Raw genomic sequence first — 456726 nt, 5'->3', positions numbered from 1 at the left:
CCCTTGGCGTGCGCGCCGACCGCTTCGAACACATCCTGAATGGAAAGGTCTTTTTCCTCGCCGCGGAATTTGCAATGGCCGGGCATGATGGTGCCGCCATAGAAAATCACGCCGGGAATATCCATCCGCGCCAGCGCCATTGCAGCGGCAGGCAGCGTCTTGTCGCAACCGACGAGAATGACAGCAGCGTCGAGCGAATGTCCGCGCACCGCGAGTTCAATTGAGTCCGCAATCACCTCGCGAGAGATCAGCGAAGCGCGCATGCCCTCGCCGCCCATGGTGATGCCGTCCGACACGACGATGGTGTTGAAATCGACCGGCGTCGCGCCGCCGGCGCGAATGCCTTCGCGCACCGGTTCGGCCAGCTTGTCGAGATGCATGTTGCAGGGCGTCACCGTCGACCAGGTGTTGACCACGGCGATAATCGGATTGGCGAGCTCTTTGTCACCAAGCCCCGTCGCGCGCAGCATCGCACGAGCCGGCGCTTTCGCAGGCCCTTTGGTAATGGCGTCTGATCGTTTTGTCGTCATCTCGTCCGTTCATTCTTTCCTGAACGAACCGCCGGGCATGAAAAAACCCGCTCCTTTTGGGAGCGGGCTGTCCGGAGGTCCGTGCTGCTAAACTAGCGCGCGGGCTCCATGGCCGCTCCCCGAATGGGGCTAATAAGGAGTACCAGTACGAGTACGACGAGGCTTACAGCCATAAGCAAAGGCTCCACGGTTGCCACCGCGCCTTCTCCCTTATTGCTGAATTCCGCCAAAGCCCGCATTTCACTACTCTTTTGCGCCATTGTGCGGCGCCAACCCCGATTACATCCCGGCCCATTAACAAACAAGGAAAAAATGACCAAATTCGCCATTTTTTTCGATTTCGGCGCTGGGTGCGCCCGCAGGAATAGCAGATTGTGCTCAGGATTGAGTCGGCAGCATTTCGCCAGCCAGACAGACGCCGTTTTTGCGGGCGTCAGCCGCAGCATTCGGCCTCAAATCCGGCCGGCCAGAATGGTTGAGGTCAGGCTGTCCGACCCGACCTGCAATAGCGGGCCAGCGCCGACCGGCTCCAGGCTTTGGCTCTTATAAAACCCCTTCGCCCGGAGATTCTCGTCAGAAACGATGAGCCAGACCCAACGCCGCTCCCTGGCGCGGATCGCAGCCAGCGCGCTTTCAAAGAGCTGCTTTCCCAATCCTGCGCCGTAAAAATCCTTGAGCACGTAAATCTGCTTCAGTTCCGATGAACCGCCCTCAAGCGGACGCGCCGTGCATTCGTGATGTTTCACCACATAAAACCCCGCGGGCGCGCCGTCCTGTTTTGCAATCACGCAGTCTGCTGCGGGATTGCGGAGCAGCGCATTCGCAGCGTCCAGCGAATAATGCTCGCCGCAATAGGCGCTGATATTTTCCTTGCTGTGGACGTCTGCATAGGCGTGCTCAAAAGTCGTGACCCACAGATGCTGCAGCAATGCCGCATCGCCTGCCTCGGCTTTCAGAAAATCAAACACCCGCGCTGCGCCTCATTAGGGACGAACCTGTCCGGTACCGCGCACGACGTTCTTGTAGGTCGTCAGCTCTTCAACCCCGGCCGGACCGCGCGCATGGAGCTTGCCGGTGGCGATGCCGATCTCCGCGCCAAGGCCGAACTCGCCGCCATCGGCGAATTGCGTCGAGGCGTTGTGCATGACGATGGCGCTGTCGACTTCGGCGAGGAAACGCTTTGCGGTGTCTTCATTCTCGGTGACGATGGAATCCGTGTGGCTGGAGCCATATTTCGCAATATGAGCGATCGCTCCGGCGACCCCGTCCACAACCGCGATAGACAGGATCGGCGCGAGATATTCCGTATAAAAATCTTCTTCGGTGGCGGGAACCACGGTCGGATCGATCTTCCGCAATTCCTTGCCGCCGCGGAGCTCGCATCCTTGTTTGCGCAAGGCCGCGACGATGGGCGGCCACGCCTCCGCTGCGATCTCCTTATCGATCAACAGGGTTTCCATGGCGCCGCAAACGCCGGTGCGCCGCATCTTGGAATTCACCGCAATGTCGACGGCTTTTTGAATATCGGCGTCGCGATCCACATAGACATGACAGACCCCGTCGAGATGCGACAGGACGGGCACCCGCGCCTCTTCCTGCACCCGCGCCACCAGCGACTTGCCCCCGCGAGGGATGACAAGATCAATGCGCCCGCCAAGCCCGGACAGGATCGCGCCAACCGCCGCGCGGTCTGTGGTTTCGACAAACTGCGCCGCCCCATCAGGCAAACCGGCGACGCCCATCGCGTCATGGAAACAATCGAACAACGCCTTCGATGTTTTGATGCATTCCGACCCGCCGCGCAGGATCACCGCATTCCCGGCCTTCACCGCAATCGCCGCCGCATCGACAGTGACGTTCGGGCGGCTTTCGTAAATCATCGCAATGACGCCAATCGGCGTTCTGACGCGCTCGATCTCCAAACCATTGGGCCGCGACCATTTTGAAATCGACTTGCCCACCGGATCGTCAAGTTTGGCGATATCTTCCAGCGCCTGCGCCATGCCTTCAATGCGTTCGGGGTTCAGCGCCATACGATCGAGGAACGCAGGCTCCGTGCCCCGCGCCTTGGCGGCGGACAGTTCCGCCGCGTTCACTTCCAGAATGCCGCCGGAGCGTTCGTGGATCAGCTCCGCCGCCTTGGCGAGCGCCGAATTTTTTTGCTCGCTCGATGCGGACGCCATAATCCGCGACGCCGCGCGCGCCTTCACCCCGAGCGTTTCCATATAGTCAGTCAGCGAATGGTCCTCGGTCATTATTCGCTCCTCAAAATCAAATCGTCTTTTTCGACCATGGCCGGGCGGCGGCGATAGCCGAGCAGCGCCTCGATCTGGTCTGACTTCGCGCCGGCGATCTTGCGCGCATCCCCGGCGTCAAAAGCGATGAGGCCCTGCCCCACATGGTCGCCATCGACTGTGACGATCTCAACCGCATCGCCGCGCGCAAAGGCGCCTTCAACAGAGGTCACCCCCGCCGGCAGCAGGCTTGCGCCGGATTTGAGCGCTTTTGCAGCGCCCTTGTCGATCGTGATCCGCCCTGTGGGCTTCAACCGCCCGGCGATCCATTGCCGCCGCGCGCCTTCATGGGTCGTCGCCGACCGCAGCAGCGTCGCCGCCCCGCCGTCAAGCACCGCCCTGACCGGATGATCCACTGCGCCCAACGCGATTATGGTGGCGCAACCGGCGCTGCCGGCGATTTTCGCGGCGGCGATTTTTGACGCCATGCCGCCGGACCCGACACCGGCATTCTGATTGGCCCCGCCCGCGCTACGCTCGATCTCCGGCGTAATCGCTTCAACCAGCGCGATATGCTCGGCGGCAGAATCCTTACGCGGGTCCGCCGTATAAAGACCGTCAATATCGGACAGGATGACCAGCAAATCACTTTCGATCAGCTGCGCCACATGGGCGGCGAGCCGGTCATTGTCGCCATAGCGTATTTCGCTGGTGGCGATCGTGTCGTTCTCATTGACCAAGGGCAGCGCGCCGAGATCCAGCAGCGTACGGAATGTTGCGCGCGCATTGAGATAGCGACGGCGGCTTTCCGTATCTTCCAGCGTCAACAAAATCTGCGCGATGGCGATGTCATGATCGGCGAAAGCGCGTTGCCACGCCTGGGCGAGCGCCGCCTGTCCCGCCGCAGAGGCCGCCTGTTTCTCGTCGAGACGCAGCGCGCCGGAAAGCCCGAGGCGCTTTCGCCCCAAAGCGATCGCGCCTGACGTCACCACCACAACTTCTACGCCTTGGCCCCGCAACGCGGCGATGTCGCCTGCAAGACTGGCCAGCCACTGCTCGCGCACCTCGCCCTCAGCACCGCATAGAATTGCGGAGCCCACCTTGATGACAAGGCGTTTGGCGGCATGCGCAGCCATAGACGCGGCGCCCTGCGCTGCGTTCTGATTCAGTGTATTGGCCATGGAACCGGCTTTTAGCTGAATGTCTGAATGCGGCGCAAAGACTTTTCTCCACCCGGCGGCGGGGTCAATGCAATCCGTTCAAGATCGGCGAAAATGCTGCCAACCGTGGGCGCGCGCCCGGCGCCCTTGCCCTCACAGGTGAAGGCCTCGCCATTGGTGTTGACGATGCGCAAGGCGTTGCCTTCGCCCGCGATGCCGGAAAACAGTTCATCATCGTCGACGCGCTCAAAGCGGACGCGCGCGGTGATGCCGCCATCGGGCGACTTCTTGATCGTCGACAATTGCTTCCACACGCCGCCGATCTTGATGAACTCGGCCGCCCGTTCGGCGGTCAGCGGCTCAACCCGGATCGAGTCCTGCGGGAATTCGCGGCCAAAGGCTTCATAGGTCAGGATCGATATCTTCGCCCGCGCATCCTCGCCGGAAAGATCCGCCGTCGGGTCTGGTTCTGCAAAGCCCGCATCCTGCGCATCTTTGATAGCGGCCTCAAAGGACGCGCCTTCTTTCATCGCAGAAAGAATGTAATTCACCGTGCCGTTGAGGATCGCGGAAATTGCGCGCGCATCGCCCGCATCGCGTGCGCGCCGCGCGGTCTCAACCATCGGAGACCCGCCGCCGACTGATGCGGAATAGGAAAAAATCGCGCCGGATTGCTGCGCGAGTTTGTGCAACTGGGCGAGATTGCCGGCGACCGCCTGTTTGTTGGCCGTCACCACATGCACGCCGCGCGCGAGCGCCGCTTCAATCAGGCGCAAGCCGGCTTCGCCAGATGGCAACGCATCGATAACCACGTCAGGCTGTTCAACGAGAAACACATTCGGATCGGAATAGGTGCGAAGTCCTGAAAGACGCTCATCGCGGGCCTTGTCAGGATTGTTCACCAGCGCAGCGCACAGGACATAAGCCGTTTCCGGCTCGACCAGACGCAATGCTGCGCCTTCGCCAATAACGCCAAGACCGGCCACAGCGACGCGCAGGCGTCTCGGCCCGTTTAGCTCTTCACCGCCGCCGGTATTAACCTTGTCATCCACATCTAGGCACATTTGCTTGCCGCCCCACTTGATAGATACGCCACTTTTCCAGCGCCTGCCTCCCCCGCAGCATCGAGCGCCGTTTGTATATCTCGCACAAGATCATCACTGTGCTCAAGCCCGATGGAAAACCGGACAAGACGGTCGGTAATGCCGGCGGTCGCCCGCGCTTCCGGCGTCATCGCCGCATGGGTCATGCAGGATGGCGTGCAGACGAGGCTTTCAAAGCCGCCCAGCGATTCGGCGATAGTGAATAAATTCAATTTACGCAACAATTCGATTACATCGACGCCCTCAGCGAATTCCACAGAGAACATTGATCCAAATCCGTACTGCTGGCCCTTGGCGATCTCATGACCGGGATGCGATTCAAGGCCCGGATAGAACACCTTCGCCACGCGAGGATCTTTTTCCAGTTGCGTGACCACATCGCCGGCGGTCGCCTGCTGGCGCTCAATGCGCGGGAACAAGGTCCGCAGCCCGCGCAGGGTGAGGAATGAATCGAATGGCGCGCCCGTAACGCCGGTGCAATTCGCCCACCAGGCAAGCTCGTCGCCAAGCGCCTGATCTTTCGCGATCACCGCGCCGCCAACCACATCGGAATGGCCATTGATGAACTTGGTCGTTGAGTGAACGACGATATCGCAACCGAGCTCAAGCGGGCGCTGCAGCGCCGGCGACAGGAAGGTGTTGTCCGCCGCGACGATCGCGCCGCATTTTTTCGCATGCTCGACGACGGCGCGAATGTCGGTAATCCGCAGCAACGGATTGGACGGCGTTTCGACCAGCACCAGCTTCGGCTTGCGCTCAAACGCCGCCGCCAGCTCAACCGGATCAGTCTGGTTCGCGTAAACCAGTTCAAACTGGCCGCGCTTGGCGCGCGAGGTCAGCAAACGATGAGTGCCGCCATAACAATCATGCGGCGCGATCACGATCTCGCCCGGATCGACGAGATTCAAAATCAAATCGAGCGCCGCCATGCCGGACGAAACAACCACGCCGCGCGCGCCGGATTCGAGTTGCGCCAGCGCTTCTTCAAGCTGCGTGCGCGAGGGATTGCCGGAACGCGCATAATCATATTGCGGCTTTTCCAGCGGATCGTTCCACGCGTAATTCGCGGAAAGATGAATTGGCGGAGAGACTGAGTTAAACGCAGGATCAGTCGCGACGCCGGCAGAGGCAATTAGTGTTTCCGGGCGCAGACCTTCTGGGCGCTGAGCGTCACTCATGATAAATTCTCCTCAAGGAAATTTTTAAGATGCGGGCCAATGACGGTGGTTTCTTTCAAAAACGCGTCATGACCGTAAAGCGATGAAATCTGGATAAAGCGGGAGTCACGCAATGCGTCGGCGAGGCGCTTCAGATCGGCAAGCGGCGCCAGCCGGTCGCTGTCGGCGGCGATCACAAGGGATTGCGCGGTGATTTTGGCGAGATCGGTGCGGTGCCGGTCAATCGAGATCGGACAGCGTCACATAGCGGCGCGGGTCCATATTATAGGCGCCGCCGCGCGCCACGAGATAATCGCACACGTCGTAGGTATCGCCGGCCGCTGCGCCGGGCGTGCTGTCAAACCGCTCGCCGAATTCTTCCGGCGTCCGGTAGGTCACCATGGCGAGCTGGCGGGCGAGCGCCACGCCGCCTTGCGCATCGCCATTCTTAATAGCGAAATCGATGATCCGGCGCTGCACGCCGCGCAACGCGGTTGCTGACGGATGCGGACGGTCCGGCGCTGAAATGGCGCAGAGTTTTTCAAGCCGCGCCGGGAACAGCTCCGCAAAGGCGAGACCGATCATGCCGCCATAAGAAGCGCCGACAAATCCGAAAAGCTTTTCGATATTCACAACATCAAGCGCGTCGGCCAGTGCGCGCGCATGGTCGCGCGTCGTGATGGTGCGGGCCGTCTCCCCGACATTAGGCAGGAAATCGAATCCGACAACACAGAACCGGTCGAGATCGATATAGCCGCCAGGGGCCACGATATTGCGCCACCAGCCGTCGCCATCCTTGCAGTCAGCAACAGCGCGGCCAGCGGAAATTCCGCCGGCGACAGCAATCGCGGGTTTTTCAAGGTCGCCATAGACGCGCACCTTGAGCTCCGGACGGCTCAGGCTTTCGCCGCTATCGAGAACAAACTCCGGCGGCAAAAACACCGTGACGTCGCAAAAGGGCTGCGATTTTTTCTTCGCGCCTTTTTCCGTCCGTTCTTTTGTCGCTGCTGACATGCTCAGCCTCTCCGCGTAAACCCGTTCAACTCGATCCGGAAATTCGCTTGAGAGACCTGAATCGGACGACTTTGTGCCATTCGGCGTCGTGCTTCGTCCGACCCATCTCTCAGGAGGCAAAACCTCCCGCAGGAATTGGCACCTTTCCCAAAAGTCCGGTCAGAACTTCTCGGCGGTTGCCCCAGCGTCAAAGGGCCTATCCCTCGGCTGGTCTTGATGAGTTAGTGAGGGTGGTACTTCGCGGATGCAGCGCCGTCAACAGGATAGTTCAAGCGGACCATAAATTTGGCAGAAATTGCTTCGCATCTAGAGCATTTCACCGGTCAGCGCTCTGGCGTCTCCCAGTCGGCGGGCGGGACATTGCGGCGCTGGAGGCGGATCGCAAGACCCAGCGAAACCCCGACCCCGATGGCGATGGTGAGATCGGCGGCGACCGTCAGGATCAGCGTCACCAGCAGCACCGCCTTGTCGCCTAGCGGCGCCGACAAATAGCTGCGCCATTTATGCGGCTCGCTCATATTCCAGGCGGTGAGCAGCAACAGCCCCGCCAGCGCCGGCATGGCGAGATAGCCGGCCAGCGGCGCGGCGACCAGCATGACAATCAGGATGGTCGCGGCGTGAACAATCCCCGCCACCGGAGTTTTGCCCCCTGCCCTGATATTGGTCGCGGTGCGCGCAATCGCGCCGGTCGCGGGCAAGCCGCCGAACAAGGCCGAACCGATATTCGCCGCGCCCTGCGCCAGAACCTCCGCATTCGGACGATGGCGGCCGCTGGTCATCTTGTCGGCGACCATGGCCGAGAGCAGCGATTCAACGCCCGCGAGAAAGGCGATCACAAATGCCGATGGCAGTAATTCGAGGACACGGTCATAGGACATGACCGGCAAGGAAGGCATCGGCAAATGGCTCGGCAGCGCGCCAAAGCGCGAGGCGATCGTATCCACCGGCAGCGACCAGATCGCGACCATCGCAGAGGTCGCCGCGACGGCGACGATCAGCCCCGGCAATTTGGGCGCAAGGCGGCGCAAGCCCGCGATCAGCACTATCGTCGCAAGCCCAAGCCCGAAGGCGGCGGCGCTGGCGCTGTCGCGCGCCGCCCACAAGACCGGCCATTTTTCAAAAAACGCCACAGGAACTTCTTGCGCAGTAAGGCCCAGCAAATCTTTCAACTGGCTTGAGGCGATGATGATCGCAATGCCGATGGTGAAGCCGTTGACCACAGCCTCCGGCACGAAAGCGATCAGCTTTCCGGCGCGCAGAAAGCCCGCTATCAACAAGATGATCCCGGCCATAAAGGTGGCGAGCACCAGCCCGTCATAGCCATGCTCTGCGATCACCGTGTAGACGACGACAATGAAAGCGCCGGTCGGTCCGCCGATCTGCACCCGGCTGCCGCCCAGCGCAGAAATCAGGAAGCCCGCGACAATGGCGGTGACGATGCCCTTGGACGGATCTGCGCCGGAAGCGATGGCGATGGCGAGGCTCAACGGCATCGCAACCATGGCGACGGTAATACCGGCGAAAAGGTCAGCCCAGAACAGCTTCAGCGAATAGTCTTGCAGAGTCGTCAGGATTTTTGGCTTCATCGTAATCGCCGCTCGCGGCTCAGCCGCTAATTCCCTTGAAACACCTTGCGTAGATTTCGGGCAGCCTGACGGATGCGCTGCTGGTTTTCAACGAGACCGATGCGCACATAGCCTTCGCCGAACTCACCAAAGCCCAGCCCCGGCGCGACGGCGACGTCGGCGCGCTCCATCAGCATCTTGGCGAACTCAACCGAGCCGAGAGATTTATACTTTTCCGGAATCTCCGCCCAGGCGAACATCGAGGCTTCCGGCGTCGGAATGTCCCAGCCCGCCATGGAGAAATGCTCGACCAGCGTGTCGCGCCGGCGTTTATAGATGGCGCGGATTTCCTCGACGCATTCCCACGGACCATCCAGCGCAGCGACGGCGGCCACTTGCACCGGCGTAAAGGCGCCATAGTCGAGATAAGATTTCACCCGCGCCAGCGCGTTGATCAGCCGTTCATTGCCGACCGCCATACCGACGCGCCAGCCGGCCATGGCGAATGTCTTTGACAGTGAATTGATCTCAACTGCGATGTCTTTCGCGCCTTCAACCTCAAGGATCGAGGGCGGCGGCTCATCGCCGAAATAGATTTCGCCATAGGCAAGGTCGGACAGAATGATGATGTCGTGCTTCTTCGCCAGCGCGACCGCGTCCTTGTAGAAATCGAGACCGACCGTCTGCGCCGTCGGGTTTGACGGATAGTTGAGCACCATGGCGCGCGGTTTCATATGCGCCCTGCCGATGGCTTCGGAGAGGCCCGACAAATAGGCTTCCGGCGACGGCGCCGGAACCGGCAGGATGACCCCGCCAGCGATAATGAAGCCGAAAGCGTGGATCGGATAGGCAGGGTTCGGCGCGAGGATGACATCGCCCGGCCCGGTAATCGCCTGGGCGAGGTTGGCGAAGCCTTCCTTCGAACCGATGGTGGCGACGATTTCGGTTTCCGGCTTCAACTTCACATTGAAGCGGCGCTCATAATAGCGCGCCATGGCGCGGCGCAAGCCGATGATCCCGCGCGACACCGAATAGCGATGTGACTTCGGGTTTTTCACCGTCTCGATCAGCTTGTCGACAATATGCGGCGGGGTCGGCATGTCCGGATTGCCCATGCCGAGATCGATAATGTCGCGTTTCTGGGCGCGCAGCTGCGCCTTCAGCTTGTTGACCTCCTCAAACACATAAGGAGGAAGCTGTTTGATGCGGTGGAATTCTTCTGGGTTGGTCATGTGCGCACTGCGTTGTTTGTCCCGTCATCACCGACTTGCCCGGTGATGACAAGTCGCACTTTCGCTAAAAGATCACGCTGATTTGGCGGCGTCCGCAATCTGCTTCTGGCGCGCGAGGATTTCGCGCGGCTCGACCACCCAGAATTTGGTGCGGGCGTTGGCCCAGTCATCGAGAATGTCGCGCGCCCGGCGGGATCTGGTTTCGCGCCAGTGACGTTCAATAAGACCGATGCATTCCTGATCATCTTCGCCGTCGAGGAAACCGCGCAGCACGATGCTTTCCGGGTTCACCGAGCTTTCAAAATCGCCGAGCTCGTCAAACACATAAGCGCGGCCGCCTGTCATCCCGGCGCCGAAATTGGCGCCGACGCTGCCAAGGATCACGGCGACGCCGCCGGTCATATATTCGCAGCCATTGGCCGAACAGCCTTCGACAACGGTGATCGCGCCGGAGTTCCTGACCGCGAAGCGACCACCCGCCCGGCCTGCTGCAAACAGCGCGCCGGATGACGCACCATAAAGGCAGGTATTGCCGATCACCGCGTCATTGGCAGTGGAATTCACATCGGCAGGACGCACGACCAGCGTCGCGCCGGAAAGCCCCTTGCCCACATAGTCATTTGCGTCGCCATCAACGATGATCTTGAGACCGTAAGTCGAGAAGACGCCGAGCGACTGACCGGCGGAGCCCTTCAGGCGCAGCGTCACATGATCTTCGGTCAGTTCCTCGCGCTTGTAATTGCGCACGATGAAAGACGATGTCCGCGCGCCAATGGCGCGGTCGGTGTTTTTCACCGGATAGGAAAGCTGCACTTTCTCCCGGCGCTCGAAAAACGGCGCGAGATCCGGCTCCATGCGCTGATCGAGCGTGTCTGTGACTTCCTTGCGGCCCGTGCGCTTAGAGCGTTTCGGACGTTCGCCGGCGTCAACCAGCGTCAGGATCGGGTTGAGATCGAGATCGTCGAGATGCTGGGCGCCGCGAGACACCTGATCAAGCAGATCGGCGCGACCGATCACATCCTCAAGCGATTCAGCGCCGAGCGAGGCGAGGATCTGCCGGGTCTCCTCGGCGATAAAGGTCATCAGATGCACCACATGCTCGGGCAGCCCCGTAAAGCGCGCGCGCAAGGCGTCATCCTGGGTGCAGATGCCGACCGGGCAGGTGTTGGAATGGCACTGACGCACCATCAAACAGCCAAGCGCCAGCAAGGACACCGTGCCGATGCCATATTCTTCGGCGCCAAGCATCGCCGCGATGACAACATCGCGGCCGGTGCGGATGCCGCCATCGGTGCGTAAGGTCACGCCTTCGCGCAGATTGTTCAGCGTCAGCACCTGGTGGGCTTCGGACAGACCAAGCTCCCATGGCGCGCCGGCGAATTTGATCGAGGTTTGCGGCGAAGCGCCGGTGCCGCCCACATTGCCGGAGATCAAAATCACATCGGCTTTGGCTTTCGCGACGCCGGCGGCAATCGCGCCAATGCCGGAAGCGGAAACCAGCTTCACGCACACCCGCGCGATCGGGTTGATCTGTTTCAAGTCGTAAATAAGCTGCGCCAGATCCTCGATGGAATAGATATCGTGATGCGGCGGCGGCGAGATCAGCGTCACGCCGGGGGTGGAATGGCGCATGCGCGCAATGAACTCGGTGACCTTGAAGCCGGGAAGCTGACCGCCCTCGCCGGGCTTGGCCCCTTGCGCAACTTTGATCTCCAACTCACGGCACTGATTGAGATATTCCGCCGTCACGCCGAAACGACCTGAAGCAACCTGCTTGATCGCAGAGTTGGCGTTATCGCCATTCGGCATCGGCAGATAGCGTTCCGGCACTTCGCCGCCCTCGCCCGACACCGACTTCGCACCGATGCGGTTCATGGCGATGTTGAGCGCCCCATGGGCCTCTGGCGACAATGCGCCAAGCGACATGCCGGGGGTGAGAAAACGCCGGCGGATGTCGTTCGCGGTCTCAACCTTGTCGACGCCGATCGGATCGGCGAGCGGGCGCGCCTCCACCAGATCGCGGATTTGCGCCGGCGGCTGGTTTTTCAGCGCGGTCGAATAACGCGCATAAGCGGCGGCGTCGTCATTGCGCACGGCCTGCTGCAGATCGGCGACAAGATCAGCCTCCACCACATGATGCTCGCCGCGACGGCGATGACGGTAAAATCCGCCAACCGGCAAACGCGTCGCCGCGCTGTCCCAAGCCTTGGCGTGCAGCTCGGCCGATTTCTTTTCAAGGCCGGCTAGACCAATGCCCGAAATCCGGCTGGTCATGCCCGGGAAGAATTCCTGCACCAGCGTGCGCGACAGTCCGAGCGCTTCGAAGTTGCAGCCGCCGCGATAGGCGGAGATGACGGAGATGCCCATTTTCGAAATAATCTTGAGCAAGCCGGCTTCGAGCGCCTTTTTGTAGTTGTAAGCGCATGCGCCAAGCGTGACGCCTTCAAAGCGCCCCTGCGCATGGGCTTGCGCCAGCGAGTCAAAGGCGAGGTAAGGGTTCACGACCGTCGCGCCGACGCCGATCAGGACGGCGGCGTAATGGGAATCGACGCATTCGGCGGAGCGCACGATAATCGAACAATAGGTCCGGACGCCGACCTTGGTCAGATGCGCATGCACGCCGCCGGCGGCAAGGATCATCGGCACGGCGACGCGGCCCGGCCCTTGATGCTCGTCGGTCAACACAACCGAACCGGCGCCGTCCTTCACCGCGTCTTCGGCTTCCTTGCGGATGCGCGTGAGCGCGGCATTCAACGCTTCGCCATTATTTTTGACGTCTCTCACATCATAGGTGCAGTCGATTTCGACAATCTTGGTGTCGAGATAGTCCCACAACCGGGTGAACATGCCATTGGTCAGGATCGGGCTTTCCAGCACGAACACGTCGGTCTGGGTTTTGTCCGTAACCAGAATATTGCCGAGGTTCTTGAACCGGGTCTTGAGGCTCATCACACCGTCTTCGCGCAACGGATCAATCGGGGGGTTTGTGACCTGGCTGAAATTCTGACGGAAAAAATGCGACAGCGGCCGATAGGATTCTGAAAGCACCGCAATCGGTGAATCATCGCCCATGGAGCCGATTGCTTCCTTGGCGTCTTCCACCATCGGACGCAGGATCAGCTCAAGCTGTTCGAGATCATAGCCCGCAGCGCCCTGACGGCGCAGCAGATCTTCACCCTCATACACCCCCTCTTCGGGGCCCGGGCCGACTTTCATTTCCAGCTCGACGACGTTTTCAAGCCATTCCGTATACGGATGCTTATCGGCGAGCATGTCGACCACTTCGTCCGAACCGAAATATTCGCCGGTTTCAAGATCGACGGCGATCATCCGTCCGGGTTCAAGCGCGCCGCGTTTTTTGACTTCGCGCCCTTCCAGCGGACACATGCCGGTTTCCGACCCGACCGCGAGAATGCCGTCATCGGTGATGGCGTAGCGCAGCGGGCGCAAGCCATTGCGGTCAAGCCCGGCAATCGCCCATTTGCCGTCATAGGCGGCGATGGCGGCCGGTCCGTCCCATGGCTCCATCACGGAGTTGCAATATTCGTAAAGCGCGCGGCGTTTTTCCGGCATGGTGCCGAGGCGCTTCGACCATGCCTCGGGGATCAACAGGGTCTTCGCCATCGGCGCCGAGCGCCCTGCCCGCACCAGCAGTTCAAACACCTGATCGAGCGTCGCCGAATCCGAAGAGCCCGGCTGGATCACCGGTTTGATATGCTCGCCCTCATCGCCGAAGATTTCCGCCGCCATGGGAATTTCATGGCTCTTCATCCAGTTGACGTTGCCCTTCAGCGTGTTGATCTCGCCATTATGGGCGAGCATGCGGAAGGGTTGCGCGAGGCGCCATTCCGGAAAGGTGTTGGTGGAATAGCGCTGGTGGAAGATTGCGACCCGCGAGATGAACCGCTCGTCTTTTAAATCCGTATAGAAATTATCGATCTCTTCCGCGAGGAACATGCCTTTATAAACGATGTCCTGCGAAGAGAGCGAGCAGACATAAAGCTCGTGCAGCCCCTGCTCGCGCGCGCGCTTTTCAATGCAGCGGCGGGTGACATACAAAATCCGGTCAAGCTCTTCCGGGTCGCGCCCCTTCGGATCGCAGAACAGGATTTGCTCAATCGCTGGCCGTGTGGCGTTCGCCTTGGCGCCGAGCACACGGGCCTGCACCGGCACCTGCCGCCAGCCATAAATGTAAAAGCCGCGGCGCAGAATTTCCGACTCGACAATGGCGCGGGCAGCATCCTGCGCGCCGAAATTGGTGCGCGGCAGGAACACCATGCCGACGCAAATATCTTCCTCGCCCGCCTGATGACCGGTGCGCTCGACAAAAGCGCGGAACAATCCCTGCGGCACGTTCAAACGGATGCCGGCGCCGTCGCCGGTCTTGCCGTCAGCGTCAACGGCGCCGCGATGCCAGACCGCCTTCAACGCGGCGATCGCCATATCGACAATCTCGCGGCGCGGCTTGGCGTCAAGCGCGACAACCAGACCAACGCCGCACGCATCACGCTCAGACGATGGCTCATAAGAACCGGACTGGGTCAGGTGCTCGCGGCGGCGCAGATAGGTTGATACGCTGTCAGTCATCGTTTTGGTCTTCTATTTTGTTGTTACGGGTCGGCGTGGCGGCGGTTTATTCGGCGGCGAGAGGACGCGTTCGCGTCGCTTTCAACCGCTTGGCGATCGCCGCCGCGGCCTTCCGGCCATCCACAATCGCCCACACCACGAGCGACGCGCCGCGAACGATATCGCCCGCAGCATACACGCCCGGCAGCGCGGTTTCGAGCGTTTCCGCATCGACCCGCAAAGTGCCATAGGCGGTCGTCTTCAACTCCGGCGCGTCAAACAACGCCGGCATGTCTTCCGGTTCAAAACCCAGCGCCTTGATGACCAGATCCGCCTCAAGCTCGAACTCAGAACCGTCAACTTCAACCGGCGCACGGCGGCCGGACGCGTCCGGGCTCCCGAGCTCCATGCGCGCAACGCGAATGCCATTGGCGCGCGCGGCATCGCCGCGCACGGCTTTCGGCGCAGCAAGCCATTCAAAGATCACGCCCTCTTCTTCGGCATTCGCGGTTTCACGCGCCGAACCCGGCATGTTCTTTTTATCGCGGCGATAAAGACAGGTGACGGATTTCGCGCCCTGGCGCACGGCGGTGCGCACGCAATCCATGGCGGTGTCGCCGCCGCCGATGACAACGACGCTTTTGCCCTCAGCATTCAGCGCGCCGCTGTCATAGTCGCTGACAGCATCGCCCAAGCCTTTGCGGTTCGAGGCGGTGAGATAATCAAGCGCCGCGACAACGCCGGCATTGCCCGAACCCGGACAGACCAGATCGCGCGCCTTGTATACACCGGTCGCCACCAGCACTGCATCATGCTTGGCGCGCAGTTCAGCAAAGGAGATGTCTTTGCCGATATCCACATTGTGGACGAATGTAATGCCGCTCTTTTCAAGATAGTCCGCGCGGCGCGCAACCACATGCTTGTCGAGCTTGAAATTCGGGATGCCGTAAACCAGCAAGCCGCCGGTCCGGTCATAACGATCGTAAACCTGCACCTGGAAGCCATCGCGGCGCAGTTCTTCAGCAGCGGCGAGCCCGGCCGGTCCCGCGCCGATGACAGCGACAGACTGTTCGCGCTCGGCCGTCGGTTTGAGCGGCTTGATCCAGCCCTGATCCCAGGCGTTTTCGGTAATATATTGCTCGACCGCGCCAATCGTAACCGTTCCGTGCCCGGACTGTTCGATAACGCAGGAGCCTTCGCATAACCGGTCCTGCGGACAGATGCGCCCGCAGATTTCCGGCATGTTGTTGGTCGCGGATGAAACCGCATAGGCTTCTTCAAGACGGCCTTCGGCGACCAGCTTCAGCCAGTCGGGAATGTCGTTGCCCAGCGGGCAATGGTCCTGACAGAACGGCACGCCGCATTGCGAGCAGCGGCTGGCCTGCGCGGCCGCACGATCTTTGGCGAAACGCGCATAGATCTCATCAAAATCCCGGCGACGCTCGCCGGGATTTCGTTTCTTGGGGGTCTCACGGTCACGCGAGACGAATTTCAACATGCGCTCAGAAATGAGAGCCTCCTAATGTCGAAATCAGCCTTTAGAGAATTCTGGATAAGCTTCAAGTCCTAGTTCGGATTTGTCTAGGCCAAGACGCTCATCTTCCTCATTTGCGCGGATGCCAACCGTGTATTTCAGCGCCAGCCAGCACAAAATACTAACCGTGAACACGAAAACACCAATCGCAACAATGCCCAGGAGCTGCACGGCGTAAGTCGCGTCAGCGTTGGAAAGCGGCACGATGACCGTGCCCCAGATGCCGCAAAGCAGGTGCGCCGGGATCGCGCCGACAACATCGTCAATCTTGAACTTGTCGAGCACCGGCACCGCAAAGGTGACGATCAAGCCGCCGACCGCGCCGATGAAAATTGACAAAGCGATGGTTGGCGCCAGCGGTTCCGCCGTGATCGAAACAAGACCGCCGATCGCGCCGTTCAAGACAATCGTCAGATCGACTTTCTTGTAGACAAGCTGGGTGGCGATCATCGCCGTGACAACACCGGCGCAAGCGGCCGTGTTGGTGTTGACGAAAATCCGGCCAACTGAAATGGCGTCATCGATGGTGCCCAGCGCAAGCTGCGAACCGCCGTTAAAGCCGAACCAGCCGAGCCACAGAATGAACGTTCCCAATGTGGCGAGCGGCAGATTGGAGCCCGGAATAGGCGCGACCTTGCCGCCGACATATTTGCCGATGCGCGGGCCGAGCACGATGGCGCCCGCAAGCGCCGCCCAACCGCCTGTGGAGTGCACAAGCGTCGAACCGGCGAAATCGGAAAAGCCTTTCGCATCAAGCCAGCCTGCGCCCCATTCCCAGGAAGCCTGGATCGGGTAGATAAAGCCGGTCAGGATCGCGGTGAAAATCAGGAACGGCCAGAGCTTGATGCGCTCGGCGAGCGTGCCCGAAACGATGGACGCCGCCGTCGCCACGAACACCATCTGGAAGAACCAGTCGGAATGCGCGCCATAGCCGACGCCGACCGGATCGGAGTCATCCGCGCCCCAGAAGAAGTCGAAAGGCGCAATCACGCCGCCCTCGGCGATTCCGTAAATCAGGTTGTAGCCAATGAAATACACCATCAGCCCGGCGATCGAATAAAGGGCGATGTTTTTAAGGCAGATCGTCGCTGCGTTTTTGGAGCGCACCAGCCCGGCCTCGAGCATGCAAAAGCCCGCCGCCATAAACATGACGACCATGCCCATGACGAGGAACAAGAGCGTGTTCAAAACGAAGACCGACGTGTCGGAAGCAGCGGCCGGCGCCGCAACAGCTTCAGCGGCCTCCTGAGCGAAAGCTGGCGCAATCATCACCAGCGCTGCGCCGCTTGCTGCGGCGAGAGACAGTTTCTTTTTCATGTTGATTTTCCTGTTCTTGTTCTAAAGCGCCGCCGCGCCGCTTTCGCCAGTGCGCACGCGCACCGCGTCTTCGAGATCCAGAACGAAGATCTTGCCATCGCCGATCCGGTCGGTCTTCGCCGAGTCGCGAATTGTCTCGACGACTTTCGCCGCCTGACTTGCTTCGACAGCGATTTCCAGTTTCACCTTCGGCACGAAATCGACGCTGTACTCCGCGCCGCGATAGACTTCGCTATGGCCCTTTTGCCGACCGAAGCCTTTGACTTCTGATACCGTCATGCCTTCCACGCCTATAGAGGTCAGGGCGGTCCTGATCTCATCCAGACGATGCGGCTTTACTACAGCTATTATGTATTTCATTTTTTAGCCCCTTTCCCGCACTCTTCAATTCGGCGCCTAGACTGCTGGCCCTAAGTCAGACAAGCGACGCCGATTCGTGAGCAACGCTAACAATCATGAATCTGTCACGCAACTGCTATTTGCTGCAGTAGCGAAAAAATCGCACCCATTTTAGCGTTTTATGCCATTAGGTTGTAATATTATTCCAGTTTTCAATGTTATTCGTGCATTTTTCGAGGTTCCTCGCGGCTGTTGCAAAAATGTTATTGTGCGTCGCAATAAACTTGGACAAGCTTTATCCGTAAACAAACTGTGTTGTTCCGCATACCTCGTTTCTAGAAAAGACGAGCAAAAAAGGAGGAGTCTATGATGCGCTCGCTCGCATGCGCCCTTGCCCTTTCAACCGTTGCGCTTCCTGCAGCTGCTGATCCGCTTGAGGTGTCGACCACGGTCGCTTTTGAATCGAAATACCTGTTCCGTGGATTTGAATTCGCAGGAACGAGCTTCCAGCCTTCGGTTACGCTGTCCAAGGACGGCTTCTATCTCACCGCCTGGCTGAACCTGCCGATTGGCGACAATGATGGTCCGCCGCTTCAGCCATATGGCGACGAGCTTGACCTCGTTGGCGGCTACAGCGCCCCGGTGAACGACATCATCAGCTATGATATCGGCATCACCTATTACATGTTCCCGGACGCGACGAGCGGTTTTGGCGACCTCTGGAAAGAAGATCAGGGCGAAACAGGCGGCAATACGATCGAGCCTTATATCGGCCTTTCGTTCGACGTGCCGCTCGCGCCTTCTATCTACCTTTACCACGACATCATGCTCGACACGACGACAGTTCAGGGCAACGCGTCTTATTCCTACCCGCTGTCTGAAAGCACCAGCTTCGATCTGGGCGGCTATATCGGCTATGTCATCGACGACACAGGCGGCACCGATTACCTCTACGGCACAGCTTCGGCAAACGTGTCCTATGCGGTTTCCGACAATGGCTCGATGTATGTCGGCGTACGCTATGGCGGTTCGGACATTCCGGGCGGTTCGGTAATCGACGACACTTTCACCGGCACTTACAAGTCCAGCGGTTTCTGGGCTGGCGTCGGCTTCAGCTCGTCCTTCTAACGGACGGCCGACCAAAGACTACGGGCGCATCGGGGGCGCCTCGCGCGGGAACTTGTTCTCTAGCGCAATCGATCATGGCCGGCGGGGGTTCGCCGGCCATGATTGTATCCAGCCCTTGCATCTTTTCCCCTTCCACTTCATCCGTATAATGAATGCATCGCCTCGGCTCACTCGGGCGCCCGCGAAAGGGCGGTAATCTGAAAGCAGTGCTAAAGTCGCTTATCGATTGCTATAAGTTGCGGAATGAATTAGGTTTTCGCCTATGAAGAAAAGCGACGCGTTTCAGGGTTATGATCCTGATGGCAATTTTTGCGAAATCTTTGGGGCCGCTAACGGCAAACTCCCCCGAAACCCGCTGGCGAAGAAACTTTCCCGTTACAAAATCCGCACGCTCAACCAGCGCAACGCCGCGGCGGAGCGCGAATTGCGTAATCTTGGCATTACCTTCACGGTCTATTCCGACTCAGGCGCCATCGACCGCATCCTGCCCTTTGACCCAATCCCCCGGCAGATATCCCAGGCCGACTGGAAGAAGATCGAAAAGGGCTGCCAGCAGCGCGTCACCGCTCTCAACGCCTTTCTCACCGACATTTACGGCAAGCAGAAGATCCTGAAAGACAAGATCATTCCGAGGGCGCTGGTCACCGGAAACAAGAATTTCCGCAAGGAAATGATCGGGGTGAAGCTGCCCCACAATACCTACACCCATATTAGCGGCGTTGACCTGATCCGCGATCAGCATGGCGAATTCCTGGTCCTTGAAGACAATTGCCGGTCGCCGTCAGGGGTGTCCTACGTCATTGAAAACCGCCATTTGATGATGCGCTCCTTCCCCGACCTGATGGAAGGGGTCAAGGTGATGCCGGTTTCCGACTATGGCAAACGCCTTAAAGGAACGCTCGTGGAAACCGCGCCCGGGCGTTATCATAACCCGCAAGTTGTCCTGCTGACGCCGGGCGTCTTCAATTCCGCCTATTTCGAACATGTGTTTCTCGCCCGGGAAATGGGCGTGCCCCTGGTCGAAGGGCGCGACCTGATCGTCGACGAACAGGACCGCGTCTATATGAAGACGATCTGCGGGCTTGAGCGGGTGCATATGATTTACCGCCGCATTGACGACGAGTTTCTCGACCCCGAAGTGTTCCGCAAGGATTCCATGCTTGGCGTGCCGGGACTGATGCGCTCGCTCAAGGCCGGCAAGGTCGGCATCGCCAATGCGGTCGGCACTGGCGTCGCCGACGACAAGGCGGTTTACGCCTATATGCCGCGCATCATCGATTACTATCTCGGCGAAGAAGCGGTCCTCAATAATGTGGAGACCCATATCTGCCGCGAAAAAGACGCCCTCGCCTATGTGCTTGAGCATCTCGAAGAACTGGTTGTGAAACCGGTGGGCGAGTCCGGCGGCTATGGCATTGTCATCGGCCCAAAGGCCAGCAAGGCGGAACTGGCGGCGGCGCGCCGGGAGCTGAAAAAACACCCGTCAAACTACATCGCCCAGCCAATGATCCAGCTTTCCGTTTCGCCGACCCTGACCAAGGCGGGCCTCAGGGCCCGGCATGTGGATCTGCGTCCTTTTGTGCTGACCGGCAAGGAGCCGTGGGTTCTGCCCGGCGGGCTGACGCGCGTCGCCATGCGCGAGGGATCGATCATCGTCAACTCTTCACAGGGCGGCGGCTCCAAAGACACCTGGGTGATGCGCTGATGCTTTTGTCCCGCTTCGCCGAAAACGCATTCTGGATGGGCCGGTACCTTGAACGAGCCGAAAGCCTCGCCCGGCTGTTGCTGGTGACCGAAAGCTTCGCCGCCGATCAGGAAAGCGACGAAGCCTGGGCGCCGATCCTGTCGGTGTTTTCGGATTCAGAGGAATTCGCCAAACGCGGCAAGCCGCTGACCGCGATTAACGTCGCGCGGTTCTATCTCGCTGACGCCGAGAACACGAACTCCATCGTTTATGCCGCGACCATGATGAAAGAGAATGCGCGCTCACTGCGCCACCTGCTCAGCACCGAAAGCTGGCGTCAGGTTTCGCTCTTTCATGAGAGCGTCTCCGCCCTCAAAAAGCGCCGCTTCGCCCTGTCCCGCCTCAGCGAAATCTGCGGCGATATTCGCGATGGCTGCTGCACCCTGCGCGGCGTCCTAGACGCCACCTGCTATCGCGACGAGGTCTGGCGCTTCCAGCAGCTCGGAGCGTCGCTGGAGCGGGCTGACCAGGCGACCCGCCTCATCGACATCAAATATTTCCGCTTCGATCGCGACGATGACGATCAGGCCGCGCCGCCGGACGTGACCTGGTGGAACACGCTGCTCCGCTCCGCCTCCGGCTATCACGCCTTCCAGCGCCGTTATTCTTTTAATGCAGACCCTGCGGATGCGGCCAAATTTCTTATTTGCGACAAGCACTTGCCGCTCTCTGTGACGAATGCGGCTGATGCAGCGTGCTACCAGCTCGCGCGGCTTGAAGCGGATTTCGACGCCCGGCCCGGCCCGGAGGTCGCCCGCGCCGCCGAAGCGCTGCGGGAACGGCTGGCCGCCCCGCCGGCCCGGCTTTCCGGGCGCTCCCTGCACCGCCATCTGGACCAGGTGCAGCGGGAAATTATCGCGCTCGCCAACGCGCTCATTGAGCGCTACTTTGCCCCCGCCTGAGCGGCGAATCGCCGAAATTCGTTAACCGGTCGTCAGGACGCCGCCACGATAATGGCGACGCCCCGATTAGACGACCGCCAAAGTAGCGTTGAGCCTGAACATGAACGTCCCCAAACCGAATGTCAGCACGGATATCCTGCAGGTGCGCCACACGACGCGCTACCATTATGCAACGCCGGTCGCCTTCGGCCCGCATCACGCCATGTTTCGGCCCCATGAAAGCAATGACCTGCGGCTGACCTCGTTTGAAGTCACCACAGAGCCCTATGCGCCCCAGCACTGGGTGCATGACGTGTTTTCGAATTCGAAAGTCATTCTGGATTTTTCGGATGCGCCGAAATCGACATCGCTGGAAATCGCCTGCGTGTTCAACGTCATTCGCTCAACGATCCATTCGCCGGTTTTTCCGATCGCCCCTTTCGCGCAAACCTATCCTTTCGCCTATCCGGCGGAACAGGCGATCGATCTCGAAGCGCTGATCAGGCCGGAATATGATCGCGCCGGCGAGACCGTGAAGGACTGGGCCAATCAATTGCTGCGCCAAGCGAACGGTCACACCTGGACTGTGCTGGAGCTGATCAACAACACCATCCACCAAACCTTCGACTATCGCCGCCGCGAAGAGCCCGGCATTCAGGCGCCGCATGATACAGTGGCGCTAGGACACGGCTCCTGTCGCGACTTCGCCGTCTTGATGATGGAAGCGGTGCGCGAACTCGGTTTCGCCGCGCGTTTCGTCACCGGCTATCTCTATGATCCGCTGACCAGCCAGAGCGGCGCGCTGCAAGGGTCGGGCGCGACCCATGCCTGGGTGCAGGTGTTCCTGCCCGGCGCCGGCTGGATCGAATTCGACCCCACCAACGGCCTGATCGCCAGCGGCAATCTCATCCGCACCGGCGTCGCCCGCACGCCGTCGCAAGCGATTCCCCTGAAGGGCTCCTTCAAGGGCGCCGGCAACGCCTTCACCGGCATGGAAGTCGATGTGCAGGTGCTGGCGCTGGCGCCGACGCTTTACAGCTAGGCGCGGAAGCTGGCGGGCGCGCGGTTCGCGCCGCGCCGGCGCAGGGCGTCAAACGCCGCTGGCGACATCATATTCGATCTCATGTTCATCACCGGCCCCGGTGGCGTAGATGATGTTGATCTTCTCATAGGAGAATTTCACCAGCTCGGACGTTTCGCCGGATTCTGAGATATCCGTCTCCACATTGCTGATCACCACATTGGTCAAGGTGATGGTGTAATATTGCCGCTCGGCGCCGCCGGATGCCGGCCGGGTCATCGCAATTTCAATTTCGTCGAACGATTTCTGCTGGAACGCGGCCAGCGTAATATACGGGCTTGCGGCGTCCACAGCCTTGCTCACGACAAAGTCGCCAGCCTGCGCCCGGGCCCTCATGCGGCCCGACCCGACTGCAGCGCGCGCCGGTCCGGCAACGCCGTAACGGACATGATCGATGACGATCTCCTTTTCATGCCCGCGCCGCTGAGATTCGCCGGCAATATCCGGGATCTTCATATAGCCGCCCGCATGGGCAGGCGCCGTCAGCAAAGCAGCGGCCAGCATCGTCGCCAGGAATGATTGGATTTTCATGGTTCTCCCTCCGGTGAAATCGTAATTCCGCGGCATCATGCTGACCCGCGCCACAACCCCTGACAAGAGGGTTCTAAGCCCCCTTCCCTTTCCGGAAGTTCGCATTATGTTCGCGTGATGCCCCGCGAAACAAAATCAGACTCCGCAACCGATCCCAAGCCCAACCCAAAGCACCGGGCGGGATACGACCCGAAGGCCAAGCGCCCGAAACCGCAACCCACGACGGATGCGGCGGACATCACGCCGGGCGGCTTTTCCGAGGCGATGACCGCCTATCACGACAAGGTGCAGCTGTCGGAATGGACGCCGCACCGGCCCGAACGCCCGGCCAAGTCGGGCAAGTCGCGGCCCCTGCGCGTGGTCTCGGACTATGAGCCGGCGGGCGATCAGGTCACCGCGATCCCGGAGCTGACCGAGGGCGTCAGGAATGGCGAATGGGACCAGGTGCTGCTCGGCGCGACCGGCACCGGCAAGACCTTCACCATGGCCAAGATCATCGAGGCGGCGCAGCGCCCGGCGCTTATCCTCGCGCCCAACAAGACCCTCGCGGCGCAGCTCTATGGCGAGTTCAAGGCGTTCTTCCCCGATAACGCCGTCGAATATTTCGTCTCTTATTACGACTATTACCAGCCGGAAGCCTATGTTCCGCGTACGGACACTTACATCGAGAAGGAATCCTCGGTCAACGAACAGATCGACCGCATGCGCCACGCCGCCACCCGCGCGCTGCTGGAACGCGACGACGTGATCATCGTCGCCTCGGTATCATGCATTTACGGCATCGGCTCGGTCGAGACCTATACGGCGATGACCTTCTCCTTAAAGCTTGGCCAGACGCTGGAGCGCAAGAAGCTGCTCGCCGACCTCGTGGCGCTGCAATATAAGCGCAATGACGCCGCCTTCGCGCGCGGGAATTTCCGGGCGCGCGGCGACACGATCGAGATCTTTCCGGCGCACTATGAAGACCGCGCCTGGCGGGTTTCCATGTTCGGCGATGAAATCGAGTCGATATCCGAATTCGACCCGCTGACCGGGCAGAAGACCGACGACCTTGAAGAGGTGACGCTCTACGCCAACTCCCACTATGTGACGCCGCGCCCGACCCTGACCCAGGCGATCAACGGCATCAAGAAGGAGCTCAACGAGGTCCTGCCCTTCATGCGCGAGGAAGGCCGCCTGCTCGAAGCCCAGCGCCTTGACCAGCGTGTGCAGTTCGACCTTGAAATGATGGCGGCGACGGGCGCCTGCGCCGGCATTGAAAACTATTCGCGCTATCTCACCGGGCGACAGCCCGGCGAGCCGCCCCGACGCTGTTCGAATATCTCCCGGAAAACGCGCTGATCTTCTGCGATGAAAGCCATGTCACGGTGCCGCAGATCGGCGCGATGTTCCGCGGCGACTTCAATCGCAAAAAAACGCTCGCCGAATATGGCTTCCGCCTGCCCTCCTGCATGGACAACCGGCCGTTGAAATTCGAGGAATGGGAAAAGATGCGCCCACAGACGGTGCATGTTTCCGCGACGCCCGGCGACTGGGAGCTGGAACGCACCGGCGGCGTCTTCACCGAACAGGTGATCCGCCCGACAGGTCTTGTGGACCCTGTGGTCGAGGTACGCCCGGTGACGGGCGAGAAATCGAACCAGGTCGATGACGTCATCGCCGAATGCAAGGCCATCGCGCAAAAAGGCGGGCGCGTGCTGGTCACCACGCTGACCAAACGCATGGCCGAGGACCTTACCGAATATATGCATGAACAGGGCGTGCGCGTGCGCTACATGCATTCGGATATCGACACGCTGGAGCGGATCGAGATTATCCGCGACCTGCGCCTCGGCGCCTTTGACGTGCTGGTGGGCATCAACCTGTTGCGTGAAGGGCTCGACATTCCCGAATGCCAGCTCGTCGCGATCCTAGACGCCGACAAGGAAGGCTTTTTGCGCTCGGAAACCTCGCTGATCCAGACCATCGGGCGCGCGGCGCGCAATGTGGACGGCCGGGTCATTCTCTATGCGGATAAAATCACCGGCTCCATGGAGCGGGCGATTGGCGAAACCGACCGGCGCCGCGAAAAACAGCTCGCCCATAACAAGGAGCACGGCATCACGCCGGAATCGACCAAGGCGAAAATCGCAGAGATCGCCGACAGCGACGATGAAGGCGCAAAAGCCGCCATGGGCCAGACCTTTGTGGGCCACAAAAACGTTCGCCATTCTCATGGGGGCGAAATGGCGGCTGGCTTTGCCGAGGGCGGCGCCGACTTTGCGGGCGCCGGCCACAACCTCAAGACCGTGCTCTCGCAGCTTGAAAAGGAAATGCGCGAGGCCGCCTCCAATCTCGAATTCGAAACCGCCGCGCGCCTGCGCGACGAAATGAAGAGACTTCAGGAAGTGGAGCTCGCCGTGGCGGATGATCCGCTTGCGCGTCAAAGCGATATTGAAACACGCATTTCAAAAGGCTCGGAAGGGCGGATAACGAAGTCCGAGGGCACGGTGAGCAATATCCGGAGCAAGCCGAAGGGTGCGAAGGGGAGAAAAAGATAATGGCTAAATCGACCGTATGCCTACTCAATGGAAAACGAACTTCCATTGAAGATGCACTGTCCCTTCGCGATTCTAAACAAGAATCCAAGCATGATTTTCGTTGCATTGAGTGCAACAAGAATGTTCGACCTCATCGCGCATCACAACAGATGGGAGCGCATTTTGAACATTTATCGCGTAACCCAAATTGCAGCTTGAGTGATCATAGATAAATCCCAGCACTCTCTGCCGCTAGTTTTTCACTCCGGTGTTACAATAAGGATGAGTGATCTGGACATTTTTATCCCTACCATCTCCTCCTTCGCGCACTCGCTGTATGTGATCGTATGAAATAGACTTGCCTGTATCAATATGTCCTTTGCATACTGGGCATCGCATTGAAGTCTCAAGCGCTTTCTTAATAAACACTGCTGATTTAGTATCACTCGTAATCTTCTTGGACTTTGGCCCCTCCGTCACGGCAAGAAGCTTAGATACAGAATTTGGTGCTATCACAGATACCATTCCCTCGTCCGTAACTTCATCCCCAGAAGAAAAATTCTTGATTAAATACTCGAAAACATCGGATGACCTCTCAATTCGTTGCGAACTGAGCGCCAATTGAAGCGCTTGCGTCAGCAGTCCTTTATTTTCAACTAAATATGTCTCTAGACTCTCTCTCGCGCTAGAAAACTTTTTAAAAAATGTGTTGTCGTTATTCTGCACCTTTTTACGCACCAAAAGTAGCATTCCAAGTAGCAAATATGGAATGTGCCGCCCTCTTTCAGAATAAAAATAAATTGCAGGATGGAGCCCCATGCTTGAGGCATGGTTTCCAGAAATTCGGCGCACAACCCTATAGCAATCGTCCAGTACTTTTACAGTCCGCGTCCCATCAGGATCGAGATCAAAGCTATTAATAGATTTTCGCACTTCGCCAACAGCGCCATTTGTAACGCAAATCAAATTCATCAATAAATCTAGAGCCGAAATAGGCGATTTGGCACCTCCCACCGGCAAATCGATCGTCTTTATTGGGCGCTCAATTTCGGGATTGAAAAGCGCCGCATGGAGTGCTTTTGCATTCTCCTCAATTTGCTCGCGTGTCTGATCCGAAAATTTGGACCAATACTTATGTCCGGTTGCGGCTCTCACAATAGACCTCGCAGCGATTGCTACAGAACGCTTGCGGTTTCGCAACAACGTTTCTTCAGTTTTATCCAGCGGAGTTCCTTGGGTGTTAATTTTGAAAAAGCTGGTTTCAGCTTTATCGGCATCACCCGTAACCCATTGCAAGGTCAAAGAGCGCGTTGCCATTCGTCGCGCTCTAAGCTTTTCTATATCTGTATGGCTATCCGGGTTAATTAGCGCGTCTTTGATGGTGCTATACTTACCAATGCGGTCTTCTAATAATTTTCGCGTTTTACTGGCGGTACGCTTCTGAGCAGCGTTAAGTTCGTTTTCAAAGTATTTCCGTGAAACGTTTCCATCTCCATAGTCATCCTCAATCCAGGCTCGCAACGCACTCAGCCTATGTCCACCATCAATTACGAACACAAATGACTCTGACTGCCACAAAATGATCGATGGGATAAGTTCATTATCGAGATAACTTTCAAGGAAGGATACTACTTGCTTAGGTGTCCAGTGATTGGTCTCACGTTGAAAGTCGGGCTTTCGCAAAAGAGGTACGAGCATTCCAGTACTGGAAAGTGTTTCAATTGAGAGCGTTTTAATCGGTTCTGGAGAGTCTGACTGCTCAGACTTTACCGCAAAATCTTCCCTTTTTATCATCGCATCCAAAATAACTTGTTCAGCCATAACGCCTCATTCTATATTTGTATTATTTTACATAATTCTGATTTTACATAATACATCAAGTATTAGCCGCGCTGTAGGGCGGCCTTCAGCCCGCCAATCATCAACACCTCTGCGATTCATGCATAAACGGCGGGCCAAGACCCGCCCTACGGTTCCGGCCTCGCCCCCTTCGTCCAGCCGTAAAAGCGGCTGGCCACGTTGATTGGGACCCTAACCCCAATCACCCCGTAAACGGGGACTAGAAGAGTGCGCGCAAAACTCTCCACCCGCTCATCCCGGCGAAGGCCGGGACCCAGCTAAAGAAACAATGTCGGGCGGAGCCCGGCTTTTTTGTCTGTTCTGGGCCCCGACTTGCGTCGGGGTGAGCGGGGATGATGTGTCCGCGCGTAAAGAAGGGGCGCTGCGGGCCGGTCGAGGATAACCCCAAACCGAAATCCGGGGACAAAATTTAATAGATGAAATTTCATCCCCGCCCGGCCGCGCGCCTTTAGGATAGCTCGGTCGGGGTGCGGAATGGCGTTGTCCGCAACCGTTATTCAGCGGTCCTGCGCGCGGCGCGCGGACCGCGCAATAGATAATGGCGACTGTCTTTTGCGCGCGCGGCGCTTGACCCAGGTCAAACCCCCGTCACAGTGGGCGGCTATGCTCAACCTCATTCAAGTCCCGCTTTTTTGGAAGGAGGCCTATGGTGGCCAAGTCAGCCAAACCAGTAGCGAGCGAAGCCAGTACCATATTTGACGAAGACGAGCACCGGGTGACGCCCTTCCCGGTTTTCGATCCGGGCGAAATCACCGCCGCCAGCGCGCGCAATGTTGATTATGTCACGCGCGCCGCCCGCGCCTATTTTGGCGGCGCTGCGCAAATCAATTGGGAGCTGATCGACTTCGTCAATCGGCGGTTCCAGAAAGACATCGCCAGCGCGCAATCCTATATGACCGCGAAAACCAGCAAGAACGCATTTCACTCGCAAGCGCAATTTGTTGAGGACGCCTTGCGCGACTATGCGGATGAAGCGTCGAAAATCATGCATATGGCGGCGGATATCGCCAACAACACGCTAGCGCCGGTGGAAGCGCGCGCCGAAGAGGTGCTCGAGGAACTGGATGAACGCGGCACAAAAGGCGAAGCCGCCTGACGTGGCCTATGTAAAAAAGACGCTCGCGCCGGGAGAGGAATATCTTTACCGTGCGCATTTCAACTGGACCTATGACGTTCAAAGCTGGTTCTGGTTCGCCCTGTCCTGCATTCCCGCCGGCATGTGGGCCTGGGGGTTCACAAAGGATTATTTCCACCCTGAACCCTTTGGCGAAAACTTCATCTTCGCCAGCGGCGCGGCTTTCATGCTCGGCCTGTTCATCACGCTGCGCCGCTATGTCCACAAATGGACCACGGTGATCGCCGTGACATCCGTGCGGCTTATCCTGAAGACCGGACTGGTCGCCCGCACGGCGCATGAAGTCATGCTTGACGAGATCGAGGAAGTGCTGGTGACCCAGAGTTTCCTTGGGCGCATTCTCGGTTACGGCGTCCTGAAAGCGCGCGGCACGGGCTCTGCGGTTGTGGAGTTTCCGGTGCTCGGCCAACCGATGCGCGTGCGCCGGGAAATCGAGACGGCCATTGTCCGCGCCCGCGGCATGGTCAGACAGCCCGCGCCCTGATCAGCATTCGACGACATTCACCGCCAGCCCGCCCTCGGACGTTTCTTTATATTTGCGCGACATATCAATGCCGGTCTGGCGCATGGTCTCGATCACCTGATCCAGCGAAACCTTGTGCTCGTCGGAGGCGCGCAATGCTAGGCGGGCGGCGTTGACCGCCTTCACCGCGCCGATGGCATTGCGCTCGATGCAAGGAATCTGCACGAGGCCGCCGACAGGGTCGCAAGTCAGCCCGAGATTGTGCTCCATGCCGATCTCGGCCGCGTGCTCCACTTGCCCCGGCGTTCCGCCCCAGACGGCGGCGAGCGCGCCAGCCGCCATGGAACAGGCGACGCCGACTTCGCCCTGACAGCCCATTTCGGCGCCGGAAATCGACGCGCGCTGTTTGTAGAGCATGCCGATCCCCGCCGCGGTCAGGAGGAAAATGCGAATATGCTCGATATTCTCACCCTCGCCGCAGCAATAATGCTTTAGGACGGAGGGAATGATGCCCGCCGCGCCGTTGGTCGGCGCCGTGACGACACGCCCGCCCGCGGCGTTTTCTTCGTTCACCGCCATGGCGTAGACATTGAGCCAGTCAAACAGCTGCTCGCGCTCATTGGCCAGCGGCGCCTCTTGCAGCTTGGCGTAGAGCGACGGCGCGCGGCGCTTCACCTTCAACCCGCCAGGCAGCTCACCGCGCGTATGCAGCCCCCGCTCGATACAGTCGCGCATGGCGAACCAGATGCGGTCCAACATCGCTTCGGTGTCGGCGCGGGCGCGGTGTTCATCTTCATTTTGAAGAATGATCTCGTGGATAGAAAGGTTTTCTTCCCGGCAAATGTCGAGCAGTTCCGCCGCACTGCCGAAAACCCGGCGGCCTGAATGCGCCGTCGGGATAAGGTCATTCTCGACAGGCATGGATAGCTGTTTTTCGCTGGCGATGAATCCGCCGCCTACTGAATAATAGACTTGCGAGAACAGCTCCTCACCGGTCTCGGCGTACAAGGTCAGGCGCATCTCATTCGGATGCACCGATGGCGAGATATCACCGCGCAGGTCAATATCCTTTGCCGGGTCGAATAAAATCCGCGCGCCGCCAAAAAGCGTAATCTGCTTGTCCGCCTTTGCCGCCGCAAAGGCGCGTTCCGCTTCATCCGGATCAACCGCCTCCGGCTCGAAGCCGATAAGTCCGAGCACGCTCGCCTTATCCGTGCCGTGGCCGACGCCTGTGAGCGCCAGCGATCCATGCAGGTCGACTTTCACGCGCACGGCTTGCGCCAACACGCCCGCCGCCTTCGCTTCTTCCAGAAAGCGCCGCCCGATCCGCATCGGCCCCACAGTATGCGAGGAGGAAGGACCAATACCGATTTTAAAGATATCGAAAACAGACAGCATTTACTTGCGGTCTTCCATCTCCGGCTCAAAGCCAAGCGCGCGCATCGCCGCCGCGACGGCGTTGATCGCCTGCTCCGCCGTTTCCGCGACCGCAGAACGGGCGACCACCGTGACGCCCTTAACGTCGCCATCGATCGGATAGCTGCCGAGATTGACGCCCTTCAGCGCCGATTGAATATCGCGCAGTTGATCCGCGAGCATCGACTCCGGTAGATTCTTCGCTGTGGCGGCGAAGGAATGGGTCACCGCGCCGCGCTCAATCTCGCCATCAATGGCGTTCAACATGGCCTGAAAAATGCGCGGCACGCCGGCCATGACAAAGATATTGCCGATCATCACACCAGGCGCGCCGGAGACAGGATTGTCGATCAGCTCAGCGCCTTCCGGCGTGCGCGCCATACGCATCCTTGCCGGGGTCACCTCAATATTGCGGGCGGCGTAATAGGCCCGCACCATCGCCGCCGCGCGCGGATGTTCGACCACCGGCACGCCGAGCGCCGCCGAAATTGCATCAACGGTGATGTCGTCATGGGTCGGCCCGATGCCGCCTGAGGTGAACACATAATCATAGCGGCCGCGCAGCGCATTCAGCGCATCACCGATCATCGCCGCATCGTCAGGCACCACCCGCGCCTCTGTGAGGGCGACGCCGCGTTCGGTCAGCCAGCCCGCGAGATAATGCATATTGGCGTCGCGTGTGCGCCCGGAAAGCAATTCATCGCCAATCGCCAATATCGCCGCTGTTTTCTGCATTCTCACACCTGCTTTTCTGGCTGCCCTCTTAACGGTTTTCGCGCGCCGGGGAAATGCTGCTTATCAGAGCGGTTGAGCCCTCTCTCCGCATTGCGTAGGTTGCGCCGCGCTTGCTCGCCAGAAACGGAAATTATCAGAATGAGATTGCCTGCGCCGCTCATCACCGGAGAACTCATCAAGCGCTATAAGCGGTTTCTCGCCGACATTCGCCTTGATGACGGCCGCGAGGTCACGGCGCATTGCGCTAATCCCGGTTCGATGATGGGCGTCGCCATCGAGGGCGCGCGCGTCTGGGTGCATGAGCATGGCGATCCGAAACGCAAGCTCGCCTTCTCCTGGGAAATGACGGAGCTGGACGGCGTGCTGGTCCCGATCAACACATCCAACCCGAACAAGATCGCCCTTGAGGCCGTCACCGCGGGCATCATTCCGGAGCTTGCCGGATATGGCGACATTGCGCGGGAGGTGAAATATGGGGAGGTGAGCCGCATCGACCTCTTGCTCTCTGGCGGGCGCCGGAAAACGCCCTGCTATGTGGAAGTGAAAAACGTCCACCTCTCCCGCTCCGGCGGACTTGCTGAATTCCCCGACAGCGTCACCAAACGCGGCGCGAAACACCTTGAGGAACTTTCCCGTATGGCGGCGGAGGGCGCCCGGGCGGTCATGCTGTTCATCGTCCAGCGCGGGGACTGCCGGCGCTTCGCCCCGGCCGCCGATCTCGACCCGGCTTACGCCAAGGCCTTGAATTTGGCCGCTTCTTCAGGGGTTGAACTTTTGTGCTATGATTGCGAAGTGACAACCGCAGAGATAGTCCTGCGCAAGGCGCTTGAGATCGACCTGGAGCCCAAATGACCGAAGCCATGCTCGACGATGACGACGAACTGGAAATCCGCACCGGGGCGATAAAATTGCACCGCGCGGAAGATTTCGAGGGCATGCGCAAGGCTGGCCACCTGGCCGCCTCAGCGCTCGATATGATCGCAGAGCATGTGCAGCCCGGCGTCACCACCCAGTCGCTCGATGACCGTATCCGCGAATTCGTCCTCGATCACGGCGCGTTGTCGGCGACTATCGGCTATCGCGGCTATCGCCATGCGAGCTGCATCTCTTTGAACCATGTCATCTGCCACGGCATTCCCGGCGAGAAGGTATTGAAGAACGGCGACATCATGAATATCGACGTCACCGTCATCGTCGACGGATGGCATGGGGACACCAGCCGCATGTATTACGCAGGCGAACCCAAAGTGAAAGCGCGCCGTCTGGTTGACACGACCTATGACGCAATGATGGCGGGGATCAATGCGGTGAAACCCGGCGCCACCCTGCGCGACATTGGTAAAGCGATCCAATCGCTGGCTGAAGGTCAGGGCTTTTCCGTCGTCCGCGACTTTTGCGGCCATGGCCTCGGCCGCGTCTTTCATGACGCGCCGAATGTCGTTCATTATGCCGAATATAAAGACCGCTGGGGCGGCGTGCACCAGGCGCCGGACACTGAGCTAAAGCCCGGCATGTTCTTCACCATCGAACCGATGATCAATGAGGGCAAGCCGGACGTCAAATTGATGAAAGACAACTGGACCGCCGTGTCGCGGGACAAATCCCTGTCCGCGCAATTCGAGCATTCCATCGCCGTGACGGACACCGGCTTCGAAATCTTCACCAAATCGCCCAAAGGCCTCGATCGGCCGCCTTACTAGGGCGCATGATGGGCGAAACTGCAAAGAAGAACGCCGCCAACGACCACGCCAAGGGCCATCGCGAGCGTTTGCGCGCGCGCTTTAAAAAGGCCGGCGTTGACGGGGTTCAGGACTACGAGTTGCTTGAGCTCATTTTGTTCCGCGCCATCCCGCGCCGCGATGTGAAACCGTTGGCGAAAGACTTGATCGCGAAATTCGGTGGCTTTCCGCAGGTGCTTGCGGCGCCGATCGAGTTGCTTATGGAAGTCAAAGGCGTCTCTGAAAATGTCGCGCAGGAAATGAAGATCATTCACGCCGCTTCCATCAAGCTTGCCCAAGCGCGGGTGCTGAAGCGTCCGGTGATTTCCTCCTGGGATGCGCTGCTTTCCTATTGCCGGGCGGCGATGGCGGATGAAAAGACCGAACTCTTTCGCATCCTGTTTCTCGACAAGAAAAATATTCTGATCGCCGATGAGGTGCAGCAACGCGGCACGGTGGATCACACGCCTGTCTATCCGCGCGAAGTGGTCAAGCGCGCGCTGGAACTCGGCGCCTCCGCCATCATTCTGGTGCACAACCACCCCTCCGGCGACCCGACCCCGTCAAAGGCTGATGTCGACATGACGAACCAGATCGTGAAAGCCGCCGCGGCGCTCAATATTCACGTTCACGATCACCTCGTCATTGGCCATGACCGCCATGCAAGCTTCAAAACATTAGGGCTCCTCACATGACCCGCATCATTACGCTCACGCCGAACCCGGCGCTCGATTACGCCGTCCATGCGGATTTCGTCGAACCGAACCGCAAGATCCGCTGCCGCGACCCGCAAATGCATCCGGGCGGCGGCGGGATCAATGTGGCGCGCTCATGCTCGCGGCTTGGCGCCCATACGCTGGCCGTGTTCACGGCAGGCGGCGTTTATGGCGATGCCCTGGTGAAATCGCTCGCCGCTGAAAACGTGCCCATGCGGATGATTCCAATCTCGGGCGACACCCGCCTCGCCTTTCATGTGAACAATCACAAGGAAGGCAATGAATATCGCTTCAACCTGCCCGGCGCGGAAATGAGCGATAGCGACATGAAGCGCTTCTTCAACGCTGTGCGCGAGGAAGCGGAGTCGGGCGATTTCGTCGTCGCCAGCGGCAGCCTGCCGCCCGGCGCGCCGGCGGATTTCTGGGCCGAGGCCGCGCATATCGCCAAACAGAAAGGCGCGCGTTTTGTGCTGGATCTCGATCAGCGGCCTTGAGGCGGCGCTCGATGAAGGCGTCTATATGCTGCGTCAGAATGAATATGAATACACCGCCCTGTCAGGCAAAACGCTGCGCTGGCCGGACGAGATCGAAGCTTTCGCCAGAGAGGTTGTGTCCAAGGGGCGCGTGCAGAACATGGTGGTCAGCCATGCGGGTGACGGTTCCTTGTTGGCCAATGCAGATGGCGTGTTCACTGCGCCCTCATACAAGGTGCGCGCATCAAGCGCGGTCGGCGCGGGCGATAGTTTTGTTGGCGGCCTTCTCACCGCCCTGTCACGCGGCGACGATCCGGAAGCCGCTTTGTGTTATGGCATGGCCGCCGCCGCTGCGACCCGCATGAGCGAAGGCACGGCGCTGTTCGATCCGGCGGATGTGAACAGGCTCTATAAGGGCGAGTAAACGTCACTCCCCGTAAATCGCCACGGATTCGGTCTCGGCGTTTTTAACGCCGCGGAACATGCCTTTGGTGTTGAATGTCATCGCGTAAGACCCATCCGGGCCGAGCACGATGACGCCGCCATCCGCGCCCATATCCTGCAATCGGTGATGTATGACGTCATCCGCTGCTTCACTGACGGACTTGCCCGCATATTCGACTTGCGCGCAAATATCCCGCGCGATGGTGAGGCGGATGAAATACTCCCCCAGCCGGTTGAAGACACAGCACAGGATTTGTTGTCGGCGAAGGCGCCGGCGCCGATGATCGGGGCGTCGCCGACCCGGCCATATCGTTTCAACGTCATGCCGCCTGTCGATGTGCCGGCGGCGAGATTGCCAGTTGCGTCAAGCGCGACGGCGCCGACCGTGCCATATTTGAAATCATGCGGAAGTTCGGCGCCCTTTTTCTTTTTCTCCGCTTTCAGCGCCCGCTTATAAGCTTTCCACCGGTGTTCGGTCCGGAAATAGCCGGGCTTCACCATTTCCAGCCCTTGCTCCCTCGCAAATTTCTCAGCGCCCTTGCGCGCGAACATCACATGCTCGGAGTTTTCCATCACCGCCCGGGCGAGCTTGATCGGGTTTTTGACTTTGGTCACGCCGGCGACCGCGCCGGCATTCAGCGTCGCGCCATCCATGATCGACGCATCCAGCTCGTTCTTGCCATCGCGCGTGAACACCGCCCCCTTGCCCGCATTGAACATGGGCGCGTCTTCCATCAACACAATGGCGGCCTGAACGGCGTCGAGCGCAGCGCCGCCTTCCTCGAGAATCGCGTAACCCGCATTCAACGCCTCGGTCAGCTTTTCACGGAACGCAGTTTCTTCCGCTGGCGTATAGCGCCCCGGCGCGAGCGCCCCAGCGCCGCCATGAATAACAATCGTGACTGGCGGCGGCGCTTTCGCGCTGTCCTGTGGCTCAGCCCAAGCCGCGCCAACCGAATATAAAAATACAAAAAGCCCAACAAGAATGCGCATGAACGCCCCTTCCCTTTCCGGGATTTTGGAACGGGTGCGCAGATGGATCAAGTGCGGCTAGTCGATATCCGGCGTCAGGATGCGTTGCGCGCGCCATTGCTCGACAATGCGATCGATGAAGCTGTTGTCTTCGATCTCGACGGACCAGCCATCGGTGAACGAGGCTGAGATGCTGCGCGGCACTGCGTCGGCGGGCAGCGCATCAAAGCGGATGCGCGTCGGCATCGGCACGCCCTCGCCAACCGCAATCGCCTCGCCAAGACCGAGCGACGGCAGACAGCTCAGCAGGCTTGTCGACGCATCCGGGACAGCGGCGCGCAAAGCATCCTGATCGGCCTGATTTGCCAGCCGCATGGCGAAGATCGTATTGCACTGGGAGAGCACGGTCGGATCGAGTTCCGTCGGCCGCTGCGAAGCGATCCACAAGGAAACGCCGGTCTTGCGCCCTTCCTTTGCGATGCGGATCAGGGACCGGCGCGTCGGACCAAACCCTTCTTCCGGATTGGCGGGCGCATAACGATGCGCATCTTCGCATACCAGCGCAATCGGCGCGGCGCCCTTGCTCCACAGGCCAAACTCAAAGGCGAGACGCGACACGACCGAGACAACGACCTGCACGACTTCCGCCGGGAGCCCGCCCAGCTCGATGACGCTCACCGGCCTGCCGTCAACCGGAATGCGAAACAGCTCGCTGAGCATGTCTTTCAGCGTGTCCTGCACCGTCAGGCCGCCAAACATGAAGGCGTATCGCGCATCCTGACTGATTGCATAAAGACGGCTGCGCAGGCGTTTATAGGGCGCGACATTGCGCGAGCCGTCCATGCCGCCGAGCGCTTTGTCGATCAGGCCAAGCAGTTCTGAAATCCGGTAAGGCGACGGCGTGTCCACCGTCACCGCCGACATGTCGGTGCGCAACCGCCCGCCGCGCCCGGGACCAGTCATGTTCATTTTCTTGGCCGCAGGCAAAAGGTCCGCGAGAATTTCGACTTCTTCTGAATCGCGCGCCCGCCCCGGATACAGCACTTCCACAAGCTCGTCGAAGGTCAGCATCCAATATGGCAGGGAAAAGCTGGTGGGATCGAAGATCACCGCGCCATCGCCAAAGCTGTTTGAATATTCATTATGCGGATCGAGAACGACAATATGCGCATGGGGAAAGCGTTGCAGCACCGCCCGCAGCAACAGCGCCACAGCGCAGGACTTCCCGGCGCCGGTCGTGCCCAGCACGGCGCAGTGACGGGAGAAAATCTCATCGACATTGACTGTCGCCGGTATGGTCGCGTCCTGTTTGACCACACCTACGCGCACGCTCGCAGCGCCATTGACCGCGAAAAGCGCGGTGAGCTCATCGCGCGTTGCAACATGCACATTGTCGCCCAGCGTCGGATAGCCGGAAACCCCGCGCCGGAACCGCGCCGGCGCATTGATGGTGGGTTTGGTGAATTCCCCGATCAACTCGATTTCAATAATCCGCATATCGGCTCCGCCCGCATCGAGGCTCGGCGCGGGCATGCTCATAGCGGAAACCAGACCGAGTACGATTGAGGAGCCGGCGTCCACACTCATAATCGCGCCAAGCTGCGGGCGCGACGACCGGTCCGAATCCGGCGTGTCTTCATCAAGCATGACCAGGGCGTGCGAACCGGTGACGGACACCACCGTGCCGACGCGCGGCTTGTCCTGAAACGCCTGATCAAAGGCTTCCGCCGTTGGCGCTGCGGCGCCCTTGCGTGCAAACGGACCTTTTTTACCGGCGATTTATGCGGCGTCATTTTTCCGCTCCACAGCGTGATCTTGTTCTGTTTCTGTGTCGTCCGCCTCGCCGCCCTCGAGTCCGGCTTCCGCGATCGGCAAAGATATGCGCGCGCGGGTTCCCTGCCCGGCGCGGCTTTCAATGGCGAAACGCCCGCCCTGCATCTCTACGAAGGTCTTGGCGACCGCATAGCCGACGCCAGGGCCGAGGAATGATCTGTCGAGACCGCGATGGATTTCGGAAAACGCCTCCAGCGCCTCGGTGAGATCCTCGTCGGTGAAACCGTCTCCGGCGTCGCGCACGGCGATCTCGGCCCAGCCATTGTCGGCGATGGAAGCGCGCACATGCACGCTGGCGCCTTCGCTGCTGAGTTTGACCGCTGTCTGGATCAAATGATCAACCGCCTGACCGAACCGTTCCGCGTCGCCCCAACCGATAATCTCGTCGCGTTCGCTCTGCCGCTTGATCTTGACCCCGGCGGCATCGGCGCGAACCTGCGCGCGCTCAACCGCCTCATCCAAAAGCGCCCGGAAATCGATGGCTTCCGCGCTGATCTCAACCTGGCCGGCTTCAAGCGCCGCCACTTCGAGGATCGTGTTGATATGCCCAAGCAGCAAATCCGCCGACTGGAGGATATATTCCGCATAGGTGCGCCGCTGGTCGACCGCGAGCTGATAGTCTTCGCCGTCGCGCAACATGGTGGCGAAGCCGATGATTGCATTCAGCGGCGTCCGCAATTCGTGATTCATATTCGCCAGAAATTCCGATCTTGCCTTGATCGCCAGCTCTGCTTCGATGCGCGCGGCGCGTGCTTCCAACTCCGCCCGGCGGCGCACCAATAGCTCGCTCACGCGCGCGCCATAGTCGGCGAGCCGTGAGCCCTGTGATGCTGTAAATGACCGCAACGAACGCATGTGACTGTCCCTGAACGGAAAACTATCCGCCAAGCGCTAATACGCCGTTAAGCAATCTCACGACGCCGCTTGATTTACTTTTGATTAAGGTGAGCGTTTTGCGTCCGCGCGGCCGGTTTCAGCGTTGCGTTTAACGTCGTGGTTTCATAGAGCTGTTAACTATACGGCACTCCAAAAATTCGGCGGTAATTCTGACAGACCTCATCTATCTCGCCATCTTTCTCGGAGCAGGCCTGGTGGCGCTCAGCACGCTGACCAGCCTTGTCTCTCGCCGCGTCGGCGCGCCTCTTCTACTTGTCTTCCTGTGCATCGGCCTGCTTGCCGGCGAAGACGGCCTGTTGCGCATCGAGTTCGACAGCGGCGGCATCGCCTACTTCATCGGGTCGCTGGCGCTGGCGATTATCCTTTTTGACAGCGGTTTCGACACGCCGCTGCGCAGCTATCGCCTTGCTGCGGGGCCGGCGCTGACCCTCGCCACGCTCGGCGTCATGCTGACCAGCGGCTTTGTCGGCCTTGCCGCGCATTTCCTTTTCAATGTCAGCTGGATTGAGGCCATGCTGCTCGGCTCCATCGTTGCTTCAACCGACGCGGCGGCCGTGTTCTTCCTCTTGCGCGTGGGCGGGCTGAAGCTACGGGACCGGGTCAAGGCGACGCTCGAAGTGGAATCGGGCGCGAACGATCCCATGGCGATCTTCCTGACCACCGTTTTCGTGGAACTGGCGGCGGCGCAAATCGGCGGCGGCGTCTCCCTCGGGCTCGATTTTGCAGCCGCTTTCGCGCAGCAAATCGGCCTTGGCATTTTCATGGGACTGGCGGGCGGCGTCGCCATTGCGGCGCTCCTCAACCGGCTTCGCAATCTCGATGCGGGCCTGTTCCCGATCACCGGCCTCGCTTCCGCCCTCGTGGTGTTTTCGCTCACCGGCCTGATCGGCGGCAGCGGCTTTCTCGCCGCCTATGTGGCCGGCGTTGTAGCCGGAAACCGGCGTATCAAATACGCCCATCGCGTCCGCCGTTTTCAGGTCGGCATGACGTGGCTCGCCCAGATCGGCATGTTCTTGACCCTCGGCCTTCTGGCGACTCCGTCAGAATTTGGCGCAGTCGCCGCGCCCGCCATCGCACTCGCCTTTGTGCTGATCTTTATCGCGCGACCCGCGGCCGTCTGGCTATGCCTGCTTCCATTCGGTTTCAAATGGCGCGAATCCGCTTTTGTCGGATGGGTCGGACTGCGCGGCGCCGTGTCCATCATGCTTGCAATTCTTCCTGTGCTCGGCGGGCTCGGGAATGGCGGCGTTTATTTCAACATCGTGTTCATCATGGTGCTCGCCTCGCTGCTCATACAAGGCTGGAGCATCAGTTTCGCCGCGCGGCTATTGAATATGCTCGCGCCTCCAGAGCCCGGCATAGTCGATCGCGTCGAGCTTGAATTGCCGGGCGGTTCCGAGCTTGAGCTTGTCGGCTATCACATTCATCCCGAAAGCACGGTGGCGCAGGGCGAACGCGTTCCGCGCTGGGCCCGGCCCCTGATGATCCTGAGGCAGGGCAGCACCTATTCAATCCATAATGCCGGGCCGCTGCAGGCGGACGACCATGTGTATTTGTTCGCCTCACCGACGCAGATTCCTGCGCTGGATAACATCTACGCAAAGCCCGCCGATCAGGACAATCTCAATATTTTCGGGGATTTCTTTCTCGACGGCGCCTCGCCGCTGGCCGATGTCGCCCGCCTTTACAGCTTGCCGGTCGGCGCCGGTGCGGAAGGTCTCAGTCTCGGCGAGTATCTGTCGGAGGAGCTTCGCGGCGCCGCCATTGTCGGCGACCGGGTGCCTGTCGGCGGCGTCGAACTGGTGGTGAATGCGCTAGATGCGGACGGCGCCATCGATAGCGTCGGACTGATTATCGACCCGGCCGAAAACCGGTCCAGCACGATCGCCAACAAGGCTTATGAAGCCATGAACCAGATTTTCGAACGGGTTCAGGCGCTGCTCAAAAAGCAATCCTAGACTTTGCCTTCGGGCGTGAAAGGCGGCGCGGCAGGCTTGGGCTCTGCGGGCGCGTCAGGCTTTGCAGGTGCGGCGTCTTTTTCTTTTCCGCCGCGGCTTTGTCCTTTTCCGCCTTCGCTTCTTTATCTTTGTCAGGCTTCACATCGGGCGGCTTCGGAATATAGGCGAGCACGACATCACCGATCTCGGGCGCAACCGGGTTTTCGCGCGACGCGAAATTGATGACGCCCTTGCGGATGATCAAAATGACCTCGCCTTCCGGCCCGAGATCTTTCTTGTATTGCTCCGGCGGATATTCCTCAGACAATCTGGTGCGCTGGAAAATCCAGCCGGAATAATGCCGCCGCACCAGCTCGTCGAGCGACGGTCCGGAATGCAGGAAAGTCCGCCCTTGCAAAGTGTAGGAAAGCGCCTTGCGGTCTTCCTCATCCTTGCCGCGCGCATTCACCTGATAGATCGCCGCGCGCCCCAATTCCGGTGCAAGGTCAGTCGCCACCAGCGCGTTATGGGCTTCGTTGCCGCCCAGCGCGAGAAGGAAACCGAAGCGGTTGAGGTCGACATGATGCTCGGTCACCTCAGACAGGATCTCGCCATAATATGTGGGCACATTCGCCAGCCGCGCGGCTTTCAGCCGCCGCCAGCTGGTGTCGGCCACCGTGACCGGGGTTTCCATTTCTTTCAGCTTCGTCGCCAGGGAAATGGAGAAAGGCGACGCCCCGACAATCAACACGCCCGGCCGGTCGCGTGAGGCCAGTCCCAACGCCTTGGCCAGCGGCGAAATCGTAAATCCGTGCAGCACAACCGTGGCGAACACCATGGCGAAGGCGAGCGCGATAAGCTTTTCGCCATCTATGTATCCGGCCTGGGTCAGCGACGCCCCGAAGAACCCAGTCACCGCGACGGCGACAATGCCGCGCGGCGCAATCCACCCGACAAGCAATCGCTCCTTTAACGGAAGTCCCGCGCCGATGGTTGAAATCATGACGGTCAGCGGGCGCACCACGAACAGCATGGCGGCGATAAACCAGAATGCCCGCCAATCGAGCAGCTTGATCGCATCCATGGTGAGGTTCGCCGTGAGGATGATGAACACCCCGGACACCATCATCACGGTGATGTTTTCTTTGAAGAGGCGCAGATCGTTGATGCTGGCGATGCGCGAGTTTGCAACGGTGACGCCCATCGCCGTCACCGACAACAGCCCCGCTTCTTCCTGCATCAGGTTGGCGAGCTCAAAACACACCAGCACAAGCGCCAGCAGCACCGGCGGCTTCAAATATTCCGGCACCCAACCGCGCCGGAATGACGCCGCCGTAAACCGTCCAAAGGCGTATCCCAAACCGCCGGCGAGCACCGACGCCAAAAGCAGCGAACTAATGATCTCCCCTGAGGAGGCGCTGTGATCGCCGATGACAAGAAACTCATAGACAACGACCGCCAGCAAGGCGCCAATGGGATCGTTGACGATGCCTTCCCATTTCAACAGCGTCGCGGGGCGCGGATTGAGTTTTGACTGGCGCAACAGCGGAATGATGACCGTCGGTCCTGTGACCACCATGATCCCGCCGAACAGCAGCGCAGTCTGCCATGTCAGTCCGGCGACCATGTAGCCGGCAAGCGCCGCCAGAAACCAGGCGATGGGCACGCCGGGAAACACCAGTCGCCGCACGCCGCGGGTCAGCCCGCGCAAATCCGAGAAATTCAGTTGCAGGCCGCCTTCAAACAATATGACCGCGACGGCGACCGCGATAATCGGGCGATAGAAATCACCAAGCATCGCCTCCATAGGCGGCGTGCCCGGCAATGCGTCCGGCGCGGCGAAAATGTTCAAAACCGGCCCGGCGAGAATCCCGGCGACCGCCATCAGCACGATCGCCGGCAGATTAAAGCGCCAGGCAAGCCACTGCGCCCCGATGCCGAGGACTCCGATGATCGAAAAGGCGAGGACTAGATTTTCCATGCAGTCTCCGGCGCCGGAAACGCGCTAGCGGTTCTTGAACACTGGTTTGCGCTTTTCTGCAAAGGCGGCCATGCCCTCTTTCTGGTCTTCAAAGGCGAAAACCGAGTGGAAGACCCGGCGTTCAAAGCGCACCCCTTCGGTCAGGGTGGTCTCATAGGCGCGATTGACCGATTCCTTGGTCAGCATGGTGATCGGCCGTGAGAAGCCGGCGATCTGCTTGGCGACGCGAATCGCTTCTTCGCGCAGCTCACCCTTGGGCACGATCTCGGCTGACAAGACCGCAGCGCTCGGCTTCTTCGGCGTCCATCATCCGGCCGGTCAGGCACATTTCCATGGCCTTTGACTTGCCGATGAAGCGGGCGAGCCGCTGGGTGCCGCCCGCGCCCGGCATCGCGCCGATGGAGATTTCCGGCTGTCCGAATTTAGCGTTGTCCCCGGCGATGATGAAATCGCACATCAAGGCGAGCTCACAGCCGCCGCCTAGCGCATAGCCCGCCACGGCGGCGATAATCGGCTTGCGCGTGCGGGTCACTTCTTCCCAGTTGCCGGAGATGAAGTCTTCCTTGAAGACATCAATATAGTTCTTGGACGCCATTTCCTTGATATCCGCACCGGCGGCGAAGGCTTTCTCCGATCCGGTCAGAACCATGCAGCCAATCGCGTCATCGGCTTCAAATGATTTCACCGCCTGCGTCAGTTCATCCATCAGCGTGGCGTTGAACGCGTTCAGCGCGTCGGGGCGGTTCAGCGTAATGATCGCGACGGCGCCATCGGTTTCGGTAAGAATGCATTCGTAAGGCATAATTTTGTCCTGAATGGGTTGCGTCACTTAATGCCGATAAGCTTGACGAGTTCTTCCCGCGCTTTTTGATCCTCGCGGAAAACGCCCATCATCCGGCTGGTGGTCATGGAAACGCCGGGCGTGTTGACGCCGCGCGCGGTCATGCATGCATGGGTCGCTTCGATCACGACTGCGACGCCTTGCGGCTCCAGCACTTTCTGGATGCAGTCGGCGATCTCGGCGGTCAGGCGTTCCTGCACCTGCAAGCGGCGGGCATAAGCCTGAACGACCCGCGCAAGCTTGGAAATGCCGACAACCTTGTCGGTCGGCAAATAGGCGACATGCGCCTTGCCGATGATCGGCGCCATATGGTGTTCGCAATGGGAATGGAACGGAATGTCCTTCAAGAGAACAATTTCGTCATAGCCGCCGACCTGTTCAAAGGTGCGCTTCAAATAAGTTTCAGGGCATTCGTCATAGCCCTGGAAATATTCCAGAAACGCATCGACCACACGGCGCGGCGTGTCCTTCAGCCCTTCGCGTTTCGGATCGTCGCCGATCCAGCGTATAAGTTCGCTCACCGCTTCGAGAGCGCGGGCGCGCTCTTCCTCGGTACGGTGTCTCGGTTCGCCTGCCATCACTTTTCTACCTCTCACCGATTGGCGTCACGTCGCGTTGCGCCGGGCCGGTGTAATTCGACAATGGCCGAATAAGTTTGTTGTTGCCGAGTTGCTCAATCACATGCGCCGTCCATCCGGTGATCCGGCTGACGACGAAAATCGGCGTAAACATCGGAATCTCGAATCCCATCAGATAATAGGCCGGTCCGGCCGGGAAATCGAGATTGGGGTAAATACCCTTTTCCGCCACCATCGTTTCATCAAGAATCCGGCTCATCTCCCAATACTTCCGGGCTTCCTTGGTTCCAATAACATCGACCATTTTCTGGAACGCATCGGTCATGGTGGGCACCCGGCTGTCCCCGGACCGGTAAACCCGGTGGCCAAAGCCCATGATTTTCTTTTTGGTGGCGAGCGCATCAAGCATCCACGCCTTGGCCTGCTCCACCGACCCGACCTCTTTCAGCATATGCATCACGGCTTCGTTCGCGCCGCCATGCAGCGGACCTTTGAGCGAGCCAATGGCGCCCGTGACAGCGGAGTAAATATCCGACGTTGAAGAAGCGATGGTGCGCGCCGTGAAGGTCGACGCATTAAACGAATGCTCCGCATAGAGCGTCATCGAAATGTCGAAACATTTGATGATTTCCGGCGCGGGCACTTCGCCAAAGCACATGTGAAAAAAGTTTTCCGAAAACTCCAGATCCTGCGTGGCGGGAATCGGCTCCTTGCCATTGCGGATACGGAAGGTCGCCGCGACGATCTCCGGAATCTTCGCATACATGCGGATGGATTTTTTCATCAACCCTTCAGGCGATGAATCCTCTGTCGTTTCGTCTTCCTGACCCAGGAATGAAACCGCCGTGCGCAGCGTGTCCATGGGATGCGCGTTCGGATTAAACAGGCCCATCACCTTGTAGAGGTCCTGGGAAAGGCCGCGTTCTTTTTTCTCGGCGGCGATAAAAGCTGCGAGTTGCGGTTTTGTCGGCAGCTCGCCGTTCCAGATGAGATAAGCAACTTCTTCAAACCGGCACTGGGTTGCAAGGTCCTGCACCTTGTAGCCGCGATAGGTTAGCGAGTTGATCTCCGGCATCACTTTCGACACGGCTGTGTCGTCCGCCATCACCCCGGCAAGGCCGTATTTTACATCCGGTTGCGTCATTGTTTTTCTCCTGCCTTACTCTGATTTTTTCACTTGGGCTCTGTATCCGCAACTGGCGCGCAGACCAGCGCCACGCGGTGCGGGCACGCTTACTCCGTAGGCGTATCGCTGACCTGGAAATTGTAGATCGACTCATCGAACTTGTTGTAATCGTGATAGCGCAGCAAATCATAGAGATCGCGCCGGTGCTGCATCTGATCGAGAATGCCGTTCTGATCGCCATCCTTTAAGATCGCATCGAGACCGCGATCACAGGCGCCCATGGCGAGACGCAAAGTCGTCACAGGATAAATCACGACATTAAAACCAAGCGCTTCGAGCTCTTTCTTATTGAGAAGGCGCGATTTTCCGAACTCAGTCATGTTGGCGAGAATGGGGACCGAGATCGCCTTACGAACGGCCTCGAATTCCTTCTCATCCTTCATGGCTTCCGGGAAGATCATGTCGGCGCCCGCATCCACATAGGCTTTCATGCGGTCAATGGATTGCTCAAGACCTTCGACGGCGCGCGCATCGGACCGCGCAATCAGAACGAAATTCGGATCGCGCTTGGCTTCCGCTGCGGCTTTCACGCGCTGAACCATGATGTCGGTCGGCACGATTTCCTTGCCGTCGAGATGACCGCAGCGTTTCGGCATGACCTGATCTTCAATATGGCAGCCGGATAGGCCCGCCTCCTCCATCGTGCGCACGGTTCGCGCCGCCGCCATGGGCTCGCCAAAACCGGTGTCGATATCAATGAAGGAAGGAAGGTCTGTCACCCGCGCGATCTGTTGTCCTCGATCGGCGAACTCCGTCATGGTCGCAATGCCGATATCCGGCAGGCACAAATCAGCGGCCATCACCGCACCGGATATGTAAACGCCGTCAAAGCCCTTGCATTCAATCATCTGAGCGCAAAGCGGGTTAAACGCGCCCGGAAACTGCAACAGTTTGCCGGAGGCCAGCCCCTTGCGAAAGTCAGCGCGTTTTTCTGCGGCGGATTTTGTCGTGAACAACATTTGTTTCTGCTTTCCTATTTCGCCAGCAATGGCTCAAGCATTTTGTTGATCGGCGCATAGCCATATTCTTTCAGCATCGGGCCGCGTTTTTGTAAAAACTCGCCGCCCCCATGCACGCCATGCCCCTCAAGTAACCGGTTCATAAAGTTAAAACAGCTAATCACCATGATCGCGTCGTGCAGCGCGTTTTCACCCCAGCGGGCGTCATATACTTCCTGCGCCAATGCTTTCGTCATGCCGGATGGGGTTTCAGTCAGCGTCTTCGCGACTTTCAGCAGCGGAACCATTTTCGGTTCGATGTCCGCCGACTCGATATCCTCAAGACACGCATCAATCTGCGCGCGCGTGTACCCATAACTTTCCGCGCATGCGGCATGAACCGTGAAGCAATAGCGGCATTTGTTGAGGCCCGACACATAGGTGGCGATCAACTCGCGCTCACCTTCCGTCAAAGGCGATGGCCCGCGCAACAACGCCTCATGTAAGTCAATCAACGCGATGCCCGCGACCGGACTCATTTTCAGAATATCCGGAACCGCCGCGGTTTCTCCCAAACTCGCAAAAATGGACATTTCTACCCTTTTATTTTTTATATTGATTGAGCCCGCCATCGAGGGCGGCGCCCATTGCCTGGCCCAGCGCCATCAGGCCGGTCACAGGACGGATCATCACTTCAAACTCCGCGATCAATCCGTCATCATCGAATTTAATAAAGTCAGCGCCTTTCAATTGTTTGCCGCCCACTTGAGCGCTGAATTCAAGCACCACGTCCTTGCCGTCATCGGTTGCAAATTCGCGGTGATATTTGAAATCCTCAAACACCTTGATGACCGTCGACAGGGCCAGCACCAGCGCCTCACGACCGTGATAGGGCGTATGCGCCACCGGCGAACGGAACACCACATCCTCGCGGGCGATCTCACCGACTTTTGAAAGGTCGCGGGATGCGGCCATTTCGTGCCATCGGGAAAGCGTTGCAGCGACGGATGCATTCATCAAAAATCCCCTTCGCCGGGTTCTCCACCAGATAGCCCTTCGGCGCGACCGGATTGAGTTGTTTGACTTGCGCCGCAGTGAGGTTCGGCAATTGCTGAACCAGATCGAGGAAGCGCTCGCTTTCCGACTTGTCGAGAATCTCATCGGTCAGCGTTTTGAACTTCTTGATATATTCCGCCCGGCCGAAAGGACGCGCGCCAAACGGGTGTGCGTTTGCAATGCCGAGTTCATCTTCGATCACCGAACCGTCTTCCATGGTCACAACAACCCGCGCGCCAAAGGCTTTTTCGTTCGGGTCCTGGGAGTGATAGCGGCGCGTCCATTCCGGATCTTCAGTAGTGGAGATTTTGTGCCACAGGCGCACCGTGTCGGCGCGCTGGGCGCGTTCGGGCGCATAGGATTTCACATGGTGCCATTCGCCGTCCTGTAGCGCGACCGCGAAAATATACATGATCGAATGGTCGAGCGTTTCACGGCTCGCATTCGGATCCATCTTCTGCGGATCGCCCGCGCCGGTGCCGATGACGTAATGGGTGTGATGCGACGTATGCAGAACGATCGACTTCACCTTGTCGAAATCCTTGATCTCTTTGCCCATGCGGAAGGCGAGATCGATCAGGGCTTGCGACTGGTATTCTGCCGAATGTTCCTTGGTGTAGGTCTCAAGGATGGCGCGTTTCGCTTCGCCTGCGCCCGGAAGCGGCACATGATAGGTCGGCTCATACGGGCTCTTGCCCTGATCGCGCGCGGTGCGGCCATTCAGGATGTAGGAAATCACCGAGTCTTCGCCTTCATAGATCGGCGACGGCGCGCCCTCGCCGCGCATGCAACGGTCAACCGCCTCAATGGCGAGCTTGCCCGCGAATGCCGGCGCAAAAGCTTTCCAGGTAGAGATTTCGCCCTTGCGCGACTGGCGCGTTGTCACCGTCGTGTGCAGGCCCTGTTGCACCGACTGGTAGATGATTTCCGTCGGCAGACCGAGCAGCGTGCCGACCGCAGCGGAAGCTGACGGACCGATATGGGCGATATGGTCAATCTTGTGCTCATGCAGGCAGATCGACTTCACCAGATTGACCTGAATTTCGTAGCCGGTCGCAATACCGCGAACGAGATCGCGCCCGTCCTTGCCGCATTGCTGCGCCACGGCGAGCGTCGGCGGGATATTGTCGCCGGGGTGCGAATAGTCTGCGGCGAGAAACGTGTCGTGGAAATCAAGCTCGCGCACCGCCGTGCCATTGGCCCATGCCGCCCATTCAGCGCAAACCGTGTGGTCCGCCGGCAGGCCGAACAGCGTGGCGCCGCCGGACCGCAAATGCGCATTCGCCATGGCCCGCGCGGATTTGATAGGTCCGCGATTGAGCGACGCAATCGCAACAGACGCATTATCAATAATGCGGTTGATGATCATGTCCGTCGCTTCCGCATCGACTTCCACTTTGTCGGCGGCGACAGCGGCGATCTTCCAGGCAAGCTGGTCTTCGCGCTTCAGATTGTCTTTCGAACGGTGAGCGCGGACGTCATGGATTTCCATGGAAACAAACCTCTTTTGATTGGCCTATTGCGATTGGGCCGGCGGGCGCGGATACGGCGCCTCGGCAACGCTTGGGCGCTATCTGCCGCGCCTGCGACAAGCTGTCAAAGGCTGGAAGCTGTGGAAAAAGGCGGCATAACGCCTCTGGAAAACTTTCCTCAGAAAAACAACAGCTTAACGGCCATCGCCACCAGAGCGAGATAAAAGACTTTGCGGATCAGCGCCTCCCCGCGGGTAATCGCCGACCGGGCGCCAAGCCAGCCGCCCAGCGCATATCCAGCCCCCAAAGCAAGGCCAAGCCGCCAGTCGATTTTCGATTGGGCCGCGAATACCGACAGCGCCACGATGGAGAACACCAGCGCTACAAACACCTTGTGCATATTGGTGCGGACGAGATCGAGCCCCATGACGCGATTGAGAATCGGGATCTGGATCAGGCCGACGCCAATTTGAATGAACCCGCCCCAGAACCCGGCGCCGATAAACAGCAAATGACCGAGCAATAAATTCCGGGGCTTTTTCCGCTCCGCGCCCTCACCGGACTCTGCAGGCTTTTGGCCGAGGCCCGTCAGGGAAATGATCAGCACGCCAATCATAATAATGGCCAATGTGCGTTCAAACCAGACGCCCTCAAGTTTGACGCCGACATTCGCACCGAAAAACGCGCCGACGGCCGCGCATGCCGCCAGACTGGCGCTCAGTTTGAAATCAGAGAACCCTTTGCGGAAGAAGCCCCATACCGCCATCACATTCTGCGCAATGATGCCGATGCGGTTCGTGCCATTGGCGACCGGGCCGGGCAGCCCGAGAAACACCATGACCGGCACGGCGAGGATGGAGCCGCCGCCGGCGAGCACATTTATCCAACCGGAGGCGACGCCGGCGGAGAAGAGCAATGCAATTTCCCAGCTTTCCATCGGGCTAGCAGCGCGGAGACGGCGACCGGGCGCCCGTATCAGCCATCATTTCGCCTCTGGCGTCGCTGGCGTCACCATTCCCTGCGCGGCGAATGGCGAAGCCGCGCCGGGCGTGAAGGTTACCAGCGTGGAATCCTGCACGCCATATTCAACGCCGCTGCGCGTAAAGCCATGATCGCCTGCCGCGTTCAGCCGCCACAGATTGGGCGCCTCATCGCCGGCGAATGACCGCCCCAGCGTAAAGGGCGCGGTGTCGCCATGGATCAGCAGGGTCGGTCCACCAAACGCCGCCGCCGCATCGCGGATCGCGCCGCGCATGGCGACAAAGGCGTCGCAGGTTTTCTGTCCCGATGCATGTGCGCCGATACAGGGCTTGCCCAGCACTGACGGTGCAACATCGGTCATATCCGCCTGCATGGCGATGACCAGCGCTTCGGCGTTCTCATGTCTCGCCTGCGCCACCACTTCCAGCAGCCACGCCAGATCGGCGATGTCGCGCCGGTCCGCCTCGCTGCCCGCCGCTGCGGGGTCATCGCCCGCGATTTCACTGCGGCCATTACTCGTCGCCGCCACATGAAGCGTCGCAAATCGCACCCCGCCATAGGTCCAGGTGAGGTTTTCCTTCTGCAAGTCCTGGCTTTTTACTTTCATCGCATCCAGCGCCGCTGGCGGCTCTACGAAGAACAATGAACGCAGATGCGCGAGGCGCTGTAACTCAGATTGCGGCTTTCCCGTCGCCGGGTCCTTGAAGCGGTCGCAATCGGTCCATTCATTGTCGCCGGGCGTATAGAATACGGGTATCGGCGCCAGTGTTTCGATCAAAGCGAGCTGCGCATCATCATCTGCAGCGGTGCAAGGCGCGCCGCCGCCTTTGTAATCGCCCAGATGAATGACGAAAGGATAGCCGCCCTGCTTGATCGCCGGCAGGATCGCCTGCTCAAGCACCGCCTTATCATCATCACTATACGGAATATCGCCGATGACCGCAAAGGAGAACTGTGTTGACGTTGGCGCCGTCACTTGCGTTGAGGTGGAAGCGCAAGCCCCTGAAAGGGCGAATAGCCCGGCCGCCGCCAAAATGCGCAATTTGTGCATGCCCTGCTCCGCTTTGCTGCTTTCGCGATCCTTAAATGGTGCAACCGGTTGTGACAATTGGCGCGCGGCAAACTATCCGGCTAGGCGCCTGCGGATTTTGAAAACCTTTGGCGAAACAAAAAGCGGACGACAAGGCTCGCCAGAACGCCGACCACACCGAAAAAGGCGCCCCAATTCGGCTCGCCACGCTCAACGTCAAACACAATGGCCGCGGCGACGCATGGGGCGACAGGCGCCAGCAAGGCGAGGCCATAGCCGAATTTCCCATGCTGGTCCGAAAAACACGCGATGATGATCCCGGTCACCAATGCCTGAATGCCGCCAAAAAAATAGCTGACTGGCGCCGCCAGCACGCTGACGACAGCGAGCACGCCCAGCCCATTCAACAGGTCCGCGCCGTCAATATTGATCTGTCCGCCATCAACGAATGACAAGAACATAGCGACCCAAAGCAACGTCACAATGATAGCGGCGCCGATAGGCGGGCCGACAAGCAGATAAAGGCCAATGATCATGCCGCGCCGATTTTCGCTATACGATCCAACGGCATTCTGCGGGTCGGCTTTATTAGTTTCGTTCTGTGTCATCTCACGCCCCCTACAATCGCAATGACAAACGCCAATTCGATAAGCACGGTCAGCGGCAATCGCACGGCGAGATACCAGTGTGGCGCGCCGGAGCCGCGATGCGTCGCTTTCAGATCGTCAAGCAGCAAAAGCGCTACGACGATCATGATGACTGGGAACTTCCAGTATACGCCGCCAATCGGCGCAAACAGCGGAAGCGCCATCGCCAGGGGCAGCGTTGCACCCAACAGCGCGCGCAGACCCGGCCCGCCTTCCTTCATGACCGCAACGCCCCAGCGGACGCCGCCGAAAAACACAATCAGCGCCGCGCCGTAAACGCCCATAAAATAAGCTGCAATGGCGGCGGACTCACGGTCACCCGCGACAATGACAAGCGCGGCGGCGATCAGCGGGGATGCAGCGAAATAAGCCAGTATCTGTGCGGCGCTGGTGTCTGGCTCGGTCGAAACGGAGACATCTTCTTCCTTGATCGCTTTTGTATCAACAAACGCATCATAGGCCATGACGTATCTCCTGCTTTTGTCGCGGCGCGCTATTTCTCTTTCACAGCCTTCGCCGCCGGTTTTTTGCCCATCAAGGGCGCGATGAGGTCGACTGCTTTCGATCCCATACGGATCAATGGCAGCAATCTCGATTTGGGAACTTTGTTCATTTGCTCATACCAGCCATTGAGCAGCCCGATCAGCTCCTGCAGATCGCTCAGCCGCTCCACCGCCGCTTTGGTCGCCTTCGGATCTTCACGCGCGTCGCGCAAGCAGGCGCCGAGAATGTCAGCGGCCGGATCAAGCTCGCGCGCTTTGCGCATGGCGACGATGCGCGAGACCATCTCCCACATGTCGCTCTCCGCTTCGAAGTGATCACGGCGATCACCTTCGACCGGCGCGCGCTTCAGCAAGTTCCAGGTCAATAATTCTTTGATGGAGTTGGAGACATTGGACCGCGCCAGCCCCAACGCCTCGGCGATGTCCTCTGCATTCATCGGCGCGTCACTGACCAGCAACAGCGCATGGATCTGGGCCACCGAGCGATTGACGCCCCATTGGCCGCCGAGATCGCCCCAATGCAGAATGAAGCGCTTGATGGCGGGGCTAAGCTCTACTCTATTTTCCGATATTTCTGTCATAACAGAAATATAAGAAACTACTGATTTCAATTCAAGCCCCAAACTCCATAGGATTTATCCCACGAATTTTCACATTTTTGGCAGGAAGCTTGCACTTCCCACGCATACATGCTGAAAAGCGTGCCGGAATGCAGCAAATTCGTGGGGTCTATCCCAATGTCGGAAATCACCAGTCTTCTTTCCCGCGCCAAAGCCGCCGCTGAATCGACGGGGCTCTCGGTCTCTACGGTCAGCCGCAAGCTGTTTAATGACGGCAAGGCGATTGCGAGGCTTGAGGCTGGCGGTCAGTGCACGCTGAAGACGCTGGAGACAGCTCGCGCGCGCCTCGCCGAACTTGAAACCGGCGCTGCGCCGAAAGCGCCGGCAGGCACCGATCATGCGGAACCGCTCCTGACGCCGGAAGGGCTCTCTCATCTTGACCGGCTTGAAGCGGAAGCCATCCACATCATGCGCGAGGTCGCCGCCGAAGCGGAAAACCCGGTGATGCTCTATTCCGTGGGCAAGGACTCAGCAGTGATGCTGCATCTCGCCATGAAAGCGTTCTATCCGTCCAAACCGCCCTTCCCGGTCATGCATGTGGACACGACCTGGAAGTTCCGCGAGATGATCAAATTTCGCGACGACACCGTGGCGCGCCTCGGCCTAGACCTGATCGTACACATCAATCAGGAAGGCGTCGAACAGGGCGTCGGGCCCTTCACCCATGGCTCGCAGCTTCACACCGACATTATGAAAACGCAGGCGCTGAAACAGGCGCTGAATAAATACAAATTCGATGCAGCCTTTGGCGGCGCCCGCCGCGATGAAGAAAAGTCCCGCGCCAAGGAGCGCATCTTCTCTTTCCGCTCAAACGAACATCGCTGGGACCCGAAAAATCAGCGCCCGGAACTTTGGAACATTTACAACACACGCATCAACAAGGGTGAATCGATCCGCGTATTTCCGATCTCAAACTGGACCGAGCTTGATATCTGGCAATATATCTATCGCGAAAATATCCCCATCGTGCCGCTCTATTTCGCCGCCAAACGCCCAGTTGTCGAACGCGACGGCGCGCTGATTATGGTCGATGATGATCGCATGCCGCTGGACGGCGTGACCCCGAAAAACGAAATGGTCCGTTTCCGCACACTTGGGTGCTATCCGCTGACCGGCGCCGTCAAATCGACGGCGACGACGCTGCCGGAGATCATTCAGGAAATGCTGACGGCCCGTAACTCCGAACGCGAAGGGCGGGTCATCGACCATGACCAGGCGGCCTCGATGGAGAAGAAAAAACAGGAAGGGTATTTCTAATGTCCGTTTCAACCCTCGCTCCTTCCGACGATGTGATCGCCTATCTCGCCGCCCATGAACGCAAGTCGATGCTGCGCTTCATCACCTGCGGCAGCGTCGATGACGGCAAGTCCACCTTGATCGGACGCCTGCTTTACGATTCTAAAATGCTTTACGACGATCAGGTGTCGGCGCTTGAGAGCGACACCAAAAAGCACGGCACGCAAGGCGAAAAAATCGACTTCGCGCTGCTGGTGGACGGCCTCGCGGCTGAACGTGAGCAAGGCATTACGATCGATGTCGCCTATCGTTTCTTCTCAACGGAAAAACGAAAATTCATCGTCGCCGACACGCCCGGCCACGAACAATACACCCGCAACATGGCGACCGGCGCCTCGACGGCGGATCTGGCGATCATCCTCGTCGATGCGCGCAAGGGCATGCTGACGCAAACCCGCCGCCATTCCTATATCGCCTCCCTGCTCGGCATTCGCCATATCGTGGTCGCCATCAACAAGATGGATCTTGTCGATTATTCCGAGACCACCTTCGACAAGATTGAGGCGGACTATCGCGCTTTTTCAAAAGACCTTGGTTTTGAATCGATCACCTGCATTCCGATGTCCGCGCTTGAAGGCGTCAACATCACGCAAAAGAGCAAAGAGACCTCCTGGTATCAGGGTTGCGCGCTCCTGCCTTATCTCGAAACCGTAAAGGTGGGCGGCGGGCTCACGCACAAGCCGTTCCGCCTGCCAGTGCAATGGGTGAACAGGCCCAATCTCGATTTCCGCGGATTTTCCGGCACTGTCGCCAGCGGAACCGTCAAGCCCGGCGATGAAATCGTCGTTTTGCCCTCCGCCAAGCGCTCTAAGGTGAAATCCATCGTCACCTTGGATGGCGAGCTCGCTGAAGCGCGCCCCGATATGGCGGTTACGGTGACTCTTGAAGATGAAATCGACATCTCTCGCGGCGACATTATCTGCGCCGGCAAGGCGCCCGCCGAGCAAACCGATCAATTCGCCGCGCATCTTCTCTGGATGGCGGAAGAGGAACTCTATCCGGGGCGGCAATATTTGCTGAAAACCGCCAACCGGATGATCCCGGTGACCGTCACCGAGCTAAAACACAAGGTCAACGTCAACACGCTGGAACATATGTCCGGCAAAACGCTCGACCTCAACGAAGTCGGATTCTGCAATTTCAACGCGGCGCAACCGATCGCATTCGACCCCTATAAAGATAATCGCCGCACCGGGTCTTTCATTCTCATCGACCGGCGGACCAACGCCACGATCGGCGCGGGCATGATCGACTTCTCGCTGCGCCGGGCGAAAAACGTCCACTGGCAAGATCTCGACGTCAATAAAAGCGCGCGGGCGAATACAAAGCATCAAAAGCCCTGCGTCTTGTGGTTCACCGGCCTTTCCGGCTCCGGCAAGTCGACCGTCGCCAATCTGGTCGAAAAGCGCCTGCATGATATGGGACGTCACACCTATACGCTTGACGGCGATAATGTGCGTCACGGGCTCAACAAGGATCTCGGCTTCACCGACGCTGACCGGGTTGAAAACATCCGCCGGGTCGGCGAGACCGCGAAGCTGATGGTCGACGCCGGGCTGATCGTCCTCGTCTCCTTCATTTCTCCATTCCAGAGCGAACGGCGCATGGCGCGCGAAGTGCTCGACGACGGAGAATTCGTCGAAGTCTATATCTCGACGCCGCTGGAGGTCTGCGAGCAACGGGATGTGAAAGGCCTTTACGCGCGCGCTCGTCGCGGTGAGATCAAAAACTTCACCGGCATCGATAGCGAATATGAAGCGCCGGAGGCCGCCGAACTCGATCTGAATACTGCGGAAATCTCGGCTGAAGTGGCCGCCACGCGGATCGTCGAATATCTCCAGACCAAGGGCTTTCTGGAGGGCTAGTTCGCAAAAGCGTTGTGCTTTGGCGGAAATTGAAGTATCCACCCCAATTAACGACAGAAAATAGCGTAATTGGGGCAGGATTCAATGATTTCATTCACGCGCTACCGGCGGGTAGCAGCGCTTGTGTTTTTCACAGCCTTTTCAGCCACCGAAGCGGCGGCTCAATCCACTGCGATCAATAGCGGCGACACGGCGTGGATGCTGTCCGCGACGGCGCTCGTGCTGTTCATGACCCTGCCCGGGCTTGCGCTGTTTTATGGCGGACTGGTTCAGTCGCGGAATCTCCTGTCTGTGTTGATGCAATGTTTCGCCATTGCGTGCCTCGCCTCTGTTTTGTGGATCGCGGTCGGCTACTCCCTCGCCTTTGGCGATGGCGGCGCCCTTAACGGCTTCTGGGGCGGATTTTCAAAATCATTCTTCGCCAATATCGGCCGGGACGGCGCATCGGGAGCGATTCCGGAATCTGTCTTTGTGATGTTCCAGATGACTTTCGCCATCATCACGCCCGCTCTCATCGTCGGCGCCTATCCTGAACGGGTTAATTTCGGCGCGGTCCTGCTGTTTTCCGCCCTCTGGCTGTTGCTCGTCTATGCACCCGTCTGTCATTGGGTGTGGGGCGGCGGCTGGCTGGCCGAAAAAGGCGTCATCGACTTTGCCGGCGGACTTGTCGTGCACGCGACGGCCGGCATATCCGCGCTTGTCTTTGTCGCCATGCTTGGCTCCCGCAGAGGTTTTCCGCGCGAGATCAAACCGCCGCACTCCCCCGGTCTCACCATGATTGGCGCCGCCATGTTGTGGGTCGGCTGGTTCGGCTTTAACGCGGGCTCCGCCCTCGCCGCAGACGCCAATGCGGGCATGGCCATGCTAGTCACGCATCTTTCAGCGGCCACGGCGGCCCTCGCCTGGATGGCGATTGAACGGATCAAATATGGCAAGGCCAGCCTTGTCGGCGCGGTCACCGGCATGGTTGCGGGACTCGCGACCATCACCCCCGCCGCCGGTTCCGTCGGTCCGCTTGGGGCGCTGGTTATTGGCGCGCTGGCGGGACTTGTATGCTTCTATGCGGTTTTGACATTCAAGACGCGATTGCATGTGGACGATTCTCTTGATGTGTTTGCGGTGCACGGCGTTGGCGGCATTTTGGGCATCTTGATCCTGCCTTTCCTCGCTTCATTCGGACCCGCCGCGCCCGGCCTCGGCGACGCCAGCATCTTCGGACAATTTTCAACGCAACTTATCGGCGTCGTGGCTGTTTGCGTTTGGTCTGCTTTGCTGAGCTTTGTCATTCTCGCAGCGGTGAAACTAGTGACGCCGCTTCGCGTCAGCGAGGATCACGAGACCGAGGGACTTGATATCCGGTCTCATGGCGAACGCAGTTACAGTCTGTAGGCGGTCAGGGAGAACAGCCTCATGAAATACATCATTGCACTCATAAAGCCCGAGCAACTGGACCGCGTACGTGACGCCCTTGACGGATTGTCGATCAGCGGCATGACCGTAACGGAAGTGCGCGGCTATGGCCGCCAACGCGGACATAAAGAAGTCTATCGAGGCGTCGAATACGACATACAGTTCATGCCGAAAATGAAAATTGAACTCGCCGTGCCGACAGAGCTGGCCGACAAGGCGGTCGTTGCGATTCAGGAAACAGCGCAGTCCGGACGCATCGGCGACGGCAAAATCTTTGTGCTCGATCTTGAAAACGCGATCCGCATCCGGACCGGCGAAGTCGGCGCCATCGCGCTGTAGACCCGTCGCAACGATGACAACCATCGCGAGAAGACAATGAAGGCACGCCACCCAACGCGCCTTAATTGAGTTTGCAAAATGCGCGAAGCGCCGCGGGCGCTCCCCCCAAAACTGGGTAAACTCCCTTGTTTACCTGCTATAACAAGCACTTGCCACTTGCACATCAGTCTTAGCCGAGTAAACTTCTCCTGCGTCAACATTGGCGTGTAAACTCTTGTAAGGGGGAGTAAATGAAACTCAAACTGGTCGCCGTCGCTATTGCGTCGGCGCTTTTCGCTACGCATGCGCATGCCGCGGCTGTGCCTGTGGATCTTTCAAGCTGGACAAAAGACGGCAATGGCAATTGGACGCTTGCGCCCGATAACAACAGCGTCTTCCAGTCTCTGAACAGCGCGCCAACAACCTTTCACAATGGCGAAAACAGTCAGGGCAAAGCCCTCGCTGGCACCATCACTGTTGAAACAACTGCTGACGACGACTTTATCGGCTTCGTCCTCGGCTACACGCAAGGCGACATCGCCGGAAATACGGACACGGACTACATTCTGATCGACTGGAAACAGCTTAACCAGGCCGGTTGGGACGCCGGTATGTCGATTTCACGGGTGACCGGCGCAATCCAGACATGCGGCACCTGCACGGGTACAGACCCGTGGGATCATGACGGCAATGTAGAGCTGCTCGCCCGCGCGAACACTCTCGGCAATGTCGGCTGGTCTGACAACACAACCTACAACTTCGAAATCGAATTCACGGCCACAAATATAAAAGTGTTTGTGGACGGCGTTTTGGAGTTCAACATTTTCGGCACGTTCGCAGACGGGGCTTTCGGCTTCTACAACTTCTCACAGGAACGCGTGCGATATGCCGGCATCACCGAAGAGGTCTTGCCGCCAGCGAGCGAAGTGCCGCTCCCTGCTGCGCTGCCGCTTCTGCTTTCGGGCATAGGCGCGCTGGGATTCTTCAGCCGCAAAAAACGCAAAGCAGCCTGACGACCACAACAACTCAACTAAAAGCGCCGCCCTTTTGGGCGGCGTTTTTTCTTTTGGGCCTTAGGTGTGACGGCGTTCGCCCGCCAAAGCATCATGCAAATGCGCCCAGTTTTCCTGGTTGCCCGCCGCCAATAAGGGCCGGCCAACAGTAAGCATCGGCGCATAGGGACTTTCGTCATCGAGATAGGCGGCGCGACCGCCGATTTCACCCAGCATCAAAATGCCTGCGGCGTGATCCCAGGGATAAACGCGCGAATAAAGCGCGAAATCACGCTCTCCCCGCACCAGATTGATATAGGCATAGGCGGAGCATCGCGCCGGACCGGTTTCAAACCGCTCGCGCAGAATTGGCGTGATCTGTTCTTTCCAGTCGGGCGTCAGTGAGTTCATGGCGCGATAGCCGGTCAAGCCGGCTTCCGCCGGCGCGAGCGGGCCAAGTTGCTCGCCCCGCCATGTCACCCCATCGCCATGGGATGCAACGGCGCCCGCATGATCGGGAATCGCGTAGATCCAGCCCTGACGCAGTTCGCCATTTTCGATCAGCGCGACGATGGTTGCAAATTCACGCCGGCCTTCGACAAAATTTCGCGTCCCATCAAGCGGGTCCACGATCCAGAATGCGCCGCGCTCATGATCGAGCCGCCCAAGCAATTCCGCATTTGCAGCCGCGCTCTCCTCGCCGATAAAATCCGCGCCCGGATATAATCCGCACAAGGCTTTTTCCAGACGCGTTTCTGCGGCTTGATCGGCGGCGGTGACAAAATCCTGCGGTCCGGATTTGGTGCTGATGTCGTGCTCTGCAAGCGCGCCGAAGCGCGGCAGAATCTCTTCCTCCGCGATCTCGGCGATCAGCGCTTCAACTTTTTCCGGATCAACAATCATGCTTGTTTTACAGAGAAATCCTCGTCGGCGGCGGCGACCGCCGCAGGAAAGAGCTTGAAGAATTGTCCTTCGGTCTTTTTCGACATGCGCGCAACAATAATCATGTCATCGCCGCTGGCGAGTTCCTCGACGATTTCCGCGCGCGCATGCAGCCAGGCGCGCGCAGCCCCACCGGCGCAGGCAGGCGCAGGCTTAGCGTCTCATGTCCAGCGGTCAGCGCTTCTTCAACAAGATCAAGCAACCGACCGACACCCTCGCCGGTTTGCGCCGAAATCGCCGCCCGGACCGGCGCGGCTAGCGTTCCGGGCTCGCCATTTTGCGACAAGCGCGCGATCGCTTCGGCGTCGAGGCGGTCATCGGAATCAAGCAAGTCAATCTTGTTCAACGCCTCAATGACCGGGCGATTATCATCACCCTTGACGCCCAGTTCACCCAGCACCTTGATGACGTCTGCGCGCTGCGCATCGCTATCGGCATGGGCGATGTCACGCACATGGACGATAATGTCCGCTTCCAGCACCTCTTCCAGCGTCGCGCGAAACGCCGCGACAAGCTGCGTCGGCAAATCGGAAATAAATCCAACCGTGTCGGACAGGATCGTTCTGACGCCGGAGGGAAGATCAATAGCGCGCATGGTCGGGTCGAGCGTCGCAAACAGCAAGTCTTCCGCCATGACGCTCGACTTGGTGAGCCGATTGAACAGGGTCGACTTGCCGGCATTGGTGTAGCCAACCAGCGCCACGACCGGATGCGGGGCGCGCTTGCGTTTAGCCCGTTGCAAGGTGCGCGTGCGGCGCACTTCATCAAGCTTTTTCTTCAGACGCACGATCTTGTCATCAAGCGCGCGCCTGTCGCTTTCGATCTGACGTTCGCCGGGGCCGCCGAGAAATCCGGCGCCGCCGCGCTGGCGTTCCAAGTGCGTCCATGACCGCACCAGGCGCGAGCGTTGATAATTGAGATGCGCCAGTTCAACCTGCAACCGGCCTTCCGCCGTTTGCGCCCGGGCGCCGAAAATTTCCAGAATGAGCGCCGTGCGGTCGAGCACCTTCGCATTCCATTCTTTCTCAAGATTTCGGTGTTGCACCGGCGTCAGCGCGCCATCGACAATCACCAGCGCCGGACGCGGATCATAGCTGGCGAGCTTGGCGTTGATCTCTTCAACCTTGCCCGACCCCATCAAGGTCGCGGGTCGCGCTTTCACAACCGGCGCCACCATTGCGTCCACGACGTCCAGATTGATCGCCGCGGCCAGACCCACAGCTTCTTCCAGACGCGATTCCGGGTCGCGCAGGTTCTCCTCCCCGCGAATCGCAGGGTGAACCACAAGGGCGCACAGATTTTCAGACGCTTCAGGTTCTGACATGTCTACAAACGAATCTACAAATATCGGCGCCCCCGCAGAATGACTGCGGGGCCGCCATGGCTCACTCTTCTAGCATCGAAAGTCGCGCAGGTCCTGCTGCACGCCGCGCAAAGAGCTTATTCGCCCTCTTCGCCGTCCCAGAGCATGACCGGAGACTGCGGCATGATGGTGGAAATCGCATGCTTGTAGACTAGCTGGGCATGACCATCACGCTTCAAGAGCACGCAGAAATTGTCGAACCAACTGACAATGCCCTGCAATTTCACGCCGTTTACGAGGAAAATCGTCACCGGGATTTTCGCTTTACGAACGTGGTTCAGGAATGTGTCCTGTAAGTTTTGCTTTTTATCCGTCATTTTATCCCGCTTCTCCGAGTCGGTTGTTTATATTGCAGCGCAACAAATATATTGGCTCGGAAATTACGGGCTGGCAACATCTTTACGCGCCCGGTGGGCGATAAGTTCTGCGATTCACTCAAGATTTAGGGGTGAAGAGCCGAATTTTCAGCCGCTTGCGGCCCGGGCCTTATAGGCCTCCCGAAGCCGGAGGGCGACCGGACCCGGCTTGCCGGAGCCGATCTGACGTCCATCGACTGAGGTGATAGGCGTCACAAAGGAGGTTGCAGAGGTGAGGAACATCTCCGGCGCGGCCATCGCCTCCTCCAGCGTGAAGCGCCGCTCGATCACCTTGATCTGTAGCTCTTCCGCACAGGCGATAGCGGTTTGACGGGTGATGCCGCCGAGAATTTCGTTGCCTTTTGGGTGCGTGATGATCGCCCCGCTCTCATCAACCATCCAGGCGTTGGAGGAGGAACATTCGGTGACATATCCGTCGCGCACCAGCAGCGCTTCATATGCGCCGGCCTTTGTCGCTGCTTCTTTCGCCAGCGCGTTGGGCAACAGGCCGACCGTCTTGATGTCGACGCGTCCCCAGCGAATATCCGGCTGGGTGATGACGCCGACGCCGCGCTCCGCCTTGGCGTTCGCCTTGTTCGGGCTGAGACGGCGCGCCGTTAGCACCAATGAGGGCGGCGTCCCTTCAGGAGGAAATGCATGATTGCGCGGGGCCACGCCGCGCGTCACCTGCATATAGACCAGCGCGTTTTTGAGCCGGTTGCGGCGCACGACTTCGTTCATCACGACTTTCAGCGCATCGCGCCCCATCGGCGCCGCCATGGAAAGCTCGCTCAAGGAACGATCAAGGCGCGCCAGGTGCCCTTCCATGTCCCAGTATTTTCCGTCGACGACAACACAGACTTCATAAATTCCGTCTGCAAACTGATAGCCGCGATCTTCGATATGAACGTACGCCTGATCGATCGGAACATACTGGCCGTTTACATATGCAATGCGTGGCATGGGACTACCATCTCCAGAAAGCGCGATTGACGAGAGCGAGCGCGACCGCCGCCTCCAGCCGCCCGAGGATCATTCCCACCAGCAGGAGCCAGCGCAAGGGCTCGTCAAAGACGGCGTATCCATCCGCGTGTTGCGCCGCAAGCCCCAGCAAGGGCCCCGTATTGCTGAGCGCCGCTGTGGCGGCGGCCGCAGCGAGGTCAAAGGAATGACCGCCCATCGACAAGGCCAGAAGCAGGCCGGCAAGAGTCAGCGTGAACACCAGAAAATGCATCCACACACCAAGCTCATTCGCCACCTGGCGCGTGCCAAACACGGCGCTGGGCGTGATCAGCCGTCTGACTTCCTCGCGCGCGCGGCGCATGATCACCAGCCAGCGCAAAATCTTGAACCCGCCAGCCGTCGAGACAGCGGCGGCGCCGATGATCGACGTCACCAATGCAACCAGCAAAGGCGGCGCCTCGCCGATCAGATAGCCATTGGTGGTGACCAGCGAGGCCGCATTGAACAATTGCGGCGCCAGGAGCAGCAAGTCGCCGGCGCCGGCAGTCACCCAAAACAAAATCGCCGCCCATAGCACAATCATCAAATAGGCGCCGGTCTCAATATCGCGCAGCTTTTCGCGTTCGCCCTTCATCACCCGAGCCAGCAGGATGAAATTGACGCCGCCTAAAAGCGTGAAAAAGAAAATCGCGGTTTCGACACTCGTGGAGTATCCGGCGAGGCCATTGGTGTGAGGAATGAAGCCGCCAGAGGCCGCCGTCGTCATCGCCATGATCACCGCATCAAGCGTCGGGGCTCCGGCGGCGGCAATCGCCGAGAACGCAGCGAGCGTGACAATCAGATACACCCCCGAAAAAGAAACCACCGCATTGCGCAAGGGGCGCAAATAGGAATCGCGTTCGCCGCGCGAGAATGGCGGGAGCAGCGTGTCGATGCCGATAAATGCCGGGCGGATAAAGATTGCAGCGGCAATCGCCAACGACGCCAGCCCGCCGAGCCATTGCAGTTCGGCCCGCCACAACGCGCCTGCGCGGCTGGCGATGGCGCTGTCATGGGACAGCCAGGCGCCCGTAGTGGTCAATGCGGAGACCGCTTCGAAATAGGCGTCGGAAAAGGACAATCCTTCCGCCATGATCGGCAAGGCGGCGAAGACCGGAATGACGACCCACCAGATCAGAACGACAAGCATGGCGCCGCGGAAGCCGGAAGGCTGCCGCTTCCCCAAAGTCGCAGCATAGGCCCCGGCGCTGACCAAAGCGGACGTCGCCATCGCGAACAGATAGGCCGCCGCCAAATGCTCGTCTCCGGAAATCGCCATGATCAGCGGCGCCAGCATCGCCGCAGCGACAATCCCCAGCAGCACCGCAGACATGCGCAATATGCTCGTTAACGCCATTTGGCCGCCCTGCTCATCGGCGCCTAGAAATATTCAATGCTGACACGGAACATCTGCTCGACGTCTTTGACATTCTCACGCATCGACATCAGCACGATCCTGTCGCCGGCATTGATCACCATGTCGCCTGTCGGCATCTGCACTTCATTGTCGCGGAAGACCGCGCCGATCATCACCCCTTCAGGGAGATTGGCCTCGCGCAAGGGCTTGCCGACAAGCGGCGAGGTCTCAAGCGCAACCGCATCAATCAGTTCCGCCGCTCCGTCGGACAAGGAATAGACGCCCTTAATGCGGCCGCGCCGTATATGCTGCAGAATAGTGGAGATGGTTGTTGCGCGCGGATCGACAAAACGGTCGACGCCAACGGCTTCACTGATCGGGCCGTAATCCTGATCGTTGATCAGCGCCATCGAGCGGCGCGCGCCTTCTCGCTTGGCGACAACGCCGGCGAGGATGTTGACTTGATCATTGTCGGTGACGGAAACCAGCGTTTCTGCTTCGCTCACGCCCGCCTCGCGCAAGATGCCGCGATCCAGCCCGTCGCCTTGCAGGACGATGGTGCGCTCCAGTTCTTCGGCGATGTATTCCGCGCGTTTTCGGTCCCGTTCGATCAGGCGGATTTTCATCGAGCCCATTTTTTCAAGGCCCTTGGCGACGAACAAGCCGATATTGCCGCCGCCGACAATGATGACCCGACGCGCCTGGCGCGCCGCCTCGCCCATGATTTCAAGCGCCCGCGAAACATCGGTGATGTCCGCGATAAAGAACACGCGGTCGCCCGGCTCCAGCATATCGCCGGAATGGGCGCGCCAGAGATTGTCCCCGCGCTTGATGGCGACGATGGTGATTTTCAGGTCCGGAAACAACTCCGCTACCTGACGCAGGGGCGTGTTCACAATCGGACAATCGTCGCGCAGCTTCACGCCCACGGCGCATACCCGCCCATCGACAAAGGTCTTCAATTCAAAAGCGCCGGGCGTCGCCATGCGCTGAATGATCGCCTCTGAAACCTCGCGCTCCGGCGAGATCACCACATCGATGGGCAAATGATTGCGCGAAAAAATATCGGAGTAGCGCGGGTCGAGATAGCCTTGCGCACGTACCCGCGCGATTTTTGTCGGCACATTGAAAAGCGAATGGGCGATCTGGCACGCCACCATATTCACTTCATCAGAGAAAGTGACGGCGATGACCATGTCGGCTTCGCGCGCACCAGCTTCTTCCAGTGTTTCAGGATAGGCGCCATTGCCGACGACGCCGCGCACATCAAGCTTCTCAGTGACCGAGCGGATCAGTTCTTTTGACTGATCGACCACCGTCACTTCGTTGTTCTCACGCGACAGACGCCGCGCGATGCCGACGCCCACGCGGCCGGCGCCGCAAACGATCACGCGCATGACCTGATAAATCCTCTTTCTTGTCGCCCCAGCGTCCTACGCGAAGTCTTACGCGCTTTCCACACGCGCCTGACCGTTGACGCCAAGGGCTTTCAGCTTACGGTGCAGCGCCGAGCGCTCCATCCCGATGAAAGCCGCCGTCCGGGATATATTGCCCCCGAATCGGTTGATCTGGGCAATAAGATATTCACGTTCAAACCGTTCGCGGGCCTCGCGCAAGGGCAGCGTGATAATCTGCTCAAGCCCCTCGCCCGCCGGAATCGACAGCCCGGAATCCATCACTTCGGTCGGCAGGTGCTCGCAGGTGATCTCGATCTCGGGGTCGCGGCCCATGAGAATGAGCGTGCGCTCGATTACGTTGCGCAGCTGGCGAACATTGCCCGGCCAGGCGCAAGCCTGAAGTGCGGCGATGGCCTCGGCGGAAAGCGGCCGCTTTGGCAGGCCGGACCCTTTGGCGATGCGGTCGACAAAAAACGCGGTAAGCGCAGGAATGTCTTCGCGGCGCTCATCGAGACCCGGCGCATTGATCGAAACCACATTGAGGCGGTGATAAAGATCCTCACGGAAGCGCCCCTCCCCGGCGAGCGAAAGCAATTCCTGAGAGGTAGTTGAGACGATGCGCACATCGACCTCCACCGCCTTTTGGCCGCCGACGCGCTTGAACCGTTGCTCGACCAAGACGCGCAAGATCTTCCCTTGCGTTTCGAGCGGCATGTCCGAGATTTCATCGAACATCAACGTACCGCCATGGGCTTTTTCAAGCAGGCCGATGGCGCGGGTGGCTCCCGCTTCGTCTTCAATGCCGAACAGCTCTTCTTCCATCCGGTCCGGTGCGATGGAGGCGGCGCTGACCACGACAAAGGGCCGCGAGCCGCGACTGGAGCGAGCGTGAAGCAACCGTGCGATCATTTCCTTGCCGGACCCTGGAGGACCGGAGATCAGAACCCGCGAGCGCGCATCGGCGACGCGTTCAATGACATTGCGCAAGGACGCAACGGCGGCGGATGAACCGATCAATCCCCAATCCGGCGCGCGCTCGCGCAATTCGGAAACTTCACGGGTCAGGCGGGCGGCCTCCAGCGCGCGATTGGCGGCGAGGATCAGGCGGTCCGCATTGAACGGTTTTTCAACAAAATCATAAGCGCCCCGCTTGATCGCAGCGACGGCGGTTTCAATCGTTCCGTGGCCGGAGATAATGACGACAGGCAAATCCGGATGCAGCTTTTTGAGCGCTTCCAGGATCTCGATCCCATCCATCTCCGAACCTTGCAGCCAGACATCCAGGATGACGAGCGATGGCAACCGGTCACGCACCGCCGCCAGCGCCGCCGTGGAGTTCGCCGCAGTTCGCGGCGAAAAGCCTTCATCTTCGAAAATACCCGAGATCAGATCGCGGATGTCTTCTTCATCGTCAACAATAAGGACATCAATACCCATATACGTAATCACTTTCTTTCTTCGTCGTTATTCAGCGGCCGCTGTGAGATGCGCGGCGTTTCGTGTTTTTTCCCGCAATACGGAAATCGTAATCCGCGCGCCGGTGGCGCCCAGAGAGTGATCATCGGCGAATTCAAGCGCGCCGCCATGTTCCTCTGCGACCTTTTTCACAATCGCCAGGCCAAGCCCGGTGCCCTTGGCTCTGGTGGTCATGTAGGGCTCAGCAAGGCGATGGCGCTCTTCTTGCGGCAGGCCGACGCCATTATCGATAATATGAACCTTTGTGTGCGCGCCGTCATTCTCTATGCGCACAAGAATTCTGCCGGGTTCGCCATCTTCATTCGCCGCGAGACGCCCGCCAATCGATTCCGCTGCGTTTTTGAGCAAGTTCGACAGCGCCTGAACGATCAGCCGCCCGTCGCATTGCGCAAGGGCGGGCTCATCCGGGGCTTCGACGGTGAATTCAACTTCCGGGAAGGCGACTTTTTGCGGGAACACTGCGGCTTTGACCAGTTCGCGCATGTCTTCGCTATTGATCACCGGTTTCGGCATCCGCGCAAATGAGGAGAACTCGTCCACCATCCGGCCGATATCACTGACCTGGCGAATGATCGTGTCCGTGCAGCGTTCAAACACTTCCGGATTGGAGTGAATTTCGCCGAGATATTTCCGGCGCAGGCGTTCAGCGGAAAGCTGGATCGGGGTCAGCGGGTTTTTGATCTCATGAGCAATGCGCCGCGCAACATCACCCCAGGCCGCGTTGCGCTGGGCGGCGATCAACTGCGTGATGTCATCAAACGTGGCGACATAACGCTCACCATTGCCGGCCTGATCTTTCACAATGCGCACATTGAGCGTTCTGGTGCGGCCATGGCGCGTGACGTCAACCTGATCGCCAACTTCCGCGAAAGCGGATCGCGCAGACTGGTCAAGCAGGGCGCCCAGTTCCGGCATGATGTCATTGATGTTCAGACCGGTCAGTTGCCCGGCATCCGCGTCAATCAACTCTGATGCGGATTTGTTCGCAATGGTGATGCGCCCGTCCGAGGCGAGGCCGATGACGCCCGCCGACACGCCTGACAGCACCGCTTCGGTAAAGCGGCGGCGTTCATCGAATTGCCGGTTGGTGTCCACAAGGTCGTCGCGCTGCGTTTGAAGCTGCGCGGTCATGTGGTTCATGGAGCGCGCCAGCGCGCCAAGCTCGCCATCATCCTTATGCACCTCGACGCGTGCGCCAAGTTCGCCGCCGGAAACCCGTTCGGCCATGTTGACCAGGCGCCCGATCGGCTGAACCAGTCGCGTCGCCGCCAGCAGCGCCAGCCAGATCGCGCCGAACAAAATGATGATCGCCAGCACAATATACCCGGCCAGGAACACCCGTTCCAGGCGCGAGCGGCCAAGCTCAGCCTCACGCCAGTCGGCGATGACTTCCCGCGCAGAAAAAATCCGGCCTGTGGTCTTCGGATCGATGCGGTAATAAGCGATCAGATAGCCGCCGCCATAATCTTCTATCGGCAGCGTGCCGCGGAACATGTCGTAGGTTTCGTCATTATTCACGCCGAATACGAACTGCCCGCCCGGCACCTGCGCATCTTTGATCTGCTTGAATATATCCGCGGAGGGCAGCGAATAATCACCGGGCTCAAGCTCTGCGCGCACCAACAGGTTCATATCGCCGTCGATAAGATAAAGCGCCGACAGGCCGCGGATTTGCGCTTGTGCAAATATATAGCGGCGGAAACTGATCGGCGTTTGCTCAAACCCGATGCCGCCCTCTTCCTGGCGGTGAATATCGAAAGCGATTTCGCGAATGGTTTGTTGCGCTTCCGCAGAATTGAAATCAATCAAGCCGCGCGCGAGGTCGCGCACGGTTTCCTGATAGCGGTCGATGCGCTCGCTGAAGACGTCGTTCAAACTGGCGCGCAGAATGGTGAACGCAAACAGAAACGCGATCACAGCCGGCACCACGGCGAGCAGCGAGAACAGTCCGACAAGCTGCATATGCGTGCGCGAACCCGCAAGCTGGTTGCGCCGGTTGGACCAGACATGGAAAAGTCGCGCACCCACCAGCAATGCAAAGCCTGCGGCGATCACGATGTTGCCGATGATCATCCACATCAGGAAGGCGCGATCCACGCGCTCGACCAATGGAGACATCAAAAACCAGGTTGTCAGAAACGCGATCACACCGGCGCCGGTCAGCGCCGCAGCAGCCGTCGTGTTGGACAGCGCCCATTGCGGTATCAAGCGCCGATTAGCGCCGTCCTTGTCGCCTTGATTGTGCTTTAGACCACTCAACTCTACGCCATCCTGAGTGGGGCCTGCGCCCTGTTTGATTTCCGCCTTTTGGCGCTTCCCGATCCAAACCCAGTTGGGCGCGGGCCGGGCTAGAAAGCTCCAAGCGAGCGCGATGTTGCGACCGTTGTTGCAAAAAATCAACACCTTTGTTGCCAAAATGAAACAGGGTAAATTCTCGCCAATTGGCTGCGGAAACGCCAGACAGTTCGCCTGGCGCCGACAACGCCTCAGGCGGCGTTTTTCGCGGCCAAATCCGTTTTACCGGCGAAAAATCCCGCCAGCCCATCGACCACCCGCTCGGGCGAGGCAATTCGACAAAGTTCGCTGCGAAAAGCCCGGCGCTCGGCTGGATCAAGCTCAAGCGGCGCATGATCGACCGTGGCGGCGAGGTGCTTGCGCGCCATTCGCACGCCGAGCGGCGCGCCATAATGCGCGATCGTCTCCTGATAATGAGTGATTGCTGCGTCTCGCTGAACCTCCAGCGGGGGCGCCGACAAAGCCTTGCCGGTTTCCAGTGCCGTCGCCAGCGCGCCGGGCAGCCACGGCCGACCGGTCGCCGCACGCCCAATCATCACCCCGTCCGCGCCGGACTGGTTCAGGGCCTCGCGCGCCGTCACCTCGTCAGTGATGTCCCCATTGACGATCACCGGAATGGAAACCGCGTCTTTCACCGCCCGGACTTCCGCCCAATTGGCCTCGCCGGTGTAGAAGTCATTCCGCGTGCGGCCATGCACCGTAACCATCTGCACCCCGGCGGCCTCCGCCCGTGACGCGAGTTCCGGCGCGTTGAGGCAATTCCAGTCCCAACCCAAACGCATTTTAAGGGTCACCGGTTTCGACGTCGCCGCGACCGTCGCCTCGATCAAGGTCAGCGCATGATCGAGATCGCGCATCAGCGCAGAGCCCGAAAGCACGCCCGTCACCTGCCGCGACGGGCAGCCCATATTTATATCGATGACATCGGCGCCAGCGGCTTTCCGCCAGCCGCGCGCCCTCCGCCATCCAATGCGGCTCGCGCCCGGCGAGCTGGATGACAAAGGGGAAGATCTCCCCATCGCCCTCAGCCCGGCGCACGACATCGGGCCGGCCCCGGATCAGCTCCTCACAGGCGGTCATCTCCGAGACCACAAGCCCCGCGCCAAAGCGCGCAACCGCCCGCCGGAATGGCAGGTCGGAGACGCCGGACATGGGCGCCAGCGCGACATTGTTCTTCAGCTTTATGTCTGCGATCGAAAACATTCTTCAGCGGATGTGTTGGCCTGACGGGTATTTAGCCTTTAAAGCATGGCGTTACAAATCGCTTTGGGATTCCATGGTTAAGCGCAACATTATCGCCATCATTGTCGCCGCGGGGCGCGGCAGCCGCGCCGGCGCCGGCGGGCCGAAGCAATATCGCAATCTCGCCGGCCGCGCAGTCATCTCCCGAACCGCCGAAGCGTTCCTCACCCATCCGGATATCGACGCGGTGCGGGTCATCATCCATCGCGACGATCGCGAGGAATATGACCAGGCCATGGGCGACCTCCTGAAACATCGCAAACTCATCGATCCGGTGACCGGCGGCGCAGAGCGGCAGGACTCTGTGCGCCTCGGCCTGGAGAGCGTCGTCGAGGACAAGCCGTTGCGCGTTCTCATTCATGACGCGGCGCGGCCCTTTATCGATGAAAGAACCATCACCCGCGTCATCAATGCGCTCGATACGAATGATGGCGCCATCGCCGCTTTGCCAGTGCACGACACCATTAAGCGTGAAGGAGACGGCGCCGGCGGCCTGAAGCGTATATCCGCCACCGTGCCGCGCGAAGCCTTGTGGCGCGCGCAGACGCCGCAAGCTTTTCACTTCGACAAAATTCTCGCCGCCCATCGCGCGGCGGAAGGCAAAGTCCTCACCGATGACGCCGCCGTCGCTGAAGCCGCAGGCCTTTCCGTCGCGCTGGTTCCCGGCTCGCCGGACAATATGAAACTGACGCAGGCGGAAGATTTCGGCATGGCTGAAACCCTTCTCGGCCGGAAAGACAAACAGATGGAATATCGCACCGGACATGGCTTCGACGTTCACGCTTTCGAAGAGGGCAACGCCGTTATTCTCTGCGGCGTCGAGATTCCGCATATCCAAAAGCTCAAAGGCCATTCTGACGCCGATGTAGGCATGCACGCCCTGACAGACGCCATTCTCGGCGCCATTGGCGAAGGCGATATTGGCGATCACTTCCCGCCTTCCGAGCCGAAATGGAAAGGCGCGCCAAGCCATGTCTTTCTGGAAAAGGCGCGGGATCTCGTCGCCCGCCAAAAAGGCAAAATCACCCATTGCGACGTGACCTTGATCTGCGAGGCCCCGAAAATCGGCCCTCATCGCGATCGGATGCGCGCCGCCCTCGCGGTCATCTTGAACATCGACGAACGACGCGTATCTGTAAAAGCGACGACAACTGAAGAGCTGGGCTTTACCGGTCGCCGCGAAGGCATCGCCGCCATGGCGACCGCGACCATCGGCCTGCCGGTCACGGAGTAATCGATGAAAGAACTTGTCCGCGCCAATAAGCCCGCTCTTTTGTCGTTTGTGCAGAGCCTGCTTCGCGACGCCGAGATCGAATTTATTCTGACGGACGAGCATGCGAGCATCATGGATGGCTCCATCGGCGCGCTGCCGCGCCGCATCCTTGTCAGCGATGACGATTTCGAAGAAGCGATGCGCATCATGCGCGATGCAGATATCGGCGATGAGATCAGCCGCACGCACACTAAGAGTTAGCCCATGGACGACCTTCGATCCTTCGAGACACAAAAATTTCTTCATCCTGAGGGGCGCCCTAGCGCCGTCTCGAAGGGCGAAGAAATTTTTGCTCCTCAGGATGAAGGTCTTATTCTGACTGCACGACCTCAAAGGATGCGATCTTGACCCAAACCCATCGCATCTGGTCGCTGGCGCAGTCGATCATCGACAAGGCCGGCGCCGAAGGATTGCTGGTAGCGACGGCCGAGTCGTGCACTGGCGGTCTGATCGCCGGCGCACTGACGGATGTGCCGGGATCGTCAGCGGTCGTCGATCGTGGATATGTCACCTATTCCAACGAAGCCAAAAACGAAATGCTGGGCGTGCCCATGTCGCTCATCGAAAAAAATGGCGCGGTCAGTGCGCCTGTCGCGCGGGCCATGGCGGCGGGCGCCCTCGCCCATTCGCGAGCCGATGTCGCCGTTTCGGTCACCGGCATAGCTGGCCCCACAGGCGGCACAACGCGCAAGCCCGTCGGCCTTGTGTGGTTCGGGCTTGCAGCAAAAGGCGGAATCATCCGCGCCGAGCGGCGGGTGTTCGCCTTCGGATCGCGCGATTTCGTGCGCACAAAAGCGACGGAAACTGCGTTGCACCTCATGCTGACCGCGCTCGGCGAATAGCTGTAATCGCCATTCGCAATGACAAGCTTTCATCGCGACGCGCTCTGCGCGTTTTATTTTCAACATATTTATTTTTCGCTGAGCGGCGGCCTGGGACGCCGCCTAATCCGAACCTGAAACCACAAAGCCGCGACTTTTTCAAAGGCAACAATCCGTTACGCCATCCGCCTGACACGACTATTATTCCTTGTACAGATGATTTCGATCTCCGCATGGATTGCGTATGCCGCTTCTATGACAACATCGACAAAAAACAGACATCAAACTGACGCATCATTGTGATTGAAGCGCCATTGTTGCATTGCGCAACAATTTTAATCTGTTGAGGGGTCATTGTAATGTCTTACGAAACGCGGTCTCGCGTCGATTCTGCTCGTTCAAAATTCAGCCGTCACTTCATGCGCACTTGTTGCGTTTCAGCGCTCATCGCCTGCATTTCCGCGCCGGCATTCGCGCAAACTGCTGACGACGAAACTCAGCCGGACGAAATTGTTGTTTATGGTCAGGCACTGTCCCTGAAGCGCTCGGTAGACGCCAAGCGCGGCGCAACCAACATCATGGACGCCACGGTTCAGGACGATATCGGCCGCTTGCCGGACCTCAACACCGCCGCCGTCATCCGCCGCATCACCGGCGTCGCCGTGCAGAACGACCAGGCCGAAGCGCGCTTTCCGATCATTCGCGGCCTCAACCCAACATACAACCGCACCACCATCGATGGCGGCATCGTGTCGTCGCCGGAGCGCGGCGGTTCCTCCCGCGCTGTGCCGCTTGACGTCATCCCCGCCTCCCTGCTCGGCCGCCTTGAAGTGGTGAAATCAGTGACGCCGGAACTCGACGGCAACGCCATTGGCGGCACGATCAATGTGGTCACCCGCAGCGCCTTCGATCAGGAAGATGCATTTCTCTACGGTTCGGCTTTTGTCGGCTTTCACGAGCAATCCGGCGATGGCAGCACGCTTAGCGATGGCGAAAAGGTGCAGCCATGGCGCACCAATTTCGCCGCCGGCACGCGCTTCGGTCCCGATGATCAATTCGGCGTCGTCATCGGCTTTGACTATTCCGTGCGCAATTTCGAGATCCCGCAGATCGAAGTGGATGACGCGGACTACACCGAATTCGACAGTGCCGGAAACAATGTCGGCCTTGGCAATGGCAACGGCATCATTGTTCCGACAAACAATCGCCTGTTCTTCTACAACAATACGCGCCAGCGCATTGGCGGCTCCGGCAAACTCGAATGGCGCCCAAGCGACAGCTTCGAGTTCACGGTCTCCGGCCTTTATACGCAGTTCAATGACGACGAACGCCGCGACGAGTTCATCTATGAACTAGGAACCAGCGGCGCATCCTCGCAGCCTGCAACGATCACTGACCAGACGCCGACTTCCGGCGTCACCCAGACAGGCTATGGCGCTGTCGGCATCGGCCGCTTCATTCTTGACCGCAAAATCTACAATGGACAGGCCAATGCGGTCTGGCGTCCGACGGAAAATGCAACCTTTGACGCGCGCGTCACCTATTCCGGCGCGAAACTGCACAATCCGGAATCAACGGAATCGTTCAGAACCGTCGACACATTCGGCGCGCTTTACGACACCACCGATTTCTTCCCGCGCAGCTATCCGCTTGACCCGGAAGGGTTCTACGATCCCGCCAGCTACGCACATGTCAATCGCGGCGAACTCGACCGCTTTGCGGAAGATGAAATCTTTGAGGCCGCCGTCAATGGCGAGTTTGAATTCGATGCGCTTACCGTGAAGGCGGGCGGCGTCTATCGCGATCGCAGCAAGGATGAAGGCTTTGACTTCGCCCGCTTCGTCTCTGATACGCCCTATACGCTGGCGAATGTCCCGGACAGCAAGCTTGCTGACGTCGCCTTCCAGGGAAATTACAAATTCCTCTACCGCATCGACTCTGAGGCGGCCAATGACTTCTTTGCTTCAAATCCGTTCTCGCAAACCGCGACTTCTGCTTCCGGATCTTCTGCGTCGGAACAGGTCTATGCGGGTTATGTGCAAGGCGCTCTTGATCTCGGCATTGGCTCCATCACCGGCGGCGTTCGCGTCGAGCACACTTCCTGGGATGGCGGTCCGGTCGGCGGCGAACAGGTTTCCGGCGACTACACGAATGTCCTGCCGAGCGCCGTCGCACGCTTCAATCTCGCGGAAGATGTCGTGCTGCGGCTTGCTGCATCGCGGACCATTGGCCGGCCCAATATTTCCGACCTGACGCGCGGCTTCACGCCCGGCACGGACGGCATGGACCTTACGCTGTCGCGCTCCAACCCGGAGCTTAATCCGCGCAAATCAACCAATATCGACGCCTCGCTTGAATGGTATATTCCGGACGGCATTCTGTCGGTCGGCGCCTTTTACAAGGATATCTCCGACGAGGTCTTCGTGCTGACCACAACGGATGCGAACATCACAGTCGACGGCGTTGTCTATAACCGCGTCACCCAGCCGGAAAACGCCGCCAATGCGGAAATCTTCGGCCTGGAAGCGCAGTACCAGCAGGTTCTGTCCTTCCTGCCTGCGCCATGGGACGGGCTCGGCGTCGGCGCCAACGTCACCTGGCTCGATACCGAATTCACCGTGCCGCTGGGCGACGGAACCACGCGCGACACCACCCTGCTGCAACAGCCGGATCTCACCTACAATTTGACCCTGTTCTATGCGAACGAATATTTCGAACTGCGCGGGTCATATAACTTCACTGGCGAGTTTCTCGACTTGTTGAATGCGGACGATCCGAACCACGACGAATATTGGGATGAGCGCGGACAACTTGACCTGCAGGCGCGGGTCAACGTGACCGACAATCTTTCCTTCGTCGCTGAAGCCGTTAACATCACCGATGAGGGCCGCACGGAACTGACCGGACCGAATGCGCAATTCCTGCAGGAAGACGCGCGTTTCGGCCGGACATTCTGGGTCGGCGTCAACGCCTCATTCTAACCAACAGACAAAGGGGCGCTTTGCGCAATTCGCCAGCGCCCCTTTTTTCTAGACCGGAAAACACAATGCAAATTCGCCGCGCCATTCTGACCGCTCTCGTCTTACTCTGCGCCATATCTGCTTCTCATGCAGAGGAGACGCAAAACTTGGACGAGGCGCGCGCGGCGCGGCGCGCCGCCTGGGCCGCCATGGGGATCGAAGACTATGCGCCCCCTGCCGTCGCAACCGCTGCGGCGGAAGAACTCGCCGCCTTTGAGGCGCCGGATGCAACGCAAGGCGCCGCCGCCGACGCGGATCACTTCTACGCCGTCGCCAATTACGTCATTGGAAAATATGAGCGCAAAACCGGCAAGCTGGCCTCACGCTGGCTCGGCAAAAGAGGCGGCCTGATCGGTCATCTCAATAGCTGCTACGCAGAAGCGGGCCGTCTTTATTGCGCCAATTCAAATCATCCGCATTTGCCGATGGCGAGCTCAGTCGAGATTTTCGACACAAAGACCATGCGCCATGTAGAGAGCAAAAGCTTCGGCGTGCTGGATGAAGGATCTCTGGTCTGGTTCGATCATTACAAGGATGGATGGATCGCCGGCTTCGCGCATTATGACGACGAAACCGGCCTGCCCTTCAAAGATCACTCCTATGCGGCGATCGTCACCTATGACAAGGACTGGCGCAAAACCGGCGGCTACGCCCTGCCCGCATCGATCCTTGAGAAAATGGCGCCGCAGGCGGCGTCCGGCGGCGCCATGGGGCGCGACGGAAGGCTCTATGTTATGGGGCACGATTTGCCCGAAATGTATGTGCTGGAATTCCCGCCAATGGGCCCGGTGATGATCCATGCCGCGACCATCGCCGTCCCCGCAGAAGGACAAGCCTTCGCATTTGATCCGAAAGATCCGAAGCGCGTTTGGGCGATCAGCAGGCCGCGCGGGAAAGTTGTCTCCTTCCGCTTGCCTGAACTGAACTGACCAGCTCAGCCGTAAACTTCGTCTGCGCGTTTGACGAACGCTTCGCTCATGCGTGAAAAGGCTTTGTCGAACACCGCCTGTGCGGTGGCCTGCAACAGAAAATTCCGGAACTCGAACGCGATCTCAAAGTCTATCACTGACCCGCCTTCCGGCTTGTCGCTAAAGCGCCAGTGATTTTCCAGATTGCGGAACGGACCATCCACATAGGAAGCATCTATCCGCTTTTGCGCCGGATTGAGTTTCACCTGACTGCGAAAGCGCTCGCGAAACACCCGATAGGCGACCACCATGTCTGCGGTCAGCGTGCCGGCGGTTTCATTGCGGTCAATGACGCGCAAGGCGACGCACCAGGGCAGAAATTCAGGATAGCGCTCAATATCGGCGACCAGCGCATACATCTGGTCAGCGGAATATGGGACGACGGTTTGTGTATGCCGGGCGGTCACGACGGACGCTTCGCCTTGCGGGCATAGCCGTCATAAAGGTCGAGCATGCGCTCCATCCAGGCGCCCACAGGCTGCGGCGCTTCGAAAAGGTCTTCCGGCGTAGAAAGACGCGCCCACATCAGCGCGCCCATGACGATGTAGTCGCAAAGATTGGGCGTTTCACCGCCAAGAAAACGGCACCGCGCAAGCGGCGCAGACAACATCGAAAGCGCTTCGCTGATTTTTTCCTTATGCCCGCTAGTCGCGGCGATCTCTTCAATCGTGGCGCCGAAGCGCTCCTCACGCGTGGCGCGGAAATAGGGCTTGTCCTCTTCCGCCGCCAACGCAAAAATCCGCGGCGCCAGCAAATAACCCATCGGCGGAAAAAGGGCGGAAAACACCCACGCCTTGTAAAACTCCGCTGAAGCCGCCTCGCCGCTCGTCGCCAGCAATGGATTGTCCGAAAATGTCTTGTCGAGCCAGGCGGCGATGACCGAACTGTCCTTGATCATCTCCTCGCCGTCCATGACGACCGGCACCCGCCCATAATCCGGGTCCGGGTATCGCGACTTGTCCGAAAAGCCGACGGGAACGGTCTCGAAATCGAGTCCCTTGTGCAGCAGGGCGAATTTCACAATCCAGCAAAACGGGCTCGGCCGGATCTCCAGATCCGCCAAGGCGAGATCGTATAATTTCAAAGACATGCAGCCTCATATTCCAGCGATAGATGTGGCCGGTGTCATACCCTTCGCCCCTGCTAGCGGGCAAGCGGCCAGAGGGTCACATGAGGTTTGCAACTTTTTCTCGAAATGACTCGACAAAGCACAAGCATAGATTGTAGTAAGGATTTGTTGTTTATTTGTTCTTTACTTGTTTAATAGGGGGCGATGGTGATGAGTACAAAGCAACACTATCAGGATATAGCATTTTTCAACATAGAGAAGACGCCGCCGCCACCCAAAAAGTCAAATCCGCTCATCGTCGCCTTAGGGGGCGCGCTGTTCGCCGTGGTTTTGATCGGGATCGGTTATTGCGTGGGCGTCAGAGCGGGCGCTTTTGAGCCACCCTGCTGCCTGGCGCTGGATTTCGACTTCGAATAGCGCCCGACCAATCCACGCTTCCACCATTAAATTGGCCGGCTGCATTTGGCCGCAAACTTTCGGGGGTTCTTCATGAAACAGTATCTGTCGCTGTGCGCTGCAATGGCTGTGGCCGCAACCGGTTGCGCCAGCAATTTCGAGCATCACACGATCCGCGAGAGCGTCGCCGACAAAACCTGCGAAGCGCAATATAAGCCGGGCCGCCAGAACTACCTCGCCGCAATCGAGACCATCATTGAGCGGCACGGCTTTCCCGATGCGCCGGCGGCGCCCTCGATGCGTTCAGGGCGGAAATCAACGCCTCATACAATACGGTGGTGCAGCGCTGTAAAACCCACACCCATTGCCTTGAAACCCACGGCTATCGCGAAGCCAAATGCTATATGGCGGCGAGCGATCGCAAGGACGCTGAACGGGACTTTTCAGACCTTGCCAAAGAATTGCGCCGCATCGAAAACCAGGCGCGCCTGATTGCATCCGCCACCGCAGCGGCGAGCCGCGACACCTCCGTCAATGTGGTGACGGAAGTCGACCAATCGGTCCGGACCAAACAAAAGAACGATCAGCAAAATGGCGATGACATCGAGGATCAGGATGTGCTGGCGGTTTGCGGCGACGCGCGGAACCTTTTGAAAGCCCGCTGTCGTAGTCCTTGCCCGGCCTGTTAGCCGTTTTTGGCGGCGCGCGCCGCCTGAAGCCGGGCGAAATCTTCGCCCGCATGATGCGAGGAGCGCGTCAGGGGCGATGAAGACACCATCAAAAAGCCCTTGGCCCGCGCCAGCGTTTCATAGGACTTGAATTCATCGGGATGCACGTAGCGATCTATGGGCGCATGTTTGCGCGTCGGCTGAAGATATTGCCCGATGGTGATGAAGTCGACGCCGGCGGACCGCATGTCATCCATGACCTGCATGACTTCCTCGCGGGTTTCCCCCAGCCCGACCATGATCCCCGATTTGGTGAACATATTCGGGTCGCGCTCTTTGACTTTTTCAAGGAGGCGCATGGAATGAAAATACCGCGCGCCCGGGCGGATCGAAAGATAAAGGCGCGGCACGGTTTCAAGATTGTGGTTGAACACGTCCGGCCCTGAATCGATCACGATCTCCGCCGCATTTGCTTTGCGCAAAAAGTCCGGCGTCAGGATTTCGATGGTCGTGCCCGGTGCAGCGGCGCGTATGGCGCGCACAACCTTTGCAAAATGATCAGCGCCGCCATCTTCAAGATCATCGCGATCCACGGATGTGATGACGACGTGCTTAAGACCCATCTCCGCGACGGCCAATCCGACATTTTTTGGCTCATCAGGATCCAGCGCCGCCGGCATGCCGGTCTTCACATTGCAGAATGCGCAGGCCCGGGTGCAGGTGTCTCCCATGATCATCATGGTCGCGTGCTTCTTGTCCCAGCACTCGCCAATATTCGGGCAAGCCGCCTCTTCGCAAACGGTCGTCAGGTTTTTGGAACGAACGATGTCGCGCGTCTGGGAATAGCCTTTCGACACCGGCGCTTTAACGCGGATCCATTCAGGCTTGCGCAAAACGGGGCTGTCTTCCCGCTTCTGTTTTTCGGGGTGCCGCGGCTTGCCGTTGAGCGTGTCGATGAGCGTGGTCATGTCCGCCCATGTAGCAGCGGCTGCCGGCTTTTGTAAGGGGCTCGCCCGCCACCAGCGGGCAAGCGAGAATTCCCTAGAACATCAAGCGGTTAATATCGTCGGTGATTTCATCGAAAGGACGGTGAATGATCGCGCCGTCCATCGGCTCGCCGAGGGAAACGTTGATCGCTTCCCACGCCTCTATGGACGGGATCACCTGGGCCTTGTCGACTCGCGCGAGCCTGCCACCCTCGGTCGAGAATTTCACCACTTCCCGCGAAACAGGCAGGCGCAGCCAGCGCCAGACCCGGCGCTGGATTTCGCCGCTCTCATAAAGCGCCCAGCGCGGATCGGTCCCGTCTTTGGAAATGTCAAAGAACAATGTCTTCATATCGCCGGCGTCGGCCAAGGCCAAAACGCCATTGGCGTGTTCGTAGAATTTCGGCGCCCGGCCATTGCTGAGGAATGACGCCTCGCCAAAGCCGCATCGCAGATCGGCGATCGCCTTGCGCTTGGCCATCACGCTTTCTTGAAACTCCGCCACGATGTTCGGCCATTCCTGACGGCCGATAACATAGATGCCGAAAGCAACCATCAAGATGATCGAAAGCCCAAGCTGCACGACCATCATCGGCCCGCCCGCCTGGTAAGAGAATGCAAGCGTCAAAGGCAGCATCAACGCAAATGTCGCCGCCAGCGGCCGCTTGAACCCGATCAAATCTTCACGGGCGTAATCATTGACATTGTCCGAGTAGTCGGCGGCGCTTTTCAGGCGCACGACAACCGGAGCCGGAATTTCCACACGCGCAGTTGTCAGCATGTCTTCCTCTTTTCAAAAATCGTTTCGAGGAAACCTTGGCGCCTAAAATTTTCCGTGAGTTTAAAAGCTTAACGCCAAATTGAAATTCATTGTCCGGGGCTAGGCCGGGCAAGGAGCCCGGTGGTTAATGCGCGCCGCATTCTCGCCACAATTGGGCGCCGTTTCGCCTTAAAGCGGCACCGCCGTGCGGCGCAAAACCTTGCGGATCGCGAAATTTGTAATCACCCGGTCGACGCCCGGCAGGCGCGTCAGGATTTCCGTGTGAATGCGCTCATAATCCGCACCGTCGCGGCACAGAATGCGCAGCAGATAATCCGAGAGCCCCGCCATCAAATAGCACTCCATGATTTCCGGGTGCAGGGTCAACGCTTTTTCAAATGCCGCAAGCGTCGCTTGTTGCTGGTTCTTCAGCGTCGCCTGAACGAAGACAGAGGTTTCAAGTCCGGCCGCCGGCTCATCGACCAGCACAACCTGCTGCGTGATGACTCCCGTGCGCCAGAGCTCCTTGACGCGCTTGTGACAGGCAGAGGGCGACAGGCCGACCTTTTCCCCCAGCTCGGTAAAAGGCGTCTGAGCGTCCGCCTGAAGGACTTTCAGGATTGCTGTATCGAAACGGTCCAAATCGCGAATCCCATATCTTTCAAGCGGCAATTTATCGAACTATATTCTTCCCAATTCACTATATGCCGTAAAATATCAAGAAAATACTCCAAAATCAGAATATGATACGTCCAACTTAGCCTCAGGAGGGTATTCATGCTGGTTGGCGTTCCAAAGGAAATCAAGAATCACGAATATCGCGTCGGCCTCGTCCCCGGCAGCGTGCGCGAATATGTGCAAAACGGCCATGAGGTATTGGTGGAAACCAATGCCGGCGCCGGCATCAAGGCCAGCGACGCCGATTATGTCGCTGCGGGCGCCAAGATCGCCCCTGACGCGAAAACCGTCTTCGCCAAGTCCGACATGATCGTGAAGGTGAAAGAGCCGCAGCCCACGGAATGGACGCAGCTTCGCGAAGGACAAATTCTGTACACCTATCTTCATCTGGCGCCGGACGCGAAACAAGCGCGCGGACTGATGGAGTCGGGCGTTACTGCGGTCGCGTATGAAACAGTGACTGACTCTTTTGGCGGCTTGCCGCTATTGGCGCCGATGAGCGAGGTTGCGGGGCGACTTTCAATTCAAGCCGCCGCCTATAATCTGACGGCCCATCAAGGCGGACGCGGCCTGTTGATGGGCGGCGTGCCCGGCGTGTTGCCGGCGAAAGTGCTGGTGATCGGCGGCGGCGTTGTCGGCGTGCATGCAGCACGCATGGCTGTCGGCCTTGGCGCGGATGTGACAATCCTCGATCGGTCTAATCGCCGCCTTGCAGAGCTAGATGAGCTTTTCGAAGGCCGGGCGAAAACCCGTTACTCCACCTATGAAGCGCTGGATGAAGAAACCGACAGCGCTGATGTGGTTGTCGGCGCGGTGCTGATCCCCGGCGCGAGCGCGCCGAAACTAGTCACCCGCGACATGCTGAAAGGCATGAAAGAAGGCGCGGTGCTTGTGGATGTGGCGATCGATCAGGGAGGCTGTTTCGAAACCTCGCACGCCACCACCCATGCCGATCCGACTTATGTTGTGGATGACATCATCCATTATTGCGTTGCGAACATGCCGGGCGCGGTGCCCCTCACCTCTTCCCATGCACTCAACAACGCAACGCTGGGGTTCGGCCTGCAACTCGCCAATAAAGGCCTGGAGGCGCTGAAAGCGAACCCGCATCTGCAGGACGGCCTGAACATCCACAAGGGAAAGGTCACCTATGCCGCCGTCGCTGAGGCGCTGGGCGTGGATTACGTGCCGGCCCAAGACGCGCTGAAGTAAAGAGCGCGCATCGCCAAGCTTCAGGCCCTATTCGCACCGCCGGATAGGGCCTTTTTCTTGTCTCCAGCCTTCCTCACAGGATTATTACCTTATCGTAAGGCGATAAGACTTCTCTCTGTGCTGAAAATACTTGCCGGAAATAGTGGATCAGGGCCATATTCCCCCACGGAGAGAGGGTATTTCTATGCGCAAGATGTTATTGCCATGCAGTGTTGCGATTAGCACGTTCTGCGGCGCTTTGGGCGCGGCGCAAGCCAGCGCCGGACCGCTGCCGATCAAACCGTCATCGGCCAGCATGTTCGCCGACAGCGGCGCCGCTCGTCAGGACGCGCGCTCAGCCCTCAATACAATCCTCAACCGTTTCATCACGGAAGAGGAAATCGCCATCACGACGACTTCTGCCGCAGATCCTGAAACCGCCAATGGCGAATGCCCGGAAGAGTCCGAGACCAAAGTCGCGGATGCAGAAGGCGCCGCTGAAGAGAAAAACGAGAAGCAGGGACTGGCCAGCCCTGAGCCGATCTATTTCGCGTTTTAATCTCTTATTTTTTAATCCGGATCGGCGCTAGGGGCGCTTTGTCGTCTTGCGCGGTTTTCTTCCCGCCAGGAGAGACAGATCATTGCCATAGCGCCCGTGCATCAGGCGCAAGATGACGATGACCATGCCCGATAGCGCGAAGATCAGCCCCGTCACCGCCGCAGTGATGACAAGCGGATTGTTGAAGTCTTCACGATCTTCGTAATCCATAATGTGCAGCATCCAGAAAAAATCATAGAGCCGCCAAATGTCGTTGCGACGCGCGCGCACCTCTCCGCTAGAGGGTGAAATGTAAAGCCGCGTGTGCCGCTTGTCGTCAAAATCAACGCGCCAGATTGGCGTCTCGCCGCGATATTCCCGTGGCGGAAATGAAACCAGCGCCGCGCGGGCGATTTCGCCTTCGCCCACATAATCTTGCCTGGCGATTTTTCGAACATCGTTTTCGGATAGCGGCGTCAGCTTTTCGCCGGTCCCCGCATCAAAGATCGCAGCCGCGGCGCCGGGTCCGCTGGTCACATAGACCGGGCGCCCGAGAAACCGGCGCAGCTCGACCGAGGTGGCGCCCTCCGCCTGCGCAATAATCCCGCCGGGCGATGCATAGGTTTGCGCATCGAGCGCGGTCTTCGGCGCAGAATAGGCCGTCGTCTCGCCGCGAACCAATTCAATCGGAAAGACGCTCATGACGACGCCGCTCGCCATCCAGAGCAGCACCTGAATCCCGAGGATCAACCCCGCCCACAAATGGATACGCTGCACCAGCGCTTTCATCGTCATTCAGCGCTTGCTCCCGGCGCAGCAATATCTGAAGCCGACAGCGGCGTCGTCAGCAGCGTTTCGAAAGCCTGCCAGCGTTCATTCTCGCCAGTGGCCTGGCCCTCTACATAGGCGGCCACGAGATCGCGGCCCAGATTGTAATTCAGGACATACCCACGATAGGTTTCGATGAACCGCACGCGCTGCTCCGAACGTTCCCGTGAATCGAGTTTGTATTTCTGGATCAGGCCGATCGCTGCTTCACGGCTGATGCGGCCGTCGAGATATTCGCGCGCCACATAATTATCCGCATGGGAGAGCTTCTGACGCAGCACGTTCAGCTTTTCGAGGGTTTCGGCCTTGGCCGGATCAAGCCCCGCGAGCGGAAACAGGACATCGCGCTCAAAAGCGATTTTCTCGTCGCCTGGAAAGGCCAGTTCAATGCCGTAATTGCCGGACCCTTCCGCGATCACCGCCAATGGCGCAAATAGGGGGAATACGGAATATTCGACCCATCCCTGTCCGCCCAAAAGATCCCGCTCAAGAAAGACGTTCCATGTGTGATGACCGGGATAGCCTTCATGACAGCCAAGATCGACGGCGCGGTCGATGATGATCGGGAAATCGGTGTTGACCTGTATCAGGCTTTCATAGTCGCCCTGATACCAGTTGTAACCGCTCCATGGCTTGTCGGTCACGAATTCAAGGCGAAAGCGTTCATCCGCCGGCAGCGCGTAATGGGCGCGCGTTCGCTTGCGGCATTCAGCAATGGCGGCGTCAAATACAGGGCGCAATTTATTCGCTGGGATCGCGAGCGAATTGCGGAACGCCTCGACCCTTTCGGAGAGCGCGCCTTCTCCGGGGAGAAGCGCATCAACTTGCGCAAGCGCCGTATCGAACTCCGACAAGTCATATTGCGGCGCGACCGCGTCATAGAGCAGCCGGGTTTCTTCATCGAAAGTGAAGGTCTTGCCCTGCGCCATTTGAATGCGGGTCAGAGCGGCGCGGATCAGCTTTTCCAGCATCGCCCCGCGCTCAGAGCTTTCCATGCGATTTGCACGGGCGACGGAGATCAGCAGGCCTTGCGCATCCTCCTCAAGCAGGTCGAGAGGGCGCTGGTCTTGCACCGCCATGTCCGCCCATTCTTCCGGGCCGTGATAGGCGTCGACAAAAGCGAAATCATGCTGGCCAAGCGCAAGCGATAGTTTGACGAAGCTTTCGCCGATGGCGTTCAGACTCGCCGCTTGCTCTTGCTGGGCGACATAGCTGTCCGGCGGCGGCGGATCGCTTAGATCAACTGGGCTCGCCGAAAGCTGGTTTTGCTCCTCGGGAGGAGACTGGTCGCCGCCGCATGCCGCGAGTGCGGCGCCTGCGCCAATGATGGCGATCAGAGCGGCGGCGAACCGGTTCATCGAAGGTTAGGCGGCGTTGCCGGAAAAGGTCGAAGTGCCAAACGCGCCGAGCTTCACATTGCCCGAGATCACATCGCCTTCAGTCAGACCTTCAAATTCCAGCGTAATCGGCATCGGCGACGTCACCTTTGCATGCCAGCTCAGTTTTTCGCCATCGACCTTGCCGTTTTCGATCGCCGAGGAGCCCGCAGCGCCGGACATTTCACCGGTCAGCGCGTCGCCTTCCTGCTTCAGCGTCAAGGTTGCGTTCTGATCGCCCATCGGGGTTTTGATCGTGATGTTCCACTTGCCGTCAATCGCCATGTTTCGTCTCCTGTTTTCCCTGCGGGGCGGTGTTTCTTTCGCGTCAGACCTTAGCGAATGCGCGCTTGCGCGCAAGGCCGGACCGCAGAGCGCGCCGCCGCGATATCAGCGCTTGCGGTGCTCGCGCCGCCAAGTCTCCATCGACTGGGAGATGGCGAAGGTTTCACGATATTTTGGCGAGATCCGAGGGCCGTGGCGGACGCTCGGCGGTGAGCGCCATGATCTCTGCGAGCTTGTTATGGGCGGCGCCGGACTGGCCCGCACCGATATAGGCATGCAGCTCGATCAGCGCGTCGGACAACGGGTCGTCGGCGCGGATGACGAAATAGGGCTCGTCATCTGCGAGGTCGTCATAACAATCGAATTTCGACGGGTTGGTTTTAGATCCGACAACGGGCGCGCTCATGGGGATAGGGTCCTTTTACTGAGGGCCCTTTATTGAGCGATTCGATGGCGGATTCGCACCCCGTTTTCACCTATCGGCAATCGCCGGTGCGCTTCGCCTCGATCACGAATTTCATGCGCTCCATGGCCTTCATGGCGAGCTTCAATTGGGCGTCGCTGACTTCCTGCCCGCCGGCGCCGGGTTTTATCTGGGCATCCAGCTTCATCCGGACTTCCACTTTGGCGCGGTCCGCGCCGACTGCCCCGGCATAGATAAAGCGATTGGCGCCTGTCGCCATTTTCGGGTCCGCCATGCAGGAGATTTCACCGGCGATGGCGTTGCCTTCGCGCTGGGCGTGATTGATCGTACAAAGCGGCGACAGCTTGTAATAGTTTTCCGCCAGCACATGCGGAAAAGATGCGCGCTGCGCTTCGGTCAGGCAAAAAGCATCCGGCGCTTTGTTTGTATCCACATGCTTTAAAAGCCCCGCCCCGGACAGAGTGATTTCGTAAAGACCCGCCGACGGATCGACTGGCGTTTCACTCGCCGGGTCCGTTTGCTCCACGCATGCGGCGGCAAGCAGAGACACGGCTCCTGCTTTTACGATATGGCGGCAAACTTGAAACTTACTCTGCATGGCCTTCTCCCTCCGCAAGCGCATTCAGGGTCTTAGCTAACAAGCTTTGGTAAAGAGTCGTTTACGTTCGGAGGAAAATGCCCCGGACAATGCCGGTTCCGAGAGCGGCTCAGCACTCAAGTTGAGACTGACTTGCCACTATAGAACACGCCCAGCCGCAACACCGCCCACATTACACCGGTGGCGGCGGTTGCGATCAGCGTCAAGGCGAGATCAGGCGAGTACCGGTTCAAGGTCCCCATCGATACGCCAAAGAGATGCGGGATGAGGTATATCGCGGCCCAGGCCAGCGCGATCGTCATGACGAGCGGGAACCACAGGCTGAACGCGCCGGACAGGCCGGATTTGGCGCGCAATCCATTGCGACCAAGCACTGCCTGGATCACGCCGGCGACGAACAGAAGCGGCGCCAGCACAAAAGAGGCAAACAATCCCTTGCGGCTCCATTGGCCTTGATCACTGGCCTCATCCAGACCGAGGGCTCTGGCGCTGACGCCATTGAACAGCGCGGCGTTTTCGCCAAACCCCATGCCGCTTCCCGAATTGACGAGGACGACGACACCCTTTCGCTCCTCCGGGACCATGATGGCGAGCGTTTCTATTCCGGGTGTAAGGCCTGTGTGGGAAACAGTTCCATTCCTGGCGTCGACGCCCCAGCCGAAACCGTAAAACGGTGATGCAGCGCTGGCGGGGCGCATCATCTCCGCCTTGCTCCGGGCGCTGATGATGTCGTCCTCGCCATTCATCATGATCGCGAGATATCGCGCCAAATCGCTGGCGCTCGCGATGACGCCGCCTGTCGGAGCGGACATGCGATCCGTCCTGCCCTCTTTTACAGGGCGCTTCGCGCCAAACCAGGGCAGATGTCCTCTTGCGATATTGTCATGGCTTTCGCCGTCAGCGACGAAGCTGTGCGCCATGCCAATCGGATCGAGGATTTGTGTCTGGATATAGCTCGCATAGTCCTGACCGCTGACAAGCTCGATGAGGGCGCCGAGAATATGGTAGTTTGCGTTTGAATAGTCCCATTTGGCGCCGGGCTCATAAGCGGGCGCCCATTGCGCAATGCGGGTGACCTGGCGAAGCAACGCATCTGCGCCCTGCGCCCGGTCAGCGGCCGTATCGTTCCCCTGCAGGGTCGAATAGCCGCTTGTATGACTGAGCAATTGCCGGATTGTGATTGCGCCGGAGGGACGGTCTGAGAACATGTCCAGATATTGCGAAATCCCGGCATCCAGATCGACCTTGCCGGCCTCCGCCAGTTGCATCACGGCCATCGCCGTAAAGCTTTTGGATATTGAGCCAATCACGAACGGCGTATCCGGCGTGATCATCCTGCCGCTGCCGACCAACATTTCTCCCCGTGCGCCTGAAGAAATGTCACCGTCGTCGACCACCGCATAAGCGAGACCCGATGTTCCGGAGGCCGGTATTTCGGCGGCGATAAATTCATCGATGGAGTCAGCAGGCGCGCTCGCGTGCAGCGCCGTCGCAAAGCTCAAAATGAAAAAAGACAAAAACGCCCGCATTAATCTGCCCCCGCCATTTTTTCGCATGGCCTAGCACAGATCGACGGACCGCCCAAACCGGCGGCGGCGCGGTCTTTAGTTTGGGTCCTTTACAAACGCGGCCTCTTGACGGGTGATTTGGCCTTGAAAGGGACGCCGCGTTTTCCTCTGGCCGCAACCGCCGGTTCCGGTGGCTTCGATGACGAAGCACAATCATTAGCGATAACAATGAAAACATTTACCTATGCCGCATTCAATAAACTTTAATTCGCTAAAATTATACCAAATCAAGACTTCACTTTACTCTAGTTACAGGATTAGTCGTGCCATTCCCCAGTGTTCTCACCGTCCTTGGCGCCGCATTATTTCTCTCTGCTTGTTCAACCTATGCGGATCCGGCGAGTTTATCGCAAAGCAACAGCCGAGATGCTCTTATTGTCGCCGAGCGCAATGACTTTGGCTCTCTAGAAGTCCTGTTGCGCGGCGTCGATCTAGAAAAGGGCCGATTTAACAGCCAGAAGATCGTGCTCTCATCGACAGGCGACCGTCTGAAAGTGACTGGCGCTTCGCAAAGCTTCGCGCGCAATTATATCGCAGAGCGCATTCCGCCAGGCGAATATGCAGTCGTGGGAACCATTGATTCATCATACTACGCCTCAAGCGCCAAGAAACTTGGAACGCTTAAAAAATACAATTGTAATGCCTTAGGCGCATCTGTCCTGACGTTTGAGCCGGGAAAAAGCTACTATTTGAAGACGGCCAATGGCCGACTGACCGCCGCCGCCTCAAAGGATCTAGAAAATGCCGATCAGGCGCTTGTGGGGGCAGGCGTTCGCACCGCTTCACTCGAACTGGCGCAAACAGCGTCGGTTATCTCGTTTGACGCCGGCAGAGACGTTTGGGACAAGTTGAGAGCTTCGGCCAGTTGTCCGGAAGGTGATCGCTTCACCATTGTCGATCAAAATGAGGTTGAGGGTCGAGCGCTTGCAAGTTTGTGGGGTTACAAAAACTGCTCAGGTCAGCAGTGCGACATGCCAAAACTAAGCAGCGCTGAAATCGATGCATTGACACCAGCGGCGTTAGCGTTTCGTGAAGAAAAGTATTTAGAGGCAGTTCAACTCGTCGATAAGGCCATCGAAGAAAACACCGTAAACTCAAAAGTCGCCTATCCAACCGCACTGAACCTTCGCATCCGCGCCCTTATGAGTTTAAAGGAAACTAAGGTCGCTGCAGCAGACGCCGAAACTCTAATCGAATACGCGCCGTCAAACGCGGACCTTGAAGTCTTTCACCTTGTGGTTGCCACACAAGCCTTCAAAGAAAAGAATTACAATAAAGCGCATTTGCACATGAGCACGGCGATGCGCGACAAACGCAGCAAAGATCCGAAAACTCTGCTCATCGCCATGACGGCCGCGATAATGGCGGATGACGCGGTGATGACAGTCAATTACATGCGGCCGGAGTACGGAGAGATTTCCCAAGCCGCGTTCGCGTCAATTTACAAATATGCTGTGTCCGCCAAGAAACCGGGCGTCGCCGCAGACATCGCAAAAATTTATGCGACCGAACACAATGTATCCATGGAACAAGCTCAGGCAGACATGAAAAATTCGAAGGCGACCTCAAGCATCGCGCTGCCGGCCACCTTTAAATAGCTCCTCCCCACGAGGCGCTCTTTAACTTAAAAAGCCCCGGACAATGCCGGGGCTTTTTTGATTAGTTGTCGAGGAAGCTCCGCAGCTTGCGCGACCTTGACGGATGTTTGAGCTTGCGGAGCGCCTTCGCCTCGATTTGGCGGATGCGTTCGCGGGTCACCGAGAATTGCTGACCGACCTCTTCGAGCGTGTGGTCGGTGTTCATGCCGATTCCGAAGCGCATGCGCAGCACGCGTTCTTCACGCGGGGTGAGCGAAGCGAGCACCCGCGTCGTGGTTTCGCGCAGGTTCGACTGGATCGCTGCATCGATCGGCAGGATCGTGTTCTTGTCCTCGATGAAGTCGCCGAGATGTGAATCCTCCTCGTCGCCAATCGGCGTTTCGAGGGAAATTGGCTCCTTGGCGATTTTCATCACCTTGCGGACTTTTTCGAGCGGCATGGAAAGCTTTTCCGCCAGCTCTTCCGGGGTCGGCTCGCGGCCGATCTCATGCAGCATCTGACGGCTGGTGCGGACGATCTTGTTGATCGTTTCGATCATATGCACCGGAATACGGATGGTGCGCGCCTGATCAGCGATCGAGCGGGTGATCGCCTGACGAATCCACCAGGTCGCATAGGTCGAGAATTTATAGCCGCGGCGATATTCGAACTTATCCACCGCCTTCATCAGGCCGATATTGCCTTCCTGAATGAGGTCGAGGAATTGCAGGCCGCGATTGGTGTATTTCTTGGCGATGGAAATGACGAGACGCAGGTTCGCTTCGACCATTTCCTTTTTGGCGATGCGCGCTTCGCGCTCGCCTTTTTGCACCATGGAGACGATGCGGCGGAAATCCTGAACCGTAAGACCGGTTTCGGTCGCCAGTTCGCCAATTTCATCGCGAATGGTCAGGACCTGATTTTCGCCCTTCTTGACGAAATTCTGCCAGCCCTTGCCGGTCTTGGCGGAGACGCGCTCAAACCATTCCGGGTCAAGCTCGGCGCCGATATAGTCGGACAGGAATTCCTGACGATTGACGCCATAGGAATCCGCCAGACGCACCAGCTTGCCTTCCAGCGCCATCAGGCGGCGGTTAATGTCGTAAAGCTGTTCGACCAGCGCTTCGATCCGCTGGTTGTTGAGGCGGACGGAGCGCACGCGCTCGACAATATCCTTTTGCAGTTTCTTGAAGCGGCGCGACTGCGACGAGGTGAGGTCTTCACCTTTCAGGTGCTCCTCAATCATGATGTCTTGCAGACGGCGAAGCTTTTTATAGTCGTCGGAGATCTGGTCGAAGGTGAGCATCACGCCATCGCGCAATTCCGCTTCCATCGCCGACAGCGACAGCGCGCCCTCGTCGAAATCATCTTCGTCATCTTCGGCGTTTTCGGCCTTTTCCGCTTCTTCGCGGTTCACCCGCTCGGCGACTTCCGGCTGGGTCATGTCGGGGCGCGCTTCCGGCCCGCCGCCATAGGTGGCGTCGAGGTCGATAATGTCGCGCAGCAGGACGCGGCCTTCCTGAAGTTCGTCGCGCCATACGGTGATGGCTTCAAAGGTCAGCGAGCTTTCGCACAACGCTTTGATCATGGTCTCGCGGCCGGCCTCGATGCGCTTGGCGATGGCGATTTCGCCTTCGCGAGACAGAAGCTCGACGGTGCCCATTTCGCGCAGATACATGCGCACCGGATCGTCCGTGCGGTCTGCGGAGGCGCCGGTGTTCGTCGTAACGACCTGGCCGCCCTTCTTTTCGTCTTTGACGGCGACGGCTTTGGATTTTGACGGTGCGGCGGTTTCGCCGTCATCGTCATTGGCGGCGTCGGCGCCGTCATCATCATCGTCTTCTTCATGCTCGACGACATTGATGCCCATCTCGGAAAGCTGGGACATGATGTCTTCGATCTGTTCGGAAGAGACCTCTTCGGACGGCAGAACCTTGTTCAGCTCGTCATAGGTCACATAGCCGCGCGACTTTGCGGTCTTGATCAGCTTCTTGACGTCCGCATCGCTAAGATCAAGAATCGGACCGTCGCTCGGTTCCGCCGCTTCGGTTTCTTTCGTCGCCGCCGCTTTTTTCGCCATATCGCAAAATCCTTATCGACCGAATTTTTCTCAACGGTCAGTTTCATCCGCTCGAGCGCATCCGAGAACTTCTTGGGGGAGTCGCCCTCATCCCCCTGGTCCTCGCTCGGCTTGCTCGAATTGATCAGTTCCTCACGCGCCGCCGCTGCGGCCTTCCATGCATCATCGCCGTCCGTGAATATCTGCGACGCCGAACGAGCCACCTCTTGCTTGAGGGTAGATTCAAACAAATGGTGGGCCAGGGCGTTCTCAAACCCTAGCTCAACCTCGGCAATCTCAGTGTCGGGGCGGAGGAAGCTGTGTTTCACGAGCTGGGGATCTGACGTCACCCGCTCCAATATGCCTGCCGCGCCGGTCTGGCTCAGATGGCTTTTCAACCCTGCGCTGTCAAGGGCCGGGTCTGTGGAAATCGCCGACAATACCTCTCCGAGCAAGGTCTTGAGCCCCGGATCACCCAAATCCAGGTCGAAAAACGCCGCCTCCCGCCGTTCCACCAGTTCCGGGTGGATAATCGCCGCGAGCACCAGACTCGCCTCCCGGACCCAGTTGGACGGCCCTTTGAGGCCCGGCGTCGGCCGCGCCGGCGCGGCGAAGCGAAAGCCCTGCCCGCGCTGATTCTGGCCCCGGCCCTTGCCGAACTCCCGGCCGCCGCCGCGAAACGGGTTGCCGCCGGACTGGCCCCCGCCATCGCGCCCATAAGAATGTGAACGCTCGGGCGGGCGGAATTGCGCGTCCAGACGCCGGGACAGCTCCTCGCCATAGGCCCCGCGCACATCCTTGTCGGCGATGCCTTTGACCAGATCGCGCAAATGGGCGCGCAAGGCCGCGCGCCGTTCGGGCGTATCGAGATCGCGCACCGAAATCTCGCGGGTCCACAGCACATCGACCAGCGGGCGAGCCGCTTCGAGCACTTCATTCATGGCGCCGGCGCCCTTGTCGCGCAGCAGGTCATCCGGGTCCTGACCTTCAGGCAGGAACGCGAAGTTCAGCGACTTGCCCGGTTTCAGCATGGCCAGCGCCCGGTCGATTGACCGGTGGGCGGCGTTAACGCCGGCGCTATCGCCATCGAAACACAGGACCGGCTCGTCGGAAGAGCGCCAGAGCAACGCAAGCTGGTCTTCAGTAAGCGCCGTGCCGAGCGGCGCCACCGCACGCTTGATGCCTGCGCCCCAAAGCGCAATGACGTCCATATAGCCTTCGCAGACGATCAGAGGCTTTTTGTCTTCTGCGGCGGATGCACGAGCGCTGGTGACATTGTACAGCACCGAGCCTTTGTGAAAGAGCGGCGTTTCCGGGGAGTTCAAATATTTCGCCCGGGCATTCGGGTCGAGCGCCCGCCCCCCGAAGGCGATCACCCGGTCGCGCGTGCCGGTGATCGGAAACATGATGCGATTGCGGAACCGGTCATAGCTGGCGCCGCCATCTTCCGGCTTGATCACCAGACCGGCCTCAATCAGCACGTCGTCCGTGAACCCCTTATTCAGGAGATAGTCTTTCAGGGCGTGACGGCCCGCCGGCGCAAAACCAATCGCGAAGGCTTCAAGTTGCGCATCCGTCACCTCGCGCCCGCGCAGATAGGCCATGGCGTCGCGGCCATCGGCCCGGTGCAGCATCGCCTGATAGAATTTCGCCGCCGCGCCGCACGCTTCCGCGAGCCCTTGCGCCTTTTCCGCCCGCGCCGCTTCCGCCGGACTTTCGGTCGGCAAGGCGAGCCCCGCATCGGCCGCCAGCCGCTCCACCGCTTCGGGAAAGGAAAGGCCCTGGGTCTCGATCAGGAAGGTGATGATGTCGCCATGGTTCTGGGTCGAAAAGCAGTGATAAGACCCGCGCCGGTCATCGACAGTGAAAGACGGGGTCTTTTCGGGCTTGAAAGGCGACAAGCCCCACCAGGCGTTTCCCTGTTTCTTAAGTTTCACATATTTTCCGATGACGTCGGACGGGCGCAGGCGCGCCTTCAGCTCATCAAGGAATTCAGGGGTGAAACGGGCCATGGGCTCTTATTCTATCGGGATTCTACTTTGCCCATTGAGGGCGATCCCGAGATATAGTAGCTCCCCCGCTTAGCGCATAGCGCTACAGTTAACGTCTTTTCCCCAAATCACCCCTTGCCAAAGCCGCGAAAACCGCGCAGGTCCGCGCCCTATGACGCAACGCACAACACCGCTCCGCAATATCGCCATCATCGCACACGTCGATCATGGCAAAACCACGCTCGTCGATGAGATGCTGCGCCAGTCCGGCGCCATCCGCGAGGGGTCAGACATGGCCGAGCGCGCCATGGACTCAAACGACATTGAGCGTGAGCGCGGGATCACCATCCTCGCCAAATGCACCAGCGTGCTTTGGGAGGGCGATCACGAGGGCGGCACAAAGCTCGACGAGCCGGTGCGCCTGAACATTGTCGATACGCCGGGCCACGCCGATTTCGGCGGCGAGGTCGAGCGCATCCTCTCCATGGTCGATGGCTGCCTCCTGTTGATCGATGCGGCCGAAGGACCGATGCCGCAGACCAAATTCGTGCTGTCCAAGGCGCTGGCGCTGGGCCTGCGCCCGATCCTGGTCATCAACAAGGTGGACCGTCCGAGCGCCGATCCCGACGCCGCCCTTGATGCGGCGTTCGATCTTTTCGCAGCGCTGGGCGCCAATGACGAACAGCTAGACTTCCCGGTGCTCTATGCGGCGGGCCGCGATGGCTGGGCGGACAAGACGATTGACGGGCCGCGCGAAAATCTGACGCCGCTGTTTGAAACCGTTATCGAGCATGTGCCCGCGCCGGAAATCGCAGATGGCGGCGCAACCGCCCCCTTCCGCATGCTGGCGACAACATTGGAGGCCGACCCCTATCTCGGCCGCATTCTGACGGGCCGGGTGATTTCCGGCGTCGCCAAACCAAGCGTCACCATGAAAGCGCTGTCGCGCGACGGCAAAACCGTTGAGCAGGCGCGCGTCACCAAAGTGCTCGCTTTCCGCGGCCTGAAGCGCCAGCCGGTCGATGAAGCCTTTCCGGGGGACATCATCGCCCTCGCCGGTTTCTCCAAAGCATCAGTTTCCGACACGCTATGCGACCTTAGCGCCAGCGAACCTCTGCCGTCGCAGCCGATCGATCCGCCGACCCTGTCGGTGACGCTGGCCCCGAATGATTCACCGCTGGCCGGCCGCGAAGGCGACAAGGTGCAGTCGCGCGTCATCCGCGAGCGGTTGATGCGTCAGGCCGAAGGCGATGTAGCGATCTCCGTCACCGAGACGGAAAGCAAGGACGCCTTTGAAGTGGCGGGCCGCGGCGAGCTTCAGCTCGGCGTCCTGATCGAGAATATGCGCCGCGAAGGGTTTGAACTCGCCGTGTCGCGTCCGCGCGTCGTGATCCGCACCGGCGAGAACGGGGAATCGCTGGAACCCATCGAAGAAGTCGTGATCGATGTGGATGATGATTATTCCGGCGTCGTCATCGAAAAGCTGTCGCAGAAAAAAGCCGATCTGGTCGAGATGAAACCGGCGGGCGCCGGCAAGACTCGCCTGATCATGCATGTCCCGTCACGGGCGCTGATCGGCTATCACGGCGAATTCCTCACCGATACGCGCGGCACGGGCGTGATGAACCGCTCCTATCTTGAGCACGCCCCGCATAAGGGCGCGATTGAAGGCCGCCGCAATGGCGTGCTGATTTCGAATGGCGACGGCACAGCCGTTCCTTTTGCGATCTGGAACCTTGAAGAGCGCGGCGTCATGTTCATCTCGCCGGGTGAAGCGGTTTATGAAGGCATGATTGTCGGCGAAAACGCCAAGCCGAACGATCTCGACGTCAATCCGCTGAAAGCCAAACAGCTGACCAATATGCGCGCCTCCGGCAAGGACGAGGCGGTGAAGCTCACCACGCCGCGGCGCATGTCGCTTGAACAGGCCATCGCCTATATCGACGATGACGAACTGGTCGAGGTGACGCCGAAATCAATTCGCTTGCGGAAAATCGCGCTGAAGCCGCATTTGCGCAAAAAACGCGCGAAAGAAAACGCGTAACGCCGCCTATTCCACATGCTCATATTCCCACCAGAACGGGATCGCGTCATCATCCATCAGTTCGCGAGCCAGTTCGGAATAAATGAGTTCCGCGCGGACGCTGTTCGCTAGCAAAACAAGACAGCGTTTCGTCGCTTCCTGACAGACGACAAAATTTCCCGTCCACGGATTATGGCCGCCTTTGAACCATGCGGGACCATGCGCGCCTTTATAGGTGACGAGGCCGAGCCCCGCTGAAAGCGAGAACTCTTCGCCGCGCGCATCCGATGTATCCCAAAGCGTGGGGAATTGTTTTGCGGTGGTGATCGGCAGTCGCCCCCGCACCATCTCAGCGCGCGAGGACGGCGACAGCCCCTCGCCGCGCACCATGCCCGCCCACATTCTCGCCTGATCTGCAATCGTCGTATCCATGGAGCCGGCGGCGCTGACGCCGCTGCGTTCATCATGGGGCTCAAATCCGCCATCGACGCCATAGCCGTCAGCAAGATTATCCGCAAAATCTTCGCGCCATTGCATGCTCGTATTGGTCATGCCGAAACGGTCATAAATCCGGGTTTGCATTTCCTGCTTCAGATCGAGCCCGAGCCCGTCCTCAATAGCGAGTTGCAGGAGATAGAACCCTTCGCCGGAATAGGCGTAACGCACGCCCGGCTCGAAATGGAACCGCAGTTTCTGATCGTCCTCGAGCCAGCGGAAATTTGCAAAACCCGAAGAATGCGTAAGCACATGTCGCGCAGTGAGCCGGTTGCGCCGCTCATCGGCCGCCAGGTCCGTATAATCTTCATAGTCTTCGAGCGGCTTTGGCAGATAGGAAGCGAGCGGCCGGTCGAGATCAAACACCCCTTCATCCACAAGCTGGAGCGTCATATAGGCGACCGCCGTTTTCGTGAGCGAAGCGCCATACATGATCGTGTCGGTTTCCAGCGGCAGGGATTTTTCGACATTGCGCATCCCATAGGCGGCGACATGCGTGACTTCGCCATCCTCAATCAGCGCGAGCGCGAGACCTTTGACATCCTCACGCTGCATGAGCGTTTGCACATGATCGTCAATGGCGAACCCATCCGTTTTGGTCGACGCCGCATTTTGCGAACATCCGGCAAGCAAAGCGACTAGTCCCGCCAGCGCAATCAATCGCATGGATGCTCTCCTTTTGAATAGATCGGTCACCCTTCGCGCGGCGCAGTTGCCTCTGCAAGTTTTTTCAATGGCCCGCCAAGCGTTCCCGCCACCATAGACGACAGCATGCGCGGCATAAACCAGAATGCCGATAAAGGCTCAGCGATGCGATCGCGCAACGCCGGGATCAGTTTCAAATCCGACTGAAATACTGGCGTAAAGAGCCAGCTGACTGTCTGATAAAGCCGAACATGCGCGCTGCGGAGTTTCAAAAAGGCGGCCAGCGCATCATCGACGCTTTCATTGCTCGTCAACGCGGCGGACAACGCCCATGCATCGAGCAGCGCCATATTCGCCCCCTGCCCTAATTGCGGGCTCGCCGCATGCCAGGCGTCTCCAATATGCACGATCCGTCCCGTGACAGGCGTCGGCGCAGTGTGGTGAGCGTAGTGAGCAAAAACAAATTGTTCGTGATCGGTGAAATGCTTAAGCACCGGCGCCGCTTCCGGCCAGAGCGCCAACACTTTGTCCTTCCAGCGATCGAGCGGCGTCATACGCCAGGCCTCATAATGATCCGCGCGCAAGGTCCAGAAAAACGCCGCTTGCGGCGGGCCATCCTGATGCAGCGCGCCAATTGGCATAACGCCGGCGGATATTGCAGCGCCACTATAGCGCTGGTTCAATACATTTTCAGAAAACCCGCCTGACGTTGGGAAAGGCGTATTCGCCCACAAGGCGCCGTAGTTCAGAAAACTTGCAGAACGTTCAATAAAGGGCGAGCGCACGCCAAGCGCGTCAATGACAAGGTGGAAGGGCCCGGCATTGCCGCCGCCGGCAAAGCCCAACTTCATCGACCCGGCGACAGACTCCGCCCCGATGATTTCGCGTCCATAGTGAAGGTTCGCGCCAGCCTCCACCGCAAAACGATGCAGCATGTCGAATAAAGCGGCGCGATGGATGGCGACGCCGAAGACATCAGGCCCGAGCGCATTATAGCGCACATCAAGCACTTTCCGCTTGCCGCCCTGTATACGGCCATCAAGGCGATCCAATCGCGCGCCTCGTTGAATTAATTGAGCACTGAGGCCCAGCGCCGCCAGCGCCGCCTGTCCGGTAGGCTGCACAATCAGCCCCGACCCGACAGGCGACGGCTTCAGCGCTTTGTCATAAACGGCGACGCTGTATCCCGCGCGCGCGAGAAATCCGGCCGTCGCCAGACCGGCAATGCCTGCACCGGCAATCGCGATTTTTATTGTTGTTGAGATGGCCGCCGCCCTTAAAACTAAGGGACGTACAGAAATCTATTTCGCGGCGCTCGTCTATGGCCCAACTGGTCGCACAGGTCTTAAATGCCGGGCTTACACAATTTATCTGCGTCTGACCCCAAACCAGGGGCGCAATACAGCAACATGTCGAATGATTTCATAGCCCAGGAAACAGCCGAACACGGTGATGCTCGCAACAAGGGTGAACTCCAGGCCCGCCCCAAGCCGCCATTGCGTAAAGTAATAGCCAGCGATGATGGTGATAGTCTGATGCAGAATGTAATAACAAAATACGCCGCCAGTCAGATAGCTCAATGCTTTCGACGGCTTATTGAGATATCGCTGCGCCAGGCCCAACAACAACACGATACAGCTCCATGCATACAATATGTCGAGCGTTGTGATCACAACTTCAATGCCGGGCGCCTCCGCCAGTGCGGATGTTGAAAGCGCCGCCTTGTTTGCTTCGAACCACCAGCCGGAAATGCACAAAGCAATGACCAGCATCACAGCAAGCGGCAGCGCACGATGCACTGCGTCCCAAAAGCCCTGATGTTTCGCAGCGCAATATCCGAGCATGAAGATCGTCACGCGGTGCGCGTGATTGCCCCAGTCATTGAACAGATCATGGGTGGTCGGAAATCGTTGCGACAAAGTCAGCTCGTAAATCACAAATGGAATGATGATGACAAACAGAAGCCGCACCGGCCCGCCTGCGATCGCGCTTAGAAACCTGGCGCCTGGTCCCTCAGCCAGTTTTTTCAGCAATGGCAGAAACGGCGCCAGCAACAGGATATAAACAAAGAGATAGACCACATACCAAAGGTGGTTCCAGGTCGGCGTGATCATCGGGAAGAGCTGTTCGAACTTCAGATAATCGCCCCAAAAGGCGAGATAGCCCGGCTCAATCGCGCCGGCCTGACGGAGCTCGAAATAGCTCTGGGGCGCGACCCAGATGAAGACCCCCATCAGGATCGGCAATCCAAGCCGGTATGCGCGCGAGCGCGCAAAGGCCAAGGGCGAGGCCGCCTTGTCGGCGGCGAACCGCACCGCCACCCCGGAAATGAAAAACAGCAGCGCCAAACGCCAGGGATTGACGATTTTCATCAACGGCTCGGCCTCAGGGCCCGCATAGAAGCTTTTTACGTGCCAGCCCCAGCTCACATAAAACATGCCCACATGGTAAAAAATCAGCAGGCCGAAGGCGATGACGCGCAGCCAGTCAAGATCATAGCGGCGGGTGTGAACGCCCTGAAAGGCGCCGGTCGTGTCGGCGATGGCCATGGGAATCTCCTTGTCGTTTTCCCATCGGTGCCCGGCGGCGGCGATGACCGCCAGCGCAAAGCCGTAATCCGCGGCGCGATGTGACAAACGGCCGGAAAACCGGTCGCCAAGGGACAAGCGGCGGGTCAGTGGGGACGGGATTTCGAGCAAATTCGACGCCGCCTTGGCGGCCCCCGTGCATTCGGCCTATGTACGCGGGATGAATTTTCGCTTTTCCATCCCGACCGACCCGCGCGGCGATGATCGCGCCGCCGACCGCACAACCTTTCTGTGGACCGCGGCTTTCCTGCTCGCCGGGCTGGTGGTGACGATCCTGTCCACGGCAACGGAAATCCAGCGCTATGATCAGGACGCCTCGATTGCGAAGTACATCATTTTCGAGGGCACGGGGTATCTGTTCTTTCTGGCGCTTTTCCCGGTCATTGGATGGGTTGTGACCCTGGCGACGCCGGGCCAGCAGCCATGGCGTCAGGTCCTGCCTGTTCATTTTGCCGCAAGCCTGGCCCTGGCGGCGGTCCATATCAGTCTGTTCGTCGCCGCCCGAAAAATCCTGATGCCGGTATTTTACGGCGAGCCTTATATCTTCACCGATAATCTGCCGCGCGAATTCATTTACGAATATCGCAAAAGCGCGCTGGCCTATTGCATTGTGGTTGTGGCGATCACCTTTGGCCGGGAATTGCAGCAACAGCGCCGCGAACTCGCCGCCATTCGCGACGAGGCGCGCAAGTCCCAGCGCCTGACGCTGAAATGCGGCGGGCGCACGATCTTCGTCAACGCCGCTGACATAGTCTGGGTGAAATCGGCGTCCAATTATGTGGAAGTGATGGCGGGCGGCGCCCCGCATCTTGCGCGCGCCACACTCGCCTCCGTCGAACGCCAGCTTTCAGACGCGGGCGCGCAGGCCATTCGCGTGCACCGGTCATGGATCGTCAATGCCGACCAGATCGTGAAGACCGAGCCTACCGGCGAAGGCGACGTTAAAATCGAAATGAAGGACGGAACCATCGTTCCCGGCAGCCGGCGCTATCGCGACCGCCTGCCGAGCGCCGCCTAGATGAGGCGTTCTTTCATGAGCTTTCCGGCCTGACCGAAATCCATGGAGCCGTTGTAACGCTCTTTCAGCGCGCCCATGCATTTGCCCATGTCCTTGAGACCGGAAGCATCATATTCCTCGATGACTTCAGTCACGGCGGACTGGATCTCGTCAGCGGATAATTGCCGCGGCAGGAATTCACGGATGACGTCCATCTCGGCGCGTTCCTGTTCGGCAAGCTCCGGCCGGCCGCCATTTTCAAAGGCGGCTGCGCTTTCCTCGCGCTGCTTCACCATCTTGGTCAGGATGGCGAGGATTTCTTCTTCCGTCGCCCCCTCGCAACGATCCTCGCCGCGCGCAGCGATGTCGCGATCCTTGATGGCGGCGTTGACCAGCCGCAAGGTCGCAACCCGCAGCTTGGCGTTGCCGGCCTTCATGGCCGCTTTTAGTGCAGTGTCGATTTGCTCTCTGAGCATCTGATTCTCCGTTGCCGGCGTGCAATAGGATTCAAAATCCGCGCCGCCGTCACTAGCCCCACCATAGTTGATTGTTTTGTTTGGATAATCTCTAACTTATCCGTTGTTGACCCTTGCGGTCCCTTCGCCTAGCTTCCCGCCGATTTGCGCGCGTACAAGGCCGCAACCGCCAGCGCCGCCGCGCAATCATGCAATGCAACAAGGCCGCGAAGAGATAGTTATCAATGAAGATTAGTCAAGCACCAGCCAACCATCCGACCGCCGCGCTGGTTTTAGCCGATGGAACAACGGCTTACGGCCAGGGCCTCGGGGCCGGCGGGGAAACCGTGGGCGAAGTTTGTTTCAATACGGCAATGTCCGGCTATCAGGAGATCCTGACGGACCCCTCCTACGCAGCCCAGTTGGTCACCTTCACTTTCCCGCATATCGGCAATGTGGGCGTGAACGCGGAGGATGTGGAAAACGCCTCCCCCGCCGCCTCGACCGCCGCCCGCGGCGCAATCTTCCGGGCGGACGTCACCAGCCCGTCCAACTATCGCGCGCAGCTTGATCTTTCCGCCTGGATGCGCCGGCGCGGCATAATCGGCATCGCCGGAATCGACACCCGCGCCCTGACCGCCCGCATTCGCGAGCATGGCATGCCCCATGGCGTCATCGCCCATCACCCGTCTGGCCGCTTCGACATTGATGCGCTGCGCAAACGCGCGGCGGAATGGGAAGGCCTGGAAGGACGCGACCTCGCCCGCGACGTCACGTCATTGCAAAGCTATCCGCATACGGAAAAGGGCTGGGAATGGGGCAAGGGCTATACAGCCCATGACGGCTCCGGCCCGCATATCGTGGTTATCGACTACGGGGTGAAGCGCAACATTCTGCGCCGCCTCGCCAGCGAAGGCTGCCGCGTCACCGTGGTTTCCGCCAAGGCGAGCTATGAAGACATCATGGAAAGAAAACCTGACGGCGTTGTCTTGTCGAACGGTCCGGGCGATCCGGCGGCGACCGGGGAATATTCCGTTCCGGTCATCCGTGAATTGATCAGCCATAAAGTGCCGACGCTGGGCATTTGCCTCGGCCATCAGATGCTGGCGCTCGCCGCCGGCGCGAAGACCCGCAAGATGGCGCAAGGCCATCACGGCGCGAACCATCCGGTAAAAGACCTCGCCACCGGCAAGGTCGAAATCGTCTCCATGAATCACGGCTTCACGGTCGACAGCGACAATCTCCCCGCCAATGTGGAGGAGACCCATGTCTCGCTTTTCGACGGCAGCAATACCGGCATTGCGCTGAAAGACGCCCCGGCCTTTTCAGTGCAGTATCACCCGGAAGCCTCGCCCGGCCCGGAAGACAGCTTCTATATTTTCCGGCGCTTCCTTGAGAGCGTTAAAGCGGCGGCATAGACGGAACCCTTCGCCGGTGGCCGTGTTCTCTCCCCGAACCAAGGGAGACCGAACATGGATATTTTTGACCGTATCAAGGAAGACCACGACCACGCACGCGAGGTCATGAAAAAAATCAAGGAATCCACCGCACGCGCCGAAAAAACCCGGCTAAAATTGTTCGGTGAATTCAAGCTCGACATGTGGGCGCACCACAAGGTCGAGGAAGCAGTGTTCTATTCCTTTCTGCGCGACGACACCAAAATGAGCGATGATTCATACGAAGCGCTCAATGAACACCACGTCGCCAACGGCTTGCTCGAAGAGCTCGACACCTTCCCGGTCGATAGCGACGAATGGGGCGTCAAATTCGGCGCACTGTCAGAGCTCGTCGAACATCACATGGATGAAGAGGAAGACGACTTCTTCCCGAAAGCCAAAAAGCTCCTGTCGAAAGAACAGGCTGCGCTGATGGGCAAGCGCTTTGACGCGCGCAAAAAAGTCGTGCTGGCCGCCATCATGCCGCTCGACGAAAGCGAACTGGAATCCGCCGCGTAAAGCAGCGTGCGCATTCCCATGATTGATCTTGTTCAATGGACCGCGACCGGGCTGGCCATCCTCGCCGCCAGCCTGATCGCCGCCCATATCAGTCAGCGGGCGACCGGCTGGGCGTTTGTCGTCTTCACTGTTTCATCGCTCTTATGGATCTGGTTCGCCGCCGCGGAAAATGATCACGGCCTGCTGGTCCAGAATCTGGTCCTCACGGCGATCAACGGGCTCGGCGTCTACCGCTATCTGCTGCGCCGCAAGGGCGCGCCTGCATAGCAACTGCGCAAGATGCTGGCGCGCACGAAAAACGGCGGTTAGCGTCGCTGCATGCGCAAAGACCTTCGCGACACATTCGAAACGCTCACCACAGGCCGTGGCTTCACCAAGGAGTCAGGCTTTCGCGTGCGCGAGTTCAAGGAAGGCTATGTGGCGCTCGAAGTCGCCCCGAAAGAAGAACTCGTCCAGTTTATGGGCTTTGTGCATGCGGGCGTTGTCACCGGGCTCGCCGATCATGCCGCCGGCGCCTGCTATGCGACGGTGCTGCCGGAAGGCAAGGTCTGTCTCACCATCGAATTGAAGATCAATTTCATGAAGCCCGCTCAGGGCGACATGCTGGTCGCGGAAGCAACGGCGCTGTCGCGCGGCGCCTCCATCGGGGTGATCCGCTCCGACGTCTATGCGGAGACCGGCGACAAGCGCGTCATGATCGCGACCGCTTTGGTCACCTTGAAGTCCATCACCCCATAACCGCGCCGGTCTTGGCAAGGCACGCCCGGCGGGGTTAGGTAAGCGCCATGACACAGCAACAACAACCGCCCTTCACCGTCCAGATCGTGCCGGTCACGCCGTTCCAGCAGAATTGTTCGATCATCCGCGCGCCTTCGGGCAAGGCGGCGGTCGTCGATCCCGGCGGCGAGGCGGAGAAGATTCTCGACGCTGCAAAGGCGATGGACGCGAAGATTGAGCAGATCTGGCTGACCCATGGCCATCTCGACCATGCGGGCGGCGCGGAAGCGGTGAAGCGCGCCACTGGCGCGCCGATTATCGGTCCGCATAAGGAAGACACTTTCTGGCTCGATGAGATCGCCGATCACTGGGCGAAATATGGCCATGCGGGCATGGGCGAAAATTGCGCGCCGGACACATGGCTGCATGATGGCGACGAGCTGGATCTCGACGGCATTAAATTCAACGTCGTCTACACGCCCGGTCACACGCCCGGCCATGTGGTGATCTATCATCAGGGCGCGAATATCGCATTTGTCGGAGATGTATTGTTTCAAGGCTCTATCGGGCGCACGGATTTTCCGCGCGGCGATCACCAGACATTGATAAACTCAATCACGCAAAAACTGTGGCCCCTTGGCGATGTGCAATTCGTGCCGGGCCACGGCCCCGTTTCCACATTCGGGCGTGAGCGTCAGTCCAACCCGTTTGTCGGAGACTCCGTCACCGGCTATCAGGGCGCGGCGAAAAAACCCGCAAACGAAATGGATCAGAAACTATCCAAGCGCTGGCAATAGCCCGGCGTCACTTCGCGGCGGCGGCTTCAAACATCTTGAAATGAATGACGTCGCCAAAGGGCGACGCGTCATTATCCGCGCCATTGATGACGGCGTAGAAAAACACTTCCTCCGACAAATCCTCCGGCGCAGTCCAGTCAACGCGCCAGCTTGCGCCGTCGCCGGCGGGAACGGGATTGGTCGACCGCACTTCCTGTTCGTTTGCTTCAATGCCATTGCTGTCTTCAGAAAACGCGCCGGCGCTTGCGGAAAGCATGAACCCGGCGATCTCCGCATCGCTTGGGGCGAAACGCAGGGTCAGCGCATAGGTTTCGCCAGTACGGACGCTCGCCGGCAGGCCGCCGAGCGAAATCAGCGGCGAGTCCTTTTCCAGATCATAATCATGATGACAGGAATTGCAGTTCTGTCCTGACGCCGGCTTCGCCACGCCCCAGGGCGCGCCGTCCGGATAGGCGAGCGCAGCGTTTGTCAGAACAACCCAAAAAGCCAGTCCCACCAATGCGCGCATGATTTAATCCTGCAATGGCGGATCGACAATCGCCCGCCCGATATAGTTGCTGTCCGTTCCGAACCAGACGGCGCCGGACTGCGCTTCGAAATGCATATGCCGGACAGAGCCGCCGCGGGAGGGAATTTCCGTCGCGGAAAAGAATTCCTCCGTAGCGGGATCAAAGCCGAGAAAGACATTCGGCTTCACGCCGGTCGCGACCATCCAGAGGCGATCCTGACTGTCCGTCGCCATGCCGTAAGGCCGAGCGCCCTCGCCTTGCGGCAGCGGCCATTCGGAGAATTTTTTCGTTTTCGGATCATAGGCGCCGAGCATGCCCTTGGCGTAATCGCCATACCAGACGCGACCGTCGCTGGTGACTTCGAGGCGGCGCGGACGGGTTTCAGCGCGCGGCAAATCTATTTCGCGCAGCTCCATCGTCTCAGGATCAAGATTGGCGAGCTTGTTGACGCCGAACAACGCAACCCAGATAGACCCATCCGGAGCGATTTTGACGCCATAGGGCCGCGAGCGCTCGCTTTGCGATGAAACGAGATCGACTTTCCGATCTTCAAGCGTCAGCCGCCCGATCATATTGCCGCCCTGCACGGTGAACCAGATATGTTCGCCTTCTTCATCGAGAATGAGCGTGTGCGGATCACGCGCCGCTTCGTCCGGCATGGGAATTTCTTCGATCGACTTCGCCTTCGGGTCATAGCGCCCGATCAAAGCGGTGCGATTGCCCGCATACCAGACACCGCCATCCGGCGCGACGATGAGATTGTGCGGTCCGGACCCGTCTTTCAGGGTGACTTTGGTGAATTCGCCGGTCGATGGATCAAGCTCTGCGAGGTACCCTTCGCGCTGTCCCACAAACCAAACGGAAGTCGCGCTTTGCGCAAACGGGTCGCGCGGGCGCGATTCCTCATAAGGAACTTTCCATTCCATAATGGGAACGGTGTCTTGCGCGACAGCGGAGACTGCGCCAGCCAAACTAGCTGCGAGCACTGCCCAGAAAAATTTCATCGCCGCCCACCTTTCGCGCTATTTGCGCCCTAACCGCGCCAAGACAATTGGTACTATAGCGGCGCGAAATCCGCATCGGCGGGAAGATTAAAGATAAGACATGACGGCGATGCAGCAATTCTCCCCGGCCTATGGCGCGCTGGCTTTGGGCGTGTTCGCGATAGAGGCGGCGATTGCCGGCTTCCTGACCGGCGGGTTCATCCGCCATACGCTTGGCGACGCGCTGGTTGTGGCCCTTTTATATGCAGCGCTTTTGTCCGTCGCGCGGATCGACCGCCGCCTCGCGGCAGCCGGCGTTTTTTGCATTCGCCGTCATCGTTGAGGCCACGCAAGCCGCCGACCTCGCCGCAAGACTTGGACTGGCCGGCACGGCGTTCGGGCGGCTGGTGTTGGGTTCAACCTTCAGTTGGGCGGATATCGCCGCCTATGGCGCCGGCGCGATTGGCGTTTTGATCGCAGATGAAAGCCTTCGCGCCGCCCTCAACCGGGCATCCGGCCGGCGCTGACGCAAAACGCCTAGCTCACAACGCCTAACTTACCACCCGGCGCAAACGCGCAAAATGTTCGTCCCAGCCTGTATCGTGATTGGCGCCCATGCCGAACGGGTCCGCCTCGAACTTTTCCCACCCCTCATGCACGAGCGTCAGGACCGTTCCGCCCTTCACGCCTTCCAGCGTCCAGGTGCAAGTGGTTTCAACGCCGTTGAGGTAATCATGGGTGAATGTGTGCACAAGCCGTTCCGGCGCCTTCATCTCCAGCACTTTGCCCCAACACAGCTTCTCGCCGTCCTTGCCAAGAGAGTTGGTCAACAGGCCGTAATCGCCGCCCTCTTTCAAATCCGCCGCGCCTCGGTGAAACCACAACGCCAACTGATCCGCCTCGGTGAGAAATTTCCAGACATGTTCCGGCGGCGCTTTCAGAAACAGGGTTTTGACGATCTTCATCTTGCTCATGAGGTTCTCTCCACAACTTGCTTGAGTTTCGCGAGGCGCTCATCCCAGAACCGGTCGAAATGATTCAGCCAGTCGGCTGCGGTCTTGAGCGCTTGCGCATCCAGATGATTGATCCGTTCACGTCCTTTCGCCTCGACCGCGATCAGTCCGCCTTCGCGCAACACGGCGAGATGCTTGGCGATAGCAGGGCGCGTCATGTCGAATTCCGAGGCGATCTCCGCAATCGGACGCGGCCCCTCCGCCAGCATGAAAAGGATCGCGCGGCGGGTCGGGTCGGCGAGCGCGCGAAATACCGGCTGAGCCGGGTCCTGTGCAGGGTGATGGGCGGTGTCGGCGGAGAGCATGTAAAGCGGCCTCGATATAAAACCTTATGGTTTCTCTTTATATGAAACCTTTTGGTGTTATGTCAAGCGCCGGACAACTCCGTCTCCCAGGATTGATACAGGGGCGAGCGGTGTTTCATGTCTTCCCAGAGCCAGGCCATGCGGTCGATGAACCAGATCTTCGAGAAGGCTGAAAAATGCCAGGCCAGGAAAGCCAGCCAGAAATCGCGGATCACGAGACCATAGATCGCCAGAAGGATCGTGACGCCTGCGACCGCCGACGTGATGGTCGCTGCGCGCTCGAATCCGACCGGAATCGGCAGGGCCTTCCGGTTCAACCAGATCCGCTCTCCAAGCACGCCCTTTGTCATCCAGGCGTCGGCCCGTTTCGGTCTGGGGAAAACCCGCGGATTGAGCCACAGCCACACCGCGAGGACGCCCAAAGGAACGAGGCCCCATGGGCCAATCCAGGGATAGCTCCACAGCGCCCAAAACAGCACCGGCATGGTCGCCATCCGCGTCCAGCCGCTGAGCGGGTTGGCGTGGCGCATCCAGACCGCGTCGCTCATGCCCATCGCCCGCTCCATAGCGGCCCCAATTCCAGCCATCGGCCATCCTCCTCACAGCTCTTATTGCCGGTCGAATGCAGGATAGTCGCGCTGTCGGCGCCCCCGGTTCAAAATTTGCGCAATTTTCTTCCCAAATATCGGATTTGAGGCGGCGTCCGGTCTTCCCCTATCCGCCATCACCCCCTAAGAGAACGCTTTAACCGACAATTGATTCCCACCTTCCCGTGCGCGAGCGGCCGCCTCTGGTTCTGCTCGCTTGTGCGGGGTTGCGCGCGAGTAAGTATGCCGAAACGCACTGACATTTCCTCCATCCTCATCATCGGCGCCGGACCGATCGTCATCGGCCAGGCCTGCGAGTTCGACTATTCCGGCGTGCAGGCGGTGAAGGCCCTGAAAGAGGAAGGGTTTCGCGTCATCCTCGTCAACTCGAACCCGGCGACGATCATGACCGATCCGGAGCTGGCTGACGCGACTTATGTCGAGCCGATCACACCGGAATTCGTTGAAAAGGTCATCGCAAAAGAACGCCCTGACGCACTGCTTCCGACCATGGGCGGCCAGACGGCGCTCAACTGCGCGCTCGATCTGGAACAGGCGGGCGTTCTCGAAAAATACAATGTGCAAATGATCGGCGCGCGGGCCGATGTGATCGAAAAGGCCGAAGACCGCGAGAAGTTCCGCGTTGCGATGGACAAGATCGGACTGGAAAATCCGCGCTCTGCAATCGCCGCCTCGCCCGCCATAAAAAACGACGCCGGCAAAACTATCGGCTATGACCGCGCATCCGGCGTCGCCAATGCGATAAAATATCTCGAAGAGATCGGTCTGCCGGCGATTATCCGTCCGGCGTTCACGCTTGGCGGCACAGGCGGCGGCGTCGCCTATAATCGCGAGGAATTCGAACATTTTGTCCGTTCGGGCATCGAAGCCTCCCCGGTCGGGCAAGTGCTGATCGACGAAAGCCTGCTCGGCTGGAAGGAATTCGAGATGGAGGTCGTCCGCGACAAGGCGGATAATTGCATCATCGTTTGCTCCATCGAGAACGTCGATCCCATGGGCGTTCATACGGGCGATTCGATTACCGTCGCGCCGGCGCTGACGCTGACCGACAAAGAGTTCCAGATCATGCGCAATGCGTCGATCGCGGTCATGCGCGAGATCGGCGTTGAGACCGGCGGATCGAATGTTCAGTTTGCGGTGAACCCGGAAGACGGACGCCTAGTCGTCATCGAAATGAATCCGCGTGTGTCGCGCTCCTCCGCCCTCGCCTCTAAAGCGACCGGCTTTCCAATTGCGCGCGTCGCGGCGAAGCTCGCTGTCGGCTACACGCTGGACGAATTGGAAAACGACATCACCGGCGCGACGCCCGCCGCCTTCGAACCGACAATCGACTATGTGGTCACCAAGATCCCGCGATTTGCGTTTGAAAAATTCCCAGGCGCCGAAGCAACGCTCTCGACCGCGATGAAATCTGTGGGCGAGGCTATGGCGATCGGCCGCTCCTTCGCTGAGTCGATGCAAAAAGCATTGCGCTCGCTTGAAACCGGCCTGTGCGGGCTTGATCCGATCGAAATTGCAGGCCTTGGCGAAGGCGATGACGCCAACGCTTTCCGCGCCGCCCTCGCCGCCCCGACACCAGACCGGCTCCGCGTCACCGCGCAAGCCTTCCGCCATGACCTGCCGCTTGAGCAGATCCGGTCGATCACCCAATATGATCCGTGGTTCCTTGAACAAATCGCGGACATTGTCGCGACGGAAAAACAGGTCGAACGCGACGGACTTCCCGACGATGCCGAAGCGCTGCGCAGTCTCAAATCCATGGGCTTTTCCGACAAGCGTCTGTCACAACTTTGCGACGGCAGCGAAAAACAAGTGCGCGAGCACCGCCGCGCCCGCAATGTGCGCCCGGTGTTCAAACGCATCGACACTTGCGCCGCAGAGTTCGCCGCCAAGACGCCATATATGTATTCCGCCTACGAACCGAATTTCAACGGCGCGCCCTCCTGCGAGTCCAACCCGACATCCGCCAAAAAAGTGATCATCCTCGGCGGCGGACCGAACCGCATCGGGCAAGGCATCGAATTCGACTATTGCTGCTGCCACGCTGCTTTTGCGCTCGCAGATATCGGCGTCGAGTCGATCATGGTGAACTGCAATCCCGAAACCGTCTCCACAGATTACGACACGTCGGATCGTTTGTATTTCGAACCGCTGACCGCCGAAGACGTCCTGGAGATCGTCGCGAAAGAACGCGAGTCCGGCGAACTGCTCGGCGTCATTGTGCAATATGGCGGACAGACGCCGCTGAAACTCGCCGGCATTCTGGAAGAGGAAGGCATTCCCCTGCTCGGCACGCCCTATGATGCGATTGACCTAGCGGAAGACCGCGAGCGCTTCCAGAAGCTCGTTCACAAACTGGGGCTCATCCAACCCGAAAATGCGACGGCGTCGAGCCGCGAACTGGCGGCGGCGGCGGCCGAAAAAGTCGGCTACCCGCTGGTGACGCGCCCGTCCTATGTGCTTGGCGGGCGGGCGATGGAAATCGTCCATGACGACGCAGCGCTTAAACGCTACCTCGCAACGGCGCAGATCGAGATCAACGAAGACGAACCGCTTCTGCTCGATCATTATTTGCAAAACGCCGTTGAAGTGGATGTAGACGCGATCTGCGACGGCGATGACGTCTTCATCGCCGGCGTGATGGAGCATATCGAGGAAGCCGGCGTGCATTCCGGCGACAGCGCCTGCTCATTGCCGCCCTACACGCTGTCAGATGAAATGATTGAAGCGCTGAAGGTGCAGACCAAACGCATGGCGCTTGAGCTTGGCGTCATTGGCCTGATGAATGTCCAATATGCGATCAAGGACAACGTCATCTACATTCTTGAAGTGAACCCGCGCGCATCGCGCACCGTGCCCTTCGTTGCAAAAGCCGTTGGCCTGCCGGTCGCGCGCATCGCGGCGAAAGTGATGGCGGGCGTCAAGATCAAGGATCTTGATCTGAAATGGCCGGAATTCTCTCATGTGGCGGTGAAGGAAGTCGTGTTCCCTTTCTCCCGCTTCCCGGGCGTCGACACTGTGCTGGGGCCTGAAATGCGCTCCACGGGCGAAGTCATGGGCATTGACGTCAATTTCGACAAAGCCCGCGCCAAAAGCCTGATCGCCGCCGGCGCGCGCATTCCCATGAAGGGCTGCGTCTTCATCTCGCTGAAGGACTCCGACAAATCAGAAATGATCAACGCCGCGAAGAAGCTTCTGGCGATGGGTTTCACCATCATCGCGACGGGCGGCACGGCGGATTATCTGAAAGCCCAGGGGCTCGATATTTCACGCATCAACAAGGTGCTTGAAGGGCGCCCTCATATTGTCGACGCACTCAAAAACGGCGAAGTCCAGATGGTCTTCAACACCACGGAAGGCGCGCAATCGATCAAGGATCTGCGCTCAATCCGGATCACCGCCCTCGCCCAGAAAATTCCCTGCATTACAACCGCAGCGGGCGCCCGGGCGGCGGTCCGCGCCATCGAGGCGATGCGCGCCGGCGATCTGGAAGTTGCGCCGCTCCAGGCATATTTTGCGCAAAATTAAAAAAACTTATGGCTTTACAAGGGTCTATGGGGCCTTTCGCCGGCCCTGAACCCTTGAATTCCCGCCGCGGCGCCCTTAAATACTCGGTTCGGAAAATGAGCGACGGCCCGGCGCACCCGCCCGGCCGCGCTATTTTTTTCGTTTAACAGTCAAGACGGCCAATCCGGGCCCGTGCTTGCGGCAGGAGAAAGGGTGGAGACGTGGAAAAATTTCCCATGACCCTAGGCGGCTACCAGCAACTGGAAACCGACCTTAGAAAATTGAAGAACGAAGAGCGCCCGGCTGTGATTCAGGCGATCGCCGAAGCACGCGCCCATGGCGACCTTTCGGAGAATGCGGAGTATCACGCCGCCAAGGAACGTCAGGGCTGGATTGAAAGCCAGATCCTCGACCTTGAGGACAAATACACGCGCGCGCAGGTGATCGACGTCGCCAAGCTTGACGGCGATACCGTGAAATTCGGCGCCATGGTCACGCTGATCGACGAAGATTCCGAGGAAGAAAAAGTCTGGCAGATCGTCGGTGATCTGGAAGCAGACGTGAAGCTTTCGCGGATCTCCGTGTCTTCGCCAATCGCCCGCGCCCTTATCGGCAAGTCCGTTGGCGACAGCGTCGAAGTTCAGGCGCCCGGCGGCGCCGCTCCTACGAGATCGAAAAGGTCGTTTACAAGTAGGCGCTGCTTACCACACCTATTAGAAGCGCTCTTTCTTCCCCCGTTTACGGGGGAAGCGCCCCAAAGGAGCGATGGGGGTTCTTACACAATCACGCCGCTAAACACCCCCTCCGTCAGCTTCGCTGACACCTCCCCCGCAGGCGGGGGAGGAATGGCGCGGCTCAAGCGTCCCGCACCATCTCTTTCACAATCGCGGAAAGGCCGATCTGGCGGCGACGCTTCAGGCGTTCCGCGAACAGGATCGAGCGCAGAAGTTCTTCGGACTCATCAAGGTCGTAATTGACGATGACATAGTCATATTCGGCCCAGTGGGACATTTCCGCGTCGGCTTTCGCCATGCGTTTCTGCACCACCTCTTCGGGGTCTTGTGCGCGGCGGCGCAGGCGCCGTTCCAGTTCTTCACGGGATGGCGGCAGGATGAAGACCTTCACCACATCCTCGCCCGCGACCTCATCAAGCTGCTGCGCGCCCTGCCAGTCTATATCGAACAATACGTCCTTGCCCTGACGAAGCACATCTTCGACCAGCGCGCGCGGCGTGCCGTAAAAATGCCCGAAGACATTCGCCCATTCGAGAAACTCGCCATTGTCGCGCATGCGGACGAACTCTTCTTCGGAGACGAAGAAGTAATCCTTGCCATGGGCTTCACCGGGGCGGCGCGCGCGCGTCGTCGCGGAAATTGAGAGGACGATTTCGCCATCCTGTTTCAGGAGGCGGTCGGCGAGCGTCGTCTTGCCGGCGCCCGACGGGCTCGACAGGATGAACATCAGGCCCCTGCGGGCTACTTTGAGATCGCCGCCAATCATTGAGCTGGTCTATTCAATATTCTGCACCTGTTCGCGCATCTGATCGATCACCCGTTTAAGGTCGAGCCCGATGCGCTTCAATTCCATGTCCTGCGCCTTGGAGCACAGGGTGTTGGCCTCGCGATTAAACTCCTGCGTCAGGAAATCAAGGTCGCGGCCCACAGGACCATCCTTGGCGAGCAACGCCCGCCCCGCCGCCACATGGGAAGACAGCCGGTCAAGCTCCTCGCGGACATCAGCCTTGATCGCCAGCATGGACGCTTCCTGGGCCAGCCGGTCTTCCGGCACCGCGCCGTCCAGCAGTTCCTGCAACTGCCCGGCGATGCGGTCGCGAGATCGCAGCGGGCATGGCGGCGGCGTTGTCGGCGGCGTCAGCGGTCAGTTGCTCCACGGCGGCGAGCTGACCGGCGAGCACTGCCCCCATGGCCGCGCCTTCATTGCGCCGCGCGGCGACGAGCCCGTCCAATGCTTCGGTAAAGGATTTGAGCAATGCGGCGTTCAGCGCCTTGCGCGTTTCCTCGCCCATTTCCTCTTCCGCCTGCTCGATGACGCCGCGCAAGGCGAGAATGCCTTCCGGCTGCGGCGGCGCGCATTCCATGTTGAGGCGCACTTTCTCGATCATCGCGATCACGTCGGACAGCATCGCTTCATTGATCGAATATCCGGCGCCGGCCACATCGCGGTTGAGCGTCAATCCGATATTAAGCGAGCCGCGCGACAGCTTCGCTTTTGCGAGCTTGCGCATTTCCGGGTCCAGCGCGTCAAAGCCTGTCGGCATGCGCGCGCGCCATTCCAGCCCGCGGCCGTTAACCGAGCGCAGCTCCCAGATGAAGCGCCAGCTTTCATAGGCGCCCTCGGCGCGGGCGAAACCGGTCATGGATGAAAGCATGCCGGTCACTTTCCGCTCTTGCGCTGGCGTTCGATAGTCCGCCATTTGGCCACATTGGCGTTGTGTTCGCGCAAGGTGGACGAGAAGACGTGCCCGCCCGTGCCGTCCGCGACAAAGAATATATCGTCCGTTTCCGCCGGATTAAGCACCGCCTCGATGGAGGCCTTACCTGGATTGGCGATCGGCGTCGGCGGCAGTCCGCGAATAACATAGGTGTTATAGGGCGTTTCACCGCGCAACTCGCTGCGGCGCAGACCACGGCCCAAAGGCTCGCCCTGGGTCAGCCCGTAAATAATGGTCGGGTCCGATTCAAGGCGCATGTTCCGTTTCAAGCGATTGACGAATACGGCGGCGATGCGCGCGCGCTCTGCCGGCACGCCGGTTTCTTTTTCGACGATGGAAGCGAGGATGATCGCTTCTTCCGGCGTCGAAAAAGGAAGCTCAAGCGCGCGGTCATCCCAGATGGCGGCGATCAGCGCATCTTGATCTTTCATCATCCGCTTGATCAATCCGTCGCGGGTTTCGCCGCGCGTATAGGCAAAGGTCTCCGGCAACAACTCGCCCTCGCCCGGCGTCAGCGTAATCTCCCCGGCAAGCACTTCATCGGCGTTCAGCAGCCGGATGATCTGCGCCGTGGTCAGCCCTTCAGGCGCGGTGAAGAAATGTTGAATGGTCTTGCCGGAGACGAACAGGTCGATGACCTCCATCACGCTGGCGCGCGCGGGGATTTCATATTCGCCCGCCTTGATCTGGCCTTGCAGGCCGCGAATGCGCACGGCGGCGATGAAAATTTCCGGATGAGTGATGACGCCTTCATCTTCGAGCTTTTTGGCGATGGTGGAGACCGCGCTTCCGGCTGGAAGCAAAACGGTTGTGGCGTCCATTGACGGCCCCGCCTGCACCGCGGCGCGATAGCCGAGATAACCGCCCGCGCCGATAGCGACGGCGGCCAGAAAGCCCAGCCCCGCGATAAACAAAAGGAGGGACTTCACCGCCCCGCCGCGCTGGCGCATACGCGCTGAATTGTTTGAGCTTTTTCCGCTATCCGCCATGCCGCTCCGCTCGCGTCCCCAAATCCGATTCAGGCGGAGCTTAGCCGTCTACGCGCCGCATAACCAGAGAGGCGTTGGTGCCGCCAAATCCGAAAGAATTGGATAATGCGATGTTAATCGGCTTGTTAACTGCCTTATTCGCCGCGAGATTGATCCGGGTCTCGACCGAGGGGTTGTCGAGATTGAGGGTCGGCGGCGCGACGCCGTCGCGCATGGCGAGCAGGCAGAAAATCGCCTCCACCGCGCCGGCTGCGCCCAGCAAATGGCCAATCGAGGATTTGGTCGAGGACATGACGAGCCCGTCCGCCGCGTCGCCGAAAAGACGTTCGACCGCGCGCAGTTCGATCTCGTCGCCCACCGGAGTCGATGTGCCATGGGCGTTCACATAGTCGATGTCTTTGGGCTCAATGCCGGCGCGTTTCAGCGCCATCTGCATGGAGCGGTAACCGCCATTGCCGTCTTCCGCCGGTGACGTGATGTGATAGGCGTCGCCAGACAAACCATAGCCGACGATCTCGCCGTAAATTCTCGCGCCGCGCGCTTTCGCCCGCTCATATTCTTCAAGCATCACAAAGCCCGATCCCTCGCCCATGAGGAACCCGTCGCGATCCTTGTCATAGGGGCGCGACGCTTTTTCCGGCGTGTCGTTGAAATGCGTGCTCAAGGCTTTGCAGGATGCGAAGCCCGCAATGCCGATCGGGCAGATCGCCGCCTCGGCGCCGCCCGCCAGCATCACGTCAGCATCGTCCAGCGCAATTAAACGCGCCGCATCGCCAATGGCGTGTGCGCCAGACGAGCAAGCCGTCACCACCGCATGGTTCGGGCCCTTCATGCCGAGGCGAATGGACACCTGGCCTGAAACGAGATTGATAAGATTGCCTGTGATAAAGAAAGGCGACACGCGGCGCGGGCCTTTTTCCTTCATCACAAGGACTTCATGTTCGATGCCGTTAAGACCGCCAATGCCTGAACCGGTCATGACGCCGGCGCGTTCGCGTTCTTCTTCGGTCTTCAGTTCAAGACCGGAGTCCTGAAACGCCATTTGCGCTGCGGCGATGCCAAAGGAGATGAACGGGCTCATGCGCCGCTGTTCGCGAGGCTCAACCCACTCATCAATATTGAACGCCGCATCACCGGCCTTGTCGCCGCCGCGCGAGCCGTCGCTGCACGGTACGGACGCAGCAATCTTGCAAGGCAGATCGACCGGATCGAACTGCTCAATCGGACCGGCGCCAGACTCTCCGGCGATTAGCCGACGCCAAACAGGGTCAAGCCCCGCCCCGAGAGGCGTGACCAAACCCATTCCAGTTACGACGACGCGACGCATCAAAACCTACTCCGGACCTTCAAGAGTCCCGACGGCCTTCGCGCTGGTGTAGCCGGCGCCGATGCGGTTTATTTAAAACCCGTCAACGGCGCCGACGAGGCGCAACGGCCCCGGAGGCTCGTTATCGGGAAGAACTGCCTAGGCGGCTTTTTGTTCTTCGATAAATTTGATGGCGTCGCCGACCGTCTGAATGGTTTCAGCGGCGTCATCAGGAATCTCAACGTCAAACTCTTCTTCGAACGCCATCACCAGTTCGACAATGTCGAGGCTGTCGGCGCCGAGATCGTCAATGAAGCTGGCTTTCGGCTCAACCTTGGCGGCATCCACATCGAGATGCTCGACGACAATTTTCTTCACGCGCTCTGCAAGATCAGACATTCAACGCTCCTTAGTAAAAACGGTTATTTACGATTTTTTGTTGGCGCCAGAAAGATGCTTCCTGACGGGGGGTTAAAAGGGCCGCGAAATCGCGGGTGCGGGGCGCAATTACGGCATATTGCAGATTGTTGCAACGCCCAAACCGCCTCACCGCGCCTGCACAGGCAGGCATTCATGGGGCCTATAGCATCGCCATGCCGCCATTGACATGCATGGTCTGGCCAGTGACGTAGCGAGCCTCTTCCGAAGCGAGGTAAACGGCGGCGGCGGCGATATCCTCGGGCGCGCCCATTGCGCCTGCAGGAATCTTCCCCAGGATCGCTTCTTTCTGCTGGTCGTTCAGCGCGTCGGTCATCGCGGTTGCAATAAAGCCGGGCGCGATACAATTCACCGTGACATTGCGGCTGGCGACTTCCTGGGCGAGTGATTTCGACATGGCGATCATGCCCGCCTTGGAGGCGGCATAGTTCGCCTGTCCGGCATTGCCCGTCACGCCGACAATCGAGGTCACGCCGATGATCCGTCCGAAGCGCTGCTTGGTCATGCCGCGAAGGGAGGCCTTGGCGAGCCGGAAATAGGCGGTGAGGTTGATCTTCAACACCTCGTCCCACATGTCGGGCTTCATCATCATCATCAGCGTGTCGCGGGTCACCCCGGCGTTTGAGACAACAATGTCGACCCCGCCCATGGCTTCGCTCGCCTGTTTCGGCAGCGCGTCCACCGCATCCAGATCGGACAGGTTGCAGGGCGTCACATGCACGCGATCTTTCAGATCGCCGGCAAGCGCTTCAAGCTTTTCCGCGCGCGTGCCGGAAATGGTGACGCTTGCGCCTTGCGCATGTAGCGCTCTTGCAACCGCTTCGCCGATGCCGCCGGTAGCGCCGGTGACAAGCGCTCGCTTGCCGGAAAGATCAAACATGCCGCATCCTTTCTTATGATGACGGAAGAATTCGTTTTAAGCTTTTGCAAAGGCGTCAATGTCGCCCGGCTCACCCACATTCAAGGTTCGCACGTCGCGGTCAATGCGCTTGATCAAACCGGACAGCACTTTGCCCGCTCCAACTTCGATAAACAGCTCGCAGCCTTCGCCGGTCATATGCTGCACGCTTTGCGTCCAGCGCACGCGGCCGGTCACCTGACGCACCAGAAGATCGCGAATTGATGCGGGATTGGCGACATCTTTCGCGGTGACATTGGCGACCAGCGTTGTCGCCGGCGCAGTGATTTTCACCGCCTCCAGCGCTTCTTTCATGCGTTCGGCAGCAGGCGCCATCAGTGAAGAGTGAAACGGCGCCGATACGGGCAACAATTTGGCGATCTTCGCGCCGAATTGCTTGGCCCCCGCGCAGACCGCTTCGACACGCGCCTTCTCGCCGGAAATCACGACCTGTCCCGGCGCATTGTCATTGGCGATTTCGCAAGCGCCTGCGCCTTCGGTCGCATCAATGGCTTTTTGCGCGGCTTCAAGATCAACCCCGATCAACGCGGCCATTGCGCCCTCGCCCACAGGAACGGCCGCTTGCATTGCTTCGCCGCGAGATCCGCAACAGGCGCGCCGTATCCGCAAGGCTGATCGCCCGCGCGGCGCATAGCGCGGAATATTCGCCAAGCGAATGACCGGCGACAAACATGGCGTTGGAAATGTCCGCGCCCGCTTCCGTCTCAAGCACACGCATTGCAGCGATGGAATGAGCCATCAGGGCCGGCTGCGTGTTGGCGGTCAGCGTCAGCTCTTCCATCGGCCCGTCGCGCATCAGCGTGGAGAGTTTCTGGCCCAGCGCGTCGTCGACTTCCTGAAAGACTTCGCGCGCGACCGGAAACGCCTCGGCAAGCGCCGCGCCCATGCCGACCGCCTGGCTGCCCTGTCCCGGAAAAACGAATGCTCGCGTCATTGGCCGTGCTGCTCCTTAAGCATAATCTAGCCCGCGGACATAGCGACGCTGGCGCGTAAGGGCAATAAGCGGCGCGAATTCTACTGTGCGGATTCTTTTGCGGCGCTGGCCGAGCGCTGTTATCAGCGCCGGATGAGCAAATCGCCGATCCGCATCGCAACGATTTCAGACAATCCCGACCCGGACTGGGCCTGGATTCGCGATCTTTTGCCGCCGGATTTCGAGATTTCCGGGCGCCCTCTGGATTGGCGCAGCTACTCCATGACCGGGACCTCCGGGCCTGCCGCCTTGAATCGCTATCGCGGGGCCAGAGCGCTGGCGGGGGACGCCGCCCGGCAGCCCTTCGATCTGGTGGTCAGCCACGGCCCATGGGTCACGGCATGGACGCAAATGGCCGCAAATCCAAAGGGATTCGGCGCGCGCCATCTCGGCTATTCTTTCAATTACACCGACCTGCCCGCCGGGCCGCGCAAATGGCTCATGACCCGCGCCTTCGGCAAGGTCGATGCTTTCGCGGTATTTACCGATGCAGAACAAGGGCTTTACGCTGATTTCTTCGGGATTGAGCCAGGCAAACTCCTGCGCGCGCCCTGGGGTGTGGCCCCGCCCCTGACCAGCGTCCAGCCCCGCGCCATTGAAGGCGACTATTTCGCCGCCCTGGGCGGGGAAGCGCGCGATTACGGCGTTTTATGCGAAGCGGCCCGGGCCATGCCGGACACGCGCTTTGTCGCCGTCGCCCGGCCCCATAATTTCGACGGTCTGGACCGGCCGGAAAACCTCGAGGTCAGGTTCAACCTGCCTTTCAACGAGGCCTGGGGCGTCATTCAGCATGCCACCGCTGCCCTCGTCCCATTGAGAAGCCGCGAGACCCCTTGCGGGCTGGTGACCCTGGTCGGGGCCATGCATCTCGGCAAGGCCCAGATCGTCACTGACGCCGCCGGAGCGGCTGACTACCTCAAAGACGGCGAAACCGGCCTTCTTGTCCCGGCGGGAGACGCCGAAGCCATGATCGCCGCCATTCACCGCCTGAAGGCCGATCCGGCGCTGGCCGCCCGTCTTGGCGTTGCGGCGAAGACTGAAGCGACCGCCCATTGCAGCGAAGCGGCGACCATCGCTTTCTTCACCGGCCTGCTGGAACGCTGGTTCGGCGGGCAATAAGGCTTTTCCCGCTTGCAATAAGCCCCCCGGTCAGTTATCTCCCGCGCCTTCACGAGCGACGGTCGTGTGGCGCTGGCATCCTTTCGGGGAGCCGGTTCAAGGGATGGTCCCTTAGCCTCATGAGCCATAGGCGCCCAGCGGACCGCCAGCAGGTCCCCTACCGCGTCTCCGTCGCCCAAAGCAGGAGCTGGCTTCATGCCGCTATACGAACACATCTTTATTGCGCGTCAGGATATCTCGCCTGCGCAGGTTGAGGGACTGACCGAAACGCTCGCCAAGATCGTCACCGATCACGGCGGCAAGATTGAGAAGTCCGAATATTGGGGTCTTCGCAATCTCCAGTACAAAATCAGAAAAAACCGCAAGGGCCATTACAGCCTTTTCAACATCGAAGCGCCGGGCGACGCCATCTTCGAACTTGAGCGTCAGGAAAAGATCAATGACGACATCCTGCGCGCGCTGACCATTCGCGTTGAAGAACATGACGCCGAGCCATCGCCTGTTCTGTCGCGCCGTGACCGCAATGACCGCGGCGATCGGGATCGCGGCGGCCGTGGCGACCGTGATCGTGGTGACCGGGGCGACCGCGGTGATCGTGGCGATCGCGGCGACCGCCGTTAATCAGGAAAGGGAAACATCATGGCTAAACCATTTTTCAGACGCCGCAAAACTTGCCCTTTCTCCGGCGATAACGCGCCGAAGATCGACTACAAGGATCCGAAATTGCTTCAGCGTTTCGTATCCGAGCGTGGCAAGATCGTTCCGTCGCGGATCTCCGCAGTCTCTCACAAGAAGCAACGTGAACTCGCGCGCGCCATCAAGCGCGCCCGCTTCCTCGCCTTGCTTCCTTATGTTTCGGAGTAAGCCCCATGGACGTCATTCTTCTTGAACGGGTCGAAAATCTCGGCCAGATGGGCGATGTAGTGAAAGTGCGCGCGGGCTATGCGCGGAACTTCCTGCTCCCCCAGAAAAAGGCGCTCCGCGCCAATGACAACAACAAACAAGCGTTCGAAGCGCAGCGTGTCGAACTCGAAGCGCGCAACCTCGAGCGTAAAAAAGAAGCCGAACAGGTCGCTGCAAAAATCGACGGTTCGTCTTTCGTGGTTATCCGCCAGTCGTCTGAAACCGGCGCCCTATACGGCTCCGTTTCCACGCGCGACATCGCGGATGCGGCCACCGAAGGCGGCGTGCAGATTGAACGCAGCCAGGTTCGTCTCGACAAGCCGTTGAAGGCGCTCGGCGTTTTCGCCGTCCGCGTGGTTCTCCACCCGGAAGTCGACGCCAAGATCAACATCAACATTGCCCGCTCGGCAGAAGAAGCCGAACGGCAAGCGCGCGGTGAAGATGTCCTCGCACGCGAAGATGATCGCCTGGAGCAGGACGACGCGCAAGAAGCTGAATTCTTTGACGAAGGCGCCGATGCTGCAGTTGCGGCTGACGACGCTGCCGAAGAAGAAAAGTCAGAATAAAAATACATTTCGCGCAAGCGAAAATATTTTCCCTCATAAGGGGAAAAATTCACGCGCCGGCTGACTGTTCAGCCGGCGTTTTTTTTGATCTAACGGCATGATGGCGGACGGCGCAACCAATGCACACCCTACTAATCCGGGTACGGAGGAAAAACTCCCCGTAAGCCTCGACGCCGAACAGGCGATTCTCGGCGCACTCCTTTTCGATAACGAAATATTTTATCGCGTCTCCACCTATCTGAAGCCCGAACATTTTTTCGATCCCGTCCACCAGATGATCTTTGAAGCGGCGGGCGATTTGATCAATTCAGGCCGCCTTGGGTCGCCGGTGACGATCGACACCTATCTCGCGACCAAGCAGGGCTATCTGGATGCGGGCGGCAAGCGCTATCTGGAACAGCTCGCCGCGAATGTGCCGTCAACAGCGGGCGCCAGCGACTACGCCAAAATCGTCTTCGACCTTTCCGTCTGCCGCGGCCTGATGAATATCGGCTCGGAGATGAATGAACGGGCGAAGATCGCAACGCTCGAAGACAGCCCCGCGCAGCAATTGCAGGATGCGGAACAGGCGCTCTACAAACTTGCCGAGACCGGCAAATATGGCGGCGGCTTCAAAAGCTTCCGCTCGGCGATCACCGAAGCCATTGAGCTTGCAAACGCGGCGGTCAAACGCGATGGCGGCCTGGCGGGCGTCTCTTCAGGCTTGCGCGATTTCGACCGCATGCTGGGCGGGCTGCATCCGTCAGACCTGATCATCCTCGCCGGCCGGCCTTCCATGGGCAAGACGTCGCTAGCAACCAACATCGCCATCAACGCCGCAAAGGCGCATCGCACCGAACGCCAGCCTGATGGCACAATGAAAACCGTCGAAGGCGCTGTAGTCGGGTTTTTCTCGCTGGAAATGTCGGCCGAACAGCTGGCGACACGCATCATCTCTGAATTTGCGCAGGTTCCGTCGGAAAAAATCCGCCGCGGCGAGGTCGATCAGGAGCAATTCGACAAGATCTATCACGCAGCGCGCGAACTCGAAAAAATGCCGCTCTATATCGACGACACGGGCGGCCTCGCCATCGGGCAGCTTGCGGCGCGCGCGCGCCGCCTCAAGCGCCAGCACGGGCTTGACCTTCTCGTCGTCGACTATTTGCAACTGCTCACCGGCTCCGCCCGCCGCAATGACGGCCGCGTGCAGGAGATTACGGAAATCTCGCAAGGCCTGAAGACGCTGGCGAAAGAACTCGACGTGCCGGTCATCGCCCTCTCCCAGCTCTCCCGTCAGGTTGAGTCACGCGAAGACAAACGCCCGCAACTTTCCGACCTTCGTGAATCAGGTTCGATCGAGCAGGACGCCGACGTCGTGTTGTTCGTCTATCGCGAAAAATACTATCTCAGCCGCGCTGAACCACGCGAAGGCACCGAAGAACATGTCAAATGGTTCGCCCGCCTCGAAGAAATCGGCGACACGGCGGAAGTCATCATCGGCAAACAGCGCCACGGCCCCATCGGCAAGGTCGATCTGCACTTTGAAGAGAAGTTCACGCGCTTCTCCGATCTTGCGGATGACCGCTATGGAAATGATGACAATAGCGGATATTAGGGCGGCCTAGGGTTAGGTCGACGCGCCCTTATTGCCCGCTCGGCGTAAACGCTTTCGTGCAAAAAAACGTTCTCAAAAAAAGCCCCGCCTCTTGCGAGAGCGGAGCTTTGCGGCAGGCCCGAAGTCCTTACGGCCTTCGGGCAAGCTCAGGGCGACTGTCAAACCAAGCCGTTATGACTTTGTGACAAGCGCGAGTTCGGCGTCCGTACTGAGAACAACCCAGAAGCGCGCGCCGTAAGACGTATCGTGACCGACAAGCGGAACGGAGGCGCAAGACGCATCACGCGCCGGCGGCGACGAGAGGTAGCTCTCGGAGAAGGGCCCATCGACGATGCAGGCGTCGTCGGCAAGCGCATTCCAGCTTTCGCCCTGTCGCATGGCGAGCGTTACATTCTCGAGCCCTTCGGGACCGGTGAACTGAACAGCGTAGGCGTCTGACACTGCGTCGGTGATGTCCGGGTCCTTCGTCGCCGTTGCTGGCAGAGTCGTGACAGGCTGCTTGGCGGAGCCGTCAGTCTGAGAGTTGGCGAGCCCCGTGTCGGTCTCAATGTCTAGCGGCACGCCGTAATCGTCTTGATAAACGCCAGTTTGGTTCTGGGTGCCGGAGATGATGACGATGTCGCTGGCAGTGGCGCTTTCGGCCGGCAGCCAGCTTGTCGCCACATATTCCTTCAGGTCGATCGTGGTCTCAGGGATCACTAATTCGTCCGCGCCTGAATCCGGGTAAACGCGCACCGGGCTGTTGAGGTTCGGGTTCCAGCTTTCGTGAACCTGATAGAGCCACTGATAAGCGAGGCGCAGCAGGTCATTGAGGCTTTCGGCACGGGAGATGCCTGGCGTGTAGCTCAAATCACGGGTGCGCGTGTCGGTGCGGTTAAACGTATTGTTCACGCCCCCGACCAAACGGACATCGCTGCCGTCATCGCCATAGCAGTCCTGTGTCAGATATTCCGACTGAAGCACGAGAACAGGACGCGTTTCGGCGAGAATTGAGTTCGGATAGACGATCGTTTCGCAACGGTTTTTGGTGCGCGAGAACTTGTCGAGCATTTTCCAGTCAGCGTCGAAATCCTGCGACGCATCATTGGAGGTCGCCGTATGCTCAGCGAAATAGGATTGGTAATCGACCCGGTCGCCAGTGAAGGTCAGCAGCGAGGAGTTTACGTCGAAATGGGTCGAACCGTTAGCCATGGTGGCGTTTTTCTGGGAGATGATCGACTGCACGAGGTCGCGTTCACCAAAGCGGAACTCATATCCCTTATAAGACGCGTTGCCAGACATGATCTGGGTGTAGACGTCCATCTTGTAATTGCCGCCATAGGGCGTCGAGCTGGAAGGCAAGGTGGTGAGAATGGTTTTTGCACTGATCAGTGAGCGCTGATACTGGTGTTCGTGACCTTGCACATAAATTACATCATTCGCGGCGAAGAACTTGCGGATGTCTTCCTGGATACCGTAAACCCAGTCGTCATCTTTTGTGCCGTCGACGATCTGCTCCAGCGTCTGGCCGTATTTCGCGCCGATCAGCCCATCATGACTCGCAACAACGATGTGGTCGAATTCGCCTTTATGGCTCTCGACGACATTTTTGATCCAGTCGAAAGCGACTGGAAGATTGTAGTAAGCGAGACCGAAAATGATGACATTTTCGCGGATGACATAATAGTTCACCCACTCATAGCCCGGCATGTGGACCGCATCCTCCGGGATGAAGTTCTTCATATTCTCGATCCAGTTCTGGGTATAGGCGTAACTGGTCTCGTGGTTGCCCATGACAGGCAGGAACTCGATGCCTTCGGCGGCGTATTGATCGGCGACGGAGCGCCATTCCGCAAACTCGACGTCAGAGCCGTTATCGGTCAAGTCGCCAAGCGCGAGCACCATATCGACATCTTTGCCGGTCTGATGCTTCAGGATTTCATCCATCGGATGCATTGCGACATGGGCTTGACCAGACGAATCCGATCCCCCTTGGGTATCCGGTAGAAGGCCAATCACAAACGGCTCCGGCGCAGCAGGCGCCGGTGCCGGTGCTTCAACCACCGGTGGAGAAACATCCATCGACGGACTGTCTTCACAACTCACCAAAAAACACGTTGCCGCTGCCGCCCCGGCATACAACACAGGCCTAAACTTATTCACTACTGTCTCCAATCTCTTCACAGACATTCTCGAGGAGTCACACCCCACACAGGATCGCAGCCGGTATAGAATCTCCGTGACAGCCCGAAGACATTATTGCGAAGGTTTAAATACCGACTGCAGCAGACAAGCGGCGATGCGCATCAAAAATATTATTGTGGCGCACGCACTGCGTCAGGCGCATTTGTGACGTAGGCTGAATATTTTCAAATTGTTTGTAGATTTATGCGGAAATCGCGGCGATAAACTAAAGTCTATGCCGCCTCGTCCATTTTAATAGAAGACGCCTTTTGCAGAAGAAGCGGTAGTTTCTTCTTGTCTGCTCGCCTCGCTTTGAGTGACGCCAACGTTCAGCGGAAGGACGCTGCAGCAGGTTTATGAGCATATGCGCCCCTGGTCCTGCCAACAGAACAGGCGGGCGCCGTTCATGATACCACGGAAAAAATGTTGGGGGATAAGTCCGCACCACTTTTCTGATGGCCCTATACTGCTGCTCAAATTGGAGTTTGGTGAGGCTTTTGGCTCCCTGCTCCGGCGACCGTGAAAGGGGGCGGCCTTTTCCCGCCCCGCAAAGCCGCGTAAGGCTGACGCCATGAAGGATGCGATGACACTGAACGGACAGAGCGCGATTTTACAGGGCCCATTTGTCGAGATCTGCCTCGACGGGCTCTGCGCCAATTACGCCATGCTGGCGGATGCTGCGCCGGGCGCAGCCCTCGCCCCGGCGGTGAAATGCGACGCCTATGGGCTTGGCGCGGGACCGGTCGCCCGCGCGCTCTATGACCGCGCCGGCGCACGCGAATTTTTCGCCGTCTATCCGGAAGAGGGCGCAAAGCTGCGCGCGGCGCTCAACGCGACCGACGCGGCGATCTATTGTTTCGCCGGACCGTCAGAGCAAAGCCTGCCGCTTTTCGAACAGGCGCAACTGACCCCGGTGATCAATTCACGCGAACAGGCCGCGCTCTGGGCGGCGCGCCAACCCGGAGCTGCGGCGGCGCTGCATGTCGACACCGGCATGAACCGGCTCGGCGCCCCCGTCAGCGCTCTTGCCGACATCGCGGGCATAAAGGGCCTGAACCTGTCTCTGGTGATGAGCCACCTCGCCTGCGCTTCCGACCCGGCGCACAAGAAAAACCGCGAACAGCGCGAGCGTTTTGCTGAAGCGGCGCAACATTTCCCCGGCGCGCGGCTGTCGCTCAGCGCCTCGGCCGGCGCGTTGATGGGCGAGGACTATCGATTTGACATGGTCCGTCCCGGCATCGCGCTTTATGGCGGCAGCCCGTTCGACATAGACGATGCGCGCGTTAAGCCGGTGGCGAGGCTCTGCGCGCCGATTCGCCAGATCCGCCAGCTCGAACCGGGAGAAACCGTCGGCTATGGCGCGAGTTTCACCGCCAACCGCCCGACGCGAGATCGCTACGGTCGCGCTGGGCTATGGCGACGGCTATCCCCGCGCCGGGGCAGGACGCGGCGCCGCGATTATCAATGGCGAACGCGCGCCGGTCGTCGGCCGCGTCTCCATGGATTTCGTCACCCTGGATGTGACCGATTTGAAGAAACCGGCGAAAGCTGATGATATAGCAGAGTTTTTCGGTCCGGCATTGCGTCTCTTCGAAGCCGCGCAAACGACCGACCGCGTCGCCTATGACTTGCTCACAGGGCTTGGCGGGCGGGTTGATCGCCGTTACCTGTAGCTGCTTAGGAGAGGAACGCTAGGCCATGAACATTTTCGCCCTCACCGGCAGCGTCACCCTCGACACGCTGCGCGAAACCGGACGGATGGCCGAGTTCGCGGCGCGCGGCGCCCTCGCCGGCGTCACCGGCAAATTCTACTGGCGCGCCTTTTTCTCATCGCTCTTTCGCATCGGCTTCACCTCCCTCCCCGTGGTGGGCCTGACCGCTGTGTTCACCGGCGCGGCGCTGGCGCTCAACATCTATGATGGGTCGTTGCGGTTTAACGCCGAGACCTTCCTGCCGCAGATTCTCGGTGTTTCAATCGTGCGCGAATTGGGACCGGTCCTCGCCGCCCTGATGGTTGCCGGGCGTTGTTCGTCGGCCATGGCGGCGGAAATCGGCACCATGCGCGTCACCGAACAAATCGACGCCATGTCGACCCTCGCGGTTGATCCCTTCAAATATCTTATCGCACCGCGCATTCTCGCCACTATCGTCGCGCTGCCCGTCCTTGTGCTGATCGCCGACATTATCGGCGTCTATGGCGGCTACCTTGTTGCGGTGTACGGTCTCGACTTTTCCGGACCGGTTTTCATTCGCAACATCGCGGAGTTTCTTGAAAACCGCGATGTGATCAGCGGGCTACTCAAGGCTGCGGTGTTTGGTTATGTGATTTCCGTGATGGGTTGCTATTACGGCTATAACAGCCGCGGCGGCGCGCAAGGGGTCGGCGCCTCCACCCGCACAGCCGTCGTCGCCGCCGCCGTCGCCATCCTCGCGTCAAACTATGTGATGACCTCGTTCCTGGTGGAGTTTTAAGACGGCATGAGCGAGACGAATTACGCGATCAGCGTGCAGGACCTGCACAAAAGCTTTAACGGCAACCAAGTGTTGCGCGGCATCGAGCTTGATATCGTCAAGGGCAAGTCGCTGGTGATCATCGGCGGGTCCGGCAGCGGCAAGTCCGTATTGCTGAAATGCATCATCGGCCTGATGCGGCCCGACCGGGGAAGCATCAAGGTCGAAGGCCGCAATATCGCCAAACACTCCGACAGCGACAAGCGCTTCATGACGGAATTGTCGGGCATGCTGTTTCAGGGCTCCGCCCTGTTCGACAGCCTGAAGGTCTGGGAGAATGTCGCCTTCCGCCTGCTCAACGCCGAACGAAAGCCACGCGCCGCCGCGCGGGAAAAGGCGATTGAATGCCTCGGGCAAGTCGGCCTGGCGCCGGAAGTCGGTGATTTGCAACCCGCCGCATTGTCCGGCGGCATGCAGAAGCGCGTAAGCCTCGCGCGCGCCATCGCATCGGACCCGCATATTCTGTTTTTTGACGAACCGACCACGGGCCTCGATCCGATCATGTCCGATGTCATCAACAATCTAATCGTCGACCGGGTGAAAGCCCTCGGCGCCACGGCGATTTCGATCACCCATGACATGGCCTCGGCGCGAAAGATCGCCGATGAAATCGCCATGCTCTATCAGGGCCGCATCATCTGGCGTGGCAAACCCGACGAGATGGAGAATTCCGGCAATCCAATGGTCGATCAATTCGTGCATGGACGCGCCGAAGGTCCGATCCAGATGGCCGTGCGCAAAGGGTAGGCAGCAGGAATGAGCCTTGACCTGCCGCTAAAGCAACGGTTGAAGCTATTGCGCCAGTCTGTTTATGCGGCGCTCTCTTTTCGCGGCCATGTGCCGGTCGCCATTGAAGAACACCCTTTGGGCGCGCTCATCAATGTTGAAGGGGCATCGATTCACGTTCCCTCGCCCTTGCGCTGGAAACTCTATAAAAAGGGCTGGCGCGCAAGGCTCGATCAGCTTGAACGGGAATATGGCGTTGGCAAGCATGTCACGCTGACACCCGGCGATGTGGTTTTGGATATCGGCGCCAATGCCGGCGAGTTTGCGCATATTGCGCAAAGACACGGCGCGCGTATTTTCTGTCTTGAGCCCGACCCGCGCGTATTCGAATGCCTCAAGGCGAACACAAAAGACATCGCAGATTGCCGTTGTTTCGACACGCTGATCTGGAAAGAAAACGCACCGATCAGCTTTTTTCCGCCCCGGAACGCGCAGACAGCTCGGTCTTCTGCGAAGGCCAGGGCCCGGAACTGAGTAAGCAGGCGGTCACCGTTGAACAATTCTGCGCCGATCATGGCATTGCGAAAATCGACTTGCTGAAATGTGACGCGGAAGGCGCCGAGCCGGAAGTCCTGCAAGGGATTGGCGCAATGTTTTCGAAGATAAACGTCATCGCTCTCGACACCGGCGCGGAGCGCCATGGGGAGCGCACGCATCAATCATGTCGCGCGATACTGGAGAGCAATGGCTTCCGCGTGACCGATGAAACTGTCGGGAAACGACAAATGACTTTTGGCGTAAACAACCGACGCTAGGACTAACGCGAATCTTTCCCGGACAATCGCGCATGGTTTCCGAATTGGCCGTATCTGACTTAACTTCCGGAGGCGTGCAAAGTTTCAGCGTCATATCAACTGGCGAAAAATCCGGAGGAAGCATGAACAAATACGAACGGGCTGTTTACACCTGCATGGAGCCGACCGAAGCGCTTTATGAGCGCACAAGCGATCCGTTTCACAAAGCGATCCTGCTCAATTTCTGGCGCCATGTGCATCTTGAGGGCGGCGGCGAGTATGACAAAATTCTCGCATCGGACATGACCGTCGATCACCCGGTCTACCGCGTAAGCTGGGGCGACAACCCCGCCATCGTCGAAGGAAAAGAGGGCGTGCTCGCCTTCTATAACAGCGTTGGCGAAGCCGTGCTTTGGCATTCAGATGACCGCCTCGCTGTAAACGATTGGGGCATTTGCGACGAGATCACTTTCCACCAAATGGCGAAAGGCGCCGACTTGCAAGCCATCGGTTACGACGTCGACAAGCCGGAAGGACTGTATCACGTCTCCAGCCGGCAGGCGTTTATCTGGCCCTATGACGACAAGGCGCGCCTGGCGGGGGAACATCTTTATGAAGACAAAACCAGTCTTAAAATTGAAGAAATCGATCCGGCGGACGCCATCACCCCTGCAAGGGTGCGTGAAATTCACAAAGAGCAACTGAAAAAACTCGAAACCCGCTTCGGACCGGAATACTGGGTCTATAAGGGCTAAAAGCTTTCCCGTTCATGCTTTGCAATGAACGTCATCATGTTTCGGAATTCGACTGCCCGGCGCTTATCTGTAGGATCGGCCCGACAAGAAACGCATCAAACAAGTTTCAGCAGGGAGAATTCCGAAATGTTCAAGACGGCAACAAAGAGTCATAAATTGAATTGGGCGGCAGCGCTTTTCATCGGCGTTTCCGCCGTCTCCATGGCGGCGATCACAGCCCCTGCGGCGGCAAGAGAACCCGGCGTCACCGCCGAGACCTTGCTTGATCGGATTCAGATTGAAGATCTTATTGTGGAATACTACGCCAAGCTTGGTTCCGGCGGGCACCACAATCTCAGCGAATATTTCACCAAAGATGCGGTCTTTATCGTCAACGGCAAAAGATATGTCGGACGCAAAGCCATTGATGATATTTACGCCGAGCTTGGCGCCGGCGCGAGCCCGCTTCGTCAGGGTACATTCCACATGTTGTTGACCAACCCGCGTATTTCGATCGATGGAGACACCGCAACCGCCATCACGATCTGGACCGGCGTGATGAATGACAACATCAAAATCGCCCCGCGCCTCGCCGAACAAGGCCGCGAATATGACAAGCTTAAAAAAGTCGATGGCGTCTGGTATTTCAGCGAACGCAATATCGTCAGCGATAGCGACATGCACGACCAGTATGACGAAACATATATGAAAGACCGTCCGGCTATCGACTAAGCTTCACACGACCTGGTCAGGCCTCGCGCCTGACCAGGTTTTTCGTGCAACAAGGACGGTCGCGCCATGCTAGCGCTGAGTGCGCTGGCGCGAGCCAGCGCTTTCTAAATCAACGCTTATACGCCGCCAATAGCCAGCCGAGCGCTTCCCGCCCCGCCTGACCGGCAGGTTCAAAAGGCGTCCCCGTTCTGATCGCCGTGCAAAAGCTTTCCATCTGCCGGCGGAAATGCGCCGGCGCGACTTCATCGTCGAGAGTGACTTGTTCGGGCCCATTTTCCGAAAACCGGTACAGGCGATGCGCGTAATGATAAATGCGCAACGCACCCTTTGTTCCGTGAACGTGAATGCAACCGGGCTCTGTACTCCAGGCGCCCGGCGGATTGTAGCCGTCCTTATCCCAAGCGCCGCCTTTGCTGAACGCGCCCTCACCCGGAAGCTTTGTGCTCCAGGTCGCATCATTATATACGACAATGCCCGTCGCCCCGCGAGACATCTGCATTACGCAAAATTCCGTCTGCGGCGCGGAACCTGAAATATTGCCGCGCCCCGAAACAGAAACAATTTTGTCATCGGCGAGCCAAGGGAAAATGTCGAACATATGAATGCCGTGATCCACCAGCCCCATGCCGGAGCCGCCCATGCCGCCATGGGGATAATGGTGCGGGCCGTAGGCTGACCATTTTTCAGGACCATAGCCGCTGACATATGTCTCGCGGATCAAAACGACATCGCCAATCTCACCACGCCGGATAATTTCATACGCCTTGAAAACCGGCGAAAGGTAACGGTAAGTCGACCCGTACCCCAATTGAACGCCCGACCTGGCGCAGGCGTCGATCATCTTGACTGCCGCCTTCAAGCTCAAAGCGAGAGGCTTTTCACAAAGCACATGTACGCCGCGATGGGCGCATGCGGTGACAAGTTCCTCATGGGTCAATGCAGGCGTCGCAATTATGGCGACATCGAGCTTCGCCGCCGCCAGCATCGCGGCGGCGTCTCGATAAGGAACAAAGCCATGTCTTGCGGCGAGCGCATTTAACCGCGCCTCATTCGGTTCCGCCGCAGCGACCACCTCACACCCTGCGCAATCTTGAAGCGCCGCGAGGTGCACTTCGCCGACGGCGCCTAATCCAATAATTCCGACCCGAAGCGACATCCTTATCCCTCGCGAGGCCTCAACCCCAGCATCTCACGGGTCTCATCAGGCGTTGCAACGGCGCACCCCACATGCTCGATGATGCGCACTGCGCGCTCGACAAGTTGCCCGTTTGTCGCGAACACCCCGCGCTCGAGATATAAATTGTCCTCAAGCCCCACCCGAACGTGACCGCCAAGCAGCACAGACAGCGCCGCCATCGGAAACGCATCCCGTGCAATTCCCATAGCCGTCCAGTGAACAGGCAGGCCTTTGGGAAGGAGGTTTTTCATATAGAGCACGGTCTCAACATCTGCTGGGGCCGCCCATTTCACGCCCAGTACAAACTGGTACATAGTAGGGCCCTCAATCAGCCCTTCTTCAAGGAGCTGATTGGCGAACAGAATATCCCCCGCCTGGAAGGTTTCTATTTCGGGCTTAACGCCGAAATCGCGAAACCGCTTCGCCATCGCCCGCAGCGTCCGCGTCGTGTTCAGATAAACAAACTCAACCGGGCCCTCGACCTGGTTGCCTGTGGTCACGTCGATAGAGGCGATGTCGGGCAGACAGTCCTTAAGATGCGCGACGCGCTCTTCGACGCCGATAACGTCGCTTTCAGGGAGCGCGCGGCTTTCGTCTTCCGGATCGGGCAACAGGAACGCCCCCATGCCGGCGGTGAGATTAATGATGATATCGGTTCCTGACTGGCGAATCCGATCAACGACTTCCCTGAAAAGATTCAGATCCCGGCAACCCTGCCCTGTCTCCGGATCGCGCACATGGATATGCGCAATAGCCGCGCCGGCATGCGCCGCCTCTATCGCCGCATTGGCGATTTCTTTCGGCGTCACCGGAAAATTAGGATGTTTCGGGTTAAAGGGCGCGTTCCCCGTCACCGCGCAGGTGATATATGCCTTACGTTTGCCGGACATTTTATTCCACTCTTTTGATGGCGAAAGAACACGCCGCATACGGCGGCTGTGTCGATCGCTGTCTTCTTAAATTTCCGCCTGATCCGCCTTGTCGATTGCGGCGAGCGCAATCTCCGCGCCCAGCCCCGGCGCCTCGGGCAATGTAATGACACCGCCTTCTTCGACCCGGTACGCCAGGCCGCCAAGAACCGGGTCCGCCGAAAAAACAAACACCGAGTCAAGATCGAGATGAGCAATGTTGGGATGCGCCATAGCGAGATGCGCGGCGGCGGTGAGACCGAGGCGGCTTTCGGCGAAACAACCGATCATGCATTTCAGCCCCGCCGCTTCGGCGATGGCGTTGATCTTCAACCCCACATGAACGCCGCCCGCTTTGCCGAGCTTGATGTTTAAAATATCCGCCGCTTGCGCGCGCACGAGACGAAGCGCGTCGTAATGCGTGAACATGCTTTCATCGGCGCAGATCGGCAAATCGACCATGCGCCGCAACTGCGCGAAGCCGTCTATATCCCAGCATGGCAGCGGCTGTTCCGAGTAGAGCAGGTTGAACGGCGCCATGGCGCGAATATTCGCAGCCGCGGTCGGCAAGTCCCACCCCTGATTGCTGTCGATCGTGATGGCCACCTCGCTTCCCGCGACGGCGCGCACTGCTTCAACATGAGCGACATCCCTCAGACCGGCGCGGCCCACCTTCAATTTGAGGGCGCGAAAACCCGCATCCAAAGCGTCTTGCGCATGTGCAGCAGTGTCATCGGGTGTATCCTGATGGCCGATCGTCATATCGGTGCGCAACACTCTGCGCTCACCGCCCAGAAAGCGATAAAGCGGCATGCCGGCGGCTTTCGCGGCGATGTCATAAAGGGCCATATCAAAAGCAGCGCGAATGGAGGGATCGCCGGCCAACGCTTTGTCGATTTCGGCCATACGCGCGCCAATGGCGAGCGCGTCCTTGCCCTTGATCAGCCGCGCCAGCATTTTCGCCGCCTCGAAACTTGTCTCCTGCGTCGCTCCCGTGATCGGCGCGAAGGGACTGGCTTCACCCCAACCGACAAGCCCGGCATCCGTATCGATCCGGATCACTACATTGCGCGCACCGTCAATCGTGCCGATGGGCGTGACGACTTTATGTTTTGCAGCGATGTTGAGCTTCGAAACAACAATACGATCTATCGTCAGCGCCGCAGTCGCCCGCCTCATAGCGACCCCGCCGTTTTGGTCACGGCGCGGTCTACGCGCTCAATGATTTCATCGACATCAGTGCGCGTCGTCACCAGAGGCGGCGCAAAGCCAAGCATGTCGCCATTCGGCATAGCCCGCGCAATCACGCCTTCCTCAAGGCAGGCGGCGGAAAATCTGGGGCCGACCTTAAGGTCCGGGTCAAACGGCGTTCTGGTTTCTTTGTGGGCTGCAAATTCAATCGCCGCCAGAAAATTGACCCCGCGCACATCGCCAATATAAGGCCGGTCGCCAAATGTCTCGCGCAAGCGCTTCTGGAAATAACCGCCAGTCTCGCGGACATTCTCCATGATGTTTTCGCGCTCAATCACTTCGAGATTGGCAAGGCCCGCCGCAGCGCAAGTGGGGTGAGCGGTATAGGTGTAGCCATGGGAAAACGGTCCGAACATATCAGAACCGTCTTCAAGAACGCTCCAGACGCGCTCGCCGACAATCGCTGCAGATAACGGCAGGTATGCGCTGGTCAGCCCCTTCGCTGCGGTGATCAGATCGGGCTTGATGTCGTAATAATCGCAGCCAAAGGGCGTCCCCATACGGCCAAACCCCGTAATCACCTCGTCGGCGATCAGCAAAATGTCGTGTTTGTTCAACACCGCCTGGATCGCAGGCCAATAGCCCTCCGGAGGCGGAACGAGACCGCCGGTCCCTAACATCGGTTCGGCGATAAACGCAGCAATCGTATCCGCGCCTTCCTTTTCAATAAGGGTCTCGAGATCTCCCGCACATTGGGCGGAGAACTCGGCTTCCGACATGCCGGCTTCCGCCTCTTGATAATAATGCGGCGAGGTTGTGTGCAGGATCGGCCCGGTCGGCTGGTCGAAGGCCACATGATAATAAGGCAGGCCCGTCATGCTACCTGAAATAACGGTGCAACCATGATAGCCCCGCCGCCGGGCGATGATCTTCTTCTTTTGCGGCTTGCCGAGAACATTGTGATAGTACCAGACGATTTTCGCTTGCGTTTCATTGGCGTCGGAGCCGGACAAGCCGAAAAACACGCGGGCCATATTATCCGGCGCCCATTCGAGTATCTTCTTTGCCAACAGTGCACCGGGCTCATGTCCCTGCATGGCGTATGAATGACAATAAGCGAGCTTCTTGCTTTGTTCGAAAATCGCCTCGGCGACTTCCATCCGGCCATAACCAATATTGACGCAATAAAGCCCCGCAAAGGCGTCAATCAGTTCTCGTCCCTGCGTATCCTTAATGCGAGATCCCGGCGCCGCTGGCGACCATGCGCGGATCTGGCGTTTCGCCATGGGCGAATGGCCTTAACGGCGTAAACGGATGAATGAGGCTGGCGCGGTCAATTTCTTCCAACGACAGATTTGATTGCGCGTCCATTCCAAAGCCCCTTTGAACGGTTCCTGCGCACTAACTTGAAGGCTTTTGCCCCCCACGGGCGCAGCGAATACCTTATTGACCCAGCGTTAAATTAAAATATACCTCTGGTCAATCCTGCATCACGGGGAGAATACGCACCCCATTGTTTGTGATGGAAATCGCAGATGACCCAACACGCAAATTGCGCCGAAACCCGAGGTGTTTCTTTGACGTCAGACTGGAGCAAGCGCTCGCCGTCGTTGTCCTCCCGCTCATCCGAACAAATCCGGGGCGTTGAGACTGACCGCCTGCATTTGAATGCAGCCTCGGCGCTGGGAGTCATTGCGTTGCGCGCCAAGCGCAATGACGCGGTAGTGCAAAAAATTATTTCAAGCATAGCGGGCATGCCAATTCCCGCGACGCCCAATAGCGCCGAATTTGGCGCGCACACCATCCTCTGGCTTGCGCCGGCTTATTGGCTGCTGCTTGTCGGCGAAACAGAAACCGCAATGTTGTGCGAACGGCTGCAATCGGCATGCGCGGGCGCATCAATCATCGCCGCCGATGCAAGCGATGCGAAGACCGTCTTCGATCTCGCCGGGGACAGCGCGCCCATCCTGCTTTCCAAGCTTTGCGCACTGGATTTTGAAAACAGCGCTATGACGCCGGGGCGATGTGCGCAATCCAAGCTTGTGCGCATTCCCGTCACCATCCTCCATACGCGCGACCAACATGCCTATCGCCTGATCGTTGACCGGAGTTTCGCACACTACGCTTGGGCATTGCTGACCGACGCGGCCGGTGAATTTACTTCTTCAGGCGCAGCATCGTGAAATACTCCCTGCTCTCCATGGCGCGCCACGCCATTGACCAGCGTCAGCGCTGGCCGCGCGCCTGGCGTAGTCCGCCTGCCAAACCCGCCTATGACGTCATTATCATTGGCGGCGGCGGGCACGGGCTCGCGACTGCATATTATCTCGCCAAGGAGCACGGGATCACCAATGTCGCAGTGCTTGAAAAAAGCTGGATTGGCGGCGGCAATACCGGCCGGAACACGACCATCGTGCGCTCGAACTATATGTTCGCGGAGAGCATTCGTTTTTATGACTTCTCGCTGAAGCTATATGAAGGACTGAGCCGCGAGCTGAATTTCAACATCATGTTGCGCCAGAACGGCGTTTTGACCCTGGCATTCAGCTGCCACGAATTGCGCCTCATGAATCGCCGCGTCAACGCCATGCGTCACAAAGGCGTCGATGCGGAACTGGTCGATATTGCTGGCGTCCGGCGGCTGATGCCGATCCTCAATGACAGCGCCGACAGCGTGCGCCCGGTTTTTGGCGGCTTCCTGCAACGCAAGGGCGGAACATGCCGGCATGACGCCGTCGCGTGGGGCTATGCCCGCGCCGCCAGCGCCCGCGGCGTCGACATCATCGAAAATTGCCGCGTGGGCGATTTTCTCATTGAGAACGGATGCATCGCCGGCGTTGAGACATCAAAGGGAACATTGCGCGCGCCAAAAGTCATGATCGCGGCGGGCGGCCATTCAAGTGTCGTCGCCGGTCTCGCCGGGCTTAAACTGCCAATCTCGTCTTACACCTTGCAGGCCATGGTGTCGGAACCGGTGCGCCCTCTCCTCAACGTCGTGCTCGACGGCGCGATCTATGTCAGCCAGTCGGAGCGCGGCGAACTCGTCATTGGCGGCGAGACTGATTTGTTCAACTCTTATGCGCGGCGTGGCATGGCGGGAACGCCTGAACAGAACTTCGCTTTCCTCATTGATCTCTTCCCCTGTTTCAGCCGGTTAAGCTGGATGCGGCAATGGGGCGGCATTGTCGATTACACGCCAGACCACAGCCCGATTTTGGGCGAATCGCCGATTGCGGGGCTTTTCCTCTCGGCGGGCTGGGGCAGCTACGGCTTTAAAGCAATCCCGGCGGGCGGCTACACCATGGCTCACACAATCGCCCGCGGCGCGCCGCACCCATTGATCGAACCCTTTTCTCTTTCCCGCTTCGAAACCGGCGCGCTTGTCGATGAAGGCGCATCCGCCGGCATGGATCTCGGACAACCCCTGCTATGATGCTTATCCCCTGCCCCTGGTGCGGGCCGCGCAATCAGGACGAATTCCTGTGCGGCGGCGAAGCGCATATCACGCGCCCGCCAGAACCTGACATGGCGAGCGATGCGCAATGGTCCGCCTATCAGTTTGACCGCATCAACCCCATGGGCATGCACTATGAGCGCTGGCTGCATGTCTATGGGTGCATGCTGTGGTTTCATGCAGCACGGGACACCGTCACCCATGAAATCCGCGCTGTTTATGACATCACCGATACGCCGCGGGAGCCGCAATCATGAGAAAGCAATCCCGGCGTGTACCCGAAGGCAGTCGGATCGACAGCAGCAAACCGCTACGCTTTACATTCAACGGACGGTCCTTAACCGGTTTTGAAGGAGACACGCTCGCCTCTGCCTTGCTCGCCAATGACGTCGCCATGACAGCGCGCAGTTTTCGCTATCATCGCCCGCGCGGGGTGCTCTCCGCCGGAGTCGAAGAACCGCACGCAATCGTCAGCGTCGGAAGCGGCGCGAACAAAACGCCAAATGTCCGCGCCACGCGCCAGCGCCTGTATGAAGGACTTGAGGCGAAAAGTCAGTCGGGTTGGCCGTCGCTCGCATGCGATCTATCGGGACTGACCGGTTGGGCGACGCAATTTCTCCCGGTCGGATTTTACTACAAGACTTTCATCTGGCCGAGCTGGGACTTTTACGAAGGCATGATACGGCGCTTCGCTGGATCAGCGCCCACGCCTGACGGTCCAGATACTGATATTTACGACAAACGCCATGCTCATTGCGATATCCTGATCATTGGCGGCGGGCCCGCGGGACTGGCGGCGGCGCGCAGCGCCGCGCAAACCGGCGCGCGCATTTTGCTCATCGACGACCAGCAGGAACCCGGCGGCGCCCTGCTCTGGCGGCAGGCGGACATTGACGGCCTGAGCGGCAATGTCTGGGCACGTAAAACCGCCGACTGGCTGCGCCGGCAGCCGAATGTCACCGTGCTCACTTCTACAACCGCCGCAGCGGCGTGGGATGACAATTACTTCATCGCAGTCGAAATGGCGCCGCATAATGGCGACGTCGCGCAACGCTTGTGGAAGATACGATGCCAGTGCGCTATCCTCGCGACCGGGGCGGCGGAGCGCCCGATGGTGTTTCCTGACAATGACCGCCCCGGCATCATGCTCGCAGATTCTGTGCGGCGTTACGCCCATCAATACGCCGTCCTGCCGGGAACGCGCGCACTCTTCTACGCCAATAATGACAGGGCATACGCAGCCGCCTTCGCATTACAGGAAAAGGGCCTCGCCATCGAAGCGATTGTCGATACGCGCAAAGAGCCCGGCGATGTTGCCGAGGCGGCGCGTGAACGAAACATCAAGATTTATGCGGGCGGCGAAATCATTGCCACTAGCGGGCGGCGGCGCGTCACCGGCGCTGTCATCCGCCAATCTGCAAATGAACAAAGCAGCTCCTTCAATCTCAACTTCGATCTGCTGGTCATGTCCGGCGGCTGGAGCCCGGTGGTTCACCTGTTCTCCCAGAAAGGCGGCAAGCTGCGTTATGATGAAACGCACGCCTGTTTCACGCCCGAACACGCCGCATCGTCGATGACAATCATCGGCGCGGCGAATGGCGAATTCGACCTCAGCGCCAGCCTTGAGGCCGGCCATCGCGCTGGCGGCGCCTCGCATATCTCGGCTGATATGTCTTCCGCGCCGGCGCCGCGCGCAGAGAACGCCGATCTGCCCTATCGCATCGAACCGCATTGGCGAACCGGCGCGCCTACGCAGGGCCGACAATGGATTGACTATTATCATGACGTGACAACGCAATCGATCGATGTGGCCGCAACCGAGGGCTATGTCTCAGTAGAACATCTCAAGCGCTACACCACGACAGGCATGGCGCCCGATCAGGGCAAGACGTCCAATATCAACGCCCTTGCCAACCTCGCCGCTCATCTCGATCGCCCGATCCCCGATGTAGGCACGACAACATTCCGTCCGCCCTATACGCCGGTTACCCTTGGCGCTCTCGCCGGTCGTGAAACTGGTCCGCGTGCATGGCCAGTGCGGCGCCTGCCTTTGCATGATTGGCATGTTGGGGCCAATGGCGTGATGGAAAATCATAGCGGCTGGCTCAGGGCGGCATATTATCCGCGCAATGGTGAAACGGAAGATCAGGCGATACATCGTGAAATCGTCGCCGCGCGCAACGCAGTGACGCTGTTCGACAGCTCGAGCCTCGGCAAGATTGAGGTGAAGGGGCCGGACGCAGGACGCTTTCTCAATCGCATCTACGTCAACAATGTGCTCACGCTGAAAACCGGACGTGTGCGCTACGGCATGATGCTCAAAGAAAACGGCGTGATTTTCGACGACGGCGTGTTCGCCCGCCTGGACGAGGATCACTACCTCGTCTGCGCCTCAAGCGCTGGTGCCACCGGCGTCTTCCTCGCCTTTGAGGAATGGTTGCAGGTCGAATGGCCGGAACTGGATGTCGCCATTTATAATGCGACGACGCAATGGGCTACGCTTACATTGAGCGGACCGAAATCCCGCAATGTCCTCTCTGCGGTCATTCAAGATCAGGATCTATCTCCCGACGCATTCTCCCATATGGCCGTTCGGGAAGGAAGCGTGTGCGGCGCGCCATACCGGTTAATGCGGGTCAGCTTTACAGGCGAGCTTTCCTATGAACTCAGCATTCCGGCAGGCTATGCAGAAGACGCCTGGCTGGCCTTGCGCGATGCTGGCGAAGCTTTCGGGCTTGCACCACTCGGAATCGAGGCGCTCGATATTTTGCGGCTCGAAAAAGGGTATCTCGAGGTTGGTGTCGACACGGATGTCTCGACTTCGCCGCTAGATGTGGGCTGGCGCAACGCGATCGCTAAAAAGAAAACCGATTTCGTTGGAAAGCGGTCGCTATCGCGCCCGGACAATCTTCGCCCAAATCGTTTGCAGCTCGTCGGTGTTTTGCCGGAACGCCCCGACGCCCACATTCCGGTCGGCGCGCATTTCATAACGCCCTCGACGGGGGAAGCCGAAGGTCATGTGACCTCCTCATGCGCCAGCCCGACCCTGGGGCGCGCGATCGCCATAGGTCTGCTCAGGGCTGGCGAGCAGCGCCTTGGGGAGACCGTCACCATCGACGTCAATGGCCAAACCCTTCCCGCACGTATTGTCCCGGCTTGTTTCTACGACCCCGAAAATGAGCGCCTGCAGCAATAGATTTGATCAAACGATATATCAAACTGACGCTACGTTCAATTATTTTGTCTGCGTGTTGAAATTCATTCCAGCCTGTGCTTAGTGAGGTGAAACCTCGAGATGTCGGACGCAGACCAGAGGAAGAATACAAGGAGGAAGATTTTGACTATTGAAGGCGTCTGGAAAAGCCGAGGTTATGGCTGGTATCTCAAAGTCGATCCAGCCGGCTATGCTTTTTTCGACGAAACCCGGGATGACTGTATCGAATTCGAACGGGGCGACCGCGCTGAATTCGCTGCGGGGCTCAATGCCGGTCTCGACAAAGCGCAAAATCACCTGCAGCTTCACGTCCAAAATGAACTTTCAATCTATGATTTCGACCGCCGCGCCGACTTGCCGGGACGGCTTCTGCCTCTTGACGCGTCGCGGGATTTTGATCCGCGCCGAAATTTTGAATTCTTTCGCCAGGCATTCGCTCAGGACTATGCGTTTTTCAAAGAACGCAATGTCGACTGGGATGCGCTCTGCCAAAGCATAGACCCGTCAATCCATGAGGGTACGCCGCCGGACGTCCTGTTCGCCGCGCTAGGCGAGTTGATCCAACCGTTGAAGGACAATCATGTAAGCCTGATCAATGGCGACATGATAGCGCGCTCGGAAAAGATCGGCGAGACAAAGGCGCTCTTGCGCCGCGCGCTAGGATTAAAGGTCGATCATATCGGACATCCCGACAATCTCGCGCTTCTCGGCAAGTTCATCCAGACGCAATATCTCGGCGCCGCCGGAAAGTCAGCCGGCAATGGCGCTTTCCATTGGGGCATGCTCACTGCGAATGTAGGCTATTTGAACGTCTTTCGCATGTTCGGGCTGCATGACGATCCCTCGGCGAAACACGCAACGGATCTCCCGCCGCGCCGCTGTGACCACGCCAACTTCCTGCGCCGGGATCTGGAGGCCATCGACGCGATTCTCGATCAGGTGCTCGATGATTTTTCCGGGGCGGATGCCATCATATTAGACATTCGCCTGAATGGCGGCGGCTTCGATAAAATCTCTCTCGCCATCGCCAACCGGTTCGCAGATAAAAAACGTTTGGCTTTCACAAAGGAAGCCCGAATTGACGGAAGCCTGACGCCTCGGCAAAAGTTTTTTGTCGAACCCCCAAGCGGAAAGCAGTTTTCCACCCCAGTCTATGTCCTCACATCGAACCGGACCCCAAGCGCCGGGGATGTTCTGGCCTTGTGCATGCGCGCGCTTCCCCATGTAACCTTGCTGGGACAACCTTCCACCGGCATCCTGTCAGACAATCTCGCCAAGCACATGCCTAATGGGTGGCGTTTTTATCTTTCCAATGAACTTTACCGGTCACCACGCGGTGAATTGTTCGAAGGATGCGGCGTTCCCGTCGATATCGAGACGCCTGTATTTCTGCCCTCTGACTTTGTAAGCGGCTACCGGCTGGCGATAGACACAGCCCTACAGCACATCGCATCCAACACCGCGCCACTTTCCTACGCAGCCATCACGCCTTGAGAAAACCGGCCATGACCAATATTGCCTTTTCAACTTTCATGGAAGACGCATGCCGCTCTATCGCACGCGAGACACCTGAATTTCCTACGCAAATGGGTCTTTACGAAATCGGCGCCGAACCGGTCGCTCAAACCGGATTTACGCCGATTGACGATGCTTCCGCGCTGCGGCGTAGCGATATGATGAAGCGGATCGGGGAAGGCGTGAAGCGCTTTCCCGAAAGCACGCTGAACTCCTCAGAGAAAATCAGCGCCGCTTCTCTCGAGTTCTTTTGCCGCTATGGCCATGAGCGCCAGATTGTCGGGACCGCAGGCCGGCCGTTTTTACGCCACGAATATTTGCTGCGGCCTTCGCTTGGCGTTCAGAATGATCCGGTGACGTTTCTGAGCGGGCTCCACCCCATGCGTCACCATCAAGACGTCCGCGACTATATAGAGCGGTTGGCAAGCATTGCGCCGCTATTGGACGAAGCGGCCCGATTGACGCTTGTACGCAAGGGGTCGGGCTTGCTTGCGCCGCAGATAATTCTCGAAGGCGCGCTGGCCGAAGCAAAGCAATTCATCGCGCCGGCGCCGGAAGAAAATTTCATATACACCACGCTTGAGGAAAAGAGCCTGGAGCTAACAGACCTTCCCGCGCAGAATCGTGAGGCCTTGCTTGCCGATTGCGCTTCACTGCTGAAGAACACCGTCTACCCTGCCTATGAACGTCTGATCGCGACCGTAGAGGCCCTTATTCCGAAAGCGTCTGCAACACTCGGCCTTTGGAACTTACCGGATGGCGCCGGATATTACGACTTTCTATTGCGCAGCACGACAACGACATCGCTCGACGCCGACGATATCCATGAACTTGGCTGGCGTGAACTCGCGCGCGTGGAAGCTGAAATCATAGCGCTAAGCCGCAAGCTTGGTATTGAAACGACGACTATTGCGGAATGTCACGCGGCGTTCGACGCACGCCTGGAAGCGCCTCGCAAGGACACCGAAGCAAACCGGAACGCCGTACTTGAGCGCATGAAAGAGATTATCGCTAATGTGGAACCGCATCTGACGTCGCTCTTTCACACCCTTCCCCGGGCGCGCGCTACTGTGCTGCCGACGCCTCGTTTTGCGGAGGCTGACAGGAATCATACCTATCAGCCGGCTTCTCTCGATGGCACGAGGAGCGGTTATTTTGAACTCAATACGAAGCAAGCGCTCGCCGAAGCGGATTCGGCGCTGAAGGTGGTCGCCTATCACGAGATCTATCCCGGCCACCATCTGCAAATCAGCCTCGCCCAGGAAGATGCTTCGCTTCCCACATTACGGCGCATCATGACCTTTGACGCTTATATTGAAGGCTGGGCGAAATACGCTGAAACAATGCCCGCCCGGCACGGCATTGACGACGACATCGGTTATCGCCTGACGCGCCTGCGTCAGGAGCAGATATCGACGGCGAATCTGGTGCTGGACACTGGCATCCACGCCAAGCGCTGGACACAAGAGCAGGCGAAGTCGTTTTTTGTAAGGCATACGGGAAAATCCGATATTTTTGCCGGATATATCGTGCGGCGCTCCGCGAGCGTTCCTGCACAATTATGCTCTTACAAAATCGGCATGATGAAGTTCATGGAAATTCGCCAGAGAATGGAGGCCGCATTAGGCGCCTCATTCGATGTGAGAGACTTTCACGACACAGTGTTGTCTCATGGCGCTGTCCCGTTAACGCTCCTTGACCGCCTCTGTGACGAGCGCATCCGGGCCACAAAAGCCTGACGCAGCCCAATACCGCAATCAGCCACGCTCGATGCGGGTAAATTTTTCTGAAATCGTGTTCAATTCAATTGAATTGAACTGACATCCTGTATAGGTTCCGGGCACCCTATCCGTTCGACTTCCCGAATGCGGCATTGAGAAAATAATGAGCAAGAACCCGGCCTGGCGCGAAGCCCACCAGCTACAAAATCAATTGAAAAAAGAGGCCGTTCTGGCGGAAGCTTCCGCACTCTTCAATGAGCGCGGTTATCATGCGACATCACTCGCTGATGTTGCTGAGCGGCTCGGCTTCACAAAGACTGCGCTCTATCACTATATTAAGAACAAAAACGAGCTGTTGTATCAAACCTATCTGCGCTCGTTTGAGGAGATCGACCAAGCCACGGAGGAAGCCGAGGCGAAGGGTGAAACCGGGCTCGACAAGCTTTGCAAATATGTTCAGAGCCCGGCGTTTCTTCACCCGGAGGCGTCCGCGCTCCTGAATGAAATAGACGCCATCGACAACCCAAAGAAGCGATCCTTCCTGCGCAAGCGGCTGGAGGAAGCCAATGCGCGGATTACCCGCTGGGTCGAAGAAGGGGTCAAGGACGGGTCCATCGCTCCTTGCGACCCTGAATTAGCGGCCCGTTTCGTTATGGGACCGTTCAACGGGATGCCGCGCTGGATCCGCAGTTCCGGTTACTCTATCGAGGAAGCGACAAAATACTTTGTCGACCTGATGAAGAAAACTCTGGCTCCCTGATTGAAAACGGACCTGACGAGACATGCGTCATCATCAGATCCGTTTTATTCACATCGAGTTTTCGAGCTAGTTGTAACGCAATTTCAAGTTAACGCCGATGGTCCGCGGCTGTGTCAGCGCGGCGACATCGCCAAATCCACCGTCAAAAAAGGTGAATGTGCTCCCCCGTTCGTCAAAAGCGTTATTGACGAACACTTGTACTTCATATGCATCGGCGCGAATGCCGGCGCGGAAATTGGCGAGTAGAAGCTCACCGCTAGCAAGATTGCCGCCCGGTTGCGGCACATTCGGGACATCGCCAAAGGAGCTGCCCCGCGCTGAGAATTCGCCCCGGACAAATGGCTCAAAACCGCCCATGGGAAAGCGACGCTCGATAGACGCATTGGCGACATATTTCGGCGTGCTGGCGAGGCGCTGCCCATCGAGCGGAAAGTCGAGATAGGCCGCAGTGTCGATTTCTCCGCCGTCGAACTGCGCCTCGAGGATCGATCCGCCCAGAACAATATCAGTATTTTCATCAGGCGAAATAAAGACGTCCGCTTCAAAGCCGAAGCTATGCGCCTCTTCGCCATTGACGACGATAAACTGAATCGGCGGAATGATCACAGAAGTGATCGCCTTGTCGATCTGAATGTCCGACCAGTCGATATAGAAAACGGCAGCGTTCGTCGTCACAAGTCCGTCGAAGAACGTTGTCTTGAGGCCGATTTCATAGTTCCAGATCTCGTCAGGCGCGAACGCCGCGACGAAGTTCGGATCTGTGCCCAGCGACTGATCGGAATTGGCGCCGCCCGCCCGGAAGCCCTTCGCCGCAGAGATGTAAATCAGCGTGTCCTCTGTCGCCTGCCAGTCTAGTGCGAATTTTGGAATGACGCTGTCGAACTCCCCTTCACTGACGGAAGCCGTGTAGAAAAGGTCTGCCGTGCTGAGGGATTGCTCTTCATAGCGAATACCCGCCGTGGCCGTAAGCGACGGCAAAATGGCCCAATAGGCCTGACCGAATAGTGACCATTGAGAGATTTCCTCACCGAGAAAGCCTGTCCCGGCGAACTCGATATCTCTCTGGGCGTCGCGATAATAGAAACCCGCCGTGTAGTTGAGCGGACCTTCAAAGTCCGAGCTGAGACGCACCTCCTCGCTCCAGGCTTCGGACTTGAACACCGCCGGCGCAGTGTTCTCCGCTTCAATGGCGCTATAGCCCGTGATGGATGTAAGCAAGCCAATCGGCGTTTTAATGTTGATCTCCAGAATACCCTCATCGAGATCACGGGTTGTGCCATAGTCTGATGAAAAGCCTGCTTGCGACAGATACGGATCATAGTCCGTATAGGTGCCGATAAGGTTAGGGGAGATCGTATTATCGATTCCCAGTTTGGCTTTTTCTTTCTTGTAGATCGCCGTGATGTCGACGCCATCGCTCGGCGTTAGCGTCGCAATCACGCGGCCGCCTGTGAAGCGTTGCGTGTTCAGGTCTTCGCCGAACAATTCAGCCGGTTCGGCGCTAAACAAGGGCAGCAAGTTAACGCCATCAATATACCCGCCGCGATCATACCGGTAACCGACGGCGCGAACCGCCAGAACATCTTTGACGAGAGGAATATTCACCATCCCCGCCACATTGAAATTATCCGACGCGCCATTCTTGATGGTCGACCAGGTCCCGGACGCCGAGGCCTGATACTGCTCCGTATCCGGGCGATTTGAACGGATGCTGATGACCCCGCCAAAGGACCCCTCGCCCCACAGCGTGCCTTGAGGACCGCGCAATACTTCAACCGCCTCAACATCGTAAAGAATGCTGTCTGCTTCAGCAAAAGTACCGCTCGATTGCGTCCGGCCCGATGAAATCACGCCATCATTATAAAGAGCGACCGTGCCCACATTTCCCACATTTGAGCCGAGACCACGAATTTGAACCTGACTTCCGCCGCGGCTCAGGCTCGCCGTCGAGAGGCTTGGAACAAGCCGTGACAGATCTTCAAGACCGTCCGCCAGCGTTGTGCGCAACAGCTCCTCATCAATGACCTTAATACTAATCGGAACCGATTGGAGGTCTTCCTCCCGTTTTTGCGCCGTGACGGTAATAACGTCCCGTGCGCCGTCGCCTGTTCCGCCCTGGGCATATGCCGGGATCGCCCCTAACCCCGCCAGCGCAACCCCCGATAAAAGCAATCTCTTCATTTTAACACCCCTTCTCGCTGCAGATTATTCGACGGTTTTTTAAACCCCGCAGCGCAGCCACGGCCCCGTCAGTTTTAGCTCCTCAGCCAATCTATGGGGAATTGACCGCTTCGTCAATTCTACTTACCTTGCGTTCAGCTCTTTTTTTGTAGAGTTTATGAATGCCCCGGCGCAGGATCACCACCCTGCCACGCCGCCGCACGACGACGCTTGGATTAAAGGAAGGCTATGATCGCGAAGAGACCGACGAAAAACGACCGCTCGGCGTATCCAAATTATGAATTCAGCGATGGTTTCAGGAAGCGTTTTTGCGTGAACGCGGCGCCTCCTGCCGATCTCCCCTTGCCGCTATATCCAGGAGCGTCCGCGAATGCCGCCCACAAAATCGCCTGAACGCAGCAGCGCAATCTCCATCGCCTGCAAGGTCGCATCCGGAGAATCAACCGCGACCGCCGAGCTCGATGCATGCCTCGAACGCATTCGCCGTCGCGATCAAGTCATCAATGCATTTGTCCATATCGACGAAGCATTGGCGCAGGAAGCAGCAGCGGAATTCGACAAGCGTCTTGCAGACGGAATGCCGGCGCCGCCGCTCGCCGGCGTGCCCATCGCCGTAAAAGATTTGCGAGACCGCTGCATCGGGCTCCCCACAAGGAACGGTTCGCTTTTAACCAAGGACGCGCCGCCTGAGACATTCGACACAACACAGATATCGCGCTTGCGAGCGGCCGGCGCCATTATTGTTGGAAAAGTCGCTACTGCGGAATTTGGACTCGATGGCGTTACGCACACGCTGCTTCACGGCATCACGAGAAACCCATGGAATCTGGCGCGCACGCCGAGCGGAAGTTCCGGAGGCTCCTCGGCGGCGGTCGCGGCAGGCATGACGCCATTGGCGACCGGCGGCGACGGCCTTGGATCGATCCGCTGTCCCGCGGGCTTCACCGGCATGGTCGGCCTTAAACCGAGCCTTGGCCGCATTCCTCGCGATAATGGTTTCGCTGACACCTCAAGCCCCGGCGCTATTACAGCGACCGTGGCTGACACCGCGCGCTATCTGGATATCGTTTCGGGCCCTGATGACCGTGATCGCATGAGCTTGCCCCGGACGGACATACGTTACGAAGACCTTCTCGAAACGCTTGATGTCCGGGGGTTGCGTGCGGTCTGGTCTCCAGACCTTGGCTTCGCGCCAGTTGAGCCGGAAGTTGTTAAGTTGTGCGAGCAATCCGCAGGTGAGCTTTGCGCCGCCGCCGGCATTGAAATGCGCACCGATGAGAGGCGTTGGACAAATGCTTACGTCGCCTGGAATGCCCTCGCCGCTGTTGAATTGCGTCAGCGTTTTGAACGCGATGGCTGGCTTCCGGACCGCTTGAAGGAAATAAGCCCCGGACCAAGGCAGTTTATTGAGCGCTACGCCTATCGCGACAGCCGTGACCTCATCGGCTATCGGGAAACCGTAATGAAAGTCGAGCAGGAAATGGCCGCATTCTTTCAAACCGCAGACATTCTCATCACACCAACTGCTTGCTGCGTTCCTTATGCAGCGGAGGGGCCGCTGCCCGAGAAGATCGCAGGGATGGACGCGAGCGAGACAAATGGCGAACCGTTCACCGTACTATCTAGCATAGCGTGGAACCCCTCCATTTCCGTGCCCGCCGGGTTGTCGTCCGACGGCCTGCCGATCGGGCTGCTGATAAATGTCCGACGACATCGAGACGATATCGCCTTGCGCCTCGCACGCATATGGGAGCAACACCGCCCATGGCCGCTGACTGCGCCGGGATTGCGTTGAGCTATGGCCGGTCGGACGAAATACAAGCAATGCCCAAACCGCAACGCGGCGCAAACCACTAGCAACGCGCCTGCTCATAAAATGGCTGCATAAAAGATGAAAAAAGAATGTCGCGTGGAATGAAGCGCAAGCGCAACAGGCGCAGTTGAAGAAGCAGGCGGTCCTCGCAGAAGCCGCTGCACTGTTCAACCAGCGAGGTTATCACGCGACCTCGCTGGTCGACGTTGCTGAGCGTTTGGGCCTGACCAAAACCGCCCTCTATTACTATGTCAAAAACAAGAACGACCTTTTATGCGCGACGTATCATGCGGCGCTTGAGGAAATTGACGACGCGACGGCGGAGGCCGAAGCACAGGGGACTACCGGCCTAGAAAAAATATGCCTTTATGTCTCCAGCAAGGCATTCGTTCACCCCCACGCTTCGGCCCTGCTTAACGAAGTCCACGCCATCGAGGATAAGATGCAGCGGGAAGAATTCCTGTCGCGGCTGGACGTCGCCAATGCGCGCGTTGCTTCATGGGTCGCCCAGGGAATTGAGGATGGAAGCATCGCCCCCTGCAAAGCGGAACTGGCGGCGCGCTTCGTCATGGGCGCGTTCAACTGGATGCCCCGTTGGATTGGCGGATCCGGTCAGTCCATGAAAGAGACAACCGAGTACTTTGTCGAATTACTGACGCAGACGCTGGCGCCCGCCGCTTCAAAATAGGCCTGAGCCACCTAGGGCGCGCCGGCGATACTCTCCAGCGCGTCCGCCATGCCGTCTATGTGCTCGGCGCCGACTGGCACGATCAAGGACGAGCCTTCAAACTTGTCGCCGATCGGCTCCGCCCGACCGCCAAGGCATTGCGCCATGAAATTTTCCGCGGCGCCCCAAAACGCCCGGTTGTTTTCCAGCCGTGCAAAGCCATGCCCCTCATCAGGAAAGCGAATATAGGTCACTTCAGCACCCGCTTCCTGCATTTTCTCGACAATCTCGTCCGACTGCGCCGTGGGCACGCGCGAATCCTGATCGCCTTGACCGATCAGCACAGGATTTTTTGTCTGATGCGCGTAAGCGACGGGTGAGCGCGAAAGCAAAAACGCACGCCCCTCCTCTGTACGCGGATCGCCGCCTAGTTGCTCTTTCATCCAGTCGGCGTCCCAATGCGGCATCGGGATGGAGAGATTTGACGGCCCGACAATGTCTATACCGCAAGCAAATGCATCCGGCGTCATGGTCATTCCCACGAGCGTCGCATAGCCGCCATAGCTGCCCCCGACGATGGCGATGCGGTCAGGGTCGGCGAGTTGCTCTTTCACCGCCCAGTCGACCTGGTCGATCAGGTCCTGATGCATCTTGCCGCCCCATTCGCCTTTCGCCGCATTCATAAACGCTTTCCCGAATCCGGCGGAGCCGCGGTAATTGACATACATCGCCCCATAACCACGGTTGCCCAACCAATGAAGCATCGCGCCAAACGCATAGATCGCGCGTTCATCGCTCGGCCCCCCATGCACGATCATCACCATGGGAACGGGCGCATCTGGTTTGCCGTCGCCATCCGGGTCTGCGCCGCTCGGCAGCATGTAATAGGAGACATATTCCAAACCGTCATCCGTTTTCATGACATAGGGATGCAGAGGCTCGAGCTTCATACCTTCGAGCTGCGGCGTACCGACGAACAGCTTTTGAAAGCTCCCGTCCTGGCGATCATAAGCGTAATATTCACTCGGACGGTTGGATTCCATATACCGGATTATCCAGACGCGTCCGTCGCGGGATATGTTCTCCACATAAAAATCTGCCGGCGGATTGTGCGACTGCACCGCTTCAAAATCCTTGGCGTAGGAATCATCCAGCGCCGTCCATTTCAACCGGTCCCAGATCGCCGCATAACCCAGGGGCGCCCCCGTTGAGGGGTCATAAACAACGCGCGACACATCTACGCGCGGGTCTATCGCCAGTTCGGTTTTCTCGCCGGTTTTAAGGTCTACGCGTACGAGCGCATTGGTGTTTCGTCCTTCGCTATCGAAGCGATATACATGGAGATTGCTCTCATCGATCATGAAGGAATTCGTATAGATGGTCGAAGAAAATGCGGCCGAATCTTCGGGTGCAATCGCCTCCAACAATTGGGGGCCTTCCGGTGTTTTCATCGAATAGAATTGCAGACCGGCGCTCGCGTCGTAACCCACAGCGGCGGCAGGCGCCAGGGACCGGTCCGCCAGAAATCCCAGAAAGCCCTGCTCGTTTTTTAAAACCAGCTCCATCTCTCCGGTCTCAAGATCGAGAATGTATAAATCCGGGAGCGGCAGGCCGGGAGCACTGTCGGTAACGGCGACTTTTGACGAATCCTCATCGCTCAACTGCACAAGCTGTGTTTTGCGTTCTGGATTGTGAGTCAGGTTGCGGGATTCACCAGTCTCCGTGTCGGCGACCCAAATGTCCCAGTTCTCATCACCGTCATAGTCCTTGGGAAAGATGATGTAGCGCCCGTCCAAACTCCAGCGATACATGACATTTCCGGAAACATCGGTCGCGCGAACACCCTGCCCTTCAAAAGACGTAAGCTGTTGCGCGGCGCCCGGGTTGTCGATGGGTGCGACGAAAAAGTTATTCACGTTCTCGACCGGCGCAATATAGGCGAGGCGCTTGCCATCAGGACTAACCCTCGGCGCCGTTACGCTTTCCGGTGTGAAAAATAAATCAAAGGGATAGAGCGGAAGAGGTTCGCTCGCGCCATGCATTGCGCCGGCGCCGTCTTTTTGCGGATCAGCGCCAGAGCACGCTGCGACGGCGCACGCCCCCGCCCCTGCTAAAATGAGCAATAATCCCCTCATCGCAACCTCCTTGTTTTCGGACATGCTAGAGGCAACTTACCATTGGTTCAATAGCTTTTACCTATCGTATAGTTGTTTTCTTTCGATGCAGTGGCGATTTCGCAATCACCCGAGCGCGATTGCCATCCGCACCTCTTTCAGCACATGTTCGGGAAATTCATAAGGAAACATATGTGTCGACCCTTCAGGGAGCACGACCTGGCGGCTGCGCGAAGACAGAGCCAAATGCTGTTCGATAGTGTCGCGATGCGCCGCAAAGAAATTGGTCACCTGCCGGTCGCTAAGCCCAAGCCTCGTTTTTACAAGATCGCGCAATTCCGCTTTGTCCTTTTCAGACTCATGAGGCGTCATCAGGACGAGCGGCAGACTTGCCAGCACGCCGCGACCGGAGACAAGATCGAACGGATTGCGCATGCAGGAGCGAAACACCGACGCCTCCGCTAAAAGGGATTTCGGTTCAACGGAATGCGCGTTCACTATTGTCGCCACATCGGCGAGCTTTTGTGCAAGGTCACTCTCCGGATTGTCGATTTCAGGCTCGACGAAACGGCGCAAACCAAATTGGCTAGCCAATGCGCCAAACCAGGCCTTTGCAATGACTGGCGGAAAGGTCAGATGACCCGCAAAGGCGACATTCCACGGCGAGGTCGGGTCCAATAGGACCAGTCCTGCAACTTTCTCAGGGTAGGCTTGTGCGAAGTTCGCACTGAACAAGCCGCCGAAAGAATGTCCAGCGAAAACGAACGGCCCTTGTTCCCCCGCAGTATCAAGTAAATCCTTTAGTCTTGCAATTTCACCGCTGATGGTCACCGCTTCACCTGCCGGATCGGACCATCCCGATCCGGTGCGGTCAAACAGGATAGACCGGGTCTCTTCTCGCATGACTTTGTGGAGATGATGCAGGATCAGCCCCTCGCCGTGCCCGCCGCTGACCCAGATCACGGTGCGCTGCTTTCCGGGCTCTCCTTCCGCCAGAATATGCATCCGCTGACCGTTTATGCGAAATAATTTTCCAGGCGGCGGCGTCCGGTCTCTCGTCGCAATACCGTAGAGCGCACCGGCAAATAGCAGACATCCGGGTGTGAGAGTCCAAAGGCCCCATTTATTTGAAAGCAGATAACCCAGAATGACGAGCGCAGTGGAGATAATTAGGCCGGCCCATCGTCTGGCGAGAAAAATCCGCGCAAGCTCAACCATTCCCAACCCCGCCTTTGATTTCTTCCACTCGGTCGAAGTCGAAATCGACGCAACGGTTCAAACCATATCGCAATGTTCGGATGTCTCCATCAGCGTCACGCAGGAAACGCACCGTCACATTGGTGCAGGTCGGCTCACCTTCGACCCGTGCGGCGAAGAAATCCTTCCCAACAGAAAGCAACTCGCCCCAGACCAGCGCGCGGCTTGCGCTTGGCAAACAAACTTTAAGGCCGCCCCCTTCGAGAACGACATTGTGCACTTCTCCAAACAGGCTGTTACGATAGGCGCCAACAAAATCTTCCGGGTTTTGTGGAGACGGCCCCGGCGCTTCACGCGGGTCGTCAATGGGAACCAACCGCACCGCAGTTTTTCCGCCGAACGACATCATCGCGGCGCCATCGCGAATCTCAAGATAAAGGTCTCGCTTCTCCGAACGCCACCCCTCGCCATCAGGCGCCAGCAGGTGGCGCTCCCCAAGCAGATAAAGCGTCTTCGCCGCCCCCTCCTGGACAAGCGCGATGATCAGATCGTCCTGCTCACCAACATAATGCCCAGCTGCGAATGCCGGCGCTGCGCTTACGTCTGGCTTCTTTTGAACCCGAGGCGCTTCATCGGTGAGCAGATCGAAAAGGCGGTCAGCCATTTGATATATTTCGATATCAAGAACATTCGCCAACAGCACAACGCCAATATCGGCTTGCGGATAAAACGCAAAGTCGCAGGCATAGCCATACATGCCGCCGCCATGACGCACGACTGTGTGTCCGCGATGAGATTTGACCTCAATGCCGAGACGGTAGTGAGCGTCACTCACCGCGCCGGTTAGCGGCGCCTCCATGCGCGCGCGGTAATCCGGCCCGAATAGCTTGTCGTCTCGGTAATTGCATAACCAGCGCCCCATATCCGCCAGGGTCGAGATCAACCCCGCCCGCGCCATCAAGATGACACAGCATGTATCCCGCCTCGTAACCGCCATCTGCTTTCGGTAAATATCCGCTCGCCTTGCGAGAAATCACTTCGCCCATATCGGACACAAGGTGCGTATCGCGCATGCCGAGAGGATCGAATAATTCCTGTTCCATAAACTGCCTGAGAGACAGCCCCGAGACGCGTTCAATGACAACGCTCATCAGCGTGTAGTTTGTATTCGAATAGCTGAACGCACTTCCCGGCGCGAACATTGGCGGACCTGACGCAAGAGCAAGGCGGAACAACGCCTCTCTACCGATGGGCGCATTGGCGTCGAGCCCGGCAAATAGCAGCATGTTCAAATGGTCACGCAACCCGCTGCGCATAGTCAGCAGGTGACGCAAACTTATCGCTACGCCTAAATCGGGCAGCTCAGATATATAAGCGTGAATATCGTCATCAAGGCGCAGCTTGCCGCGATTTTCCAGGATCAGCGCACAGGTCGCCGTCATATGTTTAGTCGTTGAGCCAAGCCGCAACACGCTCGACACGGATAAGGGCGTCTCGTGTTCCAGGCTGGCGAAACCATAGGCGCGTTGCCGATATAATGCGCCGTCTTTATAAACCGCAACGGCCGCGCCTGGACGAACGCCCTGTCTCCACGGAGCGAACAGGTCATCCATCCGCTTGGCAAATTCACGTTCCACCATCATGCCGGCGACACAACTCCCTCGGCGACGCCGCCGGCAGCCTGATCCGACGATTGTTCCGCGCCTTCAGCTTCGTCGCGCTGCTGCAGCCGGCGGGCGATGATGTTCTGGCGCCGCTGATCAATCGGGAAATTCCAGATCAGCGCCACAGCAGCGAGCTGAAACAAGCCCGGCACGATAATAAACAGAAACTGGATGCCGAACTGCGCAAAGGGATCATTCTCAGCGCCGACACCAAGATCATAAGCGAAGACACCGCCCAGGATGATCAGCCCGATGCCGCCCGCAGACCCGAGCAGCTTCACCGCAAACAGCATGAACGCAAAAAACTGTCCTGCGTGATTGCGACCGGTCTTGAGGCGATCATAGTCGGCGATATTACCGAGCAATGCAAAAGGCGCGATGGCGCTTACGCCGTTCGTCGCAGCGTAAAGACCAAGTGCAACGATCAATGGAATAACCGCCCCCTCGCCTGGCGACACAAACCACAAAGGAAGCAGAACGAAAGAGTTTGTAATCCAACCCCATGCCCAGGCGCGATGTTTGCCGAGCCGGTTGATAATCCATGACCACACCGGAATCGAAGCAATCTGACATACAGTGATGACAAGCAGGATGACGGGGAAGGATTCGCCAACACCGAGATAGCTCGTAATATAGGGAAAGATCAGGGCGACGAAGAATCCGTACCCGAATCCAGCAATTATATAGGCGCTGATGAAACGCAGGAAAACGCCGTTTCTGCGCACCGCCTTGAGAACATCAAGCAGGTTGACGTCGTGAACCACGCGCGGCTTGGCGCGGGGCGCAAACATGACCGCTACGATAATGCTCAGCGGCATCAACACCACCAGCGCGCCACCCAGCACCTGTATCGCTTCGACTGAGTATTCCGACTTTCGAATTACCCCGAGAAAAACCAGAATGATCGGCGTTGCGGAAACCGAAAAAGTACCGAGCGACTCAAAGAAGCTCTTATAGGAAAAAATGCGCGTCGAGTCTGTGTACTCCGCCGACAACTCGCTGCCCCAGGCGAAATACGGAATTCCGATCATCGTGCTGCCTGTGAAGAACACCAGCGTCCACAAACCGAAATAGAAAACCCCGGCGTCCTCAGGCACGCGATATAGCATCAGCACCGAAACAACAGTGACGACTGCACCCGCGATGATCCAGGGCAATCTAGGCCCCAGCGGACTGACGGTGCGGTCAGACAAATATCCGATGACCATATCCGAGATCGCATCGTAAACCGACCGTGCAAGAAATACGGAGCCTGCCGCAACGACCGTGACCTTGGTATGCTGTGCATATAGCGTCGGCAGAATCGCGCCGACGGGAACCATCGCGGTAGACAAAATCATCGCCGGAAAAGCATAGGCGAAAAGCTGCACCCGGCTGAAGCGATAGCCATTCTGAAGCTTACTGATATCCGCCTCCCTGGCGCCCCTGTCGCGCTTGCATTCGCCCTCGGCCTTTTCGCGTCAAAGGCCTTAAATCAATCACAAGCATACTGACCCATTGTTCAAAATCAATGACTTTAGAATCAAACAGGCGCTTCCCAGGACACCTAGGGCGCCGTCGGGGCGCGCGCCGCCACTGGCAAAACGATCCGCGATGGTCGTAGCGGGGAACGAAAAACGCGCCACGTCACCGGTTCTACCGGATACTCCAAAAAGTGGCTGCGGTCTGCAGGCGCAATCGCAATGCGGATCTGACTGCCTCGTGCGAAGCGATGAGAAACCGGCAAGAGTGCGATTTTAACCTCGACAGGCTCGCCATTCTTCAACGGCGTTGCATCGCCCCGCAAATGTGTCGGCCCCTTGGCGGCGCCCGGAAAGAGTGGTTCACCATCATTGCGATGGCTGGCGCGTAAAATCCCTTCGCTCACATAATTCACCGCTCCCTCACCGGTCACCTCTTCCAGATAAACGAAGAGGTCCGCATCGTTTGCTTCCGCCGAAAAATAGAGATGCACCTCAGGATTGCCGGACACCTCAACTTCTTCCGTAAGGGGCGGCGTCGTATAGGTGAGAAGCCCCTCATCTTCTTCAGCACGATCGGGATAGAATACCGGACGCGGTCCCGTTGTCGTACGCCAACGATTTCCCGAACCCGATTGCGCCGTTCCCGCGCCTTGATAATCATCAACACCTCGCCACAACGGTCTGGTCGCCCGCAATTCCTGTCGCTTGTGAAAATAAAGGGTCGTTTGGCGGCTCTCAACCGGCGGCCAGACGGCGCTTTCGCGCCATACATTGCTGCCGCTTGTAAAATAGCGGATCGACGGCGCATCGCCGGGTCCGATCCCTTTCAAGGTTCGGTCGAAAAACGCCAGTTTTTCCGCCGCCATATCGAAGCTTGAGCTTGTCGGCTCCCGTACGCCCGGCGCGTAATAAAACCGCCCGCCATGGTTCCATGGTCCGATCAGAATGGTGTTCTGCGCCGAGGACGATGCAGCAAACCGGCGCAACGCGCCTAATGCATAACCGGAATCATACCAGCCGACGATTGCATGCGTGGGAATGTCCGCCTGATCGATCATTTTCTGGCGATAAAAAACGCCGGCCGCATCAATACGCACGCCGTCATAAGCATCATCGCGGTAGGAGGCTTGCTCCACAAGCGGCCAGACCTCCGCATTGCCGGTATGTTCTGCAATCGCTGCATCCGCCATGACGCCATCCTTGTCCGCATCGACCGGGCACACTCGGCTTATGGGCGAGCCTTCCGGCAACATTCCCCGATCAAGAAGCGAAATCATGTCAGACCATTTATTGGCGAATTCGGTATTTTTTACGCCGCCTGGAAACAGAATCTCCGTGTAAAAATCATATCCGGAAAAAGACGGCGCAATCGCTTTCACCGCCGGATGCGCGCGGCTCGCCAGTAACTCGGCCGTCGTGCCCACATAAGACTGGCCCTGACTGCCTATCTGGCCATCGGACCAGGACTGGCGCGTTATCCAGTCGGCAATCTCCACCCCGTCATCGATCTCCGCCTCGGAATATTCTCCGCTGCGCGTACCGTAAGAAGCACCCGAACCACGGACATCAACGATTACATATGCATAACCGCGCGTTACGAATAGCTCGATGGTGGACTGACGTGACGTTCTGCACTCGCCGTCAGGATCCGATTTCAGCACAACCGAACGGTAATACCGTGTCTGCTCTAAAATCGCCGGCAGCTGCGCCCCTTCCTCAAGACCTTTGGGCAGCCAGACGTCAACCGCTAAGCCTACCCCGTCACGCATGGTGACGTAAGAAGACTGTCGGTGCATGCCGTCCGGATATTCTGCCGATCGCGGCGGATCGAGCCGCCATGAAACATCCGGCGCATTGCCTGCTTGAGCCGCGTCCTCAGAAAAAGCCGGCGACAACAACACCATCGCCGCTGTACATACAAAGACCGAAAACAGAGCGCATACAGACTTTTTCAGCCAGGCGAAAAAAAGCAATGCGCTATTCATTTTCGCGATTGCCGCACAATGCGATTTCGGCATACCACCTAGACGTCTTCTTCTTATTTTTTTTCAGTGTGATCAACCATGCCGTTTCCCGTGATAGACTTTGTTGGTTTTGCCGCAGCGACGCTCACCACGGTCGCGTTCATTCCTCAACTGGTGCGCGTCTGGCGACTGAAGTCGGCGACCGATATTTCCGCATCCATGTATTTGCTCTTCATCCTCGGCCTGCTGAGCTGGATTGCTTACGGCTTAGCCATCTCCGCCTGGCCCGTTGTCTATGCCAATATACTGACACTCATTCAGGCGGTTGCGATTCTCGCCCTCAAGGTCCGCTATTCCGATAAATAATCTATTTGACCCTTCGGTCAATTGTTATTAACGTATGTTTAGTTCTTTCTTGGGTGCGCATTCGCCGCCACAGGAGCCAAACGGCATGCGCAGGGTTTTGAATGAGGTTCTTGGCCTTCAAAGCCTTTGCTTTGACGAGGCTTTCCCGCTTCAGCCAAGCTCGCGTTATTTTAATACGGCGGGCGGCGGGCAGGTATCGCCTCTCCTGTCAGAGGCGACATGGCGGCTCGCGCAAATCTATGATCAAACAGGCGCAATGAGTCGTGAAGCGCTTGCGACTACGCAACATGCGCTCGCATCCGCACGGTCAAGCCTTGCTGCGTGTCTGGGCGTCGAGGCAGACAGCATCGCACTCACGGACAACGCCTCAAGCGCCCTGGCCGCAATCGCCGCGTCCTTGCCCACTTCACTGCCGGGCGCAATCATCATCGGGCGCGACGAGCACCCTTCCCTCGAGATACCTTTCCAGAATTTGGAAAGCCGAGGCGCGCAGGTCATCCGCGCAGACGCCAGCCTGGCGCCGGATGATCAGGCGCTGCCAAAGGACATTTCAGTCATTGCACTCTCCCTGACCAGCTACCGCACCGGGCGCAATCTGCACAGGTCATGGCGGCCCTTCATCAAGAACAAGGGCGCGCTGTTCATTGCTGACGCCACACAAACTGTCGGGTTGACGCCGCTAACTGTAAGCGATGTCGGCTGCGACGTGCTCATCGGCAACGGCCATAAATGGCTGCATGCGCCGCTTGGCGCCGGGTTCATATATGTGAACGACGAGGCGGCGGCGCGCCTGCACCCAAGTGGCGGCTGGCGTTCGATTCGCGACCCGATGAACCATCACGACTTATGGCGCACGGCCCGCGCATTTGACGGCGGCACATTGTGCTTTCCGGCTTTCGCCGCTCTTGCCGTCGCCTGCGCCTGGTGGCGGAATCACGCCTTCCGCGCGCGCCTTATAGAGGCGCGTCAACAAAGAGTGCAGGCTGTGCTTGCTCCGCTTACTGACATTCCCTCACTCAAACTCGTCCACGACAATCCCGGTTTCATATGCGTCAGCGCCGCAGAAGGTTACTGCTTTGGCGCCCATAGCGTCGCCGAGCAGCTATGGGAGGAAGGCAGCTTCGATATCAAAGCATTTTCTCCGTCAGAGGCGCCCGATGGCGCCCTGCGCATCAGCGTCAGCCCCTTCAACGGCGTCGCCGACTGTGAGGAGCTTGGCCTCCGGCTCTCTCAGATTCTTCAGACAGTAATTCGCCGTCATGCTATTGATTGACGTGACTGCGCATAGCGGCGGCGCCACATGCTCAAGGAAGCCGGCTGACCTCAAGCCCTGTTCCGACGGGAAGCAAAACACTCGAAACACCCGGCTTGGCGCGCACCGCCTTACCGTAACGCTCGACGCTGTCGCCGCCGGGATAGATCATGTTGTCGGCAACAATGATCGCGCCAGGATTGAGCTTCGAAAAGAAGGCTTCAAGACAAGGGACATACATGTCCTTCCAGAGATCGAGCAGGACAAAATCGACGCCTGACGAAAGCTTGCCTATGAGTTCGACTGCGTCGCCGACCTGAAAATCTACGTAATTAGCAAGCCCCGCTTTTTCCGACATTTCTTTTGCGTGGGCTGATTTGGATTCGTCCAGTTCTAGCGTCGTGACTCGCCCGCCGGCGGCGCGCGCTGCTTCCGCCAGCCAAATGCCGGAATAGCCGAAAGACGTGCCGATTTCGAGAATATGCGGCGCGTCCATGCTGCGCGCGATCAAATTGATGAAAGGCCCGGTGTCAGGCCCAACCGACAGCATGTGCCTGTCCAGAAAGTCGGCGCTGTTCTTGCCTTCGCGCTCTTTCCGCTCACGGGCCATGCGCTCGTGATAGGCGTCGAGAACAGCCGTGACCTTATCGTCCATGGGACCTACTCCCACTCGATGGTGCCCGGCGGTTTCGAGGTCACGTCATAGACAACTCGGTTGACGCCGCGCACTTCGTTGATGATGCGGGTCGCGCAGGCGCCCAGAAATTCGTGGCTGAACGGATAATAATCCGCCGTCATGCCATCGGTCGACGTGACAGCGCGCAGCGCCAGCACATGATCATAGGTCCGCTCATCGCCCATCACCCCAACCGTCCGCACGGGAAGCAATACGGCGAAAGCCTGCCAGATCACGTCATACAGGCCAGCCCGGCGGATTTCATCGAGATAGATCGTGTCCGCCTTGCGCAGAATGTCGGCTTTCTCTTTCGTCACTTCGCCGGGAATGCGTATCGCCAACCCTGGCCCCGGAAACGGATGACGCCCGACAAAATGATCCGGCAGCCCAAGCTCACGGCCCAGCGCGCGCACTTCGTCCTTGAACAGCTCGCGCAACGGCTCGACCAGTTTCAACTTCATGCGTTCCGGCAGGCCGCCCACATTGTGGTGCGACTTGATCGTCACCGACGGTCCGCCATCAAAGGAGACGCTTTCGATCACATCGGGATAGAGCGTGCCCTGCGCCAGGAATTCCGCGTTCTCGATCTTTTTGGCTTCCGCATCGAACACATCGATGAAAAGGGAGCCGATGATCTTGCGCTTTTTCTCCGGGTCATCGACGCCCGCGAGTTTGCCCAGGAACAGATCCTCCGCTTCCACATGAATGAGCGGAATGTTGTAGCTGTCGCGGAACAGCCGCACGACCTCTTCACCCTCGCCGGCGCGCATCAACCCGGTATCCACGAACACGCAAGTCAGCTGTTCGCCGATGGCTTCATGGATCAGCACGGCCGCGACGGAGGAATCAACGCCGCCGGAAAGCCCGCAAATTACCCGCGCATCACCCACCTGCTCGCGGATCTGCGCGATTGCTTCCTCGCGGAACGCCGCCATGGTCCAGTCGCCGGAAAGCCCGGCGATCTTGTTGACGAAGTTCGCCAGCAATTTCGCCCCATCCGGCGTGTGCACCACTTCCGGGTGGAACTGCACCGCATAGATTTTCCGCGTTTCATCCGCGATGGCGGCGAAGGGCGCACCGTCGGATTTCGCGATCACTTCGAAACCTTCGGGGATCGCATTCACCCGGTCGCCATGGCTCATCCAGACCTGATGCCTCGAACCCTGCTCCCACACGCCGTCAAACAGCGCGCTTGTCTTCACCACGTCGATCATGGCGCGGCCAAACTCGCGATGGTCCGAACTTTCCACATCCCCGCCGAGCTGGGCGCAGATGGTCTGCTCGCCATAGCAAATGCCGAGGATCGGCACCCCGGCCTCAAAGATCGCCTCATCCGCGCGCGGGCTGGCGTCGGTTTTGACGCTGGCCGGCCCGCCAGAGAGAATCACCGCTTTCGGCGCGAAATCCTTGAGGAATTCAGCGTCGACGCGGTTGAACGGGTGAATTTCGCAATAAACCCCGGCCTCACGGAGGCGGCGGGCAATGAGCTGGGTGACCTGACTGCCGAAATCGACGATCAGGGCCCTTTCATGGACTTGGGCGTGCGCTTTGGCGTGAGAATCGAGTTGCATGTTGAGCCTTTAGCCGGTTCGGGCGCGCCCGTCACGCCCGTTTTCGCGCCTGCAACAGAATTCCCGCCTTCCTGTGGCTCGCAGCCACGCTATAGCGGCAAGGCCGAGGCCTCTCCTGCATTCAACGCCAGAGCAGTATAGGGCCATATGAAAAGTGGTGCGGACTTATCCCCGGCTTTTATTTCCGTGGTATCATGAACGGCGCCCGCCTGCCCCGGCCCCACCCGGCGCCGGCTATCGGGCCTCGCCAGTGAATGTCCGCAGGCGCGGATCGGTCTTGTCCGGTCCCGCAAGCGCCTTGGCGACCCCCGGAAGCGCCGTCACGCGGTCACGCCAGGCGATCATATGCGGCGCGCGTTCAGCGGCGTTCAGCTCCGGAAACAAACGCTCCACCATCATCCCGCAATGGGAATAGAAATTGATGTCGGCGAGCGAGAACATGTCGCCCGCGAACCACTCATTCTCGCTGAAGTGCTTATCCACCTTGTCGATGGCGTATTCGACTTTTTCCGTCGCATAGGAAAGCTGTTCTTCGGTGAAACCGGAGCGCGCATTCATCCACTTCTTGCGCTGGTCCGGCAGGGGGATGCGCTCCATCAGCTTTTCAAAATCACCGCTTTCGATATTGCGGGAGATCACCGTGACCAGGCGGTGCCAGCCATGCATGGAGACGTAATTCATCACATGCTCGTCGACGAATTTATTCCAGTAACGCATGCGCGCTTTGCCTTCAGGATTTGCCGGCCGCAAGGACGGATAATCCGGAAACGCATCTTCAAGATATTCGTTGATGACGGTCGAATGGGTGATGATCACGCCGTCATGATTGAGCACCGGAACCTGGCCTTCCGGGTTGATGGCGACAAACCACGGCTCATGCTGTTCGAATTTGTGCAGATCCACATAGACGCTTTCGAACGGGATGCCGCGCGCGTGAAACGGGATCAGAGATTTCAGAGAATTCGCGACCGGTTCTGCGTGAAAGAGTTTGACCGTCATGTCTCAACCGCCATTCGACATGGTGCCGAGCATGCCGCCATCGGCGGCCCATGCCTGTCCGTTGATATAAGATGCGGCGTCCGTCAGCAGAAACGCCGCGACCCAACCCACCTCTTCCGGTGTCCCGATGCGCCCTTGCGGCACCATGGGTTCAAAGCCTTTCAGACCGGCTTCAACTTCGCCGCCAATGGTTTCCGCCAGCCCTTCGAGCATCGGCGTGCGAATAAGGCCGGGGATGACGCAATTGACGCGAATGTTGTTTCGCGAGACCTCAGAAGAGACCGAGCGAACCAGACCAAGCACGGCGTGCTTCGACATATTATAGGCTGGCGTCATCGGCAGGCCGCGTTCCGACGCAATCGATCCCGTACAGACGATTGAGCCCGAGCCCTGTTTCAACATGCCGGGCATGACCTGCTGAATCAGCACCAGCATGGAGCGCACATTGACGTTCATCACTTCGTCATAGGCGGCCAGTGAATAGTCCGCGATAGGCGCGGCTGGTCCCGCCATGCCTGCATTGGCGAAGACGCCGTCAACGCCGCCCCAAAGCTCGTTCGCCTTGGCGACCAAGGCTTTGACATCTTCCTCGCGCCCCAGATCCGCAGCGAAATACGCCCCCTCGCCGCCCGCTTTGCTCACGGCGGCGGCGACTTTTTTGAGTTTGTCCTCACTGCGCGCGGCGACCAGCACCCTGGCGCCAAGGGACCCCATGATTTCCGCCGCCGCCGCGCCAATACCCGTCGACGCGCCGGTGACGATGATGCGTTTTCCGGCAAGCGAGATTTTGCTCATTTCAGCCCCAGCAATTTTGCAGCATTGTCTTTCATGATCATCGGCATCACTTCCTCGCGAAAGCCCGCATCCTTTGCGGCGGCCATCCATTTGTCCGGCTTGATCAACGGGAAGTCGGAGCCGAACAGCATTTTGTGTTTAAGCTGCGTGTTGGCGTAATGAATGACTTGCTTGGGGAAATATTTCGGCGACCAGCCCGAGAGGTCGATGTAAACATTTTCCTTGTGCAGCGCCATGGAAAGCGATTCATCCGTCCACGGCCATGATGGATGCGCCAGAATGATTTTCATATCGGGGAAATCGACGGCGACATCATCCACCATCATCGGCTGGCCGTATTTAAGGCGAATGCCGCCGCCGCCGCGCATGCCGGTGCCCATGCCTGAATGACCCGTATGGAAAATCGCCGGCAGACCATATTCGGCGATCACTTCATAGATCGGCCATGCCATGCGGTCATTAGGGTGAAAATTCTGGATCGGCGGGTGAAATTTGAATCCCTTGACGCCGAACTCTTCGATCATGCGCCGCGCTTCGATTGCGCCGAATTTCGATTTGTGCGGATCAATCGAGGCGAACGCCATCATGATGTCGCTATTGTCCTGGGCGAAACGCGCGATTTCTTCGTTTGAGATGCGCTTGATGCCGGTGCCGGATTCCATGTCGACCGTGAACATCACGAACGCGATCTGTTTCTCGCGATAATATTCGATGGTCTCGGGAATCGTCGGGCGCTTGCGGTCCGCCTTGAAATAAATACTGGCCGCATCAAGGAACTTGCCCATGATCGGGTCTTCCGGGTCGTTGCACGACACCTCCGCATGGGTGTGAACATCGATGGCTTGAATCTTACTGAGGTCGATCATGAGAATCCCTTTCCGCGCCACGCCTTATTAGGGCAAAACACCGGCGGAAGGACAGCCCAGCGCGAAAGGTTTCAAGCCCCTTCGCGAAGCAGGCTGGCGAGCTTGTCGATCCCGGAAAGCAGCAATTCCGGGCGTTCCGCCGGGTCTTCGCGCGCGGCGAACGCATCCGCATCATATATACCGGTGGTGACGCCAACAGACAGCGCGCCGCCATCATTAGCCATTTTCGCCTCCAGCTGTGGGTCGTCGCCGACAACGACGATATTGGCGTCGGGCGACAGGCCCATCCGCGCCTTGGCGACGCGCAGCGCATCGAGCGATGGCTTGCCGAGCACATGCGCTTCCGCGCCGGTCAGCGCCTTCAACATGGCGTTGATCGCGAAGCTGGTGCCGATGCCGCGCTTTTCCGCGCCAGCCGCCGCAAAGAACGGCACATCCGACGCCGTGGTCAACGGCGTTCCCGCCCAGATCGCATGCACCGCCGCTTCAAGGTCGGGAAAGGTGAACTCGCGGAACCAGCCCACATAGATCGCATCATACTGGCCGCCATCGCCGGGCGCCTCGACAACTTCCAGGCCAAGATCAGCGAGCGGGCGCCAGACCGGCTCCTTGCCGAGCACGAGAATGCGCTTGGCGCCTTTTTCTTTTAGATAATGCGCCGCCGATGTGGACGGGGTCATGAATTCATCGTCGCGCACATCCAGCCCGGCATTGCGCATGGAATTGGCGTACCACAGCGGCGTTCTCGCCGTACCGTTGGTGAAGACCTGAAACGGCACCCCACGCTCGCGCAAAAAGCTGAGCGTCTCCGCCGCGCCGGGCAGCGCCACATGACCAGCGCTCGCCTTGTCGCCAAGCACGAGCGTGCCATCCATGTCAAAAACAAAACCTTCAGCTTTGTGCAGCCTGTCAGACAAGTCCCGCTCCCTTATGCAACGCCATGCGGAATCCGGGGCGCTCTATGGCGATGTCCGGCGCGTCCGGGCGCGCCGCCAGTTCTTTCAAAAGATTGAAAATCGGCGCCGCTTCCGGCGTATAGCTGGCGCTGGACCTGCCCGAGGCGAGCATCGCATCCACCTGCTCCTGCGGCATCACCGCCCGGAACAGGAACTCCTCATCATCCATGTCTGCGCCAAATTGTTTTCGAAGATCCCTATAGGCGGGGAAGCTCGCTTCATTGACGATTTCCGTGGCGCGGGGGCGATCAAGAATGGTCTGCTCGACTTCCTTGTCGATCGGGCTCGTCGGGCGGCCGAATTTACCCATGACATAGCGCAAGACCTGGTCGGAAACCTGCGCATAGCGCTTCGTTCCGATGACATTGAACAGCGCCTGGCTCATCACCATTTGCGGGAACGGCGTCACCATGATGGGGTGGCCAAGTTCGGCGCGCACGCGCTCCGTCTCTTCAATCACTTCGTCGAATTTATGGCCGAGATTTAGTTCGTCGAGTTGGCGCTTGGTGGTGGTCATCACCCCGCCGGCGATCTGATGACGCAGGAAGCTTGCATCGAAACTTTGCGGCTTGCCGACAGGCAATCCTTCTGCGCGCGCCAATCGCGTCCAATAGGCGTGCACAAATTTCAGTGCATCGTCATTGATGGGCACGCTATGCCCCGCCTCGCGCAGATTTGCGACCATGCGCGTCGCTTCCGGCAGGGAGGAGCCATCGCCCAAAGGCCCGACGCCAACATGCACTGCATCGATGATGCCAAGGTCGGCGGCGGCCAGCGACGTCAACGGGCCGTAGCCAATGGTGCAATGGGCGTGGATTTCGAGCGGCTTGTTCCCGATCGCCGCCTTCACCTTTGGCGCCAGCGAGCGCACCCGCTCCGGCGACATCAATCCGCCGGGGTCTTTCAGGTAAAACAGATCCACATCGCCGCTTTTGGCCAGCTTACCGGCGAAGTCCGCGTAAAACTCGTCCGTATGAATGTCCGACAGCGTGAAAGTCAGCGCGCCCATCACATCGGCGTCGCCTTCCTCCTTGATGATGCGCGCCGCCGCAAGCACCGATTCCGCATCATGCATGGGGTCAAGGACAACGAAACGGCGAATGCCCGCCATCTGCAAACGGCGATAAGCGAGCCGCATAAATTCCGGGTCCGCCAATTGCCACGCCACGAAACGCAATCCGGTCGTGATGAATTGCAGCGGCGTGCGCGGCATCGCTGCACGCATCCGTCTGATGCGCTCCCACGGATTGTTCTGGAAGTAACGAATGGCGACCGCCATGGTCGTTGAAGAAGTGAAATCGCAGGCATGAAACCCGACGCGATCCATTGCGGCCGCGATCTGCAAGATCTGCGCGGTGTTGAGCCCCGTCGCGCCCCAAAGCGACTGATTGCCGTCGCGGATTGAGACATCCACAAGTTTGATTTCAGCCATTCGCCCCTCCTTTCAAGGAAAGGCCCTCGAAAAACCGTGTGTCGACACCGCCTTTTTTAAAGCGCTCATCCGCCATGATCCGCGCATGCAATGGCGCTGTTGTCTTGACGCCTTCCACATTGAGGGCTTTTAACGCCGCCGCGGCGCGGGAAATCGCTTCTTTGCGCGACGCGCCGTGAACAATCAACTTGCCGATGAGCGAGTCGTAAGTCGGCGGAATGGAATCGCCGGACCGGATGTGGCTGTCGACGCGCACGCCCTCGCCTGCTGGCCATTCGGCTTTTGCGACACGCCCCGGCGACGGACGGAAATCCGCATCCGGGTCTTCGGCGTTGATCCGCACTTCGATAGCGGCGCCTAGAAAATTTATATCATCCTGACGAAAACCGAGCGGTGCGCCGTCAGCAATCAGCAATTGTTGCTCGACAATATCAACGCCCGTAATCTCTTCGGTCACCGGGTGCTCAACCTGAATACGCGCGTTCATTTCGAGAAAAAAGAAATCAAACGTCTCGGCGTCCACGAGAAACTCAACCGTGCCTGCGCCCTTGTAGTTTAGATGCTCGGCGATCTTCACCGCCGCCGCTTCAATCGCGCGATGTTTCTGGTCAGGTATATTCGGCGCGGGGGCTTCCTCCACCAGTTTCTGGAACCGCCGCTGGATAGAGCAATCTCGTGTGCCGAGATGGATGGCGCGGCTGCCGTCGCCTATCACCTGCACCTCCACATGGCGCCCGCTCGCAATGAAGCGCTCTACGTAGATGCGCGGATCGCCAAAGGCGACCTCCGCTTCCGCCATCGCCATGGCGATCTGACTTTTCAGGTCTTTGGCGTCATCGACGCGCTTCATGCCGCGCCCGCCGCCGCCTGAAACGGCCTTGATCAAAAGCGGGTAACCGGTTGTTTGCGCAATCTGCGCGGCGTCCTCCGCGGTTTCCGCCTCGCCGCCCGGAACAACCGGAAGCCCGGCTTCTATCGCGACGGCGCGCGCCTTCAGCTTGTCGCCCATGGCGTCAAGCGCGCGCGGTTCCGGCCCCACAAAGATCATGCCCGCTTCGGCCACAGCTTTGGCGAAATTGATGTTCTCTGAAAGGAACCCATAGCCCGGATGCACCGCATCGGCGCCTGCCTCTTTCGCAGCGGCGACGACTTTTGCGATATTGAGATAAGATTGCGACGATGGCGCAGGCCCCAGGCGAACGACAATATCCGCTTCCGCCGCGCCGCGCGATGTCGCATCAGCGTCGGACACGCCAAGCGCGGTTTTGAGCCCGAGCTTCTTCGCCGTGCGGATGATGCGCAACGCGATCTCACCACGGTTGGCGATAAACAGCGTATTGATCGCCATTTAAGGCTTCACCTTCATGAGAACCGTATGCGCCTCGATGGGTTCGGCGTTCTCGGGCACGATCTCGACAATCTCGCCCTCGACGCCCGCATGAACAGGGTTCATCAGTTTCATGGTTTCGATAATCGCCACGACCGTATCCGGCTTCACCTTGTCGCCAACCTGTACGAAAGGCGGCGCACCAGGTTGCGGCGCGCGATAAAACGTGCCCGGCAATGGCGGCTTGATGAGAAGCAGCCCATCTTCTTCCGCAGCGACTTCCGGTTCGACAGCGGAAGCGACGGTTTTCGCCTCTCCGCCGATTGGCGACCATTCCTGCGTCCAGCCTTCGCCCGACCGTTTCACGCGCAAGCGAAAACGCGCGGTTTCTATGTCGAGCACCTCGTAAGACGACTTGGAAAGAATTGAGGTGATTTCCTCAACGTCTTCCGGGGTTAGCGGCAAATCATTACTCATCGTCTATGTCCGCTTCCCGCCAAAAATATTCATCACATGCTTCATGGGATTGTCCTGCGCCTGCGCCACCGGCGCAGCATCCTTGGCGGACCAGACGGTTTCCGGCCGGCTCTGCAGCAACAGGATATCGCCGCTATCGCGCTCGACCGCCCATTCAATATCTTGCGGTTTGCCGTAATGTTTCTCGGTCTTGCGCGCGATGTCTTTCAGCTTCAGCAATTCCTCATCGCTGAGGCACGGCGCCGTGCGTTCCTCGCCTGACAATTCCACATCCTCTATGCCGCCGCCCGCTTTCGGCGACTGCCTTATATGTTTGTCGGAAATGTCGCGCGTGGTGATTTCGCCGGTCAGCTTGCCGACCACCCAACGGTCCGGCGTGACTTCGCCCGACACCACAGAAGAGCCAAGGCCCCAGGCCCCTTCAATGGTAATCACCGAACGGTCGCCGGTGAGAGGGCTGCGCGTAAACATGACGCCCGCCGTGCGCGCATCGACCATGCGCTGCACGACAACGCCCATGGCGACGCCCGATTCCGGAAAATTCTGGCGGCGACGATAACAGACGGACTCGACTGAATAGAGGCTCGCCCAGCAGGAGCGCACCATCTTCAACGCTTCTTCAGCGCCGAGCACCCACAGATAAGTATCTTGAAGCCCCGCGAAAGAAGCATCATCCGCATCTTCCGTGGTCGCCGAAGACCTCACCGCGACAGGCGCATCAGGAAGGTCTGCACAAAGTTCGGCGTATGCGCTTGTCAGCGCCTGCTCCACATCAGCCGGCATCGCCGTTTGTTCGATCCGCTCACGGATTTTCCCGGTGACCGCCGCGACCCTATCGAGATCATTCGGATCAAGCGCCTCTACCGGCGCGCGCAACGGTTCGGCTTCATCGAGCACTTGAATAAAGCGCTCAAATGCCTCGGTGCGCACCACAAAGCCCGGCGGCACGGCGATTCCGGCTTTGGTCAACTCGCCGAGGCTGCCGCCTTTGCCGCCAACACTCGGGCGGTCGGCAAGCCCGATATCGGCAAACCAGGAAATATTCTCAGCAGAACTCATATGCAGATCCTAAAGCAGCGTGACGACGCCGCGCGCGCCATCGACGCGAATGCGCTGGCCGTCTTGTATGCGCGAGGTGGCTTGCCCGGTGCCGACAACGGCAGGCAGTCCATATTCGCGCGCGACAATGGCGGCGTGGCTCATGGAGCCGCCAATGTCGGAAACCGCCGCGGCGATTTTTTGAAATACCGGCGCCCAGGTCGGATTGGTGACCTGACAGACGAGGATGTCGCCTTCTTGAAGGCGGCTGATTTCCTGCACCGACTTGATGACCCGCGCCGTGCCTTCTGCAACCCCGCTTGAAGCCGCGAAGCCGCGAATTTCCTTGCCGTCCGCATCGGAAGGGCCGGAAAGCCAGACATCGAGATTTTCCCTTGTGATGCCCCAGAGCATGACAATCGCCGGATCGTCGATAATGTCCGGCACCGGACCCAAGGCGGGCGGCGTATCCAACCCGGTCCATGTCTCAATCGCCTTTTTGCGCTCGGCGATCATGGCCTTGAAACGGGCGCCGCCGCGCGGCGCCGATCCGTTGGACCAGCTTGTCATCACATCGACGATCGCCTGTTCAAGTTCGTAGTGAGAAAGGTGGAACACGTCCTCCTGCTTCTCGATCAAGCCATGTTCGACGAGCAGATCGCCGAATTCGCGGATTTTGTTGAAGAACAGGTTTGTGTACCAGTGCTCGCAATAGAATTTATGACCCTCAACATAGGGAAAGACGCGGCAGGCGAGCTCGATCATCTGGTCATAGGCCGCGCGCTCTTCATCCGTCGATAGAAGCTCGCGATAGCCGTCGATAAGGTCCTGGCGTTCCGCCTGAAGCTTCTCAACAGGACGGTCAATATTCTCGCCTGCCTTCACCTTGGCGATGTAGCCAGGCAGCGCCGAGAAAGGCAGCGACAAATCATCGTTCCATGACCGATGATAGTGATAGAACCCGTCACCCACATTGACGTTGAACCAGGGATTGCGCGAGGTCTCGAGTTCTTCGAGCCATTTCTTGCCGGGCTCGCCCATCTGCTCCAGCGACGCCATAACGTCATCGGCGGAAACGCCGTCCGCGAACTTGCCGTCAATGCCGAGCTCTACGGCGCACCGCGCAAGACGCTTGATTTCATCATCCGGCTTGAAAATCTCCGCCTCAAAACCCGCAACCATGCGCGCAATGGTCTGATCGGTAATTTCCGGAAAGGCTTTCTTGCAGAAATCGAAGAAAACCATATAGGCGCCATATCCGAGCAGCAAAAACTCGAAGTGGTGGTGCCACATCCGGAAATAGCCCTCGAGCGTCTTTTGATAGGTGTCGAGGAGGTAGTGGTTTGACGCGACGCCCTTGCCCGCATGGACGTTTTCCAGCGGTTCAAATTCCGGCAATGTCGGCTTGGGCAGTTCTTGCGCATCTGAAATCAGTTTGCGCATTTTGTCTTTCCACTGGTCGTAAAGCCGCTCCCAGTGTTCGTAATAGTAGAATGCGCGTTTTTGGAATTCTTCCGTACGCCGCTCAATTTCCGCCGGATCTGTGACGGCGTTGCCGCCAATATAGACGCGGCCATTCAACACGCGGTAGTCGATCCCCAAAGTCGTCGGCAAGCAGTGCACGCGCGTATTCGAAGAACCAAGCGCGCAATAAGCCGCTTCAGCTGTAATCATATCGAACACATGCATCGGCTCGGGAAAGTGCATCGAGTTGTAAAACCAGAAGCGCTCATCGTCTTCCGGACCGAATTGCATGTAGTAGGGATAAGCGGCCTGCGCGCCTTCAGTGCCGTCTGCAACGCTCAGTGAACTGGGTTTGGGAAAGCCGGTCGGCTTGGTCGACATAATTTCCTCATTTCCTCCCGGGCGCGGCCTCTTACGGGCGTTAGCGCCATGATTTCACGGATTTGCAGCCATTCAGGCCGGACCGCGCTCGCTCTGGACAGGAGCATAGGGCGCCCATATCTTCTCGAAAAGCGGAATATTCGGATCACGTCATTCGATAATTGTTATGAACCTCGGCACGCGCGACTTCCACCTCGTCTCGGTTTTGGCGAACGAACTTCACTTCGGCCGCGCCGCCGACACGCTCGGCATGCGCCAGCCGCAATTGTCGACGCGCCTTGCGCAGATCGAACGCGGTCTCGGTGTCGCGCTGTTTGTGCGCCGCCCGCGCGTCATGCTGACGCCCGCCGGCCGGATGATCGCAGACGCCGCGCGCCGCGCCTTCAGTGAATTCGACGCCGCTGTTGAACAGGCGCGCCTGGTTGAGCGCGGCCAGATCGGCTCAATCGTCACCGCCATCGGTTCCAGCGTGATGCTCACCGACATTCCGCATTCAATTCAGCGCTTTCGCGACAAATATCCCGATATCGGCCTCACCTTGCGCGACATGCATTCGCGCCAGCAATGGGAAGCCCTCGCCGCCGGCCAAATCGACGTCGCCATCACCCGGGAAATCGGCGTCGGCCGCTCCCTGAAAAGCGAAATTATCGGCCGCCAGCGCTTTGTCGTATTGATGCCGTCGAACCACGCGCTATCCGGGCGCAAAAAAATCGCGCTTGAAGATTTAAAGGATGAATCTTTCGTCCTGTTTCAACCGGTGATCGCGCCCGGCCTGCATCACCAGATCAATGCGCTGTGCATCCGTGCGGGGTTTTCACCAAAGATCGTGCAGGAAGCGGAAGAATGGTACACGGTGCTTGGCTTTGTGCGCGCCGGCTTCGGGATCACCATTACCCTCGACATGCCCGGCGCGCCGGTATTGGCCGATGTGACGTCATGCCCGCTGGAAGGGCTTGAAACCCATTCGCCGATCTTCTTGTGCTGGGACGAGGCGCGCGATTCCGCATCGCGCGATCTGTTTCTCGACTGGTTGCGGCAGGATTCAACGCCGTTGCACAATCAGGAAAAACAGCGCGCGAAACCGCGCAAACGCTGACCGCGATCGCCGCGAGACTGCATCAAAGCTTTGCTTAAAGCGAAGTCTCGCGTCTTTGATCGATTTCGCCGCCTCTTACGGCTATGATGAAAAAAACATCCGCCAATCGGGCAACAGAAACGGACGACCACTCATGAAAAAATATGTTCTCAAAGCCGGCAGCACATCGCTTGAAAGCCTGGTCATCGTCGAACAGGACGAACCGAAAGTAAAACCGGGCGAAGTCCTGATCCGTGTTCACGCCTGCTCGCTCAACTTCCGCGATCAGGCGGTCGTCACCGGAAACTATTTTGGCGGCGTTGTGCCGAATGACACTGTTCCGCTTTCTGACGGCGCAGGCGAAGTCGTCGCAGTCGGCGATAACGTAACGGAATTCAAAGCGGGCGACCGCGTCGCCGGCCTGTTCTTCCAGAACTGGCATGACGGCCCGCCAAACCCTACCGCCGGCCCTGCCCTTGGCGCGACCGGTTGCGACGGCATGCTCGCGGAATATGTCGCCTTGCCGGAGCGCGGCATTGTCAAAATCCCTGACAGCCTATCCTATGAAGAAGCAGCGACATTGCCATGCGCTGGCGTCACCGCATGGAATGCGCTGATGTGCGGACGCAATCCGATAAAGGTGGGAGATTGCGTCTGCGTGCTCGGCACGGGCGGCGTCTCCATGCTGGCCTTGCAGTTCGCCCATGCAGCCGGCGCCCATGTGGTCGCGACATCATCATCTGACGAAAAGCTTGAACGGGCGAAAAAACTCGGCGCGTCAGGGTTCGTCAATTACCGGAACACGCCGGAATGGGGCCCGGCGGCCGCCGCGGCGAGCCACAAAGGCGGCGCCGATGTGGTCGTCGAAGTCGGCGGCGCGGGAACGCTCGCGCAATCCATGCAAGCCGTGAACTTCAATGGAGAGATCGCGCTGATCGGCGTGCTGACGCGCGAAGGCGATACGACCCCGCATCCGTTGATGATGAAAGGCTCAAGCATTCGCGGGATTTTCGTCGGCAACAAGACCATGGCGACGGACCTCGCTGCGGCCATCGACGTGAACGGCATCAAGCCGGTCATCGACAAAGTCTTCCCGTTTAAGGACGCCGCAGAAGCATACCGCTATCAGTCCCGCGGCGCGTTCGGTAAGGTCGTGATCAAGCTTTAGCGCAGGCGCGCGGCTATTTCGCTGAGATAGCCGCGTCCGCTGCTTCGTCCATGGCGCGCACCGGATTGACCGGACCCGACTTGCGCCCGTCGAGAAATTCATTGCGAATTGAACGGCGTGAGAACAGCCATTCGCCGTCGATGCGCGCAAGCTCATCTTCATAATGACCGAAAGTGCCGATCTTCGGCGCGCCCTCCGGTCCGTCATTCGCCATTTCATACCAGAAGGATGTCGCCCAGGCGCGGTCGCCTTCAACGCGGATCACCTTGTGCGCGATGACATGGCGCAGCGCCGCAGGATCGCCATTCTGATCGGTGTAGATCTTGCCGATGCTTTCCTTGAACGCCCTTACCGTCGCGCCGATATTCTCGCGCCCGACAGCAGAACCGCGCGCAAATTCAAGCTCGCCGTCTTCGGTGAACATATCGACATAGGCGTCAAAATCATTCCAATCCATGGCGAAAAGATAACGGGCCATGAGATCTTCAATGGCGGCGCGATCATCGCCATAGCTCGCCTTTTTCGCGGCGGCGGGCGCAATGGATAAGATAGCGATGAAGATCGCAGCAAAGAGTTTCTTCATGATCGCGATCTTCTCCCTGAAGGCCTAATTTACGGCGCGCCCGGAGTCGCCCCAGAAAGGTTCGCGCAATTTCTTCTTGTCCATCTTGCCTACAGCGGTGCGGGGAATTGCTTCGATGAAATGCACTTCCTTCGGCGCTTTGACCGAACCGATGCGCGCTTTGACATGGGCGATGATTGTATCGGCGCTGACATCTTTCGCAGGGTCCTTCACCACCATGGCCGTCACCTGCTCTCCCCATTTTTCATGAGGCACGCCGATCACCGCGCATTCACGCACTTCCGCAAGCTCCATCACCGCGTCTTCCACTTCGGCGGAGAAGACGTTGAAACCGCCGGAGACGATCATGTCCTTCTTGCGGTCGACAATATAGTAAAAGCCGTGCTCGTCGCGCTTGCCCACATCGCCCGTATGGTGCCAGCCATGTTCAACCGCTTCGGCGCTGGCTTCCGGCATTTCGAAATAGCCGCCGCCGACAATGGCGCCGCGCCCGACAATTTCGCCTACTTCGCCGGTGGGTAGAATATTGCCGTCATCGTCCATCAATTCAACGCGCACGGAGTAAGTCGCCTCGCCGCAGCTGGTGAGGCGCTCTGGATGCTCGCCTCGCGCCGCCGCCGCGACCACTTCCGGCGACAGCCAGGTGGCGACGAGGTGGAATTCTGTCTGGCCATAGCTCTGACACATGCAGGGACCGAAAATCTCCACCGCCTGTTTCAGCTTTTCACCGGCGACCGGCGAACCCGCGAGCAGGAAATATTTAAGGCTCGAATAGTCGAAGTCTTTAACCTTGGGATGGGCGAGCATGGCGTAGAGCGCTGTCGGCGGCAGGAACATATGGGTGACCTTGTGTTCCTGGATCGCCGTCATCACCGCTTCCGCGTCAAAAGTCGGCAGCACCACAACCGTCGCGCCCATGGCGAGCGCCGCCATGGTCACAGGCCCCGCCGCATGGGTCAAAGGCGCGGTCGCAAGGCAAACCGGGTTTTTGGCGGGCATGATATTGCAGATGGTCTCCAGCATCGCGCCCCAGCTGCGGTTCATCACGCGCACGCCCTTGGCCGGCCCAGTGGTGCCGCCAGTGGCGATCAGCGCCGTCACATCTTCCGGGTTGCCGATCGGATCGCCCTGATCAGGAAACACATCGGACGGCGCCAGCTTCATGAAGTCTTCCAGCGACTGGTCTTCACCTGATGGACCATCCAGGCACACCATCTGCCGGATTGTCGGAACTTCGCGCTTAATCTGTTCGGCTTCCTTGGCGTAGCCTGAGTGGTAGAAGATCATGCTAACGCGCACATATTTCAGATAAGCGATATTCGCATCGAGGGCGTTGCGGGTGTTGACCGGTATCCAGATCGCTCCCGCCCGCCAGCAGCCCAGCATGGCGGTCAGCACCGTACTGTCATTCGGCGACATGATAGCAATCGGCTCTTGATGCTGCATGCCGGATTGGGCGAGCGCGCCAGCCAGCCGATGCGTCAGGGTTTCCATTTCGCGATAGGTGTGGCGCGTCTCACCGGCGACAAGCACATCCCGGTTCGGATGAAGTTTCGCCATTTTGTCAAAATAATCGATTGTTCGCATGAGACCGTTTCACCTTGCCGATAACGTATTACACAGAATCCCTCTCTCGCTTTAAGCAGAACTACCGCCCGTGTGACAACACGAAACGGTAGCAATGCCGGGCGCAAGAGGAAGGCGACCATGGCGCCGTTCCTCCAAAAACGATCCATCAAAAGTGAAATGACATTATCCGTGCGGAACGGTCTGCGCGTCCCATTGCAACGCAAGTGCAGCATAAACCAGCGACGCCCTTGTCGGCTCGCGGCCCGCAACGGGCTTCTCCCACGCAGCGCCTCAAGTTCTCTTTTTTCACATTTTTTCTGCGCTGGGACAGGGTTATCAGCCCCCTTTGGGGCATAGTTTTCGCCCGCTGCCAGTAGACATGGTGCGAACAAAGATTGTAAGCAACATATACAATATTCGCCGCTGGCCGGACGTCAGCGGACGATTTTTATGAACAATATGCGATCAGGAGGATGCTGCCCAATGTCAGCCAAGAATCTGGAAGAGGTGCTTAAAGGCGCCGGTAATACGGTTGAGATGCTCCGTAATTCTAAAATCGGCGCTTATGTCTATCCGGTGGTGCCGACTGAGTTTCACAACTGGCGCGACGAACAGCGCGCATGGCGCGAAACCGCCGTTCTCTTCGATCAGACCCACCACATGGTCGACCTGTTCCTCAAAGGTCCGGACGCCATCAAGGTTTGCTCCGACACCGCGATCAACACATTCAAGAATTTCCCGGTCAACCGCGCGAAGCAATATGTGCCGGTCAGCCATGACGGCTATGTGATCGGCGACGGCATTCTCTTCAACCTCGAAGAAAACCACGTTGTCTTTGTCGGTCGCGCGCCTTCCGCGAACTGGCTGCAATATCATGCGGAAACCGGCGGCTATGACGTCGAAGTCACCTATGATGACCGCTCACCCTCCATGCCGATGGGCAAAGCCGTCACCCGCAAATTCTACCGCTTCCAGATCCAGGGCCCGAACGCTCAAAAGGTCATCGAAAAACTGAATGGCGGACCATTCGAAGACATCAAGTTCTTCCATATGGGCTACATCAACATTGGCGGCAAAAAAGTCCGCGCCCTGCGTCACGGCATGGCCGGCGCGCCTGGTCTCGAAATCTGGGGCCCTTACGAAGAATATCTCGACATCCGCGCGAAGATCCTCGAAGTCGGCGCCGAATTCGGCATCGTCCCTGTGGGTTGCCGCGCTTATGCGACCAACACGCTTGAATCCGGCTGGATCCCCTCGCCGCTCCCGGCTGTCTATACGGGCGACGAGATGAAAGCCTATCGCGAATGGCTCCCGGCGAAATCCTATGAAGCCATGGGCGGCATTGGCGGTTCTTACGTCTCCGACAATATCGAAGACTATTATGTGTCGCCTTACGACATTGGCTACGGCCCGTTTGTGAAATTCGACCATGACTTCATCGGCGCCGACGCGCTGAAGAAGATGGAGAAAGAACAGACCCGCCGCAAAGTGACGCTGGCCTGGAACGACGACGATGTGCGCAAGATCATGGGCTCGGTTGTCGGCACGGGCACGCCTTACAAATATTTCGAACAGCCGCTCGCGAACTATGCGTCGTCGAACTACGACTCAGTCACAGCGAATGGCAAAAATGTCGGCTTCTCGATGTTCACCGGCATCTCCTACAACGAGCGCAAGGCGCTCTCGCTTGCGACTGTCGACAACGACGTGGAAATCGGCAACGAAGTGAAAGTCATCTGGGGCGAGCCCGATGGCGGCACAGGCAAAACCACAGTCGAACGTCACCAGCAGACGGAAGTGCGCGCCATTGTGAGCCCGGTTCCTTATTCGGAAACCGCTCGCAAGGAATATGCTTCCGGCTGGCGTACGGGCAAAGCGTAAGCCCTGACAGAACCCAATCGAAAAGGCCGGCGCTTGCGCCGGCCTTTTTTATGCGCGGCGCGTTATCGCCTTGTATGCGCTTCAGCCCATTCAATGGTGTTCTTCAGCGCCGCGAAGGTGAAGAAATGAACGCCCCAAATATCGGCGGTCTGGTCGTCCAGTTGCAATTGCGCGATTTCCGTCAGCACTCTTTCCGGAGTTTCCGTCGTGAGCAGGTTGCTGGTCATCGCCTGGCGTTCTTTCATCATGCGCAAGGACGGCCCCACACCGCATATGATCGCATATTTGAGGAGCGTTGCAGGCTTCGCCGGCCCGGCGACGCCGATCCGCACAGGCACGGTGATCCCCCGCGCCCGCAAGCCGCGCACATAATTGAAAATGGTCTCAGCGTCGAAACAGAGCTGGCTCACCAGCACAATCTGCAAGCCCTGCTTATCCGCCTCGGCGATTTTATCCGTCATCGCCTTCATCAGCACCGCGTCTGAAATGCGCGGATGGCCTTCCGGGTAGCAACCAATCGCGATCTTGTTGACGCCGTGCTTTGCGAAGAGGCCGGTTTTTATAAGATCGAGCGCGCTTGAAAAATCACCGGCGCAATCATCGCGATCACCACCAAGCACCAACGCCCGGTCAAGACTGGACGCCGCCTTGAGCCGCGCCAGATGCTCGTCAAATGCTGCGTAATTTTTGACATTGCGCGCCACAAGATGCGGCACCGGCTCCAACCCGAGCTGACGCACACGACTTGTCAGCTCAATCTGCTGGTCCGGCGAGATCCTGCGGCAGGGATGCAATGTAAACCCGCGAGCCCGGCGGCATCAGCCGCGCCGCCACATCAAGCGATTTTCGGTCCGGCGTCGTCACTTCAGCCGAATAGCCCTGCAAAATTTTCGACAGCATGCCTTTGTCGTCAAGGGCGGTGCTCATGGCGGCGTTCCTCTGCCGGGACTTCTGGATTTCAAACCGGTCCGCGTGTTGTGCGGATTATGCGCCAAATACGGAAAAAGCTGAAGTTTTTTGTATGTATTACAAACGATACCGTCTCTTCGCGCGGCCGCAAGCGCGTCGACAAACGCACGGAGGCGGTCTTTGCCGCCGCCTGCATTGACCCGGACCGGCAGCGGCGCCAAACCAACCGCATTCACACCAGTAGCGAGGGCGCCATGCGTCAGGAATTTTACGACCGCATCAGCACGACACTTGAAGACATTCGCGCGCAAGGGCTCGAAAAGATCGAGCGCCAGATTACGTCTGCGCAGGGGCCCGTGATCGAGGTCGACCACAAAGGCGCCCGCAAGCAGGTCCTGAATTTTTGCGCCAATAATTATCTCGGCCTCGCCGATCATCCGGAAATTGTCGCGGCGGCGAAAGCCACCATGGACGAGTATGGGTTCGGCATGGCGTCGGTGCGTTTCATTTGCGGGACGACCGATCTCCATCGGCGCGTCGAAAAAGAAATCGCTGATTATCTCGGTTATGAAGATTCCATTCTTTTCGCCGCCTGTTTCGACGCCAATGGCGGCGTGTTCGAGCCATTGCTGGAAGCGGAAGACGCGATCATTTCCGACTCGCTCAATCACGCTTCGATCATTGACGGCGTGCGGCTGTGCAAAGCGAAACGCTACCGCTTCGCCAATTCCGACATGGCGGATTTGCGGGTCCAGCTCAACCAGGCCGATATTGACGGTGCGCGCACCAAGCTGATTGTTACCGACGGCGTATTCTCCATGGATGGCTATATCGCGAAGCTCGATGAAATCTGCGAACTCGCGGAAGAGTTCGGCGCGCTGGTGATGGTCGATGATTGCCACGCGACTGGCTTTATGGGGCCCCATGGAGAAGGCACGCCCGCCCATTGCGGCGTCGCCTCTCGCGTCGACATTCTGACCGGAACGCTCGGCAAGGCGCTAGGCGGCGGCATGGGCGGCTATATCTGCGCCTCAAAAGAAGTCGTGCACCTATTGCGCAATCGCGCGCGCCCCTATCTTTTTTCCAACGCGCTGACGCCGGCGCTGTTGGGCGCGACGATAAAAACACTGGAACTGGTGCGCAGCGGCGCCGGATTGCGCGAACAACTTTTCCGGAATGCGCGACGCTTCCGCGAGCAGATGAGCGCTGCCGGTTTCGACCTGCTTGCCGGCGAACATCCGATCATCCCGGTGATGCTATATGATGCAAAAAAAGCCGGTGAAATGGCGGCGGCGCTGATGGATGAAGGCGTTTATGTCACCGCCTTTTCATTCCCCGTCGTGCCGAAAGGCAAAGCACGGATAAGGACGCAGATGTGCGCGGGGCATACGGATGATCAGGTCGATCAGGCGGTGCAGGCATTCATAAAAGTCGGCAAGGCAGTCGGCGTCATAAAATAACCGCCCCCGGACAATGCCAGGGGCGCGTAAGTTTGCTTCGGGCTTTAGCTAGATGCTGCCCTTATCCGTCTTGTGGATTTTATCCAGCCGCGGATCGTTGACTTGATTTACAAGCTCTTCGACCACATCCGACACGCAACGCTCGCGCACGGCATGATATTTGATCACGCTGTCATGGTTCAGCCGATCGTCACATTTCTGTTTGGCAGCGGCTTGAATGCGCTGATAAACGGCGCCAGCGCCCTCATCCGTCGATAATTCAAAGGATGCGTAAGATATATCGCCTGCATAGCTTGCGCTGGTGAAAGCAGCGCTCATCAATGCGGCGCCAGCGGTGACGGCTATAAGTTTTTTGATCATTTTTCAGACTTCCCTTTTCCTGGACGCCCTCCCTACGCATTGCATCTTTTTTGACGTGCATCGCGTGGCGGGAATGTCGCGCAAAAAAGAGAGTCGGAACAGAAATTATTCATCAAGATTTTGTTACGCGCGGGGTTTTAATACTTCGATTTTATTGCGGCGCGACAAAGCGAACACGTTTCCGCTCACAACACGCTAGATCTGTAGAAGCTTCGACCTTCATGCGCTTGAACTTGGCGAAAACTTTCACCCTTGCGCCAACGAGCACATCACCGCGCATAAAAATTTTTTCCGGCGGCGACAAGCAAGACGGCAAGGAACGTGGCGAGGCGCTGGAAAAACCATTCCCCGAACACGACCGGCCCGTCCGGGGGCCATGCCTGAAGATGGTCGGGCAGCCCGTTGACGTGATGTAATAGCGCCCCGGGGAGGGTGAACCCGGGGCGCCCGCGCGATGGTTCTTATTGTTCTTGTCGTCTTATGCGCGACGGCCATTGGCCGCATGGAGTTTGTCGAGACGCGGATCGCCAATGTCGCTGACGAGTTCTTCGATCACATCCGCTTCACAACGGTCTCGCACTGCGCGCGCCTTCACGATTGAATGGCGCCCGTAACGGTCATTACAGACTTCTTTGGCGAGTTCTTGAATGCGGCTATAGACATTGATAGCGCCGCTATCGGTTGTCAGTTCCGCCGCCGCATATCTTAGTTGGTGGTCGCTGGCGCGAGTTTCTCCAACGGATAGAATGCTCAACGCCGCGGCGCCGGCCATCGCCAGGATCAGCTTGTTTGTCATGATGGTGTTCCTTTTCCCGAATGCGCCGCCATTGCGAAACGCCTCCTGGAAATGGCCTATTCACGCGGCCAGCGGAATCGAGTTTTCGGCGAAGGACGCATGAGAAAAAGTCTTATGGCGCGTTTTGCAGCCAATCCGGCGTGCTGGCCTCAACTTCACCGCGCAGCCAGGTGACGACATCGCGCACCACGGCCCCGCGCTCGGCGCCGGGAATATGGGCGATGTAATGCGTCTGCCCCCATTCAACAGGCCCCGGCGAGAACAGTTTCATGGCGCCGGTCTTGATATATTCGCGCACGAGGATTTCAGGGAGCAGAGCAACCCCCTGCCCGGCCAGCACCGCCTCTATGGCGACGACAAAATCCTCCATGATGAAGGTGCTTTTCGCGTCGGATATATCCACGCCGGTATTGGCGGACCATTTGCGCCATTCATTGTTGGAAAACACCTGAATGCGCCGGACCTTTGACAGAAACGCCGACAAATCGTCCTTGCACGACGCATCGCATAGGCCCGGTGAACAAACCGGCGCGAGCAATCCCCTCGCCAATGGGCGCGTCAACACGCCATCCTGTACGCCGGGACCGTAGCGGACGCTGAAATCCACCTCTTCTCTCGACAAATCGACAATCCGGTCAGAGGTCAAAATTTCCAGCTTGATATGCGGAAGATCGTCTTCGAACTTGCTCAAGCGCGGCACCAGAAATTGCGAGGCGAAAGACGCCAGCGTCGAAATCCGGCAGACATTCGAGCGCGGCGGGCGCCGCTGAAACCGGGCGAAGGCCCCTTCCAGCATTGAAAACGCCGGCGAGATTGATGACTTCAGCGCATAGCCTTCCTGCGTCAGCGACAAGCCGCCGGGCAGCCGTTCAAACAAACGCGCGCCGATATAATCTTCAAGCGCAATCACCTGTTTTGAAATTGCGCCCTGGGTCACGCCGAGCTCTTCGGCGGCGCGCGAAAAATTGAGATGGCGCGCGGCGACCTCAAAGGCGCGGATGGCGTTCAGCGGGGGCAATGGACCTGGCATGGGAGCTTTCTAGCATGCTGCGCCCGCAATTCGGGAACGACTTCGCTCATATGGGGTTGGCGGGAGACAAGCCAAGCAAGGAGACGCCAGATGACCAAACCGGAAAAACCCACCAAAGAAGAGCAGGAAGAGCTCGACCGGGCTCTGGAAGAATCCTTTCCGGCCAGCGATCCGCCCGCCCCCGCCCGCGAACCCACCAAAGATGAGGGCGACAACAAGAAATCCGGTTGAGCCGGGCTGGAGATTTCATAGCGCTATCAGGGATTTGGGCAAAGCAAAATTGACCCCGCCCGAAGCGCGCGGCGATGGTGACGGCGCTCCCCCGGCTTGGTAGAAAGCCCGGTGAGTCGGCTGAGGCCGCTTAAGGTCTGTTAGTAGGAAACGCCATGAAAGCCCTGATGAAAGCCAAGCCCGAAGAGGGCATTTGGATGGTCGATACGTCGCGCCCGGAGATCGGGCCCAATGACGTGCTCATCAAGGTGAAGCGATCGGCGATCTGCGGCACCGATGTCCATATCTACAATTGGGACGCCTGGGCGCAGCGTACGATTCCCGTTCCGATGACGGTCGGCCATGAGTTCTCCGGCGAAGTCGTAGAGATCGGCTCGGAGGTCCATCCCGAACATGCAACCTTCAAAATAGGCGATCGCGTTTCAGCGGAAGGGCATGTGACATGCGGCTATTGCCGCAATTGCCGCGCAGGAAAGCGTCATCTCTGCCGCAACACGGTCGGGGTCGGCGTCAACCGGCCCGGCTCCTTCGCGGAATATGTGTCGGTCCCCGCGTTCAATGTCTACAAACTTCCGGACGCCGTAACGGACGATATGGGCGCCATATTCGACCCCTATGGAAACGCCGCGCACACCGCGCTTGCATTTGATCTTGTGGGTGAGGACGTGTTGATCACCGGAGCCGGGCCGATCGGCGTTATGGCTGTCGCCATTGCGCAATTCGCCGGCGCGCGCCACGTCGTCATTACCGACATCAATGAATACCGACTCGACCTCGCGCGGAAAATGGGCGCGACGCGCGCGGTGAATGTGGGAAATGAGTCACTCAAAGATGTGATGTCGGATTTGGGCATGACAGAAGGTTTCGACATCGGGCTGGAAATGTCCGGCGTGCCGTCAGCTTTTGAAGCCATGCTCGATACAATGAACCATGGCGGCAAGATCGCCATGCTCGGGATTATGCCGAATGGCGCCGGCATTGACTGGGAGAAAGTGATTTTCAAGGGCCTCGACATTAAGGGCATTTACGGACGCCGCATGTTCGAGACCTGGTATAAAATGGGCGCCATGCTGCAGGCGGGCCTCGATTTATCACCGATCATCACGCATCGCTTCTCAATAGAAGACTACCAGACTGGCTTCGACATTATGCGCTCCGGCCAATCGGGGAAGGTCATTCTCGAGTGGTGACAACATCGCCGGATCGCGCCAGACCCCTCACATGAATGCAGCTATCAAATTTGGCGTCGGTCTTTGCGTTTTGATGCTGATCGGGATTGCCGCCGTTTTTTTGACGGCGTTCCCGGATCTGTTTCAGCAGGGCAAAGAAAGCTAGAACTCCGCGCCATCGACGCGCTTGGCCCCGATGCAAGCGCGTGGGCATCGGTCAAGATGGACGGTCAAAAAGCCATCCTGTCCGGCGCAGCGCCAGATGAAGACGCCCGCGACGCTTTGCTTGCGCGCATCGCAAGGGCTGATGGCGCGGGCGGCCTTATCGCGGGAGGCGTCACCACGATTGACGCGAACGATCTCAGCGTCGTCGCCGCACCGCCGATCGCAGATCCATTCCTGTTCATCGCCGAGCATGAAAGCGGCGTCTTCGCCTTTTCCGGTTATGTGCCAGACCAAAATACAAAAGATGCAGTCTATCGCCTCGCGGAGGAATTATTTCCGGAGACGGACATTTCCGGAGAGCTCGAAATCGCCCGAGGCGCGCCGGCTGACGCCGAGATATGGAAAGATGCGGCGGAAACATCGCTGCGCGCATTATATTATTTGCGCAATGGCGTCGTTGCCGTAGACGGCGCCAGATTTTCCCTGACTGGCGAGGCGGAAAACGATGTCCGCGCCGGCGCGGCGCGCATGTTGATCAGCGCATTGCCGGGCGGCTTGACGGGCGAAGCTCACATCACCGCCACGCAGAATGCACTGGCAACCCTCCCTGCCCAGCCCGCGCAAGATCCGACAGCGCCCGCCGTACAGTCACAAACAGCGGAAACCTGTCTGCAACAATTGCAGCAACGCGCTGCGAGCCTGAAAATCGGGTTTTCGAGCGCCCAGTCGGAAATTGACGCCACATCTCGCGACGCATTGCGCGCGCTTGCAACCACGCTCAGCGCCTGCCCGAACTTCCGCATCGCAATTACGGGACATACCGACTCCAAAGGCAGCGCTGCGGACAATCTTCAACTCAGCAGTGATCGCGCCGAGGCGGTTCGCGCATTCCTTGCCGCTTCTGGCGCGCCGGCGGCGCACCTTTCGGCCCGCGGCGCCGGAGAGGCGGAACCTATCGCCAGCAACGCAACCGAGGCCGGTCGCCAGCGCAACCGGCGTATTGAAATCGAGATAATTTCTACTGGCGGCTAACGCCGCCGGTTGGCAAAACACCAAAATGAAATCAAACTGTCTTTCAGCTCAGGAGCCATCATGTCCAAAATCGACGCCCGCCTCGCAGACCTCGGTCTTATCCTGCCGGAACCGGTCGCGCCGGTGGCGAACTATGTGCCATTCGTCATTTCAGGCAATCTCGTTTTCCTCTCCGGCCAGGTCTCCATCGGCCCGGGCGGCTTGATCACAGGAAAACTCGGCGCGGATGTCGAACTGGAGAAAGGCGTCGAGGCGGCGCATGCATGCGGCGTCAATCTGATTGCGCAATTGCGCGCGGCCTGCGACGGCGATCTCGACAGAGTAAAACGCGTCGTGAAACTTGGCGGCTTTGTTAATTGCACGCCGGATTTCACCGACCAGCCAAAAGTCGTGAACGGCGCTTCCGATTTGATGGTCGGCGTATTCGGCGATGCCGGCCGGCATGCGCGCGCTGCCGTCGGCGCGCCGTCCCTGCCGTTGAACGCAGCGGTAGAAGTGGACGGAGTCTTTGAGATCAGCTGATGCCCGATGGTTCGGAAGTAGCGCTGGCGCGTATGGTCGCCTCTATTTCAGAGGTTGATGCGGATCTTTGGAACCGCCTGGCCAACCCAAACGCCGCCTCCTTCAATCCATTTGTCAGCCACGAATTCCTGTCCGCCGTTGAGCAGTCAAAGTCGGTTTCACCGGAAGCCGGCTGGGCGCCCATGCATCTGATCGTTGAGGAAGCCGGCGCCGTCACCGGCGTCGCGCCGCTTTACGTCAAAGGTCATAGTCAGGGCGAATATGTTTTCGATCATCATTGGGCCGACGCTTATGCGCGCGCCGGCGGTGACTATTACCCAAAGCTTGTTTGCGCTGCTCCCTTCACGCCGGTCCCCGGTCCCCGCCTGCTTGCCGCGTCGACTTCAGCAAGGCAAACCCTCGCCATTGCATTGCGCCGTGTCACGGAACAGCTCGGCGCCTCATCGGCGCATGTCAATTTTATTACAGAAGCTGACAAAGCCGCGCTTTGCGACGCCGGCTTCATGCCCCGCATGGGAGAGCAATTTCACTGGTTCAATCGCGGCTATAAAGATTTTGATGATTTTCTTTCCGCCCTCGCCTCGCGCAAGCGCAAAGCCGTAAAGCGTGAGCGGCGCGAAGCGAATGACGGCCTCCAGATAAAACGGCTCAGAGGCGACGAAATCACCGAGCGCCATTGGGATGCATTCTGGCTGTTCTACCAGGACACCGGCGCGCGAAAATGGGGCTATCCCTATCTGACCCGGACCTTCTTCCGCATTATCGCAGATACGATGGCGGATAATCTCCTGCTGATAGTCGCTGAGCGAGACGGGGAGCCAATCGCCGGGGCGCTGAACTTCATTGGCGGCGACGCCTTGTTTGGCCGGTATTGGGGATGCAGCGAAGACGTTCCCTTCCTGCATTTTGAAATCTGCTATCATCAAGCGGTCGAATTCGCCATTGAACACGGGCTTCAACGCGTCGAGGCGGGCGCGCAGGGGCAGCACAAAATCGCGCGTGGATACGAGCCTGTGCCAACATGGTCAGCGCACTGGATTTCGAACGAGAATTTTCGCGACGCGATCGCTCGCTATCTTGACGCAGAACGCGAACAGACTGGAATGGAAATCGAGACCTTGAGAGACTATACGCCCTTCAGGAAAGCGTAAGGAAAACGGGACCCATCATGTCGCTTGAACAACCCTATGATTCAAACAACATTTTTGCGAAAATCATTCGCGGCGAAATGCCTTGCATCAAGGTGATGGAGACAGAAAACATTCTCGCCTTTATGGATGTGTTTCCGCAGAGCAAGGGCCACTGCCTGATCATTCACAAAAAAAGCGAAGCGGTGAATTTTCTTGATGTCGAACCCGAAGCGCTGCGAGAGCTGATGGCGGCCACCCAGACGCTGGCGCGCGCCGTCGACAAGGCGCTCGATCCTGATGGCGTCCGCATCATGCAGTTTAGCGGCGCTCGCGCCGGCCAGACCGTATTTCACCTGCATTTTCATGTGCTGCCGGTCTATGAAGGCGTCGTTGTCGCCGCCCATGCCAGCGGAAAGCCCGCAAATGCAGAAGATCTGGACCCAATTGCCCAGTCGATCTGCGCCGCCCTGCTGTAATCGCGCCGCTTACGCACTGTAACTATATCTCATAACCTGCTCGCGAAGTCGTGTTTTGCGGCCCGTGTCTCTCGCCATTAACAAGGCAGAGGCGCAGTATGCGCTTGCTTTCTCCGACTGGAGAGGCGATGCGACGCCCCACATACGCATCACCATAAGCATGAAGTACCCGCAGAGCGCGCCCCCTCCCTTGCCGCAAGGGGCGCGCCGCGACAGAAAGGCCGCTGCGATCCCTTCCAACGCAGCGGCCTTTTTTTTGCTGAATTTCCGCCTCACGCCGCGCGGCTTCGGGTTCTCCCGCTTTGAATTTTGTGACAGCCGCTGCGGAATCGCAGACAAATGCAGAATTGCTGTGGGAAAAACGTTTTGATCGACATTATTTCAGGCGACATGAAAGCGGCTTTAGCCCCGGCGCTCGGCGGCGTGGTTCTTTCGCTGAGCTATCAAGGCCGGGATTTGCTGCGGCGCTCATCTTCAGCAGACTCTGTCGCCTCAGACCCGCGCGAAGCCGCCTGCTATCCGATTGTTCCCTGGTTCAGCCGACTGCCTGGCGGGCTTGATTATGGCGGGCGGCGCTACCCGCTCGACCCGACGCTGCCCGCCTGTGATCGCGAGCATGCCTTGCATGGCTATGGCTGGGTCAGCCCTTGGGAAGTGACGGCGCAATCGCCGGATCGGCTTGCCTGCCAATTTGACTATGCGCCCGGACCCAGGCGGTTTCCTTTTCCGTTTCGCGCCGCGCAAATCTTCAGCATCGACGAAGACGCCTTTCACATAGAGCTGTCGGTCCGGAATACTGGCGACGCCGCCATGCCTGCCGGTCTCGGACTGCACCCGTTTTTCCCGCGAGACGCAGACACTCAAACATCCTTCTCAGGGCGCGCCGCCGCACTCACCGATCAGGCCATGGATGACAGTTTTCCGGATTGGGGCGGACGGGCGCTTATCGCACAACCGGATGGCCCGTTGGAAATTGTCAGCAACGCTGCGATCCTTCACCTTTATGCACCAATTAACGAACAGTTTTTCTGCGTAGAACCGGTTACTCATTTGCCGGGCGATGTCGGCAAAACCGCGCTCGCGCCGGGCGAAATGTTGAAAATATTTTTGAAAATTGCACCTATCGCCGCCTAGCGGCGACATGGTGAATTTCTGTTCACCACCTTACTCCTTGAAAACATTGTCAGTGTAAGTCTCATCTGCCGGGAAGGCCGGAATCCGGCGTCGCGCCACGCAAGCGAAACCGCTGCGAAAATTAACAATCTATACAGAAGCATGTGTAAAATTTGAACTTTGTAAGAGTGGCCGCGCGTACAGGAAGCTATGCATAAATTACATCGTCTATATAAGGACCAGTCTGGCTCGACTGCGATCGAGTACAGCCTGATCGCCGGCATGATCGCCGTTTCAATTCTCGCGGCGCTGGAAGTGACCGGCGAAACCACCAAGGGCAAATTCACCTCGGTGGAAGCCTCGTTCATGGACGACGACGCTTCCGGCCCGAGCGGGAACTCTGGCGGCGGTTCAGCCGGCGGCGGTGGTTCATCAGGCAGTGGTTCCGGCGGCGGCACAGGCGGCATGCTGGGCGGCGCGACAGGCGGCGGCTCCCCTTCAGCACCAGGCGGTTCTGGCTCGGGCGGATCCGGTTCCGGTGGCTCTGGTTCTGGCGGTTCTGGTTCGGGCAGCGGCGGCGGTGCGGCCCCGAATACGGGCGGCGGCGGCGCATCAGGCGGCGGCTCAGGCAGCGGTTCGCCATCCGGCGGCGGCGGTTCGGCAGGCTTTCCTGCACCAACAACACCCGCGCCAGATCCCGATCCTCAAGACCCGGCTGATCCCGATCCTGCCGATCCCGATACCGCCGATCCGAACAACGGCAACAATGGCAACAACGGCAAAAAGCCAAACTGCAAAAAGAAAAAGAACAAGAACAATCCGGCCTGTAATTAATAGCCCGAGGCGCGAAAACCTTCGCAGGTTTTTGCCGCCTCGCCACATGATGCAAAAAACGCCGGCCTCAATGGCCGGCGTTTTTCAATTCTGCTATGCGGCTGGTCCTATTCCATCAGCGCCGGAACATTGGCGCCATCACCGCCGTCTTTAGGTTTATCAATACTTTCCGGGTCTGGCAGATATTCAAAGGCGAGCTTTGTCGCGTCAGTCTGATCCACCAGCACACGAACGATGCCGCCCTCTTTCAGGCTGCCAAACAGGATCTCATCGGCGATCGGTTTTTTCACATACTCTTGAATGACGCGCGACAGCGGACGGGCGCCCATTTCATCGTCAAAGCCGCGTTCAGCCAGCCATTTCGTTGCGTCGTCGGAGAGTTCAAACGTAACGCCGCGATCTGCAAGCTGTGCTTCCAGCTGTAGCACAAATTTCTCAACGATGCGATTGATGATCGCCGGTGAAAGTCCGGCGAACTGGATCACCGCATCGAGACGGTTGCGGAATTCCGGCGTGAACATCCGCTTGATCGCAGCATCAGTCTCGTCGTGTTTTTTACCGCCGGCAAAACCGATGGCGTATTTCGCCGCGTCGGATGCGCCCGCATTGGTGGTCATGATGATGATCACATTACGGAAGTCGACCTTGCGGCCATTCGCATCGGTGAGCTGACCGTTATCCATCACCTGCAGGAGAATATTGAAAATCTCCGGATGCGCTTTTTCAATCTCATCAAGCAGAAGCACGCAATGGGGGTTCTGATCGATGGCGTCGGTCAACAGCCCGCCCTGATCAAAACCCACATAGCCCGGCGGCGCGCCGATCAGGCGCGACACGGTGTGACGCTCCATATATTCGGACATGTCGAAGCGCACGAGTTCAACGCCCATCACCATGCCGAGTTGCTTTGCGACTTCGGTTTTGCCGACGCCGGTCGGACCAGCGAACAGATAGGAGCCAATCGGCTTTTCCGGTTCGCGAAGCCCCGCCCGCGACAGCTTGATCGCAGCGGCGAGCTGGTCAATCGCCTCATCCTGCCCATAGACCACACGGCGCAGATCTTCGCCGAGCTTTTTCAAGCGCTCAGTATCGGATTTCGACACGGATTTCGGCGGGATGCGCGCCATTTTGGCGATCACTTCCTCAATTTCCGGCTCGTCGATGACTTTCTTGCGTTTGTCGGCGGTGAACAGCATCTGCCGCGCGCCCGCTTCATCAATGACGTCGATCGCCTTATCGGGAAGTTTGCGATCCGTCATATATTTTGACGACAGCTCAGCGGCGGCGATGATCGCCGCGTCGGTGTATTCAATCTTGTGGTGCTCTTCGAAATAAGGCTTCAGCCCCATCAGGATTTTGACCGTGTCATCCTTGCTCGGCTCGACAACATCAATTTTCTGGAACCGGCGCGCCAGCGCACGGTCCTTTTCAAAATGCTGGCGATATTCCTTATAGGTCGTCGACCCCATGCAGCGCAGTGCGCCGGACTGGAGCGCCGGCTTTAAGAGGTTCGACGCATCCATGGCGCCGCCGGAGGTCGCCCCGGCGCCGATCACTGTGTGAATCTCGTCGATGAACAGAATCGCGTCTTCGTGCTCTTCCAGTTCTTTCAGAACGGCCTTGATGCGCTCTTCAAAATCACCGCGATAGCGCGTGCCCGCAAGCAGCGAGCCCATGTCGAGGGAATAGATCGTCGATTTCGCCAACACTTCCGGCACGTCTTCATCAACAATCTTGCGCGCGAGACCTTCCGCGATGGCGGTCTTGCCGACGCCCGGATCGCCAACCAGCAGCGGATTGTTTTTCCGCCGGCGGCACAGAACCTGGATTGAGCGCTCGACTTCCGCATCGCGGCCAATCAGCGGATCGATTTTTCCGACGCGGGCCTTGGTGTTGAGATCGACGCAATAGGATTCAAGCGCGCTTTCCTGCTTGCCCTGCGCGGCCTCCGCCTCTTCGCTGGAGCCACGGGGCGCGCGCGGCTGGCTTTCCCCGGAGCGCTTGGCGATGCCGTGGGAAATATAATTCACTGCATCGAAGCGGCTCATATCCTGCGCCTGCAGGAAATGCGCTGCATGGGACTCGCGCTCGGCGAACAGCGCGACGAGCACATTGGCGCCCGTCACTTCCTCGCGGCCCGAAGATTGTACGTGAATGACGGCGCGCTGAATGACCCGTTGAAAGCTTGGAGTCGGTTTCGCCTGTTCGCCATTTTCCAGCTTCAGATTGGCGAGGTCGTTTTCGATAAATTCGTAAAGCTGACGGCGCAGCAGATCCACATCCACATTGCACGCGCGCAGCACAGCGGCGGCGTCGCGGTCGTCCGTTAGCGCCAGAAGCAAATGTTCCAGCGTCGCAAGTTCGTGATCGCGCTCTGTCGCCAGCGCAATTGCGCTGTGCAGAGCTTCGTCGAGACTTCTGCTGAATGACGCCACAACCTACTCCCGTTCCATCGTGCATTGCAGCGGATGCTGATTGCGCCGTGAAAGCTCCATCACCTGGGCAACCTTGGTCTCCGCAATTTCATAAGTATAGACGCCGCACACGCCGACGCCTGACTGATGGACATGAAGCATGATACGCACCGCCTCCTCGCCATCTTTCTTGAAGACAGCCTGAAGCAGCCACACAACAAATTCCTGCGGCGTATAATCGTCATTCAGGAGAAGGACCTTGTAGAGCGAGGGCCGCTTCGTTTTCGGCGCGGTCTTGGTTACGACGCCAATATCCTGGCCCGGACCGGTTCCGTTTTCCTGATCATGATCGTTGTCTTCAGCCATAGTCTTTCAGTTTCCGCATTGCCGCGATCCTTTGCAACCGCAAAACACCGCGATGCACCATTAGATAGTTAGTCGGTTTCGGTTGAAAAGACGGAAATTTTTTTGAATGCCAGAAACTTTAACGCTCTGGTAACGCACAAAGCAAAAGGGCCCGGCGATACGCACCGGGCCCTTCACGCAACTTTGATACTCGAAACGCCTACAAAAATTACGGGCGGAAAGACTGGATCTTTTCCACGAGGTCAGTGTAGCGGGCCGTCAGCGGCTCCACGGTGTCTTTTGCTGTCGCCGCACAAATATCGGCCACCTTGTTGATTTGACCGAGATTTTTCTCGACGGACTCGCGCATGAAGTCGCTGTTGACCTCAAGGGCTTCCTGAAGCGTTTTGGCGGCGGTGGCGGCTTTCGCTGTAGCGACCGTCTCTTCAAACGCTGATTTTGAGAAAGCAGAGCTTTCCGCAGTCAACTTCTCGAAGCCTTTTGCGAATGCGCCGGCCGAAGCCATCATCGCATTCAGTGACTCTTTCTGGAATTCGGCGAGCGTGTTCATGCTCTCAGCGAACTTTTCATATCCTTCTTTGAAGGAATCCGGGCTGAAGGCCGAAATGTCGAACGCATCAGCGGCAGTAGCGGTCTTTTTGGCAGCGGCCATGTTCATCTCCCTGGCGATTCTAGTCGCTAAACTCTTGAAATCACTAACGCTCTAACTGAAAGAGCGCCTATTGTGCAATGCAACATAAGTAGGGTCGCCATGGTCGTCAAGGAATTTTTTGCTGCGGTGCACAATTTTTATTTGGGCCCAAAAAGTAAAGCTTTCGTTAACCGTCCATTTACCGCGTTGGCCGATGTTTCGTATCGCGGCGAGACAGATCTGGGCTGTCTGCGGCACGGCGTTTGCTCCAGAACAAGGCGGCCGTCCGGCGAGGGACGGAAGATCGCTTTTAAGGGGCTTGTGAGCGATCACAGCGGCGAAAATCCGGGGGGCGGCGTCTTCCGAATATTGAAAACGGCTTGGGAATGGGCGAGGCTCGTTAAATGGTCATGGCGTTTCGTAGCGTAACAGTTCTGGCGTTTGCGGTGCTCGCAACGTTTCTTTTTGCGCCACAGGCATCCGCAAATTCCAAATATGCGGCGTTTGTCGTCCATGCTGACTCCGGCGACGTGTTGTTTGACCGCTATTCCAACAGCCAGCGCTACCCGGCCTCCTTAACCAAAATGATGACGCTCTACCTCCTCTTCGAGGAGCTTGAAGCGGGCCGCATGACCCTCGATTCCAAGATTTCGGTCTCAGCCCACTCCGCCGGCCAGCCGCCATCCAAGCTGGGCCTCACCTCGGGCTCGAGCCTGGAAGTGGAAACCGCAATCAAAGCGCTGGTGGTGAAGTCCGCCAATGACGTCGCTGCTGCGGTCGCAGAGGAAATTTCCGGATCGGAATGGCGCTTTGCCCAGAAAATGACCGCCAAGGCGCGCGAGATCGGGATGTCGCGCACCACCTTCCGCAACGCCTCCGGCCTGCCCAATTCCAAACAAGTGACGACGGCGAAGGACATGGCGACGCTGGGGCGGCGCCTGATGCAGGACTTCCCGCAATATTTTCACTATTTCTCGATCCAGAGCTTCGCCTGGGACGGCCGCACCTATCGGACCCACAACGCGCTGGTCAAAACTTTCGACGGCGCAGACGGGCTGAAGACCGGCTATACCCGCCGCTCTGGATTTAATCTGGCGACATCTGCGACGCGCGACGGCAATCACCTCATTGGCGTGGTGCTGGGCGGGCGTTCATCCGCGACCCGCGACGCGCATATGCGCGAAATCCTCAACAACGCCTTCGCCGCAATCGAAAAGCGCCCGAGCCTCGTCGCCTCGCTCTACCGCAACACGCCGAGCCCGCGCCTGAAGCCGACACTGGTCGCCGCCCTCGCCGCTCAGCAGATAGCCCCCACCATTGCCGGCAACGAAGCCATGCGGGCCGAGATCATGAACGCAGCAGCGATGATCAGCTCCGCGGACGAAGCGCCGGACAGCATCCGCGATTTGATCGCGCAGGCGGACCCTGACGACTTCAATGAATTCGAACTTAACCGCCTCGCCTCGCTTGATGTCGCGGGCGGTCTGGTCGGCCAGGGCGATACGGACAATTTCGCCGATTTCAACTGGAGCATTCAGATCGGCGCCTATTCCACAAAAGAACTGGCGCAGCACGAACTGGAAACAGCAATCTCCAAAGCCGGCATGAACGACCGTGAGCGCATCGTCATGCCGACGCCCCGCGATGACGGGAAAATTCTTTATCGCGCGCGCATCACCCGGCTTTCAGAAATTGAAGCCGCCGCCGGATGCGAAACGTTGAAAGACAAAAAGCTTTCCTGCTTTGTCGTGCCGGAGGCGGCGAGCGCAGCGAACTAGTTCGCCGCGCCGGTTTCCGCCGCTTTGAGCAGCGCATCGATTTCGCGCCAATCAACAATCTTGAAGTTCTGCGGCGAGCCCTTTGGCGCGTTAAAGCCGTCCTGCGCGATGAAAACGCCTTGCGGGTATTCAGGCCCAAGATCGACAGAGACGGCTTCGATTCCGTCTGTCTCCTCTGACCCGTCAATGGCGTCGCCGGGCGCGATGGCAAAGCGCGTGACAAAGGCGTTATCGCCCTCGCGCCGATAGACTGCGTAAGTATTGTCACCCTGTGACGATGCGAGGAGGTATCCTGCGCCGTCGCCGGTCTTGTAAAGCGCCAGCCCTTCCACATCCGCGACGACGCCGCTCGCGCCGCCGACTTCGTCAACCAGCGTCACCCCGGAAAACGCGTCGCCGTCAAAGGCGCTCTTCCAGACGCCGCGATTTTCTTCGCCGATATAGAGAACGCCCATCTGGTCGTCGAAGACACAGCCTTCAAGCTGGGTTTCAAACTTCAGGCGCGCCGCTTCCGCGCCGCCGCCAGGGCCGGCAAGCCGATAGGCGATAAGATCTCCGGTTTTATACGCGACAAAAGCAAAAACCTCTTCTCCCCATGCGCCCATGCAAAGCCCGTAAGGTTCGTCCAGAAGCGAGGGAAACGAGCCGGATTCCGTTACGGACCCCGCCTCGATGGTGAACAGCGTCACGGAATTATTCGTGCGGTTCGAAGCGGCGGCGAGATCGCCGGTCCAGCCCCCAACCGTTACCTGCTGGCGCAGGTCCACATTGTTGAGATTGCCCGAAGGCAGGAATTGCATGATCGTTCCTGAAAGATCGTAGACGTAAAGCCCCGCCTTTTTGTCGGTGCCGAGGATGAGGCTCGCCGCCGGATCCGCCGTATTGATCCACACCGCCGGATCGTCCGCTGCATCTTCAAAGGATTTGACCGGCGCTGTTTCGGCCGTCGCATGCACAAAAGGCACAGCGGGGTCAGAACCGGTGCAAGCTGACGCAAGCGGTAGAAGCGCGAACGCGGAAAATTTCAGTTTCATGCAATCCTCATTTCAAAAAGAAACAGCGGCGGACAAGTAACGCGCCCGCCGCTGCTACACAACAAACTTCCTCCTTCGCATACGCGCGCGAAACGCGGAGGAACTGCTTTAATATTTGAACGCAACGCCAAACTTCGCAGACCAGCCATATTCTTCAAATTGCGAATTCAGATCGCCATAAGCAGGGCTGCGGATAACAGCGACGAAGGGCTCGTTGTTGACGTTCTTGAACTCCGCAAACAGGCGGAACTGGTCGGTCACGCGGTATTTCGCCGAGATGTCGAATTGCAAATGGTCAGCGACGATGCGGTCGATATCGTCGCCATTCTCATCTTCTGCAACGGACAGATCATCGAGATATTCGTCGCGATAGGTTGCCGCAAAACGCAGATCAATCGGGCCTTTTTCGTAACCGATGACGCCGGTGGCGACATGCTTCGACTGGCCGGGAATGGTGATCTCACGACCGTCAAGCAGCGTCGCTTCACTGTCGATATAGGTGTAGTTGGCGCTGATGATGAACCCGTCAAGCAAGCCCGGCAGGAAGTCCAGCGGCTGCTGCATGTTGAGTTCGACGCCGAACAACGAAGCGTCAGGCACGTTGGTGTAGGTCTCGACTTCCTCGAAGAAGATGCCGCTGATCGTCACGTCTTCGTCCTGGGTCGATGCGATCAGGTCGGAGATGTCTTTATAAAATACGCCAGCGGAGAGGACCGATTTATTGCCTGGATACCATTCCAGCGATGCGTCGAAATTGTGCGCTTGCTGGCGTTTCAACAGAGGGTTTCCGGCTTCGCCCTCATTGTCGTCATTGACGAGCGCACGCGGCACGATCGCTTCCATATTCGGACGCACGATCGTTTTATAATAACCAAGGCGAACCAGCACTTCGTCTGTCAGGTTGTAACGGACATTGATGCTGGGCAGCCAGTCCGTGTAGGAGCGGCTCACATCGACCGTCTGCGCATAGACTTCGTCGCCGTCATCATCCGCGACCAGTTCAGCATCCACGGGAACAACCGCGCCGGGTTCATAAAGGTTGAAACCCGAAGCATTGTATTCCGTGTGTTCCATCCGGACGCCAGCCACAACGCTGCCATTCGTTGCAAACTGGCGCTGGAACATTGCGTAACCGGCATAGACATCTTCGTCAGCGACAAAATCAGCCGCAATCGATTCAAGGGCCGTATCAACAATCTCGAGTTCGAACTGGTCGATATTGTCGAAGAAGAAATTGCTGAACAATTCCCGGTCGATCACTGGCCCGATATTGTCGAGGCTGTAATCCACCATTGTCGCAAACTGCGTCAGCAGCAGATCGTCCTCGCTGTCGAAACCGCCATAGACATCCAACTGGAGGTCGTAGGATTTCTTGCGCATGCGGACTTTGCCGCCGGTCTTCAAGTAGCCCGGTGCGCCGAAAAGATCGACATCGACGCGCAAATTGGCGTCAAAGGCGAGCTCGTGATCCTTGGCGACGCCATTGGTGTGCTCGACGCCGTCAAATTCATAATTGTCGGAGTCGAAATAATCCGTTTCCGCCGTCGCATCGGGAAAATAGAGTTGCGGCAGGATGGTGTCGGAAACGTCAACGCCGAACAGGCCGGTGTCGAATTTCGCACGGAAACCGCCGTCGAGACGATCCGGTTCGCTTTCTTCCGCATAGGAGTAGGAACCCGACCAGTCAAACGTCACCGGACCTGAATTATATTCAGCGCCGCCGACAATCGCCCAGATCGTCTGGTCTTCGTAACGGTCCTTGATGTCGCGGTCGACTTCGAATTCGTCGCCTGCAGCGCCGTCAAACACAGCCAGATCGCCGCTGCTGTCGGCTTCTGAGAAGTCAGGATCGCCGAATTTGTTTTCGACGCGGCTTCTGATCTCGGCATCGGAGAAATCAGAATACAGCCCGTGCACGTAAAGCAGCAGCAGATCCGTCGCCTGATAATCGACATTGAGCGCAGAAGACAAGCGTTTGCGAGTGACCTGATAGTCGCGCAGTTCCAGCTCTTCTGGATAAATTACGGTTTCGTCGAGAATCCACTCGCCGTCATTTTCGATGTTCTCCGAGCCGAATTTGCGGGACTGATAGGCAACCGAGCCCGCAACGCCGAGACGACCATCGAGAAAGTTGTTGGCGAAGGCGCCGGAATAACGCTGGCCGAATTCATCCACCTGATCGGTGTAGATGCCAGCGGCTTTGAGCGACAGGAAGAGATCTTTCTGGTCGAGCCCCGAGAGCGTCGAGATTTCAACATTGCCGCCAATCGAGTCGCCGTCCACATCGGGGGTCAGCGACTTCGTAATGGTGATGCCGGAAAGGATGTCGCTGTCGATCACGTCGAGCGGCACCTGACGCTGATCGGCGTCCGGCGACGGCAGGCGCACGCCGTTGATCGTCGTCGTCACGAAGTTCGGGTTGGCGCCGCGGATCGAAACATAACGGCCTTCGCCCTGGTCGTTCTGAATGTTGACCCCGACGGCGCGGCGTGCCGCCTCCGCGACGTTTTCGTCCGGCAATGCGCCAATCGCATCAGCGGAAAGAACGGTGATGACCTTGTCGGATGATTTTTGCTGGCTGAGCGCGGAATTGAGCGCGCCGCGCTGGCCGATCACGAGAATGTTGTCCACCAGCGCCAGCTCGTCGCCGAGGCTGATATTCTGACGCACTGTGGCGTCTTCGCTTGGCACGGACACGCTGACGGTTTTGCTCTCAGCGCCAACATAAGTGATGACCAGCGTATATTCCCCGGCGGGCAGATTGGCTAAACGAAACTCGCCCGCCCGGTTCGTGGCCGTCGAGGCGCCGGTTTCGGCAATGCGTATAATTGCGCCTTCCAGCGAAACCGCTTCGCTTTGGTCGCTTATGCGGCCTTCAATGACGCCTGCGAGCGCCGGGAGCGGCGAAAAAGCAGCAATAACGAGTGCGGAAGCCGCGGAAGCGGACAGCAAAGATCGATTCATGGATAGCCCCACCAAAATACTTACCGTCGCGCCCTTGCCCCTTTTTTGTTACGAGACCGTGACGCCGTCATGACGGAAATGTAAAACTGGCGTGCTTACCCAAGTTAGATTTACACAAGAGCCGAAACTGCCACAAAATATGCGCACCGTTTGCGCACCCCATCCCTATCCACTAGCCTGCGCCGAAAATTTCCGGGAGGAACGCATGTCGCAAGAAACCATCATCAAAGTGAGCGCGGACGCCGCAAAAGACACGCATGCCGACAAGGCGGGGGCCGTCGCCCTGCGTGCAAGCGCGCGCAAAGACCCTGAGGGTTTCTGGGCGGATGTGGCCGGCCGGCTCGACTGGTCGACACCCTTCACCAAGGTCAAAGACGTTTCCTTTGCGGCGGATGATCTTCACATTCGCTGGTTTTATGACGGCGAACTGAATGCCTGCGTCAATTGCCTCGACCGGCACCTGCCCGAAAAAGCGAACGACATCGCGATAATCTGGGAAAGCGACGATCCCGGCGTCGCGAAAAAAATCACCTATGGCGAAGCCTTCGAGGAAACCTGCCGGATGGCGAATGTCCTGAAGGCCCGCGGCGTCAAGCGCGGCGACCGCGTCGTCATCTATATGCCGATGATCCCTGAGGCGGCCTACGCCATGCTCGCCTGCGCCCGCATCGGGGCGGTGCATTCGGTCGTCTTTGGCGGTTTTTCTCCGGAAGCGCTCGCCAGCCGCATAGACGATAGCGGCGCCATCGCCGTCATCACCGCCGATGAAGGCGTGCGCGGCGGCAAATCCGTTCCGCTCAAGGCCAATGTGGACAAGGCGCTTACGCTGCATGACACAAAGGTCCGCCTTGTCCTCACCGTGGAGCGCACCGGCGCGAAAGTCGCCATGAAGTCCGGCCGCGACCTGTTCTGGCATGGCGAAGCGCGGGGCGACGTTTCGCCTGACTGCCCCGCCGAAGCGATGAACGCCGAAGACACGCTGTTTATTCTGTATACCTCCGGCTCCACCGGCAAACCGAAAGGCGTGTTGCACACGACGGGCGGCTATCTCACCTATGTCGCCTACACTCATGAAATGGTGTTCGATTACCGCCCCGGCGAGATTTACTGGTGCACCGCGGATGTGGGTTGGGTCACCGGCCATAGCTATATCGTCTACGGCCCGCTGGCCAATGGCGCGACGACGCTGATTTTCGAAGGCGTCCCGACCTATCCGGATGCATCCCGTTTCTGGCAGGTCATCGACAAGCATGACGTCAATATTTTCTATACGGCGCCGACCGCCTTGCGCGCGCTGATGCGCGAGGGCGATGACTGGGTGAAAAAAACCAGCCGGTCGTCATTGCGCCTGCTCGGTTCGGTTGGCGAACCGATCAATTCCGAAGCCTGGCTGTGGTATTACAATGTCGTCGGCGACGGCAAACATCCGATTGTCGATACCTGGTGGCAAACGGAAACCGGCGGCATTCTCATTTCGCCCTTGCCCGGCGCCACGGATTTGAAACCAGGCTCCGCGACGCTTCCCATGCCGGGCGTCTTCCCGGAAATCGTCGACGCGAATGGCAAGGTTCAAGAAGGCGCATGCTCGGGCAACCTTGTCATCACCGATAGCTGGCCCGGGCAGATGCGCACCGTTTATGGCGACCACCAGCGCTTCATCGACACCTATTTCAAAACCTATCCGGGCGCCTATTTCACCGGCGACGGCGCGCGCCGCGATGCGGACGGATATTACTGGATCACCGGTCGCGTCGATGACGTCATCAACGTCTCCGGCCATCGCATGGGCACGGCGGAAGTCGAAGCCGCCATCAATGAGCATGATCAGGTTGTGGAGTCTGCTGTTGTCGGCTTCCCGCATGACATTAAGGGACAGGGCATTTACGCCTATGTGACGCTGCTTGCGGGCGGCGAACCAACCGCCGAAATGGAAAAGGAAATCATCGATGTGGTGCGCCGGGAGATTGGCCCCATCGCCAAGCCGGACCATATCCATTTCACCCCGGCCCTGCCGAAAACCCGCTCCGGCAAGATCATGCGCCGCATTCTGCGCAAGATCGCTGAAAACGATTTCGGCGCGCTGGGCGACACCTCCACCCTCGCCGATCCGGGCGTCGTAGACGCGCTGATCGAGGGCCGGAAGAACCGTTAAATCTCTGCAAGGCGGATCATTCTTAACAAACCGGAAACGCCCGGCCTTTAGTCTTTCGGCAAAGCAAACGCCGAGAGACCTATGGCTACGCTCGCCGCAGAATTTTCCCATGCGCGCCGCAGCGACTGGAGCATTCCGGTCGCAGCCTATGGGCTGTTTGCTGCGGTCTGCGCATTTGCCTTTAACCCGGCGGCGCTTTCCATGGCGCAGACCTGGCTGACGTCTTCCACCTACCATCATGGCGTCGCTGTCGCGCCGCTGGCTCTGGTGATGATCCTTTCGCGCCCGCGTATCGACCCTGCGACCGGGCCATTGTTTCTAGTCGGCGTCATTCTCGCTTCACTGTTCTGGCTGGCGGGCCATGCTGCGGGCGTCGCCCTGGTGGAGCAATTCGCCTTTGTCAGCGCCTTGATCGCCGGCGCCGGCGTATTTTTTGGCGCGACGGCGTTCCGGCTCTGGCTGCTGCCGCTGCTCTTTCTCTACTTCATGGTCCCCTTTGGCGAGGTTCTGATCCCCGTCCTGCAACAGGCGACCGCGAACGCGGTGATCGCCTTGCTGAGCGTCGCCGGCATCCCCGCTTCCATAGACGGCGTGTTGATCAAAACACCGGCGGGCCTGTTTGAAATCGCGCGCGCCTGCGCTGGATTGAATTTCCTGTTGGCGGCGTTGATGATCGCCTGCGTCTACGCCAGCGAGACTTTTCAATCCTTCCGGGCACGGATGGGTTTTCTTGCCATCGCGACATTAATCTCACTTGCGGCGAACTTTCTGCGGGCCTTTTTGCTGATCCTGATCGCAAGCATCTCCGAGATGAAACTCGCGGTCGGACCGGACCATCTTGTCATCGGCCTCGGATTTTATGGCGCGGTGTTTTTGCTCCTGTTCTGGATCGGTTCGAAACTCAAAAAGCCGCGCGGCGTCGGCGCGGAGCATGCGCCGGTTTCAGCCCGCCGGGATTGGCGCGGCACGGTCGCAATTCTCGCCATCGCTCCCATTCTCGCCGCAACAGTTTATGCCCGGGTCGTTATCGACCGGCCGCCATCTGCGCCGGAGCAGACGCAAATCTCTCTGATCAATGTGCCCGGCTGGCGCATTCTTCCCGGACCGGAAAACTGGGCGCCGGCCATCAACGCCGACCAGTTGCGCATCAACACCTATGACCATGGCGGCGAGCGCGTCTATGTGGCGCTCGCAGGTTTCAGCCATGACCGGCGCGCCCGCGAAATCGTCAATGAAGGCAACCACGCCGCCGGGGGCGACTGGCGGCGCATCGCCCGGATCAAACGCGTCATCTATCTGTTCGGCAAATCCGAACCCTTGTCATTCGACATTCTCGCCGGACCGGAACGGCGCCGGCTTGTCGTCCTGACCGTCTGGTGGCGCGACAGCGCGGTCTACACCAACCCCGCCGCCTTCAAATTCGCGCAAATGAAAGACAAGCTTCAGGGCCGCAACCCGCCGGGCGGGATGATCATCGTCGCATCCGATTATGCAGGCGAACCGGCGGACGCCCTCGCCCGCATTCGCGATTTCACCGGCGCGGCGGAGCGTTTCGGCGTCTGGCGCGAACGCAATGGCGGCGCGCGCTAAACCATATGTGCGGCATAACAGGCATTTTTGATCTGGAAGGCGAGCGCGAGATCGATCGCGGCGCCTTGCAACGCATGACCGATGCCCTCGCCCATCGCGGCCCCGATGGCGAAGGCTATTTCTATGCGCCCGGCGTCGGCTTCGGTCATCGCCGTCTCGCCATCATCGACAGGCATGGCGGCGCTCAACCCTTTCTCGCGCAAACGCGCGGCGCTGTACTCACCTATAATGGCGAGATGTATAATTTTCACGCGCTTGCCGGACGGCTTGACGGCGTCGCGCTCAAAACCCGGTCAGACACAGAACTTATGGCCGAAGGACTGGCCTTAAACGGCGCAGACTTTCTCGATCAGTTGCGCGGCATGTTTGCGTTCGGTTTTTGGGAACCGCAATCGCGCCGGCTTACGCTCGCCCGGGACCGGCTGGGCGAGAAGCCGCTCTATTATGCCGAGACCGGCGACGGATTCCTGCTTTTTGCTTCGGAAATCGGCGCCCTCGCCGCATCCGGTCTTCTCGATCTCAGCATCGATCCGCGCGCCGCAGCAGACTATTTCTTCTATGGCTATGTGCCGGACCCGAAAACCATCTATCGCGGCGTCTACAAGCTGCCGCCGGCGCATATGCTTCAAGTGGAGCGCGGACAAACGCCGCGGCTTGAACGGTACTGGCGCCCGGTCTTCGCCGACGCCGCCGCCCCGCCTTTTGAAGACGCCGCAGAAATTCTGCGCGCGAAAATCGATGAAGCCGTAGCGCTGCAAATGCTGTCGGACGCCCCGCTCGGCGCCTTTTTATCCGGCGGCGTCGACTCCGCGAGCATCTTGTCCTCAATGGCGGAAACCGGCGCCCGCCCGACGACCTGCACCGTGGGGTTCGACGAAAGCGCCCATGATGAGCGCAGCATCGCGCGCGAGATCGCCGCGAAATTCGGCGCCGCGCATCACGAAACCTTCGCAGAATGCAGCGCGACGGCGCTTATCGACGCCATCGCCGAAACCATGGGCGAGCCTTTCGCGGATTCCTCTGCGCTGCCGTCTTATCTGGTCGCGCAGGAAACGCGCCGTCACGTCACCGTCGCGCTATCCGGCGATGGCGGCGACGAGATTTTCGCCGGCTATCGGCGCTACCCGTTTTTCATGGCGGAAGAGAAAATGCGCGAGCTTGCGCCCGCGCCTCTGCGCGCCGGGGTGTTCGGCCCGCTTGGCGCCGCCTATCCGAAACTCGACTGGGCGCCCAGATATTTGCGCGCCAAGACGACCTTTCAGGCGATCGCACGGTCCAGCGCGCAGGGCTATGCCGCTGCGGCCGCCATCAACCTGCCCTCGCGCATGACCTCCATGCTGCATGAGGATTTCAAACGCGCTCTTGGCGGCTATGAGCCGGAAACGGTGATTGTCGACGCCATGCGCGACGCCGGAAGCGAAGACTCGCTCGCCCGCGCGCAATATGCCGATCTGATGACATGGCTTCCCGGGAGAATGCTAGTCAAAGGCGACCGCACCTCCATGGCCCATGGCCTCGAAATGCGGCCGCCCCTGCTCGACCATAAACTCGTGGAATGGGCGGGCGCGCTCCCTGCTGAATACAAGCTGAAAGCCATGGATGGGAAGCGCATTCTGAAACACGCCTTTGCGCCGCGCCTCGGCGCCGATTTCGTCGCGCGCAAGAAACAAGGCTTCGCGCCGCCGCTCAAGGAGTGGATACGCCGCAAGCACAACAATCCCGCCCTGAGGCTAAACGCATCACGCCATTGGCGCGAAAGCGGATTGTTCAATGAAAAGGCTGTTGAAGCGATGGTCGCCGCCCATCAAAGCGGCGGCGCGGACTGCGCGCAGGAAATCTGGACCGTCATCATGTTCGATGCGTTCCTGCGCAACACCCGCCGCTAGGCTTTGATCAGGGCGCGCACCTTATTGCGCCAGGTCGGCCGCTCCACCACGAAGGATGTCAGGATGGTTTCCGGTTCCCCGAGCCGCGCCTTGTATTCTTCTTCTCCCGCCAGCAGATCATAGGTTTCAAAACCATTCTCCTGGTAGTATTGCGCCGCAAGCGCATGGGCGACAAAACCGGGCGTGACTCGATTATCATCTTCAATGTGAAAACCGCTTTGATAATTCATGGCGCGCTTGCCATGAACGAAATTATAGAGAACAGCGATCGTTTGGTCCCCGGCGCGCACTTCAAACAAATGCAAATTCTGCGGCGCGCTTTCCCAAAGGCGGTCATGAAACGCATTGAAATGCCGATTGGCGAACACCCTTCCTGGCCTTTTCCGCGCCAGCGCGTTTCATGCAATGTTTTCAGCTTTTCATATGCGGCGCGTTTTTCTTCCGGCGTTTCCGCCAGCGCGCCGGTCAGCGGACCGCGCTCATTATAAAGCTCCATCGACCGGCGGATCTTGGTCCGCAGCGACTTGCTCAAGCCGGACCCGAGTTCATCTTCATCCAGCGGGCAAACATAAACCGGCTGTTCGCGCAAAATATGGGCGGGATAACCACGCCCCGCCGCCGCACACAACACCGCCGACATCATGCGCATGCGCGCATTACGAAACACAAAGGAATCCGCTGACGCGAAATAATCCATGATTGCGCCGGCCGCTTTAATCCGCAGCGGCGCAGCGCCTTCGCGCGGCGTCAGGAAGTCGAGATATTCCGGATAGATGGAATCACGCTTCGGGTCGCCAAATTCCTGAAACCAGATTTCTCGCGGCCCGAGCCCCATATAATTGCGACCGGACGCCGCCAGAACGCCCATCAGCGCGACACGCCCGTCTTCCGTCACCTCGACCTTGAAAAGTTCAGTTTCATTCGGCGCGCCAGCCAGCCAGGATTTCATCCAGTCCGGCGACTGAAAGAAGCCGGCATCCGGCGTCTCGCCATACAGGCTGGACCAGTCGGTCAGGAACTTCTCGCGGTCCGTAAGCGGGGTGACTGCGACTTCAACCATGGCGACCTCGCACTTCTTCAAACAGACCGCGATAAGCGGCGATCATTCGTTCCAGTGAAAACGCTTCCTTGGCCTTACGCTTGTTTGCAGCGCCGATCACCGCGCGCGCCGACGGATTCTGCAGCAATTGCGCCAGCGCATAGGCGTAGGCTTCGTCATCGCCGACGGGGGTAATGTAGGAAAGATTCTCATCCGCCACCATCTCCGCAATGTCGCCCACATTGGTGGACACAACCGGCAGGCCTGCAGCCATCGCCTCCATCAGGCTGATGGGCGCCTGTTCGGTGTTTGAAGACAGCGCGAATATGTCAAACCGGGCATAGGCGTCCGCCGCCGCCGCTGTCGGGCCGGGCATGGAAATCCGCGGGTCGTCATTGGCGGCGCCAAGCAGCGCCTCATGCTGAGGACCGGCGCCGAAAATTTCCAGCCGCGCGCGCTTGTCGATATCCGCTTTGCGAAAGGCGTCGATCAGGCGCCTATAATTCTTTTCCGGCCGCAACGACCCGAGCGATCCGACCACCAGCGCATCATTATGGCCGCGCTTGCCGCCCTGAAGACCGCCGAAATCGACTCCATTCTCGATCCGCCGGACCCGTTTCAATCCCCATTGCACAATCGCCGCGCTTTCAAGCGCGCGCGAGGGAACAACAACCTCAGCATTTTTTAACAGGCGGCGGCGCGCACGAATGCGCCGCGGGAGTTGCCGGTCAATGGTTTCTTCCGGGCCGAAGCCGTCTTCAAAATGGATATGCGGCGTGCGCGGACCGAACCTATTGGCGACCACCGCTTCGATTGAGCCCCAATTATAGGTGCACAGAATGTCCGGGCCCGCTTCGCCGATCAGCCGCCGCAATTTCAATATATTCGACAGGCTGAAACCGCTGGTCTTTTTCAGCGTCAGCGCGCCGAAAGCGACGCTGCTCTCCTCTGCAAGCAATGCGCGGGCGGCGTGGTCGCCGTCCAGTGCAATGATGGTATGGCGATAGGAGGGCCCGAGGCCGCGAATAATCGCCGCCAGCCGCGCTTGCTGGCCGCCATAGGAGAAGCTCGGAATGACGTGCAGCAGCGCCGTTTCTCCGCCCGTTCCGACGCTTTGCCCTGGCTCTTGCATGGCGTTTTATGTGACAGGTTTCGCGCCTCGCGCAAAGACTTGTCAGATCGGCCGCAAGCCCGGATAAAGTCAGGCGAGGACGGCGATCATGACCAAAGACATCACCATTCGGACCGATCTGCGCTATGGCGACCTTGGCCGCATCATCACGCTGCATGGCGAAGGATATGCGCAGGAAGAGCAATTTTCCGGGCTCGCCTTTGAAGCCTATGTGGCGCGCACCGTGGCCGATTTTGTCATCGACAATGAAGCCAGGGGCCGGATCTGGCTGGCCGAGCAAGGCGCCGACCTCGTCGGCTGCACAGCGATGGTGGACCGGGGCGGCAAAGGCCAACTACGCTGGGTGATCGTTTCACCCAAGGCGCGCGGAACTGGCCTCGGCAAGAAACTGGTCCACGAAGCTATTGCCTATGCGCAGGATCAAGGCTGGAGCGAAGTCATGCTGGAGACGACGACAGGGCTGCCCGCTTCCATGGATATCTATCGCCGTCTGGGTTTCGAAGAAGTCAGCCGCGAAGAAGCTGAATTGTGGAACCCGCACGCACAAACGCTGATCATTATGCGCAAGGCGCTTGCGTGATTGACGGCGGCGCCCTGTACGAAACATTGCGCCGGCCGCCGGTTAACGCCCCGCTATTGCGTGATCGTGAAAGTGTATTTGTACGGAATATAGATCTTGAGCTCGAGCGGGCCTGACCGCTCCCAGCGCACGACTTGCTCCAACCCTGACAGGTCAATCTCCGAGGCGCCTACTGCGGCGCGCTGGCTTTCGGCGTCTGCGCGGATCGCCGTTGTCAATTCCGGCCTGTAGCGCTCAACATCGACGACCGATAGCTGCGGGTCGCCCTTATCAACTGCAATCGTGCGGCCTTCGGTCTTCAACGAGTCCACAAACTGCTCGATACGCTCAACAGCGGCGCCAAGAGACTTGGCGTTTTCCCCGGCAAGAGTCTTGATCACAACGGTCTGCACCGAAGTGTCGGCGCGCCCGTACTGGCTGGAGAAGACGCCGCTCCGAACTGATGTGTACGGTATTGGAAAATACAACGTGTCATAGGCGTCTTCATATTCGATCAGCGTTGAAAGCTCGATGTCTTTACGCTTTCCCGCCGCCGCGATCAGGTTCTCAAGCGTCTTCGTCAGTTCGCGCCTGCGCTCCCGCGCGTCACGCGTATCGCAAATGAAGTCATAGCTGATCAACACATAATCAGCATTACGCTTCAGCGTAACGGTCGGCACAACGTCCTGCGAAAATCGCGCGAGCCGCGAGCCCGTGACGACAATTTCATCACCAGATTGCGCAAATGCCTGCGCACTGCAAAGAGCGAGCGACGCCGCCATTACAGAAGCTATTTTTTTCATATGATTACCCTCCCGCGTATACGCAGGGGATTTTGACACTAATGCAGCGAAATTGGTAGGTGCGCGCTGATCAGGCGTAGATGTCGGTGAAAAGCTGATCCGTCGCCGGCTCCGGACTTTCCAGAGAAAAGTCCGCCGCCTCCTTGACGATCGCCTTGATCTCCTTGTCGATCTCTTTCAGCGCCGCCTCATCCGCAAATCCATTATCGGAGAGACGCTTTTCGCAGCGCTTGATCGGATCGGAATGCTCGCGCACATCGTCGACTTCTTCGCGGGTGCGATATTTCGCCGGGTCCGACATGGAATGTCCGCGATAGCGATAGGTCTTCATTTCCAGAATATACGGACCGTCGCCATTGCGCGCATGATCCACCGCCTGACGGCCGGCTTCGCGCACCGCAAGCACATCCATGCCGTCGACTTCCATGCCCGGAATGCCGAAAGCGGCGCCGCGGCGATAGAGATGCGTGTCGGAGTGGGAGCGTTTGACGCTGGTGCCCATGGCGTACTGATTGTTCTCGATGATGAACACAACGGGAAGCTTCCAGAGCTGCGCCATGTTCATCGCTTCAAAGACCTGCCCCTGGTTTGAAGCCCCGTCGCCGAAATAGGTGAAGCTCACCGAATTGGAGCCGCGATAGCGATTGGCGAAGCCGAGGCCAACGCCAAGCGGGATCTGCGCGCCGACAATGCCGTGCCCGCCATAGAACTCCTTTTCTTTGGAGAACATGTGCATGGAGCCGCCCTTGCCCTTGGAATAGCCGCCCTCGCGTCCGGTCAGCTCCGCCATCACGCCCTTGGCGTCCATGCCGCAAGCGAGCATGTGGCCGTGATCGCGGTAGCCGGTGATCGTCTGATCGCCTTGATGCTTCACGGCTTCCATGCCGACAACCACCGCTTCCTGCCCGATATAGAGGTGGCAGAAACCGCCAATATGACCCATGCCGTATAGCTGGCCCGCGCGCTCTTCAAAGCGCCGGATCAGCAGCATGTCCCGGTAATATTGCAGCAGCTCTTCCGTCGTCGCGGAAAGGTTGGTTTTGCTCTTGTCGCCGTCGGCCATTGATAGGTCTCCCGAATTCGGCCCTGTCATACGCGGACCAGCCCCCGCGAACAAGCGGCGGCGGGGAATTGCGAGGCGCCAAAAGGGAAAAAGCCTAGCGTTTAGGCTGGTTAAGCAGCCTGTCGAGCTCGCGGCGGGAAATCACTACGTCGCCGTCCTGGGTATAGCCAAGCACCGCCCGGATGCGCTCATCGAGAATATCCGGGTCGAGAGACTTGGAATTGAGGAGATCCGCCCGTTTTTCAAGCTCGCGGCGGCGGGTTTCCAGGCCTTCCAGCTCAGCCGCGCTCGCTTCTGCGTCCTTGCGAAGCTGGCTCAGCGCCCGATAGCCAGTGTCGCTCGCCGCCGCGCCATAGAGCAGCACGCCGGTCAGACACATGACGAGGGCGGGAAACGCAATGTCGAGAAGGAAGCGGATACGCAACATCTTCGAGTTCTTTTTTTGATTGCGTTTTAAAAGAATCAATCTGGGTTAACGAAGGGTTAACGCCCGATTTCTTTTTACAGGTCCAGCGCCAGCGCCTGATCGCAGCGCCGCTCCAGCGCCGCCTCCGCCGAGGGGACGAAGCCGAACTTCGCATAGAGGCCGAGCGCCTCTTCCAGCACCCGCGCCGTCTGCAATTCGATCCGGCGAAAGCCGAGCTCGCGCGAACGGGCGATGGCGTGCGTCAACAGCCGCTTGCCCAATCCACGGCCACGCGCCGACGGCTTGAGATACATTTTGCGCAACTCGACGACGCCCTCGCCCATTGGCCACAACCCGACAGTGCCGACGATGTCGCCCTCCGCCGTTGCAAGCACGTCAAACGCGCCGCCTGCGTAAAATTCTTCAAGGTCATCGAGATCCCGGTCCGTGGTTTTCGGCGCGGGATCGAGACCATACTCATCGAGCACCGCGAAAATCAGGGCGCGAATTTTGGGACGGTCTTCGTTTGTCGCCGGACGAATGACCGGCGCTTCCTTTTTTCCGGGCTGCGCGATGATTGTTGGTTCATGGGACAATTACTTCTGGCGTGACACTTGTTTCATAGGCGGCGCCGGCGCGATTATAGCCGAAAGTCACCGGTCCGCTATCGGCGAATGTGCTGCAATTACGGTCATAGACTGGCATTCCGTTCGCCCTGGTGATCAAATCGCCCGCCTCAAGGGCGGCGACGTCCGCCGGTCCGCCGGGCTCAACCGCACCGACTTCAAAGCCTTCTCTATGCGGAAGCAAGGACATGCCAAGGCCGTTCACCGGCGGCGTTGCGATCTCTCCCTCGGCGACGGGCGTGGCGCGAGCCCGCTTGTTCTTGAGGTCGATGGTCCAGACGAAATGTTTCATCTGCCTGGCGCCGAACAGTTCCGTCTCGGGCACGTCGGAGATAACGGGATCGTCAAAGACAACGCCGGCGAAGACAATCTCGCCGTCCAGCCGCCCGTCCTGACGGCTCTCCACCTTGTCGAGCCTGAAGGCGTTGGTTGATCGCGCCGGCGCAGAGACCATCGGAAATTGACGGATATTGTTGAGCGAGAACCCGCCGGAAGACCCTGAATCGAGCAAAATGCGTTTTTTCTTTCCGGCGATGGAAACACCAACCCAGGTGCGTTTGTCCTTGCCCTTGATGGAAATATTGGATGGGTCATTTGTTCGCTCGACCGATCCTTCCGCCAGGGTCAGCGTCCCCGCCCCATAATCAAGCTCAATCAGAAAGTCCTTGAAAACATCGACAGCGAGAATGCCGTCAATCGACCGCCCCAATCCAAGGCTCAGATGATCAAGGTCTAAAATCCGCGCCGTCAGCCTATTGATGGTGAGATCGCCGGACGAGGCGTCTTTAATATTGGCCCGTCTGGCGGCGTCGACTTTAATTCCCGAAACACGCTCAATCGAGATCCGGATCGACATAGGACGCCGATGCGCCGGTATCGTAGATGAACCACAAGGTGCGTTCGTCAGGCGTCCGGCCATCATCGCGATTGAGCGTCACCGGGACTAGAAACAAGCCCCGGCACATTTGCGCGCCCAGCGAATAGCGCTTTTCCTGCGCCTTCGCTGAGCCTGTGCAGAACACAGCCAATAGCGCCGTCAGGTAAAAGACTGCCGAAAAACGCGTCACACGGACCGTAGGAAAGCCGCGCCCGCATAGCGCGCCGTATCGTCAAGTTCCTGCTCGATGCGCAACAATTGATTGTATTTCGCGAGCCGGTCGGAGCGCGCCAGCGAGCCGGTCTTGATCTGCCCGCAATTGGTGGCGACCGCGAGATCTGCGATCGTCGCATCCTCGGTCTCGCCGGAACGATGCGACATGACCGCTGTGTAGCGCGCGCGATGGGCCATATCGACAGCCGCCAGCGTTTCGGTGAGCGTGCCGATCTGATTGACCTTGACCAGAATTGAATTGGCGCAGCCCTTTTCGATGCCGTCGCGCAGGCGCTTTTCATTGGTGACGAAAAGATCATCGCCGACGAGCTGGCAGTTTTTGCCGATCATGTCGGTCAGCGCTTTCCAGCCTTCCCAGTCATCTTCGGCCATGCCGTCTTCGATGGAAACGATGGGATAGCGCGCCACGAGGTCGGCGTAGTAATTCGCCATGCCGGCGGCGTCCAGCGACTTGCCTTCGCCCGCAAGCTCGTATTTGCCGTTTTTGTAAAACTCGGTGGATGCGGCATCGAGGGCGATGAACACATCTTCCGCCGGGCGGTAGCCTGCTTTTTCAATCGCGCTCATGATGAAGCCGAGCGCTTCATCGGTGGATTTGAGATTTGGCGCGAAGCCGCCTTCGTCGCCCACATTGGTGTTGTGACCGGCATCCTTCAGGCCTTTTTTCAAGGTGTGAAAGATTTCCGCGCCCATGCGCAATGCATCGGCGAAACTCTCCGCGCCGAGCGGCATGATCATGAATTCCTGGATGTCGATCGGATTATCGGCATGCTCGCCGCCATTGATGATGTTCATCATCGGGGCCGGCAGGACGCGCGCCGAGACGCCGCCCACATAGCGGTAGAGCGGCAGCGCCGACGCGTCAGCGGCGGCCTTGGCGACGGCCAGAGAAACCCCGAGAATGGCGTTGGCGCCGAGGCGTGATTTGTTTTCCGTGCCGTCGAGCGCGATCAGCGTCTCGTCAATCAGGGTCTGATCCTCGGCCTCAAAGCCCGACAAAGCGTCAAAGATCTCGCCATTGACCGCTTCCACCGCCTGCAGGACACCCTTGCCGCCATAACGCTCGCCGCCGTCACGCAGCTCATGCGCCTCATGAGCGCCGGTGGAGGCGCCTGACGGGACCGCCGCACGGCCCATCGAGCCGTCTTCCAGCGTGACATCCACTTCGACGGTGGGATTGCCGCGGCTGTCGAGAATCTCGCGGGCGAAAATGTCGGCGATAGCAGTCATGTAAAGGCTCCGATTGTTGTCCGGAGCCTCTATAGCCTGACAGGGAATGAGCGCAACGGGCGCGGCGGCCTAATCCTGCGCTTTGGGGCCTCGAGACGCTTACTTACGGTCGTTCTGATTGTTTCGCGGCTTGTATTCGTCATTTGGCCGCCTGTTCTGCGGCCTTGATCTGGGCGTCGGCCGGGGCGCGGCCGGTTTGGCCGCCGGCGGCGCAGGCTGGGCTGATGGCGGCGGCGAGGACTGGGCTGGCGGCGGCGCAGGCTGTTGTTTGGGCGGCGGGTTGCGCCGGTAATCGCGCGCTGCGGGCGGACGGGTCGAACGCGCCGGCGGCTGGACCGGCGGGGAAGCGTCAGCCGGGCGATTTCGGCCGCCGCCGCGATAAACCGGAGCGGCGTCGCCGCCCTCGCTGCGACCCCCACGATTATAGTCGCCGCGATCCCGGCGCTTCCGGTCGCCATCCCCGTGATCGCGCCCGCTATGATCGCCCCGGTCTCGATGCCCATCACGATGTTTGTCGTCACGGTGATTGTCGCCTCTGTGACGGTCGCCGCGATGGCGATCATACCGTTCACGGCGATGCGGCGGGTAATAGCCGCCGCCGCTGCGATAGCTGAAATCAAAGTAATAGCCGTTGGTCGGCCCCCAGGCGCCATAGCGCCCATACCACGGCCAGGACGGCGCATAGTAAGACCCGCCATAGGCCGAACTGTTATAGGAATAGCGGTCATAGGCGCTGGCGAAGCACTGATTGGCGCCGACCTCGCACTCCGCATGGCACGCGGAATAATCGCGCTCGTCGCCGGCGACCTCTTCGCAATAGCGGTAGCAGGCGCCCGCTTCCGCGTCGCAGGCATCGAATGCAGTCTGATATGGGTAAGTCACGCAGCCGGCGAGCATGAGGAATGCCGGCGCAAAAGCGGCTTTGAAAAACGTCATCCCCGAGAATCCTTGTCTGGGCCCCACACCCGGACGACAGGATAAGACGGCAGCGCGCAAATGCAAACGCCGCCCCGTGGGGCGGCGTTCGAAACCTTCGAATAGGACGAATAAACGCCTAGTCGTCTTTCGCCTCAAGAACCTGACGACCGCGATATTTGCCGGTTTTCAGGTCGATATGGTGCGGACGGCGCAGTTCGCCGGAATCCTTGTCTTCGATGTAAGCGGCTGTGCCGAGTTTATCGTGGCTGCGGCGCATGCCCCGCTTGGCGGATGTTACTTTTCTCTTGGGGACGGCCATGGAAACCTCTAATCGCCAGTGTTCTAGTCAGTGTTCTAAATCGTCTGCGCTTGTCACAACCGGCAGGGCGAAGGGCCCCGAGGGCGAGCGCGCTCGAATAGGAAGCTCGGTCGTCTAAATCACGGCGCCCGGCTTGGCAAGGCTATCTTCAGCGCGGGCCCGGTTTTTTTCCCCAGATTAACCAGAATCCGGCGATTTGCGCATTTCCCTTCAGGCGCTGGAAAGCGCCAGGGCCTATAATGGCCCGGTCGTGATTGGGGAATCAACTGTGCGCTATCTGGTCTTCGTCTCATTGGCCCTCGCCTTTTCGCTTGCCGGCGCGCTTGACGCCCGGGCGGGAGAAAGCGCCGTCGCGGCAAAAGAGCTCCGGCAGGCGGCTTTTCCGGAGGCAAGCCAATCCGACCAATCGGGAACCGGCTCGGTATTCGTTGACCTGATGGCGGCCGATTTTTTTGAAAGCAATCTGCGCCTGTCACAGTCGCGGCGCATAGAGGCGGAAACCGCCCAGCGATATCTGGAGCTGGATCCTGCCAGCCGCGCCCGGTTCCGTACCGAGCGCAAACGTCAATGGCGTGAAATGCATGAAAGCGAACGCGCCATGCTGCGCGGGGCCAAACGGCCGCGTTTCACCAATCTCAGCGAAACGCAGAAAGAAACTTTCCGGCAAATTGCGGCGCAACAACTCAACGCCGCCCCCCGATCCGTCGCCCAGTCCGCCCCCCATTCCGATATTGGGCCAGCATCACAACTGGCCAGGGGCGACATCTAGGCGAGGCAAACGCTAGCCGTTAAGACGAGCGCGATGAGTGACGAGATATTCGCGCGCCAGCCGCTGAGCTTCTGCAACCTCTTCCGCAGTCATTTCATTCGCAAGCTCGGCGCGGTAAGCGCGCGCTTCCAGATTGCCCTGCATTGCGGCGAGGTTGAACCATTTATGCGCGGTGATCAGATCAAACGCGCCGCCTTCTCCCACTGTCGAAGCTTCAAGCCCCAAACGGTACATTTCTGCGTCACTCAATAATGGCTCGGCCATATCGAGCGTTTCCACACCCATTGCGATTGTCATTGCGGTAGCCCCTTGTTTTGCACGACCGTCCGCGTCCCTTGCTGACGGATTAACCATGTGAAGGATGAAAGGGCCGAGACTAAAATCCCGTTAATGACGAATTATCCTATTGTTTACGTTTCAAAAAGGTTTTGTTAAGCTTTGAATTAATCTGCATACAAACAAAAACGCCGGACCAACCGGCCCGGCGCTGTAAAATAGTGTAACAACCGTCTTCGTTATTCTGCGTCGTCGTCAGGTATTTCGTTCAGCTTTTCGAATGCGCCCAGGCTGCATGAACCCGCAAATCCGCCAAAGGAATCGAGCACGCGAATAATGTCGCCGCGGCACATTTGGCCGGTCGTGGATTCTCGGGAATAGCGGCGTTCCCGCCCCAGCCCCGCACACCGGTTGTTCAGCTCATTGAGATAGATGTCGCCGCCCGCCTCAACCAGCATTGCATAATCGTCGAGAACGGTCGTGTTACGTACGGTTCGCAAGGGCAAGCACGATACATGCTCGCCGGTCTTTTCGTATTTTGCGAGCACGTCCTCTGCGCTTGCCGGACGCGCAAGCGCGCTTACGCAAAAACCTGCGGCGACCGCTGCGGCGCTCGCCGCCAAACCGATGCGCGCCAGAGAAAAGCGAGGGTGAGGAGTTTTCATCTGTCGCCTGCCCACGCCTAATCTTCTTCCGGCTGCGGCGCGTCTTGAAGTTTTTCAAAATCATTCAAGCCGCAAGAACCCGCGGTAAACCCGCTTGTGCTGTCCACAACGGTAATAATCTCATTGCGGCAGAGCTGCCCGCCATTGACCGTGTACTGAATGTGATAACCGCCCCGGCTGGCGCCAGAACAACGGTGAGAAAGCGTGTTCAGGTAATAGTCGCCATTTCTGGTCTCGACCAGAAAATGATAATCGTCGATCGCATCGATGGATCGAGATCTGGGTGAGGCTGAGACAGGATTTCGTCTCCCCGGTCGGTTCGAAATCCGCAAGTCTCTCCGCCGCTTTCGCAGACAGCTCAGGCCCTGACGCTGCCGTAGCGCATCCAACACCTGCAATGGCGAATACGCCCGCCAACAGAAGTTTCTTATCCATAATATCCTCCGTGCGCCCCTGCCCGGCGACGCAGCCGCGAATGCGAGTGCGCCTGCATCAATATATACGAAATTCTCTCAAGACGGAGAAACCGCCTCTTCAATTTCTTGCGAGGCGTTTCAGGCAGGAAGCTGGAATCCGGGGGTTGATTGTGAAATCGCTATTTCTTCCGCGTCCATCTCTGCGGCGACCTCGGCGAATAGCGGCGTAGACAGATAACGCTCGCCGGTGTCGGGCAGCATGGCGAGAATAGTCGATCCCTTTGGCGCCGATTTGGCGACTTCCATAGCGCCGGCAAAGGTCGCCCCGCCGGAAATGCCGGTGAAAATGCCTTCCTTTTTGGCCAGCGCCTGGGACCACATGATGCCGTCAGCCGGCGGCGTCTTCACAACCTGATCGATGACGCCGGCGTCCACCGCCTCTGACGTGATCTTCGGGATGAAGTCCGGGCTCCACCCCTGGATCGGATGCGGCGTCCAGGCGGGATGAGAAGATTTCGGACTTCCGTCGGGATTGCGCTCCTGCGGCGCGCCGCTCGACAGCATGGCGGAGTCAGGCGGCTCACAAACAATGATCTTGGTGTCGGGGCTGTGCTTTTTCAAAACGCGCGACACGCCGGTCAAGGTGCCGCCTGTGCCGAAACCGGTGACCCAATAGTCGAGCTTTTCACCCTTGAAGGCCTCAATGATTTCCGGCCCCGTCGTGCGCTCATGCATGTCCGGGTTGGCGTCATTTTCAAATTGCCGGGTCAGGAACCAACCATTTTTCGCGGCAAGCTCCTTGGCTTTTTCAACCATGCCCGTGCCCTTCGCCGTCGCCGGCGTCAGCACAACCTTGGCGCCGAGAAACCGCATCAGCTTCCGGCGCTCAACAGAAAAGCTTTCCGCCATCAACACCACCAGCGGATAGCCCTTCGCCGCGCAGACCATGGCGAGACCAACGCCGGTATTGCCGCTGGTGGCTTCCACCACGGTCTGGCCCGGTTTCAAATCGCCGGACTTTTCAGCCGCTTCAATCACGCCGAGCGCCAGCCGGTCCTTCACGGAACCGAGCGGATTGAACGCTTCGAATTTGACGTAGAGATTGACGCCCTCCGGCGCGAGGCGGTTGATGCGAATGACCGGTGTATTGCCGATCGTGCTGAGGATGCTGTCGTGTTTTTGAGCCATGTCTCTCTCCTGAATTGTCGGGAACTTAAGCCTGCAGGGCGGAATGATCAATCACACCCCGCAGGATCATGGCGTTAGCATCTTATGCGGCGCGTTTACTCGGCGGGCGGCCCCGCGAGGTCTTTCAGGATGACGTACCAGTGGTCGAGCCCGCCATAGAAGGAGTCCACCGCAAGGCGTTCGTTCAGTCCGTGGGCGAACATGTCGCTCGATTTGCTCCACGCGCCTGCAATCGCAACGGTGTCATACCCTTTGTTGCGGTAATGCATACCGTCGGTGCCGCCGGATTCCATGTAGGGAATGATGGGCGCGTCCACTCCGCTCGCCGCGAGGGATTTCTGGATCGCCGCCAGCACGTTCGGGCGCAATTTCGATTCCGGGCTTTCCGTGACTTCGGCGGTAAGAGTGAATTCCACAGCATCATTGTCGATAACTTGCTTCAACGCTTGTTCCGTCGCCGCAGCGCCATTGCCGGGAAAGATGCGGCAATTGACGGTCGCGGTCGCCGATTGCGGCAATGCATTTTCCGCATGTCCCGCGCGCAGCATCGTCGCAATGCACGTAGTGCCCGTCGTGCCGACCGTTTCAGGATTAGCGCGCAGCGCCGCAATCGCCTTTTTGTCTTTGGGGTTTTTCGAAAAGGCGATCATCGCCTTGCCGAGATCGCCAGGCGTCACCTGACCCGCAGCGGCGAAAGAGGCGAGCGTTAAATCCGAATATTGTACGGGAAACTTGAAGGCTTCAATTTTTTCGAGCGCATGCGCAAGCTCATAAATCGCGTTGTCGGCGCGCGGACGGGAGGAATGGCCACCCGGATTTTTAACCGTCAGCTCAAAAGTCGCGTAGGTCTTTTCCGCGCCCTGCACGGCGTAATAGATCGGCGATCCGTCCGGAGCAAGCACGCCGCCGCCTGCATCGCTGTTCAATATAAATTCCGGGTCTATGTTTTCCGCGACATAAGCCGCCTGCGCGCGTGTTGAGACCATGCCGGTTTCTTCATCGCCGGAAAAGACGAGAACAAGATCACGGTTCGGCGTCCATCCTTCTTCTTTCAGACGAATAAACGTCTGGGTCAGATTGGTGACGCCATATTTATTATCGGTCGTGCCGCGCCCGAAGAAGTAGCCGTCTTCCTCCGTCAGCGTGAACGGCGCGCGCTCCCAATCCTTGGCCAGCGCATCGACGACATCCATATGCCCAAGCAAGACGATTGGCTTCTTCGCCGGTTCTCCGTCAGCACGAAAGGTGACCATCAGGCCTTGCGTTTGCTCACCTTCGATGTCGTAATTTGTGACTTGTATATCCCCTTCCGCAAATCCGGCGGCTTTGAATTGCCCAACCAGATAGCCGACCATCGCCGGAACCTGTTCCTGTCCCTTGGCCGTGCGGAACGAGATCACCTTCTCATAGATGTCCCGCGCCATTTGTTGGTGATCAGTGAGATCGCGCGCCTGCGCTGTAGACGTGGCGAGAATGGCTGTTGAAACGGCGAGAAATGCACGGAAAATCATGGAGCCCCCAAATTGGCCGGCTGGCCGGAATTAAACGAAACGCGACACTAGCGGAATTCGCGAGAAAGTCATGACGGGACTGGAGGCTTCCGTTTATTCTGCAGCAGTCTTGTCTTCGACCAACCGACTACTATCGAGAACTTTGACGATATAGTCCTCATCGACCGCGGAAACGATTGGCGTCGCCACTTCCAGCATCGGCGTGCCGGCCCAACCTTCGATCTGGTTGCCCCACCAGTTCTTGGCGAAGGCGCTGCCGAAATAATATGGCGCCATGTTCTGAATGTGCCGTTCTACGCGGGAGCGCGATGCGAGCCCCACCGCCTCCATCTGAAACATGTTGTCCCATTGAAGCATGACGGAAACGAGATGCCCTTCGACAATTCGAATTTCCGCATCGCTCATTTCCTCGGGCGCTCGAACCGATTTCGTCCATGCGGCGGCGGCCGCCGGCGATGACAAACTCAATTCAATTGCCGCGAGACGGTCATTCTTTTCCGCCTCCATCGCTGCGCGGGTGAGCGTTGCGTTCTGGCGCACCTCAATGATGAGAATAATCAGGCCGAGCACGACGCCGATATTTGCGCCGAGCGTCAGCCAGCGATTGACGTTGTCGATCTTCTTCTCTGAAGTCATACCCCTCCCCCATATTGCCGGGCGCAAACCGGCGAGACGCATTATGCGTGTTTCACTCGGCGCTATTTAGACGCCGAGTTTCTTTTTCAAAATCTCGTTGACCGCTTGCGGGTTCGCCTTGCCCTGCATTTCTTTCATCACCTGCCCGACGAACCAGCCAAAGGTCTTCGGCTTTTCCTTGACCTTGGCGACCTGTTCGGGGTTCGCGGCGATGATCGCATCCACGACTTTTTCGATGGCGCCGGTGTCGGTCACTTGTTTCAGGCCGCGCTTGTCAACGATCTCCGCCGGCGAGCCGGTTTCCTCACCGTCAAACATCAGCGCAAAGACATCCTTGGCGATCTTGCCGGAAATTGTATTGTCTTTGATCAGGCCGATCAGTTCGCCCAGATGCGCTGCGCTGATCGGGCTGTCTTCAATGTCCTTGCCCGCTTTATTGAGCGCGCCGAACAGTTCGCCGGTCACCCAGTTCGACGCCAGCTTGCCGTCGCGGCCTTTCGCGACTTCCTCAAAATAAGCAGCGCTCGACTGATCCGCAGCCAGCACCGCCGCGTCATAGGGCGTCAAACCATAATCGGCGATGAAGCGGCGCTTTTTCGCGTCTGGCAATTCCGGCAAATTCGCCTTGATCTCCTCGACCCAGGCCTGGTCGATTTCCAGCGGCAGCAAATCCGGGTCCGGGAAATAGCGATAGTCATGCGCGTCTTCCTTCGAGCGCATGGTCCGCGTCGTGCCGGACTTCACATCAAACAACAGCGTTTCCTGATCAATCGTTCCGCCTGCTTCCAGCACTTCGATCTGGCGGCGCGCCTCATAGTCGATCACCTGGCGCACATAGCGCAGGGAGTTGACGTTCTTGGTTTCCGTCCGTGTACCGAGATATTTGAAGTCGCCGGTTTCCCGGAACTTGTCGTAATTGCCGGCGCGGCAGACGGAGACATTAACGTCGGCGCGCATGGAGCCTTCTTCCATATTGCCGTCGCAAGTGCCGAGATAGCGCACGATGGAGCGCAGTTTGGAAAAGTACGCCGCGCCCTCTTCCGCCGTGCGCATTTCAGGCTTGGAGACAATCTCCATCAGCGCGACGCCGGAGCGATTGAGGTCGACATAGGATTCTTTCGGCGCAAGGTCGTGGATCGACTTGCCCGCATCCTGCTCAAGATGCAGACGCTCGATCCCGACCATGATGGTTTGCCCGCCTTCCAGCTCAACCTCGATCTCGCCCTCGCCGACAATCGGATCCTTGTATTGCGAGATCTGATAGCCCTGCGGCAGGTCGGGATAGAAATAGTTCTTGCGGTCGAAACGCGACCAGAGATTGATCTTGGCGTTGAGGCCGAGCCCGGTGCGGATCGCCTGTTCGACGCAAAATTTGTTGATTACGGGGAGCATGCCCGGCATGGCGGCGTCAACGAGGCTGACATTCTCGTTCGGGCCCGCGCCATATTCGGCCGAGGCGCCGGAGAACAGCTTTGACTTGGAGGAGACCTGGGCATGGACCTCAAGCCCGATCACCATCTCCCAGTCGCCGGTTGTTCCTTGCAGCAGTTTTGTCGGCTCCGCGCCCATCTTCGTCCTCATTAACTCAGCGTTTGCGCCCTCTTAACGGGCGGCGCGGGCTTTCGCAAATGGCTTGCGCCCGCAATTCTTCCTTGCGGGACGCCGGGATCGCCCGCCAGTCCGTATCGCTCAAAGCCCCATCCATAGCGTAGAGGAGATTGAGATTGGCGGGGCGGCCTTGAATGAAGGAAAGGCGGCGGAACGCCTCCGCCGCGCCCAGCGCCGCCAGTTCCTCGGGACAGGTCACATCGATCTCTTTCAGCATGCGCTCCGAAGCCGGTCCGAGATTGCGCATCTCGCGAATACGCATCAGTTCGCTTGAGCTTTCTCAATCACCCGGCTGATCGCCCGATGGACGCGCCGGGGATATTGCAGCTCCAGATAATGGGTGCCGCCCGGAATGATTTCGAGACCGGCGCGGGCCTTGGGCAGAACCCGCATCAGCTTCTGCGCATTGGACTTCGGCACCAGCGCGTCAAAGTCCCCATGCAGCACCTCGACCGGCGCCTCGATCTTCGCGGCCCGTTCAAGCAGCGGGCCGATCTGGCTGCGGCGCCCGGCGATTTCGTTCCTGACCTTGAGCCAGCGGTTCGGCACATAAGGCTCGATGCCGTTGACCGCGCCGAGCTTTTCAAGCTGCAGCGCATAGTCATGCGGCTCGTCAATCAGCGCCGCAACCGTGACGACGCCCTTTACGACATCGGGAAAATCCAGCGCGGTTTTCAGCGCCAGTTCGCCGCCATAGGACACGCCGAGGGTGATGATCTTCTTGTCGCCAAACTCCCCGCCCGGCAGGAACGGCGTCGCCGCCGCCACCTGCTCGTCAAAATCGGGATGGCATTCCCGATGGCCGCGGCCGAAACCGGGCCGTGACAGAACCACCATGTCGAGCCCGGCTGGCGCAGTCCGCAGCAGGCGGGAAAACAGAACCTTGTTGCAGGGCGTGCCCGGAAACACGATCACCCGCCAGTCGCCGCCGCCCTTGAGATGATAGGCGTCGCTCTCAAGCGGGCGCGACAAGGGAGCCGTGTAGCTGATCTCCTGAAATCCGCCGAACATAAGACCCTTCCCCTTGATATCGCTCAAATTGTCTCAATCTGAAACTATGCTACACTCCCCAGTGTCGCGAAATGGCTTGAGACCGGGAACAAGGAACAAATTGCGTGTCCGTCCAGGAGGTTCAATCCCTGCGGGATTTAAAAATCCTCGCAGCCAGTGAAACCAAGGGGTTTCAGTGGCCGACCCTTGTCTTTTCGCTGCTGGTGATCTCGATGACGCTGGTCGGCATCGTGCTCGGCGCCATGGGCGTGGTCCCGCTCTGGGTGGCGATGCTCTGGAACGCCTTCTGGATGGCGCAGGGCTACACCGCCGCTCATGAATGCGCCCACCACAATATCAATGGCCGGCACCGCAATCTGCGCTGGCTCAACGATGTGTTCGGCGTCGCCGGATTTTCCTTCACCCTGCATTCCTACACCGTGCACCGCCATGTGCACCGGCTGCATCACGCGCATACGAACGATCCCGAGCGCGACACCGACGCCTGGGTCTCCGACGCGCCGAATTTCCCGATGGCGGTCATCCGTGCGCTGCTGTTTTATTTCTACACCAACTACAACATCATCAGGGTGTATCCGCTGGTTCAGAACAAGCGGAAGTTCCTGATCCGCGCATCGATTGAAACCGCTGTTCCTTTTGCGATCATCATCACGCTGTCATTAATGGGATATTGGCGCGAAGTGCTGATGCTGTCAGTAATCCCGACCATTCTGACATTCGCCTTGGTGAGTTTTTTCATCGACTGGCTGCCGCATCACTTTGAAGGCGATCACAGCGATCCGATGAAGCAGACCTTCATCATGGTGCCATCAAAAAGCTGGCGCGGCTGGCTGATGAAATGGATGTATAATTTTCACAATTACCATCTCATCCATCATCTCGTGCCGGGCATCCCGTGGTACGCCGTGGAACGCACGTTTGAGAAGTCGGAAGGTTTTCTGAAAAGCGCCGGCGCGCGGATTTATTATCCCGATGACCGCGCAGCGCAGCCCTCACCCGTGCCGGCGGAGTAAGCGCGCCCGCCTACCCCCACCATTCTTTCGGGCGCTTGTTGGCGCCGGCCGCCTGCTCAAGTGCGAACATGCCCTTGAACATGGTCTCTTCGTCGAACGGTTTGGCGAGAAGCTGCAAGCCCAGCGGCAAGCCCTGCTTGTCGTACCCGGCCGGAACCGATGCGCCGGGAATGCCGGCGAGGTTCGCGGTCACGGTGAATACGTCATTGAGATACATCTGCACCGGGTCCGCCATTTTCTCGCCGAGCCCGAAGGCGGCGGACGGCGCGGACGGCGTCAGGATCAGGTCCACCTTCGAAAACGCGTCAGTAAACTCGTCAAAAATCTTCTTCCGCACTTTCTGCGCGCGCAGATAATAGGCGTCGTAATAGCCGGCGGAGAGAACATAAGTGCCGATGAGGATGCGGCGCTTCACTTCATTGCCGAAACCTTCGGCGCGGGTGTTCTCATACATCGAGGTGATGTCGGAGAATTCTTTCGCACGATAGCCGAATTTCACGCCGTCATAGCGCGCGAGGTTGGAGGAGGCTTCCGCCGGCGCGACGATGTAATAGACGGGCAGCGCATATTTGGTGAGCGGCAGGGAGATATCGACAATCTCGCAGCCCGCATCCTTCATCCATGCGATGCCTTGGCTCCAGAGCTTCTCGATTTCCTCCGGCATGCCGTCAATGCGGTATTCCTTCGGCACGCCGACTTTAAGTCCCTTTAGCGACTGCCCCAGCGCCGCTTCGTAGTCGGGCACCGGACGATCAACCGAGGTGGAGTCTTTCGGGTCATGGCCCGCCATGGACTTCAACATGATCGCGGAGTCGCGCACATCCTGCGCGATCGGTCCCGCCTGATCGAGCGAGGACGCAAAGGCGACGACGCCCCAGCGCGACACACGGCCGTAAGTGGGTTTGACGCCGACGGTATTGGTCAACGAAGCCGGCTGGCGGATCGAGCCGCCTGTGTCGGTCGCGGTCGCCGCTGCGCAAAGTCTTGCAGCAACCGAAGCTGACGACCCGCCGGAAGACCCGCCCGGCGTCAAATCGGCATTGCCGCCATCTTCGCGCCGCCACGGATTGATGACATTGCCGTAGTAACTCGTCTCGTTGGAGGACCCCATGGCGAACTCGTCCATGTTGAGCTTGCCGAGCATCACCGCGCCGTCACGCCAGAGCTGACTGGTCACCGTCGATTCATAACGGGGATGAAACCCGTCCAGAATATGCGACGCCGCCGTGGTGAGCGTGCCTTCGGTGCAGAACAGATCCTTGATGCCGAGCGGCACGCCTTCCAGCGGCCCGCCTTCGCCTTTCGCGAGTTTCGCGTCTGACGCTTTGGCCATGTCGCGCGCCTTGTCCGGCGTCACCGTGATGAAGGCGTTCAGCGCTTTGGCTTTTTCTATGCGCGCAAGATAAGCGTCGGTCACTTCAAGCGAGGTGACTTCTTTTGCTTTCAGGGCGTCGCGCAATTTGGCGAGGGTCAGATCGGCTGGCGTTGTCATCGTTTACTCAATTGAGGCGCACTGAGAGATGCGCGCGGTTTCAGTTGCCCGCCGGCTGGGCGGCGATAAGCGAAATATTGCTGCGGTCGTGGTCCTGTCCGAACCGCCGTTCAGACCATCCATAGGCGAAGACAGGGATGTCGGAAAAGATCGAGCACCAGACTTCATCTTTGTCTTCCGTGACGCCGTCATTCGTCGCGACCGGCGCTACGCTCAAGGATCGCCAGTTCGCCGCGCCGAGCGACGGGATGGTGAGAGTCTGGTTGAAACGCGGCTGGTGGCTTCCCGCCGCATCAAAGCACCGGATCGCAGCAGTCGACGCCTGGCTTCCATTGGCGTTCACAATCGAAAATCCGAATTCGCGCTCAAGGCGCTTGCCGTCGATCGAATAACGCTCGCCGCTGATCGTACCCGGTGCGCTGGTGAGCATCGGAGCGATCCATGACGTCGCGCCGCCGGGATAATTCGGGCGCAACCGCGAAGGATCAATCTCCAAGGGTTTGGTGAGACCCGGAAGCTTGGATTTTTTCGGCAGCTGCAAGTCCTGCGCGGAAGCAGCGGTCACGGCGCCAAACGCCATAGCCGCGCCAGCGAATAACAGTGCTTTGATCCTGGTCATCGGTTCTCTCCCTTTTGAAGTCTTGTCGGTTACTCCACCACTTTCGGCACGACGAAGAAATGGTCTTCCGTCTTCGGTGCATTGGCGACCACGTTGTCAGGCTGTCCGCCGCCGGTCGGTCCGGATTGCAGCACGTCCTCACGCATCGGCAATGAGACATCGACAGTGGAGGCCATCGCCTCGACGCCCTCCACATCGACTTCGTTCAATTGCTCGATCCAGCCCATAATGCCGGAAATTTCTTTCGCCAGCGGCTCAAGGCGCTGTTCGGGCTCGGCGATGCGCGCCAGTTTCGCGACTTTGCGCACAGTGTCCTTATCGATCGACATGGGCTCTCTTTACACTCTTCAAATGGGCCTTAACGCCTATCAACGCCCCCGCTCTCGCGCAAGGGCGCCAGCGGCGGCATAGAGCCTGTCGATCTCTTTATCGGGCTGGGCGAGCGGCGACCGGGCGAATTCCTTGAGCGCCTGCGCGAAATCCGCGTCCCCGGTCCGCTCGGCCACGAGATCGTAAAACATCGCCTCGGAATAGCCCTCCGGGCCTGACCGCTCGATAAAAGCCCGCCAGAAATTCGCCGTGGAGCGGCGCTCCGCCATGGCCACCGCCGAGGCGATCACATGCCCGCAAGCATAGAGCGCGCGAAAATCGCCCCGATTGCGCGCGCCATTCAGCGAGCCGTCATCAAGCTCGCGGGCGCATTCAGCCCTTGCGCGGCGTTCATCGCGCTCAAAATCCGCACCATCCCATTCCCCGAGCGCCACCATGATCTCCGCCGCCATGGCGTCCGCCGCGCCTTCATGGATCCATTCCGGCGGGTTTGAATCCCCGGGCGCGCCGCCGCCTGCCACAGATGCACAGCCTCATGGGCGGTCGACTGGATGAAGACGCCGCGCGCCTTGTCATTTGGCTCCGTCCATGCGCCGCCCTCGAGGCTGATCTGAAACTGCGCCGGCAATGCGTCGCCCGTATAACTCAATTGCGCCTCGGCCCCCGGCTGTGCGGAGAGAAAGAGATTGGGTTTGGTTTCCGGCCCCGCCCCGAACATCTCCACGAGCTTAGCGAAGCTCGCCGGGACGATGCGGTTGAACTCTTCCACGATCCAGTCCGGCGTCGCCGGGTCGATCACCGCCATGACATGATCGGTCTCGACGGGCGCCAGCGGTCCGAGATAGACAAAAGCCGGATGCGCCATGGGGCTGCGCCAGTCAGCCAGGGACGGCTCGTTTTCGCCAAAAGCCACCACATGACCGCCCGGCGTCGGGCGGAAATCAAACACCGCATTGGCGCGGGCGCCGGTTTCGGTCAACGGCCAGAAATGCCCGGTATAGACCAGCGCACCGCCTGCGCCGTAAGGCGCGACCGGCTGATACTCTTTAGGCAGACGATCCGCCGAAGGGCTCGCCGTCAATCTCAGCGTGTCGAAGCGCTTGCCGTCGCGGCGCGAGACAATGTCAATGTCCTCGCCCTTGGTGATCTCAAATGCGGCGGGCAGCGCCCATTGCCTCACCCTATAATCACCGCTGATTTCCTTGAACGCGACCTGTCGTTGCGGACGGCGCCATTTATAGGCAAGCATGAGCGATGCGTCTTGCTCCTGCGTCACTGCAATGCGTAATTCCGGCGCGGGCGCGCGCCCGCAGGATGCGATCAAGGCGCCCGTTAGAAACGCAAGAATAAAAATCCGAAAAATTGCTGACACCTTACTCTGACCATTCCCATCGACCGGACTTGACCACACCTGCTACTATCAAGCCATGAGCGACTCATTTGAACAACTGGCCGCCGCATTCGGGGCCTCGGGCGCGCTGTTTGGCCTCGATATCGGCGAAAAGACCATCGGCGTCGCGGTCTGCGACCCGGCGCGCATGGTGGCCACCCCGGTCGAGACCATCCGCCGCAAGAAATTCACCCCCGATGCGGAGCGCCTCGCGGCGCTGGCGGCGGAGCGCAAGATCACCGGCATCGTGATCGGCCTGCCCCTGCATATGGACGGCGCCGAGGGCCCCAGCGCCCAGCGGGCCCGCGCCTTCGCCCGCAATCTGCCGCGCATTCTCGATCTCCCCATCGCCTTCTGGGATGAGCGGCTGTCCACCGCCGCGATGGAGCGCGACCTGATCGCCCTGGACACCAGCCGGGCCAAGCGGGCGGAAAAGATCGACGAAATGGCGGCGACCTTTATACTCCAGGGCGCAATCGACCGCATAAGAGGGATCGCCCCATGAAAGCCAGAACGCTGCGCCACCTTATTATCGCACTTTTGACGCTGACCGGGGTGTTCCACCTGCTTGTCGCCCTGTTGGGCGGCGCGCCGGGCCTCGCCCTGCCGGTCGCGGGATTCGGCCTGGTCTTCGTGGTGATCGGGTTTCTCGCCCGCGCCGACACCAAGGACGGCTCCAAAACCCACAGCCGCAATGCGATCATCGCCGCCATCATCGCCTGCACGGCAGGCCTCATTCTCGGCGGCAGGAGCTATCTGGAAGGCGGCGTGCCGGAATCGTTCCCGGTCATGGCGATCATCGATGTCGCCATTATCGTCGCCGCCATCATGTGGCTGGTGAAAAGACAAGCGAAAAAGCGCCGCTAAAACCCCATTGCCGACTCTGCTTTGAGCCTATAAAGCTCCGGCTTTAATGACAAACGCTGAACGCCCCGCACCGCCGAAAGGCGGTTTCACCGCGCGCCGCATGATCGCCATTGACGATCTGAGCGACGGCGACATCCGTTATTTGCTCAAACTGTCGGAATATTACGCCGGGTTCCTGCGCCGCGCCGCGCCGCCCCCGAGGCGGCTCGCCGGCAAGACCCAGATCAATTTGTTCTTCGAGGATCTCGACCCGCACCAATCTCTCCTTCGAGCTGGCGGGCAAGAAACTCGGCGCCGATGTTATCAATGTCCCGGTTTCCGCCTCCTCCGTGCATAAGGGCGAGACAATGATCGACACCGCCCAGACCATGGCGGCCATGGGCGCCCATGTGATGATCCTGCGCGCCAAGGAAGAAGAGCTGCATTACCAGCTCGACGAAGTTCTCTCCTGCCCCGTGGTCAATGGCGGCGCCGGCAAGCGCGAACACCCGACGCAAGCCCTGCTCGACGCCGCCGCCGTGCGCTCGGAATTCGGCACGCTGGAGGGCCTCACCATCGCGATATGCGGCGACATCAAGCATAGCCGCGTCGCGGGCTCCGATGCGCGGCTGTTTCAACGCCTAAACGCGCAGGTGCGTTTCGTCGGGCCGAAACATTTAATGCCCGCCGACGATCAGTTCACGGATATTCCCCGCTTCGACAGTCTCAAAGACGGCCTTGACGGCGCCGATGTCGCCATGGGCCTTCGCATGCAGTTCGAACGCATGGAGGGTGACGGCAAGAAACTCGCGCAAGGTTTCTTTGAAGAATTCGGCCTGACCCATGAAACCCTGAAATTCGCCAAGCCCGGCGCGCGCGTCATGCATCCGGGACCGATGAATCGCGGCGTCGAGATTTGCGGGCGCCTCGCCGATGATGAAGAATTGTCGCTGATCCTGCGGCAAGTGTTTTACGGCGTCGCCATGCGCATGGCGTGTCTGGATGCGCTGTTGACGCGCGGGGAATAGCAAAAGCCTAATCCCACCAAAACCACCATGTTTTTGCGCCGAGAAGGCTCGCCGCAAGCGCATCAAAACTACCAAAACCTTGGTCAATAATATCGTTGCAATAAAGATATTGCTGGAGCGCCAGCTCTTCAGCTTCTTTCACCGTAGCCGCCGGTTTATTCACTACAACTTCCACCGTGTCGAAAGCCGCAGTGGCAACAACAGCGCCGTATTTTTCACCCCAAAATTTATGCAAAGCACAATGCACTGGTGCTGGTGGGCATTCGTTCCAATTTCCATAATGCAGATGAGCAAAAATCTTCCAACTTTCGCCGACCGCCACTGGGATGATCCCGATGTAAAGGTCCTTTATTGGCGCTTGTGATAAAATATCCAGATTGCCAATCAAACCATTCTGCGGCTCTATTTCTCTTTCAACTCCATCATTGGGCGGAAAATCGAAATCATCCTCTTCAGCATATGATCTGTATTCGGCTTCACGAGACCTGAACCACACCTCAAGATCAAAGTTTTCACTAACCTCAAGTAGGCTTTCTATTGGTTTTTCATCGTCTGCCGAATTGAATTCATACGTCTCAATCAGCCGCGACAACGAAAACGCATCGCCCGCTATAAATGGCGTCGATTGGGGGCTGTTCAGCTTGATTTCTTCAATGAGTTTAAGGGCCTTACCTCCTTTAGTAACGTAATGATCAAACGGGATCGTTACCATCATATCGCCAGCATGCCGGTCTTTGTTGTTTGCCAGATTCCGGGTCGTACCCTTGGGATAGAATTTTGGTTTTCCAAACAATGGATTCTCCGGATCAACCAGCACAAAACCGACCTCCTCCATATCAAACGATAAAAGTGCAAAGAAGGGAATAGATTGCTAGCACGGGCCCGACTATAACTCTGCATATGACCATTATTCTCCCCCTCATCCTCGGCTATCTGCTCGGCTCTGTCCCGTTCGGCCTCGTCATTACGCGGGTCGCGGGGCTCGGCGACATCCGCGCCATCGGCTCCGGCAATATAGGCGCGACGAATGTCTTGCGCACCGGCCGCAAGGATCTGGCGCTGGCGACGCTGTTGCTCGACGGGGGCAAGGGCGCGATTGCGGTGGTCATCGCGGTGCTCATGGGCTGGCGGCCTGAGGTCGCGGGCGCGGCGGCTTTCCTAGGCCACTGCTTTCCGGTCTGGCTCAATTTCAAAGGTGGCAAAGGCGTTGCAACCTTCATGGGCACACTGTTCGCCCTCAATGTCGTCGCAGGAATTTTTGCAGGCGCGACCTGGCTGAGCATTGCGTATCTCGCGAAATATTCTTCGCTCTCCGCGCTGGTCGCCGCGGCGGCGACCCCTTTCATTATGTTCGCCATGGGCAAGCCGACCTACGCCATCGCCTGCACTTTCATGGCGGCGCTGATTTTCCTGCGCCACAAATCCAACATCCAGCGCCTGCTCTCCGGCGACGAACCGAAGATCGGCGCCAAGAAGGAGGCGAGCGCGGGTGCTTGATGGCAGCGAGCGCCTTGACTGGCTTCAACTGATCCGAACCCAGAATATCGGGCCTGTCACCTTCCACCGCCTCATCGCGAAATTTGGAACTGCAAAACAAGCGCTTGACGCCCTGCCCGACCTGTCGCGCAAATCCGGGCGCTCGGCGGCGCTGAAACCCGCCAATCGCAGTGATTGCGAACGCGAGCTGAAGCAAGCGGAAAAACACGGCGCCCGCGCCATTGCCGCTTGCGAGGACGATTATCCCGCCGCGCTGAAAGCCGTCCCCGATCATCCACCGATATTATATGTGCGCGGCCATGCCAGCCTGTTTGAAAAGCCTGCTGTCGCGATCATTGGCGCGCGCAACGCCTCCGGCGTTGGCCGCAAGCTGGCGCGCATGCTGGCGGCGGATCTCGGCGCAGCGGGCTATGTCGTCAGCTCCGGCCTTGCGCGCGGGATTGACGGCGCCGCCCATGAAGCCTCGCTGAAAACCGGCGCCATCGCGGTGGTCGCTGGCGGCGTCGACATTATTTATCCGCCTGAACATGCAGACCTCACCGAACGCATCGCCGCTGAAGGCGCAGTGATCTCCGAATGCCCCATGGGCGCGCAACCGACCGCGCGGGACTTTCCCAAACGCAACCGGCTGATCTCCGGCCTGTCGCGCGGCGTCGTGGTGGTCGAGGCGGCGGCGCGGTCGGGCACGCTGATCACCGCCAATTTCGCGCTGGAACAGGGTCGCGAGGTTTTCGCCGTGCCGGGCTCGCCGCTCGACCCGCGCTGTCAGGGCGCCAACCGGTTGATCCGCGACGGCGCGACCCTGGTGGAGACGGCCCAGGATATTATTGACGGGCTCGCCGCCCAGACCAGCGGGCTGTCGGCGCGCGGGCGCGACCTCTTTAATTGGGAAAGCGGCATGAATGAGCGTGAGCCCGACCCGGCGGCGATGATCTCCCTGCGCAATCAATTGCTGGAAATCCTCAGCTTCACGCCCCAGCATCGCGACGAAATCCTGCGCGAGGCGGATGCCCCGCCGGGGCTGGTCGCCGACGCCCTGCTGGATCTGGTGCTGTGCGGCGAGGCAGTCGAGCATGATGGCGGCAAATTCTCGCTCAAGGCTGACTAGCAACCGCAGGCCGCCGAATTTCAGGCGAATCCGCCGGACCGGGCGCGAATATGGCGATCCGCATCGCCGCCGGATGCTTTACAGCTCACGGGGTTTCCAGGCGGCGCCTTGCAACTTCTTGCTTTTCAAAGACTTTTCTGGCGACCGGCGCCATCGCTCCAAGCCGGCGCCTTTCCCAGCGACTCGATTGCAGTTGAAGCAAAGACTTACAGATCGTTTACCTCGTCTGAGCGAGGATCCCACACCACATGGTTGACAGAACGCCACAGCCCGCCCCATAGGGCGCGCCCACGCCCGTTTCGCTGACCCCCGTTTCGCTGACCACGTCTGGAGACGCCGCCCGCATGCAAGTTGTCATCGTCGAATCCCCTTCTAAAGCGAAGACTATCAATAAATATCTGGGTTCCGGCTATACGGTGCTGGCCTCTTACGGCCATATTCGCGACCTGCCCTCCAAGGACGGTTCGGTTAAGCCCGATGAAGATTTCGAGATGGTCTGGGAGCTCGACGCCAAATCGAAAACCCGGGTCAACGACATCGCCGCCGCCCTCAAGGGCGCGGACCGCTTGATCCTGGCCACTGACCCGGATCGCGAAGGCGAAGCCATTTCCTGGCACTTGCTGGAAACGCTCAACGCCAAAAAGGCGCTGAAGGGCGTCAAGATCGACCGGGTCGCCTTTAACGCCATCACCAAAGCCGCCGTGCAGGACGCAATCGCGCATCCGCGCGAGATCGATGCGGATCTGGTCGACGCCTATCTGGCGCGGCGCGCGCTCGACTATCTCGTCGGCTTTACACTGTCGCCTGTACTGTGGCGCAAGCTGCCCGGCTCGCGCTCGGCTGGCCGGGTGCAGTCCGTGGCGCTGCGGATCATCTGTGACCGCGAACTCGAAATCGAAACCTTCGTCCCGCAGGAATACTGGACCGTGAAGGCGCAAGCCGTTTCCGGCGACAGCGCGCCCTTCGAGGCGCGGCTGGTGCTGCATCAGGGCGAGAAGGTGCAAAAATTCACCCTTGGCGACGAAGCCGCCGCCATGGGCGCGAAGACAGCGGTCGAAACATCGAGCTTCACCGTCGATGCGGTCGAGGCGAAGCCCGGCCGGCGCAACCCGCCGCCGCCCTTCACCACCTCGACGCTCCAGCAGGAAGCATCGCGCAAGCTCGGCTTTAATGCGCAGCGCACCATGCGCACCGCGCAAAAACTCTATGAAGGCATCGACATTGGCGGCGAGACCACCGGTCTCATCACCTATATGCGTACAGACGGCCTCGATATGGCGCCCGAAGCCATCAGCGATGCGCGCAAATCCGTCGGCGCGCAATTCGGCGATAGCTATGTACCGAAAAGCCCGCGCATTTATAAGTCGAAAGCCAAGAACGCGCAGGAAGCGCACGAATGTATTCGCCCGACCGCGTTTTCCCGTGCGCCCGATAAAGTCCGCGGGCTCGGCGATGACGAGCGCAAGCTTTACAGCCTGATCTGGAAGCGCGCCATCGCCAGCCAGATGGAATCCGCGCGGCTGGAAAACACCACCATCGACCTGTTGTCTTCGGACAAAAAGACGGGCCTGCGCGCCACCGGTTCTGTCATTCTCTTTGACGGCTTTCTGGCGCTCTATGAAGAAGGCAAGGACGATCCGGAATCGGAAGATGGCGGCGGCGTATTGCCGAAATTGTCGGCCGGCGCCGACGCAAAGGTTTCAGATACGGCGGCGGACCAGCATTTCACCCAGCCCCCGCCGCGCTATTCCGAAGCAAGCCTGGTCAAGCGGCTCGAAGAACTCGGCATTGGCCGTCCTTCGACCTATGCGTCGATCCTGACGGTTCTGCGAGACCGTGGTTATGTCACCATGGACCGCAACCGGTTCATCCCGGATTCCAAGGGCCGCATCGTCACCGCGTTTCTGGAGAACTATTTCCGCAAATATGTGGAATATGACTTCACCGCAGATCTTGAGGGCACGCTCGACAAGATTTCCGCCGGCGAAGCGGACTGGAAAGTCTTTCTGCGCAATTTCTGGTCGGAATTTCACGCCGCCGTCGAAGACACGGGCGAACTGCGGATTTCCGAAGTGCTCGACGCGCTCAATGAATCGCTTGGGCCGCTGATCTTTCCGAAAAAGAAGATGGCTCTGATCCGCGCGCCTGCGCGTCCTGCGCCGAGGAAGGCCGCGAAGGCGGACGCCTGTCGCTCAAGACCGGAAAATTCGGCGCCTTTATCGGCTGCTCAAACTATCCTGAATGCAATTTCACGCGCCAGCTTTCAGCCCTTGGCGAAGGCGAAGACGGCACGGAGTCCGGCGACCGCCTGCTTGGCAAAGACCCGGCGACCGGCATGGATGTCTGGCTGAAAGTCGGCCGCTTCGGCCCTTACTTCCAGCTTGGCGAGCAGGAAAAAGGCTCGAAAGAAAAACCCAAACGCTCAAGCCTGCCAAAGGGCTGGAGCGTTTCGGATGTCGATCTTGAAAAAGCATTGATGATGCTTTCGCTTCCGAGGGAAGTCGGCCCGCATCCCGAAGATGGCGAAATGATCGAAGCCAGCCTCGGCCGCTACGGGCCTTTCGTCAAACACGGCAAGACCTACGCAAATCTTGAAAATATCGACGAGGTGTTCGAGGTCGGCCTGAACCGTGCGGTCACGCTGATCGCCGAGAAGATCGCCAATCCCCGCGCCGGTCGCGGTCAGGCGGCAAAGCCGCTCAAGGAACTTGGCGCGCATCCGGAAACCGGCGACCCCGTCAATGTCATGAACGGGCGTTACGGGCCTTATGTGAAGCACCAGAAAACCAACGCTACGCTGCCGAATGGCGTGGAACCCGACAGCGTCACGCTGGAACAGGCGGTTGAACTGATCACCGCCCGCGAAAAACGGCCATCCAAGAAAAAAGCCGCAAAGAAGAAGGCTACGAAGAAAAAGACAACAAAGAAGGCGACCAAGAAGGCGCCCGCAAAGAAAGCCACTACAAAAAAAGCGCCGGCAAAAAAGGCCGCCGCTAAAAAGGCGACAACGAAAAAAGCGCCCGCGAAAAAAACCGCCGCCAAAAAGAAAGCAGCGACGAAAAAAGCTGCGGACTAGGCTGCGAAAACTTTCTTGAGATTCCCCCTTGCCGCCTGACGCAATTGATCGCCGCAACGCGCATCAATTGCGCGCCTGATACGCTGCATCGCTCACGCACAAATTTGTGACCCCCGCAACGCGCGCAGCAATTGTGCAGTGCGAAATATTTCACACTCCCTTCGCGAAATCATCGCCGAACCGTCATCAATACTCCCTATCTCGCGCGTCGAGACGCAACGCCCTGACCGTCTCGACCCCGAAAACCCGAAAAGGAGTTTGCAGATGACTCGCGCCCTCACCGCCATCGCCTGCCTCGTCCTTGGCGCCACAACCCTTGCCAGCGCCAACACCACCATCGCCCTGGAAGACGTGCCTGAAAACATCATGGACGCCGCTATTCGCACCGCGCCCGGCGTCACCTTCGATCGCGTCAGCATCGAAGTGGAAGATGGCGTTTCGATTTATGAGTTTGAAGCGAAAGACCATAATGGCCGCCACATCGAAATTGATGTGACGGAAGACGGCGAGGTTGAAGAGATCGAAATGGAATTCGATATCGAAAACCTGCCCGCCGCCGTCGCCAAAACGCTGTATGATACAGTTCCCGGTTTCGAGCCGGACTATGTTGAGTTCTCGGTCCGTCAGCATGCGCCGATCTATGTTTACGAGTTTGAAGGCGCCTATGAAGGCCGGCCGGTAGACATCGAAATCGCCGAAGATGGCGCTTTGCTGGTCTTCGACTACGATTTGTCGAGCTAAAATACGCCCTTCCGGCGGCGTAGATCTGCGCCGCCGGTTCGCGGCAATTTGCGGCGAGCCGTTAAGACTCCTGTATCATTCTCTCGCTTTAACCGATTGCATTGTTTATGCGTCAGGGGATGAGCATGAGACGGATAATCCGGCCAGCATTCCGGCCCGTTTTCCGAGCCGGAGCGGCGGCGGTGTTGATCGCGCTCGCTTCCGCCTGTGCAACGGCGCCGTCATCAACCGTCGTCTCCAGCGCAGAATTTTCCACTCTCGCCCTTTGCTCCGGCGTCAGCATTTCCAATGCGCCGGCGACGGATAATCGAAACCGCATCGTCCAATATGATCCCCAGGCTTATGTTCGAGGCAAGACATTGCTGCGAGCGCCGGTCAAAGCCTGCGTCTCTTCCGGCTTCGGACCACGGCGCGGCGGCGCCGGCGCCTTCCATCATGGGGTGGACCTTTACACCGGCAGGCCGGAAGCGATTGTCGCTGGCGGCGACGGGGTCGTCGAAACAGTCGGCGCCTTGCGGGGATACGGCAAGACGGTGCTGATCAGTCATGGCGGCGGCGTGAAAACCCGCTACGCGCATCTGTCCGCCTATGCGCCCGGACTGAAGCGGGGCGTGCGCGTCGCCATGGGCAGTCCCATTGGACGCACCGGCGCCACAGGCAACGCCAGCGCCGTACATCTGCATTACGAGATCATGATCGACGGAAAGCGCCATAACCCGCTCACTGTGGGCCGCTGATAGCGTTCGCGCTTCAAGTCGAACCATGTTACCGGGTGGGTGTTATCGTCCCATCACGAAAGAAATCATTTGGCAAAACGCACAAAATCCACCTCCGGCCCTAAAAAAGCCGGCCTTCCTTCCAAACAAGACATCATCGCCTATCTCAAACAGACTGAGGGCGCTGCGGCGCGACGCGACATCGCGCGGGCCTTTGGCGTGAAGGGGGAAGCGCGGGCGGAATTGCGCGCCGTGCTGAAGGAAATGGATGCGAACGGATCAATCAATCTGAAGGGCGGCAAACGCATAGAACGCGCGGACGCCCTTCCCCCGGTTGCGCCGATTGACGTCATGTCAGTCGATGATGACGGCGATCTTTTGTGCATGCCCGCAAACTGGCTCGGCGAAACCGAACCGCCCATGATTCGCCTCTCGGCACGGCGCGCCGCAAAGCTTAAACCGTCGCCCGGCGTCGGCGACCGGCTGCTCGCGCGATTATCGCCAGCGGGCGATGACGGCTATGACGCCGATATCATCAAGGCGATCGGCAAAGGCGCGCATCGCTTTCTGGCGGTGTTTTATAAAAAACGCCGCGGCGGCGTCGCCGAACCGGTGGAGCGGCGCGTTCGCGACAACTTCACCATTGATGAAGGCGATGAGGGCGGCGCCAAAGACGGCGACCTGGTCTGGATCGAAACCAAGAATCCGCGCGGCTATGGCCCGAAAAAAGCGCGCGTGCGCGCCATCACCGGCCATATTGACGACAAGCACGCCTATTCCACTATCGCGCTCGCCAATCACGGCATCCCGACAGACTTCCCCGCTGCGGTGCTCGCAGAAGCGGAGAAAGCGAAGCTGCCCGCGCTTGGGGATCGCACGGATTTGCGCGACACGCCGTTGCTCACCATCGACCCGGCGGATGCGAAAGACCATGACGACGCGGTCTACGCCGAGCTGGATGATGATCCGGACAATGCCGGCGGCTACCGCGTCACTGTCGCTATCGCCGATGTCAGCTTCTTCGTGAAGCCGGACTCCGAACTCGACAAGGAAGCCTTAAAGCGCGGCAACTCCACCTATCTGCCCGATCGCGTGGTGCCGATGCTGCCCGAGCGGCTGTCCAATGATCTGTGCTCGCTGAAGCCGGAGGTCGACCGGCCGTGTCTGGCGGTGGAGATGACCCTCACCGCGCAGGGCGTGAAAATTCGCCATCGCTTCATGCGCGCGATGATGCGCTCCTATGCCAGGCTTTCCTATGAGGATGCGCAGGCGATCAGCGAAGGCGGACCCGCCTCGCCTGAACTGCAAAAAATCATCAAGCATCTCTATGACGCCTTCCGCGCCCGCAACAAGGAACGCGCGAAACGCGCGCCGCTCGATCTAGACCTGCCGGAACGCAAGATTATTCTCGACAAGAATGGCGATGTGGAGAAGGTCATCAAACGCGACCGTTTCGATGCGCATCGGGTGATCGAGGAATTCATGATCCTCGCCAATGTCGCCGCGGCCGAGGCGCTGGAGCGCGCGAAAACGCCGCTGATCTATCGCGTCCATGACACGCCCGATCCCGAAAAACTCGAAGCCGTTCGCGAATATCTCGAAACGCTCGACTATTCGCTGGCCAAAGGCGGATCTGTCCGCCCGGCGAATTTCAATCAGCTTTTAAAAATCGCTGAGAGCCGCAACCAGAAGGAAATGGTTTCAGAGGTTGTCCTGCGCTCGCAGCGCCAGGCGATCTATGACACCGAGAATGTGGGCCATTTCGGGCTCAATCTCGGGCGCTATGCGCATTTCACTTCCCCGATCCGCCGCTATGCCGACCTCGTCGTGCATCGCGCGCTGGTGAAGGCGTTCCGCCTCGGCGAAAACGGCCAGACCGAAAAAGAAGCAAAAGCGCTGTCCAAGATCGCTGAAGATATTTCAGATCTCGAGCGCCGTTCCATCGCCGCCGAACGCGAGTCGAATGACCGCTATCTTGCGGGCTATCTGGAGGGCCGTGTCGGCGCCGAATTCGACGCGCGGATCAGGGGCGTGACGAAATTCGGCCTGTTCGTGATGCTCGATGAAAGCGGCGCCGATGGATTTATTCCCATGCGCTCGATCGGCAGCGAGCGGTTTAACTTCGAAGAAAAAGAACACTCGGTTATTGGCCAATCGACCGGTGGCGTCTTCCAGCTCGGCCAGCCGGTAAAGGTGAAACTGGCGGAAGCCGCGCCGCTTACCGGGGGGCTGCGCTTTGAAATGCTGTCCGATCCCCTGCCCGGTTCGCCGCGAAAAAAGGGACGGTCGGGAAAACCGTCCTCGCCGGGCTATGGCCGCAAGACCAAGAAAAAGAAACACAACCCGGCGAAAGGCAAATCGCCGAAGAAAAAGCGCAGCAGAGCGAACGCCAAACCGAAACAGGGCGTGTAAGCGCTACTTTTTGTGCTTGACCGGCGTCGCGCCTTCGAGGCCCCAGACCTTAAGCGCAAACCCATAGAGATGCGCGCGCTCATCGAGGCGTTCAAACCGCGCCGCCGATCCGCCATGACCGGCGCCCATATTCATACGCAAGACGAAGGGACCGCCCGTCGCATCATCGCGCAGGCGCGCCACCCATTTTGACGGCTCCCAATAGGTGACGCGATAATCCGCCAGCCCGCCTGTCGCCATGACCGGCGGATAGTCCTCATGCTGGATATTCTCATAGGGCGAGTAAGCCGCGATCCAGTCAAATTGCTCTTTGCTGGTGATCGGATTGCCCCATTCCTCCCATTCCGGCGGGGTCAAAGGCAGATCCGCATCGGAAATTGTGTTGATCACATCGACAAACGGGACAGCGGCGATCACGCCGCCATAAAGGTCTGGCCGTAAATTCAACGCCGCCCCCACCAGCAACCCGCCGGCGCTGCCGCCATAGCTGACGATCCGGCCCGCGGATGTATAGCCGCCGCTGACCAGCGCCTGCGCCGCCGCGTTAAAATCGGTGAAACTGTTCATCTTCTTGTCGAGCGCGCCGTCAAGATACCATTGCCGGCCTTTATCGGCGCCGCCGCGCACATGGGCGATGGCGTAAACCGCGCCGCGATCCACCAGCGGCAGGATGTTGGTCGAGAAGGACGCCGATGTCGACAATCCATAGGAGCCATAGCCATAGAGCAGCGCCGGGGCGGAGCCGTCTTTCGGCGTTGTCTTAAGCCGCAAAATTGTCACCGGCACTTTGGCGCCGTCTGCGCCCTCAGCCTCGATCCGCTCCACCTTGTATAATGATGCGTCATGCCCGCTCGGCACTTCCTGCGTCTTGAGCAGCGTGCGCGTGCGCGACGCCATATCATAGTCGAATGTCTGTTCCGGCGTTGACGGCGATTCATAAGTGAAGCGGATAACGCTTGTGTCATATTCAAATCCGGCGCGCATGCCGAGGGCGTAAGCCGCCTCGTCAAACGAAACCACATGAGCGTCGCCGTCATAGGTCGAGATGACAATGCGCGGCAGGGCGTTTTCGCGCTCCACCCGGACGAGATACTTCTTGAACGCCGTAAAAGTGACGATCTGACTGCCCGGCTTGTGTTCCAGCCAGACCTTCCAGTTTTCCCGCCCCGGCGCCGCCACCGGCGCGGTGACGATCTTGTAGTCGACAGCGCCGCCGTCATTGGTCTGAATGAAAAACTGATCGCCGTGATGGTCCACATCGTAAAGCACGTTCGGTTCGCGCGGCGCGATCAATTGCGGGGCGGCCTCCGGCGCATCGGCGCGCAGGAACCGCGTTTCGCCAGTGACGTGATTGCTGGATGAAATGAAAATATACTCGCCGCTCTGACTTTTATCCACGCCGATAAAATACGCATCATCGGGCTCTTCATAGACCAGCTTGTCTGTCGCGGGATCGCTGCCAAGGCGGTGAAGCTTCACCCGTTTCGGGCGTTGATTGTCGTCGCGCTCCACATACAGGAAAGCGTCGGACGCCGCCGTCCACTCGATCGAGTGGCCATCGGCGCTTTCGACCGTCTCGGGAAATTCCTCGCCGGTGACTATGTTGCGGATACGGATCGAATAATATTCCGAACCGAGCCGGTCAGTGGCGATCGCCGCCAGCTTGTGGTCCGGGCTGTGCGCAACATCGCCGATGCTGAAAAATTCGCTGTCGCCGCGCTCGGCGTCGCCGTCGTAAATCACCTCTTCGCCGCCGCCATCGAGGCGCGTGCGCAGATAGACCGGATATTCCCCGCCTTCGCGGAATCGCGACGAATACAGCCAGTCGCCATCCTTGACCGGAACGGAACTGTCGTCTTCCTTGATGCGGCCGCGCATTTCTTCAAAAAGACGGTTGCGCAAGTCATCGAGATCGCCGGTGACCGCAGCGTAATACTCATTTTCCGCATCAAGCACCGAGCGAATATCCGGCTGAAGCAGCGACGGATCGCGCAGCACGTCCTGCCATTTCTCATCACGCAACCAGGCATAATTGTCGATGCGGACCTTGCCATGCTGGGTAATTTCAACGGGTCGTTTTTCGACAATGGGAGCTTCAATTTTTCGCGTTTCGGCGAACGGATCGCGCTCGGACATGATGTTCTCTTTTGTGTTCGGTTGGGGATCTGTGGTGAGGGCAAGCGTGAAACACGGCTATATGCGCTGGTGCGGCAGGTCTATTGAAGCTTCATTTCATCTCGCGAGGTCGGTTCCGGCGTAGACATAGCCCGGATGCGCGCCGCGAGGCAATTGGTCTATTTTGTTGATTTTATTTATATTTTTACCGCACATTCCATGCCTGCATGAACCCCCTCATAACATTAAGGTGAGGCGCCCCTTCGTGACTGGCGCGGCGCGCGGCGCCCACGCATATGGGAAGGCGCAAAGGAGACTGGCCTGATGAAATTTCCGCTCTTCGCCCTAGGCGCCGCCGCTGCGCTGGGCGCCATTTTTCTGCCATCGGAAGGACCGCGCGCCGCAGAAGGCGACGCATCCAAGACCGCCAGTGCGGTGTTCGCGGGCGGGTGTTTCTGGTGCATGGAGTCAGATTTCGAAAAGCTCGACGGCGTCGGCGATGTGGTTTCCGGCTATGCGGGCGGATTGAAACAAAACCCCACCTATCGCGATCATGACGGACATCTGGAAGTGGTGCGCGTTCCCTATGATCCGTCAGTCGTCACCTATCGCGAACTGACCGACTATTTCTTCCGCCATGTTGATCCGCTCGATGCGGGCGGACAGTTCTGCGACCGGGGTCACTCTTACACAACCGCCGTTTTTTATTCGAATGCGGAAGAGTATGAAGCGGCGAGCGCTGCAAAAAAGGAAGCAGAAACGGAACTCGGCGAAAGCGTTGTCACGCCGCTGATTGAATTGACGCAATTCTGGGAGGCCGAGGGCTATCACCAGGATTATTACAAAAAGAATCCCATCCGATATAAATATTACCGCACCAGTTGCGGCCGCGACCGGCGCGTTGATCGGGTATGGGGCGAGCACTAACCCCATAAACAAGCCGCCGACTAATCCTTTGAGACGCAAAAAATCCTTCATCCTGAGGGCCGCGAAGCGGCGTCTCGAAGGGCATGAAGACTTTTTGCTCCTCAGGATGAAGGCTCAGCAAAGTGCCGAGCCTTCATGTGTTTTTGCCTATTCTATAGTCGACTTGCCGCTATCGCCGCCGGCGACCGGGAAACCGCGATCGCGCATCAAGGCCTCAATCCGCGCGTCGCGACCGCGGAAATTGCGATAAGCCTCCGCCGGATCGATCGCATTGCGCGGCGCAAAGAGATTGTCGACCAGCTTTTTCGCCACCTCTTTGTCGTAGAAACCGCCCGGCGCTTCCGCAAAAGCTTCGGCCGCATCGGCGGTCAGCACATCCGCCCACATGTAGCCGTAATATCCTGCGGAATATCCTTCGCCGGAAAACACATGACCGAAATGCGGCGACCGGTGACGCATGACCATCTCTTCCGGCAGGCCGAGTTCAGCGAGTGTCTCGCGCTCGAACTTGTCGGGATCAATGCCGGTCGGATCGACCATATGATAGCGCATATCCATCAACGCCGAGGCGAGATATTCAGTCGTGTCGAAGCCTTGCTTGAAGGTCGACGCCGCCTTGATCTTCGCCACCAGTTCCGCCGGCATGGCTTCTCCGGTTTCATGATGGACAAGATACTTGTCGATGACCGCATCGGTCGACAGCCAGCGTTCCAGCAATTGCGATTGAAACTCGGTGTAATCGCGCACGCCGCCATTCAACGTCGGATAGGCGACATTCGACGACAGATAATGCAGCGCGTGACCGAATTCATGGAAATAGGTTTCCGCATCGTCCCATGAAATCAGCACCGGCTCGCCGGGCGCCGCTTTCACGAAGTTCGAATTATTGGTGGCGAGCACCGTTTTTTCGACGCCATCCAGCGTTTCGTGGCTGCGGAAGCCCGACGCCCAGGCGCCGGAGCGTTTGCCCTGCCGCGCAAAGGGATCGAGATACCACAGGCCGATCAACTTGCCGGAGGTCTTGTCGTTGACTTCCCAGACTTTCACATCCTCATGCCAGACCGGCACGGAGCCTTCAGGAACAGGGGTGAAGTTGAAATTGAACAACTCGCCAGCGACGAAGAACATCGCATCGCGCAGCTTGTCGAGCTGGAGATATTGTTTCACTTCATCCGAGTCGAGATCATATTTCGCCTTGCGGACTTCCTCCATATAATAGCGATAGTCCCAAGGCGCGATTTTAAAACCGCCGCCTTGCGCGTCGACGATCTCCTGCATTTCGGCGACTTCCTCATGCACCCGCGCGACCGAAGCCGGCCACACCGCTTCCAGCAGGCCCAAGGCCTGTTCCGGCGTTTTCGCCATGCGGTTCTGCAAGCGCCATGCGGCGTAGTTGGGATAGCCCAGCAGCTTCACCCGCTCGTCACGGAGCTGCAGAATTTCAGCAATCAGCGCGTTGTTGTCATACTCATCGCCATGATCGCCGCGGCTGTAATACATCTCCCAGACCTGCTGGCGCAGCGCCCGGTCATCGGCGAAAGTCAGCAGCGGATCCATGGAAGAGCGCGTATTGGTGACCGCATAGGCCCCGTCGCCCGGCCTGCTTTGCGCCGCTGATTTGGCGGCGGCGAGAAAGTCCGCCGGCAAGCCGCCGGTCTGGTCTTCGCCGAAGTAAATCACATATTCTTCTTCGTCATGAAGGACGTTATTGGCGAATTTCGTGTGCAATTCCGCGAGGCGTTTGTTGATCTCGGCGTAACGCTCCTTCGCCTCCCCTTCGAGAGTCGCGCCGTTTGACGCAAAGCCGTCATAGGTCAGCCATACGAGGCGCTGCTGGTCGGGGCGAAGGCGCTTCATCTCCTCGCCTTCATAAACCGCTTTCACACGCGCAAAGAGTTTTTCGTTCTGGCTGATCTTGGAGCTGAATTCGGAAAGCTTCGGCGCCATTTCCGATTGAATGTCGCGAAATTCCGGCGTCGACATGTTGGACGACCAGATGCTCCAATAGGCAAACCCGTTTCCAAGTTCTTCACCGGATTTTTCAAGTGCAATGATCGTGTTGGCGAATGTCGCGGGCTCGGGATTGTTGGCGATGGCGTCCACTTCCGCGAGGTTCTTTTCCATCCCCGCTTCGATCGCCGCCTTGATGCCGGAAATCTTGGCTTCACCGAATTGCGGCACGCCATTATACGGCCCCTCAAACGAGGCAAGCAGCCTGTCGGTAACCGGATCGCCCGTTTTCGCTGGCCCCAGCCCTGCAAAAAGATCACCAATATCTTCGTTTACCGGTTCAATCATTTCCGACGTTTTTCCATTCTGCGCTCCCGCATCGGGCGCCTGATTTTGTCCGCAGCCATATAGCGCCGTTGTCAGCGCCAAAGTCGATATAAGAATTTTCATCCGCATGGTGCGGCTCCTTTCGTCATCCGGTCATTCGGCAATCCGGCGGAGCCAAGCCTCCCGTGAAGCGGGCGTCGGCCCCGGATTTGGGCGCATCCTGCGGGGCTGCGGGACGGGTGACAAGGCGCAAAGCCAGCCAAGCCCTCGCCTCACCGCAGAATTCCGTCGGTTCATCGCCGGCAAGGTCAGAACGGTCAGGCGGGCTGTTGCTGCGAAATGCAGTGAAACGAACCGCCGCCGGTAAGGACATGCGAACTGTCGACCGCGACAAAATAGGGACGCTCGATCAGGCCCTTCAAAATCTCCGCCGCTTCAAGGCCGGGCGCCGTGTCGCCGGTCAGCTTTCCATAGACCGGCAGGACAACCGAATGATTGGCGATGTAAAAATTCATATGGCTTGCGGCGGCCGCCTCGCCGTCCATTTCCGCGCGCCCCGGCGAAGGTATGGTGACGACGTCGAGTTTTCTTCCCTGCGCATCGGTGGCGGCGGAAAGCGTCTTTTCAATCGCCGCGAGGACAGCCGCGTTTGGATCGTCATCGCCAGTCGGCCGCATGCAGACAACTTTCCCCGGCGCGACGAAACGCGCCAGATTGTCCACATGGCCATCAGTGTGATCGCCCGCCAGCCCTTCATCGAGCCAGATGGTTTTTTCCGCGCCAAGCGCGGCTTTCAACACCGCCTCCACATCCTTTTCGCTCATCCCCGGATTGCGGTTCTTGTTGAGCAGGCATTGGCGCGTGGTGATGAAGGTCCCCTCGCCGTCAGTTTCCAGCGCGCCGCCCTCGCCGACAAACTCGTCAAACATCCGCAGGCGCACGCCCGCATGACCGGCGATGACGCTGGAAATCTCGTCATCTTTCGGCAGGAGATATTTCCCGCCCCAGCCATTGAATGAAAAGGCGCTGGCGACCAGCGCGCCGGTTTCGTCTTTGGCGAAGACAGGCCCGGTGTCGCGCAGCCAGACATCGCCGATGGGCGCGTCATGCAGGCTCAACAGAGACGGGTCCGGCAGGCGCGCGCGCATGATCTCCGCCGCGGCCAGCGCATCGGCCCCGCGCGCCAGCAAGTGCACGGGCTCGCCGCGTTCCGGCGCACCCTCGCCGCCGGGGAACAAAATCGCGCGGATGAAATCCTCAATCTCCGCCCTGGCGGGGCCGAGATCGTCCTCCCACAGATCGGCGGCGCTGGGCCAGCCGATCCAGACGGCGTCGTGCGGGGCCCATTCTGCGGGCTGGCGGCGGGAAGAGAGCATGGGGCTTGTCCGTTATCTGCGTGGGCTTGTTGCCGCCAAGCGGCCTCAACGCTATATAGGCGCCTGCGGAGCGATCCGCGACATAGAAATCTTCGGGGCGGGGTGAAAGTCCCCACCGGCGGTAATGCGAAGGATTTTTCTTTCGATGAGCCCGCGAGCCGAGGTGAGCCAGCCCAGATCGCAAGACCGGGGCCAGCCCGCCAAAGCAGATTCCGGTGAGAGCCCGGAGCCGACGGTCATAGTCCGGATGAGAGAAGATTGACGCGAAAAAGACGGTTCCCATCCTTCTGAAGGGGTGGTGCGCCGGCTTTTAAGCCATGCGTGCAGGCGGATTCTGTCCGGCGGCGCCGGGCTGTGCGTTGATGCGGGCCTTGCCCGCTTTCCCCTCTCCTCCATCCCCGTTTCAACCAGCGCCTCGGCGCGGGAACGGTATGTGATGCGTAAGTCGGTTTTGTTTTTTGCAGCGGCATTGGCTTCGAGCGGCGCTTTGGCGCAACCGGGCGTCGATGAGATCATTGTCACCGCCGACCCGTTGCGGCTGGTGGAGCTGGATGCGAGCCGCGCGGTGACGGGGCTCGACCTTTCCTATGCGCAGGCGCCGCGCTCAGTGAATGTCATCGCCGATGCGCTGATCGATCGCTTCTCGATTGAAACGGTCGATGACCTCGCCGCCTTCGCGCCGGGCGCGTTTACGGGCAGCTTTTTCGGCGTGCCCGGCTCGGTCGCGCTTCGGGGCAACCGCGCCGACACTTATTTTCACGGTTTCAAACGCGTCGAAAATCCCGGCACCTTTCCGACGCCGCTTGGCGCCAGCGAGCGCATTGAAATCGTCAAGGGCCCGACGCCAGCGATCTATGGCGCGGGCCGCGTCGGCGGTTTTCTCAACATCACGCCGCTAACCGCGCGCACCGCAAAAGAGGTGAGCGAAAGCGGACATCTGCTGGCCTTGAGCGGAACCCTCGGCTCTTATGACAAGCGCATCATTCGCGGCGATGCGGGCGTCGCGTTTGACCTCGGCGCCTATGACGCAGGGATTTACGCCCACGGGGAATACGAAAACTCAGACAGTTTCTATCACGGGATTTCGCCGGAACGCACGCTGGTTCAATCATCCTTCACCCTTGCAAAAGACAATTTCGAAGCGGAATTCGGCGGCGCCTATTTCTCCTCCGACGGATACAAACAGACCATTGGCTGGAACCGCGTCACCCAGGATCTGATCGACAACGGAACCTATATCACCGGGCGCGACACCGATCTCTCCGACCTGAATGGCGACGGCAAACTGACTCCTGACGAAGTGGACGCCGCTGTCGGAACATTTTTCGGCACATCCAATATCCGCCAGTTGATCGACTATGGCTTTTTCCCTTCGCCCGCATTCGCGCTGGATGACAATGTCGGAACCGCAACGCTGTCGCCGCGCACTGTCTATATCGCGGACGAAGACATTGCGGACGCGCAAACCTACACCGCTTACGCCGACCTCGCCTGGACGCTGGGCGAGGATGTGCTGCGCCTGCAGGCTTTTTATGACTCCATGGATAGCGATCTTTATGTGAGTTACGGCTTTGCGGCGGAATATATCGCCGACGTTTACGAACTGCGCGGCAGCTACAAATTCGATGTGGGCGCGGGCCCGGTGACATTGGATGCGTTGCTCGGCGCCTCCTACCGTTCTTACACGAATGAAACGCGCCAGACCTTTCTCTCCGGCTATCTCGCGGTCGACCGGCGTGACTTGACCGTCGGCCCGACCGGCGGCGACATTTTCGATGATCCGTTTTCGCAGGAAGCGAACGGTATTGGCTGGGACACCGATCTCTCCTCCAGAACCACGGATCTCGCTTTCTTCGCCGTCAGCGATATCGCCATTTATGACCGGCTTCACCTGCTCGCGAGCCTGCGCCTTGACCGTTTCACCGCTTCGTCGATCAACACCGGCGCCACGATTTTTAATCCGGCGCTGGGCAATGTCCGTTTCGAGGGCAGCGACTTCAAGCCAAGCTATGAGCTGTCGCTGCGCTATGATGCCTCCGACGCGTTTTCACTTTATGCGACCTTCGCGGAAAACAACGCGCTTGAAACCAATGATGGCGGCGGCATCGAAGTCGACCGCATCGACCAAGATAATTTCGTCGCGGACTCAGATCTTTACGAAGCCGGCGTCAAACTCTCGCGCCGCGACCTTGCGGGCTCCCTCGCCTTTTATCGCCAGACCCGGCAACGCACCGACCCTTTCGGCAATCTTGACGAGGAAACGTCAAAGGGCGTCGAAGGGGAGTTGAAATATCTGCTGTCCGACGCCTTCTCGGTCAACGGCGCCGTAACCTGGCAGCAAACGCGCATCGGCGCGCCGGGCGCCTGCGGTTCGGGCAATGGCGAATTCGTCGTCATCCCGCCTTCGCGCGCAGGGATTTCTCCGGCCGATGGCTATGGCGGTCTGATCGCCGCGCTCAATGCGTCCTGCCTCGCCGAACTGCAAGACGGTTATCGCCGCAACACCGCGCCGGAATGGCTTGCTTCCGGCTTCGTCACCTATACCGGACCACAAACCCGGCTCGGCGCCTTTGGCGCATCGTTCGGCGCCGTTTATGTGGGCGAGACCGGCGGCAAAATCGAAAACGCCATCACCCTGCCCGACTATGTGCTGGCGAAAGCGGCGCTGTTCTATGAGTTCAACAATCTCTCGCTGATCGCCAATATCGATAACCTGTTCGACAAGCGCCACTTCGTGCCGGTGCAGAATGTCTATGAAGAAGTCGGCGTGCTGCCCGGGCGCGGGCGCGAATTCACCATCACCCTCAAGGCGAAGTTTTAGGAGCGGCCATGTTTGTCAGCAAACGGGCCGCGGGCCTGATACTCGTCCTTAGCCTGATCTTTTTTCACATCACGGCGTCGACCTTCGCTTCGCTTGGGGTTGTGCTGCCAGCGATGATTGCGGAACTGGGCTGGAGCTGGACGCAGGCCGGCTTCGGCTTCACCGCGCTGGCGCTGTTCACCGGCCTGTTCAGTCCGGTCGCTGCGGAGAGCCTGAAACGTCTTGGCCTGCGCGGCAATTATGCGGCGGGCGGCGCGGCGATGGCGGCGGGCTTCCTGCTGCTCAGCGCGGCGCAAGGCATGGGCGCCTATCTCGCCGCGACATCGCTGCTCGGCGCCGGTTTTGCGCTGCTCGCCAATGTGCCCAGCACCTATGTGATTGCGCGCACTGTGCTGGCGCGCTCGCGCAATTTCGTGATCGGCGCCTATCTCGCTGCAGGCGGCGCCGGGGGCGTGGCGGGACCGTTAATGGCCCATGCGCTGATCGAAGATGGCGGCGACTGGCGCCTTTACTGGCGCCTTGCGGCGATCCTCATGCTTATTCTCACCGCCCTCTTTCTGGCGTTCGCCGATCACCGTTTCCTGGCCTCGCGACATCACGATGACGAAGCGCAAGCCCAGTCACCCGAAGCAGACAAGGCCGCGCCGCGCGACTGGACCCTGAGCGAGGCATTGCGCTCGCCCGCCTTTTACCTGATTGGCGGCGCCTTGATGGCTGCGTATTTTTGCGGCGTGTCGGTCTCTAGCTGGGCGGTGACGCATCTCACCGGGCTCGGGCTTTCCGCCGGTTTCGCCAGCGCCATGCTCAGCCTGCACGCCGCGTCGAACGCGGCGGCCCGTGCGGCGGGCGGCGTCGCAGTGAAACGCATTCGCGCGCGTTATTTGCTGATCGCCGGTCTCGCGGCGGAAGCGGTCGGCATGATTGCTCTGTCCTTTGCGCAAAGCGAAAGCGTCGCCATCGTCTTTGCGCTGTTTGAAGGCTTCGCCTTCGGCATGACGCTGTTTGCGACAACCGTGCTGGCGATTGAATATTTCGGCATCAAACATTCGCCGGCCATTCTCGGCGCGATGAATCTGTTCGCCACCGTGGCGATGCTCGGGCCGACGCTGACCGGGATGACCGGCGATGCGTTCGGTTCCTTCTCGCCGATCTTCCTGATCTATGGGACCGGCGCAGGCGCTCTCGCCCTCGCCGGACTGTTCATCCACAACCCGAATGAAGCCATCCCCGCACGGTCATAGACGCCGGCGCCGGGACAAAAGAAAAGGCGGGCCGAGGCCCGCCTTTTCCGATTTGCGTGGGTCGCCAGGACTAGAAGTCGTAGCGGACGCCCAGATTGATGCTCCACACGGACGGACCATAGATGATGTCCTGCGGTTCACGATCAAGGTTCAGGTCGGTAAACACGAACTGCGTACCGTCGCCCGACAGCTCTGATTCAATAATCGGCACAACGTGACCCGCGGCGCCGAAGGTGACCTCGCGGTAAACACCCCAGCTATCGTTGATCAGATTGGTCAAGTTATCGACGTCGAGGATCAGGCGAAGACGATCACCGTCACGGAAGCCCGGCAGTTCCTGTTCGAAGCGCAGGTCGACCTTGCCCCACCAATCGGAATTGAAGCCGTTACGCGGCGCGATGCCGCCGGCATATTCGTCAAGACCGGTTTCGCCGAGGAAGTTGAACAGATCCGTGACTTGAGCGGCTGACAACATGGAGAAGTCAACCAGCGGATCTGTCGGACCGGTCGGAACATAGACCAGTGTCCGGCGTTCGGAAACGTCCATATCGCCGAACAGGTTGGCGCCGCCCAGCGTAGCGTTGCGGCCCGCACCGGTGTCAAAGGTGTAGCTGTAAGGCTTGCCGCTGTTCAGTTGCCCGGTCAGGGACATGCGGGTCTTCAGCTCGCCGAAGAACTCGGCTGCGAAATCAGCGCGCGCCGTAAAGGCGTGCTTGGTTTCGTAGTTAGATGTAGCGATTGGCAGGTTGTTGTAATCCGCCGTCGCGACGTTGTCGTAGTTCGATCCGGCCGTTGAGCTCGTCGCCGGGCTCACGTCTTTCGCATCGGTATAGGCATAGCCAGCATAGAACTTGCCGGAAAAAATACCCGCTTCCCAAGGCTTATCGACATAACCCGAGAGCACAATTGTTTTCGGGGAAAGGTCGGTGTTGGTCAGCATCAGGACGCCGCCATCGCCATATCCGAAAAGATCGTCATAGATCGGACGACCGTCCGGCGCCGTGTCTACAACAACGCGATCGAGGTTCTGCCAAGTGTTCGCATTTTCCTGAATGTTGTAGAGGAAATCCACACCGAACAGCCAGTCATCGCCCAACGGACCAAGGTCGGCGACGTATTTCGCGCCGGCCGTGAAGCGCCAGATCGAAGACATTTTATAATTCGGGTCGATCAGGTTAACGGAGCCTTCCCCGCCAGCAGCAGCGGCGGCATTGGCTGCGAGCATTTCCGCCGGAAGGTTATAACCGTCAAACCCAGTAAGGATCGGGTTATCGATGTAACCGATGACATTCCCGGCCATATCTTCGATTTCGTCATCTCTTTCAGAAGCCGAACCGATATTGAAACCGGTGTTGGCGAAGCTGTTCGACAACCACACCGACGGATCGCCGCCAGAAAAACGACCGACGCCAAAGGACAGGTTCAAGCGGTCATTAACGCTGTATTCGATGCCAACACGCGGTTGAAGCAAAGACACGCCGTCAAAAGTTGCGTCATTTGCAACGCCATACTGATCGACGTTGAGTTGGTTGAACTGCGGCGCGTCGCTCATGGTGATGAAGTCGTAACGCAGACCCGCCGTAACCGTCATGGCGCTGTTCGGCGTCCACTGGTCTTGCAAGTAGAACGTATTCAGCGTGCGCTTGAAGGATGCGCCCGCATCGTCTTCCATGTTCGAACCGGCGTTTTGATAGAAAATATCTCTCGGGTTCATCATCTCCAGATCATCGATCGAGGCGTAGGACGCAAGTCCTTCCGCGCCGAAGATATAGAGGTTGAAGAAGTCATAGGTTTCACGCTCGTAACCGCCTTTGAAGACGTGGTCGCCGAGAATGTACTGGCCTTTGACTTTGATGTTCAGCGAAGAGCCGCTGAGCTTGTTGGCGTGACGGTTCGGATCCGGACCGACAAAGATGGTGCCGCCATCGGTCGTGGTGATTTCCATTTGTGCGAAATCGGTGCCGTAAAGCGAATTCTGACCGGTGATGCGGTCGAGATAGGAAACCAGGATCTCCGTGGAGAACTGGTCGGTCCAGTCGGAGAACAGGCGTCCGGAATAGACTTCCATGTCTTCCGAACGGCCATACCAGTTCGAAGACAGGCCCAGCTCATCGGCAGACGTGCTGGTGCCCTGATCAACTGTGACCTCGCCATAAGTGTCCTGATAGGACAGCTCAAGGCGCTGATTGTCGGTGATGTAAGCGTCAAGCTTGACATACCAGCGTTCGTCCGTGTCCGGCGTGCTCGAAGGAATGTCGCCAGCATTGAATCCGTAAACGTCCTGCATGATTTGCTGGACGCGGGTGACGTCAGTGAGGCTGACACCATCGACTTCGTTCACGAAACCACCGCCGGAAGGGCCGGTGATGTAGGTGTCGGTGCCGGCGAATTTTTCGTAAGCCGCCGTAAAGAAGAGGCGGTCCTTGATGATCGGGCCAGTGATGACGCCGCCATAGGACTTCTCATCGGTGTCTGGCTTGTTGACCGACGCGCCGTCCAGCGAATTGCCGTTCAGGCCGGAGAGTTGGTAGTCAAGGAAACCGCGACCATGGAATTCGTTTGAACCGGATTTGGTGACGACGTTGATGTTACAGCCGGTGAAGCCGCCATATTCGACGTCCACTGGAGCGATCTCAACCGCGACCTGCTCGGCGACGTCAAACGGGAATGGCAGACGCTGAGTCGGGTAGCCATTGTCGTTGAGGCCGAAAATGTCGTTCTGACGGATGCCGTCGATCGTCAGGGAGTTAAAGCGCTCGTTGGAGCCGACGCAGCGGATGCCGCGCTGATAGGACTCGTCGATGTTGATGCGCGGATCGAGGCGAACGATGTCTTTGATGTCGCGATTGACCGCAGGCAGTTGTGCAAGGTCGGACGCGCTGAACACTGCTGACGGACCGGCGGCGACTTCTGCGACGGCGGAGCGCGTTGCAACAACGACGATTTCATCCGATGTGGCGCTCGCTGCGTCGAGTGAGAAACTCAATAGCGAGGTGCCGCCCAGATCGAGCGTGACGCCTTCAACAGCTTCGCCCTGATAGCCGGAAGCCGTTGTCGTTACTGTATAAGCACCCGAAACTGACAGGTTCGGTGCGTAAAAACGTCCTTCGCTATCCGTCGACACGGAGCGCGATGTGCCGGTGTTGGTGTTGGTGACGACGACCGTCGCACCGGAAAGCGGCGCACCGGAAGCGTCCGTAACTGTCCCGCGGATGCCGGATGTGGTCTGCTGAGCGAGAACCGGAGTCGCCACCGTGGCGAATGCGGTCGTCAGCGCGATCGCCGCCACACCGGCGGAGAGCGTTTTCATTAGCTTCATGTGATATTCCCCAAGCTGGAACTGTTTTTGGCCGCAACCCCGATTGCGCACCGCAATATAACGCGACTGGCCTTAGGTAACTTAGATGACAATCGCGTGACAACGACTGCAGCTTTTCTTGATATTTGTGCGACGTTTTGGCGGCGCTTCCCGGCGCGCATGATTGTGGAAAATAAGGCTAGGATAATTGACCGGTTAGCGCTCGAACGGTGCGATTAGCAATATTTTCCACTTTTGCCCGTCCAGCAATTCGCCGCCGGGTGTGTGCAGAAGGCCACAGCCAATCAGCGCTACATTCGTTCCGGGGCTGAAAATCCGAGCAGCGAGAGGACAAGATCGAGCTGTCCGCCCGCAGCGCTGGCGAGACCGAGTCGCGAGGCGCGCAAGGCCGGGTCTGGCTCGTCGACCATGCGGCAGGCCGCATAAAACTTGGAAAAAGTCTGGGCCAGCGTGAAGGCGTGGTCGCATAGGAGATGCGGCAGGCGCTTGTCATAAGCGTCGCGCAGCGCATCGGCGAAATTGAGCAGCACCAGCGCCAGATCCGCCTCCTCCGGCGCGGCGATGGCCGCCGCTCCCGCCTCGCCTGCGCCGGCGGCTTTCGCCTTGGCGACAACCGAGCGGACCCGGACGCTTGCATAGAGCAGATACGGCCCGGTTTTGCCCTCAAACGCCATGAAACGGTCGAGATCGAATATGTAGTCGCTGGTGCGCGGATTGGAGAGATCGGCGAATTTCAGCGCCGCGATGCCGACCTGGCGCGCAACGGATTGCGTCTCCGCCTCGCCATAGCCCTCGGCGAAGCCATTCTCCACCAGGCGCTCTTTGGCGCGCGTCGTAACCATGTCGATAAAGTCGCGCAGCTTGAGCGTGCCGCCTTCGCGGGTTTTGAACGGCTTGCCGTCCTTGCCGTTCATGGTCCCGAACCACAAATGCTCGAGCTTCGCCTCTTCGAAATAGCCCGCTTTCTCCACCGCCCGGAACACCTGCTCGAAATGCAGGCGCTGGCGCGCATCCACCACATAGAGCATGCGATCGGGATCGAGGTCGCGCTTGCGGTCGACAATTGTCGCGATATCCGTCGCGTGATAGCCAACCGCCCCTTGCGAATTCAGGAAGATGATCGGCGGCATCTCCTTCTTGTCGTCATCGCGGGCGACGCGAATGATCTGCGCCCCGTCTGAGAGCTCGAGAACGCCGCGCGCCTTGAGGTCTTCGGCGAGTTCCGGGATCAGCGGATCAGCGTCCGCCTCGCCCTTCCAGAGATCGAACTCCACATCGAGATCGGCATAGTCCTTCTTCATCGCATTGACCGAGAGGTCGACGAAATGGCGCCACAGGGCGCGATAGCCGGGGCGCCCGTCCTGCAGTTCTTTGGTAGCAGCGCGCGCAAGGTCGGCGCGGGCTTTGTCGGCTTTACACGCCCCTGAAGCCGCCGGGTACATTTCCTCAAGATCGGAAAGGCTTATGGGCGGGTCTTCAGGAAACGGCCCTTCCGCGCCCGGCGTGAAATAGACAAGATCGGGCTGGCGCAATTGCAGCTCGGAAATGAGCTGACCCATTTGCAGGCCCCAATCGCCCAAATGCACATCGCCAATCACTTCGTCGCCGGCAAAGCGCAAGATGCGCTTCAAGCTCTCGCCGATGATCGCCGCGCGCAGATGGCCCACATGCAGCGGCTTGGCGACATTCGGCCCGCCATAGTCGATGACGGTCTTTTCCGCCGACGGTGTTTTCCAGGCGCCGAACCGGCCATCGGCGCGCAGCGCATCAATACGCGCCGACAGGAATTGCGGGGTCAGCTTGAGATTGATGAAGCCCGGCCCGGCGACCGTCACTTCGGCAAATTCATCGCGCTTGGCGAGACGGTCCGCAATCGCCCCGGCGATTTCACGCGGGTTCTTTTTCGCAGCCTTGGCCGCGGCCAGCGCACCGTTGCACTGAAACTGCGCGAGGTCCGGCCGGTCCGCAGCCTTCACCGCACCGAGCGCAGCGTCGAGCCCTTCGGCGGCGAACGCCTCGCCGGCGATGGCCGACAATTCGTCTTTCAGGGTCATTTCAGATTCGGGAATTTCAGGCTCTTGCCGGACCGGTTGTAGATCGCCTGCTGCGGCGTCACCGAGAACCCGACGATGATTTCGAAGTTCGAGCCGGAGATGTTCTCGCCGGCGCGCGGGATATGCACCTTGTCGATATCCACGCGTATCACTTCGATCGGCTTGTCTTCGCTGAACTTGATCGGGACCTGGAACTCTTTCTTTTCGATGACTTCCGTATCCTTACGGGTGACCGCCACGAAATAGGTGAAGACTTTCTGCGCCTCGGCGCCCTTAGGTCCGCGGCCGAAAGCCAGATCGATCGACACGCCCGCCTCAATCGGCTCATCGGAGAAATACCGGCAGTTGGAGGTGACATCGACCATCTCGCCCGTATAGGCGACATTGTCGATCGATTCATCGCCGTCGAATTCGACAAAGCGCGAGGCCTCGCTCAACACCAGGATATTGGGACAGGGGGCCGGGTTGCCCTCCCGCGCAGCACGCGCCTTCTCCGAACTGGCGCATCCGCTCAATGCGACTGCGGCGATAAGCGCTGATGCTAGGAGTGTTTTCATCGGCCCGGACCCTTTATTTATTCCACAAAATCGCCTTGGGACCGCCTTTCGGACGCCGGAACCGGACATTACTCCGATCCCTGCCGCGGCGGCGCCCAAATGAGGGCAGCATCTCGTAGCGTCTCACCGCCGGAGGCGCAATGTCCTATTCGACGCGCCGCCGGGCAGCTCCGGCGCGCTTCGTGAAACCGGGCCGAAAACCGGGCCAGAAAGAAGAAAGGCCGCCATGACGCGCACGCCAAGCGCGGCTGATAGAACAGCCCCCAAACCTCCGATCCGGGTGCGCCTGGCGAGCCCGCGCGGCTTTTGCGCCGGCGTGGAGCGCGCGATTCGCATGGTCGAGGAGAGCCTTGAGCTCTATGGGGCGCCGGTCTATGTGCGCCACGAAATCGTTCACAATAATCATGTGGTCGCCCGCCTGTCGGCGATGGGCGCGGTCTTTGTCGAAAGCCTTGACGCTGTGCCCGCAGACCGGCCGGTGGTGTTTTCCGCCCATGGGGCGCCGAAATCCGCGCATGACGAGGCCGCCAGCCGCAAGCTGGCGAAGATCGACGCCACCTGCCCGCTTGTGCTGAAAGTGCACAATCAGACCCGCCGCCATATCGCCGCCGGGCGCAATGTCATCCTGATCGGCCATCATGGCCATCCGGAAGTGATCGGCACGATGGGCCAGGCGCCGGAGGGGGCCGTCACGCTGGTTGAAACCGTCGCCGATGTCGCCGCCCTGCCCGAGCCCGGCGGCCCTCTCGCCTATGCGACGCAGACGACGCTTTCCGTCGACGAGACCCGCGACATTCTCGCTGCGCTGATCGCGCGCTTTCCCGATATCGCAGGGCCGGTGAAGGAAGACATCTGCTATGCGACCTCGAACCGGCAGAAAGCAGTGAAAGCCACCGCGAAAGGCGTGGATCTGTTTATCGTCATCGGCTCGCCCACCTCTTCGAATTCCGTCAGGCTGGTGGAGACGGCGCGCATCGCCGGCGCAAAACATGCGATGCTGATGGAAGACGCGAAGGCGGCGGACTGGGCGCTGCTGCAAAACGCCAAAACCATCGGCCTCAGCTCCGGCGCCTCGGCGCCTGAAATGCTGGTCGAGGAGTTCTTGACCGAACTGGCGGCGCGCCGCACGGTGACCATCGAAACCGTAGAGACCGCGCGCGAGAACATTGTTTTCAAATCACCGCTGCGCCTCGCCAGCTAGGATTTAACAGTCATGATCGAAGTCTTCACCGATGGCGCCTGTCTCGGCAATCCGGGACCCGGCGGATGGGGTGTCTTGATTATCGAAGCGGGCGAAGAGCGCGAACTGAATGGCGGCGAGCCCGACACCACGAACAACCGGATGGAAATGTTCGCCGCGATCCGCGCGCTTGAGGAAACCCCCAGCGACGAAAAGATCGTGCTGTTCACCGACAGCCAATATGTGAAGAACGGCATTACCAGCTGGATTCACGGCTGGAAGAAGAAGGGCTGGAAGAACGCAGCGAAGCAGCCCGTGAAAAATCGCGATTTATGGGAAAAGCTGGATGCGCTGACGGCGAACCGCGACATCGAATGGCGTTGGGTCAAAGGCCATAACGGCCATCCCGAAAATGAACGCGTCGACGAATTGGCGCGCCAGGGGGCGCAGGCTTACGCCTGATCTTTCGAGACGCCCAAACCCTTCTTCATCCTGAGGGCGCGCATAAAATGCGCGCGGACTCGAAGGGCGATGAAGGGTTTGGGCTCCTCAGGATGTAGAACCGGCTTAAAGCTGGCCAAGCATGTGCTCGGCGCTGGAAACATCGAATGCGCCCGGCGCTTCGACATTCAGTTCCTTGACCACGCCATTATCAATGACAGCGGAAAAGCGCTGCGAGCGCTCGCCCATGCCGAAGCCTTTGCCATCCATGACAAGACCAAGCGCGCGCGCGAAATCGCCATTGCCGTCCGCCAGCATGACGACCTTGTCGCCGGCTTTTTGATCTTTCGCCCAGGCGCTCATGACGAAGGCGTCATTCACCGACATGCAAACGATCTTGTCGACGCCTTTGGATTTGAACTCATCCGCCTTGGTGACAAAGCCCGGCAGGTGCTTGGCCGAACAGGTCGGCGTGAATGCGCCGGGTACGGAGAAAAGCGCAATCTTGCCGGCGCCGAAAAGCTCCCCGGTCTGCGCCGCTTGCGGGCCCTCGCCCGTCGCCACCATGACTTTGACGTCTGGAATTTTGTCGCCCACAGCAATGCTCACGTTTGTCTCTCCTTTGTCCGTGTTTCTGCACGGCTTTTAGGCCTCTGGAGCCGGAACGTCCACAGCAAAGGCCGCCCTTGCATCGGCGGCGGGCGAGCCTTATTTTTACACCCATATGAGTGACAAGCCTCCGCCACCCTTTGCGCGCGCCTGCGACTATCTTGCCGGCCAGATGCTGATCGCCATGCCCAATATGGGCGACCCGCGCTTTGACCGGTCGGTGATCTTCCTGTGCGCCCATGACGAGGATCACGCCATGGGCGTCATCGTCAACAAGCCGCTGGACGATGTGGATTTGTCTGAATTGCTGCAACAGCTGGAAATTTCTCCGCAGGACGGCGCGGATGACACGCCGGTGTTTTTCGGCGGCCCGGTGCAGACCGAGCGCGGGCTGGTCCTGCACACGCTCGATTACGAGCTAGAGACGACGCTGACGCTTGGCGATGGCCTTGGCCTCACGGCGAGCCGCGACATCCTGATCGATATTGCGGGCAGCGAATCAAAGCGCCCGGCGCCGCGCCGGTTTCTGCTCGCCGTCGGTCATGCCGGCTGGGGCCCCGGTCAGCTTGAAAAGGAAATCGCGATGAACGCCTGGGCGCATTGCGAACCGGACGAAGCGATCATCTTCAATGGCGCGGAAGACGCATTGTGGAAACGCGCGCTGGAAAAGCTCGGCGTCACCAGCGCGATGTTATCGACCGAATGGGCGTCGGTGCGTGACGAAGACAAGCCGCTAAATTAACCTGCCGCAACCGCGCGACTAGCGCAGATCCTGCGCGCCGCCCCAAAACCGCCAGCGGCGATGCTTGCGCTCCATGACGTCTTCTTCTGCAAAGTCGACATCATCGGCTTCATTCTCGGCTTCCGCCAGCACAAAGCCCGTTCCGGTTTTTTCTTCCGGCCCATCAGCGGAAAGCGCCGGCGACGGGTCGCCGTCAGTTTGCTCAGCGTCGTCAAGCTGTGCTTGAGGCTCTGACGGTTCCGGCGTTTCGCTGTCCGGCGCACCCGACGCCAGCGTCGCCTCAGGCGCATCCTCAGCATCCGGGACTGGCGCGGCGGATTCGGCCGGCGCTGTATCGAGCACCACCGGCTTGCCAAAAGCGAAGCCCTGGCCATAGGCGCAGCCGATTTTACGGGCTTTCGCAGAATCGGCTTTCGACTCAACGCCCTCGACAATGACCTTCAGTCCCAGCTCTTTGCCGAGGCTGGCCAGCGACGCGACGATCTTCGCGCCATCGCCATCGGATTCGAGATCGCTGGCGAAGGACTTGTCGATTTTGAGATAGTCGAAATCATATTTCCGCAGGTTCGACAGGCAGGTGAAGCCCGCGCCGAAATCGTCAAAGGCCAGCGCAACGCCGGACGCTTTCAATTTACGGAAAACCGCCCCGGCGAGCGTCGTGTCATTAACGTCATCGGCTTCGGTCAGCTCCAGGACCAGCGCATTTTTCGGCAGATCGTATTTGGCTACGGTTTCACGCACCGCCGTCAGGAAACTTTCCTCGCGGATCTGTCCCCAGGAGACATTCATCGCCACGAACAGATCCTTGCGCTTTTCTTCCTTCAGCGCGTCGGACAGAAACGAAGCCGCCTGTTCCAGCATCGTCGCGGCCAGGGCGCCGCCGGCGCCGATCCGTTCGGCCGCGCGAACAAAACGCTCAGGCCCTTCGTCGACGCCGTCATCCTGACCGCGCCAGCGCGCCAGCGCTTCATAACCTGCGACTTTTTCATTATCGAGCGACACGATGGGCTGGAACGCCGCAACGATGTCGCCATTGGCGAGCGCCGCAGAAAGTTTTGACGACATCGAATCGGCTGAGGCGGGCACGACCGCCGCTTCGGTTGCGTATTTCAGACGCGCTTCGTCAATCGGGCTTCCCGCCAGCGGCTCGACAAAAGCAACGAGACGTTCGATTTCGCCGGAGCCTTCATCCGCCGCACGCGCCCCGCGCAGGCGCATCATGCGTCCGTCAAACAGCTTGAGGCAAACATCGTAAGGACCGTCCACCGGCGCCAGCAATTCAGAATCAAATCTGGCGGCATCATCGGGATGGACAAAATTGCGCAACGCGTCGGGCGTAAAGGGCGCATTGGAATCCGCGCCGAGCAATGCGGCTAGCGATTCGGTCTGGTTGATCGCTTCCGGGCTCCAGTCCCAGATGGCGACGCCGGAATAATCGAGGACTTTGGCGATCTGACTGTCGAGCACAATCTCGGAACGCTCGCGCGCCGAGCGCACTTCGCGATGGCGCGGCTGTGCGTCATGGCTGGTGCGCACGCCGAAATCGATGCCGGCGCCGCGCGCCGCGCCCGCATGCTCCATCGCCTGGGACATGCCGGTCTCGGTCAGGGCGATGATGCTGGCGGCGAGAATGCCGAGCGTGAACATGCCGTGGGAGGCGAAGGCCATCATGCCGGACTCCGCCGCGCTGAACATGCCGAGCAACGGCGCCGCCGCCGCGAGCAGAACACCGGGAAGCACCAGCCGGGCGCCGCTGTCGCCGCGCAATGCTTGCGCCAGGGACAGGATAACGGCGAAGGCGCCGACCCCGATCAGCGCCCAGCGCATTAGCGGCGCCAGATCGATGCGGTCGAAGAAATTGATGACGCCCATGCCGCCAATCACCAGCGCAGCGGTGAACATCACGCCGCCGAGCAGCGGGTTATATCGCGCCGCGCCGATCGATGCTGAAAGGAAGACGATGGCGGCCGCTGCAAACAGCGCCTGCATCATGACAATCGCCGAGGGCGATATTTCAGAAAAAAGCCGAGCCAGGAAAATTCGAGCGCCGCGGCGCCCATGACCATTAGCAGCGCGCAAACCGCGAGACCGCTTCTTCGGATCGCCGCATAACCGGCGAGGAAAGCCATCGCTACAATGAATGCGCCCGCTACGGCGCCACGCAATAAATCCGCCTGAGCCAGTCCGGAAAACCCCTCAGACACGCCTAATACGCCAACTGCCAACATATTCGCCCTGAACCCTCAACCATAGCCATTACACCGCTTCAAAACGGCCCAATTGAGCAGCTACCCCACAAGAACCGGGCCAGACGGCCAGCTCCCCTTCGCGGCTGAAAACAGCACGCGCATCGCCCTTGCTCATCATCACGCGGCATCATCGTTATCGCAAGAGGCCGTCCTGATTTCCGGCGGATTTTTTGGTTCGTTTGGTCGCAAACAAAGTGACCTAGATCGCCTCGTCCTTGTTTTTACTGTAGTCTTCCGCCGTCAATGCAAAAATCAGGTGATCGCGCCAAACGCCGTTTATCTTGAGATATTGGCGCGCAACGCCCTCCTGAACGAAGCCGCAGCCTTCAAGAAGCTTTTGCGACGCAACATTCTCCGGCTGGCAGGCGGCTACAAGACGGTTAAGATCGATCACCTCAAATGCGTGTGCGGACAAAGCCTTAACAGCCGCCGTCCCATAGCCCCGGCGGACATGGGGCGCGCCAACCCAATAGCCGAGAATCGCCGAGCGCGAGGCGCCATAGCGAATATTGCTGAGCGTCGCGCCACCGACCAGCGCATTATCACGCTGGCGGAAAGACAACAGATGCAAGCCGCCGCCACGGCGGCGGTCCCGATCATAGACTTTCAGGCGGCGCTTAAAGGCGGCGAGACTCGACTGTTCCGGCGTCCACGCCTCTTCCCATTCGGTGAGATGCGCGCGGCTCACCTCGCGCAGGCCCTCCCAAGCGTCATGATCAGACGCCGTTGCGGTGCGCAGCAGCACAGGCTCGTGCACCAGCACCGGGTTGAAGCTTGGATTGGACTGAACCGTCGTGAATATCATCGGCCCATTATAGCGCGAATACCGCCGCCGGAAAACGCAGCGCTTACGCCCTTTTCAGTTTCGCCTCGATGGCGTCGCGCATCTTGTGCGGCGCCGGGCGGGCGTCCTTTTCGGATTGCTGCACCGGCATGCGGTTATAGGCGTCGAGGGCCGCGACCTTGTAGGCTTCGGCGAGGGTCGGATAGTTGAACGTGTTCTCGACGAAATAATCGAGCCCGCCCCCGAGATTGAGCACCGCCTGGCCGATATGGATCAGCTCCGTCGCACCCTCGCCGACAATGTGACAACCGAGCAGTTTGCGCGTCTTGAGGCTGAACAGCATTTTCAGCATGCCATTGTCGAGGCCCATAATGTGGCCGCGCGAGGTTTCACGGAAGCGCGCAATTCCGCATTCATAAGGAATGCCGCGCTCGCGGGCTTCTTCTTCGGTCAGGCCAACGGTCGAAATTTCCGGCACCGCATATATTCCGTAGGGGAAGAATTCCGGCGGCTTGTGGGCGCGCTCGTTAAACGCGCAACAGGCGGCGATGCGTCCCTGCTCCATCGAAGCCGATGCAAGGCTCGGAAAGCCGATGACGTCTCCCGCAGCGTAAATATGCGCAACATCGGTCTGGAATGTCGCCGGATCGACTGACAGCCGTCCGCGATGATCGGTGGCGAGCCCCGCCGCCTCGAGATTGAGGCTCGGCGTCGCGCCCATGCGACCGGCGGCGAACAACACCGTATCCGCCCGCACCACGCGTCCGTCTTCAAGCGAGATTTCGCAGCGCTTGCCGTCTTCACGGGTGATCGACGCGACCTTGGAGCCGAAGCGCAATTGCACGCCGCGATCGCGCAACTGATGTGTGAGGTCGGCGACCAGTTCCTTGTCGACAAAATCGAGCATGGTGTCGCGCGGCTCGATCAAGGTGACCGGCACGTCCAGCGCGGAAAAGATCGTGGCGTATTCAATGCCGATGACCCCGGCGCCGATTACAGCGAGGGATTTCGGCATGGTTTTGAGGTCGAGAATGTCGTCGCTGTCGAGCACATGCTCCCCGTCAAACGGCACATAGTCCGGACGGAACGGAACCGTGCCAACGCAAATCAAAAAACGCTCTGCGGTGAACAGCGAAACATCGCCGCCTTCTTTCGTGACCTTGATTTCATGGGCGCTGGTGAATTGCGCCTCGCCTTTCAGCGTCGTCACCTGGTTGCGCGCGAATTGATGCTCGAGCACTTCGACTTCATGGCTCAAGGTCATGCGCAGCCGCGCGCTTAAATCATCCGCAGTGATGTCCTGCTTGACCCGATAGGCCCGCCCGTAAAAGCCGCGCTCGCGCCAGCCGGACAGGTTGAGCGCCGTTTCGCGCAGGGTTTTCGACGGGATAGTGCCCGTATGCACCGAGACGCCGCCGACGCGGCGCCCGCGCTCGACGACCAGCACGCTCTTGCCGAATTTCGCCGCCTGAATAGCCGCGCGCCGGCCCGCCGGGCCGCTCCCGATAACGATAAGGTCGTAGTGATTCATCCGTGGTCACCCCTGCATGGTGAACACAGATTAACGGGAAGTGGCTAAGATAGGGTGACCGCGCGCCAGGGCCGGATTCATCTTTTGGTAAGACGACCGATGGGGGTTAACCCCCTCCGTCAGCTACGCTGACACCTCCCCCGTAAACGGGGGAGGAGGAGCCTCCACCATAAGACGCGCGCCTAAACCGCCAACGCCGCCTCAACCGCATCCGCTTTGCACGGGCCGACAATCGAAATCGCGCAAGGACCTTCAAGGGCGCGCTTGGCGCAGCGCTGCATGTCATCGACCGTGACCGCGTCGATGCGGCGGAGAATTTCATCGGCGCCCATCAGCGCGCCATAGGTGAAGAGCTGTCCGGCGGCCGCCTCGATGCGATTGGCCGGGCTTTCAAGCCCCATCATCAGCGACGAGCGCAACAGCGCCTTGCCGCGCGCAACTTCCGCTTCATTCATGGAAGCCGCCGTCGCCTGCATTTCGTCGCGAATAATGCTCGCGGCTTCGGGAATATGTTTGGCTTCGGCGTTCACATAGGCGCCGAGCAGACCGGCGTTTTGAAAGCCGTCCGCAAAGGCGTAGACCGAATAGGCGAGCCCGCGTTCTTCGCGGATTTTCTGGAACAGACGCGAGGACATGCCGCCGCCCAGAATATCCGCATAAAGACGGGTTGCGAAATAGTCTTCATGGCCCGATGCGACGCCCGGAAAGGCGATGGCGAGATGGGTCTGTTCGATCTTGCGCTTGTCATGGGTGAGCCCGCCGGCAAAGTGCGGCGCGGCGCGCGCCGTCCCCTCGCCTTTGGACGCGAAATCACCGAACCAGTCTTCGGCGAGCTTGAACAACGCATCTTCATCGACGCCGCCGGAGGCCGCGACAATCATATCCTGCGGCCGGTAACAGCGCGTCATGAAGCCGCGCAAGCTGTCCGGCGTCTGCGCGCGCACGCTGTCCGGCGTGCCGAGGATCGGGCGGCCCAGCGGATGCGCGCCCCAAGCGGCTTCCGTTAGTTTTTCAAAGACAACATCGTCAGGCGTGTCCGCCGCCTCACCGATTTCCTGCACGACGACTTCGTGTTCTTTCGCCAGTTCTTCTTCATCGAACAGCGGATTGGCGAGAATGTCGGACAGCATGTCCGCGCCGAGCGCCAGATCGTCTTTCATGATGCGCGCATAATAACCGGTGCGCTGATGGCTGGTCGCGGCGTTGAGATAGCCGCCGACGCTTTCAATCTCTTCGGCGATGGCGAGCGGCGAGCGCTTCTTGGTGCCTTTGAACGCCATATGTTCGAGCAGATGCGCGATCCCGAATTCGCCCTGGCGCTCATCAACGGAACCGGCATGGACCCAAACCCCGAGCGCCGACGTCACCAGACCGGGCATCGGATCGGCGACGACCCGCACGCCATTGGCCAGCACATGCACTTTGCTCATATTAGCGCCCGAACCCGTTGCGGATCAGCGTTTTGATCGCTTCCGGATCGGCCGGCGCGTGGCTCATTTTTTCCTGCCGGTCGAACAGGTCTGCATAAAAATCAGGCAGCGCCGGGGTTTGCCCGGTCGCTTCTTTCACCGCTTCGGGGAATTTCGCCGGATGCGCTGTCGACAAGGTGATGGTCTTGCCGGTTAGCACGCCCTCATCACGCAGGCGGATCGCGGCGGCGCGGCCCACAGCCGTATGCGGATCAATCAGCGCGCCGGTTTCTTTGTAATGGCGCGCAATCTCGGCCAGCGTCTCCTCCATGGAGACGGCATCGGAAACGAAATCCTTGCGGATCGCGGCAAGCGTTTCATCGTCGATCTTCATGCCCTTGTTTGCAGCAAAGCCTTCCATCGCCGCGCGCAGGGCGTCCGCATCGCGATGCTTTGCTTCAAACAGCAAGCGTTCAAAATTGCTCGCCACCTGAATATCCATTGATGGCGAAGCGGTCGGCTTCACCGCGCCCGGCGTATAATCGCCCCTGGAAATCGCGCGATGGAGAATGTCGTTGGCGTTGGCGGCGACAGCGAGCGTCTTGATCGGCAGGCCCATTTTCTTGGCGGCGTATCCGGCGAAGACATCGCCGAAATTTCCCGTAGGGACAACGAAGTTCACCGATTCTTTGAAGTCAGCGACTTTCGCCCATGCCGTGAAGTAATAAACCGTCTGCGCGGCGAGACGCGCCCAGTTGATCGAATTGACGCCGCTCAAATGCACGTCGGCGACAAACGCCTCATCCGCGAACAGGGTTTTGACGATGGCCTGCGCGTCATCGAAGGAACCTTTGACGGCGATGTTCATGACATTCGGCGCAACCACAGAAGTCATCATGCGCTGTTGCACGGCGCTGACGCGCCCTTCCGGGTGGAGCACGGCGATGTTGACGCGCGAACACGGCTTCAACGCTTCAATCGCCGCCGAGCCGGTGTCGCCGGACGTTGCGGCGATGATGGTCAGATGTTCGTCGCGCCGTTCCAGCGCCGCATCGAACAGCCGCCCGAGGATCTGCATCGCAAAATCCTTGAACGCCAGCGTCGGGCCGTGAAACAGCTCGAGCATGTAATCGTCACCGCCCAGCGGCGTGACCGGCGCCACCGCATCATCCGTAAACGATGCATAGGCCTCTTTGGTCATGGCCGCGAGCTGGTGCTTGTCGAAGCTGTCGCCGGCGAAGCGCGAAAGGATCTCTGCGGCGGCCTGGGCATAGGGCAGCGAGCCAATCGCCCGCGCCTCTTCGACGCTGAAGGAAGGCCAGCTTTCCGGCATATAGAGCCCGCCATCCGGGGCGAGACCCGCCAGCAGCGCAGTTTCAAAATCGACGGCGGGCGCGCGCCCGCGAGTGGAGACGTATTTCATGGGGCGTTTCTTCGCTTATTCTGATCCCGCAGGCAAATCCCCTGGCGGCAACTCGCAGAACAGGAATTTCTGTTCATAAAGCGCGCCGATCAGGAGCTTGTCCTTGAGCCTTGCAGCGACCGTCGCTGCAGATTGCTGTTGTCCATCGTCGCGATAGACGGTCGTGAACGATCCGTCCGGCGCGAGCCTGATGACTTCCGACGGCGCATAGGCGTCCGCATCCTTGGCGAGGCGCGGCAGGACCAGCGGCTTGGGCAAGGCGCCGATCCAGACCGCCCCCTCCCCATCGACGGTGAGATTGTCCGGCGACGCATCCAGCGAAACGGTCTTGTCCGGGGTGAGCGCGCCCGATTCCGCATCGCGGCTGAATATCTTGACCGCATTGCCGGCGGTCTCCGCCACATAAAATGTCGCGCCATCCGGCGACAGGGCCAGCCCATTGGCGAAGCGCAGCTTGTCCGCCGCCACGCGCCATTGATCGCCATTGACGTAAAACACTTCGCCAAGCCCGGCGCGCATCACGAAATGCAAGCCGGCGAGCGGTGAATAGCGGCCCGGGCGCAGATCATTGCTCAGGTAAAACTGGCGCGGGCCGACCGCCGCAACGCTGTTCGGGCTCAGCACCCGCCGCTCTGCAAAGGTCTCCAGATGCGTCAGGTCGCCATTTTCCGCCACATCGTAAAGCTCGACTCCGGGCGCGGCTTCGTTGACCACGAAGAGCCGGCGCACATCGCCGTCTTCATAATAGTCGAGACCGAGCGGACGGAAATCAGCGGGAACGCCGCCGGTGCGGTCGCGCCAGCCCGTATCCGCCAGCGGATCATCGAGATCAAAGCTGTATATCGCCCCGCGCGCCGCGTCGTCGCGCCGGTCCACCGAAGAAATGATCGCGCGGCGGCGGATCCGGTCAATATCGATGTCTTCCGGCCCGGCGATCCCGGCCACTGGCAGACAGCGCGCCAGCGCCACCGGCTCGATCGCCGAAAACTGGTTAAAGGCGCGCAATCGAAGTCCCGTCGCAGCACCGATGACCAGGAGAACAGCGAGCAAAAACAACCAGAAACGCATCAAACTCGAGCCAGCATATAAGGATTGGCGGAAGGGGCGGCGATTGCCCTGATCCATAGCATTGCACCTGCGAAGGCGCTAGATCGGCGGCCGGGGATTTGCGATTGCGCCTGTCGGCGGCGCCGGTATTGATAGACTGGGGGCGATTCTTGCGATTTGAGGCTTGCGAAGCGCCCCGGCCCCGCGTATATGCCCCGCTCCAATCCGAAAAGCCTATAGATTTGCTCGCGCGAAGGACCGCCGCCATGAAGAAAGACATCCACCCGGATTACCACACGATCAAGGTCGTGATGACTGACGGCTCCTCCTTTGAGACCCGCTCCACCTATGGTGAAGCCGGCGCGACGATCAATCTCGACATCGATCCGCTGTCGCACCCGGCTTGGACCGGCGGCCCGGCGAAGATCGGCGAGCGCGGCCGCGTTTCGAAGTTCAACCAGAAGTTCGGTTCCTTCGGCATCAAGAAGTAATTTCTATCGGTTTTGCCGCCGTCTTTGCAAAACCGGAAACGCACAAAAATTTCCTACATTTGTAAAACGGGCGCACCCAATTCCGCCCGCCATGGGTCCCCGCTTTCGCGGGGATGAGCGGCTGGGTTAGCCGTTCCACAAGGCCGACAGGTCCTGCCAGTAGGGATTTTCCTTCTCTATCAGCTCAATCTTCCATTGGCGGTTCCATTTTTTCATCGCCCTTTCGCGCCGGAATGCACTCTCGCGCGTGTCGTGAATTTCCTGCCAGACCAATTCATCGACGCCATATTTCGCGGTGAACCCTTTGAATATTTTCTCCTTGTGCTCCCAGATCCGTTTTTCCAGATCATCGGTCATGCCGATATAGAGCGTGCCGTTCTTCCTGCTGGCGACGATGTAGACATAAAAAGCCATGCCTCTCCTCCGCTCATCCCCGCGAAAGCGGGGACCCATACAAGCGTTCCACATGTAGCGGATTGCATTGTCCACCTGCGAGCGCGGCAATCAAATCCGGTCGAATGGGTTCGCGCGCAAGAAATATGCGAAGAGGCTACCGGCCGCCGAAGGCTTTCAGCAGCGCGCGCTGCTGGGCCGCCGCATCATTCTTCACATCGGGCTTTGCTTCGCCGGTGAAGAGTTCACGGTCGAGGCGGCTGATCCGGTTGTAAAGCTGGTGGGCCGCATCAATCAGGCCGACCAGACGTTCCGGCAAGCCTTCGGAGCTGAATTTCACAGACGCCGCTTCCGACGGGATCAGCCGGTATTTCGCGTCGCTCGCCTCGCCCAGCACCATCTCGCCTTCGCGCACGGCGCGCAGGACCAGAAGCCATGACGCGATCTGCATGAGCTGCGTGGTCAGCCGCATCGACGCGCCCGCATAGGCAAGCGCAATATCGCGCGCCAGATGTTTGGACGCGTCGCGTCCTTCCCCATCAAGATAATTCGCAGTTTCTTCGACCAGGGCCATGCCTTCGCGGAAGGTGCGCGCAAAGAGTTCGGACTGCACGAATGTCTCCGCGCCGGCCACCCCTTCACTATTGTCGTCGCCGCTGATCTCTTCGATGCCCATTATCTTCATTCTTCTGCTTTCCCTAAGGATGCCGCCCCTTAGGGCCCCTGACAAGCCGGAGAGCCGCCTTGCCTTTAGTTCATCCCCCAGCCATGACCAAATGGACACGCACCGGTGCAAATTGAGCAATGCCCATGCCAAGACGTGATCCGACAACCATAGCGCGAAATCGCAGCCGGCCTTTCGTTCTGGGCGTTGATGGCTGCCGCGCCGGCTGGGTTGTGGTGCGGCTCGATTTATTGGGCGGCGAGACCAGCGGCTTTCTGGCGCCGCGCTTTGCGGATTTGCTGGCTGACGCCGGCGCAGAGGCGGCGATGATGATTATCGACATGCCGATCGGGCTGGCGGACCGTGATCGCCGCGCCTGTGAGATGATGGCGCGGCAGAAGTTGAAACCGCAGCGCAGCTCCAGCGTCTTTTCTTCCCCGCGCCGGCCGATGCTGGACTTTGCAACTTATGAACAAGCCAATGCGTGGGGCAAAGCGCATAGCTATGGCGGGTTGTCGAAACAGGCCTGGATGATCACGCCGAAAATTCGCGAGATCGACGACGCCGTCACGCCCGCCAGTCAGGCGCGGCTCGGCGAGGGCCATCCGGAAGTCGCCTTTGCGCGATTGAAGGGCCGCCCCTGCTTCGCCAAGAAATCAAATCCCGAAGGCCATAGTGAACGCCGCGCACTCCTTGAGAGCGCAGGCGTCAGGAATGCTGAGGAGATTTTTCTGTCCTTGCGCGCGCAACATGGCGCGGCGGCCCTCGCCCGCGATGATGTCTATGACGCCTGCGCGCTGGCTCTGACCGCAAAAGCGCGGCTGGAGGACGGCGCCATTCACTTAACGGACGGCAAGCGCGATGGGCGCGGATTGATTATGGAAATCTGGGGCTGAAGATTTGTTGCGCGCCGGTCATGGAAAAACCGGATCCCGCCTTTTCGCCCGGCGCTTGTTATTCGCCGGTTTTCAGGCGGCGATAGATGATCGCCTGCAAAGACATCTGCACCCCATAGATCACGGCGTAATAAAAAATCACCAGCCCGAAATAGGCGACGGTCAAAATCATCGCGATCAGCGCGAAGGCGCCGCCGCTTCCGCCGAGACCGATCATCAGCTCGAACAAAGAGGTGACGATCTGAAACATGATGGAGATGACGAAGATCATCAGCCCCATCAAAAACATAGCGCCGAACACCGACCAGAAGCGCCCTTGCGTCAGGGCGAATGAGCCGAACAGGATAAGCCGGTTTTCAGCCGCCGACCCAGCAAGGAACGGCGCCAGACGCGTACCGAGATAGATGAGCGGGATGAAGGCGACCACAATCGAAAGCACGAAGACTTTCCAATATTGCGTCATGGTCATGACTTGCTGATTGAATGCGTCTTCCGAGCCGGACTCAATCGCCGCCAGCGCGCCGGACAACACGGCGCCCATATCAGCCAGATAGTCGCCCATGCTGATGCCGGAAATCGCCAGCGCGGCACCGGTCGCAATCACCCAGACCAGCATGGAAAGCACGCCCATGATGATCGTCGCCCAGAACACCCGCCAGGCCGGACCGTCGAGCCGCACCTGAAAGAAACCAGGGCGCTCTTCACCCAGCGCCACCAGCCGGAAGATCGACGCCATGATGCCGGAATACAGCGCGCCAATGATCAGATAGAGCGCGATGGCGAGCGCGACGATGACCGGACCGGGCAGTTGTAAAATTTCTTCGAAGCCGGGAAAGACTTCTGTTTCGTCGATTTGCTGAAGCGCTTGAAAATCGAAAACCGAAGCGAAGAACAAACCCAGCAGGATGAAACTCAGCACCACCGGGGCCCAGGCGTAGCGGATCACAGTGGGCCAGCGCCGCAGGCCGAACTGAAACGACTCGTTCAAGATGTCGCCGATTGGCAGTGGACTGGACATCACGTTTCCTCGCTCGAACTCGGGATCTATGCTGAACGCTCTTTGCGTGTCGCGCAGCCTATCCCTTTTCGCTTTCCCGATAAAGCCGCCCATACAGACCCGCCGTCACCCCGAAGGAGAAGAACGACCAGAACATGTTGGCGATGATTTTGGTGATGTTCCAGCTCCAGACGAATACCGGCCGAACCCAGTCCGCCGTCACGCCGCTATTGACCAGCTTCGTCGACACCGATGTCGCCTGATAGAGAACGCTCACCACTTGCGGCAGTAAAAACTGAAACAGGAATGCGTTCAGGACATAGACCTGAACGAAAGTCAAAATCGCCGTCACCAGGGTCACGATGGCGAACAGGCGCAAGATGTTCCAGCCGCGCGTCACGGCGAGCGTATCGCCGAGCGCGAGGGATTTTCGGCACACCGCGACGCCGGGATAGGCGAACAATCTGATGCTCACATAATTCATTACAAAGAAGGACGCCGCGCCGAAGAACAACACCCGCGTTGACGGCGCCTTCATGGTGAAGTCGAGACCGGTGAGAATGCCGCTCATATCGATATTGGCGGCGCCCGCCATGCTGGAAAGAAAGCCGAGAAACGTCACATTGCCGCGAAACTGCGTCACCATCAGTTCGGCGAGAAAGAAATAGGCCGCCAGCATCAATCCGGCGGCGACAACAAAAGTCGTCAGCAAGCGCAGGATGGCGCTGCCCGCTGCGGGCGCATGGGGGCGGTTCTTCGGCGCGAAGTGAAAAAACAAAAACGCCCAGAACAACAGCGCCACCGGCGCCGCCGCGCTTAACGGTATGGCGCGATTATAGAGCCAGCTTTTGCCGGCCGCCGCCGCTCTGTCTCCGGCGGTTGTGATTTCAATCGTGTGCAGGCTGCCCGGATCGGGAAAGCTCGCCATGGTCTGCGACATCGCCGCGACGATGTATTTCAGCGTGTAAAAGGACACCGCCGCCATCGGACCGAACACCAGCACGGCGACGAAAAGCAGGCTGAACAGGCTGGAGACCACATAGCGCATCTGGTCCGGGCCGAAGGGCGCATGCATGAAACCCGGCGTCGGTTTTTCACCAAGCCCCGCATAACGGATCAGCGGCGCCATGAAAGACGCGGTCAGGATCGCCTGCGCGGCGAGACCGGCGAGCATGATTGTCCACATGGCGCCGGGATGGTTCTGAAAACCGCGCGCGGCGAATTGACCGAGCTGTTGCTGCGCCCCAGCAAAGGTTGGAATGTCGGAAAAGGTGATCAGCCGCTCCGCGACGATGGAAAGCATGGCGAACACCCCCGCCATCCCCGCCACCAGCGACAAGAGAACCGGCAGCCACGCCACGCGGACAATCGTCTCCATCCGGCGTCCGCCGAAATTGAGCGACTCCCCTACTACGGAAAAAATACGCAATCCCATGTACCACCCCTGCAGACCCCCAAGCCACCCCGCGCCGCCTGTCGCCAGAAAGCGCTTTTCGCCACGCTAGCCGGAATAGGCCGGGCGCGCCACCGGCGCAGGCTCAATCGCCGCCGCTGCATATGTAGCGGGCAATTGCAGCCCGGCGCAGGAGAACATGTTGCGCCTGCCGCTATCTGCGGTAGAAGCGCGGGCCATGAGCGATAAAAACATCATCCATATTATCGGCGCCGGGCTCGCGGGCTCGGAAGCGGCCTGGCAGGCGGCGCATGCCGGCGCGCACGTCATCCTGCACGAGATGCGCCCGCATCAGGGCACCGATGCGCATCAGACAGACGGCTTCGCCGAGCTGGTGTGTTCGAACTCCTTCCGCTCCGACGATGCGGAAAACAACGCCGTCGGCTTGCTGCATGAAGAGATGCGCCGCGCCGGTTCGTTAATCATGCGCGAAGCGGACGCCAACAAGGTGCCCGCCGGCGGCGCCCTCGCGGTTGACCGCGATGCGTTTTCCGCCGGCGTCACCGCAGCGATAGAAACGCATCCGAATATCGAAGTGCGCCGCGAGCTGATTGACGCGCTGCCGCCGGAAGACTGGTCGAATGTCATCATCGCCACCGGCCCGCTTACCGCCGCGCCGCTGGCCGATGCGATCCGCGCGCTGACGGGCGAGGAATCCCTGGCCTTTTTCGATGCGATCGCGCCGATCGTCTACAAAGAATCCGTGAATTTCGACATCGCCTGGATGCAGTCGCGCTATGACAAAAAAGGCCCCGGCGGAGACGGCGCAGACTATATCAACTGCCCCATGGACGAAGCTCAGTACACAGCTTTTCTGAACGCCATGATCGCGGGCGAGAAAACCGAGTTCAAGGAATGGGAGAAGTCGACGCCCTATTTCGAAGGCTGCCTGCCGGTTGAAGTGATGGCCGAACGCGGCCCCGAAACCCTGCGCTATGGCCCGTTGAAACCGGTCGGCCTCACCAATCCGCATACAGGCGTCAAAGCCCATGCGATTGTTCAGCTGCGCCAGGACAATGCGCTCGGCACGCTTTACAATATGGTCGGTTTTCAGACCAAGCTGAAATATGGCGCGCAGGCCGACGTGTTCCGGATGATCCCCGGCCTTGAAAAAGCGGAATTCGCCCGGCTCGGCGGCATCCACCGCAACACCTTCCTGAACTCGCCGAAGCTTCTCGATCCCTCGCTCAAGCTGAAAGCGCGCCCGGCCTTGCGCTTCGCCGGCCAGATCACCGGGGTTGAAGGCTATCTTGAAAGCGCCGCGATCGGCCTGCTCACCGGACGCTTCGCCGCCGCTGAGGCGAACGGCGCCGAAATCGCCCCGCCGCCGCCGACCACCGCCTTCGGCGCCCTGCTCGCGCATCTGACCGGCGGGCATGTTTCCGACTCAGCCGGGAAAAATTTTCAGCCCATGAATGTTAATTTTGGCCTGTTCCCCGAAATTGAGACCCCGCGCACCGATTCCGAGGGGCGCCGCATCAAGGGCAAGGAGAAGGGCTTCGCCCGCAAGCGCGCGCTTAGTGCGCGAGCGCTCACAGACCTCCAGGCATGGCTGGAGAACCGGCCCTTAGCCGCTGAATAACCTGACTTTTTTGTGATTTTCGCAACTTCTGGTCCAGGAGTGGGCTGCGGCGGGTCACCCCGCCGCAGCCCCCCCGACGTGCAGCAGGGGGAGAACACCGCACAGCCGGGAAACTAGAACGCCTATGATTGCAGCCTCGCCGGGCGGCTTGTCTAGTGCGAAAAAACCTGTTTAGGTCACGCGACCTAGAGGACAGGCGATTTACGGGGGAGTAATGGCGTCGTCAACAGATCAAAGCGTAAATCTCAAAAAAAATGAGAATCCTACCGGTTACGCGCCGGCGCAGGACATGGAAAAGGCGCTCGACACCATCCGGGACCATCTCTGCGAGCTGCAGAGCAAACGTCCGACGGTGCAGATCGCCAACACCAAAACCGACCGGACCAAGTCGACGATCTTGAAGATTCTGCAAGCCGCGAAGCTGGTGTTCACCCGCAATGGCCATGCGGGCCTGTCGCTGCGCAAAGTGGCGGAAGAAGCCGGCATCGCCGTCGGCAACCTCACCTATCACTTCCCGACAAAGAATGCGCTGATCGAAGCCATGCTGCGCGAGGCGCTGGCCGATTATGTCGAAGCGCATTTCGAACAGTTCGAAGCGGATCGCGATACGCCGCTGGAGATCCTGCTGAATGTGGTCGCGTTCTATGCCCGCGACGCACGCCATAGCCATCAGTTTTTCTACCAGCTTTGGGGCTTCGCCGGCTCAAGCGAAGAAGGCCGTTTGATGGTCCGGGAATTATACCGGCCAATCGGGCGATTCATCTTTTACGTGGTCCGCGCCGCCAATCCGAAACTCACCGATACGCAAGCGCGTCAGGCGGTGCTCCAGATCTTCAGTCTGGAAGAAGGCTACAAGCTGTTTATCGGCATGGGGCCGGACACCGCCTCGGCGATCCAGTCTGCGGAAGCCGACATTCGCGCCCTGACCAAAAAGATCGTTCAGGCGGCGTAGCCTGCCCGCTTGAACGAGGCGGCGCTTCCCGTCAGACTGGCGCGATGAACGCCATCACCATGATCATCGAACCACGCACCCGCGATCTCGGGGGCTTCACCGTCGGCCGCGTGCTTCCCTACGCCAAGCGCCGAACGGTCGGACCGTTTATCTTTTTCGACGAAATGGGCCCGGCGCAATTTGCGCCAGGAACCGGCATCGATGTGCGCCCGCATCCTCATATCGGGCTTGCAACTGTTACCTATCTGTTTGACGGCGAAATCCGCCATCGCGACTCGCTGGGTTTTGATCAGGTGATCCGCCCCGGCGACGTCAACTGGATGATCGCCGGGCGCGGCATTGTGCACTCCGAACGCACCGACGCGGCGCCGCGCGCCAACGGCCAGAAGATGCACGGCATTCAAAGCTGGTTCGCCCTGCCCGAAGGATCGGAAGAAGTCGCGCCGGAATTCCATCACCACCCGAAAGCCAGCCTGCCCGTCATAGAGCGCGACGGGTTAACCATGCGGGTCATCGCCGGATCGGCCTTTGGCCAAACATCGCCGGCGAAAACCTTTTCCCCGATGTTCTATCTCGGCGTTGAGGCGGAGACTGGCGCAATTGTTCCGCTGCCGGATGAATATGAAGAGCGCGCGCTCTATATTCTGGATGGCGCGGTCGAGATTGACGGCGAGCAATATGAACATGGGCGGATGCTTGTCTTCGAACCGGGCGCCGCGCCGAAGATTGCCGCCGCCAGGCCGTCAAAGCTGATGCTGCTTGGCGGCGCGCCCATGGGCAAGCGCCATATCTGGTGGAATCTGGTCTCCTCGCGGCCCGAACGCATTGAACAGGCGAAGGCCGACTGGACATCCTCGGCGGCGAAAAACTTCACCGGAACGGTTTTCTCCCTGCCGCCGGATGAGACGGAACACATCCCGCTGCCGAGTGAGTGAACGAAATCCAAGTCGCAACTTCTCCCCTCTCCCGCTTGCGGGAGAGGGGCCGGGGGTGAGGGTCAATTATTGACCGCGGCTCTCTCAAAAAATTCCTCCCTCTGCGCATTTTTCGCGGCAACTATAAGCCTTTCCAACTCCCCAAAAGAAATCCTCCCATGCGGCCCGACTATTTCAATAGGGCTATGTATTTTCAAAGCAGCCTTTGCGTGAGTATAGGCCTCCTTCAGATGACCAGAATGCTGAGTGAAACCCTGCGCGCCATAAATTATGTACATTAGCTTTTTAAATCCTGTTGCTGATACAGGACACTTTTGACCGCACAGGGGGAATAAACATATACCCTCTTTGCGCCTCAAAAACCCGGCCGTGAGGCGCAACAAAACCCTTGACAACAATCATAGCCCCCTCACCCCAAACCCCTCTCCCCCAAGAAGGGGCGAGGGGCTTTCCACGTCACTCGCTTTTGCGGCCCTTGGTTCGCTAAAAAATGAGCTTTGCGCGTCAGTCCTAGTGCCTTGCGCCTCCCGTTATTGACGCCCTTCGCGGCCACACGAATACTGCTTCTCACGCTCATCTTGCGCCGCGCGCGCAACAACCAGAAACTGAAGCTTAAGTGATGAGCATTTGGGAGGGGCCGATGGAAGATCGCAACATGCCGAGCTTCCGCGCTGTGTGTGACCGATGAAACGCCGGAATTTTCTGAAAACCTCCGCCTCGACGCTGCTGGCCGCGCCGGTCCTGTCGTCCGCATCATTCGCCGCCGCCGCGCCGGCGCGCGCGCCGCTGACCGCTTTTTCTATGATGAGCGTTTTCCCGCCGCACGCGAGTTTGCGTCCCGGCCGGGCGGCGTCTCGCCGACCCCGGTGCGCAGCGATGTCACCGAGTTGTGGACCGGGGAATTGAACGCCCTGTCGCGGCAGACGCCGCTCGCCTTGCGCGGCGTCACCACCGAGTCCTTCTATTTCTGCCTCACCACGCTGCTGCAATCGCAAGCAAGCGTAGAGGCGCAGATCCAGCGCGTGGACAAGGACCTTTACGCCTGGACCATCGACACCAGAATTTCCGACCACAAAGGATAAGCCCATATGAGCGCACCCCTGCCCGAAGGCGTCTCCGCCGCCTCCATGAATTCGGCGCTTGAAAAGTTTCAGCGCATTGTCGGCAATGAATGGGTTTTCTCCGCCGAACAGATGTCGAGCTACGAAGACCCCTACACGATCACCAATGACGAGACCGAGAACCGCCCCTATGCGGCGGTCGCCCCGGCCACCGCCGAAGAAGTGCAGGAAATCGTCCGCGTCGCCAATGAATTTGGCGTGCCGCTTTGGCCGGTTTCGCGCGGCAAGAACTTCGCCTATGGCGGCGCCGCGCCGGTGATGTCGGGCACGGTCGTGCTCGACATGAACCGGATGAACCGCATTCTCGAAGTGAATGAAGAATTCGGTTACGCGCTGGTCGAACCGGGCGTCAGCTATTTCGAACTTTACGACTATATCCAGAAGAACAATCTGAAACTGTGGATCGACGTGCCGGACCCCGGCTGGGGCTCGGTTGTCGGCAATGCCCTCGATCACGGCATTGGTTACACGCCCTATGGCGATCACTTCGCCATGCAATGCGGCATGGAAGTGGTCTTGCCCAATGGCGAGATGATCCGCACCGGCATGGGCGCCATGCCCGGCAACAACACCTGGCAGCTCTTTAAATATGGCTTCGGGCCCTATGTGGACGGCATGTTCTCGCAATCCAATTTCGGCATTGTGACGAAGATGGGGATCTGGCTGATGCCGGAGCCCGCCGGCTATCGCCCTTACCTCATCACTTTCGAGAACGAAGACGATATCGAACTCGTCACCGAACGCCTGCGGCCCTTGAAGGTGAGCGGCGTCATCCAGAACGGCGCCACCGTACGCAGTCTCGTGCTCGATGCGGCGATCACCACCACCAAGAGCAAATATTACGACGGCGCCGGGCCAATCCCGCCCAGCGTTGCGAAAACCATGATGGCCGATCTCGATCTCGGCATGTGGAACTTCTGCGGCGCGCTTTACGGACCGCCGCCCTTGATGGACACGTTGTGGACCGCGATCCGCGATAGCTTCGCCGACATACCGGGCGCTAAATTCTATTTCCCCGAAGACCGGCGGCACAAATTCGATTTGCTGCTGCACCGCGCGGAAACCATGAAGGGCGTGCCGAAGCTGACGGAGTTCAACTTCCTCAACTGGAATGGCGGCGGCGGCCATGTGGGCTTTTCGCCGGTCTCGCCGATCACCGGCGCCGACGCTATCAAGCAATATCAAATGGTCTCAAGCCGGGTGCGCGAATATGGCTTCGACTATATGGGCCTGCTCGCCATTGGCTGGCGCGACCTGCATCATGTGACGGTCATCGTCTATGACAAGACCGACCCCGATGAGCGCAAAAAGCTCGACGATCTGTTCAACGTGCTGGTCGATGAAGCGGCCGCCGAAGGTTACGGCGAATACCGCACGCATATTCGCTATATGGACCGCATCGCCAAAACCTATAGCTGGAACAATGGATCGCTGTGGAAGATGCACGAGACGATCAAGGACGCGCTCGATCCGAATGGCATTCTCGCGCCGGGCAAATCCGGCATCTGGCCGAAAAACCGGAGACCGAAATAATGATCAACCGACCTCTCCTCTTCGCCATGACATCCGGGCTTTTCGCTATGACCACCGCCTGTGGCGGCTCCGAAGACAGCGCGCCCTCTGCATCGCAAAACGCGGCGCCGAAAAACACTGCGTCCGAAACAAGCGAGTCAGCACCGGCGCCTGTACAGGCCGCGCAAAACGCCTCGCCGGGCAAAAAGATCTTTGACGCGCAATGTTCCTATTGCCATGCGCCCGGCGACGAACATCCCGGCACCATGCAATTGCGCGTCACACGGGGCGAAGACTTCGCGGTCTTGGAACAGCGCGCCGACCTGACGCCGGATTATGTGAAATATATCGTCCGCAACGGCCTCAACGGCATGGCCCCGTTCACGCCGACGACCATCACCGATGCGGAACTCGATCAGCTCGCGGCCTATCTGGCGAAGACAGATTAGCCAACCGCCCCTCAAAACTTGAACAGTTTTTCCGCCTCTGACCGCGTGTCGCCGCGGTCGGATTTGGCTTTTTCGCAGCGCGCGATTTCCGCTTTCAGGGCCGCAATGCGTTCATCGAGATCGCCGACAGAGAGCGCGTAAAGATCCTGCTTTGCGAGATAGCCCAGCGTCATGTCCGGCTTTTCATTGAGCGGTTGATCATCCATGGCGGGCCTCCTGTTTTGAGCGTCCCGGATTTTGCGAAATCGAACCCGCCAATGCAACAAACCGACGGCTGTTGACCACGCCGCCGCGATTCATCTGCGTTTCGTTTCAAATCGATACGCTCCACCCCCTTTATAACCACTACCGGAAGTTGTTACACTCCAAAGGATTCGCATTATCAACGCAAAGCATGCTTAGGTGCTGTAAAATAAAACCAAAGAAGAGACAAAGATGAGTGTCCTCCCCCGGACTATGCAGGCGATTGTCATCGCTGAGCCCGGCGGCCCCGAAGTTTTGCAACTGATGGAACGCCCGGTCCCACGCCCGAAAGCCAATGAAGTGCTGATCCGCGCCGCCGCCGCCGGCGTCAACCGGCCGGAAGTGTTGCAGCGCAAGGGCCTTTATCCGCCGCCGCCCGGCGCCAGCGATTTGCCTGGCCTTGAATGCGCCGGCGAGATCGTTGCGATCGGGCCGGATGTGAAAGACTGGAAGGTCGGCGACCGGGTTTGCGCCCTGCTCACCGGCGGCGGCTATGCGCAATACGCCATCGCCGATGCGGGTTCGTGCCTGCCGGTTCCGGACGGCGTCACCCTCGAAGAAGCCGCCGCCTTGCCGGAAACCGTCTTCACCGTCTGGGCGAATGTGTTTGACGATGCGGGCCTTCAAGCCGGTGAGACCCTTTTCCTGCATGGCGCCACCAGCGGCATCGGCGTCACCGCGATCAAACTCGCCAAGGCGTTCGGCGCCAAAGTCTTCGTGACAGCGGGCTCGCAGGACAAATGCGACGCCGCGCTGAAGCTCGGCGCGGATGCGGCCTGGCTTTATGAACAGGACAAATGGGAAGATGCGGTCACCAAGACGGGCGGCGCGGATGTGGTGCTCGATATGGCCGGCGGCGATTTCGTGCCGCGCAATCTCGCCTGCCTGAATTTCGGCGGCCGCCATGTCTCCATCGCCATTTTGCGCGGCGCGGAGGCCCATATCAATATATTCGCCATCATGCGGAACCGCCTCCGCCTGTCCGGCTCGACCATGAAATCGCGCCCCTTTCCGGAGAAGGCCCGCCTCGCCGCGGATATCCGGGCCAAGGTCTGGCCGCATCTTGAAAGCGGCGTTTTCCGCCCCGCCCTCGATAAAATATTCCCCCTGGCCGAGGCCGCGGAGGCCCATAAACGCATGGAATCCGGGGGCCATATCGGGAAAATCGTCCTGCGGATGCCCTAATTGCGCCTTGGCGGGGGCGGCCAAACCGTCTATATGGCCATCAGAACAACGCTTTCCCCGAAAATCCGGCGGTTAGCGCGGCTCTCCGGAAGGGGGGCCGCCCCCGAAGGCTTTTCCGGATACCTCTGATTGGAGACACGACATGGCCGACCGTCCGCTGATGCCGATCGCAACCGCCGTCTGGCTGATTGACAATACTTCACTCAGCTTCGACCAGATCGCCGATTTTTGCGGCCTGCACCCGTTGCAGGTGAAAGGCATCGCCGATGGCGATGTGGGCGCTGGCGTGCGCGGCATCGATCCGATCACCACCCACCAGTTGACGCGTGAAGAAATCGAAAGCGGTCAGGCGGATGAAGCCTACCGCCTCAAAATCTCGCGGCCGAAAACCCTGGTCGCGGAAAAGCCGCGCAAGGGCCCGCGTTACACGCCGGTTTCAAAACGCCAGAACCGTCCTGACGCAATTGCGTGGATGGTGCGCAGCCACCCGGAAGTCTCCGACGCGCAAATTGCGAAACTGCTCGGCACGACCAAATCGACCATTCAGGCGGTGCGCGATCGCTCGCACTGGAACGCGGCGAATTTGCAGCCGCGCGATCCGGTCGGTCTCGGCCTGTGCTCGCAGATCGACCTTGACGCCGTTGTCCGCAAAGCGGCCGCCAAGCGCGCCAAGATGATGAAGGATCAGCCGCCCGCGCCGGAAGACGGACCTTCGCTCGAACCGGTCGCCGATCAAAGCACGCTGGCCGAGGACGAAGAAAACGCGCCGCAGGAAAAGAAGATCGACCTCAACAAGGTGTTCGCCGACTTCTCCGGCGGGTCAGACGACGACGCCTAAGCGTCGCCTTCGATCTTTATTTCGGTTTTTTCTTCTTCGCGCCGCTGACATGAGCGGCGAGCTTGCCGCCGTCGACATAAACCGTCTGGCCGGTGACGTAAGACGCCGCTTCGCTGGCGAGGAAGAACACGACTTCCGCCACCTCATCCGGGTCGCCAATGCGTTTCAGGGGCGTTGCTTCGCGTTCATTGTCGCGTTCGCTTTCCTGCATGTCGCCCTTGATCGAGCCGACGCCCACAAGATTGGCGCGCACCCCATAGGGCGACATGGCGATGGCCACGGCCTTGGTGAGCTGGTGCAAGCCGCCCTGCGACGCTGCAAAGGCGACATGATCGGCGGCCGCCGTCACCGCCTGAACCGACCCGATATTGACGATGGCGCCGGGCGGTCCCTGGTTCGCATCATCGTTCAGGCGTTTGACGAACTGCTTCGACACGGCCTGGTTGATCAGGAATGCGCCGCGAATATTCGACGCGACGACGCGGTCAAAATCATCTTCCGAGGTTTCTAAAAACGGCGCCGCGAAATTCGCCGTCACCGTATGGGCGAGCACATCGATGCGCCCGTAAACATCGAGCGCTTCAGCGATGATGTTGTGAACATCGAGCCGCTTGGTCACATCCGCATGCACGAACGCGGCGCTCACGCCGGCGGCGACCAGCTCTTCGGTGAAAAGCTTGCCGGCCTCTTCATCGGCGTCCGCGAGCAACAGGCAATCATTATTGGCGGCGAATCTGCGAACGCAGGCCGCGCCGACGCCGCGCGCCGCGCCGGTGATGATTACAATGCGTTGTGCCATGTCATTAATTCCACAAAAACCAAGCGGCGCACTTTAGGTGCGCCGCAGTATCATGCAAGACGTTTCGGTAAAAACCTTCTCGCCCGGCATTTGGTCAATTCCATGGGCCGGCAATCGCTTTTGGTCATGCAAGGCCCGAATGGCAGCCCGGTCAGTTGAGCACTTTGTTCTGTGTCCTGAGTTCTTCGAGCTGGTCCTTGATTTTCAGTTTCTGGCGTTTCAGCTCCAGCACGCGAAGGTCGTCATGGGCCGGAGATTTCGTTTCGGCGTTTATCGCCGCTTCGAGCTCCTGGTGTCGCTTATTGAGCGTTTCCATGTGAGCTTTTATCGCCATAGGTGGCCTCCTTTGCTGGGTGGTGACACCCCATATATAAGCATGAAAACCGGGCTGTTGTCACGGATTCTTCATCCCCGCCAATTCACCCTTTAGTGTTGGCGATCTGTTCACCATTAGTTTATGAATCGAATGCCAAGATATTGAGATCGCTATGGAAACGACCCGCAAACTTATTATCGGCGTGACCGGCGCGTCGGGCGCGGCGTACGCCAAAAGAGCGCTTGAGGCGCTCCGCGAAACCGATGTGGAAACCCACCTGGTTTTGAGCCGGGCGAGCGAAATGACGATTCGCTACGAGCTGAATCTTTCCGGCGCCGAATTCGCCGAACTGGCTGACCATCGCTATGCGATCGGCGATGTGGGCGCCCCGATTTCATCAGGCTCGTTTAAAACCATTGGTATGCTGATCACTCCATGTTCGGTGCGCACCATGTCGGAGATCGCCACGGGCGTCACCGGCTCCCTGCTGACGCGCGCCGCCGATGTGGTGCTCAAGGAGCGCCGCAAGCTGGTTTTGATGGCGCGCGAAACGCCGTTTCATCTCGGGCATTTGCGCACCATGACGGCGCTCGCGGAAATGGGCGCGATCATCGCGCCGCCCCTGCCCGCCTTTTACGCGGAACCGCAAACGCTTGACGATATTGTCGATCAATCGGTCGGGCGCGTTCTGGACCTTTTCGGCATCGAGACCCCGCTGGTCAAACGCTGGGGTGAAGATCTGGAGAAAGGCAAGCGCGCCACATGAGCAAGGTCGTGGGCAATCCCTTCTGGCAATGGTCGAATGACGCATATGAAATGCCCGGCGCGAAAAACCGGCTTATCTATATGCAGGACGATTTCGGCTTTGATGTGAACATCACGCTGTGGTGCTGCTGGCGCGCGAGCGAGGGTGAAACGCTGAGCGAGCCCGCCTTGCGCGAAGCCGAACGCGCTTGCACCGAATGGGCCGAAGGCGTGATCGAACCTTTGCGCGAGGCGCGCCGCAACGCCCATGCCGGCGCGGCGGAGCTGTATGAGCGAATCAAACAGGTGGAGCTTGATGCGGAACATCTGGAGCAGGACATTTTATATGGCCTGTCGCGGCCGGGAAATCCGATCAGCCGCGAAAACATGTTCACTGCGGCGAAAAACAACCTCGCGCTTTATGCAAGCTTTCTCGACGCCCCGCGGCGCGACGGCTTTTCAACCGCATTGCTTCGCGACCTGGTCGAACATATCTTTGGCGCCGCCCCTTCCGGGCATGCGCATTAAAGACAGGAAACGGGCATGAGCGATGGCGCCCCGCCAACAGACGGCGATGATGAAGAGGCGAAACGCATCCAGGCCCGAGAGCGCCTTGCGGCGACCTTGATCATCGCCGAACGCTTCAAGGCGCGCGGCTTTTCCGCCAATGACCGGGATTTTGACGGCGCCAATGACGAAGCCATGGCGATCCGCCTTGCAACCCTTGAAGAAGAACACCGCGATCTCGATGCGGCGATCACCTCGCTTGAAATGAACTCGCCCTATGAACGGCTGACCATTGCGCGGCTGAAAAAGAAAAAACTGGCGCTGAAAGACCTGATCCAGGAGATCAAGGATTCCATGCTGCCCGACATTATCGCCTGAGGCGCGATTGGTTTGAGGCGGCTACGCTGCCCACCCGCCACGCACGAAGGAGCGCAAGGAACGCTATCCGTTCTTGGTGCGCGATTTTTCCTGATACATCGCATTGTCAGCGCGCTCCATGGCCTCATCGGCGGAAAGCCCCTTGGCGATTTCGACGACGCCGCAAGACACATGGGCGGTGAAGGCGCGATCCTTCCACTGCACCGGCCTGGAGGACACCGCCCTCGACAATTGCTCGGCTTTCATTTCCGCCGTTTGCTGATCCGCCTGGGTCAGCAGCACGCCGAATTCATCGCCGCCGAGACGCCCCACCGCATCGGTCTGCCGTACGCTCGCACACAGCATGTCCGCCACATGCGCCAGCGCCGCGTCCCCGGCCCCGTGGCCCATCGTGTCGTTGATTTTTTTCAGATCATTGAGATCGACGAAGACAAGGCTCGCCTTCATGGCGTAGCGGTCGATCAGGCCGAGCGTGCGGTCAAGCTCGCGCACAAAGGCGCGGCGATTGAAAATGTCGAGCATCGGGTCGCTATCGGCGAGACGCTCCAGCTCGTCGATGCGCTCCTGCGACCAGACAAGCTGGTCGCGCAGGGTCTGGACCTCTTTCATCAAGGAGCCGAGCGCGTCGCGCACGCGCGGCGTCAGCTCAGCTTCCGGGATGCCCGCCAGGCTGATTCGGTCGGACGGCGCGCCGGCGGCGTTCGCCGGCGCGGATGCAACGCCGCCAGTCCCCCGCTTGCGGTCGATTCGGGCGCTGCTCGATGGTTTCGGCCCATCGCCAATCTTCATACTACCCTCCCGAAAACCACATAGCGGCAGGTGGAATATACCTGCCGCCGCACGCGATCTGCGCTTTCGAATGTATCGCGCTTGGCCCCTTCCCGCCAGTAAGCGCGATTCGTGCGCAATTGCGCAAATAACCGCTCATAAGCCCCGCTATTCAATGGTTAACCAGACATGTCGCTTTGGCGCGCGGACTGCTCGCTTCGCCGAATGGCCCTTGTGACAGACGTCGCTCAAGCCCAGTTTGAGGGTGCGGATTAGGTTGCATCTTTGGACCTCCTTCGGTCTCGCAACTGCTTTCCGCGTCCGGTGAGAGGAGGCGTTGGCTCTCGCGCCCCCGTCTTAGCTAGCGTCTCCTCGTCGGGACCGGACCGCTTTTCCCCGTTTGCTTGCACCCCGATTTTCGCCTGCTATAAGCGCCGCTTTCCAGCGCGTTGTTCCGCCAAGGATGTTGTTGTCGGCGGGCGCGCGAAAAGCGGGGACCAGCCATGACCGGCGCACAGCAATCTTCTCCACTTGTCGGCATTATCATGGGATCGCGGTCTGACTGGCCGGTGATGACCCGCGCCGCCGAAATGCTCGATGCGCTGGGCGTCGCCTATGAGACCAAAGTCGTCTCCGCTCATCGCACCCCGCAACGGCTTTACGAATACGCATCCGGCGCCAAGGCGCGCGGGCTGAAAGTGATCATCGCCGGGGCCGGCGGCGCCGCGCATCTGCCGGGCATGGCCGCGTCGATGACGCCGCTGCCGGTGATCGGCGTGCCGGTGCAGTCGAAATCCCTCAAAGGTCTCGATAGCCTTCTTTCCATTGTTCAGATGCCGGCGGGCGTGCCGGTGGCGACCGTCGCGATTGGCGAAGCGGGCGCGGCGAACGCCGGCCTTCTCGCTGCCGCCATGCTCGCAACCGCTGACGACAAGCTCGCCGCCCGTCTCGATAAATGGCGCGCCGCGCAGACCGCCAGCGTCGCCGAAACCGTCGAAGACTGATGTTCGTTCAGCCCAACGAAACGATCAGCATTTTGGGCGCCCGCGCGCGAAAGCGCGCAAACAAAGAATCCGCCGCTGCAAAGACTTCACCATGAGCACCACGCAAGAAAAAATCCGTCGTTCAGCCCAATGGAACCATCGGCATTCTCGGCGGCGGCCAGCTCGGGCGGATGCTCGCGGTCGCAGCGGCCGAGCTTGGATTGCGCACGCATATTCTGTGTCCGGATGATCGCGCGCCCGCCTATGACGTCGCCTCAGCGCGCAGCATCGCCGGCTATCTTGACGAACACGCACTCGCGCAATTCGCCAAATCCGTCGACGCCATCACTTATGAGTTTGAAAATGTGCCGGTCGAGGCGGTCGAGTTCCTGAAAGGCATCGGCGCCGTGGTCCGGCCCGGCGCAAAGGCGCTGGAAATGGCGCAGGACCGCCTGGTTGAAAAAGAATTCGCCAAAAGCGCCGGCGCGCAAACCGCCGCCTTTCACGCGGTTGACGATCTCGCCTCGCTGAAGGCGGGGCTGGAGAAAGTCGGCCGCCCGGCGATCTTGAAGACCCGCCGCCTCGGCTATGACGGCAAGGGCCAGACCCGCATCACAACCGCGGATGACGATCTCTCCTCCGCCTATGTCAAAGCGATCGAATTCGCCTGGCAAGAGGTCGGCGCCGCGCCGTCGATCCTTGAAGGCTTCGTGCCGTTCACCGCCGAGATCTCGATCATCGGCGCGCGCGGGGCCGATGGCGACATTAAGCTCTATGACCCGACCGAGAATGTGCATAAAAGCGGCATTCTCAAAACCTCCACGGTTCCGGCCTCGGTCAGCGACAACACCGCCGACAAGGCGCGCACCGTCACCCGCAATATCCTCGAAGCGCTGGATTATGTGGGCGTGATCGGGGTTGAGTTTTTCGTACTCGAAGGCGGCGACGTGATCGTCAATGAATATGCGCCGCGCGTGCACAATTCCGGCCACTGGACGCAGGATGGCTGCGCGGTCTCGCAATTTGAACAGCATATCCGCGCGGTCGCCGGCTGGCCCCTGGGCGATCCCGCGCGCCATTCAAACGCGGTGATGGAAAACCTCATTGGCGATGAAGCCAATAGCTGGCGCGCGCTGGCGGGCGAGCCGCAGACTTGCGTCCATCTTTACGGCAAGCGCGAAGCGCGGCCCGGGCGCAAGATGGGCCATGTGACCCGCATCTCGCCGAAATCCTGATTGCATAACCACAAAGGTTACTTGAACACGGCGCCGGCGCGCATATCTGTCTCCTCTTGCGCGAATGGCGCGCATCCAAAAACGGGAGGAGAAACCGATGGCTCATCACAAACGCAAAGGACCGAAATCCTCTCGCGCCGGGTGCCTGCTCTGCAAACCCCACAAGCGTCAGGGCGCGCCGCTGAAATCCCGCGACAAGTTTTCAATCCTGCGCCGCCGCAAGGTCGCCGGAGAAAAAATCGCCGAGACGCAAAGCCACCCTTAGTGCTGAAGCACCGGCAGCGGCGCAAGACCGAGGATTGCGCGCTGTTCATTCGTGCTCGCCAGCATTTTCCGGCGCATTTCCTGAAAGCGCGGATCGGCGGAGAGCGATGTAAACATGTCCAGCTTGTGAATAGCGAACAGGCCGGCAAAGCTCCGCTTGTCAAAAGCGCTGTTGTAAAAAACAAGCGCCCGATCCGGATCGCCATTGAGCACATGCCAATTGCCGTCTTCCACATCCCAGGCCGGCGAGTCCGCGCCGCCGGCGCGGGCGATGTCGATCGCTGTGCGCCAGCGCGCCATGAACTTCTGCGCTTCCGCCGCATCGCCTGTCTCGAACAGCGCCTGCGCAACTTCGCCAAATGGCGGCAAGCGTCCGGAGAAGCCTGAGTAAAGCGACTTTTCAAACGCCACCACATCGCGCCATGTGGCGTGATAATAGGCGGCCAGTTGCTCATGGCGCCGGTCGCCATTCAGCAGGGTGATATAGTCGATCTGCGACTGGTAATAACCGGGCGACAGATCAAGCTGCGCCTTTGACGCCGCCAATGCCTGATCCGGCTTGCCCTCCAGCATCAGGATGAACGGCTCAAGATATTCATAACCGTAATTTCGCGCGCCCTCGAAGTCGCCTAAATTGAGCCGCGTAAAGGCAAGGCCGGTGCCGCTATTGGTGTTGGGGGCCATCGCATAGGCGCGTTCGCCAAGCACAAGCCCCTGGGCGATTTTCCCTACGCCATCAAGGAATGTGGCTTGTCCGCCCAGCGTGGTCGCCGTGTCCGGCGCAATTTCCTTGACCCGCTCCACCACCTGGCCTGCGCGTTCCACATCGCCGATATTGAGCAAGTGAATGATCGAGTTGTTGACGCCCGGCGGGTAAAGCGGATCGATCTGAAACAGCGTCCATTGTTCCTCGGCGATATCGCGATAGCGGCCATTGGAGCCAAGCGCGAGGGAGAGCCAGTTGCGCGCATCAAGATTATTCGGATTGATCTCCACCGCCCGCTGCAGGGAGGCGATCGCTTTGCTGGACTCGCCGCCGTCGAGATGAATCAGACCGCGGACCGCATGCGCTTCGGCGAGATCGGGATCGAGGTCCAGCGCCTTGTCCGCAAACGCCGTCGCCGCGACGATCGCCTGCGCCGCCGGTTTCTTGCCATAGGCGCCGGGCGCATCGGACAGGAGCGATTCCACCATGGAGCGCAGCGCATAAGGCGGCGCATAGTCAGGATCGATCTTGATCGCCTGATCCAGTAGTTTTTCCGCCTCTTCCATATTCTCGGGAATGCGGCTGGCGATCAGCGGCTTGGCTTTCAGATACAGCGCATAAGCATCCACATCGCCGCGTACGATGGCGGGCGCCGCGGGCGCTGCGCTTCCGCTTGCAAATTGTGTTTGCAATTCGCCCAGAATGGCGGCGGCGATTTCGTCCTGCACGTCGAAAATATTGGTCAGCCGGCGGTCATAGGTTTCCGACCACAGATGAAAGCCGTCATCGGCTTTGATCAACTGCGCGGTGATGCGCACCGTGTCGCCGGATTTCCTGACCGAGCCTTCGAGAATATGCGCAACGCCCAGAACCTTGCCGATCTCGCGCAGATCTTCATTGCGGCCCTTGAAGGCGAAAGACGAAGTGCGCCCCGCGACTTTCATTTCCTTCGCCTGCGCCAGCACATTGAGCAGTTCTTCAGAAATGCCGTCGGCGAAATATTCCTGATCGCCCGCCGGCGACAGATCGACAAAAGGCAACACCGCGATGGATGCGTCAGCGACCGCCGCGACTTTCGCCGCCGTGGCGCCGCCGGGCTTGCTCAATGTTTGCCAGCCCACCAGCACCGCAACCAGCGCCAGCCCGCCGACAATCGCAATATCGAGCTTGCGGCCGGTTTTCGGCGCTATGCTTTCACCGGGCGCCACCGCCTGTGTCGGCTTCACGCCTTCAGGCGTCATTTCAAACGCCCAGGCCATAACCATGGTGATGGGAAAACCGATGCCGAGCAGCGCGACCACCAGACCGTCAAACCAGCCAGGCAAGGCCAGCGCGGCTTCAAGCGCGGCGGAGACCTGCACCAGCAGCCAACTGACCACCGCATAAACGCCGGCGACACGGAACATGTTCCGTCTGCGCAACTCGTTGAAAAGGTTCTGCACGTCTTCCCCGCCTGAATTCAACGCATCCCTTAGCATGTTCGGTCAAGTCTGGCGATGCGCGGCGGCGATGCGGTCTGAAAATCGCGCCAGCCGGGTGTCCTAGGCTTAGCTGTCCTAGGCCTTGGTAGGGCTCCAGCCCGGCGGATCGCTCGCGGGGAACGATCTCGTCGAGCGCCTCGTCAATCTCCGCCTCGTCCCAGTGGTGATCGTCTTTCGCCGCCGCGCCTGCGGGATAACGCAGCCGCGCCAGCCATTCCAGCGGCTTTGCCGGATCGATATTCAGCTCGCGGAGCTTCCCCTTGGCCTTTTCGATCTGCATGACATTTTCGATCCGCGCATCGAGAAAAGCGTGGGTGGAGGCGTCATCGGCGCTTTCATCGCCAAGCCAGTGCGCCAGCGTCGACAGCCAGACGCCGGTTAAAATCCCGCGTTTTGAATAGAAATTGAAATCCGTGGAGGCGTCGCCCAGCCCGCGCCAGATCGCATCGGCGGTCTTCCAGGCGAGCTGCGCGCCCAAGGGCCCGTGGATCGGCAGCGCCAGCGTCGCCGCCGCGCGCCGCGCCGCTTCCTTATGGGGTTTGAGCGCCGCAAGCCGGGCCTTCACCGCAAAGGCGACTTTCTGGCGGATTTTGAGCCCGGCGAAGTCCGGCGCGTCCATGGCGGCGGTCATCTGGGCGTCCGCATCCATCGACCAGCTCCGCAGCGCATCCGCGACGCCGCGCGGAAAGGCGGCGGCGAGCGCAGCCGGGCTTTCCCCGGCGTCCCGGGCGGCGGCTTTCAGCGCCGAATCGGACCAGCCCTCAAAGGCGGCGCGGGCCAGCATGGCCTGCAAAATGGCCGCCGCCGGAGCGTCGAAACCGCCGGATTCACTGCCGGATTCGGGGCTTTCCGGTGATTTTGGGGCTGCGGGCAAAAGAGCCTCCTTTTTCGCGTCATCGGGACTGGGTCTATGTAGACATCTTAAGGGCCTTTTGGTATAGGCCCGCATCACTCTCGCCCCTGAAGGAAACAGGCGGACCGGGGGTTGGAAGAGTTTTCGCGTCGCGGCACCCCCGTGACGCTTTTATTTTCAAAGGAGGCTCAAGGCCTTGGTTCAAATTTTTGTCCGCGACAACAATGTCGAGCAAGCCCTTAAGGCGCTGAAAAAGAAGATGCAGCGCGAAGGGACCTTCCGGGAAATGAAGCGCCGGAAATTCTACGAAAAGCCGTCCGAAAAGAAAGCCCGTCAAAAGGCTGAAGCTGTTCGCCGCGCCCGCAAGCTGGTGCGCAAGCGGATGCAGCGCGAAGGCGGCATGTAAGGCGTCGAAGCTTAGCTTTTTGTAAGCTTTGCAGATGCTGCCCGGCGCCGGTTATTGAGGCATACTGCGTCAGATAACCGGGACTTTCCCAGGAACTGCATTCTCAGGAACTTCTATGCGCATCATCGCCCTCCTCTGCGCCTTCGGACTTTTGCTTTCCGCCTGCGAGACCATCAAAGGCGTCGGCCGGGATATCGAAAACACCGGCGAAGCGATTGACGACGCGCTATAGCATCCAGTGCGCAATGCGCCTCGACGCCAGAGCCGGCCGCCCCGAGCGAGCCGGCTTTTTGCTGTCTGAAATCGCTGCGATGATCCTCGGCGAAGATGTTGCGCGGGCGCCGCACTCTTCTTTTCCTTGCAGCGAATCGACTGCAAATCCCGAAAAATGGCGATTTAGCCGCATTCTCGCCGGATTGCGCGTTAGCTTTTGGGCTGACGCCGGGGTTCGCCCCGGCTAGAATTGGCGAGTAATCTTTCGAAGATCTGCCTTTGAAGCGTGCGGGATGGGAACTGCGATGCGGGGATATGGACTTTCGAAACCACAGTCACGATGCGCTGGCCTGTTCAGCGCGGCGGCCCTCTCCGCCTTTTGCGCCATTGCGCCAGCCGCCGCGCAGCAACAGATCGACGAACCGCAACTAAGCCCGATGCTGTTCGGGCGGACCCAGGCGGAAGAGCGCGAAAAAATTCTGCAAGAACGCCGCGAACAGGAAGAAGCCGCGATCCTCACCGCCGAACAGGAACGCGACGCCAACCGTCTCGACGATCCGAAAGTGCGCCCGCTGCTTTTCGGCGATGACGGCCGGCCGGTGGAAGAAGTGCCGGTCGACGGGCGCATCACGCTGGGCGAGGAAGACGATAATCGCGGCTTTTTCGGCTCCCTCAACTTCCTGATCCCCGAAGAGAGCAATCTGTCGATTGGCATTGGGCCGGCGCTCAAGCCCGATTATCTCGGCTCCGACGATTACAGAGTCATTGCCGACCCGCAGCTTTATGTGAAGTTCAAAAACTTCGTCTTCCTCGATGATGATGGCGCGGATTTCGGCATTGTCGGCTTTTCTCGCTTCCGCCTCGGCCCCTCGATCAAGATCCGCGGGCGCCGCGATCAGGACGACAATGAAGCGCTGGCGGGGCTCGGCGATGTGGGCACCACCTTTGAATTTGGCGGCTTTATCTCCACCACTTTCCTTGATCGTTTCGCGTTTAAAGCCAAAGCGCGTCACGGCATTAAAACCGGCCATCGCGGCACCATCGTGGACGGCTATCTGACGGCGTTGTTGTTCCGCGCAGGCCCCGTTTCGGTCGCCACCAGCGGTCAGGCGACGTGGATCGACAACAGAGTCGCAGACGCCTATTTCTCGATCACGCCGGAACAGGCGGCTCGCACCGGCGGGCGCCTGAGCGCCTATGATGTTGATTCCGGTTTTCAGGATGTGGGCGGCTCGGTAAACGCCTATATCAATATTGGCGACCGCTGGTCATTCAATCCGTATGCGACCTATCAATATATTTTCCGCGACTATGCGGAAACGCCGATCATCGCTGATTACGGCACGCGCCATCAGTTCAAATTCGGCTTCCACATCATGCGCGAATTCACCTTTGGCGGCGCAGGGTAAGAACGCCCTCGCCTGGCCCGCACAGACACCGGCCCAATAAAAAGCGGCGCCCGAAAATCAAATCGGGCGCCGCTTTTGTTTTGTCGCTTGTTGCGCGCCTATTCAGGCTTGCGGAATTTCAGCGTCATGCGGTCGCTTTCGCCAATCGCCTTGGCTTCATCGCTGTCATTCGCCGGCGGCAGGCGCCAGACAATGTCGTCTTCGGTCGGCTGGTCCGCCGGGTTCGCGTTGATCTCGCTGGCTTCGACCAGTTCAAAGCCGGCGCCTTCGAACACCGAAATGACATGGGACTGTTTCAGATAGCCCGCATTGCCCACGGCCCATTCATCGGAATTGGCTTCCGGCGCGCGATGCTGCACCACGCCGACAATACCGCCGGGTTTCAGGACCGCATCGATATCGGCGAGCGCCTGGGTGAAAGGGGCGCCGTCATCAAAGCGGTTGAAGTGATGCGCCGCGCGCATCATCAGCACCACGTCGGCGGTTCCCTTCAATTCATCAGGCAGAGAGCCGAACTGGAACGCCGCGGCGCTCGCGCCATCCTCGCCGCTCATCGCATCGACCGACGCCACATAATCCGTCACGAAACTTTTCTTGCCTTCAAGAAACTCTTCGGAGGAATAGCGGCCGCCGAACTTACCCCATAACTCGATGGAGTAATCGCCGCCGACAAGCACGCCGTCCGCGCCGAGATAAGGCACCAGAATGTCGCCATACCAGCCCGGCTCGCCCGGCAGAATATCGACGACAGTCATGCCCGGCTCAACGCCAAAAAATTCCAAGGTCTCTTTCGGATGGCGATAGGGATAGCGCGCCTTGATCTCGTCCGGCTGTGCGGCGAGCACGGCGTCGAGTTTTTCCGACGCCGACATCATATCGTGGCCGGTATGCGCGGCTTCAGCTTCCGGCGCAGGCGTTTCCGCCTCATGCGCATCCGCTTTCGGCGCTTCCTGTGAACATGCCGCAAGTGCGAGCGCGGCTGCGCCCAGCATTAGATATTTCATGGTGTTTCCCCAGTTTTCCTGTGCGCGCAATCTATCAGCGCCCGGACGGCGCGCCAATGGACCTCACGGAATTGTGGGGAGGCTGCTACAGCGCCTTGACGATTTCCTCGCACATTTTCTTGGCGTCGCCGAACAACATCATCGTGTTGTCGCGGAAGAACAGCTCGTTCTGCACGCCCGCATAGCCTGACGCCATGGAGCGTTTGACGAACAGCACCGTGCCGGCTTTTTCCACGTCGAGAATGGGCATGCCATAAATCGGCGAGGTCTTGTCGGTTTTCGCCGCCGGATTGGTGACGTCATTGGCGCCAATGACGAAAGCGACATCTGCGGTGCGGAATTCGGAGTTGATGTCCTCAAGCTCGAACACTTCGTCATAGGGAACCTGCGCCTCAGCCAGCAGCACGTTCATATGCCCCGGCATGCGGCCCGCCACCGGGTGGATCGCATATTTCACTTCGACGCCTTCGGCTTTCAGCGTGTCGCACATTTCTTTCAGCGCGTGCTGGGCCTGGGCCACCGCCATGCCGTAGCCGGGCACGATGATCACCTTGTTGGCGTTCTTCATGACAAAGGCTGCGTCATCGGCGGAGCCCTGCTTGACCGGGCGCTCATCATCGCCGCCGCCGGCCGCCGCTGCGTCATCGGCGCCGAAGCCGCCGAGAATGACCGACACAAAGGACCGGTTCATCGCCTTGCACATGATGTAGGAGAGGATCGCGCCGGACGAACCGACAATCGCGCCGGTGATGATCAGCGCCATGTTCTCCAGCGTGAAGCCGATGCCCGCCGCCGCCCAGCCGGAATAGGAATTGAGCATCGAGACGACCACCGGCATGTCGGCGCCGCCGATCGGGATGATCAGCAGGAAGCCCAGCACAAAGGCGGTCAGGGTCAGCAGGAAGAAGGTCGTGGTCGACTGCTCACCGGTCATCAACATGCCGATGAACATGAGGATCAGGAGGCCGAGGCCGAGATTGATCGGGTGGCGCATGGGCAGCATGATCGGCTTGCCGGACATATTGCCGTTCAATTTGGCGAAAGCGATGAGCGAACCGGAAAAGGTCACTGCGCCAATCGCAACGCCGAGCGACATTTCAAGCGCAGAGCCCGCATGGATGTGGCCCGGCTCGCCAATGCCGAACGCCCTCGGCGCCAGAAACGCCGCCCAGGCGATCAGAACAGCAGCAAGACCGACCAGCGAATGGAACGCGGCCACAAGCTGCGGCATCGCCGTCATCGGAATCTTGCGCGCAATATAAACACCGGGAACCGCGCCGGCGGCGACCGCCAGCAGCACGAAGAACCAGGTGCCGAGGCCCTTGTTTTCCAGCACGAACAGCGTGGTGACGACCGCAATGCCCATGCCGATCATGCCGAAGCGGTTGCCCTGGCGCGCAGTTTCCGGCGACGACAGTCCGCGCAGCGCGAGGATGAACAAAATGCCCGAAGCGACGTAGAGCAGCGCTGGTAAATTATCAGCCATTATTTTGCGCCTCTGCAATAGTAGCATTCATCCTGAGGAGACAAATTCCCGCCCTTCGAGACGCCGCTTCGCGGCTCCTCAGGATGAAGGGAATTTGTCGTCTCGAAGGACGAAGGCGATATGAAAGGAAAAGCGGCGTCATCACGTTACCGTTCTTTTTCTTGTACATGGCGAGCATTCGCTGCGTCACCATAAAGCCGCCAAAGATGTTGACGCTCGCAAGCGCCACCGCCGCGAAGCCGAACAGCTTCGGCCAGAAGGCGTTGGCGGATTGCGACAGATCGGCGCCGAGCGCGATCAGCGCGCCGACAATGACGACGGATGAAATTGCGTTGGTGACGGACATTAGCGGCGTGTGCAGCGCCGGGGTCACCGACCACACGACATAATAGCCGACGAAAATCGCGAGGATGAAAATCGTCGCGAGAAAAACGAAATCGGAAATCGGGCTCGACGCGGCTATGATCGCCAGTTGATCGGCGATGTCGCGCGCCTGCTCGGCGGCGGCTGTGGCCGCATCCGCATTGCCGCTGGCGTTGGCGGCGGCCGCTTCGGCTGCTTTCGCGGCTTCCTCGGCGGCTCTCGCAGCCTCTTCAACCTGTTCGCGTTTATCCTGCATAGCCGTCTCGCTCCTTTAGAAGGGTGGCTCCTTCAGGGGTTCAGTCTTCGTCTTCGCCGTCAGTGGTGTCCGGCGTATCTTCCGGCTCTGCCGGTTTGGCGGGCGCCGTCGGTTCCGGCTCGGTTTTTTCCGGTTCGCTCGGCGCCGCCGCGAAGGACGGATGCACAACCGCCCCGCCCCGGGTCAGCATGATGCCCTTGATGATGTCGTCTTCGGGATCGGCGTTGATCGTTTTGGAATCCTTGTCGAAAAACGCCGCGATGAAATTATAGATGTTGCGCGCGTAAAGGCTCGACGCATCCGCCGCCAAGCGGCCCGGCACATTGTTGAAGCCGAGAATGGTGACGCCGCCTGTCTCGATGGCTTCGCCGGCGCGCGACAGCTCCACATTGCCGCCCGCTTCGACCGCGAGATCGACAATCACAGAGCCCGGTTTCATCGCGCGCACCATGTCAGCGGTGACAAGGCGCGGCGCCGGACGGCCGGGGATCAGCGCCGTGGTGACGACAATATCCTGCTTGGCGATATGGCCGGCGACAAATTCCGCCTGACGCGCTTTAAAGTCTTCCGACATCTCCTTGGCGTAACCGCCTGCAGTCTCGGCTTCTTTCATCGCCTCTTCATCAACGGTGACAAAACTCGCGCCAAGGCTTTCGACCTGTTCTTTCGCGGCGAACCGCACATCGGTCGCAGACACAACGGCGCCGAGACGGCGCGCAGTTGCAATCGCCTGAAGGCCGGCAACGCCGGCGCCCATGATGAAGACTTTCGCCGGCGCAATCGTTCCCGCCGCCGTCATCATCATCGGAAAGGCGCGGCCATAATACGCCGCCGCATCGACCACCGCCTTGTAGCCGGCGAGGTTTGACTGCGACGACAACACGTCCATCGACTGGGCGCGGGTGATGCGCGGCATCAACTCCATCGCCAGAGCGTCGACGCCAAGGCGCGCATAGCCGGCGACCGCATCGGGGTCCTTATAGGCGGAGAGGATCGCGATCAGCTTGGAGCCGCGGCCAATAACCCGCATTTCCTCGCTGGAGGGAGCTTGCACCTTCAGCACCACATCCGCGCCCTGGGCCGCGTCGGCGGCGCTGGGGGAAATGCTGGCGCCCGCCGCCGCATAATCCGCATCGGCGAATCTGGCTCCCTCGCCCGCGCCCGCTTGCACGGAAACGCTTGCGCCAAGGCTGATGTATTTTTTGACGGTCTCTGGCGTCGCCGCAACCCGGGTCTCGCCGGATCGCGTTTCCTTCAGGACAGTTATTTTCATTGTACCTCCGACGGCGCGGATGGTCGCGCTAATGGTGCGAGAAGAATAGCTTCACGACGATATGGGAGAAGATGTAGACGACAACACCCAAGACGATCGCCATGAGCACGCCTGTGCGGGTCACCAGTCCCGTGAAAAACATCGCCAGCGCCATGGAAAACGGCACGCCAATCTCTGTCGCGGCGCCCATGATCGCATCGTAGGATTTTTGGTGCTCTTCGGAATCGCGCACACGCTGAATAGAGTCGTCAGTCATAAAAAAACCCCTGTCTTTTTTCAGTCTTTTGACTGAATTCAAGGGCTTGGGCAAGTCTTCTCAACCGTTCAGCCGCCCAGATTTCACTCGCATATGGCCCGTTTCCCCGGCAGTGTGGCCGATTAGACCCCGAACCGCACCGGCCAGGCGGAAAGCAGCGTTCTCAGCGCCGAAACAAAGGCCAGCGGCTGGTCCATCATCAGATGGTGATAGGCGTCCGGGATCATCATAAAGGGCGAGCGGCCGCGGGCCTGGCTCTCCAGGTGGGCGATTCCGTCGCCCTGGGCGAACATGGAGTTTTCCCCATAGATGAAGGCCAGCGGACAACGCGCGGCGCGTAGAAGATCGCGCTCAAAATGGATTTCAAAGCCGCCCTTGTCGGCGGGGTCGAATTTCCATGTCCATCCCTCACCGCCTTCATCGGGCTTCGCCCGTCGCAACCCCTCACGGGCGATATAGTCAATTAAATAAAGATGTTCCGCCGGCTGGTTGGGGAGCAGCCTGAACCGCTCGATCATCTCTTCCTTGGTGGGATAGAAATGCGCGCTGTGGATTTTTGCGTTCTTGTCGTCCTTGGCTTTCGGCTTCACCACGGTGTAGCCCTCATGGGGGTCCGGCACGCCGAGCGGCGAATCCACCACCACCGCGCCGCCGAGCTTTTCGCCCTCGCGCTCAACCGCGGCGAGCGTCACCCACCCGCCAAAGGAATGGCCGACGACAATCGGACGGCCCCGGCTGGCGAGGCCCGCCTTGTCGATCACCGCGAAAACCTCATCCACCAGCAGATCGAGGGAATATTTATCCCGCCAATCGGAATCGCCCATGCCCGACAGGTCGAGCGCCGCGACCCGGCGGTTCTGCGCGAAAAACGGCGCGAAGGGCCGCCACCAGTTCCGGTGCGCCCGGCCGCCATGCACGAACAGCAGGCCGCGCCGGTCCGGCTCGCCCCAGGCGGAAAATCGAATGCGCGCGCCGCCCACTTCGACCGCGCCCTCTTCGGACGGGGTCGCAATGGCTTTTTCAAACCATTCCGGCGCTGGTGGCTTCTCCCCGCCAAGATGGGCGAGAGGACGGATATATTTCTTTTCGGCGTCGGCCATGTGCGCTCCGCAATGCAGCAGTCATTTCCCGGTTCTTAGCGCATCGATCCTGAGGCCGACAGCCTTTCAAGCGGTTAACCACTGCTTTCCGCCCGCGCGCCTGCCGATGGCGTGATATAGGCGGCGAAGGCCTTGCAGCCCGCACCGGGGCGAGCGAGGCGCGCCGCCGGGGACGAGCATGAATGGGGAGCGATGAGCGGGGCTACGCGCCTCGCGCCCGCCACTCCTTTCGCCGGGAAAGCCGATGACGGAAGCCGCGCCCGCGCCATGACCGGCGCCCTGCCGCCTCGCGACGGCGAAGATGGTAAACGAGCCGTTAATCCGTAAACGAAGCATTACCGCCCGCCCGCGCAAATTCGTATCGTAATGACACGGGTTAAATCGATCTTTACCCGTCTGCGCCATTTTCCGTTGACGCAACATTACCTATCGGAAGGGTCCGCCACCCATGGTGAAAACGATTCTAGTCGTCGATGACGATCCCACCCAGCGCCGCCTGATGCGCGCTGTCTGCGAGAAAGCGGGATACCCTGTTTTACAGGCGGCGAATGGCGAAAGCGCCTTGTCGCTGCTGCAAAGCCAGCAAGGCGCGGATGTGGCGCTGATCATGCTCGATCTGCGCATGCCCGGGCTTGGCGGCATGGAAACCCTGAAGCGTGCAAAATCCTTCCGCGAAGATTTGCCGGTGATCGTGCTGACCGCACAAGGCGGCATCGACACGGTGGTTGAAGCGATGCAGTCGGGCGCGGCGGATTTCTTCGTCAAACCAGCCTCCCCCGAACGCGTCATCGTCTCGATCCAGAATGCGCTGAACCTGACGACGCTGAAGGGCGAAGTTTCACGGCTGAAGCGCAAGCGCGAAGGCGCTATGGGCTTTAAGGATCTGATCGGCGATTCCGGCGCGCTGCGTCATGTGATGCGGCTTGGCGAACGCGCCGCCGCCTCCAACATTCCGATCCTCATCACCGGCGAAAGCGGCACCGGCAAGGAAATGGTCGCCCGCGCCATTCAAGGCTCGTCCGAACGCGCCGGCCGCCCGTTCATTACGGTGAACTGCGGCGCGATTCCGGAAAATCTGGTGGAGAGCATTCTCTTCGGCCATGAAAAAGGCTCCTTCACCGGCGCCTCGGCGAAACATATCGGTAAATTTCAGGAAGCCGACACCGGCACCATCTTCCTCGACGAAGTGGGCGAACTGCCCGCCGACATGCAGGTGAAATTGCTGCGCGTGTTGCAGGAAGGCGAAGTCGATCCGATCGGCTCCAAACGTCCGACCAAAGTCGATGTGCGCGTCATCTCCGCGACCAATCGCGACCTCGCCGAAGAAGTGAAAGCCGGCCGCTTCCGCGAAGACCTGTTCTATCGTCTCAATGTGTTCCCGGTTGAAATTCCGGCGCTGCGCGACCGTCCCGAAGACATTCCTGCGCTGATCGATCATTTCATTCAGCGCTACAACGCCGAAGAGCGCCGCGACGTGCGCGGTGTCCGCCATGAAGTGCTGGAAGTGCTCGGCGCGTTTAAATGGCCGGGCAATGTGCGCCAGCTTGAAAACACGATCTTCCGCGCCGTGGTGCTGGCGGAAAGCGCATATCTCTCCGCCGAAGATTTCCCGCTCCTCGCCGATGAATTCGCGGCCGCCGGCATTGAAACCGGCCCGCCGCTGGTGGCGGAGTCAGAAGATGGCGAAGCGCCTGCGCTGCCGCGCGCATCCGCCCCCGCTTCGGGCGGCGGCGATGACGCCGTAGCGATCTTTGACCGCGAAGGTCATCTGCGCTCGCTGCAGGAAATTGAAAAAGACCTCATCGAGCTCGCCATCGACACCTATGAAGGCAAGATGTCGGAAGTCGCCCGCCGCCTCGGCATGGGCCGCTCGACGCTTTACCGCAAACTGCGCGAGCACGATCTCGAAATCAAACGCGCGAGTTAACAAGCGCGTCCGCAGGCTTGACGAAAACGAACAGGAAACGCCAAGATAACCCCGGGCCCAATCGGTCCGGGGTTTTTTTATGCTGCTCTATGCGCTGATCTTGATCGCCCTTGGCGGCGGCGTCGCCGGCTGGATGGGCTATAAGTCTGCGTCTTCGAAACGAGACATCACAGCGCGCATGAACGCCCGCAATCAATGGCTGAAAAGCCACGCGCTCGCCAGGGAAACAGACAAAGCCAAAACACGCTCGAACGAGGATGAGGAGAAAGAAATACGCGCTTGATGCGTCACTAATCCCCCTCCCTCGCCAGCCGCGCCTTGGTGCGGCCTTCATGCGGCTTAGCGGCGGCCGGGTCGTCGGGCCAGTCATGTTTCGGATAGCGCGCGCGCATATCCTTCGCCATATCGCGATAGCCGCCTTGCCAGAAACCGGCGAGGTCTTTCGTCACCGCAACCGGACGCCCAGCGGGCGACAAAAGGCTGAGCGTCACGGCCGTGTTGTTTGCGATCACCGGATGCGCGGAGGCGCCATAAAATTCCTGCACGCGTGCGCTCGCCGACGGTCCGCCTTCGGCAAGATAGTCGATCTCGATACGCCGCCCGCCCGGGATCTCAATGTTGCGTGGCGCCAGCTTGTCGACCAGCATGCGCTGATCCCATGTCAAAAGCCCAAGCAACGCCTCCATCGCCGCGCCGTCAGACGGTTTATCAAGGCTTGGCGGGTCGCCGAGCAAAGGAGCCAGCCATTGCTCCGCAGTTTCCAGCAGCGCTTCATCATCCGTAGGCGGAAGGTCGGCGCCGCTTTCGCGCGCAAAGGCGATGCGCGCCTGCATCTGGCGCACCGCCTCCGCAGCGGGCAACAGATCAAGCCCATAGTTGCGAAGCGCAACGACGAGCCCCGCCCGCGCCGCCTCGCCGCGCGGGCGCGCCAGCGGCGTTTCCGACAGAATGATGGCGCCGAGCGCGCGCACGCGCCGCGCTTTCAATGTTTTCGTTGCGGGATCGTAATCGGCGCGCTCTTCGTCTTGAACGCCGCCGAGGCTCAGCGCCTCCGCTTCGGTCAGTGGCGCAGCAAGCATGATGCGCTGGGTCTTCGCCGCGCCAGTCAACGCCGCCACCGCCAGCCAGGACTCGCCCGCGAGCGGGTCGGTTTCGTCAAGCCGCGCCTCACGACCAAGCGCCAGCAGATAGCGCCCGCGCGCGCCTGGCCTCGCTCGCGCGATCATGCCCGGCGTCGCGGCTGCGATAATGCGCCCGGCGTCTTTCGCCGCGCCTTCCCCTTTAGCCCCGCCAGCCCATCGCCCCGCCTGCGCTTTCAACACGCGCGCGCGCGGCGAAGTCTCCGTTCGGAACCGGCGCAACCGGTCGCGAATATCCGTAGACGGACCGCCCAGGCCCGGCTCGCTGGTCAGCGCGGCGATCTCCGCCGCCAGCACGCGATCTTTCGGTGTTTCAGCGCCGGCGATCATCGCAGCAAGATGCGGCGCCATGGGCAATCGCGCCATGTCGCGCCCCCGCGCGGTCAAGGCGCCGATTTCGTCCAGCGCACCGAGCGCACGCAACTGTTCCACCGCCGCCGCGTATCGCGCTTTCGGCGGCGCATCGACAAAACAAAGCCGTGACGGGTCGCGTTCACCCCATTCGGCGAGCGCAAGAGCCAGACCGGACAGGTCGCCTGCCATGATCTCCGGCTCGGGATGCGCGATCAGCCCGCGAGTCGCCGGTTCGTCCCAGAGACGATAACAGACGCCGGGTCCAAGGCGCCCGGCGCGGCCGCGCCGCTGATCCACATTTGCGAGCGAGGCCTTTCGCGTGACGAGTTCGCCAGCGCCGGATGCGGGATCGAACACCGCCAGGCGCGCGAGCCCCGCATCGATCACCGTCGACACACCCTCGATAGTCAGCGCGCTTTCGGCAATGTCCGTGGCGATGACGACTTTGCGCTTGCCCGCTGGCGCGGGCGAGACGGCGCGGTCCTGTTCGGCGGGAGAAAGCGCACCGAAAAGCGGCGCGACGACAATATCGCTGCTCAGATCCTCAAGGCGTTCCGCCGTGCGCAGGATTTCGCCGCGACCGGGGAGGAAAACCAGGATCGATCCGTCCTGATCGCGCAAGGCGCGCCGAATGGCGGCTGCAGCGCGATCTTCGACGCGCTTATCGCTGCGCCCGAGGTAAATCGTTTCAACCGGATATTGGCGCCCTTCGCTTTCAATCGCCGGCGCATCGATCTGCTGTGCAACGCGTTCGATATCGAGAGTCGCCGACATGACGACAACACGCAAATCCTCGCGCAACCCGCCTTGCGCATCGAGCGCGAGCGCCAGCCCGAGATCGGCGCTCAATGATCGCTCGTGAAACTCGTCAAAAAGCACCGCGCCGACCTTCGCCATTTCGGGGTCTTCGAGAATACGCCGGGTAAACAAGCCGTCCGTGACGACTTCAATGCGCGTTTCTGCGGAGGTGCGCCGGTCAACACGCGTCGACAGGCCAATGACGCCGCCGACTTTCTCGCCGATGGTCGCGGCCATGCGCTCCGCCGCCATGCGCGCCGCAATCCGGCGCGGTTCAAGCAGCAGGATGCGACGGCCTTCAAGCCAGGGCGCATCGAGTAGTTTTATGGGTAGTCGCGTCGACTTGCCGGCGCCGGGCGGCGCGGCAAGGACAAGCCGCGTTCCGGTTTCCAGCGCCGCGAGAATCTGCGGCGTCACCGCATCGATAGGCAACGTCGTCATGGCGAAAACCTTGCGAAAGCTTTCACCTGATAAACCTAGCGGCGGTCGAATTGAAGCCGCCGGAGGCCGGCAGCGCGATTATAAACGCTCGCCGAGGGCTTCCAGATACAGATCCAGCATGGCTTCCTGTTCCTGACGGTCAGCCTTTTCCATTTTGCGGATCTTCACCACCTGGCGCAGCGTCTTGACGTCGTAGCCCTCGCCTTTTGCTTCGGCGTAGACTTCCTTGATGTCGTTCAACACTGCGGCCTTGTCTTCTTCGAGCCGCTCGACCCGCTCGATGACAGAGCGCAGCCGATCCGCTGCTATGGTTGTTGCGCCTGCAACGTTTGCCGATCCGTCCGCCACTGATGTGCTCCTTCGGGTGTTTTAAAAAACCATCCGGGCACGGAGGATATACCCGCGCCATCGGGGACCCACAGGAATAGAAATGCTCGCGCAAAAGGCCAAGCGCGAACCGCTTCAATGGGGAAAATTAAATTTAGATTCCGGGGAAAAGTCCTAAATCTCTTGACCGTCGATCTCGCGGCGCAAGGTGCGCGCCTGACGGCGGGCGTATTCGTCATGGGGATTCCATTCCAGCGCCTTCTGGAACATCTCATAGGCGGCGCGGTCTTCCCCGCCGGAGAGCAGCAGCCCGGCCAGCGTCGTCCTGACTTCGAACTGGCGCGGCTCCAGCTCCAGCACTTTCGAGAAATCCTCGATCGCCCCGGCCTTGTCCTCCACCGTGAGCCGCACCGACCCGCGCAAAGCGTAGCCTTGGGCGAAATTCGGCGCGAGGCCGACAATATGGTCCAGCAAGGCCAGCGAAAGGTCGAAAGCGCCGTTATTGGCGGCGAGATTGGCCCGCTCGAACAACAGATCGACGGTGTCGCTCTGCGATTTCGACCAGATATCGACGATCCGGGCGACATTCTCCTCGGCCCGGCGCGCATCCCCCACCCGCAATTCCTCGAACAAGGCGTCGAGGCGCGGGTCGGTCTGGTCCGCCAAAGCGGGCCCGCCGGCGGTCAGCGCCGCCGTCAGCGTTAACAGGAAAATGCAAAAAGGCCTTCGCATGAGCGAAAGCCTAATCTGTAAACCCTTAAAAACCAAGGAAATTTGGCGTGAAGACGCGTTACGCCTGCTTCGCTTTGAAGCGGCGCTGGGTCTTGTTGATCACGTATACGCGGCCCTTGCGGCGCACCACGCGGCAGTCTTTGTGGCGGTTTTTCAAGGACTTGAGCGACGAACGGACTTTCATGACGGGCAGCTTTCAAGAGCGTTGGAGTGATATTGAGCGCCGGGAGATAAGCAAACCGGAGGCCCGTGTCAACATGCGATCTCGGGCCCGAAGGCCTTAAGCCGCGCCGAAAATCCGCGCCCAGAGGCGCAGTTTGATCCGCCGGTTGAGCCAAATCAAAGCCGCAGCTCAAAAAGGGCGCACTCTCCCCCCGGAACCAACCCGTGGGGAGACTTCTTATGGACAAGGACCTCGAAACCCTGATTCTGGATTTGCTGGCCAAACACCGGATCATGACCATCGCCACGCTTCGCCCCGATGGCTGGCCGCAGGCGACGACGGTCGGCTATTCGAGTGACGGGATGACGATCTATTTTCTTTGCGGTCAGGGCAGCCAGAAGGCCGAGAACCTCGCCAGGGATGATCGCGTCTCGGTGACGATCGACAGCGATACGGATCAGGTGATGGACATTAAAGGCTTGTCCATGGCCGCGCGCGCCGCGCGCATTTCCGACCCGGACGAAGGACAAAGAGCGATCACCCTTTTGTTCTCGCGCTATCCCGAACAGAAAAACATTCCCTTTGAGGCGCCGGCGCCCGCCGATGTCGCGCTGTTCCGCCTGACGCCGAAAGTCATCTCCGTGCTCGATTACACGAAGGGCTTTGCGCATACGGATCTCGTCACGCTTTAGGCGCGCGCCTGCGTCGCCTGGGGCGCCATCCAATAGCGCCCCATCCACGCATAAACCTTGTCATTAGCGATGCGGCGTTCCGGAACAAATTGCGGCGGGCGATCCAGCTCAAGATCGCAGTGACGCAGTGTTGTGTTCCCGTCCTTTGCCGGCATGACCACCCTTGGAGATGTCGCCTGAGATGTCTCGTTCCTGGATGAAGGGTCAGGCGCCGTCTGTGCGGGGCGCTGCGGATGTGCTTGGGGTGAGCACGAACACGGTTCTAAAATACACGAAGGACGGGCGCCATTGTCGAAGGGCCCGCCTCTGGCGATCAGAGGTCTTGGGTCGGTGCTTGCCGCAACATTCAGCCTCATGGGAGGACTTTGTTTCTTCCCATCGCTTTCACGGCAGTTTCGGCTGCCGGAAATTTCTGTTAAGGGGGCTGCATGACCAAACACATAGTCATAATTGGCTTCCCGAAATGCGGCACCACGGCGTTAATGAGAGCGTTTGAGGGACGAGATGACTGTGCGGTTCTGAGGATGCCGACAGGTGAGATCGAGTATGCGTGGCCGGAGATAAAATCTGGCGACGTGGATTTTCCGACCGGGTATGTCGTCCATAAATTTGTGAATTACGTTTACGACGCCGAGGCGCTGCAGTGGATGGCGGCCAATCTGGAGGGCGCGCTTTTTGTGTTGTGCCTGCGGGATCCGGCCAAGGCGTTGGTGTCATGGTGGCGGATGCACCAGAGCCTTGCGAGGTCAGGGAGAAATCCGAAGCATCCTGTTTATTTGAAGCGTAAGTTTTTCGCGCATTGCACGGTCGATCAGTATTTTGAGCGGCAGGACAACCGCCTGGATTACCCGAAATTCATTGCAAATGCTGTGTCTACCTTTCCGCGAGACCGCCTTGTTGTAATCGAGCAGGAGGCCATGGCGAAGAACATTGACGCCGCTGCGAATTTTCTGCTGCGCCGGTATGATGATGCGTCGGCGGAATTTGCGCCTGATACCGTTGATTTGCACGTTGGCCGCGCGGATAAAGACGCCGTGGTCATTGGCCCGTCAATCGCGGCTGAGCTAAAGCGTCGCCGTGATGAGGCGATGAGATTGATCGAAACATCTGGCGTCATGTACATCGATTAGGGAGGCGGTATGCAACCCTGGACAGCGCGATAACCTTGCGCTTCCAGCATCATTGCTTCCACACTTTTTGAAAGTTTAAGCGGAGTTTGCGCGGCCCGCGCCACCCGCATCGCTGACCCGGACGAAGGACAAAGAGCGATCACCCTTTTGTTCTCACGCTATCCCGAACAGAAAAACATTCCCTTCGAGGCGCCGGCGCCCGCCGATGTCGCGCTGTTCCGCCTGACGCCGAAAGTCATCTCCGTACTCGATTACACGAAGGGCTTTGCGCATACGGATCTCGTCACGCTTTAGGCGCGCGCCTGCGGCGCCGTCCCTTGTCGTCGGGCGCAATCGCGCCGGCGGTCGCCGCGCGCAACAAGCGGCGGAAGCTCGGGCATTCCATGTGGCTCGGCGCGGTGCAGGCCGCCGCATGACGCAGGCCGTCGCGCATGGCGGTCAGCTTGCGGATCGTCGCGTCCAGCTCCCCGGCCTTTGCGGCGAGCATTGTCCGGTCGATCTGCGGCCCGCCATCGGGAGCAAACATCCGCGCAATCTCGTCGAGAGAGAAACCGGCGGCGCGCCCCAGCGCGATCAGCCCGAGCCGTTCCAAGACATTCGCATCAAACATCCGGCGCAACCCGCGCCGCCCCGTCGAGGCGATCAGCCCTTTCTCCTCGTAAAATCGCAAGGTCGAGGCGGGAAGCCCGGAACGGCGCGCCACCTCTGCAATATCAAGCTCGCCCACCCTCTTGACCTCAAGTTGACTTGAAGTGGCAGAGTGCGTCCCGCCCCCATGGAACGCAACAAAAAGGAAACCCCGATGACCGTCCAACCGGCTCCCCAGAACGACCAGCACGCAATCTGGAACGGCCCATCCGGCGCGGGCTGGGTCGCCGCCCAGTCCATGCTCGACGCCATGTTCAAGCCTTTCGAAGACCAGCTCCGCCAGGCCGCAGCCGCCGCCGGTGCGCAGGACGTGCTCGAAGTCGGCTGCGGCACAGGCGCCGTCACGCTCGCCATCGCCGAAGCGCTGGCGCCAACCGGGCGCTGCACCGGCGTCGACATTTCCGAGCCGATGCTCGCCCGCGCCCGCAGCCGCGCCGAACACGCGCATGCTGAGGCGACTTTCCTTTGCGCCGACGCGGGAACATACGCCTTCGAGCCCGCGCGTTTCGACATGATCGCATCGCGCTTTGGCGTGATGTTCTTCGATGATGCCGAAAGCGCCTTCGCCAATCTGCGCCGCGCGGCGAAGCCCGGCGCCGCGCTGCATATGATTGTGTGGCGCAGCCCGGCGGATAATCCCTACATGACGACCGCCGAACGCGCAGCGGCGCCGCTGCTTCCCGATATGCCGCCCCGCCGCCCCGACGCGCCCGGACAATTCGCCTTCGCCGATCCCGTGCGCGTCAACGCCATTCTCGACAAGAGCGGCTGGACGGATATCGACATCGCACCAAACGATGTCGCCTGCGCGATCTCTGAAAGCGACCTCGATTTGTATCTCAGCCGCCTCGGACCGGTCGGCGCGTTCATGCAGACCATGGAAGCATCGCGCGCCGCCAAAATCCTCGCGACTATACGCAAGGCGTTCGAGCCCTTCCTCAAGGATGGCGAGGTTCGCTTCACCGCCGCCTGCTGGACCGTAACGGCGCGGGCGCCGGCGCCTTAGCGCTACACCGCCAGCGCAATACAGGACGTGCGCCCGCCGGCCCCGCCCCTTCGCGCGCCAAGATCTCGCCGCGCGCGAAGGGGCTGAGACGGCCCATTTTCCTTCAAGGCGCGATCCAGACGGTAACGACCGGGGACGCGCCAATCCTTCACAATGTCAATCAGCTTGACCGGACCGGCGCATGACGCCGCCCTGCCTGACGCTGGAAGAGCCTTTTGGGTGTTGCGCCGCCCTTGAAGGTCTGGCGCCATGGGGCAAGGCCGCATGCCAACGCGAGATGCATGATAAGGCCTGCCCGGAAGACGGGGATAACTACGCACCGAATGCGGGTTTGGTGAAAGAATTCATCATTTCTGATGAATTTTTCAAAGATCGATTCCCGTTATTGGGGCGCCGGTTTTACGCTCTTGCGCGCGCGCCGCCTTGCGTGTCCGGCGCAAGATTTTCGCCGGCGATCGGATAGACGCCATCGGCGCCCATCACCCAGGCGACCGGGTTCGCGAATAACGGCGCGTAAGCGTCATCGAGAATATTGAGCCCGCCCGTATAGGCGCCCATGGCCGGCATGATCATTCTGTCATCGCCAACCGCGAAACAGCGGCGGCGCAAGGTGCGCCCTTCGCTGACGACGCGGGCGCAAGGGTGAAGATGCCCGGCGATCTCGCCTTTTACACGATTGTGCGCCGCGCCTTCAGTCGGCTCATGCACGAAGGTCAGCGCGCCAATCTGAACGGTCTTTTCCGTCGCCGCTGCAAAGCGCGCAGGCGGTTCCGGGTCATGATTGCCGAGCACCCACAGCCAGTCCGCCTCGCCCATTAGCGCCGCGAGGTTTTGCGCATCGTCCTCATCCATGCGGGTCTCAGCGTCTTCATCATGGAACGCATCGCCCAGCGACAGGACGCGTTTGGGTTTATATTTCCGGATCAGCGCCGCAATGCGCATTAGCGTCGTACGGGTGTCGTAAGGCGGCAGCATCACCCCGCGCGCCGCGAAGCTCGATCCCTTCTCGAAATGCAGATCGGAAACGATGAGCATCTCCTCACGCGCCCAATAGACCGCGCCGAGGGGGTCGGGGGTCAAGGCTTCGCCATTGAGAAGGATCGCATGCATGAGGCAAAGATGACGGATTTCTGAGAAGAAGAAAAGATATCCCTATGCACTCCACACACGCAGCAGTCTGACATGCGGCTGCGCAGATGTGGGACGCACAGCCTCTACTTCCATGGGTCCCGGGTTCGGCCTCCGGCCACCCCGGGATGACAAACCACTCTATCTGTTCAATGTGAAGTAAAGATCGTCCCAATCTGGATTCATGCCTTCAATCAGATCGATCTTCCATTGCCGTCGCCATTTTTTCAGTCGCTTTTCGCTAGCAATGGCGTCATTCACATCATCGAACTGTTCATAATAGACGAGACGCGTAACTCTATATTTGCTGGTGAAAGCGGACCCGCGCCCTTCCTTGTGGGCGAATACTCTTTCGCCGAGATTATTCGTAACGCCGACATAAAGCGTACCATTTCTTTTGCTCGCCAATATGTAGACAAAATACGGCATGAGACGAGCTTGCGGGAAAATCCCTCCCCTGTCATCCCGTGTGCTGCGCGGCATGACATGACGCGCTGCTAACACGGGACCCATGACTTAAAGTGAGATGGGTCCCGCATCTGCGCAGCAGCATTTCATGCTGCAGCGCGTGCGGGATGACAGCGGCGGGATCAGACCGCCTCCCCCATCGCGGTCGCAATCAGATCGTCGGACGCGGCTTTCAACATTTCTTCCGACGCGGATTTCGCGACGCTTTCGCGGCCGATCTCCAGCATCACCGGCACGGCGAGAGGCGAGACGCGATCCAAAGGCGCATGCACCACCCTTCCCTTTGCCCGTGTCAGCATCGCCTGCAAGCGCGCAATATCCATGAAGCCGCCTGCGGCATCGTCCCACGCCGCGCGCAGCAGCAAATGATCCGGCTCATGTTCGCGCAGCACATCATAAATAAGATCAGCGGAGAAAGAGACTTGCCGTCCGGTTTTCTCCTGTCCCGGATATTTCTTTTCGATGAGGCCGGCGATAATCGCGCAATTCCTGAAAGTGCGTTTCATCACCGTCGCTTCCGCCGTCCAAGCTTCCAGATCGTCGCCAAGCATGTCTTCGTCAAACAGCGCCGCCATGTCTACATCGCTCATATCCTGACGCGACCACACGGACAGCGCATATTCCGTCGGCACGAAACCGATCGGCTGTTTGCCGAGACGTTCAAGCCGGCGCGTCACCAGCATGCCGAGCGTCTGATGCGCCAGCCAGCCCTCAAACGGATAGCAGACCAGAAAATACCGGCCCTGATAGGGAAAGCTTTCCACCAGCAATTCGTCGGGCTTTGGAATATGCGCAACCTCGCGCTGCTTTTCGAGCCAGTCGCGCAATTGTTCGGGATAGGCGCTCCAGCCTTCCACATCATAGAGCATCTGGCGCACGCGGCTCGCGAGATAGGTCGACCACGGAAATTTATTGCCGCCCCATGATGGGAGTTTCGGCGATTCATGCGTTGTTCGCGTCACCAGCGCGTCATTGCCGTCAATGCGTTCCAGCCGCAGCACCTCGCCGGCGAAGAAAAACGCGTCGCCGATATTGATGGTTTCGAAAAACCATTCCTCCGCCTTGCCGAGCCGTCTTCCCGGGCGCTTCGGGCCGCGCGCGCTTGCAAGGCGGATATTGAGTTCCGCCGCCGCGGTGATGGTGCCCACATTCATTTTATATTGCTGCACCGCGCGTTTGTCGCGAACGCGATAGGCGCCGTCCGCCTGTTTCACGATGCGGCGATAGCGGTCATAGCGTTTCAGCGCATAACCGCCGGTCGCGACAAACTCCACCGCATCGTCAAACGCCTTGCGCGGCAGGTCGGCATAGGGCGAGGCCGTCCGAATTTCCTTATACAGATCATCGGCGCGGAACGGTTCGGCGCAGGCCATGCCGAGAATATGCTGCGCCAACACGTCAAGCGTTCCTTTGCGCGGCGGTTCGCCGTCCAGCGCGCCCTCCTCTATCGCCTGTTTCGCGGCGATGCATTCGAGCACCTCCATGCGGTTCGCCGGGGCCAGTAGCGCGCGCGAAGGTTCGTTCATGCGGTGATTGGCGCGGCCAATGCGCTGGGTCAGGCGCGATGCGCCTTTCGGCGCGCCCATCTGGATGACGAGATCCACATCGCCCCAGTCAATGCCGAGATCGAGCGTCGAAGTGCAGACGACCGCGCGTAAATCGCCCCTTGTCATCGCCGCTTCGACCTTGCGGCGCCGGTCGACCTCTAGCGAACCGTGATGCAAGGCGATGGGCAGATTGTCGTCATTGAGTTTCCACAGCGACGCGAAGGTGATCTCCGCCTGGCTGCGCGTATTGACGAAAACAAGCGTCAGTTTCGCCTGTTTGATCTGCTCATAGACTTCCTGAAAGGCGTGCCGCCCCGTATGCCCCGACCAGGGGATGCGCTCCTCAGACATCAGCACATCGACTTGCGGCGTGGCGCCGGGCGCGCCGCGAATAAGTTTTGCCGAACGCGCGCCCTCCACATGTTGCGGCGTCAGATAATCGATCAACGGCCGGGCGTCCGGCACCGTCGCCGACAGGCCGGAAAACCGAACCCCCGGCGCCAGCGCGCGCAATCTTGCAAGCGCAAGCGATAATAAATGCCCCCGCTTGTTCGGGATCAGCGCATGCAATTCATCGAGAATGACGCGCTTCAGCCCGCTGAAATAGACGCGCGCATCGGGCGCCGCGATCAGGATCGACAGGCTTTCCGGCGTCGTCATCAAAATGTCTGGCGGTTTGTATTTCTGGCGCTGCCGCCTTGCGGCGGGCGTATCGCCGGTGCGCGTCTCGATGGAAATATCGAGCCCCATTTCCGCCACCGGGGTTTCCACATTGCGGGCGATATCGACGGCGAGCGCCTTTAGCGGCGAAATATAAAGCGTGTGAAGCTTGCCTTTTTCGGCTTGCGGGCGCGCATCAAGCTCTACAAGGCTCGGCAGGAACCCGGCCAGCGTCTTGCCGCCGCCGGTGGGCGCGATCAACAGATAGGACAGCCCCTCGCGGTCCGCCGCGAGACAGTCAAGCTGATGGGCGCGCGCCGCCCAGCCGCGCGATGCGAACCAGTCGATGAATTTCGGCGGCAAAGCCTTCGCTGAGATGGAGCTGTCTGACGGCACAGCGTCAATATAATGACGGCTGCGGTTTCGTCACCCAGCTTTAATTTGCGGCGGCGACAGCCTCGCCCGCGCCGAGATGGCGGGACACAAAGCCATCCAGCGCATGCAAGGTCTCCAGACGCATTTCACGGGTGGTGAGCCAGTGATCGCCGCCCCTGACCTTGATGTATTCCACGTCCTTGCCGGCGCTCTCGAGCGCCCGGCGCATGATCTGGCTTTGACGTTCAGGCACAACCGTATCGTCATTGCCATGGATCAACAGCACCGGTGCGGTGAACGCTTCGGCGTAATTCGCCGGTGAAATTTCTTCGAGCTTGTCGCGCTCCGCCTTGCGATCACCAATCAGCTTGTTCCAGTAAGCGACAACCCAGCTATCTTTTCCGTAGTCCCGCCGCTCATCGAGCAGCATGCGCGGCAGGTCAGCGACCGGCGCAAAGGCGCCGACGCATTTGTAGAGTTCCGGCGTGAAGGCGCCGCCGGCAAGCGCCGCATAGCCGCCATAGCTAGCGCCGATAATGCAAATCCGTTCCGGGTCTGCGATGCCGGCGCCAATCACGGCTTTTGTTGCGTCGGTGACGTCATGCTGCATGACGCCGCGTCCCCATTCGCCATAGCCTTCCGACTCAAACGCAGCGCCAAACCCGCTCGAACCGCGGAAATTCGGCTGCACCACAACATAGCCGCGGCTGGCGAAAAACTGCGCCATCCAGTCGAAGCCGATCGAGTCATAACTCGACGGCCCGCCATGGGGCATGATGATAGTCGGGTGCTTGCCCTTCAACTCTGCGCCAGGCGGCGCTGTCAGGATCGCGGAAATCTGTTTCCCGTCCCGCGCCTTGTAATACATGGTCTGGACCGAGCCGATATCCTCATCTGAGATGTCGGCGTAAGCGCCGCCGAAGCGTCGCATTTGCCGCTTCTCAACATCGAACAGGTAATAGGCCGGCGCCGCCGCGCCGCCGCTGACATACATGACGAAATGAGAAAAATCGGCGGTCCAGTCAGTGATGTCCACCGCCGCATCGGGGAAATGAGCCTGAACGGAAGCGACAAGATGGGTCAGTTGCGGGTCGAAGAATTCATAGGTCGATGCAAGCCCGGAATATTCCACCCCATAGACGACGCGATTGCCGCTGGTGATAACCCGCTCCACATCGGCGTCGGGATTTGAAAATAACGGTTCGGAGAATTTTCCGTCCGGCGTTAGCGCGACAATGACTTCGCGGTCTGACTCTTTCGGCGTTAAGGAAACAATCAGCGCAGAACCGTCGGGCTTGACGCCAAGGAGCGACTTTCGCGGTATCTCCACAGACTCTTCAAAGATTTTCCGGTCCTCCCCATCCTCATAAAACCAGATGGAATAGAGATTTTTCTTTTCGTCATGCTCCTCACGGGCGATGAGGTCGCCGTTCTCGCCAACCAGCCAGTCCATGGTGTCATGATTGCCATGCTCGTGCCGCCGGGCGAGACCGCTCTCCAGGCTGACACGCAGAAGATCTAATGGCGGGTCTTCGTTTGACCCCATATAGGCCGGCATGAATACATAGTCGGTGCCTTCCAGCCGACCGAAAATGCGGCCCAGCCCGCCTTGCGCCGGATACAGATCATCTTCGTTACGCAATAATTGCCTGATGCGCCCCGTGTCATAGTTCCACGAAAACGCCGCCGAATACTCAAATTCGCCGCGATAGCCCCGGATGTTTGTCGTTTCGGACGCGCGCAAAATGACGTATTCATCTGACACGAAATAAAGCCCGCGGGTTTTGACTTTTTCTGTATTGAGCCCGGCGAGATATTCGCTTTTGGCGAGGTCATAAAGCGTCGCCAGCTCACGCTCGCCATCATCTTGAAGGAAAGCGACTTTAGATCCGTCAGGCGAGATCGCCAGGGACCGCATATATGGCATGCCGCCATATGCCTCGAGCGGCGGCTGCGCGGAAACCGGCGCCGCTGCGAGCGACAATATCGCCGCTGCTACACATGAAATTAGTCGCAAAACAGATGCCCCTATGCCTGCATCATCAAGTTTCGCCGCAAGACCTCGGCGAAGTCAAGAAAAGCATTTCGGCGCACTAATTACGCCTCGCTGGGGGCCTCGTGCAGTCATCGGCAAGCATCCCGGCGGCATGGTTCGCCGCCGCCGGGATGCTTGCCGACTGCCGGAAGGACGAATCTATCTGTCCTAAAAAAGAGAGCCGGCGCCTGTGTTCCGCAACACGCGCCGGCTCCCGTCGACATCGTCGCTGATGCTACGCCGACGCCGTTGAGGCGGCGCCGCCTTTGGGCGCTTCGTGTTCCGCTTGCTGCGATGTGGTTTCTGCGACCGCAACGCGCAAAGCTTCGATGCGCGTGTTGTAACAGGTGTCTGCTGGCAGGCAGTGATCGGCGTTCAGGCCGACCAGCACGCTGCGCACGGAATCGCAAATCCCTGTCACATAGACGGTCTTGTTCGCCTGACGCGCATCACAGGCGATGGTCTCCACCGCCCGCGCGGCTGATACGTCAAGAAACGGAAGCCGGGAAAAGTCGAGCACGATGGCGCTTGCATGTTCTTTCGAACGCTCACGCACATGGTGGCCGAGATCGGCGGCGGCGCCGAAGCTCAGCGGGCCGCCAAACTCGAACAACATCACCCGGCCATTGGCGCGAGCCAGCAAGTCCCGCTCTTCCTGTGTCGCCAGCGCCGGCTCTCCGGCGCGGAAATGGGCAAGCTGGTCGTCCGCCATTTTCTTGACGAAAGCGAGCGCCGCAAGAACAACGCCCACCGCAACCGCCGTGATCAGGTCCACGAAAACCGTCAGCCCGAGCACAAGCGCCATCAGCGCGAGATCCCAGCGCGGACCTTTATGGGCGCGTTTGAGATAGGCAATGTCGACAATGTCATAGCCGACCTTGACCAAAATGCCGGCCAGCACCGCATGCGGGATCTGCGCGGCGAGCGGGGCCAGGCTGATGACGACAATGACGAGAAACACCGCATGCAGCATGCCCGAGATACGCGTGGCGCCGCCGGAGCGGATATTGACGACAGTGCGCATGGTGGCGCCGGCGCCGGGGATTGCGCCGAACAGGCCGGCGACAGTATTGCCGATCCCCTGCCCGATCAGCTCGCGATCGGAATTGTGCCGCGTGCGGGTCATGTTGTCGGCGACCAGCGAGGTCAACAGACTGTCAATGGCGCCAAGCACCGCGAGAATGAGCGCCGCCTCAAACACGATCAGGAAACTGTCCTGCGAAAAGGACGGCATGACGAAGGACGGCAGGCCGGTCGGAATATCGCCGAGAATGGGCGCGCCCTTGATCACGAAACTCATCAGCGTACCGATGATCAGCGCGGCGAGCGCGCCGGGCACGAATTTGGCCCATGATTTCGGCCAGGAGAAGATGATCGCGAGCGTCGCCGCGCCGATCGAAAGCGCCGCGAAATTGGGGTCCATGACAGCGCCAGGAATCGCGGTGAGCGCCGGTATGGTGCCGCCGCCTTCAGGCTCATGCCCGAATAGTCGCGATAATTGCAGGGCAATGATGATGCAGCCGATGCCGCTCATGAAACCGGATATCACCGGATAGGGAACGAGCCGGATATATTGGCCGAGCCGGAACACGCCGAACAGGACCTGCAGGACCCCGGCGAGCACGACGGCGGCGAACACCAAAGACGGGTTGTCGCTAAGCGTCGCGTAAACGCCCGCAAAAACCACCACCATTGGACCGGTGGGGCCGGATACCTGCGCGCCTGTGCCGCCGAACATGGCTGCAAAAAAGCCGACAAAAATGGCGCCCCATAGACCCGCAATGGGCCCGGCGCCGGACGCTTCGCCAAAGGCGAGCGCCAGGGGTAGCGCGACAATCCCGGCGGTCAGTCCGCCGAAAATGTCGCCCCGCAAATTAGACATGTCAAAAAAAGCCGCGCGCTTCATGGAAGCGTCGTTCGTCGCCATGATAGTTCTCCAGAATGTAAAGTGATGAAATCCGCGTTACGCGGCGCAACCGCCGGTAACCAGCTTCGCCATCTCGGATGCGTAGCGCACATCGACGGGCAGGAACTTGTCCTGCTTCTCATCATACGCGCTGACGCCGCCGGTCTTGATGTCGTAGACCCAGCCATGCAGTTGCACATCGTCTTTCGCCAGGCGCATGGCGACTTTCGGATGCGTCTTCAAATGCTGAAGCTGGAGGATGACATTCTGCTCAAGCAGCATGTGCATCCGCTTTTCGTCGCTGAGATTTTCGCCAAGCGCATTGACGATCTCCACCGCCGCCGCCGAATAGCCAAGCCATTCCTTGACATGGGGAAGCCCGACCAGCGACGCCGGATTGAGCGCGCCTTTCATGGCGCCGCATTCAGTGTGACCGCAGATAACGATATGCGGGACTTTAAGCGCCGCAACCGCAAACTCGATCGATGCGGTGATGCCGCCAGTATGGCTGGTGTGAGGCGGAACGATATTGCCGGCGTTGCGAACGATAAAAAGATCGCCAGGTTCTGTCTGGGTGATCATCGCGGTTTCAACACGACTGTCTGAACATGCGATAAACAGCGCTTCCGGTTCCTGTCCTTTGCTCAGCTTTTCGAACAGGTCTTTCTTTTCCGGATAGACTTCGTTTTGAAAACGAACCACGCCAGCGGCGAAACGGGGCATTTTATTTTTCTCCATCATGGGGTTACGGGCTTCTCGGGCGCCGACCACAGGCGCCGCGCCTGATTAATGCTGGACTTGGCCGGGCCCGCCATGCGGCCCTCGACAAAATCCAGTCCGTCAACAATCCATCCGGCGATTTCCGGTTGGATCAGATGGTAGAAATGATGACGTCCGTCACGCCGTTCCTCCGCAAGGCGGTGCGCTCTCAGCAAAGCCAGATGCTGGGATACGCGCGCGCCCGGCAGGTCAAGCGCTTCGGCAAGCGTGTTCACGTCTTTTTCTCCGGAACGCAGCTCCTCGATCAGCCGGATGCGATCCGGATGAGCAATGACCTTGAAGATCTCGGCCAGTTCTTTTGCAACGAATTGACGGCCCGGCATTTCATTTCTCCATTCGCGCAGCGGGCGGAAAACCATGCCTTATAGCACAAATCCCGCCTTACGCGCATCTACATATCTGCGCATTCATGAAGATATATAGACTTGCGGCCATGTGGGGCCTCCGTGGCGGGGTTCAAGGGCCGCCCAGGTCGATTTTGACGATTTTGTCGATTTTTTGCGTTTAACAAAAAAAACGGCGGGGTCTCCCCCGCCGTTTCTCAATTCCGCCCGTCCGGCAAGGCCCCTGAAAGCCTTCGCCAGCCGGTATCGCCTTAGATGTTCTGCGCGCTCACCATCGCCCACAGCATCGGGATCGACAGCAAGGTGTTTGTCCGTGAGAACAGCATTGCCTTCTTGCCCGCGGCCGCTTTCGCGTCGGCGGCGAGGTCGGGATATTGGTTGTTTATGTTCAGCGCCTTTTGCTGGTTCGGCCAGATAATGAACCAGACATTGAACCACATGATGATGCCGAACCACATGCCGATGCCGAGCAACACATGCATGCGCACGGCGAAACCATCAACCGCGCCGAGGGTCAGCACTTGCACGATATATCCGTTCAGCGCCGCAAGAATGAGCCCGGTGACAATCGTCGACATGGCGCCCCAGCGGAACCAGAACAGCGCCTTTGGCGCGATATGTTTGCCCACCGCCGGCTTTTGCTCGTCGGGGATCGACGGCATCAGCGGGATCTGCACGAAGTTGAAATACCATAACAGGCCGATCCACATCACGCCGGACAGCACATGCAGATAGCGGAACAAAAAGCTCCAGTAAGCAGGCCCGAAGGAGCCGCCCATCGCCGCGTAAATGACCACCAACAGCAGGGCGAGAACAAACCCCGCAATCACCGTATTTCGTAAATTCGAAAGTAAAGCCGCCATCAGCCCGTCTCCTGTTGTCGTATGTTTTTTGATTACGCTACCGGCTCGCCGAACCAATCCGGCCGCGCAGTTTTGCACGAATGCCGCTGATTCCAACGCATTAGAGCGCGAATCGGGGGTCTCGCGCAATAAACGGTTTTCCGGCGCCCTTTGAAGTGCTTATATTCCGTTCGCAGACGAGCTCACTGGGGAGGGCTGTCCAATGAAGGGTCGATATTTTCTCGCGGCGATCATTTTGTTCGCAACTGCGGAATCAATAGTCTCAACAGCGCCCGCGCTGGCGCCGCTGCGGTTCGGCCAGGAAAAACCCGGCGGCACGCTCGGGCAGCAGGCGGTGGCGCTTTGGCCCCTCTTTGAAAAGACCGCCTCCGCCCTCGATCGCAGCGTCTCCACGGCGCAACGCCATGATGACAGCCAGCTTAGCCGGGACGAGTTACGGGCGATGATTACGTTGAAATTGCGCTTGCGCGAATTGGCGACGCGGCAGGTGCTGACCCGCGCCGAACTCGCCAGCATTTCAGCAGAGACAGAAAAAGCGCAACAATTGGCGCGCGACGGCCGCCTGTTAAACCGGTTTTTGGGATTTCATCAGCAGGCCAATAAATTAAGCGCGACGCTGACCCGCATCATGGCCATGATGGATGCAACCGACACGTCGAGCATTCGCAAGGACGGCGAAGCCGCCGGTTGACCCGGTTGATTACTTTTCGAGCTTCACGCCGCCCACATAGATGGTCCCGCCGCCATGTCTTGTGATGCGGCCATTGGCGCTGTCGAGATGCACTTCCGCCGAGCCGTAAAGCGTCAGCTCCGGCTGGGTCGCGGCGCCGCGAAAATACACGCCGCCCGAACCATCGATAAAGGCGCGCAGCTTGTCGGCGCGGCCGCTTTTGATCGCCAGCGCGCCTGAACCGGCGATACGCGCTTTCACCGGCCCGTCCATCCGGGTCGCGCGCACCAGGCCCGAGCCTGCAATCGACACATCGAGCATGCCGTCAATATCGCCCAGCACCACATCGCCAGGTCCGGCGATGTCCACATCCACGATCGACGCATTGCCGGCGCGCACATCCGCATCGCCGGAAACATCGATCTCAAGGCCGCCTGCCACATTGCCGATGACCAGACGCGAGCCATGGACGACGCCGATCACCGCTTCTTCCAGATCGCTGGTTTCGCCATAGACGTAACAGGCGTCGAGCTTCAGCGAGCCGGCAAGGCGTTCCATAGAGAGCTTGATGCGCGCATCGATGAACTCAACATCGCCCTCATAGGGCATCAGGATTTCAAGGGTCGGATGCACGGCGAAAAAATCTTCATCGACCGGTTCGCCCGTCGTTAGCTTTCGGCCTTCGCGCGGATGCGAGGTTCGGGTGATGCGCCGGTTGCAGCAATCGAGCCCGTCTTCGTCTTTCACGGCTTCGCCGGAAATCACGAGGACCCCGTCCTTGTCTTCAAGTTTCACCGGCACATAGGACTTGCCCTGCCGGATCGCGATGTCGATCTCGTCGCCGCTGGTTGTCTTGATATTGACGGTTCCGGCAAAGTCCCGAATTGACACAGCGCTTAGCGCATATGTCTCAGCCTGCGCCGCGCCGCTCAGCGCCGCCGTCATTCCAGCCGCCAGCGCCGCCGCGCCCGCCATCGCTGATTTCCACGTTAATTCCGCCCTCATCGCCTCACCCTCGCGCAAGCGCCGCCGCCGACTCTTTCACTGCGGCGTAGTGTGGGGAGCAAATTTCGCGCCGCCGCTTGGTTTCAGGAGGATTTGCGCACCTGTTGCGCCTGATGCGGATCATCTTTGCCCTATCACGCTGGTTTGAATCGCCCGCCCATGGCGCCCCTAACCGGATGCACATATTTGACGATTTAAATTCGCAGCGGGGCGCTGGCTAATTGTGGCCGTTTTGTGACATGATGCTGGGCGGCGACAAGGGCGGGCTTTGCCAAATCGACGGGCCGCGCGCGTCAACGAGCCTAACCGGCCCCGCTTGGGGCCCAACCAAGAAGATTAACCGGATCAGGCGGGCGCGCCCCCTGGCCTTTTTGAGTGCTCAATATGTCGACCGCGTCCATGATCATCAACGCCAAGAGCAGCCGCAATGCGATGCTTGCGGACGACCTGCTTTACGTTTCCAAACGTCATCAGGATATTCGCCCTTATGTGCTTGAGCGTTTTGAAGATCTCGACAATGCGCTCGACGATATCGGCAAAGGCAATTCCAACACGCTGATCCTCGCCGGCGGCGACGGCACGATGCAGGCGGCGATCACCAGTTCGATCAACAAGCGCCGGTCGCCCCGCCAGCCGAATTACGTGGCGCTGCCCTGCGGCATGACGAATGTCATCGCCAATGATTGCGGCTTGCAGGGTCCGCCCGCGACGTCGCTCGACAATTTTCTGTGGCGGCGCGGACGCGGCGAAGTCTCGCGCGTCGAGCGCCCATTGATCGGCATGCAGCTTTCCGAGCGTCAGGACCCGATCTACGGATTTTTCCTCGGCGCCGGGTTGTTCCATACCGCCGTGCAGTTCAGCCGCCAGAATGTTCAGAAGATGGGCGCCAAGCGCTCGCTCGCCGTCGCGCTGTCCGCCGGCGGCTTCCTGTTGAAGACCGCCTTTGACAACGCCAAGGGTCCGCCGCCCATGCCGACGCAACTTCGCGACGCCAATGGCGAGTTGCAGGACCATGAGCTGTCGATGATGCTGATGACGACGCTCAACTCCCTGTCCGCCGGGATCTTCCCGTTCTGGGCCGAGGGCGAAGAACCGATGAGCGTGATGTCGCTTCCCTTCCCGCGCAAAAATCTCCTGCTCGCGGCGATGACGATCCTGCGCGGCAAATCGCAATCCTGGTTTGAAGACGCCGGCTATCACAGTTGGAAAACCGACGAGATCCGCATGCGGTTTGACGGACCGGTGGTGTTTGACGGTGAAATCTTCCATACAGCGCCGGATGAAGATCTGATCATCAAGGTTTCTGAAAAAGCCGCATTCCTCGTTTGATGACGACACCCCTTTCCGAAACGCCCGCGCCGCAGAGCGCGCTCTTCGCCTTGCGCTCGCGCATCCGCGCCGTCTCCGCGCCGCCGCTTGATGAACCGGCGCAATTGCTTGTCGATGCGCTAGGCTCCAAATTTCCCGGCGCGGCGATCTTGTTTTACGGCTCCGGCGCCAGCGTTTCCGGCAATGACGATCCCGCCAGCGTGATTTTCGATTTCTATGTGATCGGCGAGTCCTATGAAGCGCTCAGCCCGTCGCCAATGCTGCGCGCCGCGAACAAACTGATCCCGCCGAATGTTTTCTATTTCGAGACACCGTCGCGCTTTGGAACCTTGCGGGCCAAATATGCGGTGCTGACCCTTGGTCACTTTGAAAAGCTGGTGAGCGAGCAAACCTTCCATTCTTATTTCTGGGCGCGTTTCGCCCAACCCTCGCGCATTCACGCGCCGGATGACGCGATGCATGACCGCCTCGAAATTGCGCTCGCGCGCGCCATCGCCACTTTCTGCAAGCGCGCCGCCGCGCTGATGGACGCGCCCTTCACGCCCCGCGCCCTGTGGCTCGCCGGTCTTGGCGCGTCTTACAAGGCGGAGCTGCGCGCGGAAGATGAAGAACGCGCAGGCAAGCTGCTGGACAGCTATGGCGACTGGGCCGACGCCGTCACCGCCCCCGCCCTCGCTTATGCCGGGCTGGACAACAAAGTCACGGATGGAACGATCACGCTTACAGCGCCGCCGCGCGCCAGCACGCTGGCCTGGCGCATGCGCGCCATCGCCGGCGCGTTTTTGTCGATCGCGCGATTGCTGAAAGGCACGCAGACCTTCAAAGGCGGCATTGACTACATCGCCTGGAAAATCCAGCGTCATTCGGGCGTTGATATTGCGATCACCGAATGGGAACGCAAGCATCCCATGCTCGGGGCGCCGGGCGCGGCGCTGCGCTATTATCGGTTGCGCGCCGACATGCGGAAGAACGCCTGACATGCCTGTTCTGTCTACAGATCAAGTCGACCTTCACTATAAACAAACCGGAAGCGGCTCGCCGCTTTTGCTTATTCCGGGTCTTGCGAGCGATCATGCGAGCTGGGGGCCGGTGTCGCCGCGCCTTTCCAAACAATTCTCCCTGATCATGGCGGATAATCGCGGCGCCGGGCAAACCCGCAGCAAGGGCGCGATCACCATCGAGACTATGGCGCGCGATTATCTCTCTCTGCTTGACCATCTTGAGATCGAACGCGCGCATGTGCTCGGTCATTCCATGGGCGGCGTCATCGCCATGGTGCTCGCCGACATGGCGCCGGATCGCATCGACCGGCTGGTGCTTGCCGCCAGCAGCGCAAAAAGTCCGGCGCGCGCAATTTCGGTTGTCGAAACCATTCTCGCCTTGCGCGAAGCGGGCGCGCCCGATGAGCTTTGGCTGCGGGCGTTTTTTCACTGGTTGTTCAAGCCGGAATTTTTCGAACACAAAAACGCCGTCGACGCCGCCATCGCGCTCGCCATCGCCTATCCCCATGCGCAGTCCATCGCCGATATGCGCCGCCAGGTCGATGCGATCCGCGCCTATGACGCAAGCGCCCTGCCCGCGCGCATCAAACCCGACGCGCTCATTCTCGCAGGCGATCTCGACCTGATGTTCTCGCCCGCGGAGATTGCGGCGAGCTATGCGAAAAAGGCGAATGTTCAACATCGAACGATCACCGGCGCCGCCCATTCCCTGCATTGGGACGCCCCGGCGGCCTTTGTGAATGCGGTTTGCGACTATCTGGGCGGTTCCTGACCGGCCGGGACTTTGCGCCACGCAATGGCCGTTGAAATTCTGTCACAAAAACGATAAACACCAGCTCTCGCGCAACCATGTGTGCGTCAGGCCGCCGAGTAAACGGCGATCCTTTTCAGGGCCTGGGGCGTCATGGGAGCGACCGGAAGGCGAGTAAAACGCCATCATTCCGGCGATCCGCGCGAAGCCATTGGAGACGGCAGGGCCCGAGTAAAACGGGGTCTTCCGGGCTTCGCCGATATGAGCTGGAAACGCCCAATGAAAAAAATAGTTTTGTCCGTCGCCCTAGCAGGCGTCGCAATGCCTTATGCCGCGCTCGCGCAGGATGACGAGATCATCGTCACCGCCCAGCGCCGCGAACAGTCGCCGCAAGATGTGGGCGTCGCGCTGAATGTTTTCTCCGGCGCCGATCTGATTGCGCAAGGCGTGTCCAAGGTGAACGGGCTCGAGAACATTTCGCCCAGCCTGGAAATCGAAAACCAGTTCGGTTCCGGCCAGCCGAGCTTTTCCATTCGCGGCGTCGGCTTTCGCGATTACGCCACCAACAATGCGCCGACCGTCGGCGTGTATGTCGACGATGTCGCCTATCCGATCCCGGTGATGACGCAGGGCGTTCTTTTCGATGTGGAGCGCGTTGAAGTTCTGCGCGGACCGCAGGGAACGCTTTACGGCCGCAACACAACCGGCGGCGCCATCAAGATTATTTCCAATGCGCCAAGCGATGATTTCACCGCCGGCGCGAGCATTGAAGGCGGACGCTTTGGCCGCGTCGATGCGGAGGGTTATGTTTCCGGCGCCGTAAGCGACAATATCCGCCTGCGGCTGTCCGGCGCGACCGCCCATGGCGGCGCCTGGCAAGTCAGCCGCGAAACCGGCGAGGAAGTCGGCGATGCGGAACAATATGCGCTGCGCGGTCTCGTTGCCGTCGACATTGCGCCGGAGGTGGAAGCCCTGTTCAACCTGCATGGCTTTATCGACGATTCCGACGGGCTCGGCCTGCAATTGTTCAATGACAGTCTGCTCGACGGGTCGCTCGCGCATACGGGCCGCGAGATCAGCTATGGCTCCTCTGCGGATTTTACGGCGCTAACCGGCATCGCCGAAGACGCCCATCCTTTCCGCAACAATGAAGGATGGGGAGCGAACCTCACCTTGAACGCGCCGGTCGGCGACGCAAAGCTCACCTATATCGGCGCCTTTGAGACATTGAACCGTAAGGAGTTTAGTGATTTCGATGCGCTCACCCTGGGCGGCGCGGGCGTATATTTCCAGTCGAGCGCCGATGTGATGTCCCATGAGCTGCGCCTTGCCGGCGGCGGCGAGCGTCTTAACTGGGTCGGCGGTCTTTATTATTCGCAAGAAGACCTGAACGAACTTTACCAGTCCGACTTCGCCGCGAGCTTTGGACCCGGCTTTGCGGTCTCAACCCCATACCGGCAAAAAGTCCGCACCATGGCCGCCTATCTCCATGGGGACTATGCGCTGACGGAGCTGATCACGCTGGTCGCCGGGCTTCGTTATGAAGACGAAAACCGCAAGCTGCGCGATCTCGGCACCTTTTCACTCGGCACGGGGCCGCTCAATTTCGCAAACGGAACCATCGACGGCACACTGGAAAGCCGCGATCTTTCATCGGACAATCTTTCCGGCAAAATCGGCGTCGAACTGACGCCTACGGATGATGTGTTGCTCTATGCGCATTTCAGCCGCGGCGTGAAATCCGGCGGCTTCACCGCTTACAACACGCTCAACCCGAATGCGTTGACGCCTTTCGCGCCGGAAAAACTCAACGCCTTTGAGGTTGGCTTCAAAACCAGCGCCGCCGGCATTTTACAGCTCAATGGCGCCGCCTATTTTTACGACTATAACGACCAGCAAGTGCAGTCCGCGATCTATGACGGCGGCACCGGCGCGATTGTCGGGCGCATCGTCAACGCCGACAGCGAAATTTTCGGCGCGGAACTGGAAGCTGTCCTGACCCCGGCGCCGTGGCTCACCATCGGCCAGTCGGTCGGCTACAAGACCGGCGAGTTCACCAGCTTCACCGATCTCGATACGGCGGCGACAAGCCTTGCGGGCATGGCCGTCTACACCGACCGCACGGGTCAGGATCTTGGCTTCCCGAATGTCAGCTATCAGGGCTTTGTCGCGGCGCAAACGCCAATCGCCGATGGATGGTCAGCGCGCGCGCGGTTCGACTATTCCTACCGCGACAGTCTGGCTTTGCCCTTGCTCGGTCCCGACTATGCGGTCAGCGATTACTGGCTCGCCAATGCGCAGCTTGCTGTCGGTCCTGATGACGGGCGCTGGGAGCTGGCTTTATGGGGCCGCAATATCTTCAACACCGATTACGACGAAACGCGGAACTTCTTCATTGCGCCGGGCGACGTAGCCGATGTTGCTGCGCCGGGCATGCCCGCCACCTATGGGGCGCGGGTAAGCGTCACCTATTAAACTGAAAGCCCCTCGCCCCTTTGGGGAGAGGGGTTGGGGTGAGGAAAAAAACAACAACGCTTTTACGGTTGCGGCTCCACCGTCACCCTGCAAGCGCCGCCTGTCGGCTTTGCTCGCCACCCTCTCCCGCCAGCGGGAGAGGGTAAAGACGCCTAGTCCAGATATCCCGGCAGGCGCGGCAGCGCTTCATAATCCGCCATCACATGCTGGATGATGACGCGCGCGCCGGTGTCTTTTGCAACCTGTTCGAACCGGCCCATGGACGCCAGCGTATCGTCAACATTGGTGTTGAATTTCGGCACATAGCGGTTCTCGCGCGACTCCTGCAAATGATACATGTCGCCGGAGAGCAGTACGGGGCCGGAATTTTCCAGCTCCACCAACAGCGACGTGTGGCCTGGCGTATGGCCCGGCATGGCGAGAATTTTCACCTTGCCGTCGCCGAACACATCATGGTCGCCGTCAAACTCGATCGTCTCCGCCTCTTCCAATGCGGCATAAAGCGGGAAGTTTTGTTCATCCGCGCGCGCCTCGGCGCGGAACATATGGGCGCGCTCATCCTTGTCGATGAGCAAGGTCGCGCCGGCGAAACGCGCCGCATCGCCAATATGATCGAAATGCGAGTGCGACGGCGTGAAGTAGTCCACATCGGCGACGGTCATTCCAATCTCGCCAAGCTGACCTTCAATTGTCTTTGGCATGGTCATGCCAAACGGACCGAATGCAACGCCCTCTTCGCCTGCGTCGTGAATGCTTGCGGGAATGCCGGCGTCCCAAAGCAGATCGCCTTTCGGATGACGGATGAGAAAACACATGACAGACGCGTCATTACTGCGGCCGTCATATTCATTGCCTTGCGTAAACAACGACAGATCATTCATGGCGATGCGGCCGCAATCGAACGTGTATAAACGCACCGGCGCCGTCGCCGCTTCGCTGACAGCCTCGCCGGCGGGCTTGTCGCCCTGTGAACAGGCGCCGCCGAGCGCCAGCGCGATGACCGCGCCGCCTATGGATAAAAACTTCTTCATTTCCGCCCTCCGTTAATATTCTATCCCCTTGCCTATCAGCGTTCCGGCCCGGTGAAAACAGGCCGACAAAGCTGTCAGGCGGGGTTTCAGCGCCGGTGCAACTCGCAGTAGACTGGCGCCAACGCAACAGGCCGGACCCGATAGATGAGCGACTTCCAGCCGCCTTATATTCTGTCCATTGATCAGGGCACCACATCCAGCCGGGCCATTGTCTTTGACAGTGCGGGGGCGATTGTTGCGCGTGCACAATCGGATTTCCCGCAGCATTTTCCGAATGACGGCTGGGTCGAGCACGACCCGGAAGACATCTGGCGCACAACGCTGGAAACCGCACGAGCCGCCTTCACCGAAGCGGAAAAGTCAGGTGAAGTTGTTGCGGTCGGCGTCACCAATCAGCGCGAAACGACTATCTTGTGGGACCGCAAGACCGACGCGGCGGTGTATAACGCCATTGTCTGGCAGGACCGGCGCACGGCGGATATCTGCACCGGCTTGCGCGAAGACGGCGCCGAACCTCATGTCATGGCGCGCACCGGGCTTTTGATCGACCCCTATTTTTCGGCGACCAAGGCCGCCTGGGTGCTCGACAATGTGGCGGGCGCGCGGGACCGCGCCGAAGACGGCGACCTCGCCTTTGGCACGGTGGACTCCTTCCTGATCTGGCGGCTGACCGGCGGCAAGGAGCATGCGACGGACGCGACAAATGCAAGCCGCACCTCGCTTTACAACATCCACGACAATCACTGGGACGATGCGCTGCTGAAAACCTTCCGTGTGCCGAAGGGTCTATTGCCGAATGTGCGCGACAGCGCCGATGATTTCGGCATGACCGAGCCGGAATTTTTCGGCCGTCCCCTGCCGATTTGCGGCGTCGCGGGCGATCAACAGGCGGCCGCTTTCGGGCAAGCCTGTTTCACCCCCGGCGCGATTAAAAGCACCTATGGCACTGGCTGTTTCGTCTTGATCAATACCGGCGCCAAACCCCTCGCCTCGAACAACAAGCTGCTCTCCACCATCGCCTATCGGCTAAACGGCGAGACCACTTACGCTTTGGAAGGCTCGATCTTCATCGCCGGCGCGGCGGTGCAATGGCTGCGCGATGAATTGCAGATCATCAAAAACGCCGCCGAGACAGCCGAACTCGCCGAAAGCATCGAAACCAATAATGGCGTCTATCTGGTTCCCGCCTTTACCGGGCTCGGGGCGCCGCACTGGTCACCGAAAGCGCGGGGCCTGATTTCCGGCCTCACCCGCGGCGCCGGGCGCGCCGAGCTTGCGCGCGCGGCACTGGAAAGCGTCGTCTACCAGACCGCCGATCTGATGAACGCCATCGCGCGAGACGGCGCCGCGACCAAAACCTTGCGCGCCGATGGCGGCATGGTCGCCAATGACTGGCTGATGCAATTCCTCGCCGATATTCTCGGGCTGCCGGTGGAGCGGCCGAAAGTGCTGGAGACGACAGCGCTGGGCGCTGCCTATCTCGCGGGGCTCAAGGCCGGAATTTTTGAAGACCTCGATGACATCGCCGAGCGCTGGCGCCTCGATGCGCGCTTTCAGCCCGCCATGGCGCCGGATTTGCGCACCCGCAATCTCAATGGCTGGGCCGACGCGCTCCGGCGCACGCTGGCTTAGGTCAGCGACCTTCATCCTGAGGATGAAAAAATCCTTCATGTCCTTCGAGACAGCCTTCGGCCCCTCAGGATGAAGGATTTTTTCGTCTCGAAGGATGCGTAACAGGCGTCAGCTTTTGAACGTAATCTTCGGCGCGCCGTCAGCCACCTCGCCGATCACGCACGCCGCATCATGTCCATGCTTTTTGAACGCCGCGAGCACCTTGTCCGCCGCTGACGGCGCACAGGAAACCAGCAGCCCGCCCGATGTCTGGGGATCGGTGAGCATGTGGCGCGACGCCTCAGCCCATCCAGCCGGCGCCTCCACCCATTCTTTCACGCTTTCCCAATTGCGCCCTGACGCGCCGGTTTTCACGCCATCGGCAAGCAGCGCACGGGCCAGATCGAACACCGGCACCGAACCCTCATCAATCGTCGCGATGACTGCGCTGCCCCGGCAGATTTCGCTCAGATGACCCAGCAGGCCGAAGCCGGTCACATCGGTCATGGCGTGCACGCCGTCAATTTCTGCAATGTCCGCACCCGGACGGTTGAGCAATGTCGTCGAGGCGATCATCTGTTCATAGCCTTCCGGCGGTAGGATTTCTTTTTTCAGCGCCGCACTGAATATGCCGACGCCGAGCGGCTTGCCGAGGATCAGGACATCGCCCGGCTTCGCGCCATTATTGCGCAGGATCTTATCGGGATGGACGAGCCCCATGGCGGCCAGCCCGTATATCGGTTCAGCGGAATCGATGGAGTGACCGCCGGCCACTGGCGCGCCAGCGGCTTCGCTCGCCGCGCGGCCGCCCTCCAGAATGCGGCGGATGGTTTCGGTGGACATCTTGTCGATCGGCATGCCGACAATGGCGAGCGAGAAAATCGGCCGCCCGCCCATGGCGAACACATCTGACAAGGCGTTAGTCGCGGCGATCCGCCCGAACTCGAACGGGTCATCGACGATCGGCATGAAAAAATCTGTGGTGGCGATCAGCGCCGCCTCGTCGGAAATCCTGTAGACGGCCGCGTCATCGCTGGTCGCCGCATCGACCATCAGCGCCGAATGCGCCGCAGCCGCTGGCATATCGCCCAGAATTTCGCGCAGCACATTTGGCGCAATCTTGCAGCCGCAGCCGCCTCCATGGGCGAGCGAGGTCAGGCGGGGCTCGGTTGACATGCAAACCTCCTTGCAGCGTGCGCCAGAAGACCTAGAACACTCCCTGACCTGCGTGCAAGCACAACCAGCAAACCCGGACTGGCATGATCGAAGACATTGGCGACATTTCTATAGAAACGCTTTCGCGCTTTGACGCGATCATCGATGTGCGTTCGCCGTCGGAATTCGCCGAGGATCATTTGCCCGGCGCGATCAACCTGCCGGTGCTTGACGACGCCGAGCGTGCGGAAGTGGGCACGATCTATAAACAGGAATCGCGTCACAAGGCGCGCCGTGTCGGCGCGGCCCATGTGGCCCGCAATGTCGCGCGGCATTTGGAGACTGCGCTCGCCAGCAAGCCAGCGGACTTCACGACGCTGATCTATTGCTGGCGCGGCGGCATGCGCTCCAACGCCATGGCGACCATCCTGTCACAGGTCGGCTGGCGCTGCGGCGTGTTGAATGGCGGTTACAAGACCTGGCGGCGCGCAGTTGTCGCCGACTTGCGCGACAGCGAGGCGGCGTTGCCGCTCATCCTGCTGGACGGCCAGACCGGCGTCGCCAAGACAGACATTCTGCGCACGGCGCAAAAAGCCGGCGTGCAGATCCTCGATCTCGAAGCGCTGGCCAATCATCGCGGCTCAGTGTTTGGCGGACACGCGGATGCTCCGCAGCCGGATCAACGGTTGTTTGAGTCGCGGCTTTACGATGCGCTGCGCCATCTCGACCCGGCGCGGCACATTCTGGTGGAGGCGGAATCAAACCGCATTGGCCGCTGCGAAATTCCCAAACGCCTGTGGACATCAATGCTGGCGGCGCGGCGCATCATCATCGAGGCCGAGCCGGAGGCGCGCGCGCCCTATCTCATCACCGCCTATGCGGACATGATCGCCGACGCCGACGCTGCGGGCGCCGCAATCGACCGGTTGAAACCGTTTCATTCTAGCGAGACCATCACTGACTGGCGCGCCCTCGCCGATGCAGGCCATTGGGAAAGCCTCGTCGCCACGCTGATGCGCGCCCATTACGACCCCGCCTATGAGCGCAGCCGCAAGCGCGGCCGGGTCGGCGCACCCCTCGCCAGGTTCCGCCTTAGGGCGCTCGACAGCGCGACATTTGAACGGGTTGCAGAGGACATCGCTTACGCCCTATTGAGCCCCTCCAAAAAGGAATTCACCCATGTCCGCACCTGATCTTTCCGGCAAAACCGCCCTCGTCACCGGCGCCTCGCGCGGCATTGGCCGCTCCATCGCGCTGGCGCTCGCCAAGGCCGGCGCCCATGTGCTGGCGCTGGCGCGCACTCCCGGCGCGCTGGAGGAACTCGATGACGAGATCAAGGCGGCGGGCGGCAAAGCATCCCTCATTCCCCTCGATCTTGTTGAAGGCGACGGCATTGAACGGCTCGCCGGCGCGCTCAGCCAGCGTTTTGACGGGCTCGATATTCTGGTCCTCAACGCCGGCAGCCTTGGCGAGCTGGCCCCAATTCCCGATATCGATCCGAAAGTCTGGAAACACACGCTTGATCTCAACGTCACCGCAAATTGGCGGCTGTTGCGCGCACTCGATCCGATGCTGCGCAAATCCGCCGATGCGCGGGTGATCGGGCTGTCCTCGCGGGTTGGCGGCGAAGCGGCGAAAGCCTTCTGGGGCAGCTATGCGGTGACTAAAGCGGCCTTCGACATGCTTTTGAAAACTTATGCGGAAGAAATGGCGAAGACCAAGGTCAATGTCTCCCTGATCAGCCCCGGCCCGATGCGCACCACAATGCGCAAAGTCGCGATGCCCGGCGAAGACCCCGCAACCCTTCCGCATCCGGATGAATTGCTGCCGCTGGTCTATCACTTGCTGACCCGCGAAGAACGCGAGCCCCTGCGTATTTCCTTCAGGGAGTGGCGGGACGCGCCATAAGTCGAGCCTTCACCCTGAGGAGCAAAAATTTCTTCGCCCTTCGAGACGACACCTACGGTGTCCCTCAGGATGAAGAAATTTTGCGTCTCGAAGGATCACGAGCAAACGCAGCGCAAGCGACGGCGCCTAACGCTTTTTTCTTTCGCAAAGGGATTGTCCGGCTTTTTCAAAATAAGCCGGATCGGCACCGCCTTGATGTCGAAGGCGTCGCGAATGCCATTGATCAAATAGCGCTTATAGGCGGCGGGCAAATCTTCCGCGCGCGTGCATTGGGCCACAAAGGTTGGCGGCCGGGTTTTGATCTGCGCGATATAACGGATCTTGATGCGCTGGCCGGACACCGCCGGCGGCGCATGGCGATGCAGCGCTTCATGCAGCCAATCGTTAAGCTCCGGCGTTTTCACCCGAGCATTCCAGTCAATATAGACCTTGATCACCGCCGGCATCAGGCGATTAAGCCCGGCGCCGGTGAGCGCGGAAAACGGCGTGATCGGAATATCCGGCGCCTGCGGCAGAAGACGGGCGGCCGTTTCTTTCAGCTCGCGCATCTTCGCGTCTTTATCTTCGATCAGGTCCCATTTGTTGATCGCGATGACCAGCGCGCGTCCTTCGCGCAGCGCAAGGTCGGCGATCTGCAAATCCTGTTTGTCGAAAGGGTTTTCCGCATCGAGCAGCAAGACGGCGACTTCGGCGAATTTGATCGCGCGCAAGGCGTCGGCGACGGACAACTTTTCAAGCTTTTCCTGCACCTTCGACTTTTTGCGCATGCCCGCCGTGTCGAACAGCTTGACCGGCCAGTCGCGGTCCTTGCCGGCCCATGTCCACTCAACGGAAATCGAGTCGCGGGTGATCCCCGCTTCGGGGCCGGTCAGCAGCCGGTCCTCGCCAATCAGGCGATTGACCAAAGTCGACTTGCCGGCATTCGGACGGCCAATGATGGCGACGCGAAGCGGCTTTAGCGGATTGTCCCATTCCGCCTCTTCGTCGATGTCTTCATCACCCTGGAATTGCGCGAGGAATGGCTCCAGCGCGTTGTAAAGCTCGCCCATGCCTTCGCCATGCTCGGCGGAGATCGCAATTGGTTCGCCCGCGCCCAGTTCATAGGCGTCGTAAAACCCGGCCGCGCCCGCATTGCCTTCGGCTTTGTTGGCGAGAAGGATCACCGGCTTGCCGCTGGCGCGCAGCAACCGCGCAAAGGTCTGGTCGAGCGGCGTGACGCCGGCCCGCGCATCCACAAGGAAGAGGCATGCAGCCGCTTCGGCCACCGCCGCATCGGTCTGCTTGCGCATGCGTCCTTCAAGGGCGGCTTCCGGCGCCTCTTCAAGGCCCGGCGTGTCGATGACCGTGAAAGACAGATCGCCCAGACGCGCCTCGCCCTCGCGGCGGTCGCGGGTCACCCCCGGCGTGTCGTCGACAAGCGCCAGCCGCTTGCCAACCAGACGGTTGAACAGCGTCGACTTGCCGACATTAGGCCGGCCTACAAGTGCAATTTTAACCGGCATGAACTTCAGCGAAGCCCGTCCTGCGCTTCCTAGCGCATCGCGATCAGCTTGCCCTTCTCCGTCAGGATAAAGATCTTTTCGCCAGCAACGATTGGCGACACAACAGAACCGCCGTCGATTTTCTTGACCTCAATGACTTCGCCATCTTCCGGCGAAACCCGTACGAGCTCCTGATCCGACGATACAAGAATGAGACTGTCGCCTGCATAAACCGGACCAGACCAGGAAATGCGGCCCTTTTTCTTTTTCTCTTTTTTGTATTGGCGAAGCTGGGTCAGCCAGATAATGCCGCCATCGGCGCGCGACACGCAGATCAGCTCGCCCTCAATCGTCACAATATAAATAAAGTCGCCCGCCACCCACGGCATTTGCAGGCTGGCGATCGGCATTTCCCACACGGGCTGGCCGGTGCGGATATCGATCGCGGAAAAACGCCCGCCATGGCTGACCACATAGACCAGGCCGCGGTCGATGACCGGGCTGCCGGCGATGTCGTTGAGCGAGGCCAGCGCCGTCAGGCGCGATTCCCGCGACAAGGTCATGTCCCAGACCGAGCGGCCATTATCGGCGATGAACGCCACAAGCTCGCCCGAGGAAAACGGCGCCACGACAAGATCGCCCGCCGCCGCCGGGCTTGAGGAAGACAGGAAGCGCGCAGATTCTTCAAAGGACTGAAACGCCCATTCGCGCTCGCCGGTTTCCTGATTGAGCGCCAGAAATTCGTTGGTGTTGGTCGAGAGATAGACCTTGCCGCGATAGGCCGTCGGCGGCGTGCGCACCGGCGCGTCGGTTTGCACGCGCCATAATTCGTCGCCGGTTTGCGCATGCAGCGCGGCGACAAAGCCAAATCCCGAAGTGATGAAGATGCGCCCCTGTTCAAAGGCGACGCCGCCGCCAAAACCGATTTCCGCCGATTTCGGCCCGCGGAAAAGTTCACGAACGCGAAAACGCTGATCGATGTCCGGCGCCAGTTCCGCGCGCCAGATCAGCTCGCCGGTCTCGGCGTTATAGGAGGAAACATTCGCGTCCGCATCGAGCACAAACACGCGGTCGTCGACCACGATCGGCGGCGAGGTCAGGCGCGCGCGGCGCGGCGAGGCTTTGCCCACATCCGCCGTCCAAAGCTTTTTCAACTCAAGCGGCGCGCTGAGATGGTGCAGCGTATGGTCGGCTTCACCGCCGGGCTGGGTCCAGGAAGAGTTCACATAAGGCGGCGGCGTTTCGACCGTCATCCCCGCATAGCGCGGGTCCGGCGCAAGCTCTTGCTCAAGCGCGAGGATCGAAATGCGATCATCCTCTTTCGGGGCGTTGGGATCGTCTTTTTCCTTGCCGCCAAACAGGCTGCCAAGCGGGCCGGAAGAACACCCGGCGAGCAATGTAAACGCGAAGGCCGCCAAAATAATACGCCAAGCCGAAAACGGTGAAAGCTTCATGATCTACTCTTTTTAATTGTGATCGTCGTGTTCGTCTTCGGCGGCGCTCTCCGCCATATCGGCCGGGTCTTCTACAGCATCGGCCGCGACTTCGCCGCTTGCCTCTTCAATCACCGGCGCGGCGTCTTCCGCCGCGTCGCCGGCAATGTCGGCGCCGAGCGTTTTCAGCAAATCATCGACACGCGCTTCGCCGAAAATATTCACGCCCGATTTCGCTTCCGCCGCCAGCGCTGCAAACTCCGTCGCGCGGTCGCGCAATCCCGCAGGCGCATCCATATCAAGCGATAATGCTTCAAATGTGGCGACGGCGCTTTCGTAGTCTTTCTCATTCAGCGAGGCGAGACCGAAAATCTCCTTGGCGTAATAGCTATAGGGGCCTTCCGCCTCGGTGAGACCACCGAGATCGCTCATCACCGCGTCGCGTCCGTCATTCAGCGACAACAGCGCTGCGCGCAATTGCGCGAATTCGCGAAGACGGCGCGGCGCATCGCCCTTGGCGACGTCGCGGTAAATCTCGATGGCTTTCAGGCGCTCGCCGCCGCTGGCATAGGAATTCGCCCGGCGAAGGGCCGCGAGGGCGCCATAGCCGCCCTTTTCCGCCGCCACTGCGTCAAGCGCTGCGCGTCCCGCATCGCTGTCGCTGGCGAGGAGTTCAGCCGCCTTGCGGAAATCAACCGACTGCTCTTCCGCCTTCTGGGTCTGCAAATGGGTCCAGCCCTGCCAGCCGGCGACTCCGGCGACCAGCAGCACAGCCCCGGCGATGACCGCCGGTCCGTTTTTCCTGAAAGACGCCCATTGGCGCTCTTCTTCCAGGGCCTCGTCAACTTCCCTTAGTGCACTATCGTCATTCGCCACTGATTAAATTCCTGCCGCTATGCCGGTCCGTATGCTCTTGGCCGGACTCCCCCTGTCCTGAGCGGGCCGGTTCTAACGGCCTTTGAGGCGCGAGGCAACGCGAGCCGTGATCACCGGCCCCGCCATCGCCCCCCTTGCCGGCCCCAAATCGGCTGATGACAGACCCGGACGGGCGGCCGCCCCCGCAGCAGGCGCTTGGCGCGCCTCAATTCACCGCCTGGAGCCCCTTGCGCAGGGCGTCGATAGTGACGTCGATTTCGCCCTTCCCCATGGTCAGGATCGGCGCGATGGCGAGATTATCGCCATTGGCGCGGATCGCGACGCCTTGCTCATAGGTTTTCAGGAACACCTCATTCCCGCGCGCACCGGGCGCGCCTTCGCGCGGGGCCAGCGTCACCCCGGCGGCAAAGCCCACATTGCGGATATCGATCACATTGGGCTCGCCTTTGAGGGAGTGCACCGCCTCCTCGAAATAGGGCGCCAGCGCCGCCGTCTGGTCATAGACCCCTTCGGTCCGGAAGACCTCCTGCGCGGCGAGCGCCGCCGACGCCGCGAGCGGATGGCCGGAATAGGTGTAGCCATGGAAGAACTCGACGCCGCTCGGCATCGCCTCCATGAATGTATCATAAATCTGTTTACGGACGATTGTCGCGCCCATGGGCACAGCGCCATTATTGATCGCCTTGGCGATGGTGACGATATCCGGTTCAACGCCGTAATGGGTCGCAGCGTTAGTCGCGCCCATGCGTCCGAACCCGGAAATCACCTCATCGACGATCAGCAATATGCCGTGTTTCTTCGTCACCTCGCGCAGGCGTTTCAGATAATTTTTCGGCGGGATGAACACGCCGCCAGAACCGGCGAACGGTTCGACCATCACGGCCGCAATCGTCGATGCGTCATGCAGGGCGATGATCCCTTCCAGCTCGCGCATGTAGGATTCCACATCCACATCCGGTTCGCCGCGCGTGAAGCTTTGCGTCGCCGGGTCATAGGGAAAGGACAGATGATCGACGCCGGGCAGCAGATTGCCGAAAAACTTGCGGTTGTTGACCATGCCGCCAACGCTGATGCCGCCAAAGCCGACGCCGTGATAGCCATTGACCCGGCCGATCAAACGGGTGCGCGCGCCTTCTCCGCGCAGGCGGTGATAGGCGATGGCGATTTTCAGCGCCGTGTCGCCTGCCTCAGAGCCGGAATTGCAAAAGAACACATTGTCGAGGTCGCCGGGGAACTGGTCCGCGACCACATTGGCGAGTTCGAACACTTTCGGATGGCCGAAATTAAACGCATTGGAATAGTCGAGCTCATCCACCTGCGCCTTGATCGCTTCGGAGATCTTCGGGTGGCGATGACCCAAATTGCAGCACCACAGGCCGGAAAAACTGTCCAGAATTTTCCGCCCGTCGCTGGTGTGATAGTAAAAGCCTTCGGCGCGCTCATTGATCCGCGGCGCCGCCTTGAACGCCTTGTTCGGCGTGAACGGCATCCAGTAAGATTGCAGCCAGTCATTGCGGCCGGATTTGGCGTCAGTTGTCATGGTGTTTCAACGCTTCCTATTCGGACAATTGCATCCATATGGTTTTGAGTTCGGTATATTTGTCGAAAGCATGCAGCGACCTGTCGCGCCCGAAGCCTGACTGCTTAAAGCCGCCAAATGGCGTGGTGATGTCGCTGCCGTCCCAGCAATTCACCCAGACATTGCCGGCCCGCAAGGCCCGCGACGCACGGTGCGCAGTATCGAGATTGTTGGTCCAGATGCCTGCCGCAAGCCCGTAAATCGTATCATTGGCGATGCGCAGCGCGTCATCGAGATCGTCAAAGCCAATCGCCGAGATCACCGGACCGAAAATCTCCTCCTGCGCGATGGTCATCTTGTTGTCGACGCCGTCGAAAATCGTCGGCGACACGTAATAGCCGCCGCTATTGCCATGGACGCGCTCGCCGCCGGCGATCAGTTTCGCGCCTTCTTTCGCGCCTTTTTCGATATAGCCGAGCACCGTGTTCATCTGGGCTTCATCGACCAGCGCGCCAAAGGTCGTTGCCGGATCGAGCGGATCGCCCGGCGCGAGATCTTTCGCCACCGCCGCGACTTTTTTCAAAAACTCGTCCTTGATCGAGTTCTGCACCAGCAAGCGCGTGCCCGCCGTACAGACCTGGCCCTGATCGTAAAACACCGCCCAGGCCGCCGCTTGCGCCGCCTTGTCGAAATCGGGGCAGTCCTCCATGACGATTTGCGGGCTCTTGCCGCCGCATTCGAGCCCGACGCGTTTTAAATTGCTCTGCGCGCTGTAACCCATGATCAGCTTGCCCACCGCCGTCGATCCGGTGAAGACGATGCCGTCCACATCCATATGCAAGGCCAGCGCCTTGCCGGCTTTCGCGCCGTCGCCCGGCACGACATTCAACACCCCGTCGGGCACGCCCGCTTCTGACGCCAGTTCGGCGGCGCGCAACATGGTCAGGCTCGCCTGTTCCGCCGGTTTGATGACGATCGAATTGCCCGTGGCGAGCGCCGGGGCAAATTTCCATGACGCCATCAGCAATGGAAAGTTCCAGGGGATCACGGCGCCGATAACGCCCAGCGGTTCGCGCACAATCATCGACAGCGCATTATGGGGAGACGGGCCGATCTCGTCATACACCTTGTCGATGGCTTCGGCGTAGTACCGCACGGTCTGGATCACCAACGGAATGTCGGCGCTGCGCGTATTGGCGAGCGGCTTGCCCATATCGAGGGTTTCCAGCAGCGCCAGTTCTTCTGCATGCGCCTGCAGCTTGTCGGCGAACGCCAGCAGGATGTCGCGCTTTTCGCGCGGCGCTTTCTTGCGCCAATGACCGGCTTCAAAACTGGCGCGCGCCGCGGCGACCGCGTCGTTGATATCCGCCCCGTCACAGGCGGCGAGTTGCGCAAGCTCACTGCCGTCAATGGGCGTGATGCACGGCATGGTCGCGCCGCTCTTTGCCGGGCGGAAAGCGCCATTGATGAAAGCATCGGTTCTGATCGTCACGCGCTCGCGTGCTTGCGAGACGCTGGTTGCAAACGTCATGTCAGTTTTTCCTACTCAATCAGTCCGGATTCGCGGCGCTCTGCGACTTCTTCCTGCCAGGTCAGCATGTTCAGCTCGATGAAGAAGAACGCGACGATCCATAAAAACGCATCCCACGCATCCCAGGGCTCGCCAAGCCAGCCCCAGTAAATCGCGCAGACAAACAAGACGCCATAGAGCAGCAACTTTGACGACTTGTAGGCGAAGAAGAACTTGGTGCCGAACAATCGCGACGATTGCAGATACACCTCAAGCTCCAACACCGCCACAATGACCACCCAGACTGTGGCGTTCAAGACATCCGTCCAGGCAAGCCGCGAAATCAGGCTCAAATTCTCCGGCGTCGCCATCAAATTGGCCTTGGTGTTGATATAGGCCTCCCCCGCCAGCGCGGCGCAGTTTTGCGCGTCGAGCGGCGCAAACTCATCGAGATCGAGCGCAAAGCTCAACTCGCCGCCAACCAGCGTGCATGGGTCCGCGCCGGTATAAAGTTCAAACCCGAGCGGAATCCAAAGCGTCGCCCAATATCCGTAAAGCGCGTAAAGAATGATCGCGCCGCAGATCACGGTCAGGATGTTCATGCCCCATTCAACACCCGCCTTGATGCGCTCATCGGGGAGCACAAAGGTTTCCAGCTCGAGCAGGAGCAGCAAAATCAGCCAGGCTGCGGTGTCGATGGAGTCCGTATAAGCGATGATGATATCGCTAAGCGCCAACCCGTCTTCATAGGTTGTGGCGCTGCTCGTAAAGTTCTCAAGAAAAAAGTAGCCGGTATTGACCGCCAGCAGCGCGTAAATCGTATATTTAAAAGCCTGAAACAGCCTGCCGGTTTTTATGATCATGGCTTGCCCAGTAAACGGCGCCGGCCATTTCTGGCCGGCGCGCGATTTGTTATTGTCTTACTTCGCCGTCATCTGACGACCTCAGCGCCCGCCGAATTCATAGTTCAACCGCACGCCGTAAGTGCGCGGACGGCTCGGGCCGAAATAGTGAGCCGGGATGAAGTTTCCGCCTTCCGAAACGCCGTCATAATAAAGCGCGTTGGTGACGTTCTCCACATAGCCGGTAATGCCCCAGCCTGCGTCTGACGCATATCCGATGCGCAGCGAAATATCCGCATAAGCATCGCTGGTGGCGTAGTCAGGCTTCAGCAGGCCGCCATAGGTTTTGGTCTGACCGAAGGCTTCGGCCGAGGCGTTCACCGCGCCCTCGCCCAGCGGATAGTTGAAGCGCAGCACGGCCGAGCCGGAGAATTTCGGCACATAACCGAGCGCCGCGCCCTCGCAATCGAGCGTGTAATCGCAAAGCGGCTCGGCGTTGGTCAAATCCGTCGTCGCATATGCGCCCGCCAGATAGAGGTCGAAATACTGGCCAAGATCAGTGGTGGTCGAGGCTTCCGCGCCCCAGCCCTTCACTTTGCCGACATTCTCCACGAAAATGCCTGCACCGCTTTCGCCGCCAACAGTAACTTGTAAATCCTTGTACTGATAATAATAAAGGTTGGCGTCAATGCGCGTCGCGCCGCCGAAGAGCGAGCCCTTGACGCCTGCCTCGTATGACCAGACCTTCTCGGGATTGAACGAGTCTGGATAACCTTGCCCCTGCTGGACATCCAAACATTCATCGCTCAAGAGGCAATAAATATCTAAAGTTTCGGGCGCAATAGAAAAGCTGCCGAAACCGCCAGCCTTAAACCCTCGCGTCGCGCTTGTGAAAATCATCCAGTCATCATTCGGATGATAACGCGCGATAAAGCGCGGCGTGAACGCCTCCCAGTTCTTCTTGTCTTCCAAATAGCCGTCTGTCGTAAAGCCCAAGCCAAAATAGGGACCAAGCTCACTTTCCACCGGCAAGGCGTAAATGCCGAATTTTTTCGAGATCCTTCGTATAGCGGACTCCCACGCCGACATCGAACTTATCGGAAAGCGCCAGCGTGGCGTCCACATACGCCGCGAAGCCATGATAGCGGCCGCGCACAGCGTTGCTCTCAATCAGGCCGTCCGGATTAGGCGTGAAGGCGTAACCGATGTAGGAATAATAATCCGTACACGTTTCGAAGCCGTAATAATTATAATACGCGCACATGACGTCTTCATCGGCCGCTTGCGTAAACAGGACGTCTATTTCCTCATGATAGTATGAGGCGCCCGCATACCAAGAGAGCGGACCGTCCGTATCGGATACGACGCGCACTTCCTGTTCAAAATAATTACCACTTTGGTCCTGGCCATAGGCGTTGATCGCAAGCGGCGTGCCGTCGAAATCTTCCGTGTAGAAATAGTCGTGATCTTTATAGCCGGTCAGCGAGGTCAGCGTCGCGCCGCCCAGATCATAGCTCAGCTCAAGCCCGAAGCTTAAAATCTTAGCGTCGTCGGCCTCGCCAAGCTGCAGGTCGCTGTCGATGTCGCGGCCGTCGCCGCCGAGCGAAATACCGAACGCATCCACCAGATTGTCCCAGCCCGGACCGCCTTCGGTTGCGCGGTAGAGCGAGCCCGATTGTTTGCGGTCTTCATATTCAGCCGTAAAGAAAGCCTCAAACGGCCCGTCGCTATAGAGCGCAGACAAGCGGACGGCGTATTTTTCCGGCTCGCTCAGCTTGTCATTGCCCGGGATAAAGGCGTTGCCCACATAACCGTCTTCATGACCGCCATAGGCCGCGATGCGGATGGCGAAGGTGTCCGAGAATGGAAGATTGATCGCCGCCTCGCCAAAGACCCGGTTGCGTTCGGCGAAGTCGGCTTCCACATAGCCGTTGATCCCGTCGAAATTCGGGCGCGCAGTCGTAACGCTGATCGCGCCGCCAATGGCGTTGCGGCCGAACAGGAAGCCTTGCGGGCCGCGCAGCACTTCCGCGCGCTCCATGTCAAATAGACTGGTGATTCCTGAGCCGTTACGACCTTGATAAAGGCCGTTTTTAAACAATGCGATCGAGGGGTCGCCGCCGGCGCCGAAATCATTGGTGAGAATGCCGCGCATGGACAGCGTATCGACAAAGCTGTCCGCCGAGGCGCCGGTCGCACCCGGCGTAAACTTAACGAGGTCTTTGACGTCGTCGAGATTGACCTCGCGGGTGAAGTCGCCGGAGAGCGCCGTGATGGCGAGCGGCACTTCCTGAATGGATTCGTTCCGCTTCTGAGCGCTGACGATAATGACGTCCTGCGCCAACGCCGCCCCGGAGGCGAACATCGCGGTTGCGGATGCGCCGGCGAGCAGTAATTTTTTCTGAAGTCCAGTCGGTCTCATGTCAAAGCCCCTCTTCGCAGCGCCTTCAGGCGCGAAACGGCGCTGAATCACGCCGCAATACTGGTCACAGATTCGTAACAACAAAGCCCTGCTCCCTCAACTCTGGAACCGTTTTCGCGATCCCAAGTGATGCATTTTTCGCTGCATCGCGGCGAAAATATCACGCAATCAGGACGCCGCCAACAGGACTATGCCAGCAAAATCAATAGGCTAAGGAAATGCCAGGCCCAGCCGGAAATTATGACCGCAGGCGCACTATGCGCCATTTTTGTGATCACATCAACGAATCACCGGCCTCCCCGGCCACGCCCGCCGCCATCAGCGCCTGACGCATCGGCGCCAGTTCGTTCTCATAACGGCGCCAGCGCCCGACCGAGCGGCTATGGGGTTTTTCACGAACCTGCACCGCGCTGGCCGTCGCCACCGCCGTTTTCTGTTCATGAAAGGCGAGACACGCATCCTCCCAGCCGAGCCCGAGAAACTCGATCAGGCGGCGCGCATTTGGTTCGGTATCGGCCACCGTGTCTTCATAGGAGACATCGAGGAAGCGGCCCGGAAAGAGCTTGCGCCAATGCGCCATGAGATTGAGATAGCGTGCATGATGGCGCGCCATTTCAAGCTGGTCGTAGGAATGAAAATACGCTTCCGCAAAGAGCTGTTTGTAACTGGCGAAACAACTGTCCATGGGGTTGCGGGTCAAATGAACGATGCGCGCATTTGGCAGCGCCGCGAGGATCAGCGGAATATGCAGATAGTTGCCCGGCAGTTTGTCGACAAAGCGCGGCGCGCCCTTTCGCATGACCGAAGACGCGCGCAAATATTCCTTGCCGAGCGCTGCGACATCCACATGCGCAGAGGCAGCGATTGCTTCCGGGGCCCAGCGATCGGCAAAGGCGCCTTCCGACAATCGGCGCACTGAAAGTCCGAATTGCTGCAACTCGCCGGCGGACTCTACCATGGAATGGCTGGTGATGATGCGCTCGATCAGCGTCGTGCCGGTGCGCGGCTGGCCGACGACAAAGATCGGCGCGGGATCGTCATGACCGGCGCGCTCCGCCCTCGCCCAGTCTTCCGTAAAGGTCGATGTTAGGGCCGTAAACCGCGCTTCATCGGCCTTTTCATCATAGTCGACAGTCGAGCGCTTGGCCTTCGCGCCAAACTCGAACGCGGCGAAGGCTTTCGCCCATTCTTCGCAATCTTCATATTCCTTGCCCGCCCCATAAGCGAGGAAGGCGCGCCCATGCACATCGCGCGCAGCCTGCGCTTTCTCCATCAACATATCCGCGCGCGCGGGGTCGCCGGCTTTCTTCAAGGAAGAGAGCAGCCATTGCGCCTGGGCGATGTCGTCATGCTCGGCCAGCAATTTGGAAAGCACCTTCTCCGCCGCATCCGTCTCGCCAAGAAATGTTTGCGCGGTGGCGAGGTTGAGTTTGTAGACGGGCCGCTCCGGCGCTTTTTCAATCGCGCGCAAATACCAGTCTTTCGCCGCCGCCTGATCGCCAAGCGAAGACGAAACCATGCCGATCAGATCCGCCACCGCCGCATCGCCCGCATAAGCAGGCCTCGCTTTTTCAAGCGCCTGCTCGGCGCGCGCTGGTTGGCCGAGGCGCATGAAGATCTGCGCCAGATGCGCCCAGGCGGCGGGATGGGTTGGCTCGAGCTTGGTCACCGAGCCGAAGGCGCTCGTCGCCATGCGCATGTCTTTCATGTCGAGCGCGACCAGCCCCACGAGAAAATGCGCCTGCGGGTTCGCCCTGTCGAGCGCGATGGCGCGGCGGCAGAACTCCGACGCTTTTTTCGCGTCGCCCGCATTCAGGGCCGCAAAGCCCTCGCGCAAAACATCGGCTAACTCGTTCTGATTCGGCGCCATCAGGCCTTTCCCGGCGGCATCAGCATAAAATCCGCCCTTCCTACTTGTGATCACATCCGATGGCGATCATCATGCGCGCCATGATGCAGAATTCGCGGGGCGATGAAAGCCTCGCCAAACGGGGCATGGCACATGATCGCACGCATTTCTCTTCACCTCGGCGCCGCTGCGCTGTTCACTCTCGCCGCGGCTTGCGGCGCGAAAGATTCCGCGCCGGCGGCAGACGCCTCGCCCGCAGACAAGATTTTCATCAATGGCCATGTCTATACGGCGAATGAAGCCCGCGCCTTCGCGGACGCTTTCGCGCTGCGCGGCGATGAGGTGCTCGCCATTGGCGCCGCCGCCGACATGGAGGCGCTGAGCGGCCCGGAAACCGAAACCATCGACCTTGGCGGCCGGCTTGTTCTGCCCGGCCTGCATGACGCGCATATCCATCCGGTCGGCGCGATGCCCGTGCCCACCTGCACGCTGGAGAACGTCCCCTCAACCCTCGCCGCGATCGCCGATTACGCCGCCGCCTGCACCGCGCAGCCAGGCATGTCGGAAGATGAATGGCTGGTGGTCATGTCGTGGAATTTCGCCGCCGGCAATCAGCCGGGCGAGCAATTCAAAACCATCCGCGAAGCGCTTGATTATGTATCGACGGAAAAACCGGTGATCCTGCGCGGCAGCGACGGGCATCATTATGCGGTCAATTCCGTGGCGCTGGCCCGTGCGAAAAACGCCGCCGGCGAAGTGGTCGGCTTTTCGAAAGAAACCCTTGCCACCGATTTCGCCGACATCGCGCTTTATATCGGCGCCGATGAAACCGGCGAGCCGAACGGACGCCTCACCGAGTCCTATGCGCTTGATGCGATTGAGGCCGGCGGATTGCTGGAAGCCGGGCTTGAAAAACGCCGGGCCTCGCCGGAGCTGATGATGGACGTCACCCTGCCCCGCGGCATCACCGCTTTCCTCGACGCCGCCGCAGATCCCGACACGCTCGACATTTATGATGCGCAGCTCGCCAAGGGTGAGTTTCATGCGCGCGCGCATCTGGCGCTTTATTTCGATCCCGGCGCTTATGTGGGCGAAGACGGCGCCGTCGATTACGAAAGCTTGCTGGCGAAGGCCAAAGCCATCCGGGCGAAATACGCCGATGAACCGCTGGTGGAAGCGGACTTCCTGAAACTTTTCGCCGATGGCGTGCTGGAAGGCGATCCGCTGTCCGATCCGCCGACCCTGCCGAACGGCGCCTTTTCCCGCGATTATCTGCAACCGATCTATGAATGGGACGACGCGGCGCAATGGGTGAAAGTCACCGGCTATGTGGATACCGACAGCGCCCTATGCGTTGCAACGCGCACGCAGATCGCCGCAGGCGACGCGTTCGACGTGCCCGCTTTCAAAGCCGCGAATGGTTTTCATCCGATGCAATGCATCAAAGCAAACGGCGTGCTGCAACATCCCGAAGACATGATCATGGATTATGTGCGCGAGGGCGATGCGGCAGGCTTTACCTGGCACATTCATGCGATCGGCGACCGCGCCGTGAAAACTTCGCTCGACGCCATCGAAGCGGCGCAAGCGGAAAACAACTCGCATCACAAACACATTCTCACCCATTTGCAGGTGGTGCGCCCGGAAGACCAGGCGCGTTTTGCAGCGAACGACATCTATGCGTCCTTCACTTTCGCCTGGGCGTCCTCTGACGGGCAGTATGACACGACGGTTATTCCGTTTATCGACCGCGCGGATGGTGATGGCGGGATCTATGACCCGGCAGGCTATTACTTTCAAAACGCCTATCCGGCGGCGTCGATCCACAAAGCAGGCGGCGTGATCATCGCCGGCTCCGACGCGCCGGTGGACACCATCGACCCGCGCCCCTTCATCAATATGGAAGCGGCGGTCAATCGCGCGATTTTCGGGCCGCCGCCGCTCAATCCCGGCGAAGCGATTTCGATTTTCGACGTGGTCGACGCCTATACGATCAATGCGGCGCGCGCACTGAAACAGGACGATATTGCAGGCTCGCTCGAGCCCGGCAAAAAAGCCGATTTCATCATTGTCGATCAGGACATTTTCGATCTCGCCGAATCCGGCCGGGCCGACGACATCAGCGAAACCAGCGTGCTTGAAACCTGGTTCGGCGGCGAGAAAGTCTATTCTTCGTCGGAATAGCCGCGCGAAATATTGGTCATGCCTTGCGAGATGTCATCGCGAATGGCGGTTTCGAGTTTTTGCGCATCACCATTGCGCAAGGCCTCGACCGCCTCCTTATGCTGGTCGTCTTCCAGCGCCGCCGTGCCGAGACGCCCGATGACAACGCGCATGAACGGCCCGGTCTGCAACCACAGGCTTTCCACCAGACCAAGATAGACCGGCGCATCCGCCGCTTCGTATAGCGTGAAATGAAACTCGCTATTGAGGCGCGCATAGGCGGCGCTGTCGCCGCTTTCAATCGCGCGATCAAGCGTCTCGTCAATTTCAACAAGCTTCGCCGCCAGTGCTTCGCGCGCCGCGCTGTTGCCTTCCAGCGCTGTTAGGGCGCGCGCGGCCAGCGCCGGCTCAAGCGCCAGGCGCGCATCGGTCAGCTCACTGAGTTTTTCTTTGGTCATGCTCGCCACCGCGACCCGGCGGGTCGGGGTGAATTCGAGCGCGCCAAGCGCGGCAAGCTGGCGGATCGCTTCGCGCGCGGGCATAGCGCTAACACCGAACTCCGCAGCGAGCGAACGCACGGACAAGGATCGCCCCGGTTCGAGCTGGCCGGAAATGATCGCGCGGCGCAGCCTTTCATAGACCGCTTCATGGACGGCCGAGGGCCGCACACCTGTTTCCGATTTTGGCGCGTCGACATCGACAACGCGCAATGGGGCTTTTGCCAGCGCCAATGATCCGCCCTTCCCGCTTGTGATCCCGTGTTTTTCGAAACAATAAGCCAATGACATATAAAGGAAAGGCGTTTCAGGCCTGTCTGTCCTCAAATCACCGTCAGTGGGGGCTTGCGGAAGTCGAAGAGCCCATTTATTTTGTGATCACAGTTGGGCCGCTTGCGCCGTTTCAGCCTTTCGTTAGGCTCAATGTCGCAGGATCGCCGCCCACCCGCTCTGGCGCGTTTTTCCTAGATTTGGGGCGTGCCGGACGGTCACAACAAGACGATAACAGGCGTCTAGCGCCGCCCATTCCTGGGCCGCGCCGGCGCTAAGGTGATTTATGGAGCTAGATGAACTGAAGGAATGGATGCGCGAGCGCCGCATCGGCGACGTTTCGTGCCTGACGCCCGATATGGGCGGCACGGCCCGCGGCAAAAACATGACGCCCGGCCTGTTCCTGTCGAGCCTTGAAAGCAAGAGCCTTCGCATCCCCGAGGCGACCTACACGATCTCGGTCCATGGGGAGATGAGTTATAACGATCATGTCATGGGCACGGAGCGCGATCTCGTGCTCGCGCCGGACCTGTCGACCATTCACCTCGCGCCATGGAACACAGATGCGACGGCTGCGGTGATTTGCGACGCCCTCACCGATCAGGGCGCGCCTTTCAACATCGCGCCGCGCCAGGTGCTGCGCAATGTGGTCGAACTCTATCACCAGAAGGGATGGACGCCGATCGTCGGTCCGGAAGTCGAATTCTATCTCATCGCTCGCTTTGACGATGTGGTGCTGGAGCCGCGCGCGCCGGACGGCGCTTCGGGGCTTCGCGAATTCGGACAGCATGTGTATTCGCTCGATGCGATCGACGAATTCGACAAGATGTTTGAAGAACTCTATCAGTTCTGCGACGCGCAACATATCGATCTGGAAACGCTGATCCATGAAGACGGCCCGTGCCAGTTCGAAGTGAATATTCGCCATGGCGAAGCGATGAAGGTCGCGGACCAGCTGTTCCTGTTCAAGCGTCTCGCACGCCATGTAGCCAAGCGGCACGGCATGTTCGTCACTTTCATGGCCAAGCCTTATGCAGATGAGAGCGGCAGCTCAATCCATCTGCATCAAAGCGTTGTTGACCGCAAAACCGGCAAGAACATTTTCTCCAAGCCCGATGGCGAGGACACGGATCTGTTCCGTCACTTCATTGGCGGATTGCAGGCGCATCTGCCGGCGGCGATGCCGTTGCTGGCGCCTTACACCAATTCCTATAACCGTTTTGAAGCGTTTATGAGCGCGCCGACCAACACCCATTGGGGACGCGAAAACCGCACGGTGGGCTTGCGCGTGCCGGCGAGCGGACGCGAAGCGCGGCGGGTTGAAAACCGCATCTCCGGCGCCGACGTCAATCCCTATCTCGCCATCGCCGCCTCGCTTGTCTGCGGCTATATCGGCATGGCGGAACAGATTGAACCGCGTGCGGAATATGTGGGTCAGGGCTATGAAGATCGCGAGCGCCCGCTGCCCGCAACCCTGACGGAAAGCATCGAAACCTTCTCGAACTCGGAGTCGCTGAAGACCTATCTCGGCGAAGGCTTCGTCGACACCTACGCCGCAATCAAGCGCTCTGAATATGAGCACCGCTCCAGCGTCCTAAGCCCCTGGGACGTTCGTTATTTGATGGTCAACGTGTAAACAATGAAAACAAATCTCGACATCAAGGCGCTCGACAGCGCCCACCACCTGCACCCTTTCACAACGCATCACGAATTGCGCGAGAAAGGACCGCGCGTCATCACGCATGCGGACGGGGTGTATATTTACGACGAAGACGGCAACCAGATCCTCGACGGCATGGCGGGATTGTGGTGCGTGCAGCTCGGCTATGGTCGCCAGGAGCTTGTCGACGCAGCCGCCGAGACGATGAAGACGCTGAGCTATTACAATCTGTTCTTCCAGACGACGACGCCCTATGCGGCGAAGCTCGCCGATCTTATCGCGCAGAAAACGCCGGAAGGCCTCGACCAGATCATGTTCGGCTGCTCCGGCTCTGAAGCGGTCGACAGCGCTATCAAGCTGATCTGGTATTACTGGAACCTGAAAGGCAAACCGGAAAAGAAAGCGATCATCTCGCGCGAGCGCGGTTATCACGGATCGACCGTCGCGGCGGCGAGCCTTTCCGGCCTTCCTTTCATGCAAGGGATTTTCGATCTCCCCTTGCCGCGCTTCCACCATGTGGGGCCGACGCCGCATTATTATGAATATGGCGCGCCCGGCGAAAGCGAACGCGATTTCGCGCTGCGCTGCGCCAAGGCGGTTGAAGACAAAATCCTCGAACTCGGCCCAGAAAATGTCGCGGCGTTTGCAGGCGAACCGGTGATGGGCGCCGGCGGCCTCATGCTGCCGCCGGAAGGCTATTGGCAAGAGATCGAGCGCATCTGCAAAAAATACGACATCTTGTTGTGGTCGGATGAAGTGATCTGCGGTTTCGGACGCACCGGCGAATGGTTCGGTTGCCAGACCTATGGCTTCACGCCGGACATCATGACCATGGCGAAGGGCGTCACCAGCGGCTATATCCCGCTATCCGCCGTCGCGCTCAATAAACGCATGGCCGATCCGATCATCAACGCCGATACGGAAATGGCCCATGGCTTCACCTATTCTGGCCATCCGGTCGCCGCCGCTGTCGCGATCCGCAATATCGAATTGCTGGACGAGCTTGGACTGGTGGGCGAACAGGGCGCAAAAACCAACGCCTATTTCCAGGAAAAGCTCGCGACGTTGAACGATCACCCGCTGGTCGGACAAACACGCGGCGTCGGCCTGCTCGGCGCGATGGAGCTGGTCAAAGACAAGGCTTCGCGCACCCGTTTCGCGCCGGATGGCGCCGCCGGGGCGGCGTGCCGGACCCATTGCTTCAATTCCGGCGTGGTCATGCGCGCAGTTGGCGACACCATGTTCTTGTGCCCGCCAATGGTGATCACCAATGACGAGATTGATGAACTGTTCAAGCGCATTCGCCTCGCCCTTGATCTGACCGTGAAAGAACTGGACGGCTAAACCCATCATGAAGGACCGGGAAAGACATAAGGCGCTCGCGGAGATGAAAACGCGCGCGGAAGCATTGCTCGCCGGAGCGCCCAAAGGCGCGACCGTGGATGCATTCCTGTCCGACATGAACGGCGTGTTGCGCGGCAAGCGCATGCCGGCGGCGTCGGTGCTCAGTCTTTTTGACGGCGGCCTGCGCATGCCGCGCTCGCTGATCGGCGTTGATGTCTGGGGCTATGACGTGATGGAGAACGGTCTGGTTCTCGAAACCGGCGATGTGGACGGGCTTTGCTATCCCGTCGGCGAAGGATTGCTCCCCTGCCCATGGGCGAACGAACCGGCGGCGCAGCTCATGCTGATGATGGGCGATGAAAATGGCGAGCCCTTCCCCGCTGATCCGCGGCAATTGCTGGTCGATATGAAAGCGCAACTGGCCGCGCATGATCTGCACCCGGTCGCGGCGATGGAGCTGGAATTCTATTTGCTTTCGCGCGACGTGGACGAGCTGGGCCGCCCGCTCATGCCGAAATCGCCGACAACCGGCCGGCGCATCACCGATGCGCGCATGTATGCGATGACGGAAATCGACGCCTATAGCGATTTCTTCAGCGATCTTTACGCCGCCTGTGACGCGCAAGGCATTCCGCTCGGCGCATCGATTGTCGAAGGCGGCGCCGGTCAGTTTGAAGTCAATCTCATACATCAGCCGGATGTGGTCGCCGCCGCCGATCAGGCGGTGCTGTTCCGGCGCGCCATCAAAGGCGTGGCAGAAAAACATGGCATGATCGCGAGCTTCATGGCCAAGCCATTCGGTCAGCGCGCCGGCAATGGCTTGCATGTTCATATGAGCATGATGAACGGCAAGGGCGAGAATGTATTCTCCGGCGATGACGACAAGGGCTCGGCCCGCTTGCACCAGTCGATCGCCGGGCTGCTCGCCGCCGCGCCTGAGGCGATGATTTTCCTCGCGCCGCATCTCAATTCCTATCGCCGGTTTCAAGAAGGCAGCCACGCCCCCACCTGTCTAGCCTGGGGCTATGAAAACCGCACCGCCTCGATCCGCATTCCGAATGATTCAAGCGACAATCGCCGGTTTGAATTCCGCATCGCCGGTTCTGACGCCAATCCCTATCTGGTCATGGCCTCGCTGATCGGCGGCGTGTTGCACGGCATCGAAAACAAGCTGACGCCGCCCCCGGCGACAGAGGGCAATGCCTATGAATCCGGCGCGCCCGCCGTGCCGACCTCCTGGGACGACGCGCTCGACGCCTTTGCGCAAGGAAGCATTCTCGCGCCGCGCTTCGGCGAATTGTTCACGCAGGTTTTTTCCGCATTGAAGCGGCAGGAAATTTACACCGCCAATGGGCGCGTCACTGATTTCGAATATGATTCCTACCTTCAGGCGTTTTGAGCCTCACCCTTATGCAAACCAGACAATCCCACACCGCCTCTTACTACGCCGCCAGCGCGCATTCCGCGCCGGAACGGCCCGCCCTCGCCGAAGACATCGAGGTTGACGTCGCGATTGTCGGCGGCGGCTTTACCGGCGTTGCTTCCGCGTTGTCGCTAGCCGAACGCGGCTATTCGGTGGCGCTGCTGGAGGCGAACCGGATTGGCTGGGGCGCATCGGGCCGCAATGGCGGGCAAGTCCTGGGCGGCTGGTCCGGCGAAGGCGAACTGGTCAAGCAACTGGGACCGAAGGCGGAGGAATTCCTCTGGAACACCCGCTATCTCGGCAATGAAATCGTCGAAGCGCGCATCCAGAAATACGACATCAAATGCGATTATGTGCGCGGCGCCGGCACGGTGGCGTTCAATGCGCGCCAGATGAAATCGCTCGAAGAAGAATATGCCGGTTACGCCGCGCGCGGACTTGAGGACATTGTTGAACTGACCGACGCGGCGGGCTTGCGCAAACATGTGGCGACCGACGCCTATGTGGGCGGGCTGATCGATCATCGCGGCGCCCATTGCCACCCGCTCAATCTGGTGATCGGCGAAGCCGCCGCCGCAGAGCGCAATGGCGTCAAGATTTTTGAGGGAACGGAAGTCACCGCCATAGACCACGGCCCCGCGCCGGTGGTCCACACCAATGGCGGCCGGGTTTCGGCGAAGACCGTGATCCTTGCGGGCAACGCCTATCACCTGCTCGAAAAACAAAAACTCGCGGGCTATATGCTGCCGGCGAAAACCTATGTCATCGCGACAGAACCTCTCGGCGATGCGCTCGCGGATGAGTTGCTGCCGACAAATCTAGCTATCTGTGACGCAAACTGGGTGCTCGATTATTTCCGCCTCAGCGCCGATAAACGGCTGCTGTTTGGCGGGCGCTGCACCTACTCCAATCGCGACATCACCGATATTGAAGGGTCCATCGCGCCCAGCATGCGCAAGATTTTTCCGCAGCTTGAAAACACCAAAGTGGAATTCGGCTGGGGCGGCGTCATTGGCATCCCGCTCAATCGCGTGCCGCTGATCGGCAAAGTCAGCGAGCATGTGTTCTACGCCCAGGGCTATGCGGGGCACGGCGTCAATTGCGGTCACATTGTCGGCGAGATGTTTGCGGACGCCATCCGCGGCAAGGAAACCGGCCTCGACCTCTTTGACCATATTGATCATTTCCGCGTTCCCGCAGCGGAAACAATCGGCGGGCCGCTGCTGGCGCTTGGCATGAGCTGGTACCGGATGCGCGACGCCCTCGGCCTGTAGCCCCGGCGCTATGCAGCCATTTAATCCCTATACGGAATTATAGATCACAAACGCGCGAGCCATGCGCGCCACCCGGCCCTGCCCCGCCAAACCTTGCCGAAATGAAACATAAGTAATTCCACATTCTGCACCGCTATACGGCTGATTCGCTCCGATTCAGTTTGCACCTGTCCTAAAAAACGGGCACGATGTCTCAGGGAAGATTGAGGGTGCGATGGACGGATCGGCGGCATCGGGCGCAAGCCAGACTTCTGTAGAATTAGCCCCAAATCAGTTTCAATTGCTTGCTGACAGCCTTCGATCGAATGTTGATCAGCGATTGGCGGAGCTGTTGCCTTTCGCGAAAGACGCGCCCGGCCTGAAAGGCGCGCTGGCCTATGGCGTGTTGTCGCCGGGAAAGCGGTTGCGCCCACTGATCACCATGCTCGCCTGCCGGCAATGCGGCGGCGACGCTTTTGAAGCCCTGGACGCCGCCTGCGCGGTTGAAATGATCCACGCCGCCTCGCTGATTGTTGACGACCTGCCATGCATGGATGACGCCCGGCTGCGCCGCAACGGGCTGGCGACGCATATTGTCTTCGGCGAAGGCGTCGGCATTCTCGCCTCGATTACGCTGGTGAATGAAGCCTTCCGCACGCTCGCGAAAATGGAGCGCGTCGATCTGCAAAAGCGCATGAGTGCTGCGGAAAAGCTCGCCGACTCGATTGGCGTCAACGGCCTCGCCGGCGGACAGGAGCGCGATCTGTCGCGTGATGGCGACGCCCCGCTTGGCGGCATGCATGAAGTTGAACAAAGCCATCTGGAAAAGACCGGCGCGCTGTTCGCCGCCGCCGCCGGCATAGGCGCCGTGATCGCCGGGGCCCGCGCGGTCGAGATCGATGCGATGGAGCAATTCGGCGCCGGTCTCGGCCTCGCCTATCAGACCTTTGACGATGTGATCGACGCCGAATGCGACGCCAGCCAGACCGGCAAAGATTCCGGCAAGGATGAAAACCGCACCACCGTCGTCACTTTGATGGGCGCGCGCCGGGCGAATATGTCCGCCAGCCACTGGATCAAGGAAGCCGTCGCCGCGTCGAACCGCGTCAATTGCGGCGCCGGCGCGCCGCTTAGCGATCTGGCCCGCGCCGTCGAAGCGAAATTCATGGCGCTGACCAAAAAGAACTGACGCCGGAGCTATGGACGCACTCCTTTTCATCGCAATTATCATCGCCTTCATCCTGATCATGGAGGCGGTCGCCTGGATCGCGCATAAATATGTGATGCATGGCTGGCTGTGGAGCCTTCACAAATCTCATCACGAGCCGCGCGACGGCGCATTTGAAAAGAATGACTGGTTCGCGGTGTTCTTCGCCATCCCCTCCATGGTGCTGATGTATTTCGGCGTGCACGGAACGCCGCTGGCGCTCGCCGCCGGGATCGGCATTCTCGGCTATGGCCTGATCTATTTCTTCTTCCACGACATTCTGGTGCATCGGCGAATTGATGTCGGCTTGCGCCCGAAAAAGGGATATCTCGCCCGCGTGGTGCAGGCGCATAAGCTGCATCATGCGGTGGAAGGCAAGCATGGCTGCGTGTCCTTCGGGTTCATCTTCGCGCCCTCGCCCAAACATTTAAAGGCGATGCTGGCGGCGACGGAAAACCGGGTGATGCGCGCGCCGGCGAAGGCCTGACGAGAGATTTGTCTATCCTCCGCTCTTTCCCGCGAAAGCGGGAATCCAGAACTTAAAATCTTCCCAAACGATCTGGATCCCCGCCTGCGCGGGGATGAGCGGAACTTGTGATTGGGATTGACCCGAGACTCAGCGTCTTGAAGGCCTTGTCCACAGACCGCCGCGCGGCGCCAGCGGGCGCGAGCGCAAAAACGCCGCCTGCGCCGCACCGGCTGACAGGCCGCCCGCCGCAAGCCAAAGTTTACGCGGATTGGACACCACTGTGCGCCGGTCCCATGCGCACGGCCCCAATGTTTCAACCTTACGGCCAATCTCGCGATAGACATTGCGCGCGGCCAGCACCGCCGCCGCCGCCCGGAACGGGAGGCGCCGAGCGCCCTGGCTTGAAGACTCGTAATAACGATCCGCTTCGGCGAGCAATCTTGCGACGACGTCGGCGACCGCCTTGCGATTTTCCGGCGCCAGCACCGCTTGCTCTGTCGGCGCGACGCCCGCTTCGCTCAGCAGATCATGGGGCAGGTAAACCCGCCCACCCGCAGCATCGTCAACCACATCGCGGCAAATATTGGTGAGCTGAAAGGCGAGACCCAGATCGCAGGCGCGATCAAGCGTTTCATTGTCGCCCGCGTCGACGCCCATGACGATCGCCATCATCACCCCGACAACGCCGGCGACGCCATAGCAATATTCCATCAACTCGCTGAGCGATTGATAGCGCCGCTCCGCCGCGTCATAGGCGAACCCGTCGAGCAGATCCATCGGATATTGTTCGGGGATGGCGCGGCGCGCGGCGACGCCCGCAAAACCGTCAAAGGCGGGAACGCCGGTCGGCTCGCGCCTTAGGGCCATGCGCGTCTGCGCGCGCAGCAGTTCGAGCCGGTCCTGCATTTCCTGCGGCGATAGCGCGCCATCGGGCGCATCTCCGCCAAGCGTCTGGCCGTCAATCACATCATCGCAATGGCGGCACCATGCGTAGAGCATATGCACATCCGCCTGCATCGCCTTGCCAAACAGCAAAGAGGCCAGCGCGAAACTTTTCGAGCCCTTGGCGATGGCGTCGGCGCCGTGTTCGGCAAGCGCGGTTTCGCTGGCGGCGGCGGTCATTTATTGCGCAGCCTGCATGGCGGGCAGCAGGTCTTCAAGCATCAGGCTCGCCGTCGCCTTCGCCGAGCCGACAACGCCGGGCACGCCCGCGCCCGGATGCGTTCCCGCCCCGGCGAAATAGAGATTGGGAATTTTGTCGTCGCGATTATGGGTGCGGAAAAACGCCGACTGCGTGAGGATCGGCTCAATCGAAAAGGCCGAGCCCGCATGGGCGTTCAGTTCCGTTTCGAAATCCCCCGGCGTGAACATATGGCTCGTCACCAGATCATCGCGCAGACCGGGGATGTAATTTTTTTCGAGGTAATCGAGAATCCGGTCGCGATATTTCGGCCCTTCAACCGCCCAGTCGATCTTCGCTTTTTCAAGATTGGGCACCGGCGCCAGCGCATAAAACGCCGAACACCCTTCCGGCGCGAGCGCCGGGTCGGTCTTGGTCGGCATGTGGAGGTAAAGCGAGAAATCTTCCGGCAGGTCCGGCCCGGAGAAAATTTCCGCGATCAACTCGCGATAGCGCGGGCCGAACAGGATCGAATGATGCTGCAGGTGATCATGCTTCCGCTTCAGACCGAAATAGACAACGAACAGCGAGTTTGAGAACCGCTTGTTCTTCAGCGCTCGCCCCATACTGGCGCCGCGCAGATCCTTGCCCAGCAGCTTGGCATAGGTGTGGACGATGTCGGCGTTTGAGGCGACCGCATCGAAGCGCTGGCGCGCGCCATCTTCAAGCACGACTTCATCGATCTTGCCGTCTTTGGTCGTCAGTTCGGCGACCGGCGCGTTGAGATAAATTTCGCCGCCAAGGTCGGTGAACAAACGCGCCAGGCCGGACACCAGCGCGCCGGTGCCGCCGCGCGGAAACCACACGCCCCATTTGCGCTCCAGCGCATGGATCAGCGCATAGATCGACGAGGTCTTGAACGGATCGCCCCCAACCAGCAGCGTGTGAAAGCTGAAGGCCTGCCGCAATTGCGGGTCCTTGATGAAATCCGACAGCCGGCCATAGACGCTGCGGAAAGCCTGCAACTGCATCAACTGCGGCGCGACGCGGATCATCGACCAGAAATTGAGGAACGGGACGGCGCCGAGCTTGAGATAGCCTTCCTTGAAGACTTCCTCGGAGAATTTGTAAAACCGTTTGTAGCCCTCAAGGTCTTCCGGGTTTTTCTCGGCGATCTGCTTCAGCAATTGCTCTTCATTGCTGCAATAATCGAAGGTGTAGCCGTCCTCCCAGCAGAGCCGGTAAAACGGGTCCACATTGATGAGGTCGACATAGTCTGAAAGCTTGCGGCCGGAGAGTTCGAACAATTCCTCCAGCGCGGAAGGGTCGGTGATGACGGTCGGGCCTGCATCAAACGTAAAGCCGTCTTTGCGATAGACATAGGCGCGCCCGCCGGGCATGTCGCGCTTTTCATAAAGTTTTGTTTGAATGCCCGCCGATTGCAGCCGGATGGCGAGCGCCAGCCCGCCGAAGCCGGCGCCGATCACCGCTGCTGTTTTGACGTCGCTCATGCTTTACCCGTTTCCCATCACGCTCGCCTCGCGCATCACGCGCGCGGCCTTCAACACCGGCACGGGCGGCTTGCCCGCCAGCACGCGCGCCTTGTCTGCGAGGGTTGATCGCCCGGCATAGAAACGTTCGATCAGCCCCTGCGGCATCTTATAGAAACGTTCTAGCACGCGGTAACGCTTTTCGGGCGCCGCTGCGAGAAACAACATGCGCGTCAGGAAGCGATAATAAGCGCGTGCGCGCCATGCCTGCGTCGAAAGGCCTCTCGTCACATTATAGAGAGCGCACGCCGACACATCGTCCTGCTGCGCAATAGTCAGCGCCAGACGAACCGCGTCCGGCAGGGAATATCCCGTAAGCGGATGAAACAGCGCCGCGCGCATGCCGCCCCGCGCGAGCGCACCTTCGGCGCCGTCCTGCGGCGCATCCCAAAACGCGTCAATATCACCGCCAAGCGCGATGGGCAGCACGCCCTCCTCTTCGCGCAAGACTTCTTCAATGCGCCAGCCATGAGCGGCGGCGTAATCGGCGATTTCCTGTCTGAAGGTTTCGACCGGCAAGGCGGGCCCGTCCGCATAACGCGTGTCTTCAATCAAAAGCGTACGCTCATCAAAAGGCAGAACATAGATAAAGCGATATCCGTCGAGCTGCGGCGCCGTCGCATCCATGATGATCGGCGCATCAAGCCCATGCGGCGCAGCGAGCCGCACTTCCCGCCCGACGAATTTCTGGAAGCCGAGTTTCAGATGCGGCGAGGAAACCGCGCCGCGGCAGTCAAGCACTGCACCTGCGCGCACCACTTCACCAGAACGCAGCGTCACGCATTCCGGCGACCCGCGCTCGACCGGCGCGGCAAGGAAAACATCGTCCCCCAGCGTCTCCGTCAGCACATCATGAAACTGCGACGAGGCAATGGAATTATATCCGGTGGACAGCCGCCTTTCATGGTCGGGAAACTTCACCAATTGCGCCGGCCAGCGATGGCTGATGAGCGGTTCGACCAGCGCCATGCCCTCGCGCGAAAGGTCCGTGTCGTGAAATGACCAAGTGTGCTCGCCGCCAAGGCGCGGACCCGCCTCGATCAGCGTCACGCGCAAATCGGGCCTTTTGCGACGCAGCGCCAGCGCGGCGAGCCCGCCCGCCAGCCCGCCGCCCAAAATGGCTATATCTGTGTCGCTCATGCCGCTTGTTCAAATCTCGTCATTCCATGACAGTGTAGCGGAATTTCGCTAGAAGTCGCTGATGAATTGGGTTTCTCAACTGAGCATCGGCGATCTGGCTCTCACCTATTGCGCGCTGACCGCAATCATCTGGGCGCGCTATTTCGTCATCGCCGGGCTTTTCTACTGGCTGTTATGGGGCCGGCCCCAAGAAAGAGTTCGCGCGACGCGGCTGTCGCCGGTGCGCCCGACGCGAAAAATCGTTTCCTTTGAAATTCGCATGTCGCTTTTGTCATCGCTGATCTATGCCGCGCCCGGCGCGCTTGTCATCGAAGCCTATAAGCATGGGGGAACGGCAATCTATGCGCAGATCAACGGCGCCGCCGACTGGCTGTGGCTGCCGGTCTCAGCTCTCATCTATCTCGCCATCCATGACGCGTATTTTTACTGGACGCACCGGGCGATGCACCATCCGAAACTGTTCCGCGCCATGCATCTCGCCCATCATCGCTCGCGCAACCCGACGCCATGGGCGGGGTTTTCGTTTCATCCCTGGGAGTCGATCATCAGCGCCTGGCCGCTGCCGCTGGCGACATTCTTCATCCCCATTCATGTGGGCGTGGTTTTCTTTTTGCTGATCTTCATGACTGTGGTGAGCATCACCAATCATGCGGGCTGGGAAATCCTGCCGCGCCGTTTCACCCACGGGTTGTTCGGCCGTCATCTCATTTCCGCGACCCACCACAATGTCCACCATACGGATTACAACGCCAATTACGGGCTGTATTTCCGCTTCTGGGACAAGCTGATGAAAACCGACAAGGGCTTTGGCGAAAAGCCGTCCGCCTAGCCGCGCCCACCGGCGAATTTCGCCAGCGCATCGATCCGTTTTTCAATCGGCGGATGGGTGGCGAAAACGCCCGCAAAGGGCTGACTATTATCCACCATCATCTGTTGCACGTCATTGGGCGCGTCGACCTTGGAGTGGCCGGAAATCTTTTTCAGCGCCGCAATCATCGCATCGGGATTGCGCGTCAGCTCCGCCGCGCCCGCATCGGCGAGATATTCGCGTTTTTGCGACAGGGAAAAGCGGATCACCATAGCGAGAAGATAGGCGATGACGATCATCGCAATGGCGATCAGGATCAGCAGCCCGCCGCCGCGGCTGTCGCCGCTCCTTGAACGGGTGTGTCCGCCAATCCGCACGCCCCGATAGAACATATTGCGGAAGACCAATTCGCCAAAAAACGAAAACACGCCGACAAAGACCACCGCAATGATCAAGAGGCGCACATCCTTGTTCATGATATGCGTCAACTCATGGGCGAGCACCGCCTCAAGCTCGTCCTTGTCAAGCGTCTCGATCAGCCCGCGCGTCACCGTCACCTTATAGCTCTTTTCCGACAGACCGCTGGCGAAAGCGTTGAGCGCCGGCGTTTCGATGATGTTCAGTCGCGGCGTGGTGATGCCGCGCGAGACGCAGAGATTTTCCAGCAGATTGTATAGCTCCGGCGCTTCCTTGCGGGTCAGGCCGCGCGCGCCAACGGATGCTTCGATCATTGTCTGATAGGAAAGGAAGGCGATGACGAACCACAAGCCCGCGCCAAGAAAGGCGAATGGCCAGAGCCGGCGCAAATGTTCTAGCGCCAGCACCATGCCGTCGCCAACGCCATTGATCGGCTGGGTCAGCCCCACATAGCCAACCGACAGGCCATACATCAACAGCAACAACAACACCGGAAAGCCCGCCAGCAGGATGACGGATTTCAGATTGTTGTTCCAGATATGGGTTTGCAGGCCGTAGGCGCCCATCACCCCTCCCCAAATGCGAAATCCGCAATTGCGGCGGCGTGCAAGCCGGTCGTGTCGAACACCGGCATGGGGCAATGTTCCTGTGCGAGGATCATGCAAAGCTCCGTGCAGCCGAGAATAACGCCATCGGCCTTGTGACGGTCAATGATCGCCAGCAATTCATTGCGCGACGCATCGCGCACATCGCCGAGCACCAGTTCATCAAGGATCACGCGGCCGATCACCGCTTGTTCTTCCTCTGCCGGAACCATCACCTCGCCGTCATATCGTTTGGCGAGTTCGCCCCGATAATGCGCTTCCCCCATCACCACCGGCGTGCCCAGCAACAAGGGCCGCCGCGCGCCTTTCGCCTTCATCGCATCCGCCAGCACGTCAAGCATATGAATGAGCGGAAGATCGACCTCGCGCTTCACTGCATCGGCGGCCACATGGGTGGTGTTTGAACAAATCGCCAGCGCATCGACGCCCGCGGCTTCAAGATGTTTCGCGCCTTTGACGACTTGCGCAATGAACGCGTCCCAATCGCGCCGGTCATAATGCTCGATGATCACACCGTAATCGATTGTGTAAACCATCACATTGGCCGAATGCAGCGGGCCGAAACGCGCCCGCGCCGCCTCGTTCAGCAAGCGGTAGTAAATCACAGTCGCTTCCGGGCTAACCCCGCCGATAAGACCGAACAGCTTCATGCCGCCCCTCCCGGCGCGCGCAGCATCGATAAAAGCGGCGGCGCGCCAGACGGCAAGGCAACCGGCGCAGTGACGTGAAAGCCGTGGCGTTCATAGAGCGGCGTGTTTTTCGGATTGGAGTTTTCGAGATAAGCGAGCGCGCCTTCTGCGTCAGCGCGTTTCAACCCTTCGCGCAAAAGACGCCCGCCCAATCCCTTGCCCTGATGTTCCGGACGGACCCCGACTGCGAATAGGTAATAATGCGGCGTATCGGGGTGATGTTTTTCTAAAATGCCGGAAATCGTCAGCGCACGTCCAATCGCGCCGAGCCCGCCTTTCGCCATCGCCGAAAATGCAATGCGCATTTCATTGAGTTTCGGCAGTTGCAAGGGAACCCCCGCCGGCAGCCATAGGGTCGCCGCGCCTTGATCTGCGATATGTCCGAACCCCTGTTTCAAATAGACCCCGCGAGCGAGTTCATAAAAGACGGTGCGGAAAGCGCGCGCATTGCCAAATGTCCAGTTCATCACCGGGTCGGCTGCGAAAGCGGCGGCGAGAATGTCCGCCGCCGCATCCGCATCATCCATCCCGGCGGCGCGGACCATGCCCGCTCCGCCGCTCATCCTAGAATTTCACTTCCGGCGCGGCTTCGATCTGCCCGCGGCTGCCTTCGGGAATTTCAAAATATTCCTTCGGCCCGAAGCTGCCCATGGGCGCTACGAAATTGCCCGGGATCTGCTGGATCGCCGTATTGTATTCCTGAACCGAGTTGTTGAAGAAACGGCGCGCCGCCGCGATCTTGTTTTCAACATCGGAAAGTTCGCGCTGCAACTCCAGGAAGTTGGTATTGGCCTTGAGGTCGGGATACGCCTCGGCGAGCGCGAACAGCTTGCCCAGCGCCGCGCCCAGCATGCCTTCCGCCGCCCCTTGCGCGGCTGGTCCGTGTGCGGATTGCGCGGCGTTGCGCGCGGTGATGACCGCGTCCAGCGTTTCCTTTTCGTGGCTCGCATATCCCTTCACCGTTTCCACAAGGTTGGGGATGAGATCGTGACGCTGCTTCAACTGCACGTCCACATCGGCAAAGGCCTGCTCGGTGCGCTGCGACAGCGCCACGATGCGGTTGTAGATCGAAATAATGAAAACAACGAGGACAACAATGAGGCCTAGCAGAATGAGAATGCCGGACATGGCGTCTCCTTTTTGATATGGCGCAGCGTCTCCCCGCCGCGCACCGGAATTCGTCAGTTATCCTAGGGGGTTCGCCCGTGCGCTGCAATGCAGGGCGCAAGGCGGCTTAGGGGCGGCCTTGGCGGTTATTGCGCGGTGATGCCGCCATCGATTTTGAATTCCGCCGCCGTAATATAGCGGGACTCGTTTGATGCGAGATACAAGATGCAATAGCCCACATCTTCCGGCTCGGCGAGGCGCTTCCACGGGATCTGCTGGACCAGGCGCTTCTCGCCATCCTCGCCGCCGCCGCCCATGGCGATCAGCGGATCGATGATCGGCGTGCGGGTGAATACGGGATGCACCGAGTTGGACCGGATGTCATAACCCGACCGCGCGCAATGCAGCGCAATGGATTTGCTCATCATCCAGACCGCCGCCTTGGCCGTATTATAGGCGATCATATTGCCGTCCGCGATCATCCCGGCGACGGAGGAAATATTGATGATTGAAGCGGGCTGCGATGCTTTGAGATAAGGCATGGCGAGCTGCGTGCCCGTGAAAATCAGATCCACATCGATCGCCTGGGTGCGCCGCCATCCCTCTTCGGTCTCGGTTTCAATGCTGCCGAATGTGCCGATGCCGGCATTGTTGATCAGCGTATCGATGCCGCCCATGAAATCCGACGCGGCGGCGAGCGCTGAAACCCAGTCTTCGCGTTTGGTCACATCATGGCTGATCGATGACGCCATGCCCGGATGCTTTGCGTTGATTTCCGCTGCGGCCTGCGCCGCGCCGTCGCTATTTACATCCGTCAGGAAAACCTTGGCGCCTTCATCCGCAAGCATGCGCCCGAAACAGGCGCCGAGCCCCTGTGCGCCGCCCGTGATCAACGCTTTTTTTCCCGCAACTCGTCCCATCGTCAGCTCCCTGTGGTGTTTTTTGGAACCTAACCCAAGGCAGCAAAGAGACCTACGGCTTTGCGCAGCGCCTTAACGCTGATGCGAGAGGAGAAGATACATGCCAAGCCCGCCATAGATGCTGGCGGACAAGGCTTTGACGCCCGCATGGTTTTGCGCGCCGCCGACAAACCTGGCGCGAAGCGCGCCCGCCGCCATGGCGACCAGAATCAGCACGCAAGTTCCGGTGAAGCTGAAAATGGCGCCGAGCAGGAGAATCTGCATCGCGGGATCGCCCGCTTCAGGACTGACAAATCCGGGCAGGAAGGCGAGAAAGAACAATCCGACTTTCGGGTTGAGAATATTGGTCAGCACGCCGGCGCGAAACGACCGCACCAGCCCCGCAACCTCAGGGGCGCCTGCGCCTTGCGCATTCGCCGGCGCCTGCCGTTCGGTAATCGTGCGCACTGCAAGGAACAGAAGATAGGCACCGCCAAAAATACGGATCAAGGTCAGCGCGTGTTCGGACGCCGCGAGCAACGCCGCAAGCCCAGCAGCGGCCGCCGCCGCCCAGATCAGCGCGCCCGCACCAACCCCAAGCGCCGCCGCAATGCCGGACCGCGCGCCGCCGCGCGCTGACGACGCCAGCGTAAAAGCCATGTCCGGGCCCGGCGTAATATTGAGAAGCAGCGAGCCGCTCAGGAACAACCAAAACGCCGTCTCGCCGATCATGGCCACGCTCCGCTAACGGATAATTCCGCGTTATTCGCCCTGTTGGATCTGGCGCACGGCTTCCGTCAAGAAGTCGGTCATCTGACGGCGGATCTGGTGATCGGACTGGTCCACTTTAGCGGCGTCAAAATCCTTGCGGATCTTGCGGAACACATCTTCGTCGCCGGCTTCTTCAAAGTCGGCCTTGATCACCTCTTTGGCGTAGGCGTCTGCGTCCGGTCCCGATTTGCCCAGCAGACCGGCGGCCCAAAGACCCAGAAGCTTGTTCCGGCGCGCTTCCGCCTTGAATTTCAGCTCCGCGTCATGCGCGAATTTCTTCTCGAATTTGTCTTCGCGGTCATCGAAGGTCGTCATCGGGTGCGTCTCCAAACTGGTAATAAAAACGGGCCTTTGATGGGTTACATAAGGCGGCTTCCGGCGCGGCGCAATGTAAGCGGACAAAATCTCGGGACCGTTCTTGCGCCAAGGGCTTTTCTTCCCTGCCCGGGGGGCGTAAACCGCCGCTTCTCCCACTGCGCCAGCCGTGCTAGCGAAACAGGGAAGCCGCCGGCCCTGAGTCGCTGCCGACCGCTCCTTGAAAGCTCGCGCGACACCGGTACGTTCGCCCGCAAGGCGTTGAAAGGATTAATATAATGGCCCGCCGCAAGCAGATCTATGAAGGCAAGGCGAAAATCCTGTTTGAAGGCCCGGAGCCGGGCACTATCATCCAGTATTTCAAGGACGACGCCACCGCTTTCAACAATCAGAAGAAAGCGGTGCTGGAAGGCAAGGGCGTCCTCAACAACCGAGATCTCGGAATTTGTGATGACCGGGCTGGAGCGCATCGGCGTGCCGACCCATTTTATCAAGCGCCTCAATATGCGCGAGCAACTGGTTCGCCATGTGGAAATCGTGCCGCTTGAGGTGGTTGTGCGCAATTACGCCGCCGGATCGATCTCCAAGCGCCTTGGCATTGAGGATGGCGTGGCCCTGCCCCGCTCGATCATCGAGTTCTATTTCAAAAATGACGATCTCGGCGATCCGCTGGTCTCGGAAGAGCACATCACCGCCTTCAACTGGGCCAACCCCCAGGAGATTGACGATATGATGGCGCTCGCCCTTCGGGTGAACGACTATTTGTCAGGCCTGTTCGCCGGGGTCGGCATCAAACTGGTCGACTTCAAGATCGAGTTCGGCCGGCAATATGAGGGCGACATGATGCGCCTCATCGTGGCCGATGAAATCAGCCCTGACAGTTGCCGCCTGTGGGACATGGAAACCGGCCATATCATGGACAAAGACCGGTTCCGACAGGATCTGGGCGACGTGACCGACGCCTATCGCGAAGTCGCCCGCCGACTTGGGGTGCTGCGCGAGAATGAAAGCTCCGGTCAGTCAGGCCCCGTGCTGGTCTCCGACAACGAAAAATAGTCACCGCCGCCAATCACCCTGATGATTGGCGGTTTTTTGGGCCCTATCGGGCCTTTTATGGTGAATAAACAATTTCCCGCATCGCTAAAATGCGCGGATTTTTTGACACCGGGCGGCAATCTTTCTGGGGATAACCTTAAGTGTTATGGCTTTTGGTGTGTCATCCCAGGTATCCGGGCGCGCTAGTTCAAGCGCGATCAATCCTGCACGCCCGGCGACGCCAGACCGAAAACCGACAAACTCTCCCAGTCAGGAAGAACCAACGCGCCGCGATGAAGTGCAGGACGCCCATATTCGCACGCGCAATGCACAGGCGTCGCAACAAGCGAAAGCCAAACCTGCAAGCAAGCCCGATCCCGACGCCGACGCCCGGCGCGCCGCCGAGAAAAGCGAGAGCGGTGAAACCGGACCGCGCCCGCTGACCTCGCAGGAAGAACGCGCGGAGAAAATCAAAAAGCTGGAGCAAGTCCAGTCCGAGGCGCTCTATAGCGGATCGCCGACCTTGCGCGACCGCGCTGTCGCACAGATGGCGCATGCTCTGATCGTCCGTGAAAACGCCAATTTCCGCGCTCATGAGCTTGAGCAATCGTGGAAAGAATCCGAACGCCGCGAGGCCGCGCGCTTCCTCGCCGCGCAGGCCGCCGCCGCCTATCGCCAGCTCAACGGCGTTTCGGAATATGTCTCCGGCTCGCTGATCAACTAGTCCCCAAAGTCCGTCTCCCCGCCAATTCCATTCGCCGCCCCGCATTGCGCCTGCATGCGGCCCGGTGTATCCAGCCCGTTCCGGCAGCACCGATAACGGGCGAACGACTCATGAAAGCGAAAATCACCATCACGCTGAAAAACGGCGTTCTCGATCCTCAAGGGGCGGCGATTGAAAGCGCGCTTGCGGGGCTCGGCTTTGACGGCGCCGGCGGCGTCCGCCAGGGCAAGGTCATCGAGATGCAGCTCGCGGAGACAGACGAAGCCGCCGCCCGCGCGAAGGCCGAAGAGATGTGCAAGAAACTGCTCGCCAATCCGGTGATGGAAAACTACGCGATCGACATCATCGCTTAGAGGCGGACAAGGCGAAACGATGGTGAAGCTTGCGGCCAGACCTGACCCGATCGACATCGATCTCGCCCAGTCGGCCCTCATCGTCGTCGACATGCAAAACGCCTTCGCCTCGAAAGGCGGCATGCTGGACATTGCCGGCCACGACATTTCCAAAGCCGCCGAAATTGTCGAAACCAACAAAAAGCTGATCGACGCCGCGCGCGCCGCAGGCGTGAAGGTCGTGTATTTACAGGTTGGCTACAAACCGGATCTCAGCGATGCGGGCGGCCCGCTCTCGCCCAACTATCACAAGGAACTTTCCCTACGCACCATGCGCGAGCGGCCCGAGCTGGACGGCAAGCTGCTGATCCATGACACATGGGACTGGGAGATCGTTGACGCCCTCGCCCCGCAGCCGGGCGACATTGTGATCCGCAAATCGCGCTATAGCGGCTTTGCCGGGACGACGCTGAATAACGATCTTCGCGCGAACAATATCCGCACGCTGTTCTTCACCGGCATCGCCACCAATGTCTGCGTCGAGAGCACTGCGCGCGACGCCTATTTCGAAGAATTCTGGCCCGTGCTGGTGGAAGACGCCATGAATCACGCCGGACCGGATTTCGTCCGCGATGCAACGCTCTGGAATTTCGAGCATGTGTTCGGCTGGGTGACCGATAGCGACAACGCCATCGCCGCCTTTCAAAACAAGACCAATGCGTAGCCCGGCCTGCAGGAGTGTGTGAGATGACCGACCTGACAGAAGCCCTGAAACGCGAGCGTCTCGCATCCTATGTCCGGCTTCGCGGCGGCTTCCCGATTCCCATGGCGGGCGCGGTTTACTGGGGCGCATTGGCGGCGCTCGGTTATCTCATGCCCGGCGATATCTGGTTCTATGCCGCTTTGTTCGGCTCGGGCGTGATCTTTCCGCTGGCGCTGTTCTTCGCCGCCATCTTCAAAAACCCGTTCATGAAAGACCGCACGGCCGTCACCGGCGTCCTCGCCCCGGCCTTTATCGGCATGCTCTTGTTCTGGCCCATGGCCATCGCGGCCCTGTGGCAGGCGCCGGATCTGTTTTCGCTCATCCTCGCCATCGGCATGTCGATCCACTGGCCGGTCGTCGGCTGGAGCTATGGCCGGACCAGCATTTACGCCGCCCATGCGGTCATCCGCGCCGTTGTGGTCTTTTTCATCTGGTGGAAATTGCCTGAAGCGCGCCTGACCTTGTTGCCTGCAAGCGTCGCCATCATCTATCTTGTCACTGTCCTGGCGATTTTCATCGACTCAGGGCTTTTGAAATCCAAACTCGAACGAGCATGATCCCATGAAAACCGCGGTAATCGTCTTCCCGGCCTCCAATTGCGACAGAGACATCGCCGTCGCGCTGGAAAAGGCCACCGGCAAGAAACCCGCCATGGTCTGGCATGGGGACACCGACCTGCCGGATGCGGATTTTTACGCCCTTCCCGGCGGCTTTTCCTATGGCGACTATCTGCGCGCCGGCGCGATGGCGGCGAAGTCGCCGATCATGCGCGCGGTGATCGACAAGGCCAAAGCCGGCGCGCCGGTGATCGGCGTCTGCAATGGTTTTCAGGTTCTGTGCGAGACCGGCCTTCTGCCCGGCGCCTTGATGCGCAATGCAGGCCTCGATTTCGTCTGCCGCGATGTATCTTTGAAGGTTGAAAACAATCAGACAATCTTTACGCGCGGTTTTGACAAGGGCGCCTATGTGACCTTCCCGGTCGCCCATCATGACGGCAATTACTACGCCGACAGCGAGACGCTCGACCGGATCGAGGGCGAAGGCCGCGTAGCGCTGCGCTATGTGGACAACCCGAATGGCTCCGCCCGCGACATTGCCGGGCTGATCAACGATGCGGGAAATGTGCTCGGCATGATGCCCCACCCGGAGCGGGTGATCTCACCGCTGCTCGGCGGCACGGACGGCGCGGTGTTTTTCAAAGGGCTGGTTGAGGCGGTTTCCTAACCCCACACCGCCGGACGTCTTCCCGCCCAGGGCGCGGCTTCCTCCAGCTCATAGGCGAGCCCCAGCAACATATCCTCTCGCCCTAATGGCGCACCGAACATCGCGCCGATGGGCAGGCCGTCCGGCGACATCGACAGCGGCAGGGAGATCGCCGGCGCGCCGGTGATGTTATACAGAACCGTGTACTGAACATAATCGATCAGGCGCGGCATCAGCGTGTCAAAATCAAGCTTCCCGCCAAGATAACCGATTTTTGGCGGCGGCGCGGTGACGACCGGCGACAGGACCAGATCATATTGCTCATGAAACTGCTCCATGCGCGGGGCGACCGCTTGTAGCCGCTCAATCGCTGCGGGGAATGTCGCCTCCTCAGCATCGAACAGATTGGCCAGCCCCAGCGTGAAGGGTTCAAACGCGACGCCATTGCGCGGCAGGTGAAATGTTTTCTCCCAGAAGGCGACAGTCGAATGCGCAAACGCCGCCCAGTATAGGGTGAAGTCCTTTGACAGGCCTTCATCGACCGGCAGCGTAGCGATTTCCACCTGATGGCCGAGATCGGCGCAGAGCTTGGCGACATGTTGCGTTGCTTGCTCGACCTCCGGCGCGGGCATCGCCCCGCCAAGACCGCGCATGGAGATCGCGATGCGCAATCGATCCTTGCCCGGCGCGCTCACCAGCGGCAGCGGCGCAAGTCCGTTTTCCGATGCGGGCAGCGCCAGCGCCGCCGCGACCGCCGCCGTGTCGCGCACCGTGCGCGACTGCACGCCATGGACCGCCAGCGAAATCGGCCCGACCTCGTCCTCAGACCGCGCCATCGGATTGCGTCCGCGCGAAACTTTTAGCCCGACATTGCCGCAGCAGGAGGCGGGAATGCAGATCGAGCCGCCGCCATCGCTCGCATGGGCGATGGGCACGACGCCGCTCGCCACCAGCGCGGCGGCGCCGCCGGACGATCCGCCGGTGGAATGTTCCGTATTCCAGGGGTTGCGCGTTTTGCCCGAACTGATGGGTTCGGTGGTCGCCGACAGGCCGAATTCCGGCGTCGCGGATTTGCCGAGGCTGACAACCCCCAACCCCAGCAGCGCATCGACCAGCGGCGTTTGTTCCTTGCCCTTGAAGCCGGGGAAAGCGCGGCTGCCGAATTGGGTCGACACCCCGGTCACATCGTCGAGGTCTTTGACAAGGATCGGCACGCCGGCAAAAGGCCCGGCGCCCCCGGCGGCAGTCTCCGCCTGCTCGCGGGCATGCCGGAATGTTTTGGTGACGATGGCGTTGAGTTTTTTATCAGTCCGCTCGGCCCGGTCGATCGCCGCATTCACCGCTTCAAGCGCACCGAGCGAGCCCGCCTTGATGCGCGCCGCAGTTTCAACCGCATCAAGTTCAGCAAGGTCGTTCGACGCCGCCTGACGGGTGCGCGAACACGCCCCCGCCGCCGCCAGAAACGCAGCGCCAACGCCGCCGGACTGCATCAGGTTTCGCCGCGTCAAAGACATGTAAAGCTTCCTTTTAATCCGGCTGCGTTTCCGGCATCATCGAATGCTGTAAGGGGCCGCGCCGAAAAGCAAGACAAGAGCGCAGGAGAGAAGGAAACCGCCATGACCAAGCTGATTTTCGCGAGCGCAGCATTGCTGGCCCTCGCCGCCTGCAGCGAACAGAAACAAGCAACGCCCGCCGCCGACGCGTCCTATCAGGAAACGCTGATGGCGCAACTGATCGACGCCAAGCCGGGCGACGTGATCAATATCCCCGAAGGGCGCTTTGCTTTCGACCGCTCGCTAAGCCTCAATGTGGACGGCGTCACCATCAAAGGCGCCGGCATGGACAAGTCTGTGCTGAGTTTCGCCGGACAGATCGCCGGCGCGGAAGGCCTGCTCGTCACCGCCAGCGATTTCACCATTGAAGACGTCGCCATCGAAGACACCAGGGGCGATGCGCTGAAAATCGCGGAAGGCGAAAACATCATCATCCGCCGGGTGCGCACCGAATGGACCAACGGCCCGAAAACCGAAAACGGCGCCTATGGCATTTACCCCGTCCAGGTCAAAAACCTGTTGATGGAAGAGAGCGTCGCCATCGGCGCGTCTGACGCCGGGCTGTATATCGGCCAGTCGCAAAATGTGGTGATCCGCAATAATCGCGCGGAATATAATGTCGCCGGCATTGAAATCGAAAATACTTTTGACGCTGATGTCTATGGCAACATAGCGACCAACAACACAGGCGGCATTTTAGTGTTCAACATGCCGAATCTGAAACAGCCCGGCGCGCGCAGCCGCGTTTTCAAAAACGTCGTCAACGACAACAACACCAAAAACTTTGCGCTGAAAGGCACGGCGGTCGCGTCAGTTCCGGCGGGTTCCGGCATTGTCATTAATTCCAATGATGATGTTGAAATCTTCGATAATGATATTCGCGACAACAAAACCGCAAATGTCATCGTCTCAAGCGTCTTTTCATCGGGCCTTTCCATGGAAGGCATGGAGGCGGATTTCGACCCCTATCCGCAAGGGATCTATGTCTATGGCAATCACTTTGAAGGGGGCGGCGACAATCCGGACGGGTTAGAGCTTCAGGCGTTGAAGATCGCCGTGGCGGGCCCGCTGGGCCGGATTCCCGATGTGCTCTGGGACGGTTATGTGGACCCGGCATTGTCCGGCGTGAAAGACGTGCTTTGCGTGCAGAACGGCGACGCGAAAGTGCTGAATGTCGATGGCCCCAATGACAATAAAAGCCCCCATGTGGCCGAGAACGGCGCCCATGATTGCGCCTTCGAAAAACTCCCGGCGATTGTGCTGACCGGCCCGCTGGCGGAGTAGGTCTGTTCCCTCCCCTTAAAAAGGGGAGGGTTAGGGAGGGGATCAAGAAAATTTATGGTCTGCGATCAACGTCAAAAAATGATCCCCACCCGGAAATCGCTGATGCGATTTCCGACCTCCCCTTTTCAAGGGGAGGTGAAAACCACTCTGCTGATCCTTACTGCCTTCCTCTTCGCCGCCTGTTCGCAGCAAACGGCGCCGAGTTTTCACGCCGACGAAAACCCTGAGCGATTAAGCGACTGGGGCATGATCGCAGTCAGGGACGGCGCGTTGCATTTGAGCGATGGCGTGACGCCCTATGATCTCGCGACGCCGCTATTTTCCGATTACGCGCTGAAGCTGCGCACCGTGTGGACGCCGGAAGGCGCGCCTGCGGCCTATCACGCAAATGACGCGTTCGACTTTCCCGTCGGCACGGTGATTACGAAGACATTCTATTATCCCGTCCCGAGTAATGACTGGAATGGCGACGTTTCCATCGGCAAGGAACGCTCCATCAATGGCGGCGCCCAGGGCAAAACAATGGCGCTCGATCATTTGCGCCTCATCGAAACGCGCCTGCTCGTACGACGGGAAACGGGCTGGGACGCCCTGCCCTATGTCTGGAACGAAGATCAGAGCGACGCGGTGTTGAAGCGCACAGGCGCGGTCATTCCCATGACCCTGATCCGCGATGGCGAAGACATAGAACCCTTCGCCTATCTCGTCCCCAACGCCAATCAATGCGCCGGCTGTCACGCAACCAATGCGACGACCAAGGCGATCCAGCCCATCGGCCTGAAAGCGCGCCATCTCAACAAGCCGTCAAGCTATGCGCCCGGCTTCAACCAGCTCGATCACTGGCTGGCGAAAGGCATGCTGAAATTTGCTTCAGAAAATTCTCCGATCCTTCGAGACGCCCGCCCCCTTCATCCTGAGGAGAGCAGCCAGGTTGAAAACCGGCTGCTCGTCTCGAAGGACGATGGGCGGGCTCCTCAGGATGAAGAGAATTTTCAGTTTCCGCGGAACGCAGACTGGGCCGACGAGAAGGAGCCGCTCGACTTAAGGGCGCGCGCCTATCTCGACATCAATTGCAGCCATTGCCACAATCCGAACGGCCCGGCGGATACGTCCGGTCTCGATCTGGAACCGGGCGCGAGCGGCCCGGCTTTGGGCGAATGCAAGGCGCCGATTGCGGCGGGCCGCGGCACGGGCGGGCGCGCCTATGACATCATCCCCGGCCGGCCGGACCTGTCGATCACAGTGTTCCGTATGGAAACCACTGATCCCGGCGCGATGATGCCGGAGCTTGGCCGCGCGGTGACGCATGATGAAGGCGTTGCGCTGGTGTCGAAATGGATTGCGGAAATGGAGGGCGGGTGCGGCTAGCAAAACGCCCCTCACCCCGATCATCCCGGCGAAGGCCGGGATCCAGTCAAGTAAAATGGCGAGCATTGCCCGACAATCTTTTTTAGTCGGCTTTTTAGCTGGGCCCCGGCTTTCGCCGGGGTGATCGGAAGATGGTGATTAAACACCAGCCATCATCTTCCGCACCCGTCCCATCGCCATGAGCGGGAAATAGTGGCGGTAGAGATTATAGTTGATCATGAAGGCGCGGGAGAGTTCCGGCCCCTGCTTCAACCGCTCCTGCAATAGCGGGTCATTGAGCTTGATGGTCGCGCCGACGCCGTAACCGGGAAAGCCTGTGCCGGTATATTCCGGCTCTTCCCAGGTGCCGTCTTTCTGCCGCTCGATCAGGAACTGCACCCCGTCCGCAATGGCGCGCTCATCCTCTGGCCGTGCAACAGCGGCGAGCCCCATCAGCGCCCATGCGGTTTGCGAGGCGGTCGACTTGCCCCGGCCCATCTGTTTCGGGTCCATATAGGAGGCGCAAGACTCGCCCCAGCCGCCATCTTCGTTCTGGTGCAGGATCAGCCAGTCCGACGCCTTGAGAATATAGGGCTGGCTCATATCCTCGCCGATGGCTTCGAGCGCCGGCAGCACGGCGCCCGTGCCATAGATATAATTGACGCCCCAGCGCCCGAACCAGGCGCCATCGGCCTCCTGCTCGGCGCGAATATAATCGAGCGCGCGCACCATGGAGGGGTGGCTCTTGCTGATGCCGAGCTTGCCGAAGGCTTCGATAATATGCGCCGTAACGTCGACGGATGGCGGGTCAAGCGCCTCGCCGAAATCGCAGAACGGAATCTTGGTCAGGATTTTTTTGTCATTGTCCTTGTCGAAGGCGCCCCAGCCGCCGCCCTTTGACTGCATGCCGATCAGCCAATTGAGGCCCTTCTCGATCGCCGCCTCAATGCCCTTGGCTTTCCATTTCGGATCATTGCGGAAGGGAGCCAGCGCGATCAGCGCGACCGCCGTATCATCCGTATCGGGATAAAAGTAATTCTTATACTCGAATGCCCAGCCGCCGGGTTCGAGCTTCGGACATTTCACCTTCCAGTCGCCGGGCCGCAAGACCTGCTGCGCCAGCAGCCAGTCAAGCGCTTTTTCCACTTCTTCCGGATGGCGTTCATGAAGATTGCAATCCTCGAAGGCCAGCAAAGTCAGTTCCGTATCCCAGACCGGGCTGGTGGAAGCTTGAATCCAAGTCGCCTCGCCCACATCAACGCGCCAGCGCGGATCGTCAAGCGCGGCGAGGCCTTTTGCCACCACCGCATGATCATGGGCGTAGCCTTCATTATAGAGCGCCATCAGGGAATAGATCCACGGCGGCTGGATGCCGCCCCAGACGCCGTCAGCGTCCTGATGCTTGATGATCCATTCGGTTGCGCGCGAAAGCGCGCCCGCGCGCAGCATGCCGACGCCGGCGGTCTGACCGAAACTCTGCAATGCATGCAGCACCTTGTCCGCGGTCAGGAAGAACGCGTCGAGGAACCCGGCGCCCGGCTTTTCGGGATAGGCGTAGTTGTATTTGTCGCGGCCATCGGGAAACAACTCGTCGAGGCGGCGCGATTGCGGCAAAGGCCGTGACGGCCGCCGCGCGGACAGGACCGCAATCGGCATCAAGGTGGCGCGCGCCCATTGCGCGAAATTGTAAATCGAAAACACAAACCAGTTCGGGAAGAAGATGACTTCCGGCGGCAGATTCGGCGTCTTCGACCAGGGCCACTCGCCGATCAGCGCCAGCCAGTAGCGGGTGAAGACGCGAATGTTTTTAAGCCCGCCTTTCGACATGATCCATTCGCGCGCGCGCGTCATATGCGGCGCATCCTTGCGGTCGCCCATGGAACGCAAGGCGGCGTAAGCCTCAACCGTTGTGTTGATGTCGCCGGCGGGCGCGCCGTAATAGATCCGCCAAGAGCCGTCTTCGGATTGAGTTTCACGAAGGCTCTGGGCAAGACGCGGGCGAAGGTGATGGTTCTCCAGCCTCATGAACCACAAAGCGAGAATCCACTGCGCTTCCATGCAGGCGTTGGATTCGAGGCGGCCCACCCAATAGCCTTCGGGCTTTTGCCGCTCAGTCAGCCAGCTCGCGGCGGCCTCAATCGAAGCGCCTAGCTGGCGGTCGAAATTGGAGCGCTTTTCCGCGCCGGCTTCCTTGTCGTCGAACATCGCGTAACCCTTTGAGGACAAGGGTTCTTAGCGCGTGAAACCGGCTCTCGCTAGACCTTGACGAAGCGCCTCGCCTGCATGCCTGCAAGCATCGCCGCCAAATAGGCCCAAGGCGCGAGCCCGCCTACGGCAGCGGCGGTGATCCCCGGCCCCGGACACAAGCCGGAAAGGCCCCAGCCAATGCCGAATATCCCGGCGCCGATCAGCAGCGGCCGCTCGATCACGGTTTTCGTCGGGATCTGAAAGCTCTCTTCAAACAGCGGCTTCTGTCGCGCAAGCACAATGCGATAGCCGACAAAAGTGGTGACCAGCGCCGAACTCATGACGACAATCAAGCTCGGGTCCCAGGCTCCGGCCACATCCAGAAATCCGACGATCTTTGCCGGGTTGATCATCTGTGAAATCACCAAACCAAGGCCGAAGATCAGCCCAACCAAAAAAGACGAAAAGATGCGCATGATTTAAAGCCCCATCAGATGATTGACGATGAAGACGGTGATGATCGCGGTCGCCATGAAGGTCAGCGTCGCCGCGATGGAGCGCTTCGACAAACGCGCCATGCCGCAGACCCCGTGACCGGAAGTGCAGCCGCCGCCGAGCCGCGCGCCAAAGCCGACCAGCGCGCCGCCGATGATTGTAAGCCAAAGCGGATGCGCAAAGACGACTTGCGGCTTGTCGCCAAAAAGCCAGACCGCAAACGGCGCAGCGAACAGCCCGATGATAAACGCCGCCCGCCAGCTCCAATCCCCTTTAACAGGGGTCAACACGCCGGCGACGATGCCGCTAATCCCTGCGATGCGGCCGTTCAAAACCATGAACAGCACCGCCGACAGGCCGATCAGAAAGCCGCCTATAGCCGCCGATATGGGGGTAAAATTCTCCATCGCGAATATCTCCTTAGAAAGGCCGTTCCGGCCCCTTGAAATCTTATATATATCATTTATGTTATATGACAAGTATCAACTTCAAGGCGCAACCCAATCTATGACAAAGCCACTGACCATAATTGATCTTAAGCAAAGAGCCGGCGAGGTTTCCGGTCTATTGAAGACCTTGTCGCACCCCAACCGCTTGCTGATCGCTTGTGCGCTGACACAGGGAGAAAAAAACGTCAGCGATATCGAAACGGAAATCGATGTGCCGCAACCGCATCTGTCCCGCGATCTTGCGCGCCTGCGCGATGCGGGGCTGGTGAAGGCGCGGCGCGAGTCAAAAAATGTCTACTACTCGCTCGCAGATGACCGGCTGTCGCAATTAATCGACGCGCTTTGCAACGCCTTCGGACCACAACCCAAACCTGCCCGGAAAGGAGTTCGAAAATGAAACCGGACGTAAAAACTTTCTTTGATGAATACACCTTCACCGCAAGCCATGTGGTGTGCGACCCCGCGACGAAAAAATGCGCGATCATCGATTCCGTCCTCGACTATGACGCCGCGTCGGGGCGCACGAAGACGAAATCAGCCGATGAAATCATTGACTATGTCCGTCAGAATGATCTGACGGTGGAATGGATCATTGAGACTCATGTTCACGCCGACCACCTGACCGCTGCGCCCTATCTGAAGTCAAAGCTTGGCGGCAAAACCGGCATCGGGAACAAGATCGATGTCGTTCAGTCGACCTTCGGCAAGGTGTTCAACGCCGAATCCGCCTTCAAGCGCGACGGCAGCCAGTTCGACCACCTTTTCGCCGATGGCGAGACCTTCAAGGTCGGCACAATTGACGCCAGGGTGATCCACACGCCGGGCCACACGCCCGCTTGCACGACCGTCATTATCGGCGACGCCGGCTTTGTCGGCGACACGCTGTTCATGCCGGATTACGGCACGGCGCGTTGCGACTTCCCCGGCGGCGACGCGCGCACGCTTTACCGTTCCATTCAGAAGATCTTCGCCCTGCCCGGCGAGACACGCCTGTTCATGTGCCATGACTATAAGGCGCCGGGCCGCGACAGCTTCGCCTGGGAGACGACGGTCGCGGAAGAACGGGAGAAAAACATCCATGTTCGTGAAGGCGTCAGCGAAGACGAATTCGTCAAGATGCGCGAAGCCCGCGACAAGACGCTCGACATGCCGCGGCTGATCCTGCCTTCGGTGCAAGTCAATATGCGCGCAGGCGACATGCCGCCGGCGGAAGATAATGGCGTTCGATATCTGAAGATGCCAGTCGACCAACTATAACCAGACGCGGGAGGACAAGATGACGAAGTTCGTTATTGTCGGCGGCGGTTCGGGCGGTGTTTCCGCCGCCGCCAGCCTTCTGAAGCGCCGTCCAAAGATCAAAATCACGATCATTGAGCCGCAGGATATTCATTCCTACCAGCCTGGCTGGACGCTTGTGGGCGGCGGCGTTTTCGACCAGCAGGAAACAATCCGGCCGCTGGCGAAAGTGCTGCCCGATCAGGTGGAGCGCATTAAAGGCGCGGTCGCAGAATTCGAGCCCGACAATAACCGCGTCATCCTGACCGATGGCAAGGCGATTGAATATGACGTGCTGATCGCCGCGCCCGGCATCAAGCTCAACTGGGAAGGCGTTGAAGGCCTCCATGATGCGCTGGGCCGGGAGGGCGTCACCTCCAATTACCGCTTCGATCTCGCGCCCTATACCTGGAAGCTGGTGCAAAATCTGAAAAGCGGCAAGGCGCTGTTCACGCAGCCGCCCATGCCGATCAAATGCGCCGGCGCGCCGCAGAAAGCGATGTATCTTTCCTGTGACCACTGGCGGCGCAAGGGCGTGCTGGACAATATCAATGTGGAGTTCTGCAATGCCGGCGCCGTATTGTTCGGCGTCGCCGATTATGTTCCGGCGCTGATGGAGTATGTGGAACTCTACGGCATCGGTCTGCAACTCAACAACAATCTTGTCTCGATTGATGCGGGCCGCAAGATTGCGCGCTTTAAGCAAACCTCCGCAGATGGCGGCGGCGAGATTGTCGAACGCGATTACGACATGATTCATGTCTGCCCCCCGCAGACCGCGCCGGACTTCGTGCGCGCCAGCCCGCTGGCGGATCAGGCGGGCTGGATCGATGTGGATCAGCACACGCTGCAACACAAAAAATACGCGAATGTGTTTGCGCTGGGCGACGCCTGCTCGGCGCCGAACGCGAAAACCGCCGCCGCCGTGCGCAAACAGGCGCCGGTGGTTGCGGATAACGCCCTCTCCTATGTCGATGGCGGCGCCCTGACGGCGGCCTATGACGGATATGGCTCCTGCCCGCTGACCGTGGAGCGCGGCAAGATCGTGCTCGCGGAATTCGGCTATGGCGGAAAGCTCTTGCCGACATTCCCATCCTGGCTGGTGAAAGGCACGCGCCCGACGCGCAGCGCCTGGTTCCTGAAAGAGAAAATGCTCCCGGCGATTTACTGGCGGCTGATGCTGCGCGGACATGAATGGCTGGCGGGGCCGAAAAAGCTCGCCGACCTCAAATCTTCATAGGCAAGCCGGGAAACCATCATCACATGATAAGCCGGTATTTTCCGATCCTGCGCTGGGGCAAACAGTATAATGGCGGCCTGTTCGCCGATGACGCGCTCGCCGCGCTGATCGTGACGATCATGCTGATCCCGCAATCGCTGGCCTATGCGATGATTGCGGGATTGCCGCCGCAAGTCGGCCTCTACGCCTCCATGGCGCCGCTCATCGCCTATGCGATTTTCGGCACCAGCAATACGCTCGCGGTCGGTCCTGTCGCCGTTGTCTCATTAATGACAGCAAGCGCGGTCGGCCGCTTGGTGGAAACCGGCAGTCCTGATTACATCGTTGCGGCGGCGGCGCTCGCGCTTCTCACCGGCGCCATGTTGATCGTGCTTGGCTTGCTGCGGCTCGGCTTTCTCGCCAATTTTCTAAGCCATCCGACCATCGCCGGCTTCATCACTGCCTCCGGCGTTCTTATCGCCGCCAGCCAGATGAAACATATTCTCGGCATATCCGCGCATGGCGAAAACCTGCTGGCGATCGTCAAAAGCCTTATCGAGCATGCAGGCCAAACCAATCTGATCACGCTCGCCATCGGCGCAGGGTCGATCGTGTTTTTGTATATTGCGCGCGCCTATTTCAAAAAATCACTGCTTGCGATCGGCCTATCGGAAAAATTCGCGGCGGCGATCGCCAAGGCGGGACCGCTGCTCGCTGTCATCGGCGCCACGGCGATTGTCGCGGCGTTCGGTCTGGAGACGAAAGGCGTTGCGATTGTCGGCGATATCCCCCGCGGCTTGCCGCCCCTGCGCGTGCCCTCAGTCGACTTGCCGCTCTGGCGCGACCTTGCTGGCGCGGCCTTCCTGATCACCATTATCGGCTATGTGGAATCGGTCTCCGTCGCGCAAACGCTGGCGGCGAAACGGCGGGAGCGTATCGATCTCGATCAGGAATTGATCGGCCTTGGCGCATCAAATATCGGCGCGGGCGTCACCGGCGGCTTTCCGGTCACCGGCGGCTTTGCGCGCTCGGTCGTCAATTTCGATGCAGGCGCCAGAACGCCGGCCGCCGGCGCCTTCACCGCGCTCGGCATCGCGCTCGCGGCGATGTATTTGACCCCGCTGCTTTACTTCCTGCCGCAAGCAACGCTCGCGGCGACCATCATTGTCGCGGTCTTGTCGCTGATCAATATCGGCGCGATCCGGCGCGTCTGGGCCTATTCCAAAAGCGACTTCGCGGCGATGATGATCACCATTGGCGGCGTGTTTTTGTTCGGCGTGGAGATCGGCGTTATCGCCGGCGTCGCCCTGTCCATCCTCTTGCTGCTCTATCGCGCATCGAAGCCCCATTGCGCCATTGTCGGGCAAGTGCCGGGTACGGAGCATTTCCGCAACATCAACCGCCATGATGTCATCACCAGTTCGGCGGTCGCCTCCCTGCGCATTGACGGCAATCTCTTCTTCGCCAATGCGCGCTTTCTGGAAGACAAGGTGCTGAGCCTTGCCGCAGATGCTCCCGACCTCAAACATATAATTCTGATGTGCTCGGCGGTGAACGAGATCGACACAAGCGCGCTGGAAAGTCTTGAGGCGATCAATGAACGGCTGAAAGATGCGGGCGTCACCTTTCATCTGTCGGAAGTCAAAGGCCCGGTCATGGACCGGTTAAAGCACTCGCATTTCCTCGAACACCTGACCGGCCGGGTTTTCCTGAGCCAGTTCGGCGCCGTTCATGCGCTCGATCCCGACACCTTCAAGCTCGCCAAGGGTCCGTAACCAATCACACGCGGCGCGGTCAGCCCCGATTGAAGACATCGCGATGAAGAATGATGACGTCGTCCCCATGATAGGTGGTTTTCGCCGTCTCGCGAAAGCCGCATTTTTCTGCAACGCGCAATGACGGCCCATTGCTTGGGGCGATGATGCAGGACATGCGTTCGTCAACGCTGAAATGGTGATCGCCCCAGGCGACCACCGCGCGCGCCGCCTCGCTTGCATAGCCCTTGCCGTGAAATTTCGGCGAAAACGCATAGCCCAATTCAGGTTCGCCCTTGATGGAGGGCGTAAGGTCGCGCTTGAGATCGGCGAGATCCAATCTCGCCCACCATGGCGCCGGAGCTGCGCTCGACCACGGCCCAATAGCCATAACCGAGATGCGCCCACATCCCGATCTTGCGCAGAAATTTCGTCCAGACTTCTTCTTCCGGGCGCGGCGCCCCGCCGATCAGGCGCGTGACTTCGGGATCGCTCCACATTTCCAGCGTCGCGGGAAAATCCTCCATCCGGCTTTCACGCAGCTCCAGCCGGTCTGTCGCCAGAACGGGAATGACAATAGAGGTCACCGTGTTTATTCCGCTTTTTTCTCGGCGATATAGGCGTCGATCCGCTCACGGAGAATATCGAGCGGCAAGCCGCCATCACTCAACACCGCATCATGAAACTCGCGAATATCGAAGTCATCGCCCAATTCGCGCTCTGCCTTCGCCCGCAATTCCAGAATGGTGAGCTCGCCCATTTTATAAGCAAGCGCCTGTCCGGGCCAGGCGATGTAGCGATCCACTTCCGTTTGCACATTGTGCAGGGACAGCGCGGTGTTGTCGGCGAGATAGTCGAGCGCCTGCTGACGCGTCCATCCCTTTGCGTGAATGCCCGTGTCAATGACCAGCCGGCAAGCCCGCCACATCTCATAGGAAAGCCGGCCGAACTCGTCATAAGGCGTTTGATAGACGCCCATTTCAACGCCGAGCTTTTCCGCATAGAGCCCCCAGCCCTCGCCAAAGGCGTGGGGATAGAACTGCTTGCGGAATTCCGGCGCATCTTCGATCTCCAGCGCCAGCGCGCTTTGGAGGTGATGGCCGGGCACCGCTTCATGCAAGGTCAGCGCTGTCATTTCGTAATAGGGCCGCTTGTCGAGCGCATAGGTATTCACCCAATATTGCCCGCCGCGGGTCCCGCCCGCCGGCGCGCTGATATAGCGTCCGGTCGTATAGTTCGGCGCGATCTCCGCCGGGACCGGCTCCACCGAATAGGGCTGGCGCGGCAGCTTGCCGAAATAGGCGGGAAGACGGCCGTCAATGTCTTTTGCAATCCAGGCGGCGCGCTCCAGCAGCGCTTCCGGCGTCTTCGGATAGAATTGCTTGTCAGTGCGCAGGAATTCAATGAATTCCATAAACGTGCCTTTAAAGCCCGTCTTGGCGATAACGACGGACATTTCCTTGCGGATGCGCGCCACTTCGCGAAGCCCAAGCGAGTGAATGCTTTCCGGCGTAACCGTGTCGAGCGTCGTGTAATAGCGCACAAGCGCGCGATAATAGTCGCGACCCCCCGGCAGGTCATAAGCGCCGAGCGTGTCGCGCGCGCCCGGCATGTATTCTTCCCGCATGAATTCGGCCAGGCGCGCGAAAGCCGGAATGACATCGCCTTCAAGGACCGTCTTTCCCTGCTGCCGCAGCGCCGCTTGCCGGCGTGAGGAAATTGCATCCGGCATCGACTTGAACGGCGCGTAATAAGGATGCGCGGCCGCGTTGTCCTTCACCTGCGCCTCAAAGGACGGCATGATCAAAGGAAGGATCTCTTTAGGCTGGGTGAATCCGTCGCGCAGGCCCTCGCGCATATTCTCGATATTCTGGTCGATATAGCGCGGCAACGCCTTCAGGCGGGCGATATAGTTTTCGTAGTCAGCCTCAGTCCGGAAGGAAGTCGCGCCAACCACATAGCCGAAATCCGTGTGAAATCCGGTGTCGGCGAGGAACGGAATGCGCCACTGATCGAAAGCGGCCAGAGTGATCTCGTGCTCAAGGATGAATTCCAGAAGCGCCGCGCTCAAGGCGTGATTTTCATCAACCTCGCTGCGGTCCACCGCCTGGAGCTGGGCCAGAAACGCCTCCGCCTCTTCACGCCGGCGCGCATAATCTTCCGGCGTGACGCCGGGCGCTTTGTCGTCATATCCGGAAACGCCGGAAAATGTCGCGACGAACGGATTTTCCGACATCTCGTTCGCCCAATAGTCGTCAAACAGCGCGTCAAGATCATCGGCGGGAGCCGCATGAGCGACGCTGGCGAAAAAGATCGACATCGCGGCGAGAAATTTCAACATACGCCCCTCCCTTGCCTTCAGTGAGTCCCCCTCACTTACTTATCACGCGTCGCAACACAGCCAAAATCGCCGCCTGAAACGGAACGATAGCGGCCTTGGACTGTTTGCCCCCGAAGAGCAATCAATCATCTTTAATATCGGCAGGCGCGGGGCAAGCCTATGAATTTCTTTGGCAATAACTTTTTCCAGACAATCCAGTCCAGCCCGGAGAACGACACAGCGGGAGATCAGGCCAGCGACGCCGCGAAAGACGCCGCCAGCGAGGTCGATTCGTTTTTCACTAATCTCTCGCCCAAGCTTCAGGACGGATGGGACTGGATTCAGGCCAACGCTTCGGATTTTGCTATCGCCGTCGGCGCCTGGATCGCCCTGTTTCTCGTGCTGCGCGTCGCACGGGCGGTCATCGCCGGCGTCATCAAGCGCAAAAAGAAGGGCTATTACGCACCAGCGAATGTCATCGCGCGGCTGATCAGCAAAACCGGCTCTGTCTTCCTGCTGGTTGTCGCCGCCGCGCTGATCACCCCGTTTCTTCCCATCATACCGGAGGGACTGGGATCATACGCACGGACCCTCGCCGTCATTATCGGCATCATCCAACTCGCCTCCTGGTCGCATGAATTGCTGACCGCCGGCGTCGTCAGCTATGCCGACGCGGCCGCCGCCCAGACCGGCGTGCTGGCCAACGCCATCAATCTGATCAAAACGCTGCTCGCGGTCGCGGTGTGGACCATCGCGCTGCTAATGATCCTGTCCAATCTCGATATCGAGATCACTGCGCTCATCGCCGGCCTTGGAGTTGGCGGCATCGCCATCGGCCTCGCGGCGCAGAATATTTTCAAAGACCTGTTTTCGTCTCTCGCCATCGTTTTCGATCAGCCCTTCATTCGCGGCGACTTTATCAGCTTCGACGGCGGCGAGTATCTTGGCGATGTAGAGAAGATCGGCATGAAGACGACGCGCATCCGTTCGCTTTCGGGGGAAGAAGTCATCATCGCCAATTCGCAATTGCTGGATAAGGAAATCCGCAACTTCCGGCGCATGGACGAACGGCGCGCGACTTTCTCATTGGGCGTGCTCTACCAAACCCCGCATGAGAAACTGAGACGGATTCCGGAACTGGTGAAATCCGCTATCGAAGATGTGGAGAAAGCCCGCTTTGACCGCTCGCATCTCAAGGAATACGCCGACAGCTCGATCAATTTCGAGTCTGTCTTCTGGATCAGGGACCGGGAATATTCGGCCTATATGGAAGTCAATCACCAGATTCTGTTGAACGTGCACAAGGCGTTCGAAGAAGAGGGAATTGATTTCGCCTATCCGACCCGGACCCTACATGTGGAGACCTTGCCGCCAGACAATTCCGCGCCACAAGACAATTCCGGCGGCGACCGGTAGACCGCCAAGTTCGCGAAGCTGTGATCTGTATTGATTTGGCGGAGCCCTCTCGCCGCGCTAGGAGTCGGTCCGGCCGCGTGACAGCGGCGACGCCGCAACTCACGCCGGAGCCCGCTCATGACCAAATCCGTCACCGCCCTTTTCGCCACGCTGTTCGCCGCTCTGGCCTTTGTCTTCGCTGGCGCGAGCGCCGCCGCCAAGGCACCGGTTTACACTGGGCGCTTTTCATCCGTCGCCGTCGACGGCTATGACCCGGTCGCCTATTTCACCGAAGGCAAGCCGGTCAAAGGAGACAAGTCCTTCTCGACAAAATATCAGGGCGCCGAGTGGCGCTTTGCATCAGCGGAAAACCTCGCTGCGTTTGAGGCTGCGCCCCTGCAATATGCGCCGCAATATGGCGGCTATTGCGCCTGGGCCATCGCGCAGAATTATACGGCGCGCGGCAACCCCGACAATTGGGCCATTGTCGAAGGCAAACTCTATCTCAATTATAATGACGAGATTCAGTCCCGCTGGGAGAAAGACATTCCGGGCTTCATCAAAGCCGCCGATGCAAACTGGCCAGATGTGTTGAAGTAGGCTTACTCCGCCGGAGCGTCGGCCTCTTTCAGGGGAATGAGCTTGAACTCACCCTGCGCGACGAGACTTCGCACCGCCGTCGTCACCTCGCGCTGAGCGCTTTCGCCGTCAGTTTCCGACGGCGTTTCCATTTCGGCGAGCTCTTCTTTGTACTGCTCGACCATGCGCTTTGAAATATTGCCGAACAGGAACTCCACTGTTTCGCGCGCATTGGTCTCGCCAAATTTGATCGCCTTCAGCAACACTTCGCGGTCCACATCACGCAACAAGGATGTCGCGCCAGCCGCGGGCATGCGCTCATAAAGCTCTTCGAAGGTCAGCATGGCGCGCCGGACCGCAGCGCCCACTTCCGGATCGGCCTGCTGGAAATGCTCCAATAGCGCATCGCGTTTGGCGCCGGGCAGGAAGTTGATGATTTCGCCCACAGTTGCGCCGGCATTGCCCTTCGGCTTCGCCTCGCCGCCCTCTTCATCGTCGTCGCCCGCTTCTTCTTCCGCGCCGGCGCCGCCTTTCAGCAATTCTTCTTCCAGCACATTGGCGATCGCTTCGACCGCCTCCGCTGATGGCGGCTGCTTGCGCGCCAGTTCCAGCAGAATGCGCTGTGCATAGTCGCCCTCGGCGAGATCGAGCACGCTCGCGGTTTTTTCATGGGACAGCTTTGCGATAATCGCCGCGGCGACCGGCATGCGCTGCGCCTGAACATAGTCGGCGAGCACCTGGTCTTCGAGTTTTTCGATGCGCGGCCAGACAGCGGAATCGCCGCCGCCGCCCATATCCGCCAAAATCCGTTCGGCGCGTTCTTCCTGCGCCATCAAGGACAGGACGCGGCGCGCCTCATCGGCTCCGCCAGCGAGATTGTCGTCAACCTGATTGACTTCGGAGAGAAATTCTTCGGCGACAGTCTGCAATAATTGCGGCGAAACGGTTTTGAGTTCGGAAAATGCTTTCGCAAACACTCGAAGCTCATTGTCGGACATTTCCTCGACAATCGCCGCAGCAGCCTCCGCACTCAACGAAGCGAGCACGATCGCCGCTTTATGCGACTTGGTGAACCAGTTTTCATACCGGATTTCGCCGCGCGCATCCGGCTTGATCCCTCTGGGATCAGCTTTTTGCAATGCCGTCGCCATTACGAATACCCTCTAACAAGCGCGCCGGAAACGGCGACCCATCCATTGGTCAACACAAAGAAAGCGACCTTGAAAGGCAATGACACAATCGCTGGCGGCACCATCATCATACCCATCGCCATAAGGATTGATGCGACAAGCAAGTCAATCACCAGAAACGGCAACAAAACGATAAAACCGATCTCAAAAGCCCGCTGGACTTCGGACAAAACAAAGGCAGGCACCAGAAGCGATAAAGGCGTCATGCCATCTTCTGCGGGCGCGGTTTCAACCGGCCGCGCATCCTGGAGAATATCAACGGCGCCGGGGTCTACGCGCGCTTCCATGAAAACCCGGAACGGCTCCATGGTTTGCGCAATCGCCACCTGCTCGGTCACCGCCCCGTTCAGCAATGGTTCAATGCCGGTGGTCCAGGCTTCCTTGAAAACCGGCTCCATCACGAAATAGGTCAGGAACATGGCGACGCTGACGATCAGCATATTTGGCGGCGCCTGTTGCAGGCCGACACCCTGACGCAGGATCGACAGCACAATCAGCATGAAAGGCAGGCAGGTGACCATCATCGCGATGCCGGGCGCAAGGCTCAACACCGTGACGAGCAGGAACATCTGAATGATGCGCTTGGAAAAACCGCCTTCTTCAGGCGCGGCCGCATCCGCCGCTTCGCCCAGCGCGCCGGTCACATCCGACAAAGTCTGCGCCGACGCCGGTTCTGCTATCAGCACCGCCGCGGCCAAGACCAATACTAAAAACGCCTTCACGCGCCGCATGCCCGTCGCCCTTCCCGGCCTAGTTTCCGATTCCGCAGATCTCGAGCATTTTCACGCCGATGCCATTTTCATTTTCAGTCGCTTCCACCAATTCGCCCTTGGCGATCAGGCGGTCACCCACAAAAATGTCGACCGGATCTTCGATAAGCTGCTCAAGATCGATGACCGTGTCCTTGGTCAGCTCAAGCAATTGCTGCACAGTGATTTTCGCAGCGCCGATGGAAACCATGATCCGAACAGGCAGTTCCAGGATGTTGCGATTTCCCGCACCGCCATCGCCGCCATTCAGCACATCGGCGATGATATCTTCATCGCTTGCATCGCCTGCCGCCACTTGATTGTCATCGCTCATCGCTCGTCTCCTCATGCGGCGGGTTTTCCGCTCCCAGCGCGCGCAAAACTTCTTCAATCAGCCCGTCCGGATCGTGAAACAATCCGCCGTTTTTCCACTTCGCATCGACCATGGCCGGCGCGCAGCTTTCATCCGCAACCAATGTGATCTCCGGCGCTGTCGTCAGCACGCGGTTTTCTTTTTCCGGCAAATGCGCAATCAATGACGGATGCACGCGCAGCGTCAGCTCCGAATGATCACGAACCACGCGGTCTTCAACAAGCTGCAAAATGTCAGTAAGCGACGACCGCCGCGCAAGCGTCGGCGCAACCGCCGCAAACAACCGCTCAACCAGGCTGAGACAATCACGGCGATAACGCGCATCCATATCGGCGAGCATTTCGCCCATTTGCGTCGTCAGCGCTTCATGCAAGGTTTCCTGCTCGCCCAACTTGGCTTGCAGATCATGCGCACCAGCCTCAAATCCCGCTTTGTAGGCGTCGCAATTGGCGTCCACCATCACCGGCGCGCCGCCAAACTGGCGACCGGGCAGCGATGGAATACGCACCGACTTCGATGCGCTCGCCTTGTCGTCTGAGAGATTGACTGAACCTGCAGTCATTTACGCCGCCCGTTCCGTTTCGCCGAGCCATTCTTTGAGCAAGGTCGTGGTCGCTTCCTTGTCGGAACTGCTTAGATCGCGCAATTCCTCCAGCGGCGAGCGGGCGACTTGTGCCGCCGGCTGCAACGCCGTCGCGTCCGGCGATGCGATCGCCGCCATTTCGGGCGCGCCTGCGATGTCTTGCGTCAGGACAGGCTTCAGCACGAACATGCCAAGCACAATCACAACGATCGCCGGGATCAAAATCTGCAGGATCGACATGATGTTTTGCTGCGCCCAGAGCATGACGCCGCCTGTTTCTTCCGGCGTTTCCACCGCTTCGAATTCGTGGAACGGCATGGATTTGACGGTGACGATATCGCCGCGCGCCTCATCAAAGCCGACAGAGGCCGAAACGAGTTCGCGAATGGAACCAAGTTCCGCTTCCGCGCGCGGCGCCGGTGCGGCGCCATCGACGCCGGGAACGTCATTGATCAACACAGCCACATGAACCCGGGAGATCGCGCCGGGAAGTTTTTCACGCTGGCGGTTCACTTCAGAAATATCAAACCGCGTTTGTTCGTTGGTTTCCGAGCGCGACGAGCTTGATTGCGAGGTCTGACCGCCCGCATCGCCTTCGGGCAGATTGCTGGCGACCGTGACCGCGCCGGAGGCGCCGCCCTGATCGGATTGCGAGGATTCGGAGGTTTCTCGGCCCATCATCACCCGGCTTTCCGGGTCAAGGATGCGTTCGGAGACGGTTTCATGCTCACGATCAATATCGAGGGAGACCGTCACCCGGGCGTTGCCCGGTCCGACCCGCGCTTCCAGCAAATCCATCAGATTGGCCTCAAGCCGACGCTCGCGGTCGAGGCTGTCGCCTTCGGCCTGAATCACGGGATCGCCGGCGCCTGGCTTCAAAATCACGCCATTGACGCTGTCGAGGATCGCCACCTGCTCCGGCTGCATGTCCGGCACGGCAAGCGCAATCAGATAGCGCATCGCCGTCGCCTGCTGCAGATCGAGCCGGCCGCGGCTCATGGTGATGGTCGCCGAAGCGCTGGGCGGGCGCCGCCGCCGGGCGAAGGAGGATGCTTTCGGAACCGCAATATGCACGCGGGCAGATTTCACGCCCGGCGTCGCCAGCAGCGTGCGGGCGAGTTCGCCCTCTTTGGCGCGCCAATAAGCGGCGTCAAACATTTCCGAAGTCGTTGCAAAACCGTTTAATTCGTCAAGAAGTTCAAACCCCGGTTGGCCCTGTTGCGGCAGGCCCTGACGGGCCAGCGCCATCCGCAATGCGTCACGCCGGTTTTCCGGAACATAGATCGCCTCGCCGCGCACTTCCGCTTCGACATTCATCGCTTCAAGCGCGCCCAGAACATCACCCGCCGCAGAAGAGTCGAGCCCCCCATAAAGAAAGGCCATTCGCGGTTTTGTCGCGATATTCATAACCGCCGAAAACACGATCAAGGTCGCCACAAGGACGCCCACAAGGATCGCTTTTCTTGAAAGCGACATTTCGTTCCAGACAGATGCAAGTTTGAACATACCCAAGCCACCATTAGGACAGGCCGCGGGGGTGCGGCGCATTCCTGAAATTTCTTGGTTAATTTCCGGGGGTTTGATTAATTTAGGGTTTACGTTTGCCTGTATAAGGTGCGCCTTGAAATCGATAGGTGCGATACGTGTCAGATAGCGACAAGACAAGTGAAGCGCCGCCCGTCGACGGTGAAGCCACCGACGAAGAAGCGGGCGAAGCGACACAGAAAAAAGGTCTCGGACTGGTTCCGATGATCGCTGCCGCCGTTGTGGTTGCAGGCGTCGCTGGCGGCGCGGCCTTTGTGCTGACGCCCGGCGCGGAAGAAATCAATCCAGCTTGCCTAGACGCCGCTGCGCAGGACGATGCGGACGAACATGGCGCTGAAAAAGATGCGCATGGGGAAGAAAAAGATTCTCATGGCGCACAAGACGAACATGGCGAAGACGCGGCGCCGGTAGAAGAATGCCCGGCGGAAGAGCACGGCGACGCGGAAAAACCGGACAAAAAAGAGAAAAAAGAAAAGAAAAGGAAAGACGACAAAGGTCATGGCGGCGGCGACGAAAGCGCGTCGAGCAATGTCAAACCGCTCGGCGAAGTACAGCATACGGCCTACGCCACTTTCCTGGTGATGGAGCCTATGGTTGTGTCGATCGCGCCGATCGGCCGCTCAAAGCACCTGAAAATCTCTCTTGTTCTCGAAACGGATGATGACGGCGCTCAGGAACTCCTGGAACAAGGGTTTTACGTGCAGGACGTGCTCAACACCTTTTTGCGCTCCGTCGATAATGAAGTTCTTGAAGACCCTTCCGCGATGTCGCGTCTGCGCGCGCAAATCCTTCGGCGCGTTCGCGCCATCGCTCCGGACGCGAATGTCCAGAACGTTCTCATCACAGAATTCGTACTAACTTAAGAGGCCTGAAAATGGAGATGATCATTGACTTTATGTTGCTTGCCGCATCCGGCGCTGCAACATTTTACTGCTTCATCCTCAGCCGCAAACTGGAAGCATTGAAAAACACCGAAAAGGGCCTTGGGGCGACGATCGCCACCTTGTCCCACACGGTGGATCAAGCGCGCTCAACAGTGACGATGGCCAAGGAGTCCAGTGCGGAAAGCATCAACGACCTGACGCCGTTGATTGCGGAGACACGGGAAATCCTGCCGCAACTGACGGAAATGATCGATGTCATCTCGGAACTAGCGGAAATCGCAATCCGCGAAGTCAACGAAGCATCGGGACAAGCTGGCGCAGAGCTCGACACGCGTCTCGCCAAGGCGAAAGCCCTGCAGCAACGTCTCGATGAGCAAATCGATTTCTTCCTGGTCGACAATCCGGACCCGGACGGCGACGGCACGCGCGTCGTGCCCGGCGCCAATGGCGGCGAAAATGTCTCCTATCTGGATATTGACGACGAAGACGTCGCCCCCGCCGCCGCCAAGGCGAAAGCCAAAGCAAAGGCGAAGGCCGCTTCGAAAGTCACCGCCGCGCTGATGCATGCGCGCAACCAACGAAAAATGAAAAGGCTCGCCGGGTAAGTCATGAAAACCAGAGCTTTGTTAGTGCTGGGCGTCGTCTTTTTCGGCTCCTTTGTCGGTCGCATCGCGGTGCTCGCATCGGAAGCGTCCGGCAAGGCGTCGCCGGGCGCGCTTGCGGGTGATGCAGTGGCTGCAGGCGCTTGCGTCGACGGCGAACTCGCCTCCGCAGTGAAAGACCGCATGTATTCGCTCGACAGCCGCGAAACCTCTATTGCGGATCGCGAAAGCGAACTCAAAACCTATGAAACGCAGATTCAAAAGCGTCTGGCCGAACTCGACAAGGCCAATGAGGAGCTGCAAGCGAAAATTCAAGTCGTGCAGGATGCGCGCAATGAAGACATCGCCAAGCTCGCCGCCATCTATGAAGGCATGAAACCGGCCCAGGCCGGACAGATCATCAATGAGATGGATTCAAAATTTGCAGCCGGCCTGCTCTCGGCCATGAACAATGAACAGGCCGCGCTGGTTGTCGCCAGCATGGACGCCAACAAGGCCTATCTGGTCAGCGTCATCCTCGCAAATCGGTCGCAGCAACTCGCGCAATAGTACCCGTGAACTTCAGCTAAGATTAACTTCTCCGTGAGATACAAGTTAACCAAGACGGTAAATTTGTTCACATTTGTTGCGGGCGGTTATGGGACCAATTCTCGGCATTATCATCACGGTTGTCATGGTCTTCGGCGGCTATCTGACAGCCGGCGGGAAGATGGAAATCATCCTGCACTCGCTTCCCTATGAGATGATGATCATCGGCGGCGCAGCCGTAGGCGCGTTTGTCGTCAGCAATGATTTCGGCACCATCAAACATGTGGGCGGCGACCTCATGAAGGCGCTTTCCGGCCCGAAATGGAAGAAAAAAGATTATCAGGACCTGCTTTGCCTGATGTACGAATTGCTGCGCGTTGCAAAGGAAAGCCCGGTTCAGGCGGAAGCCCATATTGAAAGCCCGGCGGAATCGACAATTTTCCAGCGCTATCCGAAAATCGCAAAAGATCACGACGCAACTGACATTATCTGCGACACGATCCGCTCGATCCTGATGAATTTCGACAACCCGCATCAGGTTGAAGATCTGCTGGAAAAGCAGCTCGAAGCGATGCAGCACGAAAGCACACATGGCGGCCATGCCTTGCAGAACATCGCTGACGCCCTGCCCGCACTCGGCATCGTCGCGGCGGTGCTCGGCGTTATCAAAACCATGGCGTCCATCGACAAGCCGCCTGAAGTTCTCGGTCAGATGATCGGCGGCGCGCTTGTGGGAACGTTTCTCGGCGTGTTCCTCGCCTACTCCCTTGTCGGTCCCTTTGCGACGCGGATCATGGCGGTGAATGAACAAGAGCAGGGCTTTTACAAGCTCATTCGCGAATGCATCGTCGCCCATCTGCAAATGCACACGCCGCAAATGTGTGTCGAGGTCGCGCGTCGCGCGATCCCCGGCCATGACCGGCCCGGCTTCTCTGACATCGACGAAGCCCTGAAATTGCTGAAGAAGGAAGCCGCATGATGAAGCGCGTGCTTTTCTTCATGTTGCTGCTGCTCGCCCCGGCCGCCGCCGCGGGCGAAACTTTGTCTGTGCGGGCGGGCGAACATGGCGACTATTCGCGCCTTGTCATTCCGAACGCGCCGGCGGACTGGCGCATTGCGACTTCCGACCGCAAGATCGAAATTACATTTCCCGATAAAGCCACCGCTTTCGAATTGTCAGACATTATCGACCGGCGCAAAGCCCATCGCATTCTCAATGCACGCGTCATCGATAGTGACGACAGCCGCGCGCTGGTGTTGTCTTTGACGTGTGATTGCCCTGTGCGCACTTCCAAAAGCGCCGGCAACGCCATTGTCATTGATATTTTCAACCAGACGCCCGTCGCTCTTGCAGAAGAAGACGAAGCGCCCGCATCGGAAATTTCCGACGCCGCCAAGGCAAGCGGACAGACTACGCCGGAATCGATGCGCCTCGCCCGCGACCGGATGATCGCCTTGCTTGCCGAGGCCCGCCATCAAGGCGTCATTCAGTTGAAGGCCGACGATGCGCGCGAAGCGCAATCGGACTCGCAAGCCGGTGCGGCTCAGGAAATAAAAGGCGCGACGCCGGTTATGAACGCCTCGCACACGCCGGCGCAAGAACAAGAACAAGCGCCCGCCCCGCATGCGGCGCCGCTTCCTGAACATGCGCAAGGCGAGCATATCGTCATCGCGCGTGAACCGCCGCGCGCTGATGGTCCGCCCCAGTCACTGCTCGCCGAGAACGCCGCGCCTGGCCAAACTTGCGCCGACCCGGTGCTGTTCAACCAGCCCGAAGGCGACGCCGGCTATATCGATTTCTCCGCGATCACCAATCTGCGGCAGAAATATGAGCTGACCCTCGACGAGTCAGAGCGCAAAGACCTCGCATCGACCCTGGCGCTCGCCTATATCCATCTCGGCTTCTTTGAAGAAGCGAGCGCGGTCGCCAGCTCCCTCGCCCGCGACGGCGATCCGGCGATGACCGTCGCCGCCGCGCTTTCAGACATTGCAACGGAATCACTGCCGCGCGCCCGGCGTTTGCTGGCGCCCTATCGCGACTGCGGACCGTTTTTCGAAATGGCCTATGCCGCAGCCGCGCGGATCGATGACGAAGATGTGGCGACAATGTCGGAAAAACACCTTGCCGCCTTACGCCCGATGACAAAAGCCCTGCGTGCGCCGCTTGCCGAAGCGCTGGGCCTTAATGCGGTTGAGCGCGGCGATATTCTCATCGCCAAAGAATTTTATACGGTCGCTAAGAATGCGCGCGGAAAAGACCGCAGCGCCGCCCTGGTGATTCTCGAAAACGCCCTCGCCTCACAACTGGCCGACGCTTCGCAACCGGCTGACGCTGCGCATGGCGCTAATGAAGCAGCGCCTTCGCCTGCGACAGCACACGCCGCAGCGCCAGTCGATACAAAAGCGCTGAAAGAAATCGCCCAAACCCCCGGCCCGTTGCAGGCGCGCGCGCTCGCCATCCTCGCTGACGACTATCAGCGGCGCGCCGACGTTGCTTATGAGGGTCTGCTTGACGACATCGCCTCTCAGACGTCGCGCAAAAGCGCATCCCTGTCCGAAGCGCGCGCCTCTTTCAGCGGCGCCAAAGCGCTGGTCGCCGCAGGACGTTTGCGTGAAGGCGTAACCATCCTCTCCGCGGCGGCCAAATCCGCGCCGGCCGCCCATGATGCAAGCCAGGCGCTTGCGCGCTCCATCATCACGACCGCGCTCATGCAGGACGATGAAACCCGCCTTGAAGCAGTAGCGGCGTTTTTTCATCACCGCGACTTTCTCGATGTTCCCGGCAATGGCGATCTGAATGTCGCTGTGGCGCGCGAACTTGCAGCATACGGCGCCAACTCGCTGGTGGATGAAGCGCTTGAAGGCGCACCGCCCGCATGGCGCGCCCAAAGCGACGCAATGAAGGCGCTTTCCCATCTCAATAGCGGCGATTCACAAGGCGCGCTTGATATCGCAGCCCATGGCCAGTTCAGCGCAGAACTCGGTGTCGTCGCTGTCAAAGCCCATGAACGGCTGAACGACCGCGCCGGGGCTGTCGCCGCAATCAAATCATCCATGCGCGGCGGCGGCGCAGACGAAGAATTTTCAAAAGCCGCCTGGCGCGCTTCCGACTGGCCGCTGGCGGTCAACGCATTTGCTGACGTTCCGAAAAAACAGCGCAAGACTGACAGCGCCGCGCGGGCCGCCCTCGCCGCCTTGAATGGCGGCGCCGGCGATCTTCCCCCATCGGTGCGCGAAACGCTTGCGAGCGACCAGAACGCACTCGCCGCGCTCGCCCATATGTTCATATCGGCGCCGCCGGTGAATGTCCGGGCGATCGACTTGCTTTCCGACTTCAGCAAGGGCGTCAAAAAAGAAACCAACTTCATGGAAACCGGCCTGGCCCAGATGGACCGCGGCGCCGGAGGAGATGGACAATGAGCAATACGATTTATGTTGCGCTTTCCAAGCAAGCGGGCCTTTCAAAAGAGCTCAACAGCGTCGCGAACAATATCGCGAATGTGAGCACCGCCGGCTATCGCCGCGAAGGCTTTTTGTTTTCAGAATATGTTCGCGCCCTGGAACCGCAGGATCGCAGCATCTCGCAGGCCAATGTCGGCGGGCACTTTTTCGACTCAACACCCGGCGCCCTGACCCAGACCGGCGGCATGTTCGACCTCGCCATTGAAGGCGAAGGTTATTTCCTCGTGGAAACGCCATATGGCGAACGCCTCACCCGGCAGGGCAGCTTCATGCTGGATGCGGAAGGCCAACTGGTCACTGCGGAAGGCCATCGCGTGCTTGGCGATGGCGGTTCGCCCGTCGCCATTCCGCCCGAAGCCACAAGCATTACAATCGCACAGGACGGCACCATCGCCGCCGATGGCGCGCCAACCGGCAGCATCGGCCTGGTGAAGGCCGACCCGACAACCCTCGCGCGTGAAGGCGACAATCTGCTGCGCGCGACAAAGGGCTATGAGCCCGTGGAATTAGCCAAAGTCCGTCAGGGCTTTATCGAAGAATCGAATGTCAACGCCGTACTTGAAGTCTCGCGCCTCATCGAAGTGCAGCGCGCCTATGAATTGGGCCAACAGCTGCTGAAGGATGAAGACGAGCGGATTTCAAAAACAGTTGACGCGATGAGACGCCGTTAAAGGCGCGAACAGCATAAGGAGGCTTGAACAATGCAGGCTCTAAGAATCGCCGCCACCGGCATGGACGCACAGCAAAAGCGCGTCGAAGTCGTGTCGAACAATATCGCGAATATGAGCACCACCGCCTATGATTCACGGCGCGCGGAATTCGCGGATCTTCACTATCAACAATTGCGCGCCCCCGGCGCCATCTCATCGTCCACCGGCCTCGTCGCGCCGGCCGGTATTGAGCTTGGCCTCGGCGTTCGCACAGCGGCCATCTCCGTCAATCACGAGCAAGGCTCGCTACGCCAGACCGGCGGAGACCTCGATCTCGCCATTGAAGGGCGCGGCTTCTTCGAAGTGACCCTGCCCTCGGGCGATCCCGCGTTCACCCGCGACGGCACGTTCAAAAAAACCGGCGAAGGTTTGATCGTCAATTCCGAAGGCTATCCGCTCTCCGGCGACATCACCATTCCGCAAGACGCACGCTCGATCACCGTCAATGCGAATGGCGAAGTCTTCGCCTATTTCGACGGCCAGACCGCCGGACAGCAAATCGGCTCGCTGCAATTGTCGATCTTCGTCAATGAAAAAGGCCTCGAAGCGCTTGGCGGCAACATGTTCCGTGAAACACAAGCTTCCGGCGCGCCGATCCCCGGCGAACCCGGCCTCGATGGCCGCGGCGCCATTCGCCAGGGCTTTCTTGAAGAAAGCTCCGTCGATGTTGTCGCTCAGATCGCCGACCTGATCGAAGCGCAACGCGGTTATGAGCTCAATTCAAAAGTCATTTCCGCCGCCGACCAGATGCTCGGCTCCACCACGCAGATCCGGTGACATCATGAAACAGCTTTTCATCATCGTCGCCAGCGTCGCCGCCCTGCCCGTCGCATTCGCGTCAGCAGCGGCGCAGGATCTGGCGGCGCTTGCGCCGACATTGGCAAGCGCGCCCGATCGCATCGGCGACGACTTGCTCACCGTTTCGGTGATGCCGGCGCCCAAAAAGCCCGCACAAATCCGCGCCGCCCAGAATTTGCGCGCCGGATCTGTACTGCACGCTTCCGACCTGATCGTCGACGGCGACGGCGCCAATCCGCTTGATATGTTTGTCGGCATGGAGCTGAAGCGCGCGGTCTACGCCGGCAAGCTGGTCACGCCAAATGATGTGGGCCCGGCGACCGCCATTCAACGCAACGCCATCGTTACGCTGGAATTCGCACGCGGTCCGCTGCTGATCACAACCGAAGGCCGGGCGCTGGACGCCGGCGCCGTCGGCGATTCAGTGCGCATCATGAACCTGAATTCAAAAATCATTCTCTCAGCGGTCGTAACCGGACCGAATAAGGCAGTCACACAATGAACAAGAAGCTTCTTCTGCTGACCTTGCCGATCATGGCGGCGACGAGCGGTTGCTCGTCACGTCTCGATCACATGTTCAATCCCCCGTCCATGTCGCCGGTTGGCGAGATGCGCAATCCTTTGCCGCCCCCGGCTATGGACCGGTATGACGTGCCGCCAAAGCCGAACCAGATGACGGAAGCGAAAGTCACCACCGCTTCGCTGTGGCGATCCGGCCCGCAATCGCTGTTTGGCGATCGCCGCGCCCGCTCCAAAGGCGATATTCTCACCGTTGTCATCGAGATCGATGAAGAAGCGGAAATCAAGAACTCCACCAGCCGCTCGCGCAGCTCCGCCGACGACATGGCGATTTCGAACTTTTTCGGCCTGAACTCCCTGGCGGAAGATCTTTTGCCGAATGGCGCATCGCTGGACCCGGCGATCGGCGCCAACTCCTCCACCAGCTCCGCCGGCGACGGCGCCATCAAGCGCGAGGAAAAGATCACATTGCGCGTCGCCGCGACGGTGATCAACCAGTTGCCGAACGGACATCTCGCCATCACCGGCAGCCAGGAAATCCGTGTGAATTACGAACTGCGTGAACTTCTTGTCGCCGGCATTGTGCGCCCCGAAGACATCGCGCGGAACAACACAATCACCTATGACAAGATCGCCGACGCACGCATTTCCTATGGCGGTCGCGGACAGATCTCTGACATGCAACGGGCGCGTTATGGTCAGCAAGTGATCGACCTCGTCTCGCCGTTCTAATAAAGGAACCCCGCCCCGTGCTGCAGAAACTGTTACCGATCATCATCATCGCGGTCGCCGGCATAGCTGGCGGCGGCGGCGGCTTTTTCGCAAAATCAATGATGTCGGGAAAAGCTTCGGCTGAAAGCGCGGATGACGCCCATGGCGAAGCCGCAGATGACGGCCATGGCAAGAAAAAAGGCAAGAAGGGCGGCCACGGCGAAGAAAGCGCCAGCAGCACCTATATGAAATTCGGCCGCCAATTCGTGGTGCCGGTTGTGCATAAGGGCCGGCCGAAATCCATGGTCATCCTCGACATCAATATCGAAGTCGACGGGTCTTATGACGAAAGCATCTATGCGCTGGAGCCCCGGCTCAGAGACGCGTTTCTTTCAAAGCTGTTAGAGCTTTCGAGCCAGAACATGCTGCCGCAAATGCTCGAAGATGCAGACAAGCTCGACTACACAAAAGAAGAATTGCTTGAAACCAGCCGCGAGATCATGGGCGACGCAGCGCTCAATGTTCTGATCCTCGACCTCGGCATTCAAAACTACTAGACCGCCGCGCCCATTTCAAAATCCGGACAATAAAAAACGCCGCCTTGCAAGGCGGCGTTTTGATTCAAGCTGTGTTGCAGCCTAGCTCTTCAGGCCGAGTCCGGCGATCTGTGCGGGGTCGATATCAATGCCGCCCTCCAGCACAATCGACGGCTCCTTGCCGTCAAAGCGCACTTCACGAACGCCGCCAAAAGTATTGGCGATCTCCTCCGCGTAGACTTCCCCATCCTTGTTGAAGTAAAGCGCGGTGATGGCGTAGGGGCCACTCGGCACGGTTTCGCCGTCCACCTTGCCGGACCAGCTTTGTACAGAAGACCCGTTCAACGAATTGAAACGCGTGACTTCATTTCCTTTGGAATCGGTGATCACCGTCTGCACCCTCACCGCTTCGCTATCGCCTGAAAAGCGGTAGTTCACCGGGGTTTCTCCATCGAAATAGGTGGGCGCGTCTTGCACTTCAGCTTGTTTGCCGATCCAGCCGGCATATTTATCAATGCCGTCTGCGACCATCGCAGAAGCAATCGAGTCGAGTTTGTTGTTGGCGTTCACCAACTGTTCGACAGAGGTGAACTGCGCAAGCTGAGCGACAAATTCGGTGGAGTCCGCCGGGTCGAGCGGGTCCTGGTTCTGCAACTGCGCGGTCAACAGCGTCAGAAAGTTCTGAAAATCCACCGCGCTCGCAGCGCCATTGTCTTTTGGCTTGGCGGCGGCGGCGTTTGCAGCGTTCGATTGCTGCGTTTGCTGATACGGCGCGGTCGTTGATGAGGCCTGCATGGGAGTCTCCTCTAAATGGGTTGGCGCTTAAAGCCGGCGATCAAGCCGGCCGAGCGCGACCTGCGCGGCGGGCGCGGCAAGCTGCGCCGGCGCCTCGTCTTCGGTCATGGCGAAATTATAGGTGTTGTCATTAGCCTGCTCCGCAGGATTTTCCTGCGGACCATGATCTGAAAACTGCAGATCGAGCCCCGTAAAGCCCTGATCTTCAAGCATGCGCTGGAAAACATCCGCATTGCGGCGCATCAATTGAAGCGTTTCCGGCGAGTCTGCAGAAAGCACGGCGCGCACAATATCGCCGCCATCGCTTTCAAAACCGATTGTCACGCGCCCAAGCTCCGGCGGATCGAGCCGGACTTCGAGGCGATTGTCGCCCTGGCGGGCGGTCACCGCTGCGGCGAGCTGGTCGCGCACGGCGTGGATATGAACATTGCGCTCTGCTGCGCCGGTCGTGACTTCAACCCGAGACGAAGCCAGGCGGTCGAATTCAACACCCCTGTCCTCACGCGTCATTGTAGAATGGGCCTGCGTTTCCCCGGCTGTGGCGTCAGCGACCAGCGATGCCGGCCCGGCAAGCGGGTTGTTGGCGGCGGTAGCAGGCGTTTTCGCACCTATACGCGGCGCCAATAGAGGGTCTGTGCCTTCTTCCGCCCCGTCGCGCGGCGTTTCAAGCGTGAACTCCGCTTCCGGCGTCTCACCATCGGCCTTAACGGAAGCGTTCGCAGCAACCAGGCCGATAGCCGGCGCGGCTTTTTCCTGCGTTTGCGTGGCGGGCTTGGAAATTTGTGTTTGCGCTTCAAGCGTCAACTCTTCGGCGACCGGCGCCTCATCGGCGGACGCCGGTACGGACGATGCAATTACTTCGCCCGGCAATGACGCCTCAGCGGTTTGTCCGGCGGCCAAGGCAGGCCCGGCAGCCGTCGCCGGCGCGGCGGTCAGCAGCGAAGCCTCCACCGCCGGGGCGGCGATCCCCGCTTCAATCGGCGTCGCCGCATCTGCGGCAGGCGCCTCAAGCGTCGCACGGAACGCGTCCGCGTTAAATGGCTGCGCGCCGGGTTGCGGCTGAATGGCCAGTGGGCTGATGATTTCACCGCCCTGCTGCGCCTCTTTTAACAATCCTTCAATAAAGGAAAAGAAACCCTGAGCATTTTTGTCGGCGTCATTCGTATCCGCGGAAAAAAGGGCGTCGGGGCCAGTCGCGATTTGGCCGGAAGGTTTGCCGGCCAGCAGCGAGGTCAAAAAAGAGATCTGAGCATTTTCCATAAAGCTTTTCTACATTTGATAACTTATTTTTTAGTTACGCGACCTAGTGTTGCTTAAAATTATTCCTAATTGGAGCGCCTCAATGAACGCCGCCAATCTCTCTCTCGCGCTCAACCCGGCAACCGTCGACAAGGTTCGCGAAGCGACGAAGACAACGATCGACGAGACCAGGACAGAAGAAGAAAAAGCGCTGCGAAAAACGGCGCAGGAATTCGAAGCCGTGTTCATCGCCGAAATGCTGTCTCACGCTGGTTTCGAAAAAGCGATCGCGACAGATTCCGGTCCCGGCGGAGAAGCCTTTTCCCGGATGCTCGTCGAAAACTACGCCGAAAAGCTCACTGAAAAAGGCGGCTTCGGTCTCGCCGACCAGATTTACCGTCAGTTGAAAGGCCAGCTCTAGTGAAAAGCCCGCTTGAAAAACTGAAGTCCATTGTCGACGGCCTGAAAAAGGTCACCGACCAGGAGCACGCGGTCATCGGCAAGCGCGCCTTCGACCAGATCGCTGCGCTGACCGCGCAGAAGGAATCGTTGCTCGCTGAATTCGATGAAGCCGCACATGCGCTTGATGCTTCTGAACTCAGTGAACAACTTATTGCCGAGCTCGATGCAATTCGACTAAAAGCTGAAGAAAACGCCGCGACGTTGAAAGCAACCGCACAAGGCGTGCGCGAGGCGCGCGCGCGTCTCAAAAAGATACGCGAAGCAGAGCTCAACACCGGCGTTTACGCGGCCGGCGGCGCCGCACTGCGCAATCCGAACGCCTCAACAATCGTCGCAAAAGTCTGAGGCGTTAAGAGCTTATTATACGAAAACGCGTATCCCTATTCCCATACAACTTCACGGTTGTTGCGGACATGCTTAAATGGCGTGCCGCGGGCGTAAAAAGCCCGAAATTCCCGTTTCACCGCGGGGCTCCCGACAACTCCCAAGCGAGGTCGGACCGTTAAAATTTAACGATCCAAATCGGAGTCTTACAATGTCTAACAGCCTTCTTACAAATACTTCCGCCATGGTTGCCCTTCAGAACCTGCGCACGGTCAACAAAGGCCTGTCGATGGTTCAAGAGCAAATTTCTACTGGTAAAAAAGTCAGTAACGCTCGCGACAACGCAGCCATCTTCGCCATCTCGACTGTCATGCAATCTGACGTTAAAGGTTTTGAAGCGATCAATCAGTCGCTGAACCTTGCCGGCTCGACTGTTGGCGTTGCGCGCGGCGCGGCTGAAAAAATCACCGAACTGCTCGTCGACATGAAAGGCCTCATCGTGGCCGCTCAGGAAGACAACGTTGACCGCACCAAGATCCAAACGGATATTGGTCAGCTTCGTGACCAGATCGGTTCTATCGTTGAAGCCGCTCAGTTCAACGGCTTGAACTTCCTTAAAGGTGCTGACACGACCAGCTTCCTGGCGTCGCTTGACCGTGATGCTTCCGGCAGCGTGACAGCCAGCACGATCGACGTTGCCGACTACAGCCTGGAAACGGCTGCTGGTAACGCTGTCGCCGGTCTTGGCGCTGGTACAACCGGCGTTGGCTCAGGCTTCAACACGGCGGCTCAGCTCGTTGCTGATACGGGCGTCTTCTCGCTTGATATCGACGACGGCGCAACCTTCACAGCTGGCGATACATACGAAGTTCGTATCGACGGCCGCAAGTTGGTTTATGAAGTACAGACCGGCGACGACGAAGACGATGTTGCACAGGGCATTACCAACCTGGTCAACAATGCCGGTATTTCCGGTGTGACTTCGGCTTTCGTTTCCGGCGGCGGTTCGGCTGACGCAACAGCTGACATCACCAATGCTTCCGGCAGCACTATCGCCATCGAACTGACTGTAACGGACGGCTCAGGCGGCGGTCTCGCCAACCTGAACGGTCTTGACGTTTCGAACGCAACGAACGCAGCTGCTGCGCTCATTTCAATCGAAGGTCTGATCTCTGAAGCGATCGATGCTTCTGCATCGTTCGGTTCTGCTCAAAAGCGTATCGAAATTCAGAACGAATTCGTCTCCAACCTGACGGACTCCCTGAAAACCGGTATTGGCGCCCTGACGGACGCCGACCTGGAAGAAGCTTCAGCTCGCTTGCAGTCTCTGCAAGTTCAGCAGCAGCTTGGCATTCAGGCGCTGTCGATTGCGAACCAGTCGCCGAACTCTATCCTCGGCCTCTTCCGTTAATCGGAGTGACTATCCCCGCGGAGGCCTTCGGGCCTTCGCGGGACTTTTTAAGACCAACACGCGTGGGGGAAACAACGACGTGAAGAATAAGGGGCTATGAGGGAATATGACGGTATCGGCGCTCGCACGTAACGCCTATCATGAATCAACGCGGACAACGGCTTCGCCGCGCGCTGTTGAAAGACAACTGCTTTCACGCCTGACGACCGCTCTGGTCGTCGCTGAGAAGAACCGCGAAACAGACCATCCGGCCTATGTGCGCGCGCTCAGCAAAAACCTCGAATTCTGGACGGTCGTCGCAGCCGACATCGCCAGTGAAGGAAATCAGCTCCCGGTCGAGCTTCGCGGGCAACTCTTTTACCTTTTCGAATTCACTCGGGCGCATACTCAAAAAATCATCTCCGGCGCAACGGATCTGGATGCCGAGGCGCTGATCGAGATCAACCAGAATATCATTCGCGGTCTGCAGGGCCCGGAGGAAACCAGGTAAAAGAATGACCGGCCTCGTCATCAAGCTCAAGCCAAACGAAAAAGTGCTTGTGAATGGCGTGCTCCTGCAGAACGGAGATCGCGCAACGAGCCTTCGCGTGCGTTCAAGCGACGTTTCGATCCTGCGCGCCCGCGACGCCATTGAAAAAGACGACGCCAACACGCCGCTCACGCGCGTCTACTATGTCGCGCAACTGGCGCTGGCCGGCGAAGCCGATCCGGACCAGGCTGCAGAGGAAATTCTGCAGGGACTGGCGCCCCTCAAATCGATTTTTCCCGGCGAAGCCGGCGACGACATTCTCCGCGCGATCGATGCGGCCCGCGAGCAGAAATTCTATGTGGTGATGCGCGCGACGAAACGTCATTTCGAGTTCGAGCGTGCTCTGCTGGATCGCACGCCTGTCGCCGCAACGGCGTTAGCGTCATGACCTTCCTCCCCGCCATACCGCTCGGGGGCTATATTGGCTGGCGCGTGTTTGAAAACAACGCTGAGCGGCAATTCGAAACATTCCAGAAATCTCCCGAAATCATCCGGAATGTGGATTATTTTCGCGAGCATATCGCCGAAGCGACGAGCGCGGAAAAGCTGGTCAATGACCGCAAACTGCTCACCGTCGCGCTTGAGGCTTATGGCCTCGGCGACGAAGTCAACAAAAAAGCATTTATCAAGAAAATTCTCGTCGAGGGCACGGAATTCAGCGATTCCTTCGCCAATCGTACAAGCGATTCACGCTGGCGCGATTTCGCGCGGGATTTCGGCTATGGAAATTTCACCGGCGCGCGCGTCGGCATAGAATCCTTTCGCGAACAGACGGCGAATAACTATCTCGAACGCGCCTTTGAAGAGAGCGTCGGCGAAGTCGATACCGATATGCGCCTCGCCATGAATTTCCGCCGCGAAATCGCCCGCATCGCCGAAGGCGCAAATGTGGATACAACCGGCTGGTTCCAGATCATGGGCCAAACGCCATTACGCACGGTCATGGAGTCGGCGCTGGGGCTTCCCTCGTCAATTGGCTCGGCCGATATCGACAAGCAAAAAGAGTTGTTTGAACGCAAGGCCGAACAGTTTTTCGGCAGCAAATCGCCATCAGTCTTCAAGGATCCGGTGAAAGTGGAAGACGCCTTGCGCCGCTTCTTCCTGCAAACGGAAATTCAAAACGGTCCCAGCGCTTCCACGCCCGGATCGGCGGCCCTGTCCGTATTGAGCGGCGGCGTTGCAGGCAGCGGCGTATCCGGCAACAGCCTGATGAACCTGTTCATCTCGAACGCAGGCTAAGCCTAGCCAATCGCGCTGGCCTTCGCCGACGTCGCCACCGGCTTTTTCGCGCCCGCATGAATAATCGCCTGCAGCCGCTTATAGCTGTCCTCCACGCCCATCTCAGTCTTGTCGGAAATGAACTGGTCGAGCTTCGGCCAGATCTCCAGCGCGCGGTCGATCTGCGCATCCGCCCCATGGGCGTATAGTCCGGCGCGGACGATCGTTTCAGAGTCCTCATAGGCGCGCAAAATCGCGCGCGCCTCCCGCAACAACATGTTCTCTTCTTCACTCGCCGCGCCTGGCAACGAGCGTGAAACGCTGCGCGATACGTCAATCGCCGGAAACCGGCCACGCTCGGCGATCTTGCGCTCAAGCACGATATGGCCGTCCAGAATGCCGCGGATCATATCCGCGACCGGTTCATTGTGATCTGAGCCGGCGACCAGCACGGAAAACACCGCCGTAATATCGCCCTGCTCCTTGTCGCCCTGCCGCTCTTCGCCCGGCCCCGAACGCTCGACAAGCGAGGCGATGGTGCGAAAGGTCGAGGGCGGAAAGGCATGAAGCGACGGCGCCTCGCCGGCGGAAAGCGCAATCTCGCGATGCGCCTCGGCATAGCGGGTCAATGAATCGAACAGCAGCAGCACTTGCTTGCCCTGGTCACGGAAATATTCCGCCGTCGCCATCGCCAGATGGGCGCCGCGTTTTTTCGCAAGCGGCGATTGATCCGCTGTCGAGGCGATGACAACCGCTTTCGCGCGGCCTTCCGGCCCCAGCGTATCTTCAATAAAGGCGCGCACTTCCCGCCCCCGCTCGCCAATCATGGCGATGACGGCGACGTCGCATTCAACCCCATTAGCGATGTCGCCCAATAGCGTGGACTTGCCGACGCCGGAGCCCGCGAAGAGCCCGATGCGCTGGCCGCGACAGATCGGCAGGAGCGTGTCCATAACGCAAAGCCCGGTGGACATGCGCCCGCCCAGCATTTTGCGTTTCGCCGCATTGGGCGCAGCATGCTCAAGCGCCATCGGCGTTTCACCGATCCGCAAGGCGCCCTCATCCATCGGCGCCCCGAACGGATCGATAATCCGGCCGACCCAATCATCGCTGGGCAACGCATCGCCAGCGGCGCGGTCAAGCGTCGCCACATCGCCAACGGCGGAACCGGTTAACGAACCGTAAGCAAATCCGGTCGCGGTTTCCCCGTCCATCGCAACAATTTTCACCCGCACTTTGCGCCCGGACCCGGTCGCGACAATCACCGTGTCACCAAGCGACGCATAACCTGCGAGCCCGGCGATCTTCAAAGACAGACCGTCCGTCGCGGTGACAACGCCATAGCGGCGCGGCCCTGCCGTCTTCAGGAGTTGTTCGATTTTCAATGGCGCCAGCGAAGGGCTCATAAGAAGGACACGCGCTCTAATGTGGTTAACAGTTCATTCAGCATATAGGTGCATTTATCCCTTACCGCTGGTTAAGGCGAGGTATAAATGTTTACGGATTTCAAACTGCTGAATACGGCTTCCGCGCTAGCGCGACACTCCGTGCAACGCCATGCGCAGATTGCGGAGAATATCGCCAACGCAGATACGCCCGGTTTCAAGGCGAAAGACCTTCAGCCCTTTGCAGAAGCCTATGCAAAGAGCGAACGCGCATCGGCCATGCATCCGCAGCGAGCGAATTTCGCTCACAGCGCCTTCCAGGCGGAACGCATCGACATTTCCGGCGTCGCATCGCCAAACGGCAACACGGTTTCCCTTGAAGATCAGGTGACGCGTTCGACATCCGCCGTTCGCGATCATGACACGGCGCTGACGATTTACTCAAAAGCGCTTTCGATGATGCGCGCCACGCTTGGCAATCGCGGTTAGGGAGGTAGATCATGAACCCGTTTGATAAAATCACATCCGCCGCCACTTCGGGCATGCGCGCGCAGGCCGAACGCCTGCAGGTCGTCAGCGAAAACATCGCAAACGTCGACACCCATGGCTATCAAAGAAAAATGGTGTCGTTTGAAAACGTCTATGACCGGTCATCCGGCGTCAATCGCGTCGAAGTCGGTAAAGCGATGCTCGATCAGACGCCGCGCGAAGAAGTATTCGACCCTCATCACCCTTTCGCCAATGAGAACGGCTATGTGGTGATGTCCAACGTCAACATGATGACCGAATTCGCCGATGCGCGCGAAGCCACGCGTTCCTATGACGCCGGACTCGAAGTCTTTCGTCAGGCGCGCGACATGTATTCGTCATTGCTCGACATTTTGAAATCATAAGGGAGGCTTTTCATGAAAATGCCCGCTTTCCAGGCTGCTCAAAGCTACAATCTCGCCAAGACCGCGCTGAGATCGGACGCGTCGCCGTCGCAGACCGGCGCCAATGCGCCGAGCGTGAAAGGTCTTGAGAATAATCCGGCCTTCAAGGCCGTCCATGAAATCGCCAGCACCGTCACCCAGGGTGAAAAAGCGGCGATGAATTACATGACCGGCTCAGCCGACCCTCATTCGGTGGTCGAAGCGCTCGCACAGGCGGAACTGGCCGTGCAGACCGCGGTCACCGTTCGCGACAAGGTCGTCGAGGCTTATCAGGAACTGATCCGGATGCCGGTCTAAGGGAGGCTGACGTGACGGAAACTGAAATTGCAGACATCTTTCGTCAGTTCATGTGGACCGCAGTCTGGATGGGCGCGCCGATGATCGGCGCCGCGCTTGTCGTCGGCATCGTGATCGGCCTGTTTCAGGCGCTGACCTCCATTCAGGAAATGACGCTTACTTTCGCGCCAAAACTTTTGTTCATGCTGCTGGTTTTCTGGATGACCGCAGGACACATGGCGCGGCTTCTCGCCAATCTTTTTGACAGTCTGGTGTTGACCGCAATCGCTGGATCATAAGCCCCTAGGGCGAACAAGTAACTCGAGTTAATTCATGGACAGCGTTCTAAAGTTTAATATCCCCGGCCAGTCGACAGTGCTTCTCGCCTTCGGCCTGATGGCGATCATCGTGATGATGGTGTTGCCAGTGCCGTCGATCATGCTCGATATCGGCCTGACCCTGTCTTTCGCTCTGGCGATCCTGATTTTCACGATGACCTTGTTCATCGAGCGGCCGCTGGACTTCTCCGCTTTTCCGACAGTGCTGCTTGGCTCGCTCATGCTGCGCCTGTCGCTCAACGTTTCTTCGACCAAGCTGATCATCGGCGACGGCCACACCGGCCCTGACGCAGCGGGCAAGGTCATTGAAGGTTTCGCCAGCTTTGTCATGGGCGGGAACATTTATCTCGGCCTCGTCGTCTTCGGCGTTTTGCTGATCGTCAACTTCATGGTGATCACCAAAGGCGCGGGCCGGATGGCGGAAGTCGGCGCGCGCTTCGCCTTGGACGGCATGCCCGGCAAACAGCTCGCCATCGATTCCGATGTCGCCGCCGGCGCGATCACTCACGAAGAAGCAAAAGAACGCCGCCGCATCGAACAGGATGAAACCACATTCTTCGGCTCCCTCGACGGTGCATCGAAATTCGTTAAAGGCGACGCCATCGCCGGTTTGCTGATCACGCTGCTCAACCTTGTGGTTGGCCTTGCGATGGGGATCGGCGTTCACGGCATGTCGGCCGGCGATGCGGTTTCCACCTATTCGATCCTGACCGTGGGCGACGGCCTGGTCAGCCAGATCCCGGCGGTCATCATCTCCATCGCGGCGGCGCTCCTGCTTTCCAAAGGCGGCGTTGCGGGTTCTGCTGACAAGGCGATGCTGGCCCAGCTCGGCGCCAACCCCCTCGCCCTCGGCACCGTTGCCGTGATCATGGGCGTTTTCGCATTGATGCCGGGCCTGCCTTTCCTGCCCTTCTTTATCGGTTCAAGCGGCATCGGCGCTGCGGCTTATTTCATCTACAAGGACCAGGAAGAAAAGAAAAAGGCGAGCGAAGTCGCGCCTGTGCCGAAGCCGAAAGAAACAAAAAAGCAACTTGGCGACGTGCTCGACGTGGATGAAATTCACGTTGAATTTTCCGGCGACCTCATTCCGCTGGCGCTGGACGCCGTCAACGGGCTTGAGCCGCGCATCGTTAAAATCCGTCATTACATCGCGGCGGAGTTCGGCTTTATCATTCCGCCGATCCGCCTGACCGACAATCTCGACCTCAACGCAAACGAATATGTGGTCAAGATTCAAGGCGTGCGCGCGGCCAAGGGAACGCTCTATCAGGAGCGCGTGCTTGTCATTGTAGACGACCTCGCCAATTTGCCGATCCCCGGCGAAGACTGCGAAGAGCCGGTTTATGGCGCGCCCGCACGCTGGGTCGATCGCGGCGCCCGCGAAGACGCCATGTCGCTCGGCCATGCAGTTGTGGAGCCCGCCGAAGTTGTCTCCACGCATTTGCTGGAAACCATCAAACAGAACTTTGCGCGTCTCGTCACGCGTCGTTCGGTGCAACGCATCTTCGACGAATTCGTCAAGAATTCAGATCAGGAACGCGCTGCCTCCAACCGCCGCCTGCTCGACGATTTCGTGCCGGACAAGGCGCCGATCGAATTCGTTCAGTCCGTGTTCCGTCACTTGCTCGATGAGCGCGTGCCGATCCGCAATCTCCCGGTCATGCTCGAAACCATCGCCGAAGGCCGCAACATGTATAATTCGGCGGAAGATGTCTCCGAATTTGTCCGGCAGCGGATTTCACGCAATTTCGTCTCAGCCTTGCAAAATGACGAAGGCTCCCTGCCGCTCATTCAGATTGGCCTCGATTGGGAATCGACCTTCGCCGAACATGAAACACAAGGACCTGGCGGGCACACAGATGTCGCCCTGCCCCCGGCCGAGTTCAACCGCCTCGCCCAATCCGTGCTTGAACAAATCAATCAGGCGACGGCCCGGCAGCTTTATCCTGCGGTCGTCACTTCCGCCAAACGCCGCCGCTTCATTCGCGCCGTCATGCATGCGAAAAAGATCCGCAATCCGGTTCTGTCCTATGAAGAAATCGATTCCGGCGTGAAGCCGGTGCTGATCGGGACCGCTTAGGCATGGATGCGCTGGCGCCTCTGTCGCCGCTCGTGGAAGCCGGCGCGCCCATGATCATCCTGATCGGCGCTATTTTCGCCCGCATCTCCGCGGTCGTGTTTTTGATGCCCGGCCTCGGGGAGCGCGCTGTTCCCGCGCGCGCGCGTCTGGCCGCCGCCATCGCTATCGCCATGGTGCTGACGCCGATCGTGCTGACGCCGGACATGACGCCGCCGGAAACAATCGCCGGCATTGTCGCACTTTATGCGGCTGAATTCATGTGCGGGGCCATTATCGGTTTCGCCTTGCGCATGATGGTTTTCATCCTGCAGGTGGCCGGCGCCATCATCGCGCAGAGCGTTTCCCTTTCGCAGCTTTTCGGCCCGACAGTCGGTTTCGATTCTGAATCGCCTTTCGCGGCCATTCTGGTGATGGCGGGCGTCGCCATGGCCGCCGCCGCCGGATTGCACATCCATGTAGTCGGCGCCCTGGCCGATCTCTATGAGACGCTTCCCTTTGGAATTTTTCCGGGCGCTGCGGAGACCGGCGACTGGTCTGCGACGCGCACTGGCGCCGCTCTGATGAAATCGCTGGCGCTCGCGTCGCCCTTCGTCATTCTCGGCTTCCTGTATTCGCTGGCGCTCGCCGCCGCGAGCCGGGCCATGCCGCAATTGATGGCCGCCTTTGTCGGCGCTCCGGCGGTCACGCTGGCCGGTCTTGGCCTGTTCGCCGCCGCCTCGCCGATCATCCTGTTTGACTGGCTCGCTTCCTTTCAGCGCATCCTGTTCGATGTCTTCTCGGGGGCGTTATGAGCGAGAATCCGGATGATGGCGGCCAGGAAAAGAGTCACGAACCCAGCCAGTCGCGCATTGACAAGGCGCGGCGGGAAGGTGATGTCGCACAATCAAAGGAAGTCAGCGCGGCGGCTTCCTATGTCGGATTCTATCTCGCACTCGCCGCCGCCAGCAGCGGCGCCGCCGCAGCGCTCGCCTTTCATTTATCGCAGCTGCTCGAACGCCCCGAGACCTTCGCAAAACAGGCCTTCGCGGGCGATTCCTCCTCCTTTTTCGCATCGCTGTCTGGCGTCGCGTTCGAAGCCGTCATTCCATTTCTCGGACTGCCTGCTTTAGGCGTGCTCGCCGCGCTGTTTGCACAACAGGCGATCACTTTTGCGCCGAGCAAGATCAAACCAAAATTCAACCGGCTGTCGCTGGTCGCCAACGCCAAGAAGAAATTCGGGCCCGACGGCCTCAGCGAATTCGCAAAAAGCGCGACCAAGCTCATCGCAGTCTGCATCATGTTTGGCGTGTTTTTCGCCCATCGTTTCGCCATCCTGCCAGCGGATGCGCTTTTGCCCGCACAAATTCTGCCGCAATCAATCCTGCGCGAAGGCGTCATTTTTGCGGGGATGATCGTCATGTTCTCTGCGGCGATCGCCATGGTCGACCTGCCCTGGGCGAAGCATCGCCATATGCAAAAGCTCAAAATGACGCTCGAAGAGCTGAAAAAGGAGATGAAGGAGCAGGAAGGCGACCCGACCATGAAGCAAAGCCGGCGTGCGCGCGGTCAGGACATCGCCCGCAATCAGATGATGAAAGACGTGCCGGACGCCGACGTGATCATCGTCAACCCGACTCACTACGCCGTCGCCTTGAAATGGGACCGCAAGGGCGGCGCGCCGCCAGTCTGCGTCGCGAAGGGCACCGACGAAATCGCCCTCAAAATTCGCGAATTGGCGGCGATTTCCGGCGTGCCTATCCGCTCCGATCCGCCGACAGCGCGGGCGATTCACGCCACCGTCGAAATCGGCGAAGAGATCAAGCGCGAGCAATTTGCTGCTGTCGCCGCTGCGATCCATTTCGCCGACGCCATGAGAAAGAAAGCAGGAAGCCATGGCAAACCGGCAAACTGATCCGCTTAAGGAACTGAAAGAGATCGCAAAGATCCGTGTCGACAAAGAGCGCCATCGCCTCGCCGCCATGCGCGACGAGGCCAATCGGCTTGAGACTGAGAAAAACGCAGTCCGCAAGCAGATCAGCGATTTGGCGAAATCAACGGATGCGAGCCCCGAAGCCTTTATCAACATGCATGCTTATCTCAATGCGTTATCCGACAAGGTGAAACGTCTCGCTGACGAACAGCATGAAGCCGCAGCGCGCACAGAGGCGCAAAAAGAGAAAATCAAAACCGCCCTCGCCTCTCAGATCCGCGTTGACGGCATGGACGAAGACTAGGCCGCGACGAAATTCTTTAGCGCCTGAATATCAGAAAAACTCGTGCATATGTCTTTGCGGTCGGCGGCCAGCCGCATATCGCGCAAAATCTCCAATGCACGCATCAGCACTGACAATGGCGGGCCGCTCGCGGTGACTTGCGCCAGCTTGTCCGCGCTTAACGCAGCTGATGGTTTTTCGATAAAGGTCTTCACCAGCCGGTCATGATGCTGGCTCGCGGTCATGCCATGCAGGCGGCAAACCTCTAAGAATGCCGCCGCATTGCGCTTGAACCATTCCTTTTTTGAGGCGGCCGGCGCCACATCAAGGAATTGCGCCAACAAGCTGCGCCGGCGCATGCAGTCGCGCAAGGAGGCCTGATCTTCCGGCGTCATGAACAGCATCTTGTCGACCAAAAGCTGCGCGTAATACGGGTCATTCGCCTGACACAAACCAAGCAACAGGTCGATTTCATTGATGCCGGAAAAATCGCCCGCATTGGCGCCGCGATATTCATGACGCCCCACGCGGTAGGGTTTGTAATATGGCCGTACGGAATAGAAGAAACGATCAGCGTCGAGTTCGTCATACAAAATATCGTTGTATTTGATGACGTCCTTTAGCGCATTCGCCGCATCTTCCAGCAGCGTATGAGTCACAGGATGGGAAACACCCAAGGGCAGTATCCGGGTCAACGCGTCCGCCGCCCGCATGAAAGATAAAATTCCGCGCGTATTATAGTCGAGAAACAGATATTCGTCTTTCAGCGCGGTGAAACTTTTCTGGCGTCCATCAAGCGCGGCGTTTCGGGTCGCCAGATGCGCCGTCGCAAAGCGCGGCGCCATGCCCACCGACGCGGCGATATGCAGACCGAGCGCTGACGCTTCTGCGAAAGGTGATTTTTCCTCCCGCGCCGGATTGGTCAGTTCGTGACGGCGCATGGCGGCGAGATACAGTCCCAGATCGCCAAGCAGATCGAATGCGTTTTCAAATCCTTCATCGGTGTTGCCCTCCGCCAGCAGGCGCACAACGAAATCATGCCCCTCAGCGCGCAATTGCGCCTTGATGTCATCACCGACGCCTTCGACCTGTTCACGCTGGCCTTGCGCGAAATACATCTCCTCCAGCGCGGTGTTCATCTCCACGAAAGCGGTGCGAATCCAGTGTTCGAATTTCTCGGAATCAATGCTCATTCTACCTGACCTTCGGCGCCGCGCCGGACCTGTCGCGCAAGCGCTCTGACTACAGAAAGTCGGCGCGCTTTGAAACACACGCGCCATGGGGGCGCGCAAACCATACCGCAGCGCAGCGAACTTTTCCTGCCAAACTCATGCAGATTTCCGCATGTTTGTGGGACAGAGCGTCATGATTTTGATAAGAATCAAATTCCTCAACCCGAAATGTGATCGGCTTTGAAGATGACCAGCACAGCGCAGCCTCAGCAAAACATCACCGCCGGATTCGCCGTGAACAAGGTCGCCATAGACGCCCCCTGGCGCTGGCTCGGCGCGGGCTGGCGCGATCTGTGTGCGGCGCCGGTCCTTTCCCTCGGCTATGGCCTTGCCATTGTCGGCGGCGGCCTGTTGATCATCGCCGGTTTGTGGCGCTTTGGCATGTCCTCGCTGATCCCGGTTGCGCTTGGCGTCTTCGCCTTGGTCGGCCCGCTTCTCGCCCTGTGCCTTTATGAGGTCAGCCGGCGTTTGGAGGCCGGCGAAGCGCCGGCGCTATGGCCGATCAAATTCGCCGGCCCGCGCTCGCCGATACAGGTCGCCTATATTGGTTTTCTCTTGCTTTTCGCGGCGCTCGTATGGCTGCGTGTCGCCTTCATGCTCTATGCGCTTTTTTCATCGGCGAATTATGTTCCGGTCACCGAATTCGCAAGCTTCGCCATATCGACGCCGGCGGGGCTCACCATGCTGGCCATCGGCACGTTCATTGGCGGCGCCATCGCCTTTGCGATCTTCACCTTTTGCGTCATCTCCATCCCGATGCTGATGAATGAACGCACCGACGCCTTCACCGCGATCGCCGCAGGCATCAATGCCGTCAAAACGTCACCGGGCGCGATGTTGCTTTGGGCCTGGCTGATTGCGGTTCTGACAGCCGCCGGTGTTGCGAGTTTCTTTGCGGGGCTCGCCATCGTCTTCCCGTTGCTCGGGCATGCAACCTGGCACGCCTATCGCGATTTGCGGCCTACGGCTTAGGCTCCTCGTCCTCTTCCAGATCATCATCGAGAAGGATGCGCGCCGCAGCGCCGTCCGGGTCTTCGAATTGTCCGGATTTGAGCGCCCAGAAAAACGCCGCGAGGCCCGCCCCGCCGAGCACAAGCGCAATCGGAATAAGATAGATCAACGCGCTCATTTGCGCCGCCCGCCTGCCGACAGCCGCAATGCGTTGAGCGTCACGACGATAGACGACCCCGACATCGCTATTGCGGCAATGAGCGGCGTCACATGACCGAGCGCCGCAAGCGGCACGGCGCAGACATTATATAAGGCAGCGAAGCCGAAATTTTCGAGCATGCGCCGGCGCGCCGCGCGCGCCACGATGACGGTTTCCGCAATCGGCGCTAATCGCTCGCCTTGATACACATAGTCGGCGGCGGCCTGGCTCGCATCCGCCGCCGTGCCCGGCGAGAATGAGGCGTGCGCGCCGGCTAGCGAAGGCGCGTCGTTGAGCCCGTCGCCGACCATCGCAACCTTCAAGCCGCTCTTCTTCAGGGTTTCGAGCCGTTCAATTTTTTCCTGCGGGCGCTGTTCAGCGCGCCAGGCCTTTATGCCGAGGCGTTCAGCGATTGACGCAGCCGCCAGCTTTCTGTCGCCGGAAAGCATCTCGACTTCGAGACCAAGCTCGCCAAGTTTTCCGATGGTCTCGCGCGCGTCATCACGGAGCCGGTCTTCAAAACGGAACCGGACAGGCGCCGCATCGCCAAGGCGGAACCAGGTTTCCTGCGCATCATCGCTGTCAGAGGTCTGCGCCCCGACCCACCCGGCGCGGCCGAGCTTTGCGGCGACGCCGTCAATCGTTGCTTCAACGCCCGCGCCGGCGGTCTCGACAGCATCCTGCGCCGCCTTGCCGGGCCCGGCTTCCGCGACGATCGCCCGCGCCAGCGGATGGCGGCTGACCCGCGCCAGTGACGCAGCCTGCATCAGCGTATCCGCGGAAATGTCCTCTCGATTGGCGAGGCGCGGCTTGCCGAATGTAAGCGTGCCTGTCTTGTCGAAGATGACGGCGTCGATTTCCGCGAGCCGCTCCAGCGCATCGCCGGATTTAACCAGCACCCCGGAGCGGAACAGCCGACCGGTCGCCACAACCTGCACCGCTGGTGCCGCAAGACCAAGCGCGCATGGGCAAGTGATGATCAGCACGGCGACCGCGTTCATGAGCGACATGCGAAGACCGGCGTCACCGATAAAAAACCAGCCGAGAAAGGTCGCCAGCGCCAGCGTGTGCACGATGGGGACGTAAAGCGCCGCAGCCTTATCCGCCAGCTTGACATAGCGGCTCTTGGATTGCTCGCCCGCTTCAATCAGGCGTGTAAGGTCGGCGACAAGCGACGCGTCCGCGCTTTTGCTCGCCCGCACGATCAGTTTTGCGGAAAGGTTCAAAACCCCGGCGAAAAGCGGCTCACCTTCGCGTGTATGCGCGGGCGCGCTTTCACCGGTGACGAGCGACATATCAATATCGGAGGCGCCCTCCTCAATGATGCAATCCACCGGCGCGCGGTCGCCCGGCGAAAGCATCAACCGGTCGCCGGGAACAATGTCGCGCGCCGCTACGGAGCTTAGCGTGCCGTCTTCATTGAGGCGGCTCGAAGTCGCCGCCTGCAAGGCGAGCAAGTCGCGCGCCGCGGCCCGCGCCCGCAAACGCAAGCGATGATCGAGATAGCGTCCGATCAACAGGAAGAAGAGCAGCATCACCGCCGCATCGAAATAGGTATGCTCGCCGCCTTTGAAAAACTCGAAGGCGCTCATGGACAGCGCCAGCAGGACGGCGAGTGAAATCGGCACATCCATATTGGCGCGGCCGACCTTCAAGGCTCTGAGCGCTGAGGAAAAGAACGGCTGTCCTGCATATAGCGCCGCCGGAACCGCGATCAGCCCCGACGCCCAATGCATAAGCTCGCGCGTCGCCGGCCCCATCTCGCCGCCGCCGGCCCAGACCGAAACGGAAAGCAGCATGACATTCGCTGTCGCAAAGCCGGCCACGGCGAGAGACCGCAATAATCTGCGCCCTTCCGCATCGTTTTCCTGTTCGACTTTCTCCGGATCAAACGGCGCGGACCGATAGCCGATTGCGTCCAGCCGTTGAGCAATCTCACGCGGCGCAAAGGCGCCTTCTTTCCAGACCAGCGACAAACGCCCGGTCGAAAGGTTGAGCCTTGCGGATTGCATCTCCGGCAAGGCGTTCATCGCGCCTTCAATCTTGCTGATGCAGCCGGCGCATTTGGCGCCAAAGACCGCGAGATCGAGGCGCGACAATCCGCTGGCGTTTCGAATGAACGGAGCCGGATCGATCGACACGCCATCGGCGGGCGGTTCAAGCCCGCTCGGACATCCTATTTCCGTTTCCGCCGTCGCCGCTGTCATTTGAAAGTCAGTCTTTTTTCCAAAACAAACTCTTCGCCTTGCGCGCCGGTTGCGCTCGCCTGCAACCGCCAGGCGCCGGGGCTCAGCCCGTCAACCGCCGCAATATACCGGCCGCCGCCCATGGACCGAAATTCGAGGATGCGGTCGTGGTCATTATCCACCGCCCGGGCGAGCGTCGCGGCGAGATCAAGGGTAGATATAGGCTCGCCCGATGCGGACTTAAAGGTAAGCTCTATCGCCGCCTTGTCGCCAGCAAATTGCAGGCCGGTCAGCTCCGCGGTCCAGCCAAGCGCGGCCTGCGCGGCGCGCGCTTCCAGCGTCTCATTATAGGCCAGCCCCTGAAGATAGGATTTCTCCTCCTGCTCTCCCGGAAAGCTCTTCACCGCAAGCGTGAGGAAAATGCCGTTTGCAACAAAGATCGCCAGGAAAAATCCGACAATAGAAAACAACACAAAACGGCCGGTGACGCGGAACTCACTCATTTTCGCGCCCCCGTCATGAAGCCGGTCGGATTGTCTTTGGTTTCGCCGCTTTCGATATCTTCTACGCTGATTGTCATTTTTTCCTCGGCGCGCCAATATTGCGATTTCGGCAAGGTGACGAACAACCGCAAGGAGCGGATCCCGTCGCCTTCCGCGGTGATGGTGACGCTGTCGCCTTCCGCCTTCTCGCCAATCGCCGACACAACGAGCCCTTCCGGTCCGTCAACACTGATGCGGAAATCACGGGCGGTGTTGGCCTTGTTCACCAGCTTCACCGTATAGGCGTTGCGCACCGACCCGTCGGACAAGGTCACATAGGGCGGCGTGCGATCACGCAAGACATTGACCTCAAGCGTCGCGCGATTGGAAAGGCCAAAAGTCATCAGTCCAGCGACGAAAACGATCACCGTCGCATAAAGCATGGTGCGCGGCCGGATCAGTTTGATGGTCGGTTTCTCGCCCGCCATCCTTCGTTCAATGTTCTTGTCGGTGTCATAGCCGATCAGGCTCAGGGGCCGCCCGATCTTTCCCATAATGTCATCGCACGCATCAATGCAGAGCGCGCAATTGATGCATTCAAGCTGCGCCCCGTCGCGAATATCGATGCCCATAGGACAGGCGGCGACGCAGGCCTTGCAATCGATGCAGTCGCCGCGCCCCTCCCAGCTATCGGTTTTCTTATGCGCGCCGCGCGGTTCGCCGCGATCATATTTATAGGTGACCTCCAATGTCTCATTGTCGGTGAGCGCCGCCTGAATGCGCGGCCAGGGGCACATATAGGTGCAAACCTGCTCGCGCAGGGAGCCGGCGAGCATGTAGGTCGTGAAGGTCAAAATGGCGATGAACAGATAGGCCGATGCTGGCGCCTCGCCGCGGAAGATTTGCGGGAACACAGTCGGCGCATCATGAAAATAGAACACCCATGCGCCGCCGGTCGCCGCCGCGATCGCCAGCCATAGCGTATGCTTCACCGTTTTTTTGTAAATCTTTTCGCCGTTCCACGGCGCTTTGGCGAGGCGCATGCGCTTGTTGCGGTCGCCTTCGACGAGCCGCTCCACCGCAATGTAAAGATCCGTCCAGACAGTCTGCGGACAGGCGTAACCGCACCAAATCCGCCCGAACAAAGCTGTTGCGAGAAACAGGCCCAACGCCGCGAGGATCAACAATCCGGTGACGTAATAAAGTTCGTCCGGCCAAAGCTCGATAAAAAAGAAGTAAAACCGGCCGCCGGTGAAATCCACGAGCACCGCCTGGTCCGGCTCGCCCGGACCGCGCGTCCAGCGCAGCCACGGCAAGACGTAATAAACGCCGAGCGTGAACAACAAGAGCGCCCATTTCAGCGCCCGGTATTTGCCATGCACAAGTTTGGGGTAAATCTGCTCGCGCGCTTTATAGAGCGACCGCGACACGGCGCTGTTGACCGCAGCGACGTCATGCTGCTCCACGCCGCTCGCCGCTTTCGCAGGACCCTCTAAATTCGTTGTCGACACGACTTACGCCTTTCGCCGGCGATCGCCACCGGCTGGCGGCAATTACTCGCCGCCGCTTAAAGAGTGAACATAGACCGCCAGCGCCGTAATTTGCTCCTCTGACAAACGGTCAGTCCATGCGGGCATGACGCCGCCGCGCCCCTGATACAGGGTTTCTTGTATCTGCAGCTTTTCGCCACCATACAACCATATGGCGTCTGCAAGGTTTGGGGCGCCCTGCGCCTGATCGCCGCGCCCGTCAACGCCATGGCAACTGGCGCATTGCTGCGCAAAGATCGGCGCCCCCGCGCCACCGCGGCTGCATTGGCCTCGCCGCCGGAAAGCGAGGTCACATAGTCAACCAGATCGCTGATTTGCGCGGATGGCAACAAGCCGTCACGCCCATAGGCCTGCATCATATTGAACCGCGTATCCGCGTGATCTGAACGAATGCCGTAGCGAATGGTCTTTTGGATATCGGTCAGCGCGCCGCCCCACAGCCAGTCATCGTCGACCAGTGCGGGATAGCCGCGAAACCCCTGCCCGCCGGCGCCATGACATGTGGCGCAATTATCGCCGAACAAGGACTCCCCCGCCTTCATCGTATATTGCAGCAGCTCGGGGTCCTGTTCGATGTCTTCAATGGCGTTCACCGAAAGCAACCGGCCCATCTGCTCGCTGCGCGCCGCCGCGAGATCAACCATCGCCGCATCGACATTCGCCCGCTCCGAATGGTTGCGCACGCCTTTGACATAGCCGGTGATCCCCGGCCATGACGGCATGAAAATCATGTATATGATCGCAATGGCGATGCTGAGATACCAGGTAATCAACCACCAGCGCGGCAGCGGATTGTTGAGCTCTTTAATGCCGTCCCATTCGTGCCCGGTCGTTTCCACGCCGGTCGGCTGATCAACTTCTTTATCCGACATTGTCGTCTTCCTCATCCTCAAGGGGGATGCGCTTGGCTTCGTCAAAGTTCTTTTTGTTGCGCGGATTCAGCGCATAGATAAGCACCAGCGCGAAGGCGAGCACGAAGAGCAATAGCCCCCATGTCTGCGCAATTTTTGATAGCGTTTCGTACATCGGCTTACCTGTAGTTTTCTTCAGGTTCGTAGACCTCGAAATCGACCATCGTTCCCAGCACCTGCAGATAGGCGATGAGCGCATCCATTTCGGTGACGTGGCGCGGATTGCCGTCGAATTCGCGAATGACAGCGTTGGGGTAGCGCGCGACAAACCCGTCATAATCATCGGCGAACGGGTCCGTCTGCGTGACCAGATCGCTCGCGGCTTTTTCGATCATCTCGTCGCTATAGGGAACGCCGACCGCGCGGTTCGCTTTCAGCCAGCCTTCGGCCGCATCCGCATTGATGACTTTGTCTTCAAGGAAGGCGTAAGGCGGCATGATCGATTCCGGCACAAGGCTGCGCGGGTCGATAAGATGCTGCATATGCCAGGCGTCGGAATATTTTCCGCCGACCCGCGCAAGGTCGGGCCCGGAGCGTTTCGACCCCCATTGGAACGGATGGTCATACATGCTCTCGGCGGCGAGCGAATAATGCCCGTAGCGCTCCACCTCGTCGCGCAAGGGGCGCACCATCTGACTATGGCAGAGGTAACATCCCTCGCGCACATAGACATTGCGGCCGGCAAGTTCGAGCGGCGTGTAAGGCCTAACGCCCCTCACCTTCTCAATTGTCGATTCGAGATAGAACAGCGGCGCGATCTCAACCAGGCCGCCTATGGCGACGACCACGAGAATGGCGATGGTCAGGACAAAGCCGCGCTTTTCAAGAAATTGGTGACGGTCAAGCATCGGTTTTCTTCCTATTCCGCAGGCGCCAGCGCCGGAGCAGCAGTTGGTGCAGGAGCGAATTCGCCCTTGCGCACATCGCCTTTCGCCGTCCGCCAGAGATTGTAAGCCATGATGAATGCGCCAATGAGGAACAACAGGCCGCCAGTCATCCGAATGATGTAATAAGGATGCATCGCCTCAACGGTTTCGACGAAGGAATGCTCGAGGAAGCCGAACGCATCATAAGTGCGCCACATCAGCCCCTGCATGATTCCGGACACCCACATGGAAGTGATGTAGAGAAGAATGCCGAGGGTCGAAATCCAGAAATGCCATTCGACCAGTGCGTTTGAGTAAAGCTGCTTGCGCTTCCACAGCCACGGCACGAGGCAATAGAGCGCGCCGAAGGAAATATAGCCGACCCAGCCAAGCGCGCCGGAATGCACATGGCCGATCGTCCAGTCGGTGTAATGCGACAGCGAGTTCACTGCGCGCACCGACATCAGCGGGCCTTCGAAAGTCGACATGCCGTAAAAGGCGACGGAGACGACCATCATCCGCAACACCGGATCGGTGCGCAGCTTGTCCCAGGCGCCCGAAAGCGTCATCAGGCCGTTGATCATCCCGCCCCAGGACGGCATCCACAGCATGATCGAGAAGGTCATGCCCAATGTCTGCGCCCATTCAGGCAGCGCAGTGTAATGAAGATGGTGCGGGCCCGCCCAGATATAGATGAAGATCAGCGACCAGAAGTGAACGATTGACAGCCGATAGGAATAGACCGGCCGCTCCGCGCGTTTCGGAATGAAATAATACATGATGGCGAGGAAGCCGGCGGTGAGGAAGAAGCCCACCGCATTATGGCCGTACCACCATTGCGTCAGGGCATCCTGCACGCCCGCAAACAGCGAATAGCTTTTCGTCCCGGTCAGCGACACCGGCACAGCAAGGTTGTTCACGATGTGGAGCATCGCGATGGTGACGATGAAGGCGAGATAGAACCAGTTCGCCACATATATATGCGGCTCCTTGCGCTTCAGAATGGTGCCGAGAAAGACCAGCAGGTAAACCACCCAGACAATCGTCAGCCAGAGATCGGCGTACCATTCAGGCTCGGCATATTCGCGCGACTGCGTGACGCCCATCAGATAGCCGGTCGCGGCAATGACGATGAATAGATTGTAGCCCCAGAAAACGAACCACGGCGCGAGCCCGCCCCAAAGGCGCGCACGCGACGTGCGCTGCACGACATAAAAAGACGTCGCGATCAGCACATTGCCGCCAAAGGCGAAAATCACCGCAGAGGTGTGCAGCGGGCGCAATCGCCCGAAATTGGTCCAGCCCAGATCAGGGAAGTAAAACAGGTTCGGAAAAGCGAGCTGCGCAGCGATAACGACGCCGACAAGGAAGCCGGCAATGCCCCAGAAGGTTGACGCGAACACGCCCGCCTTGACGACGCCCACTTCATAGGGGCCGTCATCGCCGCGCGAGCCCGAAGAAACATGGTGGACCAGCGCGAAGCCGCCCGCCACGAAAGCGGCGGCGAACATGAAAGCATGCGCGCTCATCATCGGATCAGCCGCGCGCGCCGCGACGAAAAGCGCGAGCAGCAAGCCGACGCCTAAAACCGCAGCGATAAAGGGAATGTCCCCGCCGCCCGTGGATGCGGACGGTATGCGGGGGTTGGCTGAAGTCATGGCAGGCCCTCTTGTTTCGATCTTTGCCCGCTTTCTGGCGGCGCCCGGCGAACACTGCTTGATATGGATCAAGACCGGGGCAGAAAGTCCTGCAAAGACACGTTTGTCGCAGGCGAAACTGGATGCAACTGATATGAACGCGCATATCGCAGTTCGATTCTCGTGCCTAGCAGCGGGCGCAGCGGTCGCCCTCGCCTCTGTGGCGCCGGTCGCGGCTGCAGCCCGCCCACAGGCGCTCTATCCGATGTGCGCTTTTGGGACAGTGATTTTGGCGCCGTTTCCGGGCGAGAATGACAATCGTCCGCCTGATCGGGCTGGCGCCTGCCATGCGGCGCGGCTCAACGAGAAAACACGGGTTGTTCACGCACGCACAAAGGCGCGCTGATCAGGCGGCGTCTGGCTGGGCGGCGATGACCACGTCATGGCGGGTCAGATCGAAAAGCCGCCCCTCGCGTTTCAGCGCGGTCAGAGTCCGGCTCAAAGTTTCAAGCCGCAAGCCCAGATAGTCGGCGATATCCTGTCGCGGCATTGGCAGCGGCACCCGCCGTTTGCCCGGACCGTCACCGACGCCAATCGCTTTGTCGACCATATAGATAAAGCTGATGACCCGCTCTTCGGCGGTCTTCTTGCCGAGCAACACAATGTGGTCTTGCGCCTTGTGGTATTCCGTCTGCCCGCGAGCGATGAGCCGGTCCTTCACGCCGGGCGCATCCGGGGCGACATCTTCGAGGAATTTATGCGGAAAATAACAGACCGTGCTCTCTTCCAGCGCTTCTGCGGAATAGGCGTTCGAACTGGTGGCGCGAACCCCGGCGAAATCACCGCGAAACAGGAAGCCGGTCACCTGACGACGGCCGTCTTCGAGCAGTTTCGACAGCCGGAAGCTGCCCTCGACAATCACAAACAGCGAGATCATTGGGCTCGCCTTCGGCCATAATCGCCTTGCCCCGGTCCACATGGCGGCGCGCCATGGTCTTTTCGACTTGCTGAAATTCACGGGGGCCAAGATCAGCGCAAATCGACCGCTCGCGCACGTCGCACAGGTCGCAGGACTTTGGTCGTGATGGTGATGTGCATGATTTGTCAGCCATCCAAACCGCCTCGCTCAACCTCGCCATACAGTGTAGCGGCCCGCACTGGTTCTGGCCAGCCGGTCCTGCAGCCTATATGGCGCGCGTCAGCGTCGCTGTCATGTCGGATTTGTCTGGAAATTCATACGGATCCAGCGCCATAGCGACGCAGCGCGAGAGTGGGCGCGCCGCCGCCTCGATTTGGATGAAATCCCCGCCCCAGCAAACCAGCCCGTCGGCCTCCAACGCCTCGAGCCGGGTGCATATCTGGGCCGCCTCGCGGGCGCCGACAGCCGCCAGAACACGCGCAATATTCGCCGAGCCCTTGCATAAAAGGTCCTGGATCGCTGCGGCAATAGCGGCTTCGCTGGAAATCTGCTCAATGCCGCGCGCCACAGGCAATGCGCCTTCTGCGATCAGGTCGTAATATCCCGTCAGGCTTTTTTCATTTTGGACATACAGGCCGTTGATATTGCTGATCGCCGATGCGCCAAATCCCAAGGTGGTCACCGCCAGATCATCGGTGAAGCCCTGGAAATTGCGGCGCAGGCGTCCCTCCCGGTCGGCGACCGCCAGCGCATTGTCCGGCTTGGCGTAATGGTCGAAGCCGATCCGCCGAAACCCCGCCCCGATCAGCATGTCATCGGCCAGCGCCGCAAGATCGGCGCGCAGATCGACGCCCGGCAGGCTCTCCTCTTCAATCAGGCGCTGGCGCGGCAAGGCAGACGGCAAATGCGCATAGCCGAACACCGCGACGCGGTCCGGCGCCAGGGCGATGGTCTTTTCGAGGCTTTCCCTAAAAGAGGCCAGCGTTTGTTTCGGCAAACCGAAGAGCAGGTCAAACGCCACATCATTGACGCCTGCCCGGCGCATCTCGCCAACGGCGCTTTCGACCATGTCGAAACTCTGCACCCGGTTGATCGCCAATTGAACTTCGGCGTCAAAATCCTGAACGCCAAGGCTCATGCGTTCAAATCCGAGCGCGGCCAAGCGATTAATATCGTCATCGCGAATTAACCGGGGGTCGAGCTCAATCGCCAGCCGGGAATCATCCGTCAGCCCAAATTCGAGCTCGATCGCCTTCAGGATTTCGGCGATTTCATCGACCAGAAGATAATTCGGCGTGCCGCCGCCGAAATGAACGCTGCGCGGCCGCCCGGCGCCGCTTAACCGCTTGCCCGTGAGCTCTATTTCTTTTGCAAGCGCATCCACATAACGGAGCGCGCGCCCGTAATCATTCTCGACCCGCATATTGCAGCCGCAATACCAGCAAAGGCGTTTGCAGAACGGGACATGGACATAAAGCGAAAGGGGTTCATAGAGTTCAATCGCCGAAAGATAGTCGGCATAGTCGTCGCGCGTCACGGATCCGTCAAAATGCATCGCCGACGGATAGCTTGTGTAACGAGGGGCGCGGATGTTCAGATATTTTCGCCATTCTGATTTCATGAGCCGCAATTTGCCCGAGCCATCGCAGCGAATTCTGACTTAAATCAAAAGCGCGGCGCACCCGAATGCAGTTTTTTTCAAAAACACGCATCCCGCAGCGCACAAATGATCTGCATCAAAATTGGCGGCCAAGAGCGAGCGTAGGCGCTGGGACATCATCAATATCCTACAAGGGGAAGCGTCATGCTCCGTATTTGTTCCGCCGCCTTCATCGCCTCGAGCCTTTTCATGCCCCTTACCGCGCATGCAGAACAGGGAGACGTGCTGGTCCGCCTGCGCGGCATTCTGGTCTCGCCAACGGAAAATGCGACGGATGTGACGCCCGGCTTCCCTGGCGGATCGGTGGAGGTCGACAACGCTGTCGTGCCGGAACTCGATTTCACCTATTTTCTGACCAACAATATCGGCGCTGAACTTATCCTGGCGACGAGCCCCCATGACCTGAACGGGACCGGCGTGCTCGCCGGACTTGGCGAGATTGGCGATGTGATGGCGCTGCCGCCAACGCTGACGCTGCAATATCACTTCAATCCGGAAGGCCCGGTTCGCCCCTATGCCGGCGTCGGCGTCAATTATACGATTTTCTATTCCGAAGACGCCAGCGCGTCGCTGGTCAATGCAATCGGACCCACTGCACTTGATCTCGACGATAGTTTCGGCGTCGCATTTCAGGCCGGTTTTGACTTCGACATCACTGACCGATGGTTTGTGAACGTCGACGTCAAATACATCCAGATCGACACCACTGCGACGCTCAACACGGGCGGCACCATCAACACGGTCGATGTAGATCTCGATCCGATCGTCGCCGGCGTTGGAATCGGCATGCGCTTTTAGGGACGCCCTCTCCCCTTTGACGTATGCGGAGCTTGTGTGGGGCTCGCGACTTTGGCCGCGAGCCTTACGCAGGCAAATCCAACCAGAAGCGCAACGCTTGATCAGGGTCAAATTCGCGACGCCGGGCGCGGTGAAAATGATGACGACGCAAAATACTGGCGAAACATAAACGGGAGATATGAACATGACCGCGAGCAAACACGCGATTCCCGGCACGACGCCGTTTGACGGCGAGATGGCCCGGCGCGGCTTTGAGCTCAACGCCATGTGCTTTTCGTTTAACGAAAAGAAAAACCGCGACGCATTTGTCGAGGATGAAGAGGCCTATTGCGCGAAGTTCAACCTGACCGACGAACAGCGCGCCGCTGTCGCCTCCCGCAATGTTTTGCAGATGATCGCAGCAGGGGGAAACATTTATTACCTCGCAAAACTCGCCGGCATTTTCGGCCTTTCCGTACAGGATGTCGGCGCCCAGCAAACCGGCGTCAGCGTCGATGAATTCAAAGCGCGGCTCGCCGCGGAAGCGGTGGAGGTTTAGATGGCGGAAATACTTGGCGGCGTGTTCTCAAGCCACGTCCCGGCGATTGGCGGGGCGATTGCGAAGGGTCTGCAAAAAGACGCCTATTGGCGTCCGTTTTTCGACGGCTTTCCGGCGATACGCAACTGGCTGTCCGTCAAGAAGCCGGACATCGCCGTGGTGTTCTACAATGATCACGGCCTCAATTTCTTTCTAGACAAGATGCCGACTTTTGCAGTCGGCGCAGCGCCGCAATATGACAATGCCGATGAAGGCTGGGGCTTGCCGGTATGCAAGTCCGTCGCCGGCGCGCCGGAATTATCCTGGCATCTGATTGATCATCTGGTGGGCGCGGATTTTGATATTACGACCTGCCAGAAAATGCTCGTCGATCACGCCATGCTGGTGCCGTTCCAGCTTCTCTGGCCCGACATGGATGCGTGGCCGGTGCGCGTCGTGCCGATCGCGATAAACACGGTGCAACATCCACTCCCCAGCCCGCGCCGCTGTCTCGCGCTCGGTCACGCCGTGCACGACGCTCTTGAAACATGGGAGGGCGATGAGCGCATCGTCATTCTCGGCACGGGCGGTCTTTCGCATCAGCTTGACGGCGAACGCGCAGGCTTCATCAACAAGGACTATGACAAGCTTTGTCTCGACAGCCTCGCCGCGAACCCGCAAGCATTGGTCAATGACAGCTCGCTCGACATTATCGAAAAAGCCGGCAGTCAGGGCATTGAAATTCTCAACTGGATCGCCGCACGCGGCGCGGTTGGCGGGCGCGTGGTCGAGAAAGCGCGCAATTATCATATCCCGATCAGCAATACAGCGGCGGCGTCGCTATTGCTGGAACGCGTGTAGCCCTGCGCCCTGTTGGTCAGTGGAAATTGTTCATCCTCGCACCTCGCGCGCCAAGGCGAGCGCCTCGCGAGCCAATTGCGTGACGGCGTCATAATTGCCCGCATCGATTTCCTTTTGCGGGGTAAGCCAACTGCCGCCGCAGGCCACGACTGCGCTAACGCTCAGGAAGTCTTTCAAATTCGCTGCGGACACGCCGCCGGTCGGCATGAAGCGCATGTCGCGAAACACAGAAGACAGCGCTTTCAACATCGGCACGCCGCCGGCAAGCCCGGCAGGAAAAAACTTCACCGTACGCAATCCCAGATTCCAGGCGCGCTGCACTTCACTCGGCGTCACGGTGCCGGGAAAGATTTCAAGTTTGCGGGACTGGCAATATTTCACGACGTCTTCGTTGAGACCGGGCGAAACAATAAACTGAGCGCCGCGGCGCACGGTCTCCTCCGCCTGCGCCAGGGACAAGACCGTGCCGGCCCCGACAATCGCGCCGGGCGCGTTTTCCGCAATCGCCTCAAGACATTCCATCGCCGCATCCGTACGCAGCACGACCTCGATAATATCAAGACCGCCAGCCTGCAGCGCCGTCACTGTTTTTAGCGCGACCTCAGGATCGTCCGCCTGCACCAGCGGAACGACAGGCGTTTGTTGAAGCCGTTTAGCGACCATGGAGATGCCCCTCACTTTTTGTTCTAATTCCGGGCCCCAGACTATACCGGATTCTGACTAGCGGCCATTCGCTTGCGCGCATCCTAGCGCTGCACCCTGCCCGATCCATCGCCCGACATCAGTTTTTCAACTTCCGAAACGCTGACGAGACCGAAGTCGCCGGACATTGACTGTTCAAGCGAAACTGCTGCAACGGCAAATCCCGGCGGGCGCTTCGGCAAGCTGCGGCGCGGCAGTCTGTTGGAAATATCAGGTTATTTGGTAGCGGGAGGCAGATTTGAACCGCCGACCTCAGGGTTATGAATCCTGCGCTCTCACCAACTGAGCTACCCCGCCCCAAATGTGGCCCGGCGGGTTGAGGTTCAGCCCGGCGGGAGCGGAGGTCTATAGCGGGACTGGCGGGGTCTCGCAAGGCCATTTCAGCGCCTTAGCGCCCCATCCCGGCGACCAGTGCTGCGGCATGTTCGGCGATGGCGAGCGAGGTGGTTAATCCGGGAGATTCAATGCCGTAAAGCCCAAGATAGCCCGGCACGCCATGGATCGCGGGGTCTGAAAACAGGAAGTCTCCTTCCTCGCCCGGCCCCTTCAGTTTCGGGCGGATTCCCGCATAGCCTGGCTGGAGCTTGCTTTCATCGATATCCGGCCAGAATCGGCGGGCGGCGTCTGCGAAACTCGCCCGGCGCGAGGCGTCGACGGTGTAATCGGTGTTTGTGTCGATGAAGGTGATATCCGGCCCCAAACGGCCCTGCCCGCCGAGATCGCGCGTATAATGCACGCCCTGACTGTCCGGCGACGGCAAGGGATAAATCAGCCGCGCAAAGGGCGCCTTGCCCCCATAGGTGAAATACTGGCCCTTGCCATATTTGAGATGCGGGATGGCGTCGTCAGGTATCCCAGCAATCGAGCGCGCGACGCGGTCGGACCACAGGCCGGCGCAATTGACGACAATCTTCGCCTTTAGCGTGATCGGGTCTGCGCCGCCCACATCCAGTTCAATACCATCGCTTGTCACACGCCCCCCGGTGACGGGCGAAGACAGGGCTAGCGCGCCGCCGGCGTTTTCGATCTCGCCCAACAGGGCGAGCATATAGCCATGGCTGTCGATGATGCCTGTCGACGGCGACAGAATGGCGCTGGTGCAATTCAATCCGGGCTCCAGACCCATCGCCGACTTTGCATCAATGATCCGTAAATCGTCGACGCCGTTCGCTTCGCCCTTGGCCTTGAGCGGCGCAAGCAATGCGATCTCCGCCTCATTCGTTGCAACGAGGAGCTTGCCGCATCGCGCATGTTCAACATTGTGTTCGGCGCAAAAAGCGTAAAGCGCGTCGCGCCCCTTCACCGCCAGCGCTGCGCGCATGCCGCCGGGTTTATATTGAATGCCCGCATGAATGACTTCGGAATTTCGCGAAGAAGTTTCCTCGCCAAAGGCTTCGTTCTTTTCGAGGACGAACACTTCGCGGCCAGCTTTGGCAAGCGCGCGGGCGACAGCCAGACCGATGACGCCGGCGCCGATGACGACAGCGTCAACGCCCTCAGCCACGGGCCGTGCAACGCATGCGGATCACTTCTTCACCCAGTGGCTCATAGGTATGGCGGCTGATTTCTTTGAACCCATAGCGCTCATAAAACGGCAATCCGACGGTGTTTTTGGCAAACACCTCGACTTCCATCGTCTCATGAATGGCGGCGGGAATATCCATCAAGGCGCGCCCAACGCCTTTGCCGTGATAAGCCGGGTCCACAAAGATCGCGCCCACTTCATTGCCGATCATGGAAACAAAGCCGACGATCTTGTCGTCGATCAACGCAATATCCGTTACGGTATTGGGAATATATTTTTCCGCCACGGCAACGCGTTGCTCGGCGATAAACTCATCCGTCATGAACGGATGCGCGATCCGCGACGCCGCTTCCCAAGCCGCAAGCAATCCTTGAAGATCGCTCGGATGGAAAGGCCGCAGATCAATTTCGGAACGGGTCCGGTCTAGTCTGTCGTCGCCACCCATGTCGGGTCATCCTGCACTTCGCGTTCCCAGATCAGGAACTCGTAATATCCGCAACGCTTTTGCGTCGGAAATTCGCGGCAGATTTTCATACGACCGTCATAGATCGTGCAATTGCGCGTGTCCTTGTCGAGAAACATGCAGGACGTCACGAAATGCTCATCATCCGTATGACGAATGACCCGCGGGTTTTCCTTGTCACCCTTTTTGGTGAATTTCTTTTCTGCTTTTTCTTCGGAAATACCGTGAAACTTGGCGAGCCGTTTAAGGTCAGCCTTGTTCACAGGAATATGAGTGTAGGAACAGCAATAAGCTGAACACTTGACACAATCATAAAGCTTTTTCGACATGGTACGCCCCGCGCAGCAAACTCAATCCATCCGGTAGTGAACGAAGTCGCTTAAGGTTGCAACCTTATCATATAGTTTACGCGCTTGTCTGTTGCCTTCATCCGTATGCCAGTAGACGCGCGTCAGGCCGCGGCGTTTCGCTTCGTCATAGACGGCCTTGATGAGCGCGCGGCCGGTGCCGCTGCCGCGTGCGTCAGCATCCACATAAAGATCTTCAAGATAACAATAGCCTGTCGTCGACCAGGTTGAAGGATGCGGCAAGCCGTGCACGAAGCCAATCACTTCACCGTCCTGCTCGGCGACGAATGCAAAATAGGGTTCGCCGTCCAGCAGGCTGTGGAAAAGCTTCTCCGCATGGGCCTGCGGTAAATCTGTCTGGTAGAAATCCAGATAGGCGGCCCAAAGATCATGCCAGGCGGCTTCATCATCGGCGGTGATCGGACGAATGATCGTCATGCCGCCGCCACTGTCGAAGCGCTTTCCGTACCGGCGATCCAGCCGCCGCCCAGCACGCGATCATTGGCGTCATCCGGCGAATAGAAGACGCAAGCCTGCCCCGGCGCGACGCCCTCTTCGGGTTCGCCGAGATCTACGGACCAGCCGGTGGGGCTGGTTTCATCCCAAACGAGGGTCGCGGGCTTTGGCGGCCTGGTTGAGCGGACTTTGACCGCAACCGGCGCGCCGGCGCGCGCCGCGGCCTCGCCCTCGCCGTCCCCAAGCCATGTCACGTCTTTCAGATGAATGCGCGAGATCATCAGCGCTTCGCGCGGACCCACAATCACCTGCCGCTTGTCGGCGTCGAGACGCACCACATAAAGCGGGTCCCCCGCGGCAACGCCAAGGCCCCGCCTTTGGCCGACGGTATAATGGATAACGCCCGAATGGCGCGCCAGCACCGCGCCGTCCACATGGATAATCTCGCCGGGCTCAGCGGCGCCGGGGCGCAGACGCTCGACCACGGAAGCGTATTTGCCCTCCGGCACGAAACAAATGTCCTGGCTATCCGGCTTGTCCGCAACGACGAGCCCGAGTTCGCCGGCAATGCGGCGCACTTCGGATTTCGGCATCTCGCCCAACGGAAAGCGCAAATAGTCGAGCTGTTCTTTAGTCGTCGAGAACAGGAAATAGCTCTGATCTTTCGCGGCGTCATGGGCGCGGCGCAACTCCGGCCCGTCCGCCCCTTCGACGCGGCGGATATAATGGCCGGTCGCCATGGCCGCACCACCGAGATCGCGCGCCGTTTCCAGCAGGTCCTTGAACTTCACCCGCTCATTGCACCGGACGCAGGGGATCGGCGTCGCGCCCGCAAGATAGGTATCCGCGAAATCCTCCATCACCGCTTCGGAGAAGCGGTTTTCGTAATCGAGGACATAATGCGGGAAGCCCATCGCCTCTGCGACCCGGCGCGCATCCTGAATATCCTGGCCGGCGCAGCAGGCGCCTTTTTTCGCGATCGCAACCCCATGATCGTAAAGCTGCAGGGTGACGCCGACGACGTCATAGCCCGACAGCTTCGCGAGCGCCGCCGTAACCGACGAGATCGACGCCGCCGGACATCGCCACGATCACGCGCGAGCCAGCGGGCACGCCGAGGTCGATCCGCGGCGCGTCGATGGTCGATATGTCTTTCAAAAGGCTCATGAATACAAAGGCTCAAATTAGGGCCGGAACATAGGGGCCCGGAAACCGGAAAACCAGTCCCGCATATGGGACCGAAAGCTTCAAATCCTAACCAATCCCTTAAGCGCGCCCTAATCGCCCCCGCCTAACCTTACCAAACGGACAGGCAAGCACGACAGGCAAATTCGGGGAGCCCGGCCATGCGCAAGCCAAAATCATCACGCCTGCTGCAGACGATTGCGGCCCTGTGCGCCGTCAGTCTCGCCTTTTACGTCACCGGCGCAGCGCAAGCGCCTGCCCCGCATTATGAAGGCCAGGTTTCGCGCGTGGTGGATGGCGACACGTTTTACCTCGACAGCGTCGAAACCCGCATCCGGATATGGGGCCTGGACGCCCCGGAGCGCGGTGAGCGCGGCGGCAACGCTGCGACCCGCGCCTTGCGCGAAATCGCCCATGGGCGCCGTCTCGATTGCAAGCAGGTCGATATTGACCGCTATGGCCGGATTGTCGGCCAGTGCTTCCTGCCCGATGGCCGGGATGTGGCGGCGCTGATGATAGAGAGCGGAACCGCGCAGGAATATCTGCGCTATTCGGGCGGCTACTATTCGACTTTAAAAGTCGCGAGCAGCAATTAGCGTTTGCCTGCTGCTCAGGCTGCGCGTTTCAGCTTCAGCGCCGTCCACACATCGTCCAGCGCCTTGACCAGCCCGTCCATGTGATCATCCGTATGCAACGGGGTCGGTGTAAAGCGCAGGCGCTCCGTGCCTTTCGGGACCGTCGGATAGTTGATCGGCTGCACATAGATATTGTGCTGTTCCAGCAGATAATCGGATACGCGCTTGCACTGCACCGGATCGCCGACCTTCACCGGCACGATATGGCTCACCGATTCCATCACCGGCAGGCCTTCATTGGCGAGCAATTTCTTCAGATGCGCCGCGCGCTCTTGATGCTGCTCACGCAGATGGTTCGAGACTTTCAGCGTTTCGACGCTGGCGAGTGCGCCGGCGACGAGCACCGGCGACAGCGCCGTCGTGAAAATGAAGCCCGACGCATAGGAACGAATAGCGTCGATAATGTCGGCATTCGCGGCGATGTAACCGCCCATCACACCGATCGCCTTACCGAGCGTGCCCTCAATAATGTCGATGCGATGCGCAACGCTGTCGCGTTCGGACACGCCGCCGCCGCGCGGACCGTAAAGGCCCACCGCATGCACTTCATCGAGATAGGTGAAAGCATTGTAGCGCTCGGCGAGATCGCAGATCTCTTTCAAGGGCGCGATGTCGCCATCCATCGAATAGACGGATTCAAAGGCGATGACTTTCGGCCGGTCCGCCGGCAGTTCCGCCAGCAATTCTTCGAGATGCTCAAGGTCGTTATGGCGCCAGATGCGCTTGATCGAACGGCCGCCGCGAATGCCTTCGATCATCGAAGCGTGATTGAGTTCGTCGGAAAGAATCACGCAGTCAGGCAGGATGCGCGAAATGGTCGACAAGGTTGCTTCGTTCGACACATATCCTGATGTGAACAATAGCGCGGCTTCCTTGCCATGCAGGTCAGCGAGCGAGCGCTCAAGCTTCATGTGGTAATGCGTGGTGCCGGCGATATTACGCGTACCGCCTGCCCCGGCGCCGACTTTTCTCAGCGCATCTTCCATCGCGCCGGTTACGGCCGGATGCTGTCCCATGCCGAGATAATCATTCGAACACCAGACTGTGATCTCGCGGGGCTCGCGGCCGGCTTCATTGTGGCCGCCATAATAGAGCGCAGTGGGGAATTGCCCGCGCATGCGCTCAAGATCCGCGAATACGCGGTAACGGCCCTCTGCACGGACCGCATCCACGGCCTGCTGGAATGCTTCGTTATAATCGACCATCACACCTGTAGGGGTCAGCGCCCCCGCTTTTCCTCAGAAAGACACATAATCAAGTAGTGCCTGCAAAGGCCAGTGCCAAGCGGCAGGAAAGCGACGGACGGAACGCCGCATCCGCGAAAAAGAAAACGCGCTTCCCGGAAGAAGCGCGTTTCATGCTTAACTTGAGAATAATTCTCAATTACGCGACTACAGGCGGTAACGCACCTGATCAGCCCAGAAACGCTCAAGGCGCTGCAAGGTCTTGTTGGTGTCGTCGATCAGTTGGGTGTTGACGCCGCCGACCTGCTCCACCGAGGTGAGCTGACGCTCGAACAAACCGGTGATCGCATCGCGGACTTCAAGGCCCACATCAGTCAGCGAAACGCGCTTGGAGCGGCGATCCGTGTTGGAACGCTCATCCTTGATGTAGCCCTTCTCCACCAACTGTTTGAGATTGTAGGAGACGTTGGAGCCGAGATAGTGGCCGCGCGAGCGCAATTCGCCCGGGGTCAGCTCCGCATCGCCGATATTGTAAAGCAGCAGCGCCTGAACAGAGTTAATATCCGTCTGGCCCAACCGCTCGAGTTCGTCCTTGATCACATCAAGGAGTTGCCGGTGAAGCCGCTCCACCAGATGCAACAGTTGAAGATAGCCGGATTCCAGCGCCTCAGGATCTTTGCTGACCTTGCTCGCGCTCTCGCCTATCACTTCTCGCATCGCCCCATTGATTGTCATTATAAAATCTCACTCAACCAAATCTGAGGTTCAGGTATACTGTGGAGGTCTAAAAGCGCGGTTAAGCCGGACTGCTCAATTTGAAATCAAATTCTAATGAGGACAGTAATAGGCTAGGCTGTAAAACCCGCGTAAAACCATAACGGATTATGAACAAAACACCCCTCGCCCGCTTTCCCGCCCTCCGCCTGCGCCGCCCGCGCATGACGGACTGGTCCCGCCGCCTGCATGCGGAAACCCGTCTTTCGGCGGATGATTTCATCTGGGCGATCATCCTGAAGGAGGGAAAAGCCCTGCGCGAGCCGGTGGCGTCGATGCCGGGCGTTTACCGCCTGTCCCCGGATGAGGCGGTGAAAGCCGCGATGGAAGCGCGAGATCTCGGGATTCCGGCGCTGGCGCTGTTTCCCTATACGGATGCGCAAGGGCGCACGGACGGCGGTGAAGAAGCGATTAATCCTGATAATCTGATGTGCCGCACGGCCCGCGCCATCAAGCAGCAAGTGCCGGAAATCGGCCTGATGGCGGATGTCGCCCTCGATCCTTACACGGATCACGGCCATGACGGACTGATGCGCGACGGCGAAATCCTCAATGACGAAACCGTCGAAATCCTCGTCCAGCAATCGGTCAATCAGGCTCGCGCGGGATTCGATATCATCGCTCCGTCAGACATGATGGACGGGCGCGTCGGCGCCATCCGCGAAGGGCTCGACCAGGCGGGCTTTGAACATGTTCTGATCATGGCCTATGCGGCGAAATACGCCTCGGCTTTTTACGGGCCCTATCGCGACGCCATCGGCTCTTCGGGCGTGCTCAAAGGCGACAAGCGCACCTATCAGATGAACCCCGCCAATAGCGACGAGGCGATCCGCGAAGTCGCGCTCGACCTCGCCGAAGGCGCGGATTCGGTGATGGTGAAACCCGGCCTGCCCTATCTCGATATTGTCCGGCGCATCAAAGACGAATTCGGCGCGCCGACTTTCGTTTTTCAGGTCTCCGGCGAATATGCGATGATCAAAGCGGCAAGCGCGAATGGCTGGATCGACGGCGACCGCGCCATGCTGGAATCCTTGCTGGCCTTCAAACGCGCGGGGGCCGACGGGATTATTACTTACTTTGCGGCGGATGCGGCGCGGAAGCTACGGTAACGTACAAGAACCAGAATTCTATTCATTCACCACGTCCTTATTGCTTTCTCGCTTGGTCGCTACGAAGACACGCAAGTAAATAGAATCAAATCCCGCCATAGCCGCCTTTCGGCCGCAAGCTTTTCCGTAATAATCCGTATACCGGCAAAAAACCAAGCGCGACGAGTGTCTTGATCGCAAAATCGCCGATCATCCAGTTGATCCACGGCGCGCCGCTGCCCGCATAGACGCCGGGAAAATAAATCAACGCATAGGTCGCATAACCGAACAACGCAGCAAACAGCGGCGGCCGCCACCACCGCGCCCCGCCGCGAGAAATATCATAAACGCTCGCCGCCATATATTGCGTGGCCATGGCGCTGGCGGTGAAGAAGATCGTAAAGCGCACGCCCGGCAAGTCGCCATCTTCGAGCGACGGCGCGAGGATCGAAAGCTCTGCAAAAATCGCAGCCGCCGCGACGCCCCAGGACGCGGTGACCATGCGCGATGATTCATCGCCGCCATATTTGCGCGCGACCAAAATCGCCAGCAGCGGCGCGAGCCCCATGAGGAAGCCGCCAATGCTCAGCCAGTTTGACGGGCGCGAGGCGATGGCGTCGCCGGCGAGCCAGTTAAAACTATAGAGGGGAATATCGACCGTCAGGATGGCGGCGAGCAAAAGCGGCGTCATTAACGCCGCGAGCACCACCATGCGCATGAACGACGTGGCAAAAGCGCCTGACGTTCGCGCCAGACGCTCTACCGCTGTTTCACGAGGATTATGCTTTTCGACCGCCGCTTCCATGCGCCCTACCTAGATGGCCGGACGCAGAACATTGGTGCGACCGGCTTTTTAGGAAGCTTTCGCCAGTTTGCGCTTCAGTTTCAAGGCGCTTGTGGAAAGGTTCGCATCGTCCGCCTTGGCGAGGAAGACATCGAGCCCGCCCACATGGTCAACCGTGCGGAGCGCGGAAGCTGCGATGCGGAACTTGAAGCCCTGGCCGAGCTTGTCCGAATGCAGCGTGACATTGCAGAGATTCGGCAGGAAACGCCGCTTCGTCCGGTTCTTCGCGTGGGACACGTTATTGCCCGTAATCGGACCGACACCTGTCAATTCACACCGCCGCGCCATGGGTCTAGCCTTGCATTTGAGGGGCCTCGCGCCATATCTGGCGGCGTCCGCCCGTTCTGAAACCTTGAAATTGAGCCGCGCTCATTAACTGAGGCCCGACTGGGCGTCAAGCGCTTTACCCGGCAGATTTTCGCCATTAACCGCGACTCCCCTATAAATACGCCAGTAATCGCCAAAAGCCATATTTCCAGTGCCCTCTTCCCCCTCTTTTGACGCCTTCTCGACCTCCGGGGGCCGCCTATGCGCGGTTTTGGGGCCCACCAATACGGGCAAGACCCATTATGCGCTGGACCGGATGCTGGCCCATAAATCGGGGATGATCGGCCTGCCCCTGCGGCTGCTGGCCCGGGAGATCTATGACCGCATCATCAAGATCAAGGACCCGCGCGAGGTCGCCCTGGTCACCGGGGAGGAAAAGATCGTGCCTCCCAACCCCCGCTACTGGGTGGCGACGGTGGAGGCCATGCCCCTCGATCAGCCGGTGGAATTCCTCGCCATTGATGAAATCCAGCTCGCCGCCGATCCGGAGCGCGGGCGGATTTTCACCTCCCGCCTCCTCCATGCGCGCGGTCGCAGCGAGACCTTGCTGCTCGGCTCGCACACAATGCGCCCGATCTTGCAGCGCCTCTTCTCCAATATCGAATTCCTGTCGCGGGACCGGTTTTCCAATCTCAGCTATACCGGACCGAAAAAGGCAACGCGCCTGCCGCGCCGTTCCGCGATTGTCGCCTTCTCCGCCGACACGGTCTACGCGCTCGCCGAGCTGATCCGCCGGCAACGCGGCGGCGCGGCGGTGGTGCTCGGCGCCTTGTCGCCGCGCACCCGCAACGCCCAGGCCGAACTCTATCAATCGGGCGAAGTGGATTTCCTGATCGCCACGGACGCCATCGGCATGGGGCTCAACATGGATATCGACCATGTGGCCTTCGCCGCCGCGCGCAAATTCGACGGCCATCGCCCCCGCAATCTCAATCCGGCCGAACTGGCGCAGATCGCCGGGCGCGCCGGACGCCATATTCGCGACGGCACTTTTGGCGTGACGGCTGACTGCCGCGCCTTTGACGAAGACCTCGTCACCGCGATTGAAGAGCATCAATTTGACCCTGTGACCGCGCTGATGTGGCGGTCTGAGCGGATTGATCTGTCGTCCCTGCCGGCGCTCTTTAAATCGCTCGATACGCGCCCGCCGCGCGAATTTTTCATGCGGTCGCGGCGCGAAGATGACGAAGATGCGTTGCAGCGGCTCGCGGCGCGCGACGAAATCCGCGACATGGCCAAGGGCGGCGCCGCGCTCGCCACGCTTTGGGATCTCTGCCAGATCCCCGATTTCAGGAAAGTGGGCGGCGACCAGCATGCGCGGCTTTTGGGTGACATATTCGAAATCCTGATGCGCGACGGCAGAATCTCCGATGACTGGCTCGCCCCGCGCATTGATCGGCTGGAACGCATAGATGGCGATATAGACGCGCTTTCCGCTCGCATCGCGCATATCAGGACATGGACATACCTGTCCCACCGCGCTCAATGGATTGACCGCGCGCCTTATTGGCAAGAGCGCGCCCGCGCGATAGAAGACAAGCTCTCGGACGCGCTGCATGAAAAACTGACGCAAAGATTTGTCGACCGGCGCACGGCAGCCTTGTTAAAGCGTTTAAAGGATGACGAACCGCTGCTGGCGGGGGTCACCGACGACGGAGAAGTGATTGTGGAAGGCCAATTCATCGGCCGGCTTTTGGGGTTCGAATTTATCGTTGATCCGCGCGCGAGCGGCGCGGAGGCGAAATCCTTGCGCGCAGCTGGCGAGAAAGCCTTGCGCCCGGTTCTCGCGGCGCGCGCAGCGGCGCTCGCAAATGCAGAGCCCGGCGAATTGCGCCTTGATGATGACGGAACGGTCTGGTGGCGATCGGCGCCGGTTGCGAAACTTGAAAAAGGCCCCGCCCCGCTGCGTCCGTCTCTGGCGATTTCCGGCCTCGCCGATGTCACGCCGAATTTGCGCGGCCGCGTTGAAGACCGATTGAAAGAATTCGCCGCATCAAAAATCGAAGGCTTGCTCGGCCCGCTGGTTGCGCTGCAGGCGGCCGCCAATTCAGAATCCGAAGACGGACTGAAAGGGCTGACCAAGGGCGTTGCGTTTCGCCTGGTTGAAAATTTCGGCGCCACTTCGCGCACCCAGTTCGGCGACGATCTGAAACAGATCGATCAGGAAGAACGCTCCAAGCTGAGAAAGCTCGGCGTGCGCTTTGGCGAGTTCACACTATTCATGCCCGCCTTGTTGAAACCCGCGCCGGCGTCCTTGCTGACGCTGCTCTGGGCGTTGTGGACGGATCGCAAATTGACCGATGCGCCCGCGCCCGCCGCAGGTCGTGTTTCCGTCACCATGAGCGAAAATCTTCCGCATGCTTACTATTACGCCGGCGGCTATCGCCCGTCCGGCGTGCGCGCGGTGCGCATAGACATGCTGGAACGCCTTGCAGGGCTCATCCGCACGGCCCGCAATGAAGGCAATACGCGCGAAGGCTTTGAAGCAAATTCGCAGATGATGTCGCTGGTCGGGTGCTCCGGCGAGGACTTTGAGGCGATCCTGCGCTCGCTCGGTTTCCGCAAGAATGTCGTGAAGCGCAAAGCCGAGGCGCCGAAAATCGACGCCGCCAGCGCCGCGCCAGAAATGCCTGCCGCGCAGCCGGAAACACCCGTCGCTGAGGCTCCTGAGACCGTCGCCGAAACGGCAAGTGAAACTGAAGCTGCTGCGCCGCAATCCCCGGAATCCCCAGAATCCATTGTGGAGGCGGCGCCCTCCGCTGCGGACGCGTCAGCGCCGCAACCCCATGAAACCCCTTCTCTCGCGGACACGCCGGCAGAGGCCGCCGCTCAAGCGGCGCCCGACGCGCCGGCATCAGCGCCTTCAGCGACAGAGACCAGCGATCCGGCGACACCGGACGCCCCCGTCGCCGCAGACGCAGACGCAGACGCAGACGCAGAGGAAATTGAAGTCACGCTGTGGCGCCCGGCCCCTCGCCGGCCCAAACCACAACCCGGCCAGAACGCAAGATCGCAGCAACGCCGCGATGGCGACCGCAACGCCAATGCAAAGAACGCTGGCGCAAGAAACAAGGACGGCAAACCGCATGGCGGCGGCCGCGCCCGCGACGACCGCAAAGGCGGACGCGACGGCAATCGCGGCCCGCGCCGGAATAATGACGGCGGCAAGAATCGCAAACCCGCCGTTTATTCCGCCAGTCCGCGCCGCGAGAAAAAGCCGATCCGGATTCGCCTTTCGCAGTGCTTGCAGGGCTAAAGGCGGAGCTTTCCGACGCGCCAAAGAATGGCAAGGCGAAAGAACCAGAGAAAGCTGAATGACGGCGGCGCCTGCGGCAGATTGAGACCGGCGCGGTCGCCCAGCGTATCGACAAATGGCTCTGGCAGGCGCGGTTTTTCAAAACCCGCACCCTTGCTGCAAAATTCGTCAGCGACGGCAATGTGCGCATCACGCGCGGCGAAAACACGACCCGCGCCGACAAACCAAGCGCCTCCATACGGCCCGGCGACGTGGTTATTTTTACGCGGGACGAACGGTTGCGCGTGATCGCCATTCTTGCCTGCGCTGAGCGGCGCGGTCCGGCGAGTGAGGCGCAGATGCTGTATGATGACCGCTCCCCGCCGCCGCCGAAAAAAGAAGATGCAGAGCGGAAGCCATTTACCCGCGAAAAAGGCGCCGGGCGGCCCACCAAAAAAGACCGCCGGGCGCTCTCTTCGCTGAAGTCCCGCAATTAAGGAATAAAGATGCTCGACAAGCTGTTTGACCGTTTCAAAAACGAATCCGTCGCAGACCAGGCCCCGGAAGAGCCGTTGGAGCTCGCATTCGCCGCCCTGCTTGTCGAAGCCGCGCGGGCGGATGAGACCTATGACGAACGCGAGGCGGTGATCATCGAGCGCGCGCTGAAGCAGCGCTTCTCCCTTTCCGACGCCAAGGCGAGTGAACTGCGCCACAAGGCCGAGGCCGCCCAGGCCAGCGCAAGTGACATCCACCGCTTCACCAAGATCGCCAAGGCCATGAGCCGCAGCGAAAAGATCGAGCTGATCGAAGACCTCTGGGGAATTGTCCTCTCAGACGGCGAACGCGACCCCTATGAAGAAACCCTGATCCGCCAGATTTGCGGCCTCATCTATGTCGATGACCAGGATAGCGGCGCGGCGCGATCCCGGGTCACCGCCCGGCTCGGCCAATAGCAACAGCCATCAGCCTTGGACCGCCTGCATGGGGCGGGATGGCTCATTCGCCGCATTCCGGTCGTCCATCACATGCATGCCGAAACGGTCGACGAGCACAACACGGTTCCGCCCCTTGGCTTTCGCGTGATAGAGAGCCGCGTCCGCCGCCTCTACAAGCTCCGTCGGCGAAAGCCCGCCCGACGCTTCCGCGACGCCAATACTGACGGTCACCCTCAGATCCTCGCCGCCTTTCACGGGCACGGTCTCGGCCGCAACCGCCGCACGCAATCTTTCAGCGGTTTCTGCGGCTGTTTCCATCGTCGCCCCCGGCAGAAGTATGGAAAATTCCTCGCCGCCAGTGCGATAAATTCGATCAAATGGGCGCACGGTCGCAGACATCGCCTGCGCGGCGGCGCGCAAAACATCGTCGCCCGCACTATGCCCGAATGTATCGTTCACTTTTTTGAAGTGATCTAAATCGAGCGAAATCAGCGCGCCCTCTTCGCCGTAACGACGGATACGCGCATAGGTTTCTTCCAGCGCTTCATCGAAAGCGCGACGGTTCAACAGTTTCGTCAGGCCGTCCCGATGCGCCAGATCAGAAAGCGCCGATTCGGTTTCATCGATCCGAACGATCATGCGGTTAAATTCGCTCGCGACCTGCTGCAGCTCGGGCGGCACTTCAATATTGATGCGGTGATTGCGGTCGCCTTCAGCGAAACATTGTGCGCCTTCGACCAGCTTGTCGACGCTGCTCGAAAGCACCCGTCCGATCAAAACCACGCCGCCGACAATCGTCAAAAACGACAAAAGCCCCGCAATGCCCGCCAGCCAGATCGCGCGTTCGCGATAGCGCAAGGCGCGCTGGTGATCGGCCTCAATCGCGTCGGCGACCAGCGCATATAGTGCGCCAAGCCTGTCCGATGACGCTTCAATGGAGCCGTGGAAACGCTCCAGCGCTTCCTCCGTCTGCGGATCGCCATGCGGACGGCGAACGGTGAGCAGCTCCGTCGCGAAACCATCCGCAGTGGTCCAGTCATCGCGAGCCCGCTCGACCAGCGTCACCGCTTCCGCATCCGCGCCCATATTTTCGTGGACCGCAGCAAATTGCAGTTCGATGCGGCCGCGCAACTCGCGATAGGCTGGCGCAAGCCCGGCATCGCCGCCCTCAACAAACTCGTCGACCGGAATGAGCGTATCCCAGATCAGAACCCGCAAATCCTGGGCAACGGCGACCTGGTCGCGCTGCCGCATGGAAACATCATGAAAAGCGTTGATGACGCCGTGGTTAAGCAGCCAGTAGCCCAACACCGCTGAGGTCGCGAGCGGCGCGACGGCGGTGATCATACTGACGACAATCCAAAATCGCAGGGAGCGCGACTTCCAGTAGGGACCGGACATAGACATTCCTTGGTTTGGCCAGAGGCCGGACTCTCCCCGCGCGCCGCAGCATTTCATACCGTGACGATCGCAAACCGTTTAACCATTTGAAGTTAACCGGGAATGTCTCAACATGGTTAACAAGTGCCGACACCGCGCCGCCGCGCCCTGCAGCCGCAGCGGCCTTTCGCCATGGCCTGGCGCTTCCGGCCCGGGCCCTGGGGACCGCCCCAATCAAGGAAAAATGAGAGGCCTGTCAGGAAACCTCGCTTGCGTCCGGGCGACGAGCGGGTAAGAAGAGCGAAAATAGCCGTGAAGTAAGGAGCGCCTCCCCCATGACCTATGTGGTGACCGAAGCATGCATTAAATGCAAATACACTGACTGCGTGGAGGTGTGCCCTGTCGATTGCTTCTATGAGGGCGAGAATATGCTGGTGATCCATCCGGATGAATGCATTGACTGCGGCGTCTGCGAGCCGGAATGCCCTGCGGAAGCGATCATTCCGGACACTGAGTCGGGCGCCGACAAATGGCTTGAGCTGAACACGAAATACGCCGCCGAGTGGCCTAATATTACTCAGAAAATCGACGCTATGCCGGGTGCGGATGACGTGGTCGAAGAAGAAGGCAAGCTCGAGAAATATTTCAGCGAAAAGCCCGGCGCGGGCTCGTAAGCGCCTGTCATTCCCGCTGCGGCTAGACCTCTCAACCCCATAGCCTAGGTTGAAGTTTTGTGCTAACATCCTAGATGAATCTTGGATCGTTTTGCAGCGGGAACCGCTGAGCCGGAGCCTTCAGAAAGTCGCTTAAGTATTTGTATATACTCAACTATCCGGACCATTCTTTACCAGGAAGTGGTTGGCTTACGATTAAGATAAGCGCTTCGGCTAACAGGCAGGCATGAGCCCGCCGCGCAGTTTCTGCTAAGAAGCATCCCCGATTACATGCCGCCGGCCAATCCGCCGGCTTCATTTTGGACAAGGTCAGTCATGGCGACGAAAGCAGCAACCAAGAAAAAAGCGGCGGCGAAAAAAGCCCCGGCCAAAAAGAAAACAGCGGCCAAAAAAGCGGCCGCGCCCAAAACGGTGAAGAAGGCGACCGCCAAAACCACCGCAACCAAGACCAAGAAAACAGCGGCCAAAAAGGCCGCTCCAGCGAAGAAAACAGTGAAGAAAACCGCCGCCAAGGCCGCACCGGCCAAGAAAACAGTGAAAAAGGCGGCTGCGCCGAAACCGGCGAAAAAGGCTGCGGCCAAAAAAGCGCCCGCCAAGAGAGCGGCTGCAAAACCGGCCGCCGCCAAGACGGCGACCAAAGCGGCTCCTAAGCCGGCGAAAAAAGCCGCCGCCAAAAAGGCGCCCGCCAAGAAAGCCGCCCCCAAGACCAAGGCGGCCAAGAAAGCCGCCGCCCCTCGCCGGGAGAAAATGGTGAATGTGGGCCAGGCGCCGCGTAAAACCACCCTGGCCGCCTCGATCCCGACACCGTCCATGGCGCCGCCCAAAGATGCGCCTCAGGCGGATGCAGAAGCTTCGGTCAACACCGCCGCTTCGCAAAACGCCAAGCAGGATTTCAAGGTCAATGACAAGATCGTCTATCCCGCTCACGGGGTCGGCAAGATCATCAGCCTTGAAAAGCAACAAGTCGCCGGCATCGCCATCGAGCTTTTTGTGATCGATTTCGATCAGGAAAAGATGAAACTTCGCGTGCCGACCGGCAAGGCGAAGGCCGCCGGCATGCGCGCCTTGTCCGATGACAAAACCGTCAAGGACGCGATCACCACGCTAAAGGGCCGTGCACGGATCAAACGCACCATGTGGAGCCGGCGCGCCCAAGAATATGACGCCAAGATCAATTCCGGCGACATGAAACTTGTGGCGGAAGTTGTGCGCGACCTTTATCGCGGCGATGACCAGCCGGAACAAAGCTATTCTGAACGCCAGCTCTTTGAAGCGGCGCTGGACCGCATGGCCCGCGAAGTCGCGGCTGTCCGCAATGTGGATCTCGGCAACGCCATCGAAGAAATTGAAAGCGTGCTGAAGAAAAAAGCAGGCGCCGCAGCGGCGGCGACCGCAGCAGCCGCCGCTGCAACAGCAGCAGCATAACGCATCAGACGGGTTCACCGGGCGCCGCGCGCGCTCGGTGAGACCGTCTTTTTTTGCGCGAAAACCCCCTATCCTAACCGCTCGATCTGCAATGGGTGTTTAAGGTCTATCGACGGCCCGTTGATCGCCTCCACAAGGCCGCGCACCCGCACCGACGCGCCCTTGAACGCGCCCAGATCGATGCCGGATTTCACCCAGCGCCGGTAAAGCCGGCTTGCTGCGCCCGCCGTAAAGTCGCTGCGAAAATCTTCACCGAAATTCAGATAGAAGCGCGAGCCATGCTGCTCTGCGCGGAGAACAACCCCTTCAACCAGATGATATGAGTTTAGCGCGCCCCATGCGGACGCCGCATTGTACACGCGATAGTCCGGGCGCGCCCACAATCCGCGGCGGCGATCGCGCGCGACGGATTCAAGCGTCAGCAATCGGGCGATGAATGCGTGGTCTTCGCTTTGCGGGGCGACGCGAACGGCGCCTTGTGCGACAAGCATTTCCTGCAATGTCTCCTGCGCGGCCGCCGACATCGCCTTTACTCGGCGAACCGACCAGCGCGTCGCCGGCAAGACATCTTCTATTTCAAATGCTCCAGTGATGATCGCCTGCAGGGCGTTGCGCGAGATCCGCGAAGTAAGCAGGCGTGGTTTCGCTCAAAGTATAAAGCGGCGGCGCCATAATATCGGCAAGACGGAACTCAGCCTCGCCGCTTGTGAACCGATCGCCGGAAAGCGCTTTTGCATTGGAAATCAACTCGCCCGCGCGGGCGCCGGAAAAGCACGCAGTCGACGCAACGCCAGCAAGAAATGCGCGGCGTTTCATCGGCGTCGCCTCATCCCGCGATGACGCGGACTTTGGACTGTGACTTGCGCCCCGCCTCATCCACCACTGTGACGTCGTAAAATCCGGCGCGACCGGGGCGCCAGACCGCCCGGCCGCTGGATTCCTCCAGCGTCACCGGTTCGCCATTCACATACCAGCGATGACCGCCCTCGCCGCCGCGTGCCGCCAAAGAAAAGCCGCGGGTTTCCGCGCCCAGAAACACCTCAACGCCATTGCGGGGAAAGATGATCTGCGGCGGCGCAGACTCGTCCGCGCGATTAAACCGCGTCAGCGCTTGCGCCAGCATCGGCGCATCATCTTCGATTGTGTCAGCAACGCCTTCGGTGGCGCCGTCGCGATCAAGCATGTCAAAAATCTCGAACAGCAATGGCGCGGCTGTCTTGCGGCCCGTTGCGCCGGAGCGCGGCGCGCCGTCCGCCCGGCCAACCCAGACGACAACGCTATAGCCGCCGCCATGGCCGGCCGCCCATGCATCGCGATAGCCGTATGACGTGCCGGTCTTGAATGCGACACGGGTCGCCTTGCGCGATAAATCCGCCGGCGCGCGGCCTTCAAGCGCCGGAGCGCCCGCAAGGATCGCGGAAATGCGCGACGCCGTCACCGCAGAGAACAAGCGGTAAGGATGCTTCGGATTTTTCTCTTCCGCCGCCTTCCACACCAGCGGCGCGATTTCGCCGCCCGAGCCAAGCCCCGCATATAGCGTTGCGATCTCCTGCGCGGTGACGCCGGCGCCGCCCAGCGCCAGGGCGAGACCCGGCGATTTGTCCGCGCGCGAAGGGGTTTTCAAATTGATCCCTGACGCGCGCAACATGGATGCAAAGCGTGACGCGCCAATACGGTCGAGCGCGCGAACGGCGGGAACATTCAAGGAATGCTGCAAGGCCTCGCGCACCCGCACTTCACCGCGAAAAGTATGATCGAAGTTCTCAGGCGCGTAATCGCCAAAGGCGCGCGGCATGTCGTCAATGACCGTCTCGGCCGACGCATAGCCCGCATCGAAGGCGAGCCCGTAAATGAACGGTTTCAGCGTCGAGCCCGGCGAGCGGGTTGCAGCGGTCAGGTCGAGCCAGCCGCCCTTAACGTCAAGACCGGACGAGCCAACGCTCGCCCGCACGGCGCGTGTGTCATTTTCAACGATCAGCAGTGACGCCGTCGCGCCATCGTCAAACTGCCGCACATAATCGGTCAGCATTTTCTCCGCGCGCGCCTGCAGCGAAGCATCCAGCGTTGAGGCGATTATTCCGGGTTTTTCGGTTCGGGCGAGACGCTGCGCCGTATGAAAGGCGCGGCGCGGCAGCGGATGACGCGCGGATGGCAGGCGCGCTTCGCTCGCTTCATGCGCATAGGTTTCGCCTAGCGCGCCAATGCTCGTGAGCTTTTGCAGGATTTCCGCCCGCGCCGCTTTCGTCGCGTCTGGTTTCACATCCGGCCGGCGCGCTTCCGGCGCTTGTGGCAAGGCTATCAGCAACGCCTGTTCCGCATTTGTCAGGCGTATCGGCTCCTTGTCGAAATAGATGCGCGAGGCGGCGCGCACACCCTCAATATTGCCGCCATAGGGCGCGAGCGTCAGGTAAAGCTCTAAAATTTCGCGCTTGGAAAGCCGCCTTTCGATCTGCACCGCGCGGACCATTTCGATGAGCTTGGCGCCAAAGTTCCTTTTGCGCGGCTCCAGCAATCGCGCCGACTGCATGGTGATGGTGGAGGCGCCTGACACCACCGCGCCGGCTTTCGCTGACGCAAAGCCCGCGCGCATGACCGCAAACGGGTCGACGCCCCAATGGGAATAGAACCGCTTGTCCTCCACCGCGATCAGACGATCGACAAAGACCGGATCAATCGCATCGAGGTCGGCTTCAAACCGCCAGCGCCCTTCAGGCGTCGTGAACGCATGCAGCCATTCCCCATGGCGGTCCGTCACCAGGGGGAAAGATCGCGCGCACGTTCGAGCGGCGGCGGAAAGACGATGTCGAGCACGGCGATGAACAAACCCACCGCCAACGCCGCAACTCCCAAGCGGCGCCAGCGTGTGTTGAGCATGTCGCGCAAGGCGATCATTGCGCGGCGGAGATGGAGATGCGCCCGACCGCTGTACGGGCGAACTCGCCAGGGCGGTACATATCCTCGATAACCGCGCCCGGCATCACGAAGTCACCCGGCGTCACCGCGCGCACCACATAAGCGAGCGTGAAGCGGTTCTTGCCGTTCACATCAACGGCGGCGACGAAACGGTCATCGCGCGCCTCTGCGACTTTCGGATAGGACAGCGCGCCGATCCATTTATAGGGACCGTTCTGACCGTTTCCGCCCGCATCTTCCGGATTGAGGATAGTCTCGATCTCAAGCCCGGCGGGTAAAAGGTCGGCGATCACTGCCGGATGCAGGCGCTGGTCGCTCGCCAGCCCGGAAATCACCACCACAAAGCGATCATTCTGACGCGCCGTCGACAAATCCGCCGGGCGGCCATCACGCGTTGCGATGCGTTTGGTCAATGTAAAGCCTTGCGCCTCAGCCGCGGGCGCAGAGGTCGGGGCGCCCGTAACCGTCAGGGAGCGGAAGATCTGCCCTTCCCCGTCATTGCGGTAAGCGACGCCCTTGACGATTTCAGCGGCGTCGAGCGTGAAGGACGGCGCCGGCGGCAGGCCTTCAAGGCTCTCGCCGTCAACCGAAAGCTCCACCGCATCAGCCGTCCGCAGGAGCGCCTGCGCCGCAAGCAGCGTGAACGCCTTTTCCTGCGTGTGCATGGCGCGCGGGTCTTTCATCGCGCTTTTTAACTGCGCAACCAGGGCTTCAGTTTTATCGGTTTGCGCAGCTTCGACGGCAAGCGCCACCATGCCCGCCACATCGCGCAGATTAGTCTGGTAGTAGTCGCCGCGATTTTGCCAGCCCACCGCCTGAATGGCTTTTTCAAACGCGCTATTGGCGCGCGCCCGATCCCCCATCATGGCGAGCGCCGCCCCGATCTGCGCGCGCGCAAGCGGGCTCGGCGTTTCATCGAGCAGCGCGTCATGGAAGTAGCGCAGATCCGACAGGTCGGCCCGGCCGGCGCGCGCCAGCACATAAAGCGCATAAGCCGCCGAGCGCCGCCGCAGGAAATCGCGCGTATCGTTATTGTCGGCGAATTGCGGAATGGATGTCTGGTAGCTCGCCAGATACCACCGGTCGACGCGGGCGATCTCGGCCAGCGAGTCATAGGCGCTGTCGAGCGCTTCAGATGGCACCGCATAACCTTCCGCTTTCGCGCGGTAGAGGAAATCGGTCACATAGGCGGCGAGCCATGGCGACGCCCAGCGATCGCCGACGCGCCACAGGCCAAATGCGCCGTCGGGCGATTGGCGATCCAGCAATTGGTTCACCGCTTTCTGAACGCGCGGGCGAACGGCGCGTTCCGGCCCCTTGCCCACTTCACCGCCCAAGACGTCGACAAAAAGCAGCGGCATGGCCGAACTGGTCAGTTGCTCCGTGCAGCCATAAGGATAGCGATAGAGCGCATCCAGCAGCGGTCCCGGCTCGATGCCGTCGAGGCGCGAAAACGCCACCGCCACATCTGCGGAGCCCGGCACAAAGGGATCAGTCACCGCCTTGGTCACCTGGAACGTCTCGCCGGGTTCAAGCGCGGCGGTGCGCACTTCGGTCACCGGGAAATACGGCGTGCGCGACTGGATCGGATAGGAGCGCGAGACGGCGAAGCCGCCGGGCCCTTCGACGCTGAGGTTAACCGCGCCAATGCCAACGTCGCCGGCCTTGAACTGAATCGCGGCGGTCTGTTTCTCGCCTTGCGCCAGCGTGTAGGTGGCCTCAGACGAAAAATCGATCGGCCCCTCGCCCGCCAGCGAGACGACATAATCTCCCGCCGCGCCATCCACATTGTCGATCAACAGCGTCGCTGTCGCCGTGTCGCCCGGCGCCACAAAACGCGGCAACGCCAATTCCGCCGGCACCGGATCCCGCACGGTAAGCGCTTCAGAATCAGCGCCGAGCTTGTCTTTTGACCAGGCGACCGCCATCAGGCGCAACTCGCCGTTAAAGTCCGGCACCTCAATCGGAATACTCGCCTTGCCGCCTGCGCCGATTTTCACCGGACCGGTAAACAGCGCCACCGATTTTGTCGGCACGACCGTCAGCCCTTCACCGCCAAGTTGGTCGCCGCCAAAGCGCGCCGCGGCGCCGAGATTGGCGTCAAGGATGCGGCCGTAATCGTCGCGAATATCCACGCCAAGGCGTTTCTTGCCGTAAAAATATTCAACCGGATCGGGCGATGAGAATTTGGTGAGGCGTAAAATGCCCTCATCCACCGCCGCCACCGTCATCATGACGGTTGATCCCGGCGCAGCGCCGGTGACGGTAACCGGAAGGTCGAGTTGCTGGCGCGGACGGAAGACGTCCGGGTCTTCAATCGCCACCTCCAATTTGCGCGCCGACATATCGAACGGCACATAGCTGACCGCCATCGCGCGGCGCGGCACCGGACGATCACCGGGATCACGCGGCGTCACAACGGTCGCTAATACGTAAAAGCCCGCACCCCATTCCGGTTTTGTGTCGATAATGATCTCGCGGCCCTTGGCCTCGACCTTCATGCGCTGGACGAATTGGACTTTGTCCGTCGCAATGACGATGGTCGCCTCGCCCGCATAAGGCGGATTGAGGAACAGGCGCGCGCGCGAGCCCGGCGTAACCTTGTCGTTCTGCAGCGTCATTGCCGCCTGATCCGGCGAGTCCGCCCCGGACGCGTAAGAGCGCCAGCCCACATAAAAGCGGATATCGCTTTTCGTCTTCGCGCCGGCCTGGGTGACTGTCAGCCGGTATGTGCCGGGATCAATGCGCTGATTGACCAGCTTGGCGATCGCTTCCTTGCTGGATTTGCCCCGCCCTTCGGCGACCAGCACATCGCGGAAAGACCGGCGCCAGCGCCAATTGCCGTTTTCGCGATACCAGTCGAACCAATAGTCTTCTTCCACCAGACGCCATTCAAGCTCGCCTTCGATCAGCTGGCCCTGCCAGTCGAGCAACACGGCGTTGACCGCCACCTCTTCGCCCTGACCGAAGCTTTGGGCGTCATTGGCGAGCTTAAGGCCAAGATAGGCGTCGTCCGGGCGCACCGGAATGCGCGCGCTTTCGCGCACCACGCGCCCGCCGGGCTCAACCACGCCAACAACAAGGTCAGCGCGCAGAGGCGCGCCGTAATTCTTTGGCGCAGATGCAACGTCAATCGCGATGCTCGCTTTGCCTTCCGCATCCGTCGTCGTGTTGGGCAAGGTCAGGAAGCGCTCGTCGAACCGGCCATTGACGGGGCCGAACCGATAGGCGGAGAAATCCGGGAACGGATTGGGATCGAGACGCAGCCGCGCCTCAGACTCCACCGCGAGCCCGCTTGCCGGCGCGCCATACAGGAACCGGCTGGTGACGCCGAATTCGCGCTTTTCACCGGGGCGGATCGGGGATTTTTCGTCGCCTTCAATCTTAACTTCGAGCCGCTGCGGTACGAAATCTTCGACCGAAAAGCGTTCGCTGCCGACTTCACGCTCAAGGCCGTCCGCGTGAATGTGAATTCCCCACATGCCGCGCGGCGCCGAATCCGGCACGTCATAAGCGAAGGTGAAGCCGCCAATATCAAGCTTGTCGATGCGGCGCTTGTCCGCTTCGGTGCCATTCGGGCGGCGGATCGTCACCGTCAGGGGCCGGTCCTCAATCGCCGCGCCCGCATCATTGCGCAAAAGCCCGGACACATGGACCGTCTCGCCGGGGCGGTAAATTCCCCGGTCGAGATAGACAAATGCATCGACCTTTGACGGCGCGGCGCGACCGCCTACATCGCGATCAGACAGATCAAGCGGTGCGCGATCAAAATCAAGCGCAGCGAAATCTTCCTGCGGCCCATAGGCCATCAGCATGCGCGGCGTTAACGGATACTCTCCGTTCACCGCCGCCTCTTCAAAACGCGCGCGCCCATCCGCGCCGGTAATGGCGGTCGCCAGGATGTCGTTATTGGCCGCGATCAGGGAAAGCTCTACGCCCGCCATGGCGCGCGCCGTGGAAATCGAGCGCACAAAGACGTCTACGCCGTCTGCGCCGGAATAGGTTGTGAGCGCCATGTCGGTGAAAACGATCCACCGCCAGGCTTGCGCGGCGCGATATTTGTCCGCACCGGGAGAAACGTCTTTGAGGCGCACAAAATAGGCGCCGGGCTTCAGCTCGCCAAGCGCGGCGCCGAGGGCGAATACCGTGGTCCTGGTTTCATTGCGATCGCCAGCCGTGGCGACTTCGCCGGTCCAGACCTTGACGCCCATATCCTGACCGTCTTCCTGGTCCCAGACATAGGAATACTGGTCCTCCCCGCTCGCTTCGCCGGCGACAATGTTCTTGCGCGCCAGCGCCCGGTCGGAAACGCGATAGACGGTGATTTCGACCTTTTCGACATTGACCGTTTCAATGCCGATCCCGTCGGCTTCAAGACGCGGCAGGATGACCCCGTCGCCGGCGAAGCCCGCATAGGACGGCTTGTCGCCGAATGCGACCGTGACCTCATCCGCGCGCTCAAGGCGCTCGCCTTTTTGGCTCGGCAATCCGGCACGCAGGCGCACCTTGTAATCCTTGTCGAAGGCGAGCCCGGTTAAGCAGAGCGATGCCCCGTCCACTTCGATGGCGGCGCCGTCCGCCGGCGTCACCCGGACGAAATCGTCATAATTGACATCACCCGTATCATCGAGCTCACGATTGAATTGCAGGCAGGCTTTCGGTGTTGCGGTCCCGGTATCGAGGCGCAGGCGGCGATACCCGAACGTCTTGTCCTGCGCTTCCTGCGGACGTTTTGCGTTATCGGCCCGGCGCTCCTGAAATGGACGGCGCGATGCATTGCCCCTTGTTTCGGCTGAGACGACGGGATGAGCGTTCGGCGCCTCGCGAGAACCGGAATCCGGCGCGATGCTGCGCCCGAGCAAAATCCCCACAGCAAAGGCCGCCAAAAGGCCGCCCGCCACCAAAACACCTTGTCTGCGTGCAATCATCTTGTCTCCCACCTACAACACCGCGCCCCACGCCTTCGATTGGGCTGGATACCGCCCGCTAATTATGGCGGTTAATCAACTAAAGGAAAACGATTCCACGACTATTTCGCGAAATTAAGGCGTCCGGCGTCAGGAAATCCGGGTTTTGCCGCGCTGCGAAATCAGCGCCCCTGGGGGGCTATATCCGAAACCCCGCGTGGCGGCGCTGATTCTTGTTTTACGCATGATTTTTACGAAAAACCGGTTCCCACTTTTTCGCATCATGCGTTAGGTTGCCCCCGCTGCCGCGTCCCCGTAGCTCAGCAGGATAGAGCACCAGATTCCTAATCTGGGGGCCACAGGTTCAAATCCTGTCGGGGACGCCAGCACGCACTTCCGCCGGAATAACTTCGCGCCCAAAAAGGAAAAGGCGAAGCCGCTTGCGCCGCTCCGCCTTTCTCGAAGGTGACCGGAAATTTCCCTTAGAAAGAAACCTCAATCTTGCCGTAATAGTAGCCGCCCTGCCAATCGACGATTGAGTCGGAGCGGTAGATACGACCGCAACAAGTCTCGCCAATCATGCCGGGGTCCGGATAATTGTCGAAGATGTTGCGGGCGCCGAATGACACTTTGTAGTTTTCGAGGAAGCGGTAACCCAGTTCCAGATCCACCAGGAATTCGGAACCGAACTCCTGCCGGCCCGAAGAACCATTGTCATTCTCATATGCCCCATAATAGCTGACGCGGCCCAAGGCGGAGAAGCCGCCAATCGTGTGAATGGCAGTGAATACGCCGCGCCAGTTCGGATCCTGATTTACAAAGTCGAACTGATCTTCAGCATTAAACAACGCATCCACATCGCCGTCGAATTCGGTTTCGTTGTAATTCGCGGCCAGCGACATGGAAGTCGTCCCCGCATCGCCGAGATCGAAATCGGTCGTCAATACGATATCGACGCCCTTTGTGATCGTGTCGAAGGCGTTGGTGAAATAGAACACGCCGCCAATCGATTCCGCCCCGACAACGCCAGCGCCAACAAGCGCCAGATAATTGTCATAGGCGGCCCCCGCCATTGGATCCGACGACACGTCCTGCGTTGAAATCGCATTGACGCGATCTGCAAGCGCAATGCGGTAGAAGTCGACGGACAGGTCAAAGTCAAAGAACGACGCTGTGACGCCCGCCGCGAGGTTTTTTGACGTTTCCGGTTTCAATGCATCTGCGCCCAGAGCTTGCGCGACTGCGCTTGACGCCGGGAAGAGCCCCGTGGCGACCGGGAAGCCGTTCGGCAGGCGCGTCGACACGTTGGTCGTACCCTGCTGACCCGGTGTCGGCGCTCTAAAGCCCGTACCGTATGAGGCGCGGACTGCGAAGCCATCCACCAACTCATATCGTGACGCGAATTTATAGACCAGCTGGCTGTCGAAGTCTGAGTAATTCTCAAACCTGCCCGCCGCTTCCAGGAACAATTTGTCGGTCACGTCGGCGCTGACATCGATATAGAAAGCATAGCTGTCGCGCTTATACTTTCCTGAAAACGCCGGCGAATAACCGGGGAAGCCGTTTGAGCCAACCCCGATCACCGTAAAGACCGGATCGTCCGGATCCGTACAATCGAGCCCGACAACGCTCATGCCCGCAGCTGTTGGGCCGGTCATGCCGTCGCAGAGATCGAACGGGTCCGGCTGGGCATAGGGACCGTCCGCATAAGACGCCGGATCACCCTCAACCAGCTCATAGCTCTCCTTCATATAGGTGCCGCCAAAGCCGACTGTGATCGGACTGGCGAAGCCAGCCTCGATGGTTTTTGTCAGATCGGCCTGAAACTGCGTTTCCGTATTGATGAGGTCGCCAGGGTAAAACTCCGTCGGCGTGTCTGCTCCGAGCGACGGGTTGACCGTATTCTCGATGAAATATTCGATCTTGCTGACGCCATGACGGCCGGAAAGGTCATAGAAAAACCCGTTGCCGAGATCGCCGCGGAAACCACCCGCCGCAGAGTAATCGGTCACGTCGCCATGGAACTGCGGCGTGAAACCGCCCGGGAAGATCTCGAGGAAATTGTAGACCGAACCGTCTTCGAGACGAATATCCTCAATCGTGCCATTGCCCGGGTAACGATAGAAGAAGTTGCCGTCAGAGGTGCTGTCTGAATAATTGCCGAACGCATAGAATTCCAGCGCATCTGAGAAGGTGTAGCCCATATTGACGAATGACCGGAACGCCTCGGCGTTTGGCCGTCCCCAAGGCTGCACAATGTCGCCATCTGATAGCGACGCATCCGCGACGCCGGCGGCGAAGGTCGGATCTGTCATCGCGTAGTCCTCGACACAGAACCAGCTCTCGCAATATTGTTCAGCGCGAATCGTTGAGTCCGAGTGAGAATATTCAAGCGACACGTTCACGAAACCGTCTTCGCCAAGAGCGAAGCCGCCATTGCCGGCGAAGATATATTCAAACCCGTCGCCCTCGTAGAATTGGCCGGTTTGCGCAGTCAGCGTGACGCCTTCCGCTGAATCTTTAAGAATGAAGTTGATGACGCCCGCAATGGCGTCTGAACCATATTGCGCAGCCGCGCCGTCGCGCAGTACTTCAACGCTTTTCAACGCGATAGACGGTATCGTCGCCACATCCGGACCTTGCGTGCCCGAGCCGCCGATGGACACCAGCGCAGCGCGATGGCGGCGCTTGGAATTGACGAGGACCAGCGTTTTATCCGTCGGCAGACCGCGCATGGAGGCCGGTCGAATAAAGCTGGAACCATCGCTGATCGGCTGACGGCTCAACGTGTAGGACGGCACCAGGGTCAAAAGCATATCATTAACGTCAGTGTAGGAGACGCCCTCAAGGTCGCCTTCCGAAAACACGTCAATTGGAACGGCCGAATCCTGAACCGATCGCGGAAGTCCGCGCACGCCGGTAACAACAACTTGGTCGCCCGTATCGGCGACAACTTCCGGCTGCGCCGATGCAGGCTGGACGATAGAAATCGCCGCCAGACATGCCGACAGAGCAACGGTGTTTTTGAATTTATTGGTAGTCTGAGTTTTTTTCATGCGAGCCCCCGCTGAGCTTTTTGATTTGCGGGCGTCGCCTCCCCTTGTCGAATGCAGTTCACCGCCGCATTTCGACCGGCATCGAGCCGGTAATGCGATCACCTTCCCCCGAAGGCGATCGCATTACCGTTATAACCTGTACTGAACATTTGATCAGCACACGTCTATAAAAACAGGTGACTACAAAACATTTTGCACTGCAACAGTTTTTTGACGATTTTATAATTTTGACAAGAAGGTGGCGCCGATGCCACAGGCGCTTCTGCGCCAACGCACCCCCGTTAAATAATCTGTATGGCGACCATCTTGACTAAGAAGACACAGGAAAACCCGCCCCATTCCGTGAGGCAGAAAGCGCCAAGAATAAGCGAGCAGCAGCTAACGCAGTGGCAGAACCGTCACCCGTTTAGCGCAGCAGGAAGCGCCGCGACATAGCGTGAAAGGTCGTCAAGCCGCCCCATGGAAACCCGCGACCATGTGGGAAGCCCCTGATAAGCGCCGCGGATAAAAATCTTTCTGCGCTCCATATTGTCACGCACCGCATTTGCGTCGCCCTTCACATCAATGAAGACGAAGTTCGTTTGCGATGGAAGGTAAGAAAGACCAAGCGCACGGGCCGCATCGATGACCATTTCCCGGCCCTCAATGATTTTCGCCTTTGATTCGACGAGAAATGCCTCGTCATCATAACTGGCGATCGCCGCCGCGAGTCCCGGCCCACTGATCCAGGACATGATGTTGCTGCGTATGCGCGCCGTTAGATCTGCGCGCGCCATCAGATAACCGACTCGCAAGCCAGCCATGCCGTATATTTTGGAAAATGTCCGTGAAACGATGACATTCTTTCCCTGCCGCACCAGATCGATCATCGATGATGCGTCCGGGTCGTCGGTCAGCTCATTATAGGCTTCGTCGACAAGCACCGTCGCCCTGCCCTCAACTTTGAGAATGAAGGCGCGCAGCGCATCCGGATCGAGCAGCATGCCCGTTGGATTATTGGGGTTAGTGATATGGACCAGACTGACATCATCGTCGATCACCGCTTCCAGCGCATCAAGATCAATGCCGAGATCGCTTTTCATCGGCGCGGTGACGAGCTTCGCGCCCTGACGGACGGCGTAACGGACCGTCGTATCCCAGAATAATTGCGGCGCGGCGATGGCGCCGCCATTGCGTGTCAAAGATTGCGCCGCCGCGCACAGCCCCTCACCGGAGCCGGCGCTGACACTGATAAAATCGCGCGGAATGCCGTGCCGCTCTGCGATCATGTCAACTAGAAAGAGAAGCGACCGGTCGGCGTAAAAGGCGCCTTGCGCGGTCGCGGAACAGCCTGCTGCAACCGCTTTAGCACTAGGGCCGTAGGGGTTTTCATTGCGTGACAGCAGCGCGATGCCTGGCGCCGGACCAAGCGCCGGCGCGTTGGACCTGCCCGCTTGCAACCCGCCCGACTGGGCGCCGAGCGCCACAGTCGGCGCCAAGGCCGCCAGCGCTGACGCGCCCACGAAGTTCCGGCGCGTTGGTCCTTTGGCGTTTTTATGCGGCCCCGTCATTTTTGCCCCTCAATGCTGTTTATATCCTGCCCGTTTCATCTGCCCGCCGCCAAACTGGCGCGCCGCGGCCTAATGTTGCGCCCCGCCATTTTCACCTTCGGGTTTTGACGGCGGCTCATAATAAGAAAGCCCCTCTTCCGGCGGCGCGCCGGAAAGCGCTTGATAATCCTGCTCGGATACCGCGCGCGCGAAATGCTCAAGCGTCGCCGCTTCCGCGAAATATGGCCCCGACGGATGCATCCTCGCCTGATAGGCGTCGAAGAACATCACGCCGGTTGTCAGCAGCAGATATGTCGCAAAAACACGCTTCAGCAGCACCGGATCCATTTTATGCGCCACATAAGCGCCCGCTGGCGCGGTCAGGGCGGTCATCGCCGTGATAGCGACCAGTCCAATCACATTCACATAACCGATTGAACCTGGCGGCAGACCCTCAACGCCTTGCCCGATGACCATAAAGCCGATGGCGCCCGGGATCGCGATGATGAAACCAAACCCTGCAGCCGTCGCGATCGCGCTGTGAATTGACTTGCCGAACAGCGTCATCACCAAAATTGCGAATGTGCCGCCGCCAATGCCCATCAGCGACGCAAAAGACCCGACAAAGGTCGCCAGCGCCGCGCGCAACCAGCCGGTAGGCATCGTATCTGAAACCTTCAGCGCCCCGGCGCGCCCGAACATCATGTACAATCCCATGATGAAGACGCCGATGGCGAAAACCAGCGTCAGGGATTTCCCGTCAATCGACTTCGCCAAGACCAACCCGAGCAAAACCCCGACGACAATCCACGGCGCCCAGCTTTTCAAGACATCAAAGTCAACCGCGCCGCGCTTTGCGTGCGCCTGAACCGAGCGCAAGGATGTAACGATAATCGTCCCGAGCGACGTTCCGATCGCCACATGGGTCGTGACAGATGGATCACCGCCAAGCAAAGTGAAAATGGCGTAAAGGGCAGGAACCACAACAAAACCGCCGCCAATGCCGAATATCCCGGCAGCGAGATCCGGCGAAAAGCCCGGCGGCCAGCATCGCGATCAAAGTCGGTAAAATCTCAGCCCAATCGAGCGCCGCCAGCGTATCAATCATCCCCATTATCCACGCCCCCGGCGCAAAACCGCATACATGGGCAATGTAGAACGGCGGCTTGATGACGTCGCGGGCGATGGACTTCAGACCTGACGAATGGCGTTGTTAGCATTGGCAAATTCCACATACGCGAGCCGCCCTAAAAAACGACCCGCTGGCAAATAGGTGCGAGCAACGCTGCCGCGCTACAGTATGCAGACATTTCCTTCCTAGGAATCACGGCGCCTTTTTCTAAAGTCGTCCGCCCACAAAGAGTTACATAGGATTTTTTTTCGCGCAAGTTCGGATCGCCTGTAACGCGCATCAACTTCCTGCTGTGTCCCACGCCCCACATGTGACGCGGTAAGCCGCCCTGATGATGCAGTTTTCCTGTGTCTTCTTGTCATTTTCCACTCGGTGAGGCGCAAGAAATACTGCGCGATGTGATTCAGTTACAGTGCGTTACTCGGCGAACCACCCACGACCGGACCATTTCGGCGGCACTGATTCGCCGCTATCTATGCGTGAAAGGTATTGTCAGCGCCCTGACCGCAGCGCAGATTCCATGCGTTTTTTTGCACTAAATTCGGAACCAGCCGGCACAAGCACCGGAAACGCATGCCCCAATGAATTGGATAAAAGCTCCAATTCCCCGCCAGATCACTCCCGAAACCTCGCAGCTTCGCCCTGTTGTGCATTTTTCCGATGGATGATCCGCCTGCGGACGCCGCCGCCGACCGGACGTCTCTCATGCGCGCCCTCGCGACGAACCGATCAAATTAGCGTGACAATGCGGCCGCCTACTGTGGCATGACGGGAACGGATCAAATGTGTGTTCACTTCAACACGACAAAAAAAGGTGCAAAGCTTACGACTCTGCATTACGCTTATTCAAAACCATAAAAAGTTGTACGGGACAGGAAACGCCATGCCGCAGAGATGCGGGGGGCCTGTAGCAATACGGGGTAAGACGTCATGTCTGTGTGTGGTTCTTCCGTTTCATCATTCCTGCGCGGCGCGGCGCAAGACCCGTTTCCGCGCACGAACAACACCCCTCTTTTCAAGCTGAAGCCAGATCGTCAGCGACGTCATGTTGTGTATTCAACGGTCTTCTTCACCTATTCATTAGCAGGCTGAACGTCGGTGAGCCTGCACATAATCTTTCTACGAACAAAGGAGATCCGCTCATGACTTTCCAACTTTCCCGTCGACTGATGCTGACTGGCGCGGTCGGCGCATCGCTCGCGGGCGCCGGCGCAAAAGCCGCCATGCTGAAAAAGGAAGAAGCCTTTCCGCCGGAAGTGCTCGCCCACGAACATGCGCTGCTCGGCCCCGATGACGACATTGCGCTGTTGGCGCGAAATGAAAATCCCTACGGCCCCTCGGAGTCGGCGCTCAAAATGGTCGAATATGCCGGCAAAAAGGGCGCGTATTACCCCGGCCAGGCCAACATTCTGCTTGCGGAAATGATTGCCGAGCGCCACGGCGTCGCCCCTGAACAGATCGTCATCACGACGGGCTCAGGCGAAGCGCTGTCGGCGATCGCCGTGCTCTACGGACCGAAAGGCCCGATTGTCGCGCCGCGCCTGTTCTGGGACACCACGGCGCTTTACGCTGTCCGGCTCGGCATGGCGGAGATCACCCGCCTACCCCTCGCGGCGGATATGAGCATCGACATGCCGGCGATCGAAGCGGCGGTTTCCGAAGAAACCGGCCTCGTGCAGCTTTGCAATCCGAACAACCCGACAGGCATGGTCTCGGAAAAAGGCCCCTTTAAAGCCGCCGTCAAACGCATGGCGAAGAAGACAACCGTGCTTGTCGACGAAGCGTATATGGAGCTTGCGGACGATCCTGAAGGCAATAGCTGCATCGACCTCGTCAAAAAAGGACACAATGTTATTGTCTCGCGCACCTTCTCTAAAATTTATGGCATGGCGGGATTGCGCGTCGGCTATACGATTTCCTCGCCGGAGATTGCGGAGAAGATCCGCGGCACCGCCATGTCATGGATCGCCGGCACAGGCCTCGCCGCCGCGATCGGCGCCTATAATGACGAAAAGTTTTTGACTTACTCGAAGTCAAAAATTGTCGAGGCCCGCGAAATGGTGCTCGACGTCACGAAAAAGCTGGGCATGGAAACGCTGCCTTCGCAAACCAACTTTGTCTACTTCAAGTCCGGCAAGGAGGCGAACGACATTCAAAAATCCATGGAGGCCAAGAAGATCATCGTTCGCGGCCAATATATGGATTACAATGAGTGGACTCGCGTCTCCATGGGCAAGATAGAAGATGTTGAGCGCTTCTGCGCCTTCCTGCCGGAAGCGGCTGGCGCCTAGGCGCGCCCGCATTCTCCGCGACGCCCTTTATGCAGGCCCCGCATGCAGCTGAAATGCGGTACATGTTTGCAAGAATTGGCGTCGCGGGCATTCCGCCGGATCGAGAGAGCCGCGTTTTCGCGATCAGCCTTCCGCTTCCGCCTTCACGAAGCGTAAAAAGTAGTTGTCTTCCAGCCCTTCGACTTCTTCTTCAGCGGCGAACTGGAATCCCACATATTCAATTTCGGAAATCACGCCGGCGCGGCCGAACCGGACATGGGACTTCTCAGCAGGCCGGTCTTCTCCGGCTTTCAGGTCGTAATCGACCAGCACCAATGAACCGCCGGGCTTTAATGCGCGATACACGGTTTTCATGACCGCCTCGCGGTCGCCGAAATAATGATATGTGTCTGCGACGAACACCACATCGATCGAATTTTCCGGCAGAGTCACATCGTTTTCGCGCCCCAGCACGGCCGTGATGTTGTCGAGCCCGGAATCCTCCGCACGCCGATTAATCAGGTCGAGAAAGCGGGCTTCAATATCTTCAGCATAAACCCTGCCCGACGCCCCCACCTGTTCAGCGAACATAAGTGCGTAAAGCCCGGTGCCGGCGCCGATATCCGCAACGACATCGCCCTCTTTCAACGAGAGCGCAGCAACCACGGATTCCCGCGCGCTATAGAGTTCGCGACTGCCGACCTCCATCCGCTCAAGCCAGACATCGATATGGACGTCTTCTTCGCTGACGGCCCCGATCTCACCCTCAGCGCTCGGCGAAACACTCTCGCGATCGCCGCCAGAGCACGACGCGGCGAACGCCGCCAATAAAATCCAGATATATGCGCCCCTGCCCATAGCCCATTCTTTGTATAATCCGCCCGTTTTGGCAATCGCCTCCACGCTTCATTAACCAAGCCAGGCGCGCCGTCAAACCCCCTACGGCGCCGCTCTGGGGCGGCCATTATCCGGGGCATTCACGGTCTGTTCAGCCTGTGCTCCATAGAATAGCGCCATGACGGAGCAAGGAATATTTGCGGCGCAATGGCTCGGCCCCTTCGCGGATGGCGTGTTCGCCAGCCTGAAGGGCTTGTTCGGCCCGAATTCCCGTTTCTATCTCCCCTATCTCGCCGTCGCCGTCCTCATTGCTGTCGCTGCGAATTTCGCCAACCGACGCCATCTTGGCCAGCGCGGCAAAGGCGGGATTTTCTCCGGACTATTCGAACCGGCGATCTATTTCAGCCGCTCCTCGCTGGTGGATTTGAAGGTCGTGCTGGCGAACAAACTGTTCTCGCCTTTTCTCGGTGCGATCTCACGCGCCGCGACAATCATCGCAGCCCACAGTGTCGCAACCCTGGTCGCTGGGCCGGACGCTGCAAATCCGAACCCGGAAACCGCCGCAGGAGCGGCCGTAATCGTCGCCGCCACGCTGGCGGTGACCATGGCCAGCGACCTCACGACCTATTTTCTGCATCGTATTCACCACGAAAACCCGACATTGTGGCCGTTCCACAAACTCCATCACAGCGCAGAAACGATGACGCCGCTCACTTTTGCGCGCAAACACCCCGTCTATGATTTGCTGCGCGCAGCATCGAACGCGTTTATTGTGGGGCCGGTGCAAGGATTGATCTTCGCCCTGTTCGGCATCACCAGCTTTGCGGTCATCTTCGGGGTCAGCGCATTCTACGCGATCTTTTTCTGGTCCGGCGCCAATCTCCGCCATTCGCATATCTGGCTTTCTTACGGTCCTGTATTGAGCCGCATACTGATCAGCCCCGCCCAGCACCAGATCCACCATAGCTGCGCCGTTCGCCATCATGACAAAAATTACGGAGAGATTTTCGCGCTTTGGGACTGGATGTTCGGCACGCTCTATGTCCCGAAGGACTATGAAGAGCTGAAATATGGCGTCGCCGACGCGCAAGGCCAGCCGCTGGAGCAGGCCCACCCAACTTTGAGACACGCTTATCTGGTTCCTTTTCAGGAGAGCCTTGAGGCGATAAAAGCCGGCCGCACACAGCCGCTCAAATCTCCAACGCCGACAGCGACGTCATAGCTGCATACTCAATTCGAAGACTGTAGCGCTATGGACGCGCCTTTGCGGATCGCCGCGTTAAAGCATGCGTCCTGCAATACCGGCCCATAGGCGATGGCGCCCGCTTTATTCAAATGATCCGGGTCGCGATAAAAAGCTAAATCGTCATAAAGCGCGCGATGATCGAAATAGCGGATATGCGGATCACCCGCGAGCGCCTGGAAGAAGGCGTCCGCGGCATCCCACCGGCTCTTTTCATCAGCAGGAAGATCTTCGATCATTTTCCGGGTCAGAGGCGACAAAGGCAAGGTCACCAGGCATATCTCCGCGCCGCTGGCGACGAAATCCGCGACCATCTTGCGATAGGCCGCCACCGCCCGCCCTTCCAGAAATCCAACCTCGGGGACATGTAGCGCAACGCGCTGCCGCGTGAACTCAAACTTCTCCGCGGCGCTCCAGCGCGACAGATCTCCCGGCGACAACAACGCGCCTTGCGGCGTGGTTTCAATAGTTGATGCAACCTTGCCGCCGCCGCGCATAAAGGCCTGCCATAGCGGCAGTAATTGCGAACGATAGCGATCACTCAAAGCCAGAAACACAGATTTTTGTTGGCCGGAAAAAACCTCCCGATAGTCATCCAACCCGGCCTGCGTACGGTAAGAAGAAAACAAATGAGCATCCGCCTGAAGCATCACAACTTTCGGTGACGGATTGCGCTCCAGATAGAGCGCAGCCTTCCATGCCATTTTTTCAATATTCTCGGATGGGTATGCAAGATTGACCACGGGCCCCGCCGCATCGAAGCCGCGCGCCACATGGCTGTCTCCGAACGCAACAAATGGCGATGTCGTCTGATTGAACAGTGACACATGATGCACAAGCGTATCCGCCGGCGCCACTTGCGCGCGCACCAGCCATTCGCTCGCCATAAGCGCCGCGCCCAGCGTCAGCGCGATGGCGGCGAAAAACGCGGCGATGAGCGCCTTAGAACTGGAAGTAGATGAATTCATACGAACCCGTCGTCATCAAAGCGAAAATAGAAAACGCAGCAAGCACGCCGAGCCCCGCCATGACGGAGACCCCGCGAGACAAAGCGATAGCGGGCGCGGGCGTCGCGGAAATATCCGTTCCGGCAAACAGCGCTCCCTTGCGCGCTCTTTCCAACAGCTCAAGCGCATTGGGCGCCACCCAGACAATGGCGGCCGCGATAAACAAGATCGGATAGGAATACGCTGTCGCCGCGGGAAGAACGGACGCAGCATTGGCGTGCGCGCCAAACAGAGCGCCAAACACCGCAAATGCGGATGCAAACGAATCAGCGCGGAAAAACACCCAGGCCAGCACGACGCCGGCAAAGGTGATTCCCGTCGCCGCGTGACCGCCCAGCGCGATGCGGCGGCCCAAAGTCTTGTCCCAAGCGTGATTGATGCAAAGAAATACGCCGTGCAGCGCGCCCCAGGCGACAAATGTCCACGCCGCGCCATGCCAAAGACCGCCCAGCAACATGACAATGAACAAATTGCGATAGCGAATCAGGCCGCCTTTGCGATTACCGCCAAAGGGAATGTAGAGATAATCCCGCAGAAACGCCGACAGCGTGATGTGCCAGCGGCGCCAGAAATCCACAATACTAGTCGCTTTATAGGGCGAATTGAAATTCATCGGCAGGGTGACGCCAAATAACAGCGCCAATCCCAGCGCCATGTCGGAATAACCGGAAAAGTCGAAATAGATTTGAAAGCTGTAGGCGAGAACGCCTGTCCACGCCTCGACAAGGCCAATAGCGAAACCGTCGCTCGCCGCATCGAACACGCCGTCGGCCAATGGCGCTAATCCATCCGCGATAAGCACTTTCTTGGCGAGCCCGATGGAAAACAAAAACAACCCCGCCGCAATATCATCAGGCATGAATCGCGCAAAACGCGCCCCGGAAAATTGCGGCGTCAGGTTTTTGTGGTGGACAATCGGTCCTGCAATCAATTGCGGAAAGAAAGCGACAAACAAGGCGTAGTCGAGAAAGCCATATGATTCGACCTTCCCTTCCCGGCAATCGACCAGATAGGCGATCTGCTGAAAGGTGAAGAAGGAAATCGCCAGGGGTAAAATCACCCCTTCAATCGTAAGGTTTGCATGGGCAATGTCGCTCAATGTGGATGAGAAGAGACCGATATATTTAAACCAGCCGAGCAATGCGAGATTGAACGCCACGCCTAGAATCAGTTTGCCGCGCGAAGAAGCGCGCATGAGCAATCGCCCGATCAGAAAATTGACCGCGATCGAGCCAACGATCAACAACAAATAGATCGGCGTCTGCCACGAATAAAAAATCAGCGACGCCGCCAGCAACACCGGCGCCGCACTGCGCGGTCCCGCAAATTTAGACGCAACATAAACCGCCGCGAGTGTCAGCGGTAAAAACCCAAACAGGAATATCAGCGAGGAAAACAACATCGCTATTCCGCCGGTGGCGGAACGGGCGCCGCCTGTTTAGGCGCCAGCAACGCAAATGCGCGATGGAGGGGACGGACATATAGGGCGCGTAGCGTGCCGAGCT

Annotated in this window: 428 protein-coding genes, 2 tRNA genes, 14 pseudogenes and 2 riboswitches (2 of these 446 only partly in view); of the genes and pseudogenes, 191 read left to right on the top strand and 253 right to left on the bottom strand. The window is 59.4% G+C overall.

The annotated features are described in order from the left end of the window. The 14 genes from ilvD to AC0L8G_RS10990 form a co-directional block, all read right to left on the bottom strand. A protein-coding gene (gene ilvD / locus AC0L8G_RS11055) for a dihydroxy-acid dehydratase (RefSeq protein ID WP_473384250.1) crosses the window boundary here: on the bottom strand, positions 1-530 show its beginning. It extends 1150 nt beyond the left edge of the window; only the first 530 of its 1680 coding nucleotides appear in the window; it begins with the start codon at positions 528-530; its stop codon lies beyond the left edge, outside the window. Between the two features lie 452 nt (positions 531-982). Continuing rightward, entirely contained in the window at positions 983-1498 is a 516-nt protein-coding gene (locus tag AC0L8G_RS11050) for a GNAT family N-acetyltransferase (protein ID WP_473384249.1), read from the bottom strand. A gap of 15 nt (positions 1499-1513) precedes the next feature. Then, positions 1514-2785 carry a glutamate-5-semialdehyde dehydrogenase gene (locus tag AC0L8G_RS11045; protein ID WP_473384248.1) on the bottom strand — a complete coding sequence of 424 codons (1272 nt, stop codon included), beginning with the start codon at positions 2783-2785 and terminating at the stop codon, positions 1514-1516. Then, complete coding sequence (gene proB, locus AC0L8G_RS11040) at positions 2785-3945, bottom strand: glutamate 5-kinase (RefSeq protein WP_473384247.1); 1161 nt, start codon at positions 3943-3945, stop codon at positions 2785-2787. Before proB ends, AC0L8G_RS11045 begins: the two co-directional genes overlap by 1 nt. Positions 3946-3956: 11 nt before the next feature. Then, positions 3957-4976, bottom strand: a complete 1020-nt coding sequence (locus AC0L8G_RS11035; protein ID WP_473384246.1) for a homoserine dehydrogenase — start codon at positions 4974-4976, stop codon at positions 3957-3959. Positions 4977-4978: 2 nt separating this feature from the next. Then, complete coding sequence (gene metB, locus AC0L8G_RS11030; protein WP_473384245.1) at positions 4979-6205, bottom strand: cystathionine gamma-synthase; 1227 nt, start codon at positions 6203-6205, stop codon at positions 4979-4981. Further along, positions 6202-6381 (bottom strand): hypothetical protein, encoded by a 180-nt coding sequence (locus AC0L8G_RS11025; RefSeq protein WP_473384244.1) that lies wholly within the window; start codon positions 6379-6381, stop codon positions 6202-6204. Before AC0L8G_RS11025 ends, metB begins: the two co-directional genes overlap by 4 nt. Before the next feature lie 43 nt (positions 6382-6424). After that, positions 6425-7198 carry an alpha/beta fold hydrolase gene (locus AC0L8G_RS11020; protein WP_473384243.1) on the bottom strand — a complete coding sequence of 258 codons (774 nt, stop codon included), beginning with the start codon at positions 7196-7198 and terminating at the stop codon, positions 6425-6427. A 99-nt stretch (positions 7199-7297) separates the two neighbouring features. Next, a riboswitch (SAM riboswitch) is annotated at positions 7298-7421 on the bottom strand. A 100-nt stretch (positions 7422-7521) separates the two neighbouring features. Next, positions 7522-8784: a SulP family inorganic anion transporter gene (locus AC0L8G_RS11015; protein WP_473384242.1), complete on the bottom strand. Its 1263-nt coding sequence runs from the start codon at positions 8782-8784 to the stop codon at positions 7522-7524. A gap of 26 nt (positions 8785-8810) precedes the next feature. Continuing rightward, entirely contained in the window at positions 8811-9995 is a 1185-nt protein-coding gene (locus AC0L8G_RS11010; protein WP_473384241.1) for an LL-diaminopimelate aminotransferase, read from the bottom strand. Positions 9996-10067: 72 nt separating this feature from the next. Next, positions 10068-14582 carry a glutamate synthase large subunit gene (gltB, locus tag AC0L8G_RS11005; RefSeq protein WP_473384240.1) on the bottom strand — a complete coding sequence of 1505 codons (4515 nt, stop codon included), beginning with the start codon at positions 14580-14582 and terminating at the stop codon, positions 10068-10070. Positions 14583-14628: 46 nt separating this feature from the next. Then, a complete protein-coding gene (locus AC0L8G_RS11000) occupies positions 14629-16059 on the bottom strand; it encodes an NAD(P)-dependent oxidoreductase (RefSeq protein ID WP_473384239.1) in 1431 nt (476 codons plus the stop codon). Between the two features lie 33 nt (positions 16060-16092). Further along, positions 16093-17412, bottom strand: coding sequence for an ammonium transporter family protein (locus tag AC0L8G_RS10995; protein WP_473384238.1), 1320 nt, complete (start codon positions 17410-17412; stop codon positions 16093-16095). Between the two features lie 21 nt (positions 17413-17433). Continuing rightward, on the bottom strand, positions 17434-17772 hold the full coding sequence (locus AC0L8G_RS10990) for a P-II family nitrogen regulator (protein ID WP_473384237.1): 339 nt from the start codon (positions 17770-17772) through the stop codon (positions 17434-17436). Positions 17773-18117: 345 nt separating this feature from the next. On the opposite strand from AC0L8G_RS10990, the gene AC0L8G_RS10985 reads away from it, so the two are divergent. From AC0L8G_RS10985 to AC0L8G_RS10970, 4 genes are all read left to right on the top strand, one after another. Next, positions 18118-18879 carry a TorF family putative porin gene (locus tag AC0L8G_RS10985; protein ID WP_473384236.1) on the top strand — a complete coding sequence of 254 codons (762 nt, stop codon included), beginning with the start codon at positions 18118-18120 and terminating at the stop codon, positions 18877-18879. Positions 18880-19141: 262 nt separating this feature from the next. Further along, on the top strand, positions 19142-20584 hold the full coding sequence (locus AC0L8G_RS10980; protein ID WP_473384235.1) for a circularly permuted type 2 ATP-grasp protein: 1443 nt from the start codon (positions 19142-19144) through the stop codon (positions 20582-20584). Next, positions 20584-21525: an alpha-E domain-containing protein gene (locus AC0L8G_RS10975; protein WP_473384234.1), complete on the top strand. Its 942-nt coding sequence runs from the start codon at positions 20584-20586 to the stop codon at positions 21523-21525. The genes AC0L8G_RS10980 and AC0L8G_RS10975 overlap by 1 nt, the downstream gene beginning before the upstream one ends. A 100-nt stretch (positions 21526-21625) precedes the next feature. Then, a complete protein-coding gene (locus AC0L8G_RS10970) occupies positions 21626-22546 on the top strand; it encodes a transglutaminase family protein (RefSeq protein ID WP_473384233.1) in 921 nt (306 codons plus the stop codon). Between the two features lie 48 nt (positions 22547-22594). On the opposite strand, the gene AC0L8G_RS10965 is transcribed toward AC0L8G_RS10970, so the two are convergent. Further along, a complete protein-coding gene (locus AC0L8G_RS10965; protein ID WP_473384232.1) occupies positions 22595-23116 on the bottom strand; it encodes an Hcp family type VI secretion system effector in 522 nt (173 codons plus the stop codon). 264 nt (positions 23117-23380) lie between these two features. Here AC0L8G_RS10965 and uvrB point away from each other — a divergent pair. Further along, positions 23381-25656, top strand: a pseudogene (uvrB, locus tag AC0L8G_RS10960) (excinuclease ABC subunit UvrB). A 231-nt stretch (positions 25657-25887) separates the two neighbouring features. Here the strand turns inward: uvrB and AC0L8G_RS10955 are convergent. After that, on the bottom strand, positions 25888-27456 hold the full coding sequence (locus AC0L8G_RS10955; RefSeq protein WP_473384231.1) for a GmrSD restriction endonuclease domain-containing protein: 1569 nt from the start codon (positions 27454-27456) through the stop codon (positions 25888-25890). A gap of 685 nt (positions 27457-28141) precedes the next feature. Here AC0L8G_RS10955 and AC0L8G_RS10950 point away from each other — a divergent pair. Together AC0L8G_RS10950 and AC0L8G_RS10945 are read left to right on the top strand one after the other, a co-directional pair. After that, positions 28142-28591: a phasin family protein gene (locus tag AC0L8G_RS10950; protein ID WP_473384230.1), complete on the top strand. Its 450-nt coding sequence runs from the start codon at positions 28142-28144 to the stop codon at positions 28589-28591. Continuing rightward, positions 28560-29114: a PH domain-containing protein gene (locus AC0L8G_RS10945; protein WP_473384229.1), complete on the top strand. Its 555-nt coding sequence runs from the start codon at positions 28560-28562 to the stop codon at positions 29112-29114. Before AC0L8G_RS10950 ends, AC0L8G_RS10945 begins: the two co-directional genes overlap by 32 nt. On the opposite strand, the gene AC0L8G_RS10940 is transcribed toward AC0L8G_RS10945, so the two are convergent. Together AC0L8G_RS10940 and AC0L8G_RS10935 are read right to left on the bottom strand one after the other, a co-directional pair. Beyond that, the gene (locus AC0L8G_RS10940; protein ID WP_473384228.1) at positions 29115-30491 is read right to left on the bottom strand and encodes an L-serine ammonia-lyase; all 1377 of its coding nucleotides are present in this window, start codon (positions 30489-30491) and stop codon (positions 29115-29117) included. Beyond that, positions 30492-31244 (bottom strand): competence/damage-inducible protein A, encoded by a 753-nt coding sequence (locus tag AC0L8G_RS10935; protein WP_473384227.1) that lies wholly within the window; start codon positions 31242-31244, stop codon positions 30492-30494. A 138-nt stretch (positions 31245-31382) separates the two neighbouring features. Here AC0L8G_RS10935 and sfsA point away from each other — a divergent pair, with 138 nt between their 5' ends. From sfsA to AC0L8G_RS10910, 5 genes are read left to right on the top strand one after another with little or no spacing between them, the layout of a single operon-like run. Then, on the top strand, positions 31383-32096 hold the full coding sequence (sfsA, locus tag AC0L8G_RS10930; RefSeq protein ID WP_473384226.1) for a DNA/RNA nuclease SfsA: 714 nt from the start codon (positions 31383-31385) through the stop codon (positions 32094-32096). Beyond that, positions 32093-32944 carry a type I methionyl aminopeptidase gene (gene map / locus AC0L8G_RS10925; RefSeq protein WP_473384225.1) on the top strand — a complete coding sequence of 284 codons (852 nt, stop codon included), beginning with the start codon at positions 32093-32095 and terminating at the stop codon, positions 32942-32944. Before sfsA ends, map begins: the two co-directional genes overlap by 4 nt. Before the next feature lie 8 nt (positions 32945-32952). Continuing rightward, positions 32953-33657: a RadC family protein gene (gene radC / locus AC0L8G_RS10920; protein ID WP_473384224.1), complete on the top strand. Its 705-nt coding sequence runs from the start codon at positions 32953-32955 to the stop codon at positions 33655-33657. Further along, positions 33654-34172 (top strand): 1-phosphofructokinase family hexose kinase, encoded by a 519-nt coding sequence (locus AC0L8G_RS10915; RefSeq protein WP_473384223.1) that lies wholly within the window; start codon positions 33654-33656, stop codon positions 34170-34172. The genes radC and AC0L8G_RS10915 overlap by 4 nt, the downstream gene beginning before the upstream one ends. Further along, positions 34144-34575, top strand: coding sequence for a PfkB family carbohydrate kinase (locus tag AC0L8G_RS10910; protein ID WP_473384222.1), 432 nt, complete (start codon positions 34144-34146; stop codon positions 34573-34575). Before AC0L8G_RS10915 ends, AC0L8G_RS10910 begins: the two co-directional genes overlap by 29 nt. Positions 34576-34578: 3 nt before the next feature. Here AC0L8G_RS10910 and AC0L8G_RS10905 read toward each other — a convergent pair. The 3 genes and pseudogenes from AC0L8G_RS10905 to AC0L8G_RS10895 all read right to left on the bottom strand — a co-directional run bounded on the left by AC0L8G_RS10905 (position 34579) and on the right by AC0L8G_RS10895 (position 38255). Beyond that, positions 34579-35588, bottom strand: a pseudogene (locus tag AC0L8G_RS10905) (isoaspartyl peptidase/L-asparaginase family protein). 57 nt (positions 35589-35645) lie between these two features. Further along, on the bottom strand, positions 35646-37244 hold the full coding sequence (locus AC0L8G_RS10900; protein WP_473384221.1) for an ATP-binding protein: 1599 nt from the start codon (positions 37242-37244) through the stop codon (positions 35646-35648). A gap of 102 nt (positions 37245-37346) precedes the next feature. After that, on the bottom strand, positions 37347-38255 hold the full coding sequence (locus AC0L8G_RS10895) for a sensor histidine kinase (RefSeq protein WP_473384220.1): 909 nt from the start codon (positions 38253-38255) through the stop codon (positions 37347-37349). Positions 38256-38491: 236 nt separating this feature from the next. Between AC0L8G_RS10895 and AC0L8G_RS10890 the strand changes: the two genes are divergently transcribed. Beyond that, positions 38492-40255, top strand: a complete 1764-nt coding sequence (locus AC0L8G_RS10890; RefSeq protein WP_473384219.1) for a potassium/proton antiporter — start codon at positions 38492-38494, stop codon at positions 40253-40255. On the opposite strand, the gene AC0L8G_RS10885 is transcribed toward AC0L8G_RS10890, so the two are convergent. The 13 genes and pseudogenes from AC0L8G_RS10885 to AC0L8G_RS10825 form a co-directional block, all read right to left on the bottom strand. Continuing rightward, positions 40239-42215, bottom strand: coding sequence for a cation:proton antiporter (locus tag AC0L8G_RS10885; protein ID WP_473384218.1), 1977 nt, complete (start codon positions 42213-42215; stop codon positions 40239-40241). The two genes, AC0L8G_RS10890 and AC0L8G_RS10885, sit on opposite strands and share 17 nt — an antisense overlap. Before the next feature lie 24 nt (positions 42216-42239). Next, positions 42240-43017: pseudogene (locus tag AC0L8G_RS10880) on the bottom strand (enoyl-CoA hydratase). Positions 43018-43040: 23 nt separating this feature from the next. Further along, on the bottom strand, positions 43041-43634 hold the full coding sequence (folE, locus tag AC0L8G_RS10875; RefSeq protein WP_473388854.1) for a GTP cyclohydrolase I FolE: 594 nt from the start codon (positions 43632-43634) through the stop codon (positions 43041-43043). Positions 43635-43641: 7 nt separating this feature from the next. Then, positions 43642-44778 carry a bifunctional 2-methylcitrate synthase/citrate synthase gene (locus AC0L8G_RS10870; protein ID WP_473384217.1) on the bottom strand — a complete coding sequence of 379 codons (1137 nt, stop codon included), beginning with the start codon at positions 44776-44778 and terminating at the stop codon, positions 43642-43644. An 89-nt stretch (positions 44779-44867) separates the two neighbouring features. Next, positions 44868-45779, bottom strand: coding sequence for a methylisocitrate lyase (gene prpB, locus AC0L8G_RS10865; protein WP_473384216.1), 912 nt, complete (start codon positions 45777-45779; stop codon positions 44868-44870). A 14-nt stretch (positions 45780-45793) separates the two neighbouring features. Then, the gene (locus AC0L8G_RS10860) at positions 45794-46351 is read right to left on the bottom strand and encodes a carboxymuconolactone decarboxylase family protein (protein WP_473384215.1); all 558 of its coding nucleotides are present in this window, start codon (positions 46349-46351) and stop codon (positions 45794-45796) included. Positions 46352-46361: 10 nt separating this feature from the next. Continuing rightward, complete coding sequence (locus AC0L8G_RS10855) at positions 46362-46775, bottom strand: nuclear transport factor 2 family protein (RefSeq protein ID WP_473384214.1); 414 nt, start codon at positions 46773-46775, stop codon at positions 46362-46364. Further along, positions 46699-48306 carry an MmgE/PrpD family protein gene (locus AC0L8G_RS10850; protein ID WP_473384213.1) on the bottom strand — a complete coding sequence of 536 codons (1608 nt, stop codon included), beginning with the start codon at positions 48304-48306 and terminating at the stop codon, positions 46699-46701. Before AC0L8G_RS10850 ends, AC0L8G_RS10855 begins: the two co-directional genes overlap by 77 nt. A 158-nt stretch (positions 48307-48464) precedes the next feature. After that, positions 48465-49223 (bottom strand): sulfite exporter TauE/SafE family protein, encoded by a 759-nt coding sequence (locus AC0L8G_RS10845; protein ID WP_473384212.1) that lies wholly within the window; start codon positions 49221-49223, stop codon positions 48465-48467. Between the two features lie 45 nt (positions 49224-49268). After that, positions 49269-50318, bottom strand: a complete 1050-nt coding sequence (locus tag AC0L8G_RS10840; RefSeq protein ID WP_473384211.1) for a metallophosphoesterase — start codon at positions 50316-50318, stop codon at positions 49269-49271. Between the two features lie 80 nt (positions 50319-50398). Then, on the bottom strand, positions 50399-50905 hold the full coding sequence (locus tag AC0L8G_RS10835) for a hypothetical protein (protein ID WP_473384210.1): 507 nt from the start codon (positions 50903-50905) through the stop codon (positions 50399-50401). Beyond that, a complete protein-coding gene (locus AC0L8G_RS10830) occupies positions 50902-51408 on the bottom strand; it encodes a DUF3429 domain-containing protein (RefSeq protein WP_473384209.1) in 507 nt (168 codons plus the stop codon). The genes AC0L8G_RS10835 and AC0L8G_RS10830 overlap by 4 nt, the downstream gene beginning before the upstream one ends. Positions 51409-51437: 29 nt before the next feature. After that, a complete protein-coding gene (locus tag AC0L8G_RS10825) occupies positions 51438-52028 on the bottom strand; it encodes a GbsR/MarR family transcriptional regulator (protein ID WP_473384208.1) in 591 nt (196 codons plus the stop codon). A 447-nt stretch (positions 52029-52475) separates the two neighbouring features. Between AC0L8G_RS10825 and cysD the strand changes: the two genes are divergently transcribed. The 5 genes from cysD (at position 52476) to AC0L8G_RS10800 (ending at position 57969) form a co-directional block, all read left to right on the top strand. After that, positions 52476-53324, top strand: a complete 849-nt coding sequence (cysD, locus tag AC0L8G_RS10820) for a sulfate adenylyltransferase subunit CysD (RefSeq protein WP_473388853.1) — start codon at positions 52476-52478, stop codon at positions 53322-53324. Next, positions 53324-55228 (top strand): sulfate adenylyltransferase subunit CysN, encoded by a 1905-nt coding sequence (gene cysN / locus AC0L8G_RS10815; protein WP_473384207.1) that lies wholly within the window; start codon positions 53324-53326, stop codon positions 55226-55228. Before cysD ends, cysN begins: the two co-directional genes overlap by 1 nt. 84 nt (positions 55229-55312) lie before the next feature. After that, positions 55313-56617 (top strand): ammonium transporter, encoded by a 1305-nt coding sequence (locus AC0L8G_RS10810; protein ID WP_473384206.1) that lies wholly within the window; start codon positions 55313-55315, stop codon positions 56615-56617. A 21-nt stretch (positions 56618-56638) separates the two neighbouring features. Next, complete coding sequence (locus tag AC0L8G_RS10805) at positions 56639-56977, top strand: P-II family nitrogen regulator (protein WP_473384205.1); 339 nt, start codon at positions 56639-56641, stop codon at positions 56975-56977. A gap of 230 nt (positions 56978-57207) precedes the next feature. Then, positions 57208-57969, top strand: coding sequence for a VPLPA-CTERM sorting domain-containing protein (locus AC0L8G_RS10800; RefSeq protein ID WP_473384204.1), 762 nt, complete (start codon positions 57208-57210; stop codon positions 57967-57969). A gap of 60 nt (positions 57970-58029) precedes the next feature. On the opposite strand, the gene AC0L8G_RS10795 is transcribed toward AC0L8G_RS10800, so the two are convergent. The 9 genes and pseudogenes from AC0L8G_RS10795 to dusB form a co-directional block, all read right to left on the bottom strand. Further along, a complete protein-coding gene (locus tag AC0L8G_RS10795) occupies positions 58030-58851 on the bottom strand; it encodes an inositol monophosphatase family protein (RefSeq protein ID WP_473384203.1) in 822 nt (273 codons plus the stop codon). 100 nt (positions 58852-58951) lie between these two features. Further along, the gene (gene hflX / locus AC0L8G_RS10790) at positions 58952-60214 is read right to left on the bottom strand and encodes a GTPase HflX (protein ID WP_473384202.1); all 1263 of its coding nucleotides are present in this window, start codon (positions 60212-60214) and stop codon (positions 58952-58954) included. A gap of 116 nt (positions 60215-60330) precedes the next feature. Beyond that, complete coding sequence (gene hfq / locus AC0L8G_RS10785; protein WP_473384201.1) at positions 60331-60570, bottom strand: RNA chaperone Hfq; 240 nt, start codon at positions 60568-60570, stop codon at positions 60331-60333. A gap of 147 nt (positions 60571-60717) precedes the next feature. Beyond that, a complete protein-coding gene (locus AC0L8G_RS10780) occupies positions 60718-61572 on the bottom strand; it encodes a D-amino-acid transaminase (protein ID WP_473384200.1) in 855 nt (284 codons plus the stop codon). A gap of 4 nt (positions 61573-61576) precedes the next feature. Next, complete coding sequence (locus AC0L8G_RS10775; protein WP_473384199.1) at positions 61577-62968, bottom strand: potassium transporter TrkG; 1392 nt, start codon at positions 62966-62968, stop codon at positions 61577-61579. A 23-nt stretch (positions 62969-62991) separates the two neighbouring features. Further along, complete coding sequence (gene trkA, locus AC0L8G_RS10770) at positions 62992-64365, bottom strand: Trk system potassium transporter TrkA (protein WP_473384198.1); 1374 nt, start codon at positions 64363-64365, stop codon at positions 62992-62994. A 48-nt stretch (positions 64366-64413) separates the two neighbouring features. Beyond that, positions 64414-65802, bottom strand: a complete 1389-nt coding sequence (gene ntrX, locus AC0L8G_RS10765) for a nitrogen assimilation response regulator NtrX (protein WP_473384197.1) — start codon at positions 65800-65802, stop codon at positions 64414-64416. A gap of 27 nt (positions 65803-65829) precedes the next feature. Next, entirely contained in the window at positions 65830-68100 is a 2271-nt protein-coding gene (locus AC0L8G_RS10760) for a sensor histidine kinase (RefSeq protein WP_473384196.1), read from the bottom strand. A gap of 227 nt (positions 68101-68327) precedes the next feature. Continuing rightward, positions 68328-69288, bottom strand: a pseudogene (gene dusB, locus AC0L8G_RS10755) (tRNA dihydrouridine synthase DusB). A 124-nt stretch (positions 69289-69412) separates the two neighbouring features. On the opposite strand from dusB, the gene AC0L8G_RS10750 reads away from it, so the two are divergent. The 5 genes from AC0L8G_RS10750 (at position 69413) to AC0L8G_RS10730 (ending at position 75421) form a co-directional block, all read left to right on the top strand. Then, complete coding sequence (locus AC0L8G_RS10750; protein ID WP_473384195.1) at positions 69413-70612, top strand: bifunctional 2-C-methyl-D-erythritol 4-phosphate cytidylyltransferase/2-C-methyl-D-erythritol 2,4-cyclodiphosphate synthase; 1200 nt, start codon at positions 69413-69415, stop codon at positions 70610-70612. Positions 70613-70615: 3 nt separating this feature from the next. Beyond that, positions 70616-70852: a putative signal transducing protein gene (locus AC0L8G_RS10745; RefSeq protein ID WP_473384194.1), complete on the top strand. Its 237-nt coding sequence runs from the start codon at positions 70616-70618 to the stop codon at positions 70850-70852. Positions 70853-70995: 143 nt separating this feature from the next. Further along, on the top strand, positions 70996-71493 hold the full coding sequence (locus AC0L8G_RS10740) for a CinA family protein (RefSeq protein WP_473384193.1): 498 nt from the start codon (positions 70996-70998) through the stop codon (positions 71491-71493). 338 nt (positions 71494-71831) lie between these two features. Then, positions 71832-74453, top strand: coding sequence for a TonB-dependent receptor (locus tag AC0L8G_RS10735; protein ID WP_473384192.1), 2622 nt, complete (start codon positions 71832-71834; stop codon positions 74451-74453). Between the two features lie 146 nt (positions 74454-74599). Beyond that, positions 74600-75421: a hypothetical protein gene (locus tag AC0L8G_RS10730; RefSeq protein ID WP_473384191.1), complete on the top strand. Its 822-nt coding sequence runs from the start codon at positions 74600-74602 to the stop codon at positions 75419-75421. 5 nt (positions 75422-75426) lie between these two features. Here AC0L8G_RS10730 and AC0L8G_RS10725 read toward each other — a convergent pair whose 3' ends face one another. Both AC0L8G_RS10725 and AC0L8G_RS10720 read right to left on the bottom strand, forming a co-directional pair. Continuing rightward, positions 75427-75819 (bottom strand): type II toxin-antitoxin system RatA family toxin, encoded by a 393-nt coding sequence (locus AC0L8G_RS10725; RefSeq protein WP_473388852.1) that lies wholly within the window; start codon positions 75817-75819, stop codon positions 75427-75429. Positions 75820-75863: 44 nt separating this feature from the next. Continuing rightward, positions 75864-76550, bottom strand: a complete 687-nt coding sequence (locus AC0L8G_RS10720; protein WP_473384190.1) for a glutathione S-transferase N-terminal domain-containing protein — start codon at positions 76548-76550, stop codon at positions 75864-75866. A gap of 189 nt (positions 76551-76739) precedes the next feature. Here AC0L8G_RS10720 and AC0L8G_RS10715 point away from each other — a divergent pair, with 189 nt between their 5' ends. Together AC0L8G_RS10715 and AC0L8G_RS10710 are read left to right on the top strand one after the other, a co-directional pair. Then, the gene (locus AC0L8G_RS10715; RefSeq protein ID WP_473384189.1) at positions 76740-76946 is read left to right on the top strand and encodes a hypothetical protein; all 207 of its coding nucleotides are present in this window, start codon (positions 76740-76742) and stop codon (positions 76944-76946) included. Positions 76947-77263: 317 nt separating this feature from the next. Then, positions 77264-77614, top strand: coding sequence for a hypothetical protein (locus tag AC0L8G_RS10710; RefSeq protein ID WP_473384188.1), 351 nt, complete (start codon positions 77264-77266; stop codon positions 77612-77614). Here the strand turns inward: AC0L8G_RS10710 and lipA are convergent. The 3 genes from lipA to AC0L8G_RS10695 form a co-directional block, all read right to left on the bottom strand. Continuing rightward, a complete protein-coding gene (lipA, locus tag AC0L8G_RS10705; RefSeq protein ID WP_473384187.1) occupies positions 77611-78561 on the bottom strand; it encodes a lipoyl synthase in 951 nt (316 codons plus the stop codon). The genes AC0L8G_RS10710 and lipA overlap by 4 nt on opposite strands. A 73-nt stretch (positions 78562-78634) precedes the next feature. After that, entirely contained in the window at positions 78635-79360 is a 726-nt protein-coding gene (locus AC0L8G_RS10700; RefSeq protein ID WP_473384186.1) for a hypothetical protein, read from the bottom strand. A gap of 168 nt (positions 79361-79528) precedes the next feature. Beyond that, a complete protein-coding gene (locus AC0L8G_RS10695) occupies positions 79529-79981 on the bottom strand; it encodes an Lrp/AsnC family transcriptional regulator (protein WP_473384185.1) in 453 nt (150 codons plus the stop codon). A gap of 135 nt (positions 79982-80116) precedes the next feature. On the opposite strand from AC0L8G_RS10695, the gene ald reads away from it, so the two are divergent. Both ald and AC0L8G_RS10685 read left to right on the top strand, forming a co-directional pair. Next, complete coding sequence (ald, locus tag AC0L8G_RS10690; RefSeq protein WP_473384184.1) at positions 80117-81229, top strand: alanine dehydrogenase; 1113 nt, start codon at positions 80117-80119, stop codon at positions 81227-81229. A 184-nt stretch (positions 81230-81413) separates the two neighbouring features. After that, on the top strand, positions 81414-81767 hold the full coding sequence (locus tag AC0L8G_RS10685) for a hypothetical protein (RefSeq protein ID WP_473384183.1): 354 nt from the start codon (positions 81414-81416) through the stop codon (positions 81765-81767). 27 nt (positions 81768-81794) lie between these two features. On the opposite strand, the gene AC0L8G_RS10680 is transcribed toward AC0L8G_RS10685, so the two are convergent. From AC0L8G_RS10680 to AC0L8G_RS10655, 6 genes are all read right to left on the bottom strand, one after another. Next, complete coding sequence (locus AC0L8G_RS10680; protein ID WP_473384182.1) at positions 81795-82541, bottom strand: PepSY domain-containing protein; 747 nt, start codon at positions 82539-82541, stop codon at positions 81795-81797. Next, positions 82538-83932, bottom strand: coding sequence for a hypothetical protein (locus AC0L8G_RS10675; RefSeq protein WP_473384181.1), 1395 nt, complete (start codon positions 83930-83932; stop codon positions 82538-82540). The genes AC0L8G_RS10680 and AC0L8G_RS10675 overlap by 4 nt, the downstream gene beginning before the upstream one ends. A 6-nt stretch (positions 83933-83938) precedes the next feature. Then, the gene (locus AC0L8G_RS10670) at positions 83939-84235 is read right to left on the bottom strand and encodes a hypothetical protein (protein WP_473384180.1); all 297 of its coding nucleotides are present in this window, start codon (positions 84233-84235) and stop codon (positions 83939-83941) included. Positions 84236-84398: 163 nt separating this feature from the next. Then, positions 84399-84641 (bottom strand): aspartate decarboxylase, encoded by a 243-nt coding sequence (locus AC0L8G_RS10665; RefSeq protein WP_473384179.1) that lies wholly within the window; start codon positions 84639-84641, stop codon positions 84399-84401. 70 nt (positions 84642-84711) lie between these two features. Next, positions 84712-85257, bottom strand: coding sequence for a DUF3617 domain-containing protein (locus tag AC0L8G_RS10660; RefSeq protein ID WP_473384178.1), 546 nt, complete (start codon positions 85255-85257; stop codon positions 84712-84714). A gap of 116 nt (positions 85258-85373) precedes the next feature. Beyond that, positions 85374-86774, bottom strand: coding sequence for a serine hydrolase domain-containing protein (locus AC0L8G_RS10655; protein WP_473384177.1), 1401 nt, complete (start codon positions 86772-86774; stop codon positions 85374-85376). Between the two features lie 314 nt (positions 86775-87088). Between AC0L8G_RS10655 and AC0L8G_RS10650 the strand changes: the two genes are divergently transcribed. Next, the gene (locus AC0L8G_RS10650; protein WP_473384176.1) at positions 87089-88423 is read left to right on the top strand and encodes a hypothetical protein; all 1335 of its coding nucleotides are present in this window, start codon (positions 87089-87091) and stop codon (positions 88421-88423) included. A gap of 61 nt (positions 88424-88484) precedes the next feature. Here the strand turns inward: AC0L8G_RS10650 and rpoD are convergent, their stop codons facing one another. Both rpoD and dnaG read right to left on the bottom strand, forming a co-directional pair. Further along, the gene (gene rpoD / locus AC0L8G_RS10645; RefSeq protein ID WP_473384175.1) at positions 88485-90482 is read right to left on the bottom strand and encodes an RNA polymerase sigma factor RpoD; all 1998 of its coding nucleotides are present in this window, start codon (positions 90480-90482) and stop codon (positions 88485-88487) included. After that, on the bottom strand, positions 90386-92473 hold the full coding sequence (dnaG, locus tag AC0L8G_RS10640) for a DNA primase (RefSeq protein WP_473384174.1): 2088 nt from the start codon (positions 92471-92473) through the stop codon (positions 90386-90388). The genes rpoD and dnaG overlap by 97 nt, the downstream gene beginning before the upstream one ends. A gap of 151 nt (positions 92474-92624) precedes the next feature. On the opposite strand from dnaG, the gene typA reads away from it, so the two are divergent. After that, positions 92625-94496, top strand: coding sequence for a translational GTPase TypA (gene typA / locus AC0L8G_RS10635; protein WP_473384173.1), 1872 nt, complete (start codon positions 92625-92627; stop codon positions 94494-94496). Positions 94497-94502: 6 nt separating this feature from the next. Here typA and AC0L8G_RS10630 read toward each other — a convergent pair whose 3' ends face one another. The 3 genes from AC0L8G_RS10630 to AC0L8G_RS10620 all read right to left on the bottom strand — a co-directional run bounded on the left by AC0L8G_RS10630 (position 94503) and on the right by AC0L8G_RS10620 (position 98314). After that, positions 94503-95636, bottom strand: coding sequence for a serine hydrolase domain-containing protein (locus tag AC0L8G_RS10630; protein ID WP_473384172.1), 1134 nt, complete (start codon positions 95634-95636; stop codon positions 94503-94505). A 26-nt stretch (positions 95637-95662) separates the two neighbouring features. Beyond that, positions 95663-96832 carry an FAD-dependent oxidoreductase gene (locus AC0L8G_RS10625; protein WP_473388851.1) on the bottom strand — a complete coding sequence of 390 codons (1170 nt, stop codon included), beginning with the start codon at positions 96830-96832 and terminating at the stop codon, positions 95663-95665. 150 nt (positions 96833-96982) lie between these two features. Next, positions 96983-98314 carry an acyltransferase family protein gene (locus tag AC0L8G_RS10620; RefSeq protein WP_473384171.1) on the bottom strand — a complete coding sequence of 444 codons (1332 nt, stop codon included), beginning with the start codon at positions 98312-98314 and terminating at the stop codon, positions 96983-96985. A gap of 25 nt (positions 98315-98339) precedes the next feature. Between AC0L8G_RS10620 and AC0L8G_RS10615 the strand changes: the two genes are divergently transcribed. After that, positions 98340-99221, top strand: a complete 882-nt coding sequence (locus AC0L8G_RS10615) for a LytTR family DNA-binding domain-containing protein (protein ID WP_473384170.1) — start codon at positions 98340-98342, stop codon at positions 99219-99221. Here the strand turns inward: AC0L8G_RS10615 and AC0L8G_RS10610 are convergent. After that, the gene (locus AC0L8G_RS10610; RefSeq protein WP_473384169.1) at positions 99218-99676 is read right to left on the bottom strand and encodes a GatB/YqeY domain-containing protein; all 459 of its coding nucleotides are present in this window, start codon (positions 99674-99676) and stop codon (positions 99218-99220) included. The genes AC0L8G_RS10615 and AC0L8G_RS10610 overlap by 4 nt on opposite strands. A gap of 224 nt (positions 99677-99900) precedes the next feature. Here AC0L8G_RS10610 and carA point away from each other — a divergent pair, with 224 nt between their 5' ends. From carA to AC0L8G_RS10585, 5 genes are read left to right on the top strand one after another with little or no spacing between them, the layout of a single operon-like run. Beyond that, positions 99901-101073 carry a glutamine-hydrolyzing carbamoyl-phosphate synthase small subunit gene (carA, locus tag AC0L8G_RS10605; protein ID WP_473384168.1) on the top strand — a complete coding sequence of 391 codons (1173 nt, stop codon included), beginning with the start codon at positions 99901-99903 and terminating at the stop codon, positions 101071-101073. 54 nt (positions 101074-101127) lie between these two features. Beyond that, positions 101128-101610 (top strand): hemerythrin domain-containing protein, encoded by a 483-nt coding sequence (locus AC0L8G_RS10600; protein WP_473384167.1) that lies wholly within the window; start codon positions 101128-101130, stop codon positions 101608-101610. A gap of 18 nt (positions 101611-101628) precedes the next feature. Beyond that, positions 101629-101877: a hypothetical protein gene (locus tag AC0L8G_RS10595; RefSeq protein ID WP_473384166.1), complete on the top strand. Its 249-nt coding sequence runs from the start codon at positions 101629-101631 to the stop codon at positions 101875-101877. 51 nt (positions 101878-101928) lie between these two features. Then, positions 101929-102348: a PaaI family thioesterase gene (locus AC0L8G_RS10590; protein WP_473384165.1), complete on the top strand. Its 420-nt coding sequence runs from the start codon at positions 101929-101931 to the stop codon at positions 102346-102348. Positions 102349-102395: 47 nt separating this feature from the next. Continuing rightward, the gene (locus AC0L8G_RS10585; RefSeq protein WP_473384164.1) at positions 102396-103124 is read left to right on the top strand and encodes an MBL fold metallo-hydrolase; all 729 of its coding nucleotides are present in this window, start codon (positions 102396-102398) and stop codon (positions 103122-103124) included. A 7-nt stretch (positions 103125-103131) separates the two neighbouring features. Here the strand turns inward: AC0L8G_RS10585 and AC0L8G_RS10580 are convergent, their stop codons facing one another. Together AC0L8G_RS10580 and AC0L8G_RS10575 are read right to left on the bottom strand one after the other, a co-directional pair. Further along, the gene (locus tag AC0L8G_RS10580; protein ID WP_473384163.1) at positions 103132-103632 is read right to left on the bottom strand and encodes a choice-of-anchor V domain-containing protein; all 501 of its coding nucleotides are present in this window, start codon (positions 103630-103632) and stop codon (positions 103132-103134) included. A 3-nt stretch (positions 103633-103635) separates the two neighbouring features. Continuing rightward, complete coding sequence (locus AC0L8G_RS10575; RefSeq protein ID WP_473384162.1) at positions 103636-104637, bottom strand: Vgb family protein; 1002 nt, start codon at positions 104635-104637, stop codon at positions 103636-103638. Between the two features lie 100 nt (positions 104638-104737). Here AC0L8G_RS10575 and AC0L8G_RS10570 point away from each other — a divergent pair, with 100 nt between their 5' ends. Both AC0L8G_RS10570 and AC0L8G_RS10565 read left to right on the top strand, forming a co-directional pair. Then, positions 104738-104959 carry a hypothetical protein gene (locus AC0L8G_RS10570; RefSeq protein WP_473384161.1) on the top strand — a complete coding sequence of 74 codons (222 nt, stop codon included), beginning with the start codon at positions 104738-104740 and terminating at the stop codon, positions 104957-104959. Continuing rightward, positions 104880-105143, top strand: a complete 264-nt coding sequence (locus AC0L8G_RS10565) for a ribosomal maturation YjgA family protein (RefSeq protein ID WP_473384160.1) — start codon at positions 104880-104882, stop codon at positions 105141-105143. The genes AC0L8G_RS10570 and AC0L8G_RS10565 overlap by 80 nt, the downstream gene beginning before the upstream one ends. Positions 105144-105167: 24 nt before the next feature. Here AC0L8G_RS10565 and AC0L8G_RS10560 read toward each other — a convergent pair whose 3' ends face one another. The 3 genes from AC0L8G_RS10560 to AC0L8G_RS10550 form a co-directional block, all read right to left on the bottom strand. Next, positions 105168-105590: an SRPBCC family protein gene (locus tag AC0L8G_RS10560; RefSeq protein WP_473384159.1), complete on the bottom strand. Its 423-nt coding sequence runs from the start codon at positions 105588-105590 to the stop codon at positions 105168-105170. Beyond that, on the bottom strand, positions 105587-105934 hold the full coding sequence (locus AC0L8G_RS10555) for an ArsR/SmtB family transcription factor (protein WP_473384158.1): 348 nt from the start codon (positions 105932-105934) through the stop codon (positions 105587-105589). The genes AC0L8G_RS10560 and AC0L8G_RS10555 overlap by 4 nt, the downstream gene beginning before the upstream one ends. Before the next feature lie 62 nt (positions 105935-105996). Then, a complete protein-coding gene (locus AC0L8G_RS10550) occupies positions 105997-106521 on the bottom strand; it encodes a DUF6653 family protein (protein WP_473384157.1) in 525 nt (174 codons plus the stop codon). A gap of 243 nt (positions 106522-106764) precedes the next feature. On the opposite strand from AC0L8G_RS10550, the gene carB reads away from it, so the two are divergent. Then, a complete protein-coding gene (carB, locus tag AC0L8G_RS10545) occupies positions 106765-110070 on the top strand; it encodes a carbamoyl-phosphate synthase large subunit (protein WP_473384156.1) in 3306 nt (1101 codons plus the stop codon). Between the two features lie 200 nt (positions 110071-110270). Next, positions 110271-110743, top strand: a pseudogene (gene greA / locus AC0L8G_RS10540) (transcription elongation factor GreA). A 161-nt stretch (positions 110744-110904) separates the two neighbouring features. On the opposite strand, the gene gmk reads toward greA, so the two are convergent. From gmk to fabD, 8 genes and pseudogenes are all read right to left on the bottom strand, one after another. After that, positions 110905-111510 carry a guanylate kinase gene (gene gmk, locus AC0L8G_RS10535; protein WP_473384155.1) on the bottom strand — a complete coding sequence of 202 codons (606 nt, stop codon included), beginning with the start codon at positions 111508-111510 and terminating at the stop codon, positions 110905-110907. 48 nt (positions 111511-111558) lie between these two features. Next, positions 111559-111837: an endoribonuclease YicC domain-containing protein gene (locus tag AC0L8G_RS10530; RefSeq protein WP_473384154.1), complete on the bottom strand. Its 279-nt coding sequence runs from the start codon at positions 111835-111837 to the stop codon at positions 111559-111561. Next, entirely contained in the window at positions 111785-112438 is a 654-nt protein-coding gene (locus AC0L8G_RS10525) for a YicC/YloC family endoribonuclease (protein ID WP_473388849.1), read from the bottom strand. Before AC0L8G_RS10525 ends, AC0L8G_RS10530 begins: the two co-directional genes overlap by 53 nt. Before the next feature lie 5 nt (positions 112439-112443). Next, positions 112444-113490 (bottom strand): endolytic transglycosylase MltG, encoded by a 1047-nt coding sequence (mltG, locus tag AC0L8G_RS10520; RefSeq protein WP_473384153.1) that lies wholly within the window; start codon positions 113488-113490, stop codon positions 112444-112446. A gap of 40 nt (positions 113491-113530) precedes the next feature. Beyond that, positions 113531-114817 (bottom strand): beta-ketoacyl-ACP synthase II, encoded by a 1287-nt coding sequence (fabF, locus tag AC0L8G_RS10515; RefSeq protein WP_473384152.1) that lies wholly within the window; start codon positions 114815-114817, stop codon positions 113531-113533. Positions 114818-114955: 138 nt separating this feature from the next. Then, positions 114956-115195: an acyl carrier protein gene (locus AC0L8G_RS10510; protein WP_473384151.1), complete on the bottom strand. Its 240-nt coding sequence runs from the start codon at positions 115193-115195 to the stop codon at positions 114956-114958. A 181-nt stretch (positions 115196-115376) separates the two neighbouring features. Further along, positions 115377-116114, bottom strand: a complete 738-nt coding sequence (gene fabG / locus AC0L8G_RS10505) for a 3-oxoacyl-[acyl-carrier-protein] reductase (protein WP_473384150.1) — start codon at positions 116112-116114, stop codon at positions 115377-115379. A 36-nt stretch (positions 116115-116150) separates the two neighbouring features. Then, positions 116151-117087 (bottom strand): annotated as a pseudogene (gene fabD, locus AC0L8G_RS10500) (ACP S-malonyltransferase). A gap of 132 nt (positions 117088-117219) precedes the next feature. Between fabD and AC0L8G_RS10495 the strand changes: the two are divergent. The 5 genes from AC0L8G_RS10495 (at position 117220) to AC0L8G_RS10475 (ending at position 121308) form a co-directional block, all read left to right on the top strand. Further along, positions 117220-118245 (top strand): glycosyltransferase family 4 protein, encoded by a 1026-nt coding sequence (locus tag AC0L8G_RS10495; protein WP_473384149.1) that lies wholly within the window; start codon positions 117220-117222, stop codon positions 118243-118245. A 195-nt stretch (positions 118246-118440) separates the two neighbouring features. Continuing rightward, the gene (gene rpsF / locus AC0L8G_RS10490) at positions 118441-118866 is read left to right on the top strand and encodes a 30S ribosomal protein S6 (protein WP_473384148.1); all 426 of its coding nucleotides are present in this window, start codon (positions 118441-118443) and stop codon (positions 118864-118866) included. A gap of 15 nt (positions 118867-118881) precedes the next feature. Continuing rightward, positions 118882-119109 carry a 30S ribosomal protein S18 gene (rpsR, locus tag AC0L8G_RS10485; protein ID WP_375204073.1) on the top strand — a complete coding sequence of 76 codons (228 nt, stop codon included), beginning with the start codon at positions 118882-118884 and terminating at the stop codon, positions 119107-119109. A gap of 5 nt (positions 119110-119114) precedes the next feature. Next, positions 119115-119714: a 50S ribosomal protein L9 gene (rplI, locus tag AC0L8G_RS10480; protein ID WP_473384147.1), complete on the top strand. Its 600-nt coding sequence runs from the start codon at positions 119115-119117 to the stop codon at positions 119712-119714. A 97-nt stretch (positions 119715-119811) separates the two neighbouring features. Continuing rightward, positions 119812-121308, top strand: a complete 1497-nt coding sequence (locus AC0L8G_RS10475; RefSeq protein ID WP_473384146.1) for a replicative DNA helicase — start codon at positions 119812-119814, stop codon at positions 121306-121308. 171 nt (positions 121309-121479) lie between these two features. Here the strand turns inward: AC0L8G_RS10475 and AC0L8G_RS10470 are convergent, their stop codons facing one another. Continuing rightward, positions 121480-123243 carry a metallophosphoesterase family protein gene (locus AC0L8G_RS10470; RefSeq protein ID WP_473384145.1) on the bottom strand — a complete coding sequence of 588 codons (1764 nt, stop codon included), beginning with the start codon at positions 123241-123243 and terminating at the stop codon, positions 121480-121482. Between the two features lie 799 nt (positions 123244-124042). Between AC0L8G_RS10470 and AC0L8G_RS10465 the strand changes: the two are divergent. The 8 genes and pseudogenes from AC0L8G_RS10465 to AC0L8G_RS10430 all read left to right on the top strand — a co-directional run. Beyond that, positions 124043-124672: pseudogene (locus tag AC0L8G_RS10465) on the top strand (alanine racemase); the annotation flags it as partial. 73 nt (positions 124673-124745) lie between these two features. Further along, positions 124746-125144, top strand: a complete 399-nt coding sequence (locus tag AC0L8G_RS10460; protein ID WP_473384144.1) for an alanine racemase C-terminal domain-containing protein — start codon at positions 124746-124748, stop codon at positions 125142-125144. 25 nt (positions 125145-125169) lie between these two features. Continuing rightward, a complete protein-coding gene (locus AC0L8G_RS10455) occupies positions 125170-125943 on the top strand; it encodes an MlaE family ABC transporter permease (protein WP_473384143.1) in 774 nt (257 codons plus the stop codon). A gap of 6 nt (positions 125944-125949) precedes the next feature. Next, positions 125950-126729: an ABC transporter ATP-binding protein gene (locus AC0L8G_RS10450; protein ID WP_473384142.1), complete on the top strand. Its 780-nt coding sequence runs from the start codon at positions 125950-125952 to the stop codon at positions 126727-126729. Between the two features lie 9 nt (positions 126730-126738). Beyond that, complete coding sequence (locus AC0L8G_RS10445; RefSeq protein ID WP_473384141.1) at positions 126739-127242, top strand: FkbM family methyltransferase; 504 nt, start codon at positions 126739-126741, stop codon at positions 127240-127242. Then, positions 127131-127523, top strand: a complete 393-nt coding sequence (locus AC0L8G_RS10440; RefSeq protein ID WP_473384140.1) for an FkbM family methyltransferase — start codon at positions 127131-127133, stop codon at positions 127521-127523. The genes AC0L8G_RS10445 and AC0L8G_RS10440 overlap by 112 nt, the downstream gene beginning before the upstream one ends. 122 nt (positions 127524-127645) lie before the next feature. Next, the gene (locus AC0L8G_RS10435; RefSeq protein WP_473384139.1) at positions 127646-128257 is read left to right on the top strand and encodes a hypothetical protein; all 612 of its coding nucleotides are present in this window, start codon (positions 127646-127648) and stop codon (positions 128255-128257) included. Positions 128258-128413: 156 nt separating this feature from the next. Then, positions 128414-128968 (top strand): nuclear transport factor 2 family protein, encoded by a 555-nt coding sequence (locus AC0L8G_RS10430; protein ID WP_473384138.1) that lies wholly within the window; start codon positions 128414-128416, stop codon positions 128966-128968. A 109-nt stretch (positions 128969-129077) separates the two neighbouring features. Here AC0L8G_RS10430 and AC0L8G_RS10425 read toward each other — a convergent pair whose 3' ends face one another. The 4 genes and pseudogenes from AC0L8G_RS10425 to AC0L8G_RS10410 all read right to left on the bottom strand — a co-directional run bounded on the left by AC0L8G_RS10425 (position 129078) and on the right by AC0L8G_RS10410 (position 133615). Next, the gene (locus AC0L8G_RS10425) at positions 129078-130124 is read right to left on the bottom strand and encodes a Gfo/Idh/MocA family protein (protein ID WP_473384137.1); all 1047 of its coding nucleotides are present in this window, start codon (positions 130122-130124) and stop codon (positions 129078-129080) included. 2 nt (positions 130125-130126) lie between these two features. Next, entirely contained in the window at positions 130127-131035 is a 909-nt protein-coding gene (locus AC0L8G_RS10420) for a beta-keto acid cleavage family enzyme (protein ID WP_473384136.1), read from the bottom strand. Between the two features lie 66 nt (positions 131036-131101). Further along, the gene (locus AC0L8G_RS10415) at positions 131102-132232 is read right to left on the bottom strand and encodes a mandelate racemase/muconate lactonizing enzyme family protein (protein WP_473384135.1); all 1131 of its coding nucleotides are present in this window, start codon (positions 132230-132232) and stop codon (positions 131102-131104) included. Continuing rightward, positions 132229-133615 (bottom strand): annotated as a pseudogene (locus tag AC0L8G_RS10410) (aminotransferase). Before AC0L8G_RS10410 ends, AC0L8G_RS10415 begins: the two are co-directional and overlap by 4 nt. A gap of 164 nt (positions 133616-133779) precedes the next feature. Here AC0L8G_RS10410 and AC0L8G_RS10405 point away from each other — a divergent pair. From AC0L8G_RS10405 to AC0L8G_RS10375, 7 genes are all read left to right on the top strand, one after another. Continuing rightward, a complete protein-coding gene (locus AC0L8G_RS10405; protein WP_473384134.1) occupies positions 133780-134427 on the top strand; it encodes a sarcosine oxidase subunit gamma in 648 nt (215 codons plus the stop codon). Further along, positions 134421-135677: a sarcosine oxidase subunit beta family protein gene (locus AC0L8G_RS10400; protein ID WP_473388848.1), complete on the top strand. Its 1257-nt coding sequence runs from the start codon at positions 134421-134423 to the stop codon at positions 135675-135677. Before AC0L8G_RS10405 ends, AC0L8G_RS10400 begins: the two co-directional genes overlap by 7 nt. Continuing rightward, positions 135674-135955: a sarcosine oxidase subunit delta gene (locus AC0L8G_RS10395; RefSeq protein WP_473384133.1), complete on the top strand. Its 282-nt coding sequence runs from the start codon at positions 135674-135676 to the stop codon at positions 135953-135955. Before AC0L8G_RS10400 ends, AC0L8G_RS10395 begins: the two co-directional genes overlap by 4 nt. Then, on the top strand, positions 135952-138894 hold the full coding sequence (locus tag AC0L8G_RS10390; RefSeq protein WP_473384132.1) for a sarcosine oxidase subunit alpha family protein: 2943 nt from the start codon (positions 135952-135954) through the stop codon (positions 138892-138894). Before AC0L8G_RS10395 ends, AC0L8G_RS10390 begins: the two co-directional genes overlap by 4 nt. A 141-nt stretch (positions 138895-139035) precedes the next feature. Beyond that, complete coding sequence (locus tag AC0L8G_RS10385; protein ID WP_473384131.1) at positions 139036-140406, top strand: S41 family peptidase; 1371 nt, start codon at positions 139036-139038, stop codon at positions 140404-140406. 11 nt (positions 140407-140417) lie between these two features. Further along, on the top strand, positions 140418-142166 hold the full coding sequence (locus AC0L8G_RS10380; protein ID WP_473384130.1) for a DUF885 domain-containing protein: 1749 nt from the start codon (positions 140418-140420) through the stop codon (positions 142164-142166). A 145-nt stretch (positions 142167-142311) separates the two neighbouring features. Then, entirely contained in the window at positions 142312-142908 is a 597-nt protein-coding gene (locus tag AC0L8G_RS10375; RefSeq protein ID WP_473384129.1) for a TetR/AcrR family transcriptional regulator, read from the top strand. A gap of 66 nt (positions 142909-142974) precedes the next feature. Here the strand turns inward: AC0L8G_RS10375 and AC0L8G_RS10370 are convergent, their stop codons facing one another. Continuing rightward, positions 142975-145089: a TonB-dependent receptor gene (locus AC0L8G_RS10370; RefSeq protein ID WP_473384128.1), complete on the bottom strand. Its 2115-nt coding sequence runs from the start codon at positions 145087-145089 to the stop codon at positions 142975-142977. 370 nt (positions 145090-145459) lie between these two features. On the opposite strand from AC0L8G_RS10370, the gene AC0L8G_RS10365 reads away from it, so the two are divergent. Next, positions 145460-146884, top strand: a complete 1425-nt coding sequence (locus AC0L8G_RS10365; RefSeq protein ID WP_473384127.1) for an amidase — start codon at positions 145460-145462, stop codon at positions 146882-146884. Positions 146885-147029: 145 nt separating this feature from the next. Beyond that, positions 147030-147590, top strand: a complete 561-nt coding sequence (locus tag AC0L8G_RS10360) for a TetR/AcrR family transcriptional regulator (protein ID WP_473384126.1) — start codon at positions 147030-147032, stop codon at positions 147588-147590. An 11-nt stretch (positions 147591-147601) separates the two neighbouring features. On the opposite strand, the gene AC0L8G_RS10355 is transcribed toward AC0L8G_RS10360, so the two are convergent. From AC0L8G_RS10355 to AC0L8G_RS10335, 5 genes and pseudogenes are all read right to left on the bottom strand, one after another. Then, complete coding sequence (locus AC0L8G_RS10355) at positions 147602-149704, bottom strand: S9 family peptidase (RefSeq protein ID WP_473384125.1); 2103 nt, start codon at positions 149702-149704, stop codon at positions 147602-147604. 105 nt (positions 149705-149809) lie between these two features. Next, positions 149810-150688, bottom strand: coding sequence for an alpha/beta fold hydrolase (locus AC0L8G_RS10350; RefSeq protein WP_473384124.1), 879 nt, complete (start codon positions 150686-150688; stop codon positions 149810-149812). Positions 150689-150893: 205 nt separating this feature from the next. Next, positions 150894-152493, bottom strand: a pseudogene (locus AC0L8G_RS10345) (serine hydrolase). A 26-nt stretch (positions 152494-152519) separates the two neighbouring features. Further along, positions 152520-153878 (bottom strand): MFS transporter, encoded by a 1359-nt coding sequence (locus AC0L8G_RS10340; RefSeq protein WP_473388790.1) that lies wholly within the window; start codon positions 153876-153878, stop codon positions 152520-152522. A gap of 212 nt (positions 153879-154090) precedes the next feature. Further along, complete coding sequence (locus tag AC0L8G_RS10335; protein ID WP_473388789.1) at positions 154091-155980, bottom strand: CocE/NonD family hydrolase; 1890 nt, start codon at positions 155978-155980, stop codon at positions 154091-154093. 90 nt (positions 155981-156070) lie between these two features. Between AC0L8G_RS10335 and AC0L8G_RS10330 the strand changes: the two genes are divergently transcribed. Both AC0L8G_RS10330 and AC0L8G_RS10325 read left to right on the top strand, forming a co-directional pair. Further along, the gene (locus AC0L8G_RS10330; RefSeq protein ID WP_473388787.1) at positions 156071-156337 is read left to right on the top strand and encodes a SemiSWEET transporter; all 267 of its coding nucleotides are present in this window, start codon (positions 156071-156073) and stop codon (positions 156335-156337) included. A gap of 256 nt (positions 156338-156593) precedes the next feature. After that, positions 156594-157610, top strand: a complete 1017-nt coding sequence (locus AC0L8G_RS10325) for an aminotransferase class V-fold PLP-dependent enzyme (RefSeq protein WP_473388786.1) — start codon at positions 156594-156596, stop codon at positions 157608-157610. A gap of 31 nt (positions 157611-157641) precedes the next feature. Here the strand turns inward: AC0L8G_RS10325 and AC0L8G_RS10320 are convergent, their stop codons facing one another. The 11 genes from AC0L8G_RS10320 to AC0L8G_RS10270 form a co-directional block, all read right to left on the bottom strand. After that, positions 157642-158244 (bottom strand): O-methyltransferase, encoded by a 603-nt coding sequence (locus AC0L8G_RS10320; protein WP_473388785.1) that lies wholly within the window; start codon positions 158242-158244, stop codon positions 157642-157644. Positions 158245-158249: 5 nt separating this feature from the next. Then, entirely contained in the window at positions 158250-159836 is a 1587-nt protein-coding gene (gene guaA, locus AC0L8G_RS10315; protein ID WP_473388784.1) for a glutamine-hydrolyzing GMP synthase, read from the bottom strand. A 234-nt stretch (positions 159837-160070) separates the two neighbouring features. Then, positions 160071-160835, bottom strand: coding sequence for a glutathione S-transferase family protein (locus AC0L8G_RS10310; protein ID WP_473388782.1), 765 nt, complete (start codon positions 160833-160835; stop codon positions 160071-160073). A 3-nt stretch (positions 160836-160838) separates the two neighbouring features. Next, positions 160839-161630, bottom strand: coding sequence for an SDR family NAD(P)-dependent oxidoreductase (locus AC0L8G_RS10305; protein WP_473388781.1), 792 nt, complete (start codon positions 161628-161630; stop codon positions 160839-160841). Beyond that, positions 161627-162496: an amidohydrolase family protein gene (locus tag AC0L8G_RS10300; protein WP_473388780.1), complete on the bottom strand. Its 870-nt coding sequence runs from the start codon at positions 162494-162496 to the stop codon at positions 161627-161629. The genes AC0L8G_RS10305 and AC0L8G_RS10300 overlap by 4 nt, the downstream gene beginning before the upstream one ends. A gap of 71 nt (positions 162497-162567) precedes the next feature. After that, on the bottom strand, positions 162568-163413 hold the full coding sequence (locus AC0L8G_RS10295; RefSeq protein WP_473388778.1) for an HAD-IIA family hydrolase: 846 nt from the start codon (positions 163411-163413) through the stop codon (positions 162568-162570). After that, positions 163406-164884 (bottom strand): biotin carboxyl carrier protein, encoded by a 1479-nt coding sequence (locus tag AC0L8G_RS10290; RefSeq protein WP_473388777.1) that lies wholly within the window; start codon positions 164882-164884, stop codon positions 163406-163408. Before AC0L8G_RS10290 ends, AC0L8G_RS10295 begins: the two co-directional genes overlap by 8 nt. Then, positions 164877-166232, bottom strand: coding sequence for an acetyl-CoA carboxylase biotin carboxylase subunit (locus AC0L8G_RS10285; protein ID WP_473388776.1), 1356 nt, complete (start codon positions 166230-166232; stop codon positions 164877-164879). The genes AC0L8G_RS10290 and AC0L8G_RS10285 overlap by 8 nt, the downstream gene beginning before the upstream one ends. Then, positions 166233-166688, bottom strand: coding sequence for an acetyl-CoA carboxylase biotin carboxyl carrier protein (locus AC0L8G_RS10280; RefSeq protein ID WP_473388774.1), 456 nt, complete (start codon positions 166686-166688; stop codon positions 166233-166235). Positions 166689-166691: 3 nt separating this feature from the next. Continuing rightward, positions 166692-167747: a PEP/pyruvate-binding domain-containing protein gene (locus AC0L8G_RS10275; protein ID WP_473388773.1), complete on the bottom strand. Its 1056-nt coding sequence runs from the start codon at positions 167745-167747 to the stop codon at positions 166692-166694. Positions 167748-167756: 9 nt separating this feature from the next. Then, positions 167757-169571: a PEP-utilizing enzyme gene (locus tag AC0L8G_RS10270; RefSeq protein WP_473388772.1), complete on the bottom strand. Its 1815-nt coding sequence runs from the start codon at positions 169569-169571 to the stop codon at positions 167757-167759. Positions 169572-169737: 166 nt separating this feature from the next. Here AC0L8G_RS10270 and AC0L8G_RS10265 point away from each other — a divergent pair, with 166 nt between their 5' ends. Continuing rightward, the gene (locus AC0L8G_RS10265; RefSeq protein ID WP_473388771.1) at positions 169738-170667 is read left to right on the top strand and encodes a LysR family transcriptional regulator; all 930 of its coding nucleotides are present in this window, start codon (positions 169738-169740) and stop codon (positions 170665-170667) included. A gap of 133 nt (positions 170668-170800) precedes the next feature. After that, positions 170801-171814: a zinc-dependent alcohol dehydrogenase family protein gene (locus AC0L8G_RS10260; protein WP_473388770.1), complete on the top strand. Its 1014-nt coding sequence runs from the start codon at positions 170801-170803 to the stop codon at positions 171812-171814. Between the two features lie 13 nt (positions 171815-171827). On the opposite strand, the gene AC0L8G_RS10255 is transcribed toward AC0L8G_RS10260, so the two are convergent. Further along, the gene (locus tag AC0L8G_RS10255; RefSeq protein WP_473388769.1) at positions 171828-172397 is read right to left on the bottom strand and encodes a nuclear transport factor 2 family protein; all 570 of its coding nucleotides are present in this window, start codon (positions 172395-172397) and stop codon (positions 171828-171830) included. A 24-nt stretch (positions 172398-172421) separates the two neighbouring features. Continuing rightward, on the bottom strand, positions 172422-173984 hold the full coding sequence (locus tag AC0L8G_RS10250; protein ID WP_473388767.1) for a class I adenylate-forming enzyme family protein: 1563 nt from the start codon (positions 173982-173984) through the stop codon (positions 172422-172424). 465 nt (positions 173985-174449) lie between these two features. Here AC0L8G_RS10250 and ligM point away from each other — a divergent pair, with 465 nt between their 5' ends. Beyond that, complete coding sequence (gene ligM / locus AC0L8G_RS10245) at positions 174450-175847, top strand: vanillate/3-O-methylgallate O-demethylase (protein ID WP_473388766.1); 1398 nt, start codon at positions 174450-174452, stop codon at positions 175845-175847. Between the two features lie 62 nt (positions 175848-175909). Here the strand turns inward: ligM and AC0L8G_RS10240 are convergent, their stop codons facing one another. Both AC0L8G_RS10240 and AC0L8G_RS10235 read right to left on the bottom strand, forming a co-directional pair. Continuing rightward, on the bottom strand, positions 175910-176587 hold the full coding sequence (locus AC0L8G_RS10240) for a methylenetetrahydrofolate reductase (RefSeq protein ID WP_473388765.1): 678 nt from the start codon (positions 176585-176587) through the stop codon (positions 175910-175912). A 13-nt stretch (positions 176588-176600) separates the two neighbouring features. Then, positions 176601-176774, bottom strand: a complete 174-nt coding sequence (locus AC0L8G_RS10235; protein ID WP_473388763.1) for a hypothetical protein — start codon at positions 176772-176774, stop codon at positions 176601-176603. 236 nt (positions 176775-177010) lie between these two features. On the opposite strand from AC0L8G_RS10235, the gene AC0L8G_RS10230 reads away from it, so the two are divergent. After that, a complete protein-coding gene (locus AC0L8G_RS10230; protein WP_473388847.1) occupies positions 177011-178216 on the top strand; it encodes a glycine C-acetyltransferase in 1206 nt (401 codons plus the stop codon). 48 nt (positions 178217-178264) lie between these two features. Here the strand turns inward: AC0L8G_RS10230 and AC0L8G_RS10225 are convergent, their stop codons facing one another. From AC0L8G_RS10225 to AC0L8G_RS10215, 3 genes are all read right to left on the bottom strand, one after another. Beyond that, positions 178265-178576: a UrcA family protein gene (locus tag AC0L8G_RS10225; protein ID WP_473388762.1), complete on the bottom strand. Its 312-nt coding sequence runs from the start codon at positions 178574-178576 to the stop codon at positions 178265-178267. Positions 178577-179054: 478 nt separating this feature from the next. Beyond that, on the bottom strand, positions 179055-179372 hold the full coding sequence (locus tag AC0L8G_RS10220) for a UrcA family protein (protein ID WP_473388761.1): 318 nt from the start codon (positions 179370-179372) through the stop codon (positions 179055-179057). A 112-nt stretch (positions 179373-179484) separates the two neighbouring features. Next, positions 179485-180402: a LysR substrate-binding domain-containing protein gene (locus AC0L8G_RS10215; RefSeq protein ID WP_473388760.1), complete on the bottom strand. Its 918-nt coding sequence runs from the start codon at positions 180400-180402 to the stop codon at positions 179485-179487. 90 nt (positions 180403-180492) lie between these two features. Between AC0L8G_RS10215 and AC0L8G_RS10210 the strand changes: the two genes are divergently transcribed. From AC0L8G_RS10210 to AC0L8G_RS10175, 8 genes are all read left to right on the top strand, one after another. Beyond that, a complete protein-coding gene (locus AC0L8G_RS10210) occupies positions 180493-180633 on the top strand; it encodes a hypothetical protein (RefSeq protein WP_473388759.1) in 141 nt (46 codons plus the stop codon). Between the two features lie 155 nt (positions 180634-180788). Continuing rightward, a complete protein-coding gene (gene tdh, locus AC0L8G_RS10205) occupies positions 180789-181823 on the top strand; it encodes an L-threonine 3-dehydrogenase (RefSeq protein ID WP_473388758.1) in 1035 nt (344 codons plus the stop codon). 201 nt (positions 181824-182024) lie between these two features. Next, the gene (locus tag AC0L8G_RS10200) at positions 182025-182999 is read left to right on the top strand and encodes an OmpA family protein (protein ID WP_473388757.1); all 975 of its coding nucleotides are present in this window, start codon (positions 182025-182027) and stop codon (positions 182997-182999) included. Between the two features lie 60 nt (positions 183000-183059). Next, on the top strand, positions 183060-183521 hold the full coding sequence (locus tag AC0L8G_RS10195) for a RidA family protein (RefSeq protein ID WP_473388756.1): 462 nt from the start codon (positions 183060-183062) through the stop codon (positions 183519-183521). After that, a complete protein-coding gene (locus tag AC0L8G_RS10190) occupies positions 183521-184672 on the top strand; it encodes a GNAT family N-acetyltransferase (RefSeq protein WP_473388755.1) in 1152 nt (383 codons plus the stop codon). The genes AC0L8G_RS10195 and AC0L8G_RS10190 overlap by 1 nt, the downstream gene beginning before the upstream one ends. Positions 184673-184689: 17 nt before the next feature. Further along, positions 184690-185127: an HIT family protein gene (locus tag AC0L8G_RS10185; protein WP_473388753.1), complete on the top strand. Its 438-nt coding sequence runs from the start codon at positions 184690-184692 to the stop codon at positions 185125-185127. A 390-nt stretch (positions 185128-185517) separates the two neighbouring features. Then, a complete protein-coding gene (locus AC0L8G_RS10180) occupies positions 185518-186261 on the top strand; it encodes an aldose epimerase family protein (RefSeq protein WP_473388752.1) in 744 nt (247 codons plus the stop codon). A gap of 189 nt (positions 186262-186450) precedes the next feature. After that, positions 186451-187074: a Flp family type IVb pilin gene (locus tag AC0L8G_RS10175; RefSeq protein ID WP_473388751.1), complete on the top strand. Its 624-nt coding sequence runs from the start codon at positions 186451-186453 to the stop codon at positions 187072-187074. A 107-nt stretch (positions 187075-187181) separates the two neighbouring features. On the opposite strand, the gene clpA is transcribed toward AC0L8G_RS10175, so the two are convergent. From clpA to AC0L8G_RS10160, 3 genes are all read right to left on the bottom strand, one after another. Next, entirely contained in the window at positions 187182-189509 is a 2328-nt protein-coding gene (gene clpA, locus AC0L8G_RS10170) for an ATP-dependent Clp protease ATP-binding subunit ClpA (protein WP_473388750.1), read from the bottom strand. Between the two features lie 3 nt (positions 189510-189512). After that, a complete protein-coding gene (gene clpS / locus AC0L8G_RS10165; protein ID WP_473388748.1) occupies positions 189513-189854 on the bottom strand; it encodes an ATP-dependent Clp protease adapter ClpS in 342 nt (113 codons plus the stop codon). A gap of 208 nt (positions 189855-190062) precedes the next feature. Further along, on the bottom strand, positions 190063-190506 hold the full coding sequence (locus AC0L8G_RS10160; protein WP_473388747.1) for a phasin family protein: 444 nt from the start codon (positions 190504-190506) through the stop codon (positions 190063-190065). A 389-nt stretch (positions 190507-190895) separates the two neighbouring features. Here AC0L8G_RS10160 and AC0L8G_RS10155 point away from each other — a divergent pair, with 389 nt between their 5' ends. After that, entirely contained in the window at positions 190896-192263 is a 1368-nt protein-coding gene (locus AC0L8G_RS10155; protein WP_473388745.1) for a D-alanyl-D-alanine carboxypeptidase, read from the top strand. On the opposite strand, the gene AC0L8G_RS10150 is transcribed toward AC0L8G_RS10155, so the two are convergent. Both AC0L8G_RS10150 and AC0L8G_RS10145 read right to left on the bottom strand, forming a co-directional pair. Next, entirely contained in the window at positions 192260-193297 is a 1038-nt protein-coding gene (locus tag AC0L8G_RS10150; protein WP_473388744.1) for a phytase, read from the bottom strand. The genes AC0L8G_RS10155 and AC0L8G_RS10150 overlap by 4 nt on opposite strands. 108 nt (positions 193298-193405) lie before the next feature. Further along, positions 193406-196261, bottom strand: a complete 2856-nt coding sequence (locus tag AC0L8G_RS10145; RefSeq protein ID WP_473388743.1) for a TonB-dependent receptor — start codon at positions 196259-196261, stop codon at positions 193406-193408. A 205-nt stretch (positions 196262-196466) separates the two neighbouring features. Between AC0L8G_RS10145 and acs the strand changes: the two genes are divergently transcribed. From acs to asnB, 3 genes are all read left to right on the top strand, one after another. Next, positions 196467-198413: an acetate--CoA ligase gene (gene acs / locus AC0L8G_RS10140; RefSeq protein ID WP_473388742.1), complete on the top strand. Its 1947-nt coding sequence runs from the start codon at positions 196467-196469 to the stop codon at positions 198411-198413. A gap of 81 nt (positions 198414-198494) precedes the next feature. Then, positions 198495-200003 carry an exosortase A gene (xrtA, locus tag AC0L8G_RS10135; RefSeq protein WP_473388741.1) on the top strand — a complete coding sequence of 503 codons (1509 nt, stop codon included), beginning with the start codon at positions 198495-198497 and terminating at the stop codon, positions 200001-200003. A gap of 5 nt (positions 200004-200008) precedes the next feature. After that, positions 200009-201889: an asparagine synthase (glutamine-hydrolyzing) gene (gene asnB / locus AC0L8G_RS10130; RefSeq protein WP_473388740.1), complete on the top strand. Its 1881-nt coding sequence runs from the start codon at positions 200009-200011 to the stop codon at positions 201887-201889. On the opposite strand, the gene AC0L8G_RS10125 is transcribed toward asnB, so the two are convergent. After that, positions 201886-202257, bottom strand: coding sequence for a GNAT family N-acetyltransferase (locus tag AC0L8G_RS10125; protein WP_473388739.1), 372 nt, complete (start codon positions 202255-202257; stop codon positions 201886-201888). The genes asnB and AC0L8G_RS10125 overlap by 4 nt on opposite strands. 684 nt (positions 202258-202941) lie before the next feature. Further along, a complete protein-coding gene (locus tag AC0L8G_RS10120) occupies positions 202942-204060 on the bottom strand; it encodes a glycosyltransferase family 4 protein (RefSeq protein WP_473388738.1) in 1119 nt (372 codons plus the stop codon). Between the two features lie 88 nt (positions 204061-204148). On the opposite strand from AC0L8G_RS10120, the gene AC0L8G_RS10115 reads away from it, so the two are divergent. Beyond that, on the top strand, positions 204149-204640 hold the full coding sequence (locus AC0L8G_RS10115) for a GNAT family N-acetyltransferase (protein ID WP_473388737.1): 492 nt from the start codon (positions 204149-204151) through the stop codon (positions 204638-204640). A gap of 53 nt (positions 204641-204693) precedes the next feature. On the opposite strand, the gene AC0L8G_RS10110 is transcribed toward AC0L8G_RS10115, so the two are convergent. The 9 genes from AC0L8G_RS10110 to rpmF all read right to left on the bottom strand — a co-directional run bounded on the left by AC0L8G_RS10110 (position 204694) and on the right by rpmF (position 211095). Further along, positions 204694-205422, bottom strand: a complete 729-nt coding sequence (locus tag AC0L8G_RS10110) for a hypothetical protein (protein ID WP_473388735.1) — start codon at positions 205420-205422, stop codon at positions 204694-204696. A gap of 70 nt (positions 205423-205492) precedes the next feature. After that, positions 205493-206485 carry a pyruvate dehydrogenase (acetyl-transferring) E1 component subunit alpha gene (gene pdhA / locus AC0L8G_RS10105; RefSeq protein WP_473388734.1) on the bottom strand — a complete coding sequence of 331 codons (993 nt, stop codon included), beginning with the start codon at positions 206483-206485 and terminating at the stop codon, positions 205493-205495. Positions 206486-206579: 94 nt separating this feature from the next. Continuing rightward, entirely contained in the window at positions 206580-206912 is a 333-nt protein-coding gene (locus AC0L8G_RS10100) for an FtsB family cell division protein (RefSeq protein WP_473388733.1), read from the bottom strand. Between the two features lie 74 nt (positions 206913-206986). After that, positions 206987-207487, bottom strand: a complete 501-nt coding sequence (locus AC0L8G_RS10095; RefSeq protein ID WP_473388731.1) for a GNAT family N-acetyltransferase — start codon at positions 207485-207487, stop codon at positions 206987-206989. After that, the gene (locus AC0L8G_RS10090; RefSeq protein WP_473388730.1) at positions 207477-208373 is read right to left on the bottom strand and encodes a PDZ domain-containing protein; all 897 of its coding nucleotides are present in this window, start codon (positions 208371-208373) and stop codon (positions 207477-207479) included. Before AC0L8G_RS10090 ends, AC0L8G_RS10095 begins: the two co-directional genes overlap by 11 nt. Next, positions 208351-208584, bottom strand: coding sequence for a hypothetical protein (locus AC0L8G_RS10085; protein WP_473388728.1), 234 nt, complete (start codon positions 208582-208584; stop codon positions 208351-208353). Before AC0L8G_RS10085 ends, AC0L8G_RS10090 begins: the two co-directional genes overlap by 23 nt. Next, the gene (gene eno / locus AC0L8G_RS10080) at positions 208581-209858 is read right to left on the bottom strand and encodes a phosphopyruvate hydratase (RefSeq protein ID WP_473388726.1); all 1278 of its coding nucleotides are present in this window, start codon (positions 209856-209858) and stop codon (positions 208581-208583) included. Before eno ends, AC0L8G_RS10085 begins: the two co-directional genes overlap by 4 nt. A gap of 99 nt (positions 209859-209957) precedes the next feature. Beyond that, complete coding sequence (locus tag AC0L8G_RS10075; protein WP_473388725.1) at positions 209958-210794, bottom strand: hypothetical protein; 837 nt, start codon at positions 210792-210794, stop codon at positions 209958-209960. A gap of 118 nt (positions 210795-210912) precedes the next feature. Continuing rightward, positions 210913-211095: a 50S ribosomal protein L32 gene (gene rpmF, locus AC0L8G_RS10070; protein WP_473388723.1), complete on the bottom strand. Its 183-nt coding sequence runs from the start codon at positions 211093-211095 to the stop codon at positions 210913-210915. A gap of 196 nt (positions 211096-211291) precedes the next feature. Between rpmF and AC0L8G_RS10065 the strand changes: the two genes are divergently transcribed. Continuing rightward, positions 211292-211864 (top strand): hypothetical protein, encoded by a 573-nt coding sequence (locus tag AC0L8G_RS10065; RefSeq protein ID WP_473388722.1) that lies wholly within the window; start codon positions 211292-211294, stop codon positions 211862-211864. A 12-nt stretch (positions 211865-211876) separates the two neighbouring features. Here the strand turns inward: AC0L8G_RS10065 and AC0L8G_RS10060 are convergent, their stop codons facing one another. The 9 genes from AC0L8G_RS10060 to AC0L8G_RS10020 all read right to left on the bottom strand — a co-directional run bounded on the left by AC0L8G_RS10060 (position 211877) and on the right by AC0L8G_RS10020 (position 219175). Further along, the gene (locus tag AC0L8G_RS10060; protein ID WP_473388721.1) at positions 211877-212161 is read right to left on the bottom strand and encodes a hypothetical protein; all 285 of its coding nucleotides are present in this window, start codon (positions 212159-212161) and stop codon (positions 211877-211879) included. A gap of 218 nt (positions 212162-212379) precedes the next feature. Next, positions 212380-212805 (bottom strand): hypothetical protein, encoded by a 426-nt coding sequence (locus AC0L8G_RS10055; RefSeq protein ID WP_473388719.1) that lies wholly within the window; start codon positions 212803-212805, stop codon positions 212380-212382. A 17-nt stretch (positions 212806-212822) separates the two neighbouring features. Next, entirely contained in the window at positions 212823-213137 is a 315-nt protein-coding gene (locus tag AC0L8G_RS10050; protein WP_473388718.1) for a hypothetical protein, read from the bottom strand. A 222-nt stretch (positions 213138-213359) separates the two neighbouring features. Next, positions 213360-214409: a cysteine synthase A gene (cysK, locus tag AC0L8G_RS10045; RefSeq protein ID WP_473388717.1), complete on the bottom strand. Its 1050-nt coding sequence runs from the start codon at positions 214407-214409 to the stop codon at positions 213360-213362. A gap of 95 nt (positions 214410-214504) precedes the next feature. Beyond that, the gene (locus AC0L8G_RS10040; RefSeq protein WP_473388716.1) at positions 214505-215920 is read right to left on the bottom strand and encodes a M20/M25/M40 family metallo-hydrolase; all 1416 of its coding nucleotides are present in this window, start codon (positions 215918-215920) and stop codon (positions 214505-214507) included. Between the two features lie 93 nt (positions 215921-216013). Further along, positions 216014-216556 carry a hypothetical protein gene (locus AC0L8G_RS10035; protein ID WP_473388715.1) on the bottom strand — a complete coding sequence of 181 codons (543 nt, stop codon included), beginning with the start codon at positions 216554-216556 and terminating at the stop codon, positions 216014-216016. Positions 216557-216622: 66 nt separating this feature from the next. Continuing rightward, positions 216623-218125: an Asp-tRNA(Asn)/Glu-tRNA(Gln) amidotransferase subunit GatB gene (gatB, locus tag AC0L8G_RS10030; protein ID WP_473388714.1), complete on the bottom strand. Its 1503-nt coding sequence runs from the start codon at positions 218123-218125 to the stop codon at positions 216623-216625. 16 nt (positions 218126-218141) lie between these two features. Then, a complete protein-coding gene (locus tag AC0L8G_RS10025) occupies positions 218142-218426 on the bottom strand; it encodes a TfoX/Sxy family DNA transformation protein (RefSeq protein WP_473388712.1) in 285 nt (94 codons plus the stop codon). Beyond that, positions 218426-219175 (bottom strand): alpha/beta fold hydrolase, encoded by a 750-nt coding sequence (locus tag AC0L8G_RS10020; protein ID WP_473388711.1) that lies wholly within the window; start codon positions 219173-219175, stop codon positions 218426-218428. The genes AC0L8G_RS10025 and AC0L8G_RS10020 overlap by 1 nt, the downstream gene beginning before the upstream one ends. A 104-nt stretch (positions 219176-219279) precedes the next feature. Here AC0L8G_RS10020 and AC0L8G_RS10015 point away from each other — a divergent pair, with 104 nt between their 5' ends. After that, entirely contained in the window at positions 219280-220188 is a 909-nt protein-coding gene (locus AC0L8G_RS10015; protein ID WP_473388710.1) for a fatty acid desaturase family protein, read from the top strand. A 10-nt stretch (positions 220189-220198) separates the two neighbouring features. Here the strand turns inward: AC0L8G_RS10015 and gatA are convergent, their stop codons facing one another. Genes gatA through AC0L8G_RS09990 form a run of 5 tightly spaced genes read right to left on the bottom strand, consistent with a single transcriptional unit; the run spans position 220199 to position 224001 of the window. Then, positions 220199-221680: an Asp-tRNA(Asn)/Glu-tRNA(Gln) amidotransferase subunit GatA gene (gene gatA / locus AC0L8G_RS10010; RefSeq protein WP_473388708.1), complete on the bottom strand. Its 1482-nt coding sequence runs from the start codon at positions 221678-221680 to the stop codon at positions 220199-220201. 40 nt (positions 221681-221720) lie between these two features. Beyond that, the gene (locus AC0L8G_RS10005) at positions 221721-222299 is read right to left on the bottom strand and encodes a hypothetical protein (protein WP_473388707.1); all 579 of its coding nucleotides are present in this window, start codon (positions 222297-222299) and stop codon (positions 221721-221723) included. 29 nt (positions 222300-222328) lie between these two features. Continuing rightward, entirely contained in the window at positions 222329-222628 is a 300-nt protein-coding gene (gene gatC / locus AC0L8G_RS10000) for an Asp-tRNA(Asn)/Glu-tRNA(Gln) amidotransferase subunit GatC (protein ID WP_473388706.1), read from the bottom strand. A gap of 39 nt (positions 222629-222667) precedes the next feature. Beyond that, positions 222668-223066 (bottom strand): hypothetical protein, encoded by a 399-nt coding sequence (locus AC0L8G_RS09995; protein ID WP_473388705.1) that lies wholly within the window; start codon positions 223064-223066, stop codon positions 222668-222670. Then, entirely contained in the window at positions 222970-224001 is a 1032-nt protein-coding gene (locus AC0L8G_RS09990) for a hypothetical protein (RefSeq protein WP_473388704.1), read from the bottom strand. Before AC0L8G_RS09990 ends, AC0L8G_RS09995 begins: the two co-directional genes overlap by 97 nt. A 55-nt stretch (positions 224002-224056) precedes the next feature. On the opposite strand from AC0L8G_RS09990, the gene ruvX reads away from it, so the two are divergent. From ruvX to AC0L8G_RS09970, 4 genes are read left to right on the top strand one after another with little or no spacing between them, the layout of a single operon-like run. Continuing rightward, the gene (ruvX, locus tag AC0L8G_RS09985) at positions 224057-224524 is read left to right on the top strand and encodes a Holliday junction resolvase RuvX (RefSeq protein WP_473388703.1); all 468 of its coding nucleotides are present in this window, start codon (positions 224057-224059) and stop codon (positions 224522-224524) included. Then, positions 224521-224886 carry a hypothetical protein gene (locus AC0L8G_RS09980; protein WP_473388702.1) on the top strand — a complete coding sequence of 122 codons (366 nt, stop codon included), beginning with the start codon at positions 224521-224523 and terminating at the stop codon, positions 224884-224886. The genes ruvX and AC0L8G_RS09980 overlap by 4 nt, the downstream gene beginning before the upstream one ends. A 46-nt stretch (positions 224887-224932) precedes the next feature. Beyond that, positions 224933-225223 (top strand): hypothetical protein, encoded by a 291-nt coding sequence (locus AC0L8G_RS09975; RefSeq protein ID WP_473388701.1) that lies wholly within the window; start codon positions 224933-224935, stop codon positions 225221-225223. Next, on the top strand, positions 225114-225893 hold the full coding sequence (locus AC0L8G_RS09970; protein ID WP_473388846.1) for an aspartate carbamoyltransferase catalytic subunit: 780 nt from the start codon (positions 225114-225116) through the stop codon (positions 225891-225893). The genes AC0L8G_RS09975 and AC0L8G_RS09970 overlap by 110 nt, the downstream gene beginning before the upstream one ends. A 7-nt stretch (positions 225894-225900) precedes the next feature. On the opposite strand, the gene AC0L8G_RS09965 is transcribed toward AC0L8G_RS09970, so the two are convergent. Beyond that, positions 225901-226710, bottom strand: coding sequence for a DUF4253 domain-containing protein (locus AC0L8G_RS09965; protein ID WP_473388700.1), 810 nt, complete (start codon positions 226708-226710; stop codon positions 225901-225903). A gap of 83 nt (positions 226711-226793) precedes the next feature. Here AC0L8G_RS09965 and plsY point away from each other — a divergent pair, with 83 nt between their 5' ends. The 6 genes and pseudogenes from plsY (at position 226794) to rnr (ending at position 235443) form a co-directional block, all read left to right on the top strand. Next, on the top strand, positions 226794-227390 hold the full coding sequence (plsY, locus tag AC0L8G_RS09960; RefSeq protein ID WP_473388699.1) for a glycerol-3-phosphate 1-O-acyltransferase PlsY: 597 nt from the start codon (positions 226794-226796) through the stop codon (positions 227388-227390). Continuing rightward, positions 227383-228498 carry a DNA-processing protein DprA gene (gene dprA / locus AC0L8G_RS09955; RefSeq protein WP_473388698.1) on the top strand — a complete coding sequence of 372 codons (1116 nt, stop codon included), beginning with the start codon at positions 227383-227385 and terminating at the stop codon, positions 228496-228498. The genes plsY and dprA overlap by 8 nt, the downstream gene beginning before the upstream one ends. A 344-nt stretch (positions 228499-228842) precedes the next feature. Further along, positions 228843-231574 (top strand): annotated as a pseudogene (gene topA, locus AC0L8G_RS09950) (type I DNA topoisomerase). A gap of 264 nt (positions 231575-231838) precedes the next feature. Next, on the top strand, positions 231839-232315 hold the full coding sequence (locus AC0L8G_RS09945) for a PepSY domain-containing protein (protein ID WP_473388697.1): 477 nt from the start codon (positions 231839-231841) through the stop codon (positions 232313-232315). Positions 232316-232440: 125 nt separating this feature from the next. Continuing rightward, positions 232441-233052, top strand: a complete 612-nt coding sequence (locus AC0L8G_RS09940; RefSeq protein ID WP_473388696.1) for a M23 family metallopeptidase — start codon at positions 232441-232443, stop codon at positions 233050-233052. A 69-nt stretch (positions 233053-233121) separates the two neighbouring features. Continuing rightward, a complete protein-coding gene (rnr, locus tag AC0L8G_RS09935) occupies positions 233122-235443 on the top strand; it encodes a ribonuclease R (protein ID WP_473388695.1) in 2322 nt (773 codons plus the stop codon). 3 nt (positions 235444-235446) lie between these two features. Here rnr and AC0L8G_RS09930 read toward each other — a convergent pair whose 3' ends face one another. Further along, entirely contained in the window at positions 235447-237579 is a 2133-nt protein-coding gene (locus tag AC0L8G_RS09930) for a S9 family peptidase (protein WP_473388694.1), read from the bottom strand. Between the two features lie 303 nt (positions 237580-237882). Here AC0L8G_RS09930 and msrA point away from each other — a divergent pair, with 303 nt between their 5' ends. Further along, positions 237883-238485, top strand: a complete 603-nt coding sequence (gene msrA, locus AC0L8G_RS09925) for a peptide-methionine (S)-S-oxide reductase MsrA (RefSeq protein WP_473388693.1) — start codon at positions 237883-237885, stop codon at positions 238483-238485. Between the two features lie 147 nt (positions 238486-238632). Here the strand turns inward: msrA and AC0L8G_RS09920 are convergent, their stop codons facing one another. Both AC0L8G_RS09920 and AC0L8G_RS09915 read right to left on the bottom strand, forming a co-directional pair. Beyond that, positions 238633-240891 (bottom strand): M3 family metallopeptidase, encoded by a 2259-nt coding sequence (locus AC0L8G_RS09920; RefSeq protein WP_473388692.1) that lies wholly within the window; start codon positions 240889-240891, stop codon positions 238633-238635. Positions 240892-241079: 188 nt separating this feature from the next. Beyond that, the gene (locus AC0L8G_RS09915; RefSeq protein ID WP_473388691.1) at positions 241080-242138 is read right to left on the bottom strand and encodes an agmatine deiminase family protein; all 1059 of its coding nucleotides are present in this window, start codon (positions 242136-242138) and stop codon (positions 241080-241082) included. An 84-nt stretch (positions 242139-242222) separates the two neighbouring features. Beyond that, positions 242223-242401: riboswitch (FMN riboswitch) on the top strand. Positions 242402-242574: 173 nt separating this feature from the next. Here AC0L8G_RS09915 and AC0L8G_RS09910 point away from each other — a divergent pair. Then, positions 242575-244959: a TonB-dependent siderophore receptor gene (locus AC0L8G_RS09910; protein ID WP_473388690.1), complete on the top strand. Its 2385-nt coding sequence runs from the start codon at positions 242575-242577 to the stop codon at positions 244957-244959. An 8-nt stretch (positions 244960-244967) separates the two neighbouring features. Beyond that, positions 244968-246200 (top strand): MFS transporter, encoded by a 1233-nt coding sequence (locus AC0L8G_RS09905; RefSeq protein WP_473388688.1) that lies wholly within the window; start codon positions 244968-244970, stop codon positions 246198-246200. 70 nt (positions 246201-246270) lie between these two features. Here AC0L8G_RS09905 and AC0L8G_RS09900 read toward each other — a convergent pair whose 3' ends face one another. The 3 genes from AC0L8G_RS09900 to AC0L8G_RS09890 all read right to left on the bottom strand — a co-directional run bounded on the left by AC0L8G_RS09900 (position 246271) and on the right by AC0L8G_RS09890 (position 252130). Next, complete coding sequence (locus AC0L8G_RS09900) at positions 246271-249519, bottom strand: TonB-dependent receptor (protein WP_473388687.1); 3249 nt, start codon at positions 249517-249519, stop codon at positions 246271-246273. 290 nt (positions 249520-249809) lie between these two features. Continuing rightward, the gene (gene argS / locus AC0L8G_RS09895) at positions 249810-251573 is read right to left on the bottom strand and encodes an arginine--tRNA ligase (protein WP_473388686.1); all 1764 of its coding nucleotides are present in this window, start codon (positions 251571-251573) and stop codon (positions 249810-249812) included. Further along, positions 251570-252130, bottom strand: coding sequence for a hypothetical protein (locus AC0L8G_RS09890; RefSeq protein ID WP_473388684.1), 561 nt, complete (start codon positions 252128-252130; stop codon positions 251570-251572). The genes argS and AC0L8G_RS09890 overlap by 4 nt, the downstream gene beginning before the upstream one ends. Positions 252131-252356: 226 nt before the next feature. Between AC0L8G_RS09890 and ispH the strand changes: the two genes are divergently transcribed. Beyond that, on the top strand, positions 252357-253331 hold the full coding sequence (ispH, locus tag AC0L8G_RS09885) for a 4-hydroxy-3-methylbut-2-enyl diphosphate reductase (RefSeq protein ID WP_473388683.1): 975 nt from the start codon (positions 252357-252359) through the stop codon (positions 253329-253331). A gap of 12 nt (positions 253332-253343) precedes the next feature. Next, positions 253344-253772 carry a ribonuclease HI gene (gene rnhA / locus AC0L8G_RS09880; RefSeq protein ID WP_473388682.1) on the top strand — a complete coding sequence of 143 codons (429 nt, stop codon included), beginning with the start codon at positions 253344-253346 and terminating at the stop codon, positions 253770-253772. A gap of 105 nt (positions 253773-253877) precedes the next feature. On the opposite strand, the gene AC0L8G_RS09875 is transcribed toward rnhA, so the two are convergent. Then, a complete protein-coding gene (locus tag AC0L8G_RS09875) occupies positions 253878-254360 on the bottom strand; it encodes a redoxin family protein (RefSeq protein WP_473388681.1) in 483 nt (160 codons plus the stop codon). A 115-nt stretch (positions 254361-254475) separates the two neighbouring features. Between AC0L8G_RS09875 and AC0L8G_RS09870 the strand changes: the two genes are divergently transcribed. Next, positions 254476-255102 (top strand): YqgE/AlgH family protein, encoded by a 627-nt coding sequence (locus AC0L8G_RS09870; RefSeq protein WP_473388679.1) that lies wholly within the window; start codon positions 254476-254478, stop codon positions 255100-255102. Positions 255103-255120: 18 nt separating this feature from the next. On the opposite strand, the gene AC0L8G_RS09865 is transcribed toward AC0L8G_RS09870, so the two are convergent. The 7 genes from AC0L8G_RS09865 to AC0L8G_RS09835 all read right to left on the bottom strand — a co-directional run bounded on the left by AC0L8G_RS09865 (position 255121) and on the right by AC0L8G_RS09835 (position 263566). After that, the gene (locus AC0L8G_RS09865) at positions 255121-257094 is read right to left on the bottom strand and encodes an EAL domain-containing protein (protein ID WP_473388678.1); all 1974 of its coding nucleotides are present in this window, start codon (positions 257092-257094) and stop codon (positions 255121-255123) included. After that, the gene (locus tag AC0L8G_RS09860) at positions 257091-257330 is read right to left on the bottom strand and encodes a hypothetical protein (protein WP_473388677.1); all 240 of its coding nucleotides are present in this window, start codon (positions 257328-257330) and stop codon (positions 257091-257093) included. Before AC0L8G_RS09860 ends, AC0L8G_RS09865 begins: the two co-directional genes overlap by 4 nt. A 220-nt stretch (positions 257331-257550) precedes the next feature. Beyond that, positions 257551-258156, bottom strand: coding sequence for a GNAT family N-acetyltransferase (locus tag AC0L8G_RS09855; protein ID WP_473388675.1), 606 nt, complete (start codon positions 258154-258156; stop codon positions 257551-257553). 43 nt (positions 258157-258199) lie between these two features. Continuing rightward, positions 258200-259666: a Si-specific NAD(P)(+) transhydrogenase gene (gene sthA / locus AC0L8G_RS09850; protein WP_473388674.1), complete on the bottom strand. Its 1467-nt coding sequence runs from the start codon at positions 259664-259666 to the stop codon at positions 258200-258202. Between the two features lie 182 nt (positions 259667-259848). Next, positions 259849-261096 carry a M16 family metallopeptidase gene (locus AC0L8G_RS09845; RefSeq protein ID WP_473388673.1) on the bottom strand — a complete coding sequence of 416 codons (1248 nt, stop codon included), beginning with the start codon at positions 261094-261096 and terminating at the stop codon, positions 259849-259851. Between the two features lies 1 nt (position 261097). Beyond that, entirely contained in the window at positions 261098-262498 is a 1401-nt protein-coding gene (gene thrC, locus AC0L8G_RS09840; RefSeq protein ID WP_473388672.1) for a threonine synthase, read from the bottom strand. A 15-nt stretch (positions 262499-262513) separates the two neighbouring features. After that, complete coding sequence (locus AC0L8G_RS09835) at positions 262514-263566, bottom strand: SMP-30/gluconolactonase/LRE family protein (protein ID WP_473388670.1); 1053 nt, start codon at positions 263564-263566, stop codon at positions 262514-262516. A 245-nt stretch (positions 263567-263811) separates the two neighbouring features. On the opposite strand from AC0L8G_RS09835, the gene rpmE reads away from it, so the two are divergent. After that, positions 263812-264036 (top strand): 50S ribosomal protein L31, encoded by a 225-nt coding sequence (gene rpmE, locus AC0L8G_RS09830; protein WP_473388669.1) that lies wholly within the window; start codon positions 263812-263814, stop codon positions 264034-264036. 126 nt (positions 264037-264162) lie between these two features. Here rpmE and AC0L8G_RS09825 read toward each other — a convergent pair whose 3' ends face one another. Both AC0L8G_RS09825 and rcdA read right to left on the bottom strand, forming a co-directional pair. Further along, positions 264163-264450, bottom strand: a complete 288-nt coding sequence (locus AC0L8G_RS09825; protein ID WP_473388668.1) for a GIY-YIG nuclease family protein — start codon at positions 264448-264450, stop codon at positions 264163-264165. A gap of 136 nt (positions 264451-264586) precedes the next feature. Beyond that, positions 264587-265114 (bottom strand): protease adaptor protein RcdA, encoded by a 528-nt coding sequence (gene rcdA, locus AC0L8G_RS09820; RefSeq protein ID WP_473388667.1) that lies wholly within the window; start codon positions 265112-265114, stop codon positions 264587-264589. Between the two features lie 125 nt (positions 265115-265239). On the opposite strand from rcdA, the gene AC0L8G_RS09815 reads away from it, so the two are divergent. Continuing rightward, a complete protein-coding gene (locus AC0L8G_RS09815) occupies positions 265240-265989 on the top strand; it encodes a DUF429 domain-containing protein (RefSeq protein ID WP_473388665.1) in 750 nt (249 codons plus the stop codon). A 58-nt stretch (positions 265990-266047) separates the two neighbouring features. Here AC0L8G_RS09815 and AC0L8G_RS09810 read toward each other — a convergent pair whose 3' ends face one another. The 3 genes from AC0L8G_RS09810 to AC0L8G_RS09800 form a co-directional block, all read right to left on the bottom strand. Continuing rightward, positions 266048-267007 (bottom strand): hypothetical protein, encoded by a 960-nt coding sequence (locus AC0L8G_RS09810; protein ID WP_473388664.1) that lies wholly within the window; start codon positions 267005-267007, stop codon positions 266048-266050. Positions 267008-267065: 58 nt separating this feature from the next. Next, entirely contained in the window at positions 267066-268421 is a 1356-nt protein-coding gene (locus AC0L8G_RS09805; RefSeq protein ID WP_473388663.1) for a hypothetical protein, read from the bottom strand. Positions 268422-268487: 66 nt separating this feature from the next. After that, a complete protein-coding gene (locus AC0L8G_RS09800; RefSeq protein WP_473388661.1) occupies positions 268488-268619 on the bottom strand; it encodes a hypothetical protein in 132 nt (43 codons plus the stop codon). Here AC0L8G_RS09800 and trmFO point away from each other — a divergent pair. The 6 genes from trmFO to AC0L8G_RS09770 all read left to right on the top strand — a co-directional run bounded on the left by trmFO (position 268618) and on the right by AC0L8G_RS09770 (position 274990). Continuing rightward, positions 268618-270021, top strand: coding sequence for a methylenetetrahydrofolate--tRNA-(uracil(54)-C(5))-methyltransferase (FADH(2)-oxidizing) TrmFO (gene trmFO, locus AC0L8G_RS09795; protein ID WP_473388660.1), 1404 nt, complete (start codon positions 268618-268620; stop codon positions 270019-270021). The two genes, AC0L8G_RS09800 and trmFO, sit on opposite strands and share 2 nt — an antisense overlap. 214 nt (positions 270022-270235) lie before the next feature. Beyond that, a complete protein-coding gene (locus AC0L8G_RS09790; protein ID WP_473388658.1) occupies positions 270236-270973 on the top strand; it encodes a TetR/AcrR family transcriptional regulator in 738 nt (245 codons plus the stop codon). 44 nt (positions 270974-271017) lie between these two features. Continuing rightward, positions 271018-271908 carry a pirin family protein gene (locus AC0L8G_RS09785; protein WP_473388657.1) on the top strand — a complete coding sequence of 297 codons (891 nt, stop codon included), beginning with the start codon at positions 271018-271020 and terminating at the stop codon, positions 271906-271908. Positions 271909-272585: 677 nt separating this feature from the next. After that, positions 272586-272990, top strand: coding sequence for a hypothetical protein (locus AC0L8G_RS09780; protein WP_473388656.1), 405 nt, complete (start codon positions 272586-272588; stop codon positions 272988-272990). Between the two features lie 6 nt (positions 272991-272996). Next, positions 272997-274562, top strand: a complete 1566-nt coding sequence (locus tag AC0L8G_RS09775) for an FAD-binding oxidoreductase (RefSeq protein ID WP_473388655.1) — start codon at positions 272997-272999, stop codon at positions 274560-274562. Continuing rightward, positions 274562-274990, top strand: a complete 429-nt coding sequence (locus AC0L8G_RS09770; protein WP_473388653.1) for a c-type cytochrome — start codon at positions 274562-274564, stop codon at positions 274988-274990. Before AC0L8G_RS09775 ends, AC0L8G_RS09770 begins: the two co-directional genes overlap by 1 nt. Positions 274991-275001: 11 nt before the next feature. Here AC0L8G_RS09770 and AC0L8G_RS09765 read toward each other — a convergent pair whose 3' ends face one another. Further along, positions 275002-275196: a DUF1192 domain-containing protein gene (locus AC0L8G_RS09765; protein WP_473388652.1), complete on the bottom strand. Its 195-nt coding sequence runs from the start codon at positions 275194-275196 to the stop codon at positions 275002-275004. 229 nt (positions 275197-275425) lie between these two features. Between AC0L8G_RS09765 and AC0L8G_RS09760 the strand changes: the two genes are divergently transcribed. Both AC0L8G_RS09760 and AC0L8G_RS09755 read left to right on the top strand, forming a co-directional pair. Beyond that, positions 275426-276418, top strand: coding sequence for an NAD(P)H-quinone oxidoreductase (locus AC0L8G_RS09760; protein WP_473388651.1), 993 nt, complete (start codon positions 275426-275428; stop codon positions 276416-276418). A gap of 142 nt (positions 276419-276560) precedes the next feature. Then, positions 276561-277256: a DUF1013 domain-containing protein gene (locus AC0L8G_RS09755; protein ID WP_473388649.1), complete on the top strand. Its 696-nt coding sequence runs from the start codon at positions 276561-276563 to the stop codon at positions 277254-277256. A 16-nt stretch (positions 277257-277272) separates the two neighbouring features. Here AC0L8G_RS09755 and AC0L8G_RS09750 read toward each other — a convergent pair whose 3' ends face one another. Then, complete coding sequence (locus tag AC0L8G_RS09750) at positions 277273-278055, bottom strand: SDR family NAD(P)-dependent oxidoreductase (RefSeq protein ID WP_473388648.1); 783 nt, start codon at positions 278053-278055, stop codon at positions 277273-277275. 151 nt (positions 278056-278206) lie between these two features. Further along, positions 278207-278389: a YdcH family protein gene (locus tag AC0L8G_RS09745; protein WP_473388647.1), complete on the bottom strand. Its 183-nt coding sequence runs from the start codon at positions 278387-278389 to the stop codon at positions 278207-278209. Positions 278390-278543: 154 nt separating this feature from the next. Between AC0L8G_RS09745 and AC0L8G_RS09740 the strand changes: the two genes are divergently transcribed. From AC0L8G_RS09740 to AC0L8G_RS09730, 3 genes are read left to right on the top strand one after another with little or no spacing between them, the layout of a single operon-like run. After that, entirely contained in the window at positions 278544-279137 is a 594-nt protein-coding gene (locus AC0L8G_RS09740) for a UbiX family flavin prenyltransferase (protein ID WP_473388645.1), read from the top strand. Then, the gene (locus tag AC0L8G_RS09735; protein WP_473388644.1) at positions 279134-279643 is read left to right on the top strand and encodes a TIGR02444 family protein; all 510 of its coding nucleotides are present in this window, start codon (positions 279134-279136) and stop codon (positions 279641-279643) included. The genes AC0L8G_RS09740 and AC0L8G_RS09735 overlap by 4 nt, the downstream gene beginning before the upstream one ends. A gap of 15 nt (positions 279644-279658) precedes the next feature. Continuing rightward, entirely contained in the window at positions 279659-280000 is a 342-nt protein-coding gene (locus tag AC0L8G_RS09730) for a YdcH family protein (protein WP_473388643.1), read from the top strand. 63 nt (positions 280001-280063) lie between these two features. On the opposite strand, the gene AC0L8G_RS09725 is transcribed toward AC0L8G_RS09730, so the two are convergent. Further along, complete coding sequence (locus tag AC0L8G_RS09725; protein ID WP_473388642.1) at positions 280064-280789, bottom strand: GGDEF domain-containing protein; 726 nt, start codon at positions 280787-280789, stop codon at positions 280064-280066. A 482-nt stretch (positions 280790-281271) separates the two neighbouring features. Here AC0L8G_RS09725 and purE point away from each other — a divergent pair, with 482 nt between their 5' ends. From purE to AC0L8G_RS09710, 3 genes are all read left to right on the top strand, one after another. Next, positions 281272-281772, top strand: a complete 501-nt coding sequence (purE, locus tag AC0L8G_RS09720; protein WP_473388641.1) for a 5-(carboxyamino)imidazole ribonucleotide mutase — start codon at positions 281272-281274, stop codon at positions 281770-281772. Between the two features lie 137 nt (positions 281773-281909). Then, positions 281910-282986 (top strand): 5-(carboxyamino)imidazole ribonucleotide synthase, encoded by a 1077-nt coding sequence (locus AC0L8G_RS09715; RefSeq protein WP_473388845.1) that lies wholly within the window; start codon positions 281910-281912, stop codon positions 282984-282986. A 97-nt stretch (positions 282987-283083) separates the two neighbouring features. Then, on the top strand, positions 283084-283251 hold the full coding sequence (locus tag AC0L8G_RS09710) for a hypothetical protein (protein ID WP_473388640.1): 168 nt from the start codon (positions 283084-283086) through the stop codon (positions 283249-283251). Here AC0L8G_RS09710 and AC0L8G_RS09705 read toward each other — a convergent pair. Beyond that, positions 283248-285398, bottom strand: coding sequence for a tetratricopeptide repeat protein (locus tag AC0L8G_RS09705; RefSeq protein ID WP_473388639.1), 2151 nt, complete (start codon positions 285396-285398; stop codon positions 283248-283250). The genes AC0L8G_RS09710 and AC0L8G_RS09705 overlap by 4 nt on opposite strands. Further along, entirely contained in the window at positions 285295-286311 is a 1017-nt protein-coding gene (locus tag AC0L8G_RS09700; protein ID WP_473388638.1) for a COQ9 family protein, read from the bottom strand. Before AC0L8G_RS09700 ends, AC0L8G_RS09705 begins: the two co-directional genes overlap by 104 nt. Before the next feature lie 175 nt (positions 286312-286486). On the opposite strand from AC0L8G_RS09700, the gene rpsU reads away from it, so the two are divergent. The 3 genes from rpsU (at position 286487) to AC0L8G_RS09685 (ending at position 288318) form a co-directional block, all read left to right on the top strand. After that, positions 286487-286696, top strand: coding sequence for a 30S ribosomal protein S21 (gene rpsU / locus AC0L8G_RS09695; RefSeq protein ID WP_473388637.1), 210 nt, complete (start codon positions 286487-286489; stop codon positions 286694-286696). 115 nt (positions 286697-286811) lie between these two features. Beyond that, positions 286812-286928, top strand: coding sequence for an entericidin A/B family lipoprotein (locus AC0L8G_RS09690; protein WP_473388636.1), 117 nt, complete (start codon positions 286812-286814; stop codon positions 286926-286928). A gap of 286 nt (positions 286929-287214) precedes the next feature. Then, positions 287215-288318 carry a MipA/OmpV family protein gene (locus AC0L8G_RS09685; protein ID WP_473388635.1) on the top strand — a complete coding sequence of 368 codons (1104 nt, stop codon included), beginning with the start codon at positions 287215-287217 and terminating at the stop codon, positions 288316-288318. Positions 288319-288416: 98 nt separating this feature from the next. Here the strand turns inward: AC0L8G_RS09685 and AC0L8G_RS09680 are convergent, their stop codons facing one another. The 6 genes and pseudogenes from AC0L8G_RS09680 to AC0L8G_RS09655 all read right to left on the bottom strand — a co-directional run bounded on the left by AC0L8G_RS09680 (position 288417) and on the right by AC0L8G_RS09655 (position 294056). Next, positions 288417-289322 carry a class I SAM-dependent methyltransferase gene (locus AC0L8G_RS09680; protein ID WP_473388633.1) on the bottom strand — a complete coding sequence of 302 codons (906 nt, stop codon included), beginning with the start codon at positions 289320-289322 and terminating at the stop codon, positions 288417-288419. Positions 289323-289407: 85 nt separating this feature from the next. Further along, complete coding sequence (locus AC0L8G_RS09675) at positions 289408-290808, bottom strand: NAD(P)(+) transhydrogenase (Re/Si-specific) subunit beta (protein WP_473388632.1); 1401 nt, start codon at positions 290806-290808, stop codon at positions 289408-289410. Between the two features lie 154 nt (positions 290809-290962). Beyond that, positions 290963-291427 (bottom strand): annotated as a pseudogene (locus AC0L8G_RS09670) (NAD(P) transhydrogenase subunit alpha part 2); the annotation flags it as partial. Positions 291428-291467: 40 nt separating this feature from the next. Further along, positions 291468-292700, bottom strand: a complete 1233-nt coding sequence (locus AC0L8G_RS09665) for a Re/Si-specific NAD(P)(+) transhydrogenase subunit alpha (protein ID WP_473388631.1) — start codon at positions 292698-292700, stop codon at positions 291468-291470. Positions 292701-292728: 28 nt separating this feature from the next. After that, a complete protein-coding gene (locus AC0L8G_RS09660) occupies positions 292729-292956 on the bottom strand; it encodes a hypothetical protein (protein ID WP_473388630.1) in 228 nt (75 codons plus the stop codon). A gap of 122 nt (positions 292957-293078) precedes the next feature. Continuing rightward, positions 293079-294056: an alpha/beta fold hydrolase gene (locus tag AC0L8G_RS09655; RefSeq protein WP_473388628.1), complete on the bottom strand. Its 978-nt coding sequence runs from the start codon at positions 294054-294056 to the stop codon at positions 293079-293081. 448 nt (positions 294057-294504) lie between these two features. Here AC0L8G_RS09655 and AC0L8G_RS09650 point away from each other — a divergent pair, with 448 nt between their 5' ends. Both AC0L8G_RS09650 and AC0L8G_RS09645 read left to right on the top strand, forming a co-directional pair. Next, entirely contained in the window at positions 294505-295983 is a 1479-nt protein-coding gene (locus AC0L8G_RS09650) for a sigma-54-dependent transcriptional regulator (protein WP_473388627.1), read from the top strand. Positions 295984-296062: 79 nt separating this feature from the next. Further along, the gene (locus AC0L8G_RS09645; RefSeq protein WP_473388626.1) at positions 296063-296266 is read left to right on the top strand and encodes a hypothetical protein; all 204 of its coding nucleotides are present in this window, start codon (positions 296063-296065) and stop codon (positions 296264-296266) included. Positions 296267-296273: 7 nt separating this feature from the next. Here AC0L8G_RS09645 and hrpB read toward each other — a convergent pair whose 3' ends face one another. The 4 genes from hrpB to ykgO all read right to left on the bottom strand — a co-directional run bounded on the left by hrpB (position 296274) and on the right by ykgO (position 299958). Then, positions 296274-298715, bottom strand: coding sequence for an ATP-dependent helicase HrpB (hrpB, locus tag AC0L8G_RS09640; protein WP_473388624.1), 2442 nt, complete (start codon positions 298713-298715; stop codon positions 296274-296276). Between the two features lie 78 nt (positions 298716-298793). Beyond that, positions 298794-299063, bottom strand: coding sequence for a DUF2312 domain-containing protein (locus AC0L8G_RS09635; RefSeq protein WP_473388623.1), 270 nt, complete (start codon positions 299061-299063; stop codon positions 298794-298796). A 153-nt stretch (positions 299064-299216) separates the two neighbouring features. Continuing rightward, the gene (locus AC0L8G_RS09630; protein ID WP_473388622.1) at positions 299217-299774 is read right to left on the bottom strand and encodes a tetratricopeptide repeat protein; all 558 of its coding nucleotides are present in this window, start codon (positions 299772-299774) and stop codon (positions 299217-299219) included. Positions 299775-299832: 58 nt separating this feature from the next. Then, positions 299833-299958, bottom strand: coding sequence for a type B 50S ribosomal protein L36 (ykgO, locus tag AC0L8G_RS09625; RefSeq protein WP_104830315.1), 126 nt, complete (start codon positions 299956-299958; stop codon positions 299833-299835). Positions 299959-300176: 218 nt separating this feature from the next. On the opposite strand from ykgO, the gene AC0L8G_RS09620 reads away from it, so the two are divergent. Then, the gene (locus AC0L8G_RS09620) at positions 300177-300629 is read left to right on the top strand and encodes a pyridoxamine 5'-phosphate oxidase family protein (protein WP_473388620.1); all 453 of its coding nucleotides are present in this window, start codon (positions 300177-300179) and stop codon (positions 300627-300629) included. On the opposite strand, the gene AC0L8G_RS09615 is transcribed toward AC0L8G_RS09620, so the two are convergent. Beyond that, entirely contained in the window at positions 300626-300784 is a 159-nt protein-coding gene (locus AC0L8G_RS09615) for a hypothetical protein (protein WP_473388619.1), read from the bottom strand. The genes AC0L8G_RS09620 and AC0L8G_RS09615 overlap by 4 nt on opposite strands. 273 nt (positions 300785-301057) lie before the next feature. Here AC0L8G_RS09615 and AC0L8G_RS09610 point away from each other — a divergent pair, with 273 nt between their 5' ends. Both AC0L8G_RS09610 and AC0L8G_RS09605 read left to right on the top strand, forming a co-directional pair. Next, positions 301058-301759 carry a hypothetical protein gene (locus AC0L8G_RS09610; RefSeq protein WP_473388618.1) on the top strand — a complete coding sequence of 234 codons (702 nt, stop codon included), beginning with the start codon at positions 301058-301060 and terminating at the stop codon, positions 301757-301759. Positions 301760-301906: 147 nt separating this feature from the next. Further along, positions 301907-302053 (top strand): hypothetical protein, encoded by a 147-nt coding sequence (locus AC0L8G_RS09605; protein WP_473388616.1) that lies wholly within the window; start codon positions 301907-301909, stop codon positions 302051-302053. On the opposite strand, the gene AC0L8G_RS09600 is transcribed toward AC0L8G_RS09605, so the two are convergent. Continuing rightward, positions 302043-302486, bottom strand: a complete 444-nt coding sequence (locus tag AC0L8G_RS09600; RefSeq protein ID WP_473388614.1) for a helix-turn-helix domain-containing protein — start codon at positions 302484-302486, stop codon at positions 302043-302045. The genes AC0L8G_RS09605 and AC0L8G_RS09600 overlap by 11 nt on opposite strands. 75 nt (positions 302487-302561) lie before the next feature. Between AC0L8G_RS09600 and AC0L8G_RS09595 the strand changes: the two genes are divergently transcribed. Then, positions 302562-303413 (top strand): class I SAM-dependent methyltransferase, encoded by an 852-nt coding sequence (locus AC0L8G_RS09595; RefSeq protein WP_473388613.1) that lies wholly within the window; start codon positions 302562-302564, stop codon positions 303411-303413. 399 nt (positions 303414-303812) lie between these two features. Here AC0L8G_RS09595 and pdeM read toward each other — a convergent pair whose 3' ends face one another. From pdeM to AC0L8G_RS09555, 8 genes are all read right to left on the bottom strand, one after another. Continuing rightward, positions 303813-304493 (bottom strand): ligase-associated DNA damage response endonuclease PdeM, encoded by a 681-nt coding sequence (gene pdeM, locus AC0L8G_RS09590; protein ID WP_473388612.1) that lies wholly within the window; start codon positions 304491-304493, stop codon positions 303813-303815. 189 nt (positions 304494-304682) lie between these two features. Beyond that, on the bottom strand, positions 304683-304970 hold the full coding sequence (locus AC0L8G_RS09585) for a GIY-YIG nuclease family protein (protein WP_473388610.1): 288 nt from the start codon (positions 304968-304970) through the stop codon (positions 304683-304685). A gap of 161 nt (positions 304971-305131) precedes the next feature. Further along, entirely contained in the window at positions 305132-307579 is a 2448-nt protein-coding gene (locus AC0L8G_RS09580) for a ligase-associated DNA damage response DEXH box helicase (protein ID WP_473388609.1), read from the bottom strand. A gap of 73 nt (positions 307580-307652) precedes the next feature. Then, on the bottom strand, positions 307653-309575 hold the full coding sequence (locus AC0L8G_RS09575; RefSeq protein ID WP_473388608.1) for an alpha/beta hydrolase family protein: 1923 nt from the start codon (positions 309573-309575) through the stop codon (positions 307653-307655). A 286-nt stretch (positions 309576-309861) separates the two neighbouring features. Continuing rightward, positions 309862-311553: a SulP family inorganic anion transporter gene (locus tag AC0L8G_RS09570; protein WP_473388607.1), complete on the bottom strand. Its 1692-nt coding sequence runs from the start codon at positions 311551-311553 to the stop codon at positions 309862-309864. A gap of 36 nt (positions 311554-311589) precedes the next feature. Then, on the bottom strand, positions 311590-312255 hold the full coding sequence (locus AC0L8G_RS09565) for a carbonic anhydrase (protein WP_473388606.1): 666 nt from the start codon (positions 312253-312255) through the stop codon (positions 311590-311592). A gap of 14 nt (positions 312256-312269) precedes the next feature. Next, positions 312270-312635: an ArsR/SmtB family transcription factor gene (locus tag AC0L8G_RS09560; protein ID WP_473388604.1), complete on the bottom strand. Its 366-nt coding sequence runs from the start codon at positions 312633-312635 to the stop codon at positions 312270-312272. A gap of 272 nt (positions 312636-312907) precedes the next feature. Further along, a complete protein-coding gene (locus tag AC0L8G_RS09555; RefSeq protein WP_473388603.1) occupies positions 312908-313519 on the bottom strand; it encodes a urate hydroxylase PuuD in 612 nt (203 codons plus the stop codon). A 202-nt stretch (positions 313520-313721) separates the two neighbouring features. On the opposite strand from AC0L8G_RS09555, the gene AC0L8G_RS09550 reads away from it, so the two are divergent. Then, positions 313722-314210, top strand: a complete 489-nt coding sequence (locus AC0L8G_RS09550; RefSeq protein WP_473388602.1) for a hypothetical protein — start codon at positions 313722-313724, stop codon at positions 314208-314210. A 9-nt stretch (positions 314211-314219) separates the two neighbouring features. Here the strand turns inward: AC0L8G_RS09550 and AC0L8G_RS09545 are convergent, their stop codons facing one another. Next, positions 314220-315194 (bottom strand): hypothetical protein, encoded by a 975-nt coding sequence (locus AC0L8G_RS09545; protein ID WP_473388600.1) that lies wholly within the window; start codon positions 315192-315194, stop codon positions 314220-314222. Between the two features lie 384 nt (positions 315195-315578). Between AC0L8G_RS09545 and AC0L8G_RS09540 the strand changes: the two genes are divergently transcribed. The 4 genes from AC0L8G_RS09540 to AC0L8G_RS09525 all read left to right on the top strand — a co-directional run bounded on the left by AC0L8G_RS09540 (position 315579) and on the right by AC0L8G_RS09525 (position 320750). After that, positions 315579-316523, top strand: a complete 945-nt coding sequence (locus AC0L8G_RS09540; protein WP_473388599.1) for a diacylglycerol kinase family protein — start codon at positions 315579-315581, stop codon at positions 316521-316523. Continuing rightward, positions 316523-317500: a hypothetical protein gene (locus AC0L8G_RS09535; protein WP_473388598.1), complete on the top strand. Its 978-nt coding sequence runs from the start codon at positions 316523-316525 to the stop codon at positions 317498-317500. The genes AC0L8G_RS09540 and AC0L8G_RS09535 overlap by 1 nt, the downstream gene beginning before the upstream one ends. A gap of 1 nt (position 317501) precedes the next feature. Next, on the top strand, positions 317502-318296 hold the full coding sequence (locus AC0L8G_RS09530) for an alpha/beta fold hydrolase (protein WP_473388596.1): 795 nt from the start codon (positions 317502-317504) through the stop codon (positions 318294-318296). Between the two features lie 258 nt (positions 318297-318554). Further along, complete coding sequence (locus AC0L8G_RS09525) at positions 318555-320750, top strand: TonB-dependent receptor (RefSeq protein ID WP_473388595.1); 2196 nt, start codon at positions 318555-318557, stop codon at positions 320748-320750. 152 nt (positions 320751-320902) lie between these two features. Here AC0L8G_RS09525 and AC0L8G_RS09520 read toward each other — a convergent pair whose 3' ends face one another. Continuing rightward, positions 320903-321781 carry an N-acyl homoserine lactonase family protein gene (locus AC0L8G_RS09520; RefSeq protein WP_473388594.1) on the bottom strand — a complete coding sequence of 293 codons (879 nt, stop codon included), beginning with the start codon at positions 321779-321781 and terminating at the stop codon, positions 320903-320905. A 144-nt stretch (positions 321782-321925) separates the two neighbouring features. Between AC0L8G_RS09520 and glpK the strand changes: the two genes are divergently transcribed. Beyond that, complete coding sequence (gene glpK / locus AC0L8G_RS09515; RefSeq protein WP_473388593.1) at positions 321926-323413, top strand: glycerol kinase GlpK; 1488 nt, start codon at positions 321926-321928, stop codon at positions 323411-323413. Between the two features lie 108 nt (positions 323414-323521). Here the strand turns inward: glpK and selD are convergent, their stop codons facing one another. Then, complete coding sequence (gene selD, locus AC0L8G_RS09510; RefSeq protein ID WP_473388591.1) at positions 323522-324568, bottom strand: selenide, water dikinase SelD; 1047 nt, start codon at positions 324566-324568, stop codon at positions 323522-323524. Between the two features lie 83 nt (positions 324569-324651). Here selD and mnmH point away from each other — a divergent pair, with 83 nt between their 5' ends. Both mnmH and AC0L8G_RS09500 read left to right on the top strand, forming a co-directional pair. Beyond that, the gene (mnmH, locus tag AC0L8G_RS09505; protein WP_473388590.1) at positions 324652-325740 is read left to right on the top strand and encodes a tRNA 2-selenouridine(34) synthase MnmH; all 1089 of its coding nucleotides are present in this window, start codon (positions 324652-324654) and stop codon (positions 325738-325740) included. Next, positions 325727-326455, top strand: coding sequence for an SDR family NAD(P)-dependent oxidoreductase (locus tag AC0L8G_RS09500; protein ID WP_473388589.1), 729 nt, complete (start codon positions 325727-325729; stop codon positions 326453-326455). Before mnmH ends, AC0L8G_RS09500 begins: the two co-directional genes overlap by 14 nt. Positions 326456-326550: 95 nt before the next feature. On the opposite strand, the gene der is transcribed toward AC0L8G_RS09500, so the two are convergent. From der to AC0L8G_RS09455, 9 genes are all read right to left on the bottom strand, one after another. After that, positions 326551-327957 (bottom strand): ribosome biogenesis GTPase Der, encoded by a 1407-nt coding sequence (der, locus tag AC0L8G_RS09495; protein WP_473388587.1) that lies wholly within the window; start codon positions 327955-327957, stop codon positions 326551-326553. 29 nt (positions 327958-327986) lie between these two features. Then, positions 327987-329390: an outer membrane protein assembly factor BamB family protein gene (locus AC0L8G_RS09490; RefSeq protein ID WP_473388585.1), complete on the bottom strand. Its 1404-nt coding sequence runs from the start codon at positions 329388-329390 to the stop codon at positions 327987-327989. 12 nt (positions 329391-329402) lie between these two features. After that, the gene (locus AC0L8G_RS09485; protein WP_473388584.1) at positions 329403-330245 is read right to left on the bottom strand and encodes a tetratricopeptide repeat protein; all 843 of its coding nucleotides are present in this window, start codon (positions 330243-330245) and stop codon (positions 329403-329405) included. Between the two features lie 205 nt (positions 330246-330450). Beyond that, the gene (gene aptA, locus AC0L8G_RS09480) at positions 330451-331785 is read right to left on the bottom strand and encodes an omega-aminotransferase AptA (protein ID WP_473388583.1); all 1335 of its coding nucleotides are present in this window, start codon (positions 331783-331785) and stop codon (positions 330451-330453) included. 16 nt (positions 331786-331801) lie between these two features. Further along, positions 331802-333295: an aldehyde dehydrogenase gene (locus AC0L8G_RS09475; protein ID WP_473388581.1), complete on the bottom strand. Its 1494-nt coding sequence runs from the start codon at positions 333293-333295 to the stop codon at positions 331802-331804. Between the two features lie 11 nt (positions 333296-333306). Continuing rightward, a complete protein-coding gene (locus AC0L8G_RS09470; protein WP_473388580.1) occupies positions 333307-334137 on the bottom strand; it encodes a hypothetical protein in 831 nt (276 codons plus the stop codon). Positions 334138-334218: 81 nt separating this feature from the next. Next, positions 334219-335142, bottom strand: coding sequence for a TonB-dependent receptor domain-containing protein (locus AC0L8G_RS09465; protein WP_473388843.1), 924 nt, complete (start codon positions 335140-335142; stop codon positions 334219-334221). Further along, positions 335132-336538, bottom strand: coding sequence for a TonB-dependent receptor plug domain-containing protein (locus AC0L8G_RS09460; RefSeq protein ID WP_473388579.1), 1407 nt, complete (start codon positions 336536-336538; stop codon positions 335132-335134). Before AC0L8G_RS09460 ends, AC0L8G_RS09465 begins: the two co-directional genes overlap by 11 nt. 274 nt (positions 336539-336812) lie before the next feature. Continuing rightward, positions 336813-338408, bottom strand: coding sequence for a tetratricopeptide repeat-containing sulfotransferase family protein (locus AC0L8G_RS09455; RefSeq protein ID WP_473388578.1), 1596 nt, complete (start codon positions 338406-338408; stop codon positions 336813-336815). Between the two features lie 132 nt (positions 338409-338540). On the opposite strand from AC0L8G_RS09455, the gene AC0L8G_RS09450 reads away from it, so the two are divergent. Then, entirely contained in the window at positions 338541-340571 is a 2031-nt protein-coding gene (locus AC0L8G_RS09450) for an amidohydrolase (protein WP_473388577.1), read from the top strand. Here AC0L8G_RS09450 and AC0L8G_RS09445 read toward each other — a convergent pair. After that, complete coding sequence (locus AC0L8G_RS09445) at positions 340553-341281, bottom strand: GntR family transcriptional regulator (protein WP_473388576.1); 729 nt, start codon at positions 341279-341281, stop codon at positions 340553-340555. The genes AC0L8G_RS09450 and AC0L8G_RS09445 overlap by 19 nt on opposite strands. Positions 341282-341603: 322 nt before the next feature. On the opposite strand from AC0L8G_RS09445, the gene AC0L8G_RS09440 reads away from it, so the two are divergent. The 6 genes from AC0L8G_RS09440 (at position 341604) to AC0L8G_RS09415 (ending at position 348691) form a co-directional block, all read left to right on the top strand. Then, positions 341604-342953 (top strand): glutamine synthetase family protein, encoded by a 1350-nt coding sequence (locus AC0L8G_RS09440; protein WP_473388575.1) that lies wholly within the window; start codon positions 341604-341606, stop codon positions 342951-342953. 3 nt (positions 342954-342956) lie between these two features. Further along, positions 342957-344321 carry an aminotransferase gene (locus AC0L8G_RS09435; protein WP_473388573.1) on the top strand — a complete coding sequence of 455 codons (1365 nt, stop codon included), beginning with the start codon at positions 342957-342959 and terminating at the stop codon, positions 344319-344321. A gap of 43 nt (positions 344322-344364) precedes the next feature. Further along, positions 344365-345720 (top strand): glutamine synthetase family protein, encoded by a 1356-nt coding sequence (locus AC0L8G_RS09430; protein ID WP_473388572.1) that lies wholly within the window; start codon positions 344365-344367, stop codon positions 345718-345720. Beyond that, positions 345717-347018 (top strand): NAD(P)/FAD-dependent oxidoreductase, encoded by a 1302-nt coding sequence (locus AC0L8G_RS09425; RefSeq protein WP_473388571.1) that lies wholly within the window; start codon positions 345717-345719, stop codon positions 347016-347018. Before AC0L8G_RS09430 ends, AC0L8G_RS09425 begins: the two co-directional genes overlap by 4 nt. A 214-nt stretch (positions 347019-347232) precedes the next feature. Further along, positions 347233-348186, top strand: coding sequence for a polyprenyl synthetase family protein (locus tag AC0L8G_RS09420; protein ID WP_473388569.1), 954 nt, complete (start codon positions 347233-347235; stop codon positions 348184-348186). A gap of 10 nt (positions 348187-348196) precedes the next feature. Then, positions 348197-348691 (top strand): sterol desaturase family protein, encoded by a 495-nt coding sequence (locus tag AC0L8G_RS09415; protein ID WP_473388568.1) that lies wholly within the window; start codon positions 348197-348199, stop codon positions 348689-348691. Between the two features lie 129 nt (positions 348692-348820). Here the strand turns inward: AC0L8G_RS09415 and AC0L8G_RS09410 are convergent, their stop codons facing one another. Genes AC0L8G_RS09410 through crtY form a run of 3 tightly spaced genes read right to left on the bottom strand, consistent with a single transcriptional unit; the run spans position 348821 to position 352483 of the window. Further along, positions 348821-349795, bottom strand: coding sequence for a phytoene/squalene synthase family protein (locus AC0L8G_RS09410; protein WP_473388566.1), 975 nt, complete (start codon positions 349793-349795; stop codon positions 348821-348823). Then, on the bottom strand, positions 349796-351304 hold the full coding sequence (locus AC0L8G_RS09405) for a phytoene desaturase (protein WP_473388565.1): 1509 nt from the start codon (positions 351302-351304) through the stop codon (positions 349796-349798). It abuts the gene before it with no gap. 3 nt (positions 351305-351307) lie between these two features. Then, positions 351308-352483 (bottom strand): lycopene beta-cyclase CrtY, encoded by a 1176-nt coding sequence (gene crtY / locus AC0L8G_RS09400; RefSeq protein WP_473388564.1) that lies wholly within the window; start codon positions 352481-352483, stop codon positions 351308-351310. A gap of 61 nt (positions 352484-352544) precedes the next feature. Here crtY and AC0L8G_RS09395 point away from each other — a divergent pair, with 61 nt between their 5' ends. Beyond that, a complete protein-coding gene (locus AC0L8G_RS09395) occupies positions 352545-353312 on the top strand; it encodes a sterol desaturase family protein (protein WP_473388563.1) in 768 nt (255 codons plus the stop codon). Here AC0L8G_RS09395 and AC0L8G_RS09390 read toward each other — a convergent pair. The 7 genes from AC0L8G_RS09390 to AC0L8G_RS09360 form a co-directional block, all read right to left on the bottom strand. Then, positions 353309-354274, bottom strand: coding sequence for a M48 family metallopeptidase (locus tag AC0L8G_RS09390; RefSeq protein ID WP_473388562.1), 966 nt, complete (start codon positions 354272-354274; stop codon positions 353309-353311). The two genes, AC0L8G_RS09395 and AC0L8G_RS09390, sit on opposite strands and share 4 nt — an antisense overlap. Beyond that, the gene (locus tag AC0L8G_RS09385; RefSeq protein WP_473388561.1) at positions 354274-354963 is read right to left on the bottom strand and encodes an aspartate/glutamate racemase family protein; all 690 of its coding nucleotides are present in this window, start codon (positions 354961-354963) and stop codon (positions 354274-354276) included. The genes AC0L8G_RS09390 and AC0L8G_RS09385 overlap by 1 nt, the downstream gene beginning before the upstream one ends. Next, positions 354960-355565: a GNAT family N-acetyltransferase gene (locus tag AC0L8G_RS09380; RefSeq protein WP_473388560.1), complete on the bottom strand. Its 606-nt coding sequence runs from the start codon at positions 355563-355565 to the stop codon at positions 354960-354962. Before AC0L8G_RS09380 ends, AC0L8G_RS09385 begins: the two co-directional genes overlap by 4 nt. Before the next feature lies 1 nt (position 355566). Then, positions 355567-356130, bottom strand: a complete 564-nt coding sequence (locus tag AC0L8G_RS09375) for a LemA family protein (protein ID WP_473388559.1) — start codon at positions 356128-356130, stop codon at positions 355567-355569. Positions 356131-356255: 125 nt separating this feature from the next. Next, on the bottom strand, positions 356256-357029 hold the full coding sequence (locus AC0L8G_RS09370; protein ID WP_473388558.1) for an SDR family oxidoreductase: 774 nt from the start codon (positions 357027-357029) through the stop codon (positions 356256-356258). Positions 357030-357101: 72 nt separating this feature from the next. After that, on the bottom strand, positions 357102-357740 hold the full coding sequence (locus AC0L8G_RS09365; RefSeq protein ID WP_473388557.1) for a LysE family translocator: 639 nt from the start codon (positions 357738-357740) through the stop codon (positions 357102-357104). A 30-nt stretch (positions 357741-357770) separates the two neighbouring features. Then, entirely contained in the window at positions 357771-358094 is a 324-nt protein-coding gene (locus tag AC0L8G_RS09360) for a DUF1476 domain-containing protein (RefSeq protein WP_473388555.1), read from the bottom strand. 278 nt (positions 358095-358372) lie between these two features. On the opposite strand from AC0L8G_RS09360, the pseudogene purC reads away from it, so the two are divergent. From purC to purQ, 6 genes and pseudogenes are all read left to right on the top strand, one after another. After that, positions 358373-359150 (top strand): annotated as a pseudogene (purC, locus tag AC0L8G_RS09355) (phosphoribosylaminoimidazolesuccinocarboxamide synthase). Positions 359151-359307: 157 nt separating this feature from the next. Then, on the top strand, positions 359308-359853 hold the full coding sequence (locus AC0L8G_RS09350) for a hypothetical protein (RefSeq protein ID WP_473388553.1): 546 nt from the start codon (positions 359308-359310) through the stop codon (positions 359851-359853). A 110-nt stretch (positions 359854-359963) separates the two neighbouring features. Continuing rightward, positions 359964-360206 (top strand): phosphoribosylformylglycinamidine synthase subunit PurS, encoded by a 243-nt coding sequence (purS, locus tag AC0L8G_RS09345; RefSeq protein WP_473388552.1) that lies wholly within the window; start codon positions 359964-359966, stop codon positions 360204-360206. Positions 360207-360225: 19 nt separating this feature from the next. Beyond that, positions 360226-360909: a cysteine hydrolase family protein gene (locus tag AC0L8G_RS09340; RefSeq protein WP_473388551.1), complete on the top strand. Its 684-nt coding sequence runs from the start codon at positions 360226-360228 to the stop codon at positions 360907-360909. A 23-nt stretch (positions 360910-360932) separates the two neighbouring features. Next, positions 360933-361505 (top strand): DUF7010 family protein, encoded by a 573-nt coding sequence (locus tag AC0L8G_RS09335; protein WP_473388549.1) that lies wholly within the window; start codon positions 360933-360935, stop codon positions 361503-361505. 4 nt (positions 361506-361509) lie between these two features. Further along, the gene (gene purQ, locus AC0L8G_RS09330; protein WP_473388548.1) at positions 361510-362172 is read left to right on the top strand and encodes a phosphoribosylformylglycinamidine synthase subunit PurQ; all 663 of its coding nucleotides are present in this window, start codon (positions 361510-361512) and stop codon (positions 362170-362172) included. On the opposite strand, the gene AC0L8G_RS09325 is transcribed toward purQ, so the two are convergent. Then, positions 362169-363665, bottom strand: coding sequence for an amidase (locus AC0L8G_RS09325; RefSeq protein ID WP_473388546.1), 1497 nt, complete (start codon positions 363663-363665; stop codon positions 362169-362171). The two genes, purQ and AC0L8G_RS09325, sit on opposite strands and share 4 nt — an antisense overlap. A 102-nt stretch (positions 363666-363767) precedes the next feature. Between AC0L8G_RS09325 and AC0L8G_RS09320 the strand changes: the two genes are divergently transcribed. Together AC0L8G_RS09320 and AC0L8G_RS09315 are read left to right on the top strand one after the other, a co-directional pair. Next, entirely contained in the window at positions 363768-364988 is a 1221-nt protein-coding gene (locus AC0L8G_RS09320; RefSeq protein ID WP_473388545.1) for a parallel beta-helix domain-containing protein, read from the top strand. Between the two features lie 135 nt (positions 364989-365123). Then, on the top strand, positions 365124-366356 hold the full coding sequence (locus AC0L8G_RS09315; RefSeq protein WP_473388544.1) for an SO2930 family diheme c-type cytochrome: 1233 nt from the start codon (positions 365124-365126) through the stop codon (positions 366354-366356). A 138-nt stretch (positions 366357-366494) separates the two neighbouring features. On the opposite strand, the gene shc is transcribed toward AC0L8G_RS09315, so the two are convergent. The 3 genes from shc to AC0L8G_RS09300 are packed head-to-tail and all read right to left on the bottom strand — an operon-like array spanning position 366495 to position 369424. After that, positions 366495-368540 carry a squalene--hopene cyclase gene (shc, locus tag AC0L8G_RS09310; RefSeq protein WP_473388543.1) on the bottom strand — a complete coding sequence of 682 codons (2046 nt, stop codon included), beginning with the start codon at positions 368538-368540 and terminating at the stop codon, positions 366495-366497. A 50-nt stretch (positions 368541-368590) separates the two neighbouring features. Then, on the bottom strand, positions 368591-368998 hold the full coding sequence (locus AC0L8G_RS09305) for a DUF6691 family protein (protein WP_473388542.1): 408 nt from the start codon (positions 368996-368998) through the stop codon (positions 368591-368593). A 3-nt stretch (positions 368999-369001) separates the two neighbouring features. Beyond that, entirely contained in the window at positions 369002-369424 is a 423-nt protein-coding gene (locus tag AC0L8G_RS09300; RefSeq protein ID WP_473388540.1) for a YeeE/YedE family protein, read from the bottom strand. Here AC0L8G_RS09300 and AC0L8G_RS09295 point away from each other — a divergent pair. The 4 genes from AC0L8G_RS09295 to AC0L8G_RS09280 are packed head-to-tail and all read left to right on the top strand — an operon-like array spanning position 369405 to position 373735. After that, the gene (locus tag AC0L8G_RS09295; protein WP_473388539.1) at positions 369405-369863 is read left to right on the top strand and encodes a metalloregulator ArsR/SmtB family transcription factor; all 459 of its coding nucleotides are present in this window, start codon (positions 369405-369407) and stop codon (positions 369861-369863) included. The genes AC0L8G_RS09300 and AC0L8G_RS09295 overlap by 20 nt on opposite strands. Continuing rightward, complete coding sequence (locus AC0L8G_RS09290; protein ID WP_473388538.1) at positions 369860-370723, top strand: MBL fold metallo-hydrolase; 864 nt, start codon at positions 369860-369862, stop codon at positions 370721-370723. Before AC0L8G_RS09295 ends, AC0L8G_RS09290 begins: the two co-directional genes overlap by 4 nt. Positions 370724-370742: 19 nt before the next feature. Then, complete coding sequence (locus AC0L8G_RS09285; RefSeq protein WP_473388536.1) at positions 370743-371981, top strand: NAD(P)/FAD-dependent oxidoreductase; 1239 nt, start codon at positions 370743-370745, stop codon at positions 371979-371981. A gap of 23 nt (positions 371982-372004) precedes the next feature. Then, positions 372005-373735, top strand: a complete 1731-nt coding sequence (locus AC0L8G_RS09280; protein WP_473388535.1) for a SulP family inorganic anion transporter — start codon at positions 372005-372007, stop codon at positions 373733-373735. A gap of 19 nt (positions 373736-373754) precedes the next feature. Here AC0L8G_RS09280 and AC0L8G_RS09275 read toward each other — a convergent pair whose 3' ends face one another. The 3 genes from AC0L8G_RS09275 to AC0L8G_RS09265 are packed head-to-tail and all read right to left on the bottom strand — an operon-like array spanning position 373755 to position 376055. Next, positions 373755-373997 (bottom strand): GNAT family N-acetyltransferase, encoded by a 243-nt coding sequence (locus AC0L8G_RS09275; RefSeq protein ID WP_473388533.1) that lies wholly within the window; start codon positions 373995-373997, stop codon positions 373755-373757. 1 nt (position 373998) lies between these two features. Next, positions 373999-374301: a GNAT family N-acetyltransferase gene (locus AC0L8G_RS09270; RefSeq protein ID WP_473388532.1), complete on the bottom strand. Its 303-nt coding sequence runs from the start codon at positions 374299-374301 to the stop codon at positions 373999-374001. A 5-nt stretch (positions 374302-374306) separates the two neighbouring features. Then, a complete protein-coding gene (locus AC0L8G_RS09265; protein WP_473388531.1) occupies positions 374307-376055 on the bottom strand; it encodes a DUF885 domain-containing protein in 1749 nt (582 codons plus the stop codon). Between the two features lie 159 nt (positions 376056-376214). Here AC0L8G_RS09265 and AC0L8G_RS09260 point away from each other — a divergent pair, with 159 nt between their 5' ends. After that, on the top strand, positions 376215-377450 hold the full coding sequence (locus AC0L8G_RS09260; protein WP_473388529.1) for a mechanosensitive ion channel family protein: 1236 nt from the start codon (positions 376215-376217) through the stop codon (positions 377448-377450). A 117-nt stretch (positions 377451-377567) separates the two neighbouring features. Beyond that, positions 377568-378029, top strand: coding sequence for a YHS domain-containing (seleno)protein (locus AC0L8G_RS09255; RefSeq protein WP_473388527.1), 462 nt, complete (start codon positions 377568-377570; stop codon positions 378027-378029). Positions 378030-378031: 2 nt separating this feature from the next. Here the strand turns inward: AC0L8G_RS09255 and AC0L8G_RS09250 are convergent, their stop codons facing one another. Genes AC0L8G_RS09250 through fliF form a run of 5 tightly spaced genes read right to left on the bottom strand, consistent with a single transcriptional unit; the run spans position 378032 to position 382409 of the window. Beyond that, positions 378032-379159, bottom strand: a complete 1128-nt coding sequence (locus tag AC0L8G_RS09250) for a FliG C-terminal domain-containing protein (protein WP_473388525.1) — start codon at positions 379157-379159, stop codon at positions 378032-378034. Next, the gene (gene fliP, locus AC0L8G_RS09245) at positions 379159-379929 is read right to left on the bottom strand and encodes a flagellar type III secretion system pore protein FliP (protein WP_473388524.1); all 771 of its coding nucleotides are present in this window, start codon (positions 379927-379929) and stop codon (positions 379159-379161) included. Before fliP ends, AC0L8G_RS09250 begins: the two co-directional genes overlap by 1 nt. Before the next feature lie 19 nt (positions 379930-379948). Further along, positions 379949-380281: a FliM/FliN family flagellar motor switch protein gene (locus AC0L8G_RS09240; RefSeq protein WP_473388522.1), complete on the bottom strand. Its 333-nt coding sequence runs from the start codon at positions 380279-380281 to the stop codon at positions 379949-379951. After that, positions 380271-380882: a FliH/SctL family protein gene (locus tag AC0L8G_RS09235; RefSeq protein ID WP_473388521.1), complete on the bottom strand. Its 612-nt coding sequence runs from the start codon at positions 380880-380882 to the stop codon at positions 380271-380273. Before AC0L8G_RS09235 ends, AC0L8G_RS09240 begins: the two co-directional genes overlap by 11 nt. Beyond that, the gene (gene fliF / locus AC0L8G_RS09230; RefSeq protein WP_473388519.1) at positions 380883-382409 is read right to left on the bottom strand and encodes a flagellar basal-body MS-ring/collar protein FliF; all 1527 of its coding nucleotides are present in this window, start codon (positions 382407-382409) and stop codon (positions 380883-380885) included. A gap of 137 nt (positions 382410-382546) precedes the next feature. Between fliF and AC0L8G_RS09225 the strand changes: the two genes are divergently transcribed. The 10 genes from AC0L8G_RS09225 (at position 382547) to AC0L8G_RS09180 (ending at position 391219) form a co-directional block, all read left to right on the top strand. Beyond that, the gene (locus AC0L8G_RS09225; RefSeq protein WP_473388518.1) at positions 382547-383311 is read left to right on the top strand and encodes a flagellar basal body-associated FliL family protein; all 765 of its coding nucleotides are present in this window, start codon (positions 382547-382549) and stop codon (positions 383309-383311) included. A gap of 11 nt (positions 383312-383322) precedes the next feature. Beyond that, positions 383323-383937 (top strand): hypothetical protein, encoded by a 615-nt coding sequence (locus tag AC0L8G_RS09220; RefSeq protein WP_473388517.1) that lies wholly within the window; start codon positions 383323-383325, stop codon positions 383935-383937. A 3-nt stretch (positions 383938-383940) separates the two neighbouring features. After that, a complete protein-coding gene (locus AC0L8G_RS09215) occupies positions 383941-384483 on the top strand; it encodes a MotE family protein (protein ID WP_473388515.1) in 543 nt (180 codons plus the stop codon). Positions 384484-384571: 88 nt separating this feature from the next. Next, a complete protein-coding gene (gene motA, locus AC0L8G_RS09210) occupies positions 384572-385441 on the top strand; it encodes a flagellar motor stator protein MotA (RefSeq protein ID WP_473388514.1) in 870 nt (289 codons plus the stop codon). After that, complete coding sequence (locus AC0L8G_RS09205) at positions 385438-387882, top strand: hypothetical protein (RefSeq protein ID WP_473388513.1); 2445 nt, start codon at positions 385438-385440, stop codon at positions 387880-387882. The genes motA and AC0L8G_RS09205 overlap by 4 nt, the downstream gene beginning before the upstream one ends. Further along, on the top strand, positions 387879-388595 hold the full coding sequence (locus tag AC0L8G_RS09200; protein ID WP_473388512.1) for a flagellar hook-basal body complex protein: 717 nt from the start codon (positions 387879-387881) through the stop codon (positions 388593-388595). The genes AC0L8G_RS09205 and AC0L8G_RS09200 overlap by 4 nt, the downstream gene beginning before the upstream one ends. 30 nt (positions 388596-388625) lie before the next feature. Beyond that, a complete protein-coding gene (flgG, locus tag AC0L8G_RS09195; RefSeq protein ID WP_473388511.1) occupies positions 388626-389411 on the top strand; it encodes a flagellar basal-body rod protein FlgG in 786 nt (261 codons plus the stop codon). Between the two features lie 4 nt (positions 389412-389415). Then, entirely contained in the window at positions 389416-389934 is a 519-nt protein-coding gene (flgA, locus tag AC0L8G_RS09190) for a flagellar basal body P-ring formation chaperone FlgA (RefSeq protein WP_473388510.1), read from the top strand. Beyond that, the gene (gene flgH, locus AC0L8G_RS09185) at positions 389931-390683 is read left to right on the top strand and encodes a flagellar basal body L-ring protein FlgH (RefSeq protein WP_473388508.1); all 753 of its coding nucleotides are present in this window, start codon (positions 389931-389933) and stop codon (positions 390681-390683) included. Before flgA ends, flgH begins: the two co-directional genes overlap by 4 nt. Before the next feature lie 17 nt (positions 390684-390700). Then, complete coding sequence (locus AC0L8G_RS09180) at positions 390701-391219, top strand: flagellar basal body-associated FliL family protein (RefSeq protein ID WP_473388507.1); 519 nt, start codon at positions 390701-390703, stop codon at positions 391217-391219. A gap of 81 nt (positions 391220-391300) precedes the next feature. Here AC0L8G_RS09180 and AC0L8G_RS09175 read toward each other — a convergent pair whose 3' ends face one another. Next, complete coding sequence (locus AC0L8G_RS09175) at positions 391301-391993, bottom strand: flagellar hook assembly protein FlgD (RefSeq protein ID WP_473388506.1); 693 nt, start codon at positions 391991-391993, stop codon at positions 391301-391303. Between the two features lie 27 nt (positions 391994-392020). Then, positions 392021-393253, bottom strand: coding sequence for a flagellar hook-length control protein FliK (locus AC0L8G_RS09170; RefSeq protein WP_473388505.1), 1233 nt, complete (start codon positions 393251-393253; stop codon positions 392021-392023). 82 nt (positions 393254-393335) lie between these two features. On the opposite strand from AC0L8G_RS09170, the gene AC0L8G_RS09165 reads away from it, so the two are divergent. From AC0L8G_RS09165 to AC0L8G_RS09140, 6 genes are all read left to right on the top strand, one after another. Beyond that, entirely contained in the window at positions 393336-393653 is a 318-nt protein-coding gene (locus AC0L8G_RS09165; protein ID WP_473388503.1) for a rod-binding protein, read from the top strand. Next, positions 393653-394039 carry a hypothetical protein gene (locus AC0L8G_RS09160; RefSeq protein ID WP_473388502.1) on the top strand — a complete coding sequence of 129 codons (387 nt, stop codon included), beginning with the start codon at positions 393653-393655 and terminating at the stop codon, positions 394037-394039. The genes AC0L8G_RS09165 and AC0L8G_RS09160 overlap by 1 nt, the downstream gene beginning before the upstream one ends. A 190-nt stretch (positions 394040-394229) precedes the next feature. Then, positions 394230-395429 carry a flagellin N-terminal helical domain-containing protein gene (locus AC0L8G_RS09155; RefSeq protein ID WP_473388501.1) on the top strand — a complete coding sequence of 400 codons (1200 nt, stop codon included), beginning with the start codon at positions 394230-394232 and terminating at the stop codon, positions 395427-395429. Between the two features lie 106 nt (positions 395430-395535). Beyond that, positions 395536-395919 (top strand): flagellar biosynthesis regulator FlaF, encoded by a 384-nt coding sequence (gene flaF / locus AC0L8G_RS09150; RefSeq protein WP_473388500.1) that lies wholly within the window; start codon positions 395536-395538, stop codon positions 395917-395919. Between the two features lie 4 nt (positions 395920-395923). Then, positions 395924-396346 carry a flagellar biosynthesis repressor FlbT gene (locus AC0L8G_RS09145; protein WP_473388499.1) on the top strand — a complete coding sequence of 141 codons (423 nt, stop codon included), beginning with the start codon at positions 395924-395926 and terminating at the stop codon, positions 396344-396346. After that, positions 396343-397197, top strand: coding sequence for a DUF1217 domain-containing protein (locus tag AC0L8G_RS09140; RefSeq protein WP_473388497.1), 855 nt, complete (start codon positions 396343-396345; stop codon positions 397195-397197). The genes AC0L8G_RS09145 and AC0L8G_RS09140 overlap by 4 nt, the downstream gene beginning before the upstream one ends. A gap of 2 nt (positions 397198-397199) precedes the next feature. Here AC0L8G_RS09140 and AC0L8G_RS09135 read toward each other — a convergent pair whose 3' ends face one another. Next, positions 397200-398582: a FliI/YscN family ATPase gene (locus AC0L8G_RS09135; protein ID WP_473388496.1), complete on the bottom strand. Its 1383-nt coding sequence runs from the start codon at positions 398580-398582 to the stop codon at positions 397200-397202. A gap of 87 nt (positions 398583-398669) precedes the next feature. Here AC0L8G_RS09135 and AC0L8G_RS09130 point away from each other — a divergent pair, with 87 nt between their 5' ends. From AC0L8G_RS09130 to AC0L8G_RS09095, 8 genes are read left to right on the top strand one after another with little or no spacing between them, the layout of a single operon-like run. Further along, positions 398670-399050, top strand: a complete 381-nt coding sequence (locus AC0L8G_RS09130) for a FlgB family protein (protein WP_473388495.1) — start codon at positions 398670-398672, stop codon at positions 399048-399050. An 11-nt stretch (positions 399051-399061) separates the two neighbouring features. Beyond that, the gene (gene flgC / locus AC0L8G_RS09125) at positions 399062-399454 is read left to right on the top strand and encodes a flagellar basal body rod protein FlgC (RefSeq protein WP_473388494.1); all 393 of its coding nucleotides are present in this window, start codon (positions 399062-399064) and stop codon (positions 399452-399454) included. 12 nt (positions 399455-399466) lie between these two features. Further along, positions 399467-399790, top strand: a complete 324-nt coding sequence (gene fliE / locus AC0L8G_RS09120; RefSeq protein ID WP_473388493.1) for a flagellar hook-basal body complex protein FliE — start codon at positions 399467-399469, stop codon at positions 399788-399790. A gap of 11 nt (positions 399791-399801) precedes the next feature. Further along, on the top strand, positions 399802-400068 hold the full coding sequence (locus tag AC0L8G_RS09115) for a flagellar biosynthetic protein FliQ (RefSeq protein ID WP_473388492.1): 267 nt from the start codon (positions 399802-399804) through the stop codon (positions 400066-400068). 34 nt (positions 400069-400102) lie between these two features. Next, positions 400103-402187: a flagellar biosynthesis protein FlhA gene (gene flhA / locus AC0L8G_RS09110; RefSeq protein WP_473388490.1), complete on the top strand. Its 2085-nt coding sequence runs from the start codon at positions 400103-400105 to the stop codon at positions 402185-402187. A 2-nt stretch (positions 402188-402189) separates the two neighbouring features. Further along, positions 402190-402978 carry a flagellar biosynthetic protein FliR gene (locus tag AC0L8G_RS09105; protein WP_473388489.1) on the top strand — a complete coding sequence of 263 codons (789 nt, stop codon included), beginning with the start codon at positions 402190-402192 and terminating at the stop codon, positions 402976-402978. Further along, positions 402975-404078 (top strand): flagellar type III secretion system protein FlhB, encoded by a 1104-nt coding sequence (flhB, locus tag AC0L8G_RS09100; RefSeq protein WP_473388488.1) that lies wholly within the window; start codon positions 402975-402977, stop codon positions 404076-404078. The genes AC0L8G_RS09105 and flhB overlap by 4 nt, the downstream gene beginning before the upstream one ends. Further along, entirely contained in the window at positions 404059-404400 is a 342-nt protein-coding gene (locus AC0L8G_RS09095) for a hypothetical protein (protein ID WP_473388486.1), read from the top strand. The genes flhB and AC0L8G_RS09095 overlap by 20 nt, the downstream gene beginning before the upstream one ends. On the opposite strand, the gene AC0L8G_RS09090 is transcribed toward AC0L8G_RS09095, so the two are convergent. Next, a complete protein-coding gene (locus tag AC0L8G_RS09090) occupies positions 404397-405572 on the bottom strand; it encodes a PrnB family protein (RefSeq protein WP_473388485.1) in 1176 nt (391 codons plus the stop codon). The two genes, AC0L8G_RS09095 and AC0L8G_RS09090, sit on opposite strands and share 4 nt — an antisense overlap. A gap of 225 nt (positions 405573-405797) precedes the next feature. On the opposite strand from AC0L8G_RS09090, the gene AC0L8G_RS09085 reads away from it, so the two are divergent. Then, positions 405798-406583: a DUF2189 domain-containing protein gene (locus AC0L8G_RS09085; RefSeq protein WP_473388484.1), complete on the top strand. Its 786-nt coding sequence runs from the start codon at positions 405798-405800 to the stop codon at positions 406581-406583. Here the strand turns inward: AC0L8G_RS09085 and ccoS are convergent. From ccoS to hemN, 11 genes and pseudogenes are all read right to left on the bottom strand, one after another. After that, positions 406573-406740 carry a cbb3-type cytochrome oxidase assembly protein CcoS gene (ccoS, locus tag AC0L8G_RS09080; RefSeq protein ID WP_473388483.1) on the bottom strand — a complete coding sequence of 56 codons (168 nt, stop codon included), beginning with the start codon at positions 406738-406740 and terminating at the stop codon, positions 406573-406575. The two genes, AC0L8G_RS09085 and ccoS, sit on opposite strands and share 11 nt — an antisense overlap. After that, positions 406737-408968, bottom strand: a complete 2232-nt coding sequence (locus AC0L8G_RS09075; protein ID WP_473388482.1) for a heavy metal translocating P-type ATPase — start codon at positions 408966-408968, stop codon at positions 406737-406739. The genes ccoS and AC0L8G_RS09075 overlap by 4 nt, the downstream gene beginning before the upstream one ends. Then, positions 408965-409450: a FixH family protein gene (locus AC0L8G_RS09070; RefSeq protein WP_473388481.1), complete on the bottom strand. Its 486-nt coding sequence runs from the start codon at positions 409448-409450 to the stop codon at positions 408965-408967. Before AC0L8G_RS09070 ends, AC0L8G_RS09075 begins: the two co-directional genes overlap by 4 nt. Then, positions 409447-410940 (bottom strand): cytochrome c oxidase accessory protein CcoG, encoded by a 1494-nt coding sequence (gene ccoG / locus AC0L8G_RS09065; protein ID WP_473388480.1) that lies wholly within the window; start codon positions 410938-410940, stop codon positions 409447-409449. Before ccoG ends, AC0L8G_RS09070 begins: the two co-directional genes overlap by 4 nt. Before the next feature lie 42 nt (positions 410941-410982). Next, positions 410983-411216, bottom strand: a complete 234-nt coding sequence (locus tag AC0L8G_RS09060; RefSeq protein WP_473388842.1) for a c-type cytochrome — start codon at positions 411214-411216, stop codon at positions 410983-410985. Between the two features lie 44 nt (positions 411217-411260). After that, positions 411261-411851, bottom strand: a pseudogene (gene ccoP, locus AC0L8G_RS09055) (cytochrome-c oxidase, cbb3-type subunit III); the annotation flags it as partial. Next, the gene (locus AC0L8G_RS09050) at positions 411841-412005 is read right to left on the bottom strand and encodes a cbb3-type cytochrome c oxidase subunit 3 (RefSeq protein WP_473388478.1); all 165 of its coding nucleotides are present in this window, start codon (positions 412003-412005) and stop codon (positions 411841-411843) included. The pseudogene ccoP and the gene AC0L8G_RS09050, both read right to left, overlap by 11 nt. Positions 412006-412009: 4 nt before the next feature. Continuing rightward, positions 412010-412738 carry a cytochrome-c oxidase, cbb3-type subunit II gene (ccoO, locus tag AC0L8G_RS09045; RefSeq protein WP_473388477.1) on the bottom strand — a complete coding sequence of 243 codons (729 nt, stop codon included), beginning with the start codon at positions 412736-412738 and terminating at the stop codon, positions 412010-412012. Positions 412739-412749: 11 nt separating this feature from the next. Then, complete coding sequence (gene ccoN, locus AC0L8G_RS09040; RefSeq protein WP_473388476.1) at positions 412750-414414, bottom strand: cytochrome-c oxidase, cbb3-type subunit I; 1665 nt, start codon at positions 414412-414414, stop codon at positions 412750-412752. 385 nt (positions 414415-414799) lie between these two features. After that, the gene (locus tag AC0L8G_RS09035) at positions 414800-415330 is read right to left on the bottom strand and encodes a helix-turn-helix domain-containing protein (protein WP_473388474.1); all 531 of its coding nucleotides are present in this window, start codon (positions 415328-415330) and stop codon (positions 414800-414802) included. 247 nt (positions 415331-415577) lie between these two features. Continuing rightward, complete coding sequence (gene hemN, locus AC0L8G_RS09030; RefSeq protein ID WP_473388473.1) at positions 415578-416933, bottom strand: oxygen-independent coproporphyrinogen III oxidase; 1356 nt, start codon at positions 416931-416933, stop codon at positions 415578-415580. Positions 416934-417116: 183 nt separating this feature from the next. Between hemN and AC0L8G_RS09025 the strand changes: the two genes are divergently transcribed. The 3 genes from AC0L8G_RS09025 to AC0L8G_RS09015 all read left to right on the top strand — a co-directional run bounded on the left by AC0L8G_RS09025 (position 417117) and on the right by AC0L8G_RS09015 (position 419148). Beyond that, the gene (locus AC0L8G_RS09025; protein WP_473388472.1) at positions 417117-417770 is read left to right on the top strand and encodes an OmpW/AlkL family protein; all 654 of its coding nucleotides are present in this window, start codon (positions 417117-417119) and stop codon (positions 417768-417770) included. A 184-nt stretch (positions 417771-417954) separates the two neighbouring features. Further along, on the top strand, positions 417955-418308 hold the full coding sequence (locus tag AC0L8G_RS09020) for a protocatechuate 4,5-dioxygenase subunit alpha (protein WP_473388471.1): 354 nt from the start codon (positions 417955-417957) through the stop codon (positions 418306-418308). Continuing rightward, on the top strand, positions 418309-419148 hold the full coding sequence (locus AC0L8G_RS09015) for a class III extradiol dioxygenase family protein (protein ID WP_473388470.1): 840 nt from the start codon (positions 418309-418311) through the stop codon (positions 419146-419148). A gap of 30 nt (positions 419149-419178) precedes the next feature. Here the strand turns inward: AC0L8G_RS09015 and AC0L8G_RS09010 are convergent, their stop codons facing one another. The 7 genes and pseudogenes from AC0L8G_RS09010 to mnmA all read right to left on the bottom strand — a co-directional run bounded on the left by AC0L8G_RS09010 (position 419179) and on the right by mnmA (position 423808). Further along, positions 419179-419811, bottom strand: a complete 633-nt coding sequence (locus AC0L8G_RS09010) for a bifunctional 4-hydroxy-2-oxoglutarate aldolase/2-dehydro-3-deoxy-phosphogluconate aldolase (protein ID WP_473388468.1) — start codon at positions 419809-419811, stop codon at positions 419179-419181. Between the two features lie 259 nt (positions 419812-420070). Continuing rightward, positions 420071-420147 (bottom strand) — tRNA-Met (locus tag AC0L8G_RS09005). Positions 420148-420238: 91 nt separating this feature from the next. Next, the gene (locus tag AC0L8G_RS09000; protein WP_473388467.1) at positions 420239-421354 is read right to left on the bottom strand and encodes an NAD(P)/FAD-dependent oxidoreductase; all 1116 of its coding nucleotides are present in this window, start codon (positions 421352-421354) and stop codon (positions 420239-420241) included. Beyond that, positions 421347-421820, bottom strand: a complete 474-nt coding sequence (locus AC0L8G_RS08995; RefSeq protein ID WP_473388466.1) for a GNAT family N-acetyltransferase — start codon at positions 421818-421820, stop codon at positions 421347-421349. Before AC0L8G_RS08995 ends, AC0L8G_RS09000 begins: the two co-directional genes overlap by 8 nt. Then, on the bottom strand, positions 421799-422167 hold the full coding sequence (locus AC0L8G_RS08990) for a YkgJ family cysteine cluster protein (RefSeq protein ID WP_473388464.1): 369 nt from the start codon (positions 422165-422167) through the stop codon (positions 421799-421801). The genes AC0L8G_RS08995 and AC0L8G_RS08990 overlap by 22 nt, the downstream gene beginning before the upstream one ends. A 21-nt stretch (positions 422168-422188) precedes the next feature. Continuing rightward, a complete protein-coding gene (locus AC0L8G_RS08985; RefSeq protein ID WP_473388463.1) occupies positions 422189-422623 on the bottom strand; it encodes a GNAT family N-acetyltransferase in 435 nt (144 codons plus the stop codon). Continuing rightward, positions 422620-423808 (bottom strand): annotated as a pseudogene (gene mnmA, locus AC0L8G_RS08980) (tRNA 2-thiouridine(34) synthase MnmA). Before mnmA ends, AC0L8G_RS08985 begins: the two are co-directional and overlap by 4 nt. Positions 423809-423987: 179 nt before the next feature. On the opposite strand from mnmA, the gene AC0L8G_RS08975 reads away from it, so the two are divergent. Next, positions 423988-424422, top strand: a complete 435-nt coding sequence (locus AC0L8G_RS08975) for a thermonuclease family protein (protein WP_473388461.1) — start codon at positions 423988-423990, stop codon at positions 424420-424422. 14 nt (positions 424423-424436) lie between these two features. On the opposite strand, the gene hemA is transcribed toward AC0L8G_RS08975, so the two are convergent. Together hemA and AC0L8G_RS08965 are read right to left on the bottom strand one after the other, a co-directional pair. Continuing rightward, on the bottom strand, positions 424437-425666 hold the full coding sequence (hemA, locus tag AC0L8G_RS08970; protein ID WP_473388460.1) for a 5-aminolevulinate synthase: 1230 nt from the start codon (positions 425664-425666) through the stop codon (positions 424437-424439). Between the two features lie 186 nt (positions 425667-425852). Then, positions 425853-426362, bottom strand: a complete 510-nt coding sequence (locus AC0L8G_RS08965; RefSeq protein WP_473388841.1) for a MarR family winged helix-turn-helix transcriptional regulator — start codon at positions 426360-426362, stop codon at positions 425853-425855. Positions 426363-426529: 167 nt separating this feature from the next. On the opposite strand from AC0L8G_RS08965, the gene hemB reads away from it, so the two are divergent. Beyond that, positions 426530-427528 carry a porphobilinogen synthase gene (hemB, locus tag AC0L8G_RS08960; protein WP_473388459.1) on the top strand — a complete coding sequence of 333 codons (999 nt, stop codon included), beginning with the start codon at positions 426530-426532 and terminating at the stop codon, positions 427526-427528. Between the two features lie 85 nt (positions 427529-427613). Here hemB and AC0L8G_RS08955 read toward each other — a convergent pair whose 3' ends face one another. Beyond that, entirely contained in the window at positions 427614-428312 is a 699-nt protein-coding gene (locus tag AC0L8G_RS08955) for a VUT family protein (RefSeq protein ID WP_473388457.1), read from the bottom strand. A 48-nt stretch (positions 428313-428360) separates the two neighbouring features. Beyond that, positions 428361-428639: a 50S ribosomal protein L28 gene (gene rpmB / locus AC0L8G_RS08950; RefSeq protein ID WP_473388456.1), complete on the bottom strand. Its 279-nt coding sequence runs from the start codon at positions 428637-428639 to the stop codon at positions 428361-428363. Positions 428640-428889: 250 nt separating this feature from the next. Between rpmB and AC0L8G_RS08945 the strand changes: the two genes are divergently transcribed. The 3 genes from AC0L8G_RS08945 (at position 428890) to AC0L8G_RS08935 (ending at position 432866) form a co-directional block, all read left to right on the top strand. Continuing rightward, complete coding sequence (locus tag AC0L8G_RS08945; RefSeq protein WP_473388455.1) at positions 428890-431934, top strand: helicase-related protein; 3045 nt, start codon at positions 428890-428892, stop codon at positions 431932-431934. Positions 431935-432005: 71 nt separating this feature from the next. Then, entirely contained in the window at positions 432006-432410 is a 405-nt protein-coding gene (locus tag AC0L8G_RS08940; protein WP_473388840.1) for an RNA-binding S4 domain-containing protein, read from the top strand. 9 nt (positions 432411-432419) lie between these two features. Then, entirely contained in the window at positions 432420-432866 is a 447-nt protein-coding gene (locus AC0L8G_RS08935; protein WP_473388453.1) for a tellurite resistance TerB family protein, read from the top strand. Between the two features lie 9 nt (positions 432867-432875). Here the strand turns inward: AC0L8G_RS08935 and AC0L8G_RS08930 are convergent, their stop codons facing one another. Next, positions 432876-434249 carry a diguanylate cyclase gene (locus AC0L8G_RS08930; RefSeq protein WP_473388452.1) on the bottom strand — a complete coding sequence of 458 codons (1374 nt, stop codon included), beginning with the start codon at positions 434247-434249 and terminating at the stop codon, positions 432876-432878. Between the two features lie 314 nt (positions 434250-434563). On the opposite strand from AC0L8G_RS08930, the gene fdxA reads away from it, so the two are divergent. Further along, complete coding sequence (gene fdxA / locus AC0L8G_RS08925) at positions 434564-434902, top strand: ferredoxin FdxA (protein ID WP_473388450.1); 339 nt, start codon at positions 434564-434566, stop codon at positions 434900-434902. Between the two features lie 266 nt (positions 434903-435168). Here fdxA and AC0L8G_RS08920 read toward each other — a convergent pair whose 3' ends face one another. After that, positions 435169-435591, bottom strand: coding sequence for a hypothetical protein (locus AC0L8G_RS08920; protein ID WP_473388449.1), 423 nt, complete (start codon positions 435589-435591; stop codon positions 435169-435171). 58 nt (positions 435592-435649) lie between these two features. On the opposite strand from AC0L8G_RS08920, the gene AC0L8G_RS08915 reads away from it, so the two are divergent. Beyond that, positions 435650-436327 (top strand): CarD family transcriptional regulator, encoded by a 678-nt coding sequence (locus AC0L8G_RS08915; protein WP_473388448.1) that lies wholly within the window; start codon positions 435650-435652, stop codon positions 436325-436327. A 68-nt stretch (positions 436328-436395) separates the two neighbouring features. Here AC0L8G_RS08915 and AC0L8G_RS08910 read toward each other — a convergent pair whose 3' ends face one another. From AC0L8G_RS08910 to AC0L8G_RS08890, 5 genes are read right to left on the bottom strand one after another with little or no spacing between them, the layout of a single operon-like run. After that, entirely contained in the window at positions 436396-436851 is a 456-nt protein-coding gene (locus AC0L8G_RS08910) for a hypothetical protein (RefSeq protein WP_473388446.1), read from the bottom strand. Positions 436852-436903: 52 nt separating this feature from the next. After that, positions 436904-437143, bottom strand: a complete 240-nt coding sequence (locus AC0L8G_RS08905) for a hypothetical protein (protein ID WP_473388445.1) — start codon at positions 437141-437143, stop codon at positions 436904-436906. A gap of 10 nt (positions 437144-437153) precedes the next feature. Beyond that, positions 437154-439082 (bottom strand): penicillin-binding protein 1C, encoded by a 1929-nt coding sequence (pbpC, locus tag AC0L8G_RS08900; protein ID WP_473388443.1) that lies wholly within the window; start codon positions 439080-439082, stop codon positions 437154-437156. Next, positions 439079-439219, bottom strand: a complete 141-nt coding sequence (locus AC0L8G_RS08895; RefSeq protein WP_473388442.1) for a hypothetical protein — start codon at positions 439217-439219, stop codon at positions 439079-439081. Before AC0L8G_RS08895 ends, pbpC begins: the two co-directional genes overlap by 4 nt. Beyond that, the gene (locus AC0L8G_RS08890) at positions 439216-444168 is read right to left on the bottom strand and encodes an alpha-2-macroglobulin family protein (protein ID WP_473388441.1); all 4953 of its coding nucleotides are present in this window, start codon (positions 444166-444168) and stop codon (positions 439216-439218) included. The genes AC0L8G_RS08895 and AC0L8G_RS08890 overlap by 4 nt, the downstream gene beginning before the upstream one ends. Positions 444169-444456: 288 nt before the next feature. On the opposite strand from AC0L8G_RS08890, the gene AC0L8G_RS08885 reads away from it, so the two are divergent. Next, positions 444457-444533 (top strand) — tRNA-Arg (locus tag AC0L8G_RS08885). A gap of 96 nt (positions 444534-444629) precedes the next feature. Here the strand turns inward: AC0L8G_RS08885 and AC0L8G_RS08880 are convergent. The 3 genes from AC0L8G_RS08880 to AC0L8G_RS08870 form a co-directional block, all read right to left on the bottom strand. Next, on the bottom strand, positions 444630-447203 hold the full coding sequence (locus AC0L8G_RS08880; RefSeq protein WP_473388439.1) for a TonB-dependent receptor plug domain-containing protein: 2574 nt from the start codon (positions 447201-447203) through the stop codon (positions 444630-444632). Positions 447204-447601: 398 nt separating this feature from the next. Next, positions 447602-448753 (bottom strand): pyridoxal phosphate-dependent aminotransferase, encoded by a 1152-nt coding sequence (locus AC0L8G_RS08875; protein ID WP_473388438.1) that lies wholly within the window; start codon positions 448751-448753, stop codon positions 447602-447604. 69 nt (positions 448754-448822) lie between these two features. Further along, positions 448823-449716, bottom strand: coding sequence for a sulfite exporter TauE/SafE family protein (locus AC0L8G_RS08870; RefSeq protein WP_473388437.1), 894 nt, complete (start codon positions 449714-449716; stop codon positions 448823-448825). Positions 449717-451006: 1290 nt separating this feature from the next. Between AC0L8G_RS08870 and AC0L8G_RS08865 the strand changes: the two genes are divergently transcribed. Continuing rightward, a complete protein-coding gene (locus AC0L8G_RS08865; protein ID WP_473388435.1) occupies positions 451007-452155 on the top strand; it encodes a pyridoxal phosphate-dependent aminotransferase in 1149 nt (382 codons plus the stop codon). Between the two features lie 123 nt (positions 452156-452278). On the opposite strand, the gene AC0L8G_RS08860 is transcribed toward AC0L8G_RS08865, so the two are convergent. Further along, positions 452279-452992, bottom strand: coding sequence for a class I SAM-dependent methyltransferase (locus AC0L8G_RS08860; protein ID WP_473388434.1), 714 nt, complete (start codon positions 452990-452992; stop codon positions 452279-452281). A 157-nt stretch (positions 452993-453149) separates the two neighbouring features. Between AC0L8G_RS08860 and AC0L8G_RS08855 the strand changes: the two genes are divergently transcribed. Continuing rightward, positions 453150-454193 (top strand): sterol desaturase family protein, encoded by a 1044-nt coding sequence (locus AC0L8G_RS08855; RefSeq protein WP_473388433.1) that lies wholly within the window; start codon positions 453150-453152, stop codon positions 454191-454193. 8 nt (positions 454194-454201) lie between these two features. On the opposite strand, the gene AC0L8G_RS08850 is transcribed toward AC0L8G_RS08855, so the two are convergent. The 3 genes in view from AC0L8G_RS08850 to AC0L8G_RS08840 are tightly spaced (at most 2 nt apart) and all read right to left on the bottom strand, a layout consistent with a single transcriptional unit that may run on beyond the window. Then, on the bottom strand, positions 454202-455182 hold the full coding sequence (locus AC0L8G_RS08850) for a hypothetical protein (protein WP_473388432.1): 981 nt from the start codon (positions 455180-455182) through the stop codon (positions 454202-454204). Continuing rightward, positions 455157-456623 (bottom strand): MBOAT family O-acyltransferase, encoded by a 1467-nt coding sequence (locus AC0L8G_RS08845; protein WP_473388430.1) that lies wholly within the window; start codon positions 456621-456623, stop codon positions 455157-455159. Before AC0L8G_RS08845 ends, AC0L8G_RS08850 begins: the two co-directional genes overlap by 26 nt. A 2-nt stretch (positions 456624-456625) precedes the next feature. Continuing rightward, positions 456626-456726, bottom strand: the end of a protein-coding gene (locus AC0L8G_RS08840; protein WP_473388429.1) for a sterol desaturase family protein. 907 nt of this gene lie beyond the right edge of the window; the window shows 101 of its 1008 coding nt (coding positions 908-1008); the start codon falls outside the window, past its right edge — the gene reads right to left on this strand; it ends in the stop codon at positions 456626-456628.

It is taken from the genome of Hyphococcus sp. D3-15 (genome assembly GCF_055809375.1).
Note: the sequence above shows the minus strand (reverse complement) of the source record. Positions and strands in the feature narration are given on the sequence as shown.

Bases quoted from the DNA above. Each gene is read 5' to 3' on its own strand.
- AC0L8G_RS11045 (WP_473384248.1), bottom strand. From the start codon at position 2,785: ATGACCGAGGACCATTCGCTGACTGACTATATGGAAACGCTCGGGGTG.
- proB (WP_473384247.1), bottom strand. From the start codon at position 3,945: ATGGCCAATACACTGAATCAGAACGCAGCGCAGGGCGCCGCGTCTATG.
- metB (WP_473384245.1), bottom strand. From the start codon at position 6,205: ATGAGTGACGCTCAGCGCCCAGAAGGTCTGCGCCCGGAAACACTAATT.
- AC0L8G_RS11020 (WP_473384243.1), bottom strand. From the start codon at position 7,198: ATGTCAGCAGCGACAAAAGAACGGACGGAAAAAGGCGCGAAGAAAAAA.
- AC0L8G_RS11015 (WP_473384242.1), bottom strand. From the start codon at position 8,784: ATGAAGCCAAAAATCCTGACGACTCTGCAAGACTATTCGCTGAAGCTG.
- AC0L8G_RS11010 (WP_473384241.1), bottom strand. From the start codon at position 9,995: ATGACCAACCCAGAAGAATTCCACCGCATCAAACAGCTTCCTCCTTAT.
- gltB (WP_473384240.1), bottom strand. From the start codon at position 14,582: ATGACTGACAGCGTATCAACCTATCTGCGCCGCCGCGAGCACCTGACC.
- AC0L8G_RS11000 (WP_473384239.1), bottom strand. From the start codon at position 16,059: ATGTTGAAATTCGTCTCGCGTGACCGTGAGACCCCCAAGAAACGAAAT.
- AC0L8G_RS10995 (WP_473384238.1), bottom strand. From the start codon at position 17,412: ATGAAAAAGAAACTGTCTCTCGCCGCAGCAAGCGGCGCAGCGCTGGTG.
- AC0L8G_RS10990 (WP_473384237.1), bottom strand. From the start codon at position 17,772: ATGAAATACATAATAGCTGTAGTAAAGCCGCATCGTCTGGATGAGATC.
- AC0L8G_RS10985 (WP_473384236.1), top strand. From the start codon at position 18,118: ATGATGCGCTCGCTCGCATGCGCCCTTGCCCTTTCAACCGTTGCGCTT.
- AC0L8G_RS10980 (WP_473384235.1), top strand. From the start codon at position 19,142: ATGAAGAAAAGCGACGCGTTTCAGGGTTATGATCCTGATGGCAATTTT.
- AC0L8G_RS10975 (WP_473384234.1), top strand. From the start codon at position 20,584: ATGCTTTTGTCCCGCTTCGCCGAAAACGCATTCTGGATGGGCCGGTAC.
- AC0L8G_RS10970 (WP_473384233.1), top strand. From the start codon at position 21,626: ATGAACGTCCCCAAACCGAATGTCAGCACGGATATCCTGCAGGTGCGC.
- AC0L8G_RS10965 (WP_473384232.1), bottom strand. From the start codon at position 23,116: ATGAAAATCCAATCATTCCTGGCGACGATGCTGGCCGCTGCTTTGCTG.
- AC0L8G_RS10955 (WP_473384231.1), bottom strand. From the start codon at position 27,456: ATGGCTGAACAAGTTATTTTGGATGCGATGATAAAAAGGGAAGATTTT.
- AC0L8G_RS10950 (WP_473384230.1), top strand. From the start codon at position 28,142: ATGGTGGCCAAGTCAGCCAAACCAGTAGCGAGCGAAGCCAGTACCATA.
- AC0L8G_RS10945 (WP_473384229.1), top strand. From the start codon at position 28,560: ATGAACGCGGCACAAAAGGCGAAGCCGCCTGACGTGGCCTATGTAAAA.
- AC0L8G_RS10940 (WP_473384228.1), bottom strand. From the start codon at position 30,491: ATGCTGTCTGTTTTCGATATCTTTAAAATCGGTATTGGTCCTTCCTCC.
- AC0L8G_RS10935 (WP_473384227.1), bottom strand. From the start codon at position 31,244: ATGCAGAAAACAGCGGCGATATTGGCGATTGGCGATGAATTGCTTTCC.
- sfsA (WP_473384226.1), top strand. From the start codon at position 31,383: ATGAGATTGCCTGCGCCGCTCATCACCGGAGAACTCATCAAGCGCTAT.
- map (WP_473384225.1), top strand. From the start codon at position 32,093: ATGACCGAAGCCATGCTCGACGATGACGACGAACTGGAAATCCGCACC.
- radC (WP_473384224.1), top strand. From the start codon at position 32,953: ATGGGCGAAACTGCAAAGAAGAACGCCGCCAACGACCACGCCAAGGGC.
- AC0L8G_RS10915 (WP_473384223.1), top strand. From the start codon at position 33,654: ATGACCCGCATCATTACGCTCACGCCGAACCCGGCGCTCGATTACGCC.
- AC0L8G_RS10895 (WP_473384220.1), bottom strand. From the start codon at position 38,255: ATGCGTTCGTTGCGGTCATTTACAGCATCACAGGGCTCACGGCTCGCC.
- AC0L8G_RS10885 (WP_473384218.1), bottom strand. From the start codon at position 42,215: ATGGAAAATCTAGTCCTCGCCTTTTCGATCATCGGAGTCCTCGGCATC.
- folE (WP_473388854.1), bottom strand. From the start codon at position 43,634: ATGGCAGGCGAACCGAGACACCGTACCGAGGAAGAGCGCGCCCGCGCT.
- AC0L8G_RS10870 (WP_473384217.1), bottom strand. From the start codon at position 44,778: ATGACGCAACCGGATGTAAAATACGGCCTTGCCGGGGTGATGGCGGAC.
- prpB (WP_473384216.1), bottom strand. From the start codon at position 45,779: ATGTTGTTCACGACAAAATCCGCCGCAGAAAAACGCGCTGACTTTCGC.
- AC0L8G_RS10860 (WP_473384215.1), bottom strand. From the start codon at position 46,351: ATGTCCATTTTTGCGAGTTTGGGAGAAACCGCGGCGGTTCCGGATATT.
- AC0L8G_RS10855 (WP_473384214.1), bottom strand. From the start codon at position 46,775: ATGAATGCATCCGTCGCTGCAACGCTTTCCCGATGGCACGAAATGGCC.
- AC0L8G_RS10850 (WP_473384213.1), bottom strand. From the start codon at position 48,306: ATGGAAATCCATGACGTCCGCGCTCACCGTTCGAAAGACAATCTGAAG.
- AC0L8G_RS10845 (WP_473384212.1), bottom strand. From the start codon at position 49,223: ATGGAAAGCTGGGAAATTGCATTGCTCTTCTCCGCCGGCGTCGCCTCC.
- AC0L8G_RS10840 (WP_473384211.1), bottom strand. From the start codon at position 50,318: ATGCACAAATTGCGCATTTTGGCGGCGGCCGGGCTATTCGCCCTTTCA.
- AC0L8G_RS10835 (WP_473384210.1), bottom strand. From the start codon at position 50,905: ATGACACAGAACGAAACTAATAAAGCCGACCCGCAGAATGCCGTTGGA.
- AC0L8G_RS10830 (WP_473384209.1), bottom strand. From the start codon at position 51,408: ATGGCCTATGATGCGTTTGTTGATACAAAAGCGATCAAGGAAGAAGAT.
- AC0L8G_RS10825 (WP_473384208.1), bottom strand. From the start codon at position 52,028: ATGACAGAAATATCGGAAAATAGAGTAGAGCTTAGCCCCGCCATCAAG.
- cysD (WP_473388853.1), top strand. From the start codon at position 52,476: ATGCGCGAGGTCGCCGCCGAAGCGGAAAACCCGGTGATGCTCTATTCC.
- cysN (WP_473384207.1), top strand. From the start codon at position 53,324: ATGTCCGTTTCAACCCTCGCTCCTTCCGACGATGTGATCGCCTATCTC.
- AC0L8G_RS10810 (WP_473384206.1), top strand. From the start codon at position 55,313: ATGATTTCATTCACGCGCTACCGGCGGGTAGCAGCGCTTGTGTTTTTC.
- AC0L8G_RS10805 (WP_473384205.1), top strand. From the start codon at position 56,639: ATGAAATACATCATTGCACTCATAAAGCCCGAGCAACTGGACCGCGTA.
- AC0L8G_RS10800 (WP_473384204.1), top strand. From the start codon at position 57,208: ATGAAACTCAAACTGGTCGCCGTCGCTATTGCGTCGGCGCTTTTCGCT.
- AC0L8G_RS10795 (WP_473384203.1), bottom strand. From the start codon at position 58,851: ATGATTGTTGATCCGGAAAAAGTTGAAGCGCTGATCGCCGAGATCGCG.
- hflX (WP_473384202.1), bottom strand. From the start codon at position 60,214: ATGTCAGAACCTGAAGCGTCTGAAAATCTGTGCGCCCTTGTGGTTCAC.
- hfq (WP_473384201.1), bottom strand. From the start codon at position 60,570: ATGACGGATAAAAAGCAAAACTTACAGGACACATTCCTGAACCACGTT.
- AC0L8G_RS10780 (WP_473384200.1), bottom strand. From the start codon at position 61,572: ATGCCACGCATTGCATATGTAAACGGCCAGTATGTTCCGATCGATCAG.
- AC0L8G_RS10775 (WP_473384199.1), bottom strand. From the start codon at position 62,968: ATGGCGTTAACGAGCATATTGCGCATGTCTGCGGTGCTGCTGGGGATT.
- trkA (WP_473384198.1), bottom strand. From the start codon at position 64,365: ATGCGCGTGATCGTTTGCGGCGCCGGCCGCGTGGGCGTCGGCATCGCG.
- ntrX (WP_473384197.1), bottom strand. From the start codon at position 65,802: ATGGGTATTGATGTCCTTATTGTTGACGATGAAGAAGACATCCGCGAT.
- AC0L8G_RS10750 (WP_473384195.1), top strand. From the start codon at position 69,413: ATGGTTAAGCGCAACATTATCGCCATCATTGTCGCCGCGGGGCGCGGC.
- AC0L8G_RS10745 (WP_473384194.1), top strand. From the start codon at position 70,616: ATGAAAGAACTTGTCCGCGCCAATAAGCCCGCTCTTTTGTCGTTTGTG.
- AC0L8G_RS10735 (WP_473384192.1), top strand. From the start codon at position 71,832: ATGTCTTACGAAACGCGGTCTCGCGTCGATTCTGCTCGTTCAAAATTC.
- AC0L8G_RS10725 (WP_473388852.1), bottom strand. From the start codon at position 75,819: ATGTATGCGCTGGTCGCCGATATTGAGCGCTATCCTGAATTTCTGCCC.
- AC0L8G_RS10720 (WP_473384190.1), bottom strand. From the start codon at position 76,550: ATGTCTTTGAAATTATACGATCTCGCCTTGGCGGATCTGGAGATCCGG.
- AC0L8G_RS10715 (WP_473384189.1), top strand. From the start codon at position 76,740: ATGAGTACAAAGCAACACTATCAGGATATAGCATTTTTCAACATAGAG.
- lipA (WP_473384187.1), bottom strand. From the start codon at position 78,561: ATGACCACGCTCATCGACACGCTCAACGGCAAGCCGCGGCACCCCGAA.
- AC0L8G_RS10700 (WP_473384186.1), bottom strand. From the start codon at position 79,360: ATGCTGACAACTGCGCGTGTGGAAATTCCGGCTCCGGTTGTCGTGCGC.
- ald (WP_473384184.1), top strand. From the start codon at position 80,117: ATGCTGGTTGGCGTTCCAAAGGAAATCAAGAATCACGAATATCGCGTC.
- AC0L8G_RS10685 (WP_473384183.1), top strand. From the start codon at position 81,414: ATGCGCAAGATGTTATTGCCATGCAGTGTTGCGATTAGCACGTTCTGC.
- AC0L8G_RS10680 (WP_473384182.1), bottom strand. From the start codon at position 82,541: ATGACGATGAAAGCGCTGGTGCAGCGTATCCATTTGTGGGCGGGGTTG.
- AC0L8G_RS10675 (WP_473384181.1), bottom strand. From the start codon at position 83,932: ATGAACCGGTTCGCCGCCGCTCTGATCGCCATCATTGGCGCAGGCGCC.
- AC0L8G_RS10670 (WP_473384180.1), bottom strand. From the start codon at position 84,235: ATGGCGATTGACGGCAAGTGGAACATCACGATCAAAACCCCGATGGGC.
- AC0L8G_RS10665 (WP_473384179.1), bottom strand. From the start codon at position 84,641: ATGAGCGCGCCCGTTGTCGGATCTAAAACCAACCCGTCGAAATTCGAT.
- AC0L8G_RS10660 (WP_473384178.1), bottom strand. From the start codon at position 85,257: ATGCAGAGTAAGTTTCAAGTTTGCCGCCATATCGTAAAAGCAGGAGCC.
- rpoD (WP_473384175.1), bottom strand. From the start codon at position 90,482: ATGGCGAAAAAAGCGGCGGCGACGAAAGAAACCGAAGCGGCGGAACCG.
- dnaG (WP_473384174.1), bottom strand. From the start codon at position 92,473: ATGGCCCGTTTCACCCCTGAATTCCTTGATGAGCTGAAGGCGCGCCTG.
- typA (WP_473384173.1), top strand. From the start codon at position 92,625: ATGACGCAACGCACAACACCGCTCCGCAATATCGCCATCATCGCACAC.
- AC0L8G_RS10630 (WP_473384172.1), bottom strand. From the start codon at position 95,636: ATGCGATTGATTGCGCTGGCGGGACTAGTCGCTTTGCTTGCCGGATGT.
- AC0L8G_RS10610 (WP_473384169.1), bottom strand. From the start codon at position 99,676: ATGCTCAGAGAGCAAATCGACACTGCACTAAAAGCGGCCATGAAGGCC.
- carA (WP_473384168.1), top strand. From the start codon at position 99,901: ATGAAGATTAGTCAAGCACCAGCCAACCATCCGACCGCCGCGCTGGTT.
- AC0L8G_RS10600 (WP_473384167.1), top strand. From the start codon at position 101,128: ATGGATATTTTTGACCGTATCAAGGAAGACCACGACCACGCACGCGAG.
- AC0L8G_RS10595 (WP_473384166.1), top strand. From the start codon at position 101,629: ATGATTGATCTTGTTCAATGGACCGCGACCGGGCTGGCCATCCTCGCC.
- AC0L8G_RS10590 (WP_473384165.1), top strand. From the start codon at position 101,929: ATGCGCAAAGACCTTCGCGACACATTCGAAACGCTCACCACAGGCCGT.
- AC0L8G_RS10585 (WP_473384164.1), top strand. From the start codon at position 102,396: ATGACACAGCAACAACAACCGCCCTTCACCGTCCAGATCGTGCCGGTC.
- AC0L8G_RS10580 (WP_473384163.1), bottom strand. From the start codon at position 103,632: ATGCGCGCATTGGTGGGACTGGCTTTTTGGGTTGTTCTGACAAACGCT.
- AC0L8G_RS10575 (WP_473384162.1), bottom strand. From the start codon at position 104,637: ATGAAATTTTTCTGGGCAGTGCTCGCAGCTAGTTTGGCTGGCGCAGTC.
- AC0L8G_RS10570 (WP_473384161.1), top strand. From the start codon at position 104,738: ATGACGGCGATGCAGCAATTCTCCCCGGCCTATGGCGCGCTGGCTTTG.
- AC0L8G_RS10565 (WP_473384160.1), top strand. From the start codon at position 104,880: ATGCAGCGCTTTTGTCCGTCGCGCGGATCGACCGCCGCCTCGCGGCAG.
- AC0L8G_RS10560 (WP_473384159.1), bottom strand. From the start codon at position 105,590: ATGAGCAAGATGAAGATCGTCAAAACCCTGTTTCTGAAAGCGCCGCCG.
- AC0L8G_RS10555 (WP_473384158.1), bottom strand. From the start codon at position 105,934: ATGCTCTCCGCCGACACCGCCCATCACCCTGCACAGGACCCGGCTCAG.
- AC0L8G_RS10550 (WP_473384157.1), bottom strand. From the start codon at position 106,521: ATGGCTGGAATTGGGGCCGCTATGGAGCGGGCGATGGGCATGAGCGAC.
- carB (WP_473384156.1), top strand. From the start codon at position 106,765: ATGCCGAAACGCACTGACATTTCCTCCATCCTCATCATCGGCGCCGGA.
- gmk (WP_473384155.1), bottom strand. From the start codon at position 111,510: ATGTTCATCCTGTCGAGCCCGTCGGGCGCCGGCAAGACGACGCTCGCC.
- AC0L8G_RS10525 (WP_473388849.1), bottom strand. From the start codon at position 112,438: ATGCTTTCATCCATGACCGGTTTCGCCCGCGCCGAGGGCGCCTATGAA.
- mltG (WP_473384153.1), bottom strand. From the start codon at position 113,490: ATGGCGGATAGCGGAAAAAGCTCAAACAATTCAGCGCGTATGCGCCAG.
- fabF (WP_473384152.1), bottom strand. From the start codon at position 114,817: ATGCGTCGCGTCGTCGTAACTGGAATGGGTTTGGTCACGCCTCTCGGG.
- AC0L8G_RS10510 (WP_473384151.1), bottom strand. From the start codon at position 115,195: ATGTCTGATCTTGCAGAGCGCGTGAAGAAAATTGTCGTCGAGCATCTC.
- fabG (WP_473384150.1), bottom strand. From the start codon at position 116,114: ATGTTTGATCTTTCCGGCAAGCGAGCGCTTGTCACCGGCGCTACCGGC.
- AC0L8G_RS10495 (WP_473384149.1), top strand. From the start codon at position 117,220: ATGAGCAAATCGCCGATCCGCATCGCAACGATTTCAGACAATCCCGAC.
- rpsF (WP_473384148.1), top strand. From the start codon at position 118,441: ATGCCGCTATACGAACACATCTTTATTGCGCGTCAGGATATCTCGCCT.
- rplI (WP_473384147.1), top strand. From the start codon at position 119,115: ATGGACGTCATTCTTCTTGAACGGGTCGAAAATCTCGGCCAGATGGGC.
- AC0L8G_RS10475 (WP_473384146.1), top strand. From the start codon at position 119,812: ATGATGGCGGACGGCGCAACCAATGCACACCCTACTAATCCGGGTACG.
- AC0L8G_RS10470 (WP_473384145.1), bottom strand. From the start codon at position 123,243: ATGCATCCGATGGATGAAATCCTGAAGCATCAGACCGGCAAAGATGTC.
- AC0L8G_RS10460 (WP_473384144.1), top strand. From the start codon at position 124,746: ATGCGCGCGTTAAGCCGGTGGCGAGGCTCTGCGCGCCGATTCGCCAGA.
- AC0L8G_RS10455 (WP_473384143.1), top strand. From the start codon at position 125,170: ATGAACATTTTCGCCCTCACCGGCAGCGTCACCCTCGACACGCTGCGC.
- AC0L8G_RS10450 (WP_473384142.1), top strand. From the start codon at position 125,950: ATGAGCGAGACGAATTACGCGATCAGCGTGCAGGACCTGCACAAAAGC.
- AC0L8G_RS10445 (WP_473384141.1), top strand. From the start codon at position 126,739: ATGAGCCTTGACCTGCCGCTAAAGCAACGGTTGAAGCTATTGCGCCAG.
- AC0L8G_RS10435 (WP_473384139.1), top strand. From the start codon at position 127,646: ATGAACAAATACGAACGGGCTGTTTACACCTGCATGGAGCCGACCGAA.
- AC0L8G_RS10425 (WP_473384137.1), bottom strand. From the start codon at position 130,124: ATGTCGCTTCGGGTCGGAATTATTGGATTAGGCGCCGTCGGCGAAGTG.
- AC0L8G_RS10420 (WP_473384136.1), bottom strand. From the start codon at position 131,035: ATGTCCGGCAAACGTAAGGCATATATCACCTGCGCGGTGACGGGGAAC.
- AC0L8G_RS10415 (WP_473384135.1), bottom strand. From the start codon at position 132,232: ATGAGGCGGGCGACTGCGGCGCTGACGATAGATCGTATTGTTGTTTCG.
- AC0L8G_RS10405 (WP_473384134.1), top strand. From the start codon at position 133,780: ATGACCCAACACGCAAATTGCGCCGAAACCCGAGGTGTTTCTTTGACG.
- AC0L8G_RS10395 (WP_473384133.1), top strand. From the start codon at position 135,674: ATGATGCTTATCCCCTGCCCCTGGTGCGGGCCGCGCAATCAGGACGAA.
- AC0L8G_RS10390 (WP_473384132.1), top strand. From the start codon at position 135,952: ATGAGAAAGCAATCCCGGCGTGTACCCGAAGGCAGTCGGATCGACAGC.
- AC0L8G_RS10380 (WP_473384130.1), top strand. From the start codon at position 140,418: ATGACCAATATTGCCTTTTCAACTTTCATGGAAGACGCATGCCGCTCT.
- AC0L8G_RS10375 (WP_473384129.1), top strand. From the start codon at position 142,312: ATGAGCAAGAACCCGGCCTGGCGCGAAGCCCACCAGCTACAAAATCAA.
- AC0L8G_RS10370 (WP_473384128.1), bottom strand. From the start codon at position 145,089: ATGAAGAGATTGCTTTTATCGGGGGTTGCGCTGGCGGGGTTAGGGGCG.
- AC0L8G_RS10365 (WP_473384127.1), top strand. From the start codon at position 145,460: ATGCCGCCCACAAAATCGCCTGAACGCAGCAGCGCAATCTCCATCGCC.
- AC0L8G_RS10355 (WP_473384125.1), bottom strand. From the start codon at position 149,704: ATGAGGGGATTATTGCTCATTTTAGCAGGGGCGGGGGCGTGCGCCGTC.
- AC0L8G_RS10350 (WP_473384124.1), bottom strand. From the start codon at position 150,688: ATGCATATTCTGGCGGAAGGAGAGCCCGGAAAGCAGCGCACCGTGATC.
- AC0L8G_RS10330 (WP_473388787.1), top strand. From the start codon at position 156,071: ATGCCGTTTCCCGTGATAGACTTTGTTGGTTTTGCCGCAGCGACGCTC.
- AC0L8G_RS10325 (WP_473388786.1), top strand. From the start codon at position 156,594: ATGAGTCGTGAAGCGCTTGCGACTACGCAACATGCGCTCGCATCCGCA.
- AC0L8G_RS10320 (WP_473388785.1), bottom strand. From the start codon at position 158,244: ATGGACGATAAGGTCACGGCTGTTCTCGACGCCTATCACGAGCGCATG.
- guaA (WP_473388784.1), bottom strand. From the start codon at position 159,836: ATGCAACTCGATTCTCACGCCAAAGCGCACGCCCAAGTCCATGAAAGG.
- AC0L8G_RS10310 (WP_473388782.1), bottom strand. From the start codon at position 160,835: ATGACGGTCAAACTCTTTCACGCAGAACCGGTCGCGAATTCTCTGAAA.
- AC0L8G_RS10305 (WP_473388781.1), bottom strand. From the start codon at position 161,630: ATGAGCAAAATCTCGCTTGCCGGAAAACGCATCATCGTCACCGGCGCG.
- AC0L8G_RS10300 (WP_473388780.1), bottom strand. From the start codon at position 162,496: ATGATCGACCTCAGTAAGATTCAAGCCATCGATGTTCACACCCATGCG.
- AC0L8G_RS10290 (WP_473388777.1), bottom strand. From the start codon at position 164,884: ATGGCTGAAATCAAACTTGTGGATGTCTCAATCCGCGACGGCAATCAG.
- AC0L8G_RS10285 (WP_473388776.1), bottom strand. From the start codon at position 166,232: ATGGCGATCAATACGCTGTTTATCGCCAACCGTGGTGAGATCGCGTTG.
- AC0L8G_RS10280 (WP_473388774.1), bottom strand. From the start codon at position 166,688: ATGAGTAATGATTTGCCGCTAACCCCGGAAGACGTTGAGGAAATCACC.
- AC0L8G_RS10275 (WP_473388773.1), bottom strand. From the start codon at position 167,747: ATGAGTTCTGCTGAGAATATTTCCTGGTTTGCCGATATCGGGCTTGCC.
- AC0L8G_RS10270 (WP_473388772.1), bottom strand. From the start codon at position 169,571: ATGTCGACCAAGCCGACCGGCTTTCCCAAACCCAGTTCACTGAGCGTT.
- AC0L8G_RS10265 (WP_473388771.1), top strand. From the start codon at position 169,738: ATGAACCTCGGCACGCGCGACTTCCACCTCGTCTCGGTTTTGGCGAAC.
- AC0L8G_RS10260 (WP_473388770.1), top strand. From the start codon at position 170,801: ATGAAAAAATATGTTCTCAAAGCCGGCAGCACATCGCTTGAAAGCCTG.
- AC0L8G_RS10255 (WP_473388769.1), bottom strand. From the start codon at position 172,397: ATGAAGAAACTCTTTGCTGCGATCTTCATCGCTATCTTATCCATTGCG.
- AC0L8G_RS10250 (WP_473388767.1), bottom strand. From the start codon at position 173,984: ATGCGAACAATCGATTATTTTGACAAAATGGCGAAACTTCATCCGAAC.
- ligM (WP_473388766.1), top strand. From the start codon at position 174,450: ATGTCAGCCAAGAATCTGGAAGAGGTGCTTAAAGGCGCCGGTAATACG.
- AC0L8G_RS10235 (WP_473388763.1), bottom strand. From the start codon at position 176,774: ATGAGCACCGCCCTTGACGACAAAGGCATGCTGTCGAAAATTTTGCAG.
- AC0L8G_RS10230 (WP_473388847.1), top strand. From the start codon at position 177,011: ATGCGTCAGGAATTTTACGACCGCATCAGCACGACACTTGAAGACATT.
- AC0L8G_RS10225 (WP_473388762.1), bottom strand. From the start codon at position 178,576: ATGATCAAAAAACTTATAGCCGTCACCGCTGGCGCCGCATTGATGAGC.
- AC0L8G_RS10220 (WP_473388761.1), bottom strand. From the start codon at position 179,372: ATGACAAACAAGCTGATCCTGGCGATGGCCGGCGCCGCGGCGTTGAGC.
- AC0L8G_RS10215 (WP_473388760.1), bottom strand. From the start codon at position 180,402: ATGCCAGGTCCATTGCCCCCGCTGAACGCCATCCGCGCCTTTGAGGTC.
- AC0L8G_RS10210 (WP_473388759.1), top strand. From the start codon at position 180,493: ATGACCAAACCGGAAAAACCCACCAAAGAAGAGCAGGAAGAGCTCGAC.
- tdh (WP_473388758.1), top strand. From the start codon at position 180,789: ATGAAAGCCCTGATGAAAGCCAAGCCCGAAGAGGGCATTTGGATGGTC.
- AC0L8G_RS10200 (WP_473388757.1), top strand. From the start codon at position 182,025: ATGGACGGTCAAAAAGCCATCCTGTCCGGCGCAGCGCCAGATGAAGAC.
- AC0L8G_RS10195 (WP_473388756.1), top strand. From the start codon at position 183,060: ATGTCCAAAATCGACGCCCGCCTCGCAGACCTCGGTCTTATCCTGCCG.
- AC0L8G_RS10190 (WP_473388755.1), top strand. From the start codon at position 183,521: ATGCCCGATGGTTCGGAAGTAGCGCTGGCGCGTATGGTCGCCTCTATT.
- AC0L8G_RS10185 (WP_473388753.1), top strand. From the start codon at position 184,690: ATGTCGCTTGAACAACCCTATGATTCAAACAACATTTTTGCGAAAATC.
- AC0L8G_RS10180 (WP_473388752.1), top strand. From the start codon at position 185,518: ATGAAAGCGGCTTTAGCCCCGGCGCTCGGCGGCGTGGTTCTTTCGCTG.
- AC0L8G_RS10175 (WP_473388751.1), top strand. From the start codon at position 186,451: ATGCATAAATTACATCGTCTATATAAGGACCAGTCTGGCTCGACTGCG.
- clpS (WP_473388748.1), bottom strand. From the start codon at position 189,854: ATGGCTGAAGACAACGATCATGATCAGGAAAACGGAACCGGTCCGGGC.
- AC0L8G_RS10160 (WP_473388747.1), bottom strand. From the start codon at position 190,506: ATGGCCGCTGCCAAAAAGACCGCTACTGCCGCTGATGCGTTCGACATT.
- AC0L8G_RS10155 (WP_473388745.1), top strand. From the start codon at position 190,896: ATGGCGTTTCGTAGCGTAACAGTTCTGGCGTTTGCGGTGCTCGCAACG.
- AC0L8G_RS10150 (WP_473388744.1), bottom strand. From the start codon at position 193,297: ATGAAACTGAAATTTTCCGCGTTCGCGCTTCTACCGCTTGCGTCAGCT.
- AC0L8G_RS10145 (WP_473388743.1), bottom strand. From the start codon at position 196,261: ATGAATCGATCTTTGCTGTCCGCTTCCGCGGCTTCCGCACTCGTTATT.
- acs (WP_473388742.1), top strand. From the start codon at position 196,467: ATGTCGCAAGAAACCATCATCAAAGTGAGCGCGGACGCCGCAAAAGAC.
- xrtA (WP_473388741.1), top strand. From the start codon at position 198,495: ATGGCTACGCTCGCCGCAGAATTTTCCCATGCGCGCCGCAGCGACTGG.
- asnB (WP_473388740.1), top strand. From the start codon at position 200,009: ATGTGCGGCATAACAGGCATTTTTGATCTGGAAGGCGAGCGCGAGATC.
- AC0L8G_RS10120 (WP_473388738.1), bottom strand. From the start codon at position 204,060: ATGCAAGAGCCAGGGCAAAGCGTCGGAACGGGCGGAGAAACGGCGCTG.
- AC0L8G_RS10115 (WP_473388737.1), top strand. From the start codon at position 204,149: ATGACCAAAGACATCACCATTCGGACCGATCTGCGCTATGGCGACCTT.
- AC0L8G_RS10110 (WP_473388735.1), bottom strand. From the start codon at position 205,422: ATGAAAAAAATAGCTTCTGTAATGGCGGCGTCGCTCGCTCTTTGCAGT.
- pdhA (WP_473388734.1), bottom strand. From the start codon at position 206,485: ATGGCCGACGGCGACAAGAGCAAAACCAACCTTTCCGCGACGACGGAA.
- AC0L8G_RS10100 (WP_473388733.1), bottom strand. From the start codon at position 206,912: ATGTTGCGTATCCGCTTCCTTCTCGACATTGCGTTTCCCGCCCTCGTC.
- AC0L8G_RS10090 (WP_473388730.1), bottom strand. From the start codon at position 208,373: ATGTCGATCCGGATCTCGATTGAGCGTGTTTCGGGAATTAAAGTCGAC.
- eno (WP_473388726.1), bottom strand. From the start codon at position 209,858: ATGACTGCTATCGCCGACATTTTCGCCCGCGAGATTCTCGACAGCCGC.
- AC0L8G_RS10075 (WP_473388725.1), bottom strand. From the start codon at position 210,794: ATGACGTTTTTCAAAGCCGCTTTTGCGCCGGCATTCCTCATGCTCGCC.
- rpmF (WP_473388723.1), bottom strand. From the start codon at position 211,095: ATGGCCGTCCCCAAGAGAAAAGTAACATCCGCCAAGCGGGGCATGCGC.
- AC0L8G_RS10060 (WP_473388721.1), bottom strand. From the start codon at position 212,161: ATGACAATCGCAATGGGTGTGGAAACGCTCGATATGGCCGAGCCATTA.
- AC0L8G_RS10055 (WP_473388719.1), bottom strand. From the start codon at position 212,805: ATGAAAACTCCTCACCCTCGCTTTTCTCTGGCGCGCATCGGTTTGGCG.
- cysK (WP_473388717.1), bottom strand. From the start codon at position 214,409: ATGGCTCAAAAACACGACAGCATCCTCAGCACGATCGGCAATACACCG.
- AC0L8G_RS10040 (WP_473388716.1), bottom strand. From the start codon at position 215,920: ATGATTTTCCGTGCATTTCTCGCCGTTTCAACAGCCATTCTCGCCACG.
- AC0L8G_RS10035 (WP_473388715.1), bottom strand. From the start codon at position 216,556: ATGACTTCAGAGAAGAAGATCGACAACGTCAATCGCTGGCTGACGCTC.
- gatB (WP_473388714.1), bottom strand. From the start codon at position 218,125: ATGGGCGCGGAGCCGACAAAACTGCTGCAAGGAACAACCGGCGACTGG.
- AC0L8G_RS10025 (WP_473388712.1), bottom strand. From the start codon at position 218,426: ATGCGTATTCGCGAGATGCGCAATCTCGGACCGGCTTCGGAGCGCATG.
- AC0L8G_RS10020 (WP_473388711.1), bottom strand. From the start codon at position 219,175: ATGTTCGGCGGATTTCAGGAGATCAGCTACACGGCTCCCTTGTCGCGC.
- gatA (WP_473388708.1), bottom strand. From the start codon at position 221,680: ATGACAACGCCAGCCGATCTGACCCTCGCCAAATTGCGCGACGCCCTG.
- AC0L8G_RS10005 (WP_473388707.1), bottom strand. From the start codon at position 222,299: ATGACCAGGATCAAAGCACTGTTATTCGCTGGCGCGGCTATGGCGTTT.
- gatC (WP_473388706.1), bottom strand. From the start codon at position 222,628: ATGTCGATCGATAAGGACACTGTGCGCAAAGTCGCGAAACTGGCGCGC.
- AC0L8G_RS09995 (WP_473388705.1), bottom strand. From the start codon at position 223,066: ATGGTGGCGCTCGGGGAATGGGATGGTGCGGATTTTGAGCGCGATGAA.
- ruvX (WP_473388703.1), top strand. From the start codon at position 224,057: ATGAGCGACTCATTTGAACAACTGGCCGCCGCATTCGGGGCCTCGGGC.
- AC0L8G_RS09980 (WP_473388702.1), top strand. From the start codon at position 224,521: ATGAAAGCCAGAACGCTGCGCCACCTTATTATCGCACTTTTGACGCTG.
- AC0L8G_RS09975 (WP_473388701.1), top strand. From the start codon at position 224,933: ATGACAAACGCTGAACGCCCCGCACCGCCGAAAGGCGGTTTCACCGCG.
- plsY (WP_473388699.1), top strand. From the start codon at position 226,794: ATGACCATTATTCTCCCCCTCATCCTCGGCTATCTGCTCGGCTCTGTC.
- AC0L8G_RS09945 (WP_473388697.1), top strand. From the start codon at position 231,839: ATGACTCGCGCCCTCACCGCCATCGCCTGCCTCGTCCTTGGCGCCACA.
- AC0L8G_RS09940 (WP_473388696.1), top strand. From the start codon at position 232,441: ATGAGACGGATAATCCGGCCAGCATTCCGGCCCGTTTTCCGAGCCGGA.
- AC0L8G_RS09930 (WP_473388694.1), bottom strand. From the start codon at position 237,579: ATGTCCGAGCGCGATCCGTTCGCCGAAACGCGAAAAATTGAAGCTCCC.
- msrA (WP_473388693.1), top strand. From the start codon at position 237,883: ATGAAATTTCCGCTCTTCGCCCTAGGCGCCGCCGCTGCGCTGGGCGCC.
- AC0L8G_RS09920 (WP_473388692.1), bottom strand. From the start codon at position 240,891: ATGCGGATGAAAATTCTTATATCGACTTTGGCGCTGACAACGGCGCTA.
- AC0L8G_RS09915 (WP_473388691.1), bottom strand. From the start codon at position 242,138: ATGCTCTCTTCCCGCCGCCAGCCCGCAGAATGGGCCCCGCACGACGCC.
- AC0L8G_RS09910 (WP_473388690.1), top strand. From the start codon at position 242,575: ATGCGTAAGTCGGTTTTGTTTTTTGCAGCGGCATTGGCTTCGAGCGGC.
- AC0L8G_RS09905 (WP_473388688.1), top strand. From the start codon at position 244,968: ATGTTTGTCAGCAAACGGGCCGCGGGCCTGATACTCGTCCTTAGCCTG.
- AC0L8G_RS09900 (WP_473388687.1), bottom strand. From the start codon at position 249,519: ATGAAGCTAATGAAAACGCTCTCCGCCGGTGTGGCGGCGATCGCGCTG.
- argS (WP_473388686.1), bottom strand. From the start codon at position 251,573: ATGACCCTGAAAGACGAATTGTCGGCCATCGCCGGCGAGGCGTTCGCC.
- AC0L8G_RS09890 (WP_473388684.1), bottom strand. From the start codon at position 252,130: ATGAAAACACTCCTAGCATCAGCGCTTATCGCCGCAGTCGCATTGAGC.
- ispH (WP_473388683.1), top strand. From the start codon at position 252,357: ATGACGCGCACGCCAAGCGCGGCTGATAGAACAGCCCCCAAACCTCCG.
- rnhA (WP_473388682.1), top strand. From the start codon at position 253,344: ATGATCGAAGTCTTCACCGATGGCGCCTGTCTCGGCAATCCGGGACCC.
- AC0L8G_RS09870 (WP_473388679.1), top strand. From the start codon at position 254,476: ATGAGTGACAAGCCTCCGCCACCCTTTGCGCGCGCCTGCGACTATCTT.
- AC0L8G_RS09865 (WP_473388678.1), bottom strand. From the start codon at position 257,094: ATGATGCAGGCGCTGTTTGCAGCGGCCGCCATCGTCTTCCTTTCAGCA.
- AC0L8G_RS09860 (WP_473388677.1), bottom strand. From the start codon at position 257,330: ATGTTGGCAGTTGGCGTATTAGGCGTGTCTGAGGGGTTTTCCGGACTG.
- AC0L8G_RS09855 (WP_473388675.1), bottom strand. From the start codon at position 258,156: ATGATATTCACGACGGTTCAGTCCAATCCAAGCTTCAACCCGGTGCTG.
- sthA (WP_473388674.1), bottom strand. From the start codon at position 259,666: ATGAATCACTACGACCTTATCGTTATCGGGAGCGGCCCGGCGGGCCGG.
- AC0L8G_RS09845 (WP_473388673.1), bottom strand. From the start codon at position 261,096: ATGAGCAAAGTGCATGTGCTGGCCAATGGCGTGCGGGTCGTCGCCGAT.
- thrC (WP_473388672.1), bottom strand. From the start codon at position 262,498: ATGAAATACGTCTCCACTCGCGGGCGCGCGCCCGCCGTCGATTTTGAA.
- AC0L8G_RS09835 (WP_473388670.1), bottom strand. From the start codon at position 263,566: ATGCGTTTCTGGTTGTTTTTGCTCGCTGTTCTCCTGGTCATCGGTGCT.
- rpmE (WP_473388669.1), top strand. From the start codon at position 263,812: ATGAAGAAAGACATCCACCCGGATTACCACACGATCAAGGTCGTGATG.
- AC0L8G_RS09825 (WP_473388668.1), bottom strand. From the start codon at position 264,450: ATGGCTTTTTATGTCTACATCGTCGCCAGCAGGAAGAACGGCACGCTC.
- rcdA (WP_473388667.1), bottom strand. From the start codon at position 265,114: ATGAAGATAATGGGCATCGAAGAGATCAGCGGCGACGACAATAGTGAA.
- AC0L8G_RS09815 (WP_473388665.1), top strand. From the start codon at position 265,240: ATGCCAAGACGTGATCCGACAACCATAGCGCGAAATCGCAGCCGGCCT.
- AC0L8G_RS09810 (WP_473388664.1), bottom strand. From the start codon at position 267,007: ATGTCCAGTCCACTGCCAATCGGCGACATCTTGAACGAGTCGTTTCAG.
- AC0L8G_RS09805 (WP_473388663.1), bottom strand. From the start codon at position 268,421: ATGGGATTGCGTATTTTTTCCGTAGTAGGGGAGTCGCTCAATTTCGGC.
- trmFO (WP_473388660.1), top strand. From the start codon at position 268,618: ATGAGCGATAAAAACATCATCCATATTATCGGCGCCGGGCTCGCGGGC.
- AC0L8G_RS09800 (WP_473388661.1), bottom strand. From the start codon at position 268,619: ATGGCCCGCGCTTCTACCGCAGATAGCGGCAGGCGCAACATGTTCTCC.
- AC0L8G_RS09790 (WP_473388658.1), top strand. From the start codon at position 270,236: ATGGCGTCGTCAACAGATCAAAGCGTAAATCTCAAAAAAAATGAGAAT.
- AC0L8G_RS09785 (WP_473388657.1), top strand. From the start codon at position 271,018: ATGAACGCCATCACCATGATCATCGAACCACGCACCCGCGATCTCGGG.
- AC0L8G_RS09775 (WP_473388655.1), top strand. From the start codon at position 272,997: ATGAGCGCACCCCTGCCCGAAGGCGTCTCCGCCGCCTCCATGAATTCG.
- AC0L8G_RS09770 (WP_473388653.1), top strand. From the start codon at position 274,562: ATGATCAACCGACCTCTCCTCTTCGCCATGACATCCGGGCTTTTCGCT.
- AC0L8G_RS09765 (WP_473388652.1), bottom strand. From the start codon at position 275,196: ATGGATGATCAACCGCTCAATGAAAAGCCGGACATGACGCTGGGCTAT.
- AC0L8G_RS09760 (WP_473388651.1), top strand. From the start codon at position 275,426: ATGAGTGTCCTCCCCCGGACTATGCAGGCGATTGTCATCGCTGAGCCC.
- AC0L8G_RS09755 (WP_473388649.1), top strand. From the start codon at position 276,561: ATGGCCGACCGTCCGCTGATGCCGATCGCAACCGCCGTCTGGCTGATT.
- AC0L8G_RS09750 (WP_473388648.1), bottom strand. From the start codon at position 278,055: ATGGCACAACGCATTGTAATCATCACCGGCGCGGCGCGCGGCGTCGGC.
- AC0L8G_RS09745 (WP_473388647.1), bottom strand. From the start codon at position 278,389: ATGGCGATAAAAGCTCACATGGAAACGCTCAATAAGCGACACCAGGAG.
- AC0L8G_RS09740 (WP_473388645.1), top strand. From the start codon at position 278,544: ATGGAAACGACCCGCAAACTTATTATCGGCGTGACCGGCGCGTCGGGC.
- AC0L8G_RS09735 (WP_473388644.1), top strand. From the start codon at position 279,134: ATGAGCAAGGTCGTGGGCAATCCCTTCTGGCAATGGTCGAATGACGCA.
- AC0L8G_RS09730 (WP_473388643.1), top strand. From the start codon at position 279,659: ATGAGCGATGGCGCCCCGCCAACAGACGGCGATGATGAAGAGGCGAAA.
- AC0L8G_RS09725 (WP_473388642.1), bottom strand. From the start codon at position 280,789: ATGAAGATTGGCGATGGGCCGAAACCATCGAGCAGCGCCCGAATCGAC.
- purE (WP_473388641.1), top strand. From the start codon at position 281,272: ATGACCGGCGCACAGCAATCTTCTCCACTTGTCGGCATTATCATGGGA.
- AC0L8G_RS09710 (WP_473388640.1), top strand. From the start codon at position 283,084: ATGGCTCATCACAAACGCAAAGGACCGAAATCCTCTCGCGCCGGGTGC.
- AC0L8G_RS09690 (WP_473388636.1), top strand. From the start codon at position 286,812: ATGCGCATCATCGCCCTCCTCTGCGCCTTCGGACTTTTGCTTTCCGCC.
- AC0L8G_RS09685 (WP_473388635.1), top strand. From the start codon at position 287,215: ATGCGGGGATATGGACTTTCGAAACCACAGTCACGATGCGCTGGCCTG.
- AC0L8G_RS09680 (WP_473388633.1), bottom strand. From the start codon at position 289,322: ATGAAATATCTAATGCTGGGCGCAGCCGCGCTCGCACTTGCGGCATGT.
- AC0L8G_RS09675 (WP_473388632.1), bottom strand. From the start codon at position 290,808: ATGGCTGATAATTTACCAGCGCTGCTCTACGTCGCTTCGGGCATTTTG.
- AC0L8G_RS09665 (WP_473388631.1), bottom strand. From the start codon at position 292,700: ATGAAAATAACTGTCCTGAAGGAAACGCGATCCGGCGAGACCCGGGTT.
- AC0L8G_RS09660 (WP_473388630.1), bottom strand. From the start codon at position 292,956: ATGACTGACGACTCTATTCAGCGTGTGCGCGATTCCGAAGAGCACCAA.
- AC0L8G_RS09655 (WP_473388628.1), bottom strand. From the start codon at position 294,056: ATGGCCGACGCCGAAAAGAAATATATCCGTCCTCTCGCCCATCTTGGC.
- AC0L8G_RS09650 (WP_473388627.1), top strand. From the start codon at position 294,505: ATGGTGAAAACGATTCTAGTCGTCGATGACGATCCCACCCAGCGCCGC.
- AC0L8G_RS09645 (WP_473388626.1), top strand. From the start codon at position 296,063: ATGCTGCTCTATGCGCTGATCTTGATCGCCCTTGGCGGCGGCGTCGCC.
- hrpB (WP_473388624.1), bottom strand. From the start codon at position 298,715: ATGACGACGTTGCCTATCGATGCGGTGACGCCGCAGATTCTCGCGGCG.
- AC0L8G_RS09630 (WP_473388622.1), bottom strand. From the start codon at position 299,774: ATGCGAAGGCCTTTTTGCATTTTCCTGTTAACGCTGACGGCGGCGCTG.
- ykgO (WP_104830315.1), bottom strand. From the start codon at position 299,958: ATGAAAGTCCGTTCGTCGCTCAAGTCCTTGAAAAACCGCCACAAAGAC.
- AC0L8G_RS09620 (WP_473388620.1), top strand. From the start codon at position 300,177: ATGGACAAGGACCTCGAAACCCTGATTCTGGATTTGCTGGCCAAACAC.
- AC0L8G_RS09615 (WP_473388619.1), bottom strand. From the start codon at position 300,784: ATGCCGGCAAAGGACGGGAACACAACACTGCGTCACTGCGATCTTGAG.
- AC0L8G_RS09610 (WP_473388618.1), top strand. From the start codon at position 301,058: ATGACCAAACACATAGTCATAATTGGCTTCCCGAAATGCGGCACCACG.
- AC0L8G_RS09595 (WP_473388613.1), top strand. From the start codon at position 302,562: ATGACCGTCCAACCGGCTCCCCAGAACGACCAGCACGCAATCTGGAAC.
- AC0L8G_RS09585 (WP_473388610.1), bottom strand. From the start codon at position 304,970: ATGCCGTATTTTGTCTACATATTGGCGAGCAAAAGAAATGGTACGCTT.
- AC0L8G_RS09570 (WP_473388607.1), bottom strand. From the start codon at position 311,553: ATGGCGACGAACGACGCTTCCATGAAGCGCGCGGCTTTTTTTGACATG.
- AC0L8G_RS09565 (WP_473388606.1), bottom strand. From the start codon at position 312,255: ATGCCCCGTTTCGCCGCTGGCGTGGTTCGTTTTCAAAACGAAGTCTAT.
- AC0L8G_RS09560 (WP_473388604.1), bottom strand. From the start codon at position 312,635: ATGCCGGGCCGTCAATTCGTTGCAAAAGAACTGGCCGAGATCTTCAAG.
- AC0L8G_RS09555 (WP_473388603.1), bottom strand. From the start codon at position 313,519: ATGGCGGCTTTACTTTCGAATTTACGAAATACGGTGATTGCGGGGTTT.
- AC0L8G_RS09550 (WP_473388602.1), top strand. From the start codon at position 313,722: ATGAAGGGTCGATATTTTCTCGCGGCGATCATTTTGTTCGCAACTGCG.
- AC0L8G_RS09545 (WP_473388600.1), bottom strand. From the start codon at position 315,194: ATGAGGGCGGAATTAACGTGGAAATCAGCGATGGCGGGCGCGGCGGCG.
- AC0L8G_RS09540 (WP_473388599.1), top strand. From the start codon at position 315,579: ATGTCGACCGCGTCCATGATCATCAACGCCAAGAGCAGCCGCAATGCG.
- AC0L8G_RS09535 (WP_473388598.1), top strand. From the start codon at position 316,523: ATGACGACACCCCTTTCCGAAACGCCCGCGCCGCAGAGCGCGCTCTTC.
- AC0L8G_RS09530 (WP_473388596.1), top strand. From the start codon at position 317,502: ATGCCTGTTCTGTCTACAGATCAAGTCGACCTTCACTATAAACAAACC.
- AC0L8G_RS09525 (WP_473388595.1), top strand. From the start codon at position 318,555: ATGAAAAAAATAGTTTTGTCCGTCGCCCTAGCAGGCGTCGCAATGCCT.
- AC0L8G_RS09520 (WP_473388594.1), bottom strand. From the start codon at position 321,781: ATGAAGAAGTTTTTATCCATAGGCGGCGCGGTCATCGCGCTGGCGCTC.
- glpK (WP_473388593.1), top strand. From the start codon at position 321,926: ATGAGCGACTTCCAGCCGCCTTATATTCTGTCCATTGATCAGGGCACC.
- selD (WP_473388591.1), bottom strand. From the start codon at position 324,568: ATGTCAACCGAGCCCCGCCTGACCTCGCTCGCCCATGGAGGCGGCTGC.
- mnmH (WP_473388590.1), top strand. From the start codon at position 324,652: ATGATCGAAGACATTGGCGACATTTCTATAGAAACGCTTTCGCGCTTT.
- AC0L8G_RS09500 (WP_473388589.1), top strand. From the start codon at position 325,727: ATGTCCGCACCTGATCTTTCCGGCAAAACCGCCCTCGTCACCGGCGCC.
- der (WP_473388587.1), bottom strand. From the start codon at position 327,957: ATGCCGGTTAAAATTGCACTTGTAGGCCGGCCTAATGTCGGCAAGTCG.
- AC0L8G_RS09490 (WP_473388585.1), bottom strand. From the start codon at position 329,390: ATGAAGCTTTCACCGTTTTCGGCTTGGCGTATTATTTTGGCGGCCTTC.
- aptA (WP_473388583.1), bottom strand. From the start codon at position 331,785: ATGACAACTGACGCCAAATCCGGCCGCAATGACTGGCTGCAATCTTAC.
- AC0L8G_RS09475 (WP_473388581.1), bottom strand. From the start codon at position 333,295: ATGACGTTTGCAACCAGCGTCTCGCAAGCACGCGAGCGCGTGACGATC.
- AC0L8G_RS09470 (WP_473388580.1), bottom strand. From the start codon at position 334,137: ATGATCATAAAAACCGGCAGGCTGTTTCAGGCTTTTAAATATACGATT.
- AC0L8G_RS09460 (WP_473388579.1), bottom strand. From the start codon at position 336,538: ATGAGACCGACTGGACTTCAGAAAAAATTACTGCTCGCCGGCGCATCC.
- AC0L8G_RS09455 (WP_473388578.1), bottom strand. From the start codon at position 338,408: ATGGCGCCGAATCAGAACGAGTTAGCCGATGTTTTGCGCGAGGGCTTT.
- AC0L8G_RS09450 (WP_473388577.1), top strand. From the start codon at position 338,541: ATGATCGCACGCATTTCTCTTCACCTCGGCGCCGCTGCGCTGTTCACT.
- AC0L8G_RS09440 (WP_473388575.1), top strand. From the start codon at position 341,604: ATGGAGCTAGATGAACTGAAGGAATGGATGCGCGAGCGCCGCATCGGC.
- AC0L8G_RS09435 (WP_473388573.1), top strand. From the start codon at position 342,957: ATGAAAACAAATCTCGACATCAAGGCGCTCGACAGCGCCCACCACCTG.
- AC0L8G_RS09430 (WP_473388572.1), top strand. From the start codon at position 344,365: ATGAAAACGCGCGCGGAAGCATTGCTCGCCGGAGCGCCCAAAGGCGCG.
- AC0L8G_RS09420 (WP_473388569.1), top strand. From the start codon at position 347,233: ATGGACGGATCGGCGGCATCGGGCGCAAGCCAGACTTCTGTAGAATTA.
- AC0L8G_RS09415 (WP_473388568.1), top strand. From the start codon at position 348,197: ATGGACGCACTCCTTTTCATCGCAATTATCATCGCCTTCATCCTGATC.
- AC0L8G_RS09410 (WP_473388566.1), bottom strand. From the start codon at position 349,795: ATGACCGCCGCCGCCAGCGAAACCGCGCTTGCCGAACACGGCGCCGAC.
- AC0L8G_RS09405 (WP_473388565.1), bottom strand. From the start codon at position 351,304: ATGAGCGACGTCAAAACAGCAGCGGTGATCGGCGCCGGCTTCGGCGGG.
- crtY (WP_473388564.1), bottom strand. From the start codon at position 352,483: ATGAGCGACACAGATATAGCCATTTTGGGCGGCGGGCTGGCGGGCGGG.
- AC0L8G_RS09395 (WP_473388563.1), top strand. From the start codon at position 352,545: ATGAATTGGGTTTCTCAACTGAGCATCGGCGATCTGGCTCTCACCTAT.
- AC0L8G_RS09390 (WP_473388562.1), bottom strand. From the start codon at position 354,274: ATGGGCGCCTACGGCCTGCAAACCCATATCTGGAACAACAATCTGAAA.
- AC0L8G_RS09385 (WP_473388561.1), bottom strand. From the start codon at position 354,963: ATGAAGCTGTTCGGTCTTATCGGCGGGGTTAGCCCGGAAGCGACTGTG.
- AC0L8G_RS09380 (WP_473388560.1), bottom strand. From the start codon at position 355,565: ATGAGCGGCGGAGCGGGCATGGTCCGCGCCGCCGGGATGGATGATGCG.
- AC0L8G_RS09375 (WP_473388559.1), bottom strand. From the start codon at position 356,130: ATGTCCGGCATTCTCATTCTGCTAGGCCTCATTGTTGTCCTCGTTGTT.
- AC0L8G_RS09370 (WP_473388558.1), bottom strand. From the start codon at position 357,029: ATGGGACGAGTTGCGGGAAAAAAAGCGTTGATCACGGGCGGCGCACAG.
- AC0L8G_RS09365 (WP_473388557.1), bottom strand. From the start codon at position 357,740: ATGATCGGCGAGACGGCGTTTTGGTTGTTCCTGAGCGGCTCGCTGCTT.
- AC0L8G_RS09360 (WP_473388555.1), bottom strand. From the start codon at position 358,094: ATGACGACCTTCGATGACCGCGAAGACAAATTCGAGAAGAAATTCGCG.
- purS (WP_473388552.1), top strand. From the start codon at position 359,964: ATGAAAGCGAAAATCACCATCACGCTGAAAAACGGCGTTCTCGATCCT.
- AC0L8G_RS09340 (WP_473388551.1), top strand. From the start codon at position 360,226: ATGGTGAAGCTTGCGGCCAGACCTGACCCGATCGACATCGATCTCGCC.
- AC0L8G_RS09335 (WP_473388549.1), top strand. From the start codon at position 360,933: ATGACCGACCTGACAGAAGCCCTGAAACGCGAGCGTCTCGCATCCTAT.
- purQ (WP_473388548.1), top strand. From the start codon at position 361,510: ATGAAAACCGCGGTAATCGTCTTCCCGGCCTCCAATTGCGACAGAGAC.
- AC0L8G_RS09325 (WP_473388546.1), bottom strand. From the start codon at position 363,665: ATGTCTTTGACGCGGCGAAACCTGATGCAGTCCGGCGGCGTTGGCGCT.
- AC0L8G_RS09320 (WP_473388545.1), top strand. From the start codon at position 363,768: ATGACCAAGCTGATTTTCGCGAGCGCAGCATTGCTGGCCCTCGCCGCC.
- shc (WP_473388543.1), bottom strand. From the start codon at position 368,540: ATGTTCGACGACAAGGAAGCCGGCGCGGAAAAGCGCTCCAATTTCGAC.
- AC0L8G_RS09305 (WP_473388542.1), bottom strand. From the start codon at position 368,998: ATGCGCATCTTTTCGTCTTTTTTGGTTGGGCTGATCTTCGGCCTTGGT.
- AC0L8G_RS09295 (WP_473388539.1), top strand. From the start codon at position 369,405: ATGGGGGTAAAATTCTCCATCGCGAATATCTCCTTAGAAAGGCCGTTC.
- AC0L8G_RS09300 (WP_473388540.1), bottom strand. From the start codon at position 369,424: ATGGAGAATTTTACCCCCATATCGGCGGCTATAGGCGGCTTTCTGATC.
- AC0L8G_RS09290 (WP_473388538.1), top strand. From the start codon at position 369,860: ATGAAACCGGACGTAAAAACTTTCTTTGATGAATACACCTTCACCGCA.
- AC0L8G_RS09285 (WP_473388536.1), top strand. From the start codon at position 370,743: ATGACGAAGTTCGTTATTGTCGGCGGCGGTTCGGGCGGTGTTTCCGCC.
- AC0L8G_RS09280 (WP_473388535.1), top strand. From the start codon at position 372,005: ATGATAAGCCGGTATTTTCCGATCCTGCGCTGGGGCAAACAGTATAAT.
- AC0L8G_RS09265 (WP_473388531.1), bottom strand. From the start codon at position 376,055: ATGTTGAAATTTCTCGCCGCGATGTCGATCTTTTTCGCCAGCGTCGCT.
- AC0L8G_RS09260 (WP_473388529.1), top strand. From the start codon at position 376,215: ATGAATTTCTTTGGCAATAACTTTTTCCAGACAATCCAGTCCAGCCCG.
- AC0L8G_RS09255 (WP_473388527.1), top strand. From the start codon at position 377,568: ATGACCAAATCCGTCACCGCCCTTTTCGCCACGCTGTTCGCCGCTCTG.
- AC0L8G_RS09250 (WP_473388525.1), bottom strand. From the start codon at position 379,159: ATGGCGACGGCATTGCAAAAAGCTGATCCCAGAGGGATCAAGCCGGAT.
- fliP (WP_473388524.1), bottom strand. From the start codon at position 379,929: ATGCGGCGCGTGAAGGCGTTTTTAGTATTGGTCTTGGCCGCGGCGGTG.
- AC0L8G_RS09240 (WP_473388522.1), bottom strand. From the start codon at position 380,281: ATGAGCGATGACAATCAAGTGGCGGCAGGCGATGCAAGCGATGAAGAT.
- AC0L8G_RS09235 (WP_473388521.1), bottom strand. From the start codon at position 380,882: ATGACTGCAGGTTCAGTCAATCTCTCAGACGACAAGGCGAGCGCATCG.
- fliF (WP_473388519.1), bottom strand. From the start codon at position 382,409: ATGTTCAAACTTGCATCTGTCTGGAACGAAATGTCGCTTTCAAGAAAA.
- AC0L8G_RS09220 (WP_473388517.1), top strand. From the start codon at position 383,323: ATGGAGATGATCATTGACTTTATGTTGCTTGCCGCATCCGGCGCTGCA.
- AC0L8G_RS09215 (WP_473388515.1), top strand. From the start codon at position 383,941: ATGAAAACCAGAGCTTTGTTAGTGCTGGGCGTCGTCTTTTTCGGCTCC.
- motA (WP_473388514.1), top strand. From the start codon at position 384,572: ATGGGACCAATTCTCGGCATTATCATCACGGTTGTCATGGTCTTCGGC.
- AC0L8G_RS09205 (WP_473388513.1), top strand. From the start codon at position 385,438: ATGATGAAGCGCGTGCTTTTCTTCATGTTGCTGCTGCTCGCCCCGGCC.
- AC0L8G_RS09200 (WP_473388512.1), top strand. From the start codon at position 387,879: ATGAGCAATACGATTTATGTTGCGCTTTCCAAGCAAGCGGGCCTTTCA.
- flgG (WP_473388511.1), top strand. From the start codon at position 388,626: ATGCAGGCTCTAAGAATCGCCGCCACCGGCATGGACGCACAGCAAAAG.
- flgA (WP_473388510.1), top strand. From the start codon at position 389,416: ATGAAACAGCTTTTCATCATCGTCGCCAGCGTCGCCGCCCTGCCCGTC.
- flgH (WP_473388508.1), top strand. From the start codon at position 389,931: ATGAACAAGAAGCTTCTTCTGCTGACCTTGCCGATCATGGCGGCGACG.
- AC0L8G_RS09175 (WP_473388506.1), bottom strand. From the start codon at position 391,993: ATGCAGGCCTCATCAACGACCGCGCCGTATCAGCAAACGCAGCAATCG.
- AC0L8G_RS09170 (WP_473388505.1), bottom strand. From the start codon at position 393,253: ATGGAAAATGCTCAGATCTCTTTTTTGACCTCGCTGCTGGCCGGCAAA.
- AC0L8G_RS09165 (WP_473388503.1), top strand. From the start codon at position 393,336: ATGAACGCCGCCAATCTCTCTCTCGCGCTCAACCCGGCAACCGTCGAC.
- AC0L8G_RS09155 (WP_473388501.1), top strand. From the start codon at position 394,230: ATGTCTAACAGCCTTCTTACAAATACTTCCGCCATGGTTGCCCTTCAG.
- flaF (WP_473388500.1), top strand. From the start codon at position 395,536: ATGACGGTATCGGCGCTCGCACGTAACGCCTATCATGAATCAACGCGG.
- AC0L8G_RS09145 (WP_473388499.1), top strand. From the start codon at position 395,924: ATGACCGGCCTCGTCATCAAGCTCAAGCCAAACGAAAAAGTGCTTGTG.
- AC0L8G_RS09140 (WP_473388497.1), top strand. From the start codon at position 396,343: ATGACCTTCCTCCCCGCCATACCGCTCGGGGGCTATATTGGCTGGCGC.
- AC0L8G_RS09135 (WP_473388496.1), bottom strand. From the start codon at position 398,582: ATGAGCCCTTCGCTGGCGCCATTGAAAATCGAACAACTCCTGAAGACG.
- AC0L8G_RS09130 (WP_473388495.1), top strand. From the start codon at position 398,670: ATGTTTACGGATTTCAAACTGCTGAATACGGCTTCCGCGCTAGCGCGA.
- flgC (WP_473388494.1), top strand. From the start codon at position 399,062: ATGAACCCGTTTGATAAAATCACATCCGCCGCCACTTCGGGCATGCGC.
- fliE (WP_473388493.1), top strand. From the start codon at position 399,467: ATGAAAATGCCCGCTTTCCAGGCTGCTCAAAGCTACAATCTCGCCAAG.
- flhA (WP_473388490.1), top strand. From the start codon at position 400,103: ATGGACAGCGTTCTAAAGTTTAATATCCCCGGCCAGTCGACAGTGCTT.
- AC0L8G_RS09105 (WP_473388489.1), top strand. From the start codon at position 402,190: ATGGATGCGCTGGCGCCTCTGTCGCCGCTCGTGGAAGCCGGCGCGCCC.
- flhB (WP_473388488.1), top strand. From the start codon at position 402,975: ATGAGCGAGAATCCGGATGATGGCGGCCAGGAAAAGAGTCACGAACCC.
- AC0L8G_RS09095 (WP_473388486.1), top strand. From the start codon at position 404,059: ATGGCAAACCGGCAAACTGATCCGCTTAAGGAACTGAAAGAGATCGCA.
- AC0L8G_RS09090 (WP_473388485.1), bottom strand. From the start codon at position 405,572: ATGAGCATTGATTCCGAGAAATTCGAACACTGGATTCGCACCGCTTTC.
- AC0L8G_RS09085 (WP_473388484.1), top strand. From the start codon at position 405,798: ATGACCAGCACAGCGCAGCCTCAGCAAAACATCACCGCCGGATTCGCC.
- ccoS (WP_473388483.1), bottom strand. From the start codon at position 406,740: ATGAGCGCGTTGATCTATCTTATTCCGATTGCGCTTGTGCTCGGCGGG.
- AC0L8G_RS09075 (WP_473388482.1), bottom strand. From the start codon at position 408,968: ATGACAGCGGCGACGGCGGAAACGGAAATAGGATGTCCGAGCGGGCTT.
- AC0L8G_RS09070 (WP_473388481.1), bottom strand. From the start codon at position 409,450: ATGAGTGAGTTCCGCGTCACCGGCCGTTTTGTGTTGTTTTCTATTGTC.
- AC0L8G_RS09050 (WP_473388478.1), bottom strand. From the start codon at position 412,005: ATGTACGAAACGCTATCAAAAATTGCGCAGACATGGGGGCTATTGCTC.
- ccoO (WP_473388477.1), bottom strand. From the start codon at position 412,738: ATGCTTGACCGTCACCAATTTCTTGAAAAGCGCGGCTTTGTCCTGACC.
- ccoN (WP_473388476.1), bottom strand. From the start codon at position 414,414: ATGACTTCAGCCAACCCCCGCATACCGTCCGCATCCACGGGCGGCGGG.
- AC0L8G_RS09035 (WP_473388474.1), bottom strand. From the start codon at position 415,330: ATGATCTCGCTGTTTGTGATTGTCGAGGGCAGCTTCCGGCTGTCGAAA.
- hemN (WP_473388473.1), bottom strand. From the start codon at position 416,933: ATGAAATCAGAATGGCGAAAATATCTGAACATCCGCGCCCCTCGTTAC.
- AC0L8G_RS09025 (WP_473388472.1), top strand. From the start codon at position 417,117: ATGCTCCGTATTTGTTCCGCCGCCTTCATCGCCTCGAGCCTTTTCATG.
- AC0L8G_RS09020 (WP_473388471.1), top strand. From the start codon at position 417,955: ATGACCGCGAGCAAACACGCGATTCCCGGCACGACGCCGTTTGACGGC.
- AC0L8G_RS09015 (WP_473388470.1), top strand. From the start codon at position 418,309: ATGGCGGAAATACTTGGCGGCGTGTTCTCAAGCCACGTCCCGGCGATT.
- AC0L8G_RS09010 (WP_473388468.1), bottom strand. From the start codon at position 419,811: ATGGTCGCTAAACGGCTTCAACAAACGCCTGTCGTTCCGCTGGTGCAG.
- AC0L8G_RS08995 (WP_473388466.1), bottom strand. From the start codon at position 421,820: ATGGGTGGCGACGACAGACTAGACCGGACCCGTTCCGAAATTGATCTG.
- AC0L8G_RS08990 (WP_473388464.1), bottom strand. From the start codon at position 422,167: ATGTCGAAAAAGCTTTATGATTGTGTCAAGTGTTCAGCTTATTGCTGT.
- AC0L8G_RS08985 (WP_473388463.1), bottom strand. From the start codon at position 422,623: ATGACGATCATTCGTCCGATCACCGCCGATGATGAAGCCGCCTGGCAT.
- AC0L8G_RS08975 (WP_473388461.1), top strand. From the start codon at position 423,988: ATGCGCAAGCCAAAATCATCACGCCTGCTGCAGACGATTGCGGCCCTG.
- hemA (WP_473388460.1), bottom strand. From the start codon at position 425,666: ATGGTCGATTATAACGAAGCATTCCAGCAGGCCGTGGATGCGGTCCGT.
- AC0L8G_RS08965 (WP_473388841.1), bottom strand. From the start codon at position 426,362: ATGCGAGAAGTGATAGGCGAGAGCGCGAGCAAGGTCAGCAAAGATCCT.
- hemB (WP_473388459.1), top strand. From the start codon at position 426,530: ATGAACAAAACACCCCTCGCCCGCTTTCCCGCCCTCCGCCTGCGCCGC.
- AC0L8G_RS08955 (WP_473388457.1), bottom strand. From the start codon at position 428,312: ATGGAAGCGGCGGTCGAAAAGCATAATCCTCGTGAAACAGCGGTAGAG.
- rpmB (WP_473388456.1), bottom strand. From the start codon at position 428,639: ATGGCGCGGCGGTGTGAATTGACAGGTGTCGGTCCGATTACGGGCAAT.
- AC0L8G_RS08935 (WP_473388453.1), top strand. From the start codon at position 432,420: ATGCTCGACAAGCTGTTTGACCGTTTCAAAAACGAATCCGTCGCAGAC.
- AC0L8G_RS08930 (WP_473388452.1), bottom strand. From the start codon at position 434,249: ATGTCCGGTCCCTACTGGAAGTCGCGCTCCCTGCGATTTTGGATTGTC.
- fdxA (WP_473388450.1), top strand. From the start codon at position 434,564: ATGACCTATGTGGTGACCGAAGCATGCATTAAATGCAAATACACTGAC.
- AC0L8G_RS08915 (WP_473388448.1), top strand. From the start codon at position 435,650: ATGGTGAATGTGGGCCAGGCGCCGCGTAAAACCACCCTGGCCGCCTCG.
- AC0L8G_RS08910 (WP_473388446.1), bottom strand. From the start codon at position 436,851: ATGTCGGCGGCCGCGCAGGAGACATTGCAGGAAATGCTTGTCGCACAA.
- AC0L8G_RS08905 (WP_473388445.1), bottom strand. From the start codon at position 437,143: ATGAAACGCCGCGCATTTCTTGCTGGCGTTGCGTCGACTGCGTGCTTT.
- AC0L8G_RS08895 (WP_473388442.1), bottom strand. From the start codon at position 439,219: ATGATCGCCTTGCGCGACATGCTCAACACACGCTGGCGCCGCTTGGGA.
- AC0L8G_RS08890 (WP_473388441.1), bottom strand. From the start codon at position 444,168: ATGATTGCACGCAGACAAGGTGTTTTGGTGGCGGGCGGCCTTTTGGCG.
- AC0L8G_RS08880 (WP_473388439.1), bottom strand. From the start codon at position 447,203: ATGAAAAAAACTCAGACTACCAATAAATTCAAAAACACCGTTGCTCTG.
- AC0L8G_RS08875 (WP_473388438.1), bottom strand. From the start codon at position 448,753: ATGACGGGGCCGCATAAAAACGCCAAAGGACCAACGCGCCGGAACTTC.
- AC0L8G_RS08865 (WP_473388435.1), top strand. From the start codon at position 451,007: ATGACTTTCCAACTTTCCCGTCGACTGATGCTGACTGGCGCGGTCGGC.
- AC0L8G_RS08860 (WP_473388434.1), bottom strand. From the start codon at position 452,992: ATGGGCAGGGGCGCATATATCTGGATTTTATTGGCGGCGTTCGCCGCG.
- AC0L8G_RS08855 (WP_473388433.1), top strand. From the start codon at position 453,150: ATGACGGAGCAAGGAATATTTGCGGCGCAATGGCTCGGCCCCTTCGCG.
- AC0L8G_RS08850 (WP_473388432.1), bottom strand. From the start codon at position 455,182: ATGAATTCATCTACTTCCAGTTCTAAGGCGCTCATCGCCGCGTTTTTC.
- AC0L8G_RS08845 (WP_473388430.1), bottom strand. From the start codon at position 456,623: ATGTTGTTTTCCTCGCTGATATTCCTGTTTGGGTTTTTACCGCTGACA.